A 455,859-nucleotide genomic window follows, 5' to 3' on the forward strand; every position below is an offset into this window, starting at 1 on the left:
GGCGACGCCGATGTCGATCATGGTCGGCGCGGGCCGCGGTGCGGCGGCTGGCATCCTGATCCGCGACGCGGAAGCGATCGAAGGGTTCGAGAAAGTAGACACACTGGTCGTCGACAAGACCGGGACCCTGACGGAGGGACGCCCCGAGCTGGTCGACATGGTCAGTGCGGGTCCGGACTCATCTGAAATCCTCAGGCTGGCCGCTGCCGTCGAAAGCGGCAGCGAGCATCCGCTCTCGGCCGCGGTTCTGCGCGCCGCCGAGGCTCGAGAGGTTCCGTTTCGGCCCGCGAGTGACGTCTCGGCGGAAGCGGGGCTCGGTCTCAAGGGGGCGGTCGATGGTCTGGCGGTGGCGGCCGGTTCCGCCCGCTTCATGGAGCAGCTCGGTATCGACGTCGCGCCGCTGGCCGATCGGGCGGACCGGTTGTCCGGTTCCGGCGCGACGCTGCTCTATGTCGCCCGCGACGGCGCGCTTGCCGGGCTGATCGGTGTCCGCGACCGCGTGAAGGACGGCGCAAAGGAGGCCGTGGCCGACCTCAAGCGGGACGGTATCCGCGTGGTCATGGCTTCCGGCGACAATCCGAAGGCGGCCGAGGCCATCGGGCGGGAACTCGGGATCGACGAGGTGCGCGGCGGGCTGATGCCCGCGGACAAGGCGGATCTCGTCGCCGAACTGAAGCGGAAAGGGCGCATTGTGGCGATGGCCGGGGACGGCATCAACGACGCGCCCGCGCTGGCGCTCGCCGATATCGGCATCGCCATGGGCAACGGTACCGATATCGCCAAGGAGAGCGCGGCGGTGACGCTGGTGAAAGGCGACGTGCGCGGGCTCGTAAAGGCGCGCCACCTCAGCCGGGCGACGATGGCCAATATCCGCCAGAACCTGTTCTTCGCGTTCGTCTACAACGCGCTTGGCGTCCCGGTTGCGGCGGGTGTGCTCTATCCGCTGCTCGGCCTGACCCTGAGCCCGATGCTCGCCGCGGCGGCAATGAGCCTGAGTTCGGTTTCGGTGATCAGCAACGCGCTCCGGCTGCGCTCCGCGAAACTCTGAGGAGGAGGCCACGATGCAGATCAGGGAAGTCGCCGAAAGCGCCGGACTGCCGGCCAAGACGATCCGCTATTACGAGGAAATCGGCCTCGTCCGCCCGGATCGCCGGGAAAACGGCTACAGGGATTACTCCGACACGGACATTCACCGTCTGCGCTTCCTGCAGCGGGCCCGAGGTCTCGGTTTCTCGATCGAGGATTGCCGCGCGCTTCTGTCGCTCTACGACGAGAAGGAGCGGGAGAGTGCCGATGTGCGTGCCATCGCCGAGGCGCATCTGAAAGAAATCGACCGCAAGATCAACGAGCTGAAAAGCCTGCGCGGGACGCTCGCCCATCTTGTCCATGCCTGCCACGGGGACTCCCGGCCGGACTGCCCGATCCTCAAGGATCTCGCGGGAGATGCCTCGTGAATTGGAAACTCCTGATCTCGGGCGGCGCGGTGCTGCTGCTCTTCGCGCTTGCCGGCTATTCCCGCATGCAGGATCCGGAGCGTCCATCCATCCTCTCCAAGGTGATGCCCGGTGCTGCCGAGGAGAAGCAAAACGCGGCGATCCGGCTCTGGCCGGGCGATACCGGTCTCGTCTCGGACGGCAAGAAGGTCTACGCCACCCAATGCGCCAGTTGTCACGGGCTAGGATTGCAGGGCCAGCCGAACTGGCGCCAGCGAAACGCCGACGGCCGTCTCCCGGCACCGCCACATGACCCGAGCGGACATACCTGGCATCATCCCGACGAGCAGCTCTTCTCGCTGACCAAGTTCGGACCGGCGCGGATTGTCGGTGACGGTTACGAAAGCGACATGCCGGGCTACGAGGGGATCCTCAGCGACCGGGAAATCATCGCCGTACTCTCTTACATTAAAAGCACCTGGCCGGCCGATATCCGCCAGCGACACGACATGATCAACCGGCAGGCGGCGCAAGGCGGCTAGGCAGCGGCGCGTTCCCAATTCTTAAGATCCAATAAGCTGCCTTCAAAAGCGCTAACGATTAGGGAGTTGAATATGTAAAACGCTCGTTTTACATATCGCGCATGGACAAGCGTGAGATCATTCTCGATGCGGCCGAACGGGCCTTCCTCACGGAGGGGTTCCGGGCGACCGGTATCGACAGGGTGCTGGCGCCGACTGGCGTGTCGACCCGGACCCTCTACAAGAATTTCGCCACCAAAGAAGCACTGGCCCTTGCGGTCCTCGAGCGACGCGACCGTCGGTTCTACTCGGCGATGGCAATGCCGCCGGACCCTGGCGGCGATCCTGTGCAGGATCTTTTTACAAAGCTGGCCCACTGGACCCGAGAGGAAGGCGCCAACGGTTGCATCTTTCTGCGTGCGCTCGGAGAGTACGGATTGCGGGAGACCGACATTGCGGCTTTCGTCGAAGAGCACAAGCGGCGGATGCGCGCACTGGTCGCGGACCGCGTAACGGCACGCCTCGGCCGCGCCGCGCCGCCGCTCGCAGACCGGATATGGATACTGTTCGAAGGCGCGACTGCGTCTGCCGCAGTCGCGGGGGAGGCGGTCATCGGCACGGCAGCGGCGGCGGCGGATGACCTCATGGACGCCGCGTCCCGGCAATGAACCGCTGGGGAACGCGTTCCTTCGTCGCGAGCGGGTTCGCGCTCATCGCCGTGGCCTACGGTCTCGCGCGTTTCGCCTATGGGCTATTCCTGCCGGCACTGGCCGCCGAGCTCGGGCTCGGCCCGACGGAGGCCGGATGGATCGGATCGGGTGCCTTTGCTGCCTATTGTGTCGCGACCGCCGCGGCAGCGCTTCTCTGCGTTCGGATCGGCGCACGCCGGACGCTTTTGCTCGCCGGCGCGGTTGCCGCCGTCGGAATGGCCGGAATTGCGGCTTCGCAGGATGCGGCCATGCTCGCCGTCTCCGTCACCTTCGCAGGACTCAGCCCCGGGCTTGCGTCTCCGCCTTTGGCGCTCGCGGTCTCGGAACGGATTGAGCCGGTCCAGCAGGGAGCGGCGAACACGCTCATCAACAGCGGCACGAGCGCCGGCGTCGTGCTGTCCGGACCGGTGGCACTGGTCCTTGCCGAGGCCTGGCGGGAGGCCTACTGGCTTTTCGCCCTGCTCTCGTTCGGCGTAACTGTCTGGCTTTGCTACTCGATGCCGCCCGTCGCCGCCGCAAAAGGCCGAGCCGAACCGAAGCCGTTCCGCGAATATATGCGCCATCGCGTCCTGATGCCGGTCTTGCTGACCTCGGCGCTGATGGGGGTGTCGAGCACGGCAATCTGGACTTTCGGCGGCGCGATCCTGAGCGATCATGCCGGCTGGACCGACACGCGTATCGCCGGTGTATGGATCGTAATCGGCGCCTCCGGTGTGGCCGGTGCGGCTGCGGGGCCATTGATCCGCAGGTTCGGACTCAATGAGGTCCATCGCGCCTCGCTCGCCGCGATCGCTTGTTCGATCCTGCTCCTTTCCATCCCGGGAGGGGGCTTGATCTGGGGCTTCGGCTCCGCGGTTCTGTTCGGCGCGGCTTATATCATGATGACCGGGGTTATCCTGGTTTGGGGCGTGGAGGCGGTACCGGAGTATCCGGCATTTGGGCTCGGGGCCGGCTTTCTCTCCATCGCGGCCGGTCAGGTGGCAGGTGCTCCGGTCTTTGGATATCTCTACGAGAGCGCCGGCGTGGTGCCGGCGCTACTCACCTTCAGCGCGCTTGCCTGCCTTCCGATGGCGATAAAACGGGTGTGATCAGCCTCTCGCCTGCGCCCGTTGTCCCTGGGCGCGCTTGTCCAGCCACCAGCCATATTGCGGCGGCCATGTCTCGAAATCCTCGTCGAGCCTGAAGGCGTCGGCCGCGTGGCGCGGCCAGAACGGATTGTAGAGCGCCTCGCGGCCGATTGCGATCAGGTCCGCGTCGCCCGCTTGCAGGATTTCTTCGGCATGATGCGGATCGGTGATGAGGCCGACCGCCTGGGTCATGATCCCGACATCGCGGCGGATTTCGGCGGCATAGGGCACCTGGTAGCCCGGCGAGCGGTTCAGCTTGAAGTTGGTCGCGCCTTTCGGCGTCTGCCCACCGGAGGAACAATCTATCACGTCGACTCCGCGGTCCTTCAGTTCCTTCGCGAAGACCAGGCTGTCCTCCATTTCCCAGCCGCCTTCGATGGCGTCGACGGCAGAGATGCGGACGAAGAGCGGCAGGTTGTCCGGCAGAGCCTCTCGAACGTCCTCGGCGATCTCAAGGGAAAGACGCATCCGGCCCTGCAGGTCGCCGCCATAGGCGTCGGTGCGGAAATTGCCGAGCGGTGAGAGGAAGGTCTGCAGCAGATAGCCGTGCGCGCAGTGGATCTCGACGGATTCGAATCCGGCATCGACGGCGCGCTTCGTCGCATCGGCGAAAGCACCGCGCAGCCGTTTCATGTCGTCGAGGTCGAGTTCTCTCGGGGTCAGCCAGCCGTCCGCCAGGGGCACAGCGCTCGGTGCCTCCGGTTGCCAGGGCGTGTCGCCGCCGGCGATATCCTCCGGGGTGAGGGGGCCGTTGCCCTTCCAGGGCCGCTGCATGCTGCCTTTGCGCCCGGAATGGCCGATCTGGATCGCCGGGACCGAGCCTTCCGATTTCAGGAAGGCGGCGAGCGGCGCCAGCTTCTTTGCGTGCTCGTCGTCCCAGATCCCGAGATCGCCATGGGTGATCCGGCCGTCGCGGGTCACCGCGGTGACTTCCAGGATCACCATGCCGGCGCCGCCGATGGCGAACTTGCCAAGGTGCGCCATGTGGAAATCGGTCGGGAAGCCTTCCTCGGCGGAATACATGCACATGGGAGGGACTACGATCCGGTTCGGCAGGGTAATGCCCCGGAGTTGGATCGGCTGGAACAGCAGCGGCGTCTTATCGGTCATTTTTTCCTCCCGGTTCTCGCTGGCTCTTTTTGCGGGGGAGGATAGCCGAAGGCGCCGGAAAGTGGCCATTCCGGGTTGGTGCCGACCGGCCAAATCAATCGCGCCCGCTCGGCACTTGACAGGACCGCTGCGCACGCCATCGTGGGGGATCTTTTCCTCTCCCGTCCTTCCGTTGCCCGTCAGGAGCCGTTCAATGCCTATCGTCAACCGCATCGCCGACTTTCATGCAGAGCTGACGGGTTGGCGGCGGCATATTCATGCAAACCCGGAGCTGGGCTTCGAGGAGTTCGAGACCGCCGATTTCGTCGCCGAACGGCTGGCGGAGATGGGGCTTGAGATCCATCGCGGTCTCGGCGGTACCGGCGTGGTTGCGACGATCAAGGGCAATGGCGGAGACGGCCCTGCGATCGGTCTGCGCGCGGACATGGACGCGCTGCCGATCCAGGAGAAGGGCACGCCCGAGCACCGTTCGAAGAACGACGGAAAGATGCATGCCTGCGGCCATGACGGTCACACCACCATGCTGCTCGGTGCGGCAAAATATCTTGCCGAGACGCGCAATTTCGCCGGCACGGTCCACTTGATCTTCCAGCCCGCCGAGGAAGGCAAGGGCGGCGGCAAGAAGATGATCGAGGACGGTCTCTTCAAGCTGTTCCCCGTGGACGAGGTCTACGGCATGCATAACCGGCCGGAAATGCCGGTCGGCAGCTTCGGCGTCTCCGCCGGCCCTGTGATGGCGGCACGGGACAATTGGGAAATCTCGATCTCCGGGCGCGGCGCACATGCGGCGATGCCACACCAGGGCGTCGACCCGGTCGTCGTCGGGGCCAATATCGTCATGGCCCTGCAGACCATCACCAGCCGTAACACCGATCCGGCCGAGGCGCTGGTTATCAGCGCGACCCAGTTCCATGCGGGCGATGCCTTCAACGTCATCCCGGACGAGATCGTCCTGCGCGGCACCTGCCGGGTGCTGAACCCGGAGATCCAGGCGACCCTGCCGGAGCGGATCAAGCGCGTTGCCGACGGGATCGCGGCGACCTACGGAGCGACCGCGGAGCTGAATTACATGACCGGCTATCCGGCGACGGTGAACACTCCGAAAGAGGCGGAGTTCTCGGCCTCGATCTGCGCCGAGGTGGCCGGTGCCGCCGGCACGGTCGACCTCGATTTGCCGCCGAGCATGGGGGCGGAGGATTTTTCCTACATGCTGCAGGAAAAGCCGGGCGCCTATATCTGGTGCGGTAACGGCGATACCGCCGGCCTCCATCACCCGGAATACGACTTCAACGACGAGGCGCTTACGGTGGGGGCGAGCTATTGGTCGCGCCTGGTCGAGGCGCGCCTCGCGAAATCCGCGTGAGGCCGTGAGCGAACCCGCCAGTCTTCCCCGGGGCATTCACGTTCTCGGCGCCTCCGGCTCCGGGACCACGACTTTCGCCCGGGGCTGGGCCGACAGGTTCGGATACACGCATCTTGATACGGACGATTTCTACTGGCTTCCGACAGAGCCGAAATTCAAGGAAAAACGCCCGATCCCGGAGCGGCTGAGACTGCTCGCCGAGGCGATCGATGCGGCCGAAAACTGGATCCTCTCGGGATCTCTCGTGTCCTGGGGCGAGCCGCTGATCGAGCGCTTCGACCTTGTTGTGTTCGTCTACACACCGTTCGATCTCAGGATGGAGCGCCTCATCGCTCGAGAGGAGGAGCGCTACGGCGTCGCAGCCCTTGAGCCGGGCGGGGCGCATTACGATGCTCACATGGCCTTCATCGAGTGGGCGGCCTCATACGATTCCGGGGGACCGGAGATTCGCAGCAGGCGGATGCATGAAGACTGGATGAAACGGCTGACTTGTCCGGTAGTGCGCGTTTCGGGCTCAGACACGACGGCAGACCAGATCCAGCAGGTGCTCGAATTCTGGTCTGCTTCGGTCTTGCCCTCGCTCCGGTGACCTGTGTAAATCTCGCGGTCCGTGTGCGGCCGGTGCCGATGCGGGGCCGAAGCCGAATTTGCAGTGTTGAGTAGGATCCATGACAGAGACAGGCGCACCCCGTAATGCTGCGGTAGCGGACGCTGCTGCTCCGACGATTGCCGTTCTCGTCCCCTGCTACAATGAGGAAGCGACGGTGGCGAAGGTTGTCGGGGATTTCCAGACGGCCCTGCCGGGGGCGGAAATCCACGTCTACGACAATAACTCGACCGACCGGACATCGGAGATCGCGGCCTCGGCGGGCGCGATTGTCGGGTTCGAGGGCTTGGCGGGCAAAGGCAATGTGGTGCGCCGCATGTTCAGCGACGTCGAGGCGGACATCTACGTCCTGGTTGACGGGGACGCGACCTACAGCTCCGAGATGGCGCCGCAGCTGATCGCAATGTTGACCGAAAAGCATCTCGACATGGTGGTGGGCGCCAGGGTGAGCGAAGAGGCGGAGAGCTATCGCTTCGGTCACCGGTTCGGCAACCTCGCCTTTACCTCGCTGGTCGCGTGGATCTTCGGCAATCGCTTCACCGACCTCTTTTCCGGCTATCGGGTATTCTCGCGTCGTTTCGTAAAGACCTTCCCGGCGCTTTCCACCGGTTTCGAGATCGAGACCGAACTGACCGTGCACGCCCTCGAGCTCAATATGCCGATCGGCGAGATCGAGACGCCGTACCTCGCGCGTCCGGAAGGCTCCACCAGCAAGCTAAACACGATCCGGGACGGTATTCGCATCCTATATACGATCGTCATGATGCTGCGTGATGAGCGCCCGCTCGCCACGTTCGGACTGACCGGGCTGCTGCTTGTGTTGCTCTCGGTGATCTTAGCGGTGCCTCTCGTGTCCGAATATCTCGCGACCGGCCTTGTGCCGCGACTGCCGACCGCGATTCTCTGCACCGGCATGATGCTGCTCGGTTGGCTTAGCTGTTTCTGCGGATTGACGCTGGAGTCGCTCCGGTTGGGACGGCGGGAAGCCAAGCGGCTCGCCTATCTCGCCACCGACGGCGTATCGGCGCTGAAGCGCCGCGCATCCAAGAAGCTGCAATGAAGCTGCAGTTCCTGAGCTTCGCCGTGGTCGGAGCGCTCGGGTTTCTGGTCGATGCGACCGCGCTTCAGCTTTTCCTCAATGTCGCCGGACTCGATCTCTATTCCGCCCGGATCGGCTCTTTCCTCGTCGCGGTGACGTTCACCTGGGCGATGAACCGGCACTTCACCTTCGCCTCCGACGATCCGCGGCTGCTGCGCGAATGGTTCCGGTTCCTCAGCGCGAATTCGCTCGGGGCCGGTGTCAATCTCGGCACCTACGGGATTCTCGTCTGGGCAATCCCGATCGTTGCGGCGCATCCGGTGCTCGGCGTCGCCGCCGGATCGATCGCCGGGCTCGCGGTGAATTTCCTCGGCTCGCGCTTCTTCGTTTTCCGCGATGTGTCCGGCGGCGACACGGGCAACCGACGGCCTTTGGACCTCTCCGGCGTCCCCTGGCGACCGGGTGGGGCGCAGGCGTTCGAGTTCTGGCTGCTCGCAGCCGGTGCAGTCTATGCTCTGCTGTGCCTCTCGCCATCCTCCTATGCCATCTCGTTCCAGGCTTTGGCGCTGGATCCGGTCGGCCTCTTTCTGGGCAAGGCACGGCCGATCCGCAGCGACGAGTACGCGGTCTGGACTCCCTATATCCAGATTGCCGTGAATAACGGCTTCGCCCGCTTCAACGAGACCTCGCCGTACCTGGAGGACCTCCGGAACTTCAACGCCCTGCCGTTGCGGGACTGGGGGCTGATCTTCAAGCCGCAGTTCTGGGGTTTCTTCGTCCTCGACCCTGCCTGGGCCTATTCGCTGCATCACGCGATCTTCATCGTGGCTTTTCTCGCCGGATGGCGGCGGCTCTTTCACCTGCTCGGTTTCGGGTGGAGCGAGGCCACGCTCGCGGCGTTCGTCGTATTCTTCTTTCCCTATACGCAGCTCTGGTGGACGACGACAGGCTCGCTGCTGGCGGGTTTCCCTTGGCTTATCGTCTGCCTCTTCTGGCAAACCGCCGTCTGGAAGCGTGTGCTGGTCCTATCCTGGCTCAGCGCGAGCTGGCTGATCAGCCATCTCTATCCGCCAATCGTCGTCACTTGCGCCTTCGCCGGAGTGGTGTTGCTCCTGGCATTCCGCGCGCGAGAAACGCTCCGCCCTTCGATCATCCTGCCCGGCCTGCTGGGAGCGGCGCTCGGAGCGGCGATTGCTGTGTTCTATTTGCAGGACGCATTCCTGGTGATGTCAAAGACGGTCTATCCGGGCGACCGGTCCATCGATGGCGGGCAATTGTCTTTCTGGCAGTGGGTCTCGACGTTCCTGCCGGGGCTCGGGACGACGGGCCGGGAGCCGATCGTCAGTACGAGGAATTATCTGGAAACCGTTGCGGGCGGGAGTTTTCTGCTGGCGGGCTGCTTCCTGTTCTGCCGCTGGCGGAGCCTGAAAGATCTTGCGTTGTCGAGCGATAACGCGGTGCGGACGGCTCGCCGGCGTCTGTTAGTGCTGTTTGCCGGTACGGCAGTGATGTCCGTTTGGCTGCTGGTGCCGCTGCCGAGTGAAGCCGGTGCGGTGCTGCTTTGGGACAAGTTCCTGGCGCCTCGTTTCGTCTTTGCTCTGGGACTTCTATCTCTCTCGATGGCCATGCTGCTTGCTGAACGGCTGGATTTCTCAGTCACGCCGGCGCGCCTCGGCGTGGCTGCGCTCCTGCTGGCCGGACTCTATGGCGGCTTCAGGTTTAGCTATCAGTCTCAGCCTGACTTCGATGGTCTGGAAGTCTGGGGGCCGATCCTTTTCCTGCTTGTTTTGGGCGGGGAATCGCTTCTGTTCCGCATGCGTGCTTTCCCTGCCATGCTCGCCGCGAGCGCCTGCGCGGGCGCCTTGGTATACGGCACTTATAATCCGCTGCAGTCGAGCTATCCGATCTTTCACCGCCCGGACCATCCCGGGGCTGAGGCGTTTCGAAGCTACCAGGAGGCCAATCCCGAGAACCTGTTGCTGATCCGCGAGGTGCCGGGCTCGATCCTCAATGCGTGGGGCTATCGGTCGGTGCAGCATGTGCTGGTGTCGCCCCAGCTTGAATTTTTCCGAGAACGTTTCCCGAAACTCCCGGAAAAACAGTTCAACCGCATCTTCAACCGATATGCGCACATCCAACTGACGGACGAGCCGATACCCTACGTTCCGATGCCGGCGCCCGGTGTGATCCAGCACGATGTGATCCGTGTTCCGATGGTGGCATTCGAAGCTGGCGGCTCATCGGTGAGTACCGGCGGAGGGAGAAACGGCCGGGACGTGGCCGGTCTGGAAATCATCGAGATCGCGCCACGCGGAGTGCCTCTGCCCGACGGTGTTGTCGACGACGTCACGTGGGACGAAGCCGCGCGAACGATGACCCTGCGAGGCTGGGCGCGGTTCTCCATGCTCGATCCGGACAACCGTCTTCTGGTGCTGGCGCCCGGGGCGGAGAGCGCAACGCAGCCGGAACCTGTCTATCGGCCGGATGTTGTGTTCGCTCTCGGAAACGATCAGCGACTTGCCTTTTCAGGATTCACGACGACCGTTCACTTCGGCGACGGTAAGGGAAAGCCCGATACTGTATGTATCTGGTCGCGCGACTCGGATCAGAGATTGTTCCGCCTGGGCGGAGCGGTGAAGAACTGGTCCGGTGGGGCATGCGAACCCAAGGCCGGAGCTAACTAACGCGGCTGGTGCGGTGTGGTGCCGATTCCGAGAAGCCGGAACCAACTTCGCTCTGAGACGTTCCCCCAAAGAGGACGGCCGCATTTCCCCACGCGGCCGTTTCTATTTTGACGGCTCGCAACGAAAATTAACATTTATTATCAGTCTGTTGTGAGCGGATTGGCGCGGCATTTGAATGTCGCGGAACGGTGCCGAACCGTTTGGCATCCGCTCCTTTCCCGGAGCGAAACCGATGAGAGGGAGTTTCCCTTATGAATGTAGATCAGCTAGGCAGCGGCTATTTCGATTATGCCGCAATGCGTGACCGCTTCCAGACCAAGGTGACCGAAGCGGATATTGACGGCAGTGGCGGCCTTTCCTTCGCCGAGTTCCAGGCGCTCAAGGCAGACGCGCCGGCCGGCCCGCCACCAGGTGTCGAGGAACTTAGTGCCGAGGAGCGCTTTTCCAGTTTGGATGCCGACGGCGACGGCGAAGTGACGTTCGCGGAATTCGAGGCCGCTCGGCCGAATATCGAGCCGCAATTCTCCGCGGAGAGCTTCACCGAGCTGCTGGCAGCGCAGGAAGAAAGCGCGAACAGCTCCGTCTCCCAGAGCACGACGGACGATCTGCTGAGCCAGTTGCTGGCGCAATTTCAGCAGTCCGGCGCGGATGCTGCTGCCAGGCGGGCCGCTTAATAACGAAGAGTCCGTTCGGGTTATTGAACGAGATGCACCGCGCAGAACGCACGCGGTTGAAGATCCCGCCCCGCAATTGTTTGCGGAGCGTGGCTTTTGCTCTGGAGGAAAGGGGCCGAGAAACGGCCCCGGCTCCAGGCATTTTCAGGACGCCGAGAGCTTCTCGCGGGTGACGATCGAGATCGGTGCTGCGGTGCCGTCGCGCGCCTCGATGCCGGACATCACGCCTTCCTTATCTGCAGCCGGCCTGTTCTGGCTAAGTTTCCACTTGCCTTCGATGCGGGCGATCGGGATTTCGAAACCGATAATCCCCTTGAGCTGCGACTGCACGAAAGGTTCCGGAGCGTCGTTGATCCCCCACGGAGCCGCATTCGCGGCCTCATGCATATCTGTCAGCCGCGAGACCATGTCGCGCAGCCAGTCCGCGTCGTCGTGATAGCTGATCGGGCCATAGGCGTGGACCGCAATATAGTTCCAGGTCGGTACCACCTTGCCGGTTTCCTGCTTGGTCGCATACCAGTTCGGCGTGATGTAGGCCTCCGGGCCGAGGAACATGGCCAACGCCTCGACGTTCTCGTCCGCGCCCTTAGCCTGCATGTTCGCCTTCGCCAGATGTCCGGTCAGGGTGCCGAACTCGCCCTTGCTGGTATCGAGAAGCATCGGCACGTGGCTGCCGATCAGCCCGTCCGGGCCGAGTGTGACGACGGTGCCGAGGGCAATTCGTCGGATCGTCTCATGCAGCACGTCGAGATTCTGTTCGCGGAAATGCGGCGGTACGTACATGGACTTCTCTCCTGAAATGCGAACGGCCGGCACGGGATGTGCCGGCCGCGCTATTGGACGCGTAACTGCGTCAGATCGGAAGTGTATAGGCGGTTTTCACCGTTGTGTAGAATTCGGCTGCATATCTGCCCTGCTCGCGCGAGCCGTAGCTGGAGCCTTTCCGGCCTCCGAAAGGTACGTGGTAGTCGACGCCCGCCGTCGGCAGGTTGACCATGACCATGCCGGCTTCGGAATTGCGCTTGAAGTCGCTGGCGTATTTCAGGCTCGAGGTGCAGATACCGGAGGAGAGGCCGAAGCTGGTATCGTTGGCGACCGCCAAAGCCTCGTCGTAATCCTTCACCCGGATCACGCTCGCCACCGGACCGAACACTTCCTCGCGGTTGATGCGCATCGCATTGGTGGTCTCGGTGAAAAGCGCCGGCTGCAGATAGAAGCCCGGGGTCTCGCGGTTGAGGCGCTCGCCGCCCCAGGCGAGCTTGGCACCTTCGTCCTTGCCGATCTGGATGTATTTCTCGTCCTGCGCCAGCTGGCTCTCGTCGACCACCGGACCGATATGTGTGCCGTCTTTCAGCGCGTCGTCGACATTGAGGCTCTTCAGCTTCTCGATGCAGGCGGCGACGAACTTGTCGTGGATGCCCTCGGTAACGATCAGGCGCGAGGAGGCGGTGCAGCGCTGGCCGGTGGAGAAGAAGGCGCCGTTGACGGAAACGTCGACGGCAGTCGCGAGATCGGCGTCGTCGAGCACCACCATCGGGTTCTTGCCGCCCATCTCGAGCTGGTACTTCTTCATCGTCGCCGAGCATTTCGCCGCGACATGGGCGCCGGTCGAGACCGAGCCGGTGAAGGTGACCGCGTTGATCCTGGTGCTGGAGAGGATCGTCTCGCCGACGGTGCCGCCGCTGCCCATGACCAGATTGAGGACGCCGTCCGGCAGACCGGCCTTCTTCAGGATGTCGACCAGGGCCCAGGCGCAGCCCGGAACCAGGCCGGCCGGCTTGAAGACGACCGTGTTGCCGTAGCAGAGCGCCGGCGCGATCTTCCAGGCCGGGATCGCGATCGGGAAATTCCAGGGAGTGATGATGCCGACCACGCCGACCGGTTCGCGGGTAATCTCGACATCGAGGCCCGGGCGGGTGGAGGCAAGCTTCTCGCCCGAGAGCCGCAGGCATTCGCCGGCGAAGAAATCGAAAATCTGTGCGGCGCGGATGGTCTCACCGATGCCCTCGGCCAGCGTCTTGCCTTCCTCGCGGGAGAGCAGGCGGCCGAGTTCGTCCTTGCGCGCCATGATTTCGGCCGAGGCGGCAGCGAGGATATCGTGGCGTTGCTGAATCGGGCTGCGGGCCCAGGGATGCGAGGCAGCGACGGCGGCATCGATCGCCTGCTCCGTAGCGGCGGCATCGGCCATCGCGAACTGGCCGACCACGTCGTTCGTGTTGGACGGGTTGATGTTGTCGCTGGCGTTGCCGCCTTCGACCCAGTCGCCGGCGATCAGATTGCGGTGCAAAGTCATGGATGTTCCCTCTCTTTCGCCGGCGCTACGCGCGCCGGCCTTGATCCGGGGACGGAGCTTACTGGGGATTTATGGTCAATCAAGAGCGGAGGGTCGCTCCCGACCTATTGGTCCGGCTTCTTGCCTAGGAGCTCGAACTCATAGCGGATGGAGGGGAGCTTGCCTTCACCCCTCGGCCGTGCGGGCTTCACGGCGCGAAGGTCGGCAACCATCTCGTTGACGAAATTCCGCTCCATATCCACCCGGTCCATGAGCCGCTGATGGTCGGCGATGTCCGCTCCGGCGCGCTTGCGGCCGACCTTGTAGCGCACCCGTTCGATATCCCAATCGCCGCGGTAGCCGTAATCGGCGAAATGGTACCAAGGCTGACTGAAATAGCGCAGTGCAAAGACCGACATTCCGCGCACATGGGTCGGGTCGCCCCAGGCGCCGTCGCTGCCGATGTGCGGCATTGCGGCGGTGAGCAAGGCGCCGTCTGTCGCGACCCGGTGCAGTTCCTCCATCAACGGCAAGATGTTCCGGATATGCTCCAGAATGTGTGAGGCCTTGAATTCGGAAATGCTGTTGTCTTCCAGCGGCAGCCTGTTTTCGCCGCAACTCTCGAGGTCGAAAACGACATCCACACCCGGCCCGTCCCGGAAGTCGAGATTGACCCAGCCTTCGGTCGGCGAGCTGCCGCATCCAATGTTCAGTTTCTGCAATGAGTTGGGCATTCACGGACTCCGGTGGGCTGGTCAATTCGGCGGTGCGACTATCCATCAATCGGAGAACCGGGCTCAAGAGGATATGAGAGTAAGAGCACCGGATCGCGATTTCGTTCGTTCGTCCCTTGGTTGGGCGGTAGACGCCTATCTCAGCACAGTCGTCATGAACTCGGCGAACGGCGCGCGCATGTTCTGATTGCGCCAGACCGTCGACAGGTTTTCCCGTGCGGTTTCGCCCAGCTCGAGCGAACGGCGGCGATCTCCAAGGAGCTTGGCGGCCCGCTCAGCATAGTCGGACGGTTGTGGGACGAGATCTGTCTCGAGACCAAGTGCCGTCAGTACTGCGGCGGCAAGCCGCGCGCGGAGGCAGCGCGCATCGGTCGTCAGGACCGGAACTCCCGCGTTTGCAGCGTGCAGAACGGAGTTGAAGCCCGAAAAGGTCGGGCTGTCCAAGTAGAGATCGGCTTCCTGGAGGAGAGATGCGTATTCCTCCGGCCTGGTCCGTTCCCGTAAATCGAAGACCTGCTCGGGGTCGTGGCCATGTTTCGCGAAATGGGAGAATAGGCGGCTTATGTATCTTTGAACGGTAATGTCGTCCCCCGCCTTGACCACGATAATGCGGCAGTCGTCGGCCGTCTCGACGATCCGGCGCAAGGTCTCGTCGAAGTCAGGGAGGAACTTGAAAAGGCTCTGACAGATGATCGCTGTCGGCCGTCCGCTCGGGATCTTCAAGCGTGGGGCCGATCGCGGCTCGGAAAGCTCCGCTCCAAGTCCGGGCATACGGAACAGGGTTTCGGAATACTGGCCTTCGGCGCCGGGCGGATCGAGAAATTCCGAACCGACAAAGTAATCGATTGTCGAGAGTCCGCTGGTGACTGGATGTCCCCAGCTGTTTACCTGTATCGGTGCCAGGCGGTGATTTGCCAGAAAGAGCGCCGCAGGATCGATTCCGATTTCGGGATAGAGAAGGACCTGATGGCCGCTGGCATGAATGATCTCCAGCCATTCGGACCAGGGTTTCGGTCCGGAAACGACGGTATCGAAGCAGGCACGATCCTGTTCTCTCGCAGCTCCGTTCAGGTCGTACAGAGTGGCCGCTATGCCGGCATCCCGCAGCGCTTCACTCCACCACCGGCCGATCGCCTCCCATACCGAGTGCTCTCCGACGCAGCCGGAGACAATCGCGACCCGGCAGGGACCGCGCAACTTTGACGGCCTGCCTCCGGTTCGTGCGTGGAAGGCGCCCGACGAGACCTGACGGATGGTGGCATCGCCGAAGCGCTGCATGAACTCCTTGTCTTCGATCCCGGCGTAGGCGAGATAGAAGAGGCGCCGCACGCCCACCTCGCTCTGTGGATCAGGAAGAAGCGGTGCATCCTGCAGCTCGGTCAGTGCCGATTTCAGAGTTCCGGTGATCCGGTCCCGCTGCTCGATGCTGTCGAAGCCGGGCGGAAGGCAAGCGGAGATCCGTTTCCAGGGTGTTCGAAGGTCGCCTGGCAAGGCAGCGAGGCGCGAGACGATTGCCAATGCCTTTTCCGGTGCACCGGACTTTGAGGTTCGGTTGCCGATCCGGCTCCAGGCGTTCGCAGAGGCCGGGTCGACCGCCAGAAGTCGCTGGTCCAGTACGCTTCCTTCGCTCGTAAGGCGGTCCCGTCCGAAGACGGAGGCGGCGAGGCTTTCCAGAATCTCGCGCTGGGTGGGCGCGATGCTGAGCGCCCGCCTCAGGACGGTGTCTTTTTCATCTTCCGAGAGCAACTTGGAGCGATTGTAAATCGGCTGCCACTTTTCCGGAGCGCAGATGGATGCGCGCCGGAAACATGGGGCTGGGTTCCTGCCGAGGAAGACGCATGCGATCGCCGCGATCATCCAGGCCTCGCTCGAAACACCGTCCTGTTGAAGGTGTTGCGAACATAGTTCGAGTGCACGTCCGGCGGAGCCGGGACCGGCTTCGAGCAGCCGGCGGGCTTCGTACAATAAGTCCGGACGCGATTGCATCTAACGTCAGTTCTCGAAGATGAACACCACCTCACATTGAGCCGGTTCGCCCTGCCCGGGCGGTCGAGCGGGTTTCACAGACCGCAGGTCGGCGATCATTTCGCGGACCATATTCCGCTCAATATCCACGCGCTCCAGGAGTCTGGCGAGATTGTCTTTGTCCGCACCCGCGCGCTTGATCCCGACTTTGTAGTAGACTTTCTCGATGTCCCAGTCGCCCAAGTATCCGTAGTCCGCGAAGGAATAGGTTGGCTGGGAAAAGTATCGCAGCCCCGTCACCGACATCCCGCGAACATGCGTCGGATCGCCCCAGGCACCGTCGCTGCCCACATGCGGCATCGCCGCACGAAGGAGAGCCCCGTCGACGGAAACCCGATGCAGCTCTTCCATCATCGGCAGGATATTCCGGACATGCTCCAGGATATGGGATGCCCTGATCTCCGAGACGCTGTCGTCTTCCAGCGGCAGCTTGTTCTCGCCGCAGCATTCCAGGTCGAAGACGATGTCCACGCCGGGGCCGTCCCGGAAATCGAGATTGACCCAGCCTTCCATCGGCGATTTGCCGCATCCGATATTCAGTTTGTGCAGGGGCTTGGACATTCGGACACTCCGGGACATTGATCAGGCAGGCATCGCGTGTCTCCATCAAGCACATAACGCTGGTTGGCGATAGGGCGATCGTGCGGCCGGCGGGAACTCTGCCCCGACGGCCTCAGATCGGGATTCCTCGGGCGGACAGCGAGCGGAAGAGGGCAAGTGCGCCGTCTTCCCAATCCGGCAGTTTGTCCGAGTGGGAGACTGTGTTTTCCAGCGCACCGAGACGGGAGCTTGCGATCCTGACCCGGTCGCCCAGCTTGTGGGTGAAGCCCTCGCCCGGCCGGTCCGCGTCGCGGTCCTCGGTCGGAGCGAAGAGGGTGCCGGTATAGAGCACGGCGCCATCCGGATATTGGTGGCAGTCGAACATCTGTTTCGCGAGATCTTCAGGGGCGCGGCTGATGACCCGCATGGTGCTGGATCCGCTGAGTACGTAACCGTCGGTGCCGGAAACCTCTAGCGAGAGATCGGCGTTGCGGATTTCCTCCATGGTGAAATGCTGGTCGAGTAGACGGATGAAAGGGCCTAGGCTGGCCGAGGCGTTGTTGTCTTTGGCTCGGCCGAGCAGCAGGGCGCTGCGGCCCTCGAAATCGCGCAGGTTCACGTCGTTGCCGAGGGTCGCGCCGACGATTTTTCCGTCCGGGGCGCAGACCAGCACGACTTCCGGCTCCGGGTTGTTCCAGTCGGAACGCGGATGCAGGCCGATGGATGCGCCGTGGCCGACGGAGGACATCGGCTGTGCTTTGGTAAAGATTTCCGCGTCCACGCCGAAGCCGACCTCGAGATATGGCGACCAGAGATCCTTCTCCAGCAGCGTCTCGCGCAGCTTCATCGCTTCCTCGGAGCCGGGCACGATGGAGAAGACGTCGTCGCCGATATCGCGGGCGAGCTGTTGCCGCGCTTCGTCGGCTTTCAGCGGGTTCCCTTTGGTCATTTCCTCGACAACGCGCTCGATCAGGCTGTTGGCAAAGGTGACGCCGGCAGCCTTGATCGCCTGCAGGTCAATCGGGGAGAGCAGGCGCGGGCATGTTGCGGCTGGATCGAAACTGGCCTCCAGAATGTCTGCGAGCTTGCCGAGGGTCGTGCCTTCGGCGCCGCGCACGATGCTCGCCGGGCAATTCGCCTTCAGGGCATGGGCGACGGTCGGAATGCGGGCTGTGATATCGACGACCTCGTCACCGCGCACCGTGCAGACGGCCGGCCCCGCAGGCGTCGAAACGCGGCCTAGCAGCGTTGCCTTGTCCAGGTCGGACGGCAGGTCCGTTTCGATGCGGTTGCTCATGATGTCGTTCCTCCCATTTCCCCGACACTAGCGCGCTTCTGGCGGCGCGGCGATCCCTCGCGAAGGAGGGTAGGGCGGATTATGGCCTCTCTGGGATACAAAATACCAGAGCAAATGGTCGCAGGCGGGCGCCTCTGTTCGCAGAACGTTCAGGTAACGCTGCGAACCACCCGCTCGCGATGAAAAGTATAGATGCCGCTGGCGACCACGATGGCGGCGCCGATCACCGTCGCGAGGTCCGGCAGGTCGTCGTAGATCAGGTATCCCCAGAGCACGGCCCAGGGCAGCATGAGGTAATTCAGCGGCTGAAGCACACTGGCCGGTGCGAGCGACAGGGCCTTGATCAGCAGCCCGTGCCCGGTAAGGCCGATCACGCCGATCCCGGCCATCAGGGCGAGCCCCTGCCAGTCGGGCGTGATCCAGAAGAAAGGGCCGACGCAGGTCATGGCGAAGAGCCCGGTCACGCCGGTATAGAGCACGGTCGTACCGGCGTCGTCGTAGCGCGCCGCCCGGCGTGTCAGCACCTGGTAGAGCGCATAGAGCGAAATCCCGAAGAGCGGTACCAGAAGCATCGGGTCGAAGGCGGCGAAGCCCGGCCGGATGATGATCATCACCCCGACCGCACCGACGCCGATCGCGGTCCAGCGGCGGATACCGACCTGTTCCCGCAGCACCGGTACTGAGAGCGCGGTGGTGATCAGCGGCCCGGCCGCGGCGATCGCCTGCACGTCCGCCAGCGGCAGGTGGCGAAGCGCGATGATGAAGACGAGGATCTCGCCCGAAAGCAGGAAGCCACGCGTAAGCTGAAGGACAAAGGCGCGTGAGACGAAAAGATAGCGGCCGCGGCGGCGTAGGCCGTCGGCGACGGTCACGCCGGCAAACACCATGTAGCGGATCCAGAGGATCTGCGGCGCCGGATAGATCTGCGACGCCATCTTGGTCAGCGTGTCCATCACCGAGAAGGCGAAGGTGACGGCGAACATGATGCCGATACCGGCGCGCGTGCCTTCGGCGTCGTCCCGCGCTCCGAAACGGTCTTTCGTCATCTCTCGCGTCTCCCGGCCCGGATCGCCGGGGTCAGACCGTCGCGACCGGCGTCGCGGGCGAACCGACGACGCCCGGCAGGCGAAGGGGCGGTGCGGTCAGGAGGAAGCGCGAGCGGCCGGCCTCGCGCAGCCACAGAGCGAGATCGTGCAGGTACCAGAGCTCGCCCAGCGGCACGCCGAGCTTGAAGATGCAATGGTGGTGCAGAGGCATTTGCAGTGTCGCATCCTCCGGGATCTCGGCATGCGGATCCTCCACGCCGTAATTGTCGGCGATCAGGGCCGCGAGGCCGCTGTCGGTGATCCAGTTCAGCAGCCGTTCGTCGCGGCTGTCGAGCACGCAACAGGCATGGTGGAGCGTGTGCTCGTCCGGCTCTTTTTCGAGATCCAGGATGACCTTCGTGAAGGCGGTGTGGAGCAGCACCATGTCGCCTTTCTCTACGGTGATCTTGTCCGCTTCCATGATGCGCATGAGCTGGTCGTAGGTGACGTAGGTTCGCTCGCGGCCGAAATGCTTCTCGATGTCGATCAGCACGCCGCGGCCCTGGACACAGGTCTCGGCCATGTTCTCGATGCCGAGCCGTTTCGCCTCGGTGCCCTCGTAGCGGGTATGCTCGTTGCCCGGCTGCTCCGAGGTCGGCCCGACGATGTCCTCGCCGCCGCGCCAGCCGTTGTAATAGACCACCTCGGCCTCACCATCGCCGTCCGCGTCGAAGCGCGCGCCGATATGGCAGAGGCTGTCCCACTGGGTCGAGTACTGCAGGCAAAGCAGCACGGAATCGTCGGAAACCACGTCGAGCAGGCGCGGGTCGTTCATGCCGAGCGGGAAATTGAAGTTCGCCAGCCCCCCGCGAGAGGTGGCGAAATGGCGGGGCGGGAAGCGCCGCGGATTGAGCAGGCGCTTGCCCGGATAGTCGAGCGGCAGGGACAGGCAGAAATTCTTGCCGGTCTTCGCCTCGGCAATGCCCTGGCGGACCTTTTCCTCCGTCAGGAGGTTGATCCGGCCGCGCTCGTCATCCTCGCCGAAATCGCCCCAGGTCGATCCTTCGGGACGGTTCACCCACCGCTTGCTCATCGTTTCCTCACGATCGTTTCTTGCTTTTTTGCGCCGGACCGGCGCGGGAGCAGGTGAGTGTCTGACGGCGCGAACCGTCTGGCAAGAGGGGCGATCCTGCCGTCAGCGCATCACCCTTCCGCCGTCGAACGGGATCGTCTGGCCGGTGACGAAGCCGGTCGCATCGGAGGCGAGCATGCGCACGAATGCGGACGTTTCCTCGTAGGTCGTCAGCCGCTTCAGCGGTACACCGTCTTCGGCTTCCTTGATCGCTTCCGGACTGAACAGTTCGCGCACCAGATCGCTGTCGACCATACCGAGCGCGACGCCGTTCACATTGACCGCCGGGCCGAGCTCAAGCGCCATGCTCTGGGTCAGCAGATTCACGCCGCCTTTCGAGGCCGCGTAATTCGCATTGCCGGCCCGCGCAACGATGGCGGTGGTCGCGGAGATATTGACAATGCGCCCATGCCCGGCGGCAACCATGTGTCGGCCGACCGCCTGGCCGACGAGGAACGGGCCTTTCAGGTTCACTGCGATCACCCGATCCCAGGCCTCTTCGGCCATCTCCAGAAAGGGCTGGTCGATGCTGAGCCCGGCCGAGTTCACCAGGATGTCGATGCCGCCGAAAGCGGAAACGACCTGCTCGACCATCGCGCTGACTTCGTCCAGGCGGGAAATGTCCGCCTTGCAGAGGAGCCCGGTGCCGCCGGCTTTTTCGACCTCGGAGAGGGTCGTTCTCGCGCCGTCATCGGATGAGGCGTAGTTGATCGCCACTTTCGCGCCATCGCGGGCGAAGTCGACCGCGAGTTGCCGGCCGAGCCCGCTGCTCGCGCCGGTGATGAGGACGGCTTTTCCAGTGAAGTCAGTCATGCGGGGGCTCCGTTAGGTTGCTCAATGCCATCCCATACACGGGAAAGAGCGTAATTTCACGCTGCCAGGCCCCCGCATTCGGATGCCGAAAGAAGAATTCACTTGTAATTGAGTAGCGGACATGACACTTGAGGCAGGTCCGTTGCGCGTGGATGGTGTTTTTTTGACGTCAGCAACGTTCTATTCTCGCAAGTCGTCTTTTCGATTGTTGCCAGAATGCCCATACGGGGCAGTTAATCAAAACGGCAGCTGATCTGCGCTAGCTTCCGAGAAACGAGGTCATCCGCCGCAGCCGGCCAGGCGCGGTACGGGCGTGACCACTGAAAGAGCCTATTTGAGACAGTCAATTGAGCTTGGCGCCGCCAAGCCCCGCCTTCCCGCCGAAACGGCCGAAGGCTTGAACATCCCCGGATCCTTGATAGTCGAGAGTAAACCCGCCCCGACCGCCGCACGGCGTCGGGCGCGTTCCGGATACGCGGGAGAACGTAAACCCGGCCCCGAAAGCCCGTCTGCGGGACTAGACCGCATGCTGGGAAATATCGGTGCCGTACAGCAGGCAGCACCCGCTTGAACGCGGGTACTGAAACGCCAACCCAGACAGCAACGATCAGAAATAAGGAAATATGATCATGGCAACAGGTACTGTGAAATGGTTCAACGCCACCAAAGGCTACGGTTTCATTCAGCCGGATGAGGGCGGAAACGACGTGTTCGTCCACGCCACGGCGGTCGAACGCGCTGGTCTGCCTGGCCTGAACGACGGCGACAAGGTCAGCTACGACATTGAAGTCGATCGCCAGCGCGGCAAGTCTTCCGCGGCGAACCTGAAAGCGCTCTGAATTCAGGAGCAGTGTTTCGGGCGGCTTCGTTCCGCCCGAACGGCACCATATCGGAGCGCTCAGGTTCTCCCCGAGCGCTCCGCGCGGCGCCGACCCGGTGACGGGTCGGCGCTTTTTGTTTCGGCGCCGTCCCCTGCCGAGGATGTGACGCTCCCGCTGCCCGGAAGCAGGCCAGGCCAGTCCGCTGCCCGCTCCGCGTCGATCAGCTCCGGAAAGGCTTCCGGCCTGTCGCCGGCCGCCACGTCGAGCACCCAATCGCCGCCGCGTTCGGCCGCGCCGGTCGGGGTGGATGTGGCGAGCACCGGGGCGTCCAGCACGTAGGAGAGGGCGGTGACGAAGCGCTGTCCGGTCTCGCCCTGTCCGATCGCGCAACCGTAGAGAACGAGCGGCCGTCCGGCGAGGGCGGCGCGCAGGTCCGCGATGCAGCGGTGTTCCAGAAGAAGGGAGGCCGGGCCGATCCCGCCGGCGGTTAGCATCAGGGCTCCGGGCGCGCCATGGGAGAACAGGTGGACCGAAGATGCGGCGGTTCCGGCTGCCTCGACCGCGTGTGCCAGGACCTGTAACGGCTCGCCGCTCCGCTCCAGCCGCACGATCTTCGGTTTGCCGCGCATTGCCCGGACGAGCTCGGCAGACGCGGGAACGCTCTCGTCGATGAGGACGAGCGGATCGGCTCCGGAAACGGGAGAGACGCCGCGCCCACCCGGTAGTGCTCCGGACGGCGTCCTGAACGAAGGGATCGGCGCTGGGATGACGGGTTCCCCCTTCACATAGGCGTTGGCAAGGAGTCAAAGATTGTCGTGCATTAGTTCAGCGGGCGCGGATGTGCAGTTGGAATTCTCGGCATTTCCGAAAAAGACGATTTTGGAAATTTTGGAAATTGGTCGGCGGGACGGAGGATTGTGCGCGTGTAACCAAGTGGACATAAAATAATTATGGTTTATTGCGGGGCAATCAGCTCAGGTCTGGCCCCGGCTTAGTCTTCCTTGCCGCCGAGCATGACCTTGTTGCGCGCGCCGGCGATCTCCGTCCAGTGCGCAACGTCCGCTTCCGTCATCAGGCCCGTCGGCGGGTGGCAGGGGTGGAAGTTGCCGAAGCGGTCCTCGCCGCGCACCAGCATCGCCGCCATGTTGCCGCCTTCTGTCTGCCGTGCCCGCGTCGGGATATAGCGGATCGCGAGGCCGATCCGGCGGTCGCCCGTCCGGTTCGGATGCGAGGCATGAAAGACCCGGCCGTGATGGAGTGACATCTGGCCCGGCTGCAGCTCCGCCTCCGTCGCCTCGCTTTCGTCGACCTTGACCGCGATCTCCTGGCCCCGCGTCAGCAGATTGTCCTCGGCGTGGGTGTCGTTATGCGCGACCTGGCGGTTCTGCGAGCCGGCGACGAAACGCATGCAGCCGCTCTCCGCGGTCGCGGGAGAGAGCGCGACCCAGGCGGTGACCTCCTCCTCGGTCTCCAGCCCCCAGTAATGCAGGTCCTGGTGCCAGGAGACGAAACTCGTGGTGTTGGCCTCCTTGATGAAGAAGGGCGCGTCCAGCACCAGCAGGTCGGGGCCGAGGATCTCGGCCACCGCTCCGGTGATCTCGGGACGCCGCGTTATCTCGTCGATGAAGGGCAGCACGAGGTTCGGATAGCGCCGCAGCATCTTGCGGAAGGACTTGTCCGCACCGTATGCCGCCTCGGCCGCTTCGAGCTGGCGGCGGTACTCCGCCGCTTCGTCGGTGGACATCACGGTGATCGGACAGACGAAACCGTCGCGGGCGAAGGCGTCGGCGACGGGGGAGGCGGCCCGGGTCTCCATCGCGCTCATGTCCCGGCCACCGCGCGCGGCGTAAAGGCGCTGCGCGCCCCGCCGGTCTTCTGCGTCTTGAAGATCGAGCCCGCGTCGGGCGCGGGCGGTAGCGGCAGGCGCATCGGTACCGCCTCGGCGCGCGGCTCGGCGGTGATTTCGCCCGTGATCATGCTCGCCTCGAAATGCTCCCAGAGCGCCCGCGTATCGCCCGACGCGAGCAGCTTGGCGTAGCTGCCGGAGCCGACCAGCGGCCAGGCATCGGCGGCGCGGCATTCGTAAAAGAGGATCAGCCGGTTGCGGTCCGAGAGATTGGGCGCCGAGCCGTGCAGGGTGCGGACATGGTGCACCGTCATCGCGCCCGCCTTGCCAGTCAGCGTCACCGCCTTCTCAAGGTCGAACATCGGATCCTCGGGATCGACCGCGCCGCAGAAGAGCCCGGTCTCCGCCGCATGGTGCGAGAGCACCGGGCCCTTGTGCGTGCCCGGGATCACCTGCAGCGGCCCGTTCGCTTCGTCGACATCCTCCAGCATCAGCCCGAAGGCGAGCATGTCGTCGTTGGTATGAGGATAGAAGGCCCAGTCCTGGTGCCACTCCACCGCCGCGCCGCCGCCGGGCGCCTTGGTGTTGAGCTTGCTGGTCTGGATCATTGTGTCCGGCCCCAGCAGGTCGGTCAGCACCCCGGTCATGCGGGAGTTCTTCAGCACCTCCCAGTAATAGGGATCCTGTTTGTGCGGCAACTTGATCCGGGTGAGGCGGGGCCGCTCGGCCGAGTGCCCCTCGTCGAGATCGTAGACCGCGTCGCTCTCCGTCACCGCGCGGGACTTCTCGATCAGGCCGTAGGTGATCTCGCGCAGCCTTTCGAGCTGCTCGGCATTCACCGCGTCCTCGACCATCAGGTAGCCGTTCTCGCGATAGAAGGCGATCTCATCGGCTGTGAGCATGGTTGGTCCTCCCTTGGGTGCGCCGATTGCCGGGTCGGCGCGTTCTTGTTTTGAGGGAAGTATGGACCCGATTGCGCGCGGGGAAACGGCTAAATTGGCATGAGTGCCGGTATGGCCCGCACTTGGCGGAGGCGCTTTACGTGCCGCCGAGCCGGGAGGGAACGTCCATGCTCTCGTACAGGACGCGGACGATCAGGATGCCGTATGCCTGCTCCACATAGACGATAAGATGCTTCTCGTATCGCTGAATCCGGACAGGCGGAGAATATTCCGGACGCAAGGCGGCAAGTTGTGGGTTCTCGGCGAGGCGTCGAAAGGAGAGTTCCATCCCGGAAAGGTAAAGCCGTCGCTGCGCGCGGCCCCACTCTGCTTCGGTATAGCGGCCAATCTCCCGGATATCGTCCTTTGCCTTCTGGGAGACGCGATAGCCCGGCATCAGGCCCCGTCCAGCTCCGACTGGATGGCCTCCATGCTGAAGCCCTCGGCAATTCCGCTCTCCAGCCCCTCAGTAATCAGCGCCTGCATGCGGGCGATCTCACCCGCGCGCTCCTGGTCGCGCCGGATCAAATCGCGGACATAGTCGCTCACATTACTGTAGCGCCCGGTGCGGGCCTGCGCCTCGACCCAGTGCTTCATCTGCTCGGGCAGGGATACGTTCATAGTCGCCATGGCGTCCTCCATAGAGAGCAGGATGGCGAAAATTGGCAAAGCTTGTCAATTTTTGGATGGGTTACCCGAGGATCCCGACCGCTAGAGCGAGCCCGGCGAGACCTCGTTCTCCAAGGCCTCCCCGCGAAGGAACCTCGGAAGATTGTCGAAGAACAGCGCGTCCCAGCGCGCCCGGGCACCGCTGCCGTTGAAGGAGGTGTGGGCGGTCAGGGTGAGTTTCGGATGCTGCCAGAGCGGGTCGGACGGCGGCAGCGGCTCCTGGTGGAAGACGTCGAGCACGGCGCGGGAGAGCCGGCCGCTGTCGAGTGCCGCGATCAGCGCCGCATCGTCGACGAGGCCGCCGCGCCCGATATTGACGAGCAGGCTGCCCTCCCTGGCGGCCTCGAAGAACCGGGTTCCCGCCATGCCGCGGGTCTCCTCGTTGAGGGCGCAGGCAAGCACGATGACATCGGCGTCGGGCAGGAAGGCCTCGATGTCGGCGAGCGTTCCCACCCGCTCGATGCCCTCGATGGCGCCCGGAGAGCGGCGGATGACGGAGACATTGGCGTCGAAGGCGCGGGCGCGCCGCGCGACATTGCGGCCGATGGGGCCGAACCCGACGATCAGCCAGTTCGTTCCCGAGATTTCCCGGAACGGGGTCTTCTCCCAGGTCCCGCTCGTCTGCAATTCCCGGCGCCGCTCCAGCGGGTGAAACGCGGCGAGGACGTTCGCCATGACATATTCGGAAATCGCGATCGCCTGGGCGTCCGAGTTGCAGAGCCGGACGCCCCTCGCGGCAATCTGCTTGTAGAGCGGATTGTCGAGCCCGGCATTGAAGGTCTGCATCACGCCGATGGAGCGGGTGCTGAGCGCCATCTTCAGCGCGGGCTCGACCAGCTTGTCGAAACTGAGGTCCGGACTGAGCCAGAGGTAGTCGATGTCTGCGTCTTCGGGGGGGACTGGTTTGCCGCCCATCCTGTAGTCACCGGCCGCGGTGAAGGGGACGAGCGCGATGTCGAGGTTCAGAGCCTCAAGGCGCGGGGCCAGTCTCTCGATGGTTTTTTCGTAGATCGCAACTGAGGTGATCATTTTCTGAACTCTCTTGGGGCAGGGGCAGGGAGCGATCCAGGCGGACACAGAAAGGATTACGAACGGGATAAAGGAGGCACGCGATAGCCTTGCCGAGAGTGCGTGGTTTTGCCACGCACTCTCTCGCGTTGCACAGGGCTCTAAAGAGGAACTTGGAAAGACTGACTTTAAAGCCCACGAATTAGTTTTCGAACTGGTGTTCTTGACCGTCGGCTACACGGTAGAGATGCCAGGCATTGATTGAGTGGCTTGAGTGCTTCCATTCAATGGCGACTTGTTGAAGAAACGAAGCAATCCAGAACTAAGCGTCCTAGCTGCTTGGTGAGTGATCGCCGCCCGGATGATGAAGGTTCCGCCGTCTTCAGCGCGGATATTTAAGACGCTGGCTCGGTGTTTCGTACATGTCACTGAAACAACTTCATTCGTGCAATACTGAAATGAATCGTCCACCTGCCAGAACTTGGTGCCACTATTTAACATCCATGCATTGCGCCAACCATTCACGGTCAAGAATGGATGGCCAAACGAGCATCGGATAGGTGTGTCTATCTTCTGCGTCTGGATTTCCCAAATTCGTGCAGTCTTTTTCTTGGATTTCCAGTTCAATTGAGTTGTCGTTAATAAGCCAGTCGGACTTATAATTCTCAAAATATCTCCAATTTCGAGGCGGCTAATTGGTTGCCAACCAACTTCGGTTAACACTTCTGTTTCTTCGGCAAGGCATTTTGCTTGACTGGATCTGCCGTGTATAAAGTCGTCCGCCGCTTGGCCCCCCTCGAAATATCCAAGGCCGCCACATGCAAGGCACTTATCATCCATCACCTTTCCTGAGCCGCCACACGAAGAGCACGTTGCCATAAGTAAACTCCCTAAACACATAATTGAAAATATGTTCAGTATCGTGTTTTGAAGGCTTTGTGTCCACAGCTTGTTCCGAGTGGATGACCGCGAAAAGACCCACAACACTGCAGATTTCAGCATATCGACTGGAAACGGTGGGCGCGGCTGGGATTGAACCAGCGACCCCTGCCGTGTGAAGGATGCGTGCAACCTATCTTTCGATTTACCCATTAGATATCAATGACTTACGAAAGGCCGATATACACATCTTGTTCTTCATGTGGCGCGGTCTAAAAGAGGTAATCCGGTGGTCTCCGAATTGATGTCGCGCCATAGCTCTTGAGCGGACGCTGTTCGGAAATGAACGTGACGCCTTAAAGCTTTTTCCAATGCAAAAGAAAAAGGGGGCTCTAGATCCTGAGCGAGATGCCGAGGGGCGCCATCTAGAATCTGCTCTCTTGTGAATTGGATCTCTGCCGAGTACGCGAGTTGAAGAAGAATTAGTCCGACGTGATAAATATCGATTCTTTGATCGAGCGGTCCAAATTCGGATGAGTTGAGGGCTTCTGGTGGAAGAAGCCATTGTGCACGTGTATTCTCCGGGCTTACGTCTGTGATGAGTTTGCTGATACCGAAGTCGGCGATTTTAAAGGTCATTGCTGATTTTTCGGAAATCAGTTCGTCCTGCACGAACGAGTACATTACATTTCCGAAATGGAGGTCTTGGTGGGCATATCCATTTTGGTGGATATATTCGAGCCCCTGCAGGAGGCATCTGGCTACCGCATATATCCAGACTTTCCCGTCGAAATTTTGTATCTTAAAAAGATCATGAAGCGTGCTGCCGCATCGCTCTGTAATAACGTAAAAAGTGTCATTGTAAACAAATGCATCGAATATATAAGTAATGTTCGGGTGTCGAAGGAATAGTAGTTTATTTCTTTCTTCTATTACGGATTTTTCGACATCTTCAAAATTGCGACCCAAGGGCTTGAATATCTTGGCGGCGAGTCGATTCTTCCAAAGATCAGTGCATCCGTACACAAGGCTGAAATGCCCTTCTCCGATGCGGTCCGTAAAAGTGTAGACGTTTCCGTTCGGACTTTGAATCTGCTGTCCTACTTCGGGTAACGATATACTTCTCTTCGGTATATTATCCGGGCGACTGACCCCTTCGTCAGTTTCCTCCGTGTCATCGGCGTCCATGCAATTCCCCTAAAGGTGGCGCGACCTTCTTATTAATACAGACCTCATCTACTATTATAACGCGTTTTTCGTGCGTGGCTGGTCGGGTTTCAGACTCGATCACTGTGTATAATCGATCGGATGTCTGGGACGGCATGCATCAAACGATGCATTGGCGATCGGAGAAAGAAGAGAGAAGTTATTGAAGCATAGGTCACTGACAATCACTGCAGACCTATGGGGCTAAGTGCCAGTGACGAGAAAAATTTCCCCTAATAGAAGAAGTTTTAGATCGTCATACAGTTGAGAGGGGTGGTTTTACCGACTTTTTACCGACTTACCGGCCTTTTTGCGGGAGCTTGTGGTCAGCTAAGTCATTGAAAAGATGGTGGGCGCGGCTGGGATTGAACCAGCGACCCCTGCCGTGTGAAGACAGTGCTCTCCCGCTGAGCTACGCGCCCGTCGCTTGATGGAGGGCTCTCTTAAGGGGCCCGATCCCGCCTGTCAAGCAAGCGATGCGAGGGTGTCCGGCAAATCGCGGAAACGGTCGAGCCGGGCGTCGGCCGGGATCTCCTCTAGCGGCGTTCTCGCATAACCGTAGCGCATCAGGATGAAGCGCATGCCGGCGCCGCGGCCGGCGCTGGAATCGTGCTCGTTGTCGCCGACCATGCAGGCCGCCTCCGGGGCCACGCCGAGCCGCCTGAGGACCTCCGCCGCGTGTTCCGGGTCGGGTTTTCGGACCGGGAGCGTGTCGCCGCCGACAATGGCCTCGAAGAGATGGTCGAGGCCGAGCAGGGCGAGCACCTTGTGCGTGGCGCGCTCCGGCTTGTTGGTGCAGATCCCGAGCCGGTAGCCGGCCGCCTTCAGTTTCTCGAGCGTCTCCGGCACGTCCGGATAGGGCAGGGTCCTGTCGCTCGCATGGGCCTCGTAGAGCGCGATGAAACGTTCTGTGGCCGCCGTCAGATCCTCGTCATCCAGCGTGACGCCGCGCTCGGCCAGCGCACGCCGCACGAAGACCCGGCCGCCGTCGCCGACGAAGCGCCGTGCGGTGGGGAGATCGATCGGCTCCAGCCCGCGCTCGGCAAGCAGCATGTTGCCGGCCGCGTGCAGGTCGGGCACCGAGTCGATCAGGGTGCCGTCGAGATCGAAGACGATGGCGGAAAGTGCGCGGGGCATGGAAGCGGTCCGGAACGGTTGGTCGGGGCATTCCTATAGCATGAGGTCCCGCCCCGTTGATGTCCGAATTCCGCCTTGCCGACACCATATGAGCGGTTGCTTGAAGGCCGGGCGCCAATCTGTTGTGAAAGGTAAGAAAACGTGACTGTTGCGCTCCGGGGCGCTATGGCATTTTCGCTCCTGTCGCTAACCCGCTCGCAATGCCCTGGAAAACGGTCGGCCCATGAACGCTCCCGTCGCAGTCGTCGTCCTCGCCGCAGGCAAGGGGACAAGGATGAAATCGGACCTCTCCAAGGTCCTGCACCCGGTCGCCGGCCGGCCGCTGCTGCACCATGTGCTGGCGGCGACGGAACCGCTCCGGGCCGAGCGGCGGGTCGTCGTGCTGGCGCCGGGACAGGACGAGGTCGCGGCCAGCATTGCGCCGATCCCGACCGCGATCCAGCATCCGCCGCGCGGCACCGGCGACGCCGTGCGCGCGGCGCGGGAGCAGCTCGATGGCTTCACCGGGACCGTGCTGGTGCTGTTCGGCGACACCCCTTTGCTGACCGAGGAAACGCTGCAGCAGATGGTGGCGATGTGCGCCGGGCCGGACGGCGCGGCCTTCGTCGTCCTCGGCTTCGAGAGCGATAACCCGGGACGTTACGCCCGTCTGGTGCTGGACGAGGCGGGGAACCTCCGGAAAATCATCGAGGCACCGGACCTGAAGGGCGCCGAGACGGAGATCGGGCTCTGCAACGGCGGCGCGCTCGCGGTCGACGGCGCGCGGCTATTCGACTGGCTCGACCGGCTGGAGCCGCATAACGCGCAGGGCGAGTTCTATCTCTTCGATCTGCTCGACTTCGCCCATGAGGAAGGCCGCAAGGCCGGCGTCGTCTGGATCGACCCGGTCGAGACCATGGGCGTCGACAGCCGCGCCGGGCTGGCCTCGGCCGAGGCGCGGATGCAGGAGCGCCTGCGCAAACGGGTGATGGAGCAGGGGGTGACGCTGGTCGCGCCGGAGACCGTCTTTCTCAGCTGGGACACCGTGATCGGGCAGGACAGCGTGGTGCAGCCGCACTGCGTCTTCGGCCCCGGCGTGAAGATCGGCCCCAAGGTCGAGATCAAAAGCTTCTCCCATCTGGAAGGCGCGGAGGTCGGGATCGGCGCGCGCGTCGGGCCCTATGCGCGGCTCCGGCCCGGCGCGGCGCTGGAAGAGGGCGTGCATGTCGGCAATTTCGTCGAGGTGAAGAACGCGCATCTCGGCGCCGGCGCGAAGGCCAATCACCTGAGCTATGTCGGCGATGCCGAAGTGGGCCCGGGCGCGAATATCGGCGCGGGGACCATTACCTGCAACTACGACGGCTACGAGAAGCATCTGACCGAGATCGGCGCGGGCGCCTTCATCGGCTCCAACACGTCACTGGTCGCGCCGGTCCGGGTCGGCGAGGGCGCGCTGGTCGGGGCCGGCAGCACCGTCGGCGAGGATGTGGACGCGAACGACATCGTCGTGGTGCGCGGCGAGCGGACGGTCAAGCCGGGCGCGGCGGAGCGCTACCGCGAGATCCGGGCGGCGCGCAAGGCGGCGAAGAAGAAAGATTCTTAAGTAGAAGGGACCACCCGCTCATGTGCGGCATCATCGGAATGATCGCGAACCGGCCGGTGGCCGGACACATCGTCGACGCGCTGAAGCGGCTGGAATATCGCGGCTACGATTCCGCCGGCGTGGCGACGCTGGACGGCGGGCCGGCGGAACGGCGGCGGGCCGAAGGCAAGCTGTTCAATCTTGAAAAAGGTATCGACGAGTCGCCGCTCGGCGGCGCCATCGGCATTGGCCATACCCGCTGGGCGACCCATGGCGCACCGACTGCGAACAATGCCCATCCGCACCGGGCCGGCCGGGTCAGCATCGTCCATAACGGCATCATCGAGAATTTCCAGGAGTTGGCGGCGGAACTCGCCGCCTCCGGGATCGTGCCCGAGAGCGAGACCGACACCGAGATCGTCGCGCTCTTCTTCAACAAGCTTCTGGAAGACGGGCTCGCGCCCGAGGCGGCAATGGAGAAGGTTGCCGAACGGGTGACCGGGGCCTATGCGCTGGTGCTGATGATCGACGGCGAGGAGGATCTGCTGCTCTGCGCCCGCCGCGCCTCGCCGCTCGCCATCGGCTACGGCGAGGGGGAGATGTTCATCGGTTCGGACGCGCTCGCGCTCGCGCCCTTCACCCGGAAGATCTCCTATCTCGAGGACGGCGACTGGGCGCTGATCCGCCGATCCGGCGCGGAGATCCGCGACGAGACCGGGGCGAAGGTCGAACGCCCGATCAAGCTGACCGAGGCGACCGGGGCGCTGATCGGCAAAGGCAATTACCGGCATTTCATGGAAAAGGAGATCCACGAGCAGCCGGAGGTGATGGGCTACACGCTGTTCCATTACTATCGCAGCGCCGACCGCTCCATCGCTTTGCCGGATCTGCCGTTCGACCCGGCCTCGCTGCCGAAGCTCACCATCGTCGCCGCCGGGACCAGCTTCTATGCCGGCATGGTCGCGAAATACTGGTTCGAGACCCTGGCGCGCATCCCGGTCGAGATCGATATCGCCTCCGAGTTCCGCTACCGCAATCCGGTAATGCCGGAAGGCGGCGCCGCGCTCTTCATCTCGCAGTCGGGCGAGAGCCTGGATACGCTGATGGCGCTCCGCCATGCGCGCGACGGCGGCCAGCATATCGTCGCGCTGGTGAACCAGCCGGAGAGCACCATCGCGCGGGAAAGCGACGTGGTGCTGGAGACGCTGGCCGGGCCGGAGATCTGCGTCGCCTCGACCAAGGCCTTCACCACCCAGCTCGTCGCCCTGCTGACGCTCGCGGTCGATTTCGCCCGCCGCCGCGGCTCCGCATCGAAGGAGCAGCTCGACGCGGTGATGGACAGCCTCGTCCATCTTCCGGCCCAGATCGGCGAGGTGCTGAAGGAGACGGAGAAATGGCTGCCGGTCAGCCATGAGCTCTCCAAGGTGCGCGACGTGCTCTATCTCGGCCGCGGCCTCTCCTATCCGATCGCCATGGAAGGGGCGCTGAAGCTGAAGGAGCTGAGCTACATCCATGCCGAGGGCTATGCCGCGGGCGAGATGAAGCACGGGCCCATCGCGCTTCTGGAAGAGGGCGTGCCGGTGATCATGGTGGCGCCGATGGATCCCTGGTTCGAGAAGGTGGCGAGCAATGCCATGGAGGTCCGGGCGCGCGGCGGGCGGGTCATCCTGCTCTCCGACAGGAGCGGGATCAATCGGCTCGGCGACCTTGCGACCTGGTCTTTCGAGCTGCCGGAATGCGACCCGATGGTGGCGCCGATCCTGTATACGATCCCGGTGCAGCTGCTCTCCTATTTCACCGCCGCCGAGAAAGGCACCGACGTCGATCAGCCCCGGAACCTTGCGAAGAGCGTGACGGTGGAGTAACGCCTTAGCCTCGTCTTTCGTTGCGGGGGGAGCCGCCAGGTGAATATCGAACGGGAACTGACGGCGCCGGAGCTGCTGCGCCAGCATGCCGCGCATGCGGCGGCCGGAGGCGCCTGGCCGGAGAGCCTGGAGGCGGATTTTCCGGTCTCCATGGCGGACGACGCGCTGGCCGAGATTTCCTCCTGGCCGGGCTACGCGCCGACGCCGCTCGAGTCCCTCGATGCGCTCGCGGCGCATCTCGGTCTCGGAGCCGTGCTCTACAAGGACGAGGGGCCGCGCTTCGGGCTCGGCAGTTTCAAGGCGCTGGGCGGGGCCTATGCGGTGATGCTGCTGGCGCGCAAATGGCTGGCCGAGAACGGCCATGGCGAGGCCGCGCTGGCCGATATCCGTGGCGGCAAGTTCGCGGAAGCGCTCAAGGATCTCACCGTCACCTGCGCGACCGACGGCAATCACGGGCGCTCGGTCTCCTGGGGCGCTGAGATGGCGGGCTGCCGCTGCGTCATCTTCATCCATGCCGAGGTGAGCGAGGGCCGCAAGGCGGCGATGGAGGGCTTCGGCGCCGAGGTGCGGCGCATCGACGGCGATTACGACATGTCTCTCAAGGTCAGCGAGCGCGAGGCCGAGGCGAACGGCTGGTTCGTGGTCTCCGACGCCTCCTGGCCCGGCTACCTGGAGATCCCCCGCGACGTGATGGCGGGCTATACGGTGATGGCGAGCGAGGTGCTTGCGCAGGCCGATGCACCGCCGACCCATATGTTCGTGCAGGCCGGCGTCGGCGGTTTCGCGGCCGCCATGGTGGCGCGGCTCTGGCAGAAGCTCGGAGCGGACGCGCCGCGTTCGATCGTTGTCGAGCCGGATCTCGCCGCCTGCGCCATCGAGAGTGCGCGGCAGGACAAGCCGGCGATCGTGCCGATCCACGAGGAAACCCTGATGGCGGGTCTCTCTTGCGGGGAGATGTCGCTGGTCGCCTGGCCGATCCTTTCGGCCGGCTGCACCGACTACGTCACCGTGGGCGAGGAGGGCGTCGGCCCGGCCATGCGGCTGCTCGCCTCGGGCGAAGCCGGTGCGAAGATCACCGGCGGTGAGTCCGGCGTCGCCGGGCTCCTGGGGCTGCTCGCGGTCTGCGCCCATCCGGTGCTGAAGGAACGGATCGGCCTCGGTCCCGAGAGCCGGGTGCTGCTGATCGGCAGCGAGGGCGCGACCGATCCCGAGATCTACAGGTCCATCGTCGGCGATCTCGCGGCATGACGATCTCGCGCGGCTTTCCGGCGGCCGAGTTCGAGGCGCGGCTGGAAAACGCGCAGCGGAGGATGGCGGCGGCGGGGCTGGACCTGTTGCTGCTCACCACCGAGCCGGACGTGCGCTATTTCAGCGGTTTCCTGACCCAGTTCTGGCAGAGCCCGACCCGTCCCTGGTTTCTCCTTGTGCCCGCGAAAGGCAAGCCGGTCGCGGTGATCCCCGGTATCGGCGCGCCGGCGATGGCGCGCACCTGGATCGAGGATATTCGCACCTGGTCCTCGCCGAACCCGGAGGACGAGGGGCTCTCGCTACTGGCGGAGACTGTCCGCGAACTGGCGGGAGAGACGGCGCGGATCGGTCTTCCCTCCGGTCCCGAGACCCATCTCCGCCTGCCGCTCGCCGAGTACGACCGGCTTCGCGCGATGCTTCCCGACGCGACCTTCCGCGACGATGCGGGCATCGTGCGGGCGCTCAGGATCGTCAAGTCGGAGGCGGAGATAGCGAAGATCGCGGCGGCCTGCGATCTGGTCAGCGGCGTGTTCGAAGACTGGTTCGGCTGGCTCGCTCCCGGCATGAGCGAGCAGGAGATCTTCCGCCGCTTCAAGATCGCCTGTCTCGAGGCGGGTGCGGACGATGTTTCCTACCTTGTCGGCGGCGCCGGGTCGGGTGGCTACGGCGACATCATCTCGCCGCCTTCAGAGCGGAAAGTCCGGGACGGCGACGTGCTGATCCTCGATACCGGCACGCTGCTCGACGGCTATTTCTGCGATTTCGACCGCAACTACGCGATCGGTGCGCCGTCCGAGGCGGTGGCCGCCGCGTACCGGACCGTCTATGCCGCGACGGAGGCGGGGCTCGCCGCCGCGCGGCCGGGCGCGACCTGTGCCGATCTTTTCCGCGCGATGGCGGACGTGCTCTCTTCCGACGGCGCCGCAGCCGGCAATGTCGGGCGGATCGGTCACGGGCTTGGCACGGTGCTGACCGAGTGGCCGTCGATCACCGCGGACGACAAGACGGAGCTCGTCCCCGGCATGGTCATGACGCTTGAACCGGGGCTGGAATACGCGCCGGGCAAAATGATGGTGCACGAGGAGAATATCGTAATCCGCGCGGATGGCGCCGAATTGCTGACGCGGCGCGCTCCCGGCGAAATCCCGGTTGTGCGCTGAGGCACAGAAACCCGTTCCCGTATCGCCTATTGATCGGGGCGACGGCGAGGGGCCATTCTGCGGCGCCCATGCAGTTTCAAGGAGACTCCGATGCGGGAGCTTGAGATCGATGCGGACCTTCCGTGGCGTCATCGTCTCGGCCTGATCGTCCTCAAAACCGACGAGACGATCGAGCAGGATTTCCGTCATCTCGCCGTGGATCCTTCGATCGCGCTCTATCACACCCGGATCGAAAGCGCGCCCAACGTTACCCCTGAGACGTTGCGCCAGATGGAAGCGCGTATTCCGGGCGCGGCGGCCCTGCTGCCGGAGGACACGCCGCTCGACGTGATCGGCTATGGCTGCACCTCGGCCTCGACCGTGCTCGGGGAAGCGCGGGTCGAGGAGCTGGTCCGCTCGGTTCACCCGAGTGCCGCGGTCACCAATCCTCTTTCCGCGCTGAAGGCCGCCGCGGCGGCGCTCGGCGTCGCCCGGCTCGGGCTGGTCAGTCCCTATGTCCGCTCCGTCACCGACGCGCTGGAGGCTGAGATGTCGAAGAGCGGCGTGCCGTTCGTCGAGACCACTGTCTTCGGACAGGAGGAGGAGCGCGTCGTCGCACGTATCGCGCTCGGGGCGATCGTGGCGGGCGCAGAGGAGGTCGCGGGCAATCCGGCCGTCGAGGCGGTGTTCGCCTCATGCACCAACCTGCGGGCGGCCGGCGTTGTTCTCGAGGCAGAGCGGCGCACCGGAAGGCCGTTTCTCTGCAGCAACCAGGTGCTCGCCTGGCACATGATGCGGCTTGCCGGTATCACCCGCCCGCTTCCGGAACTCGGACGCCTCGGAAGCGTTCAGCTGGCAGGCGCAACGACCGCGAGCCGCGAAATCGTCGCTTGAGAGCGTGGGGAGAACCCCCATGTTTCGGAATGAGTTAGCTATTCTCCTGCAGCGCTGAATGCGGCGCAGGACAGATTTGACCTACCGGCGTGGCCCGCACCAGGACGCCGCCGCAATAAGAGGGAAGGAGCCTCCCAATGGATATCAGAAGCAAACTTGCCGACCCGTCGCTGTTCCGCGAGCAGTGCTATATCGACGGTGCCTGGGTTGATGCCGATAGCGGTAAGACAGTCGATGTGACCGACCCGGCGACCGGCGATGTCGTCGGCACCATTCCGGACATGGGCGGCGACGAGACGCGCCGCGCGATCAAGGCGGCGAACGCGGCCTGGCCGGCCTGGCGCGCCAAGACCGCGAAAGAGCGTTCCGCGATCCTGCGCAAATGGTTCGATCTGATGATGGCGAACCAGAAAGACCTCGCCGCCATCATGACCGCCGAGCAGGGCAAGCCGCTCGCCGAGGCGATGGGCGAGATCGCCTATGGCGCCTCCTATATCGAGTACTATGCCGAGGAGGCCAAACGCATCAACGGCGACGTTATTCCGGGAATGGCGGCGGACAAGCGGATCGTCGTCATCAAGCAGCCGGTCGGCGTCGTCGGCTCGATCACGCCCTGGAACTTCCCGAACGCGATGATCACCCGCAAGGCCGCCCCGGCGCTCGCCGCGGGCTGCACCTTCGTTTCCAAGCCGGCGAAGATGACGCCGTTCTCGGCCCTCGCCATTGCCGAACTGGCCGAGCGTGCGGGCATTCCGAAAGGCGTCTTCAACGTCGTCTGCGGTGCGAGCTCGTCGGCCATCGGCAACGAGCTGACCCACAGCCCGATCGTCCGCAAGATCACCTTCACCGGCTCGACCGAGGTCGGCAAGAAGCTGATCGCGCAGGCCGCATCGACGGTGAAGAAGGTCTCGATGGAACTCGGCGGCAACGCGCCGCTGATCATCTTCGATGACGCCAATATCGAGGAAGCGGTGAAGGGCGCCATTGCCTCCAAATACCGCAATGCCGGGCAGACCTGCGTCTGCGCCAACCGGATCTTCGTGCAGGACGGCATCTATGACGAGTTCTCGAAACGCTTCGCCGAGGCCGCCGCGTCGATGAAGCTGGGCAACGGCTTCGAGGACGGCGTCATCATGGGGCCGCTGGTCGAGGCCGCCGCCGTCGACAAGGTCGAGGAGCATGTGCAGGACGCCGTCGCCAAGGGCGCCAAGGTGGCCACCGGCGGCTCGCGCAGCAATATAGGTGCACTGTTCTACGAGCCGACCGTGCTGACCGGCGCCACCCGCGACATGGTGATCTTCCGTGAGGAGACCTTCGGCCCTGTCGCCCCGCTCTTCCGCTTCAAGACGGAAGAGGAGGTGATCGAGATGGCGAACGATACCGAGTTCGGCCTCGCCTCCTACTTCTATGCCCGCGACCTCGGCCGCGTCTGGCGTGTCGCCGAAGCGCTGGAATACGGCATGGTCGCGATCAACGAGGGCATCCTCTCCTCCGAACTGGCACCGTTCGGCGGCGTGAAGGAGAGCGGCCTCGGCCGCGAAGGCTCGAAATACGGCCTCGATGACTATCTGGAGATCAAATACATGCTGATGGGCGGTCTGAACGGCTGACCCAAATAGCGAACCCGCAAGGAAAACGGCGGCTTCGGCCGCCTTTTCTTTTTTTAGGCATCCACCCTCAGGAACCCTGCCAGGCCGGTCTTCTGGTGCTCGATGACGTGGCAATGGAAGGCCCAGTCGCCCGGGTTGTCGGCGACGAGACCGACTTCCATGGTCTCCTCGGCCCGCAGCAGAGCCGTGTCGGTCCAGAGCGGCGCGATCTCGCGCTTGTTAGAGCGGAGCAGGCGGAAAGTCAGGCCGTGCAGGTGGATCGGGTGGTCATACGGCGTCTCGTTGCGTAGGCGGAGGATGTAGCTCCTGCCCTGTTTCATCACGCCGAGCGGGGCGAGGGGATCGGGGAAATCGCCTTGCCAAGCGATCCGGTTGATAGACCAGAAAAGATAGCCGAGGCTGCCGCAGATCGGGTTCGCCGGGGCATCGCCGCCGGGCGACCAGCCGAAGACATATTCCTGCAACTCGGCATTGGCGAGATCGGGCTCGGCGACCGGGTTTGGGGCAAGCGGCTTCAGCTCGGCGAGCTGCCGTCTCGCGCTCGCGCCGGTCGCGCGGAAACGGGCAAGGCGGACCGGGGTCGTAGGTCGCTCGAGGATCAGTTCGACCTCCTCGCCCTCGTGGTCAGGCACGCGCAGCGCGATGTCCGCGCGCTGTCCGGGTGCCATCTCGATGCGCTCGGGAGCGACTGGTGCGGGGAGGCCGTGGGAGTCTAGCGCGATCAATCTCGCCTCTCCGCCCTTCACGCTATATTGCCCGATCCGGGTCAGGTCGGTCACCGCCATGCGTAGGCGCACGAGCGTTCCGGCCTCGACGTTGTAGACTGGGTCGATTTGCCAGTTGACGGTGTTCACCGTGCCGAGCGTTCCGCCGCGTGCGGTATTGCGGGCCTTGTAGAATTCGAGGAACTGGCCTTCGCTGCCGATCCGGAAGTCGCGGATGTTGAGCGGCAGATCGCTGTCGAAGCCCGGATCCTCCGCATCCTCGACCACCAGCATTCCGGTCATGCCGCGGGCCATCTGTTCCAGCGTGTTGCAATGCGGGTGATACCAGAAGGTGCCCGCGTCCGGCGGGGTGAAGCTGTAGCGGAAACTGGTACCGTCTCTGATCGGCGCCTGCGTCAGGTACGGCACCCCGTCCATCGCGTTGTCGATCCGCAGCCCATGCCAGTGCACGGTCGTGTCCTCGCCGAGCCGGTTCGCGACCTCGATGGCGAAACGCTCGCCCTGGCGCATGCGGATTACCGGCGGCGGGCCGTCGGCGGCGAAACTCATCATCTCCACGGTCGGCTTGCCTTTCACAATCTCGTGCGTCAGGCGGCTGATCGAGAGCTTGTCGTCGACGGCGGCAAAGACCCGGTGCGCGGCAAGGGCGGTCAGTCCCGAGGCGCCGGCGAGGGCGGCGGAGCCGATCAGCAGATCGCGGCGGGTGACAGCACTCATGCGGAAAACCTTTCAAGTCCGTGTGCGGCCAGAGCTTAGCCCTCCCGCCAATGGGAGCAAGGGCAGGTGATCGGGCATTTGGCCGCAGCATCGCACGTAGGAGCGCAAGGCGGCGTTAGGGCCCGATCCGTTGACTGTCTCCTGCCTGACAGGCATCAATGGATTTCCTATCTGATCGGTCGAGTAAAATTTCGACGTGAACATCCCGAACCTGGAGCGATCCCGTGTCCGACTACGATTTCGACCTCATCACCATTGGCGCCGGCTCCGGCGGCGTGCGCGCCAGTCGTCTCGCATCCTCCTTCGGGGCAAAGGTCGCCGTGGTCGAGGAAGTGCGCGAGGGCGGGACCTGCGTGCTGCGCGGCTGCGTGCCGAAGAAGCTCTTCGTCTACGGCTCCCATTTCGGTCACGACATGGAAGACGGCGCGGGCTACGGCTGGTCGGCGGGGAACCTCGCGCATGACTGGCCGAAGATGATCGCCGCCAAGGAAAAGGAACTCGACCGGCTGCACGGGATCTATGTCGGCCTGCTGGAGAATGCCGGGGTCACGCGGATCAACGGGCGCGGCACGGTGGTGGACGCCCATACGGTCGCGGTCGGCGACAAGCGCTACACGGCGGAGAAGATCCTGATCGCGGTGGGCGGCTGGCCGAGCATTCCCGAGGTCGAGGGCGCGGAGCACGCGATCACCTCGAACGAGGCGCTGGAACTGCCGGAGCGCCCGGAGCGCATCGTCATCGTCGGCTCCGGCTTCATCGCCGTCGAGTTCGCCGGGATCTTCAATGCCTTCGGCTCGGAGACCCATCTGGTCTACCGCGCCGACAAGGTGCTGCGCGGCTTCGACGAGGAGGTGCGCGACACCCTGACCCAGGAGATGTCCAAGAAAGGCATGCATCTCCATCCGGGCATCCTGCCGGACCGGATCGAGAAGGCCGGCACGGCCTACAGGGTGCACATGAACGACGGCTCGGTGATCGAGGCGGACAAGGTAATGTACGCGACCGGCCGGCATCCGAACACCAAGGGGCTCGGCCTCGCGGAAGCCGGCGTCGAGCTGGACCGCAAGGGCGCCGTCGTGGTGAACGAGTGGTCGCAGACCTCGGTGCCGAGCATCTACGCGGTCGGAGACGTGACCGACCGGATCAACCTGACGCCGGTCGCCATTGCCGAGGGCCATTCCTTCGCCGAGACCCAGTTCAACAACAATCCGCGCCAGGCGGACCACAGCGACGTGCCGAGCGCCGTCTTCAGCCAGCCCCCGGTCGGAACGGTAGGCCTGACGGAAGCCGAGGCGCGCGAGACCTACGGCGCCGTCGACGTCTATGTCGCCGGATTCCGGCCGATGAAATACACGCTGACCGACAATCCGGAGCGCGGCATGCAGAAGCTGATCGTCGACCGGGCCTCCGACCGCGTGGTCGGCGCCCATATGGTCGGGCTCGACGCGCCAGAGATCATCCAGGGCATTGGCATCGCCATCAAGGCAGGCGCGACCAAGGCCGAGTTCGACGCCACCATCGGGATCCATCCGACGGCGGCGGAGGAGTTCGTCACCATGCGCACCAAGCGCCCTGATCCGGAAGAGCGCCAGGCCGCGGAATAGGCCGCAAGGCATGGCTCGCGGCGCTGGCCATCGTGGATAACCGCTGTTAATAATGCCGGTCCCCGAATCGGAGCACGGCCGGTTCGGGCATCCGGTATCTCAAGGGAGAAGAACGATGGCCGGCACCTGGAGCCCCGATAGCTGGCGCGGCAAACCGATCAAGCAGGTCCCCTCCTATCCGGACGCGGCGCGTCTGGCGGCGGTGGAGAAGGAACTGAGCGGCTATCCGACACTCGTTTTTGCAGGTGAGGCGCAGCGCCTGAAAGCGTCGCTCGGCAAGGTCGCCGACGGCGAGGCCTTCCTGCTGCAGGGCGGCGACTGCGCCGAGAGCTTTGCCGAATTCTCCCCGAACAACATTCGCGACACTTTCCGCGTGCTGCTGCAGATGGCCGTGGTGCTGACTTTCGGCGCGGCCGTGCCGATCGTGAAGGTCGGCCGTCTTGCCGGTCAGTTCGCCAAGCCGCGTTCTTCCGATACGGAAACGATCGGCGGCGTCGAGCTGCCGAGCTATCGCGGCGACATGGTGAACGCGATCGAGTTCGAAGAGGGCTCGCGCGTTCCCGATCCCGACCGGCTGCTCAAGGTCTACAACCAGTCGGCCTCGACCCTGAACCTGCTGCGCGCTTTCGCCCAGGGCGGCTTCGCCAATCTGGAGCAGATCCATCGCTGGACTCTCGGCTTCGTCGAGAAATCGCCGCAGGGAGAGCGTTTCGAAAACCTGGTGCAGCGTATCGACGAGGCGCTCGAATTCATGCGCGCCTGCGGCATCACGCCGGAGAACAACCAGCAGCTCCGGGAGACCGAGTTCTATACCAGTCACGAGGCCCTGCTGCTCGGCTACGAGCAGGCGATGACCCGCAAGGACACCATCACGGGCCAGGGCGGATGGTACAGCACCTCGGCGCATATGCTCTGGGTTGGCGACCGCACCCGCCAGGCGGACGGCGCGCATATCGAATACTTGCGCGGGATCCAGAATCCGATCGGTATGAAATGCGGCCCGAGCCTCGACACCGACGACATGCTGCGGCTGATCGACATCCTCAACCCGCAGAACGAAGCCGGCCGGCTGACCCTGATCGTACGCGTCGGCGCGGGCGAGGTGGACAAGCACCTGCCGCGCTTCATCCGCGCGGTGGAGAAGGAAGGCAAGAACGTCGTCTGGTCCTGCGATCCGATGCATGGCAACACGGTGAAAGCCTCCAGCGGCTACAAGACCCGGCCGTTCGACCGTATTCTTTCCGAGGTAAAGGAGTTCTTCGAAGTGCATCAGGCCGAAGGTACCCATGCCGGCGGCGTGCATTTCGAGCTCACCGGCCAGGATGTGACCGAGTGCATCGGGGGCGCCCAGGCGATCACCGACGAGGCGCTCGCGGACCGCTATCACACCCACTGCGACCCGCGTCTGAATGCGAGCCAATCGTTGGAGCTTGCTTTCCTGATCGCTGACATGATGAAGAAGAGCAGGGCCAGCGACGCGGCCGGCTCTTTGGCGGCGGCCTCCTGACCGGGATCTGAAGTTAGGGATAGAGCTCATGGACGGCTCTGACGGGATTGCGGCTCTGACGCCGGACGAGACGCCGCGCACGGTGGTTCATCCGGCGGAATCCGAGCTGCCGCGCTTCGTCGACAAGTACTTTCTGCGGACCAAGGAAGTGGTCGCCAAGTTCGGCGACGTGGATGTGACCTATGCCGTCTTCATGCGGCGTCCGGTCACCTCCGCGCCGCGGCTGGCGATGCAATGGCTGGAGCGCATGGCGAAGGCCCGCGGCGTCGAGATCCGGATCGATCTGAAGCAGAAGGAAGGCTCCTGGGTCGGCGCCGGCGAGCCGATCATGTATGTCTCCGGTTCGCTCTATCACCTGATCGATCTTGAGACCCAGTTCCTGCAGAAGCTCGGGGCCTGCTGCGTTGCCGCCTACAACGCCTATGTGATGTGCGCGGAAATGCAGAAGACCGCCTTCCTCGCCATGGATGCGCGGCACTGCGCCGGTACCGAGATGGCAGAGATGATGGCCTATGGCGCCAGCGTCGGCTCCGCGAAGGCGCAGCGCAAGCTGGGAGCCGTCGGTTTTATCGGCAACGCTTCGGATGAGACCGCCCATTTCTTCGACAAGGATCGGGGCTACGGCACCATGCCGCACGCCCTGATCGGCTATGCGGGCTCCACGGTGCGTGCGGCCGAGATGTTCCACGAGACCCATCCGGAAGAGAACCTGACGGTTCTGGTCGATTATTTCGGCCAGGAATTCACCGATGCGCTGGCGGTTTGCCGCCGCTATCCGGAACTCGCCGCCGAGGGCCGGGTCGCGGTGCGCCTCGACACCCATGGCGGGCGCTATGTCGAGGGCATGGATATCGGCATGTCCTACCAGGTGCTGGACCGGAACGCCCCGCAGGCGATCCGCGGTTACCGGACCGACAACGAGCTGCGCTACCTGATCGGCACCGGCGTGTCGGCGGCAGCGATCTGGCATATGCGCGAGCGGCTCGACCGGGACGGTTTCAAGGCGGTGAAGATTGTCGCCTCAAGTGGTTTCTCGCCGGAGAAGTGCCGTGTCATGGCGCTCGCCAATGCGCCGATTGACGTTATCGGCACGGGTTCCTATCTCCCTGAGAAATGGAGCGAGACCTACGCGACCGCGGATATCGTCAACTATGGCGGCGAGGAACGTGTTAAGGTCGGCCGCGAGTTTCTGCTGGAAAAGACCCGAACCGAACATCGTGAAACCTAAAGTCCTCATCGTCCTGCACCAGAAGACCTCCACACCGGGGCATGTCGGCGTGCTCCTGGAGGAGCGCGGCTATGAGCTCGACAAACGCTGTCCCTGCATCGGGCATGAGCTGCCGGACCATCTGGACGATCACGAGGGCGTGGTAGTGTTCGGCGGTCCGATGAGCGCCAACGACTGCCATATGGACGGCATCCGCGCCGAGCTCGACTTCATGGAGGTCGTGCTGCGCGAGAAGAAGCCCTATTTCGGCATCTGCCTCGGCGGCCAGATCCTGGCCCGGGCGCTTGGCGCCAAGGTCTATCTGCATGACGAGGGGCATGTCGAGGTCGGTTACACGAAGATCCATCCGACAGAGCAGGGCCGGCCTTTCTTCGAGCAGTCGGATCACTTCTACCAGTGGCACAAGGAAGGGTTCGACATTCCGGACGGCGCGCGGCTGCTGGCCGAGGGTACCCGCTTTCCGAACCAGGCTTACCTTTACGGCGAAAATGCGCTCGGTATTCAGTTCCACCCGGAGATCACGCTGGAGATGATCCAGCGCTGGACGGCTGGCGCGGCGCATCGGATGGAGCTTCCGGGCGCCCAGCCCAAGGAAGCGCATCTGAAGGGCTTCGAGCTGTTCTTCGAGGATATCGACCGCTGGGGCCGGGCGACGCTCGACTGGCTCGGCATGCGCGGTTCTAAGGCCGCATTGGCCGACGCGGCGGACTGACCCAGGCAGGATCGCGCAGGGCCGCCTATACCTCCTTGCCGTTGGTCTCGATGTCGGCCTTCCGGGCCTTCATCAGGATATTGAGTTCCTGGATCACGCCCCATTGCTGCGTCGCGATCTCCCGAAGCTTCTCCTGCGAGATTTCGCCTTTGCGCAGCTTTTCGTTCCAGACGGGATCGAAGCCGTAATTGACCTCGACGGTCTCGAAATCGACATCGAGCATGAGCGCCAGCATTGTCACGTTCACGTTCCGCCGGGCCCAGTCCCGGTTCTGCTCCTTGCTCAGCATCTCGAAGGTGCCGGAGGTAAAGGTCCGGACATGTGTCGGATCCGAGTAATAGCTGCGATGCATGTAGTGCGGCACTGAGACCCGGAAGAGACCGTCATGTTTCAGCACGCGGTAGATTTCCTTGATGATGTTGAAAAACACCGACCGTTGCTCGCCCAGGTGCTCAAGAACATGGATCGCAGCCACTTCGGAGATCGAACCGGTTTCGAAAGGCCAGGGCGTCTCTTCGAGGTTCAAGAGGATGTCCGGGTCGCATTCCTTGAAAAAATCGACGTTCGTATAGCCGTCCATCTTGCGGAAGCCGCAGCCGATATTCAGTTTCATTTCAAAAATACCGTAAAATCAGCGAGTTATGCGCGTGCTCCTAGGCTTATCGCAGCCTGCGGTGGTGGTCAATATGGCGAGGCGCCACGCACAGAAAATAGCAGAGCAGGCCAGAACTGCTCGGCCTTTCCATGGAGGTCGAGGAGGAGAGACAGTTTCAGTTCAAGGATGAGTTCCGTCTAAAAATTGGTACCGTAGAAACCGTAAGTCTCGGAAGGCTTCCGGGCTCACGCACCGCGCTTTTCCTATGGTACCCCGTTTCGGCAATGCGCGCGAAACCCAGGCCGCTTCGACAGCCGCTCCATCCAGTTCGCTATGTTCGGAAGAATGGGTTTTTCCATGGGCGTCATTTCCCAGCGATTGGTCGAAAGGGCGAGGACGATATCGGCGAGTGTAAGGTTGGCGCCGCATATATATGGATCGTGGGAGGCGAGATGTTCTTCCAAAAGTGCCATCTGAGCGTTCCAGGTGCGGACGCTCGCCAGCTGTATTTCTGAGTCCGAGAAGTTCGGGTCCTTCCGTACTAAGCCCATGAAAGCGGCCTTCCAGGCGCCGTTCAGTTCAGCCGCCTGCCAGTCCATCCAGCTCTCGACCAGCGCCCGTTTCTCTGGATCGGCAGGAAGCAGGCCGGCGCGATTTTCCCGAGTTGCGAGATAGCGGCAGATCGTGTTCGACTCTGAAAGGGTCAGGTCGCCGTCGAGGAGCACGGGAACAAGTCCCTTGGGATTGATCGTGAGGAATTCCTGATCGTGCGTAGATCCTCGATCTCCGCCCCATGTCTCAATCTCGGGGGCAAGCCCAAGCTCAGCGCAGGTCCAGAGCACTTTGCGAACATTGATGGAGTTTGGTTGTCCCAGAAGTTTCATGGGGCAGTTATTCCTTTATAGGCCCGTTTCGCCGCTTTCCTTTCCCGGTATCCGCAGCGTGGCGCCTGCGCAGGCTGGCGGCATAGCGCGGCATCACCTCCGGCATGATCGACTGGCCGTTTTCCGGGCGCCCGACGCCGAACACGAAGCCAGGGAAATCGAGGTCCTTCTGCACGTCCCAGATCTCGTCATGCCGGTCCGGCGGCAGGATTTTTGCCGGGTCGCCCACGGCAACCCAGCCGATCGGGACGGTCGATCCGGCCGGAAGCCGCGTGCGAATATGGACCGTGCCGTTGATCCGTACCTCGCATCTTTTCGAGATCTCCGCGCCGTTGAAGACGCTTGCGCCGGTGGCTAGGAAAACCTCGGGGCCGATCCGGCAACCGCTCAAATAGGCCCGCGGTCCCACCAGGACGTTGTCCGCGATCGTCAGCGGGCTGCTCCGGACGCCGCGGAGCACGGTGTTCTCCATGATGACGGTGTTGCCGCCGATCTTGACGGGGCCGCTCTCGGCGACGATGACCGCGCCGAAGCCTACGGATACGCGCGGTCCGATCGTCACATCGCCGCTGACGACGGCGTTGGGGGCGATACGGGCGGTGGCATCGATTTTCGGTGAGAGTTCGCCGTTGTCGAGGATCATGGGGCTCCTGCCTCTCGTTCGGTGCCCGCAAGAGCTCGGGCCCGCGTTCCCACGGGGCAGGCCGGTCCGTCGCAGAGCCCATGGTCGCAGAAGCGGCAGAGGTGCCGGGCGGCGGCGGGGCTCTCGGTCAGACGAGCCAGCATGTTTATCAGGGCGGTTTCGAGGACCTCCTGCTCGTTGTCACTCAATGCACTGATCGCGTCGCTCAGAACATCGTAGCGCGCCTGTTCTTGTGCCGCGGCGATTTCCCGCCCGTGTGGCGTGAGGTTGACCGGGCGGGTCCGCCCGCTTGCCGGCCAGTCCACAAGACCCTCGGCGCGGAGCTTTTCCAGTGCGCGGGTCGCGGCAGGCTGCGACAGGCCGACGATCCGCGCGAGGTCCGTCGCCGATACCGGCTCCCAGTGCGCGAGCGTCGCGAGCAGGGCACGGGAACTCTCCGAGCCCGGAACCCGGGCGCTCACCCGGTCGCCGAGGGCTGTTGCAAGGGCTCCAAGATGGTTGGCAAGGAGTTTTGTATTCATGAATGCATTATGCATGAATAATTTCTTGGAACAATACCGGAGTTCCAAAAGCAAACGGAGCGGGCCGGGGCCCGCTCCGCTCGTAAAATGTTTCTGTGCCGGCGCTTACTTCAGCTCGAGGCTGAGCCCCTTGTAGAGACCGGCGCCATAGATGCCGTGGGCCTCGACCGGCTTCAGACGCGGGCCGGCTGCGACGAACATCGGCTCGTGCACGACCGGGATCCAGACCACGGCGTCATGGACCTTCTTCTGGATCTTGGCATAGGCGGCGGCCCGGTCCGCGTCGGTGAGCGCACCCCGGCCTTCAAGCAGCCACTGATCCGTTTCCTTGTCGTCCCAGTTCATCCGGTTCGGCGTCGGCATGTTGCCGGACGGGAAGTAGAGATTGAGCGCATCGCCGGCGGAAACGTAAGGATAGCTCATGGTGTAGAGATCGAAGTCCTGAGTCTTCAGCTTGCCCCAGATGACCGTCGCATCGAAGACCTCGACTTTCAGGTCGACACCGATTTTGCGGAAATCGCCCTGGATCGCCTCCATCACCTGGCGCCAGATATTGGCGAAGCTGTAGGCCACCAGTTCGAGCTTTTTGCCGTCCTTGTGGCGGAACCCGTCATCGCCCATCGCCCAGCCGGCTTGATCGAGGATCGCGCCCGCTTTCTCCGGGTCGAAACCGAACAGGCTCTCGTCGACCTGGTCGGCGGCGTAGTCGAGCGTGCCAGAATGGGTATAGGCGTAGGCCGCTTCGGCCTTGCCGAAGAACGGACCCTCGGCCAGCGCCTTCTGGTCGACCGCCAGGTTCAGCGCCTTGCGGACCGCGAGATCGTCCACGATGTCGCGGGTGATCTTGAAGCCGACATAGTAGGTCCAGAAATAGAACGGCGGCGAGGTGACCGAGATCTGCGGGTTGGCCTGCAGCTGATCGATCGACCAGTAGGGCAGATACTGAGTCACGTCGCCCTGGCCGGTCTGGATGCCGGCGACCCGGTTATTCTCTTCCGGAACGATCTTCCAGGTCACCGTGTCGATCTTGGCCGGACCCTGGTTCGCGTAGAAGTCCGGGCCCCAGTTGTAGCCCTCGTGCTTCTTCATCACCAGCTGGTTGCGCGGCTCCCAGCTGTCGAAGCAGTAGGGACCCGAGCCGTCGAAGCCCTTCACGCCAAAATCGTCGCCCAGTTTCTCTACGTCCTCGACATTGAGGATCGTGTGGAAGTGCTGCGTCATTTGGTAGAGCAGCTCGGAATAGGGCTGGCTCAGCTCGTATTCCACGGTGTAGTCGTCGACCGCGCGGACTTCCTTCACGTCGCCCATGCGGTTCTTCACGACACCTTTCGGGTGCGCAATCCACCGGTCGATCGTCGCTTTCACATCCTTTGCGGTGAGCTTCTTGCCGCTGCAGAAGGTGACGTCGTCGCGCAGCTTGAAGGTATAGAGCTTGCCGTCTTCGGACACGGTCCAGGATTTGGCGAGCAGAGGATGGATCGTCTTCATGTCCGGTCCGAGCGCCACCAGTGTATCGCCCATCATGAACATGACCTCGGCCGTCGCGCGCGAGGTCGAGGTGTGCGGGTCGTAGCGGTCGGTATCGATCGTGCGCAGCACGCCGATCGAGGTTTCCGCCTTGGCGGGCGCCGCCAGCGGAATCGCCGCGGTCAAGGCGATCGCCCCGGCCCGCAGCAGCAACTTGCTGAGTTCCATGTGTAAGCCTCCTGTTTTATTCCGGGGCGCCGGACGGTGCCCCTTTCCGGCCCAGGACGGACCCGGGCGCGCTCTTACTGGCGGAGCCGCGGGTCCAATACGTCCCGCAGGGCATCGCCCAAAACGTTGAAGCACAGCACGATGACGAAGATCGCGAGACTCGGGATCGTGGAGACATGCGGTGCGAAGAAGAGGAAGTTCCTCCCTTCCGACGCCATCGTGCCGAGTTCGGCGGTCGGCGGCTGGGCGCCGAGGCCGATGAAGCTGAGTGCGGCACCGAGCAGGATGGTCTGGCCAAGTTGGAGGGTCAGGTAAACGAAGATGGTCGAGGCGCTGTTCGGCAGAAGATGGAGCCAGATGATCCGCGCATCGCTCATGCCGACCGCGCGGCTGGCGGTGATGTATTCCATCTGCATCTGCACGACCGCGGCGCCGCGGGTGATGCGCGCGATCGTCGGCACGGCCGAGATTGTCAGCGCGACGGTGATGGAGAAGATCCCGGCGCCGAGCACGGCGGCGATGGCGAGGCCGAAAAGGATCGAGGGAAAGGAGAGCAGAATGTCGACGACCCGCATCACCGGGCCCTCCAGCCATTTGTAATAAGCTGCCATCAGTCCCATGAAGGAGCCGATCACGCCGCCCGCGATGACCGCGAGGATTCCCATCATCAGGGTGGTGCGCGTGCCGTAGAGCAGGCGGCTGACGATGTCTCGTCCGAGGCCGTCGGTGCCGAGCAGATGCTCCGACAGCGCCCCCGGCGCCCAGACCGGCGGCTTCAACATGTTGCGAAGATTGTTGTCGTAGGGGTCGTGCGGTGCGATGACCGGCGCCAGCAAGGCCGCCGTGATGATGATCGCGAGAATGACAAAGGAAACCACCGCGCCCTTGTCGCGCATCAGCTTTCGCAGGGCTGTCCGCCGCGCGCTGACCGCCGCTTCCGGCTCTTCGTCCACGGGATTCATCGAAACATAGACTTCGCTCATGACACCCTCAGGCGCGGGTCGAGCACCGCATAGAGTAGGTCGACGATGATGTTGACGGCGATAAAGGAGATGGCGAGCACGAGGATCGCGCCCTGGCTCAGTGCATAGTCGGCCGAGACGATGGCGCCGACGGCAAGCCGGCCGACGCCCGGCCACGCGAACATGGTCTCGGTCACGACCGCGCCGCCGAGCAGGAAGCCGATCTGCAGGCCGACGAGGGTCACGACGGGGATCAGCGAGTTCCGGAGCGCGTGCTTCAACACGATGACCCGCTCGGAAACGCCTTTGGCGCGGGCGGTGCGCACGAAATCGCTGCTCAACACCTCGAGCAGGGATGTCCGGGTCATGCGGGCGACGGGGCCGACGAAGACACCGCCGAGCGTGATCGCCGGTAGAATGATGTGGCGGATACCTTCGAGGGTCCAGAGTGGCCCGGCGCGGCCCTGGAAGGGCAGAAACTGCCATTTGAACCCGACATACTGGATCAGCATCAGGCCGAACCAGAAAATCGGCATGGAAACGCCAGCGACCGAGGCCGCCATGATGATGCGGTCGGAGATCTTGCCGCGGCGCACGGCGGCCAGCGTGCCGAACATGATACCGAGCGGAATGGCCCAGATCAGGCTGGCGCACATCAGTTCGATGGTCGGACCGATCGTATTTGCCAGTTCGTCGACCACCGAGCTGTTGGAAATCATGGAGCGGCCGAGATCGCCCTGCAGAACGCGGGAGAGATAGATACCGAATTGGACGATGACCGGCTCGTTGAGCCCCATCGACTCACGGATCGCCTCGATATCGGCCGCACTTGCAGTCGGCCCGGCGAGCACGGTCGCGGGATCGGTCGGCACCACCTGCATAAGCATGAAGCCGATGAAAAGAACCCCGAGCAATACAGGGATCGAAACGAAAAGCCGTTTGATAGCGTGTCTGAGCATGATGTCGCGATCGAAGGTCGCAGGAAGGAGGTGAACACAACGCAACTCACGTGCCAGCCCGGATGCGGAACAGTGCGAGCCGCAGAAGAGCAAGGTTTACCGGGGCGGGCGCGCAAGGTTGCGCCGGGAGGGATGGTCAGGCGGAGTTCCGGCGATGCCGAAAAAATAGGCGGGTTCTATTTTGCGGCGCACAAAAATGCGTCAGAACGCTTCCATGTGCACCGCGGAGTAGGTGTGGCTTAGACGCCTTCGACCAGCACGACATTGCCTTTGGAGGCAGCCTGCCGCATGGCCTTGGGCTTCTCGTAGTCGGACGAATGATACCATTCGTGCGCCTTTTCGAAACTGTCGAAACGGAGCACGACGGTACGGGGATTGCTGTTGCCCTCGAGCTGCTCCTGCTTGCCGCCGCGCACGAGATATTCGCCCCCGAAAGCGGTGATCGTCGCGGGAACGAGCTTGCGGTATTCCTCGAAAGCGTCGGCGTCGGAAACGTCGATCTGAGCGATGAGATAGCCTGCCGGCACGTCATCCTCCCCTGTCATTGGTCTTGTTGGCGACACTCTAGCCGTATCTGCGCTCCTGTTGCCAATCGAGGAAGCGAATGCTTCAGTTCCGCATCCGCATCAGTCATTGGGCGAGGGAGGCCAAGATGAACGCTGGAGAAGGCGAAATCCTGCTGACGGTGTTCCTGAAACACCAGAAGGACAAGAACCTCGAGGAAATCAACGCGAAGCTGGAAAAGACAGAGTTCTGGAAGATGTTCCCGCCGGAAGGCATCGAGGTGGTGAACTGGTTCGTGATGATGGGGATCGGGCAGGTCGCGATCCTGAAAGTTCCTGGTCATCGCCTGCGCGAGGTCAACCTCGCGATCGAGAAAAGCGCCTGGGGTGCGTTCGACACAGAATTCTACCCGACCTACGATTTCATGCCGGTGCTGAAGAACATCAAGGCGCAGCACGGTATCGAGATGTGATGCCGGCGGGCGCCGTTTTCGCTTTGTGAGCCTGCCCGCAGCGCGCTAAGAGAGGCGCCATGACCGACAAACTTACGATCGCGTTGGCCCAACTGAACCCGACCGTCGGGGACTTCCAGGGCAATCTGGACCGGCTTCGCGAGGCTCGGAAAGCGGCTGCGGAAGCGGGCGCAGACCTGATGCTGACGAGCGAGCTATATGTCTGCGGCTATCCGCCGGAAGACCTGGTGCTGAAGCCGATGTTCATCGACAGCGTGCGCGCTGCGGTGACCGTTTTCGCCCGGGAGACTGCCGATGGCGGGCCGGCGGTTCTGCTGGGAGCGCCGTGGCGCGGCGATGACGGGCGCGTCTATAACGCGATGCTGCTGATCGAGGACGGGGCGATCGCCGCCGAGCGTTACAAGGTCGATCTGCCGAATTACGGCGTGTTCGACGAGAAGCGCGTCTTTGCGGCGGGCGAGATGCCGGGTCCGGTCGCCTTCAAGGGGGTGCGCATCGGAATTCCGGTCTGCGAAGACATCTGGACGCCGGACGTCGTCGAATGCATCGCCGAGACCGGCGGCGAGATCCTGCTTGTGCCGAACGGGTCGCCTTTCGAACTCGGCAAGACTGACCAGCGCCAGCAGCTGGGCGTCGCCCGGGTGGTCGAGAGCGGTTTGCCGCTGGTTTATCTAAACCAGCTCGGCGGACAGGATGAACTGGTCTTTGACGGCGCGTCCTTCGTGCTGAATGCGGACCGCACGCTGGCTTGGCAAATGCCGGCGTGGCGGGAAAAGGTCGCGATCACGCACTGGTCCAAGAAGGATGGCGCTTGGGTCTGCGCTCCGGGCGAAACGGTGGCGGTCGAGACCGGCGACGCCTCGCTTTATCAGGCTCTGATCTGCGGCGTACGCGACTACGTGAACAAGAACGGCTTCAAGGGCGTCCTGATCGGTATGTCCGGCGGCATCGATTCCGCGCTCAGCGCCGCGGTCGCAGTCGATGCGCTCGGTCCGGACCGGGTGCATTGCGTCATGATGCCGTCTCCTTATACCAGCCGGGAGAGCCTGGAAGACGCTGCGGAGGCCTCGCGCCTGTTGGGCGTGAAGCTCGACGAGATCAATATCGGTCCGGCCATGGGCGCGTTCTCCGAGATGCTCGCGCCGTTCTTCGAAGGCACAAACAGCGACATCACGGAAGAGAACATCCAGTCGCGTTCGCGCGGCATGACCCTGATGGCGCTCTCCAACAAGTTCGGGTACATGGTGCTTTCGACCGGAAACAAATCCGAGATGTCGGTCGGCTATGCCACGCTCTATGGCGACATGTGCGGCGGCTACAACGTGTTGAAGGATGTCTACAAGATGTCCGTCTTCGCGCTCTGCCGCTGGCGCAACGAGCGCAGGCCTTCGGGCGCGCTCGGACCCGAAGGGGCGGTGATGCCGGAGCGGATCATCACCAAGCCGCCCTCGGCGGAACTCCGGCCCGACCAGAAGGACGAGGACTCGCTGCCGCCCTATCCGGTGCTGGACGCGATCCTCGAAGACCTGATCGAGAACGTCACCCCGATCGCGGATATCGTGGCCAAGGGGTATGACCCGGAGACCGTGCTGAAGGTTTGGCGTTTGCTCGACCGGGCGGAGTACAAGCGCCGGCAGGCGCCGCCGGGCGTGAAGGTCACGCTGAAAGCTTTCGGGCGCGACCGGCGTTACCCGCTCACCAACGCATTTCACGGCGCCTATATGGCGTCCCCAGTTTCCAAGGCCGCGGAATGACCTCTGAGAACAATGTGACCGTCCGGTTCGCTCCGAGCCCGACGGGCCGCCTCCATGTCGGCAATACCCGGACCGCTCTGGTCAATTGGCTTTATGCCCGAAAGGCCGGCGGCACCTTCCTCCTGCGCATGGACGACACCGATGACGAGCGTTCGACGGAGGAATATGCCACGGGGATCGAGGAGGATCTGACCTGGCTCGGTCTGACATGGGACCGGTTCGCCCGCCAGTCCGACCGCCTGGAGCGATACGACGCCGCGGTGGAAAAGCTGAAGGCCTCCGGCCGGCTTTATCCCTGCTACGAGACCCAGGATGAACTCGGCCTGAAGCGGAAGGCGCAACTCTCCGCCGGAGGGCCGCCGGTCTATGACCGCGCCGCGTTGAAGCTGTCGGACGCGGAGAAGGCAGAGAAGGAAGCCTCCGGCATCCAGCCGCACTGGCGTTTCCTGCTGCTGCATGAGGAGGAGCGCTGGACCGATCTGGTGCGCGGCGAGAGCCACTATCACATGACGAGTCTCAGCGACCCGGTGCTGCTGCGTGCCGACGGCCGGCCGATCTACACGCTGGCCTCGGTAGTCGACGATATCGAACTCGGCGTCACCCACATCCTCCGCGGGGAGGATCACCTGACGAACTCGGCGGCGCAGATGCAGCTCTTCAAGGCACTTGGCGCCGAACCGCCGGTGATGGGACATCTCTCGCTGCTGACCGACGTCGAGGGGCAGGGGCTGTCCAAGCGGCTCGGCTCGCTCAGCCTGGAGCAGCTCCGCGCCGACGGGCTCGAGGCGATGGCGGTCAATACGCTGTTGGCGAAGATCGGAACCTCCGATCCGGTCGAACCGCGCCAGCGGATCGAGCAGCTGGTCGAGGATTTCGACATTTCCAAGTTCTCCCGCGCCACGCCGGGCTTCGATCCGGCGGAACTTGAGGCGCTGAATGCGAAAATCCTGCACGAGACGGATTTCGCTCTGGTCTCGGAGCGGCTTGCAGGTCTTGGGATCGGCGGCGGCGAGGCGTTCTGGCTGGCAGTGCGGGGCAATCTGGAGAAGCTCGCGGACGCGGCGCTCTGGTGGCAGGTCTGCGAAGGAGAAGTCGATCCGCTGATAGAGGATGCCGACTACGCCGCCGCTGCCGCGCAGCATCTTCCCGCGGAACCCTGGGATACCGACACCTGGAGAAGCTGGGCCGACACAGTAAAGGCCGAGACCGGGCGCAAGGGCAAACAGCTGTTCATGCCGCTCCGCGAGGCAGTCACCGGGCAAAGCCGTGGACCGGACATGGCCGACCTGCTACCTTTGATCCCGCGCGGGAAAGTGCTCGCGCGCCTTCAGGGCCAGCGGGCCTGAAAGGCCATCGCGCTCCCATCGCGCCCTAGGGAAAAGACACAAGATGTTTTCGCGCAAGCTGCAGGATGTGATCTCTATTCCGGCATTCATCGCCGGCGATCTCTGTCGCGCCTGAACATCCCGGGCCGCGCCCGCGGCCCCGTCGAACGTCTCTCTTTATTTACGCAAAGCGAAAGTCTGCGCGATGTCCGCCACGACCTTGAAATTCCATAATACCCTGACGCGAGAGAAGGAAACCTTCTCGCCGATCGACCCGTCCAACGTCCGCGTCTATGCCTGCGGCCCGACCGTCTATGACTACGCCCATATCGGCAATGCCCGTCCGGTCGTTGCCTTCGACATTCTCTTCCGCCTGCTGCGTCTGGTCTACGGCGCGGAGCATGTGACCTATGTCCGCAACATCACGGACATCGACGACAAGATAAACGCGCGGGCGAAAGAAAGCGGGATTACGATCCGCGAGCTGACCGACGGCACGGCGGAGATCTATCGCGCCGACATGGCCGCGCTTGAGGCGCTGCCGCCGACCGAGGAGCCGCGCGCGACCGAGCATGTCGACGGCATGATCGCGATGATCGAGGCGCTGATCGAGAAGGGGCACGCCTACGAAGCCGAGGGGCATGTGCTTTTCAGCGTGCCGTCGATGCCGAACTATGGCGGCCTCTCGCGCCGGAACCGGGACGAACTGGTCGCCGGCGCCCGCATCGAAGTCGCGCCCTACAAGCGCGATCCCGCCGATTTCGTGCTCTGGAAGCCGTCCGACGCGGAAACGCCGGGCTGGGAGAGCCCCTGGGGCTTCGGCCGGCCGGGCTGGCATATCGAGTGCTCGGCGATGAGTGCCCGCTATCTCGGTGCCGAGTTCGATATTCATGCCGGCGGGCTCGATCTGATCTTTCCCCACCACGAGAACGAGATCGCCCAGAGCTGCTGTGCCCACGGGACCGAGAAGATGGCGCGGACCTGGCTGCATAACGGCTTCGTCACGGTCGAGGGCGAGAAGATGTCGAAATCCCTCGGCAACTTCTACACCGTCCACGATCTGCTGGAGGACTGGCAGGGCGAGGTCATCCGCTTCCATTTGCTCTCGACCCACTATCGGGCACCGCTCGATTTCTCGAAGGAAGGGCTGAAGGAGGCGAAGGCCGCGCTGGACCGCTTTTATCTTGTGCTGCGCGATACGGATGCGCATCTGCCTGAGACGGAGCCGGATGCCGAACTGGTCGCGGCGCTGGCGGACGATCTCAATACGCCGCTCGCGATTGCCCGGCTGCACGCGATCGCAACCGACGCGAATAAGGCGGCGAACCCGGCGAAGAAAGCGGAGCTGCAGGCTCTCCTGAAGGCGTCGGGTGCGTTGATCGGGCTTTTCGGCAGCGATCCGGAGGCCTGGTTCAAATGGTCTCCGGCCGGATCTGCAGGTGGTCTTTCGGACTCCGAGATCGACGATATGGTCTCGGCACGCGTGGCGGCCCGGCAGAACAAGGACTTTGCAGAAGCGGACCGAATCCGGGACGCGCTGACGGAGGCGGGGATCGTGCTGGAAGATGGGGTCGGCGGGACCGCCTGGCGGCGTTCCTGATCGCCTCTAGACGCTGTTGAAGGGGACCTCGGTCGGCACCATGCAGACTAGGACCCGTCTCACGACCTTCTCCTCGTCGACCAGCGGCAGGATCAGCCGGGACCAGCGATCCCAGCGTTCGATCACGTCCGGCTCGCGGACGCGCTGCTTGTCGTGCTCGGTATAGATCGTGAAATTGTTGCGCGCGACGGTCTGATATTGCGGGCGGACATTGCGCGTCGCCTCGGTGTTCAGCTGTCCGCTTGTGCGGCCCGTCAGGTCGAGACCGTAAGTGTCGACCACCTGTGAGCCGTAAAGGCGGTAGCGGTAGCCGTCGATGTTCTCCGTCGGCTCCAGAACGACGATGGAGCCGAGCGCCGGTTTGACATCGAGCGGATCGAACTCCCTGAAGTGAACGCCATCCAGCTTCTTCTGGTATTTCTTTGCGAACCAGTCGGTCAGGCAGCGGTGCTGGGGGTGAATGAAGCGGTCGCTGTCGAGCTCTTCGTTGCGGAAGCCGAAGATCGCATAGTTCCGCAGGCTGTACTGCTTGGGGTCCGGCAGCAGCTTCTGCACGGCCGGGTCGCCTTCCGGCACCGACGCGTAAATGAACCGGCTCTGTTCCGAGGGTAAGTTCATTGGCCCTGAAAAAATTAAGTGAATTTCAGACTAAATTTTCGATACTCACCTACACCAGAATCAATCCCGCTTGCATCTGCGTAATTGCAGGTCTGCATCCCGAATTCTCTGTCGCAGGCGCCTGCGCACAGCATGTGGTGCGCGGGCGCGTTCTGGACTGCGGCCTATTGCCTTTGTCTCCGGCGGTTGAGCGGTGCTAAAACACCGCCTCGCAGTCAAGGAACAGGCAAATGACGGACAACCGCGTCTATCTCTTCGATACCACGCTCCGCGATGGGCAGCAGACCCGGGGCGTCGATTTCACGCCGGCGGACAAGATCGCGATTGCGCGCGCGCTCGACGAGATTGGTATCGATTACGTGGAAGGCGGCTGGCCCGGCGCCAACCCTACCGACGACCGGTTCTTCTCGGAGCCGCCGGCGCTGAAGCGCGCCAAGCTCGTCGCCTTCGGCATGACGAGACGCCCCGGGCGCAGCGCGGAGAACGATCCGGGTCTCGCGGGCGTCCTGGGATCGAAAGCCGGCGCGGCCTGTCTTGTCGGCAAGACCTGGGACTTTCATGTCGATGTCGCGCTTGAGATCGATCGCGACGAGAACGTCCAGATGATCCGCGACAGCATGAAGCTCGCGGCCAAGCGTGGCTTCGAGCCGATGTTCGACTGCGAGCATTTCTTCGACGGCTACAAGGCCAATCCCGACTACGCGCTGTCCTGCGTCAAGGCGGCCTACGAGTCCGGCGCGCGCTGGGTCGTGCTCTGCGATACCAATGGCGGAGCGTTGCCGCACGAGGTCTCCGAGATCGTCGCCGAGGTGGTGAAGGTGGTGCCGGGCGATCATGTCGGCATTCATACCCACAATGACACGGAAAACGCGGTCGCCAACACGCTGGCGGCGGTGCGGGCCGGCGCCCGGCAGGTGCAGGGCACGATCAACGGGCTGGGCGAACGCTGCGGCAACGCGAACATCGTCACCCTGACGGCGATCCTCGGGCTCAAGATGGGCTATGAGACCGGCGTGGGCGACAAAGGCATGAAGCAGCTGAAGAAGCTTTCGCGCATGCTCGACGACCGCCTCAACCGTGCGCCGAACCCGCATGCGGCCTTTGTGGGTGACGCCGCCTTTGCTCACAAAGGTGGTTTGCATGTCTCGGCCGTGCAGAAGGACCCGAAGACCTACGAACATATCGACCCGGAACTGGTCGGCAATCAGCGCTACATCCTGGTCTCCGACCAGGCGGGACGCTCCAATATCCTTGCCCGATTCACGGAGATCGGCGTCGAGATCGATCCGAAACATCCGAAGATTCAGCGCCTGGTCGAGGATGTGAAGGAGAAGGAGTTCCTCGGCTATTCCTACGATACCGCCGAAGCCAGTTTCGAGCTGCTGGCGCGGCGCACGGTCGAGAATGTGCCGGATTATTTCTCCATTGAACGCTTCCGGGTGATGGATGAGCGCCGCTTCAATGCGCGCGGCCAGATGGTGATTGAGTCGGAGGCGACGGCGACGGTGGAAGTCGCAGGCCAGCGCCTGCACGAGGTCGCGGTCGGTAACGGCCCGGTCAACGCGCTCGATCTCGCGATCCGCAAGGCGCTCAGCACCGCCTATCCGAGCATCGATGGCGTCAAGCTGATGGATTACAAGGTGCGCATTCTGCCGCCGCCGCCGAACAGCGACGGTACCGACGCGGTGACCCGCGTGATGATCGAGAGCGCGGGGCCGGACGGCACCATGTGGCGCACGGTCGGGGTCTCGGCGAACATCATCGACGCTTCGATCATGGCGCTTTCCGACAGCCTGACCTATTGCCTGCTGAAGTCGGGTACGGAAGCGAAGGTCGACGCCTGAGCCATGGCTGGAACCGATCAGAGCAAGGCCGCCGCGCAGCCCGACGCGGCGGCGCCCGTCGTCATCCTCGTGCGTCCGCAGATGGGCGAGAATATCGGCGCCGCGGCCCGCGCCATGCTGAATTGCGGGCTTGGCGAGATGCGTCTTGTTGCACCGCGCGACGGCTGGCCCAACCCGGCGGCGGAGGCCATGGCCTCGGGCGCGGTCGCCGTGCTGGCCGGGGCGAAGGTCTACGAGACCACCGCCGAAGCGGTGGCCGATCTCAATCTCGTGCTGGCGACCACCGCGCGCAGCCGGGACCAGGTGAAAGACGCCTATGTGCCGCGCGAGGCGGCCTCGGTCATGAAGGCGCATATCGCGGGCGGACATCGCGGCGGAATCCTGTTCGGTCCGGAGCGGGCCGGGCTGGAGAATGACGAAGTCGCGCTCGCGGACGCCATCGTCCATGTCCCGCTGAACCCGGCCTTCTCCTCGCTCAATCTCGCGCAGGCGGTGCTGCTGCTCGGCTACGAATGGTACCAGGCGGGCGATGCGACGCCGGACCAGTCCATGAGCGGCCACGGCGAGCCGGCCAGTGTCGAGGACAGGGAATACTTCCTGACCCGGCTGGAGAAGGAGCTTTACGACGGTGGGTTCCTCTTCCCGGAGACGCTCGCGCCGACGATCCGGCGCAATCTGCGCAATCTCTTCAACCGGGCCCGCCTGACGGATCAGGACGTCCGCACGCTGCATGGCGTTGTGAGCACGCTTCTGAAGAAGGAGGGGCGAAGCGACGTCTGAGCGCTCAGCCCGCCGCCGCCCGCTTCCGCTTCGCCAAAAGGTTCAGCACCTCGACGGAGGCGGAGAAGAATACCGCGAAATAGATATAGCCGCGCGGGATGTGGAAATGCATTCCGTCCGCGATCAGGGCGACGCCGACCAGCATCAGGAAGCTGAGGGCGAGCATCTTGGTGGTCGGGTGCTTCTCGATGAAGCCCGCGATCGGACCCGCGGCCGCGATCATCACCGCCATCGCGATGACCACGGCGGCGATCATCACACCCAGATCCTGGACCATGCCGACGGCGGTGATCACGCTGTCGATGGAGAAGACGAGGTCGAGCACGATGATCTGCCCGATTACCGCGGCGAAGGTGGCGCCCACCTTCGCCCTGGTTCCCCCGTGGTCGCCCTCGACCGAATTGTGGATCTCGTGCGTGCCCTTGTAGAGCAGGAAGAGGCCGCCGATGAGCAGGATCAGGTCGCGCCAGGAGAGGGTATAGCCCCAGATCTCGGTGATCGGCGCGGTGAGGCCGACGATCCAGGCCAGCGCCGAGAGCATGATCAGGCGCAAGATCAATGCCAGCCCGAGACCGACCCGGCGGGCCAACGGGCGTCTCTCCTCGGGCAGGCTTTCCGCCACGATCGAAACGAAAATGATGTTGTCGATGCCGAGGATGATCTCGAGCGCGGTCAGGGTGGCGAGGCTCGCCCAGAGTGTCGGGTCCAGGATCCAGTCCATGCGCGTGCTCCTCGATCGTCGCTGCTGGTGTTAGCTGCTGGTGTTACATGAGCATATAACGGACGGATATGTTTCCGGTTCCGATGGCGTGCGTAGCGGCCTGTTGCAGTGCGGCCGTACGGCTTGACTTCAGGACTTCGATCCGTATAGTGCGCGCCTCACTTCCCGAGAAAGCGGGGCGGGCGGATCAGCCGTCAGTCCCCGGCCAGCGTCTCACAAGGACGACGGCACTATCGGGACAAAGGTAAGAAAATGAAGGAGATGGGTTATGGGCAAGCGCCTTAACTCGAAGCACAAGATTGACCGGCGCCTTGGCGTCAATCTCTGGGGCCGCGCGAAGTCCCCGTTCAACGATCGTGAATATGGCCCGGGCCAGCACGGTCAGCGCCGCCGCAAGCCGTCCGACTACGGCATTCAGCTCATGGCGAAGCAGAAGCTGAAGGGCTATTACGGCAATATCGGCGAGAAGCAGTTCCGCAAATATTATCAGGAAGCGGTCCGGCGCCGCGGCGACACCGGCGAGAACCTCGTCGGTATTCTTGAGTGCCGCCTGGACGCCGTCGTCTACCGCATGAAGTTCGTCCCGACCGTCTTCGCCGCGCGCCAGGTTGTCAGCCACAACCACGTCCGCGTGAACGGCAAGCGCGTCAACGTCCCGTCCTACATGGTCAAGGAAGGCGACGTGATCGAGCTGAAGGAAAAGTCCCGCGAGCTTCCGATGGTGCTCGAGGCCGCCGCCTCCAACGAGCGCGACATTCCGGACTACATGGATGTCGATCTCGACAAGAAGCGCGGCACCTTCACCCGCACGCCGAAGCTGGAAGACGTCCCGTACCCGGTCCAGATGGAACCGAACCTCGTGGTCGAATTCTACTCCCGCTAATCCGGGGGCACACAGTTACGGAAAAGGCCGCTCTTTGGAGCGGCCTTTTTTGTTGGGATTTCCGGAGGAGGAGGGCGTCTCCCTCCTGCCGTCAGGTGATGAAGTCGCTGAGCTCGATGCCGGTTACGCCGGTCAGTGTGACGGTGCCACTTCCGATCGTGAGCACCAGATCGCCCGAGCCGTCCAGGCTTGCGACCCCGTCCGCGTCGGTCACGAAACCGTCCCCGGAGCTGTCCAGGGCGCCCGGCGTCAGGCCGAGGTTGGACAGGTCGATCTGGTCGTTCGCGCCGTCGAAATCGAAGATTACGTCATCACCGAAGGTCGCGTTAAAGAAGGCGAAGATATCCGCGCCGTCGCCGCCGGAGAGCATATCGTTCCCATCAAAGCCCGTGAGGACGTCGTCGCCGGTGCCTCCGACGAGGGTATCGTCGCCGATGCTGCCCTGCAGCGTGTCGTTTCCGGCTCCACCGTCGAGACTGTCGGTACCGAACTGACCGATGAAGACCGGGCCGGCAAAGAGGTTGTCGTCGCCGTCGCCACCTTCAAGCGTGTCGTTGCCGAACCCTCCCTGGAGATCGTCGTTCCCGGCACCGCCGACCAGACTGCTGCCGTCTCCTCCGGCAGCGAACAAGGTATCCGCTCCGTCGCCGCCGGAAAGCGTATCGCTGCCGTTTCCGCCAACGAGCCGGTCGTCCCCGCCACCGCCCCGAAGCAGATCGTCGCCGTCGAGACCGGAAAGCGTGTCATTGCCGTCTTCGCCGTCGATCGAGTCGTTCCCTGCGTTGCCGAAGAGGACGTCATTTCCGGAACCGCCGTTCAGAGAATCATCCAGAGCACCGCCTGACAGCGTGTCGTTGCCCGCGTCGCCGAACATGACGTCTCCGCTGGAGCCGAGACCGGCTTCGCCGGCGACAAGCAGGTCGTCTCCATTGCCGCCAAAGGCAATATCCGCCCCTTCGCCGCCATAAAGCGTGTCATTGCCGTCATTGCCGAAGAGCTGATCGTTTCCGCTGCCGCCGAACAAGGTGTCATCCCCGACTCCTCCCGACAGCGTGTCGTTTCCGTCTTCGCCATAGAGCTGATTTCCGGCCGACCCAACGAACACGTCCCCGGAAGTAAGGGAGTCGTGGCCGTTACCGCCATAGAGGGTGTCAGTCCCAATGGCACCGAAAAGCGTATCGTTCCCGTTGCCGCCGAACACGAGGTGTCCGCCTTCGATGTAGTCGTTGCCCGCTTCACCATACAGGACATTCGAGGCCGAACTGCCGGGCGCGACATTCGCGAAAATCGAGTCGTTTCCGTCCCCGCCGTAGATCAAGTTTGGACTTCCGGTGCCACCAATTATGGTGTCGTTACCGGCCTCTCCATATAGCGTGTTGCTTCCAGAGCCATAGGAGGGGATGTCCGCCGCGACCAGCGAGTCGTTGCCGGCGCCGCCGTATATCAGGTCGTCGCCGCCTAGGCCCGAAACGAAGTCATTCCCGTCGAGTGCGAAGATTACGTCGCTAGCGCTGCTGCCGATGATCGTGTCGTCGCCGTTGGTACCGGTAATGCTGTTCGCGCCCGAGCCCCCATCGGCTGAAAACGATATTTCGGTCTGCCCACCGGAGGAATTCGTTGTGGCAACCGTAAATTCCCCTTCGAGCGTGAATGCGGTGTTGGCGTTGCCGTTCCCGGTCGTGTCGATCTCGACGAGGGTTTGACCGCTTCCGATCGTCAAGGTGACCGCATCGTCGCTGAAGCTCGTGTTCACGATGACCAGATCGTTCTCCGAGCTGTCGAAGTCGGCGATGAAATCGCCATTCAACTCGTTGACATTGCCGAAAAAGCTATCCGCTCCGCCGCCGCCGGTGAGGGTGTCGCTTCCCGAGCCGCCGTAGAGCGCGTCGCTTCCGGTCCCGCCGATCAGAGTGTCGCTTCCGCCGCCACCGGAGAGCGTATCGTCACCGCCGCCGCCGTCCAGGCTGTCCGCGCCGGTCCCGCCGTCAAGCAGATCGCCGGTGGAGCCGCCGGACAGCGTGTCATTCCCGGCCTCGCCGAATAAGGCCGCGCCCAAGGTGCCGGCGAAACTGTCGCCGGCGACAAGCGCGTCGTTGCCGGTCCCGCCAAAGAGCGTGTCGGCGCCGTCGCCGCCGGAAAGGGTGTCGTTGCCGCTGTTGCCGGAGATCAGGTCGTTTCCTGTGCCACCGATCAACAGATCGCTTCCGCCGCCGCCATGGACCGTGTCGTTGCCGCCTTCGGCATGGATCGTGTCGGCCCCGGTGCCGCCATCGAGCAGGTCGCCGCCGCTTCCTCCTTCGATCTGGTCGTTGCCCGCTTCGCCAAAGATGCTCTGCGCTGTGTTGCCGGGATAGACGAATGCGCCTTCATCGGCGACCAGGGTATCGTTTCCGGCCCCGCCATAGAGCGTGTCGGCGCCGCCGCCGCCATACACGACGTCATTGCCCGCATCGCCGTAGAGCAGGTCGCTCCCGGTGCCACCGAGGAGCGTGTCGCTGCCGCCGCCGCCGTAGAGTGTGTCGTCGCCGCCACGGGCGTCGATGCTGTCGGCACCGGTTCCCCCGTCCAGGATGTCCGAACGGAAGCTGCCGGAAAGAGTGTCGTTGCCGGCCTCGCCGTAGAGTTCGGTCGGGGTGGTGGCGAAGAGATTGTCGCCGGCGATGAGGCTGTCATTTCCAGTTCCGCCAAAAAGCAGGTCGACGCCGCCGCCGCCGGAAAGCGTATCATTGCCGCTGTCACCGTAAAGCATGTCGCTGCCGGTGCCGCCGATCAGAAGGTCGCTGCCGCCGCCGCCGGACAGGGTGTCGTTGCTGCCGCCGCCGCCGACGAGGATATCGGCGCCGGTTCCGCCGTCGAGGAAGTCGGTGTTGGTGCTGCCCGAGAGGGTGTCGTTGCCGGCCTCGCCATAAAGCTCGATCCTCGCCGTGCCGAACAGGAAGTTGAATCCGCCATCGAGCAGGTCATTGCCAGTCCCGCCATAGAGCGTGTCGAGACCGAGTCCCCCGGACAGGGTATCGTCGCCGGCGCCGCCGGATAGCAGGTCGTTGCCGAAGCCGCCGATGAGCAGGTCGCTGCCGCCGCCACCGGAGACGGTGTCGTCGCCGCCTTCGGCATGAATGGTGTCGGCGCCGGTGCCGCCGTCGAGCAGATCCCCGCCACTGCCGCCTTCAAGCTGGTCGTTGCCGGCCTCGCCGTAGACCACCTGTATGGCTGAGCCGAGATGCACGAAGGCAGGATCGTCAGCGACCACGGTATCGTTCCCGCTGCCGCCATAGAGTGTGTCACCGCCGCCGCCGCCATACATGACGTCATTGCCCGCATCGCCGTAGAGCACATCGCTTCCGGTGCCGCCGACCAGCGTGTCGCTGCCGCCGCCGCCATAGAGCGTATCGTCGCCACCTCCGGCGTCTATGCTGTCGGCGCCGGTTCCGCCGTCCAGGAGGTCGGAACCGAAGCCGCCGGAAAGAGTGTCGTTGCCGGCCTCGCCAAACAGGTTTTGTGTCTGGGTCGCGAAGATGCCGCCACCGCCGCCGGCGTCGAGCAGATCGTTGCCAGTCCCGCCATAGAGCGTGTCGAAGCCGCCGCCGCCCGAAAGCAAGTCGTTCCCGGAGTCGCCGTAGAGCACGTCGCCCCCGGTGGCTCCGACAAGTGTGTCGCTGCCGCCGCCGCCATAGAGCGTGTCGTCTTCGCTGCCGCCGTCAAGGCTGTCCGCCCCGGTGCCGCCATCGAGCAGGTCCGCACCGCTCAGGCCCGAGATCGTGTCGTTGCCGGCCAGCCCGAAGATCGTGTCGCTTGCCGTGCTGCCGACGATCAGGTCGTCACCGCTCGTTCCCGAGGTTCCCGGCGCGGCGGCAGTGAAGGTAAGTGTGGTGGAGCTGCCGCTGAGGATCGCATTGATCGTCAGTGGCTCGGACGTCCCCGCGATATTGAGTGTGCCGGTTCCCAGATCGATGCTGCTTCCGAGGGCCGTGCCGTCGAGGCTCGTCAGATCGGTGCTGGTGATGACAATGGAATCGCCGGCTTCGAGGTCGCTGATCGTGTCGCCGTCATGGTTCGAAACGGTGCCGGTGAAAGTATCGTTCCCGGCCCCGCCGAACAGAGTGTCAGCCTGACCGCCGCCGCGCAGCACGTCATTGCCGTCCTGGCCATGGAGAACGTCGCTCTCACTTCGGCCCGAAAGCGTGTCGTCACCCTCTCCGCCATAGAGCGTGTCGTTGTTGGCACCGCCGGTGATCGTGTCGTTCCCGGCCCCGCCATAGAGCGCATCGTTCCCCTTGCCGCCCCAGATCCAGTCATTGCCATCCTCGCCGAAGACCAGATCGTTTCCGGAAGAGCCGATGGATGTGTCGTTGCCCACGCCGCTATAGAGCGTGTCGTCGCCGTCGCCGCCCGACGCCGCGTCGTTTCCGTCCTCGCCGAAGATGAGATCGTTGCCGGTCTGGCCATAGTTGAAATCGTTTCCGATGCCGCCGTAGAGCGTGTCGTCTCCGCCTCCGGCATAGAGAGTATCGTTGCCGGAGTCGCCGTGAAGCTCGTCGTTACCGTCGAGCGCACTGATCGTATCGTTGCCGTCGAGCCCGGCGATGAAGTCGTTGGTTGTCGATCCGATCAGGAGGTCGGCGGTTGCGGTGCCGGTAATATCGCTCATGTGAAATCTCCGTGCTCAAGAACATCCAAACCAAGTCTGCGTTCAGCCGGGCGCGCCGGAAAATCGCTATATTTCAATGCCCTGAAGGAGGCGTGAGAAGCGATAGGTGTTGCCGGTCACGATGCTGTACTGCCAAATTCAGTGCGTGATACCGTATTCATTGGCGACGCAAAGCGGCAATTAATAATTTATGAAATAGAGAAAATGTTAGGCAGTGGTTGAGTTCCTGCGCGGTCTGATTGACCGTTTATGAGCACCGAAAACGAACGCGGGTGCCAAGATGCGCTTCTGCTCGATTGGCACCGCTCGCCTGAGGGAGAAGATTGCTCCGGAGAGCCGCTTATTGTTCTTACGGCGGCCTTACTCTCCGGCCGCCACGCTCGCCGTCCGTTTCGGCAACACCCAGTTCGGGCGCGGGAAGTGACAGGTGTAGCCGAAGGGGACGCGCTGGAGGTAATCTTGGTGCTCGGGTTCGGCTTCCCAGAACGGGCCGGCTTCGGTTACTTGCGTCACCACCTTCCCGGGCCAGAGGCCCGAGGCCTCGACATCGGCGATGGTGTCCTCGGCGACGCGCTTCTGCTCGTCCGTCAGGAAGAAGATCGCGGAGCGGTATTGCGGGCCGCGGTCGTTGCCTTGCCGGTCGAGGGTGGTCGGGTCGTGGATCTGGAAGAACAGCTCCAGGATCGCGCGGTAGCTGGTCTGAGCCGGATCGAACTGGATCTCGATGGCCTCTGCATGGCCGCTCCTGCCGGTCTTAAGGTCCTCGTAGACCGGGTTCGGAACGGTGCCGCCGCTATAGCCGACGCGGGTTCTCAACACCCCGGGATGCCTGCGGATCAGGTCCTGCATGCCCCAGAAGCAGCCACCGGCGAGGATCGCGGTTTCGGTCTCGATGCTCATGGTTCGGCTCCTCGGTTTTCGGTTCATTGCGCTGACTGATCATATAGGGCGGCGCTGCGCGCCGGTAAGTCACAAAGTCGCGGGTGAGTTTCCTTGCCGAATATGACAGTTTCCCTATACTCCCGCGCCGTCGGACCTGCTGCCGTTCGCGAAGGTCCGGACCCGTTTTTCACCGGGCCTGCCGGGCCCTCTACCGTCTAAGGCGAATTCATGTCCGAGAGCGTCAAAAAAGTCGTGCTGGCCTATTCCGGCGGCCTCGACACTTCCGTCATCCTGCGCTGGCTGCAGGACACCTACAATTGCGAGGTGGTGACCTTCACCGCCGATCTCGGGCAGGGCGAGGATGTCGAGCCGGCGCGCGAGAAGGCGAAGATGCTCGGCATCAAGGAAGTCTATGTCGAGGATCTGCGCGAGGAATTCGTGCGCGATTACGTCTTCCCGATGTTCCGCGCCAATGCGCTCTACGAGGGCTGCTACCTGCTCGGCACCTCGATCGCCCGGCCGCTGATTTCCAAACGCCAGATCGAGATCGCCGCCGAGACCGGCGCTGACGCCGTCTCCCACGGCGCGACCGGCAAGGGCAACGACCAAGTGCGCTTCGAGCTCAGCTATTACGCGCTGCAGCCCGATATCAAGATCATCGCGCCGTGGCGCGAATGGGACCTGACCTCGCGCACCAAGCTGATCGAGTTCGCAGAGCAGCACCAGATTCCGATCGCCAAGGACAAGCGCGGCGAGGCGCCGTTCTCGGTCGACGCGAACCTGCTGCACTCCTCCTCCGAGGGCAAGGTGCTGGAGGATCCGTGGGACGCGCCGGAGGAGTATGTCTTCCAGCGTACCGTCTCGCCGGAACAGGCGCCCGACAAGGCGACCTCGATCGAGATCGATTTCGAGCATGGCGACCCGGTGGCGATCGACGGCGAGCGCCTGAGCCCGGCGAGCCTGCTGACCAAGCTGAACGAACTCGGCGGCGCCAATGGCATCGGCCGTCTCGACATGGTCGAGAACCGCTTCGTCGGCATGAAGAACCGCGGCGTCTACGAGACCCCGGGCGGTACCATCATGCACCACGCGCACCGCGCGATGGAGAGTCTGACGCTCGACCGCGGCATGGCGCACCTGAAGGACGAGATGATGCCGCGCTACGCCGAGCTCATCTATAACGGCTTCTGGTTCTCGCCGGAGCGCGAGATGATGCAGCAGGCGATCGACTTCAGCCAGCGCAACGTCACCGGCACTGTCCGCATGAAGCTCTACAAAGGCAACGTCACCTGCACGGGCCGCAAGGCGGAGCGTAGCCTCTATTCCGAGGATATCGTGACCTTCGAGGAAGGTTCCGGTACCTACGACCACAAGGACGCCGCGGGCTTCATTAAGCTGAACGCGCTGCGCCTGCGCCTGAACAAGATGTTGCAGGGGTAGGCTTGCCTTGGTCGTCATCCCGATGAAAATCGGGATCCAGGGGGTGGAGCTTATCGTCCTATGATCCCTGGATCCCGGATCGGGGGCCGGGATGACGAAGGGGGAGGCGACGGATGACCGAGCTCGTTTTTTCGCCGGAAGTGGAAGCCGCCCGCACGGATGGGCGGCCTGTCGTTGCGCTCGAGAGCACGATCCTCACCCACGGGCTGCCGAAGCCGGACAATCTCGCCATCGGGCGCGAGATCGAGGCCGAAGTGCGGCAGTCAGGTGCGGTTCCCGCGACTATCGCGGTCCTTGGCGGAGAGGCCCGGATCGGATTGTCCGATGAGGACCTCGCCGGTCTCTGCGTTGCCGACAGCGCGGTCAAACTCTCCCGCCGGGATCTCGGCATCGCTCTGTCGCAAGGCTTGACAGGCGGCACGACGGTGGCGGCGACCATGATCCTCGCCGCGCGCGCCGGCATCGAAGTCTTTGCCACCGGTGGTATCGGAGGCGTGCATCGCGGCGCCGAACAGGATTTCGATATTTCCGCGGATCTGGACGAACTCGCCCGAACGCCGGTCATGGTGGTTTCCGCCGGAGCCAAATCGATCCTCGATCTTCCGAAGACGTTGGAAGTACTTGAAACGCGCGGCGTGCCGGTGATCGGCTATCGTACGGACGAGTTCCCGGCCTTCTTCTGCCGCGTCAGCGGTCTCAAGGTGCCGCTGCGTCTCGACAGCATGGAGGAGATCGCCGGCGCCTGGCGTGCGGGGCGAGGGCTCGGCCTTGAGAGCGGCATGCTGGTGGCTAATCCGGTGCCCGAGGAGTTCGCGCTCGAGCGGGCCGAGATGGAGCGGATCGTCGAAGACGCGCTCTACGAGGCGAAGCGTACAGGAACCATCGGCAAGCAGGTCACGCCTTACCTGCTGTCGGAGATCCGCACCGCGACGGGCGGTGCGAGCCTGCGCACGAATATCGAGCTGGTTCGGGCGAATGCCCGGCTCGCGTCTGGGATTGCCGTCTCGCTCGGTTCTGCGGGACGCTAGACAAGCGATCGCCGGTCGGCGCAACTGGACAGCCCATGATCCTGACAGATTCAGAAAGAGCAGCTCTCTCGCGCGTGTCGGAACAGCTGCCGCCGGGAGTTCTCAAGGATCTCTTGGGAGCCAAAAGTCTCGACGGAAGATTGCTGGTCAATCTCGGCGTCGCGATGGCATTCGCGGGAGAGGACGCTTTGGCCGGGAGGCGGTTCCGCCAGGCGCTGGTTGTCGATCCAGGTTCGACGGCGGCGGCATCGGGGATGCTTCCCTCTGTCGGCAGCGCGAAGGCGCAAGGGCCGGCCGGCTCGGCAATGTGCCTGCTGGGGACCGGCGAGGACTGGAGACGCCTCGGCCGGGCATTCGCGCGGGCAGGGCGTGTCGAGGACGCGATTGCGGCTCTCGGGAGAGCCGTACGACTGGCGCCCGAGCGCGCGGATTGGGCGGAGGAGATGGCCTTCCTCCTCTGGGGAAGTTTCCGGGGCGAGGAGGCGGTCGACTGCCTCGCGCGGATTGGCAGTGCCCGGCATCTCGTAACCGCGCTGGAATGGGCCTTCCAGGACACGCTCGACGCGACCGTCGAGACGGCGAACTCGGGATACCGGCAGGCTCTGGATCTCATCGAACGGATCTTGAGCATGCCGTCCTCCGGTCCGGAAGCGGATTCCATCAAGGCGGGCTTGAAACAGGAGCCGGCGGTCTCTCAGTTGAGAGGTGCCCCGGTACCTTCGGGGGGCAAGGACGGACGGGAGCATTATCGTCTGGTTCCGAATGCCGGTTCCGCGGCGGGGGAGAATCCGTCGGCGGACGCTATCGATCGCGCGCTGCGGGTCCATTATCTGAAGGATGCGGAACTCCTGAGCGGCGAGTGGCTCGTGCTGCGCAACGACGGCACCGCAATCGCGGATAGTTGCGTTTCGTTCCTGCGGCCGGAAAAACGGGGGTATCTGACGCGGCTCAGCCTCGGCTGGCTCAGCATTACCCGTCCGGAAAAGACGGTCCGTAGTGACGGAAAAGCGGTCCTGCTCGGCTATTATCCGAACTATTACCACTGGATGATCGACTACCTGCCAAGGCTTCTTGGCATCCTGTCGGCACCGGCGCTTGCGGACCGCAAGATCGTGCTGGCTTCCGGGCTGGAGCGGTATGCGTTCGAGACGGTTGGCAAGCTCGGGATCGGGCCCGAACGCGTGTTCACCCTGGACAGCCCCGTGTCGCTTCGGGCCGCGGATCTCGCCATGGTCGATTTCGGCCCGCGTCCGCTGACGAAGGCCGGTTCTCCGGTCTTCTACTGCGGAAGCCAGCCGGCAGAAGTAATTGCGGCGCTGAGGGAGCGGCTGTTGCGGCTCTACGGATGCCGCGCGGCGGAGAAAGGAACCCGGCGGATCTTCATCTCCCGGAGAGATTCGAAAAGTCCACGGATCCTGAACGAAGGCGAGATCTGGACCGTGCTGGCGCAACAGGGGTTCGAGGAAGTGAGCCTCACCGGCAAGAGTGTAGCCGAGCAGATCGAGCTTTTTGCCGATGTGGAGATCGTCGTCGGTGGACACGGGGCCGGACTTACCAACGCACTTTTCGTGCCGAAAGGGGCACATATCGTGGAGTTGCACGACCGGACGCGCTCTCTGGATTTCTTCGAGAAAGTCGCCCGCGCGGTCGGCGCGCGCCATCACCGGGTCCCTTCGCGTCGCACCTATCTCGATGAAACCTCTCGCCTCGGCAATCGCTACGAGATCGCGCCGGAGCAGGTCTTGCAGGTGGTCACGTACTGTCTCAAAAATTGATCCGCGTCATTATCGCGCATTGCTGCGGCGCACAATTCGATCTTTTTTAGGCCCTCTGATTTCAATCAAGAGGGTTCCAACGTGCTTAGGCTTTTCTATGCGATCCCGCTCATCGGCTGGATTGCCCGCGACCTCAAGACCGGCGGGGTTTCCGCGCTCACTTATTTCCTGATCAATTGCGCGCTGCTCTGGGTCGGCGCCATAGCGCTCTTCGGCTATCCGGCGATCATTGTCCCGGCGCTCTCTATCGTGCCGGTGATGTTCGTGCTGCTGATCCTGCTGACCCGCGGCCGCTACCAGCTCGGCTGAGCGGCTTAGACCGGTACCGCGCTCACCCCGGCGATCCAGGGATGGGCACCGTGTAGCAACGCCCAGAGCAGGAGGCCGCCGCCGACCCGAAGCCAGCCGATGCCTCTCCAGTCCAGCTTCGTGCGTCCGTCGAGAATGGCGCGGAACGGCAGGACGGAGGTCGAGAGCTCGAACGGCGCCCACTTGGCGCCGAACTCGGCCCGCTTCTTGGCATCGATCTTCATCATGCCGCCGAAGGCGAGCACGGCCATGCCGCCGAACAGCATCATGGAGGCGGCATCGCCCCGGATTGTCAGGTGCGCCAGTCCCCAGAGGCCGATGCCCCACATCACCGGATGGCGGGTCACGGTCAGGATGCCGCGGACCAGATGCGGGTCCTCCTCGAAGGCCTCCTCGTTCATCATCGCAGTCGGGCTGAAAGGATTATAGCCGCAGACCAGCAGGATGCAGGCGAGGGGCATGACGATGTTCGGGATCCAGCGGGTCCAGTGCGGCGGCTCCCAGACCGGCATGTAGGGGGCATCCCCGTAGGCCATGATGGTCCAGGCCAGCGCGACGATCGCGGCTAGGGAGAAGACGGCACGGAACCGGTTGGCGCCGAGCTGTTCGATCAGCAGCGTTCGGATACTCGGCCATCCGAGCAGGAAATGTCCGCCGACGAACGCTACGACCGCCGCGAAAAGGGCGTCCAGAGTTCCGGTCATATCGCTCCCCCAAGCGCAGTTCTCGCGGACGGCGCCGCTTGTATGTGGACGCACGGCCGAAATCGGGCCATCACAGGCATATAAGTCTAGCAGGGCGGAATGGGAAGATGGATGACGTTACGCTTAAAGAGCTGATGCTGGAAGCGCTGGAGAAGGCGGGCGGCAGCTCGCTCTCGCCAAGCGAGTTCGGCCGCGCCGCGGGCGGCGATCCCTCTGGACCGAAACCGGCCTGGCGGGCGCTGCTTAGGCAGATCGAGCGGGTCGCGATCGTGCTCGAATCGGAAGGCGTGCTGGTGGCGCTTCGCAAAGGCAAACCGGTGCCGATTTCCGAGGCCAAGGGCGTGATCCGTTACGGACCGCCGCCCAGGGTCTGACCCGGTCTCAGAGCTCCGGCATCTCCCAGCCGCGGCGGCGGCAGGCCGCCTCGACCGTGTTGCGCAGCAGGCAGGCGATGGTCATCGGTCCGACGCCGCCCGGCACCGGCGTGATCGCGCCCGCGACATCGGACGCGCTCGCGAAATCGACATCGCCGACCAGCTTGGTCTTGCCGTCGCCTTTTTCCGGCGCGTCGACCCGGTTGATGCCGACATCGATCACCGTCGCACCCGGCTTGATCCAGTCGCCTTTGACCATCTCCGGCCGGCCGACGGCGGCGACCAGGATGTCGGCGCGGCGGCATTCGCCGGGGAGGTCCGCAGTGCGGGAATGGGTTACCGTCACGGTGCAGCTCTCGCGCAGCAGCAGTGCCGCCATCGGCTTGCCGACGATATTGGAGCGGCCGACCACGACCGCGTGCTTGCCGGAAAGGCTGCCGAGCCGGTCGCGCAGCAGCAGCAGGCAGCCGAGCGGGGTGCAGGGTACCAGCGCGTCTCCGCCGGTCGCGAGCCGGCCCGCATTGACGACATGGAAGCCGTCCACGTCCTTCTCCGGATCGATCGCATCCAGCACCTTCTGGCTGTCGATATGGTCGGGCAGGGGAAGCTGCACGAGGATGCCGTCGACCGCCGGATCGGCGTTCAGGTCGGCGATCAGCTTCAGCAGGGTCTCCTCGCTCGTCGAGGCGTCCAGCTTGTGCTCGAAGGAGGCCATGCCGCTCTCAAGTGTCTGCTTGCCCTTGTTGCGGACATAGACCTGACTTGCCGGATCCTCGCCGACCAGCACCACGGCGAGGCCGGGGACCGTGCCGTATTTCGCCTTCAGTCCTCCGACCGCGGCGCCGATGCGCTCCCGTAGCCCGGCCGCGAAGGCCTTTCCGTCGATGATCTCGGCAGTGCCCATGGGTTCAATCCCCTATTTCGTTCAGCCAGTCGTTCAGTTTCGCCGCCAGCGCGGCGCCGTCGCCGGCGATCAGCAGGTGCTTGCGCCTCTGGGTCGCGCCGGAGGTGACCTCGATACTGCTTTTCGGAACTTTCCAGCTCTTCGACAGCAGTTTGATCAAGGCCTTGTTGGCGCGGCCATTCTCGGGAGCGGCGGTGACGGTGGCTGTCAGCCAGGCGACCTGTTCCGCATCCAGCGCGACACCGCCGATGCGATCGCGGGCGGCATTGGGTGTCAGCCGCAAACGCAGGCGTACGCCCTCCGGAACCGTCTCGAAGGGCTGCGCGGCAGTCATTGGAAAGCGGACCTAGCTGAGATATTCCCACATCAGGTTGCGGGCGAAAGTGAGGGCGAGGACCAGAATGATCGGCGAGATGTCGAGCCCGCCGAGATTCGGCATCAGGTTGCGGATCGGCCGCAGCAGCGGCTCGGTCACCCGGTAGAGGAAATCCATCACAAGATAGACGAAGCGATTACTGGAATTGATCACGTTGAACTGCACCAGCCAGCCCAGAATGATGAAAATGAACAGGGCGTAGATATAAAGCTGGACGACTGTATCGACGAGAATCAGCACCGACTGCATGGGATGGCTTCCGACCTTCTGGATTTTCGTGCACCGGACGGTACCGCCCGACGGGACGGACGGCAAGCGCTTGGCGCGGCTCCTTTTCGCCCCGTCTATATAGGGTAAAGCGACCGTTACGCAACGCCGTCCGGATGGCGCTCTTTGCCCTTGCAATGCCCGGCGGCATCGACTATCAGTCTCCCCGCGCCGGACGGAGCCCCGTTCGGCCTCGGTGGGGCCGTAGCTCAGCTGGGAGAGCGTCGCGTTCGCAATGCGAAGGTCGGGAGTTCGATCCTCCTCGGCTCCACCAATTTCCTCCCAACCATTTCATTCGAAAAAAGAGCCGCACGCAGCGCTCCGCATGCGGCCCAAATACGTTGCGCAGTGTTTCTCTATGGCAGGAGCATTACCGCTGGCCACCCGAGCGCGGCCGCCACACCAAGCACCCAGATGATGTTCCAGTGCAGACGGAGCAGGAGAACAGCACTCAGCAGGGCCAGCATAGCGACCCGCCAGTCCAGCGTTGCGAGGTCCGGGCCCCAGAGCACGAGCGGGCCGGCCACCTTTCGCTCCACTCCAGCGAACAGCACGTGAAGGCCGAACCAGAGCGAGAGGTTCAGGATCACCCCGACCACGGCCGCCGTGATGGCAGATAGCGCTCCGCTCAGTCGCGGCTGGGCGGCGATCCAGTCGATATAAGGCGCGCCGGCGAATATCCAGAGGAAGCAGGGCGCGAAGGTCACCCACAGCGTCACCGCCGCTCCAGCGATGCCTAGCCCTAGCCCATCTGCCTTGTAGGCGGCGAGGAAGCCGACGAACTGGGTGACAAGGATCAGCGGGCCGGGCGTGGTCTCCGCGAGGCCGAGCCCGTCAATCATTTCGCCGGCACCAAGCCAGCCATGCACCCCGACCACGTCCTGCGCCATATAGGCAAGGACCGCATAGGCGCCGCCGAAGGTGACGACCGCGAGCTTGGAGAAGAACAGCCCGAGCTGGCTGAGGATCGGGGCACCGGAGAGCTGGTCGACCGCGAGCACCGGAAGCCACCACAGGGCGAGCCAGAGCATGACTGTTCCGGCCGTGCCGCGCGCCGAACCGTTGACGCGGACGGGCTCGATCTCTGCATTCGCGGCTCTGCCGCGGCTGAACCAGCCCCACAGAGCGGCGGCAACGATGATCAGCGGAAACGGCAGGGCGAGGAAGAAGATGCCGACGAAGGCGAGCCCGGCAACCACCCAGTCAGGCTGCCCCCGCAACGCCCGTTTCGAGACCCGGAGTAAGGCCTCGATGACGACGATCAGCACCGCGGATTTCACCCCGAGGAAGAGCGCCTCAACCGCGGGCACGTTGCCGAGAAGGGCGTAGACGGCGGAAAGCCCAAGGACGACCGCCGCCCCCGGCAGCACGAACAGAAGCCCGCCAATCAATCCGCCGGTGACGCCGTGCAGGCGCCAGCCGGCATAGGTCGCAAGCTGCATCGCCTCCGGACCGGGCAGCAGCATGCAGAAACTGAGCGCGTTCAGATATTGCCGCTCGGTCAGCAATTTCTGCTCGTCTACCAGGATGCGGTGCATGAGCGCGATCTGTGCCGCCGGACCACCGAAAGAGAGCAGGCCGATCTTGAGGAAGACCCGGAAGAGGGCGGCGACCGAGGGCACCTCGGTTCCGGCTGCTCCGGACGTTGTAAGAGTATCGGTCATGATTTCACCCCTTCGACTGGCCGGTCGGCCAGTTGTGACCTTCGTCCACAGCGTCCCGGCTCCAGCGGTAGAATGCATCGTAGAGCAGCATTCCGGCCTCGAGCTGGCGCAGGTCGTCCTTGTACATGCGCGAAAGACCGAGAGAGGCGGCCAGCAGCCCCGCCGCTTGCGGTGCCAGATCGTGCCGGTCGGTATCGGCTGCCCGCACAATTGTGGAAAGTCGTAGCAGCGGCTCTGTTACGAGACCGAACTCCTCGACCATGACGTCGAACGTGCATAGCTCACCGCGATGGCTCCAGAAGACGTCCTGAATATCGAACGGCGTGGCGCCGAAATGCTCGGCAACGGCCGGAACTTCCGACGGGGAGACGAAAAGGAAGCGGGCGGAAGGATCGACGAAGCGGCGAATAAGCCAGGGACAGGCCATGCGGTCGATCTTCGGCCGGTGCCGTGTGACCCACAGCGTTTCACCCGCGGCATTGCGCGGCGGCAAGGCCGCAACCGGCACCATTGGTCCGCCGGCATTTTTCCAGGCAACGGTCCCGCCTTCGAGGTGTTCGGCGTCTATGCCGTAAGTCTGCAATGTAGCGGTGGCGCCCTGGCTCAGCTTGCGGCCTTTCTGGCAGACGACGGCCACCTTCCGCCCCCGGAGGCGTGGCACTAATGCGTCGATTTCGAGATAGGAATGATGAAAGCCGCCGGGAATCAATCGCGGATCGGCGTCGAAATCGTCCTCGAAGCGGACATCGATAATTATTGGAGCTTCCGGCGTACCGATCAGGCGAAGAAGTTGGGGTACTGTAATGGAGTCAGGTGACGGCATGACGCGTCCTCCCATATTGCGGGTTGAATGGACGCGAAACTTAGGCTGACGCCTCACGAGGCGCTCGCTGGCCCCATAAGCCGGATAATGTGAAGGTTCGGTTATTGTGTCAAGCCGGGCTGAGGCGGTTTCTCGCAGCACCCAGAGCACCATCGTAGATCTCGAATTCTGCACGGTATCGAAGCGGTGATCGACAAGGATCTCGCGAGCGAGCTGCTGGCCCGGGAGCTCGAGGCCGATCTCTACATCATGGCAACCGACGCGGACGCGGTCTATGTCGGCTGGGGAACGCCGGAACAGAAGGGTATAAGGTCCGCCACGCCGGCGGAGATACGCGGGTTCGACTTTCCGGCAGGTTCGATGGGGCCGAAGGTGGATGCGGCCTGCCTTTTCGCCGAAAAGACGGGAAAGAAGGCGGCGATCGGCGCATTGGCGGATCTTCCCGGGATCGCCGCCGGAACCGCCGGGACCACGATCAGTATGTCAGCCGCCGGGATCGAATGGCATTGAAGCGCCGCTTCATCCCGGGAAGATGAGTTACCGGAAGAGTGCGAGCAAACTCTCGGGGCGGGCATTTGCGATGCCGAGGGATTGCACCGAGAGCTGTTCCCGTAATTGACCGGCTGCGAAAGTTGCCGTTTCGCGGTTCAGTGCCGCGTTGCCGGCCTCTTGCCGGAAGGCTCCGGACACCTCGCGCCAAGCCCGCAGTTCTTTCCCGATGCCCTCCGCGATCGCAAGACCGGTCGTGTGGGGGAGCGCCGGAAGACTGTCCCGCGTTGTGGAGCCCGGATCTTCCCGTTCGTCGAAAGCCACACTGCTCCGGGAGAAGCTGTGCAGCGTGACGATGTTCCCGTGCAACATCATGATCGCATTCTGACCGGTCATTTCGATATTATCCTTTTGGACGTTTTGTCCCGTTCCCGAAGAGCACCTGCCGTATTCGGGTATCTCAAAAATAATGATAAAATCAAACTAATTTAATTCGAAAAATGAAAATACTGTCCAAAGGCAATACCTTTGGCAATGTAAATATACATAATATCATTAACTTATTGTATTTTATTAATGCGATGAATCATGGCGTGGGTCGAGCCCTATGGGCTCGTTCCGGACAAGCTTTTCGCCGAATCCTTCCGGATGACGGAAACGTCCGGTCCGACAGGGCTCTGGCGGTTATGAAGGACGAAACCCTGAGCCGCTTGAGGTCATCTTTCGGCATCGGGCGGTTCAGTCGAGAGGGAGCAATCCATGAGCCACGACAAGATTCTCCGAACCGACGGCAATGTCTCGCGCATCGGTGCCGAGAATGCCGAGAGCTACGATGCCTGGGCGAGCGACTACGACCGTGAACTGGCGAACTGGGGCTACGAGGCGCCGGAGCAGGCCGCCGGATTGCTGAAGGGTCATCTTGATGAATTCGAGGCAGCACGGATCCTGGATTGCGGCTGTGGAACCGGATTGACGGGGGCGGCCCTGCGCGAGGCCGGCGCCGGAGGCGAGCTGATCGGCTTCGACGCGTCCCGCAGCAGCCTCGAAACGGCGGCGAAAAAGCGGGTCTACGACCGGCTCGAATATGCCGATCTGAACGAGCCGCTGGCGTTGGAGGACAGTAGCGTCGACGGCATTCTCTGCATCGGCGTGCTGACCTATCTCGAGGAAGAGCCAATCTTTCGCCAATGGCTGCGCATCTTGCGGCCCGGAGGTGTTGTCGTCTTCACCAGCCGAAGCGACTTCTGGCAATCGAGAGGGATCTTGGCGACTCTGCGGCGGCTGGAGGCGGAGAGCCTCTGGACGGCGCGCCATGTGTCTCCGCCAATGCCGTACCTGCCCGGGCATCCGGACTTCGCCGACAAGGTCAAAGCCATCTACGCTGTCTGCCAGAAGTCGGCGTCTTAGCCGGATCTGACGAGACGCGGTTGGCCGGACTCCGGGCTGCGCTAGATCTTTCGGCATGGATCTGGTCGGCAGGAGTGGAAATGCGGTCCTTTGAGAGCGGAACGGATGCCGTTGTGATCGGTGCAACGGGCGGGATCGGCGGCGCGATGGTCGAGGCACTGGCCAAAGCGCCACAGGTTGGCCGGATCATAGCGTGCGGCCGGACAGCATATTGCGGTTCGGCACCCAGAACAGCCGCGATCGGGCTCGATATCGGGAACGAGGAGTCGATTTCGGCGGCCGCGCGCAGAATCGGCGAGGAGACGGACAAACTTCGGCTGGTCATCGTGGCCACCGGGATGCTTCATTCGCAGGAAGGTGTCTTCCCTGAAAAGAGCTGGCGCGATCTCGATCCGGGAACGCTTGAGACGGTGTTCCGGATCAATGCCGTCGGGCCCGCGTTGGTGGCCAAGCATTTCCTGCCGATGCTGCCGCGCACCGGAAAGAGCGTCTTCGCCGCATTGTCCGCACGCGTCGGGAGCATTTCGGATAATCGGCTCGGCGGCTGGCATGCCTACAGGGCATCAAAGGCGGCACTGAACATGCTGATCCGCAATTTCGCGATCGAACTCGCCCGGAAGGCGCCGGAGGCCGCCTGTGTCGGCCTGCATCCGGGAACCGTGGAGACAGAGCTCTCCGAGCCTTTCCGCAGCGGCTTACCTGCCGGCCAATTGGTGTCGCCCGAACATGCGGCCGGCCGTCTTCTCGAAGTCATCGACAAGATCGGCGCGGAAGACAGCGGCGGCGTATTCGCGTGGGATGGAGCACGGATCCCCGAATAAGCGTTGAAGGCGCGACGTCTTTCCAGTGCCGTAAACTGATGGACGTCGGACGATCGGGACATGTCCCGCCAAAGGCTCCATTCACGCCCGGACGGCCCGGACTTTGAGTGAGATTTATCCGCGCCGGTTCAATGCCTGAAGATCCGCGCTGCGGCATTTCGACACCGGCCTATATATCTGTCGGTGGGATCCTTCTGGTTAACCGCTTGGAAAGCATTTTCGAACACATTCGAGCGCGCTTGGCGGCCTTTCGTCCGCCTTCCGGAACCTCGCAATAGAAAGTCTCGAAAATGCGGATCAGTCAGAAAGTCACCGCGGCTGTCGGCGCCGTCGTCCTGCTTGTTGCGGGCCTTGCGATCTATACGCAGGTCGTCATTAAGGAGATGGTTCCGGAAATCGAGGCGGAATTGTCGCACGGCAGAGAGCAAAAGGAGCATGTGTTCCCGCTTGCGGCGACCGTTCAGGACATCAAGTTCCATGTTGTTCAGGTTCAGCAGTGGCTTACCGATATTTCAGCGACCCGGGGGCTGGACGGTCTGAATGACGGTTTCGATGTGGCTGCCGAACATGCCGCGCTCTTTCACCAAGCTGTGGCGGAAGCTAAGGCGCATGCAGAGGCGCTCGACCTGCGGGCGGAATTGCCATTGCTCGAAAAGGTCGAGGCGTCCTTTGAGCCTTACTACGAGGCAGGTCAGGCCATGGCCCGCGCCTATGTCGACGGCGGTCCCGAAGCGGGCAACAAAATGATGGGCGGCTTCGACAGTGCAGCCGAAGCGATGGCCGAAAGCGTCGACGCGGTAGCGGTGGCGCTGAACCGGCAGATCAATCAGCGTATCGATCGCACGGTCGCGCAGGCAGAGGAAATTCTTCGCAAGCAGGAGGTCATCGGTCAGACGATCCTCGTGCTTTCCGCCCTGTCTGCTTTGCTGGTGCTCGCCGTTGGGATCTATTTCCGGGTTTCCGCGCTTTCCAAGTTCGCGGAACTGGCTGGGGCCATGCGTGAGGTCGCGGAAGGCAATGTGGCACTCGACGTACCTTTCGTATCGCGCAATGACGAAGTCGGCGAGATGGCGACGAGTCTCGAATCCTTCCGCAAGAGCGAACTTGAGCGGCGCGATCTCGAAGAGCGCAATCGAGCGGCGGAAGTTGCCGCTAAGCAGGAGCGTGACGCGGCCGTTGATGCCATGGCCAAAACCGTCGAGAACGAGGCCGGCCATGCTTCCGAGACTGTGTCGAGCACCTCGGAGCGGCTCTTCAAGATCGCTCAGTCCATGGCCGGCTCGGCAACGCATGTTCAGGACCGGGCGACCGCGGCCTCGGCTGCGGCCGAACAGTCGCTGGCGAGTTCAGAAGCTGTCGCCAGCTCCGCAACCCAGCTTTTCAGCTCCATCAAGGAAATCTCAACGCTTGTCGCCGAAGCATCGGCGGTGACGAGCCAGGCGACGACGGAGGCCGGGCGATCGCGCCAGGTGATCGGCGGCATGGCGGAAGCGGCCGGCAAGGTCTCCGACGTGGTAGGGCTGATTTCCGAGATTGCCGAACAGACCAACCTGCTGGCGCTGAACGCGACGATCGAGGCGGCGCGTGCCGGAGAGGCGGGCAAGGGGTTCGCGGTCGTTGCCAGCGAGGTCAAGGCGCTTGCCAATCAGACTCAATCCGCCACTGGCGAGATCACGACCCAGATCAACGAGATGCGCGCGATCACCGACGAAGCTGTTTCGGCCATCGAGAAGGTCCTCTCTGTGGTCGAGCGGATTGACGGCTCAAGCACATCGATCTCCGCGGCGGTCGAGCAGCAGGAGGCAGCGACCGGCGAGATCGCCCGTACCGTCCAAAGCGCGGCCGAGGGCGCACGGGAAGTGACGCAACTGGCCGAAGATGTCTCGCGCGAGGCTCGCCAGGTTGACCAGGAAGCCAACGACGTCCGGGTGATCGTGGACTCGCTCTCGTCGGACATCACCGGGCTGCGCGACGCCATCGTACGGGCTGTCCGCGCGGCGTCTTGAATCCGGAGGGGACACGCGCCGCCGGTCGAATTCAGCTGTCGTAGTCGTAGATATACGGCAGGAAGAGGCGTGCGATGGAGGGGTGATTGAGGGCGAGGTGGCGAATATCGGTCTCGCCCGGATAGGTCTCCAGATGCAATCCGACGCTGCTGGTATCGACGATATTGATTTTGAGACCGGAAACTTCGCTTTGGATGGAGAGTTCGGCCGCTCCCCGGTAGCTGATCGGTTCCGCCGGAACGAACAGAAAGCCGACCAGAGACACATTGACGATCTCGCCGGCGCATTTTGAGCCGTCCGGAAGAGACAGCTCGCCGTCTAGGTGGAAGACAACTCGGTCGAATGCACGGCGCTCATGCGCGTTCATGTCACGTATCCAGCCTGTCTTGATTCCGCCCACTGTCGGCTTGTCGGTCATTTCCGTCCCCGTGATTTGTCCGAGGTTTTCCACTAGCAAAGGAATAGCGTACCCTCGACGGGAACGGAATGGCCAATGGATTGGGCTGGCGGGCCAGTGCGTCAACCTGCGCAATTGTTTTCCGTTCCTGCGCCACCTATTTTGAAGAGCAAGTCACCTGAAGGAGCCTTGGCATGGTTTTGAAATCTCCGATGCTGCGCTTTCTCTTCGGTCACGGTGTCATCGGCGGAGGTGCCGGTATCGCGATCGGCGCCGGGCTACTGTTCTTCGATGTCGCCGGTCTTACGACGCTCAGCATGAAATCGGAGCCGGTTTGGCTTGGGCCGTTCCTGCTTTGCTTCTCCTTCTTCGCCTCCTTCAGCGCACTTGCCATGGGCGCGGCGGTGATGAGCTTTGGCGGCGATAGCGGCGAAGATGACGGGGACGATACGACGACCCGCCACCGTCTCGTGCCGGCGCCGCAATCCTCCGGCGAGGCAGTCGAAGCACCGGTTCGGATCTCCAAGTAAGCAGGACTATTTCGGCAGCACTGCCTCTATCGCCTTCGTCATCTTTGCCGAGGAGGGAGAGGTGGTGGAGGCGAACCAGTCCACCGCCTTCCCGTCGGGGCCGATCAGGATCTTGTAGAAGTTCCAGCGCGGCTTCGAGAGCGGGCCGAGTTCATCCCCCGCCCATCGGTAGAACGGATGGGCATTGTCGCCCGAGACCTCCTGCTTCTCCGTCATCGGGAAATCGATGGCGAAACTCACCTCGCAGAATTCCTTGATCTCCGCTTCCGTGCCGGGTTCCTGCGCACCGAAATCGTTCGATGGAACGCCGAGCACGACGAGACCTCGGTCGCGGTAGGTCTCCCAGAGTGTCTGCAGCCCGTCATACTGCTTCGTGAAACCGCAGAAGGATGCGGTGTTCACGACCAGCACTGCCTTGCCCGCGAACCCCTTCATCGGCAGCGGATCGCCCTCGATCGAGACGAAATCGAATTCGTGGGCGCCTGCTGCAAAGGCGCCGGGCGTCTGCATCACGAGGATAGCGGCCGCCAGTCCCACCGCGTAAAGGCTGTTTCGAAGTCGCTGCATGTCGATTGCCTCCTGTAACCGCTTCTACGCGGCGGGAGCCCTGTCGGATCTGTGCTCATGTCGTGAGCAGCAGCACGAAGATTCCGGCAATGACGAGTGCGATGCCTGTCAGCTCCATCCGGCTGCTCTTTTCCTTGAAGAAGAGATAGGAGGCGGCGAAGGTGAAGACGAGTTCGATCTGTCCGAGGGCGCGGACATAGGCCGCGTTCTGGATCGTCATCGCGGTGAACCAGCAGGCTGACGCCGCCATGCCGCTGAGGCCGACCAAGGCCGCGACTTTCCAGTTGCGCAGCACCGCGCCGATCTGACCCGGCTCGCGCACCCGCATGTAGCTCGCCATGGCGACGGTCTGCATGATGGTGACACAGGCCAGCGTGAAACCCGCCTGGATCAGGAAGCCCTCTCCGCCGAGGGAAAGGGAGGCGGCGCGATAGGAGACCGCCGAAACCCCGAAACAGGCGCCGGAGGCGAGACCGATCAGGGCCGGCTTGCTGGTCAGCGAAAGCGCGATCCCCTTTATGCCCCGTCCTTGTTTTGCGGCCGAGATCGCGAGCACGCCGATAAAGCTGATCAGGATCGCGATCATCGCACCTGCGGTCAGGGGATCGCCGAGAATGACGATTCCGAAGATCGCAGCCTGTACTGTCTCGGTCTTTGAATAGGTCGTTCCGACGGCGAAGTTCCGGAAGGCGAAGAGATAGACCAGCAGGGCTGTGGCGGCGATCTGGGCGCCGCCGCCAATGGCGGCATAGATCCAGAAAGCCGGTTGCGGTTCCGGCATGGTCAGGCCGATGACGTCGTGCAGGAACCAGACATAGAGCCAGGCCGGGAGCACGGCGTAAAAGAAGCGGACGAAGGTCGCGCCGGAGGTGCTCAGTTTCGACGTCAGATGTTTCTGCAAGGCAGAGCGGAGATTCTGACAGAAGGCCGCCGCGATGGTGATCGGAACCCAGAGTTCGAACATTATAATTCCATTTTATACATGTAGTTACGCAGCGATCTTAAAGTGCGCTCCGGCGAATGTGGCAGTCGGGGCGTTTCAGGATATCCGGCTGCAGGCTGAGCCCGTGGCCGGCGCCTTCGGGGGCGCGAATCATGCCGTTCTCGACCGGTGGGAGCTGGGTGACGAGCGTTCCGTACCAGCCGTAATAGAACGCCCGGACCATCTCCTGGATGAAGCAGTTCGTGGTGTGCAGCGCGAGGTGGGTCGAGGTCGCCAGCACCACCGGTCCGGTGCAGTCGTGGAAGGCGACCGGTACGTGCCAGGCATCGGCCATGGCGGCCATCTTGCGCGCTTCCGAAACACCGCCGCCCCAGGCGATGTCGGTGATGATCAGGCTGAGAGATTCCATCTCCAGCAGCTGGCGGTAATCTGCCCGCCCGCCGCGGGTCTCGCCGACGGCGATCGGCGCGGCGGTCGCGCGGGCGACCTCGTCGAGGCTGGAGAGATGGTCCATGAAGACGGGATCTTCGACCCAGAGCGGGTCGATGCTCTCCAGCGCGCGGCAGACCTTGATCGCGGTCGGCCGGTCCCACATGGAATGGAGCTCGGCCATGATGTCCATGCGGTCGCCGTGCTTCTCGCGGATCTTCTCGAACGGCGCCATGGCGGTTGCGAGATCCCGCGGAGAGATGTAGTGGCCGCTGGTCGCCTCGGCAGCGTAGTCGAACGGCCAGATCTTCATCGCTGTGATGCCCATATCGAGCAGGCTCGCGGCAAGTTCGTCGGCGCGGTTCAGGAAGGCGTTTAGATCCTCGTAGCCGTCACTGGAAACATCGAGTCCGAAATTATCCGTGCCCTGAGTCGGACGGTTCTGCACATAGCGGGTTCCGGCGCAGGTATTGTAGACGCGGATGCTGTCGCGCACCGCGCCGCCGAGCGCCTGGTGCAGCGGCATGTCCTTGCTCTTGGCGAAGAGATCCCAGAGCGCGATATCGACGGCGGAACGGCCGCGCATTTCCGCCCCGGCACCGCTGAAGCCGACATAGCCGGTAAGGTGGCGCTGATGCTGTTCGATCCGGTGCGGGTCCTTGCCGAGCAGGTAGGGCGCGATGATGTCGTGGATATGGGCTTCGGCCGCACCGGGCCCATAGAAGGTCTCGCCGAGCCCGTCCGATCCGTCGTCCGCGATCACGCGGACCCAGAGCAGGTTCGGGAATTCCTCGACGCGGATGGTTTCGATCGCGGAGACTTTGGCCGCCATTGTTTCCCCCCTCGGCAGGTCACCGATCCGGAGATATTGGCGGGAAGCGGCGCCGGACGCCAGATGGCGCGGGGAACAAAGAAGATTATCTCAGTGCACCAATCCGCGGCCGCTACGGAAAGCGCGTCAGTCGTAGCTGCGCGCGTCCTCGATGACCTTGCCGTCATTCGCGAGGCTGCCCTCGGCGACCAGTTCGACGGATCCGCGCAGCTTGGTCACGGCCTGCAGACTGGCCGCGACAGCCTCGGCGAGTGCATTGCCGCTCTCTCTGGTTTCGCAATGCAGGGTCATCACGTCGTCGCCGGTGCGGCCGGTGACGACGAGACGGGCCTTCGTCACTTCCGGATGGCGCTTCGCCACCTCGGCGACCTGGCCCGGATGGACGAACATGCCCTTGATTTTGGTCGTCTGGTCCGCGCGTCCCATCCAGCCCTTGATGCGCTGGTTGGTGCGCCCGCAGGGGCTGGCGCCGGCCAGCACGGCCGACATGTCGCCGGTGCCGAAGCGGATCAGCGGGTAGTTCGGGTTGAGCGTGGTGACGACGATCTCGCCGACCTCGCCTTCCGCGACCGGGTCTCCGGTGCCGGGGCGGACGATCTCCACGATCACGCCCTCGTCGAGGATCATGCCTTCGAGCGCCGGGCTCTCGTAGGCGACGAGGCCGAGATCGGCGGTGCCGTAGCATTGCAGCACGTCGCAACCGAGTTCGGAGATTTCCTTGCGCAGGCTCGGGGGCAGGGCCTCGCCGCCGACGAGGCCTTTCTTCAGGCTGCTCACATCGGCGCCGGTTTCGCGGGCCTTTTCCAGAATGATCTTGAGGAAGCTCGGCGTGCCGCCGTAGCCGGTGGTCTTCAACTCGGCCGCCGCCTGAACCTGCATCTCGGTATTGCCGACGCCGCCCGGAAACACCGCGCAGCCGATCGCGCGGGCCGCGCTGTCGACCATCATGCCGGCCGGGGTGAGGTGGTAGGAAAAGCAGTTATGGACGATGTCGCCCTTGCGGAAGCCCGCAGCGAAGAGCGAGCGGGCGAACCGCCAGGGGTCGGCCTCCAGTGCCTCCGCATCGTAGATTGGGCCGGGGGACATGTAGACGCGCCCGAGCGCACTCGGCGCAACCGCATTCATGCCGCCGAACGGCGGGGTCTTCTTCTGCAGTTCCAGCAGGTCGCCCTTGCGGGTGACAGGCAGGGAGGCCAGCGTCTCGCGGCTAACGACCGAGCCGGCATCCACATCGCCGAGCAGCGCGCCGTAATAAGCGGTGTTCGCTTTGGCGTGTTCGATCTGTTTCGAGAGCGCGGCCATGAGCGTGCTTTCACGCTCGTCCGCACTGCGGGTTTCGAGCCCGTCGTAGAATTCGCCGCTCATGGGGTGCCGGTCCCTGTTTGCTCTGGTTGTCTGTCGCCGTTGTCTCAGCCGAGCCAGCGCTTGCGGCGCCGGTAATGCTTCACGTCGCGGAAGCTCTTGCGCCCGCTGGAGCTGAGGCCGAGATAGAACTCCTTCACATCCTCGTTGGAGCGCAGCATCTCTGCATCGCCTTCCATGACGACGCGTCCGCTCTCCAGGATATAGCCGTACTTGGCATAGCGCAGGGCCACGTTGGTGTTCTGTTCGGCCAGCAGGATGGAGACGCCTTCCTGCTCGTTGATCTTCTTCACGATCTCGAAGATTTGCTCGACCAGCTGCGGGGCGAGGCCCATGGAGGGCTCGTCCAGCAGGATGGTCTTCGGCCGGCTCATCAGGGCGCGCCCGATGGCGCACATCTGCTGCTCGCCGCCCGATGTGTAGCCTGCAAGGCTGTTGCGGCGCTCGCGCAGGCGCGGGAAATAGGTGTAGACCATCTCCAGATCCTGGGAGATGCCCACCCGGTCGCCGCCGCGCGTGAAGGCGCCGGTCATCAGGTTTTCCTCGACGGTCAGATGCTCGAAGCAGTGGCGGCCTTCCATCACCTGGATGACGCCTTTCTCGACGAGGGCATGCGGGGTCATCGCCTGAATCGGCTGCCCCTCGAAATCGATGGTGCCTTTCGTGACCTCGCCGCGTTCGGATTTCAGCAGGTTCGAAATGGCTTTCAGGGTCGTCGTCTTGCCGGCGCCGTTGCCGCCGAGCAGGGCGACGATGCCGCCGCGCGGCACTTCGAGCGAGACGCCTTTCAGGACGAGAATCACGTGGTCATAGATGACCTCGATGTTATTGACGCTGAGGATCGGCTGTTCCGCCCGGGGATCCTGTTCGGCTGCGCTCACGTCTCATGCCTCCAGTTGGGGAGAGAACGGCGCCGGTTGCCCGGCGCCGTTCAGGGTCAGGTCACACTCAGCTGCACTTGCGCGGGGTGATGTTGTTCTCCGCCGCATAGGCCGCGGAGTCCTCTTTCACCAGCTTGCGCACGACGTCGTGCATCGGCTCGATCCACTCGGAGACGATGTTCCACTTGCCGGCGCTCGCATCCCACTGCTGGATCGCCACCGGGCCGTTGCCCTCGTGGTTCTCGCAGGTGATCTTGATCGGCTTCATGAAGTCCTTCAGGCCGAGCCGTTCGAAGTCCGCTTCGGAGAGGTCGATCGCCTCGAAACCGTCGCGGACATGCTCGCCCCGGATGTCCTTCGTGCCGTGGATCTTGATCGCGTTGCGCATGGCTTCCGCGGTGAACACCGCCTCGAGCATGCCGCGGTTGTAGAGCACCTCACCGATGCGAGCCTCTTCGCCGGCGCCGTTGCCCTTGGCATAGACGTGCTTCTTGATATCCGCGATCGCCTGGAAGTCGGAACCCGGTGCGTGCATGGTGCCCGCGAGATAGCCGTTCGCGGCCGGACCGGCCGGAGCGACGTCATTCTCGGATCCGGACCACCAGACGCCGATGAACTTGTCCATCGGGAAGCGGATGGCGGCGGCTTCCTTGATCGCGACCTGGTTCATCACGCCCCAGCCCCACATGAAGATCCAGTCGGGCTTGCCGCGGCGGATCTGCAGCCAGGTGGCTTTCTGTTCCTGACCCGGATGGTCGACCGGGAGCAGCATCAGCTCGAAGCCGTAGGTGCCGGCCAGGGTCTCGAGGGTTTTGATCGGCTCCTTGCCATAGGCGGAATTGTGGAACACGAGGGCGATCTTCTTGCCCTTCAGCTTGTCCATCCCGCCTTCTTTTTCGCCGACATACTTGATGAAGGCGCTGGCCTGGGACCAGTAGGTGGTCGGGAAGTTGAAGATGTAGGGGAAGACGGTGCCGTCGGCCGCCGATGTCCGGCCGTAGCCCATGGAGAGGATCGGAATTTTATCTTCGCTCGCCTTCGGGATCAGGGCGTAGGTCACGCCGGTGGAGTGCGGGTTGAAGACGAGGGCACCGGACTGGCCTTCGTTCTTCAGGTTCTCGTAGCACTCGACGGAGACCTTGGTGTTGTAGCCGGTCTCGCACTCGACGACGTTGACCTTGATGCCCTCGACGCCGCCGTCGCGCTCGTTCAGCATGTTGAAATAATCGATAAAGCCGTTCGCGAGCGGAATGCCGTTCGGCGCGTAGGCGCCGGTCCGGTAGACCAGGTTCGGAACGGTGTAGGCGTCGTAGTCGGCCATGGCCGTTTCGGCCCAGGCCGCTCCGGCGATGACGCCCGCGGCCGCAAGGGCCATGGTTGTCTTGGTTAGTTTCATACTTGCCTCCCTAATGTGGGCCGATTTTTTCCGGCCTGTTCAGGTTTGTGCGTGCTTCAGCCACGCGGGCGCCCCCGCTCCCCACCGACAGAGGTCAGTAGGGGAACGGCCATAGGCGGAGCTTCTCCTTGGTGATCTGCCACATGCGGGCCAGACCGTGCGGCTCCTTGATAAGAAAAAAGATGATGAGCGAGCCGACGAGGATGAACTCGATATGCTTCGCCGTCACCGGGACCATCCCGATCCAGTCCACCAGCACGACCTTCAGCCCGACCGGCATCAGCGCCATGAAGGCGGCGCCGAGATAGGCACCGAGTACGCTGCCGAGCCCGCCGATAATGATCGCGAAGAGGACGAAGAAAGACTGCAGGATGTCGAAGGCTTCCGTGGCTTCGACGGTGCCGAGCCAGATATGAAAGATCAGCGCGCCGCCGATGCCGATGTAGAAGGAGGAGACGGCGAAGGCGAGCAGCTTGGTCTTCAGCGGCTTGATGCCGAGCAGCTCGGCCGCGATGTCCATGTCGCGGATCGACATCCAGGCCCGTCCGACGCGGCCGCGTACCAGATTGAGCGCGATCCAGGTGAAGAAGGCGAGGAATCCGAGCACGAAGAGATACTGTGCTGCCGGACTTGCCTGCGGCCCGGAGACGAGAACGCCGAACACCTCGCGCGGCGGCGCGGTGATCTGGCTCATCTCGTAATTGTAGAACCACGGCACCTTGTTGAACATCCAGATCAGGAAGAACTGGGCCGCCAGCGTTGCCACCGCGAGATAGAAGCCCTTGATCCTGAGACTCGGCAGACCGAACAGGACGCCGACCGCTGCCGTACAGCCTCCGGAGAGAACGATCGCGAGGATCAGGTTCATTTCCGGAAAGGCGGTGACGATCTTGTAGGAACTGTAGGCGCCGACCGCCATGAAGCCGCCGGTGCCGAGCGAGATCTGTCCGCAATATCCGACCAGGATGTTGAGGCCGAGCGCGACAAAGGCATAGACCATGAACGGCAGCAGAATTGCTTTCGACCAATAGTCGTTGATGATGAAGGGGATGACCCCGACCGCCACCGTCACGATGATCGCCAGCAGGATCTTGTCCTGGAAGATCGGGAACAGTTGCTGGTCGGCGGCGTAGTTGCGTTTGAACTGGCCTGTTTCGCGATACAGCATCGCCTTACACCCTCTCGATAATCTTGTCGCCGAACAGTCCCTGTGGCCTGAACATCAGGAACACGAGGGCGAGCATGAAGGCGAACCAGTTTTCCACGGCGCCGCCATGGACGCTGTACCAGAAGACTTCGACGACCTTTTCGCCGAGGCCGATGATGAGGCCGCCAATGATGGCGCCCGGGATCGAGGTGAAGCCGCCGAGGATCAGCACCGGCAAAGCCTTGAGTGCGATCAGCGACAGGCTGAACTGCACCCCGGACTTGCTGCCCCACATGATGCCGGCGACCAGCGCGACGATGCCCGCGACCGACCAGACGATGACCCAGATCTGTTGCAGCGAGATGCCGACGGAGAGGGCGGCCTGGTGATCGTCCGCCACGGCGCGGAGAGCACGGCCGATGCGTGTCTTGGTAAAGAACACAGCCAACACCGCGACCAGTGACCCGGCGGCGACTGCTGCCGTCACATCGAGTTGTTCGACAAAGACGCCATTGATGTCCCAGACATCCGTCGGCAGGCCGATATCGAGCACCTTCACGTCGCTGCCCCAGAGCAGGTCGCCGGCGCCTTCAAGCACGTAGGAGAGGCCGAGCGTCGCCATGAACAGGATGATCAGTTCCTGGTTGACCAGCGGTCTCAGCACCAGGCGTTCGATAACAATCGCAAGCAGGACCATGACGACGATGGTTGCCGCGATCGCGAGGATCACGACCAGCGCCTTCGGCATGCCGATCGGCTCCATGATCTCCATCAGGCCGGTCAGCGTAAGGGCCGCGAACAGGGCCAGCACGCCCTGGGCGAAGTTGAAGACGCCGGAGGCCTTGAAAATGAGCACGAAGCCGAGCGCGACGAGCGAGTAGAGAACGCCGGCCATCAGACCCTTGGTCACGGTCTCTATGAAGAAAGCCGGTTCCATCACCATGTCGACGAACGGCTGAATCAGAAGGGCATGGAGGAATTCCACGGGATGATCTCCTTTATCTCGGCATCTCAGTCGTGGCTGACGCCGAGATAGGCGTCGATGACATTCTGGTTGGCGCGGACTTCGTCGGGCGTGCCGTCGGCGATCTTGCTGCCGTAATCCAGCACGACCACGCGGTCGGACAGGTCCATGACCACGCCCATATCGTGCTCGATGAGGATCACGGTGGTGCCGAATTCCTCGTTCACGTCGATGATGAAGCGGGACATGTCCTCCTTTTCCTCGACATTCATGCCGGCCATCGGCTCGTCGAGCAGGAGGATCTTCGGGTCCATCGCCAGCGCGCGGCCGAGCTCGACCCGCTTTTGCAGCCCATAGGGCAGGCGGCCGACCGGGGTCCGGCGCAGAGCCGCGATCTCGAGGAAGTCGATCACCTTCTCGACATGCTCGCGGTTCGCCAGTTCCTCCTTCTGCGCCGGTCCGAAATAGAGGCATTGCCAGAAGAAGTTCGTCTTCATCTGCAGCAGCCGGCCGGTCATCAGGTTGTCGAGCGTACTCATGCCGCGGAACAGGGCGATGTTCTGGAAGGTCCGTGCGATGCCGTTCGAGGCCGCGAAATGCGGGTCCATCGCCGGAAAACTCTGGCCGGCGAAATTGATGCGGCCGGAGTTCGGCTTATAGAAGCCGTTCAGCACGTTCAGCATCGAGGACTTGCCGGCGCCGTTCGGGCCGATGATCGCCCGGATCTCGCCTTCCCGGACGTCGAAGCTGACATCGTTGATCGCGGTCACGCCGCCAAACTTGACGATGATGTTCTCGACGCTGAGGACGGGGCCACCGATGGTGCGCGTGTCTGCGTATCCGGAGGTCTCGTCCGTCCCGCCGGTCTCTATGATCTGTGCTTCTGCCACGGGTCAGCCTGCCTTTTTCAGTTCCGGCGCAGTGGCGCCGTCGACTTCCATGATTTTCATCGACGCCTGGATCACGCCCTTGCGGCCGTCCTCGAACGTCACCTCGGAATTCATCTCCGCGCGCTCCCCGTCGCCGTAGAGCGACTCGATAATCGGACCGTATCGCTCGGAGATCACGCTGCGGCGGACTTTGCGGGTGCGCGTCAGCTCGCCGTCATCGGCATCCAGCTCTTTGTAGAGAAGCAGGAATTTCCGGATCTTCTGGGTATCCGGCAGGCTCTCGTTCACGTGCGCGATCTCGCCCCGGATCAACTCGTAGATTTCCGGCCGGTCCGAGAGGTTGGTGTAGGAGGTGAAGGGGATGCGTTCCTTCTCCGCCCATTTGGATACGATGGAGAAGCGTACGCAGATAATTGCTGTCAGATAGTCCTGCCCGGCGCCGAGAATCACCGCCTCGCCGATATAGGGCGAGAATTTCAGCTTATTCTCGATGTATTGCGGCGAGAACTTCGTGCCGGTCCGGGTCTGGGCGATGTCCTTCACCCGGTCGATCACTGTCAGGCGTCCCTTGTCGTCGAAGAAGCCGGCATCGCCGGTATGCATCCAGCCGTCCTTCATGTCCGCCTTGGTGGCTTCCGCGTTTTTGTAGAAGCCGCGGAACATGTTCGGATGGCGGGTGACGATCTCGCCAACGCCGTCCGTGTCGGCATCGATGATTTTCACTTCGCAGCCCTCGAACGGCACGCCGACCGTGTCGACGTCGATTTCCTTGCCGTCCTGCAGTGTGTAGGCGCCAAGCAGTTCGGTCTGGCCGTAGAGCTGCTTCAGCGGCACGCCCATGGCGAGGAACAGCTTGAAGGTCTCGGGGCCCATCGCGGCACCGCCGGTCGCGGCGGACCGCACGCGGGAGAAACCGAGCCGGTCGCGCAACGCGCCGAAGAGGGCGGTATCGGCGAACCAGGACCGGGTCCCTTTCTCCACCGCCTCGGTGCCCATCTGGACGCCTTTCTCGAAGATCCACTGGGTCATCGGGCCCGCATCCATTACCCGGGCGCGCATGTCGGCGGCGATCTGTTCCAGAACGCGGGGCGCCAGGAGCAGGAAGGTCGGTCCGATCTCGCGCATGTCATGCATCGCGGTTTCCTCGTTCTCGGGGAAACTCACTTTCATGCGGGAGTTAAGGCCGAAGCCGAGTGTGTAGACCTGCTCCATGATCCAGGGCATCGGCAGCACGGAGACATATTCGTCCGTCGAGTCCTTCGGGTCGTGTTTCAGGTAAAGCTGGGTATGGCGCACGAAATTGCCGTGCGGCAGCTCGGCCAGTTTCGGGTTCGAGGTGGTGCCGGAGGTGGTGCAGAGAATGGCGATGTCCTCGCCGGTCACCGCGTTCACCAGTTCGTCATACTGCTCCGGCGACTTTGCATGGATTTCCGCGCCGCGGGCCACGAGGTCATCGAAGGAGACGATGCGGGGATCGTCGAATTTCCGCATCCCGCGGGAATCGGAATAGATGATCTTCTCGATCGTATTGGCGCGTTCACCGAGATTGAGGAACTTGTCGACCTGCTCCTGATCCTCGGCATAAGCCATTTTCGCCTGGCTGTAGCCGGTAAGGTAGGCGATCTCGTCCTCGAGCACGTCGCGATAGAAGCCGATCGTCATGGCGCCGACGGACTGTGCAGCGAGCTCGGCGCAGATCCAGTCCACGTTGTTGTCGCCGATGATCGCGAAGACGTCGCCTTTCTGGAGGCCCGCCTCGTTCAGCGCGAGGGCAAGGTTCCGTACCCGGGCCTGATAGTCCGCCCAAGTGAATTCGCTCCAGACCCCGTAATCCTTTTCGCGGAGGGCCACTTCGGTCGGGTGACGTTCTGCGTTGTAGCGCAGCAGCTTCGGCAAGGTGTCGTAAACCGAAGCATCGGGGTACTCGTACGCCATGTTCCATCCCTATTGCGCGGTCCGGAAACCGGGCAGGGGCGAACAGTCTGAGAATGCGGATACAACCCGGGCTCTTGCGAAAGCAAGCGCCACCTCCCTGTCCGTCCCGGCCCGTGGCCCCCGCGTTTTCCGCGGATCGCCGCTTTCGAACCGTTTTTGTTTTCGGGTTCCGTCGTTGCGGCCCCCGTTGATTGGTGCCGATTTTTGGATGCGCTTGTGCCGAGGTCAACAAGATATTTCGGGTTTCTGAATTTTGCGGAACGGAATTTCGCAACTGGAGAAGGGTGTGGACGCGGTTACTCAGACCACTCTGGACTGGCGCTTTTCGGCGGAATTTCCTATATAAGTAAGGCGCGTTCCGGAGCGCTCTCCGCTCGCGCCAAAAAGATCAATTGGGAGAGACCGGACCGAGGCGCTCCTCGGGCGGCCGCCATCACTCAGCTCGAATAGGAGATGACAGTGACTGCTGGCCAAGACAGTCTGGACACCCGGCGTACGCTCAAAGCCGCCGGAAAATCCTACGATTACTATAGCCTCGAAGCCTTTGCCGATTCCGGATATCCGGAGATTCGCAAGCTTCCTTACTCGCTGAAAGTTTTGCTGGAGAATCTTCTGCGCTACGAGGACGGGCGCACGGTGACCGTGGACGACGTGAAAGCGCTCGCTCAGTGGGTGAAGGACAAGAAGTCCTCCCGCGAGATCGCCTACCGTCCGGCCCGGGTCCTGATGCAGGACTTCACGGGCGTTCCGGCGGTGGTGGACCTCGCCGCCATGCGCGACGCCATGACGCAGCTCGGCGGGGATCCGGAGAAGATCAACCCGCTTTCGCCGGTCGATCTCGTGATCGACCACTCGGTGATGGTGGATGCCTTCGGAGGCCCCGATTCCTTCCGGAAGAATGTCGAGCTCGAGTTCGAGCGTAACGGCGAGCGCTACGAGTTCCTGCGCTGGGGCTCCAAGGCATTCCGCAACTTCCGCGTCGTCCCGCCGGGCACCGGCATCTGCCACCAGGTGAACCTGGAGCATCTCGCCCAGACCGTCTGGACCAAGGAAGAAGACGGCAAAACGATCGCCTATCCGGACACGCTGGTCGGCACCGACAGCCACACCACCATGGTGAACGGCATGGCCGTGCTCGGCTGGGGCGTCGGCGGCATCGAGGCGGAAGCGGCCATGCTCGGCCAGCCGGTCTCCATGCTGATCCCGGAGGTCGTCGGCTTCAAGCTGACCGGCAAGATGCCGGAAGGCGCGACCGCGACCGACCTGGTGCTGACCGTCGTGCAGATGCTGCGCAAGAAGGGCGTGGTCGGGAAATTCGTCGAGTTCTTCGGCCCGGGTTTGAACGAGCTGCCGCTCGCGGACCGTGCGACGATCGCCAACATGGCCCCGGAATACGGCGCCACCTGCGGCTTCTTCCCGGTCGACCAGGAATGCCTCAATTACCTGAAGCTAACCGGCCGCGACGACGACCGGATCGCGCTGGTCGAGGAATATGCCAAGGCCCAGGGGATGTGGCGGGACGATGCCCAGGAGCTGGTCTTCACCGACACGCTGGAGCTCGATCTCGGCACCGTCGTGCCGTCGCTCGCCGGCCCGAAGCGGCCGCAGGACCGTGTTCTGCTGACCGAGGCGGCGCCGGAATTCGCCAAAGCCTTCAAGGATCTCGCCGGCGGCGTCGCGCCGCGCGAGGTCGAGGTGGAGGGCGAGGACTGGAAGCTCTCAGACGGCGACGTGGTGATCGCGGCGATCACCTCCTGCACCAATACCTCGAACCCCTATGTGCTGATCGCGGCCGGGCTCGTCGCCCGCAACGCGGCGGCCAGGGGCCTGACCCGCAAGCCCTGGGTGAAGACCTCGCTCGCGCCGGGCTCCCAGGTCGTCACCGACTATCTGGAGAAGGCGGGCCTGCAGGACGATCTCGACCGGCTCGGCTTCAACCTGGTCGGCTATGGCTGCACCACCTGCATCGGCAATTCCGGGCCGCTCGATCCGCATATCGCGGAAGCGGTGGAGAAGGGCGATCTGGTCGTCACCTCGGTGCTCTCCGGCAACCGGAACTTCGAGGGCCGGGTCAATCCGCACGTCAAGGCGAACTACCTCGCCTCGCCGCCGCTGGTTGTCGCCTATGCCATCGCCGGCAATCTCAACGTGGATCTCTACAAGGATCCGCTCGGCGAGGATACGGACGGCAACCCGGTCTATCTCAAGGACATCTGGCCGACCAACCACGAGATCCACGAGGTGGTGCAGGCCAGCGTCTCGCGCGAGATGTTCCAGGAACGCTATGCCAACGTCTTCGAGGGCCCGAAGGAATGGCAGGCGGTGCAGACCGGCGGCGGTCTCACCTACGACTGGAACGACGGCTCGACCTATGTCCAGAACCCGCCCTATTTCCAGGGCATGGCGATGGAGCCGGGCGAGCTGGCCGACATCACCGGCGCCCGCGAGCTCGCGGTACTCGGCGACTCGATCACCACCGACCACATCTCTCCGGCCGGGTCGATCAAGTCGGACAGCCCGGCGGGCGACTATCTGCGCGAACGCCAGGTCCGTCCCGTGGACTTCAACGCCTACGGCGCGCGCCGGGGCAACCACGAGATCATGATGCGCGGCACCTTCGCCAATATCCGTCTGAAGAACGAGATGGTGGAGGGGGTGACCGGCGGCTACACGGTGCATTATCCCTCGGGCGAGCAGATGCCGATCTACGACGCGGCGATGCGCTACCAGGCCGAGGGCGTGCCGCTGGTCGTCATCGGTGGCAAGGAATACGGCACCGGCTCAAGCCGCGACTGGGCGGCGAAGGGCACCCGTCTTCTCGGTGTCGGCGCGGTCATCGTCGAGAGCTTCGAGCGCATCCACCGCTCCAACCTCGTCGGCATGGGCGTGCTGCCGCTGCAGTTCACGGGCTCCGACAACCGCGAGAGCCTGGGTCTCAAGGGCACGGAGATGTTCGACATCACCGGCATCGCCGACGGCATCACCCCGCGCATGGACGTGCCGTGCAGGATCACCTACGCGGACGGCTCGGTGAAGGAGATCACGCTGCTCTGCCGCATCGATACCGCAGACGAGGTAGATTACTACCGCCACGGCGGGATTTTGCAATACGTGCTGCGGAACATCGCCAAGGCGGCGTGACGCTAGGGTGTGTCGAGCCTGCAATGAGGAATGCCCGGCTTCGGCCGGGCATATTCATTCTTGGGGGGCAGTTAGCGATGCATGGTTCACCCGAAATTAACTGAATGTCGACAAGGTTATGCATATCATCGTGCTCTGATGGGGGAGAAACACCGGATTTTGATGGTTGAAATTATGCGTCGCCGTATGATATGTCGCCTCTCTTTGCCGGGGTGGAGCGACAATGTTTCGGCTGCTGCCGTGGGGCATCCCGGCCCGGCGCCGGAATCCGAATGTAATGTCTGACCTACCCCGCCTTTGGCTCTATGCGGTCCGGGATGCGTTTGTTTCCCTGCTGCCCGTGACCGTGTTCCGGGTCCTCATTCAACTCGTCCAGTTCCTACCGGTCCCCGGTTATCATGCCTACATGACCTCGCTGTTCGGAGAGGGGTGGGACGGATTCCTAGGCCGTCTCGCCGATGCGGGCTATGTGGCCTGGGGGGTCGGTTCGGCGATCGCTGTCGCAATCTTCGTGCATCGGCGGTTGGTGCGCCGGCGCGCAGGCCACGATCCGCTGCCGTCGACGCTCGTCGGGCTCTGCGCGCTGCTGAACGTCGCGATTTTCGCCCTGCTGACCGGACGGGTGGAGATCACCGCGCTTGGCTACGACGTCATCCTCGAAGGCGCGCTCATCGGTCTGCTGACGGCCCATTCGCTTGATCTGCTGTCGCGCTGGCGCATGCCGGCCGCCTTCCGGCTCGCCTATGACGCGGAAATCACGGTTTCCCAGGCCCTGCACGCTTGTCTGCCGACCTTCGGGGCGGGGCTTGCGACGGTACCCGTCATTCTTTTGCTCGACCGCGTCTCGATCCCCGCCGCCGACTTCGTTGGCCCCCTTGACTATCTCGCGTCCGTCTCGGGGCTCGGCGGGTGGCTCTATCAGGCCGGCTCGGCCGTGTTGAATCATGTCTCCTGGTTCTTCGGCGTGCATGGCGGACTGATCCTGCTGTCGATCTCGGATCTGCTGTTCGCCGCACCGGAGAGCGCGTTCGATCCCGCGCGGGGGCATTTGCCGCTTTACAATCTCTTCGTTTTGCTCGGCGGGGCCGGCGCGACGCTCGGGCTGCTGTTGGCGATCGCCATTGCCGTGCGCGAGGGCGGCCAGCTCCGGGTGGCGAAACTCGCACTGCTGCCGTCGCTCTTCAATATCAACGAGATCGTGCTGTTCGGGCTGCCGGTGGTCCTGAACCCGGTCTACCTGCTGCCTTTCGTCGGAGTGCCGGTGCTGCTCGCTCTGCTTTCCTACGGTGCCGTGGCGGCGGGCCTGTTCGAGCTGCGGCCGCTCGATATTCCCTGGACCACGCCGCCGCTGATTTCCGGCTGGATGCTGACCGGCTCCTGGCGCGGCGCCGCGTTCCAGCTTTTCGAGATCATGCTCGCGGCGATGCTCTATCTGCCGTTCGTTCGGATCGCCGAGCGCCAACGCCGGGCGCGGCGCTCCGAGGACGTGCTGACCGCGACCGAGGCGGTGCTGGCGGAAACGATCCGGGTCCCGGTGATCCACCGGACCGACATGCCGGGCTATGTCGCCCGCGGCCTGCTGGGCGACCTGCGCGACGCCATCGCCCACGGCCGGCTGGAGCTGCATTACCAGCCGAAGGTCGATCGTGAGGGCAGGGTGCACGGGTTCGAGGCTCTGCTGCGCTGGCCGCACCCGGCGCATGGCCGCCTTTCGCCCATGCTGGCGGTCCTGCTCGCCGAGGATGGCGGGCTGATCGACCGGCTCGGCGGCTGGGTGATCGATGCTGCCTGCGCCTGTAAGGCGCGCTGGAACGAGATGGGCCACCGCGATCTGGTCATAGCGCTGAATGTCTCGCCGGTGCAGCTCTGGGACCCGGAGCTGCCGGACCGGATCGGGCGCGCGCTGCAGCGGCACGGGCTCCGGCCGCAGGAGATCCAGCTCGAGATCACCGAATCGCATGCGCTGCCCGACGATCTGCGGGTCGAGGAGACCTTCGGCCGCCTGACCGCTCTGGGCGTCGGCCTGGTGATGGACGATTTCGGCATGGGGCACACCTCGCTGGTCTATCTGCGGCGCTATGCCATGCAGTCGATCAAACTCGACGGTTCGCTCACCCGAGAGGTGCTGATCCATCCGGCCAATGCCGACATTATCCGCAGCATCGCCGCGCTCGGGCGCTCGCGCGACGTGGAGATCGTCGCGGAATATGTCGAGACCGAACCGCAGCGCGACGCGCTCGCGGCGCTCGGCTGCGACCTGTTTCAGGGCTATCTCTACGCCCCGCCGATGCCGGAGGCGGACTGCCTCGCCTATCTGAAGGCGCAGGGGCGAAAGGTACGCAAGAAGTCCGGCGCCTAGACCGGGGGTGGAGACGTCCTCACCCCTCCAGCAGCTCCGTCAGCTCGAATTTCGTCACGTCGACCAGCCCGAGATCGCTGATCCGGAGCTCCGGGATCACCACCAGCGCGAGGAGGGAGTGCTGCATATAGGCGTTGTTGAGCTTGCAGCCGCATTCCTCCATCGCCTCGACCATGCGCTGCGCCTTCGCCGCGACCTCGGCCGCCGGGCGATCCGACATCAGGCCCGCGATCGGCAGCTCGACCAGCGCGATCTCCCGGCCGTCCTTCCAGACCGTGACCCCGCCGCCGACCTCCCCGAGCCGCATCGCCGCCTTGGCCATCAGGTCCCGGTCGGTGCCGACGACGATCATGTGGTGGCTGTCATGGGCGACGGTGGAGGCCATCGCCATTTTCCCCTCGTAGCCGAAGCCGGAGACGAAGCCGTTCACCACCCCGCCGGTCGCGCGGTGGCGCTCGACCAGCGCGATCTGGCAGACGTCCTGCGCGACATCCCCCTCGACCACCCCGTCCGCCACCGGCAGCTCGGCCGTCAGCGCTTTCGTCGGCGCCTGGTTCTCGACCACGCCGATCACCTTCGCCGTCACCGCGTTCGCGCCCGCGGGCGCCGGGATCTCGAAATCGCCCGGCGCAAGCTCCATGCCGAGATGCACCGTCCGCCGCACCTCCTCCGGCCAGTCGTAATGCGGGCACTCGACCGTGATCTTCCCGTCTTTCGCCACCGTCACCCCGCGCGCGAAGACCTCCTCGATCGGCAGGGTGCGGAGATCCGAGGTCAGGATCATGTCCGCCCGCCGTCCGGGGGCGATCGAGCCGAGCTCGCGCTCGAGGCCGAAATGGCTCGCGGTGTTGATCGTCGCCATCTGCAGCGCGACCAGCGGGTCGCAGCCGCAGGAGATCGCGTGGCGCACCACCCGGTTCATGTGCCCCTCATGCACCAGCGTGCCGGAATGGCTGTCGTCGGTGCAGAGGATGAAATTGCGTGGATCGAGGCCCTTTTCGGTGACCGCCGTGATCTGGCTCTCGACATCGTACCAGGCGGAGCCCAGCCGCATCATCGAGCGCATGCCGTTGCGCACCCTTGCGATGGCGTCGGCCTCCGCCGTGCCCTCGTGATCGTCCGCCGCGCCGCCCGCGACATAGGCGCTGAAGGCGGGGCCCTTGTCGGGCGAGGCGTAATGCCCGCCGACGGTCTTTCCGGCGTTCATTGTCGCCGCCATCTCCGCCAGCATTTGTGCGTCGCCGGCGATCACGCCCGGAAAGTTCATCATCTCGCCGAGCCCGATGATCCCGGGCCAGTGCATCGCCTCGGCCACGTCGTCCGCGCCGATCTCGAAGCCGGTGGTCTCCAGCCCGGGGGCGGAGGGGGCGCAGGAGGGCATCTGGGTGAAGATATTGACCGCCTGCAGCAGCGCCTCGTCATGCATCATCCGGACGCCCCGGAGCCCGAGCACGTTGGCGATCTCGTGCGGGTCGGTGAACATGCTTGTGGTGCCGTGCGGGATCACCGCGGCGGCGAACTCCGCCGGCGTCAGCATGCCGGACTCGATATGCATGTGCCCGTCGCAGAGCCCCGGGATCAGGTAGCGCCCGCCGCCCTCGACCACGCGCGTCTCCGGCCCGATGCAGTGCGCCGCGTCCGGCCCTGTATAGGCGAAGCGCCCCTCGGCGACCGCGACCTCCCAGTCCAGCACCTCGCGGCTGTGCACATTGACGAGGCGGACATTGCGGATGACGAGATCCGCGGGTGCGCGCCCGCCCGCGACGGCGACGAGACGCGGGGCGGCTTCGGGCCAGGATTTGAGGGGGAGGGGCATGGGCGGTTCCTGAATTGCCGACACTACGGGAAAAAATGCGATAAACGCGCTAATTAAAAAATAGCAATTCTCGACCGGTTTTCCGCCCTGAAATCTTTGCAGAGACGCTTCTGGGTACAGAAATTTGTTCAAATCTCCAATGGCTCTTGATTTGCTCAGAAATATCCTCTTCCGGATAGCTGAGAAGGAACTTGGCACCTGATTTGTCGATTTTATGTAAAAACGTTAGCAATCTGTCGAAGTCATCGATCGTAAATGGTGCTTTTGAGTATTCTCGAAACACTCTTTTATTCGGAACGTAATATGGCGGGTCTAAATAAATAAAATCTCCCTCTCGGAGCTCTAATTTTTCTGCGCTTTCAAAATCATCACAATAAAAATGGGCGCATGATAGTTTATTTCCGGAAGCTATTGTCTCTTCTAGCGTTGGATATGGAGCGACTCTATCCGCCGAAAATGGCACATTGAATCCACCGGAAAGATTTTCACGATAAATGCCATTAAAGCAATTTCGGTTCAAATACCAAAAGTATATTGATTTCTCAATTCCAGTATTCATTTTATTAAATTGATTACGTATATAGTAGTACGTCTGCTTTGATCTAGGTATTTTCACTAATTCTGAGTGCATAAATATCGAATGCAAAGAAATGTTCTGATAAAATTGGATTAAATGAGGGTTTGTATCGAATATATTGTAGTTTTTCGCTTTTGAGTTAAAGAAAACACATGCCGATCCGGCAAATAATTCGAAATATCTCTCAATATGATCTGGAAAATACTCAGTGATTCTTTTAATCGCGCGCTTTTTGCTTCCGGCCCAACGGAGAATGGGGGAGGGAGATTGTCGTGCGTTAATTTCATTGTTCATTTTGGGATGGGAGAGTATTTGAATAAGACTATTTCACCATCGGGCTCTGCGTCTGCTATCACACTCGAAGAGTGCTGGCTTGCTCGCCAAACCGAAACATCATTGCTTAGTTTTCTCTGGGCAACAAGGCATAGAGCTCCAAAAATCTTAGGGCCGGTTGGAACGATTACGACTCTCGATCTGCCGATCAGGCCAGTACACAGGTTGATGATTGACGCTGATGTTCGGGAGGGGTCGAACACATGATAGTGCAACCTTCGTTCTTCGGGCACGAGTGACCAGATATCTGAGTTCGCTTTGATCACCTCTTTTTGAAAGCGGTCATCTCTGCCGACTGGCATCAAAGTCCATACCCCACTTGGGTCCAGAAACTCGACAGCTCCAATTGAAATATCCTGTTCATAGCCGAGACCAACGATGGCGGAAACGGGCAATTCGGGGTTAGCGGTCCATCCTTCGAAGCCTGGCAGAGGCGCAAAATTTAAGACCGGCTCACTCTCGGCAGGAGGGCGGCGGAATTTCGCCGGCGAATATGCAAACGAAAGCTCGAATTTTGCCGCATCCGCAAGCTCCATCGACACCTTCAGCGTGGCAGCCATGGTACGTCTATCAAGCGATGAGACATCCACGCACACTGTAGGCAAGCGTCCAGATGCCGAATCTATTGACGATGTGGCTTCCCGTAGAATGCTCTCCAAAGTCTGGGGAACAAAGCCAACCTCGATAATCGTGTCTTCTCTTTCAATGGCAAGTGTTAGGTTAGAGTCATAACTGTGAAGTTCGGTGGAAGGATACTTTAAGGCAATCGTTTTTTGAAATATGCCGTTTGTAGCTACAAATTGAGCACGGGTTTCATAGCCAAGAGCATAAATTAATATATCAAAGCTAATCGTCATAATTCGACTCATCAAAAATACTAATTTGCGCTGAAGGCTTGCCTGTATCACGGGGGCCAGAATCGAGTATTCTGGCTAGAGATATTTCGGTTCCTAGTATCAATGGAATCTTATAATAAGTAGAAAGGAGAAAAGATAGTCGAAACCTCTTTCCTCGCAGAGAGGATAGTAAAGGCTCGGCACCTTTATCGGGTACATATACTATAGCTCCGGCATTTACAGCGCGACCTAAGGCGCGGTGAGTTTCCTCATCAATGTGAGAATCGACAATAAAAGTTAAAGGTGGCTGTGGATTAAATTCTTCTACTACACATTTCTGGTAGAAGTGGTTTCCAACTTTATCCAATAAACTTAATAGGCCGCGATTCCCTTCGCGACTTTGTGGCTGGTATGGAATGGTCTTGAGAAAAGCTCTAAAGGCGTTAAGGGTACTTCGTACTTGTTCGGATTGATGTCGGTCTGAAACAGGGCGTTTCGCATGTTTTGCTCGTGTTATCATCAGCTCTCTAATAAGGGGCGAAAAAATCGCGAGCGTAAATCTAGGATTTCCTTCACACAATGATAATAGAGAAGGGTGACGAATATAAATTTGATCAACCTTTCTGCTTCTACCGCGTGATATGTCAGACCTATCGTCGGTGAAGCGACGAAAATATTCGCGAGTCAGAGCTATTGACCGTATTTTTCTTATGGTTGATGCGCGATCAATCCCGTTCAGATTGGTTAAATCATTGAGATTCACATTCCTTGACGCAAGCCAACTTTTAAAAGATGGGTCTGATTTCTCCAACGACATGTAAGCTTGCAAAACTTTTCCGTCGTCAGAGTATGGTGATTGAGTATCATCATCTTCAAAGTCGTAAAGTGAATTTCCAAGAAATGTACTCATTTCTTCCGAGTCATAACCAGAATCCTGCAACATGCGTTGCACCAGCTTAGCCGAGAATCTATGACCAGAATCCTTTCTGGCGTGCCAAAGGTACTCTACTTGAAAGTCGTTTTTTGCAGATGCGGCATGCTCGTCAGTGAGTAAATCCTCTATATTGCGATTGTACATAGCTAATGCGATTTTAAAAATTAGCTTCGGGTCGGACTGGCCGCGCAGATTTGAAAGCACTTCTTTTTGAATATCGGTCGGTGCAATTTCAAACTCATCGAATAGTAGCGCCCATCGCAGGCTTTGGTTTCCTATGTGGTTAGCGTAAATGTCTATTGCATACAACAGTGTGTCGCGGAATGTGAGGTAAATAAATTTACTTTCAAATTCGTCAAACGAATAATTTTCAATATAAAAAATTTTCTCCTTTATTTCGCCAATAGATATCAATCTCTTTCGTAGAGAGGCAATTATCCCACGAAAACTGTATATGCTAGTGTCTAAGCGCCATGCATCCGCTATTTGTCTAGATATCTCCGATTCTTGTTCGTTATTGATCTTCTTGACGTCAAAATTAATTCGCTTGCTTTTCGTTAGATCAAGTTCATTCAATTGAATTAAAGTGTTCATAAAAGAAAGAAGTACATGAGTTGTGAAGGCGGCGTTCATAATAAGCGTAGACTTCTGAGCATCGCCGGTCTTTGAGCGGATTTGTGCCTGCCAACTTCTGTCTGCAGGGACAAAAATACCAATAAAATCAACTTTTGGATATATATCAAACTTATTGAAATCGCGCCAATTAACGAGAGCAGGTATCGTAAGCATTTTGAACAATGTTGTCTTTCCGCTTCCCCGCGGTCCGATCACAATGTGGTTATTGTTCGATGAAATATTGCTATACGTAGAATCTGGTGGAACGAAAGTCTTGGCGACTTCACTAGGCTCAATATGCCTTGCATTATGAGTCTCGAATATAGAATGAGTGTAAGAAATGCTCATGATTTTCGTCCCAGTTCGATGATATTTCCTTTTAACCCTTCTTGAGAATTAATGTTGTAGTGGTTGGCTAGAGTCTTCTTTAATTCGATCATGTCGCTATATGTTACGTACCTTAGCTCGGGTGCTAAGGGGAGAATTTGCTCCCAGCGAGCATAGTCGCCTTTAAGGGAGTTATCTATTTTGCGCGCTAGGTCATCTATTGATCCTCTCCATCCGAAACCACTTTGCGGAGGGAGCCCGCTTGGCGGACGTGCCTGCTGTTGCCATCCGTCAAGGTTAGGATACCAATTCCATGTCGCAACAGTGCCCTGGACGCGCTGCGCCATTTGGTTTTTCGGGCTTTGATCGAATTCGACGATGTGAATCTGGTTCGGGCATATATTCGTATCGTCGCCGTCGGTAGTCTTGCCAAAGCTTGCGGCGGATAGAACCCAGGGCCCTGTGGATTTTTCAGATTGATATAGCCGACTTCTGTGCCGGTGGCCATGAATAGCAAACCATCGTCCATTATCAGTATCTGATAATAAATCAAGTAGTGTGGAGGCGCCAATTATTTCTGATTTATCAATGTATCCAACAGAGTTGTCAGGCTTTAGATGGTGATGGCAAATAAAAATATTTATAGGGTATTTGTTTTTTCCATTTTTCTCGCGCTCTTTATTGTCGCGATCGATATATTTTTTTATGAGATCTATTGTTGGTGCGCTGATTCTCCCATGTTCAAGTTCCGGTACGCTGTCTTTGGCATTGTATCCGTGATACGCGGAGGAATTAAGAATTACAAAACGAATATCATCAAGCGAGAAAAGGCAAAAATTTAACGCCCAATAATGAAGTGTCATGCTTTCTGGATTCGCTTTTTCTTGAAGGCATCTAATATAAACGGGGAAGTCGTGTGAATAATTCTGTAGAAATTCGCGAGGATCATATTTTCCAGAGAAAAATCTGCTGTCCAAATCATGATTTCCGGTTGTCGCGATCAGGGCCCGAGCGTGACAATTTTCCGTGACCGATTTTAGAAAGTTCCATGAGAATTCGATTCCAGATATGTCTGCTTTATCGCCAAGATCTCCCGGGCAAACAACATAATCGACCTGAATGTCTTCCGCTTTGATCAAGTCAATTAGTTGAGATTGAGGTGAGTGTGGAGCATTATCTCCCGCAATAACGAATGAAGGGGTTGAAGAGCCCAACGTAGGGTGATGTTTATTGTAGGCGTGGATGTCTGAGATAACTAATATTTTCATGTTTTATTTTCTTTTATTTCAAGTCAATTCGTGGATTGGGAGCGTGTGCTGTTGGGTATCATTAGTTGATTCTCTTGAGTATGTGAATGGTTTAGTTGAGGCTCAATCGTTTTCGATAGGGATTGTAGTGCCCAGCTAGCCTAGCTTCCACAGCTTGCCAACATTCTGCTACCCTCTCATTGTATACAAAAATAAGGGAGGCTCCCCCATGGCCAAGCTCGGCCTGTTCATGATGCCGCTGCATCCGCCGGCGCGCGATTTCCATACCGTGCTGCAGGAAAACAGGGAGCTGGTGAAGCTCGCGGACCGGCTGGGTTACGCCGAGGCCTGGATGGGGGAGCATTATACCTCGACCGCCGAGCCGGTGACCTCGCCGCTGCTGTTCAACGCCTCGCTGATCGACGAGACCGAGAACATAATCTTCGGCTCCGGCGTGATCTCGCTGCCGCAGCAGCATCCCGTGGTGGTGGCGGGGCATGCGGCTTTGTTCGACCATCTCGCCCGCGGGCGCTTCATTTTCGGGATCGGCTCGGGCGGGCTCTCGAGCGACTGGGAGATCTTCGGCAATCTCGACCACAAGGCCCGCGCCATGGCGATGGTCGAGTCCATCGACCTGATCCAGAAGGTCTGGTCGGAGGACCCGCCCTGGAGCCACGAGGGGGAGCATTTCACCGCGAGCATTTCCGACCGGGTGCTGCCGGAGTACGGCATCGGCCGCTTCATAAAGCCCTACCAGCAGCCGCACCCGCCGATCGCCGTCTCGGTGCGCGGCGCCAATTCCATGACCGCGCATTTCGCCGGCCAGCGCGGCTGGTGCCTGCTCTCGGGCAATTTCGTGCCGGCCGCCGACATCGCGACCCACTGGCCGACCTATGCGGGCGGCGCGGAGAAGGCGGGGCGGCGCGCGGACCCGAACGTCTGGCGCGTCGGCCGCTCCGTGCTGATCACGGAGAGCGACGCCGAGGCGGAGGAGATCTGCCGGGATCCGGACGGCGTCTTCGCCTGGTATTTCCGCTATCTCGGCGCGCAGGGCCAGCTCGCGGCGGGGACGAAGCCGGAGGAGATCTACTGGGACGCGGTGCAGGCGGAGGCGATGGGGAAGGTGCGCGATTTCGTCATCGCGGGCTCGGCCGGGACCGTGCTCGACAAGCTCGTCGCCTTCCGCGACGAGATCGGCGATTTCGGCACCCTGATGCTGACCGCGCACGACATGGAGGGGGTCAAGGAGATGTGGCTCCGCTCCTTCACCCGGATGGCGGAAGAGGTCTGGCCGAAGCTGAAGGGGTATATGGAGGGGAAGCGCGCGCCCCATGCCACGAGAGGGGCGGCGGAGTAGGGGGCTCGCTCCGCTCTCTCCCTTACATTCAATATTCAACAATAAGGTCGTCATTCCCGCGAAAGCGGGGACCCAGGGGTCAAAGGCACCGCTCTACGCTCCCTGGGTCCCCATTTGCATGGGGATGACGACCGTTTGGGGGAGGCCGGGCGAGGAAGATGATCGCGCGCCGCGACAATTCGCGCCGTCCCCGGGTCCCCGCGCGGGCGCATAGTTCGGGGCGGGCGGGCCGTGCCGGTTCCGTCATCTCAAGCGTCCGACAGGAGATCCTCTCATGACCGCGAATGTTGGAAATCTCGACCGCCTGGCCCGGCTGGTGCTGGGCGTGGTGCTGATCCTTGCCCCCTTCGTCCTCGACCTCGCGATCTTCGCCAATCCGCTGGTGAAATGGGGCGTGCCGGTCGTCGGGCTGGTCTTCGCCGGCACCGCGCTGGTCCGCTTCTGCCCGCTCTACGCGATCCTCGGCATCCGCACCCGTCGCGGGGAGTAGGCGCGCGGCTTCTCCCCAATAATTGTCATCCCGTTTTCAAGGTCGTCATTCCCGCGAATGCGGGGACCCAGCGATCAAGGGCACCGCTCTACGCTCCCTGGGTCCCCACTTGCGTGGGGATGACGACGTTTAGGAGATGGCGCCCATGGACCCGGGGGCTTCGCCGGATTACCCTGTCTCCATTGGATATTGCGAACTGACAGGCTCGGGTGAGGGCGATGGCGGACGAGGGAAATAGCGGCAAGGGGCCGGTGCTGAAATGGGCGCTGCTGATCGGCGTCTTCTTCGCGCTGCTCGCGCTCTCGCAGATCATGCTGCACCAGGAGCCGGCCCGGCCGAAAAGCTATTCCGAGTTCAAGCAGCTGGTCGCCGACGGCCAGGTCGAGAGCGTGACCTTCGAGGGCTCGAAGGTTTCCGGCCTGCTGCGCAACGGCGCGACGGCGCAGCCCTTCACCTCCTTCCTGCCGCCGACCGGCGACCCGGATCTGCTGGCCTCCCTTGAGCGCCAGGGCGTCGAGGTGCGCTCCCAGCCCGCCGACGACGGCTCCTCCTGGCTGGTCTCGCTGCTGCCCTGGCTGCTGATCTTCGGCTTCTGGTACTTCCTCTGGTTCCGCATGTCCGGCTCGATGATGGGCGGCATGGGGCGCGGCGGGGTCGGCGACATCCTGCGCGGCAAGACCGAGCCGGTGAAGAAGGCGGCGATCCCGAAGGTGCGGCTCTCCGACGTCGCCGGACAGGAGAACGCCAAGGCCGAGGTCGGCGAGCTGCTCGAGTTCCTGCGCGACGCCGAACGCTATCAGCGGCTCGGCGCCGAGGTGCCGCACGGCATCCTGCTGCAGGGCCCGCCCGGCACCGGCAAGACCCTGATCGCCCGCGCGCTCGCCGGCGAGGCCGGGGTGCCGTTCTTCCACATGTCGGCCTCCGAGTTCATCGAGATGTTCGTCGGCGTCGGCGCCAGCCGCGTGCGCAACCTCTTCGATGCGGCGAAGAAGGCGCAGCCCTCGATCATCTTCATCGACGAGCTCGACAGCGTCGGCCGGGTGCGCGGCGCCGGGCTCGGCGGCGGCCATGACGAGCGCGAGCAGACCCTGAACCAGATCCTCGCCGAGATGGACGGTTTCGAGGGCCACGAGGCGGTGGTGGTGCTGGCCGCGACCAACCGCCCGGACGTGCTCGACCCGGCGCTACTGCGGCCCGGCCGCTTCGACCGCCACGTGACGCTGGAGCTGCCGGACCTCGCGGGCCGCGAGGCGATCCTGAAGGTGCATTGCCGCAGCGTGCCGCTCGCGGGCGACGTCGACCTGCACAAGGTGGCGACCGGCACGCCGGGCTTCTCCGGCGCCGATCTGAAGAACCTCGTCAACGAGGCGGCGATGGCGGCGGCGCGGGAGAACCTGACCAAGGTCGAGGCACGGCATTTCGACCAGATGCGCGACCGCATCATGATGGGCGCGGTGCGCACGCTTGCGATCCACGAGGACGAGCGGCACCGGCTCGCGGTGCACGAGAGCGGCCATACCGCGGTCGCCTATTTCCTGCCCGAGGCGGACCCGCTGCACAAGGTGACGATCATCCCCCGCGGCCGCTCCCTCGGCAGCACCCACCAGCTCCCCGAGATAGAGCGCCATACCCTGCCGGAAAGCTACCTCCAGGACCGGCTCGCGGTCATTCTCGGCGGCCGCGCGGCGGAGCAGGTCTTCCTCGGCTCGGTCAGTTCCGGCGCCGACGAGGATATCCGCATGGCGACGCAGATCGCCCGCTCCATGGTCGGGCGCTGGGGGATGTCGGAGGAGGTCGGGCCGGTCGATGTCCGCGAGAGCGAGTCGCATCCCTTCCTCGGGCGCGAGATGGCGCAGCCGCGCAGCTTCTCCGAGGCGACGGCGGCGCTCGCCGACAAGGCTGTGAAGCACTATCTGGTCGATGCCGAGGCGCGCGCGGTCGAGGTCCTGAAGCAGAACGAGGCCAAGGTGGGGCGGCTGATCGCCGAGCTCGAGGAGCGCGAGACGCTGGACCGGAACGAGATCGCGGTCTGTCTCGGCCCGAAGGAAGTCGCGGCGGGCGCAAAGAAGAAGGCCTCGAAGCCTGAAGCGGAGAGTGGAAAAGAGTCCGGCTGAGCGGTCCCGGGATGCTATGCCCGGAGCGCTCTGATATCTCTGGAGGGACCTCCCATGAAGAAAGCCATCGTCACCGGACACAGCAAGGGCCTCGGCGCCGGCATCACCTCGGCGCTGCTGGCGGAGGGCTACAATGTGCTCGGCCTCTCGCGCTCGGCCCTGCCGGGGTTCGAGAGCGGGCTGGAGCAAGTGGCGCTCGATCTCGGCGATCCGGCGGCGCTCGAAGCCTGGCTGGACAGCGGTGAACTCGCCGGGTTCCTGGAGCACACGGAAAGCGCGATCCTCGTCAACAATGCCGGCATCGTCGAGCCGATCGCCCCGCTCGGGCGGCAGGGTGCCGCGGCGATCGCACGGGCCGTGACGGTGAATGTCAGCGCCGCCCTGGTGCTGGCGGACGCTTTCGTCACGGCAAGCGAGGACGTGGCCGACCGCCGGCTGGTGCATATCTCCAGCGGCGCTGGGCGGCATGCCTATTCCGGCTGGAGCGTATACTGCGCGACAAAGGCGGCGCTGGATCACCATGCGCGTGGGGTCGCCGCCGACACGATCGCGGGGCTGAAAGTGGAAAGCCTTGCGCCTGGCACCGTAGATACCGGCATGCAGGCCACCATCCGGGCGACCTCCGAGGAGGATTTCTCCCATCGTGAGCGGTTCGTCGGGTTGAAGGAGAGCGGTGCGCTCGGTGACCCGGAAACCGTCGGGGCGAAGATCGTGGCCCATGTGACCAGCACGAGTTTCGGCGCCGAGCTGGTGACCGATATCCGGGAGATGTGAAGCCAAAAAAGTCGTCATCCCCACGCAAGTGGGGACCCGGAGAGCGTAGAGCCCGGACCCGGATCCCTCCCCGCTTTCGCGGGAAAGACAACGTTTGAAAGGGTGGGGGGGGAGCGGTCACCCATGCGTGACACAGGGTGATTCGAGCGACCGCCGAGTCGCCCGTATTTTACTCTCCCATGAAAACCTCGCGACGCAAGCTGCTCGGCGGTCTCGCCGTCCTCGGCAGCACAGGGGCGCTCGGCCTGGCCGGTCTGGTGCCTTTCGCCCGGCCCGTTGGAGCGCAAGGCCGCGCTTCGGGGCCGATCGTTCTCGAACTCTTCACCAGCCAGGGCTGTTCCTCCTGTCCGCCCGCCGACCGGCTGCTCGGCGAGCTCGCGAAGGAGCCGGACGTGCTCGCGCTCGCCTACCATGTCGACTACTGGAATTATATCGGCTGGGAAGACCCGTTCTCCTCCAAGGAGATGAGCGACCGCCAGCGCCGCTACGGCCACGCCATGCGGCTCTCCAGCATCTATACCCCGCAGCTCGTCATCGACGGCGAGATCGATGTCGTCGGCTCCCGCCGTTCCCGCGTGCTGGACGCTATCGAAGAGCGCCGCAATGCCCGGCCCGGGCCGGGCGTAACGGTGGGACTGGAACGGAACGGAGCCGATTTCACGCTGACCCTCGCGCCGGTGGGCGAGGGCGATATGTCCGGCGCGCAGCTGCTCCTGGTCGGTTCCGACACACGCCACGTGACCGAGGTGCCCCGCGGCGAGAACCGGGGCCGCACGCTGGAGGATTTTGCCGTCGTGCGGTTCTACACCGCGCTCGGCACCTGGGACGGAAAGGCCGTGCAATACCGCGTGCCGGCCTCCGCCGTCGCGGTGGAGAGCGACCGCCTCGCGGTGCTCGTCCAGGCAAAAGGGCACGGGCGGATCTTTGGCGCCGGCGTGCTGGAGCTGAAGTCGGTCTAGCGGCTTTCCGCCGTCACCCCAGGAGCGCATCCTCGAATGGGAAGTGCGAGAGCAGTTCGATCCCGCTTTCCGTAACCAGGATCTGCTGCTCGAGCTTCACACCCTCGCCGCCGCTTTCCTCGCCGATGAAGCTCTCGACACAGAGCGTCATGCCGGGCTCGATCACGCCGTCATATCCGGCGTCCGGGAAGTCGGCGCGGTGGTAGAGGTAGGGATATTCCCCGGTCATGCCGACGCCGTGGGAGGAGAGGTAGTAGCGGTTGGCGAAATACTTCTCGGGGATCTCCCAGGCCCGCTCCGCATAGTCGCGGAAGCTCATACCGGGCTCGATGATGCCCATGTTGAAATGCACTTGCTCGTGCGCCGTCCTGTAGAGCTCACGCTGCTTGGCACTCGGCGCGCCGGGGCCGGCATGGAAGGTACGGGAGAAGTCGGCATAGTAGCCGTGGCAGCCGACCACGTCGGTGTCGAGCGCGATCAGTTCGTTCTCTCCGATCATTCGGGGGCCGGTTTCCTGAAACCACGGATTGGTCCGCGGCCCAGAATTGAGCAGCCGCGTCTCGATATAATCCCCGTCCTGCGCGATGACCGCCTGGTGCAGCACGGACCAGAGCGCGTTTTCCGTCAGGCCGGGCCGGATCGCGGCACGCAGCCGCTCCACGCCTTTCTCGGTGGCGCGCAGCGAGGCGCGCACGCATTTCATCTCTTCCGGCGACTTGATGCAGCGCGCCATCTCGACCGGCTCCTGCGCGTCGACCAGCCGGAAACCTTCCGCCGCCAGAGCGGCCGCCGCACCCGCATTCATTCGCTCGACACCGATCGTCGCGCGCGCACCGACCAGTTCGCGGAGCGCGGCCGCGGTCTCGCGCGCCCAGAGGCTTTCCCTCTCGGCGATTTTCTCGCCTGCGGCGACGAAGCTCGCGGTGATCGCGGGGCGGACCCCGGTAAGGGTCTCCAGCCCGTCTGCCAGATGCATCGCGCCGGTGAATTCGTAGAGGATCGCGTCGCGCTCGGTCAGCAGAAGATAGCGGCCGGTATTGCGGGAGCTGAAGATCTGCATGTTCCGTGCGCCGGTGGCATAACGGATATTGACCTGATCGTGCAGTACGCAGGCCGCGATGCCGCGCTTCGCCATCTCCGACCGCACACGGCCAAGCCGGTAGGCGCGGACCGCGACGAGATCGATCGGCTCGCCCGCATGCTCGGTATCGAGTAAGGCCAGATTGGCGAGATCCGTACGTTCCGCATGCCAGTCCATTTCCATGGGTGGCCCTCCCTGAGTTTGAGCGAGGATAGGGGAAGATGGATGCGCCGGCTGGTTTCGCGGCGACCTGTTGCACTTCAAGTTTGTCGCCTGCTTTCTATCAGTCGTCATCCCCACGCAAGTGGGAATGACGATCTAGAAAGAGGCCGGAAATGGGTTGGCCAGTCCCTCGACCACTTCCGCGCCCGGCTGGTCGAGCAGCAGCTTCGGGTCGACGATCAGCTTCGAACTGCGGTTGCCGCCGCCGAGAATGATCTCTTTCCGCGCCATCACGTCGGCATCGATCCAGAGCGGCAGGTCGGCGGGGAGGGCGAGGGCGGTGACGCCGCCGATTTCCATCCCGGTCAGCTCGCGCGTCTCCTCGGCGCTGGCGAAGGAGACCTTCCGGGCGCCGAGCTTCTTCCGCACCACCTTGTTCACGTCGAGTCGATGCGTCGCGAGCACGATGCAGGCGGCGTATTTCAGTTCGCCGGTTTTCGAGCGTACCACGATCGTGTTGGCCGAATCCTCCGGCGCCTTGCCGTAGCGCTCGCAGAAAACCGCAGTGTCGGCGAGCTCCGGATCGCATTCCATGACTTCGAACGGATAGGGCGCGGCTTCGAGAATGGCGCGGATTTCCGGAAGGGTGTCGGTCATGGAACAGGCCTCTTGGTTAAGAAATGCTGCTGTGCAACGATAGCAAAGCGCGACCCATTCCGGGGCGCCGGATCGACTTCAACAAAGGATCATCATTCATGCTTAGAGCCATCGCCCTCGGCGCCGCAATCCTTCTCGCGGGCACCTCCACTTCCTTCGCCCATCTCAATCCCGTCGCGCATGGCTCCTTCGCGGCCGGTCTCTCCCATCCGCTGTTCGGTGCGGACCATATCCTCGCGATGATCGCCGTCGGTATCTGGGCCTTCCAGATCGGTGGCCGCGCGCTCGTCGGCGTGCCGGCGGCCTTCGTCGGCTGCATGGCGCTCGGCTTTGTTCTCGCCCTTTCCGGCGTCGCGCTGCCTTTCGTCGAGCCCGCGATTCTCGCTTCCGTCGTCGCCCTCGGCCTGCTGGTCGCGGCCGCCGTCCGTCTGCCGGCTGGTGTTTGCGCTGCCGTGGTCGGTCTCTTCGCGCTGTTTCACGGCCATGCCCATGGCGGCGAGATCGGCGCGGCGACTGCGCTGACCTACGGCGCGGGCTTCGTCGCCGCGACGGCGCTGCTGCATGTCGCCGGTCTCGGTGCCGGCCTTGGCCTGCAGAAGCTGTTCGCCGAGCGCGGCACGCTCGCCCTCGCGGTCACACGCGGTGTCGGCGGCCTGACCGCCGCGATCGGCGTTGGTATGCTGATGGCCTGATCGCCTCTCACTTCGAAGAGAAAGGCCGCCATCCGGCTGGATGGCGGCCTTTTCTTTTGTCCGGGTGGAGGGCTCAGGCAGGCAGGATCTTGCCCGGGTTCATGATGTTCTGCGGATCCAGCGCCTGCTTGATCGCCTTCATGGCGGCCAGCGCCGGGCCGTGCTCGGCTTCCATGTAGCGGATCTTGCCCTGGCCGACGCCGTGCTCGCCGGTGCAGGTGCCGCCGGCGGCGATGGCGCGCATCACCATGCGCTCGTTATGGCCCTTGGCGGCTTCGACCTCCTGCTTGCTCTTCGGATTGATGCAATAGCCGACATGGAAATTGCCGTCGCCCACATGGCCGACGATCCCGGCCTTCAGCCCTGTCGCGGCGAGATCCTTTTCAGCCTCAAGGATTGCCTCGGCGAGACGGGAGATCGGCACACAGATGTCCGTCGCCATCACCTCGCAATCGGGCCGCATCGACTTGATCGCGTAATGCACATTGTGCCGTGCTTCCCAGAGTTTGTTGCGGTCTTCGGCTTTCTCCGCCCACTGGAAGGCGCTGCCGACGAACTCGCCAGCGATCGCCTCGACCGCTTCGGCCTGCTCCTTCACGCCGCTCTCACTGCCGTGGAACTCGAAGAACAGGGTCGGCTTCTTCTCGTAGCCTTCCAGCCCGGAGAAACGGATGCAGGCTTCCATCTGGCTGTCGTTCAGCAGTTCGATCCGCGCCATCGGGATGCCGGACTGGATGGTCAGGATAACGGTGCTGATCGCGCTCTCGAGGTCGCCGAACTGGCAGACCGCGGCGGAGGTCGCCTCTGGGATGCCGTAGAGCTTCAGCGCCACCTCGGTGATGACGCCGAGCGTGCCCTCGGAACCGACGAAGAGGCGGGTGAGGTCGTAGCCGGCCGAGCTCTTCCGGGCACGCTGGGCTGTCCGGATGATCTCGCCGGAAGCGGTGACGACGGTCAGCGAGAGCACGTTCTCCCGCATCGTGCCGTAACGCACCGCGTTGGTGCCGGAGGCGCGGGTCGCCGCCATGCCTCCGATAGAGGCGTCGGCGCCCGGATCGATCGGGAAAAAGAGGCCCTGGTCGCGCAGATGGGTATTGAGCTGCTTGCGCGTGACGCCGGCCTGCACCCGGCAGTCGAGATCCTCGGCATTCACCTCCAGGATTCTGTTCATCTGCGATAAGTCGATCGAGATCCCGCCGGAGAGAGCGCCGATATGGCCCTCAAGCGAGGTGCCGGTGCCGAATGGAATGACCGGGATACGGTGCGCGGCGCAGAGCCGGACCACCTCGGCCACTTCTTCGGTGCTCTCCGCGAAGACCACGCCGTCCGGCGGCATCGGGGTGTGGTAGCTCTCGTCCTGGCCGTGGCGCTCGAGCACGGAGGGGGCAGTGGAAAAGCGGTCGCCGAAGCGCTCCCGGAGCTGGTCGAGGACCGGCTGGATCTCCGGCGCCTGTTCGCGGGCCTGCATGGCGTTTCTCCCTAGGGTTTCCGGCTGATTTTTACCGGCCAGAGTATCCGCGCGGGAGGGCGGGCTCAATCGCCGAATAGGCAAGGGGCAATGGCCGCGCAAGAAACGGAGTTTCGCTTGCGCTCCGATCGCCTAGACGTCCTTTCGGTGCCTGTAATGCGGCGGCACTCCTTTGTTCGCCGCGCTATGTCTTCCGGCCCCAAATGACGTTCCGAAACGCGAGACGGCGATGAATGCGAAAGTGAACCTGACCATGGGCCCGGCTGAATGGGGACTGCTCATCCTGCTGTCTGCGGTGTGGAGCAGTTCCTTCTTTCTGGTCGAACTGGTGATCGACGCGATCCCGCCTTTCACCATCGTGCTCTGCCGGGTCGGGATCGCCGCGCTCGCCATGCAGCTCCTGCTGCCGCTTTTCGGTCTCGGCATGCCGCGCGACTGGAAGATCCTCCGCGCCTTTTTGATCATGGGCTTTCTCAACAACGCGGTGCCGTTCTCGCTGATCGTCTACGGGCAGACCCAGATCGCGAGCGGTCTCGCCTCGATCCTGAACGCCTCGACACCGGTCTTCGGCGTGCTGGTGGCGCATTTCCTCACCGACGACGAGCGCATCACCCCGCTGCGCCTGCTCGGCATCGCCCTCGGCTTCGGCGGAGTCGCCCTGATGCTGGGCTCCGATCTGGCGGACGGCATCTCCGGTACTTTCTGGGGCCAGCTCGCACTGATCGGCGCGGCGCTCAGCTACGCCTTCGGCGGCGTCTTCGGGCGACGCTTCAAGGCGATGGGGATCCATCCGGCGCAGACCGCGGCCGGGCAGGTCACCGCCTCCAGCCTGATGCTGCTGCCAGTCTCGCTGCTCGTGGACCGGCCCTGGACGCTGCCCGTGCCCGGCCTCGACACCGTCGCCGCTCTGGTGACGCTCGCGCTCGTCTCGACCGCTTTCGCCTATATCCTCTATTTCGAGCTGCTGAAGCGGGCGGGGGCGACGAACCTGCTGCTTGTCACCCTGCTGGTCCCGGTCGGGGCCATCCTGCTCGGGGTTCTGTTCCTGAACGAAACGCTCGGACCGAGCCACGCCGGCGGCATGGGGCTGATCGCGCTTGGCCTGCTGGCGATCGACGGGCGATTGTTCCGGAAGTTCCGTCGTATGGCCGGGTAGAGGAATAGAAAAGGCCGGCATCGCTGCCGGCCCAATTCTTCAAGTCGTCATTCCCGCGAAAGCGGGGACCCAGGGTTCCAGGTCACCGTTCCACGCTCTCTGGGTCCCCACTTGCGTGGGGATGGGGATGACGAACGTTTTGGGTGGGAGGGCTTACGCTTCCTCGCCGATCTGGACGTCGATGCCCTTGGTGTTGAGCATCTCGAGCAACTCGCCGGTCTCGTACATCTCGCGGATGATGTCGCAGCCGCCGACGAATTCGTTTTTCACGTAGAGCTGCGGGATCGTCGGCCAGTTGGAGAATTCCTTGATGCCTTCGCGGACCGCCGGGTCCTCGAGCACGTTAATGCTCTTGAACTTGACGCCGACATGGCTGAGCACGCCGACCACGGCGGCGGAGAAGCCGCATTGCGGGAAAACCGGGGTGCCTTTCATGAACAGGACCACGTCGGTCGAGTCGATTTCGTCCTGGATGCGCTGGCGGGTGTTGTCGTCAAGCATGGCGTGGTCCTTTCCTGGGTCCGTGTGCCGTTCGGTTGAGAGAGTGTAGCAGATTGCAGTCAGCTGGGTGTGCCGGTCTGCAGCGCGAGGGCGTGCAGTTCGGTGCCCATCCTGCCCTGCAGGGCCGCATAGACCATCTGGTGCTGCTGGATACGCGTCTTGCCTTCAAAGGCGGAGGACAGGACATGGCAGGCGTAGTGATCTCCGTCCCCGCGCAGATCCTCGATCGTGACCTCGGCATCGGGGAACGTCTCCTTGATGAGGCGTTCGATCTCTCCGGCTTCCATTGCCATGCGTATCTGTCCCTGTCTTTTCGTTCTTTTGCTTCAGGAGGCGGCCATGTAGTCCGGCAGCCGCTCCTCGAAGACCGACCGTAGCATTGAGACCGATATGGAGTCACCGGCGGAGAGTTTCAATTCGCCGTCTCCGGTCGTCCGTCCGATCGCGCTTGCGGAAACGCCTGCTTTCTCCGCTGCTCTGAGCACCGCATCCGCATCTTTCGCGGTAACGACATAGCGCGCCTGGTCCTCGCCAAAGGCCCAGGCATGGGCTGCGAGACCGTCCTGCGGGACGACTTCGGCGCCGAGTCCCTTCGCGCCGAGCGCCATCTCGGCAAGCGCGACGGCGAGGCCGCCATCGGAGATATCGTGGCAGGCGGTGACGCTGCCGGCCTCGATCAGGCCGCGCACGAAATCGCCGTTCTTCTTCTCCAGAGCCAGGTCGACCGGCGGTGGGGCGCCTTCCTCGCGGCCTTCGACCTCCCGCAGATAGATCGACTGGCCGAGCCAGCCCGTGGTCTCGCCGATCACGACGATTGCTTCGTCCGCTTCCTTGAAGGCGACGGTGGCGCGCTTGGCGATATCGGCGATCACGCCGACGCCGCCGATCACCGGGGTCGGCAGGATCGCCTTGCCCTCGGTCTCGTTGTAGAGCGAGACGTTGCCGGAGACGACCGGATAGTCGAGGGCGAGGCAGGCGGCCTTCATGCCGTTAATGGCGCCGACGAACTGGCCCATGATCTCCGGCTTGGTCGGATTGCCGAAATTCATGTTGTTGGTGACGGCGAGCGGCTTTGCGCCGGTCGCGGTGATGTTGCGCCAAGTCTCGGCGACGGCCTGGGCGCCGCCGGTTTCCGGCGCCGCCTTCACATAGCGCGGCGTGCAGTCGACACAGACCGCAAGGCCCTTCTTACTGTCACGCACCCGGACCATTGCGGCGTCGCCGCCCGGACGGATCGCGGTGTCACCCATGATCAGGTGATCGTACTGTTCCCAGACCCAGCGCCGGCTGCAGAGATCGGGGCTGCCGATCAGATCCTTCAGCGCGCCGGTCAGACTCGCCGGGGCAGGGACGGAGGCGGGATCGAGCACCGGTGCGGCCGGGGTCGGCTGCCACGGCCGGTCGTATTCCGGGGATTCCGCGACCATCGGGGCGATCGGAATGTCGCCGACCGTCTCCTCGCCCATCTTCAGCACCAGGTTGCCGGTGGTGGTGAGGTGCCCGATCACGGCGAAATCCAGTTCCCACTTGTCGAAGATCGCCCTTGCCTCGGCCTCGGCTTCCGGACCCGGCTTCAGGATGATCAGCATCCGTTCCTGGCTTTCGGAGAGCATCAGCTCGTAGGGCGTCATCTTCTCTTCGCGGGCCGGCACCTTGGCGAGGTCCATCTCGATGCCGAGACCGCCTTTGCCAGCCATCTCGACCGCGGAAGAGGTGAGGCCGGCCGCGCCCATGTCCTGGATGGCGATGATCGTGTCGGTGGCCATCAGCTCGAGACAGGCTTCCAGCAGCAGCTTCTCTGTGAAGGGATCGCCGACCTGTACTGTCGGGCGCTTCTCCTCGGAATCCTCGTTGAATTCGGCGGAGGACATGGTCGCGCCGTGGATGCCGTCGCGGCCGGTCTTGGCGCCGACATAGATCACCGGGTTCCCGGCGCCGGCGGCGGCCGAGTAGAAGATCCGGTCCGCCGGCGCGAGGCCGACGGTCATCGCGTTGACCAGGATGTTGCCGTTATAGGCCGGGTGGAAATTCACCTCGCCCGCGACCGTCGGAATGCCCATGCAGTTGCCGTAGCCGGCGATGCCCGCGACCACGCCGCCGACCAGGTGCCGCGTCTTGGCATGCTCCGGGCTGCCGAAGCGCAGCGCGTTGAGGTTGGCGATCGGCCGCGCGCCCATGGTGAAGACGTCACGCAGGATGCCGCCGACGCCTGTGGCCGCGCCCTGATAGGGCTCGATGAAGCTCGGGTGGTTGTGGCTCTCTATCTTGAAGACCGCAGCCTCGCCGTCGCCGATGTCGATCACGCCGGCATTCTCGCCCGGCCCCTGGATCACGTGCGGCGCTTCGGTCGGCAGTGTCTTCAGCCATTTCTTCGAGCTCTTGTAGGAGCAGTGCTCGGAATACATGGCGGAAAAGACGCCGAGCTCCGTCATGTTCGGCTCGCGGCCGAGGATCTTCAGGATGCTGGCGTATTCGTCTTCGGAAAGGCCGTGCTCGGCGACGATTTCCGGGGTGATGGCGACGTTGGAAATACTCAAGAGAGGGCCCTCACCAGTCCGTCGAAGAGGCCGCGGCCGTCCGTGCCGCCTACCGCGCTGTCGATTGCGTTTTCCGGGTGCGGCATGAAGCCGAGCACCGTCTTCGCCTTGTTGAAGACGCCTGCGATGTTGCGGATGGATCCGTTGGGGTTTCCTCCCGCCGTCGTCTGGCCGTTCTCGTCGACATAACGGAAGGCCACCTGGCCGTTCTGCTCGATCTCGTCGAGGATCTTCTCGTCGGCGAAGTAATTGCCGTCGTGATGGGCGACGGGAATGGAGAGCACCTGGCCGTCCTCGTAACCGCCGGTGAAGAGCGACTGGCTCGTCTCGACCCTCATGCCGACATTCTTGCAGATGAACTTGAGGCCCGCATTGCGCATCAGTACGCCCGGCAACAGGCCGGTCTCGGTCAGCACCTGGAATCCGTTGCAGACGCCCATGACCGGAACGCCCTTGTCGGCTTTTTCCTTCAGGTTCCTGAGCACCGGTGAATGGGCGGCAATGGCGCCGGCGCGCAGGTAGTCGCCGTAGGAGAAACCGCCGGGGACCACGATCAGGTCCACATCCGGGATGTCCGAGTCTCTATGCCACACCATGTGCGGCGCTTTTCCGCTGGCTTGTTCGAGGGCGACGGCCATGTCGCGTTCTCTGTTGGTGCCGGGAAAGACGATGATCGCTGATTTCAACGCGGGGCCTCTCGATTGGGGCTGGGTCGGCGCGGCGGAAAGTAAGGGAGGAGGCTGCCGAGCGCAAGCCATGTCGCCGCGTTCACGATGTTATCACGGCAGCGTCGGAGACTGCATCCGTCGCAGGCCATTTGGGACAAAAGACTGGAGACTGAACTGCAACCGCAGATGCGGATTGACGCCGCGTCCATTACGGCAAGAATATATATTCCAATACCAGTGTATGTTGGGGCGCTGGTGAAAGGCGGGGGCGTGGTTTTGGATCAGATCGGAGCGAGGGCGGTTGACGGCCTTCCGCTTCTTCAGTCCGTTCTGGACGCTATGGGGCAGGGGCTGCTGGTCATAGATCGGCACCGCCGCGTCATCGCTGCGAATCCCCGGTTCGAGGCTCTTTTCGAGAGAATCTGCGCGGTTTCGCCCATCGGGCAGGAGCTCGAGTTCATCATCTCAGCCGCCGATCCGGACTCCGCGATCCCGGAGCGGGTTTCCGCGGATAGCGGTTTCGGGCCGGAGCGGCTGGCCGTCGGAGAGACCGTCCAGGAGGTTCGCGGTAACGCCGTTCCCGAGATCGGCTACCTGATCACCTTCAACGATGTCACCGGGCATGTTCGCGCCGAGCAGGCAGCACTCAGCCACGAGCAGCGCGTGCGCGAGATTCTGGATCACAGTCCGGTCGGCGTGAACATCATCGCGCCGGATGGGCGGCGGCTCTATTCGAATCGGAAGATCCAGGAAATGTGCGGCCTCTCGGCCGAAGAACTGGCGGAGACGCACGCGGGTACCCATTACGCCGATTCGAAGCTTCGCGATCAGCTGCTTGAGCGGATGCGGCGCGAGGGCGCGATCGAGAACGAGGAAGTTGAGTTCGTCCGCAGGGACGGGACGCCGTTCTGGGTGCTCCTGTCGTGCAGGTCGTTCGAATATGATGGGGAGGACTGCGTTCTCAGCTGGCTCTATGAGATCACGGACAGGATCGAGCTCGAGCGCAGGCAGATCCGCAGCCGAGAAGAGCTTGAAATCCAGATCCTGGAACTGCGCGACCGGGAAGATCGCATGGCGCAGCAGGCGGCGGAACTCGAAAGCTTGGCGATCCGGTTGTCCGAGTCCGAGCGCAAGATGGCCGAACTGGCGAATTTCGACAGTCTCACGGGGCTGCCGACTTCCCGGCTTTGCATGGACCGGATGCAGCTCGCGATGGCCAACGCGAAGCGCGACCAGACGCTCACCGCCGTATTCTATGTCGATCTCGATGGCTTCAAGGCGGTGAACGACACCTTCGGTCACGATGCCGGAGATCTGGTGCTGAAGGAGGTGGCGGGCCGCATGAACCAATGTTTCCGCGAGGTCGACACGGTGGCGCGTATCGGCGGAGATGAGTTCCTGGTCGTGCTCTGGGGGCTCGGTTTCCGGGATGCGGTTACGCCCTTGGCCGACCGTTTGCTCGGCTGCTTTGAGGAAGAATTCGTTTTTCCCGACGGCAGGGCGAAGATCGGCGCGAGCATCGGAATTGCTTTCTTCAACGGCGCGTCCGATACGCCGGATACGCTGATCAAGCGCGCGGACAAGGCCATGTATGTCGCCAAGAAAGGCGGCAAAAACCAGTACGCGATCAGTGAGAGTTAGTCTGCCGGGTCTTTGATCATCAGGGTGAACCGGTCTTCGTCGAGCATGAAATGCTCCGAAACGCTCCATCCGAGCTTTTCGTATAGGGCATCGGCGTTCTCGGTATAGAGATGCAGCAGCGGAATCCCCCGCAAAGCCGCCTCACGTTCGACTGCGGCGACCAGGCCGCCGGCAACGCCGTTGCCTCTCTGCTCCGGCACCACATAGACGCTTGCGAGCCAATGCCTCAGGTCCTGCCGCGACTCCAGGTCATGGTCCACCAGAGAGGCCATTCCGATAACCTTGTCTCCGGAGATCATCACCATGCAGTCCTCGCTTGGATTCCGCATGATTTGGCGAAACCAGTCCGCAGAGTTCTGCAGCGTGCGACCTGACTTTCTACCCCACTGTTCGTGGTTCCAGTGGACCACAGTGTCGAGATGGTGCGGGACGTCGGAGAGCTTGAGAATGTGTTGAGCGGGCACGGCGCCGGACTTAGCCCTCGATCTCGACCGTGTAATTCTCGATCACTGTATTGGCGAGCAGCTTCTCGCACATGTCAGTCACCTGCGCACGGGCCTTTTCCCGGTCGGTCTCCGTGAGTTCCAGCTCAAGAAACTTGCCTTGGCGTACCTGGTCGACCCCGGCGAAACCGAGCGCGCCGAGCGCGTGCTCGATGGCCTTGCCCTGCGGATCGAGGACGCCGTTTTTCAGGGTGACATGGACAGTGGCTTTCATGCTTTCACCAATCTCGTTTCGCTCGGGGTGCCGACATGCGGCTTATTGAATGGCTTTGGGGCCTTTGAGGTCCATTGGACCGGCTTCCGGCAGCACGCCGAGCCGGCGGGCGACTTCCTGGTAGGCTTCCCGCTCGCCGCCGAGATCGCGGCGGAAGCGATCCTTGTCGAGCTTTTCGTTGGTCTCGACGTCCCACAGCCTGCAATTGTCGGGGCTGATCTCGTCCGCGAGGACGATCTGCAGTGTGTCTTCGGTGTAGTACCGGCCGAACTCCAGCTTGAAATCCACCAGACGGAGGCCGACGCCGATGAAGAGGCCCGTGAGGAAATCGTTCACCCGCAGAGAGAGGGCGATGATGTCGTCGATATCCTGTGTGGTGGCCCAGCCGAACGCCGTGATGTGCTCTTCGGCGACCATAGGGTCACCAAGTTCGTCGGACTTGTAATAGTACTCGATGATCGAACGCGGCAACACGGTGCCTTCCTCGATCCCGAAGCGCTTGGCGATGGATCCTGCGGCGACGTTGCGGACGACGATCTCGACCGGGATGATCTCGACTTCGCGTACCAGCTGCTCGCGCATGTTGAGACGGCGGACGAAATGGGTCGGGATGCCGATCTCCGCGAGCTTCGTCATCAGATGCTCGCTGATGCGGTTGTTCAGAACGCCCTTGCCGGTGATCGTGCCCTGCTTCTCGTTATTGAAGGCGGTAGCGTCGTCCTTGAAATACTGGATCAGGGTTCCAGGCTCCGGGCCCTCATAGAGGACCTTGGCTTTGCCTTCGTAAAGTTTTCTGCGTCGTGCCATGGGTTCCCCGCCTCATAGGTCTGGCGGAAGGTTTCCGGGATGCGGAGGCCCTGCGCGCCGCAGCGGCAGGAAATGCGCGCTCCATATAAACACAAGGCCGGGCAATGACAATCGGGGAAGAGGCTCCGTCCTCCTGCCACGCCTGACGCCCGGGCTCCCCGTCTCTGCACGGGGGCTGTTGAGCTTCTCTGTTTGTGCCGGATGCGGATGATTCCCGTTTGACGGTTAGTTAATGTTAATAACAATATTCCGGAGAGTTTTTCTCGTTAATCGTAAATAAAAAAGAGTCATGCGTTAATATGAATGGATAATTAACCAAGAATAATATCATCGCATGCATATTTGAATGTGACAATTAAGGTTTCGTTTCGAGTTTTAGGAAAAAGTCCGCGGCGTCATTTATTCCAATTTGGAGTTCGGTCATGTCTTTCATGTTCTCGCGGGGAGATGCGGCGGCAAAACTTGCCGCGCTCGATAAATCCCAGGCGATTATCGAGTTCCAGCCTGACGGCACGATCATCACCGCCAATCAGAACTTCCTGACGGCGATGGGGTACGAACTGAAGGAGATCGTTGGCAAACATCACAGCATGTTCGCCGAACCAGCTTACGCGGAGAGCCCGGAATACAAAACGTTCTGGGAGGAGCTTCGGGGCGGAAAGTTCCAAGCGGGCCAGTTCAAGCGGATCGGGAAAGGCGGAAATGAAGTCTGGATCGAGGCTTCCTACAATCCGGTCTCGAATGGCACGGGCCAGCCGTATAAAATCGTCAAATTCGCGACCGATATTACGGAGCAGATCAGGAAGAACGCCGATCTGGTAGGTAAGATCGACGCGATCGACCGCTCCCAAGCGGTGATCGAGTTCGAACTGGACGGTACGATCGTCACGGCCAACGAAAATTTCCTGAAGACGATGGGCTATGGTCTCAAGGAAATCGTCGGCAAGCATCACAGCATGTTCGCCGAGCCCGGTTTGGCGCAAACCGCCGAGTACCGGACGTTCTGGGAAGAGCTCCGCAAAGGCAAGTTCCAGGCGGGTCAGTACAAGCGGATCGGTAAAGGCGGCAAGGAAGTCTGGATCGAGGCGTCCTACAATCCGATTTTCGACCCGAACGGAAAACCGATCAAAGTCGTCAAATTTGCGACCGACTTGACCGGCCGCAAGGAAGAGAACGCGCAACTCGCCAGAGATTTCGAGCAGGGCGTGAAGCAAATGGTGCAGAACGTCTCTACCTCCTCTGGCGATCTTGAGATGACGGCGCAGACCCTCGCTGCCAACGCGGAGCAAACCAACCAGCAATCCGCGACTGTTTCCTCTGCGACAGAAGAGCTTTCGGCCTCGGTCAACGAGATCTCGCGGCAAATCCAGGAGTCGACACGGGCGGTCGGAAACGCGGTCGACGCTGCGGGCCGGTCGGAGAAAATGGTCTCCGAGTTGCTGAGCGCAGCGCAGAAGGTCGGCGAGATCACGAAAATTATCGCCGATATCGCCGAGCAGACAAATCTCCTCGCACTCAACGCGACGATCGAGGCCGCGCGAGCCGGCGAGGCCGGGAAGGGATTTGCCGTGGTCGCCTCCGAGGTGAAAAGCCTGGCCAATCAGACTGCGGCCGCGACGGAAGAGATCTCCCTGCAGGTGAAGGGGATCCAGGACTCGACGGAAACGACGGCCAATTCCATTGGCGAGATCGCCCAGATCATTACGCAGGTGAATGAGATCGGCGGGTCGATCGCGACCGCGGTGGAAGAGCAGGCGGCGGCAACGCAGGAAGTGACGGTCAATATCAGCGGGGTCGCGCAGGCGACGCACGAGAGCGGGGAATCAGCGGCAAGCGTGCTGACATATGCTCAGTCCCTGTCCTCCCAGGCCGGGGAACTCAACCAGCGGGTCGAGGATTTCCTGGTCAAGGTCCGCTCCATGTAATCCCTTGCCGGGACGGGCCCTTGCCCGTCCCGGCCGGGTTTCCCTGTCAGGCTATGATTTCGCTTTCATAGATGGTGAGTGTCTTCGCCAGGCGCTCGACGATCTCGTCGGTTTCCTCTTCCGAAACGATCAGCGGCGGCGTGAGCATCAGCCACTCGCCGTATTTGCCGTTCGCGGTGCGCCGGGAATAGAGAAGCAATCCATTCCCCATACCGATTTCGGTCAGCCGGGTAGAGGCGCGAAGCGCGGCGTCCGGAATTTCTTTCTTGTCCCGGTCTGTCACGATCTCGATCGCATTCAGCAGGCCGAGTCCGCGCACGTCTCCCAGGATGCGGCTCGTCTCCTGGACTTCGCTGAGGCGCTTGCGCAGATACGTTCCCATCGCCGCCGCGTTTGACATCAGGTCGCGATCGACCACCTCCCGGAGGACCGCGAGCCCCACGGCGCAGCTTAGCGGGTTGGCCACGTAGGTGTGTCCGTGCAGGAACCCGCCAGAACGGGCGACTGTGTCGACCATCTCTGACGGAGCTAGGACCATCCCGAGCGGCGTGTATCCGGCGGCGATCCCCTTGGCCAGCGTTACGATGTCGGGCCGGGAGTCCGGCCAGTGTTCGGCGGCGAGGAAGGTTCCGGTACGTCCGGCGCCGCTCATGACCTCGTCATAGATCAGCAGGACCCCATGCCGGTCGCAGATCTCCCGGACCGCGCTGTAATAATGATCCGGCGCCACGAGGGCTCCGGTCGCGAGGCCTCCGACCGGTTCCATGATGAAAGCGAGCACAGATTCAGCGCCTTCTGCGACAATCGTGGCTTCCAGCGCGGCGGCACAGTGGCGCGCGTAGCTGTCGGTATCGTGATTCTCCGGCAGCCGGTAGGTGAACGGAGCCGGGACCTTCGGCATCACCTGCATGACACTGGCAAAGACGGCCTCAGAAGTCGGGTCGCCCGTGACGGACGCTGCACCGAGCGAGGCGCCGTGATACCCGGGATCGCGTCCCAGAACCTTCCAACGCCCGGCGTCGCCGCGCGCGACGGCATATTGCCGGGCAAGCTTGATGGCTGCTTCGGTCGCTTCCGAGCCGCCGGACACGAAAAAGGCGCGTTCGAAGCCCGGCCCGGCAAGGTCTGTGGCGAGGTCGGAAAGTGCGATGTTCGGTTCGTTCTCGAAATGCTGCCGGGCCGCGAAACAGATCTTCTCTGCCTGCGCGCGCATCGCCTCGATCACCCTCATGTTGCGATGACCGAGGTTGGTCGTGACCGGTCCCGAACAGGCGTCGATATAACGCTTGCCGTCCGTATCCCAGAGATAGACGCCGTCTCCGTGGCTGACCGTCGGGTGCCGGTGGGTGCCCTCGGGGAGATAAAACACGTCGACCGGCCCGCCGCGCGCTCCGAAACTGTCCCGACCCGAATCAATCGCATCCGCCATTTCTCTTTCCCTTGCTGCGGAGAGGTCAGCCGACCCCGAGGTCGACGGTTTCATATTCGGCTTCGTCCGGTTTGCCCGGAGCGAAACGCCAGACGGGATCGCGCCCCGGATCTGCGGGCAATGCGATCAGTGAAGAGGAAACGGTCGCAAACCCCTCGCCATTGTCGAGATTGATCGCGGAACCGTAGTCGGCTGGATTGCCCCGGGTGCGGTCGGCCAGAAGATTTTCCCACGCGGACCAGTGGCCGGTTTCCGGATCGGGTGCCGCGGCGATGCGGAACCGCGGAAGGGCCCGCCTGACGCGTGCGCTCTCCGGGTCGTTCACGTCGTAGGCGGTGAAGACGGAGATCCCTTCCGGGACCTCGAAGACGTCGATGTCCCCGTCGTCCCGATCCTCGTTGCGAATCCAGAAAGCCTTCTCGGAGTCGGCGACAAGCATGTTGAAGCTGCGATAGCTGGAGCCCTCCAGCTCGCCCAGTGCTTTTGCGGCGGTTTCCGCCTCCGCATGCTCCAGCGCTTCGAGCACAACTTCGCCCCGGCTGCGCTTGCCGGCGGCCGGACCAAGTGAGCCCCGGCGGTTGAGAATGCCGGCAACCAGCCCGTGATCGTTCACGCCGAGCCAGGAGCCGCCGCTGAGCTCGTCCAGGCCGGCGAGGGTTTCGGGCCGGTCACTCCAATGACGGCCTGGAGCCTTCCAGGGGCGGGACTGCATTTCATCGCGGTTGGCGGCGATCAGAACCGGCCAGGGGGCGCCCGGGCGGCGCAGGAGAACAAGGGTGCACATGGGCGAGACCCTACGCCCCGGAGACATTTTTTGACAACTGGGCGAATTGCGGCAATCTGCCAGTTAACAGATGGGCCTGCGCCTGATAGGTTGCCGCCGATTTTGAAGGGCCGCGCTTGACCCTGCCGCAATCTGGTACGGAGCGATTGGCTGTCAATTGATCGGGATTGAGACGAGGGAGTATTCGATCGATGTCAGGTTTCGACAAACGCCAGAAGGGCGAAGAAGCAAAGTTCGCGCTGGATGCTGAGCTGCAGTTCAAGGCCAGCGCCCGCCGCAACAAGCTGCTTGGTCTCTGGGTCGCGGAGACCTTTCTGGACAAGACCGGCCCGGACGCCGACGCTTATGCGCGGGAGGTGGTCGCCGCTGATATGGAAAAGCCTGGCGTCGACGATGTCGTGGAATTCGTGCTGAAAAGCGTCGAAGGAACCGGTGCGGATCTTTCCGAGCATCGTCTGCGGAACAAGATCGACGAATTCACCGCGCTCGCGGTCGAGCAGGTCAAGAACGAGGGCTGATCGGGCTCGCGCCGACAGTCATCCGATACGAGAACGGCGCCCATAAGGGCGCCGTTTTTGATTCCAGCATGTGTCCGCAGGGGTCAGACCTCGCCGAAGACCCGCTTGAAGATCGTATCCACATGCTTGGTGTGGTAGCCGAGATCGAACAGCGCCTCAAGCGCGGCATCGTCCAGACATGCCTTCACTTCGCCATCCGCCTTCAGCAGTTCGAGGAAGTCCTTGCCCTCGAGCCAGACCGGCATGGCGTTGCGCTGCACGGCCTTGTAGGCGTCCTCGCGGCTCATTCCCGCCTGGGTCAGCGCCAGCAGAACACGCTGGGAATGGATCAGGCCGCCGAGCTGGTCGAGATTGGTCTGCATGCCTTCCGGATAGACCAGCAGCTTGTCGATCACGCCGGTGAGGCGGGCGAGGGCGAAATCGAGGGTCACGGTGGCATCCGGGCCGATCATCCGCTCGACGGAGGAGTGTGAGATGTCCCGCTCGTGCCAGAGCGCGACATTCTCCATCGCCGGCACCACGGCGGAGCGCACCAGCCGGGCGAGGCCGGTCAGGTTCTCGGTCAGCACAGGGTTACGCTTGTGCGGCATCGCCGAGGAGCCCTTCTGGCCGGGCGAGAAATATTCTTCCGCCTCGCGGACCTCGGTGCGTTGCAGGTGGCGGATTTCGGTCGCCAGGCGCTCGATCGAGCTGGCGATAACGCCGAGGGTCGCGAAGAAGGCGGCATGGCGGTCGCGGGGGATCACCTGGGTCGAGACCGGCTCCGGCTGGAGGCCGAGCTTCTCGGCGACATGCTCTTCGACGCGCGGGTCGATATTGGCGAAGGTGCCGACGGCGCCGGAAATGGCACAGGTCGCGATCTCCGCCCGGGCGGCTTCAAGCCGGACCTTGTTGCGCGCGAACTCGGCGTAGTAGCCGGCCAGTTTAACGCCGAACGTCACCGGCTCGGCATGGATGCCGTGGCTGCGGCCGACCGTCGGGGTCATCTTGTGCTCGAAGGCGCGCTTCTTGATCGCGGCGAGCAGGGCGTCCAGATCTTTCAGCAGCAGGTCGGAGGCCTGAGTCAGCTGCACGGCGAGGCAGGTGTCGAGCACGTCGGACGAGGTCATGCCCTGGTGCACGAAGCGGGCTTCGTCGCCGACATATTCCGCGAGATTGGTGAGGAAAGCGATGACGTCATGCTTGGTCTCGCGCTCGATCTCGTCGATCCGCTCGATCTCGAAATTGCCGCGCTCCCAGACCGCCTTGGCGGCTTCCTTAGGAATTACGCCGAGTTCGGCCTGTGCGTCGCAGGCATGGGCCTCGATCTCGAACCAGATGCGGAACTTGTTCTCGGGTTCCCAGATCTTGACCATCTCGGGGCGGGAATAGCGCGGGATCATATTTATCCTCGGATGACGATAGGGTACGAACGGGACCGGAAAGCGGGATGGTGCTCCGGCAGGCGGGGTTTTATCATTGCCACCCGCCGGAGTCACGCCACGGACGGCCAATGCCATAGGGAGCGCATTCATGAAAATCGACGGTAAGCCGCATCGCACGATCTGGCCTGCGGAGGGCGGGGACGCGGTCGAGATCATCGACCAGACCAAGTTGCCGCATTCTTTCGAGATCGCGCGGCTGGAAACGCTCGCCGATGCGGCGCATGCGATCAAGGCGATGCTGGTGCGCGGCGCCCCCTTGATCGGCGCGACAGCGGCCTATGGGATGTGGCTGGCGATGCGTGCGGACGCTTCCGATGCCGGGCTTTCGAACGCCTATGACCGGCTTTACGAGACCCGACCGACGGCGGTGAACCTGCGATGGGCGCTGGATGCCGCGCGCAGGAAGCTCGGCCCGCTGGCACCTGAGGCGCGTCCGGATGCAGCCTTCAAACTTGCAGGCGAGATCTGCGACGAGGACGTCGGCATAAACCGCGCCATCGGGGAGGCTGGCCTTTCCGTCATCAAGGAGATTCAGGCGAAGAAGAAACCCGGCGAGACGATCAATATCCTGACCCACTGCAATGCCGGGTGGCTGGCGACGGTGGATTGGGGTACGGCGACGGCGCCGATGTATCTCGCGCACGATGCGGGCATTCCGGTGCATGTCTGGGTCGACGAGACCCGGCCGCGCAACCAGGGCGCCAGCCTTACCGCCTGGGAACTCGGCAATCACGGCGTGCCGCATACGGTGATCGTGGACAATGCCGGCGGTCACTACATGCAGCACGGCATGGTCGATCTGGTGATCACTGGCACGGACCGGACCACGCGGGCGGGCGATGTTTGCAACAAGATCGGCACCTATCTGAAGGCACTGGCGGCGTATGACAACGGTGTGCCGTTCTATGTCGGCCTGCCGTCGCCGACCATCGACTGGACGATCGCCGACGGTGTCCGCGATATTCCGATCGAGGAGCGCAGTGCCAAGGAAGTCACCGAGATGACCGGGCGGTTGCCATCCGGCGAGGTTGCGACGGTGGCGATCACACCGGAGACCAGTCCCGCAGCGAACCCGGCTTTCGACGTCACGCCGGCGCGTCTGGTGACGGGGCTGCTGACCGAGCGTGGCTGTGCCGAGGCGAGCGAGGAGGGACTGTTGAAACTGTTTCCGGAAATGCGGCAGGCGGGCGAGGACTGATGGCGAAGCGTATGGGGGCGGCCGAGCGGGCGCTCCGGCAGGAAGTGATCGATACCTGTCTGAAGATGAACGAGCTGGGCCTGAACCAGGGCACGTCCGGCAATGTCAGCGTGCGGGTAAGCGAGGACCGGGAGGAAGGTTTCTTTCTGACGCCGTCCAGCATCCGCTATGACCGGCTTAGGCCGGAAGACATCGTGCGGATGGATCTGAAGGGCGAGGTCGAGGGCAAGCACAAGCCGTCGAGCGAATGGCGCTTTCATCTCGATATCATGAAGGCGCGAGAGGATGCGGGCGCGATCGTCCATACCCACGGTATGTTCGCCACCACGCTGGCATGTCTCCATCGTGAGATCCCGGCTTTCCATTACATGATCGCGCTTTTCGGCGGCCCGACGATTCGCTGTGCCCCATATGCGACCTACGGCACTCAGGAGCTCTCGGACCATGCCTTGAAGGCGCTGGAGGGGCGCAAGGCCTGTCTTCTTGGTAATCACGGGCTGATTGTGCTCGGTCCGCATCTGGAACGGGCTTTGGCGCTGACCGTCGAAGCAGAGACGCTCGCCGCGATGTACTGGCGGGCCCTGCAGATCGGCCAGCCGGCGATCCTCCCGGACGAGGAGATCGAGAAGGTTGCGGCGAAATTCGGCGTGACGGGATATGGTGGGCGCTAGCGGTACGAGCTGGAAAGGAGCGCTTTAATGGTCGTAAGACGTCTCCTCTGGGAAGCGGCCCGCAGGGTCGCGCAAAATCCCGAGATACAGCAGAAGGCTGCCGATATAGCCGCCGAAGCCTATGAGCGTGCCCGGCCGAAGCTGGAAAATGCCGGGCGGCATCTCAGCGACTCAGCGCGCGAAGCAGCGGCCGAGCATGATCCGATGAAAGATCCCGTGGGCTTTGCCAAGTCACTGAAGAAAAAAGCGTTTCCGACGGAAGGTTGATTGCCTGACGGTCCGTTGGACGGATGTTGCGTCAGAAAGATAAAATTTTATTAAAGTGCACAATTGACATATTTATCTAAAATCCAATATAAATAACTCGTTTACCATAGGGGTAATGGATTTACCCGTCGGTTTGCGGCAGAATATCTGTTGGAGACCGGCCTGAGCGAGCAAGGCTGGACATGGCACTCGGTCCGATAAACAACTTTCCTCTGGTCCCGGTTCCGACCGGCGAGAGGCAGGTTCCGGCGCAGCCGAACGGGGCTGACGGCCGAAGCGCGCGTGCAGAAGAACTCGATCCGGCGACCAGCCGCTTCGCCCAGGAATTGCGCGGCAGCGATCCGCGTGCGGACCAGCAGAACGGCAGGCAGCGTCAGAACGCGATCCCGCTTGAGGAAATCAGCGCGGATCTGCCCAGAGGATCAATTCTCGATATTACGGTCTAGCGGCAGCTGAGGGCCAGGCGGCGGAACAGGTTGTCCGGCTCGAACGGCTTGATGATGTGGTCGCACATGCCGACGGAGCGGCTTTTCTCGATCTCTTTTGCTACCGCATGTGCGGTAAGGGCGATCACCTTGAGGTTGCTGTAGCGCGGATCTGCAAGGATGTGCCGGGTTGCCTCGTGCCCGTCCATTTCCGGCATCTGCAGGTCCATGAGGACGATGTCGATCTTCGGTGGCGCGTCCGACAGCATGATGTCGACGGCCTGTTTGCCGTGCTCGGCCTGGACCACGTTCATGCCGGCTCCCTCGAGCAGGACGGTGGCGATTTCCCGGTTAATCGCATTGTCCTCGACCAGAAGGACATTCAACCCCTTGCAGGCGGCGCGCCAGTCCTGGTCCAGAGATGCGATGCCGGTATCTCCGGTGGCCGGGGCGGATTCCAGCGGAAGCTCGACGTGGAATGCGCTTCCCTTGCCGTGAACGCTCTCTACCCAGACACGTCCCTTCATGCGTTCCGCAAGTTCCCGGCAGATCGCGAGGCCGAGACCGGTTCCGCCATATTGGCGGGTGGTGGATGCATCTGCCTGATTGAAGGGTTGGAACACGCGTGAGATTTCGGCTTCCGTCATGCCGATTCCGGAATCCGTCACCGTTAAATGCAGGCTTGAACGGGCGCCTCCCGCCGGTGTCTCCTCGACGGCGATGCGAACGAACCCGGTCTCGGTGAACTTCACGGCGTTGCTGCAGTAATTGGTGAGTATCTGTCCTATCCGATGGGGATCACCAAAGTAACGCCGGGTCTCCAGCCCGCCCGCATCGATTTCGAAGCGCAACCCTTTCTCTTCGGCACGGGAGGCCGCGATCGAGCGGGCGGAGTCGAGAATCTCCCCAAGAGTGAAGGGAATTTCTTCGATTTCGAGCCGTCCGGCCTCGATCTTCGCGAAATCCAGGACGTCGTTGACGATGTTCAGCAGCGCATTCGAGGACGCCATGACTTTTGCGACAATCTCGGTCTGCCGGTCGGAGAGTTCCGTGTCCCCCAGAATACGCGTCAGTCCTATCACCCCGTTCAGCGGTGTGCGGATTTCGTGGCTCATGCGGGCGAGGAAATCCGACTTCGCCCGGTCGGCCTGTTCGGCGCGGCTCTTTGCGGCGCGCATTTCGGCTTCCGCGCGCTCGGTTTCGCGCAACTGGACATTCAATTCCGAGGTTCTCTCGTCGACTCGTTTTTCGAGCTCCTCGTTTGTCGACCGCAGCAGGGCTTCGACACGTTTCTGCTCCGTGACGTCGCGATAGGTCGTGACGAAGCCGTCATCGATCATGCGGCGGACGACCTCGATCACGCGCCCGTCCGAGCGTTCGCGGACCGCGCAGTAAGCTTCTCTCAGCCAAGCTGCCGCGGTTCGCTCTTTGACGATCTCTTCGATGTCGCCGGGGCCGAACTCTCCGTTCTTCGCCTGATGGCGGAGGAAATCCGAGAGATGACAGCCGGGATAATTGTAGCTTTCCGGAATTCCCATCAGTTCGAACGATTGCGGGTTCGCGGCCACCAGCTTCAGGTTCTTGTCGAAGAGCGAGATGCCGTAATCGACGGTCTGGAGAATGGTCTCCATGGCCGACGTCTTGGCCGCCAATTCCTCGTTGTTGGCCTGTAGAAGCGCTTCGAATCTCTTCTGCTCGGTCACATCGCGATACGTTGCGAGGAAACCTATATCGATCGGCCGTCGGGAAACCTCGACGATGGTTCCGTCGGTACGGTGGCGTATGTCGAAGAACGGTTCCGGCCGTTCGGCGGATGCGGTTCGCTCGGCGACGATCTCTTCGATGTCGCCCGGTCCGAATTCGCCTATTCCCGCCTGAAAACGAAGGAAGTCCGAGAAGTGTCGGCCGGGCTCGTTCATCTCGTGCGGAACCTTCATCAGGTCCAAAGCCTGGGAGTTGGCTGCGACGAGGCGGAGATCTTTTCCGAAAAGCGCGATCCCGTGATCGAGCGCCGCCAGGACTGCTTCCAGCGCTGCGGTCTTTGCCGACAGTTCGGCGTTGTTGGCCTGTAACAAGGCTTCGAAACGCTTCTGTTCCGTCACGTCGACATAGGTGGTGACGAACCCGCCCTCGACAGGGCGGCCTGTGACTTCGTAGATGCTCCCGTTTTTCTGCTCGCGCACAAATCTGTGCGGTTCGAATTTGTGCGCAAGTTCGATCCGGGAGCGGACCTGCTCTTCGACGTCGCCCGCACCGTACTCGCCGCGTTCAGCAAGCAGGCGGATGAAGCTCTCGAAGGAGGTGCCGACCTTCCTGCGCTCTTCCGGGATGTGCATCATCTCGTAAGCCTGCCGGTTCGCCGCGACCAGTATGAGGTCGTCGTCAAACAGCGTGATGCCGTAATTCACCGCTTCGAGAATGGTTTCGAGGGCCGTTGTTTTGGAGGAGAGTTCTGTCTCTCGCGCCTGCAGCTTGGCCGTTCGCTCCCAGATCAGGTCGTCCAGTGTCTCGTTGGTTCTTTCCAGAGCTTTCTGGGAGGAGCGAAGTTCGGTGATGTCGTCATAAGTTGTTACAAAGCCGCCGCCGGCGACAGGGATACCGCGAATACGAAGAACCGTGCCGTCCGGGCGTGTGCGTTCGAAGCTATGCGCCTCGGCTCGCCGGGCGAGTTCGACCCGTTCCTGCACCAGATCGTCGATCTCGCCGGAGCCGTATTCTCCACGCTCGGCATTGTGCCGGAAGAAGGCGGACATCGGAGTTCCGGGAGTCCCCATCCAGGCAGGGAAACCGAGCAATTCAAGATAGCGCCGGTTGCAGGTGACGAGATTCAGGTCCTTGTCGAAATAACTCAGACCCTGAGTCACGTTTTCTATGACAGACGAAAGGACGTCCTGTTCCGTCGTGGCGCGCATCATGGGGTTCAGCGGACAGGTTCCTGACAGCGTTATGCAGATTCGAGTCAATATTAGTTGGAAAAGCGTTAACGCTTGGTTTTCGAAGCGGGAAAATTCCCTTTTTCGATGTGGCTACTTATCAGGGTCCTGTAGGCGGTCTGCAACGAGACCGTTATTTCGCCCGGCAGATTCCCGTTCCCGACGGCTTTTCCATCGATTTCCGCCACCGGGGTCAGCCCCCCGAAAGAGCCGGTCAGAAAGGCTTCTTCCGCCCCCATGCATTCGAGGAGAGAGAAGTTTTTCTCGAAGACGGGGATGTTCTTCTCGCGGCAGAGCTGGATCACCTTGCCCCGCGTCACACCGTTCATGCAGTAGTCGCCGGTCGAGGTCCAGACCTCGCCGCGGCGCACGATGAAGAAATTGCAGGCGTTCGTCGTATTTACGAAGCCGTGCGGGTCCAACATCAGGCCCTCGTCGGCGCCGGCCTGTTCGGCCTGCAGGCAGGCGATCACGCAGTTCAGTTTGGAGTGGGAATTCAGTTTCGGATCCTGCGAATGGGGCAGGCCGCGGACCTGCGGCACGGTGGCGAGCCGGATGCCTTGCTGGCTGAGGCCGGAGGCCGGTTTCGAGTGCTCCAGAATGATCACAACCGTCGGCCCGCTACGGGAGAGGGAGGGGTGCTGGAACGGTTTCGCCTTGCGGCCACGGGTCACCATCAGGCGGCAATGCACGTCGCTTTCCATATCATTGGCGGCCGCGGTCGCATTGAGAGCGTCTAGCAGGCCGGCACGGTCCATTCCGATATCGAGTGAGACCGCCTTGCAGCTCTCGAAGAGACGGTCCATGTGCTCGTCGAAGAAGACCCAATGTCCGCGATCGAGGCGGAGTCCCTCCCACATCCCGTCGCCGAGCAGAAAGCCGGAGTCGTAGACGGAGACCTTCGCTTCGTCCCGGGGCACGATCTCGCCGTTCACGTAGATCCGGATGTCCCTGTTGCGCGGATCCTCTACCGCATCGTGGGTGGTGGTGCGTGTCTCGATCATTGCCGGTTCCTATTCCGCCGATTTGCCGGAACCACTTTGTCGCCCGGCGCAACTGATGACAATTCATTGCGGCTGTCCTGCCTCTGGCGGCGATTGACCGGCCTGCGGGCCCGTGCGACTGACAGCGGACCCGTTCCTCCGGAGCCGACGTCGTGAATGCTGATACAAGACCGCTCCATGTGAAGCCGCCGCAGGCGCTCTTGCTGGCGGGCTGGCTCTTCGCCTCGATCTTCTTTCTCTATGCCTTCGTGCTGCGGGTCTCGCCCTCGGTCATGGTCGACGATTTGATGCGGGAATTCGCCGTCGGCGGGGCAATTCTCGGGAATCTTTCCGCGGTCTATTTCTATGTCTATGCCAGCATCCAGATTCCGGTCGGCGTTGCCATCGACCGGCTCGGCGCCCGGCGGCTGGCGACTGGCGCGGCGGCGATCTGCACCGCCGGCGTGATGGTCTTCGCCGGCGCGGAGAACATCGAAATAGCGTATCTCGGGCGCTTCCTGATCGGGCTCGGCTGCGCCTGCAGCTTCGTCGCCGCGCTCTCGGTCGCCGCGATCTGGTTCCCGACGCGATTTGCGCTCCTGGGCGGGCTCGCGCAGGCCTTCGGCGTTCTGGGCGGGATCCTGGGGCAGGCGCCGTTCGGCTATGCGGTAGAGCAGGTCGGGTGGCGCGACACCAACTGGGCGGTGGCGGTCGGCGGGGCGATACTGACCGTATGCCTGTTCCTCACTGTGCGCGACAAGGCGCGAGCACATGACGAACCGGCGCGCCCGCTGCTGGAGGGGCTGAAGCGGGCGCTTTCCAACCGGCAGACCTGGCTCGCCGCGATCTTTGGCGTCGGCATGACCGGCTCCATGCTCGCCTTCGGCGGTCTCTGGGGCGTGCCGTTCCTGATCGAGGCGCGGGGCATGGCCAAGCCCGAGGCGGCGGCGCTCGCTTCTGTGATGTTCTTCGGCTGGGGGATCGGCGCGCCGATGATCGGCTGGCTTTCCGACAAGCTCGGCAAACGGCGGCGCTTCATGGTCGCGGGCGGCCTGCTGGCGACGACGGGGATCTCGCTGGTCATCCTCTTCCCGACAATGCCGCTGCCAATGCTGCAGACGGTGCTGGCGCTGCAGGGCTTCGGCTCCGCGACCATGGTGCTGAGTTTTGCCGTCGCGCGCGAGCACAATCCTATCTGGGCCAACAGCGCCGCGCTCGGAATCATCAACAGCTTCGTGGTCGGCAGCGGTGCGGTGCTGCAGCCCTTCATCGGCTACCTGCTCGATCTCGGCTGGGACGGCCGGATGGCCGACGGTGCGCGGGTCTATGCGCTGGAGACATACGGTGCCGCGTTCGTCGTTCTGCCACTGTTCTGTGCCGCCGGCGTCGTTGCGGCCTGCTTCATCCGGCAACCACGATGAACGGCGGCGATGCGGCCGCTGTTGCCCCCGCTATCGGCCGGGCGGAATGGGGACGGCGGATCGTTCTGGTCTCGACCCTCTCCGTCACCCAGATCGTTGGCTGGGCGACCACGTATAACGCTCCGGCCTTGCTCGGCCGGCCGATCTCGGAGGCCTTCGGCGGCACGCTGACAGAGGCGATGGCGGGAGCGAGTATATTTCTCGTGGCCATGGCACTGGCTTCGCTCGGCGCCCCGCGTCTCTACGAGACGGCCGGCGCTGCACGTCTGATGGCCGCCGGATCGCTCGTCATGGCCGGGGCACTGGCTCTGACAGCCACATCAAGTTCGATGCCTGTCTACTGGGCGAGTTGGGTGCTCATCGGTATCGCCGGTGCGGCCGTGCTGACGACCTCGGCGCATACGGTATTGGTGGCGGCGCTGGGCAAGTCCGCGCGGTCCTGGATCGCCGCTGTCATGCTGATTTCGGGGCTTGCCGCGAGCGTCGGATATCCGGCGACCGCGGTGCTGGAGCATCTGTTCGGCTGGCGCGGAACTTTCCTGGTTTTTGCCGGCCTGCATGTTTTTATCTGTTTTCCGTTGCTGCTGCTTGTTTGCCGCATCGCCGGTCCAGCAGCGGGCGGGGCGGCGAAGACGGCCGAGGCGACTGCCGCGTCCTCGGCCCGGCGTGACCGGATCCTGTTCGTCAATCTCGCGGTCGCCGTTTCGCTGATCGGCTTCGTCACCTGGGGATTTGCCATCGTGATCGTCGAGCTGTTTCGGGCAACCGGTATCGGCACGGCGGAGGCGGTCGCGCTTGCTTCTTCCGTCGGCATTTTCCAGGTCGCCGCCCGCGCGCTCGAGTTCACTTTCGCGCGCAACCGCTCTTCCGTCCGTACCGCGCTCGACGCCTCCGCACTCATGTCGGCGGGCTTTCTCATGCTGGCGCTCTGGGACGGATGGGCAGCCGGCGCGGTTTTCGTGTTGCTCTACGGGCTTTCCAGCGGTGTGATGAGCGTGGCCCGCTCCACCATGCCGCTGGAGCTGTTCGACCCGGCGGCCTATGGCCGGATGATGGCGCGGCTGGCGACTCCCATGCTGCTTGCTTTCGCGGCGGCGCCGGTTCTCTTCGGTGGCCTGCTTGAGCATGGGGGGCCGCGACCGGCATTCCTGCTGGCACTTGTCCTGACGATGATGTCTTTCGTCAGTCTATGGAACCTGAGGCGTTTGGCGAGCCGCTAGGTCGGGCCGCCATATTCTCATCTAGAGGTCTGCCCGGGCCGTCAGGATCCTTAGACCCGCTGCACCGAACGCAACGGCGAAGAGCGCTTCGAACCAGCGACGGAAGCGCCCATAGGCGCGGACGAGGCGCGGGTTCGAGAAGAGCAGGGCATAGCCGTGGAATACCAGCGCGCTCTGGAAGCCGACCGCGAGAATAATGGTCAGCAGTTTTTCTGGCGATGATCCGGCCGGCACGCCGAGCGCGAAGAGCGAACCGAAGAACAGGATCGCTTTCGGATTGGTGAGGTGCAATGCGAGCCCCTTGCCATATGCGCGGCGCAGCGAAGCCGCCGGGCGGCCCGGAACCTCGAATTCTCCCGGGCGCAGGGCCGAACGGGCGGATTTCAGCGCGAGATAGAGCAGATATCCTGCGCCGGCATAGCGGATCGCCTCGAACAACCAGGCATTGGCCATCATCACCGCACCGAGTCCGAAGGCCGCCGCGACCGACCAGGCCCAGGAGCCGGTCGTCACGCCGGATGCGACGGCGAGCCCGGATTTCCGCCCGGAGGTCATGGAGGTGCCGGCGATTGCCAGAATGGCGGGGCCGGGACTGCCGGTCGCGACGAGCGCGGCGAGGAGAATGAGCGGGAGTTCCATAGTGTGATCCGAATGCTTACGCGAGGGAGTGGGGCCTGAAGCGGTATCAATCAGGTCAGTAACCCTGCCACAACTATTTCGATCAGAGCAATCCCCGCGCCTTGAAGCTCGTGTGGGCGGAGCGGCCGACGACGATATGATCGTGCAGCACGATGCCAAGCACGGAAGCCGCCTGGCGGATCTGGTTCGTCATGTCGATATCGGCCTTGGACGGCGTGGTGTCCCCGCTCGGATGGTTGTGCACCAGGATCAGAGCTGTCGCGCCGAGATCGAGCGCGCGGGCGACGACTTCCCGCGGGTAGACCGGTGTGTGGTCGACCGTACCTTCCTGCAGGATCTCGTCGGCGATGATCCGGTTCTTCTTGTCGAGGAAGAGGACGCGGAACTGCTCGCGCTTGGAGAAGCCCATGGCGGCGCGGCAATAGGCGATGAGCTGGTCCCAGGAGGACACCACGGCGCGCTCTCGGACTTCTTCCTGCATCAGCCGGATCGCGGCGGCGCGGATGGCTTTCAGGGCGGTCGCCGTGCTCTCTCCGACGCCGCGCAGTTTCATCAGGTCCTCCGCCGGCGCGGAAACGATCTCGGAAAAGCTGCCGAAGCGGTCCAGCAGCATCCGGGCGAGCGGTTTCACGTCGCCGCGCGGACGGGAGTGGAACAGCACCAACTCCAGCAGCTCGTAATCGGCGACCCGCTCCGGGCCGGTTTTCAGGAAACGGTCGCGCAAACGGCGGCGGTGGCCGGCATTGTAGTCCGGGCTAGGAATGTCGCGTGGCACGGAGACGCCCTCCCCAAATGGAACCTCGATGGGGAGGCCATGGGAAGAGCGGGGCGGTTTTCCGGGATCAGTCTTCGTAAGGCGGCTTGGTATAGCCCTTGGGCGAGAGCGTGAAGATCTCGCAGCCGTCGGCGGTGACACCGATGGAATGCTCGAACTGGGCCGAGAGCGAGCGGTCGCGGGTCACCGCGGTCCAGCCGTCGGGCAGGATCTTCACCGGGTACTTGCCGTCATTGATCATCGGCTCGATGGTGAAGAACATGCCTTCCTGCAGCAGCGTGCCTTCGCCCTTGTTGCCGTAATGCAGCACGCTCGGCGCGGCATGGAAGGTCCGGCCGAGACCATGGCCGCAGAAGTCGCGCACAACGGAGCAGCGCTGATCTTCGGCGTATTTCTGGATCGCGTAGCCGATATCGCCGAGGGTCGCCCCCGGCTTCACCACCTCGATACCGCGCATCAGGCTCTCGTAGGTGATGTCCATCAGCCGCTTGGCCTTTACGGAGACCTTGCCCACGCCGTACATCCGGCTCGTATCGCCGTGCCAGCCGTTCAGGATCACGGTGACGTCGATATTCAGGATGTCGCCGTTCTCCAGCTTCCGCGGCCCCGGAATGCCGTGGCAGACGACATGGTTGATCGAGGTGCAGATCGACTTCGGAAAGCCCTTGTAGCCGAGCGGTGCGGGCGTCGCGCCATGCTCCAGAATGAATTCGTGGCAAAGCCGGTCGAGCTCCTCGGTGGTGACGCCCGGTTGTACGTGCGGGGTCAGGAAGTCGAGGGTTTCCGCGGCTAGCCTGCCGGCTTTGCGCATGCCGTCGAAATCGAGAGGCCCATGCAGCTTGATCGAGCGGGCATGGTCGTCCTGGGCGAGAGAGGGGTCTTGCATTCTGTTCCAATAGGCGCGCTTCGAGCCGCGCCGTTTATCGTCAGCTATCCGCCATAAATGCGGATGGGGGCAGGAGGCGTCAAGTCAATCCGCGCCTGTCGGCCGGCTCTCACGGCCAGACGACGGGAAGGGAGCGGCGCACTGCGATGGCCTCCGTGGTGATCTCGCAATCGTAGCAGATCGCCTCGACGCCGGCCTTGCGGGCGGCCCGAAGCGCCTCGGCGTATCCGGGATCGATGTCTTCCGCGACGCAGAATCGGTCGCAGTCCATCCGTTGTACGAGATAGACCATGACCGCCCGGTTGCCTTTCGCCACCTCGTTGCCGAGTTCGACCAGATGCTTCGCGCCGCGCTTGGTCACCGCGTCCGGAAACTCGGCCGCGCCCGGATTTGGGCCGTCGTCGCGCTTCAGATGCACGTTCTTCACCTCGGCGTAGCAGATGCCTTTTTCCGGATCTTCCAGATAGAGATCGATGCGCGAATTCTCACCGTAGCGCACTTCGCGCCGGAGCGAGGCATAGCCCGCGAGTTCCGGGATCGCTCCGTTCTTCACGGCCTCCTCGACGATGGCGTTCGGATGGCCCGTGTTGATCCCGACCAGTCCGCCCGCCGTTTCGATGAGCTCGAATGTATATGCAAGCTTGCGCTTCGGATTGTTGGATTTGGATAGCCATACTTTGGAACCGGGGTCCTTGAGGCCGATCATGCCGCCCGGGTTAGGGCAATGGGCAGTGACCTCCGTTCCGTCGGAGAGCCGCACGTCGGCGAGGAAGCGTTTGTATCGCTGGATCAGAATGCCTTCGTGGAGCGGCGTCGGAAGTTGCATCGGGGCGTCCGTTGTTTCATGGTTCGCTTGCTCTAAGTTCCTCAGACCTCTTAGCAATCCCGGCCCGCCATGTCAGACGAAACCGTCACTTCCGCCTTCCTCATCATCGGCAACGAAATCCTCTCCGGACGCACCAAGGACAAGAATCTGGGCTTCCTCGCCGAGAAACTCACCGAGGCCGGGATCCGGCTCTCGGAAGTCCGTGTCGTGCGCGACGAAGAGGGGGAGATCGTGGACGCCCTGCGCGCGCTCTCGGAACGTTACACCTACGTCTTCACCTCTGGCGGCATCGGGCCGACCCATGACGACATCACCTGCGCCTCCGTTGCTGCTGCTTTCGGCCTGCCGGTGATCCGCCATCCGGAGGCGATGCGGCGCCTGACCGTGCATTACGCGACTATCGGGCGCGAGTTCAACGAGGCACGCAAGAAGATGGCGGAGACGCCGGAAGGCGCGACGCTGATCGACAACCCGGTCTCGACCGCGCCCGGCTTCATCGTCGAAAACGTCCATGTCATGGCCGGGGTGCCGAGTGTCTTCCAGGCCATGGTGCTGGAGCTGTTGCCGAAGCTGAAGCACGGGACCAAGGTCCAGTCGCGCGCCGTGAGCTGCACGCTTGGCGAGGGCGTGGTCGCCGAGGCGCTGGGCGAGATCCAGGGGCGTTATCCCGCGATCGAGATCGGTTCCTATCCCTATTTCCGAGCCGGCTATTTTGGCACGACGCTGGTTGCGCGGGGTACCGATATCCCGGTTCTGGAAGAGGTCGCGGACGAGATTCGGCGGATGATCCGGGAAAAAGGCGGCGAGCCGATCGAGGCGCGCCCTGAGGAAGAGGGGAAGGAAGCAAATGCCGGTTGAAGCCGAGCGCAGGGAGGTCGGCACCGGGAGCGTGGTGACGCTGACCTGGGATAATGCCGCGAAGCTCAATATCGTGAATTCCGAAGCTATCGGCGAGCTGACGGTCGCGATTTCCGAGCTTGAGGAGGACGACAGCCTGCGCGCCCTGGTGCTGCGCGGTGCGGGAAAGAAAGCTTTCATCGGCGGGGCCGACATCAACGAGATGGCGGCCTGCGACGCGGAAAAGGCCGAAGCTTTCATTTCCCGACTGCACGGCCTGATGAAGGCGATCCGCGATTGCCGGGTGCCGGTGATCGCGGCGATTGACGGCTATTGCCTCGGTGCCGGTATGGAGATCGCCGCCGCCTGTGATATCCGGATCTCCAGCGACAATGCCAAGTTCGGCATGCCGGAAGTGAAGGTCGGCATTCCCTCGGTGATCGAGGCGGCCCTGCTGCCGCGGCTGATCGGCTGGGGCAAGGCGAGTTATCTTGTCTATACCGGTGCGACCATCGATGCGCGCACGGCCCGGGACTGGGGCTTTGTCGAGCGCATGGTGACACCGGAATCCCTCTTCGATAGCGCGGCCCAGATCGGGCGTGAGATCGCCGAGGCGGGGCCGGCGGCGATCCGGATCCAGAAGCAGCTGCTCAAGGTCTGGGAGGAGGAGCCGCTTGAGGCCGGGATCGAGTCCGGAATAGAGGCTTTCGCCGCCGCTTACGAGACGGGCGAGCCGCAGGCGATGATGCAGGCGTTTCTCGCGGCCAAGAAAAAAGGCGCGGGCTGAGCCATGCGCCGGGCCGCGCTCCCGCTTCTCGCTCTCGCGCTGCTGCTTGGAGCGGGCGGGGCGCGCGCGGATGGCGTGGAAGGTGTCTGGGGCTTCGTCGGGACGGATGGTGCCGCGCGTTGCGGCGGCACGGCGGTTCTGGTCTTCCACGACGGCATCTACGCGAGAGTGCTGCCCAAGTTGGGCACGCTCTCCGGTGTGAAGGCGCACGTGATGGGGAGCTCCACCTACGCGTTTTCCGGCGACCGGCTGGAGGTCGCGCCGGTGCTGACCTGGACCGCGCCCGAGCCCGCGCGCTCCTATCTCCTCCGGCGCGGCGCGGCGCCGGAACTGGTGCGCGAGGGCGATCCGCCGGCGCGGCTGAAACCCTGTCCGGAGCTGGATGCTAGTCGGTTGATTCCGTGATGCTTTCGGGCGCATACTTTGCCCGGTGAATGGCAGAGGGAGGACCGGTCCCATGGCTGACGAATTCTCCAGCGCGGAACCGCAGGACGAAACGCCCGCACCGCGCCGCGCGGCGCCCCGGCGCGAAACCCAGCCCGAACTCGACGCCGAGACCCGGCACGAGTTCATCACCCTCTATACCGACGCCTCGGCGAATATCAGGTTCGCCAAGTCCCAGCAATGGCACATGCTGATCTACTTCTCCGCGCTCTGCATCGGCGTGGTGGCGGTCGGTGTCTGGCTGCGCTGGGGAGATGTCAGCCTTATCGCCTTCCTGTTCTATCTCGTCTGGCTCTTCAGCTTCGCGACGGTCGGCTCTCTCCTGATGCTTCAGAGCTGGCAGAGTTCGGAAGCGAAGAAGCAGGCCTTCATCCGCTCCTATATGGGCGAACTGACCCGTGCTGCATTGGCGCAGAAATCGCGGGTGACGGGCGACGTGCACCGCTATGTGATGCTCGCCTTCATGCTGCTTTATGTGGAGATGGCGACCCTCGCGGTCTCCCGGATGCTCTGGCCGCATTTCTGATAAGGGTTTCTGGCGCGCTTCTTGCTTTCCCATGGTCTTGTCCACTTTTTCAGGAGGCACGAGACTATGGGCACGAATGTCCTCAGGAGACCCGATACCGGCGCCGGCACTCCGGCATCCAGCGCTAAGGGTTGGAAAAAGCTCGATCTTTCGGAGCTTTTCTCGCGTGAGTTCCGGATCGGCAAGAACGGCATCTATTGTGCCGCGCTGGAGGAACAAATTGCCGGGTCGGAAAAATCCGCCGGTTCCGAGTGAGGGGCACGGCATGGTCGACGCCATCATCTATCGGGGCCCGTCCCAGACAGGCGACAGCTCGCTGCTGAAGAACAGCCAGTTGGGGTCGCTCGATCTGTCCGGGGTCGATATTTCCCGTCCGAGCTTCAACGATGTCTACAGCAACGTGATCCTGGAGGAGGAATCTGACGCGGGTCAGGGGCTGACGGCGCCGGAGAACCTGTCGCCGGCGGCGGCCGCTTTCCTCGCCTACATGACGAAGACGCCGGAGGAGCTCTATTTCGAGCAGATCCTGAAGGACAAGGGCATCACGCCCGAGCAGTACGAGATGCTGCCCCAGAAGGAGAAGGCCGAGCTGACCCGCGAAGTCATGGAGGAGGTCCGTCTCCGCATGGAAGAGGACGCGGCCAAGAAAGCGGCCGGCAAGGAGGTCTGAACCTCATCGCTTGCCGGCAATGAGAAAGGGCGCCGTGAGGCGCCCTTGTTCTTGTTCGGCCATCTCCCTATCGCTTTCCCCGGGTCGTCATCCCCACGCAAGTGGGGACCCAGGGAACCCGAGCACAGCCCTACGATTGCTGGGTCCCCGCTTTCGCGGGAATGACGACTTTTTGTCGATCGGGGTTTCGCGTGAACGCAGAAAAAGGAAAAGGGCGCGATAAAGCGCCCTCGTTCATCGATCCTTGATTTTTCCTCCGCCGGCTCCTCCCCGGGTCGTCATCCCCACGTAAGTGGGGACCCAGGGGAAACCGAACACCGCCCTGTAATCGTCAGGCTCCCGCTTTCGCGGGAATGACGGCCGTTGGGGCGAACTTGCGGGACGCGATCAGCTCCGCCGCGCGGCTTCCTCGAGCAGGGCCGGGTTGCTGACGATCCCGGTATCGGCGGGAAGTGCGGCGAGCTGCTCGGCGATCGAGCCGGCGAGTGCCAGCGCGTCCTCGCGGGAGAGATCTTCGTTCACACCTTCGCCGATCTCGGCGGCGGCGCGCGACGCGTTGCTGAGGGCGACGGAAAAGGCGCCCTGGCCGCCCTGCGCCGGACCGGCACCCTGCGTCCCGTCGGTGCGCTTCGCCGGAGGAGTCTGCGTACGGGCCACATTTTGCGACGCGAGCGTGCTCTTGATATCCATGGGAAATCCTTTCGGCTTCCAAGCCTGACTTAAGGGAACTTTATCGCCCGCGGGACGTTTTGTCATTACCGGCATGGCCGGACCGGACTCAACAGTTCGAAGTGGCGTTAGCGGGTTTTGGAACAGATACACGGCATCATCGACAACTATTACATCGCGGAATGGGCCTCGATTTCCGGCCTCGTCATCTCGTTCTTCGGTTTCGCGGTGACGATCGTCAATGTCGTGCGCTCCCGCGATGCCGCGACCCGCGCGGAAGAGGCGGCGGAGCGGGCGATCCGGGCAATCACCGGGATTGAGATCGTCGATGGGCTGGCGGATGCGATCCGGCTTCTGGACGAAATCCAGCGGCTGAACCGGCTCCGGGAATGGGCGCTCGTGCTCGACCGTCATTCCGCATTCCGCAACATCGTGGCCGACCTGAAGGCGAACGAGTCGATCCGGAAATACGAGAATATCGGGCGACTGCAATCCGCCTTCCAGCACTCCTGCACCATGTCAGACACGATCGAACTCTTCCTCGAGGGCAGCGGTACGGCGCAAAGCGTGAACGTCGCCCAGATGAACAAGGTCCTCTCAAAAGAGGCGGAACATCTCGGCGCCCTGATGGTCGAGATCCGCACCGCCGTTGGAGCAAAGCAATGATCAAGGAAAAGCTCGGTGACATGGTCACCCGCCTCCTGGAACAGACGGAGGCGGGCAAGGTCGACTGGGAGCAGACCGCCACCAAGGGCCGGTTCCAGGCGACCCTCGGCGACTATGCCCTCATGATCTGCGAGCAGGAGAACGCGGACGATCCGGAGACCATCGAATACCGCATCACGGTCTATAACGGCGACGGCGAGGACGTCGAATGCTTCTCCGACGAGGATCTGGCCGCCGCGCTGGAGGCGAATGCCGAAAAGACCTACCGCCAGACCATGCGCAAGATCTTCGAGCTCGCCCGCCGCAAGGCGCTCGGCGCGGAAGAGGCGGTGGACGCGATCCTGGAGCTGCTGGACGAGGACGAAGAAGAGGGGAAGACGGACCCGGAATAGGGCTGCCTTTCTCCAGCCCGGTTAGGGCGTCTATCATGCTTGTATGAGAATCTGGCAAACCCGCATCGACCCTCCCTTATGGGCGGGCCTCGCCCTCGTGACGGCCTTATTCTGGTCTGCCCCCGTCGGGGCTGAAACTGACAAGCCTCTCACGTTCCTGCCGGATGAAATACAGGGGCTCTGGGAAATCGCGGAAATCGACTATGGGGGTATCAGTGCCGTCGGGCCTGACGAGGTCGGGAAATTCGTCGGTCGCCGGATTCGGATCGGGAATGCCGATCTGGATCTGTTCGGCTACCGTTGCCGCATCGACCGGTACGAGGCGGAACTGATCGACAATGAGGCCGGATTCTTCGGTGAACGCTTCCTGTTCTCGAACGATCTCGCAACCGCCGGCCTGCGCAAGGCACCGGACTTCTATCCCGAGAGACTGATGCTCGAGCTGAAATGCGCCGAAGGCGACCGTCCGCCCGTCCGGGAGGAGGACGCGATCTTCTTCTGCCTCGGCGGCGGCAGGCTCGACGGGAAGGGCTTCGATTATTTCGGCGGAGGCGTCCTGGTGACGAGCTGCGACGGGGCCTATTACGTCCTGCAGCGTGTCTCCGAATAACGCATGGTGGCCCCGGAGGGACTCGAACCCTCACGTCCGAAGACTCGCGATTTTAAGTCGCGTGCGTCTACCAGTTCCGCCACGGGGCCGGCCGGGCGTTAAGCATTTCTAGCTACAGGAAGTTCGCCGCCGCGCCAAGACGTCACGGCGCGGCGAACGAAAGGCGAGGGCGGTTACTCCGCCGCTTTCGCGGCCGCGCCCTTGTAGACCGGCAGGCGCCACTCGCCATGCGCCGGAACGTTGCCCTCGCAGACATCGATATAGCTCTGCTGCAGTTTCTTCGTGACCGGGCCGACGGCACCGCTGCCGAGGGGCAGGCGGTCGATGGAGAGGATCGGGGTAACTTCCCAGGCGGTGCCGCAGAAGAAGGCTTCGTCGGCGGCGGCGAGCTCGCTGCGGTCGACGGCCCGCTCGACGGTCTCGTAGCCGGCCTCGCGGGCGAGCTGCAGCACCGTGTCGCGGGTGATGCTTTCGAGGATATCGTTCGAGGTGTCGGGGGTGATGACCTGGCCGCCGCGTACCATGAAGAAGCACATGCCGGGGCCTTCGGAGACCTTGCCGCGGCTGTTGAGGAAGATCGCGGTGTCGTAGCCGTCGGCGGTTGCCTGCACGGTGGCGAGGCGGCCGTTATTGTAGTTGGCGTTGCATTTCACGCGCATCGGCATGGCGTTGTCGGGCACCCGCATCCAGGAGCTGACCTGCGCATGGATGCCGTTCAGCACGTTGGCCGAGCGCGGCCGCTCCAGCGCGGTGATGGCAAGGCCGACCGGTCCGCAGGCGCCGGGGCCGCCCATGCCGGCGACATAGCAGGAGGTCATGATATGCAGGTTGGTGCCGCTGAAGCCGTTGGCGCGGATCAGCTCCAGCGTCTTTTCGGTCACGAGATCCGCCGGAATCGCGCCGTCGAAGCGCATGAAACGCTGGGAGAAATCGAGCCTGTCCATGTGCTCCGCCATGCGGAACAGGTAAAAATCCTCGTCCTTCGCGTTCCAGTACGCGCGCAGGCCCTCGAACACCGTGGTGCCGAACTTGAAGGCGGCCGAGGCGACATGCACCGTCGCGTTGTCCCATTCCACGATCTCGCCGTCGATGACGGCATATTTCGGCGTCGACATTGCCGCGTCCTTCCATCTCTCGCTTGAGCGGGAGCCGGTCCGCCAAGGGGCGCGGCACGCCCATTGGTAGTCCGCCCGCGTGAATTGTTCCGGTGACAATCGGGCGTTTGTCGCCAGACGCGCCCGATGTCATATTTCGAACCTAGATCTTTGCCGGTTCCGCCACAAGCGCCTCTCCGGCACTCCTGAAATGAGGAAACGGCCCCATGACCGCTGCAAGTGACGGCCAGAACTATAATATGCGGCTCGCCTATATCGCGCTGCTCTGCGGTGGGATAATCGGTGCGCTCTCCTTCGGCATCCGGTCCGGATTCGGCGTCTTCCTGCCGCCGATCACCGCCGAGCTCGGCGTCGGCCGCGAGGTCTTCGCCTTTTCGCTCGCAATCCAGAACCTGCTCTGGGGTGCGACCCAGCCTTTCGCCGGCGCTATTTCGGACCGCTACGGACCGTTTCGGGCGATCTGCGGGGGCGCGCTGGTCTATGCCATCGGTACCGTGCTGATCGCTTATTCCTCCTCCGCCGGCATGCTACATCTGAGCGCGGGCGCACTGGTCGGAGCAGGGCTCTCCGGCACCAGCTTCGGCATCATCCTCAGCGCCGTCGGCCAGCTCTTCCCGCCGGAGCGCCGCTCCTGGGCGCTCGGCGTGGTCGGCGCCTCGGGCTCGCTCGGACAGTTCCTGCTGGTGCCGGTCGCGGGCGGCCTCGTCGCCTCCGTCGGCTGGAAGGACGCGGCGCTCTATATGGGCCTCGCCTCGCTGATCATGATCCCGCTCGCCTTCGCTTTCTGGACCGTGCAGGGCACCAAGAGCAATCCGGTCCCGTCCAGTCAGAGCGTCGGCGAGGCGTTGAAGGAGGCGTTCACCTACAAGAGCTACTGGCTGCTGACCGCCGGCTTTTTCGTCTGCGGCTTCCAGGTTGCCTTCATCGCCGTTCACCTGCCGGCCTATGCAACGGATCTCGGCCTGACGGTTGCCATCGGCGCGAATGCGCTGGCGCTGGTCGGACTGTTCAATGTGATCGGCTCCTACAGTGCGGGCGTTCTCGGCGGGAAGTTTTCGCGGAAATACCTGCTGAGCCTGCTTTATCTCGCCCGCGGCGTGGTCATCATCGCCATGCTACTGGCACCGCCGAGCGAATTCATGATCTACGCTTTCGCGGGTGCCATGGGTCTGCTCTGGCTCAGCACGGTGCCGCTGACCTCCGGACTGGTCGGGCAGATCTTCGGGATGCGCTACATGAGTATGCTGTTCGGGATCGTGTTCTTCAGCCACCAGATCGGCTCGTTCCTCGGCGTCTGGCTCGGCGGGCGGATCTTCGACGAGACCGGCTCCTACAACGGGATCTGGTATATCTCGATCGCGCTCTCGGTCTTCGCCGGGCTGGTGCACTGGCCGATCAAGGAAAACGCCATCGAGCGGCAGCCGGCGCCGGCGGAGTAGGGGCCCAGCAGATTAGGGACGCCGGCGGACTAGGGACTGGGCCTCAGGTCTCGTTCAGGAGGCGGGTACCTTCGAGGCGGAGCTGGTTTGCCTTTTCCGGGCCGAGCAGCAGCTCCGTCATCCGCACCTGCGAGAATAGCTGACGCTCCGCCTCATCTGGATCGACCGCGGAGAAATTGCGGCTGCGGATGGTGTTGAGAAGGGCTTCCGACTGGGCGCCGATATTGTGTTCGAGCTGCGCGAGTCTCTGGTTGACGTCCCGGTCGAGGCCGAGTTCGTCTGCGAAACGGTCCGTGATGCGCAGTGAGACGATCCGGTCCTCGACGGATTTCTGCGCTTCGACGGGATCCCGGTCGCCGTTCGGCTGGCTCATCGCAAAAAGATCGGTGGCAACCTGGCCGTCCAGCGCCTCCAGCATCTCGCGCCTCACAAGATCCGCCATTTCGGTCTTGGTGCGCTGAACCTGCCGCGCCTGCATCCGCGAGCCGGACGAACCGACGGCGCGCGCCGCGCCAAGGACGTCTTTGACGAATTTTTCCGTCTGAAGTGCCAGATCTTGGCCGCTCTCGGCGGAATTTATCTTTTCCTGCAATCCCCGGATCTTCTCTTCGGTCTGGCTGACAATCGCCTCGTTCGCAATATTCGTGATCCCCGAGACGTCCGCGACCGTGCCTGCCTCCTCGGCGCGCTGCATGATGTCGACAATCATCGACGGATTCTGCAGCCGGGCGAGGATCACAAAGACGATGAACTCGGTGTTGGCCGGGCGCTGGCGATGGACAGTGTTGAGGGCCGTGCAGATATGTTCGAGATCGGTGTTGGTGACCGACTTCAGCCCGGTAGACGGCAATGCCTGGCGCAGTTCCATTACGGGAACCGCGACTTCCAGCACCCCGGCCATTTCCATCAACGCCGCGTAGACGGTCTCGTCGCCAAGCTTCTCGATTATCGATGCCTTGACGTTCCGGTCGCGGTCCGCCGCCGTCAACGCTTCGCGTATCCGGCCCGAGGCGTAGCGCCAGAAACCTGTCCCGAGTTCGAGCAGGGCCGCGTCATTGTCCTTGTCTATGCTCTCGAGGTCTTCCTGGTAGCGCGCCACTCGAGCCGCATCCGCGTACTCCTGGAACAGCCGGTAGCAGGGCACGATCGTGCTGCGCGGAATGCGGCCGACCGGCTTGCGGGGCTCGCCTGTATTGTAGAGCAGGTCGGAAAACGGCTCGGCGAAGAAGCGCACCAGGGTGGCCTGCCGCTCCGGCTTCACGATGGCGAGCCGGGGGCGCAGCTTTTCCAAGATCTTTGCGATCGCCGGCGCCTTCTTCCGGTCCATCGAGCGGCGTTCGAGTTCCGCGACGAGGTGAGTGAGATCAGCCTCCGGTATCCGAAAGAGCTGGCCGTCGATGTCGCCGAGATTGATGTCGCCTGCGTCCGCTAGTGTGCTCATGCGCCTATCCGAGACTCCTCGCCAGTACCATTTCCTGCCGCAGCATGCTTTGCAGGTCGATATCGCCGTGTCCGCGCTCTTCGTTCTGTGCCGCAAGCAGCCCGAGCCGCTTGGCAAAGTCCTGCCATTGAGCATGGCTGTTTTTGTCGACCGCGTCACGCGGAAGCAGCGGCAGCCCGGAGAGGATCGTCGCGATGGCCGCCAGCCTCTGTTCGTGATCGCCCCGGAGGGCGTCTTCCCAGAGTGCGAATATTCCGGGCCAGCCGTCCTCCAGCCATTCCAGACGCTTGCTGTGCCTCAGGAGATCCTGCTTGCATTGGGCCCAGTTCTTCAAGGTGCCGGAAGGGTTGCCGGCAAGAGCGTCGATTTCATCGAAGGCGTTTTGCCAATAGCCGTAAGTCTCGTTCAGAACCTCGACGATGAGATTCGCCGGATGGTTCTCCGCGAGCTCTGCCGTGCGCATCCAGTCCCGTATGGAGTTGAGGAAATGGTCGGCATTGGCGAGAATTTTCCTTAGACGTCCGGCCGGCTGATACCCGGGAACACCAAGGGCTTCGAGCAGATCGCCCCATTCCGTCATCGCGTTGGAAAGCGTTTCGGCAGGGATGTTCAGCATGCGGGAGATCCGTCCCAGCATGCTCTGAACCTTTTCCTGCCCGGATGGCAAGCTAAGCGCAGCGAGACTCAGCTCCAACTCGGTATCGAGTATCGCTTTGACCACATGCTGAGTGAGGGCCAGGCTGATTCGCACCTGATCCTCGGTCGTGCGCGTGCTCGCCCTGTAGGCGAACTCCGCTGCGCTTTCTCCGGCGAGGCCGGTTGCGGAAGCTCGGATCACCGCGTGCCGGATGATTTCAGGGGTGATTTCTTCGCTGCCGTCGATGTTTTCGTGCAGCACCCTGTCGAAGACCGTCAGCTTGAAAGTTTCCGGTACGCCTTGCCAACCGATGATATAGACGCCACGTCCGCCGGAAAGTCCCGGAATCAGAAGTTCCAGGCGGCCGCGCTCGCCTTTGCGGACCCTGGCCATCGCCACGCTCGGAGTGGTGAAAGGAACGGCGACTCCACGCTCTTCGAAACTGGCTGGCCAGAAGTGGGTGGCTGTCGTCGATTGATTCGCCATGCAGTCCGATCCATGTGCCCTGTTTCCGGATGCGAGTCTTCTGTCAGAGCTGCGCATTCTGGCGGAAAATCATCGCATTTTTGGCGGGATTTCAAGATAAAAACCGAGGCGAATCCTAGACCTACAACTTTTTCGCTTCGCTTGCCTTACTGCTTACCGTCGCATCGATATTGGTGAGCATGTCGTTCAGTTGTTCGAACCGCAATGCTCCCCTCACACTCTCGTTCTGGGCCCGATCGAAGATATTCCGGGTGTGCATGAGGGAAGTACAGCAATAACCCAGCAACCAGTACCTGTAATGCGAAGTAATCAGGAAATTCCGAAATGCGACCGGGTCTCCTTCTTCAATAAATTTCTGGTAGCATGAATCGAAATCTTTAAATATCTGGTTAATGTTTCCGAGTACATTCAAGACTTTTTTCAGCACTTGCTGCTTGAACATGGTCTGTTGCTCGAGGAACGCTCGATGCTCTCGGTGGTCGATCGGGGTCGATTGTTCGGATTTGATCCACCGGATTACCTCGGCGATCTGAGGTTTATTCTCCTCGAACTGGTACTGGTAGAACGACACGCCTTTCCAGGCGCTGAAGACATTGCCGACTTCCTTGTTGTCGATTTTGAAGGCTTCGATGAAGAGTGCGGCTTCCGGGATCGTGGGGTCCCAGATCGCGTCGATGAAGCGCTGTGTCTTGGCGCTGTCGTTATCGTCGGCGCCGAGCGCTTTGTTCACGATCGGACGGACCTTGTCCCGGATCACAGACTTGATGTTGTCTTCCTCGCCATCCTTCATCTGCAGGTAGGCCGGGTTATAGGAAAGTTTCTCCCGCTCCAGAGCAGTCTTCAGGAGGAAGGGATCGAGAGATGGCAGGTCGTCAACCAGGGTAAGACGCTTGAAGTCGCGCGCCATCGCCTCCGTCATATCGCCATGTGCGATCCCGACATAGCGTTGCAGGAGTTCCTCGGCATCCTTTTGCCGCAGGTAGACCGCGTAGCCGCCGTCATGAGGAAACTCTTCGTCGTTTGGGATGTAAATCGCGGTTTCCACGGGTCGGTCGTGGGAAAGGGAGGCATCCTTGCCACTGAAATCGGTCGCGGCGCTGTCCGAGACCTCGACCTTGAAATTCGGGTACTTGAAAATGATCACGCGGTTGAGGCTCGGGATCTCGAAGAAGGTTTCCTCAAGTTCCTCGTCACGCGTGATTCCGAGGATGTTCCAGGTTACGCTCGGCGGGCCGTAAATGATCTGGTCGAGAATAGGCGTGAGCTTGCGCTTCTTGGTCTCGGCACCGCTGTCTCTGCTGTCCAGTAACATCCTGCACTCCCCGGATAACTCAGGGTACCCGTAACATCCCCGCCGGGTTCCAGATAGTGCAGGAACGGCAACCGGGAATCCAGATGTGCAATCTGCACATTCCCTTCCGGCGAGACATTATTCCGGACGCCCGGCCGGTCCGCCCAGAATGCGGAAACGTTTGAGATAGGCCTGTTTTGCCGCCGTTGGCGAAAGTGGCTCGATGACGAGTTCAATGCCGGCTTTTGGCTTTCCAAAAATTTTATTGGCCTCGGACAACGTGAAGCCGGCCAGTTGTGTCGCTTCTAGATAGGCGGCAATCCGGTCCGCACGCTTGATCTTCCGCGTGACCTCCTGCGGCAGCGCCGCAGGCAGCCCGAAGCGCAAGTGCACGGCTTCCTCAAGGCGTTTCTCGACGCTCTTGTAATCCGGACCGATAACCGCCTTGAACGGCGTGATCATGTCGCCGACGACATATTCCGGCGCGTCATGGAGCAGCGTTGCCAGACGCCATTTCAGGCTCATCTCGGGATAGAGGCGGTGCGCCAGGTTTTCCACCAGGATCGAATGCTCGGCGACGGAGTACGGCCAGCGCCCCTCGGTTTGACCGTTCCATCTTGCAACCCGCGAGAGACCGTGTGCGATATCCTCGATCTCGACATCGAGCGGGGACGGGTCGAGCAGGTCCAGCCGCCGGCCGCTCAGCATGCGCTGCCAGGCTCTCGGTGCGTCGGGTTTCGGGCGCTTCACTTTCCGGTTTTCCTCTCGGCGGTTCGACGGCGTCTCAGATAGACGAGAAGACCGAAGCCGATCAAGGGCAGCGCGAGGCAGGCCAGGGTCCGGTTCGCGATCATGATGCTCCGGGTCTGGAAGCGTTCGAGCAGCATGATCGACAGGCAGCGGTCCCGCGCCTCCGCATCGCGATACCTCGCTATGCAAGTCTGCTCGCGCAGGCTGAAGGTCCGCTCCACTGGCGCGAGGTCCCCGGACCACCGGCTGAAAAACACCGCACCTAAGCTTGCCGCCCAAACAAAGGAAAAGACGAAAAAGACCAGCCAAATCAGGCTGGTTCTCCGATACGAGCGCGGATTTTGCATCTTCATTTTAGACAAAATGCATATCTTTCAGATAATTAAAAGAATTTGTTCAAGTGCGAATCCGATTCTGTTAGGGTGGTTCCTCAAAATAGAGCACAATAAAAATGGAGATTTTACTGTGCAACTGAAGGCTATCGCAAAGTGCTCACTGGCCGCTGCCGTGATGACCGTGGTCCTGTCCGCGGCTCCGCAGAAGGCCGATGCTTACGATCCGCGTGGCATGACCGGTCCTGGTTTTTTGGCGCTGGCGGATGGCCGCCTGATCTCCGGCTGGATGACGGAAGGCAACCGGGTCTTCTACTTCAAACTCGAGAAGCGCAAGGTCTACTCGATGCATATCCCGGCGCAGAACGGGTTCGAGGAGTTCTACGAGACCGGCACTGTCCGTCCGACCAAGGAACATTACTGTCTGACGCCGTTCAACAGTGCGGACGAGCGCTGCCTTAAGGTCCGTCTGCTCGAGAACAACGAGTTCGAGACCACGGATGACGACGGAAATCGCATCGCGCGCTGGTGGCTTGCCGCGCAGTGACGAACCCGCAGGGGCAAAGAGGCGGCGCTTGACCTCTTTGCCCCTGCGTTCCAGTTTTGCGGTCCGACTTTCCTGATTTTTTCGCCAGGACATCCTGATGACCGCCGACACGCATGCCGTTCCGCCCTCAGGCGGATTCTTCTCCGACGCCAAGGTGATCGGGCTCATTGGCATCGCGCATTTCTTCAGCCATTTCTACATCCTGCTGTTGCCGCCTTTGTTTCCGACGCTACGGGAGCAGTTCGGGGTGAGTTTCCTCGAACTCGGGCTGATCATGACGGTATTCAGCGGGGCGACGGCGACGACGCAGCTCCCGTTCGGGTATCTTGTCGACTGGTTCGGGGCACGCTGGATCCTCATTGGCGGGCTCGCCCTCGAAGCGGCGGCGTTCCTCTTCATCGGTTTCGGCGACAGTTTCTGGGGGCTGCTGGCACTGATGGCGGTCGCCGGGGTCGCGAACGGCGTCTACCATCCAGCCGATTACGCGATTCTGTCGGCGTCCGTTTCCGGCCCGCGCATGGGACGGGCGTTCAGCCTGCATACCTTCGCCGGTTTTGCCGGTTTCGCCGTGGCGCCGCCGCTCGTTATCTTTCTCAGCGAGATGATTGGCTGGCGTTCCGCGCTGGTGGTTTGCGGCATCGCCGGGCTCGTCACGGCTGCTGCGCTGCTGGTCTCGGCGCAGAGCCTCCATACCAAGCAGAAGCCGCATGAGGGCGCGGCCAAGGGGGCTCCCGACAAGGCGTCGAGCCGGGCTTTGCTGTTTTCCTTCCCGATCCTGATGTGCCTCGGCTTCTACACGATGACGGCCATGGGGTCGGGCGGGTTGAACAACTTCCTGGTTTCCGCGCTGAACCTCGTTCACGGCACGGAGATTCCCGTCGCGACGGGGGCGCTCACCGGCTATCTCATCGGCACGACGATCGGCATCCTGGTCGGCGGCGTTCTCGCCGACAAGACAAGCAATCACAACGTCATCGCGGCATTCTGTTTTTTTACCACCGCGATCATGATCGCCATGGTGGCGAGCGTCGATCTGCCGGAGCCGCTCCTGCTGGCCTCGCTGACCGTGCAAGGCATCATGCACGGTATGATCATGCCGTCCCGGGACATGATCGTGCGATCGGTGACGCCGGACGGGCAGTACGGGAAGGTCTTCGGTTTCGTGACCACAGGCTTTAGCATCGGCGGCATCGTCGCGCCGATGATCTTCGGTTTCGTGCTCGATGAATTCGCGCCGGAGCTCGTCTTCTATGCGATCGCCGGCTTCATGTTCCTCTCGATGTTCACCGTCTTCACTTCGGCCCGCTGGCGCCGGCTGCCGCAGCAAGGGGCGGCCTGATCCGGCTCTCTCGCAGCCAGATATAGAGCCCGGCACCTATCACCATGACGGCGCCGATACAGGTCCAGAGGTCCGGTAAAGTGCTGAAGACGAGCCAGCCGAAGAACGTCGCCCAGAGCATCTGGACATATTGAAAGGGGGCCAGCAGGGACGCGGCGGCATACCGGTAGCCGGCAATGAGCAGGCATTCCGCGGCGAGCGCGAGCAGGCCGATGACGGCGAGCAGCGGCCAGTCCGCCGGACCGGGCAGGTCACCGGACCCGGGCAGGAGGAATGTGGAGCCGACAATCCCGGTCAGGGCGGTCAGGAAGGTCGTCGCGACGACCGGCGTCTGGGTCCCTGCATGGCGCGTCATCAGCGTGAAAACCGCGAAGAAGAACGCGGTCGCCAGTACCATGAAATGCGCCGGTGCAAGCTCTTGAAGACCCGGACGCAGGATCACCAGAATGCCTGTGAAACCGAAGGCAACCGCGCTCCAGCGGCGGATGCCGACCACTTCCTTCAGGAAGAGAACCGACAGCCCGACCGTCAGGATCGGTGCGAGAAAGGTGATGGCCGCAGCTTCGGCCAGCGGCAATTGCGTGATCGCGGTGAAGAACAGGATGGTGGAAAGGAAGAGGAAGCCGCCGCGAAGCGCCAGAAAGCCGAGCCGCTTGCCGCCGAAGAGCGCTTTCACACCGAGGAGCGGCGCGACCGTGAGAAGGGCGGCGAAATGAACCGCGTAGCGCGCGAAAGTGATCTGCTCGATAGGAAGCGTTTCGCCCGCCTGCTTTACCAGCATGTCCATCGTCGAAAAGCAGGTGAAGCCCGCGACGATCAGCGAGATCGCGAGGGCAGGGCGGTGGTGATGCGAGGCACCGGTCATATCGGTTCCGCTCCGGGAAATGCTGGGGTCAGCGCCGGAGCGCCGTCGGTCCGGTGGGCTCGTCCTTGATCTTGCGTTCGCGCAGCCAGACATAGAGACCTGCGGCGACGATCACGCCTCCGCCGACGAAGGTCCAGATGTCCGGTGCGTCGCCGAACAGGAAAAAGCCGTAGAGTGCAGACCAGATAAGGATCGTGTACTGGAACGGCGCGACGATCGCCGCGCTCGCGTAGCGGTAGCCGAAGATCAGGATCTGATGCGAGATTCCACCGATGGCACCGATCACCATCAGCAGCAACCATTCCGTCGCTGTCGGCGTCTCCCAGTGGAAGAAGATCAGAAGGCTGGCTCCGAAATTACCGACCAAGGCGGTATTGAAAAGCAGGGCGACCGGGTCTTCCGTGCGGTTCAGCGTCCGAGTCAGCAGCGCGAAGGCGCTGAACATGACAGCCATCGCGAGCACGAGGAAATAGGCCCAGTGCACCTCCTGGAAGCCCGGGCGCAGGATCACCAGCATGCCTGCGAAACCGATTGCCACGGCCGACCAGCGCCGGACGCCGACCGCCTCGCCGAGAAAGAACGCCGAGAAGGCGACGGTGATCAGCGGGGAGACGAAGCCGATGGCGTTCGCCTCCGCCAGCGGGACGAGCGAGACTGCGGTGAAGAAGCAGATCGTACAGCCGAGAAGCAGCAGGCCGCGGACAGTCACCAGAGCGGTTCTCTCCGTGCGCAACACCCTGCGGACGCCGAGCAGGGGCAGCATCAGGACCATGGCCGTGAAGTGGAAGAAATAGCGCCCCCAGATCACCATCTCGACGCGGATCATCTCCGAGGTGAATTTCGCGAGCGCATCCATCGTCGCGAATAGCGCAATGGCGATCACGCAAAGACCGATCCCGAACGCGGGACGGCTCAGTCCCTCATCCGTGCTTTCGGCGGGCGGCATCGGAGTCGTCATGTCTAGGAGATCCGCAGGTTGCATCCGCAGTTTGCGGACGCTCGATCCTTAGTCCATTCGGACCGGCCGCCGCAATCGTTGTGACGGATACGTCAGCGCGCGATGCGCACCGCCTGGCAATACTGGCGCTTCGCCTTGAGGGCGCTGCACGCCTTTCCCGCGTCGGCGCGAGTCTCGAAGGCGGCCGCGACGAGGCGCACGAAGGTCCCGCGGCCGTCACCGGCGTCGAACTCGATGGCCTTCAACTCAAGGCCGCCCAGCTCCTTCGGGTACCGTTTTTGCAGCGCGGACCAGCCACGGCGGGCGCCGCTTTGCGTGCGGTAGGATTCGAGATGGATGCCCCACTTTCCGGACTTGCTCGGCGCCGTCATCGCGGCTTCCGACTTTTCCATCTTCTCTTCGCCGGACATTTCTTTCGGCGCCATCATTTTCTCGTCCGACATCGCTTCCAGCTTGGTGACCACGGATTCGAGACGGGAGATCAGCATCACCAGTTTGGTATCGTCGACCGCCGGCATGCTTTCGCCATGGTCCTCGGCTTTGGACATCTTGTCGTCGGCCGCCATTTTCATGGTCGCGCCGGTTTCCGGCATGTTGTCGGCCGCCGCGATCTTCGGGTTGACCACGTCGGTCTTGTGCATCGGCTGTTCGACGGTAACGGGCATGCTCGCTGTCCGGTTATCCGCGAGATTGACCGACATCAGCTCCTTGCGGGAGCGGGAATTCGAGAAGACGCGCTCACGCAGCACATAGTTCTGCGCCACGGGGGCGTAGTAGAGGCTCGTCTCCACATCCTTGCGCTTGCAGTCGATCCGGAAGGTGGTGAAGGTTCCGGCCGGGACGGTGACATCTTCCTGTCCGGCGACGACGCAGCGCAGTTCGTCCTCCCAGCCGGTCGGCAACTTCTCACTGTTCCCTCGAATCCCGAAAGCGACGATATTGCCTTCCTGCAGCGGGAAGAGGGTGCCCGGGTTGCCGATAACCGTCTGCCGGCCGCGTCCCAGTTCCGGGTGCGAGGACCAGGAAAGCTGCGGCGTGACCAACTCGTTCGTCGTGGTCCAGATCAGCCCGGAATCGTTTGTCCATGTGACCCGGTCGGGCGTTACCCCGACCACCTGCTCCTGCACCACGGTCCCGTCGTCGTTAAAGACGTAGGTGTCGCCCGGCTGATAGAGCGGTTTCGGCGCGGGGGGAAGTTGGGCCAGCGGCTCCTTCGCCGGAAGTGTCTCCTCGCTTTCCAGGAAATCGAAATCGGGAAACTCGAAGGAACAGGCCGAGAGGGCCGTGATCAGGGCCAGGGGAAGAAGGCGTCGGGTGAGTGTCCGCATCGCAAATTTCGTCGCCGGAAAGGGGCGCCGCACCCCGGGTTGATAGCTGAAAAAATATCCAAGATCTTGGCTATAGTGTCAACTCAACCCCAAGATGATGTTGCACGAGTGACAGGCTGAATCGGCACAGCCGGAGCCGTTGACAGTATGCCTTCGCAGTCGCACTCTTGGCCCTTCTTCTGAGGCCCCGCGCAGTCCTTGCGGTTTCGACGGGCCACAATCGAAAGGACATTGCGAGATGGTTACGGCGAAGGCGGATCTGGTACTGCGCGGGGGCAACGTGTTTCTCGGGCGCGGCGCCGGATTTGCCGAATCGGTCGCGATCTGGGGCGGGCGTGTGATCGCCCACGGCACGGATTCCGAAATCGACGCCCTTGTTGGGACCGGAACCCGCATCGTCGACCTGCGCGGACGGCTTGCGGCACCGGGGCTGAACGATGCGCACCAGCACCTGCTCATGGTCGGCCTCGGGCTCTCCGAAGTGGATTGCAAGACCGACACGCAAATGCAGGCGCTGCTCGCCAAGATCAAGGCGCGGGCCGAGAAGGCAAAACCAGGCGAGTGGATATTCGGGCGCGGTTACGACCATTTCGAGCTCGACGCCAAGCGCCATCCGTTCCGTGAGGAACTCGATCAGGTCGCGCCGAACAATCCTGTCTATGTAAAGCGCACCTGCGGCCATATGGGCGTCGCCAACAGCGCGGCTCTGAAACTTGCCGGTATCGACGAGGGAACGCCGCAGCCGGAAGGCGGGCATATCGAGAGTCAGAACGGGAAGCTTACCGGCCTGCTCCAGGAGCGGGCGCAGGAGATGATCACGGCGGTTTTGAGCGACCATTCGATCGAGGCGCTTGCCGAAGGCGTGCGCGCGGGCCAACAGCACAATCTCTCGCTCGGTTTCACCAGTGTGACCGATCCGGGCGTCGGGCTGCGCCAGGGCTATGACGAGTGGAAGGCTTACCAGCAGCTGAAGCGGCAAGGCGGTTTCGGCCTGCGCATGCACCTGATGATGCTGGCCGGTGCCAGCGGTTGGCCGGACCGGGCGATCGATCTCGGCCTGATGACCGGGGACGGGGACGAGTGGCTCCGGGTCGGACCGATGAAACTCTTCACCGACGGCAGCGCCGGCGGCAAGACCGCCGCGATGTTCGATCCCTATGTCGGGGAGCCGGAAAATACCGGCATCATGATCTACGAGGATCAGCAACTCTTCGACTACGTGAAGGATTATCACGACCGCGGCTACCAGGTCGCGACCCACGCCATCGGCGACCGCGCCATCGAGCAGGTTCTGACGGCCTACGAGCTGGCGATCGGCAACGATGTCGAGGCGCAGGGCAACCGCCGTCACCGGATCGAGCATTGCGGCTTTCTTTCGCCCGAGCAGCTCGCCCGCATGAAGCGGGTCGGCGTACTGCCGGCGCCGCAATCGATCTTCATGTACGAGTTCGGGGATCTCTATGTCGACGTGCTGGGCGAGCAGATGGCGGCCAAGGCCTATCCGTTCCGCTCCTTCCTCGATGCGGGCGTCTATCCGTCGGCCAGCTCGGACGCGCCGGTTTCCTCCACCAACCCGTTCCAGAACATCTATTCGATGATCACCCGCAAAACCAAGCGCGGCACGGAGCTCGGGCCCGACCAGCGGCTGACCCTTGAAGAGGCGCTGCATTGCTACAGCTATTGCGGTGCCTACGGTTCCTTCGAGGAGGATATCAAAGGCACTTTGGGCCCGGGCCAGCTCGGCGACGTCACGGTGTTCGACCGCGATCTCTTTGCCGTCGAGCCGGAGGAGATTTTGGAAGCCAGCGCCGATTTCGCCATCGTCGGCGGGGAAATCATGCACGACCGCCTTGGCGAGGCGGCCTGAAATCAAGCTAGCGGAGCCGGAAAGCGGCCCGGAACTGAGAGAGCAGGGACATGTCGAAAACCACTTTGATCAAGAACGCGGCCTGGGTCATTGGCTGGCAGGCAGGGACGAACGGCGGCTCGGCCGGACACCGGTTCTTCCACGATGCCGACGTCGCCTTCAAGGACGGCACGCTGATCCATGTCGGCCCCGGTTTCGAGGGCACGGCGGACGAGACCGTCGACGGAAGCCGCATGATGGTGATGCCGGGCTTCGTCTCGATCCATAATCACCCGACCTCGGAGCCCGGCAACAAGGGCCTGAACGAGGAGCTCGGCAGTCCGAAGCTGGGGCAGAGCGGGCTCTACGAATACATGCCGGTCTTCCGGATCCTTCCGGAGGCCGCGCCCTATACGACGCGCTACGCCATCCACGAAATGCTGAAGAGCGGCGTCACCACCTTCGCCGACCTCTCCGGCGCCCGCGACACCTGGGTGGAGGACGTGGCGGATACCGGCATCCGCGCCGTGCTCTGCCCGATGTATCGGGACGCGGTCTGGTCGACCAAGAACGGTCACTCCGTCGTCTATGACTGGAACACCAAGGCAGGCGAGGCGGCGATGGAGCGCGCCATCGAGATCATCGAGGAGGCGGACAAACATCCGTCCGGCCGCATCTCCGGCATGATGGGGCCGTCGCAGATCGACACCTGCACGCCCGAGCTGATCAAGGCCTCTCACGAGGAGGCGAAACGGCGCGGCATCAAGATGCAGATCCATGCGGCGCAGAGCGTGGTCGAGTTCAACGAGATGACCCAGCGTCACGGCCTGACGCCGCTGGAATGGCTGGACAGCCTCGGCGTGCTCGACGAGACCACGATCATCGGTCACTGCATCTTCCTGAACGATCATCCCTGGCTGCACTGGCCGCAGGCGGACGACTTCAATCTGCTGGTGAAGTCCGGCGCCAATGTCGCCCATTGCCCGACCGTGTTCTGGCGCCGCGGCATCGCCCTCAACCATGTCGGCCGCTACGTGAAGGCAGGCATCCCGCTCGGCCTCGGCACCGACACTTTCCCGCATAATTTCATCCACGAACTGGAAGTCGCGATGATCGTCGGCCGCATCATGTCGGGCGATTACAACAACGCGACAACCGAAGAGATCTTCGATGCCGGCACGATCGGCGGCGCGAAGACCCTCGGGCGCGAGGATATCGGCCGGCTCGAGGTGGGCTGCAAGGCAGACCTCGTCATGGTCGATCTCGACCATGCCTACATGCAGCCGGTGCGCGACCCGCTCCGCAGCCTGCTCTATTCCGCGGGCGATCGGGCGGTTCGCCATGTCTATGTCGATGGCAAACAGGTCGTGAAGGACGGCGAGGTGATCACCATCGACGTCGCCGAAGCGGCCGCGAAGATGACCGAGTATCAGAAGGTCACCATGTCGACCGTGCGCCAGCGCGACTGGGCCCAGCGCCCGATCGAGGAACTGTCGCCGATGAGCTATCCGGACGCGCACTGAGGAGCGGACACATGAGCGAATACGATCTGGTCGTCCGCGGCGGCACCGTCGTCAATGCCTCGGACATCGTGAAGGCCGATGTCGGTGTTAAAGACGGGCGCATCGTCGCACTGGGCGAGAAACTAGGAGCCGGCGCCAAGGAGGTTGACGCCTCCGGCCGGCTGGTGATGCCGGGCGGCGTCGACAGCCACTGCCATATCGACCAGCCCTCCAGCACCGGCGGGCGCAATGCCGAGACCTTCGAGACCGCGACCCGCTCGGCAGCCTGCGGCGGCACCACTTCGGTGATCTGCTTCGCGCCGCAGCAGAAAGGCGTCGGGCTCGCCGACGGCGTCGCCGCCTATCACGAGCGGGCGAAGAGCGCCTGCATCGATTACAGCTTCCACATCGTGATCAACGATCCGAACGACGCGGTGGTCGGCGAGGATCTGCCGAAGCTGATCGGCGAGGGGCACCGTTCGATCAAGCTCTTCATGACCTATGCCAGCAACCGGGTCGATGACGGGCAGATCCTGCGCATCCTTGAGGTTGCCCGGCGCAATCAGGCCCTGGTCTGCGTCCATGCCGAGAACCACGACGCGATCATGTTCATGACCGAGAAGCTGCTCGCGGCGGGGCTGAACGGCACCAAGTATCACTCCTGGTGCAAGCCGGCCCTGGTCGAGCGCGAGGCGACCTACCGGATGATCGCGCTCGCCGAACTGATGGATCAGCCGATCCAGATCTTCCACGTCACCTGCGGCGAGGCGGCGGAAGAGATCCGCCGGGCGCAGCAGCGCGGCCTCAAGATCTATGCCGAGACCTGCCCGCAATATTTCGTCCTGACCGAGAAGGATCTCGACCGGGACGCGCGGGAAGGGGCGAAATTCCTCTGCTCACCGGCGCCGCGTACCGAGGCGGAGCAGGAGGCGCTCTGGAACTATGTGAAGTCCGGCACGCTCGGCAATGTCACCTCGGACCATGCGCCCTACAATATCGGCGATCCGGACGGCAAGTTCTGGGCCGGCGACAACGCCCCGTTCAGCTCCATCGCCAACGGCGTGCCGGGCCTCGAGACCCGGATGCCGATCGTGTTCCACGAGGGCGTGGTGAAGGGCAGACTCTCCCTGCAGGAGTTCGTCGCCGTCACCTCGACAAACGCCGCCAAGCTCTTCGGCCTGCATCCGCAGAAGGGCGCGATCGCGGTCGGCGCCGACGCCGATATCGTGGTCTGGGACGCGGAGAAGAAGACCGTGATCTCCCAGGACATCCTGCACCATGCCACCGACTACACGCCCTACGAGGGCATGGAAGTCACCGGCTGGCCCGCGGCCACCATCGCCCGCGGCGCGGTGCTCTGGCAGGACGGCGAGGACATGTGCGAGCCCGGTTATGGGCGTTTCCTTGCGCGGGAGCCGTACGACTACATAAAGCCGCGCGGGGCGTTCCCGACGCCATTCGATCCGGTGGCGGGGACGGTTGCGGAGTAGACGATGAAAGCCGCGCAGGGAGAGCCTGCGCGGCTTCTCCAATCACACAATATCGTTAATCGAGAGCTCTGAGGGATTTGTCCCGATAAGGGTAATGGTGTCCCCATTGCCGAAATCGAGGATCGTGTTGCCGCTCTGGTCTGCGCTGGCTATTGCATCGAGCGCAGTCTGGCTTGTGATCCCGAAGCTGGCGTCGAGATCTAGTCTATCAGTTCCGGCGACGAAATCGGTGATCACATCGGCATTGTCACCGGTGTTGAACGCGAAGACATCCGCTCCGCCTCCGCCGGTCAGCGTGTCGTCGTCAACACCTCCTGCAATGTAATCGGCGCCACTATCGCCGAACAGACTGTCTGACCCGGCGTTTCCGAATATCGTGTCGTTGCCCGTAAAGCCGATCACCGTATCCGCGCCGTTGCCGGCAATGACGACATCCGACCCGGCATCGTTACTGAACCCGGTTGTGATATGATCGTCGCCGTCTTCGCCGTAGATCGTGTCATCTCCACCGCGGCCGTTGATCGTGTCATTTCCAACGCCGCCATAGATGAGGTCGTCGTCGCCTCCCGCGCTTAAATGGTCGTTGCCGGCTTCGCCGTAGAGCGTGTCGTCCCCACCGTAGCCTCGGAGAAGATCGTCACCGTCGCCGCCATAGAGAAGGTCGTCACCGGCATTGCCTGTGAGGCTGTCATCGCCGTTCCCGCCATAGAGTGTGTCGTTTCCGGAAGCACCGTCGATGGTATCGTTTCCGGTGCCGCCATAGACGAGATCGTCACCAGAGTCTCCAGTGTAGGCTTCGCCATCGTCGCCCAGGATTACAGACCCATCCAGGCTCCGGATCTCTTCAAATCCGTGGAAACGGGAGAAGTCGGACGTTTCGTCGGTGTAGACGATGTCGAAGCCATCTCCTCCGTAGAGTGTATCCGTACCGTCGTCATAGAGCACATCGTTCCCGGCTCCGCCATAAAGCGCATCCGCACCGTCGCCTCCGCTGAGCGTGTCGTTGCCGTCGCCGCCAGAGAGGACGTTGGCCTGGTCGTCTCCGGTCAGCATGTCGTCGTGTGCGGAGCCGATCACGCCCTCGAAGCCGTCGATCGTGTCTCCGGCCGCATCGCCGCCGGAGACGGCGCCGGTCGACAGGTCAACCGTAACCGCGGCCGCGGAGCTCTCGTACGACAACATGTCGGTGACGAGGTCGAACGCGTCGGGCAGAGACGGCGACGCGGCTCCGGGCTCGAACTGGAAGTCGCGGACCTCGAACAGGACCTCTCCAGTTCCCTGACGCGGCCAAGTCTCGCTTGAGGGGTCCCAAGCCACCAAATATGCGGTCGGGTTACTTGTATCGATCGAGTCTGCGGGGGCGGTCACCCAGATCTGCTGCCAGCCGTCGCCGAGATCGTTGATCCCGGCTGGAATCCCGACACCGAGATAGTCGACGACACCCGTTTCCAGATCGAAGGTCACATCGCTCGGCGCCGAATCCTGAAGATTGAGAATCAGCTCGGAGCGTGAGCCGGCACGCACGACTAGCGAGACCGTTACCGTGTCGGAGGTGTCGAAGCCAGATATCGAGAGGGCCAGCTGATGGTATCCGTTGGAGGTGTCGTCCTGCACTTCGTAAACGCCGCCGCCGACATCGCTCACCACCAAACCGGTCGGTGTCCAGGCCGTCAGATCGCCACCGCCGGCAGATACGTCTCCGCTCCTGCCGTATAGCTTGTCAGCGCCGATGCCGCCTTCGATCGTATCCGCACCGTTGCCTCCGCTGAGCGTATCGTTGCCGTCGCCGCCGGAGAGGATGTTGTCTTGGTCGTCTCCGGTCAGCATATCGTCGTATGCGGAGCCGATCACGCCGTCGAAGCCGTCGATCGTGTCGCCGGTGGCATCGCCGCCGGAGACGGCGCCGGTCGACAGGTCAACTGTAACCGCGGCTGTGGAACTCTCGTACGACAGCATGTCGGTGCCGAGGTCGAACGCGTCGGGTAGAGACGGTGAGGTGGCGCCCGGCTCGAACTGGAAGTCGCGAACGTCAAACAGGACCTCTCCGGTTCCCTGACGCGGCCAAGTCTCGCTTGAGGGGGCCCAAGCCACCAGATGCGCTGTCGGGCTGCTGGTATCCAGATCGTTGGCTGGCACCGTTAGCCAAATCTGCTGCCATCCGTCGCCGAGATCGTTGATCCCGGCATCGAACCCGACTCCGAGATAGTCGACAGCGCCTGTTTCCAGATCGAAGGTCACGTCGTTCGGGGCAGAGTCCTGAAGGTTCAGAATCAGGTCGGAACGGGAGCCGGCACGCACAACGACCGATACGGTGACCGTATCCGCAATGTCGACCCCCGATATTGGCAGGGATAGATAGTGGTAACCGTTTACGGAGTCGTCCTGGATTTCATAGATACCATCGCCGGCATCACTCACGACCAAGCCGGTCGCAGTCCAGGTCGTCAGATCGCCACCGCCGGAGGGAACGTCGTCGCCAGCAGCAGAAAAATCACCTGCTGGGCCGCCGCCGAAGAGTAAGTCTGCACCAGTGCCGCCTTCGACGGTATCGTCACCATAAGATCCGTAGAGCGTGTCTGCATTAGAGCCGCCCAAAAGAAGGTCATTGCCGTTGCCTGCATGGAGCAGATCAGCTTCAGAACGGCCGTCTAAGATGTCATTGCCTCCACCGCCACTGAGGATATTGGCGGCTTCGTCGCCGATGAGTGTGTCGTTATGGGCCGAACCGATCACGCCCTCGAAGCCGTCGATGGTATCGCCTGTGGCATCGCCCCCGGAAACGGTACCGGTCGATAGATCGACAGCAACCGCTGCAGCAGACTCTTCATAAGATAGGACATCGATTGAAAACGCTGCGGGATGTGTCGGTTCGGTTGCGCCGGGTTCGAATTGGAAATCCCTTACCTCGAACAGAGTTTGACCGGTTCCTGCACGTGGCCAAGGTTCGCTGGATGGGTCCCACGGGACCAGATAGATGGTTGGGCTGCTGGTATCCAGATCGTTGGCTGGCACCGTTACCCAGATTTGCTGCCATCCGTCGCCGAGATCGTTGATCCCGGCATCGAACCCGACTCCGAGATAGTCTACCGCACCCGTTTCCAGATCGAAGGTTACATCGTTCGGGGCAGAGTCCTGAACGTTAAGAATGAGATTCGTACGTGTGTCGGCTCGTACAGCAACGGATACGGTGATTGCATCTGTCGTATCGACGTTAGTTATGTTGTAGCCCATATAATAATAGGCGGTTGTCGTTCCGTCCTGAACTGTATAAACGCCGTTTCCGGTATCAGAGACTGAGAGGCTGGCGGATGTCCAGATCGTAAGGTCCTGCCCGCCCGCAGACAGATCGTTAGCCGCACCATCTGCATTCAGAAGGTCTGACCCAGCGCTGCCAATGATTGTGTCGCTGCCATGACCGCCGTTGATTGTATCGCTATCGGAGGACCCGGTTAGCAGATCGCTCCCGCTCGTTCCCGAAATCGTTGCCATAGTCGCGGCCCTCCTAAGTAAATGGTCACAAATTCAAAATGCCATTACCTGGATAGCGTATGTGAGTATGTTTCTCAATAAATGACAGAACAGAGGAATTACAACTAAAGGCGATAGAAAATGACTGGTCTCCGAGCAATTGCTGCGAGGCACTGCTGCACTGCGGAAAATCCCCTTAACCGGCCGCGCCGGGCTTGCTAGCCTCATAAAAAATTCATCTTCCAGACAGGAGGCTTTCCCCGTGTCCCGCATCCTTACCATCGGCGCCGCCCAGCTCGGCCCGATCGCGCCGGAGGAGTCCCGCGCCAGCGCCGTCAACCGCATGATCGAGCTGCTGAAGCAGGCGGGCGACCGCGGCTGCAATTTCGTCGTCTTTCCGGAATTGGCGCTGACCACCTTCTTCCCGCGCTATTACGAGGAAGACATCTCGAAGATGGACCGTTACTACGAGCGCGAGATGCCGGGGCCGGAGACGCGGCCGCTCTTCGAGGAGGCGTCCAAGCGCGGGATCGGGTTCTATCTCGGCTATGCGGAGCTGACGCCCGACGGGCACCGCTACAACACGGCGGTGCTGGTCGACGAGACCGGCAAGGTCACCGGCAAGTACCGCAAGGTGCATCTGCCGGGCCATTCGGAGTACGAGGGCCAACGGCCGTGGCAGCATCTCGAGAAGCGCTATTTCGAACCGGGCGATCTCGGCTTCGGCGTCTGGCGCCAGCATGGCGGCATCATCGGCATGGCGCTCTGCAACGACCGGCGCTGGCCCGAGACCTACCGGGTGATGAGCCTGAAGGGCGCCGAACTGATCGTGCTCGGCTACAACACGCCGGACGTGAACACCTCCGCCTTCGAGCCGAACCATCTCCGCATGTTCCACAACCACCTGACCATGCAGGCCAACGCCTACATGAATTCCTGCTTCGTGGTCGGCACCGCGAAGGCGGGTGTGGAGGACGGTTGCATGCTGATCGGCGGGTCCTGCATCGCCCAACCCTCGGGCGAGATCGTCAGCCTTGCGACCACGGTCGAGGACGAGCTGATCACCAGCACGATCGATCTGGACCTCGCCAAGATGGGCAAGGAGACGGTGTTCAACTATGCCCGTCATCGCCGGATAGAGCATTACGGCATCATTGCCAGCCAGACCGGCGTCGAACTGCCGCCCGAGCTGGCGGACGCGGCGGAATAGGGGATCACGACCTCGTCAGCTTGGGTGAGGCGCACTTGGCGCTATAGTCCGTGAACCATAGATGAAAACCCGCCCGTCGTTTCGGGCGGGTCGTTCGAAGGTCCGGAGTTCTCATGCCGCGGTTTGCCCGCTTCACCCTTGCCGCTCTTCTCGTCTGGCTCGCCGTCATACCGGCCGCGCGTTCAGAAAGCGTCGAACGCATCCGCGTCGAGGGCGAACTGATCGATACCTGGTGCTACGTCACCGAGATCATGTATGCCCGCGGCTCCGCGCATTACCAGTGCGCGGTCTGGTGCGCGGTCGGCGGCATCCCGGTGAGCATCCGGGCCGCCGACGGGACGCTCTACGTGGTCCTGCGGATCGAGGACGACACGCAGAATGTCTCCAATCCCGCGGTCGTCAGGATCCAGAGCCATCAGGTGACGGTGGACGGCGACCTGATTCGCCGTGACGGCGTCAATTACCTGCTGGTGACCCAGGTCGCGGACGACGAGGGGATCGTCGACCTCACGCACGAGAAGTTCGGCATCCAGCCATGGGGGATGTGAGCATGATCCGTCTCTCCGTCCCGTTGCTCGTGCTGTTGTCGTTTCTCTCTGCAGGCCCTGTGGCAGCGGCGCAAAAATGGGGCATCGACGGCGAGATGACGGCGCAGTTCGAGGCGAAGGTCGTCGATCTTCTGTGCGAGCTCAATGGCGACTGCCCGGCCGGATGCGGTGCCGGCAAGCGCCAGCTCGGACTGCTCCGGGACGATGGAAGATTGCTGATCGCGGTGAAGAGCAACACGCTCTTCGCGGGGGCGACGCTGGATCTGCTGCCCTATTGCGGGGAGCGTGTCGAGGTCGACGGTCTGATCATCACCCACCCGGCGATGGTCATCTACATGCTGCAGAAGCATCGCAGACCCGGAGACGCGGACTGGGTCCAGGCCACCAGTTTCGCGAAGGACTGGAAAAAGCGGAACGGCTCGCCGGACGCGAAACGCTGGTTCCGGCGCGATCCGGCGGTGAAAGACGTCATCGGGGAGTTTGGCAAGGTCGGGCGCCCGGATCTCGTCCCGCCGCCGGCCGAATAGGTCATGGTTCGTCTCGCGGGCCTCGGCCTCGGTTTCTGTCTTGCTGTCGCGATAGTATTGTTTCCGGTCTTTCCGGCCGGAGCGGGGGAGCGGCAACTGCCGGCGCTTTTCGGAGGCCCGTTCGAGCTGACGGACGAGACCGGAGCGAGGGTCGGCCCGGAGCATTATTCCGGCCGCTTCATGCTGGTCTATTTCGGCTATTCCTACTGCCCGGACATCTGCCCGACGGATCTCGCGATCATGGCGGCGGCGCTCGACGAACTCGGGCCTCTCTCCGGTAAAATCCAACCGTTGCTGATCACCGTCGATCCGGCCCGCGATACGCCGGAGGGCCTGTTGGCCTTCACCGATGCGTTCCATCCGGACCTGGTCGGTCTCACCGGCAGCGAGGCGGAGATCGCCGCTGCCGCGCGCGCCTACCGGGTCCATCGCCGCAAGTTCTGGCTTGAGGGCAGCTCGGGCGACGACTATCTCGTCGATCACTCGACGCTGACCTACCTGATGGGCCCGGACGGCAGCTTCGTTACCATGTTCCCGCGCGGCACCGGCCCGGAGCGGATGACGGAAGTGCTGCGGAAATATCTCGCGGGCGGAAGCTAGCCGCCGCGTCCGAGATCAGTCCGGCCGGTTCATCTCGAAGGTCTCGGCGACGGCGCAATAATCCATATAGCCGAGACGGCCGACGGGCTGGTACTTGGTCACGTCGATCCGGCCGTCGGCGACGTATTTCTCGTCGATATGGATGCCGACCACCTCGCCGAGGATCATGCAGTTGCGCGCCGTGTCGCTGACCGATGGCAGTTCGATGGTGCGCAGATACTTGCATTCGAGATGCACAGGGGCGTCCTTGACCCGGAGCGGTTTCACGAATTCGGACGGCAGGCCCTCGAGGCCGGCGAACTCCATCTCGTCCTTGCCGTGCGGGAAGTGGATTGCCGTCTGGTTCATCTGTTTCGCCTGCGCGGCGCCGACGATGTTGCAGACGAATTCACCGGTCTTCTCGGCATTCATCTGGCTGTCCTTCGGCGAACCATCCGGGCGCGAGCCGCTTGAGAAGATCACGCAGGGCGGGGCCCAGGAGACCGCATTGAAGAAGCTGTAGGGCGCGAGGTTGGTGACGCCGTTTTCGTCGACGGTCGAAATCCAGCCGATCGGCCGGGGCGAGATGGTGGCCTTGAACGGATCGAAGGTGAAACCGTGATCCTTGTGCTTGCCGGGCTCGAAAAACATGCGCCTCGCTCCTCCCTGTCGCGTAAAAGCCCAAGCGGAATGCCATAAAGCGGAGAAGCGCGCAACGCCGGGCGCCGCAAGGGTCCCATTCCCTAGAAGGCGGGATCGTGTTACCGCTCGACATTGGATTTTCACCCGCCGGTGCCAGAGGGGAAGCGCGCGTTACCTTGTCCATGCCAGACGATGACAGTTCGAGGTTCCTGACGGAGCTGCAGCAGGAATTCGGCAAACCTGAAACGATGGATCGCCTGTTCCAGACCGTTCTGCCGCACTTGGAAGCCGGAAAGAAGACGCTCGTCTATATCCTTGCCCAGGTCGAGCGCATCGGTCACGCGGCCATGGAGCCGCTTTTCCTGAAGACGCTCTATGCGGCGAAGTATGACCGCATCGTCATTGTGACCGGGAAGGGTAGCGGCGCGGGGTACAATCCCTTCATTTTGAAATGCATCGGTCCGGAATTCGTGGTTGTCGAAACCGACGACAAGATTTTGCCGCTGCTCGGGTTCCTGGACAATGCCATCCACGATCTTCAACTGTTCGACCTGTGTCTGGCCTCCCCGCAACGCCTGATCCGGGAATACGGACGCTATGTGGTCTCCGGCGGGGACATAAGGTTCTTCGAACTTCCGGCATCGATCGAGAAATCCGGGAACGAATTCCTGAAACTGGTCGGCAAGCCGGACGGCGCGCCTTTCATTCTACTTCACGTGCGGGAGCCCAGTTATCTGCCCGAGAAGACATTTCACAGATTCCGCTGCGCCGATGTAGGGGCGTACACGGCGGCGATTCAGGAGTTCGTGTCCGCCGGGTTCTGGGTCTTCAGGATCGGCGACAGCCAGAGCACGCCGCTTGAGGGATATTCGCACGAGGTCGTCGATATCGTTCGTCACGAGGCTTACAGCAAAGAACTGGACGTGTTCCTCGCGGCGCGATGTGCCTTCGGCTTCAATTATGCGTCCGGTCCCGAAGCCCTTTTGCGGGCATTCGGCCGGACCGCCGCGACGGTAAACCTCCATTTCGAACTGCTTCGGCTGCCGCTCCGGTCGGATGTCCTGCTCTTCAAGCACTATGCCGATATGGAGAGCGGGAAAGTGCTCACTTATCCGGAGATTCTGGACCGTGATGTCCCGGCCATCACGCTCGGGAACAAGCTTGCCGAAGCAGGAATTGAGATTCGTCAGAACAGCCCCGATGAATTGAGAGACGTCGCACGCCTGATGATAAATTGGCATTCGGGCACACAAGAACGTCTTTCGGTTGACCCGGAGAAGCTTGAGAGGTTCAGGGCACTGGGCAGAACCTACGAGGTCTCTCTCAAGGAGGACGCGGAAAAGCGGCTGGAGAACCACGATTTTTATGCTTATGCGCACGACTTCGGCGTTCCGGCACCGTCGGTGCTCGCCCGCGAAGGATATCTGGACCGTCCTTGAGGTCTGGTTTATCTAGCGCGCTGGCCGACAGTTCCGGACGTTCATAATGCTCTACCAGCTCTTCGCGATCATCGCTCCGGTCTTCATCTGCGCCGCTTTCGGTATCGTCTGGGCGCGGATGAGGCTGCCGTTCGACAATGAGTCGGTCACGTCGCTCGTGACTCTCATCGGTACGCCGGCGCTGGTCTTCGGGACGTTGGTCGGGCTGGAGCTTTCCGTGGACTCTCTGCTGAGGCTCGGCGCGGGCAGCGCGATCATCTCGGCGGTCACGGCCGGCGCAGTCATGCCGGTGCTGTTTCTCTGGCGGAAGTCCCAGCGCGCCTTCCTCCCGGCTCTTATGTTCCCGAATGTCGGCAATATCGGTCTGCCGCTTTGCCTCTTCGCCTTCGGCCAGGAGGGGCTGGCACTCGGGATCTCCTACTTCACCGTGCAGGCGGTGGTGATGTTCACCATCGGAAACGGCATCGCGTCAGGGCAGATCGGTCTTTCCTCGCTGACGCGCAATCCGATCATCTATGCCGTCGTTGCGGCCCTGGTCTGCATCTTCGCAAAGATTCCGGTGGCCGAGTGGATCATCGACACGGCAGACCTGCTTGGCGGTATGTGCATTCCGCTGCTGCTGATGACGCTCGGCGTATCGCTCGCAAAGCTGCGGCTCTCGAACCTGGTGGACAGTCTCGGGATGGCGGCCGTGCGGCTGGTCGTCGGCTTTGGCGCCGGTCTTTTCACAGCGTGGCTGGTCGGGGCAAGCGAGATGGAGACCGGCATCCTGCTGCTGATGTCCAGCATGCCGGTGGCGATCTTTCCCTATCTCTTTGCCGTCCGGTATAACCGCGAGCCGGAAACCATCGCCGGCTGCGTCATCGTCTCGACGGTGCTTGGCTTCCTCACCATGCCCGGCCTGCTTTATCTCGTGCTCGAGCTTTCGGGCAAGGCCGGCTGACAGCGATTACGGCGTCAGGATCTGCCGGATCGCCGTGCCGTCTTCCATGCGGTCAAGAGCAACATTTACGTCCGCAAGCGGCATCCGGTGGGTGATCAGTTCCTCGACCGGCAGCAGCCCCCGCTGGTGCATGGCGATGAAGCGCGGGATATCCGTGCGCGGATTGCAGCTTCCGACATAGGAACCCTTCACGGTCTTCGCGCCGGTGACCAACGCTGCGACGTCGAGCTGAAACGGCGTCTTCGGATCGACCAGCCCGACCGAGACGACGGTGCCGCCGCGCCGGGCGCTGTCATAGGCGATCTCGAAGGCGCCGAGTTTGCCGGCTGTTTCGAACGCGATATCGACGCCGCCCGAGGTCAGTTCCAGAACCTCTGCGGCAGCCCTCCGGTCACCCGAATTAATCGTGTCGCTCGCGCCGAGGCGTTTGGCATGTTCCAGCTTCGCCGGATCGGGATCGATAGCAATGATCCGAGAGGCGCCGGCTGCGCGTGCACCGAGCAGCGCGCTAAGCCCGACCCCGCCGGCGCCGGCGATCACGACGGTATCGCCCGCCTTGATTGCGCCGGTGTTGAGAACCGTTCCCGCGCCGCACATGACGGCACAGCCGAAGAGAGCGGCGATGTCGAGCGGCAGATCCCGCGGGACCGGAACGACGGATTTCTCCGAGACCAGCGCATATTCCGCGAACGCTGAGAGGCCCATGTGATGGTGGACCGGTGATCCTTTGAGGGAAAGGCGGGTGCCGCCGGAAAGCAGTTCGCCTTTGCGGTTCGCCGCCAGTCCGGGCCCGCAGAGATGGGCCTCGCCTTCGAGGCAGGCGGGGCAGGTGCCGCATTGCGGCTGGTAGACCAGCACGACCGGGTCGCCGTTGCCGACAGCGGTGACACCCGGCCCGGTCTCGACCACGGTTCCGCTCGCCTCGTGTCCCGGAACGATCGGCATCGGCCAGGCGCGGACGCCGTTGATCACCGACAGGTCCGAACGGCAGAGGCTCGCCGCGGCGATCTTCACCAGGACCTCGCCATCGGCGGGCGCCGGAACGCTGACGGTCTCAAGCGAGAGCGGCTTGTGCTCGGCATAGGGGTGTGCCGGATTTGGGGCCTTCAGAACGGCGGCCTTGAACGAATGGCTCATGCGAATTCGAGCGCGAGATAGGAGTTCATCACGCTCTCGACGGTCTTCTTGTCGAGGTCGCGGACGATGAAGACGAGGCGGGAGCGTCTGTCCTCGTTCGGCCATTTCTCGATCTTGGCCGGCGGGTGGAACATGTGCTGCACGGCATGGACCACGACCGGCTCGTCGTCGAGTTCCTTCAGGTTCAGCAGCCCTTTGATGCGCAGGATGTTGGCGCCATGGGTCTGGGCCATCATGTCCAGCGCGCCGGCGATCCGGTTCCATTCCAGCGGCTCGTCGAAGTAGAGGACGAAGGAGTGGATGTGATCGTCGTGCCGGCTGACATCGTGATGATGGTGCCCGTGCTCGTGCCCGTGCCCGTGGCCATGATCGTGTCCGTGATCATGATGGTGGTCGTGATGATGCACGTGGCCCTCGGTCGCCCGGTAGGCTTCTTCCCGCAGCCACTGGGAGACGTCCGCGCTCTTGGTCTTCGGGTTATAGAGTCCGGCATCGAAGAGCGCGGATGGGCCCACGTCGCCCTGAACGGCCTTGATGACGGGAGCCGCCGGGTTAAGCTCTGCGAGCCGCGCTTCGACCTTCGCAACCTGCTCCGCATCCGTCACGTCCGTCTTGGTCAGCACGATCCGGTCTGCAACGGCGGCCTGCTTCACGCTCTCGAACTGCTTGTCGAACTGCTCCATCGCATGATGCGCGTCGACCACAGTGATCACGCCGTCGAGACGGAAACGGGTGACCAGGAACGGATCGGCCATCATCGTGTGTAGAATCGGTGCCGGATCGGCGAGGCCTGTGGTCTCGACCACGATGCGGTCGAAGTCGGGGATATTGCCTTTCGCACGGTCCTTGAAAAGCCGCTTCAGCGTATCGACGAGATCGCCGCGCACGGTACAGCAGAGGCAGCCGCTGTTCAGCAGCACCACGTCCTCGTTCGACTCCATGACGAGCGCGTCGTCCAGCCCGACTTCGCCGAACTCGTTCACGATGACGGCGATACGGTCCATCTCCGGATGGTGCATCAGGCGGGAGAGCAAGGTGGTCTTCCCGCTGCCGAGAAAACCGGTGAGGATGGAGACCGGAAGCCGTTCCGGTTCGCTGGTCGTGTCGGTCATGTTTCCGCCCGTTCTGGCGCTGTTTCTTAATGATGGTGATGGTGTCCGTGATCATGCCCGTGGTCATGATCGCAGGCGCCATCGTGCGTATGGTCGTGGTCGTGACGATAGGGCACGACGGCCGCTTCGTCCAAGCGTCCGAAGAGTGAGCGAAAGCTTGGGTCGCGCTCGACCTCGGCGGGATGGCCGGTGCAGCAGAGATGGCCGTTGAGGCAGAGCACCCGGTCGGTGCCGCGCATCACGAGATGCAGATCGTGCGAGACCAGGATCACGGCGGCGCCGGTCTCCTCGCGGATCGCTTCGACGAGGCGGAAGAGATCCGACTGCGCGGCGACGTCCATGCCTTGCGTCGGCTCGTCCAGCACCAGCAGGGAAGGCTGTTTCAGGATCGCGCGGGCCAGCAGAACGCGCTGCGTCTCGCCGCCCGAAAGTGCCGCGAGCTGGCGGTCGAGCAGGTGAGAGATGCCGCATCGCTCCGCCACGTCGGCGACCCGCCCGCGGACGCCTTTCATGCCGAGCGAGAGGAAGCGCTGCGGGGTCAGTGGCATGGTCGCGTCGATCGCGAGCTTCTGCGGTACGTAGCCGATGCTGGTGCCGGGTGCCAGTTTCACGCTGCCCCCGTCGGGGACGATCAGGCCGAGAACCGTGCGGAGCAGTGTCGTCTTGCCGCCGCCATTCGGGCCGATCACGCTGATGATCTCGCCGGCGCCGAGCGAGAAGCTGATATCGTCCAGCAGCTTGCGGCCGTTGCGCTCGACCGTCAGATGCGAGACGTCGAGAAGGGACGGGGCTTTATCCAGCATCGGGTCAGGCCGCGCCGGCTTTGCATGCGGGGCAGATGCCTTTGATTTCGACGGTGCTTTCCTCGGCCGTGAAGCCATGGCGGCTGGCCATCGTTTTTAGCAGGGTGCTGAGCTTCTCGTCCTCGATTTCGAGGGCCGCACCGCATTCGCGGCAGATCAGGAAGCCGCAATCGTGGCCGGCCTCCGGATGGCTGCAGCCGATATAGGCGTTCTGCGACTCCACCTTGTGCACGAGTCCCTGCTCCATCAGGAACTCAAGTGCGCGATAGACCGTCGGCGGTGCAATCTTGGCCGAGGTCTTTCCTTCCCGGTCTGCGTCCTTCTGCATTTCGGAGAGAATGTCATAGGCGCCGATCGGAGCGTGGCGCTGCCAGACCAGTTCCAGGACACGCCGCCGGGCAGGCGTGATCCGTACTCCGCGCTCGGCGCAAAGCCGCTCGGCGGCGCTCAGCGCGTCGTCGAGGCATTGACCGTGATCGTGGTCCGGCGCGGGAAAGCTGGTCGCTGAATTTTGCACGTCTGTGGGATCCGCCGCAGTCGAAGTGTCGCTGGTGCAATAGTATAATGTTTCAGTTCCGCGTTCCAAGGTCCGGGGATGATCTGTCGCCGGGAAAGTGTCGTATCAGGAGACGCAGATGTATTTTCCTTCTGTCCGCGCCGTCTTCAACCGGGGGATGAGATGAGACTGATCCGCCATTGCGTCCGTTCTCTGTTCGGTGCCGCGCTGCTTCTGACAAGCGTCTTCGCTGTCGGGGGCGCCGCGGCAGCGACCCTGGTCCCCGAGGGATGGGCGGCGGACGGGCTGATCAAGTTCAAAGTCTATCGAAACGGCGATCCCCTTGGTGTCGTCATGTTGAGGTTTGACGTTAAAGACGGTCGGTATATTGTTGATACGCAGACATTATTTGATTACCGCGTGGGACCGTTCACGCTCTATTACTACGCTCTGAGGGCGCAGGACGAGTGGGACGGTTCGGACCTTCTGCGGGCGCGTGGCGTGGTCAATGATGATGGCGAGGTCTTTCTCGTCGACGGCCGAACGGAGGCGGGCGGGTTCCGCTTCACCGGCAGCGAGGGCGAGCATCTGGCGCCGCTCGGGAGTTCCGTGCCGTCGACTTACTGGAATCACGCACTGACCGATGCGAGCAGGCTGATCGACCTGCAATACGGGCGCTTGCGCAATATCACGATGACGGAAATCGGACCGGAGACGATCGAAGCGGAAGGCCGCAAGTTGGAGGCGGTGCATTACGAAATGCGCGGGGAGCTCGATCTCGACATCTGGTACGACCAGCGCCGCGAATGGGTGAAGATGACCTTCGTGCACGATGGAGCGGATTTCGATTATGTCCGCGTCGCGCCCCGCGAGGGCGACAAGGACAGGTTTATCGAACTCGATGCGGTGGAGAAGATCGGTTCCGAGCAGGTGCGCGTCGTTCTTGAGGCGCTCGAATGAGCGCTGGCTGCGTCTGGATCACCGGGGCCAGTTCCGGGATCGGTCTCGCGCTTGCCGAACGAATGATGCGGGATGGCTGGGCGGTCGCCGGTTCCGCCCGTTCGGCCGATGCGCTGTCCGCGCTTGAGAGCAAACATCAGGGAAAGTTCTTCGCCTATCCGCTCGACGTTGCGGACGAGGTTGCCGCGCGTGATGTGGTTGCCCGTATCCGGCAGGAGCGCGGCGGGCTGGACATGGCCGTGCTGGCCGCCGGCACGCATGAGCCCTTCGAGGTGGAGGATTTCCGAACGGAGGTCTTCGGCAAGCTTGTCGGCATCAACCTGATGGGCGTCGTGAACTGCCTTGCCGCGGTCGCGCCGGGGTTCATCGGTGAAAAGCGCGGACATATTGCGGTGGTTTCCTCCGTTGCCGGCTATGGCGGCCTGCCGACGGCTGCTGCCTACGGGGCGACAAAGGCCGCGCTGAACAACATGACGGCCTCTCTGAAGTTCGATTTCGACCGGCATAATGTGAAACTGCAGCTCGTCTGTCCCGGCTTCGTGCGGACACCGCTCACCGACAGGAACCCGTTTCCAATGCCCTTCCTGATGGAGCCTGAAGACGCCGCGGATGCCTTTTATCGGGGGCTGCAATCCGACCGGTTCGAGATCACCTTTCCTCGGCGCTTTGCGCTCATCCTGAAGCTGCTGAACATGCTCCCTTACGGGCTCTATTTCCGACTTGTTCAGCGGGGGACCGGCAAGTGAGCGAGATGTCCGCCGGGGAATGGCTCAAGGCCTATGCGCACTGCTACGAGACCTTGACGGAGGAGTCCCTGGACAGCGTCGCTGCCCTGTTGGCCGAGGATGTCCGCTTCAGCGATCCATTCAGTGACGTTACCGGCCGGGACCAGGTCGTCGCGATCTTCCGGCATATGTACGAGGCGATGGAGAATCCGGCTTTCGAGATTCTTGGAAGTGCCGTCGGCGAGCCGGCCTGTTACCTCAAATGGCGCATGACGGGGCGGGTGAAGTCGGCCGGGCGCCGTGAGATCGAGATCGTCGGCGTGAGCGAAGTGGAGTTCGACGGGGCGGGCCTCGTCACGCGCCATATCGACCATTGGGACGCGGCTTCCCAGGTTTTCGGGCTCTTCCCCGTGCTGGGGTCGCTCCTGCGCTGGCTAGGCCGCGGATTTGCGCCCGGAAAATGACCCCGGGTGATTGGCCGCGTCCTTGGCGAAGAACAGGGTGACGGTGCCGATCGTGATGCCGAATTTCGACACTTCGGCCTTGTTGATCATCACGCCGCCCGGCTGCAGGAACATCCAGTCGTTGAACCGCACCTTGATCTCGCTCTCGCCGACCTTGAGCATCAGATCGTAGGACCAGTTGAGAGCCTTGCCCCGCGCAATCCCTTGTGCGGTGCCGACCACGTCGTCGGCCCGTCCCTCGTAGAGTCCGTCGCCTTTCCGAGTAATGCGCCAGATCCGTTGCTCCTGCTCGCCGTCGCTATAGTCGAAATCCTCGATCAGGGTGAGGGTCGTGCCGTCCCAATCGCCCTGAATGTCGACAACGAATTCCCGCTTCAGGTTTCCGAAACGGTCCTCGAACATTCCCCAGGCCTTGGTTTGGCCAGCGAAATACTCTTCGGGTTTCAGTTCAGGTCCGGTTCCGGCGAAATCTTCGATCTGCATGTTCGAGCAGGCTCCGAGTGTCAGGAGAACCAATAGAATGTACGGAAGACGGTGCATCATGGATCAGCTCCCGGGGCTGGATTTTGCGGTTTTCTGTTCGATTTTCCGGCGCAGCTCGGCCTGTTTTTCCGCTGTGATCGGGAAGCCTCGCATGATGGAGATAGCAGCAAGCTTCAGGACGACCGGTGCGGCACCGTAGAGCAGGGAGAGGGCGAGCAGGGCGCGCGGGGCGTTGTCGCCGGACGCATCGAAGCCGGCGAAATCCAGCAGCGGAAAGGCGATGCCGACGGCGAGCGCGAGGGCGAGCTTGGTCGCCATGCCCCAGAGCGCGAAATAGAGCCCGGCGCGAGAACTCCCGCCCTCGGCCGTGTCGACATCGACCACGTCTGCCTGCATCGAAGGAGGCAGCACGAGATCGGCCCCGAGGCAGAGGCCGGTGCCGATACAGATCGCGAGGAACGCCGCATAGTCGCCGGGGCCGAGTAGCGGCACTGTGGCGAAGATCGCGCTGTTCAGCAGCATGGCGATGATCCAGGCGCGATGCTTACCGAGACGATGACTGACGAAAAGCCAGAGCGGGACACCGGAGATCCCGAGCAGGAAATAGGTCAGCAGCAGGATGTCGACCTCGTCCGGAAGGCCGAGCCCCTTCTCGACGAACAGCACGAAGAGGGTTGCCGCGAGGCCGTTCGCAAGGCCGTTCAGCAGGTAGGCGAGGATGAGGCGAAGGAACGGCCGGTTGCGGATTAGCAGCGCTGCACCGGAGCGCCACTGTTTCATGGTACTTGCGGTTGCCTGTTCCGGTGGTCTCCGCTCCGGTACGAGGCCGGTTGCCAGCAGAACCGAGACCGGCAGCGCGACGACGAGGAACGCGGCGAGCACCGACAGTACCTGCCCGAGGTCCTTCCCGCCCGCGCCTCCGGCGGCAGAGATCGTGGCTGGCATCCCGGAGGCGACGAGGGTGCCCAGTACCACCAGCGTCTCCCGGAAAGCGGTAACGCGGGAACGCTCGTGATAGTCTCCGGAGAGTTCCGCGCCCCAGGCCGTGTAAGGCAGTTGCACCATGGTCCAGCCGAGATAGAGCGCCGCGCTCCAGGCGAAGAGGTGGAGAACGCCGGCCCCCTCAGGCGGAACGAAGAGCATGTAGATCGAAAGGCAGGTGAGCGGCGTGCCGGCGAGGAGCCATGGCTTGCGCCTCCCGAGGCGTGTCGTGATCCGGTCGCTCAGAAGGCCGATGACCGGGTCCGAGACCGCATCCCATAAACGGGCCACGAGCAGGACCAGCCCGACGGCCGCGAGGCTGAGGCCCCGTTCCTGCGCGTAGAAGGCCGGCAGGAATATGAAGAGCGGGACCCCGAGTGCCGCGAGCGGAAGCCCCGGAAAGCCGTAGGCAAGGAGCCTTGTCCGGGAGAATGCCGCTCCGGCGGTCTCTGCCGTCATGCCCTCACGCGTGCTTCAGGGCGATTTGCCGGACATCGATATGGCCGGAACGGAAACCGCCCTCGCAATAGCAGAGGTAATAGTCCCACATCCGCCGGAAGCGTTCGTCGAAACCGAGCGGGGCGATCTCGTGCCAGCGCGCATGGAACCGTTCGCGCCACATGGCGAGGGTACGGGCGTAGTGGCTGCCGAACCCGTCATTTGCGAAACATTCGAGACCCGACGCCTGGAACTGCTCGGTCAATTTGCTGACCGAGGGCAGCATGCCGCCGGGAAAGATGTATTTCTGGATGAAATCCGGGTTGCGCCGGTAGGTCTCGAAGCCTTCGTCGTCGATGGTGATGATCTGCATCGCGGCGTGGCCGGTATCGGTCAGGCGCGCGCGAACCTGATCGAAAAAGGCCGGCCAGTACTTCTCGCCGACCGCCTCGAACATCTCGATCGAGGCGATATGGTCGAAGCGTCCGTCGACGTCTCGGTAATCGCAGAGCTGGATCGAAACCTTGTCCGCGATCCCCTCGCGCTTCGCACGCTCGGTGGCGTAGTCGTGCTGTTCCTCGGAAAGCGTGAGGCCAACGACGCGCGCGCCGTATTCCCGCGCGGCGACGGAAGCGAAACCGCCCCAGCCGCAGCCGATTTCCAGCACGGTCTGGCCCGGTTCGAGCCGGAGCATGTCGGCGATCCGGCGGTACTTGCGGCGCTGCGCTGGTTCCAGATCCTTCTCGCCCGGCTCGAACACGGCGGCGGAGTAGGTCATGCTCGGGTCGAGCCACTTATCGTAGAAGGCATTCCCGATATCGTAGTGGTGCGCGATGTTACGCCGGCTTCCACGTTTGGTATTGCGGTTGGCGAGATGCTGTACCGACTTTAAGAAGCGCACGATCCGGGTGCCATCGATCGCGCGTGAGAGGGCGCGCTGGTTTTGCGCGCCGAACTCGATCAGGGCCGGCAGGTCGGGCGTGTCCCAGCCGCCTTCCATGTAGGCTTCGCCGAACCGCACATCGCCGCCGAGCAGCAGCCGCCGGCTGACATCGTCCGAGGAGAGCTTGACTTCAGCGCACGGCCCGGGAGCGATCCCCTCGAACCGGTAGCTCTCGCCATTTGGCGCGTGCACCGTCAATGTCCCGACGCGAACGGCCTTCAGCATGAAGAGCAAGGCCCGTGTCCAAGGCATCAGGATCTCTGTTCGCTTCGGTCGCAGGCCGGTCACCGGCAGCGGAAATTCGGCTGTCTCGTGATCAGTCATTCTTGCTCGCCCCATTCCAAGTCTTTTTGATTACGCTGCGTGCTGTCCGGCGGATGACTTGCCGATGACGGATACGGCATGGTCCGGCTCCGCCGGCCGTTCGTGGAAAACCGCTCCCTTTATCCAGAGCTTCAGTGCTTCCCAGTGGATTCCCGCGACGACCTTGAGGGTCAGCAGGGGGTATAGCGCGGCCATCTTCAGGATCGCCGTGTCCGTCAGGTCCTCACGGCGCCCTGTATGGGTCGCGACGAGGGTCTCTCCCTCCGGCGTCTCCTGCCGGATCAGGATGGAGAGCTTCTCGCCCGGCTCTTTCACGCGGAAGCGATAGGTCGATTGCATCTCCATGAAGGGGGATACGTAGAAGCCTTTCTCGCAGCTCTGCCGGATCGCGTGCGCCGGATCCTGTCTGTCCTCGACGGGGATCAGATAGCAGTGCTGTTGGCCGAACGTGTTCTTCACCTCGTAGAGAATGGCCTGTAAGCGACCGTCTTCATGGTGGCAGAAATATATCGTTAGCGGATTGAAGACGAATCCTAAAATTCTTGGAAAACAATGCGTTGTGATGCGTCCTTCAAGTGATTCGAGGCCAGCCGTTCGTAGCTGGTCGCGAACCCAGTCGCGGACCGGCGCACCGTCGCGCGTGCCGTGGTCCCGGTCGAAATAGGAAAAAAGATTGAACCGGTTCCGCGAGAAGAAACGGAGCCTTGAGGCGAGCGTGTCGAGCTCGTCGAGATCGACCAGCATCGAGAAGACGCGATAGACGAACCGGTGCCGAAAAGGCAGCAGCCGTGCATGCATGACCTCGCCGCGATAGAGGCATGAGACTGCAGATGTCTGCTCCGCCGCGTCCGTCATCTCAATCGTCTCCCGTCGCCTGCGAGGCCGCTTCCGAGTTCTGCAAGGCGAGCCACCTGTCGCTTGCGGGTGCCACCTCGGTGTTCCAGGGCACTGTGATCCCGAGGCCGCGGGCGACGGCGATCGCGGCTTTCAACCCGTCCTCGTGAAAACCGTAGCCGCAATAGCTGCCGCAGAACCAGGTGTTGCGGGCGCCCTGGATACCGCCGAGATGCTGCTGTGCCCGAACCGCGGCCGTGTCGAAGACCGGGTGGGTATAGTTGAACCGCGCGAATTCCAGCGCTGGGTCGGGCTCGCGCAGAGGGTTCATGGTGACGAAGAGCGGCAGTGTCTCGTCGATGCCCTGCAGCCGGTTCATCCAGTAGGTAAGAGCGACCGCGCGATCCATGTCGCGCCGGCCTTCGGCAAGGTAGTTCCAGGAGGCCCAGGCCCAGCGCCGTTTCGGCATCAGGCTCCTGTCCCGATGCAGCACCGCGACATTGTCCTGGTAGGTGAAACGGCCGAGCAGGTTGCGTTCCGCATCGTCGGCGTCGCTCAGCATCGTAAGCGCTTCGTCGCCGTGCGCGCCGATCACGACCTGATCGTAGAAGGTCTCGGAGCCGTCGGGCTCCGTCACCATGACGCCCGCATCGATCCGGCGGATTTCCCGCACTGGATGGGCCGTCCGGATCTGCCCGCCGCGTTGCTCGATCTCCGCCGCGAGCCGCGTCACATAACTCGCGGAGCCGCGGTCGACGGTAAACCATTGCGGCCGGTTCACATGTTTCAACAGACCGTGATTGACGAAGAAACGGACGAAGCTGCGGGCCGGGAAGGCGAGCATGGTCTCGACCGGACAGGACCAGATCGCGGCAGCCATGGGCAGCAGGTGATCGTAGAGAAAGCCGTCCCCATAGCCTTCGCGCTTCAGGAAATCGCCGAGCGTGATGTCCGGATCCCGTTCTTCTTCCAGCAGGCGCGGGGCGGCGGCGAAGAAACGCGCCACGTCGGCCAGCATGCGGTAGTAGCCTGGCTTCAGCAGGTTCGCCGGCTGTGCGACCAGGCCTTTCAGGGAGCCTTCATATTCGAGGGCGCCGTCGCCGACCGAGACGCTGAAGGACATGTCGCTCGGTTTGGTCTTCACGTCGAGCCAGTCGAAGAGGCCGATCAGGTTCGGGTAAGTCGCCTCGTTGTAGACGATGAAGCCGGTATCAACCGGGACGGACTGTCCGTCGTAATCGACAGTCACCGTATTGCTGTGGCCCCCGAGCCGGTCGTTCGCTTCGTAAACAGTGATTGGATAACGCGAGGACAGCAGCCACGCCGCACCAAGGCCGGCAATGCCGCTTCCGATGACAGCTATACGCATGCAGTAACTCCCCCGGAACAAACTCTATTCTGAATTGTGACGCATGTGCAGCATTTAGCTGTGGCTAACCGCACGCCGCTGCCTTTGCGGGCTCTGCCTCCCCGAGATCCTGGTAGGCGGCAAGCGCCCGCTCCCGACCTTCGGCGAGATCAACGATCGGCGCCGGATAGTCGGGCGCGGGATTTCCAGGCGCCTCCCAGGGCTTCTGCAGGTAACGGTCGGGTACGTCAGCGAGTTCAGGAACCCAGCGTCTCGTGTAGGTGCCGTCGGGATCGAACTTCTCCCCCTGCAGGACCGGATTGAAAATCCGGAAATAGGGCGCGGCATCGGCGCCGGATCCGGCGACCCACTGCCAGGAGGCGGAGTTGCTGGCGAGATCGGCGTCGAGCAGCGTATCCCAGAACCAGGCCTCTCCGGCGCGCCAGTCCACCATCAGATGCTTGATGAGAAAGGAGGCGCAGATCATCCGCACGCGGTTGTGCATGTAACCGGTCTGCCAGAGTTCGCGCATCCCTGCATCGACGATCGGAATTCCGGTCTTGCCACGCTGCCAGGCAGATAGCGGTTTCTCGGAGCTGTCCCAGGGAAAGTTCTCGAATTCGGGCCTGAGGCAGGCTTCCGGAAGGTCAGGGTTGTGATAGAGCAGAGAATAGGAAAACTCGCGCCAGACCAGTTCCTTCAGGAAATGCTCCGCCGACCCGGCGAACGGGTTTCGGTCCGCGGCATGACAATGCGCGACGGTCCTGTGCCAGACCTGGCGAGGTCCGATCTCTCCGAAATGCAGATGCGGCGATAGACGCGAGACATTGGGTTTCGCCGGAAAGTTCCGGCCTTCCTTGTAATCGTCTAGCGCGGTTTCGAGGAACCGGTCGAGCCGGACCTGCGCGCTGGTCTCGCCCGGCGTCCAGTGATCGTGGAATCCCACGGCCCAGTCAGGTTTTGTCGGCAGCAGGTCCCAATCTTCGAGCTTTTCGGATGCGGGCGCGGCCTTCAGCGGGGCAACCCGTTCGGGGGCCGGTTCCGGCGCTTCCGGCTCGCCAAGTGCCCGGAGCGCACGCCAGTAGGGGGAGAAGACTTTCGGCGGCGTACCGGACTTGGTCTTTACTTCCCACGGCTCGAACAGCAGGGAGGCGTTGAAGCTTTCGGCCTCAATCCCGTCCGCCTTGAGCGCGGATTTCAGCTCCGTGTCGCGCTCGATCGCGAACGGCTCGTAACAGCGGTTCCAGTAAACCGCGGCCGCGCCGGTGCTCTTTGCAAGCTCGCGGATCGTCTCGGCGGCGTTGTCGGAGCTCACGAGATGCAATCTGTTTCCGCATTGTTCAAGGTCTCTGCCAAGAGAAGCGAGGCTGTGGTGCAGCCACCACCGCGCCGCGCCTCCCGGCGCCCAGTGCCCGGGTGTCTTGTCATCCAGAACATAAACGGGAAGCACCCGTGCGCCCGACGCGACGGCAGCCGTCAGCGCCGGATTGTCGCTGAGACGGAGATCCTGGCGGAACCAGAGAAGGATCGGTTTGTCGGACACGCTGCCACCCTTGCCGTTGTGCTAGTGCAATACGGCGCGCGGACGGGGACGGATCACTCGTTCTCAGTCAACGTTCGTGCTCGGGAAGCGGTAGATCCGGCGGGGGCCGAGGAAGAGGATTTCGAAGTTTTTGCCGAGCACGGCCCGGATCGCGGGACTGCGGACGCTGAGGCCACCGGTGAGCGCGCCGAAGGCCGGCATGATGAGGCGCTGGCCGTTATGGGCGAAGCAGCGGCCGCTGAGATGGCGCTGGCGCGTCTTCACCCGGGCGGAGGGATGGAAATGTCCGCTGACCTCTCCGTCGCCGCCGGTACTCTCGTGCCGGAAGGTGAGGGCCCCGACCGTTTCTTCCACGCAGTGCCGCCCCGGGAGATCGTCCGGCAGGTCCGGGTCGTGGTTGCCGGTGATCCAGCACCAGTCGCGTTCTGCGACAAGCATGGCGACCTTATCCCGGTCGCCGTCCGCCATCCGCTCCGGGCCGCCGGTATCGTGGAAATTGTCTCCGAGGCATATGACGCGCTCGGGCCGGTACCTGTCGCAGAGGCGGGTGAGGCGTTTCAGCGTCTCAGCCGTGTCGTAGGGCGGCAGAAGGATGCCGCGCGCGGCGAAGCTGGAGCTTTTTTCGAGATGGAGGTCGGAAACCACCAGCAACGCGCGTTCCGGCCAGAAAAGGACTCCGGCCGGATCGGCGGTCAGGGTGACGCCATTGAGGATGAACTGCTCGGTACTCATAGAGCTGCTTTGGCCGAAGGCGGGGAAGCGGTCAAGAGAGGTTGGTGCCGCGCAGCGTTCAGCTACCGAGATCGATCTGCACGCGTTTCTCCAGAATACGAAAGCCGCACGACTCGGCGAGTGACCGTACCGCCAGATTCTCTTCCGTCGTGATGAGAGAGAGGGCCGTGTATCCGGTGTCGCCCAGATGCGAGAGAAGGCCTTCGAAAGCCCGCCTGGCATGCCCCTTTCCGCGCAGATCCGGCCGGGTCAGCAGGTTGCCGAGATTGGCCCGACCGGAAGGAGCGTGCAGGAGAACGGTTCCCGCGGTTGCCGCGATCTCTCCATTCTCGAAAGCGGCGAAGAATGGGGCTGCGAGCATCCAGCCGGAGAAAACGGTGTCGTCGTAGTGTGCGGTCATGAAAGCGGCGATCGCGGGCGCGTCCTCCGGGCCGAGGCGGCGAACGGCCGGCGGCATCGCGAACGTCGGCCGGCCGGACAAGGCATAGAACAGCGCGGTTCGTTCCCGCAGAGGCTCGTCGGCGCAAAGCAGACGAAAGCGGTCCGCATGCTCGGGCAGGAGTTGCAGCTCGCGGCGGCTCGGACCTTCGGCCAGAAGCCGCAGGTCGTCGTCCGCTAGAGGACCGAGGGAGGAATGCACTTCCAGTCCGTCGAATGCGATCGAGAGGATTACGCCACCCGCGGGGGAAAAGTGCGCCATCCGGTTCCGTGCGCCTGCGGCGACGGCGTCGAGCGCCGTGTCCAGATAGAGGCGCATGGCCGGATGGTCGCCGACGCGTCGTCCGAGGTCTTGAATCTCTTCCGGGGAGAGAGTGTCCAACGGCCGCATCAGATCGGCAGCTGCGCCTGCATGTCGCCGCCAGTAGCCTCCGCGACGAGTTCGGCTTCCGCTTCCTCGAGCAACGTATCCATGGCGCCTCCATAGACCTGCTCCTTGCCGATCTCCAGCAGGATCGGCACCGCGAGCGGGGAGACACGGTCTAGAGGACGCACGTCGATCCGTCCCTGCACCTCGACCAGGAAATCGGCGAGCCTCCGGATGTCGGTCAGACCGCGTGCCGCGTCGGCCCGCGTGGCGCGGAGCAGGATATGGTCCGGCTCGTGGCTGCGCAGCACGTCGTAGATCAGGTCGGCATTGATGGTGACCTGGCGGCCGGTTTTCTCGTGCCCGGGAAGCTTGCGTTCGATCAGCCCGGCGATCACCGCGACATTGCGGAAAGTGCGTTTCAGCAGGGTCGAGTCTGCCATCCATTCCTCGAGATCGTCGCCGAGCATGTTCTGGTCAAACAGTGCTTCTACATCCTCCCTGCGCGGCTCTTTCAGGCTCCAAACCCCGATCACGTAGTCGCTCGCGACGAAGCCGAGCGGGTCCAGTCCGGCCCGCTCCATGCGCTTGGTCAGCAGCATGCCGAGGGTCTGGTGCGCGTTGCGGCCGGCAAAGCAGTAGGCGACGAGATAGAATTTGCCCGAACGGGGGAAGATCTCGACCAGCAGCCGGTCCCGTTTCGGCATGACAGAACGCCATTGCTGCATGCGCAGCCAGTCCTCGACCGGTGCGGGGAGCATCGGCCAGTCCCGGTCGTCCTCCAGCATGGCGCGGACACGCTGGGAGAGATGAGTCGTGAAAGGTAGCCGGCCTCCCATATAGGCCGGGATTTCAGGCTCTTCGCCGCCGCCGGGGCTGACCTCTACAACGGTCTCCCGCACGCCCTCGAACGTCAGGAGTTTTCCGGCGAAGAGGAAGGTGTCGCCCGGCGTCAGGCCCTGGACGAAATACTCCTCAATCTCGCCGAGGAAGCGGCCGCGGCGCATGCGGACCTTCAGCGTGACTGCCTCGACGATGGTGCCGACATTCATCCGGTAGGCATGCGCCACCCTCTCGTTCACGACGGTCCACTTTCCGTCTGCCGTAGGGCGCAGGCGCCGGAAGCGATCATAGGTGCGGAGCGCATATCCGCCATCCGTCACGAAGCGCAGCACGGCGTCGAAATCCTCGCGGGATAGTTCTGTATAGGGTGCGGCGGTGCGGATTTCCTCGTAGAGCCGGTTCGGGTGGAAGGGGCCGGAGCAGGCGGTGCCGAGGATGTGCTGGGCCAGGACGTCGAGTGAACCTCCGCTCGGCAGCTCGCCGTCGAGCGTCATCTCCTTTACGGCGTCGATCGCGGCTTGGCATTCCAGCACTTCGAAGCGGTTGGCCGGGATCAGGATCGCGCGGCTTGGCTGGTCGAGCCGGTGATTGGCGCGTCCTATCCGCTGCAGCAGCCGCGACGAGCCTTTCGGCGCGCCGACCTGAATTACGAGGTCGACCGCCGCCCAATCGATGCCGAGATCGAGGGAGGAGGTGGCGACCACCGCCCGAAGACCGCCATTCGCCATCACCGCCTCGACCTTGCGCCGCTGTTCGGCCGAAAGCGAACCGTGATGCAGGGCGATCGGCAGGTTCTGCTCATTCACCCGCCAGAGCGCCTGGAAAAGGATCTCCGCCTGCGCGCGCGTATTGACGAAGACCAGCGTGGTCCCGGCGCCGCAGATCTGTTCGTAGATGTCTTCGACGGCGTAGGTTCCCATATGGCCGGACCAGGGGAAATGACCGCGCCCGATCATGATCTCGACCTCGGCCGCGACGGCGCCGCCGCCGGCCACCCGCGCGACGTCTCCCGCGCCGTGCCGGCCGGTGGGCGAGAGATAGGCCTCGAGCGAGTCCGGATAGGCGACTGTGGCGGAGAGGCCGACCCGGCGCGCATCGGGGGCGAGCTTCGCAAGCCGGGCGAGCCCCAGCGCGAGCTGTTCGCCACGTTTGTTGGGCGCCAGCGCGTGCAACTCGTCGATGACGACGGTGCGCAGCCCCGCGAAGATCTTCGGTGCATCGGTATAGGAGAGCAGCAGCGCGAGGCTTTCCGGGGTGGTCAGCAGAACGTTCGGCGGGGCGCCGCGCTGGCGCTGCTTCTTGGCCTGCGGCGTGTCGCCCGTCCGCGTTTCCGCCGTCACGGGCAGGTCCATCTCCTCGATCGGCAGGAGGAGGTTGCGGTGAATGTCGACCGCGAGGGCTTTCAGCGGCGAGACATAGAGCGTGTGCAGCCCGTCATTTGGAGCATCGGCGAGGTCGATCAGGCTCGGCAGGAAACCGGCCAGCGTCTTGCCGCCTCCGGTGGGCGCGATGAGCAAAGCGTGCTTGCCGCTCCGCGCGGCCTGCAACATTTCGAGTTGATGCGGGTGCGGCTGCCAGCCTTTCGCGTCAAACCAGTCGCGGAATGCGTCCGGAAGTGCGGCGATATCCGTCAAGAGTGCTGCGGTTGCGTCCGACATGCCGGAAAGGTGGAGGGCAACTTGGGCCCCGGCAAGAGATTAGTCCTCTTCGGGGGCTTCGTCATCGGCGGCCCAGCTCATTGCCGGGTGTATTTCCTTGAAGCAGCGGAACCTTGAGCCAGGAAAGATGAACCCCAGCGCCTTGTTGACGAGCAGGGTGAGCCAGTAATTGTCCGTCACGATCGCGACCCGGGTTCCCGGATTCTGGCCTTGTTCGAATTCGGCCCATTGTTTTCCGAGCTTTTCCAGAGCGCCCCAGGTCCAGTCGGTGGGCCCGAACGTTCCTCGGTGGTCGACAACCGTATTGCACCAGATGACCTCGGGGTTGTCCTCCCAGATTCTCGGGATGTACTTGAGTAGATCGTAGTCGGAGAAGCCGTCCCGGATCTCGATCAGCAGCAATTTCTGTTCGCGATCTATCGACCACGAGAAGTTCTGTGCCGCATCGGGCGCGGGGTCATTTCGATCGAGCGGACTCATCACGGGGTCACGCGTCAGCTGGATACCAAGCCGGGTTGCGCTTCTCGGCGAAGCTATTCAGGCCTTCGGCGGCTTCGTCCGATTGGCGCTTCGCTGCGTGCTGGGCAACCAGCTCTTCGAAATACTCGTCCGACAGAGAGATGTTGGCGTGGTCCAGGATGACCTGCTTGGTCTCGGAGATTGCGACCGGTGCCGACAGCAGGAGCTGATCGATGACGGGCCCGGCGGCCGCGTCGAGGCCCCCCGTTGCGCATACTTCGTGCACCAGCCCCATCTCGGCGGCCTTTGCCGCACCGAAGCGCTCGCAGGTGAGCGCGTAGCGACGGACATTGCGCGGCCCCATGGCCGCATTCAGATGCGGGACGATGATGCCGGCCATGACGCCCCAGCGCGCCTCGGTGATGGCGAAGAGCGCATCCTCGCTGGCGATTACCACGTCACAGGCCGCGACAATGCCGACGCCGCCGCCGAAGCAGCCGCCATGTACCAGTGCAACGGTCGGCTTCGGAAAATCGTTAAGGCCGCAGACCGCCGAAGCGGTGCGCCGCGACACCGCGACATTCTCTTCCGGGGAAAGCGCGCCGATCTCGTTCAGCCAGCGCAGGTCGGCCCCGGCCTGGAAGTGCTTGCCGTTGCCGCGCAGGACCACGACTCGGACCTTGTCGTCGGAACCGCAAGCGGCGAACGCGTCGAGCAGGCCCTGGACCACCTCGCCATTATAGGCGTTGTTCACTTCCGGTCGGTTGATCGTGACGGTGGCAACTCCGCGCGCGTCTTTGGTGAGCAGGACAACGGGTTCGGACATGGCGCAGCCTCTTGATTCGGAATACATCTCCGGGACGGAGCGACCGCACCTTAAGCCGTGATCGTGTGCGCTCCAACCCTTTGGCTCTGTCCGGGAACGCGAATGGCCGGACGATCTAGGTCCGGCCATCGAATTTTTGCAGGTGCGAAGGTGCTCAGGCGGCGTTCGAGACGACCAGCTTCGGTTCGCCCAAGGGATCGGCATTTTCACTGTGACGGGAAAGGCCGTCGATCATTTCCAATGCCGCATCGGCCTGAAGAAGCGACCATTTCCGCTGGGTATCGGAAAAATAGACCCGTGGCTTCTTGATTTGCTCGTTGATCATATCTGGTTCCAGCTCTGAAGAGTATTCTGTTGCTGATAATAGGAAGATCGGACAAGCGGGTGAAAATGACAATGTTGCAATGCAGCATTGTATTCGTTTCGGTTTGTCCATAATGGCCGAGAAATTCCGTCATTACGGTTAATTTGTGGGGTATGTGGCGCTGGCATCGGCGGACGCTGTCAGTTAAATTCCGGCAACTTGAGTTTCCGAAACCCCGAGGCTTTCCGTGAACAGTTCCGACATTAAGTCCCGCATCAAGATGATCCTGGATGCGGAGGCGGCGGCGATCGATGCGATCAAGGTCGACGAGACCTATGAAAAGGCCCTCGATATCCTTCAGAACACGCCCGGAAAGATCATCACGACGGGCATGGGCAAGGCGGGGTTCATCGCGCACAAGTTCGCCGCGATCCTGAGCTCGACGGCGTCTCCGGCGTTCTTTATCCATCCGAGCGAGGCGGCGCACGGCGATCTCGGCATGGTCGCTCCCGGGGACTGCATCGTCGCTTTCTCGACCAGCGGGAAAACCCGCGAAGTACTGGAGTTCATCGAACTCAGCCGCCATGTCGAGGCGGGCAAGGTCATCGGTATCACCTCGCATCCGGACAGCGGCCTGCGCGATCTCGCGGACGTCATCATCGATATGGGCGTGATCAAGGAGCCGTGCCCGTTGGGACTGACGCCGTCCGCCAGCATGGCGGTGATGTCGGCGGTGAGCGACGCGCTGGCGCTGGTCCTGATGGAGCGCAAGGGCGTCACCCGGCACGAATATGGACTTCGTCATCACGGCGGCTATCTCGGTAAGCAGGCACGCACGGACAATATCGAGTAGGGATGACGAAAGCCGCACGCAGGGCAAGCTGGATCAGGGTCCGACCGGAGGGCCTGCTTGTCGAGCCGGGCGGCTTCTATGTCGATCCGACGCGGGCCGTCGAGCGCGCGGTCATCACCCACGGCCATGCGGACCATGCCAGGCCCGGCCACGGCACCGTCGCCGCCACTGCCGCTACGCTTGCTATCATGCGGACGCGCTATGGCGAGATGCCGTTCGGTTCCGGCCAGCCACTTGCGCTCGGCGAGACGATCACGATCAATGGTGTGAAGGTATGGCTGGCTCCGGCCGGGCATGTCCTCGGCAGCGCGCAGGTGGTGCTTGAGTATAAGGGTGAGCGTGTCGTCGTCTCCGGAGACTACAAGCGCCGCCCCGACCGGACCTGCACGGCGTTTGAACCCGTGCCCTGCGATGTCTTCGTCACGGAGGCGACCTTCGGGCTGCCGGTCTTCCGCCATCCTCCGGATGAAGGAGAGATGGCGATGCTGATGCATTCGCGCAGCCTCTTCCCCGATCGCTGCCACGTTATCGGAACCTATTCCCTCGGCAAGGCGCAACGGCTGATCTCTCTGATCCGGGCAGCCGGTTACGATAAGCCGCTCTACTTGCACGGCGCTTTGATGCCGCTCTGCGAGCTTTACCAGGCGCACGGCGTCGATCTGGGTGAGCTGCTGCCGGCGACGGCAGGCGAGAAGGGCAAACCGCGGGCGGATCTTTCGGGCGAGATCGTTCTGGCCCCGCCATCGGCCATCGCCGACCGTTGGGCGCGCCGGTTGCCGGATCCGGTCGTGGCCATGGCATCGGGCTGGATGCGCGTGAAGCAGCGGGCGAAGCAAGGCGGCGTCGAGCTGCCACTGGTGATTTCCGACCATGCGGATTGGGACGAACTGCTGCAGACGCTAGACGATGTCGGGGCGCCGGAAGTCTGGGTGACGCACGGGCGTGAGGAGGCGCTGGTCCACGCTGCCCGGAAGAAAGGCATAGAAGCGAAGGCTCTCCGACTGCTCGGTTACGAGGAAGAGGGCTGATGCTGCGCTTCGCCCGCCTGCTCGACCGCTTGCTCTATGCTCCGCAGCGCAACAGCAAGCTGAAGCTGATGGCGGATTATTTCCGCACCGCTCCCGATCCGGACCGGGGAATCGCACTCGCCGCGCTGGCGGGCGCGCTCGATGTGAAGAGTGCGAAGCCATCCACGATCCGCGCGCTGGTGACGGAGCGGGTCGATCCGGAGCTGTTCGGCTGGTCTTACGATTTCGTTGGCGACCTGGCTGAGACCGTCGCCCTGATCTGGCCGGAAAAGCCTGCGAACCGGGCCGCGCCTTCTCTGGGCGAAATTCCTTCGGAACTCGCGGGGCTGAGTGCGGCCGCCGCGTCTGAAGTGATCGAGAGCTGGCTCGACACGCTGGATCCAACCGGACGTTGGGCAATGCTGAAGCTGGTGACCGGCGGGATGCGCGTCGGCGTCTCCGCCCGCCTCGCCAAAACCGCGCTCGCCGAGGCCTTCGGGCGCGAAGTCGACGAGATCGAGGAAATCTGGCATGGGCTGGCGCCGCCCTACGGCGAGCTGTTCGACTGGCTGGAAGGACGTACGGATCGCCCCGATATGAGCGCGCGCGCGGTTTTCCGCCCCCTGATGCTGGCCAATCCGCTGGAGAAGGAAGATCTCGCACGGCTCGATCTTTCGGCCTATGCGGCGGAATGGAAATGGGACGGGATCCGCGTGCAGATCGCGGCGCGCTGCAACGAGGTCAGGCTTTATTCCCGGACCGGCGACGACATCTCGGCGGCTTTCCCGGACATCGTCGATTTCGTGAGTTTCGAAGGCGTGCTGGATGGCGAGCTCCTTGTGTTGCGGGAAGGCGAGGTGGCACCGTTCAACGACCTTCAGCAGCGGCTCAACCGCAAACGTGTTACGGCGAAAATGCTGCGGGAGCATCCGGCGCATATCCGCCTCTACGACATACTGTTCGAGCGGGACGAGGATCTTCGCGGGCTCTCATTCACGGAGCGCCGCACACGACTCGAGACTTTCTGGGAGCGGGAAAAGCCGGTCCGGACTGACCTCTCCGAGATCGTCCCGTTCGAGGATATCGCCGCGCTGGAAGCGCTGCGCGAAGCCTGCCGCGAGGCGCAGCTTGAGGGATTGATGCTGAAGCGCCGCGACAGCGTCTACCAGCCTGGCCGCCCGAAAGGGCCGTGGTTCAAGTGGAAGCGCGATGCGCTGACGCTCGATACCGTGGTGATGTACGCCCAGCGCGGGCACGGCAAGCGCTCCTCCTTCTATTCCGACTTCACCTTCGGCGCCTGGCGTGACGGGGAAGAAGGGCCGGAGCTGGTGCCGGTCGGCAAGGCCTATTCCGGCTTTACCGACGAGGAACTGAAGCGGCTCGACAAATGGGTGCGCGACAACACCATTCAGCGTTACGGCCCGGTGCGGGAGGTTACCCCCGGACTGGTGGTCGAGGTCGCTTTCGACAGCGTGCATCGCTCTTCCCGGCACAAGAGCGGCGTCGCCATGCGCTTTCCCCGCTTTCACCGGATCCGCTGGGACAAACCGGCGGAAGAAGCGGACCGGCTGGAAAGCCTGGAGCAGCTGATCCACTGAGCGGGCCCGCGTCGCATCTCTTCCAACGCAAGCCAATCCTTGATAAAGACGGATAACCTATTGGAATCCGATATGAACGATCGTGCCGCAGACCGTATCCTTTTTCAGCTGAAGACCCGAGGGCCCCAGACCATCGGCGATCTCGGCGCGCATTTCTCCATGACCGGGGAAGCGGCGCGCCAGCATCTCGCCAAGTTGGCGGAAGCGGGACTGGTCACGCCGGAGGACCGGCGCCAGGGGCGCGGCCGGCCGAAACGCTTCTGGGCCCTGACCGATGCCGGGCATGCGCGCTTTCCGGACAGTCACGCCCAGCTCACCGTCGATCTTCTGCAGTCGGTGCGCGAACTCTTCGGCGAGGCGGGACTGGATAGCCTGATCGAGAAGCGGGAGGCGGAAAACCTCGCGCTCTACCGGGCAGAGACCGGCAGGGCACGGACGCTGAAACAGAAACTCGATGCGCTGGTCGAGCTCCGGGACCGCGAGGGCTACATGGCCGAGTGCGTGGAAATGGAGGAGCGCGGTTTTCTCCTGATCGAGAATCATTGTCCGGTCTGTGCCGCCGCCACGGAGTGCCAGGGGCTCTGCCGCTCCGAACTGAAGCTGTTTCGGGATGTTCTGGGGCCCGATTGCGTGGTAGAGCGGACCGATCACATTCTTTCGGGGGCGCGTCGCTGCGCCTATCGGATCACGCTAAAATGAATCGCATCAAACGGCACAAGGTGTCCGCGCTGGTTGGCCTGCGCAAACCGGTTCCCATTGGTATTGGCCACAACCAGGGCCCGCCGCTCAGCAATGTCTGGCACAAGACGCACTGGAAAAAAGCGAGCGCCAATGCCTGGAAGGCACCGGATCGCCTGATCCTTCAGCGCCGCATCAAGAGGGCGAAAGAACTCGGCATGACCTATCGGGAGTACATGCTTGAGATCCTGGAACGCGGAAAGCATCTCTAGCGACCGCCGCCATTCCCCGTCAGGCTGAAATTCTCCTCCACATAAGCGAGCAGTTCGGCCACGGACTCGTTGACCGTCTTGTCGGAGGTATCGACCGTCAATTCCGGAGTTACCGGCTCCTCATAGGGTGCCGAAACGCCGGTGAAGTCCTTGATCTCGCCCGCGCGGGCCTTTTTGTAGAGGCCTTTCGGATCGCGGCCCTCGCAGGTCGAGACGTCTGCCGCGACATAGACCTCGTGGAACAGGTCCGGCGCGATCGAGCGGGCGCGGTCGCGGTCGGCGCGGTAGGGCGAGATGAAGGCGGTCAGCACGAGTACACCGGCGCTGGCGAACAGCTTAGCGACCTCGCCGACGCGGCGGATGTTCTCCGCCCGGTCTTCCGGTGCGAAGCCGAGATCGGAGGAGAGCCCGAAGCGGACATTGTCGCCGTCCAGCACATAGACCTGGTAGCCTTTGGCGAAAAGCTGCTGTTCGGCCTCGATGGCAAGCGTCGACTTACCTGCGCCGGAGAGCCCGGTCAGCCAGAGGATACCGCCTTCGTGACCGTTGGAACGGGCCCGCATATCCGGCGTTACCCGGTGTTCGACGGCGGTGATGTTGGTCGAACGGACATCGCCGCTGCTGCGCTGATCCGGATAGCCTTCCATGAAGATGATGCCGCCGCCGACCGTGTCGTACTCGTCGACCAGGACGAAACGGCCGGTCTTCGGGTTCTCGGAGAACTCGTCGAGTGCCAGCATGGCGCGGGCGCGGAGCGTGATCTCGCCGATCCCGTTGCGCTCTAGTTTGTCCCCGGCAGCCGATGTCAGATTCTCGACATCGATCACGGTTTCGATCGACTGCACGTCGACCATTTGCTCGTTGGTCGCCAGCTTCAGCTTATAGCGCTTGCCGACCTCGAGCGGCTTGCGCCCGAGCCAGAATATGCGGGCGCGGAACACGTTGCTCTCGATCGGCGGGTTGGCCTCGTGGCTGATCACCTGGCCGCGCTCGATGAAGAGCTGTTCCGAGAGCGTGATGCCGACGGACTGACCGGCCGACGCGCTGAGCGCCGGCGACGGGGTGTTCCAGCTCTCGATACTCTTAACCGTCACACTCTTGTTTGAGGGCGAAATCAGGATCCTGTCGCCGGTGCGGATCCGACCGCTCTCGATCCGACCGGCGATGATGCGGCGGTCGTCGAACTTATAGACGTCCTGTACCGGCAGGCGCAGTGGCCGGTCGGTCGGCAGCACCGGCGGGCTGAAGCCGTCCAACACCTCCACCAGATGCGGTCCGGCGTACCAGGACATCTTGTCCGGGGCCGCAACGAGGCCCTGCCCCTCGCGGGCGGAGACCGGCACGATGGCCGCCGCCTCTAGGCCGAGGCCGGAGAGATACTTGCGGATCTCTCCAGTCAGTTCCTGGTAACGCTCCTCGCGATAGTCGACCAGATCCATTTTGTTGATCACGACGGCGACCTGGCGCACGCCGAGCAGGTGCAGGATGTAGCCGTGACGGCGGGACTGTTCCTGCATGCCCTCCTTGGCGTCGATCACCAGCAGGGCCGCGTCGGAAAGCGCGGCGCCCGAGACCATGTTCTTGAGGAATTCGGTATGGCCGGGCGCGTCGATGATGACGTAGTTGCGTTTGTCGGTATTGAAGAAGATCTGGGTCGTGTCGATCGTGATGCCCTGGTCGCGCTCGGCCTGCAGCGCGTCGAGTACGAAGGCCCACTCCACCGGCATACCGCGCCGTTCGGACATCCTGATCACCGCTTCGGCCTTGCCGTCCGGCAGGGAGCCGGTGTCGTGCAGCAGGCGGCCGATCAGGGTCGACTTGCCGTGGTCGACATGGCCGACGACGACAAGCTTGAGGGCGGGGCTTTCGGAGGAAACTTGCATCGGGTGTCTCTTTAGGGGCGGGTCTGACGGTGCCGCGATTTACATGTAGCCCGCGGTGCGGAGCCGCTCGAAGGCGTCTTCCGCCTCGTGATCCATGGCCCGGCCGCTGCGCTCGGCAATCGTGGTCGCCTCCAGCTCGGCGATGATCTCCTCGATCGTGCTGGCCTCGCTCTCGATCGGGAAGGTGATGTCCTGGTCGCCAAGGGAGCGGTAACGCTTGCCGTTCTTGGAGTAATAGAGCGAGACGAGCGGAATTTTCTCACGCTGGATGTAGCGCCAGATATCAAGCTCGGTCCAATGCAGGATCGGGTGGATGCGGATATGGGTGCCCGGCGCGAAATCGGTCTTGAACTGGTCCCAGAATTCCGGCGGCTGGTCACGAAAATCCCATTCGGCATTCTCGCCGCGCGGGCTGAAGACCCGTTCCTTTGCCCGCGTCGCCTCCTCGTCGCGGCGGATGCCCGCGATCACGGCTTGCATGTCCTGCTCGGCGATCAGACGTTTCAGCGCCTCGGTCTTGCGCGCGGCGGAGCGCGTTGCCGGCGGCAGTGTCGGATCGATTTCCTCGATCGGCGGGCATTCGCGGACCAGAAGCTTCACGCCCCATTCGGCGGCGTACTTCTTCTGAAATTCGTACATCTCTGGAAACTTCTTGCCGGTGTCACAGAACATCAGCGGGAACGGCACGTGACCCAAGAACGCCTTGCGGGCGAGCCAGACCATGACGTTCGAATCCTTACCGAGCGACCAGAGCATGCCCAGGCGATCGAACTTGTTGAAGGCCTCTCGCAGAATGTAGACACTCTGCGCTTCCAGCGCGTCGAGATGGTCCATCGGCCCGGACTTTCCGTTTCTTTTCCAAGTGGAGCGCGGTTTCTAGGCTCCATATGGCGACTTGTCAAAAGCACAAAAGGGCGCCGGGAACGATTTGCACGTTCCTGTCACGCGATTGACACTTCCTGCGAAAGCCTGATCTGTCGATTGGCCGGAGCGGGGAAACATCGTTCCCGCCCGGTCGGGCCTATCCGGCGAAATACTCGGCCGCGGCGAGGGTCGGCCGGTCCGGCGCGAGATCGGCGGCGCTGAGGCCCTCGCGGACCACCTCGTCCGGCAGTGCCGCACCCCGGGCCAGTGCCGCGGAGGTCATGCCCAGCCCGGCGGAGGTCTGGATGCCGTAGCCGCCCTGACCCGCCAGCCAGAAAAAGCCGTCGAGACCCGGCTCGAAGCCGACCACCGGGCTCTTGTCGGATACGAAGGAACGGAGTCCTGCCCAGCGGCTGTGGAAGCGGCCGACCTTCAATGTCGTCGCGGTCTCGATCCGATCGACCGCTATCGCGAGGTCGAGATCCTCCGGTTGCGCGTCGGTCGGCATTGACGGTGTCTCGTCGGCGGGAGAGCCGAGAAAGCGCCCGGCTTCCGGTTTGACGTACCAGTCCTCGTTCACATTGACGACGGCGGGCAGTTTGTCGGGATCGAGCCCTTCGGGCGGATCGAAGGTGAAGGCGGTGCGGCGCTTCGGCACCAGACCGATCGGTTTTGCGCCCGCGAGTTTGCCGATCTCGTCGGCCCAGGCACCGGCCGCATTGATCACCACAGGCGAGGCAAAGGTACCGGCGCGGGTTTCGACTTTCCAGCCGTCGGAACCGTGCGTCAGTCCCTGCACGTCCGCATCCGTGACGAGTTTCCCGCCCCGGTCCCGCATGCCTCGGATGAAGCCCCAATGCAGGGCATGGACATCCATGTCCATGTCGTTCGGATCGTAGAGCCCGCGGACTATCTTCTCCGGATCGAGCGCAGGGAACAGTTCCAGCAGGCGCGCGCCCTCGACGATCTCCAATCCCTTTGCCGTCGCCGCGAGCTCGTTGTGGGCGGCATCGAGCGCATCGAGTTGGCTGGCTTCCGCGATGGTGAGGGAGCCGCGCGGTGTCAGGATGGGGCCGTCTGCGAACCCTTCCGGAGGGTTCTGGAAGAACGGCTTGCCAGCGCGATTGAGGGCACGGATCGCTGCATTCCCATAGCTTTCGATATAGAGCGCGGCGGACCGTCCGGTCGTGTGGTAGCCAGGTTGTTCTTCACGCTCCAACAGAATAACGGAGCCGTGGGGGGCGAGAAAATAGGCGCAGGACGCGCCGGCCATGCCGGCGCCGATGATGAGAAAATCCGCGCACTGAATCGTGTCAGTCATGATCTGGGCATTCCGAAGGTGGGATAGGGACCTTACGCCCGCCTGCCGGTTCGGCTCAAGGGGGGCAATGGTTCCCAGCGGCTTCGGCATTTGTTCCGGCGCGGGCATTGACAGGAGCTTGGCCAAGGCAGTCCGATTAAGAGTTAACTCATGATGTTCCAAGGGGATCCGGATATGACTTCAGCGGCATACGATATCGTTCTCGAAGGCGGCGATGTCATCGACGGTACCGGTGCCCCGCGTAAGCGTGCGGATGTCGGGATCCGGGACGAGGCGATTGCCGCGGTCGGCGACCTCATCGGTGCCGAGGCCGGCAAGCGCATCGACGTCAGCAACCGGATTGTCGCTCCGGGATTCATCGACGTTCATACCCATGACGACAGGATGCTGCTGTCGCAGCCCGACTTCGATGCCAAGGTCAGCCAGGGCGTGACGACGGTGGTGGTCGGCAATTGCGGTATCAGCCTCGCGCCGCTGGTGCTCGACGTGGCGCCTCCGCCGCCGCTGGACCTTATCGGCGATCCGGACTGGTACAAGTTCCGCACCTTCGACTCCTTTCTCTCCGCCGTGGAGCAGGCGCCGGCCTCGGTAAACGCAGCCTTTCTGGTCGGCCATTCGACACTTCGTGTCGGGACGATGGACAGGCTCGACAGGGGCGCCACGGGTCAAGAAATCAAGCAAATGCGCGGTCTTCTGGAGGAAGCGCTGGATTCCGGCGCCGTGGGATTCTCGACAGGTCTCTTCTACGCGCCGTCCCACAAGGCGCCGACCGAAGAGGTGATAGAGCTGTCGCGCAGTCTGAAGGCCTTCGGTGCCCGCTATGTCACGCATATGCGGAACGAGTCGGACGATATCATGGATTCGCTCGACGAGACCTTTACCATTGGCCGGGAAGCCGGATGCCCGGTGATCGTCTCGCACCACAAAGTGCAGGGAAAAGAGAATTTCGGGCGGAGCTGCGAGACGCTCGCCTGTTTCGAGAAACACATGCACCATCAGGATATCGGTCTCGATATCTATCCTTATTGTGCCTCCTCGACCGTCCTCAAACCGGATTCCATAGCGCTCTCGGAGCGGGTCAAGATCACCTGGTCCAACGCGCGGCCGGATCTTGCCGGACGGGACCTCGCGGACATCGCCAAGGAACTTGGCTGCGATATCTATGAGGCGGCCGAACAGTTGCAGCCGGCGGGCGCGATCTATTTCTCCATGAGCGAGGAGGACGTGCAGCGGATCCTCAAGTTCGAACACGCGATGATCGGTTCCGATGGCCTGCCGCATGACGAGTTTCCTCATCCGCGGCTCTGGGGCACCTTCCCGCGCGTGCTCGGGCATTATTGCCGAGATCTGGAGCTGTTCCCTCTGGAGGAGGCGGTGCGCCGCATGACGGGGCTTTCGGCACAGAAATTTGGCCTTAAGGACCGTGGCACTGTCGCCGAGGGTAATTTCGCGGATCTCTGCGTATTCGACGAGAAGACGGTGATCGACCGCGCCGATTTCGACCGGCCGACCGCTCCGGCGGCAGGGATCGAGAGCGTTTTCGTCAATGGCCGGATGGTCTGGGGCAGCGGTGCGCACACGGGTGCCCGGCCGGGACGGGCATTGCGCCGGGGGACAGGGCTGCAAGCAGCCTGACAGCCGGAACGCTATTTGGTGTAGTGGGCCTGCAAGCTCTCGGTAATTGCGATGATTTGCGGATCGGTTAGTGCTTCGAACTGGACATGGACACCGGTATCCGTTTGCCGGACAACGCGCGCGGTGACGGCACCGGCCTCCGGGATGTTCAGCGCGATTTCGGTGTTCGGCGCCACTGGAAGGTCGGCGACGATATGGGCGCCGCCGATCGAGAGATCCTGGATGGCACAATCAACATTCTGACCGTCGATCTTGAAAATCGAGATGTCGCATCTCGGTTCTCGCAGATCCTTCCGGCGGTCTCCTTCTCCGGGCAAGTCGACATTTAGACGGAGTGTGGAAATCTCGTGCAGGATCCCGGCGACTTCCGCGGCCATCGCATCATCGGTAATCGTGCCGAGCACGCGTTCGACACTCGTCTGGAGATCGGCAAGACCTTCCGACAGGGGTTTTGACTGTTCCGGTCGCAGGCTGGGAGTTGATTTCACTCTCCACCTCGTAATGGTTGTTGTCGGAACGTTTGAAAGTATCTCCCAATCTGTCGGTTCTGTACAGACATACAGTCCGTTTGGATCAATCCTACGTTGGCATTTTGAACGGGCAGATCGTTTCGTAGGCAGCGCTTCCGGAGAAAACTTTATCCTCGCGATATTTTGCCGCCACGATCTGCAGGCCCGCGGGCATGCCGTCGCGGGTAAAGCCGCATGGCACGGATGCCGCTGGATGCTGCGTCAGGTTGAATGGATAGGAGAACGGTGTCCATTCCGTCCAGCGCCGCATGCCGGAGCCGGGTGGAACCTCGAGCCCGGCATCGAAAGCTGCAGTCGGCATTGCCGGCGTTAGCAGCAGGTCGTAGCGGTCGAGCAGTCGGTTGATCTCGAAACCGAGCTTCTCGCGCTCCCGAATGGCGTCCTGGTAGTCAGGCAACGTGATTTCCAAGCCTTCGAGGCATACCTCGGCAAGGCCCGGATCGAGAAGCTCCCGCTGGTCCGGGCCGAGGGCGCGATAGGCATTGGCCGCGCCGGTAAACCAGTGGATCCTGAAAGTCTCCGCGGAGCCGGAGAGCTCTAGGTCGACCTCCTCAATATATGCGCCGAGTTCTGCGAAACGGCGTACTGCCGCCGCGACAAGCTCTGCGATATCCGGATCGACCTGTGCAAATCCGAGATCGGGGCAGTAGGCGATCCGCATACCGCGGACAGACTTGCCCGAAATCTGCCGGAAGTCGCGTCCGTCGTCCGGCGCAGTGTACCAATCGGATATATGAGGACCGCTCATCACCGTTAGCATCAGTGCCGCGTCGGCGACGGTCCGGGTCATAGGGCCGACATGGGAGACGGTGCCCATGGCGCTCGCCGGATATTGCGGCACCCTGCCGAAGGTCGGCTTGATGCCATAAATGCCGGTATAGGCAGCGGGGATACGGATGGAGCCGCCGCCATCCGTACCTTGGTGCAACGCGCCCATTCCCGTGGCAGCACTTACGGCCGCACCGCCGGAGGAGCCGCCGGGTGTCTTCTCCGGGTTCCAGGGATTGCGGGTGACGCCGGTGAGGGGGCTGTCCGTGACGCCCTTCCAGCCGATCTCCGGCGTGGTGGTCTTGCCGAGGAAGACGGCTCCGTGATCGCGAAGCCGCGCGACGAAAGGCGCGTCTTCCGGGGCCCGATATTCCGGATCGGTCGTTTTCGATCCCCGCCGGGTCGGCAGCGCCTTTACGTCAGCGAGATCCTTGATTGTAGTCGGCACTCCATCGATCAGTCCCGTCGGCCGGCCGTCGCGCCAGCGCTGCTCCGAAGCCTTCGCCGCTGCCAGTGCGCCTTCCGCATCCACATGGACGAAGGCATTGAGCTTTCCGTTGTGCGCGTCGATGGCAGCGAGTGCGGCCTCGGTGGCCTCCACGGGTGACAGTGTACCGGCGGCGAAGGACCGGATCAGATCGGTCGCGCTCATCATTGCGATGTCACGGCTCATGGCTTCAGTTCCTTATACTCTGCGGTAATGCGCGCTACTTCAGCGGTGCCGGCCAGGCAGCGTCCCGGAACTCCTGGATTTCGAAGCGGTAATTCCCGATGCCGCGGAAGAAAGCGGAATAGACGTTGAATTTCTCGCTGAAAGCGGGAGGTGCGTCGAAGGCGACACCCTTGGCCTTCATCTCTTCGTAGAAGCCGTCCACATCCGGCGATACGAAGGAGATCGTTACCGCCGGGTCTTCCGCCGGCGGGCGGTTGGTGCAGACCCCGAGGAAGGCATTCGGTGCGACCTCGTAGATGTGGCAATTGTCGTTCTGGTTCAGAGCCAGCCTGAAGCCGAGCGTCTCGCTCAGGAACGCGGACGCGGCTGCGAGATCCTGCGTATAGATGAAGGACAGCATTTGCCCGACGAGCGGCATGACGGCGATAACTCCAGGAAAGTGCGTGGCTCCGGATAAGGCGGAACCGGAACCGAACGGGATAGACCGCAAGTCTAGGACGCTTCGATTACCAGGTGCAATTCGCCAGATACGAATTCATCTCTAACCATAGGGCTCGATTGAGTCCGCTTGCAGCGAATAGCCAACTGCGGCGAGATCGTTAGTCTCGTTCAGGATCCCGAGGGTGCCCTCGACATAGACCGGGTCGAACATGTCGCGCGGATCGTAGGGTTCCTCGGTGCGCACGAGAATGAGCTGGTTCGGCGGTGGCGGGGGCACATGAATGCAGGCGCCGACATACGGCACGAGGATCAGCTCGTTGACGCCAACACCATTGTAGTCGAGCGGGATGATATAACCGGCGATACGCACATTCTCGCCAATCAGCTCATTGTTCAGATCCGTGCCGTATCCGCCGTCCGTGGTCTGTTCCGGGATCGCGCCATGCTCGACCACGCCGAGGCGATTCATAGTGGCTTTAAGACGCTCGTCAGGATTGGGAATCAGGTCCTCCCAGAGGATCTCGCGGGGACCTTCTGCCGCTCTGGCCGGGGAGGGAACGAAGAACGGGGCGGCGAACGCGGCGCCGGCCAGGGCGATAACGGTTCTGCGGGTTCGGAAAAACGACTCTGTCACGCCAGCCTCCTATTGCCGGATGGTCATACCGTCCGCTAGCGACATCCTGTAGGCCCGAAATGCGGGAAACAGCCCTGAGAGAATACCCGCCAGGACAATGAGGCCCAAGATCGCAATTTCGCGCGCATTCGGCAGACTGAGAGGCAGATAGAGACCGAAGGCGGTATCCGCAAGGGGACCGGCGATCGCCAGACCCGCCATGAATAGAAGGGACCCGGCGGCGGCACCCGCGAGCGAGAGCAGGGCGGCCTCGAGGATCATCAGGTAGGCGATGGTACCGGGGCCCGCGCCGACGGCGCGCAGGATGGCCATTTCCCGGCGGCGCTCCGCCAGACTCGAGAGGATGGCAGCTATCATGCCGACCAGAGCCGTGAGGACCACCATCGCAGAAATGGCGGCGAGTGCGGTTTCCGCGACACCGATGAGCGACCAGAGTTCCTGGAGCGCCACACCCGGCAGGACTGCGAGCAACGGTTCTTCCCGATACTCGTTGATGAAACGCTGCAGTTTGAAGGTCTTCAGCTTTGAGGTGACGCCGACCAGAACGGCGGTGATCGCCTTCGGCGTCAGGTCCATTTTCCTGACGGCTTCGGCGCTTGTCGATTGGCCCGGCACGCGCGCCCCGCTTTGCCAGTCGACATGGATGGCCTCTATGGCGGCAAGGCTCACATGCACCGTGCGGTCGACCGGCGTCCCGGTTTTCTTAAGGATGCCGGAGACGCGGAACGGCATGTCCTCATGCTTGCTGAAGCCGATGGCGCCCAGACCGTGCGCGACCACGATCGGATCACCGACCTTGTAGCCAAGTTCCTTCGCGACGTCGGCGCCGAGCGTCGTGTCGAACAGGTCCGAGAACGGTGCGCCCGCCAGCATCTCCAGCTTTCTGCCGCCGCGGAAGCGGTAATGCTCGAAATAGGCCTCGGTCGTGCCGAGGACGCGAAAACCACGATGGCTGTCGCCGAGGGAGAGGGGGACGGTCCAGGCGACTTCCGGGCGGGCCGCAATGTCCCGGTAGCTTTCCCAGGTGATGTTGTTGGTCGCGTTGCCGATCCGGAAGACGGAATAGAGCATGAGCTGCACGGAGCCACTCCGTGCGCCGACGATCAGATCGGTGCCGGCGATGGTATTTGCGAAGCTCACGCGGGCGCTGGTCCGGGTGCGCTCGACGCTGAGAAAGAGGGCGATGCTAATCGCCAGCGCGAGGACCGTGAGGGTTGCCGTGGTTCTGCGGTTGGCGAGCGAGCGGCCGGCGATGCGGAGTAGGGTCACGAACCGGGCTCCGATCTCAGGATCTCCTCGGTCCGGACGACCCGGTCGAAGCGCGGCGCGAGACGGTCGTCGTGGCTCACCATCAGCAGGCTGGAGCCCTGCCGGTCGAGCTGGGCGAACAGCAGCTCCAGAAACCGTTCCTGGCTGTCTGTATCGAGCGCCGAGGTCGGCTCGTCCGCGACGATGAGTTCCGGCGCGCCGATCAGGGCGCGGGCCGCGGCGACGCGTTGCTGCTGCCCGGTGCTGAGCCGGGAGGCCGACCGTCGGCGCAGGTCGCCGTCAGGGAGCGCGAGCCGGGTCAGCAAATCCTCGATCGCTGATTCCGGATCTGCCGTGCGGGCCGTCCGCCCGGGCGCGAAGGCAAGACCGAGACGGACATTCTCACGCGCCGAGGCATAAGGCAGCAGATTGAACATCTGAAAGATCACGCCGATATGCTCTGCCCGGAACCGGTCGCGGCGGCCGGCGGATAGGGTGGCGAGGTCGGTGCCGAGAATTTCCACCCGCCCGGCCGACGGAGTCGAAATCCCGCAGATGAGGCCGAGCAGGGTTGATTTTCCCCCGCCAGAGCGGCCGAGCAGGAGTACCCGCTCGGCCCGGCGGACGTCAAACCTGTCGACTGCAATCCGGTAGCCGGTTTCAGTCCAGGTGAACGCGATATTCGAGAGCGAAATCGCGGGCGTTTCGGCCGGTCTTTTGGTTTCGCTCACGGCAATCGGATTTTCCTGACGGGATCACTTCTTCAGGGAGATGTTAGGCTCATCCCGTTCCACTTCGTAGTGGAATTGGCCGCTCGTGCCGATGATTGTCACTTCGAGTTCTTCGCTGTTCGGGAAGGCCGCGAAGAACGGAAAGGCCATGCCGGAGATCCGGGCGGTGTCGTCGCAGGAAAGCTCGTAGGCGACGTGGAACTCGGAATGTTCGCCTTCCTCATGGTCGTGCGACTCATTTTTTGCATGCTCTTCGTGATGGTCCTCGAGGTGCGCCTCCTCGAAACGGCAGGCGGTTCCGTCGAATCGGAACAGCGCAACGCCGTTCTTGAGCTTCTCTTCCGCGGCCTCGACAGCGGCTTTATCGCTGTCGGATTTCGGCTCGTGCTCAAAGCCGACGATATCGGCACCGGGAATTTCGAGCTCCATTAGGACCCGGTTGTCCTCGAAAGCGATATTGAGGGTCCCATGACCATGTTCATGGGCGTGCGCCGAGCGGGTTTCGCTCGCATGCACGGCGGGGACTGAGACGGTCCCGAAGAGAAATAGGGCGGCGGCGGCTTTACGGATCATGGCTCATGGGTCCCAGAGCAGGTGCGATATAGGAAGTGATGTTATAACATTTCATATTCGAGCTGCCAGCGCCGATCGTGGACTGCGTCAATTTTGTCCCTGGATCTTGATCCTGGAACCTTCGCGTGGCGTGCAATCGCCGCTCAGCCATTGCTGGACCATGCTTTCCTTGCAGGCTGTCCAAGGCCGTTCGACCCCACCGCCGAACTCTTCCTGATAGATCGTCGCAAACGCTATGACCGCGAGAAGCGCGGCCAATATCCACATGCCTCTGCTCATCTTCGCTCCCTTTCTCCGGACCAGATTTGGGGATGCCGCCATCCGCTTAAAAGAGGAAAGTTGTCGTATTATATTATTCGGCCCACTCCACGATATGGTCCGGGAGTTTTTCGTCGGGCACCAGGGTTTCCGACACGGCACGGCCACGTACGGAAATACCGGCCTCGTGCACCATTTCCCGGTCGCCGCAGATCAGGTGGTGCCAGAACGGCAGATCCCGGCCTTCCTTGACGAGGCGGTAGGCACAGGTCGACGGCATCCAGATCAGGTCTTCCAGAAGCTTTGGCGTCAGGATCACGCAGTCCGGCACCTTGGCTTTCCGGTTCGGATAGTCCTTGCATCGGCAGGATTGGCAGTCGAGCAGGCTGCAGGCGACGTCCGTGTAGTGCAGGTCGTCGGTGACGTCGTCGATCAGTTTCACGAGACAGCATTTGCCGCAACCGTCGCAGAGAGTCTCCCACTGCTCGGAGGTCATCTCCTCCAGCGGTGTGGTTTTCCAGTAAGGCGTCTGCCCCATGTCGCAGTCGAGACTCATTCAGGCGCCGCCGGCAATCCGGTCGAGGACCGGCAGAAGCTGTTCGCGGAAGGCTGTGGGGTTCTCGGACATCGGGAAATGTCCCATCTCTTTCATGATGATAGCTTTCGCGCCTGGGATGCGCTTAGCCGTCTCGATCGTATCCTCCGGCGTGCAGGAGTAATCGTACTCGCCGGTCATGAGATAGACCGGGCAGGTGCCGGTATCGATGGTCCCGCTCTCGTGGGCATAGTCGCTGTCGGTCCGGTAGAAATGCATGTCGCCTTTGAAGACCTCCGGACCGCCCTGGTAATAGTGCCAGAGCGTCTCCCAGCGAAATTCGTCCGGACTCTGCGGCGCGACGAGGCCGGAGACGAGGGCGGCGCAGAAATCGCCGCGCAGGAATTCCGGACTCTCCAGCCAGGAATTGTCATACCAGGGCGAGGGGTGGTCGGATCCCTCGAGACCGATCACGCCGCGCAGCGCCGCGCCTTTTTCCAGCGCGAGGCGGACGACCACGCGGCCACCCATGGAGCAGCCCATGACCACGGGCCGGTCGAGGTCCATCGCCTCCGAAAAGGCCTCGACGGCAGCGACGTAGAACGCGCTCGTCAACTTGTATTCCTCGTCCTGCCAGCCTTCCGGCGGATTGGACTTGCCGTGCCACGGCAGGTCGAAGGCGACAACCCGGAAACGGTCGGTCACGGCTTCGTCGCACATCAGGTGCCGGTACTGGCTCGAATGGGCTCCGGCGGTATGCAGGCAAAGCAGCGGGATGCCGGCGCCGGCTTCCTCGAAATAGATCCTGTAGGGCCGGCCCTCGATCTCGAGGTGGATGTAGCGGCCGGTAATTGGCTCGATCCGGGCGCTCATGATCCGGCCTCCTGTCGGAGCGTCCGGGGCAGAGCGAGCAACTCCTTCACGTATCGCAGATTATGCAGCAGCGGAGCCGTGTTGCCTTCAAGGCTCGCATGCCTGTAGCGCGTCATCGCGAACAGGTCCTGATAGCCGGGCGGCGGTGCGTCGGACCAGAAGAATTCCCAGACCTCCTTCGGGGCGCGGATGGCGAAATCCCAACTCCGCATCTTGAAGGGACCGGTTTCCACCGCGGCGACGGCGCCGTTCTCGACAGTTACGTGATAGAGAGTTTCGCCAACTTCAAGCAGGAAAGAGGAGCGCATATAGCGGCCGATGTGGCGGAGGTGAGGACGCGCGGTGACGGCCTCGGTCAGGCATTCGAACATGTTTCGCTCTCCTCTTTCAGTAGACCGCGCGGCCGCCGGAGAGATCGAAGCAGGCGCCCGAGTTGAAGCTGCATTCTTCCGACAGCAGCCAGCATGTCATCGCCGCAACCTCTTCAGCGGTGCCGAGACGCGCCATCGGGCATTTCAAGATCATTATTTCAACATGTTTCGGGTCCGCATTCGCGACCATCTCGGTCTCGATCGGACCCGGCGCGATGCAGTTGATCAGGACGCCGGTATTCAGCATTTCCTTGCTCATCGCCTTCGTGAAGGCGATGACGCCTGCTTTTGCGGCGCTATATGCTGGAGCGTTCGCCGTACCTTCCTTACCCGCGATCGAGGCGATGTTCACGATCCGCCCGAAACCGCGTTCCGCCATGCCGGGGGCAATGGTCTTGGAGCAGAGGAAAACGCCGGTCAGATCGATGTCGATGACCTTTTTCCAGTCGGGTAGCGCGTAGGAAACCGTCGGCACGGTCGGTCCGATGATTCCGGCGCTGTTCACCAGGAGATCGATGGGGCCGATGGCACCGACGGTATTGGCATGGGCGACGGAGACGCTCGCCTCGGAACTGACATCAACGGTAGTCGCGACCAGCCCCGGCGGGCTCCCGAGTTCCGATACCCGGGCCGCGAGCCCCTCGTCATCGACGTCCCAGAGCGCGACCTTGCCGCCGTTTTCCAGAATACGTTTGGCCACGGCGAGGCCTATGCCCTTCGCGCCGCCCGTGACGATCGCCGCGCGGTCGGTGAATTCTCCATCCTTCAAGGCGCTTCTCCCCAGACGCTCGATTTATCCAATCCGGACTCTTGTTCGGTCCGGTATCAAGAAGAGGCGAGGGTGAATTCTCCCTCACGAATCCGGTCGGGCCAATCCGCGACCATATCAGCCACCGCCTGCTCACCGTAATTCTCGATCATATCGGTCAATGCCGCAAAGATCGCAGAGGAAGCCACCATTTCGGGCGCGCAGCCGTTGTCGACCGCTTCGTCCCAGGCTTCGAGGATGAGCTTGAGTGCTATGCGTTTCTGTTCGTCGTCCGGCAAGACACCCGCATCCGAGTCCGACATATCGTTCTCCGTCACTAGACCATTTCCGGCGTGAGAGCCGTTGCTCGTCCGGCGCTGCTTGAGGCCGGTGCAGAGCGAACGCTAGACTGAAAAGAAAGTCAGTGGGAGGAAAAACATGACGGAAAAACACGACTTTCTGCATCACGTCGGTGACGAGCATCCTTTCGTCGCTCGTGGTCTCAGGAGCTACTTCGAATATCGGGATCTCGGCATTGAGGCGGCGTCCAAGGGCGATGTGGTCTCGCATGTGATCAAGGCGCGTGACGGACACAACGCGACCGGCGCCTGGCATGTGCATGACTGCAAGTTCCAGATGTTCTACGTGCTGAAAGGTTGGGCGAAATTCGAGTATGAGGGCCAGGGCGTCCATACGATGAAGGCGGGCGATTGCGTTTTGCAGCCGCCGATGATCAAACACCGCGAGATCGAACATTCGGAAGACCTGGAGCTGATCGAGGTTGTGTCGCCGGCCGATTTCAAGACCTTTGAGGTCGACGCGCCGGAGGATTGAGCGGACTCATTTGTACGAAGGAGCGGAACCATCACTGCTGACCTGAGTTGGGAAGATGGTTCCGTCCCGTTCTCGGAGCGGTTCGGCGACGTCTATTTCTCCGCGGAGGACGGTCTGGCGGAGGCTCGCCATGTCTTCCTCGCCGGCAGCGGTCTGCCGGAAGCATGGGCCGGACGCGATAACTTCACGATCGGCGAGACCGGCTTCGGAACCGGTCTCAATTTCTGCGCGGTGGCGAAGCTCTGGCAGAAAACGAGGCCGCCCGGAGCACTCCTGCATTATGTGAGCATCGAGGGCTATCCGCTTGTGGCCGCAGAGTGCGGTAAGGCGCTCTCATGCTGGGGTGAACTGGACGACATCGCTGCGGCCCTGATCGCGCGCTATCCGGCCCCGGTGCCCGGATTGCATCGGATTCATTTTGAGGATTGGGGAATCGTTCTCACGCTGGCCGTGGGCGAGGCGGGCGATATCCTGCCAAAGCTTAAAGCCTCGGCCGACGCCTGGTTTCTCGACGGCTTCGCGCCGTCACGCAATCCGGAAATGTGGCGGGAGGAGGTGCTGACGTGGATCGGCCGGATGACTGTTCCTGGCGGCACGCTGGCGACCTTCACCTCCGCGGGGACGGTCCGCCGGGGACTTGTCTCCGCCGGATTTGATGTGTCCAAGGTGGAGGGCTACGGGCGCAAGCGCGAGATGTCCGTCGCGCGGAAGCGGGAGGAGCCGCGCGCGGAAGGCCGCCGGGCCCCAACTCTATGCGTGCCTTTCCTTAAGCGGCAACGCGGCGACCGGATCGCCATCGTCGGGGGAGGGATCGCGGGCTGCGCATTGGCGCGCGCGCTCACAAGGCGTGGCGTACGGCCGGAACTCTACGAAGAAAGCGGTCAACTCGGAGCGGGGGCTTCCGGCAATGCTCGCGCGCTCGTCATGCCGCGGATGGATGCAGGGGACAGTCCCGCTGCCCGTTTCCATGCCGCAGCTTACCGTTTCGCAATCTCGCAATATGCCGAAACCGAGGCCTGGGACCCGTGCGGTGTGCTTGTCATGCTGGATGATGATGCGGCACGGGAACGAGCTTTCAAGGCTCGTGGACACGCGTGGCATCCGGCGTCTCTCGCCCCGGAGCTGGACAGCAAGGAGGCAAGCGAACGAGCCGGTATTCCGCTCAATCAGACCGGTTTGTTCTATGAGAAGGCCGGTCTGCTCGAAACCGGATGCCTGCTGGAGGAGTGGGGGGCAGGGGCCTCGGTTGTGTCCAGCAGGGTCTGCGATCTGCGCCGCGCATCTTCGGGAGTGCAGCTTGTCGATGCGAACGGCATTGTTCTGGGTGAGGCCGATACGGTGGTGCTGACCGCCGGTATCGGGAACCGTCATTTCCCGGGGCGGGCATGGCTGCCCCTGGCGCCGGTGCGGGGCCAATTGTCCGTCGTCCCGGCCTCGGATGCCGGGCTGCCGCTGCGGTGCGCGCTTTCCTGGGGCGGGTATCTCTCCCCCGAGCGTGAGGGCATGCATCTGCTCGGAGCGACGCATGACCCGGTAAACCGGCTCGGAAAGGACTGGGAGAGTGCTGTAGTCGAGGAGGACCACCGGCGAAATCACGGAAATCTCCCGTCCTGTCTGCAACCCCTCCTTCCGCCACCCAGTGAGACATGGCTCGGGCGGGCGCGATTGCGGGCGGTGACGCCGGACCGCGTTCCGCTATTCGGTGCGGTGCCCGATGCAGCGGAACTCGGGTCTGCTTTCGGCAAGCATTATCGCCGGAGAGGGGCAGAGTTTTCCGGGGCGGACATTCTTGTTCTCGGCGGCCTTGGATCCCGCGGTTTCGTAACGGCGCCTCTGGCGGCCGAAATGCTGGCCGCGCGGATGTTCGAAGAGCCCTGGCCGCTGGAGCAAGAGGTCGGCCTGGTCGGCGAGCCGGTTCGGTTTGCAGAGCGGGCCTATCGTCGCGGAGAGTTGCAAGTGTTCTTGAGCGATGCACTTGACGCGGGATGACCGCCAAGCCTGAAAAACCTTTCATTAGGGCTCTGACGCGATACTTGAACCTGTCTTTCCGCTAAAGTGTTCGATCAATTTCGCCTTCAGCGGAAACGGAGCGTCCAGGGAGGATCGCTTTGTCCGGTTCGACAGCGCCGAAGATTATGTTTGCTTCGGTTATGCGCGAAAGACTGACGCGAGCGCCTGGGCTGGTTGCGGCGACTGCCTTTCTCATTGTCCTCGCGGCTACTTTTTACGCCCAATTGGAAATTCAGGCGCGGGAGGACGAGCAGCATGCGGTACAGCATCGTTTCGCGCGCGCTCACATCGGGCAAAGCCTGCAGACCTATATCGATACGCGGTTTCTCGCAGTCCGTGGGATCGTCTCGCAACTGACGATGATTCCAGGAGAAATCCGCCGGGCCGAGTTCGTCTCGCTCGCCCGACGCTTTCATGAAAATTTTGACGGCGTTCAAGCGGTCAACTGGGTCGATCACGGCGGGGTTGCGCGCTGGATCGTACCATTGCAGGGCAATGAGGCTGTTAAGGACAGAAATCTCGGGGCGCTCGATCTTCCTGGGCGGGCGTTGAACGCTGCCCGCACCGACGGGCTGCCTCATGCCACCGCGCCGATTGCGTTGCTGCAAAAAGGGGGCGGGTTCGCGAGTTATTTCCCGGTGGAGCAGGACGGTAAGTTGCTCGGCTTCGTCAAAGTCGTCTTCTGTTTCGATGACCTGATAGGTTCGGTTGCGGGCCTGGCCCGCGCAACGTGGTCTCTGTTGCGATCTATCACGGTGACACGCTCGTTCTTGAGCAGGCGGATGCACCACAGATCGGGGTGGAATCGATACTCTTCCACACGCTGAGCATACTCGATCAGACCTATCGGGTTGCGGTTCGGGCTCATCACTCGCCGACCTGGCATTTCGTGCCTCTCATTCCGGTTCTGATAGTGAACATTCTGTTTGCTTGCGCTCTTTATCTCGTCATTCGTCAGGTCGGGCAGATGGCGAGAAACGAAGCGCGATTCCGCGACTATGCCGAGATCGCGTTCGACTATCTTTGGGAAACGGACGAGGACCAGAATTTCACTTACCTGTCCGACGCATTCGAAGAAATTGTCGGTCGACCTGCGTCCGATTTTCTTGGCAGGAGGCTGATCGATTGCGAAGTTGCAGGTTCATCGGATACGTCTCTCGAGGAGCATGCCGCGACAATGGGCCGTCATCGGGCCTACGTGAATTTCGTTTTCACCAGTCTCCGGCGTGACGGAGCCAAGACCTGGATCTCTTCTTCGGGAAAACTGAGGTTCGACGCGATCGGCCGGTTTATCGGCTATCGCGGATCCGATCGCTGTATCGACGAGCAGGTGCGGACGGAGCGCCGGCTTCGCCGGGCATGGGAACACGCGGAGGCGGCAAACAGGGCGAAGAGCAACTTCCTTGCCGGGATGAGTCACGAGCTCAGAACTCCTCTGAACTCGATTATCGGGTTCTCCGAGATCATTCGCGATCAGCTATTGGGACCGGTCGGAAAGCCGCAATATGTGGAATATGCCAACGATGTGGTGACGTCGGGGAGGCATCTGCTTTCGCTCGTCGACGATGTGCTGGATCTCTCCAAGATCGAATCCTCGACCTTTGAGCTGTCGGAGGACGAGGTCGAACTGATCGACGCATTCGAATTCGTCCGGCGCGGTTTTCGGCGTCTCGCTGAGTCGCGGGGAATTTCAATTGAGATCGTTGCCGCCGAAAATGCACGGTTTCTCCGCGCGGACACGCGTCTGGTCCGTCAGATGGTTATGAACTTGGTCTCCAACGCGATCAAATTCACCGAGCATGGAGGGGCGATTACAATCCGCTCAGAACGTGACGACACCGGCGCCGTCCATATCATCGTGCAGGACACCGGGATCGGCATTCCGGAGACACAGCTCACTCGCGTCATGGAGCCGTTCGTTCAGGTGCGGGAGACAGCACTGCTCAGTCACGAAGGGTCTGGACTGGGGCTTTCGCTGGTGAAGCGTTTCGTGGAATTGCACGGAGGAACGATCGATCTGCATAGCCAAGTCGGCTCTGGAACGATTGTTGACTTGGCCTTTCCATTGGCGCGAAGCCGATAGAACCGGAAAAACTGGTGCCGGTTGAGGGACTTGAACCCCCGACCCTCTGATTACAAATCAGATGCTCTACCAACTGAGCTAAACCGGCATCCTTTGATTTCTGCGGGATACAGCTTGCTGGGCCCGGCGTCAACTACGACTGTTCGGCGGTCGCCGTGCGGAGTGGGCGATCGGCGGAGGCTTGGGATAACGTGAAGCCGTCGGATGTCGTTTTAGCCGTTCGACACAACGAGCCGCGGCGGGGCGTAACGCGGCTGCGAACCGGCGGAAACAACGTTTCTGGCGGCCTGCATCAAGCGACCGATCGGCGCCTTTTCCTCGCAGAGCGCTTTCACTAGGCTCGACGCGGTTTCCAGCTTCGAAATCTGGGAGTCGGAGTAGAAAGGTGCGCGGCGGTCCGAAACTGCAGCTTCTTCGTAGCGCGATACGGTGTCCGAAATTAGTGCCGACAGATCCTTCATTGCCTCTTCAATCTCTTGCGGAGCGTTTCCGACGCGGCGCAGTTGTTCGAAGCGGATGTTAAGTTCAAGCAACGTGTATACTTGCTGGTGACGAACATAAAGTTCGCGCCCACGCAGGTCCCGATTGTTCAATTCTAAACGTTCGAGCATCGTTCACTCCGAGTCGACCGGCGACTACTTGGATATCTCAAAACGGCAGACCAGAGTGTCCGGTTGCCTCGACAATTCGAACTCTAAGCGGGAAATCGTGAATCGGTCGTGAATCGATTTAAGAATTTTCTCCGGGTAAATTGGGCCGGGTAGCAGTGCATAGTCTATAGTTCTATCTTTGTTTTTCTTTTGTTCGCGTTATACATACACTACTACGCCATATTGTGTGGCGAATTCGGGGTTTTTCCCCACGCGACAGCAAGGCGTTTTCGAAATTGCGAATCGTATATCGGAACGTGGTTCCGCCGTTCGCTTTCAATTCGAAAAGCCAGCCGATTTTCGCGGAGAACTGGCGAACTCTCTGACTGGAGGGCGGTGTAGCTGTTTCGTTTTTTACACACACTGGGTTTACGTTTATTAATTCTTAAGCACAATGTGTGAAAAAGCGCTTACGTGGAACCAGAACGAGCCCCTTCGATGAGCGTCGACGTGCAGGAAAAGGCGGTCGCAAAGACCAAGGCAGACGAAGAGGCGTTGGATTCGCTTCACACCCTTCCTTTGTCCATCATTCCGCTGCAGACACCTGGGCTTAAAAAAGCGTTCATGATCAAAAATGCACGCTTGGAAAGCGCGATTGAATTGTTTCGCGACGGGACATCCGGCAGCGGGCAGGTCGAACCGAAGGAATTGCACGGTTATTTCCAGGATGTCGGCGGAGCATTGTCGCACGACCTGATCATTCTCGAAAAGCTATCGAGCCTAGAGTCGTTTGATATCTACTCCCTGCGGCTCGAACTCAGGAATCTTGAGATCGGTTTCGAGGATTACTCTTCGCTTCAGTTGTCCGAGGCCAAGCGGGCCGAACTCACGGAGTATATGCGGGCGTTTACGCGTCCCCTGATCCAGCGGGTTTATGGTGGGGACAAGACGGAAGAGATCAGCGACGTCGGGCAGATCATCAAGATGGTCGCGTCTCCGAACCGCAACGAGGCCGTTGCCAAGCTGAAGAGACTGGCCGAGGAACTGAATACCGAACTTACCGAAGTGCCGAAGTTTCTGGAGCGTTACGGAGACATCTTCCTCTCGCTCTCATACTTCCGCAGCTGTCTCGACAAGATCATGTCGCAGCTTCCCAGCTTCATCGGCTGGATGGAGGAGTTGCATAGCAACTATCAGATTCAGAACGACCGGAACCAGCTGAAGGTCCTGATTGATATCGAATCTGATCTGAACGAGATTTCGACATCTCTCGTCGGGCGATTCGAATATTTCAATCACAGATCGCACGATTTCTGGGAAAATATCAGTGCCGACTCCTTCCAATCCTTCCAGGAACTGGTGACCGCTCACCATGTCAGTATCGGTGCCGTGCTCTGCGGTCTCGCGGTGAAGCTCAACCTTTATGAAGCGCGCTTTCCGAACCACGGCGGCGGACCGGTTAAACGGCTGGAATTCATCAATTCCGAGATCAAACCGGGGTTGAAGCGGATCAAGGATATCGAACAGAAGGTCGGTGCAGTAAGCTGACGAGGTACGTCGAGAGACGGCACCGAGGGTGAAAGGACGGGGCTTGGGCTGGCGCCTAGTCCTGACAGGTCGGAATTTTGACGAGGGGCGCCGTCAATCATGAGCCAAGGGAAACCGGCTCAACGAACAGAGGCGAATCAGATCGCCGGGCCGGGAACGGAGACGCGTGCCGATCTTCTGCAGATGGCCGAGCGGCTTGCCGGTTTCGGGTATTGGCGTCTCGATCTCAGTACGAATACGGTTTTCTGGTCCGATGAGGTGTTTCACATCCACGGAATGAACCCCGGTGACGGGCCGCCTGACCTTGAGGCGGCCCTCAATGCTTACGTCCCTGAGGACCGGCCGACCGTCCAGGCCGAAGTCCAGAAATGCATCGAGCAGAGAGAGCCGTTCGAATTCTCCCTACGGATCCGCAGACCCGACGGAGCCGTCCGGAACGTTGTTTCTCGGGGCGTTCCGGAGCTGGACCGGGAAAACAATGTCATTGCGGTTGTCGGAGTGTTCCTCGACGTCTCCACGCGCCAGGACATCGAACGAACGAACCGCGTCAACGATTTGCTGAGAGAAACCATCGACGCGTTGGACGAAGCGGTCAGCATATACGATCCGGACGACCGCTACGTTTATGCGAATCCCAGATATTTCGAGCTGTTTCCATACCTGAAGGAACTTGACGACCTGGAAGGCAAAAGCTTCGAGGAAATTCTTCGGATCAGCCTTGAGAATGGCGTAATAGACAGTCCGCTGGCGCGGGAAAATCCGGAAACCTATATCGCCGAGCGTCTGCGCGTTAGAAACTCCGGCGTGTCCGAACTCGGAGATCGCCGCCACAAAAGTGGGCGGCTCTATTCCGCGCGCGAATTCCGGACCGAGAAGGGTGCCCACATCACCTTGCGCCGCGACGTTACCGAACAGCGCGTAGCGAGCGAGGAACTGGCCAAGATCAAGGAACGTTACGAGCTCGCCGTTTTTGCCGGAGGGATCGGCGTTTGGGAATACGACAGTCTCTCTGACAGTTTTTACTGGTCCGACTTTGCTGCCGATATTCTTACCCACGGGGTTGAGGAGCCTCCAGTCACTCTCGATGGACTTTCAGCGCTGGTTCATCCGGATGATCTGTCGCATTTCAAAGGTCAGTGCCGGGCCTGTATCGCCCACCGCGCGATGATGGATATCGAGGTTCGGGTGCGCTCTCTCGATGGGCGGGTCAATTGGATTCATTGGCGCGGCCGTGCGATGGCGGGCGAGGACGGAAGCGTGCACCGGGTCGTCGGCGCGATTGTGGATACGACCCGTCGGAAGATAGATCAAGAACGAGTGGCGCGAAGCGAGGCCCGGCTCCGGGAAATCGCGCGAACGGTTCCGGGCGTTCTCTGCCAATGGTCTCTTGGGGACGATCACGTTCCATTTTTTACCTATGTCAGTCCGAAGGCCGAGGAAATTCTCGGGTTCGAGGATGCGAGCCCGGTGGGTATTACCACCAGTCTCGTTCCGATCGCGGAAGACGTGGATGTTCTCCGTGAAGCGCTGGAGCAGGAATTGCGGACGGGGGACCAGGTTCGCGTTGAGGCGCGTTACGAACTGCCCATGAGAGGGGTTCGCTGGATCCGGAATATGTCCGATGTCGTTGCCGTGACTGAGGATAGAATTGATCTGACCGGTGTGCTCGTGGATGTCACCGAGATCAAGGAGGCCCAGGAGCAAATCCGGCGTAGCGAGCGGCATCTCGCCGAGGCAATAGAATCGATCGACGAAGCGTTCGCTTATTTTGATTCGTCTGACCGTTTGCTGATCTTCAACAGTACCTACAAGAACCTGCGGCCTGAGATCGCGGAGGAGGTCGTGCAGGGGCTGTCCTTCGAGAGCTACCTGCGTTTGCTGCACGAGAAGGATCTGCTGCCGGCTGGTGTTGATGATCCTGAGGCATGGATCGCGGAGCGTGTCCGCAGTCACCTTGAGCCGGCGGACGATCCTATGGTTGTCGAGGTCCCGGATGGCCGCGTGTTCCTTATCGCCGAAAGGCCCACCCGCGATGGCGGGATTGTCGCGACGGTGACCGATGTGACCGATCTGAAGCGCCGGGAAAAGGCGCTCGAGGCGGCTCGGGCCCGGCTTTCCGAACAGAATGATGCATTGGAGAAACTCGCCGAAGATCTCGATGCCGCACGGCAAGCGGCGGAAACGGCGAACGAGGCAAAATCCCAATTCCTCGCAATGATGAGCCATGAAATCCGGACGCCGATGACCGGGCTTCTAGGCATGGTCGATATGCTGAAGGCCGAGAAGCTGAACGAATCCCAGCGAGGTTACCTCGATATTCTCAGCCAATGTGCCAACACATTGCTGAACCTGATGAACGATATCCTCGACTTGTCGAAGATCGAAGCCGGGCAGTTGGTCCTTGAGGACATCGATTTCGATCTTGCGGATCTGGCGCGCGAAACCGTCGACCTGTTCCGGAGCGCTGCGTCCGATAAAGGCGTCCGGCTGAGTTTTACGGTCGAGAACGGCGCTCTTACCAAAGTGCGCGGTGACCCGCTTCGCCTGAAACAAGTGTTTGCGAATCTGGTGAGCAACGCGGTCAAGTTTACCGCCGAAGGCAGTGTCAATCTGAGCTTGGATACATCTGTCCAGGATGATGTCGTCATGGTCTGCGGCGCGGTTTCCGATACCGGAATGGGGATTCCAGAAGAGGCCATGCCGAGATTGTTCAACCAGTTCGATCAGGTCGACACCTCCACCACGCGGAAGTTCGGCGGTTCCGGTCTCGGACTTTCAATCTGCCGCAGGCTTGTTGAGGCGATGCAGGGCGATATCGCCGTCGCATCCGAGCTCGGTAGGGGAAGCACGTTCAGCTTCGAGGTGAAACTCGGCTTGGGCGGCCGTGCGGGAGAAGCCGAAGACGCCGCGGCCGGGGAGACTGTCCAGCCGTCGGTCTCGCCGTCCTGCGATCCCAAGGAAACGCCGCCCCTCCGCATCCTGCTTGCCGAGGACAACGCGCTGAATGCGGACCTGATTTCCATGATGCTTGCCAAGTGGGGACACCGTATGGAGATCGCTTCCGACGGGCGGGAAGCGGTCGATAAGTCGTCTGAAGAACTCTACGATCTTATTCTGATGGACATGCAGATGCCGGAACTCGACGGGCCGGATGCGACGCGCGAAATCCGCGCCGGCGGCGGGCCGAACTGCGAGACGGCAATCGTCGGTCTTTCTGCTGATGCGATGCTTGAGCACCGACAGAAATATCTCGATGCAGGGTTGACTGACTTTGAGATCAAGCCTGTCGATTGGGGACGGTTGCGGCAGCTTATGGCCAACCTCTATGAGCGGGGGCTCATGCCGCATGTCGGCGAGGAGTAATAGGGGACCGCGATTACTCCTGTGCCATGCGGGCGTCGCGCCGCATTTCCCTGACCGAGTAGATCGCGCCGACGAAAATGACGATTGAGCCGGCCACGGTCCAGAGACTGGGCACTTCCTGAAAGAACATCACACCGATCAGGCCCGCGAAGACCAGCCTGGTGTATTCCATGGGCTGCACTGCGGAAGCTTCACCGTGCTTGTAAGCCTTGATGTTCGAATACTGCGCCAGGGTCATAAGAACGCCGGTGACCACCATTGTCAGAAGTTCCCAGGCTGTCGGTGTCTGCCACATCAGGATCGCCGGGATGGCGAAGGCAATTGTAAGGCCGAATGACTGGTAGGTCATGATCGCCATCGGGGACTCGGTCTTTGCCATGATCCGGGTGAGAACCATCACGACCGCCAGCGACATTGCGGAGGCCATCGCCAAACCCGCATAGAAATCTATCCCGTCGAGGCTTGGCTGCAGCACGATCAGAACACCGAGGAAGCCGAAAACGGTCGCGCCCCAGCGTTTGAGATCGACAACCTCTTTTAGAATGAGAACTGCGAGCAGTGTGATGAACAGAGTCCGTGCGAAGGAAATCGCCGTTACCTGGGCGAGTGGCATATAAATCACGGCGGTAAAGCCGGTTGTCATGGCGAGGAGGGAAAAGCCAACCCTCAATCCGTGCAGATGTAAGCGTTCTGTCTTGAAACCGGCGGGAAAGGATCGATAGAGCTGCGGACCGAGAATGGCGATGACGCAGAGCTGCCGGATGAAAAGGATCTCCCAGACCGGTATCCTCTGACCGACGTCCTTGATCGCGGCCGTCATTACCGCGAAAAACAGCGATGCCAAAACAAGCCAAATACAGCCTTTTACATTTTCGGGCGCGCGATGCCAGATCTGGAACACGGTCGAGCGTTCTCGCTGGTCGGATGCCAAGCTTTTGGAGGTCTCTGCACTATCTGGCATAAAGCTTCTTACATATGTCCTGACGACGCCATTGCGGCTGTCTTTTTAGTTGTTGTCAATCGCTTTATCTTTGAGTTTTAAGGGTGTTTCAGGGGTGGCTAAGTGTCCCTGTGCGGCGGGTGATTTTGCCGGAACCCGGGACCGTAAATCTGCTATAGGTCTAGAAAAGCGCGCATCCTTCCGATTGAATATCCCGATCATGCAATCTGACAATTCTGGGGCGATGGCCGTAAGAGAGGCTGTCAATTCCGACCTGCTCGAGAGGCTCGACCGCCAGTCCGAGCGTATCGAAACACCTTGCGGCAACGGACGTATGGTTTGGCGTCGTTGGGGTTCCGGACCAATCATAATTCTGCTGCATGGCGGATTCGGTTCCTGGAATCACTGGTGTCGTAACATCGTAACCCTTGCCCGTGAATCTACCGTGATTGCGCCGGATTTACCGGGGTTGGGGGAGAGCGATGTGCCGGGCGACCCGGGGGACCCCGAACATCTCGCGCGCATATTGAGCAATGGGCTGGATGAGATCCTCGGCCCGGATGTGCGATTTGATCTTGGCTGCTTCTCGTTCGGCGCGGTTCCGGGAAGTTTGCTTGCTGTGAGTTACGCGGAGCGGGTCCGCAGTTTCACGCTCGTGGGGGCGGCCGGCTTCGGGCCCCGTGACCGACCGACCGACGGGTTGATTCGGATCCGGCGTGACATGGATGAGGCGACGCGCAGGACCGCGGCACGCAACAATCTCGAGGTGTTGATGTTTGCCGACCCCTCAAAGGTGGATGATCTTGCGGTCGATATTCAGCTCTGTAACACGGACCGCGCACGGTTCCGCTCCCGGCCCTTTTCCCTGTCGGATACAGTGCTTCAGGCTTTGCCGAAGATCCGCGCGCGGCGCAACGCGATCTGGGGCGCCGAGGATGTGACGGCACTTGGCATGCTGGAACGACGGAACGCAGCTGTGCGCGCGGCCGATCCGGACGCCCATGTTGCTGTCATAGAAGCGGCCGGTCACTGGGTCCAATACGAGGCCGCTGATGAATTCAACCGCAGTTTCCTAGAGATGGTGCGGCGCTCGGCCTGAGAGAAACTGAACCAATGCCGCAATGACGGCAGTCGAAAGTAAGGGGGAAACAGATGAAACTCGTGATTTTGCCGGGAGACGGCATCGGGCCCGAGATCGTTGCGGCCACGCGGGTCGTCTTGTCCGCGGCATCGGAGCGGTTCGGACTCGGGCTGGAATTCGAGGAACATGCGATAGGGGAGGCCGCGCTCGCCAGTGACGGCATTACCTTGCCGGACGAGGTTTTTGAACGCGCAGCAGCGGCCGATGGTGTCGTTCTGGGGCCGGTTTCGACCGCCAGTTACCCGCCGCGCGACGAGGGCGGTCTCAACCCGTCAGCCGAATTCAGGCGGCGCATGGATCTGTTCGCAAATATCCGCCCGAGCCGCTCCGTCGGCAACGAAGCGACGCTGGTCAAGGACATGGATCTCGTGATCGTGCGGGAGAATACCGAGGGCTTCTATGCTGACCGAACCATGTTCGCGGGAAGTGGCGAGTTTATGCCGGACAAGGACATGGCGCTCGCTGTCCGCAAAATTACGCGGGAGGGCGCGGGCCGGATCGGGCGCGCAGCGGCCGAACTCGCGATGACGCGGCGCAAGAAGCTCACGATCGTGACCAAGTCCAACGTCCTGAAGCTGAGCGACGGCCTGTTTCTCGAGGCTGCGAAAGAAGCCGCATCGGCATTCCCGGAAGTGGCCGTCGACGAAGTGCTTGTCGATGCGATGGCATCGCATCTGGTGCGCAGCCCGTCGGTGTTCGACGTGATTGTCACCTCAAACATGTTCGGTGACGTACTTTCGAACGAGGCGGCTGAACTCGCCGGCGGTCTTGGGTTCGCCGGTTCGCTCAACGCCGGCGCTAAGCACGCGGTCGCCCAAGCCGCTCACGGTTCGGCGCCCGATATCGCGGGTCAGGATGTTGCCAATCCGAGTTCTCTGATGCTGTCCTCCGGCATGCTCCTTGATTGGCTGGCGGACCGTAGCGACAGCAATGCGTTGCGGCAGGGCGCGCGGGCAATCGAGAAAGCGGTGATGGACTGCGTGGCGGCGGCGGAAAGCCGGACGCGCGATACCGGCGGCAGTCTGGGAACTGCCGCCTTCGGTACGGCAGTCGCGCGACGCGTGAGCGATGCATGACCCGGGGTTGGTGAGACAGAGGAGCGACTATGCGTGAGATCTCATTGCCAAACGGACGAAAGGTTCCGTCGCTCGGGTTGGGAACCTGGCATATGGGCGAGCGCGGTGCCAGCAGGGCAGAGGAGGCCCGGGCCCTTCGGCTCGGCGTCGAACTCGGCATGACCCTGATCGACACTGCGGAAATGTACGCCAATGGCGGAGCCGAGGAAGTTGTCGGCGAGGCGGTCCGCGATTGCCGGGCGGAAGTATTCATCGTTTCCAAGGTGTTGCCATATAATGCGAGTCGGAAAGGCACAATTGCGGCCTGCGAGGCCAGCCTGAAGCGGCTCGGCACCGACCATATCGATCTTTACCTGCTTCACTGGCCGGGCTCCCATCCGCTGTACGAGACGGTCGAGGCATTCGAGGAATTGCGGGCGGCAGGAAAAATCGGCGGCTACGGAGTCAGCAATTTCGACACCGACGCGATGAACGCGTGGGAACAGGCGGCCGGCGCGGGAAACTGCCAGACCGACCAAGTCCTCTACAATCTTACGCGCCGCGGCATCGAATGGGATCTCGTTCCCTGGGCCCGGAACCGGGCTATGCCTCTGATGGCTTATTCGCCATTGGAGCAGGGGAGGTTATCGGCTCCGGAACTGGACGACATCGGCCGAAAGCATGGGGTTTCGGCTGCGCAAGTGGCGCTGTCCTGGGTGCTGCGGGATCAGAACATTATCGCCATTCCAAAGGCCTCGAATCCCAACCATGTCCGGGCAAACCGTTCGGCTGCGGATCTTGTGTTGGATTCAGACGACCTTGCCCGCTTGGACGCTGTTTTTCCTCCGCCACGTGGCAGAAGCGCGCTTGAAGTCCTGTAGGGGCTAAAATTTTGAACTTTAAAGGCTCAGGCGCGTTTCACTTAAGATGCGGATTGTATTGTGATATTTCGCGCTATGTTTGATGGGTGAGTGCATCTGTATGCTTTGTGCTTAAAAAGAGCTTGGCAAAGAATCGCCGAATCCCCACAATATGCGGTGTCAGGGCTTTAAAGCACGACAAGGTGGAGTGAGGCGATGAGTGCCGTCGATAACAGGTTTGTTGAGCGTAAGAGCCTGGAGATCCTTGCGGAAGCGGTGGATCGGACGGTCGGCACCGGTTTTGTTCATGAGGCGATCGCCAAGGCGGCGAAGTCACTTGAGACAAAAGCCTACAGCGATGCTGACAAAGCCTTCCGGATGCTGAACCCCCGCGAGACCCGCAAGGTCGAGAAGACCGCGCTTGAGAACGCGACAATATTTGCCGAGCACGGTGAATACAGCGATCCGATGTCGGATATGAATCCGAACCCGAAGTTCGACGATATCCGTTCCCGTTCGGTCAAACTCGGTTCTTGAATTTCCTCTAGTTCATCTCTGAAATTCTCGCGCCCCGGGCCGCGAGAAGAACCGTTGCTGTTCCCGCCAGCGCCAGTAGCGCGGTGATCAGGAAGCTCCCGCTGTAGCTGCCTGTCAGCTGATGGCCGAGCGTGAATATCGCGGGACCTACGATGACCCCTGAGAACGTGAAGAAGAGGGCGGCGCCGGTCATATTTCCAGCCCGCCCTTCCGGACTGTGCTCGACCACCGTCGAGGCGAAGACGCCGTTCCAACCCATCGCCGTGAAGCCGAAGACGAAGAACAGCAGATAGACGAGGCCAAGAGGCCATTCCGGGGCCACGAAAACAGTGGCGAGGGCGGAACCCGCTGTCAGCAGGGCATTTATCACCAAGGCGGCGAACCCGTTCCTGATCCGGTCGGCGAGCACGCCCCATGCGATACGGCCGACGACGCCCGCGACCTGAACCGCAGTGAGCGCAAGGCCGGCCGCAACGAGCGTGTAGCCCGTCTCCTCGACGAGGAAAGTTACCGCGAACGCGTTGAGGGAAAGTTGTATAGCCGCGAGGAAGAGGCCGGTGAAGCACATCCACCGGATGGCGGGCAGGCGCCAGGCATCCCTGATGTCGGCCATCGGAGAGCGGAACAGTGGAGCCGCGCGGGAGCGGTCCGCATCCCAGCGGGCACGAAAAACCTGCATCACCAGAAGAAGCGCGAGGGAGACCGCGATGGTCGCGGCCATGCTTGCTCGCCATCCTTCCACCAGCGTCAGCGCCGGGGCGAAGGTGCTGGCCGCGATGCCGCCGAGCGGCACGCCGGTAAAGCGGATGGAAAAGACCAGGTTGCGGTTTTTCGGCGTGACGACCTTCGACAGCAGGTGCGCTGCGGGCGGGTTGATCAGGCCGTATCCGAATCCGATCACGAAGGATCCAAGAGCGATCAGCGTAAGCGATCCGCTGGCGATCACGAAATGGGCGAATGCAAAGAGCCCGAGGCTGACCTGGGAGACTCGCCACGCGCCGAGCCGTGCCACCAGCCCGCCTGCGAACAGGCTGGTCACCATGCCGCCGAGATAGACAGCGACCACCTGCAGGCCGATCAGCGCGGCATCGACTCCGAGCGCGCTGGCGACTTCGGGAGCGATAGCCGGAAGCCACAGCGAGGCCATGGAGCCGGTAAGCTGCACCCAGATCATGAAGGCGACCACGGTGACCGTATCACGCAACGGCGGCACGGCCCGGGCGGCGTCCGGATGGGCGGTCATGCCGTATCTCTCCGTCAGATCGGATGCTGCGCCTTGTCGGCTCCGAGAAGGGCGGTGCGGAACGCCATTTTCATGTACTTGCCGTCCCGCGGCGGCATTACGGTTTCACCGGTTCTAGTGTCGACCTTGATCACGGCGACGAGCGGAGAGTCGCCCGCATCGAGGCGTCCGATCAGATCATCGAGACCGGCCTCGTCGGTGACCGTCATCGTGTTCTGGATACCGGCGCCGGCAGCCATGGCCGCCAGATCCGTACCGCGGCCGGTCGGTGCTGCCTGCATGCCGGTTTCGCCGTAATGCTCGTTGTCCAACACGATGATCGCGAGGTTCTTCGGCTGCTGCAGGGCGACGGTCGAGAAGCTCCCGACCCCCATCAGCTGCTCGCCGTCACCGGTCAGCACCCAGACATTGTGATCCGGCTGTGCCAGCGCGAGGCCGAGGCCGGTCGGCGTCGCACCGCCCATGCCGCCCCAGATATAGAAATTCTCGGGCCGGTGGTCGGCCGCGGCGAGATCCCAGGTCGGCGAGCCGAGACCGCTGATACAGAGCGCGTCGCCCCGAACGGACATGAGCTTCTTTACGACGTCGCGGCGGAAGAGTTTTTCGCTGCTCATGGGATCAGTCTCCCGCCTTGGCGCGCGCGTGGGCTCCGGCAAAGGGTTTCGCGCCGATCAATTTCTGACCGATAAGCACCGCGACGGCCTCTCCGCCATGGAACGACATCAGCAGTCCGGCCTTGATCGCCTCTGCCGCTTCCTCGTCCGTTTCCGCCTTGATGCAACGCACGCCGACCGCTTCGAGCACCGGCTGGACCGCCTTGCCCATCGGCATCTGCCAGGGGTTGGACTCGCCGTAATCGCCGCGCATGGTGACGATCATGAAGAGCGGAAAGGCGCAGGTTGTTGTCAGCGAGGCGATCATGTTGATCGTGTTACCGACCCCGCTGCTCTGCATCATGACGGCGCATTTTTGCCCGCCGAGCCAGGCGCCCGCGGACACCGCGATGCCTTCTTCCTCGGTTGTAAGGGGAACCGTCCGGATGTCGTTGTCGGCCAGGCTGGACTTGATCAGCTTGCTGAGGCCGGCGTCCGGAACGTAAGCCACCTGCTTGATTTCGTGCTCCTTGAAGAGCTCGTGCGCCCGTGCGCTCCAGTCGCCGCTCATGGGATCTCCGTCCATTGTAAGGGCCCGAAACAATGTGCCCGGAGGCGCATTGTCTGTCCACGCGACGGTCGGAACCGGTCCCGTTCCGCGATGTCGATATTGCCGAGCGCTCCATTGTCTTGACGCGGGCGCTGGCTCATAGTCGGAGCGCATTCGAACCGGGAACCGAACCATGTCGCTGAAGACCGACCGCCGCCTGATTCCGACCTCTATGCATTGGGGCACTTATTTTGCCGAAGTCGAGAACGGCAAACTTGTCGCCGTGCACGATTATGAAAAAGATCCGGCACCGGCGATTATCGGCCCTGGCATCGTCGACGCGGTGGACGACGCCGTGCGCGTGCGCCGGCCGATGATCCGCAAGGGCTGGCTGGAGAAGGGGCCGACCTCGCGCGAGGGGCGCGGGGGCGAGCCTTTCGTCGCGGTGCCGTGGGACGAGGCGCTCGACATGGCGTCTGCCGAGCTGAAACGGATCCGGGAGCAGCATGGCAACAAGGCGATCTTCGGCGGCTCCTACGGCTGGTCCAGCTCCGGCCGCTTCCACCATGCGCAAAGCCAGGTGCACCGGTTCCTGAACTGCATCGGCGGCTATGTGCGCCATGTCGATACATACAGCTATGCCGCCGGGCAGGTGATCATCCCGCATGTCGTCGGGCCGTTCGCGGATCTGCTCAACAAGCACACAACCTGGCCGGTGATTGCGGAGCACAGCGAGCTGGTTGTCATGTTCGGCGGCGTGCCTGTGAAGAACGGGCAGGTGACGTCCGGCGGGGTCGGGCGCCACACCGTGTTCGAGGGGCTGAAGACCGCCTACGAGATGGGCGTCGAATTCGTGAATATCAGCCCGATCCGCAACGACATCGTCGATCTGGTCGAGGCCGACTGGATCGCGCCCCGGCCGAACACGGATGCCGCGTTGATGCTGGCGCTGGCCCATGTGCTCTACAGCGAAGGCCTGCATAACGAGGATTTCCTCGCCGAATACACCACCGGCTTCGAGAAGTTCCTGCCCTATCTCCTCGGCGAGAAGGATGGGCAACCGAAAACGCCGGAATGGGCGGCGGCCATCACCGAGGTGCCGGCGGAGGAGATCCGCATGCTCGCGCGGCGCATGGCGAACGGCCGCACCATGATCATGACCGCCTGGAGCATCCAGCGCGGCGACCATGGCGAGCAGCCCTTCTGGCTGACCGTGCTGCTGGCCGCGATGCTGGGGCAGATTGGTCTTCCGGGCGGTGGTTTCGGGCTCGGCTACGGCTCGGAGAACGGTATCGGCAACCCGGTCGAACTGTTTAAATGGCCGGCATTGCCGCAGGGGCGCAATCCGGTCGAGGATTTCATCCCGGTGGCCCGCATCTCGGACATGCTGCTCAATCCGGGCGGCAGTTTCGTCTATGACGGCCAGACCCGGACCTATCCGGACATCAAGGCGGTCTACTGGGCGGGCGGCAATCCGTTCCACCATCACCAGGACCTGAACCGGCTGGTGAAGGCGATCCGGCAGCCGGACACCGTTTTCGTCAACGAGATCTGGTGGACGGCGATGGCACGGCATGCTGACTTCGTCTTCCCGACGACGACGGCGCTGGAGCGCAACGATCTCTCCATGACCCATTGGGAGCAGACCATCGTCGCGATGCAGAAGGCGATCGAGCCGGTCGGCGAGTCACGCCACGATTACGACGTCTTCACCGGCCTCGCGGAACGGCTCGGCGTTGCCGACGCCTTCACCGAGGGGCGGGACGAGGAGGGCTGGTTACGGCATCTCTGGGACCAGGCGCGCCAGCGCGCGGCAGAGGCTGAGTTCGAATTGCCGGATCTCGAGATCTTCCGCGAAATCGGCACCATGGAGGTGTTGAAGCCGAAGAAGCCGATGGTGTTGCTGGCGGCGTTTCGAGAGGACCCCGAGGCAAATCCGCTGCAGACCCCGAGCGGTAAGATCGAACTCTATTCGGAGACGATCGAAAGCTTCGGCTATGCCGATTGTCCGGGGCACCCGATGTGGATTGAGCCGTACGAGTGGCTCGGCGCGCCGGTGGCGGAGACCTATCCGCTGCACTTGATCTCGAACCAGCCGAAAACCCGACTGCACAGCCAGCTCGATAGTGGCGCCATCAGTCGGGGCTCGAAGATCAAGGACCGCGAGCCCATGAGCATGAACCCGGTGGACGCCGCGGCACGCGGGATCGGGAACGGCGACGTGGTCCGGATTTATAACGACCGGGGCGCGTGCCTCGCCGGTGTGATCGTGACCGACGCGGTGCGGCCGGGCGTGGTGCAACTTTCGACAGGGGCCTGGTACGACCCGGAAGAGCCGGGCGTGATTGGCTCGCTCTGCAAGCACGGCAATCCGAACGTGCTCACCCGGGACAAGGGAACGTCCAGTCTCGGTCAGGGGCCGAGCGCCCATTCCGTGTTGGTCGAGGTCGAGAAATACCACGGCACGCCGCCGCCGGTGACGTCCTTCGTGCCGCCGCCGATCGAACAGAAAGCCTAGCGGTCCGGGTCGGCTGTCGCAGGATGCTTGTCGGAAAGATGACGCGGGAGGCCTTGATTTCCTGCCTCCCGAAAGGGGGGGCGGCAATCGAGATCGGCGTCGCCGAAGGGGTTTTCTCCTCGGTGATCCTTCGGGCTGCGCAGCCCGGACAGCTTAACCTCGTGGACCCTTGGGTCCATCAGGCCGACCCGGACTATGCGCCCGACAAGAATAACGTAGACGACGAGACCAACGAGAGCCGGTATCGCGGGGTCCTTGAAAAGTTTTCGCAGGAGATCGCCGGGGGGACGGTGCAGGTGCATCGCGGATTTTCGAGGGATGTGCTTCCCGGGTTCCCGGACGAGTCCTTCGACTGGGCATATGTGGATGCGATGCATACGCGCGACGCCGTGCTTGCGGATCTCCGCCTCGTCTGGCCGAAGGTGAAAGCCGACGGTTTCGTTCTCGGACATGATTACTCCAACGGGCCGCACGCACGCGCCCTCGGTTTCGGCGTAGTTGAGGCTGTCAGAGAGTTTCTCGAAGAATCAGAAGGGGTATTCGTTGCGGCGACGATGTTGCTGGAGACCTACCCTTCTTATGTGCTCGCGAAATCCATGCATGGCGGTGTCCGGCCATTTGCCGAACAGTTTTTGTTGAAGTCGGAAGCCGTCGTTGAAATCCGTGACCGGAACCCGGACTACCAGCACAAGGTCACAAAGATAGGGAATAAGGTCGTTGCGTTCCCGTCCTTCTAATATGTCCGGCCTGGGGAGAACGATATGATTCACACGGGGCCCGCACCGCGGACAAAGACGGAAGAATTCTATCCTGGCTTCAGATTCCGGGAGCGTCCTGTCACCCGGGACCGGGATTATCAGGACAGCCGGCTTCGGGCTTGCGGTGTCGATCCGTCACTTTATGGCGATCAGGCCGCGGCGGCTCTTTTTGGACAGGACTGCTTCAAGGCAATGCGCGAGGCGGGCCATCAGGTCGACGGGCTGGTCCAGACCGAGCAGCGCTTTAAGCAAATCGAGCCGGTGGCGGTCGGCGAGCCTCTGACCCAGCGCGGCTGGATCGAGGCTTACGACGAGGTAGAACGAGGACACCGCCTCCATCGCACCTTCGAATTCGTTCGCAGGGACGGCCTGGTCGCGTTGGTTGCCGATGTGATCGGCCTGGTTCCCGACAAGGAGAAGTGGAAGGCCGCGGCAGCGAAGGCTGGGCAGAAGGTGCCGTCCGATCCGCGTGCGGGCTTTGAGCTGATTTCGGAAAAGACCATGACACCCGAGGATGTGACGCTTTTCTCCTCGGATGTAGGGAACCTGATCCATTTCAAACCGGATTTCGCCGCCAACCTCGGCTATCGCGCCCCGCTGGCGCAGGGGCTTCAGACCATGGTCTGGATGATGGGACGGCTGACCGAGGACGGACCGCCGGTTTCGTTCGAGGTCTCGGCGAGTTTCCGCAGGCCGGTCTTCTGGGACGACGAGGCCAGTCTCTGGCAGCACCGGGGCGAGAACGGTTTCATCAACTGCATGCGCGCCCTGAATGCGTCTGGAAAGCTCACCGCCGAACTGACCGTCGCATCGATCTCGTACGCCTGACCCGATGTCCCGAAATACAGTTCGAAACATCCTCTTCGTGATGTGCGACCAACTGCGCTGGGACTATCTCTCCTGCGCCGGTCATCCTCATTTGCAGACACCGCATATCGATGCGCTGGCGGCGCGCGGAGTCCGTTTCGACCGGGCCTACTGCCAGTCTCCGATCTGCGGGCCTTCGCGCATGTCCTTTTATACCGGACGCTTCATGTTCAGCCACGGGGCGGGCTGGAACAACTACCCGCTCCGGGTCGACGAATGGACGCTGGGTGACTATCTCCGTCCTCTCGGCATGCGGGTCGCGCTCGCCGGCAAGACGCATATGAAGGAGGACACCGACGGCATGGCCCGGCTCGGCCTCGATCCGGTTTCCGAACATGGTGTTCTGGTTTCCGAATGCGGCTTCGAACCTTATGAGCGCGACGACGGCCTCCATCCCGACCGCAGCGCCGATCCGGACCTGGCCTACAACCGCTTTCTCAGACAGAAGGGCTATCGCGGCGACAATCCCTGGTCGAGCCATGCGAACTCGACCGAGAGCGATGCGGGGGAGACGCTCGACGGCTGGTACTGGGGGCACTCGAACGGTGCCGCGCGGGTGCGCGACGAGGATAGCGAGACACCCTACATGACCGACCGGGCGATCGACTTCATCACCGAGATGGGCGACAAGCCCTGGTGCCTGCATCTCTCCTACATCAAACCGCACTGGCCCTATATCGCGCCGGAGCCCTATGCCTCGATGTACGGTTCGGAGCACATTCTGCCGGTGCAGCGCAACGCCCGGGAGGAAGCGGAGGCGCATCCGGTCTATGCCGCCTTCATGCGGCACAAGGACAGTATGCTCTTCCGCCGTCCGGAGGCGCGCGAGACGATCGTCCCGGCCTATATGGGCCTGATCAAGCAGATCGACGATCAGTTCGGCCGTCTGATGAAGGAGCTGGAGCGATTGGGGCGACTGGACGACACGATGATCGTCTTCACCTCCGATCATGGCGATTATCTGGGCGACCACTGGCTTGGCGAGAAGGATCTCTTCCACGAGGCTTCGGTGCGCATTCCGCTGATCGTCTACGATCCGCGTCCCTCCGCCGACGCGACCCGCGGCACGGTGAGCGAGGCGCTGGTCGAGGCGATCGATCTCGTGCCGACCTTCGTCGAGGCGGCGGGCGGCGCGGTGCCGGTCCACCGGCTCGAAGGCCGCTCGCTGCAGCCGCTGCTGGATGGGCGGGACGTCGTCTGGCGCACTTACGCAATTTCCGAAAGCGATTATTCGGGCCGCGACGCCCGTGCGGATCTCAATCTCGCGCCGATGGATGCGCGCTGCTGGATGCTTCGGACCGATCGTTGGAAATACGTTCTGCACGAGACCTTCCGTCCGCAGCTCTACGATCTCGAAGCCGATCCTGGGGAGTTCGTTGATCTCGGCGCCGATCCGGCCTGTGAGGGAATCCGGGCGAAACTGAAGGAGATGCTCTTCGACTGGTTTCGCAACAGGCGGCTGCGCGTCACCATTTCGGACGAGGAGATCGTCCGTCGGACCGGCGGCGCGGACCGGCAGGGGATCTTGATCGGCTACTGGAAGCCCAGCGATCCGTGACGCGCGGAAGCGTGCACGGATCCCTGCTGCAAATGGAACAAGGGTCGGCTGCAGAGCCTGCTACGGTGCTGCCATGACCAAAGAAAGAATTTCCCGACTAAGGCGTAGGCTCGATGGTTTCGGCCGCCTGGGGCTCGCCGAACTGCCGACACCGCTGCAGCCCCTGAACCGGCTGAGCGCGCATCTCGGCGGTCCGCGCCTCTGGGTGAAGCGGGAGGATTGCACCGGCTTCGGCTTTGGCGGAAACAAGCTCCGGAAACTCGATTTCGTCCTGAAGAGGGCGCTCGATGAGGGTTACGACACGCTGGTTAGCGGCGGGGTCGTCCAGTCGAACAGCCAGCGGCAGGTCGCGGCGGCGGCGGCGAAGCTCGGTCTCGATTGCCATCTCGCAGTGTATCACGGGCGCCTGGAGGCGCCGACGCCGGAATACGAGCAGTCTGGAAATGCGCTGCTGAACCGACTCTATGGTGCCCGTCTGCACGACGTTCCATGGACCGGCGACCGTAATCGGGCCATTGGAGATCTGGCAGCCGGGCTCGCCGCGAATGGGCGGAAGCCCTTCGTGGTTCCCTACGGCGTCTCCGACGGGCTTGGGGCGGCCGGCTATGCTTCCGCGGCGCTGGAGATCGCGGAGCAAAGCGCCGCATTCGGGATATCGCCCAGGGCAGTGGTGCACTGCTCCGGCAGTGGCGCGACCCAGGCGGGGCTCGCCGTCGGCGCGGCCATCTGCCTGCCTGAAACGGAGATCGTCGGCATCGATATCGACGCCGAGCCCGAGCGGGTCAGGGCCGACGTGGTGCTTTATGCTGCAGAAGCTGCGGCGTTGCTCGAGACGGAGTTCGATCCGGGAAGCATCGAGGTGGTCGCCGGTCATGCCGGGCCGGCCTACGGCGTGCCGCACCGGGCAACGATCGACGCCATCAGCCTTGCCGGGCGGCTCGAGGCGCTGACGCTCGATCCGGTCTATTCGGCGAAGGGGCTGGCCGGCCTGATCGCGCTTGTCCGGGCAGGACGCTGGAGCGCCGAGGACGATGTGGTCTTCGTCCATACCGGCGGGAGCCCGGCGCTCTTTTCCTATCAGAGCGTACTCGGGATCTGATCCCGCTTATATTGTCCCGGAGAAGAGGGCAATGCAGTCGGTCCGGCGCGGCGTCCAGCCGAGATTCCTGCGGATTTTCCTGCTGCTCATCCGTTGTATCAGTGCCGGTCCCGCCGCCCAGTCCCCATGCCGCGCGACGGCCTCCGCGACCGGCAGGACGCTATGCTGCGCCGCCGAGCCAAAGTGGTGGGCGACGGCGTCGGCAAGGCTGACAGTTGTCACTCCTTCCTCAGATGCTACGCAATAGGTCTCGCCCGCAGGTGCGCTTTCCAGCGCAAGCCGGTAGGCGGAGGCGAGGTCCCTGCGGTGGACCAGAGGCCATGTCGCATCAGGGGAGCCCCAGATCTCGATCGGATTACCCTTTCGGGCTGCATCGACATAACGGTGCAGCACGCCGCCGTCCTCATCCCACACCATCGCGGGGTGGATCAGAATGGGCGCGATGCCGCGGGCGCCAGAGAGCCAACGCCAGTTTTCCAGCATCCATGCGAAGCTCGGCAATGGATCGTAAGGCGTTTTCTCGTCCGCAACCCCGGAACCGGTCTCTCCGAAGAGCCAGCACCCGCCGGTGTAGATTAGGCGCAGCGGGGTGTCTCTCACCGATGCGGCAGACGAGATGGCTTCGAGGACGGCACGGTCGATCCCGCCCATGTCGGAGTCGAAATCCGCTGCGGCCTGGATCACGGCATCGGCGCCGGTGACGAACCCGGCCCAGTCCCGGGGACGCGCCAGGTCGCCCGGCAGGGGCTCTGCGCCGGCCTCGCCTAGGCGAACGGCCGATCTTTCCGATCGGGCGAGGGCGGTTACCTGATGGCCATGGGCAATGAGTTCGTCAAGAATGGCGGAACCGATGGAGCCGGTGCCGCCGAGCAACAGGACATGCATGGGATCGGTCCGTACTGTCAGGCGTTTTGAAAACGATAGAGCCGCAGGACGGGTTTAATAGCAAGAATATTCTTGATAATATAAGCGCCGGCCGAGAAAACCCCGCCCGGCGCATCGATTTCGTCAGTTCGTCAGCACCACGCGGCCGACGATCTTGCCGGCGCGCAGGTCGTCCAGCGTGTTCTGCACCTGGTCCATGGGACGGGTCTCGATCGGGACCTGTTTCACCTTTCCGGCCTTCACCAGCTCCATCAGTTCCTTCAGCTCCTTCAGGCTGCCGACATAGGAGCCGATCATCGAGGCCGCGCGCAGCGGCAGGGTCGGAAGCGGCACGGTGAAGTCGCCGCCATAGAGACCTACGATGACGTAGCGGCCGCCCTTGACGAGGCTGAAATAGCCGAGCTTCGCGGTCGGGTTGGCGCCGACCGTGTCGACCACGGCGCGCGGACCGCCGCCGGTCGCATCCGCCAGTTTCTTCGCGGCATCGTCGCCGGAGATATTCAGCGTCGCGGTCGCGCCCATCTCCTTTGCGGCGGCGAGCTTGTTGTCGTCGATATCGCAGGAGAGCACCTGCTTCACGCCCATCGCATGCGCGATGCTGACCGCGGCAAGCCCGAGGCCGCCGGCGCCCATGATCACCAGCCACTCGTCGTCATGCACCGGCAGCGCCTTCTTGATCGCGCTGTAGACGGTGACGCCCGAGCAGGCGAATGGCGTCGCGTCGGTCGGATCTACGTTACCGATATCGACCAGGAACATCGGATGCGGAACGAGGATATATTCCTGATAGCCGCCGTCCCTATAGACGCCGAGGGTGCGCGGCTTGGCGCAGTGGTTTTCCTGACCGGCCTTGCAGATCGAGCATTCGCCGCAGCCGATCCAGGGATGGATGAGCTTGGTTTCGCCGGCCGGAACCGCGCCGGCGTCCGGGCCGCCCTTGACGACCTCTCCGAGGATCTCGTGACCGAGCACATGGGGCAGCGGCACGCCGCGGTCGCCCATGTTCAGGCGTCCGGCGGAGCCGAGATCGAAATAGCCGTCGCCGATATGGAGGTCGGAGTGACAGACCCCGCAACGGGTCACCTTGACGAGAACTTCGGTTCCGGTCGGCTCCGGGATTTCCTGCTGGATCATTTCCAGCGGCTTCCCGAAATCGGTGACTTTCCAACTCCGCATTTGCATGGATCGATTTCCTCCCGATAATCGCTTTTGCGAAATTCAATTTCGTTTTCGTAGGACGTGACGGCCGCTCACGCAACCGGCTTGGCTGCGAGACTGCCATCTGCGAACTGTACAATCTCGCGGTTTCTTCGGAGAGGGCCGCGAATGGATCGGTGACAAATCGGCAAGAGACCGGGTGTTGCCCCGATCCGGGGATGGGAGGAAGTGGCCGATGGGCCAGAGGACCGCATTAGTGACCGGAGCGAGCAGGGGCATCGGCCGTTCCGTCGCCAAATATCTTGCCGAAAGAGGCTATCAGGTTATCGGCGTCGCCCGGACGGAACCCGCGGGCAGTTTCCCCGGGGCATTCCGAACCGCGGATCTCAGCGACGCGGAGGCGACCCGTGCGGCGCTCGAGGGGATCGCGAAAGAGTTCGAGGTCGACGTGCTGGTGAACAATGCCGGCATCGCCCCTCTCGGCACGGTCGAGGAGGTGACGCCGGAGACCCTGCAGCATCTGATGTCGGTGAATGTCCGCGCGCCCTATCAGTGCATGCAGGCCTTTCTGCCGGGAATGCGGGGGCGCAAGTTCGGCCGGGTGATCAATATCGGCTCCCGCGCTGCGCTCGGAAAACACGGTCGCAGCGCCTATGCGGTGACCAAGGGCGGCATTGCCGCGGCAACCCGTACCTGGGCGATCGAGGCCGGCGGCGACGGGATCACGGTGAACTGCGTCGCACCGGGGCCGATCGCCACCGAGATGTTCGAGGAGGGCAACCCGGCGGGGTCCGCCAGCCGCAATGCGATCGAGGCGGCGATCCCGGTGAAGCGGATCGGCCAGCCGGAGGATGTGGCATCGGCGGTGGCTTTCTTCGCCTCGGACGATGCCGGTTTCTGCACCGGCCAGGTACTCTATGTCTGCGGCGGCCTTACCGTCGGGTCGGCGCCGCTATGAACGATCTGAGCGATTTGCGCAAACGCAACCTCGCCCGCCTGATCGATCCCAAGAGCTTCGCCGTTATCGGTGCCACCGACGACCCGCTTCGTATCGGTGGGCGCCCGATCGACTATTCGGTCAGGCACGGTTTCAGCGGGCGGATCTATCCGGTCAATCCGAAGCGCGAGACGATCCAGGGCCTGAAGGCTTATCCATCCATCTCCGACGTGCCGGAGGCGGTCGACGCTGCCATCGTCGCGCTGCCCGCGCCGCTGGTAGCGGAGACGGTCGAGGCCTGCGCCGCGAAAGGTGTCGGCGCCTGCATCGTCTTCAGCTCCGGGTTTTCCGAACTGGGCGCCGAAGGCGACGCCATGCAGGCGCGCCTGACGGAGATCTCCCGGCGTACCGGGATCCGGGTGCTCGGCCCGAACTGCCTCGGTGCCTTCAATGCGGCGACCGGCTGGATCGGAACCTTTTCCTCCGCGCCGTCGGTCGATCCGGCGGTGCCCGGTCCGATCGCCATCGCTAGCCAGAGCGGCGCCTATGGCGGGCATATCTACAATCTCGCCCGCAAGCGCGGCCTCAAGGTCGGGCGCTGGGTGACCACCGGCAACGAGTCCGACATCGAGCTTTCGGAGTGCATTTCCTATCTGCTCGACGACCCCGAAGTGAAGGTCGTGATGTCCTATGCCGAAGGCATCCGCGACGGGGCCGGGCTGAAGGCCGCCTTCGAGAAAGCGCGGGACATGCAAAAGCCGATCGTCATGGTGAAGGTCGGCCGGAGCGAGGTCGGTGCCGCGGCTGCGGCGTCCCATACGGCCGCGCTCGCCGGCACCGATGCGGTGATCGACGGCATGATGCGGCAATACGGCGTCTACCGGGCGGACGATGCGAACGAGATGCTGGAGGTCGCCTATGGCTGCCAGCACGGGCATTTCCCGGACGGCAACAAGCTTGGCTTCATCACGATTTCCGGCGGGCTCGGCGTGCAGATGGCGGACAGTGCCGCCGCGCTCGGGCTGGAGGTGCCGGAATTCTCGAAAGCCGGGCAGGAAAAGATGCTGGAGCTCTTTCCGTTCGCCGCGGCGCGCAATCCGGTGGATGTGACCGGGCAGGCGTTCAACGACAAGGACGCCATCGCCAAGTGCCTGAAAATCATGATGGAGGAGGGCGACTACGATGTCGTGATCTCCTTCTTCACCGCGGTCGCTTCCTTGCCGGAGGTTGCGAAAGACATCGTCGAGACGCTGAAGCCGCTGAAGGACTCGCGTCCGGACAAGCATCTCTTCTTCTCGATCCTCGCCTCGGAGGAGAACCGGCGCTTCTACGAAAGCAACGGCTATCCGATGTTCGACGATCCCGTGCCCGCGATCACAGCGGCGAACGGACTGATGTATTTCGGACGGGCCTTCGCGGCGGCCCGGGGCGCGCCCCCGGCGCTGCCGGCAGGCGCGGAGACGGTCCCGGCGGTTGCGACGGCCGAACACGAGGCGAAACGTATCTTGGCCTCTGCGGGCATTCCGGTGGTGCGGGAATATCTCGCGGCCACGGCGGACGAGGCGGCTTTACGGGCCGGTGAACTTGGCGGCCGCGTCGTGCTGAAAATCGCCTCGCCGGACATTGCCCACAAGACGGAGATCGGCGGTGTGCTGGTCGGTCTTGAAGGCGATGCGGCGGTGCGCGAGGGCTTCGAGACCCTGATGGCGCGGGCGGCGGAGAAGCGGCCGGACGCGAAGCTCGACGGCGTGATCGTCTGCGAGATGGTCAGCGGCGGCGTCGAGACCGTCATTGGTGTGCAGCGCGATCCCGTGCTCGGTCCGGCGGTGATGTTCGGTCTCGGCGGCGTGCTTGTCGAGGTGCTGAAGGACGTGAGCTTTCGCCTGGCGCCGTTCTCGGTGGAGGAGGCGCACCGCATGATCCGGGAGATCAAGGGCTTCAAGATTCTGGAGGGCGTCCGCGGGGCGCCGCCTGCCGATATCGACGCGTTGGCGGAGGCACTGGCGAAGCTTTCCGTTTTCGCGGCGGCCAACGAGGAGACACTGGACAGCATCGACATCAATCCGTTTATCGTGCTGCCCGAGGGCAAGGGCGCGGTGGCGGTCGATGCGCTCATCGTTCCGGCGACAGGAGAAAGCGCATGAGGCCGCAGAGCGTCCGCACCCGGATCACCGAGCTTTTCGGCATCCGCCATCCGATCCTCTGTGGCGGCCTGATGTGGCTCGCCGATGCGAATTATGCGGCCGCTGCCGCCAATGCCGGTTGTCTCGGATTTATGACGGCGAAGACCTTTCCCGATCCGGGACGCTGGAAAGAGGAGCTTGAGAAGGCGAAGGCGCTCGCCGGCGGCAATCCGCTCGGCGTGAACCTCTATATCTCGCAGCGTCCAGAAGAGAACGCGATGCTGACCGGCCATGCCGACCTGGCCTTGCAGGCGGGCGTGCACAGTTTCGAGACGGCGGCGATGCCGCCCGCGGATCTGGTGCGCCAACTGAAAGAGGGCGGCGCCAAGGTGATCCACAAGGTCGCCTCCGTGCGCCACGCGGTCTCGGCGGCGACCAAGCTAGATATCGACGCGGTTTCCGTCGTGGGCATGGAATGCGGCGGGCACCCGGGCCTCAACATGGTCGGGAACATGGTGCAGGGCGTGCTGGCCGCGCTTCGGGTCGATATCCCGGTGGTGATCGGCGGCGGGATCGGGCACGGCCGCCAGCTTGCGGGTGCGCTTGCCTTCGGGGCGGAGGGAGTCGTTCTTGGAACGCGCCTCCTGGTCGCCGACGAGGTCTGGAGCCACGACGCGGTGAAAGAGCGTGTCGTGCAGGCGGACGAGACCAGCTCGCGCCTCGTGCTCGCCTCGATGCGGAATACCTATCGGGTGATCGACAACGAGACCGCCCGAGCCGTTGCGGAACTGGAAGCCGCCGGGGTCAAGGATTACGAGACCTATCGCGAGCATGTCCGCGGCACTTTGCAGAAAGAAGCCTACGAGGATGGCGACCCGGAGAAGGGGCTGCTGTCCATGGGACAGTCCGCCGTCTTCGCGGACCGGATCGAGCCGCTCGGCGACATTATCGACCGGATGGTTGACGAGATGGACGAGGCGATGGGCCGGCTGCAGGGGCTTCGTGTCGCGCATGAGGCGGCGGCGGAGTAACGCTCTGTATTTCCTGACACATGCGAATGTCGTCATCGATCCCGAGGTCCCGATCACCGATTGGGGCCTCTCGGAGCTGGGACGTGCCCGGATCCAGACGGGCCTCAAGCAACTCTGGCTAAACGATGTGACGAGCCTCTGGTCAAGCACGGAACGCAAGGCGCTCGATACGGCGGAGATCCTCTCGGAACATCTCGGGCTCGGCGTCCGGGTGCTGGAAGATCTGGGCGAAAACGACCGTTCGGCGACCGGCTACCTGCCGCCGGAGGAGTTCGAGCGGACGGCGGACCGGTTCTTCGCGGAACCTGATGTTCCCGTCCGCGGCTGGGCGACCGCCCGGAAGGAACAGGCCCGGATCGTCGCGGCTTCGGCAGCCGTTGCGGAACTGGATCCGGCGGGTGTTCCGCTGATCGTCTCGCACGGTGCGGTCGGAGCGTTGTTGCTCGCGCATCGTCTTGGACAACCGATCTCCCGCGCGTTCGACCAGCCGCGGAACGGCGGCGGTAACTGGTTTCGGATTGCCGAAGGTTACCTTCGCTGGCAGAGCTTCGACGGGGCGGAGCCGGATTGACGCTCGGTCTTTCTTGCCTCGGCTGTTAACCTTCCACTCATGGCCACGACCACAGACATCATCGGTGAAGCTCTCGCGGGCCGGCCCCCGGCCCAGCGCAAACGCTTGCAGGAATTGCGTGCGCTGATCCGACGGACGGCGGAAAGCTGCGATGAGGTTTCGGAGCTTGAGGAATGCCTGAAATGGGGCCAGCCCAGTTTCGTGCCGAAGCCGAAAGGCATCGGCTCGACCGTGCGTATCGACGCGCGCGGCGACGGCGTCTCGGTCTATTTCATCTGTACGACCGGGCTGGTGGAACATTTCCGGGAACTTTATCCCGGGGCCTTCGATTTCATCGGAAACCGCGAAATCCATTTCTCGCCGGAGGAGGATTTCCCGGAAGCGGAACTGAGCCATTGCGTCGCGCTAGCGCTGACCTATCACAAGCGCAAGAAACAGGTCCGCTCGCCCGAATAGGCCGCGCAGGCTCTAGAGGTCCGTGTTCAGAAAATAGATCGCCGAGAGGATCTTGTTGCAGCGTCGTCCGTCCTCGCTGAGCGGCAGGATCAGGCGTTCGGCCTGGAGATGGCTCTTCGCACCGGCGCTGGCGAAGAATGTGCCGCAGGACCGGTAGGGCGCGAACCGTATCGCAGCCAGATAATACTCCTCGAGGATCCGTTTTCCCCGATCCGTTCCACCGATCTCGGAAATGGTCTTGCCGGTATCGTCACGCCCCACCTGTTCCGCGATCCAGGTTCCGATGACCCTGAAACGGACATCCGCCTGTTGTTCCATCAGATCGACGAGCAGGATGTGCGGCAGCCAGGGTTTGAGTTCGATCACATCGATGTCGGTGCGGCTCGGCGCTGTCCGATCGCCGGCCTTGGACTTCCAAAGCCGGAACAGTTCCCGCAACTCCGGCCGTTCCAGCTGGTCCGCCGAGGTGACCTCCGTGCAGTCCATTTCCGGCGAAATCAGCGGGGCCAGCTTGAAGAGACGGTCGGGAAACATTGCGCGGTCTTTTCGGTCCGTCTTGGGGAGACGCGTTATTGGGAACGAAATAGGCACCGGTCCAGCCATCACTGGTCGTGGCACCGGTGCGCGACAGGCGCCCATATGGGGCATCGGCTCTGGCCCGTCAACCTTTAGGAGAGGGGCGCCCGGGAAATCATGGCAGGCATGCGGGGAAAGTCCCGCCTCAGAAATCGTCGCTCAAGTAATAGATTCCGGACAGTAACTGGTCGCAGACCCGGCCGTCGCGGCTGAGCGGCAAAATGAGGCGTTCGGCCCGGGTGAATTCCTTGACCCGGGTCTGGTCGTAGAACGGCCGGACGGAAGAGTAGGGAGTCATGCTGGAGGCGACCGTGATGAATTCGTCCAGAATTTCGCGGTTCCTGTCGTTCAGGCCGATTTCCGACCAGGTCTTGCCGGTATCGTCCTGACCGTAGCGCTCGGTGATCCATGTCCCGATAACCCTGTAGCGGACATCGCTGCGGCTCTCCATGACGTCGAGCAGTTGCAGGTGCGGCAACCAGCGCTTCAACTCCAGAACGTCGAACTTCTCGCGCGACGGCGCCGCGCCGTCGGCGCATCTTCCCTTCCAGAGTTCGTAGAGTTCGCGCAACTCCGGATGCGATAGATCCGAGGCGCTGCGGATCGGCAGAAATCGGGACTGTCCGTCGTGCATCGGCGCTGGCTCGTCTTGCTGGCCGTGGGGTATGGAAAGCTCCGATCGCTTCCAGGCGGATCGCGGAATGCGACCCTGATTGCGTTACCGGAGCGAATCTTTACTCATCCAAGCGCCTGATCCAAGTCCGCGATGATGTCGTCCGCAGTTTCAAGTCCAACGGAAATACGCATGACGTCGTCGCCGGCGCCCGCGGCGGCCCGCTGTTCCTCCGTCAGCTGGCGGTGCGTGGTCGAGGCCGGGTGCAGGATCAGCGAGCGGGTGTCGCCGATATTGGCGAGGTGGCTCAGCAGCTCGACATTCTCGACGATGCGCTGGCCGGCCGCGTAACCGCCCTTCACGCCGAAGGTAAAAACGGAACCGGCCCCGCCGGGCAGATATTTCCGCGCCAGTGCATGGTAGCGGCTGCTCTCCAGCCCGGCATAGGACACCCAGGAAACCGCCGGATGCTTGTCCAGATAGGCTGCGACCTTGGCCGCGTTGGCGACGTGCCGCTCCATGCGCAACGGCAGGGTCTCGATCCCGGTGATGGTGAGATAGGCGTTCATCGGCGCCATGGTCGGGCCGAGATCTCGTAGGCCCACAGCGTGACCGTAGGTGGTGAAGGCGAGGTCGCCGAAGCTCTCCCAGAAAGAAATGCCGTGATAGGCCGGCTCCGGCTCGGCAAGCGACGGGAACTTGTCGTTCTGGCCCCAGTCGAATTTTCCCGAATCGACGACCGCGCCGCCCATCGCGTTACCGTGTCCGGAGAGGAACTTGGTGGTGGAATGCACCACGAGGTCGGCGCCGTATTCTATCGGGCGGCAGAGATAGGGCGTTGCCATGGTGTTGTCGATGATCAGCGGCACGCCGGCACCGTGGGCGATCTCGGAGAGCGCTTCGATGTCGCTGATCACACCGCCGGGATTGGCGAGCGACTCCGCGAAGAGCGCCTTGCATTTCGGATCGTCGACCGCCTTGCGTACCGCATCGAGATCGTCGACATCGACGAAGGTGCAGTTCCAGCCGAACTTCTTGAAGGTCTTGCCGAACTGGGTGATCGAGCCGCCATAGAGCCGGGTCGAGGCGACGAGGAAATCGCCCGGCTGCATCAGCGGGAAGAGGGCGAGCATCTGCGCCGAATGGCCGGACGCCGTACAGGTCGTGCCGCGCCCGCCCTCAAGGCTGGCGATGCGCTCTTCCAGCACCGCGGTCGTCGGGTTCGAGAGTCGGGAATAGATGTTGCCGAAGGTCTGCAGGTTGAAGAGCGAGGCGGCGTGATCCGCATCGTCGAAGACATAGGCCGTGGTCTGGTAGATCGGTGTCGAGCGCGCACCGGTGGTCGGGTCCGGTGCGGCACCGGCATGGATCGCCCGGGTCTCGAAACCGGCGCGCTTCTGCGGCGCGGCTTTCGGGTTCTCCGCCTCTTCGGCGCCCGGCGTGCCGACGGCGCGGCGCTTGGAGGAGATCACGTTCGAGTCGAAACCGTGCCAGGAGAGCTCGCCGTAGAGCCGTGAGAACTCGATCTTCGGGCAGCGGTTCATCACCACCTTGAGACCGGCCTTCTCGGCCGCCTCGGCGCCCGCGTCGTTGCGGACGCCGAGCTGCATCCAGACCACCTTTGCGCCGATCTCGACCGCTTCCTCGGCGATCGGACCCGCAGCCTCGGAATTGCGGAAAATGTCGACCATGTCGACATCGAAGGGGATGTCCTTCAGCGAGGCATAGACCTTCTCGCCGAGGATCTCCTGATCGGCGAGCCCGGGATTGACCGGCACGATCCTGTAGCCCTTGCCCTGCAGGTACTTCGCCATGAAGTAGCTCGGCCGGGTCCATTTCTGGCTCGCGCCGACCACGGCGATGGTGCGCACGGAGGAGAGGATATCCTTGATGTAGCTGTCCGGATAATTGTCGTGATCGATCCGGCGCGGCGCTTCGCTCTCGGCCATCTTATTCCCCCGTCCATTTCGGGCTGCGTTTCTCGATAAAGGCATCGATCCCCTCGGCGGCGTCGCGCGCCTGCATGTTCTCGACCATCACCTTGCTCGTGTAGGCATAGGCCTCGGCCAGCGGCATCTCGAGCTGGCGGTAGAACGCCGCCTTGCCTGTCTTCAGCACCAGCGGCGATTTGGAAGCGATCTTTCCGGCCATCTCGGATACTGCGGCGTCAAGCTCGGCTTCGGGGACGGCCCTGTTGATCAGGCCGTGCCGGAGCGCGGTGTCCGCGTCGATCATCTCGCCGGTCAGCAGCATTTCCATCACCTGCTTGCGCGGGATCGCGCGGGAGACGGCGACCATAGGGGTCGAGCAGAAGAGCCCGATATTCACGCCCGGCGTGCCGAAACGGGTGTCGTCGGCCGCGACCGCAAGGTCGGCGGTGGCGACGATCTGGCAGCCGGCGGCGGTGGCGATCCCGTGCACCTTGGCGATCACTGGCTGCGGCAGTTCGGTGATGCTCATCATCAGCTTCGAGCAGGCGGCGAAGACCTGCTCGTGGAAGGCCGCGTCGGTGCGGGCGCGCATCTCGCGCAGATCGTGTCCGGCGCAGAAGCCTTTCCCGGTGCCCTCCAGGATCACGACCTTCACCGCGCGGTCACTTGCAATGGCGTCGAGTTCCGCCTGCAGCGCCGCCATCAGGCCAAGCGAGAGCGCGTTGTAGGCTTTCGGACGATTCAGTGTGAGACAGGCGATCCCGTCCGCGTCGCTACGCAGCACGAGCGGTGTTTCAAGGTCTTCCGCGACGGACATGGTTCCTCCCGATCGGCGTTCCCGATTTCTGATGCGCAGACTAGCGCCGGAACGGCCGGAGGAACAGACGCGCGCACGTCACCAAAGCGTTAGGCGGAAGCGATGGATCAGGTGACGCGGATCCAGGTCATCATGCCCGCGGCGGAATGTTCGACCATGTGACAATGCAGCAGCCAGTTCCCGGGATTGTCCGCGACGAAGGCGATCTCGGCCACTTCCTCCGCCTGCATCAGCATCGTGTCGCGCAGGGCTCCGAGGCCGCCATTTTCGAGCACTTTTCGGAAATGATGGCCGTGCAGATGCATCGCATGCGGCCAACCGGTGCGGTTCTCCATCCGGATCCGGACGGTTTCTCCGGCCGATGCCGCGATCAGCGGCTCTTCCGGCATGTCGGCGCGGCCGTTGAAGGCCCAGACTTTGCCTTTTTGCACGAGGCCGCGCATGTCCATCGCCCGGCCGCCCATCGTCGCGCCGCGCAAGCCGCCCATGGCGCCGCCTTCCATCAGGAGATCAGCGGTGCGGGCCTTTCCGAGCGGTCCGGTTTCCGGCACCGGGTTCGGCGGAAGGGGGGAGACTGGCTCCGTGCGCCGCGCCGCCGCGCTTTCGGATATCTCGAACGCGGCGACCGCATAGCTTCCGTTGCGCTCGTGCGAGACGATCGAGGCCTCGCTCCCGGCCTCGCCCGTGACGTCGACAATCAGGTCGATCCGCTGGGCCGGCGCCATGACCATCCGGCCCGCGCGTTGAGGCGTTGCCAGCGGCTGCCCGTCGAGGGCGACGATCCAGCCGTCGAAACCCTTGAGGCCGAGGCTGAAGATCCGGGCGTTGGCCACATTCACCAGCCTGAGGCGAAGGCGTTCGTTCCGCTTCGCGGTCGAGGCCCAGTAGCCGTCGCCGTTCACCGTGATCCAGTTCCCGATGCGCCCGCCGTGGGACCAGTCGTGCATGGCGCCGAAATTCTCCGCGATCTCGGCTTTTTCGGTCAGGCGCCAGTCGTCGATGAGCAGGACTTCGTCCCGGTCCACGTCGGGCGTTTCCGCTTCTTCTACAACGAGCGCGCCATAGAGGCCGCGGGCGAGCTGCTCCCAGGTCTTGTTATGCGGGTGGTACCAGTAGGTCCCGGCGTCGGGCAGCTGGAACTCGTAATCGAAGGTTGCGCCCGGTTCGACGGGAGCCTGGGTCAGTTCCGGCACCCCATCCATGGCGTTGGCGATCCTGATGCCATGCCAGTGAATGGTGGAAGCCTGCGGTAATCCGTTCAGAAAGCGCCGGCCGATCCGCTCCCCTTGCTTTACCCGCAGCGTCGGACCCGGGACGCCGCCCTCATAGCCCCAGATCGGTGTCGACCGGTACTCCGCCGGCGCCAGGCGCGCCGTTCCCGGCCGGGCTTCGAGAATGTGCGGGGCGGCGCCGAGAGCGCGGCCGGGAAGGGATCCTCCGGCCGCCGCGAGGCCCAGCGCGCCGGTCGTTTCGAGAAACCCACGTCGTGAAAAGTTCCGCACCGGTCTTCCTCTCCGTCCTAAGGGCCGGTCGTCGCGTCGGCCTTCATCCCGAAGAATATGGCGCTAACGCACGCCAAGGAAATGCAGAACGAAGGCAATCGTGCCGAAAGAGAGGAAGGTCGAGACCAGCATCGAGGTCGCCGCCGCCGGAGTGCCGGCATCGTAGCGGTCGGCGAAGAGGTAGACATTCACCCCGACGGGCAGGGCCGCGACGATCACGGCAACGTCGCGCCAGAGCGGATCCATCGAGAAGATATGGGTGGCGAGCACGTAGGTGATCGCGGGGAAGGCGACGAGTTTCAGGGCGCTGCCGACCAGCGCTTCCCAGATCGCCCCCCGGATCCGGTAACGCGCGAGCGACGCGCCCATGGCGAAAACCGCGCAGGGCAGGGCGGCGCGCCCCATGAATTCGGTGATGTCCGCCACCGGCTTCGGCAGCGGCAGCGAAAAGATGTTCCAGGCGAGACCGGCGAGCATGCCCACGAGGATCGGGTTGGTGACAAGGCTCTTCACGATGGCCCACGGAATGCCCGCGAGCGCGCCTTTCTGGCCCCGGCCGCCTTCCACCAGGATCGTGACGACGGCGAAGAACTGCCAGGAATGGAAGGCGATGATCAGGAAGACCGGCAGCGTCCCCGCGTCGCCGAAAGTGGTCAGGATCAGCGGGATGCCGAGCAGCACCGTGTTGCCGAAGGCGCCCGTCATCCCTGCCAACGAAGCATGAGCGAAGTCGCGCCTGAACCACCACAATGAGATCAGCATGCCGAGCATCCAGACCGCGTATCCGGCACCGAAGAAGGAGATCAGGAACTCCCACTCGATCGGATCCGGCAGCGTCTGCCGCGCCATGGTGTGGAACAGCATCGGGGGAATGGCGAAGTTGAAGACGAACTTCGAAAGATTGTCGACGGCGGCTTCCGGAAACCAGCCGACGCGGGCGGCGGCGTAGGCGATGAAGACGGTGCCGAAGACCGGCAGGACGATGTCGATCAGGATTTCCATTGCAGGCCCGGAAAGGGAATTCAGGTGACGCGGCGAATTCAGAAGCCCTCTTCGATAAACGATTATCCGGCGCGATGACAGAGACGGCGAACGATCCCGCGGCCGAAACCCATCCGCTGCTCGAAGGTGCGATCGCGGGGAAACTGGTGCGGCTGGCGCTGCCGGGGCTGCTCGGCGGACTGATGCAATCCTTCCTTTATGTCGCCGACGGGCGTTTCGTCGGCACCCTCGGGCCGCTCCCTCTCGCCGGTGTGGCGCTGGTGTTTCCGCTCTTCGCGCTCTCGGTCATGCTCTCCGCGGGCGCCGTCGGCGGCGCGGTGGTGGCGGCGACCGCGCGCGCTCTCGGTGCGCGGGACCGGGAGGGAGCGGGCGCGCTAGTGCGCACGGCCCTGATCCTGGCGCTGCTGGGCGGCGGCATCAGTGCCGTGATCGTCCAGCTATTCGGTCCGGCATTCTTCCGCCTGCTCGGCGGCGAGGGCGAGGTGCTCGAGGCCGCGATCGCCTATGCGGGCGTGCTCTTTCCCGGGATCGTGGTGATCTGGCTCTTCAACATGCTGGCGAGCCTGCTGCGCGGCGCGGGCGACATGCGGCGTCCGGCGGTCGCGCTCGGCATCGCCGCCACCGTGCATATTCTCTCCGCGACGGTCCTGGTTCTCGGCAAGGGACCGATCGCTTCTCTCGGGATCGCCGGGGCCGCGCTCTCTTTGCTGCTCGGATATGCGGCGGGAGGCCTTTATCTCGCCTGGCGCCTGTTCGGTCCCGCGGGGCCGGACTGGGTGCGGTTCGCCGGAAAGATCGACTGGGGGCAGGTGCTGTGGGTCGGGCGGCGCGGGAGCTTCGCCGGCGTGCAGTCGGTGCTGACCATCGCCATGGCGCTTGTCGTGACAGCCTATATGGCACGCATCGGTCCGAAAGCGCTGGCGGGTTACGGTGTCGGTGTTCGGCTGGAACTGGTGATCATTCCCGTCATCTTCGCTTTCGGCAGTGCCTGCATCGCCATGGCGGGCGTCAGCCTCGGCGCCGGGGAGCGGGCGCGCGCGATCCGCGTCGCCTGGACCGGCAGCGGATTTGCGGCCGGTTTCGTCGGCCTGATCGGCTGCTTCCTCGCACTCTTTCCGGCGCTCTGGAGCGGGCTTTTCACCGGCGACACCGAGATCGCCGCCGCGACCGCGCAGTACCTCGGCATCGTCGGCCCGGCCTACACCTTCTTCGGCCTCGGCCTGTGTCTATATTTCGCCAGCCAGGCCCTGAACAGTCTGGTCTGGCCGGTGACTGGGGCGGGCATCCGTCTCGCGATTTTGCTGGCGGGCGGCGCGGCGCTTCTCGGCGAGGGGATCGATGCGCGCACGATCTATCTGCTCGTTGCCGCCGCGATGATGGCATACGGTCTGTTCAATGCTTTGACGCTCAGACTCGGCCCCTGGCGCGCCTGACATAGCGCACGCCCAGCAGGTAGAGCACAGCCGCGATTGTCCCGCACGATAGAAAGGTAGAGAGCAGCATCGCTGTTGCCATGACCGGCGCGCCGGCTTCGTAGCGGTCGGCAAAGAGGAAGACGTTGATGCCGACCGGCAGGGCTGCGATCACCACGGCGCGGGAACAGGGGCGCAGCTCAAGAGAACGGTTTCGCACTGAAATCAGTGAGGAGTGCAAACGCCTTTCTAAGAAAAAAATAAAATTGCACACATTGAGAAAAGCACAATTTTACATTGTGTTTGTGTGATGGCCAGACGAGGAGGCGATCATGCGAACTTACATCCGTAACTCCGCACTCTATGCATTGTTAACCGCGCCCATGATTTTCGGATCCGGGCAGACGAATGCGCAAAACACTCAAGCCGGATTTGATTATCCGCATCCTGTGAAGAAAATCTGCACGGTCGGTGAAACGGAATTCAAGAATTCCTGGGCATCGATAACATTTCCGAAGGCAACCGGATGGGCGAGAGCGTTCGAATTCGCCAAGATCGTTGGCGGCCACAAATTCGGGCCGGTGTACGACAAAACCAGTGGGATGGTTTACGTATTTCCCGCCGACGGTCCCGGCTTCACCGACGCGGATGCCAATTCGGACTGCGACTTCTTTAACTGGAGTACGCAGATGTTCTATTGGCTGACGTCTCCGGTCACTGCCGTTGGCAGTTTTCCAACCGATCCGGTTCCGCCGACCAGTACGACCGACTACGTTTTCGCCAGCGAGTTCTTCTACACCTTGGATGAGGGATCGCTAAAGACGCAGAAAGGACCCCTTCACACCATCGGCGCCCGGACGGAAAAGAGCAACGGCACAGTGGACTCGATCGAGCAGGCCGGAGGTAGCGGCGTGCTGTTCTACAATCCCCCGAAATCGCTGCCTACGAATGACAATCCTCTTGTCTATTACAGTATCCACACGAACCGGCCCTATGGATACCAACGCGCAGCCGACCTGGCACCGGACCTGCTGGGCGCAGGCAATGTGCCGAAAAACTTCGTTCAATCGGAAAAAGAGATCTGCGATACGATCGGCTTCGCTTTCCTGAACGGGTATGCGGAAATTTTGGATCCCATCGCCACCGGTCTCTACGCTCTCTTTTGCCTCGGTGACGACAACCATGTCACCTCCGATACCGAAGCGCTTAAAGACCGGTTCTTGAAGAGCGTCAGCGATGTCGCCTCGCCGCCGAATTCGGCCGTCTCTGTCGAACAGGTCGAAACCGCTGTCGATTATCTCGCGATGTCGATGGAACTGAAGATGTCCTGGGTCGAAGCCGCGAGCCTTGAAAATCCGGAGGCCTATATTCGGCAGGAGGCCATCATTCCGACCTTCACGGCGCGCAACGATGGCGGATGGGCCCTCGTGCAGTCCGGAACCAAGACGGCCACGCTCGCCCTGGTCGGAATGCACGTGGTCGGCTCTGTGAAGGGGCATCCGGAAATGATCTGGGCCACTTTCGAGCACGCCAACAATACGCCGAATACCAATTATGTTTATTTGGACGAGGATGACGATGTGCGTCTGACGACGGATATCGGTTTTGGCTCATGGCTGTTTTCCGATAGCACCCCAACCGCCGCGAATATGGAATATGCGATCGGAGAGTCGGAGCAGGGCGGTCTGAAGATCGTATCCGCTCCGGGCGTGCGATCCGCAGACCTGACCAAGGCCTCGAACGTGAACCGGCTGAGCCCCTGGGGCACGCATATCGAAAACGCCTACGATCAGAAGGAAATCGCGAGCGCCGCGGAATCGAATTCTGAGGTTATCTCCGCCAATCTCGCGGCTATCGGCGCGTTGAACGGATACTACAAGAATAACGCGCAGGCTCCGTCGGATCCCCGGGTGAATTATATCCTCACAGGCGCCAGCTGGGGACACACCCAAGAGCCAGGAAAACTGAATACTAAGATTTTCCCGGACGGAACAAACCCGAACACCATCGTAGGGACGGCGGCAATGGCAAACACCACCATGGAGACTTTCACCCAGACTTTTAACGGCCGGATCAGTGAGAATGGTTGTTTCAGCTGTCACGGGACCTATGGCAGCTCCAACGCATTCGTCGTGAGTCATATCTTCGACAGTATCAATTCAGTCGAAAAATAGATCTTTCTCCGGTTCGGACTGCGGAGGCAGGGCGGAAAAGCGCCCTGCCTTTTCTTTTGGCGTGCGCCGGTCCTGGCGCACTCCCGGTCCTAGCGCACTCCAAGCAGGTAGAGCACCGCCGCAATGGTGCCGAAGGAGAGGAAGGTCGAGAGCAGCATCGCCGTTGCCGCGACCGGCGCGCCGGCTTCGTAGCGGTCGGCGAAGAGGAAGACGTTGATGCCGACCGGCAGGGCCGCGATCACCACGGCGACGTCGCGCCAGAGCGGCTGCATGTCGAAGACGTGGGTGGCGATGACGTAAGTCAGCGCGGGAAAGAGCAGCAGTTTCAGGACGCAGGCCGCCACGGCCTCCCGGATGGCACCCGCCATGCGGAACTTGGCGAGCGAGGCGCCCATGACGAAGACCGCGCTCGGCATGGCGGCTTGCCCGAGGAAGCCGGTGATGTCGGTCACCGGTTTCGGCACCGGGACGGAGCCCAGGTTGCAGAGCAGACCGGCGAGGAGGCCGATGATGATCGGGTTCGTCGCGAGGCTCTTCGCGATGGTGAGCGGGAGCGCGGAGATCGCGCCTTTCTGCCGCCGGCTGCTCTCGAGCAGGATCGTCGCCAAGCCGAAGAACTGCCAGGAATGGAAGGCGATGATCAGGAAGATAGGCAGCACTCCGGTTTCGCCGAAGGTATTCAGCACCAACGGCAGGCCGAGCATGGTGTTGCCGAAGGCGGCGCTCATCCCGGCCATGGAGGCATGGGCGAAATCGCGGCGGAACAGGAAGCGCGAGACCGCCATGGCGATCAGCCAGACGAGATAGGCCGCGCCGAAAAAGGAGATCAGGTAGTTCCACTCGATCGGGTCCGGCAGCGGATGGCGGACGATATTGTCGAACAGCAGCGACGGGACCGCGAAGGTGAAGACGAAGCCCGCCAGACCCTCGGCGACCTTGGGCGGCACGATCCCGGCGCGGGCGGAGAAAAAGGCAATGAACAGCGTGCCGAAGACCGGCAACACGATATCGAAAAGGATTTGCATTTACGGCCGATGGCGTAAGGGAAGCGGCGCTGGAAAAGCGCAGGGCCATTTATGATCGATTTTGTGCAGTGCAGCAATAAGATTGCTGCTCATACCGATTGGCGTCCCTCCCGAGCCGCGCCTATAGTTTCCAAAAAACATCGGATGGGAGGAAAATCATGGCCAGTCTGGAAATCAGTCCCGGCAACAATCTCCATTACGAATACGATGCGCCCGGGCAGAAGGGGCAGACCTTCGTTTTTGTGAACGCGCTGACCGGAAATACCGGCATGTGGCAGGTGGAGGAGATCGGGCCGGCGCTCAGGGCCGCCGGATACGGGACGCTCTGCTATAATTTCAGGGGGCAGGCCGAGAGCGCGTTCGTGCCCGGCATCGACCTCGGTCCGCTGACCATCGTCGAGGATCTGAAACGGGTCGTCGACGAGGTCGCGCCGCCGAACCCGATCCTCGTGGGGCTTTCCATCGGCGGACTGTTCGCCGCGCAGGCCTATCTCAAGGGCGCGGCGGCCGAGGGGCTGGTGCTGATCAACACTCTCCGCAAGCCGAACCTGAGGCTCGAATGGATCAATGCGGCCATGGTCCGGATGGCGGCGACCGGCGGCAGCCAGCTCATCATGGAGGCGAACCTGCCCATGCTGGTCAATCCCGAACAGCTCGCCAAAATGCGTCCGAACCTGCTGAAGGGACCATACCAGCCGATGAAAGAAGGCGAGGGTCTCTACGAGCTGATGAAAGGCTCGGTCTCGACGGACTGGGACTTTCCCTATGAGAAGCTCGATGTTCCCGTGCTGCTTATGACCGGAACCCATGACCGGGTCTTCCGCATCGAAGAGGATATCGCGGAGCTGGAGGCGCGGATCCCGTCGAGTTCGCACATCGTCTTCACCGATGCGGGCCATCTCATTCCGGCGGAGCGCCCGGCGCGGTTCGCGAAGGAACTCATGGCATTCGCCGCGACGCTCTAGCGTCCCTAACCGCGGCACCGATATTCGCCTCGTAACGCACGAGCGGGGGCTGGAGACCCTGGGCGACGAGATCGTGCCGCGACTCCTCTGTCGTTCCGGTGAGGTAAACCGCAACGCCTTTCCGCTCGGCCTTGTGCGCCAGAACCTCGATGGTGTTGGCGGCTGTCGAGTCGAGAAAGGGGACCGCGGAGAAATCGATCACCAGCGCGCGATACGTGTCGGCGATACGGTCGAGCACGGAGCCGATGGAGGCCGCCGCGCCGAAAAAGAACACGCCCGAGATCCGGTAGATCACGATGTCCGGATCGTTTTCCCGTTCTTCCTCGTATGGATGCCGCCCGCCCTCGGCGTCGTCCGCCGCGTCCTCCGCGACGAAAGGCCGGTCTGTCTCGATCGCCGTGGTCTTCGACATGCGGTGGATGAACAGCACCGAGCCGAGTGCGAAGCCGACGATGATCGCCTCGGTGAGGTCGCGGAAGATGGTCAGCAGGAAGGTCGCCAGCAGGACAGCGGCATCTCCGCGCGAGGCCCGGATCAGGTTCGCGAAAGCGTGTTTCTCGACCATGTTCCAGGCGACCAGCGCGAGCACGCCGGCGAGGCTGGCGAGCGGGATATAGCCCGCCAGCTGTGCCGCGAGCAGGACGAAACCGAGCAGGAACAGCGCATGCATCATGCCCGAGAGCGGCCCGTGGGCTCCGGCGCGGACATTGGTTGCCGTGCGCGCGATGGTGCCGGTCACGCAGATGCCGGAAAACAGTCCGGAGACGATATTCGCCGCGCCCTGGGCGACCAGTTCGCAGTTCGAGCGGTGCCGCCGGCCGGTCATGCCGTCCGCGACGACGGCGGAGAGCAGGGATTCGATGGAGCCGAGCAGGGCGAAGGCAACGGCATTGGGCAGAACGGCCTGGATCTTTGCCGCATCGATTTCCGGCAGCGACGGGAGTGGGATCGAGCTCGGGACTCCGCCGAACTTGGAGGCGATCGTCGCGACCGGCAGATCGAAGAACGTCGTCACGAGCGCGGTGCCGGCGACCGCGATCAGCATGCCGGGCCAGTTCGGCTTCCAGCGTTTCAGGCCCAGAATGACGAGGATCGTCGCGCCGGCGAGAAGCATGGTCGCCGGATCCGCGGTCGGCAGGTCGCTCCAGAGCGCGGGCAGTTTTTCCAGCAACGGGCCGGGTTCGGGCGCGGAAAGGGACAGGCCGAGCAGCTCCTTGATCTGGCTCGCGAAGATGATGACCGCGATGCCGGCGGTGAAGCCGACCGTGACCGGATAGGGGATGAACTTGATATAGGTCCCGAGCTGCAGGAACCCGATGGCCGCCAGCATCAGCCCCGAAAGCATCGTGGCCAGGATCAGCCCGTCCATGCCATGCGCCTGCACGGTCGCTGCGACCAGTACGATGAAGGCGCCCGCCGGGCCGCCGATCTGGAACCGGCTGCCGCCGAGCGCCGAGACCAGAAATCCGCCGAAGATCGCGGTATAGAGGCCCTGGGCCGGAGTGGCGCCGGAGGCGATGGCGATGGCCATGGAAAGCGGCAGGGCGACGATGGCGACGGTCAGCCCGGCCATGGCGTCGGCGCGCAGATTGGCGAGTCCGTAACCCTCGCGCAGAACCGTCACCAGCTTCGGCGTGAAGGCCTCGCGGAAAGACGGCCCGGTCTCGGCGGGCGAGGGGACGGTGCTGCTGGTCATGTACCGGATAGACCAGCACCGAATTCGAACGCTGGCCCCGACTGTTGAAGCGTAACCGATGAAAGCAAAAAAGGCCGGGACTGTCCCGGCCTTTTCGAAAGATATGTTGTCGCAGTCTAGAGCGCGTCGTCGCCTTCCTCGCCGGTGCGGATGCGCACCGCCTTGCCGACATCCAGTACGAAGATCTTGCCGTCGCCGATCTTGCCGGTCTTGGCCGCGGCGGCGATTGCCTCCACGGCGCGGTCGGCCAACTCGTCGCTGGTGACGACCTCGATCTTTACCTTCGGCACGAAATTCACCGTGTACTCGGCGCCGCGATAGATTTCACTATGGCCGCCCTGGCGGCCGTAACCCTTCACTTCGCCGGCCGTCATGCCGTGTACGCCGATCTCGTTGAGTGCCGAGCGCACTTCGTCGAGACGATGCGGTTTTACAACCGCGATGATCATTTTCATCTTCGCTCTCCTCAGGTCAGGTCATAGCCGCGCTCGCCGTGCGCGATGATATCGAGACCTTCGATTTCGCTTTCCTCGCTTACGCGCAGGCCGATTGTCCGCGCGATGATCTGGGCCAGGATCCAGGTGATCACACCTGACCAGACCGCGACGGCGACGATCCCGATCAACTGCACTTGGAGCTGATCCGAGATCGACACACCCTCGGCAAGACCGAGACCGCCGAAGGCCGGAGCGGCGAACACCGCGACCAGTATTGTGCCAATAATGCCTCCAACGCCGTGAACCGCAAAGACATCGAGTGAATCGTCGATCTTGATGCGGAACTTGATCCAGGTCGTGAAGTACTGGCAGACCACGCCGGAAACGATCCCGATGACGATCGCCCCCATCGGTCCGACGAAGCCGGATGCGGGTGTGATCGAGGCGAGACCGGCGACCATGCCGGTGACGATACCGATCACGCTCGGCTTGCCGAAGCGCAGATATTCGACGAAGGCCCAGACCAGCGAGGCGACGGCCGCCGAGATATGGGTGACGGTCATCGCCATGCCCGCATTGCCGTCGGCCGCGAGCGCAGAGCCCGCGTTGAAGCCGAACCAGCCGACCCAGAGCATGGCCGCGCCGGTCACCACCATGCCAGGGCTGTGCGGCGGACGGATCTCGTGCGGGAAGCCGCGGCGCGGGCCGAGGACGACGGAGAGAACGAGAGCGGAGACGCCTGCGGTTACGTGGACGACGATGCCGCCCGCGAAATCCATTACGCCCATATCCGCGAGCCATCCGCCGCCCCAGACCCAGTGGCAGGCCGGTGCGTAGACGAGAACCAGCCAGACCAGGCTGAAGGCGACCACCGCGCCGAAGCGGATACGCTCCGGATAGGCGCCGACGATGAGCGCCGGGGTGATGATCGCGAAGGTCATCTGGAACATGAAGAAGACGGTTTCCGGGATCGTTCCGGACATGCTTTCCGGGCCGACGCCGTCGAGGAAGACCTTGCCGAGGCCGCCGATCCAGGCCTGCTGCGCGCCGCCGTCATCAAAAGACAGACTGTAGACGACGACCAGCCATGCGATGGACGCGACGCAGGCGATCGCGAAACAATGCATCAGGACGGAAAGCACGTTCCGGGCACGGACCAGTCCGCCATAGAACAGCGCCAGACCCGGCAGGGTCATGAAGAGCACGAGCGCGGTCGCCGTCAGGATCCAGGCCGTATCCCCGCCGCTCAAAGCATCCTCCGCCCTGGCCTCGCCGATGCCGGACCCGAAGGCGACGGCAGCGGTGAAGCCGAAGGCGGCGCGCCTTCGAAAATGTGTCATGAAACTCTAGTCCCCCCTGAAACTTGTTCGTCTTCTGTCAGGTGCACCCTGCGCCCGATCGGGTCCAAGACTACGAGCGGCTGCCTAGCTCGCAAGCAGAAAGAGCCGTTGCTCATTTTTTCGGCACGAGAATTTCACGTCGTGGACGGCTGGATCGGTGAATTGTCTCGATACATTTGATGACGGCGGCCCAGCATCGCTGTTATAGGAAAGGCATGGAATGCGATCTCGTCATCTTCGATTGCGACGGCGTATTGGTCGACAGTGAGGCCATTGCCAATCGCTGTACCGCCGAGGCGATCACCGCGGCCGGCGTGCCGATCGAGGCTGAGGAGGCGCTGAAGCGGTTTCTCGGCGGCAAGCTGACCTTCATCCAGAAAGACGTCGAGGCGATGATCGGTCGGGAGCTCGGCGACGACTGGGTTCCGAACATCTATGCCAAGCAGTTCAGGCTCTACCGGAAAGAGCTGCGCGCGATTCCCGGTATCGACAGCGCGCTGAGCCGGATTTCCGACGCCGGATTGAAGATCTGCGTCGGAAGCAACGGCCCGGTCGAAAAGATGGACGTCACCCTCGGCGTGACCAATCTGAAGCGCCATTTCGGCGGGCGGATCTTCTCCGCCGACATGGTTGGGATTCCGAAACCGGAACCGGATCTCTACCTCTATTGCGCGGAACGCATGGGCGTCGCGCCCGAGCGGTGCGTCGTCGTGGAGGACAGCCCGGTCGGGGCGCGGGCCGGGATCGCAGCCGGGATGCGCGTCTTCGGCTATCACGCCGCGCACGGCCCGGACGGTCTTGCCGCGGTCGGGGTGCACAAGCTCTTCGACAATATGAGCGATCTGCCGGGCCTGCTCGGCATCGAGACCCCGGATATTCCCTCCCGCGAAGCCGGCTGAAGCTCCGGCTGTTCAGCCGCGTTCGAGCGGCCGGGTGAGGCAGGTCGGGCCGCCGCAGCCCTTCGCGGAAATCTCCGATCCGTCATAGGTATGGACCTCGACCCCGGCGGCTTCGAGCCGTTGCCGCGTCACCGGATTTCCCTCCAGCATCACCGCCACGCGCGGCGCGACCGCGAGGACGTTGCAGCCCATGCTGTCATATTCCTCGTCCGGAACCTCGACCAGCGAGATGCCGCGATCCTGCAGCCAGTTGCGGAAGAAGACCGGCATCATGCGGGAGTAGACCAAGGCGAGATCCGGCGCGATCGGGCTGATGAAGGACATCAGATGCAGTACGTCGCCCGGGCCGTTCCAATGCGGCAGCGGGACGGTCACGATCTCCTTTACCGCGTCGCCCAGCAACGATTTCAGCTGACGCACGCCCTCCGCATTGGTGCGGTAGCCGTCCGCGATGGCGATCATGTCGCCGTCGAGCCAGATCAGGTCGCCGCCTTCCACCATGCCGGTGCCGCCGATCTCTCCCAGAACGGGCGTGCCCGCTGCCTCGAGACCGGTCGCGAGCGCCGCCGGTTCCGGGCGCCGTGCCTCCTTGCCCATGCGGCAGAGCACGGCGCCCCGGTCGGAGACCACGGCGTTGTCGCGCACATAGATGGAATCGATCCCGACGGAGGAGTCTTCCGGGAGCCACTCGATCGTGCAGCCGAGGCTCTCCAGAATCTGCGCCAACCGGTCGGACTGGTCGCAGGCCAAGGGGAAGTCGGGCCGCCCGAGATAGTTCAGCGCCTGCCATTCCGCGTCGATTGTCGCCTGGTTTCGGAACGCGTCCCGGGCGTGTTTCATCAGGACGCGTTTGATCTGACCCGTTTCGTTTTGCATCTCTGTATTCCGGTCTGCTCTTGGCTGAGTGGCATTGCATTCCACACTTTGGTATGCAGGCTGCGGGCCGCATCGCCAAGGCCTTAACGAACGAAAACGCCGCCGGGAAATCAAATCGTGTCAATCGAGGTTCGGGAGCATGACGCTTTCGTGGAATTCGTCGGGAGCGGCGAACTCTCGGCCACCGAAATCATGTCGGTCTCGGCCGCTTTCCATTCGCGGACGCCGAAAAAACTGGCGCTCTGGAACCTCTTCGATGCGCAGATATCCTACTTCAAGGCCGAGTATTTTCTGCAGGTCGCCGAAAAAGGGGCGGAGCTCGCCCGGTTGCGGGGCGAGGGGGCGCGAAATGCCATCCTGGTCCGGAACGAGGACGAAGGCCTCTTGTTGCACGCATATGCCAGCACGGCGAGCGCGGTCTCTCCCGTCCTTCACCAAGTGTTTCTTGACCGGGACGACGCCGTCGCATGGCTGCGAGCCGGCAGTTAGCACTCCGGCGCAATTGTAAGCGCAGTTTCAATTTGATTGAGCTGGAATTTCTCCTGTGTTTCCGTACGGGAAATGACGGGAGGAAGGTTGTCGATGACTATCGAAATTCTCGAACGCGGGACGTTTGTGGAGTTCAGGGCTTTCGGCGCAACGACAAAAGAAGAGATCGTTCAGGTGTCGTGGGATTATCACAGGGAAACACCGAAGCGTCTTTGTGTCTGGGATTTCCGGCAGGCCAATGTGTCGGCACTCAAGGCGGAAAACTTCAAAACCCTTGAAGTCCAAGGCGCGGAAATCGCGTCATTCCGCGGTAACGGTGCGCGCAACGCGATTTTGCTGCGGGACACGACTGAAACCGTGCTGGCGAGCGCGTTCAGCGGAATGACGAACGCCGTTTCCAAAGTCGAGAATGAAGTATTTCTCGACCGGGACGAAGCGATCGCCTGGCTGACGGACGCGTCAGGCTAGACGATCTGCTTGCCTTTCCAGGCCGCTCCGGGCCACGCCGCCGGGGCGCAGCGCGCATATTGCGCCGGATAGGCGACGGTTTCGCCGAGTTCTTGCGCGGCATGCCAGGCCCAGCGCGGGTCGTCCATCACACCGCGGGCCAGCGCGACCATATCGGCTTCCCCGCTGGCGACGATGTTTTCCGCCTGCTGCGCGGACACGATCATGCCGACCGCCATGGTCGCGATGCCGGCTTCTTTCTTGATCTTCTCAGCCAGGAAGACCTGATAACCGGGCTTGACGTCAATCTTCTGGCGCGGGTCGAGCCCGCCGGTGGTCACGTCGATGAAATCGCAGCCCAGTGCCTTAAGTTCCTTCGCGTAGACGACCGCTTCGTCCGCTGTGAACCCGCCATCGACCCAGTCGGTCGCGGAGAATCGCACGGCGAAAGGCTTGTCCTCGGGCCACACCGCACGGCAGGCTTCGAAGACCTCAAGCGGGAAGCGCAGACGATTTGCGAGGCTGCCGCCATATCCGTCGGTTCGCTGATTGCTGAGCGGCGAGACAAACTGGTGCAGTAGATAGCCGTGTCCGCCATGCAGTTCGGCGAGGTCGAAACCGATCCGGTCCGAGCGCTTCGTCGTCTCGACGAACTCAGCCTTCACCTGCGCGAGTCCGGCATCGTCGAGCATGCGCGGGGCCGCCCAGTCGGCATAACCGAGGCCGGACGGTCCGACCGTTTCCCAGCCGCCATCCGCGATCGCGATCGGCTTACCGCCCTTGCCGGGAGGTTGCGTCGAGCCCTTGCGGCCGGAATGGGCGATCTGGATGCCGAGCTTCGCCGTGCCATGTGTCTTGCAGAAATCAACGAAGCGCTTGATCGCCGTTTCGTGTTCGGCGGTATAGAGGCCGAGGCAGTTCGGGGAGATCCGGCCGACCGCCGAGACCGCGGTCGCTTCCGTGATCAGCAGGTTACCGGCGCCCATCGAAAGCGTGCCGTAATGCATCAGATGCCAGTCGTTCGCGGTGCCGTTCTCTGCCTGGTACTGGCACATCGCGGAGACCGCGATCCGGTCGTCGAGGGTGAGTCCGCGGAAACTGATCGGGGAAAAAAGATGACTGCTCATTCGCCTCTGTCCTACGTTTCTGCCCTTAAGATTATTGGCCGCATATCGCTATGCCGACACGATAAAGATAACGGCTTCGCACGCCCGGGGGAGGGGTGAATGACGAAGATATCCAATGCTGAAATGGAGCGGATTGCCCGCGAGGAAGTGCCCGCTGTCGGCCAGTACGGGGTGAGGTTCGATGAAATCGGCGACGGTACGGCCCGGGCCGTTCTTCCGTACCAGGAAGATTTTCTCCGGCCAGGCGGGACTGTGAGCGGTCCGGTGATGATGGGACTGGCCGACGTTGTGGTCTATGCCTGCGTGCTGTCGCGGATCGGGATCGTGAAGCTCGCGGTCACGACAAGCCTCAACGCCAATTTTCTCCGCCGGCCCAAGCCGGCGGACCTCATCGCCGAAGGCCGCCTGCTGAAATGCGGAAAACGCCTGGCCTATGGCGAGGTGACGCTGTTCAGCGCCGGGGAAGAGGACGACCCGGTCTGCCACGTCACGGCGACCTATTCCATCCCTCCGGAAGAGCAGAGATGAGCCGGGATGAAATCATCCGGCTGTCCGAGGGCGGGCTTCATGCCGAACTCTGGCCTGCTGGCGGCGGTCGTGTGACCGCCTTCTACAGCGTCGAAGGCGGTGAGCGGTTCGATTGGATGGTGCCGGCCCCGCAGAGCGATATCGCGAGGGGCGCTACCGGTTCATGGGGGAGTTTCCCGCTCGTTCCGTTTTCCAACCGCATCCGTGACGCCCGTTTTGAATGGGACGGAGAAATCCATCATATCGAGGCCACGGAGAAGGGGGCGCCGAATGCGATTCATGGGCACGGCAGATCCCTTGCCTGGACCGTCGAGCGGGCGTCGGAACGGTCCGTCTCGATGTCCTACCGCTATGTTCCGGGAGACTGGCCATTTGCCTATCGGGCCGAACAAGAGGTCTCCCTCGAGGGCGGCGTGTTTTCCATCGAACTGCGGCTGACAAACGAGAGCGAAAAGCCGATGCCCGCAGGGCTCGGGCACCATCCTTATTTTCCCTGGCGTGGGGGGCCGGTTCTGAAAGCCGATTTTGGCAGTTATTGGCCCGCCGTGGACGGTGTTCTGCCGGCCGGACCGTTACCGGTGCCAGACGCATATGAGTTCCGCGAGGGCAGGCCGCTGCCGCGTGGTCTGGATACCGGGTTCTCGGGGGTCGAGGGGGCGTTTGCGCTTACCTGGCCGGAGTGCCGCACGACGCTCGACGTAAGCGTGGCAGGAGGGCTCGGACATGTCATTCTCTTCTCGCCCGATGGCCGCGATTTCTTTTGTGCCGAGCCGGTTACCCATTCGATCGACGCGGTCAATCTTGCGGCCGGAGGCGTCCCCGAAACAGGCCTGCGCCGTTTGGAGGCGGGCGCGTCGATGACCGTCGAGATCATGCTCCGCCCGACAGTTTTCTAGCGGTGCGACGTTCTTCTGTGGGGCCGCGCATGCGGATATGGAAAAACGCGAATCAGATTTGCCGTGAGTGTCGCGTTGGGCGGAAAGTGCCTTGAGGTGCAAGTGATCGATGTCATAAATTTCACGAAAAACGCTCTAAACCAATCAGTTAAAGCACCCTTCTTAGGTCGGGTTGTGATCCGCTGAAATCTTGGCGGATCTTATCGGCGCTCGCCTTCAAGCGGGCGATTGCCGCTTCACGCGACCATTTGGGACCGCAGCCCGTCGAAGATCGGCAATTTCTTCGACTTTGCATGCAAGTCGTCCGTCGAGGCACCGGAAAGGGTTGGGGAATCCTGCCGGTGCCTCACGGAGTGGGCCGCCGACTCCGAGCCAGAGCTTTTTTCAATGTGCTTCGAAGGTCGGCAACCCCGAAGGGCTTCTTGATCAGGTCCGCATTGAAATCGGCCACCGCGCTCAAGGCGCGAGCGCCGTCGGCGAAGCCCGATACGAAGACGATCGGATAATCCAGTTGCAGATCGCGGCAACGCTTCGCAACGTCAAATCCATCAACGGCGGAGCCAAGATTGATGTCGCAGATCATGGCATCGAAAGAGGAACCGTCGTTCTCCAGACGTTCGAGGGCATCGCGCGTTGTCGCGACGGCGCTAACCTCGTAGCCGTCGTCAACGAGGCAGTCCTCGATGAAGGCGCGGATGCCGGGTTGATCCTCGACGATCAAGATTCTGGTTTGCCGATCGGATGCTCTTTCTTCACTCGCTGGATCGCTGACTTCCGCCTGTCGCGCCGTGCTTTCGGGGAGATAAAGTGTGAGACGGGTGCCGCGTCCTGGCGCTGTGTGGAGGACGGCGTCTCCGCCATGCTGCAACGCGAAGTTCCGGACCATGTAGAGCCCGAGGCCGGTTCCGCCGCACTCCCTCTTGGTCGTGAAGAATGCATTGAATGCGTGGTTGGCGACGTCCGGTGCCATGCCCGGCCCGGCGTCTGCGACGGAGATTTTGACGTAGCGGGCGGGCGGCAATGTGTCCGGCGGTTCCCCTGTCCCGGCGCGGGAGAGCGAAATTGTGATCGGGCCGCCGTCCGGCATGGCCTGTTTTGCATTTATGATTTGGTTCAATAGCGCGGTTTCAAGGCCATTCTTATCGATTTCGCAGACCAGCGGAGCGGAGGAAACATCAAGGGTCAGCGTGTAACCGTCCCTGAGACCCGAGCGAGCCAATGCCGCGAAGCCTTCGATCGCCCGGTTCATCGATACCGGTTTCGGGGCCGGGGGACTGTTCTGGGAAAAGTTCAGCAGCCGCTGGGTTAGGGATTGTCCTGAGTGGACCGCCTGTCGGATCCGGTCGAGCGGAGGCTCGAAGCCAAGCCGTGCGGCTCCCCTGATTTCCATGATATCGAGGTTTCCGGCGATCGCTCCGAGGATATTGTTGAAATCATGTGTCAAACCGCCGGCAAGGGCGGCGGTGGCTTCGAGCTTTTCGGCTTCGATCGCCCGGTTCCGGAGGTTCTTCAGCTCGGTGATGTCCTGAACCGTCCCGCGCGTATAACTCAGTGTTCCGTCTGGATCGAATTCATGCTCGCCATGTTCGAGTACGATCCGATGCGTTCCGTCCGGATGCAGCACACGATACTCGACCTGGTAAGTGCGCCGATTGGCGATCGATAGCCCGCGCAATCTGAGGTAGCTCTCGTGATCACCGGGATGAAGCAATTTCATCCATTTGGAAATGGAGATAGGCTGCTCGCTCTTGTTCTGTCCGAAGATTGCGTAGACCTCGTCCGACCACACAAGCGCACGTGTTTTCTGGTCGACCTCCCACGTTCCGATCCCAGCAATCCGCTTGGCAAGGGAGAGCCGCATTTCCGACTCTCGCAGGCGAATCTCACTTTCCTTGCGCTCTGTGATGTCATGGATGAAGCCGAACTTCTGTCCATCTGGTGTCAGTCGAGGAAGCGCCTCGTCGTGCAGCCAGATCGTCCGCCCATCCGGAGCGGTAAAGCGGTATTCTATCGTGACCCGGGCGCCTTGATCGACGCGCCGTGTCCGATCGAGGAAGGCGGCGCGGTCGTCGGGGTGAATGCACTCGAAATAGTCGGAGGCGTTTTGGGGCGGATTGGCAGGATCCCATCCTAGGAGCGTGAAGAGCTCATCCGACCAGAAAAGCACGTCCGATACCGGGTCCCAGGTCCAGTAGGCGACGTTGCCGATCCGCTGCGCCTCTCGGAGCCGCAGCGCCATCAGATCGGCTTCTTTCTTCGCCTCCACCAGGTCGCTGATGTCGACGCCGACAAAGCCGATTTGGGCGAGGGATCCGGCATTGTCCCTGACCGCGAATTTCGTCCCGTAGATGGATCGCTCGCCTGGATTGGAGGTGGACGTCAGGACCTGGGTTGCCGTTCGTCCGGACGAAAGAATTCGTTGGTCATGTTTCTGTACGCGTTCGTACATTTCGGGTGGCCAGATCTCCTCGGATCGTTTCCCGATCAATTCGTCTGGCGACGTTTCCAGCACATCGGCGAAGAAGCGATTGATTTTTCGCCATCTCCCATCGACCGACTTCAAACCGATCATGACCGGCGCGTAGTCGAAGATCGCTTCGAGTTCCAGTCTCCGGTCTTCCAGTTCGTGCGCATTGGTCATGTGCGCTGTCATGTCGAAGATGAGAACGAGGGACGATGCCTCATCGAACTTGCCGACGGTGAAGGTGAAGAAGCGCGGAGTGGGGGATGCCGATACCAGTTCGAGCTCGACCGAGGCCGGCTCCTGCCAGTCCGGCGCGCTTTCAATCGCCGAGAAAAGAGCGTCAGCGCTCGGCGAGCCGGGGGGGCAGAACAATGGCTGGTCCTGTATTCTGCCTTTGCCTGACAGTGCATCTCGCTCTGACAGTAGCTCGGCTGCAAGGCTGTTCGCGGCGATGAGCGATCCGTCGCGCGCGCAGATCAGGGCAGGAACCGGGAGGTGCGAAACGAATTTCTGATGCGCTGAAATTCTTGATTGGAGCGAAATGTCCGGGGGGAGTGTGTTCATTTGCCTTTATGTGCCCGCCCAGGTCGTGAGGTTCCGCACCGGCTGAGTGAGTGTCGGTAGCTGCCGGCGCTAAATGAGTGAGAGTTCGCGGGCAATCCGGGCCGCGTCGGTTCGGTTTTTTGCTCTCAGTGTGCGCAGGATATTGGACATGTGTTCTTTTACGGTCGGCTCTGAGATGCTCAGCTGGTTTGCAATTTCTTTGTTCAGGAATCCGACCGCTGCAAGACGAAGCACTTCAGTTTGTCGCGGCGAAATCATTCCTTGAATTCTCTCCGGGCCAGACTGCCGGCGGGAATCGGATGGTAGCCGGATGTCGCACTCCAGAGCGGCGAAGTCTCTCGGAAAGTGCGCCCCGTCCCGTTCGATCGAATGGAGACACTCGACCACGGCCCGCGCTCCGAAGCTCTTCGGAATATACCCGTCGACGCCGAGCGTACGCGCCGCCTGCAGGTCCGAATTGGTCATTTCACCGGAGAAGATAACGACACTGGAATTCGGAAAAATCTCTATCGTGCGTCGTGTTCCCTCTAACCCGCTGCATCCCGGCATGCGCCAGTCGACAAGCAGGGCCTCCGGTTCACCATGCAGGTCCCGGGCACGCCACATATCTTCGAAATTCGCCGCTTGGTAGATTGTGAGACAGGGATTGGATGCTTCAAGGTAATCCGCGAGCGTTTCCCTGACCACGGTATGATCGTCTGCAATCAAGAGTGATTTAAACATCTACGCATACGGACATATGTTTGCCAGCCTCTTTAGACGTCGAAATTACTCGGGAACGAAAGTGATCGAGCGGAACTCAGAACTGTCAGGGCCTGAATTTTTATTTTATGCAAAAACAGAAAAGCCATCAACGCATTGGGTGGGACGCCGGCAACGGAGACGCGAACCGATCTCCGGCACTCAATTAAGCCATGAGGAAATCATTGGTATGTGTGATTTTTCGGGAAATGGGCTTTCGTTCTGAATTCAGGGGGATATTGGCGCGGTATTATAATACCGTAATTATAAAGCTATTGAAATCACACGGTTTATAGCGCTTGACTTAAACTCAACGATGTCTATTTTACGCCAGCTCGCCGCCGGGGCCTTGGTTTCGTGCGGCACTTGGATTTCGCAGCATCACTGGATGGTAAGAGAGATGCGTACCTACTCGGCAAAACCGAGCGAGATCGAGAAGAAGTGGTGGATCGTCGACGCCGAGGGCGTCGTGCTCGGCCGACTCGCAACCGTTCTCGCCAATTATCTGCGCGGCAAGCACAAGCCGACCTTCACCCCGAACATGGATTGCGGCGATAACATCGTCGTCATCAATGCCGACAAGGTGAAGCTGACCGGCAACAAGCTGACCGACAAGACCTTCTACTGGCACACCGGCTATCCGGGCGGCATCAAGTCCCGCACCATGGACAAGATCCTGGGCGGCAAGCATCCGGAGCGGGTCATCGAGAAGGCCGTGCAGCGCATGATCAACCGTGGCCCGCTCGGCCGCAAGCAGATGGGCAACCTGCGCATCTATGCCGGCACCGAGCATCCGCATGAGGCGCAGCAGCCCGAAGTGCTGGATGTCGCCGCGATGAACCCGAAGAACAAGAGGTAACCCATGTCCGTTGAGACCGAAGCGACCAACGAAGGCGCTGGCATGGAAGCGCTCGAGGCCCTGAAAGAGGGTGCGGAAGCCGCTGCGCCGGCGGAGCCGAAGCTGGACCAGTTCGGCCGCGCCTACGCCACCGGCAAGCGCAAGAACGCCATCGCCCGTGTCTGGATCAAGCCGGGCAGCGGCAAGATCACCGTGAACGGCCGTGATGACAGTGTCTATTTCGCTCGTCCGGTGCTGCGCATGATGATCAATCAGCCGTTCGGCATCACCGACCGGAAGGATCAGTTCGACGTCTACGCGACCGTCACCGGCGGTGGCCTTTCCGGCCAGGCCGGAGCGGTGCGTCACGGTATTTCCAAGGCGCTGACCTACTTCGAACCGGGCCTGCGTCCGGCCTTGAAGAAGGAAGGCTTCCTGACCCGTGATCCGCGTGTGGTCGAGCGTAAGAAATACGGTAAGGCCAAGGCGCGCCGGAGCTTCCAGTTCTCCAAGCGTTAATCGAAGATACGTAAGTAAAATCAATAAATTAAGCGGTGTCTCCTGTAAATGGAGGCACCGCTTTCGTATGTCAAAAGTCTCGGCCAGTGATCTTGCGAGTTTGGACATCAATAAATAATGTCACTGTTTTCGGTAGACAAATCGAAGCGTAAGACTACGTGCTATGTCGCAAACTTGCCGGGCTGTCTCTGAATTGCCGCGTCCAGAAAGTCGATGAACCGTCTTACCTTTGCTGGCACAAATCCCGCAGAGTGATACAGAACGTGTATCGGATAAGCGTCCAATTGGTAATCAGTCAATATGGCCTTGAGGCGCCCATCGGAAATCCCGTCTTTGAATGCCCACAGCGGGCCAACGTGAAGGCCGCAACCATTCTCGACTAGAGAGCGCACCGCGGAGACACTGTTAACAGTAAACCGCCCCGAGACATCAACCTCCTCTCGTCCGCAGGGGCCTTCAAACGTTACTGGTGCGTCTGCTTGCCGTCTCGCATAGAAGACAAACTCGTGATTGCGCAAATCGGCCGGGCGCGCGGGTATGCCTCGGTCTTCAAAGTATGATGTTGCGCCAACAAGAACGCGGGGTACCTCGCCAAGCCTGCGGCAAATCAGGCTTGAGTCGGGTAGTTTGCCAATTCGGACTGCGACGTCGATGCTTTGTTGAGCGATTTGTTCAAACTCACTTCCGAGCAGCATCTCAACGTCGAGGGCAGGGAATACACTAATCAGATCATGCAACACAGGAGCGATGAACAACGAGCCAAAATCCAGAGGTGCTGCGACCCGCAACAAACCGCTTGGCAATTCCATTTGGCCCGAAACTTTAGCTTCGAGCGCGAGCTGCTCGTCGGCCAGCCGCCGCATCCCATCATAATACTGTAGCCCGGCCTCTGTTGGCACCGAACGACGGGTGGAACGCGTCAGAAGTTTGACCCCCAAGCGACTTTCAAGGCTGGCGAGGCGTCGGCTGATCGCAGACGGATCGGTCCCCAGCTGTTCCGCTGCCGCGCGGAGACTGCCAGCTTCAACGACGCGAAGAAATGTGGTCTCGGATTGATCCATATATAACGTGTGTTTTTCACAATAATGAGATGTAAATCTTATATCTACATGATTTCAAGTCATGTGAATAGCTTCTGGTCGTCTGTTAACTCATTCGAAGGAGCACACAATGTCTGAGACGAACAACAAGGACTTGAGCGGGAAGGTCGCCCTCATTACCGGCGCGGCGCGCAATATGGGCAGGGCGTTTGCCGTTGCCCTCGCAAGCCGTGGTGCCAGCATCGTTGTGCACTATCATTCCGACGCATCCGTGACTGATGCCGAGGAGACGGCTCGGTTAGTCAAGGACGCAGGGGGGCAAACCTTGTTGGTGCAGGGCGATCTTGCTGTTCCGGCAAATGCCGAGAGTATTTTTGCGAATGCCAAAAGCGCGTTCGGGCGGATCGATATCGTGATCAACAATGCCGGTTTGGTTATCAAGAAACCGATCATGGAATGCAGCGAGGAGGACTTCGACCGCAGTTTCGGAATCAATGCAAAAGCGGCGTTCTTCGTCATGCAACAAGCCGCCCGTTGTATTGAAGACGGTGGACGAGTCATCAGCATGGGGACGTCGCTACTTGGCGCATTCACGCCTATGTACGGCGTCTACGCGGGATCGAAAGCCCCACTTGAGGATTTCTCACGCGCGCTCGCAAAGGAAATCGGTGGCCGCGGTGTCACGGTCAACACGGTCGCACCCGGCCCCATCGACACACCGTTTTTTCATGGTGAGGAGAATGAACAGTCAGTTGCATACCTGAAGGCGGCAAGTGTGACCGGACGCCTTGGTGAGATCGAAGACATCGTGCCGACGATCAATTTCCTCACCGCCGCTGAAAGCCAATGGATCACGGGTCAAACGATATTTGTGAACGGCGGTTTTGTTACAAGGTAGGTCATAGATCGGATGCCGCGGGGCTCAAGATATCGGGGCATCCGATTCTCCCCACAGAAAAGCAAAGGTGAGAAAACATGCACTCTATAATGGTTGTTAGTTGCGGTCTGCTTTTACTCTTGGCGTTCCTCGGCATTGGAAAACTCCTCGGATCGCGCGACCGCACCTCTCAAGCCTTTGCCTCCAAGGCGTTTATTCCGGTGTGGTTGGTAGCATCATTGGTCAATATGTGGGTCGGTGTGACACAAGCCGGTTTCACAGTGATTCAGGAACTTCCATTTCTCGCGATCGTATTCGGTGTTCCAGCGGCCGCTGCCACGTTTGCTATTCGCTATCTCTCGCGGAACTGAGGGTCGAGCGCACGGTCAACGACACCTTGATCGAGGATCGACTTGCCATCTTGCTCGACCGGTTGCTAGCGGGCGTACTTGTTGATTGGGATATCGCGACACTCTAACCGAACTGATTGAACGCCTCTCAGTGTTCTGGATGAGCTTCTATCTCGTGTTTGTTGGTTCACCTACCCTGCATCCGGTCTAGTTCGTTGGCGCTAATTCGTGGTGCTCGGACGGAGGTGTCGCCGTCGACAATTTTCTGCGCGGGGTGACGATACACACTTGGTCAAGGATCGCCTCGAAATAGGTAGGAGAATCTGTGGGAAACTAACTTTGGGCCGATGAGAACTCCTCTTTCTCGGCAACATAGTAGCAGCCAATACATGGCTGATTGGCATCGAGGCGCCAGAAGCTGCCCTGGTTGTATCCGGCGTTTTCTACGATCTCGCTGCATGCTGCTTGGTGAAGAGCAGTACTGCCGGTGCTTGAGTCATGTGCCAGGTCCAGAAACTCCATGATACGGCGCAGGTCACCCGCGTCCTTGGTTGGGGGCGGGTTGGTGGTTTCGTCTGCTTTGTATTTTGCTTGTAAAGGTCAAGAAGTTGCTTCTGTTTCGCGGGTTGACGGAAAAGAGCTTTCTTGATGACAGCGCTGCAGAAGGCCACTCGGAACCCGATGAAGTCATTGCTATCTGGGTTAGATTGTCGCGCATAAGTAAACAAAGCGTCGGGTGAACCGACATACACCGGTCGGTGCCACGCATGACGGGGAGAGGGCGAATGTCGAAGCTACGTACGGCACTGGTCGTCGGATTGATCGGCGAGGGGATCGGAGCGTCCCGGACGCCGGCCATGCACGAGGCGGAAGGTGCGGCGCAGGGACTCGACTACGAGTATAAGCTGATCGACACCGCCGGAATGGTAGATGTCGACCTCGGAGTATTGCTCCTGGAGCTGAACGACGAGGGTTTCCGAGGCATCAACGTCACGCATCCGTTCAAGCAAAAGGTCCTCGCACATGTCGCCGAGCGCGCCGACGAGGTTGCGCTTGTCGGGGCGAGCAACACGGTCCTGTTTACCGAACGCGGTCCCCGGGCGCACAACACGGACTATCTCGGCTTCCTGCATGCGTTCCGCCATGAGCTTGCCACAGCCCCGAGAAAGCGTGTCCTGCTGCTCGGGGCCGGAGGGGCCGGGCGTGCGGTCGGTCTTGCGCTCGCCGAAGCGGGCGTGGGCACGCTATTTATTCGCGACAACAACGTGGACGCCGCGGAGCGGCTGGCCGCCGACATCCGGGAGAACTTTCCGTGGACCGTCGCTGAGCCTGTCGATGCCGCCGGGCTCGCGGGATTGGTACCCGACGGTATCGTGAACGCGACCCCGGTCGGGATGGTGAGCCATCCCGGGATGCCTGTCGCGCGCGACCTTCTCGAGCCGCGGCCATGGGTGGCGGACATCGTCTATTTTCCGCTTGAGACGGAGCTGCTTCGCACGGCGCGGGAACGCGGCTGCGCGACCATGTCGGGACGCGGCATGGCGGTGATGCAGGCGGCCAAGGCCTTCGAGATCTTCAGCGGCAAGCAAGCCGACGCGGGCCGCATGGCAGAGACCTTCGACAGTTTCGATGCCAAGGGAGATCGCCGGTGAATATTTTCCTGACCGGGGCCAGCGGATTTATCGGAGGGTCCGTCGCCTCCCACCTGATCGGTGCTGGCCACAAGGTGCGCGGTCTGGTGCGGACGCGGGAGCGCGCCGAGGCCGTGACACGTTTCGGTATCGAGCCGGTGCTCGGTAGCCTAGAAGACGCTACCTTGCTCGCCGCCGAGACAAAGCAGGCGGATGCGGTGATCAATGCCGCAAGCGCGGATCACCGCGCCGCCGCCGAGACGATGCTCGACGCCATGGCCGGCAGCGGGAGGCTGTTCCTGCATACCAGCGGTTCGAGTATCGTCGGCCGGAGGGACGAGGGGCGCTACTCGGACGCGATCTTCGACGAGGATACTCCGATCGATCCGTCGCCCGCCCGCGCCGCCCGCGTCGCGCTCAACCGCGATATCCTCGCTGCGGCGTCACGGGAGATTCGTGCCGTGATCATCGCCCCCAGCCTGATCTACGGTCGTGGTCTCGGCGTCAATCCCGACAGCATGCAGGTCCCCTGGCTGATCGAGGTCGCGCGGCGGACAGGCGCCGCGCGGCATATCGGGCCGGGCGAGAATGTCTGGTCGAACGTGCATATCGACGATCTGGTGACGCTGTATGGATTGGTGCTCGAGCGCGCGCCGGCGGGCGCGTTCTATTACGCCGAGAACGGGGAGAATTCGATGCGGGAGGTCTGCGAGGCGATCGGCCGCATGCTCGGACAAAGCGGCGGGCCCGAGGAAATGAGCATCGAAGAAGCGGCCGGCCACTGGGGCGAGGGGCCGGCGAACGACACGATGGCCTCGAACAGCCGCGTGCGGGCGCGTCGGGCCCGTGCGGAACTCGGATGGGCGCCTTCGGCCCGCGGACTGATCGAGGAAATCGAACGCGGCTGCTACGCCGGCAGGTGATCCGCCTGTCAGATAAGGCAATGCTTGGCGAAGTCGGCCGCCGCGCGGGGGAAGTGACGGCGAATACGATCAGGCAGATCCCAGCAGGAGCTGTCGGTTCTCCCGAAAACTCTCGGTTACCCAATCGATCGCGCGGCGTATGTACTGCAATTCCGCGTTCTCCGGCGGGACGATGAGCCAATAGTCGGCTGCGATTTCTTCGATCGGCGCCGATGCGCGGCCGAGGCGCGGGTCGCTGTCTCCGACATAGCAGGGGAGGAGGCCAAGTCCGGTCCCTGAGGCGATGGCCTCACGCGTGAGGTCCGTCGTCGTCACCCTGGCCGCCGGGCGCCGTCCGTCGAGGCGTTCGTCGAGCCAGCGCATGCTCCTGTAATGCCCTTGTTCTTCCGTGAAAAGGACCCAGTCGCAGCTCGTGAAGCGCTGCTCGGTTCGGGCTTCCGGATTGCGTTCCAGAAATTGGCAGGCGCCGTAAATCGCCGAGCGCATCGTTCCGATGCGCCGGGTCTTGAACTTGCCGCTGAGCGGGAGCCCGTGCCGGACGGCGAGATCTGCTTCCCTGCGCGCGAAACTCTCGGTGAGCTCGGAATGCACAAGTTCGACGGCGAGCCCGTGATGCCAGGCGTTTGCCAGTCGGCCGGCAAGAAAAGCGGCCGGCCACTCCATTGCGCTGATCCGAACGGTGCCACCCGCCGGCTCTTGCAGATAATCGCTCTGCCGGGCCAACTCCGCCGCCGCCTTTTCCATCGACTCCGCGGTCGGCCGCAGGGAGGTACCTGCCGTCGTTAAGGTGAGACCGGTGCGTGCGCGGCTGAAGAGCGGCACCCCGAGCGCCGCTTCCAGCGCGCTCAGACGCCGGCCGGCGGTCGGCTGGCTGATCCCGAGACTGGCCGCTGCCCGGTGCAGGGTTCCTTCCCGCGCGATGGCGAGAAAAATTCTGAGATCATCCCAGTTCATGGGTATCCGATTGATACAAAAATGGATCGGTATGATCAAAAATATCGATATTCCTTCGAATATGCATTGTCTATCTGAACGGGACCTCTTGTTCCGGAGTGCGGGGGAGCCATGATGGGCGCCAAGACGACCGTTCTGATGGGGGCCGTCGGGTCCTGGGCTTTGCTTTTGGCGTTAAGCCGCGCCGCCATCCTCGGACTCGATCCGTGGATGTTCACATTCCTCCAACTGGCGTCAGGCGGGATCTTTCTGCTGGTTGTCTCGACAGGGGCGGTCTCGGAATCAAACGCCCTGCTGCGGACGGATACCTGGCTCGTTGGCGCATTCAGGGTCGGAACCGCGGCGCTTTACATGGCTTCGCTGCTCCATGTCGACGTGATGCAGGCGAGTTTTTTCGGCTCGATCGGTGTTCCGGCGTCGGCACTCGCCGTCTGGCTGATGTTCGGACGTCGTCCGATGAATGCCGAGCTCTGGGGGCATCTACCGCTGATCGCCGGCGCGGCGACTGTGGCTTCCGGGTTCGATGACGGTTTTCTCAACCCCGCGGTCGGCCTGTTGCTGATCTCGCAATGTTGCGTTCTCGGCGCCAACCTGCTGGCGGAGCGTCATCCGCATATGCAGGCGCTGGCGCCGCGCACGAGAATGAGGCTCACGGGCAGCGTCCTGGTCATTACCGCAGCAGGTTTCGCGGCATTGAGGTTTTTGCAGGATTTCGCCGGTTTGGCGGGATCGGAATCGGCTCACGAGCCGCCGGATCTGATGCAGCCGGAACTATGGATCGCCGGGCTCGGGCTCGGCGTTACGTTGCGCGGGCTGTCGACCTATCTCGGGTTTCGTGCGGCCGCTGTCGCGGGTACGCAAAACTACATGGCCGCGGTCCTGGCGCTTCCAGTTATCGGGGCACTGCTGGAAGCGGCGATTGCCTGGACCGGATACGGTTCTTGGCCGGAGGTATCCCGAAGCGATCTGATCGGCGGCGCGATGATCGTTTTCGGCGGCCTCGTCGTTGTGCTGGTCCGTGTGCGGGCGTCACAAGGGCAGGCAATTGCGTGAGGAACGAGGCAAGCGGCCGGGCCACATCGCTGCGGCCCGGCCGACTTCCGTTCAGAGGCCGAGCTTGTCGATATCGGCAGCCGAATGCCGCTCTTCGAGAATCTCGTTCGGTTCGCCGTTGACACGGTTGACGACGCGCCCGCGCTTCACTGCCCGGCGGGCCGCGATTTCATTGGTCCAGCGCTGCACATTCTCGTAGCTGTCGACCTCAAGGAAGGTGCCGGCATCGCCATAGATCTTGCCTTGGGCGAGGACGCCGTACCACGGCCAGACCGCGATATCCGCGATCGTGTAGTCGTCGCCGGCGAGATACCGTGTCTCGGCGAGACGGCGGTCAAGCACGTCCATCTGGCGCTTGGTTTCCATGGCGAAGCGATTGATCGGATATTCCCACTTTTCCGGGGCATAGGCATAGAAATGCCCGAAACCTCCGCCGAGATAGGGGGCGCTGCCCATCTGCCAGAACAGCCAGTTCATGGTCTCGGCGCGCTTGGCCGGATCCGTCGGCAGGAACTCGCCGAACTTTTCGGCCAGGTAGAACAGGATCGAACCGGATTCGAAAACCCGGACGGGCGCCGACGGATTGCTTCGGTCAAGCAGGGCGGGAATCTTCGAATTCGGGTTGATCTCGACAAAGCCGCTGCCGAACTGGTCGCCGTCGCCGATACGGATCGTATAGGCATCGTACTCGGCGCCCTTGTGCCCACGCTCGAGCAGTTCTTCGAGCATAACGGTAACCTTCACACCGTTCGGCGTGGCCAGCGAATAAAGTTGCAGCGGGTTGTTCCCGACGGGGAGTTCCTTCTCGTGGGTCGGCCCGGCGATCGGCCGGTTGGTGCTGGCGAATTTCCCGCCGTTTTCCTTGTCCCAGGTCCAGACTTTCGGCGGCGTATATGGCGCGACGTCGTTCATGAGGTCCTATCCGTTCTTATTTGTTTTTCGGTGCGGGCTTTCGCCCCTGACCTTACGGCAAATGGGGGATGCTCGCCTATCAACAAGATGGTCGGGGCGGGGGGAGCCGGAAAGAGACCATTTCCCGTTCAACGGGTACCGCCGCCTGCATCAGGTTTCGCCGGGAAGAGTGCGCCAGGCCGCATCGGTGCAGACGCGCTCTGCCCATTCGGCGCCCACGGGGGTTGGGGCTGCATCGCTTGCCAGCACCGGCAGGAGATGCAGGAGGAGAGCATAAGCGGCGCGCCAGGTCTGGAAGCGGAGGGTGTCGTCCGTCGTTCCAGCGGGCACCGGAAATCGGTTGACGCCGATGATCTGTCCCGAGTCGACAGGCAGTGTCATGGCATGTGCGGTGACGCCATAGGATCGCGCGCGCTCGCGGTGCGCGAATTCGATGGCGCGCAATCCTGGATACTCCGGAGGCCCCGGATGGAAATTCACCGGAGCGAGGCGCGTGGCTTTGAGGTAGCCGATAGGAACGATAACGTCGGTAACGAAACCGATGAGACGGCCGGGAAATGGAGAGCCCTCGTCAAACGTGGCGTAGAGTCTGTCCAGTGCTTCCTTGCCCGGGACGGCTATCACTTCGTTGGGAAGTCCTCGCGCCGATATCATCGTGGATATGGCGGCGCAGGAGGTAACGTTCGAAAGAATTGCGAGTGATGGGGGAGGCATGCCTTCGGAAATTCCTCTATCGACTGTCATTGGTCCGTCCTCGCAGGAAGGCTGGGCCACTATTGCCCGACAGAGTGGTGCCGTTTAGCTTCAGGCCACGTATACGTTTTACCGGGCCGGAGTTGAAATGTCCTTCGATCAGTCGCTCGTGGCGACATTCTATGAGAAACATCCTTATCCTTACCGCCCGTCAGGCAACTCAGGTGACGAGACGCTTATCGGTATTCCAAGCGATCTCAGATTTATCAATCACTACGTTTTTGGCGGGCGCCGCGATTTTAAGAAGAAGTTGCGTCTTCTGGTCGCGGGAGGCGGAACCGGCGATGCGTTGGTTGGTCTTGGCAGGCAAGTTTCCCGGCTCGGCTGCCCTGCGGAACTGGTCTACGTCGATCTATCGTCCCGCTCCCGCCAGATTGCCGAGGAGCGCTGCCGAAAGCTTGGACTGGAAGGAATCCGATTTCACACAGGCCGAATTCAGGACATTGCCGAGGCGGAGCCGGAGCCGTTCGATTATATCGACTTTTGCGGTGTGATTAATCATGTCGGAGAGCAGCAGGAAGTCGTTGATCTTCTTGCTACGCTGCTGGCCGAGGACGGCGGCATGGGCGTAATGGCCTACGGACAGCTCGGCAGGACGGGAGTTTATCATGTCCAGGACATGCTGCGAATGTCCGGAGCCGGGCATGAAGATGTGAAAATGGCGCGTGCTCTTCTCGGTGCTCTGCCGGAGACGAACTGGCACCGGCGCAACGCCATTTTTGCCCACACCGAGAACGAGCCGGATGTGGAAATTGCGGACCGTTACCTCAACCCGGCCGATCGCGCCTTCTCGGTCTCCGAACTACGCGACATCATGAATGCTGCCGGTCTGGAGATCGCTGCCTTCGTGCCGCCGCTTCTCTACGACGCAGCAACGGAAATTGCGGATCGGGAGCTGCGCGAACGGATCGCCAAGCTTGCCTGGATAGACCGCTGTATATTCGCCGAGCTGTTTCACGGCGATATCGCGATGCATAATTTTTATGTCGTGAAAGCGGGACGGCGTCCTGACGCGGACCGGCTGCTTGGAGAAAAATCGGCGATCCCGATAATGACCAGCATTCCAACTGGGCAGGCGCCGACCGTTGCCAACGGGCGGTATGGCTTCAGTATGAAATTCGGCCCGCAAATCCGTCAGCTTGCGTTGCCGGGTACCGAGCACACAGCGGCGATCATTCGAGCGATCGACGGCACGAAGACTCTGCAACAGATTCATCGGACCTTGCCCGGCAATCTCAGCTGGCGGCAGTTTCAGCGAGAGTTTGCGCTTGTCTATCGCGGCTTGAATGGCGCGGGCGAGATGGTTCTTTCCATGTCGCCGATCCCCCGTTGATGAGGGTTTTTATCTGTGGGCGTGCAAGCTTGGTCGCGCACGGGAAGTTTGTGTCATGGCGCTTTCCGCCGGCGTGATCCGCGTGTCGCGTGGATCCGCCAATTGCCATGTTCGGCATGCGCCGCCATCTGCGGACGAGGTGTTCAGATTGGGGCTGGCAGGGGGTCACCTTCTCGCGACGACGTGCAGCATGTCGAGGCTGGTCAGGAAGCGGTAAACGCGTTCGAATGCCTGTTCGAACTCTGACGGACCGATGTCGGCCCGTAATCTGCCGACTTGGACCGGTTCGCGCAGTTTCCCGATCAATTCGGCCTCAGCCGCGGTGAATTTCACCCCGACGGTCCGTTCTCTCCCATCCATGCGCGTCTTCACGCTGATCGTGATCTTGCCGTCGTTCGCCGTCTGCATTTCGTCCGGTAAGATGATTGTTCCGCTGCTGAAGAGCTCGGAATTGGGATCCTGCAGCGCTGTTTCCAGTGCGTTTCGCGGTGCCGACCGACGGGCGAACAGGAAATGTTTGTTTAAGTCGCCAATCAGCAGCTCCGCAACCCGTCTCCGGTCGCTGGATGAGAGGCCTGCTGCCGCGTCCGCTGCCGGTCCGCTCTTCAGGATGGCGACCGGGTCATAGAGTATGGGAGGCGTGAAACCAATCCATTCCAGCCCGGCGGTGGCGAAAATGTCCTCAAGTTCGCCGGTGCTGAAAGCACGGTCACGTGGATTGAGCAGAGCGTCGGCGAATTCTACGTCGTCGGCCGCCACCAAATGCGGATAGAGAGGGCTTTTTCGCAGCCAGTTGTTTGTAGGCAGAGTTTTGAGAACGGCACGTGCAATTCCGATGTCTGGGTGCGGGCCCAGGAGGCGGAAGATCAGCTCTTGGAAATCGTAGATGCCGGTACGCCCTGTACGTCCGTAAGCCATACAGGAAATGCTGCCGTCGGAGGTCAATACGCCGGCCAGCGCATTCACCGCGTGTTGCGCGTCTGCGACGTGATTGATGACACCCGTAAAATCTATAAAGTCGAAAAAACCATCTGTGTCCGGACTCAGAGCATTGATGTCGCCGGTTCGGAATTCGATCTCTCTGATCCCGGCCGCTTCGGAGCGTGCTTCGGCGTATTTTCTCGATTCAGGCGAAATATCGAGATAAGTGAAGCGGGCATCCACGCCGAGTTCTTCGAAACCCTTGGCCAATAGACACAGGCCCATTCCCGAACCTCCGCCAGCGATAAGGACGCGTACCGGATCGTTCTTCGGCACGACTCCGCCAAATCCATGGTGGATTGCCGCTGTGGCTTTGGGCCGTGCAGCGACGCCGGCCAATGGCAGGTCGCCGTCAAATCGGGGATAGGGACGATTGTCGTAGAATTCCTGAATCGCGTCTCTCAAGGCCCTGTATCCAACACTGGCACTGCTTCGTGCGTTCTTTTTGAGCCGAACTTAACCACATCGCAAGTGAACGGCGGATTTGCTTTGGACGAGTGCGGAGACGGTCACCGCCGTCCGTGGGCGAGCAGCCTGGATTGCGGCAGGGCACGGAGCTTCGCCATCGCAAGCACACCGAGAAAAGGGCCTGCGGCAAGCGGGACGAAGGCGCCTTCCCAGCCGAAGAGATCGACGAACCAGGGAACCGCATGAATGGTTCCGACGGTCAGGGTGAAGCCGATGCAGGTCTGCGTCGTTACCATGGTGCCGGCATAGTCTGGCGGTGCGAGTTCGATCACGCTGGCAGAAAACTGCGCCGAATCCGCGATGATCGAGATCCCCCAGACGACGCAGAGCAGAACGAGCACCCAGACCGGCATGCCGTAGACGAATCCCGCAACGAGGCAGCAGAAACCGCTCACGGTCATGCAGGCCATGGTGAGTCTGGTCCGGCCTATCCGATCCGCGAGCAAGCCGCCGAGAATGCTGCCGGCCGCGCCGGAGCCGATCATGGTGAAGGCGAGAAGTTTCGCGAGTTCTCCTGTACCGTCGCCGTCCGGTCTCAGAGAGAGGCTGGATGCGAGAAAGAGGGCGATCCAGGCCCAGACCGCGTAGAGTTCGACCATATGGCCGAAATATCCGAAACTCGCGTAGCGCAGGCTTGGGTCGGTCCAGGCCTGAAGCATCTGGGCAGGTTTGAACCGTGCCGCTCGATTGAAGGGGCGTCCGTGCTCGAACAGCAGAACCAGTAGGCCGCCGGCGGCGGCGAGCGCCGAACTCGCGGCGATGGTGAAACGCCAGTCCAGGCCGCCGAAAATATCGATCAGATGCGGGGCGCCGGAACCCAAAGTGAGCGCAGCCACCAGGATTCCGACAAGAAGCCCGCGGTCTTTTGCGGTCCAGGAAGACATCATGATCATGCCGACGGGATATATCCCTGCCATGCAGGCGCCGACAACGAAGCGGAGGACCGGCATCCAGGGGCCGGCCGGGTCGATTGCGAAGGTCGCGAGATTGGCGCCCGCGGCGGCCAGAGCCGAGATCATGAAGAGGCGCTGCGGGTGAACCCGGTCGGCCAGCGTGAGGACAGCGCTTACGAGGGTCCCGGCGACAAAGCCGAACGAGACGGCGCTTGCCATCGCTGCGGCCTGCGCATCGCTAAGTACCATCTCGGCGCGGAGCCCGGGGATGATGGCAGAACCGGAGAACCAGAGCGTCATGGCAAGCACTTCGCACAGGGTGAGAAGTGCCACGTTCCGCCATTTGCGGGTCATTCGCAGGGAGTGTCCCTCAATACGTAAATCGCGTCCGGTTCATTCTCCTCGTTGGAGGAACCGTCTCCGTAGGCGACACAGACGAATCCATGGCGCTCATAGAAGGCCCGTGCCCTGCTGTTCTTGAGGAAGACATAGAGCGAAAGGTCGCTGCCGGCGTACGCCTTGAGGCTGTCGAGGAGACGCGTTCCGATACCCTTGCCCTGCGCACCGGGCGCAACATAGAGGTGATTGATATGATCCCGGCGAACGGCCGAAAAGCCGACAATCTCTCCCGACGTCTCGGCGATCGTGACCCGGTCCGAGGCAAGAACCACCCGCTCCATCCAGCATCGTGTCTCGTTCTCTGAATGCAATTCCGGCAGATAAGGCATGGCTTCGCGCCGAGCGGCTCTGAAGAGCGTGGTCAGGGCGTCAGCGTCCTCCCGACGCGCGGCGCGCAGTTCTACATTCATGGAGCGTTTCCGGACCCAGGTCTTTTTGGCCAATGGGTTGTGCGCGTCTCTCCAGAACAATTCAACCCTTCAGTGATGCATGGGGACGGAGGGTCGGCTAAAAAGCAGCCGCAGACAAACCGTTGGAGAATTTCCGGTGCCCGCACTGATCAGGACCCTAAGGGGCCATACCCCCATAGTCGACGAGCCGGCATTCCTCGCTGAAACCGCGGCGCTGATTGGGGACGTGACCGTCGGAGCGGAGAGCAGCATCTGGTACGGCGCGGTGCTGCGGGGCGACGACAATCCGATTACCGTCGGCCGCCGGAGCAATATCCAGGACGGAACCATCGTCCATGTCAGTTCGACCGGGCAAGGCACTGTTATCGGCGACGAGGTGTCGATCGGTCATGCCGCGATCATCCATGCCTGTACGCTCGAGGACAGGTCCTTCGTCGGGATGGGGGCGACGGTGATGGACGGCGCGGTCGTCGAGAGCGGCGCAATGGTGGCCGCGGGTGCGCTCGTCGCTCCTGGCAAGATCGTTCGCGCCGGGCAGGTCTGGATGGGCAATCCCGGCCGCCACACCCGGGACCTGACCGAGGACGAGAAAAAATATCTGACCTACGTTGCCACTCATTACTGGGAACTGGCGCAGGATTATCTCGGAGACTGAAAGCCCGGGGTCAGTCTTTCGCTTTCATCTTCACATAGCTGCCGGGCGCGTCCTCGATCACTTTGAGGGAATGGTCGCCAGGAATGCGCGCCTCGACTTTGCCGCCGCCGTGCTTGGCCATCCATTTCGCCCATTCCGGCCACCAGGAGCCTTCGTGATAGGCCGCTCCTTCCAGCCATTTGTCGGCGGTCTTCGGGCGCCGGCTGTTGGTGTAGAAGCCGTATTTCGGCTTGTCGCCCGGAGGGTTCACCACGCCCGCGATGTGTCCCGAGCCCGCGAGACAGAACTTGATCGGGCCGGAATAGATCTGCGTCGCCTTGTAGGTCGATTTCCACGGCGCGATGTGATCCTCCTTGGTCGAGAGGATGAAGGCGGGCGTCTTGATCGTGGTGAGATCGATCGGTGTGCCGGCGAGGGTGAGAGCGCCGGGCTGCACGAGTTTGTTCTCCTGGTACATCATGCGCAGATAGAAACTGTGCATGACGGCGGGCATCCGGGTCGAATCCGAATTCCAGTAGAGCAGGTCGAACGGGAATGGGTCCTTGCCGAGAAGGTAGTTATTCACGACGAAGGACCAGATCAGGTCGTTCGAGCGCAGCATGTTGAAGGTGTTCGCCATCTCGGCTCCGTCGAGATAGCCGCGCTTGTTCATCTTCTCCTCGAGGGAGGCAAGCTGAGCCTCGTCTATGAAGACGCCAAGCTCTCCCGCTTCCTCGAAATCGACCATGGTCGTGAAGAAGGTGACAGACTTGAAGCGGTCGTCGCCCTTCGCGGCCATGTAGGCGAGGGTCGAGGCCATCAGCGTGCCGCCGATGCAGTAGCCGATGACGTTCGCCTCCTTTTCGCCGGTGGCCTTTTCCATCGCGTCGAGTGCGGCGAGGGGGCCTTCGAGCATGTAATCGTCGAACGATTTTCGGCTCAGATGCTCGTCGGGATTCACCCAGGACACGACGAAGACGGTGAAGCCTTCGGAAACCGCCCAGCGGATGAAGGAATTCTTTTCTCTCAAGTCCAGGATGTAGAACTTGTTGATCCACGGCGGCACGATCAGCAACGGGCGGCGGTAGACCTGCTCCGTCGTCGGCGCGTACTGGATCAGCTGCATCAGGTCGTTCTGATAGACCACCTTGCCGGGGGCGGTGGCGATATTGCCCCCGACCTCGAAGGCGTCGGGATCGGTCATGCGGATCGACAGCTTTCCTTTGCCGCGCTCCATATCCTCCAGCAGGTTCTGCAGGCCGTGAACGAGATTGTCGCCGCGCGATTCCAGCGTGGTGCGCAGCACTTCGGGATTGGTCATCAGGAAGTTTGTCGGTGCCATGGCATCGACAAACTGACGGGTGTAGAAATCGACTTTCTTCTTCGTCTTCGGATCCAGACCCTCCGTCTCGCTGACGAGATCGTGCGTCCATCTGGAGGTCAGCAGATAGCTCTGCTTGATGAAGTCGAAAACGACGTTCTCTTGCCAAGCGTCGTCGCGAAACCGCCGGTCGCCCTGTTCCGCTTCGATAGCGGGCTCGGAGTCGCCGCCGAACCAGCGCTGGGCAGAGCGGTTCCAGATGTCCATATAGCCTTTCCATAGATCGAGCTGGGCCTGGACGATCTTGGCCGGATTGTTCATCAACTGGGTGGTGAAGGCGACGAAGGCATCGGTCACATGCATCGGGTCGGGGTCGGCGATTTCCCCTTCCTCCTGCTGGCGGTCGATGAAATCGGCGACGAGCTTCTGTGAGCGTGCAGCGATGTCCTGCATCGTGGCTGCGAATTCTACCGGGTCGATTTGCTTGTGCTCCTCTGAAAGCTTCTGCATTCCGCTCCCCACTTTCTGCAGCTGACGCCGTTGATCGATAGTATGGGTTGTAGGGCCTATATGTTGCAAATCTAAGAATCAGATGCTGGCTCTTGCATAGGAAACTGTGTTTCTCCAAGCATCTATGATAAATCCGTCCGCTGACAGCCGATTGGTTCCGGTCGTCATGCTGACGTGAGAGACGGGTTTCTGAGGGAATAGGGTTATGAACAGAGATCGCCGCATTCGGGCTCTTTTTCTTGCTTCGGCTTTGACTCTTACGCTCGGAGGCTGTTCGTCGGTGCCCGACGCGCTCAATCCGGTGGAGTGGTACGAGGACTCGACCGAGGCGATCGGCGGCTGGTTCAGCGACGAGGATGCCGAAAAGACGGGCGATAGCGGGGCCTACCCGAATGTCGGTTCGGTTCCCGAAAAACCCACTGCAGCAAGTTCAAGCGCGGAACGAAGCGCGGTGCGCGAGCAACTCGTCGCGGATCGGGAGAATGCGCAATATGACGACAGTGCATCGGCCGCGTCCGTCGCCGACGCCTCGGCAACTTCCAGCGTTTCGCCCGGGCCCGCGCCGTCCACACCGGAGCCGATCAAGCCGATCCGCATGACCGCGACGGACGAGGCGACCAAACAGGTCGAACCGGAGCCCGCCCGGAACCTCCCGTCCCGGACGACGTCCGGCGGGACGGATACGGCTCAGCGCTCCAGCCTCTGGCCCAATGCGCCGGTCCCGGACTCCGCGGGTGACCGTGCCGTCACAAGTGCCCAGGTCGGCGATCCGGTTGTCCGAAGCGGACGGCCCTCTGCCGGCAGCACCACGATGACCGGCCGGAGCAGCGCGTCCGCTGCAACGCGGACGGAGGTTCCGGTCGTAGAAGCGGACCCGGTGCCTAATGCGAGCGCTGACATCTCCGCACCTGCGCCGGAGCCCGCCGCGCAGCAGGTCGCGTCGGTGCCCGAGACCGCTCCCGAGCCGGTTCAGCTCCCTGAGCCGAGCGCCGGGACGGTTGAGCTGACACCGCCATCCGGCGAGTTCAATTTCTCCGATCCGAGCGTCATCGTCGACGAGTCGGCGCTTCCGGGGGAGTACGGAACGTATGCCGGAGCGCAGGGAGGATCCTACCAGGCCGGTATCATCCGTTTTTCGAACGGCTCCGCACGTCTGTCCAGCGCCGACCAGGGGGTGATCCGCGAGCTGGTTCCGCTGATTCGCGATTATAATGCGACCGTCGAGATTGTCGGGCACGCTTCCAGCCGTACCCGCAACATGGATCCGTTCGAGCATAAGCTGGTCAATTTCGAGATTTCGCTGCAGCGTGCCAACGCTGTGGCCGCGGCGCTTATCAATGCGGGGGCGCCGTCCGAGCGCATCTCCGTGCAGGCGGTGGGCGACAGCCAGCCGGTTTCCTCGGAGGCGATGCCGGCGGGCGAAGCGGACAATCGCCGGGCGGAAATCTATCTCATCTATTGACCCGTGCTCTCGGCGGGGTATGAAAGCAGGGCCTTCGCGCCGCGCGCGCGAAGGCCTCATTGATTTTGGTGCGGTGAGCAATCGTCGGTGCGGTATCCCGGCGATTTGGCGCCGTAGGAGGGAATGCTTTCATGCAGCCGTTCAGGGTAGCGATCGCCGGACTTGGAACCGTCGGAGCGGAGACGGCGCGCATTCTCATGACAGAAGCGGAATTGCTGGGCGCGCGGGCCGGTCGCCCGGTTGAGCTCAAGGCGGTGTCCGCCCGAGACCGCAGCCGTGATCGGGGCGTCGATCTTTCCGGCGTGGAGTGGGAAGACGACGCTGCGGCCCTGGCGGCGCGGGATGACGTCGATTGCGTTCTCGAACTGATCGGCGGTTCCGAGGGCGTGGCCTACGATCTCGTGCTCGGCGCGATCCGTTCGGGCAAATCGGTGGTGACTGCGAACAAGGCGCTGATCGCGCATCACGGTGCGGAGATTGCCGAGCTCTGCGAGAGCCACGATGTCGGGCTCGGTTACGAAGCGGCGGTCGCCGGCGGCATTCCGATCATCAAGTCGGTGCGCGAGGGCTTTTCCGGCAACCGCATTGGCCGGATCTACGGCATTCTGAACGGCACCTGCAATTACATCATGACGGTGATGCGGGAGACTGGCCGCCCATTCGAGGACGTCCTGGCCGACGCCCAGAAGCTCGGCTATGCCGAGGCGGATCCGTCGTTCGATGTCGACGGCATCGACGCGGCGCACAAGCTCGCCATCCTGTCGGCACTGGCCTTCGGCCATCATGTCGATTTCAAGAACGTCCATGTCGAGGGCATCCGTCACGTTTCGCCGCTCGATATCTCCTTCGCCGAGGAACTCGGCTACAGGATCAAGCTGCTCGGCATTGCCGAGGAAACCGGCGACGGCGTGCAGCAGCGCGTTCATCCCTGCATGGTGAAGGCGGAAACTCCGATCGGTCAGGTCGAAGGCGTCTTCAACGCCGTCGTCGCGGAAGGCAGCGCGGTCGGCACGACCCTGTCCTATGGTCGGGGCGCCGGTGCGGGGCCGACCGCTTCCGCCGTACTCGCCGATGTGATCGATCTTGCCGCGTGCCGCCGGGTACCTGTGTTCGGTTTGCCGTCGAGCAAGCTCTCACCGGGGCGGACCGCACCGGTGACCGCTCTCTCGGGCTGCTATTATCTCCGTCTGATGGTGATAGATCGCCCGGGCGTGCTGGCCGATGTCACGGCGGTATTCAGGGATCATGGCGTTTCCGTCGAGGCGATGATCCAGCGGGCCCGTAACCCGGATGAAGCGGTGCCTCTCGTGCTGACGACGCACGAGACGCCGGAAACCGCGATCCGGACCTCGCTCGAGGAGCTGGTAAAGCTGGATGCCGTGCTGGAAGAGCCGCGGCTCATTCGGATAGAAGAGTTTTAAGACGGCGCCCTTCGGGATGCCGAACGCAAAACATCAAAGTCAGGAAGACAAAGGATAGCTGCAATGGCCGACAAGGAAACGCAGGGCACGCTGACCATGGACCGGAACCTCGCGCTTGAACTGGTGCGGGTGACGGAGGCGGCGGCGCTCGCGGCTTCGCGCCTGATGGGACGCGGTGACGAGAAAGAAGCGGATCAGGCTGCCGTGGACGCCATGCGGAACGCGCTGAACAATCTCGATATCGACGGCACCGTTGTGATCGGCGAGGGCGAGCGCGACGAGGCCCCGATGCTCTATATCGGCGAGAAGGTCGGCAAGGGCGGTCCGAAGATCGATATCGCGCTCGATCCGCTCGAAGGTACCACCATCACCGCCAAGGGCGGCCCGAATGCGCTCGCGGTCGTGGCAATGGCCAACGAGGGCGGCTTCCTGAATTCGCCGGACGTCTACATGGACAAGATCGCTGTCGGTGGCGATCTGCCCGAGGGCGTGGTCGATCTCGACAACACGGTCCTCGAGAACCTGACGAACCTCGCCAAGGCGAAAAAGATGGAGATCGAGGATCTCGTGGTCTGCATCCTCGACCGTCCGCGCCATAGCGAGCTTATTGCTCAGGTCCGTGCGGCCGGCGCCCGTATCATGCTGATCTCCGACGGCGACGTCTCCGGTGTCATTGCGACCTCGCAGCCGATGAGCGGCGTCGACATGTATATGGGTTCGGGCGGGGCGCCGGAAGGTGTCCTGGCGGCGGCGGCTCTGCGCTGCATCGGCGGCCAGATGCAGGGGCGTCTCCTGTTCCGCAACGACGACGAGAAGGGCCGGGCGCATCGTCTCGGGATCACCGATCTCGACCGGAAATACGGCCTGCTGGATCTCGCCAGCGGCGACGTCATGTTCGCGGCAACGGGTGTAACCACCGGCACCATGCTGCGCGGCGTCCGCAAATATCCGGGCGGGGCGTTCACGCACTCGATTGTCATGCGTTCCAAGACAGGCACGGTTCGCACCATCGAGGCGCAGCATGACTGGACTCGCAAGTCCGCCGAGACCGGCTTCGATCCGAACTGACGGCCGTGAAAAGCTTTCTCGGCGTCGAACGGTCCTTCACCGGCAAACGCTGGGTGCCGCGGCATGGCACAAATCCCGAGACCGAGCGGATCGGTCTCGCGATCGCTCAGCGCTTCGGCTTTCCGGAGCTGGTCGGCCGCCTGATCGCGGCCCGCCAAATCGGTCTCGACGAGGTCGAGAGCTACCTTGATCCGACCCTGAAATCCCTGATGCCGGACCCCGGCATGCTACAGGACATGACGGCCTGTATTGCGCGTCTCGAACGCGCGATTCGGGACGGCGAGCGGATCGCGGTCTTCTCCGATTACGATGTGGACGGAGCGACGTCCGCCGCGATCCTGATCCGCTACCTGCGCTGGATTGGCGTCGATCCGCTGCTCTATGTCCCGGACAGGGTGAGCGAAGGCTACGGCCCGAACACGCCCGCGCTTCTCAAGCTGAAGGAGCAGGGCGCCAAGCTGATCGTTACACTGGATTGCGGCGTGACGGCATACGAGCCGTTGAGCGCCGCCGCCGCTGCGGGACTCGATGTCGTCGTCGTAGACCATCACATGGCGGAGCCGGAGCTGCCGAAAGCAGTCGCCGTGGTCAATCCGAACCGGATCGACGAGGACGGCACGCTCGGCCATCTCGCCGCCTGCGGCGTCACTTTCCTCGTTACGGTCGCGCTCAACCGGGCTCTGCGCGAGAACGGCTATTTCTCCGGCAAGCGGGAGCCGAACCTGCTCCATCTGCTTGATCTGGTTGCGCTAGGCACGGTCTGCGACGTGGTGCCGCTGAAGGGACTGAATCGCGCCTTCGTCATCCAGGGGCTGAAGGTCATGGCGCAGCGCGGCAACAAGGGAATCGTCGCGCTTTCCGACGTAGCCGGGGTCGATGCCCGGCCCGAGCCCTATCATCTCGGCTACGTGCTCGGCCCGAGGGTGAACGCCGGTGGTCGGATCGGACAGAGCGATCTCGGCGCGCGCTTGCTGTTGACGGACTCGGAGGCCGAAGCCAGCAGTCTTGCCGCCGAGCTGGAGCGCTTCAATGCCGAGCGCCGTGAGGTCGAGGCGAATGTTCTGGCGGAAGCCGAAGCGCTCGCGGCCGATCAGCCGGAAGAACTGCCGGCGGTGGTGGTCGCGGGCGAGGGCTGGCATCCGGGGGTTATCGGCATTGTTGCCGGCCGCCTCAAGGAGCGCTTCAACCGTCCGGCCTGTGTCATCGCGTTGGAGAACGGGATCGGAAAGGGATCGGGACGGTCCGTTCCGGGCGTCTCCCTCGGTCCTGCGGTCATTGCGGCGCATCAGGCGGGGCTCCTGCTCGCCGGTGGCGGTCATGCCATGGCGGCGGGGTTCACGATCGAAGCGGATAAGCTGGACGCGTTCCGGGGGTTTCTCGGCGAGCGGATCCATAGTGAGCTCGAAGGAGAGCCGCTTGTGCCGACGCTCTCGGTCGACGCGCCTCTTGCGGCGGGCGGCGCCAGCCGGGAACTCGCGGATACGATCCAGAAAGTCGGGCCGTTCGGAGCAGGGAATTCCGAGCCGCGTTTCGTGCTGAGCGACGTCCGTGTCGTCGATGTGCGCGAGGTCGGCACGGGTCATGTCCGCTGCTTCTTCGCGGGTGCGGACGGGAAGAAGGTCAAAGGCATCGCTTTCCGGGCGCTGGAAGGCGATCTCGGGCCCGCCCTGATGAAGAGTTCCGGCAGGCCGATCCATGTCGCGGGGCATCTTCGGCCCGATGACTGGAACGGCCGCAGCGACGTGCAGATCCTGATCGACGACGCGGCCGAGGTCGGTTGAAAAAAGAAACGGCGCCCTCCGGGGCGCCGTTCTTCGTTCGATGTCGGGATCTCAGTGGATCGCGATCGGTGCGCCCATTGAGCCTGTCGCGCCGGTGATGGGGGCCGGCGAGTAGACATAGGCGAATTGGTAGACGCCCGCTGCCGACAGCTCCGAAAGCTTCAGGTTCTCCTGATTGACGATACCGTGCCGGGTCTGCAGGAAGGTGTGGACGCAGAAGACGCAGCCCGGATCCGGGTTCGGAACCGCGTCGACCGGCCATGTGTCGCCCCCGGTGACGCCGGCCTTCACATCCTCGGCGATCCAGCGGGCGACTTCCATGCCGATGCCCGGGCAGCCGTCATTGTATACGGCGGGATTGTCCCAGTGCTTCTCCCAGCCGGTGCGGAAGATGATCGCGTCGCCCTCGGCGAACTCGAAGCCTTCCATGCCCTGCTTCTTCAAGGCGGCCCGGACATCCTCCATGGTGATGACCTCGCCTTTCTGCATCGAGTCGACACCGCGAACGGCCGCGATATCGAGCATGATGCCGCGGGCAATGATCGGATGCAGCTTCTCGGTCCCGAGTTTCACGAGGCCGTAGGGCGTGATCATTTCCTCGGCGGTGATGCCGTTGTACCAGCGCATCTCGCTTTTATTGCCGCCCTTACCGATATTGACGCCGATATGGCCGAGCCCGTCGAACTGGGTGCCGACCTGGCCGATTTCGGTCGCGAGGAACTCGTCGTTCCACATGACCTGGTTTCCGCCGAAGGCACCACCGGTCGGCGCGCCGGGAATCCGGAGCGTGAACTTACGGGCGCCGAAGAGCGGCATGTCGGCGGTATAGGGATGACCGATCTTGAAGGCCTTGCCGGTCTTGACCTGCGCCATGGCCCGCATGATGACTTCCGGCTTCGTGTACCAGTTGGTCGACCCGGCTTCGTCGCCCGCTCCCCAGAGCGGATTCGGCCACCATTTGGCGCCGAGCGGCGTCTCCATTTTGTCGCCGTCGACCCATGGCTTGCCGGCGCAGTCCTGCCAGTTCTCCGCCGTGCATTCCGCCTTGCCGGTGCCGGCGAAAGCCAGCGTTCCCGCAAGGGCGAGCGCTGCGATCCCAAAGGATTTCATGAATTCCTCCCGTGTTATCAGACGGCTCTGGTTGATTTTATGGAGCGGCCGTTTTAGCTCCGTGTGCTGATTATTTCGACTTTTGCCGGAACTTCAAAACGGATTTCTCTCCGGTCGCGCGAGCGGAAAATCTGCGCTTGATTTCCAAAGGGGGGTCGAGTACACCAACGCCTCGCTCGACGACGACCCCTTCGTCTAGAGGCCTAGGACACCGCCCTTTCACGGCGGCAACACGGGTTCGAATCCCGTAGGGGTCGCCACTTACCTCGGTGTGTCGCGCGTATGGCGGTCCATGACCGCTGCCGACGACCCCTTCGTCTAGAGGCCTAGGACACCGCCCTTTCACGGCGGCAACACGGGTTCGAATCCCGTAGGGGTCGCCACTTCGTCCGAACACGAGTACTTCGAACCGGGTTGCTTGCGGGCGCACTGCGCTCGTGACACACTCGAACAAAAGGCCCCTTCGTCTAGCGGTTAGGACGCGGCCCTCTCACGGCTGAAACACGGGTTCGAGTCCCGTAGGGGTCACCAGTTTTTCGACTGGTCCAGAAACCTTTTCAACTTTATCGGCGCCTTGTGGGACACCACCTTAAGCGGATGACGCAAGGGGAGGGTTCGATGCTGAAGCGTGCGGCGATTTTGCTGGCAGGCGCGGTTCTGGTTTCCGCGGCGGCGCGGGCGGGGGACATGCAGCCCGAGGGGCCGAGCGGTCTGACGGCGCAGACCGGGGGAACGGCGAAGAGCTTCATGGTCGCTGCCGCCAATCCTTTCGCCGCCGATGCCGGCTACGAAATCCTGAAACGTGGCGGCAGTGCCACCGATGCTGCGGTTGCCGTGCAGATGATGTTGAATCTGGTCGAGCCGCAATCCTCGGGCATCGGTGGCGGAGCGTTTCTCGTTCACTGGGACGCGAAGAGCGCAAAACTCAGCACTTATGATGGCCGCGAGACGGCGCCGATGGCCGCCGGGTCCGATTATTTCCTGAAGCCGGACGGCTCGAAGAAAGGCTTCTGGGAGGCAGTGAACGGTGCGGGCTCTGTCGGCGTGCCGGGAACCGTCGCAATGCTGGAGATGGTGCACGAGGCGCATGGGCGGCTTCCCTGGGGCGTTCTGTTCCGTTCCGCAATCGACCGGGCGCGCGCCGGTTTCGAGATTTCTCCGCGTCTCGCCGGGGCGATCGTCGGGGCGGCAAAGCGCGGTCTGCCGGATCACGAGGCCACACGGGCCTACTTCTTTGCGGCGGACGGCACACCGAAACCGGCCGGTACTCTGCTGAAAAACCCGGAATTCGCGGCGAGCCTCGAAGCGATCGCAGCGGACGGTGCAGAAGCGTTCTATGCGGGAGCCATAGCGGAGCGGATCCTCGCAGCCCTCGCGACCACGCCGGACAATCCGAACCCGATGACATCCGCAGATCTCGCGGCATACCGGGCTAAGGAGCGGGAGCCGGTCTGTATCGACTATCGCGGATACGATGTCTGCGGCGTGGGGCCGCCGAGCTCGGGAGCGCTGACGGTCGGGCAGATCCTTGGCATGCTCAGGCATTTCGACCTCGAAGCCGCAGGTCCGGGACCTGAGGCGGCGCATCTCTTCGCCGAGGCCTCAAAGCTCGCCTATGCGGACCGGGCGCTCTTTATGGCGGATCTCGATTATGTCGAAATGCCGATGCGCGGCCTGCTGGACCCGCACTACTTGCGGGCGCGCGCCGCATTGATCAGTGCCCGCGCGGCGATGAACAAGGCGGAGGCCGGGACGCCGCCCTTCACACAGCGGGGCGATCTCTCACCCGACCTTCAGCCCGAGCGGGCCGGCACCAGCCATTTCGTCATCGTCGACGGCGACGGAAACGCCGTATCGATGACGACCACCATCGAGACCGGGTTCGGCAGCCGACTGATGGCCGGGGGCTTCCTGCTGAACAATGAACTCACGGATTTCTCTTTCCTTCCCGAGAAGGACGGCAAGCCGGTCGCGAACCGGATCGAGGGCGGAAAGCGCCCGCGCAGTTCCATGGCGCCGACCATTGTCCTCAGGGACGGCAAGCCTGTAATTCTCATTGGCTCGCCCGGAGGCAGCCGCATCATTCCCTATGTCGCCTGGGCGCTGATCGGGATGATCGACTGGGGGATGAGCCCGCAGGACGCGGTCAATCTCGGCCATGTCAGCAATCGGAACGGGGCGACGGACCTGGAAGAAGGAACGGCGGTCGCGGATTGGGCGGCGGCTCTGGAGGCGAAGGGCCACGAGGTGAAAATACGCTCAATGAATTCCGGCCTCCATGCCATCCGGATCGACGCGAACCGGCTCGTCGGCGGGGCCGATCCGCGGCGCGAGGGGACGGTGCGCGGCGATTAAGCGATCACCAGTAGACCGGATAGCGCTTCCCCGGCCGCAGATTGTTGAAAATCAGCGCGACCGCGACGATCAGAAGCGCGCCGGCCAGCACCGGGGTCACCAGAAAGCCGAAATCGGGACGCAGCAGGAAGACCACGATGGGATCCGCGCCCGCCGGCGCATGGCCGGTCCCGGTCCATTGCATCGCCGCGACGGCGAGGCCGACCGCGAGCGCCATCGTCGGCCATCCGGGGCCGAGCAATGTAAGGATGGCGAGTCCGACGCCGGAGGCGACCAGATGCCCGAGCACGATGTTCCGCGGCTGGGCAAGCGGGCTTTCCGGCACCGCAAAAGCAAGGAAACAGGACGCGCCGAACGGTGCCATCATCAGCTCCGCCGAGAACAGCTCCGAGAGTCCGGCCGTGGCCGCGATCGCGATCGCCGCGCCGATGCCGCAGATCAGCGCGGGCAAGGCTTCCGCCGGAGCGGGACGCGTGCCGGCTCCGGACATTTTCCGGATCAGTTTCAGCATTCGCAAACCCCATCCGTCCGTCCCGACAGCATCAGTTCCAGATGACAGATTCGCTCTTCCAGCGGGCGTACGCGTGCCTTGATGTCCGCCTCGGTGAAGCGCGGCTCGATATGCTGCGGGCAGTTCCAGTCGAAGGCCTCGACGGTCAGCACGATCGCCCGCTCGACCCGTGCGCGGTAGTCGGGCATTTCGAGTTTCGCGACCAAGTCCGGGGCCTCGTCACGGTGCACGATCCGCGCGCGGGCCCAGATCTTCAGCCGCCGGCGGTTCGCATAGTCCATCAGGATCAGCGAGACCCGGTCATTGCCGTTCATGTTGCCGACGCTGAGATACTGGCGGTTTCCGCGAAAGTCCGCGTAACCGATGGTCCGCTCGTCGAGCACTTTCAAGAACCCGGCAGGACCTCCCCGGTATTGGACATAGGGCCAGCCGGTTTCCGAAACCGTCGCCTGGTAGAAACCGTCGCGCTCCGTAATGAAGGCGGCTTCGTTCGAGCTCAGGCTCGTGGCTTCGGTCGCCGCGCCGTCCAGGCGGCTGTAGGCCGCGCGGCTGCCGTAACGGGTCTGCGCTTCGCGAACGGCCGGTGTGAAGCTTATCTGGGCAAAGTTTCCGGACATGACTCTCTCTTCTTCCCGGTTTTCGTGGCGGGGCGGGAGCGGGCGGGGCGGCCCGCTCCCTTGGGGCCTCAGGCCGCGCGCGCGGTCAGCGCGACCTTCGGGAAGTCGATGTCGATCTCGGTCGACTTGGCGAGGATGTTGGTCAGCAGGTTCATGCCCACATGCACGACAATCTCGACGATCTCGGCATCGGAGTAGCCGGCATCGCGCACGGCGTTGAACTCTGACGCGGTCAGCGCACCCCTGTTTCTGTTGAGGGCAAGGGCGAAGCGGACGGCCGCCGCCGCCCTGTCGTCGGTCGAACCGCCGTCGCGGTTCGCCGCCATGTCGGCGTCGGTGAGGCCCGTCTTACGGCCGATGGCGGTATGGGCGGAGAGGCAGTACTGGCAAGCGTTCTCGTCCGCGAGCGCGATGGCGATCCGCTCCCGCGTCTGAGCGTCGAGCGCGCCGTCACCGGCGACGGCGTGCAAGCCGAGGAAGGAATTCAGGGCAACCGGGGACTGCGCCAGGACGGCGAGGAAATTCGGCACCATTCCGAGCTTGCTTTTGATGGCATCGAGCAGGGCCGCCTGTTTGGCGCTGGCGGTGTCCGCGGTGACTTTGGCGATGCGAGCCATGATCTGGTCCTTTCTGGCCGGGCGGGTGAGGAGGGGAGGTCAGTTGTTGCCCGGCACCGGATAGATGGATGCTTTCGCTCATCGGATGAATGTGTGTAGTTTGGAAGAAATAATTCCGATAAATGGAATAAAGTATGGACCGATTCCGCGAATTGCAGGTTTTCGTGAAAGTCGCCGAAGAGGGCGGTTTTGCCGCTGCGGCCCGCGCTCTGGCAATGTCGCCGCCGGCGGTCACTCGGGCCGTTTCGGCCCTTGAGGAACGACTTCAGTCGAGGTTGCTGGTGCGCACCACGCGGACCGTCCGTCTGACGGAAAGCGGCAGAAGGTTGCTGGATGACGGACGCTCGGTGCTTTCCGCTCTGGAAGAGGCTGAGAATCAGGCACGCGGCGCCCGTCAGGTTCCGCGGGGGCATCTGAGGATCACGGCTCCGGCACTGTTCGGCTGCTATGTCGTGGCGCCGGCGCTCGGAGCTTTCCTCCAGGCGCATGACGAGGTCACGGCCGAGACGCTGTTCGTCGATCGCGTGGTAAATGTGATCGAAGAGGGGCTGGACGTCGCTGTTCGGATCGGCGAGCTGCCAGACTCATCCCTTTCCGCGATCCGTGTCGGCAGCGTCTGCCGTGTCGTCGCCGGGGCGCCGGCCTATTTCGAGGCACATGGGATGCCCATGCATCCGAGCGACCTGCACGCGCACCGCCTGATCAACCCGCTGGCCTTCGGCCGCAAGGTCGCCTGGAATTTCCGGGATGACGGCAAGGATCTTTTGATAGAGGCCCCTTCGAGGCTCTCGCTCAACACGAACGATGCGATCCTGGAGCTCATGCGGCGCGGCTGGGGTATATCCCGGCTGCTCTCCTATCAGGTTGCCCCAGGCGTCGCGCAGGGTGCGCTCCAGACCGTGCTCGACGCGTACCGTCCGCCTCCCGTGCCTGTCCATGTGGTGCATCCGGAAGGGCGGATCGCTTCTGCCAAGGTCCGCGCCTTTGTCGATTTCATGGTTGAGGAACTGCGCCAGAACGAGATCCTGCACATGCAGGGATGAGGCGCACGCACTCGGATTTGCAGCCAAGAAAGGGCCGGCGCTCTTTAAGTGAACAATGCCAAGGACCAAAGAACGGTGATATCGTCAGCTGTGTAAAGTTTGGAGGCGCCCATGTCCGTGACGACCGGCAAGTTCGGTGAAGATATCCGTAAAGAGCTCGAAGACGACTATCGCGTCTTCTACGTCACGGCCTGGGGCTATGCCGCAGATCACTATTTCGGCTGGTTGCCCAAAGCGCTCAACTCGCATAGGGAGATTTTCGCGCTTCTCGCGCATGAAGGGTCGCGTCCGAAGTATCTCAAAGAACGTCTTCGTAGTGAGCGGCCAGAGCTCGTCCCATTTACAGAGTTCTTGAACGACATGGGAATGACCTACGCTGCAATCGGTGATTGCTATTCCTATCGCGCGATGCAGTTTGCGCCTTTGCTATCCAATCCGACCTATTCCGGCATTCCTGTCGTTAATTTGCTGCGTCACCCTGTGGTTTGGCTGGAGTTCTATATTCGCTGGCGCGCTGGAAACATGCGAATGAGAGCCGGCGCGAGCGACCCATTGGCTCACGAATGGCGCGTTGCCAGTCATGCTCTGTTCAGGGCCCTCGGTCTCAAGGAGTACGATAAGAACGAGATCGATGTTTGGGCTGCTTATCAAGGGATGACCCAGCTTGGTGCGGTCCTGAGTGATCTGAACGCCGTTCAGAACCATGTGCCGATTGAGCAGATCATTGAGTCTCCCGAGCTGTTCCAAAAACTCGTGAGGCTTTTGACGAAAGAAAAGGTCATCTTCGAACAGGAGGATCTGGACAGAGCTTACGAAATGGTTCCGACCTTGTTTCCTGGCGAGGCGCCTGTGAATGCAAATCCGCGAACACTTTATGAAAGCTGGCCCGGGTGGAAAGTAGATGCCTTCCGGAAACTGGTCCGCTCAGAGGTCGCCGAGGTCTATCGGAGATTCGGCTACGACCTGTTTGACCTCGACAAGCCTGGCACATTGGTGTCCGTCAAACAGCCCGGACCTGACCTTTCGCGACCGATATTCGTATCATCTCTTATGAAGGCCGGGACTTGGTTAGTCCGCGGCATGCTGGAAGAGCTGACCGGACTCAAGCCCTACGAGCCGGAGATTCGGCCCGGACAACCAGATTATGCAGACGAGAGTCTTATCGATTTTCCAGCTGGTCATTTCTTCAGTTGGCACATGGTCCTGACGCCTCATGTAGAGGCTGTACTGCGCGGCGCTGGTGCACACAATTTCTTCATTGTACGGAATGTCTTCGATCTCATTCTCTCTATGTACAACCACCTGCAGAACGATGTTGACGCTGCGCTCGGCCGGTCAGTCGGTGGCGCTGGCTGCTTCAATGGAATTGAAGACGAGACTGCCATCGCAATGGTCATAAATGGATTCAGTGACAGGACACTGACTTGGCGTGGGCTTTCACCGCACCTGAAGCATATGGAGAGCCTTTTCCAAGCGGCATCGAAGGGACTCGGAACGCTGATCACCTACGAGGGAATTGTGGTCCAGAAATCAGAAGTCCTAAAACTGATGGCCGATCGCATTGGGCTCCAGCTGACAGATGACATGATCGCCCGCATCGAGGCGGAGACTTCAGTGGAGAAGATGCAGGAACGCGCGGTCGCCCGTGGCAACGAGGGGCATTTCCGATCCGAAAACCAACGGCAGCCGCGAAACATGATCACAGAAAACCATGTCAATATGGTTCGCTCTCTTTTGATTAGAGATGCACCAGAATTGGGCGGCCTCGTAGCTGGCGCCGGTTTGTCTTGGCTTCTCACGCCATTGGGAAGCAAATAATGTCTAAGATGGTAGAAATCGATTCCTAAAGGTGTCCATTGCGGACTTAAAATTGGCGCGTCCTGCTATTTCCGGTGGCGGGTGCTCGTGTATTCACTCGGACCATAATTATGAGTACCTGTGAATTTGTTTTATGCGCGCATTTTCTCAGATAAGGCCTACGTAATTTGATTCTGTCTCCGATCGCCGAGTGCAGGTTCCGGTGATCAATGATTATTTTTTGGAGGGAAATATGGGGCGTATCGTGGTCTTTGAATGTGTTGAAAAGCAAGAGGTGTTCATTTTGCTTTGAGGGTTTTATTTTTCATTAATGTTGTCAGAGAAAAAGGTGAATTTAATTTTGATAATTTGTTTGATTATGGTTTCAGTGTTTGGTTTTTTAGTTTTCTTTGATTTTCTTTGTATAATTTAATTCACTGATCAGTGATTGCATATGCGCCGGCGGCTGCGCTTCCACGTGCACCGGCGGCTTGCTCTGCTGCATCGGCAGGGTGAGGCTCCGGGAATGGAGCTGGAGCTGCTCGCCGGGCCGCCGCTCGCCGTAATGCGCGTCGCCGACGATCGGACATCCGATGGCTGCGAGATGCACGCGGATCTGGTGCGTGCGGCCGGTTCGCGGATAGCACTCGACGAGGGAGAGACCGCCGCCTTCGGCAAGAAGTTTGTAGTCCGTCACGCTTTCCTGGCCTGCGGGATCGACGAGCATGCGCCAGCCTTTACCTTTCGAGGAAACTTTCCGCAGGGCGAGCGCGATACGCCCTTCCGGCTGTTTCGGCACGCCGCGGGCGATGGCCCAATAGGTTTTCTCGACAAGGCCCTCGCGGAACAGTTTCCCGAGCTTTTTCAGCGCCTTCGGATGACGGCCCAGCACCAGGCAGCCACTGGTGTCGCGGTCGAGCCGATGGCCGAGGGCGGGGACGTGCCGCAGGCCGTATTGCAGGTGCTTGAAATGGGCCTCGAGATTGTCGCCGCCGCCGGGACCGGCATGGACCGGCAGGCCGGCCGGCTTATCCACGACAAGAATAAGCCCGTCCCGATGCAGCACCCGGTTCTGGATGTCCTCCGGCGTCATTCGCTTTCCTCTTCAAATGGAACGGCCCCGCGCGGGATCGGGCGGGGCCGTGTCCGTCTTGATTTCGGGAGCTTACTTAGGAAGCTTGCCCTGCACCCCTTCGACATACCAGTCCATGCCGAGCAGGGCGCCGTCATCCAGCTTCTCGCCGGCGGCGACTTTCACGGTGCCACTCTGGTCCTTGATCGGGCCGGTGAAGGCGAAGACCGAGCCGTTCTTCTGGCCTTCGATCGCGTCGGTGGCGAGTTTCTGCACGTCCGCCGGAATGACGGAATTGAACGGGGCCATCTCGACCATGCCGGACTTGATGCCGCCCCAGGTGTCCTCGGACTTCCAGGTGCCGTCGAGAACTGCCTTGGCGCGTGCGACGTAATAGCTGTCCCAATTGTCGATGATTGCGGAAAGCTGGGCTTTCGGGGCGAATTTCGCCATGTCGGAAGCCTGGCCGAAACCGTGTACGCCGCGCGCCTCGGCGACCTGAAGCGGGGCGGGGGAATCGGTATGCTGCAGGATGATGTCCGCGCCCTGGTCGATCAGCGCCTTGGCGGCGTCGCCTTCCTTCGCCGGATCGTACCAGGAATTGACCCAGACGACCTTCACTTCGGCGGTCGGATTGACCGAGCGCAGCGCGATGGTGAACGCATTGATGCCGCGCACCACTTCCGGAATCGGGAAGGAGCCGACATAGCCGATCACGCCGGACTTGGTCATTTTGCCGGCGATCAGGCCCGCGACATAACGGCCTTCATAGAAGCGGGCCGCGTAGGTGGAGACGTTCTTGTCACGCTTGTAGCCGGTCGCATGCTCGAATTTCACGTCCTTGAACTTTTTCGCCACTTTGACGGTAGGGTTCATGAATCCGAAGGACGTGGTGAAGATCAGATCGTGGCCGTCGCTGGCCAGCTGGCGGATGACCCGTTCGGCGTCGGGGCCTTCCTGGACGCTCTCGACGAAGCTGGTGGTGACCTTGCCGGCCAGTTCCTTCTCGATCGCCTGGCGGCCGATATCGTGGCGGTAGGTCCAGCCATGGTCGCCGACGGGCCCGACATAGACGAAGCCGACCTTGAGGTCTTCGGCCTGGGCATCAGTGACGATCGCGCCCGCGGTCAGAACCGCAGCCGCCATACCGGCGCCGCCGAGGATGGCGCGCATGAAGTCTCGAATCATTGAGTTCTCCTGAGTTGGTGAAGCCTCTTGCAAGCATTGCCGGATCGCATCCGGTCTTCTTCCGCCCGCGGGGTAATCCTCCCGATTGCCTGCACTGTTCTCAGCGCGGGCACAACATTGGTGCCGGTGCGGTACTTCGCCCGGACAGCGGGCAAATATGACAATTAGGCTTCGTTCTGTGAAGCCGCTTCACAATCAGGAAGGTCGAAATTTTCAATGGGGATGTAGCAATGGTGGAAGAGCAAACGACACCCATTCCCACGGCCCATCTTCCGAGAGCCATCAGGCGGCTGCGGCTTGCACGAACACAGGCTTTATCTCGCCGGCCCTAAGTCAGGCCGGCACGACGCACTTAATCCGCGACCGAAAGATTGACGGCCTTCGGTCCTCGGGTGTCTTCCTGCACTTCGAAGTTCAGCTTCTGACCTTCGGAAATAGTCGGCAGACCGGAATTTTGTACGGCCGAGACATGGACGAATACGTCTCGCGAGCCGTCCTCCGGCGTGATGAACCCATATCCCTTGTCGGTCTTGAAGAACTTTACCGTACCCGTGGGCATTTCAAACACCTCTCCACTGTCACCACTCTTCACTTAAACAATAGCTCAAGTCAGCTTAAACACGCTTTTGGAGAGACGCTCAGCTCGGGCCGGCAGAAAGCACTCCATTGGCGAAGCCGTCCATGCACTCATGTTGAGATAGGGTGAGGCGCTGCGAGCGGCAAGTGAAGTTGTGATTAAAAAAGCCTGCGGAAGGTGTCCCGAGGTTTTCCGGCTGGACCCGAAAGTTTCTGAAAAATAAGAAAAAAAGAGACCGCGCCGGAACGATGAGGGAGGCGGGGAATGCCCAGATCGTACGTAAGTGGCGCGGCCCTAATGAGACTCTCAGGGATATGTCATTCAAATTCAGTAAGGAGAGCCGAAGGCCGCCAACGCGGGGAAAACGTTTTCTTGGCGACCAATCCGATCTGTCCTCCTGATGAAAAGTAAATAAGGACGATTTCGCGCAATCGCTGTGGGATTCCGCACGGTCGCGTACCTTTTCCAAAGTGCATAGGAGAAGCGGCTTTAAGAACCGGCTTTCGCTATCCGGTTGTGAAGCTCGCTCACCTCTTGCAAAATGGCGGTTCTGGGCCCTTTCGGTCGGGGCCTTGCCGGATGTCATGGGGGAAGTGCGTCCGGGAACGAATAGCGGGGAGAATCCGGTGTCGACGATCAATCGCAGTCTGGCGGCAAGCACGTTGTTGCAGGGCCTGCCGGAACAGAAAATCGCGGATCTCGACAAGAGGTGCCGTTGGCGCAATTTCGAGGCCGATCAGGTCATCATCAATCTCGACGATGAGTCGACCGATGTCTATTTCATCATCTGGGGCGACGTGCGCGTCACGGTGTTTTCGGAAACCGGAAAGACGGTGATCATCCAGGATCTGAAGACCGGTCACCATTTCGGCGAGTTCGCGGCGATCGACAATGGACGGCGTTCCGCCAGCATCGTGGCCATGAGCCGGACCGTGGTCGCCGTCATGCCGGCGGAGATGTTCCGCGAGCTGCTTCTGGAATTTCCGGAACTCGCGCAGACCGTGATGCGCCGTATGGTTGGGTCCCTGCGCAATCTGGTCGAGCGCGTGGTCGAATTCAGCACGCTGGGGGTACGCAACCGGATCCACGCGGAATTGCTGCGGCTCGCCCGGGCCGGCCGGATCGTGGACAATACCGGCCGGATCTCGCCGCCGCCGACCCATGCGGAAATCGCCGCCCGCATCAGCACGCACCGCGAGGCGGTGACGCGCGAGCTGAAGGCGCTGGAACGCGGCGATCTGCTGGAGCGAACCCGTGGCGCTTACGTGGTCAAGGATCTTGCCGAATTGAAGCGCATGGTGGACGACGCGCGGGCCGGACGGGAGTGATGCCGGCCCTGTGGTTGCTGCGGTGCGACATTTTTACGATCGAACATATTAAGACTGACACATTTCCGGGCTAGAGTTATTATGTTGCAATGCAGCATAACGAGGTCGCGTGATGTCGATCAGGAACCTGGACAAGCTCTTTCAGCCGAAATCGGTCGCCATCATTGGCGCCAGCAACCGCGAGCAGTCTGTCGGCAAGGTGCTGTCGCGCAACCTGCTCGGTGACGCTTTCGATGGCCCGGTCCTGCCGGTCAATCCGCACGAGAACGCGATCGGCTCCACGCTCTGCTACCGCAGTATCGGCTCGCTCCCTATGGTCCCGGACCTTGCCGTGATCTGCACGCCGGCCGTCACCGTGCCGACGGTGCTCGAGGAGCTGGCCGCGAACGGCACACGGGCCGCCGTGGTGGTGACCGCCGGGTTCGGCGAGGGGGACGGTGAGGGCGCTGACCTCGCGCAGGAGATCAAGCGCATCAAGTCGCAATATCCGCTCCGCGTCGTCGGGCCGAACTGCGTCGGCATCATGGTGCCTCCGATCGGTCTCAACGCCTCTTTCCTCCATGTGCAGCCGCCGGCCGGAAACCTCGCTTTCGTCACGCAGAGCGGCGCCGTCGCCTCCGCCGTGGTCGACCACGCGGCACATCACAATATCGGTTTCAGCCACGTGGTTTCGCTCGGCAACATGACCGATGTCGATTTCGGCGACATGCTCGACTATCTGGTCGCCGATCCGAACACCAAGGCGATCCTGCTCTATATCGAGAGCATCAGCAGCCCGCGGAAATTCATGTCGGCGGCACGTGCTGCCGCGCGCAACAAGCCGGTGATCGCGATCAAGTCGGGCCGGAACGAGGCGGCGGCCAAGGCGGCGGCCTCGCATACGGGGGCGCTCGCGGGTTCCGACGCGGTCTACCATGCGGCTTTCCGCCGGGCCGGCATTCTCCGGGTGTACGACCTGCTGGAGCTGTTCGACGCGGTGAACACGCTCGGCACCGGCATGAAGGCGACGGGCGACCGGCTTGCGATCATCACCAACGGCGGCGGCCTCGGCGTGCTGGCGACGGAAACCCTGATCGAACAGGGAGGCCGCCTCGCGGACCTTGCGCCAGAGACGGTCGAAGCGCTGAACGGCAAGCTGCCGCACACATGGTCGCGGGGCAATCCGGTCGACATTATCGGCGATGCACCGCCGGAGCGGTACGAAGCGGCGCTCGAGGAGGTGGTGAAGGACCCGAATGTCGATGCGGTGCTGGTGCTGAACTGCCCGACCGCGATCGCCGACAGCGTCATGGCGGCCGAGAAGGTGCGCCAGATCGTGTCGAACAAGCCGCGGGTGCCGGTGCTGACCAACTGGGTCGGCGAGGGCGCGCAGGAGAAGGCAAAGCGCGCTTTCTACGAGTCGGCTATCCCGTCCTACAATACGCCGAACCAGGCGGTGAGCGGCTTCATGCACCTGGTGCGCTACAAGCGCCGCCGCGACCTGCTCATGCAAACCCCGCCCTCGATGCCGGAAGGCTATCATCCGGAGACGGAGAAGGCGCGCGGCATCATCAACCGGGCGCTGGGCGAAAAGCGGGAATGGCTGAGCGAGCCGGAAGCGAAGGACGTGCTCGACGCCTACGGCATACCCGTGGTCGAGACGGTGATCGCCAAGGATCCGGAAGAGGCGGGGCTCGCCGCGGTCGAGCTCGGCAATCACGTGGTACTGAAAATCCTCAGCCACGACATCACGCACAAGAGCGATGTCGGCGGGGTCCGGCTGGATCTTACCGGGCGGCAGCAGGTGGTGAACGCCGCCGACGAGATGTTGCGCACTGTGAAGTCCGTCAACCCCGAAGCGCGGATCGAGGGCTTCGCGGTGCAGCGCATGGCGACCATGCCGCATGCCGAGGAACTGATCATCGGCATCACTACGGACGCCGTCTTCGGGCCCGTCATCCTGTTCGGCAAGGGCGGGGTCGAGGTCGAGGTCGCGGCCGACAGTTCCATCGCCCTGCCGCCGCTGAACATCCCGCTGGCGCAGGACTTGGTGCAGCGCACCCGCGTCTGGTCGTTGCTGCAGGGCTTCCGCAATCGGCCGGCGGCTGCCGTCGAGGAACTCTACACCGCTCTGGTCAAGCTTTCGCAGATCGCGATGGATTTTCCGGAGATCCGCGAGCTCGACGTGAACCCGCTCTATATCAACGATCACGGTATCCTGGCGCTCGATGCGCGGATCCGGGTTCAGAAGGAGGCGGACGCCGTCCCGGTCGCGATCGAGCCTTACCCGAAGCATCTGGAACGCCATATCAGCCTCGATAACGGTCTCGCGCTCAATGTGCGGCCGATCCGGCCGGAGGACGAACCGGCGCTGCTGCAACTGATCGCGAAAAGCTCGCAGGACGATCTGCGCCGCCGCTTCTTCGCCCCGGTCAAGACCTTGCCGCACGAGACCGCAGCGCGCCTGACGCAGATCGACTACGACCGCGAGATGGCGCTGGTGGCGGAAAGCCATGGCGAGATCCTCGGTGTCGCGCGCCTGACCGCCGACCCGCATTTCGAGACCTGCGAGTTCGCCGCGCTTGTCCGCACCGACCAGCAGGGCCAGGGCCTTGGCCGGCGGCTCATGGGCGATCTGATCCGCCATGCCCATTCGCGCGGGCTGAAGAAGATGATCGGCTACGTGATGGCGGAGAACAAGGCGATGCTGGCCCTCTGCCGCGATCTCGGCTTTACCGAGGCGGCGGCGCCGGACGATGTCAGCACCCGGCTCGTCACCCTCGAAATCGCCCGCGACCGCGCGGCCTGAGCCTACCGCTCCGGCTTCAAAGCTATCCGCTCCGGGTGTATGCAGGAGTGAGGCGGAGAAACGGAGCGCGGAACATGCAGGTCGATCTCAATTCGGATCTGGGCGAGAGCTGGGGCACTTACGAGCTGGGAGCCGACGCGGAGATGCTGGGGATCGTCTCCAGCGCGAATGTCGCCTGCGGCTTTCATGCGGGGGACCCGAACGTGATGCGTGAGACGGTGATCCGGGCGCGCGACGGCGGCGTCGGGATCGGCGCGCATCCGGGCTATCTCGACCTTTGGGGCTTCGGGCGCCGCCGCATCCAGGGCGACAGTCTGCACGATCTCGAGAAGATGGCGGCCTACCAGATCGGTGCCCTGATGGGCCTCGCGGCGCTGGAAGGCGCGAAAGTGACCCATGTGAAGAGCCACGGCGCGCTCGGCAATGTCGCGGCGGAGGACGACGAGGTCGCGCTGGCGATCGCCAGGGCGGCGAAGGCGGTGGAACCGGAGCTGATCTATGTCGTCATGCCCGGCATGGCGACTGAAAGGGCGGGCGAAAAGGTGGGCCTCCGCATGGCGCGGGAGATCTATGCCGACCGCGCCTACCAGGCGAACGGCAACCTCGTTCCGCGCAGCCAGCCCGGCGCCACCATCCACGACGCGGAGGAGGCGGCCGCCAACGTGCTCCGCATGATCGAGGCGGGCGCCGTGCTGACCGAGGGTGGCGGGCGCATCGAGGGGCGGATCGACACGATCTGCGTCCATGGCGACAACCCGGCGGCGGTCGCGATGGCGAAGACGCTCCGGGCGAGGCTCGAGAGCGCCGGTCTTTCCATAACGCCGTTTCACTCTTTCGTCTGACCGGCGGCTCTTCTGCCATCCCGCCGGATCCGGCATAGTTCCGACAAGAACAAGGGTGGGAGGGACCGATGGGATACATCCGGACAAACGACGATGTCGCGCTTTATTGCGAGACCACGGGCGAAGGAACGCCGGTGGTCTTCGTGCATGAATTCGCGGGCGATCACCGGAGCTGGGAGAGCCAGGTAAGGGCGCTTTCGCGTTACTACACCTGCATCACCTATTCGGCGCGCGGATATACGCCCTCGGATGTGCCGGAGGACGCCGCGAGCTACAGCCAGGAGCGGGCGCGGGACGATATTCTCGCCGTGCTCGACGGCAGCGGGATCGAGGCGGCGCATATCGTCGGCCTCTCCATGGGCGGTTTCGCCACCCTGCATTTCGGCCTCGCCTATCCCGAACGCGCGCTCTCGCTCGTCGTCGCCGGCTGCGGCTACGGCGCCGATCCGGAGAAGCGGAGCGAGTTCAAGGCCCAGTCCACTGCGCTCGCCGACCGGATCGAGGCGGAGGGCATGGACAAGGTCGCGCCCGGCTACGCGCTGGAGCCCGCCCGGGTGCAGCTGCAGAACAAGGACCCGCGCGGCTGGGCCGAGTTCGCGACGCAGCTCGGCGAGCATTCCTCGAAAGGCTCGGCGAACACGCTGCGCGGCGTGCAGGCGCTCCGCCCCTCGCTCTGGGAGCTGGAGGAGAAGATGCGCGCGCTGACCGTGCCGACCCTGATCGTCAACGGCGACGAGGACGAGAGCTGCCTCGAAAGCGGTCTCTACATGAAGCGCTGCATCCCGTCCGCCGGCCACGCCATGTTCCCGAAGACTGGCCATACTCTCAACCTGGAGGAGCCGGCGCTCTTCAACCGCACCATTCTCGACTTCTTCCACGAGGTCGAGGCCGGCCGCTGGGCGCTGCGCGACCCACGCTCGCTGAAGGACGGATCGCTGGGACGCTAGGGAGAAGGAGACCCGCCATGACCGACCTTCCCATCCTCGAACTGCGCCGCATCGAGGCGAACGTGATCAAGCCGATCTACGAGGAGATGGTGGCGGAGGTCGGCAAGGCCGCCGCGCAGAAGATCCTCGGCAACGCGATCCGCAAGGCGGCCATCGCCCACGCGCAGACCTTCGCCGAGCGTGACGGCCCCGAGCGCGACATGCGCAGCTTCCAGGCGCTCTACAGTCTCTGGACCCATGGCGGCGCGCTGGAGACGGAGGAACTTGAGCGGACGGCGGAGAGTTTCCATTTCAACGTCACCCGCTGCCGCTATGCCGAGATGTACCGCGAGATGGGGCTCGGCGAGATCGGCCATCTCTTGTCCTGCAACCGCGACGGCAGCTTCTGCGAGGGGTACTCGGACAAGATCACGATGGAGCGCGGCCAGACCATCATGAGCGGGGCGAGCCATTGCGATTTCCGTTATCGGTACGAGGGGGAGGGGTAACCAGGGATAATTAGCCCCGGGCCGGACATCGGCGGCGCGATGCGGAAGGATTGACAGTCTTTCTCGAGACGTGACAAGTTTCATTGTCATTTAGTCAGGGAGGATTTTCATGTCGATCTCTACCCGAACCCAGTACCTTGTCGGCTTCGCCGCGGTTTTCGGCGCGGCCCTGTTCTTCGTCTTCGAGGTTCCGTTCGCCGGGACCGTCGTCTTCACGACGCTCTGTATTGCCTGGTCGGCATGGTGCTTTCGCTCTGTCTTCAGGGGCGGTGACGAGCTGCAATCGGCAAGTCTCCGCTATGCGTTGGCGGCCGCCAGCGGTTTCGGCGTTCCTCTCACCATCGTTTGCGTCATGCTGATGATCGCGCTGCCCGGGTTCCAGGGGCTGGTGACGAGTATCGCGTCCTATTCCAGAAGCGGTCTGTCGCTCCCCGCCGTCGGCTTCGGATTGGGCGTTTCCTTTGCGGTACTGCTGCAATGCGCGGTATTCGCCCTCGGCCATTCGCTCTGGTGGGTATCCAAACGATGACCGGCACGAGCGATTGAGGGGGCGATTGAGGCGGAGATGAAGAACAGATTACGCGTGTTGCGGGCCGAGCGGCGCTGGACCCAGGCGGATCTCGCGGAGCGGCTGGGGGTTTCCAGAAACTCCGTCAACGCGGTCGAGAACGGGAAATACGACCCGTCGCTGCCCCTGGCGTTCCGGATCGCGCGCCTGTTCGGGCTGAAGGTCGAAGACATTTTCGAAGACGAGGACGCCGGGGTGGGCGGCTCGGATGCCTGAACGCGACATGCTCAGCTTCCAGGCGCTCCACAGTCTCTGGACCCATGGCGGCGCGCTGGAGCCGCCGGAGATCGCCCCATGAAAGAGGAGCCCTTCGCGGACCGTACGCGGAAATTCGGCGGGCCGGCTGAAATGGGCAGGGAAATATTCAGTTTTTTGAATAAATTTTTAAGATATTGAATCCATACTGCCGCACAGACGGAAATTCACTCCCGCTGCCGGGCTTTCGGTTCGGAGCGGGAATGTTTCCGGGATGTTTTTCGACGGGGAAAGACAGTTTGACGCGGCAGTCCCGCTATACCGACCAGATCCTGGAAGTGATCGAGAATCTCGACGAGGCCATCGCGATCTATGACGCGCAGGACCGGCTGATCTTCTTCAACCGCGCCTTCCTGCAGATCAATCCGCGCGCCGAGGAATTCGTCGAGAAGGGGCTCACCTACGAGGACGGGCTCAGGATGAATGTCGCGCTCGGCAAGGTGATCGATGCCAGGGGGCGGGAAGAGGACTTCATCCGCGAGCGGGTCCGCGCCCACCGGAACCCGGCTCCGGGTATCACCGTGCGCGACTATGTCGACGGCAAGCGCCTGCTGGTCAAGGAGTCGCGGACGGCGTGCGGCGGCATCGCCATGTGCATCACCATCGCGACCGATCTCCGCAAGGCCGAGGAGGACCTCCGGCAGCGGGAAATCGAACTTAGCGGCTCCAAGGAAGAGATCGAAAAGGCCCTGGAAGAGAACCAGCGCCTCAGCCGTTCCCTCGCCGGGAAGGTGCGGGAGCTGGAAGTTCTGGCGGTCACCGACTCTCTGACCAAGCTCTACAACCGGGCGAAGCTGGAAGAGGAGATGGCACGGGAAATCGGCCGCTCGGAGCGGTACGGCACGGATTTCGGCGTGATCATGACGGATATCGATCATTTCAAGCAGGTCAACGACGCCTACGGCCACCAGACCGGCGACCGGGTGCTGGTGGAAGTGGCGCGGGTCCTGAAGGAGAGCTCGCGCCCGACGGACGTGGTCGGGCGCTGGGGCGGCGAGGAGTTCCTGGTGATCTGCCCGGAAACCGATCTCGCCGGCCTGACGGCGAAGGCCGAGCGCTTCCGCCGGGCGCTGGAGGAATACGAGTTCCCGGGCGTCGGCCGGAAGACCTCAAGCTTCGGCATCGCCTCCTGGCGCCCCGGCGACGGCGCGAAAGACCTGCTCGCCCGCGCCGATGCCGCGCTCTACCGCGCGAAGGAAGAGGGGCGGAACAGGGTCGTGCAGGCGGCGTGAGGGGGAGTGAATCGGGGTGTGTGTCCCCTTAATTCTGTCGCCGCAAGTGCGTTTCTCCCATGCATAGTCTCTAACTCAATAAACTTACCTCAGGAGGCTCTCCTAACAGCGCGTTGTTGCTCACATAGGGAGCAAATCCCCAAGTCTGATTCACAGAGCTGACAAAATCCCAGATCATGACGTCTGGATATTGTCCTGTATCGAGAGAGTACGGGATTCCAGTTGCGGCATCATATGTCAGTATCCTATTGGAATACGTAAAACGCCATATAGCCCACGGCACATCGGTTAGCTCGCACAACACTCCAGAAGACCACGAGGACACCGATAAATGATAATTCGTGTCTTTATAACTCGTTTGAATCGTCCACCCCCATCCATCTGCAAACGGTTGTCTTGTCCAAAAAACCGCATCAAGCTCTTTGGGAATTGTACCATCTGTTGAAACGGCAAGCTGCGGGCGAACGCCTCCTGAATTGTCGTCTACCAGACCGAGAACGTTTGGATTCTGCCCATTTCCCCCTCTACTGTTGACGATCAAGAATTGATCCCGGTCAGTCATGATTCTCCCCCCGCTATTCGTTTCAGGCCAGGACCATGATGCCGTCCCAACCCGCATCGCCGAGGACCAGACGCACCGGCAACAGGCAACCAAGCAGCGCAACCGCCACGGCACAATCGGCCATGTCGCCCATAAACCGACATTTCCCATGCGAACACTCTCGACGAAGCCGATGATGACCCGAGGGCGCTGCGCCTGCAACCTTGAGAGGCAGGAACCCGACATCCGTAGCCAGAAGCAGCTTGTCCACGGCTCCAGACCGTCTTGAATCGCGATATTCGGCCAGATCTCCTGAATCTGATTACGGGGACACACGACTCTGATTACGGGGACACATGATTACGGGGACACACGACTCGATTGCCCCTGATTACGGGGACACACGACTCAATTGCCCCACATTCGTTCTTGATCTCCCGCGCCTCTCAATCCTCCGCCTCACTCACCCCTTCCTGCTCCGCAATCACCAGGAACTCGCTGTCCTCCAGCGGGCGATGCCGTGAGGCGCCGGCGCGCTGGCTGCGGGTGAGGATGCGGCCGACCTGCTCTTGGGTGGCTTTCAGGCCGTATTCCGCCAGTTTCTGCACCACGGCACCGGAATCGCTCCATTTTCCGATGACCAGCTCCGCGGTCCGGCCGACGATTTCGGGCTCGAAGGGGAAGGCGAAGCGGCGTTCGTTTGCCGCGGTGAATTCGGTAATCGCGCGCCATTGCTCGTAGCGGAAGGCGCCCTTGCCGACGATGGGCTTGTAATAGTCGATCGGCAGGCCGCTGATGCGCTCGACCAGGGCGCAGACCTCCGGCAGCCGGTCGAGCTGGAGGCCGGTCTCGGCGCCGTAGATCATCTTCAGCGCCGCCGCGACGGATTCCATCGCGGCGTTCCCGGCGCGGTAGCCGATCCCGTTGATCGAGACCTGCAGCACGTCGGCGCCGCCCTCGTAGCCGCCGAGCACGTTGGCGACGGCGAGGCCGAAATCGTTGTGGCAATGGACCTCGACCTTGAGGCCGGTCTGCTGCTTCAGGTGGCTGACCAGGAACTTGATCGCGGCGGGCCGGGCGATGCCCTGGCTGTCGACGACGGTGACATATTCGGCGCCTTCCGCCTCCGCCGCCTGCGCGGCCTTGGTGATGTGGTCGAGATCGGCGCGGGTCGTATCCGGCATGAAGAAGTTCACTTTGCAGCCCGCCGCACGCGCCGCGCGGACTTCCTGAAGCACCTTTTCCAGCTGCGCCTCGCGGCCGGTCTTGAGGACGTGCTGCTGGAGCTCGTCGCCGATAAGGTACCAGACCATGACATGGCGCACGCCGAGCTCGAGCGCCCTCTCGACCCGGCCCGGCTGCCAGGTGACCCAGAAATCCATGCCGAGGTCGCGGCGCATGATCTCGCGAATGACCTCCTGCCAGCCCGGCACGGTCAGGAAGATCTCGGTGCGCTTGATCCCGAGGCGGGCGAGGGCTTCGGCGATCCGGACCTTGTCGGCCGTGGTGAAGGCGAGATCGGCGGATTCCTCGCCGTCGCGCAGCGTCAAATCGTGCAGCTCGACGGCGCGGGGCGGCACCGCGATGGCCGGATCGAAATTATGCCGGCTGGTGGCCCAGCGGGGCCCGTTCCAGGGCTGGTTCTCCGAAGTCTCGCGCGCGTCCGGCATGGCATTCCTCCCTCGTTTTTCCGGCGGGTCTTTTGCTGCCCGTTCCGGAAGGCAGGATAAGGGGGGAGTGGAGGTTTCCGCCAGCACCCAGCTAGCGCTTGCCGATGACCTCCATCGAAATCTCGCGCCCGAACAGCCGCTCGGCGTTCCGGTAGGCGATCTTGCGCGCCGCATCCTCCGGCAGTTTCGAGAGCCAGTAGCGGTGCGAGGCGATGATGGAGGTGTAGTTCTCCCACTGGCCGTTGACCCAGGTGTCGCTGCCCACCATCAGGCGGTCCTGGAAGGCCAGCAGGATGGCCTCCCATTCCGGGTCGAGCCCGCCGTCGGCGCCGACGATGTCGTATTCGCGGAGCGAGGTATCGGCGACCAGCTCCGGGAACTCGGCCATCAGGGCGTGCACGGTCTCCGCCCGCTCGCCGAGGCCGGCATGGGCCCAGATGATCTTCACTTGCCGATCGAGGGAATAGAGCCAGCGGACCGGCTCCGGGCCGGAATGGACATGGAGGAAGATGTCGCGCGCTTTCGCCATCGCGATCACTTGGCGGAACAGCGCCTCGTCCGAGATATCCAGCCGATGGATATGGAACTCGCCGATGCCCTCGTGCGGGTATCTCTCCAGCCGCTCCGCCAGGTAGGCCTCCATGCCGGGCGCCTTGGTCCAGTTCGAGGAGCCGGCGCTCCCGTGATAGGGGCGCAGCTCCGGCACGACGCGGTTCGGCGCGTATTCCCAGAGCATGATCGTGCCCTCGTCGGGCGTCGAGGAGACCAGCGCCATGGCGACGCCGCTCCGGTCCATCAGCTCCACCACGCTCGCGACAGGAAACTCGGTCCAGGCGGGCTCCTTGTAATGCATGTGCGCGTCGAAGATCGGCAGCGCGTTGACGGCGTCGCCGATGGGCTTCTCGTCATGCGCGGAGGCCGGGAGCGGGGCGAGGAGGAGGGCCAGTCCGATCGCCGCCTTGGCAAATGATGTGCTGGTCATGGCTGTCTCCCTTGTCGGTTCGCTCCGGTGCCGTCAGATACCGGTCAGAAGCATATCGAGCGCATTGGTAATCTCGGTATCGCTGCGCAGGAAATTCGCGACCGGCTCGCCGAGGATCGAGCAGGGTACGGCCGAGAGAAACTGCGTCGCCATGACATGCGGCCCCGAGCGGATCTCGAACACGGGGTTGAGGCCCTTGGCCGGCGTCGGCGCGGCGCCGAGCGGGATCAGGGGCACAACCACGCGCGTATTCAGAGCATCGAGCAGGTCCGCCTGCACATCCAGCAGATAGCCGCCGTCCGGGTTCGCATAGACGTCGAAGCGGGCCATCAGAAGGGCCGGTGCTTCGCGAGCGGCAGGCCGTGCGTCTCGACCCAGTTGTTCGAGGCCTCGAGCGCCTCGGTATTCTCCTCTTTCCACTTTGCGGCCTTGGCCTCGTTCACGGCGCGGCGCAGGCCCGATTCCGCAGCCTGCGAGAGATTGACGCCATAGGCACGGGCCTCGGTCAGGAGCACGGGGTCGAGCGAGAGGTTGGTCGGCTTTCGTGCGGCGGATCTCGATGCCATGCGCATGTTCCTCCAGGGCGCGGATATTCATGCGCATGATGTATGTGCATGTAAGTGCGCGTCAAGCCGGCGCCAGGCCGATGGACCTCGGTGCGCTCTGCGGACCGTCTTCGAACGTCATCCCGGCCGGAGAGCCGGGACCCGGGCGATCCTGGGTCCGGGTTCTTCGCTCCCTGGGTCCCCGCTTTCGCGGGAATGACGACCTAGTAAGGGCGCGCGATCTCTTAGGGGGCGGTCGCCCGGCGCCGCCACTTATCCATCGCCGCGTCCACAAGCTCCCGCCGCTGCCGTTTCGCGCTTTCGAAGGCGGTGTCCGCGCCGCGCCGGTAGGCCGGGTCGTCAACCGGTGCCAGAAGTACCGGCGGGCGGCCGAACTGATCCGCGCTGATATCCAGGATCCAGCCGCCGCACTCGACCCAGGCATGGCCGTGCCACGCGCCGTCGTGGAGATAACCTTCCTCGGCCTCCGGATCGTTGCCCTGTTCGATGTGGGCCCCATGGCCGTGCGCGTGCAGCACCGCCGCGAGGAAGAGGCTGCTGGTCTGGCAGGTGCCGAGGGAGAGCGGATCGGGCAGGGAGCGGCCGCGGAGACGGTGCCAGTCGGGCCAGACCGTTTCGAGAAAGCGCCGGACTTCCGCCGCGATCTCTTCCAGCTCGGCCTTGGTCGGCGCGCTCATGTGCGGTTGTTTCCTGGATAGTGCCATCGCGATCTGGAGTGCATTGCGGGTTTCTCCGCTCCATCGGCTAAGCTAGCCACAAACCCAGTCGTCATCCCCACGTAAGTGGGGACCCAGAGAGCATAGAGCCGTGCCTCGGGCCCCCGGGTCCCCGCTTTCGCGGGAATGACGAGCGAAATAATGGGAACAGGTTACCCCAAATGCGCATCCGGCATCGCGTCGAGCGCGGCCTGCAGGATATAGGCGGCGGCGAGCTGGTCGACCCGTTCGGCGCGCTTCTTCCGCGTCATGTCCGCATCGACCATCGCGCGCTCGACCGCCATGGTGCTCATGCGCTCGTCGAAGAAGGCGACGGGGAGGTCGATGCGGAGGATCAGCTCGCGGGCGAAGTCGCGGGTCGACTGGGCGCGTGGGCCTTCGGTTCCGTCCATGTTGAGCGGCAGGCCGATCAGGAACGCGCCGATATTGCGCTCCTCGACGATTTGCGCGAGGCGCTCGGCGTCTTTCGTGAACTTCCGGCGCTGGATCGTCTCGATCGGCGAGGCGACGGAAAGGAAGGGGTCGGAGACGGCGAGGCCGATGGTCTTGGTGCCGAGATCGAGCCCCAGAATCCGGCTCATGGGACGCCTGAGGGAGGGCAGGTCGGCAGGGTTGCAGAATGTCATGTCGGGGTGATACCTTCCGCCACCGTTTTTGGCCCTGTGCCTAGTGTTCAGGGCTATCGCGAATTTCCGCATACTCACGGAGAGCCTTATCCGATGTCGCTTGACAAAGCCACAGTCGCGAGGATCGCGCATCTCGCGCGCATCAGGACCGACGACGCGCAACTCGACGCCCTTGTGGGAGACCTCAACAACATTCTCGGCTTCGTCGAGCAATTGAACGAGGTCAATACCGACAATGTCGACCCGCTGGCGAGCGTCACCGGGCACGGCCTGCCGATGCGCAAGGACGAGGTGACCGACGGCGCCTATCCGGACCGGGTGCTGGCGAACGCGCCGGACCGCGCCCATGGCTATTACGCGGTGCCGAAGGTGGTCGAGTGATGAGCGAACTTCTTGAACTCGGCCTGACCGAGGCGCGCGATGCGCTGAAGTCGAAGAAGATCACCTCCGCGGAGCTGACCGAGGCCTATATCGGCGCGATGGAGGAGGGCAAGTCGCTCAACGCCTTCATCACCGAGACGCCGGAAAAGGCGCGCGAGATGGCGAAGGCCTCCGACGCGAAGCTTGCCGAAGGCAAGGGCGGGGCGATGGAAGGCCTGCCCATCGGCATGAAGGATCTGTTCTGCACCAAGGGTGTGCTGACCAGTGCGGGCTCGCACATCCTCGACGGCTTCGAGCCGGAATACGAGTCGACCGTCAGCCAGAATCTCTGGGACGCCGGCGCGGTGATGCTCGGCAAGCTCAATCTCGACGAGTTCGCGATGGGCTCGGCCAACATCACCTCCTATTACGGCAATGTGGAGAATCCCTGGCGGCGCGAGGGCGGCGGCAACCAGAAGCTGGTCCCGGGCGGCTCCTCCGGCGGCTCCGCGGCCGCCGTCTCCGGCCGTCTCGCGATCGCCGCGACGGGTACCGATACCGGCGGCTCGATCCGCCAGCCGGCGAGCTTCTGCGGCATCGTCGGCATGAAGCCGACCTACGGCCGCTGCTCGCGCTGGGGCATTGTTGCCTTTGCCTCCTCGCTCGACCAGGCGGGTCCGATCACGCGCAACGTCAAGGACGCGGCGCTGATGCTGGGCGCGATGGCGGGGCACGATCCGAAGGATTCGACCTCCGCCAATCTCGCGGTGCCGGATTTCGAGGCGGCGCTGACCGGCGATATCCGCGGCATGAAGATCGGCATTCCGAAGGAATACCGCATGGACGGCATGCCGGAGGAGATCGACGCGCTCTGGAAGCGGGGCGCCGAGATGCTGAAGGACGCGGGGGCGGAGATCGTCGACATCTCCCTGCCGCACACCAAATACGCGCTGCCGACCTACTACATCATCGCCCCGGCCGAGGCCTCCTCGAACCTGGCGCGCTATGACGGCGTGCGCTACGGCCTCCGCGAGACCGGTGACAGCCTGATCGAGATGTACGAGAACACCCGCGCCGCCGGTTTCGGCGACGAGGTGAAGCGCCGGGTACTGATCGGCACCTACGTGCTCTCGGCCGGCTATTACGACGCCTATTACCTGAAGGCGCAGAAGGTCCGCGCGTTGCTGAAGAAGGATTTCGACGATGCCTACGGGCAGGTCGATGCGATCCTGACCCCGACCGCGCCGTCCGCCGCTTTCGCGATCGGCGAGAATCAGGACGATCCGATCAAGATGTATCTGAACGACGTCTTCACCGTGCCGGCGAGCCTCGTCGGCCTGCCCGGTATCTCGGTGCCGGTCGGTCTCTCCGGTGACGGCCTGCCGCTCGGCCTGCAGCTGCTCGGCAAGCCGTTCGACGAGGAAACCGTGCTGAAGGTCGGTCACGTTCTGGAACAGGCGGCGGGTTTTAATGCCAAGCCGGCCTTCCTTGCGGGAGGGAAGTGAGATGAGCGAAGCGAAATCCAACCTGATCCAGGGCGCCACGGGTGAGTGGGAGATCGTCATCGGTCTCGAGGTTCACGCCCAGGTGACCTCCCGGTCGAAGCTGTTCTCCGGCGCGGCGACCGCCTTCGGGGCCGAGCCGAACACCCAGGTCTCGCTGGTCGACAGCGCGATGCCCGGCATGCTGCCGGTGATCAACGAGGAGTGCGTGCGCCAGGCCGTGCGCACCGGCCTCGGCCTCAAGGCAAAGATCAACCGCTTCAGCGTGTTCGACCGCAAGAACTACTTCTACGCGGACCTGCCGCAGGGCTATCAGATCAGCCAGTACAAGCAGCCGATCGTCGGCGAGGGCGAGATCGAGGTCGACCTGCCGGACGGCAGCAGCAAGACGGTCGGCATCGAGCGGCTGCATCTGGAGCAGGATGCGGGCAAATCGATCCACGACCAGAGCCCGTCGCAGAGCTTCATCGACCTCAACCGCTCCGGCGTCGCGCTGATGGAGATCGTCTCCCGGCCCGACATCCGGTCGGCGGCGGAAGCGGCGGCCTACGTCAAAAAGCTGCGCTCCATCCTGCGCTATCTCGGCAGTTGCGACGGCAACATGCAGGAAGGCTCGATGCGGGCCGACGTGAACGTTTCCGTGCGCAAGCCGGGCGAGGAATTCGGCACCCGCTGCGAGATCAAGAACTTGAACTCGATCCGCTTCATGCAGCAGGCGATCGAGTACGAGGCGCGGCGCCAGATCGAGATCATCGAGGATGGCGGCGAGATCGACCAGGAAACCCGCCTCTATGACCCGAACAAGGGCGAGACCCGCTCGATGCGGTCGAAGGAAGAGGCGCACGATTACCGCTACTTCCCCGACCCCGACCTGCTGCCGCTCGAGTTCAGCGAGGCGTTCGTCGAGGCGGAGAAGGCGGCGCTGCCGGAACTGCCGGACGCGAAGAAGGCGCGCTTCATGGCCGACTGGGGCCTCAGCCCCTATGACGCGGCGATCCTCGTCGAGGAGCAGGCGACGGCGGCCTTCTACGAGAAGGTGGCGGAGGGCCGCGACGCCAAGATGGCGGCGAACTGGATGATCACCGAGCTGTTCGGGAACCTCAACAAGGCCGGCCTCGAGCTTTCCGAGAGCCCGGTCGACGAGGCCAAGCTCGGCGGCCTGATCGACCTCATCGCCGACAACACTATCTCCGGCCGCATCGCCAAGGACGTCTTCGCCGAGATGTTCGAGAGCGGCAAGGACGCCGCTACGATCGTCGAGGAGAAGGGGCTGAAACAGGTCACCGACACCGGCGCGATCGAGGAACTGATCGACAGCGTGATGGCGGCCCAGGCCGACAAGGTCGCGGAATACCGCTCCGGCAAGGACAAGCTCTTCGGCTTCTTCGTCGGCCAGGTGATGAAGCAGAGCCAGGGCAAGGCCAACCCGGCGATGGTCAACGAGCTCTTGAAGACGAAGCTCGCGGGCTGAGGCCCGCTGAAATTTGGCTGAGAAGGCGGCCCGTTCGGGGCCGCCTTTTGCGTTTTTTAGCGACGGGTTGCCAGAGCGAGTCCGTCGACCACTGCGGTGAAGGCTTCCGCTGCAAGGATCTCGGCCTGCGGACAAAGCGCACGGATCTCGGTTGATACGAACCGCATCAGGCTGGAGCCGCCGACCAGGATGACGTGCCCGATCTCGCCGGCTCCAATGCCGGCCATCTCCAGTGTTTCGGCTGCGGCGCCGCGAAGCAGGCTGCGGTTCGCAGAGAGCGCTGCATCAAGGCTTTCCGGCGTGACCGTCGCGCCGAGGCCGGACTCGATGAACTCCATCCCGATCCGTCCGTCCCGGTCCGCGCCGTTTGCGTCGATCTTGCCGCGCTCTACGGCGAAGGCGAGTTCGTGACCGAGATGCTGGTCGAGCACCGCCCCCAGCCGCTCAATCTTCTCCCGTTCGACTGCGAGACGGGCCATGTCCGTGACCATGCGGCGGGTCTTGGCGTTGTAGAGAAACGGGATGGTCGCCCAGGTCGCGAGCTCGGAATAGATCGTGTTCGGGACCGGTAGCAGGCCGTCGCCGAAATCCCGGCGCAGCTCCCCGCCGAGGCCGAGCAGGGGCATGGCATGCTGCATCGAGACCGCATGGTCGAAGTCGGTTCCGCCGAGCCGGATGCCGTGACTGGCGAGGATCTCCGGATGCGCGCCTTTCGAACGGAAGACGGTGAAATCCGAGGTGCCGCCGCCGATATCGACGATCAGTCCGGTCTCGTCGGCCGCGCCCATGCCGTGGCTGGCGATGGCGGCGGCTTCCGGTTCGGCGAGGAAGGCGATTTCCTCGAACCCGGCCGCCGCGTAGCAGGCCCGGAGGTCGGCCTCGGCCTGCGCGTCCTTCTCGGGATCGGATGTGTGGAAATGAACCGGGCGCCCTGAAAGCACCCGCGTGAAACTCTGTCCCGTTTGCGCCTCGGCCCGGTGCTTGAGCTCCGCGAGGAACGCGGCGATGATTTCGGCGAGGGTGCGCCGCTTTCCGCCGAGAGTGCGCGGCTCGTGCAGCAGCGGCTGGCCGAGCACGCTTTTCAGCGCCCGCATATAGCGGCCTTCCTCTCCGCTCGTGAGGGCCTCGGCGGCGGTACTGCCGATTTGCATGCCGCGCCCGTCGAGCGGGAAGAACACGGCTGTCGGCAGGGTCTCACTGCCGTCTTCGATGGGAAGTCGTCTGACTGAATTTCCCGACCAGATCGCGGCGGCTGAATTGGAGGTGCCGAAATCGATCGCGAGAGTATCCGTTCGCATGGTGCGGTTCGCTCCAGGGGCGCTTCGTGGAAGACACGGGGTGTGTGGACTTTTCGGATCGTAAGGAAACCGCCTGAGGGTGCCCCGGCGGCGAGGGGAGGATGTCTATACATAACTTCCTTCCGACAGAAAAGGGTCAGGGGCGGATATTCCCCAACCGTGCGGCGGTTTCCGCGATGCGGATAAGGCCTCCGTATCGTGGCGGCGCTGGCCGGTGTTATAAGCACCGCAGCATTAACGGACATAGCCAGAACAAGGGATCAGAAAATGGCCGGAAACTTCCCGCTCAAGGTATCGCTGCCGCTCGCCAAGGCCGAGATCATTGCCGACGAGGCGCTGCGCGTCGCCACCGAGGAAGGCATGATGCCGATGACCGTCGTCGTGCTCGATGCGGGCGGGCATCCGGTCTGCATCAAGCGACAGGACGGCTCCGGCATCGGCCGCATCGAGATCGCGACCGCCAAGGCGTGGGGCGGGCTCGGCTTCGGCGAGTCCTCGCGCAATCTCGGCGGCCGGCTGAAAGAGCGCCTCGGCTTCCAGGTGGCCGCCGCCGCCGCTTTTGACGGCAAGATGGCCGCGGTTCCGGGCGGGGCCATGATCATGGAAGACGGCGCGATCATAGGTGCCGTCGGGGTCAGCGGCGACCTCTCCGAGAAAGACGAATACTGCGCCTGCAAGGGGATCCAGAAAGCCGGCTACGCCAGCGAGCCTGCGGAGCTGGATGAGAGCTGGCGCTAAGCTTCTTACGCCATCCGAGCGAAGAGGGCCGGTCTCGCGACCGGCCCTTTGCTTTTCACGACTGTCATTCCCGCGAATGCGGGGACCCAGGGATCCCGGTCTTCGCTCTACGTTCTCTGGGTCCCCACTTGCGTGGGGATGACGACTGTTAGCGGGTTCGAGAGAACGAATTCAAAGCCAATATGGCGACGGCCCGTAGAGTTCCACCAGGAAGTCCACGAAGGCCCGGACCTTCGGCGAGAGGTGGCGGCCGCTCGGATAGACGGCGTAGATCGGCACGTCTTCACGGACGTAATCGTCGAGCAGGGTGACCAGCTTGCCGGTTTTGACGTGCTCGCCCGCCATGAAGGCCGCGAGCATGGCGAGGCCGCCGCCGGCGAGCACGGTCTGCAGCACCGAGTCGCCGTTATTCATCGCCAGCGTTCCCTTGGCACGCAGGATCTTCTGCTGGTTGTCGACCATGAAGTGCCAGTCGTTGATCGGATTGCCGGGCGCGTAGGTGATCAGCGAATGGTCGCTCAGCTGGTCCGGATTGGCCGGCGAGCCCCATTTCTTCACATAGTCGGGGCTGGCCACCAGCATGCGGTGGTTCACCGCGAGCTTGCGGGCGATCAGGCTGGAATCCTTCAGCTGCGCAATCCGGATGGCGAGATCGATCCCCTCGTCGACGAGATCCACCACGCGATCGTTCACCAGCAGCTGGACTTCCACTTCCGGATAGCGGTCGAGAAATTCCGGCAGGTGCGGGGCGACGTGCCGGTGCGCGAAGGTGGTGGGTGCCGTCACCTTCAGCAGGCCGCGCGGGGCCGAGTGCGCTTGGGAGACCGCGATCTCCGCCTCGTCCACATCGGCGAGGATCCGCTTGCAGCGTTCGTAATAGGCCGAGCCCACCTCGGTCAGGCTGACCCGGCGCGTGGTGCGGTTCAGCAGCCGGACGCCGAGGCGGTCCTCCAGGCCGGAGAGTTGCTTGCTCACGACGGAGGGCGAAACATTGAGGGTTCTGGATGCGCCGGCGAGACTGTCGTTCTCGACCACGGAGCAAAAAACCTTCATTGCGGTCAGCGTATCCATTTCAGCGTGTTTCCCGAGTGCAGTACGGAATTATTCTTGCTTTATAGGAATTAATACGATGCTTTAAAAGAGAATTATCAATTTGCATGGCGGTTTTCTACACTGAGAATGACAGTGCTCGTCAATCGACCTGTTCAATTGCCCCGCCGGGATCGACTGTACGAACGTGGCCGTGCCCCTCATAGCCACGTATCGGTAGACCCACCCGATACAGCTCTCCGCACTGCCAAGACGGAGGGACGGACGGACGAACCGGCAATTATGAGGCTGCAGCGGCTTCCGCCCAAGGGGATCGCTGCAGCCTTATTTGTTTCCAGATATATGAGCGGCCCGACTCCGGGCATGTTCCCGTCCTCCGCCTCGTGCTAGAGGCATCGGCAGGCGGTCTCGGCCGCGAGCGAAAGCAAACCATCTGGCCGGAGCCAGCACATGCGAAATAACGATCTGAAACCCGAAACCCTGGCCGCCCAGGCGATGGGATATGTCGACGAGACCACAGGCGCGGTGACGCCGCCGATCCATCTCGCGACGACTTACGAGCGCGCGCCCGACAATTCCTATCCGAAGGGCTATGTCTATACCCGAAGCGAGAACCCGACCTATGGCCTTGCGGAAGATCTGCTGGCACGCCTTGAGAACGGGGCGGGCGCGCTGATCTTCTCGGCCGGGATGTCGGCGGCGGTTGCGCCGTTCATGACGCTGCGTCCGGGCGATCATGTGGTCGCGCCGACGGTGATGTACTGGGCGCTTCGGAACTGGCTGCTCGATTTTACGGCGCAGTGGGGCATCGGCCTCGATTTTTTCGACGTGAACGAGCCCGAGAGCGCGGCCGATCTGGTGCAGGAGGGCAAGACGAAGATCGTCTGGATCGAAACCCCGGCCAACCCGCTCTGGGACTGTCTCGATATTGCCTGGTTCGCCCAGCTCGCGCACGGGGCCGGTGCCCGGCTCTGCGTCGACTCGACGGCAGCGACGCCGGTGATCACCCGTCCCATCGAACATGGCGCCGATCTCGTCATGCACTCCGCCACCAAATACCTGAACGGGCACAGCGACGTTCTCGGCGGGGCGCTGATCGCGGCGAAGGCCGATGACTGGTGGGGAGAGATCCGCCGGGTGCGGACCGATCACGGTATGGTCATGGGCCCGTTCGAGGCCTGGCTGCTGCTGCGCGGCATGCGCACGCTGCACCTGCGCGTCCGCAAGGCGTCCGAGAATGCGCAGGCGATCGCCGAGCATTTCCATAATCACCCGAAGATCGGGTCCGTGCTCTATCCGGGTCTGCCGACCCATATCGGGCACGATGTTGCGCTTCGGCAGATGGAAGGCGGCTTCGGCGGCATGCTCTCGCTGCGCATCGCCGGCGGCGAGGCGGCGGCGGTCAAGGTCGCGGCCAATCTCGAAGTGATCCACCGCGCGACCTCGCTCGGCGGCGTCGAGAGCCTAGTCGAGCATCGGGCCTCGATCGAAGGAAAAGGCACTCCGGTGCCGGACGACCTGCTGCGATTCTCGATCGGGATCGAGGATCTCGGCGACCTGATTCAGGATTTGGAACAGGCTCTGAATACCCTCTAGAGGGAGTTCATGTCCGTATTCCGCGGTCACGGCGCGCTCACAAGCTGGTGCGCGACCGTGATTCGCGCCGATTCTCACGCTCGCTAGATTTCCCCTTGGGCTTCAACGAAAGCCAAGGTGCCGCGTGCGCCCAAGGAGAGAGCTGGAGGAGTTATGTATCAGACAATCAGGATGTCCGCGATTGCGTGCGGGCTGGCGCTGGCGGCCGCACTTGCGCCTGTAAACGCAGCTGCGGCGCAGACCTGCGGGGCCGGAAAGACTCGTGCCGACATGACCAACGCCAACGCGCAGGCCGTTTATGACTGTCTGAAGAAGTCGATGTTCGAGAATTACAATAAAGGCGGCAAGGGGTGGATCCCGGCCGAAGTCGTCAAGGAGTACCGGAACTGGAAACTCGCTAACACCGCACCGGCCGCGCCGGGATTTCACGGCGAGCGCTATCTCATGACCTGGGTCAACGAGACCGGTTACGACGCCTATACCGATTTCCGCGACGAAGATGTGAGTATTCCGGCCGGTACGGTCATCGTGAAGGAGTCCTTCGACGTGGCTGAGAACGGTTCGGCCAAAGCGGGTCCGCTCTTCATCATGGAGAAGGTCGAGGAAGGGCGTTCGCCCGAGACCATGGACTGGTACTACATGATGATCTCGCCGAAGGGAAAGCCGGTTGCGGTCAACGTGGTCTCGGCCTGCAGCGAATGCCACATGGAGAATTTCGGACAGCAGGGTGCGCTTGGCTACCCGGCCGAAGACGTCCGGGTAGCGAAATAAGTAAACGCTCGATATTGGGTTTGGCTCAGGTGGCGTTCGCCGTTTGGATCGCCGCCCAGACCTTCTCTGGCGTTGCCGGCATGTCGATATGCGCGACGCCGAGCGGAGCCAGCGCATCGACCAACGCATTCATGATCGAGGGCAGGGAGCCGGCGCAGCCGGCCTCGCCACAGCCCTTGGCGCCGAGCGGGTTGGTGGTCGCCGGAACGGCATGCGTGGCGAAGGAGAAGTTCGGCACGTCCGCCGCACGGGGCAGGGCGTAGTCCATGTAGCTGCCGGTCTGCAGCTGGCCTTCCGCGTCGTAGAGCACGCTTTCCATCAGTGCCTGACCGAGCCCCTGCACGATGCCGCCATGGGCCTGGCCCTCGACCAGCAGCGGGTTCACCACGGTGCCGAAATCGTTGACCATGGAATAGCGGTCGAGCCGTACCGTACCGGTCTCGGGGTCGACCTCAAGTTCGCAGACGTGGCAGCCGTTCGGGAAAGCCGACGGGGCATTCTCGAAAATGTGCGAGACGCTGAGGTCCTTCGGAAGATCGGCCGGAAGGTCGCTACGGGTGCGGGCTTCCGTCGCCAGTTCCATGATGCCGATGGTCCGGTCGGTTCCGGCGACCTGGAAAGTCCCGGCCTCGAAGGCGATATCCTCGATGGCGGTCTCGAACACATGGGCCGCGAGCTGTTTGCCCTTCTCGATGACGATGTCGCTTGCCTCGATGATCGCCCCGCCGCTGGCCATGATCGACTTGGAGCCGCCGGTGCCGCCGCCCGCGATCAGTTCGGCGCTGTCGCCCTGGATTAGCTTGATCTTCTCGAACGGCACGCCGAGTTTGGCATGCAGTACCTGGGCGAAGGGCGTCCAGTGGCCCTGACCGTAGTCCAATGTGCCAGTGATGATCGTGACATCGCCGTTTTCCTCGAACCGGATGCCGCCCATTTCCTGCATCACCGGAGCGGTCACTTCCAGATAACAGCCGACGCCGCGCCCCCGCAGCATACCCTTCTTCTCGCTCTCGGCCTTGCGGGCGGCATAGCCGTCCCAGTCCGAGGCCTCGAGCGCCTTCTCCAGGATCGTCGGGAAGTCGCCGCTGTCGTAGTTCATCCCGTTGGCGGCGGCGTAGGGGATCTCGGTCGCCTGGATCTGGTTGCGCCGGCGCAGTTCGATCGGGTCGATCCCGGTCTCCCGCGCGGCGGTCTCGATCAGCCGCTCCATGTAGTAGTTCGCTTCAGGCCTTCCGGCGCCGCGATAGGCGGTGATGGGGGTGGTATTGGTGAAGACCGCCTTGGTCGCGACCTCGATCAGCGGCAGACGGTAGACGCTGTTGCTGTTCTTCAGCGTGTTCAGGGTCGGCATCATCGGCGAGACGGCGGAAAGGTAGGCGCCGACATTGCCGTAACCGGTGATCCGGAGTGCCGTGAAACGCCTTTCGGCGTCCAGCGCCAGTTCCGCGGTCATGTCATGGTCGCGTCCGTGACAATCGGAGAGGAAGCTCCCGGAGCGCTCGTCGGTCCATTTGACCGGCCGGCCGAGGACCTTCGCCGCGTGCAGCACGCAGATATATTCCGGATAGGCGCCGGCCTTCATGCCGAAGGAGCCGCCGACATTGCCGGTGATGACATGCATCTTTTCCGGCGGGATGTCGAAGATCTGCTTGGCCAGTGTGTTCATCATCCCGAACACGCCCTGGCAGCCGACATGCAGCTCGTAGGTGTCTTTCGCCGGATCGAACGCGCCGACGGCGGAGCGCGGCTCCATGGCGCAGACCACGATGCGGTTGTTGCGGAGGCTGAGCTTCGTCACATGCGCCGCTTCGGCGAAGGCGGCATCGATCTTCGCCGTCTCGCCGTACTGATAGTCGAGCGCGACGTTGCCCGGCACGGCGTCATAGATCAGCGGCGCGTCTTCTGCGGCAGCGGCGCGGGCGTCCGTGACCGCGGGCAGGGGATCGATGTCGAGTTCGACCAACTCGGCCGCGTCCTTGGCCGCGGAGTGGGTTTCCGCGATTACGATGGCGACCGGATCGCCCACGAAGCGGACCTTGTCTGTCGCGAGCGCCGCGCGGGGCACGTAAGTGATCGGGCTGCCGTCCCGGTTCTTGAGGGGCACACCGCATTTCATCGTGCCGAGCCCGGCATCTTCGAGATCCTTGCCGGTGAAGATCGCGATCACGCCAGACGCCGTCAGCGCGTCCGCCGTCTCGATCCCGTTCAGCACGCCGTGGGCAAAGGGGCTGGTCACCATGACGGCGTAGGCTTGGCCGTCGAGATTGGTGTCGTCGGTGTAGTTCCCCTGACCGCGCAGCAGCTTCGGGTCCTCGGAACGCGGCACGGGTTGGCCGACCCCGAATTTCATCATCCCGAGCTGATTTTCGTCGACGATCGAATCCATGGAGTAGGCTCCTGCTGAGAACGGCACGCGGTAGGGCGAGAGATTGTATACCAGATGGTAGCGCCGCCGCCCGGCGGGACAAGCGACAATGCGTTGTCACACCAGTTCATGCGGCGCGTCTAAGTATTTTTTGCAACTGCGAAAGACTTGGACAGCCCCTTTTTCACAGAGTAGGTTCCGGCAGACTTCACACTTGGTGTTCCTCCTATGCTGAAGACGGCACTTATCCGGCTGCCGACGGGCGCGCTGGTCGTGTTGCTGGCGGCGCTCGCCGCCTTCGCCCCGATGTCGATCGACATGTATCTGCCCGCCCTGCCGGAGATCGCGCGCGACCTCGACGTGCCTGCGCGCGAGGTTCAGGCGACCCTGGCGGTTTTCCTCGCCGGCTTTTCCGGCGGCATGCTGATCTACGGTCCGATCTCGGACCGGTTCGGGCGCCGCCCGGTTCTGCTCGCGGGAATCGCCGTCTTTATCGTCGCCTCGCTGGTCTGCATGGTCGTGGAGCGAATCGACGGGCTGATCGTGGCGCGGCTGTTTCAGGCAATCGGTGGCGGCGCGGCGTCAATTCTGGCGCGGACCGTGGTGCGCGACCTGTTCCCGCCGTCAGAGGCCGCGAGCAAGCTTTCCCTTATGATGGTGCTGACCACGCTGGCCCCGATCCTGGCGCCGCTCGCCGGGGCTGCGCTGCTTGAATTCGCGGACTGGCGGGCGATTTTCGCGACCCTGTTCGGCTTCGGGGCGATCGCCTTCGTGCTCGTCCTGCTGATGCTGCCCGAAACCTATGCGCATGAGGACCGCGGCGGGATGAGCCTGCTGCAGGCGCTCGGGGCTTACAGGCACATCCTGATGGACCCGCCGGCCTTCGGACTGACGGTCGCCAGCGCTGCCGTATTCGGCGGTCTGTTCGCCTATATCTCCGGCTCCTCCTTCGTGTTCATCGAGTATTTCGGCCTCACGCCGGGCTATTACGCGGTGCTGTTCGCGATGAATTCCGCCGCGATCATGCTGGCGGCTTTCGTGAACAGCCGGCTGACGAAACATGTCGACCTCCGGACCCTGCTCCGCGCGGGCGTGGTGATCGCCGCGCTCGCCGGAATCTATCTCCTCGCCTTGGAGCGTTCCGGAATGGCCGGCCCCTATTCGGTGCTGGTCGGGCTGATGGCTTTCGTCGCCATGGTGCCGATCCTCGGGGCCAACGGCATGGCGGTGCTGATGGCGCGCTATCCGAAAAACGCCGGAGCCGCCGCGGCCACGGTCGGAGCCGCACAGTTCGGCGGCGGTGCCGTCTCCGCCATGGCGGTCGGTGCGCTGCATGACGGCACGGCCTATTCCATGTGTGCCGTGATGTTCGGTTTCGGGATCGTCTCGGTCCTGTTCCTGTTCGGCCCGGGACGGCGCCTCTAGGACGCCGCAGCCCGGATCAGGTCGCTCGCCTTCTCGGCGATCATGATGGTGGGGGCGTTGGTGTTGCCCGAGGTGATGGTCGGCATCACCGAGGCGTCGGCGACGCGGATATTCTCGAAGCCCCTCAGTTTTAGCTCCGGATCGACCACCGCATCGGCGTCGTTGCCCATGCGGCATGTGCCGATGGGGTGGAAAATCGTGGTGCCGATCTGCCCCGCCGCGCGTGCCAGATCCTCGTCGCTGTCCGAATAGTCCGGACCGGGCTTGAACTCCTCCGGGCTGTAGGGCGCCAGCGCCGATTGCGCGGCGATGTTCCGCGTGATCCGGATGGCGTTCGCGGCGACCTTGCGGTCGGCTTCGGTCGAGAGATAGTTCGGTTTGATCGCCGGGGCCGCCATCGGGTCGGCGCTCTTGATCCCGACCGTGCCGCGGCTCTCCGGGCGCAGGTTGCAGACGCTGGCGGTGAAGGCGCCGAAGGGATGCAGCGGGTCGCCGAAGGCATCCAGAGAGAGCGGCTGCACGTGATATTCGAGGTCCGGCGTTTCCTTAGAGGGATCGGACTTGGTAAAGAGCCCGAGCTGCGACGGCGCCATGGTCATCGGCCCGCGTTTGAACAGTACATATTCAAGCCCGATGCCGAGTTTGCCGAGGAGCGAGTTGGCCCGCCGGTTCAGCGTTTCCACGTTCGAGACCTTGAAGGCGCAGCGGATCTGCAGATGGTCCTGCAGGTTGCCACCGACCGACGCGTTCGCGTGCCGCACGTCGATGCCGTGCTCTTTCAGCAGGGCCGGGTCGCCGATGCCGGAGAGCTGCAGGATCTGTGGCGAGCCGATGGCGCCGGCTGAAAGCACGAGCTCGCCGCTGCAGGCGGCATGCGCGTCCTCTCCCTTCACCGAAAGCGAAATGCCGGTGCAGCGCGCGCCGTCGAACTGAAGCGCCTTGGCATGGGCGTGGGTGACGATATGCAGGTTCTGCCGGTTGCGGACCGGTTTCAGGAAGGCGGTCGCGGCACTCCAGCGGATACCCTTGCGCTGGTTGACGTGGAAATAGCCGACGCCCTCGTTGTTGCCGCGGTTGAAATCGTCCGTCTCCGGAATGCCGGCTTCGACCGCGGCGGCCTTGAAGGCATCCAGGATTTCCCAGGAGAGGCGCTGGTTCTCGACCCGGAGTTCGCCTTCCGTGTTCCTGTCACCGTTGCGATCCTTGTCACCGAGGACATGGAAACCCTCCGAGCGGTCGAAATAGGGCAGCACGTCGTCCCAGCCCCAGCCGGGATTGCCGAGCTGGCGCCACTGGTCGTAGTCGCGCGCCTGACCGCGCATGTAGATCATGCCGTTGATCGAGGAACAGCCGCCGATCACCTTGCCGCGCGGATAGTTCAGTGCCCGGCCGCCGAGTCCGTCCTCGGCCTCGGTCTTGAAGAGCCAGTCGGTGCGGGGATTGCCGATGCAGTAGAGGTAGCCGACCGGGATATGGATCCAGTGGTAATTGTCGTCGCCGCCGGCCTCCAGCAGCAGAACCTTCTTCGACGGATCGGCGGAGAGCCGGTTTGCCAGCACGCAGCCGGCGCTGCCTGCGCCGACGATGATGTAGTCGTAGGTCCCGAGATCCCTGGCCACGGTCGTTCCATCCCTGAAGTCGTTTTTTGTCAGTTTTGCAGGCGCTTCGGCGGCGGGCAAGCGCCGCCGCCGAAGCGGTCGGTCGGCTTTAGCCCACGAGCGCCTGATAGACCAGCGTGCGCAGCTCGCGGCGCAGCGGATAGGAGGAAGAGGGCATCAGCTGGGTCATGTGGACCACGCTGATCTCCTCCTTCGGATCGATCCAGAAACCGGTCGAGGCGACGCCGCCCCAGGCCCATTCGCCGGCAGAGCCGAGGAGCTTGTTCTCCGCCGGGTTCAGCACGACGGAGCCGCCGAGACCGAAGCCGATCCCCTTCATCGGCATCTCGCTGAAGACTGACTGGCCCATCGACGCCATGTCGCTGGGCAAATGGTTCATCAGCATGAGTTCCACCGACTTGCGGCCGAGCACCGGCTCGTCTCCGCCGCCGCCATGGGTGCGGATCATTTCCATGAAGCGCATGTAATCCATCACCGTAGAGCAGAGACCGCCGCCGCCGGAGAACATGGTGACGGAATTCGCGTAGCGGCTTTCCTCGATCTCGTCGACGCGGCGAATGCCTTCGTCCTCTGTCTTGGCATAACAGGCGCTGAAGCGGTCGAGCTTGTCTGCCGGCACGGCGAAGAAGGTGTCCTCCATGCCGAGCGGCTCGAAGATATGATCGTGCAGATACTCGGCGAGCGAGACGCCCGAGGCGGTCTCGACCACGCGGCCGAGCACGTCGGTCGAGACGCCGTAATTCCAGCGCGTGCCGGGCTCGAAGACCAGAGGGATCTCGGCCAGTTTGGCGACCGTCTCGTCGAGCCGTCCGTGTTTCTCGGAGAAATCGATCTTGGCCTTGCGCAGCGCCTTGCCGACCGGCCCCGGATCGAAGATGCCGTAGGTCAGGCCAGAGGTGTGGGTCAGCAGGTGGTGCAGGGTCGGCTGGGTCTTGGCGACATGCATGCTCTCGCCGTCCTCGCCGAGCACCTTCAGGTCCGCCAGCTCGGGAATGTGCTTCGCCACCGGATCGTCGAGCTGCAGCTTGCCCGCTTCCAGCAGCTGTATGATCGCCGTGCTGACGATCGGCTTTGTCATGGAATAAATCCGGTGAATGCCGTTCGGCTCGGCCGGGAGGCCGTTCTCCACGTCCCGGTGCCCGATGGTCTCGTGGAAGACGATCTCGCCGCGCCGCGCGATCAGGGTTTCCGCGAAGGGAAGTTTGCCGCCGTCGACATAGCTGTGCATCCAGTCGCCGATCCGCTTCAGGCGCGGGGCACTGAAACCATGTTTCGCGGGCTTGACGGTCTTGAAGTCGGTCATGGCGTGGGTCCGGATAATCTGAGTGTCGCGAGAAGAGGGCGATTAGACGTCGCCGCGCTGCATGCGGTCAACCGTCGCACGGCGATTGCAGCCGCTCCAAGGCCGCACTAACGTTCCGGGAAAAGAAAGACAAGCGGTGCCGCGATGCGCCGTGCAAATGGGAGGACAAGCGTGCTGAATCTGGCACCCAAACATCACGAGCTCGATCCGATCGAGCGCGCGAGCCGCGACGAACTCGAGGCGCTTCAGCTTCACCGTCTGCAATGGAGCCTCGGCCACGCCTACGATCATTCGCCGGTCTATCGCGCGAAGTTCGACGAGGCCGGGGTCAATCCGGAGGATGTGCTTACTCTCTCGGACCTCGCGCGCTTTCCCTTCACGCGGAAGGCGGATCTCCGGGAGCATTATCCCTTCGGCATGTTCGCCGTGCCGCGGGAGAAGCTGGCGCGCATTCATGCCTCGTCCGGCACGACGGGTAAGCCGACCGTGGTCGGCTATACAAAAAAGGATATCGACGTCTGGTCCGAGGTCATGGCGCGCAGCATCCGGGCTTCCGGAGGTCGGCCGGGCGACGTGGTGCATGTGGCCTATGGCTACGGGCTTTTCACCGGCGGGCTCGGCGCGCATTACGGCGCGGAGCGGCTGGGGTGCACCGTGGTCCCGGCTTCGGGCGGGATGACGGAGCGCCAGATCACCCTGATCCGGGATTTCGGCGCGAACGTCATCATGGTGACGCCGTCCTACATGCTTTCGATCCTGGACGAGTTCCGCGCCCAGGGGATCGATCCGCGCGATACCAAGCTCAAGGTCGGTATCTTCGGGGCCGAGCCCTGGACGGATGCGATGCGCCGGGAGATCGAGGACGCTTTCGACATGCATGCGGTCGATATCTACGGTCTGTCGGAGATCATTGGCCCCGGCGTCGCGAACGAGTGCGTCGAGACCAAGGACGGGCTTCATATCTGGGAGGATCATTTCTACCCGGAGGTGATCGATCCCGCGACCGGGGAGGTCTTGCCCGAAGGCGAGCGGGGAGAGTTGGTGCTGACCTCGCTGACGAAGGAAGCCTTTCCGGTAATCCGCTACCGCACGGGCGACCTGACGCGGCTGCTGCCGGGCACGGCGCGGACCATGCGGCGGATGGAAAAGGTCACCGGCCGGGCCGATGACATGTTGATCGTGCGCGGCGTCAATGTCTTCCCGACGCAGATCGAGGAACAGCTGCTGAAATGCGACGGGCTCGCGCCGCATTACCAGATCGAGCTGACCCGCGAGGGCCGGATGGACACGATGACGGTGATCTGCGAGGCGACATCGGATGCGGCCGGCGAGGAGGCGCACGCCGCCGCCAGCGCCAAGGAGCTCGCGCATCACATCAAGAGCGTGATCGGCGTGAGCGCCAGGATCGTCGTCGGCGACCCCGGCAGCGTCGAGCGCTCCCAGGGCAAGGCGCGCCGCGTGGTGGATAAGCGCCAGGCCGGCTAGCCGCGCCTGCCGGCCAAGGCTTTTGCCGCGGCGCCGGCCGCTTTCACATACGCCTCATCGCGATGGATCAGCATCACCGAGGCTGCGCCGTCGAGAAGCACCAGAATTTGCTGCGATGCGATGGCGGGGTCCGGGTGCCCGTCCTGTTCAAGGATATCCCGTAGCCACGCCTCGAACCGTTTCTTGTGAGTTGCGCCGGCTTTGATTGCCGGATGCCCGGGCGTGGCGGCAAGCTCTGCGCTGGTTCTGAGGAAACCGCAGCCTCGCCAGCCCGGTTTTGCCGACGCGGCGGCGAAGGCGTGGAACAGGCCTTCGATCTTTTCTCCGACGTCGCCCGGCGCTTCGGCGTACCAGCGTTCATAGGCGGCGAGAGTCGGCTGGTCCTGCGACAGAAGATAGGCCTCGACGAGTTCGTCCTTACTCTTGAAATGATAATAGAGCGTCCGTTTCGTGACATCGGCTTTGTCCGAAATCGCGTCGACGCTCGTGCTGCGGATACCCTCTTCGTAGAACAGCTTGGCGGCCGCCTTCACAATGCGGTCCCGCGTCGTCGGCTTGTCGGATTTCATAAGTATACCGGGTAGTGAGTGTACATGCGCATGACGCTGACACAGGTTCGGGCTTCGTTCAACGAATGTGGAGACTGAGAGTGTCTAAGACCGTGCTGTTCGAGACGAACGGACCTGTCGCACAGCTGACGCTGAACCGGCCGGAAAAACTCAACGCCCTGAATTACGAACTGATCGATCTTCTCATGGATCATCTGGAGGAGATCGAACGGCGTGACGATCTGCGCGGCGTGATCCTGACCGGTGCGGGCGAGAAGGCATTCTCGTCCGGTGCCGACATCGCCGGTTTTGAACCCGATGTGCGTGCCGGTCCGGACGTGGCATTGCGCGAGATTGTTCGTCGCGGGCAAGCAATGACCGCGCGGATCGAGACTTTCCCGAAGCCGATACTGGTTGCCGTGAACGGCCTTGCATATGGCGGCGGCTCGGAAATCACCGAAGCGGCGCCTCTCGCGCTCGCAAGTGACCGGGCCAGCTTTTGCAAGGCGGAAATTCGTCTTGGATTTGCGCCCCCCTTCGGCGGATCCCAGCGGCTGCCGCGTCTCATCGGACGCAAGCGGGCGATGCGCATGCTGCTGTCCGGCGAGCCGATATCCGCCGAGGCGGCCCGCGATTACGGGCTGGTCAACGAAGTTGTTCCACACAATCGCCTGATGGAAGAAGCCTACGCTCTCATGGAGCGGATCACTGCCCATTCGCCGCTCGCCGTGGCCGCGTGCCTTGGCAGCGCAACGCGGGGCATCAATGTGCCTATAGACGAAGGCTTGGCGATCGAGGGCGGGTATTTCGCCCGGATGGTTCCGACCCACGATATGAAAGAGGGAGTCGCGGCCTTTCTGGAAAAGCGCGAACCGCAGTTCGAGGGCCGCTGACCCGCGAAGAGGCGGTTCGATCAACTGACGTCGTGGCGCGCCCGGCTGTCGGCCGGAGCCTCATCGCGCTCGTTCATGCCGTAATCCCGTAGCACGGAAGCGACGCGCAGGCGGTAATTCTTGAAGAGCCTCTCCCGGCCTTCGGCCTGCGCGCCGCGATGGGCGACGAGCTTGCGCCAGTCCTCCACCGCAGTCTCGTCGCGGAAGAAAGAGAGTGAGACCAGCTTGCCTTCGTTCGTCAGGCTCGCGAAGCGCTCGACGGAGATGAATCCGTCCACCTGCTCGACCAGCGCGCGCATGCTGGCGGCGATCTCCAGATAGCGGTCCTGGTGTTCCGGATGGGGCTCGACTTCGAAAATCACGGCGATCACGGCATATCTCCCTTTTGGACCGGGTTCGATGCATTCATAAGGAAGGTCCGGTCCTCGCGCAGCAGGAACTTCTCCTTCTGGGCGAATTCGTAATTCTCCCGGCCGAGCGGATCGGCGGCGAGCCGTTTGCGGTAGTCTTCGTATGCGGCGAGGCTATCGACATTGTAGACGCCGTAGGCGAGGGTGGTCGAACCTTCCTGCGGTGCGAAGTAACCGATCAGGTCAGCGCCGCAACGCGGGATCGCTTCGCCCCAGTTCCGGGAATATTGGATGAACTGGGCCTTCTTGGTCGGATCGATATGGTAGCGGATAAAGCAGGTCAGCATTGTGTCCTCCGTTTCGGGTCGGCGGACACTCCCACATTGCGGGTGTCTCATGCTTCGGTTATGGTCGAAGTATGAAAGAAGGACCCGACATCGCCCTGATCGGCTCGCTCATCGGCGACCCGGCACGGGCCAACATGCTGACCACCCTGATGAGCGGCAAGGCTCTCACCGCGAGCGAGCTGGCGGCCGAGGCAGGGATCACCGCGCAGACGGCGAGTTCGCATCTCTCCAAGCTGGAGGGCGCCGGGTTGCTGACCCAGCGCAAGCAGGGCCGGCATCGCTATTTCGCGATCGCCGACGACGAGGTCGGCAATCTGTTGGAGGCGATGATGGGGCTCGCGGCGAAGCGCGGCCACATGCGTGCCCGCACCGGCCCGCGCGATCCGGCGCTCAGGAAGGCGCGGGTCTGCTACAACCATCTCGCCGGCGAGTTCGGTGTGCGCATGTTCGACAGCCTCGCGGCGCGCGGCCTCGTGGTGGAAGAGGGTGAGGAGGTCTCTCTCACCGATGAGGGCGAGGCGTTCGTCTCCGGCCTTGGCATCGACCTTCCGGCATTGACCTCGCTCCGTCGCCCGCTCTGTAAATCCTGCCTCGACTGGAGCATGCGGCGGACGCACCTTGCCGGCGCCCTCGGCACCGCGCTGCTCGACCGGTTCTACGATCTCGGCTGGGCGCGGCGTGTGGAAGGAACCCGTATCGTCAGCTTTACCGGGGACGGAGAGCGGCGCTTCCTGGAAATGTTCCCGGCGGCCTAGGTCACCGCCGCCCGCGCGTGAAACTCAGGCCGGTCCCAGCAACGGGTGCGGAGGATGTCTTCCAGATGCGTGACCGCGTCCCAGACATCGGCGAAGCGCGTATAGAGAGGCGTGAAACCGAAGCGCAGCAGGTCCGGGGCGCGGAAGTCCCCGATCACGCCGCGGGCGATCAGCGCCTGCATGACCGGATAGCCGCTTTCGTGTGCGAAGGAGACCTGGCTGCCTCGCTGCGCTGCCTCGCGCGGGCTGGCGAGCGTGAGGCCGAGGCCGGCGCAACGGCTCTCGACGAGCTCGATGAAGCATTCGGTGAGGGCGACGGATTTCTCCCGGAGCGCAGCCATGTCCACCTCCGACCAGAGATCCAATGCCGCGTCGAGCGCGGTCATTGCGAGCACCGGGGGTGTGCCGCAGAGGAAGCGCTTGATGCCGTCCGTCGCCTCGAAGCGATGGTCGAAAGCGAAAGGCGCCTTGTGAGAGAACCAGCCGGTCAGCGGTTGCCGGGCGGCCTCTTGGTGGCGCGGCGCGACATAGGCGAATGCGGGCGCGCCGGGGCCGCCATTCAGATACTTGTAGCCGCAGCCGACGGCGAAATCGGCGCCGGCGCCGGCGAGATCGACCGGAACCGCACCTGCGGAGTGCGCGAGGTCCCAGATCGCGAGTGCGCCCGCTTCGTGCCCCGACTTGGTGACCGCCGCCATATCGTGCATGTAGCCGCTGCGATAGTTCACATGCGTCAGCATGACGGCCGCGACGTCTTTCCCTAGCGCTTCCGGCAGCTTGGAGGGATCCTCGATTAGGCGCAGCTCGTGTCCCTTGCCGAACAGCTCCGTCAGTCCCTCGACCATGTAGAGGTCGGTAGGAAAGTTACTTTTCTCCGAGACGATGACCTTCCGGTCCGGCCGGAGCGCGAGGGCGGCGGCGAGCACCTTGAAGAGATTGACCGAGGTGGAATCGGTTGCGACCACGCTCTCCGGCTCGGCACCGATCAGCGCGCTGATTTTCCCGCCGGCTTTCGTCGGCAGATCGATCCAACCGGCGGAGTTCCAGCTCCGGATCAGGCCTGTGCCCCATTCCTCCGTCACGCAAGCGGCGACCCGTTCGCGGACGACACGGGGCAAGGGGCCAAGGGAATTGCCGTCGAGATAGATGACGCCGTCCGGAAGCTCGAAATCGTTGCGGAAGCGGGCGAGCGGATCGGCGGCGTCGCGCGCTGCCAGCGCGTCACGGTCAAGGGCCGTCACGTGTCTGCTCCGGCGACGATGCCGTCGTCATGCAAGCGTCCGATCTCGCCGCTGCTCATGCCGAGGAAGGCGGAGAGAACCTCGTCCGTATCCTGGCCGAGACGCGGCGCCGCCGTCGGGACGTCCGAGGGACGGTCGTGGAAATCGATTGGCGTGTCCGAGGTCGGGTAGGTGAGGCCGCTGCCGTGGGTGACGTCGTGATAGGGCTTGCCCATCTCCTTGAAACGGTCGCTCGCGACGGCCTCGCGGACGGTGCGGTAGGGCTCCCAGCAGACGCCGTTCTCGCGGAAGAGCGGCGCGAGTTCGTCGAGCGTGCGCGCGGCGACGGCTTTCTCGACCACCGGGTTGATCTTCTCGCGGTACTCGAAGCGGAGACCCTCGTCCTTGGCGAAGCTGACGCCGGTCTCCGCTTCGACAGCGGCAATCTCCGCTTCGATACCGAGCGCAGTGAGGAGCCCGGTCCATTGCCGGGGCGAAAGTGCGACAAGCATGATGTAGCGGCCGTCGGCGGTTTTGAAGTCGCGGCCGAAGGCGCCGAACACGTCGTTGCCATAGCTCGGGCGGTCCTCCGGCTCCGTCATTACCTCGGCGACCTGTCCGAGGGTCCCGAGCGTCGAGAGGGCGATATCGCCGAGGGGGAGGCGGATCTCCACCCCTTCGCCGGACTTCTGCCGCTCCCGCTCTGCGGCGAGCAGGGCGAAGGCGGCCTGCGCACCGGCGATCAGGTCCCAGGCGGGCAGCACGTGGTTCACCGGCCGCTTCTCGCCCGGAAGGCCCGGCTCGCCGGTCATCAGCGGGAAGCCGGCGCCGGCATTCGCGGTGTAGTCGACACCCTGCGTCCCGTCGGCCCAGCCCATGACACGGAGACTGATGATGTCCTCGCGCCGTGCCTTCAGCGCCTCGTGCGAGAGGAAGCCGGAAACCGGATAGTTGGTGACGAAGAGACCGCGGCCTTCGCCCGGCGCCGTCGCAAGGCGCAGCGCGAGCTCGCGGCCCTCCGGATTGCGCAGATCAAGGGCGACGGATTTCTTGCCTTTATTGAGGCCTTCCCAGTAAAGACTCGCTCCGTTCGGTGCCTTCGGCCAGCGCCGGTAATCGAGTCCGCCGCCGATCGCGTCGAACCGGATTACCGTGGCGCCCATCTGCAGCATGTTGAGGGTGCAGGAGGGAGCGGCGATGAAGGAGGCGCCCTCGACCACCGTCAGATCTTGAAGGACTTTGTACATCCGTGCTTCTTGGGTTCGTTTCCTGTGAATTCCATTGGAGCGGACCCTAGCAAGGGATGCTCCTCCGCCATAGAGGCCAAACCTGCAATGAAGTCTGTTTATGTCGACGCCGATGCCTGCCCGGTGAAGACCGAGATCCTTGCGATCGCCGATCGCACGGAGGCGAATTTCTACATCGTCAGCAACCGGGGCTTCCGCACCGGAGACCGGGCGAACGTGAAGAACGTGCTGGTCTCGGACAAATTCGACGCGGCGGACGACTGGATCGCCGAACGGGTAAAGCCGGGCGACATCGTCGTCACCGGCGATATCCCGCTCGCCAAGCGGGCGATCGAGGCCGGCGCCAAGGCGCTCGGGCATGGAGGGCGGGAATTCACCGAGGCGGGAATCGGCATGGCGATGGCGATGCGCGACCTGATGTCGGACCTCCGGGCAATGGGCGAGGTCTCCGGCGGCGGCCCCGCCTTCTCGAAAAGGGACCGGGAATCCTTCATCCGCGAGCTGGAGCGGATGTTGCGCGCCTGATGCTGCGGCGCGGCGCTTGACAGCGGCGCCGCGAGAAACGAGCCTCTCGATGTTGGTTGTCCTTCGGGACGAAAGGGAATCCGGTGCGCCGCCGCAGGCGGCAAGTCCGGGACTGCCCCCGCAACTGTAGCCGGCTGGATCCGACCGGTATTGCCACTGGCCTCAAAAGGCTGGGAAGGCGGTCGGGATCGAGGAGCCGGGAGTCAGGAAACCTGCCAACACATGTGTGTCCCATTCCAGCCCGGGCGGGGTGCCCCGGAGGAGGTTTCGATGACCCGACTCTATTCCCAGATTCCCGACAACGATTCGGCGGCCGCGCCGGACCGCGATCTCGCCACCCTGATCCTGACGCTGCTCAGCGTCGCCGAGGACGACAGGACGCTGTCGCAGTCCCTTTCCATGGTCCGTGCCGAGACTTCCAGCGAGGATTTCGCCTGCGGCATGCAGGAGGCGGCGCGCCGCATCGGCGTGCTCTTCGGGGCGGCACAGCGGCTCGAAGTGACAGAGAGAAGTTCCATAAATCGACTGCCGGTCTGATTGGCGCCCCGCTGGATCGCTGCTAGCCTCCCGGCTGAATTTGTCTCAACGGGAGAGAGTGGGTGAACGATCAGACGCCCCAATCCATCGACGCGGCGCTTGCCGAGATCCGGGCGGCCCTGGGCCCGAAAGGCTGGCTCGAGGATGCGAACGACACGCTGAAGTACCGGACCGACTGGCGCGGCGCGCCGGAGGGCGAGGCGCTTGGCGTGGCGCGGCCGGCCTCGACCGAAGAGACGGCGGCGGTGGTCCGTGCGGCGGCGAAGGCCGGGATCTGCATCGTGCCGCAAGGCGGCAATACCGGGCTCGCCATCGGCTCCGTGCCGACCGAGCCCAGGCCGACCATCGTGCTCTCGACCGACCGGCTGACTGCCGTGCGCACGCTCGACCCGGACAATTACGCCATGGTCGCCGAGGCGGGCTGCATCATCCAGAACATGCAGGCGGTCGCGGCCGAGGCGGGCCGGCTGTTCCCGCTCTCGCTCGCCAGCGAAGGCTCCAGCACGGTCGGCGGCACGCTCTCGACCAATGCCGGCGGCAACAACACGATCAAGTACGGCAACACCCGCGAGCAGATCCTCGGCATCGAGGCCGTGCTGGCGGACGGCTCCGTGTTCGACGGGCTGGAAACGCTGCGCAAGAACAATACCGGCTACGACATGAAGCAGCTCTTCATCGGCGCCGAGGGCACGCTGGGGATCGTCACCGCCGCCGCCTTCCGCCTGATGCCGCTGCCGCGCGTCCGCGAGACCGCGATGCTTGCCGTGCCGTCGCCGCACGAGGCGCAGCACCTGCTCACAAGTGCCCGGGAAATGTCCGGCGACACCGTCCTCGCCTTCGAGATCATGCCGCGGGCCTCCTTCGACATGGCGCTGAAATTCATCGACGGCATCGTCGATCCGCTGGCCGAACCCTCGCCCTGGTACGTGCTGCTGGAAATGGGAACCTCGTCGCCGCTGGACGACCTGCGCGCCAAGCTCGAGGCGATTTTCGCAGAGGCCATGGAGAAAGGCTGGGTGACCGACGGGGTGATCGCGGAGAGCGAGGCACAGCGCCGGGAACTCTGGCGGATCCGCGAGGAACAGGCCGAGGCCGGCAAGCGCGAGGGCACGCCCCGCATCGCCGGGGACGTCTCGGTCCCGGTTTCCCGCGTCGCGGACTATCTCGAGCAGTCGCAGGCCACGATGAACGCTTACTTGCCGGGCCTGTTCTTCAACTGCTTCGGTCATATGGGCGACGGCAACATCCACTACACGGCGCGCAAGCCGGCCTCGGTCAGCGAGGCCGAGTGGGAGGAGAAGAAGCCGGGCCTGACCAAGCGCATGTACGAGACCGCGCTCGCTCTCGGCGGCAGCATCTCCGCCGAGCACGGGATCGGCTCGGAAAAACTGCCCTATCTCGAAAAATACGGCTCACCCTCGAAGATCGCGCTGATGAAATCGGTGAAACAGGCCCTCGATCCGAAGAACATCATGAATCCGGGGAAGGTCATCCCCTGATCACTTGATCCCGGCACGCATGAAGCTCTGAACGAATTGCCTCTGGAACAGCAGGAAAGCGATCAGCAGCGGGCCGGACGTCATCAGTGTCGCAGCCGTGATGATCGCCCAGTCGATCCCCTGATCGGTCGATGAGAAGACGCTGAGCCCGACCGTCACCGGCCTTGTCTCGACCGAGTTGGTGACGATCAGCGGCCAGAGGAAATTGTTCCAGTGGTGGCTGACCGAGACCAGGCCGTAGGCGAGGTAGGTCGGCTTCGCCAGCGGGACATAGACCTTCATCAATATCGTGAAGAAGCCCGCGCCCTCGACACGCGCCGCGTCGTCCAGTTCCTTCGGGATCGTTTTGAAGGTCTGGCGCAGCAGGAAGATCCCGAAGGCGGAGGCCATGTAAGGCAGGCCGATGGCGAGGATGGTGTCGAGCAGGCCGAGAAACCGCATCGTGCGGTAGTTCTCGACGATCAGGATATCGGGCATCACCAGAAGCTGCAGCAGCACCAGCACGAAGACGGTGTCGCGCCCGCGGAACTCGAAGCGCGCGAAGGCGAAGGCGGCGAGCGTGCAGAGCACGAACTGGCCGATCAGGATCGAGGTCACGAGCAGCACGGTGTTGAGGAAGTAGCGCGCGAAGGGCGCGGCATTCCAGGCAGCGACGAAATTCTCCAGCGTCAGCGGCGCGGTCAGCACGAAGCGGGTGGAGAATTCGGTCGGATGGAACGCGGTCCAGACGGCGTAGATCAGCGGCGCGAACCAGACGAGCGCGAGCGCCCAGGCGGCGGTCGTGTTCAGCGCCCTGTCGTAGTCGAAACCGGCGGTTCTGGTGGCGATCATCGGTAATGCACCCGTTTGTCGAGCAGCAGGAACTGGCCGATGGCGACGGCGAAGAGAAGGATCAGCAGCGCCACGGTCAGGGTCGAGGCATAGGCCGTGTCCCAGAACCGGAAGGACGTCTCGTAGATGTAGAAGAGCAGCAGCGAGCTCGCATTGTCCGGGCCGCCCTCGGTCATCACGAAAATATGGTCGACCAGGCGGAAGGAATTGATCACCGCGTTGACCGAAACGAAGAGCGTGGTCGGCATCAGCAGGGGGAAGGTGACGCGGCGGAAGAAATACCAGCGTCCGGCGCCCTCGATGGCGGCGGCTTCCCGGAGCGATGTCGGAATGGTCTGCAGCGCGGCGAGGTAGAAGATCATGAAGAAGCCTGCTTCCTTCCAGATCGCCACCACGATGACGGCATTGAGCGCGGCGTCCGGGTCGCCGAGCCAGTTCTGCTGGCTGAAGCCGAGCGGAATGCGGATCTGGTCGATCAGGCCGAAGCCGGGGGTATAGAAGAACATCCAGATATTGGCGACGGCGATCAGCGGCAGCACGGTCGGGGTGAAATAGGCCATGCGCACGAAGGCGCGGCCCTTCAGCTTGCTGTCGACCCAGAGCGCCATGGCGATGGCGATCCCGATCGAGAGCGGAATGGTGCCAAGCGCGTACCAGAGATTGTTGCCGAGCACGGTCCAGAAGGTGCTGTCGGCGAGCATGGTCTCATAGTTCTCGAGCCCGACGAATTTCGCCGGCCGCTTGCCGCGCGGCGTCGAGAAGAAGCTGTGGAACAGGGTCACCGCGGCCGGGTAATGGGTGAAGGCGATCAGCAGGATCATGGCCGGGCTGAGAAAGAGCCAGGCATGGATCCAGGTGCGGTTGGAAAGTGATCCCATCGGACGCGGTGCTTTCGGGCAAAACGGAAAAAGACCGGCGGCGGGACGATACCCGCCGCCGGGTCCCGGAGTGTCAGCGGTAATCCTTCAGGATCTTGTCCGCCTTCTGCTGCGCATCGTTCATCGCTTCTTCAGGCGAGGCCTTGCCGGTGATGGCGGCTTCGAGACCGTCGTTGAAGATCGTCGTGATGCGCTGGTTCTGGTAGGTGGAGAGCTCGGCCACGGCGAACTCGAGCTGGTCGCGGGCCACCAGGGCCGGCGGGAAGTCGGCGACATAGGCCTTCATTTCCGGCGTTTCCCACGCGTCGGCGCGCGGCGCGACGTAACCGGTCGCGATCGACCATTTGGCGGCCTGTTTCGGCGCGGTGATCCACTTGATGAAGTCGAGAGAGGCAGCTTTCTGCTCGTCCGTGGAGTCCTTGAAGATGTAGAAGTTGCCACCGCCGGTCGGCGCGCCGCGGCGCTTGTTGGCCGGGAGCATGGCGACACCGAAATCGAACGGCGCGTTGTTGCGGACGTTCGTCAGGTTGCCGGTCGAGGTCCACATAATCGCGGACTCGCCCTCGAAGAAGGCCTTCGGCGTGGAACCCCACTCGATGATGCCGGGCGCCATGATCTTGTGCTTGGCGCTGAGGTCGACGAGATACTGCAGAGCCTCGATCACCTTCGGGTCGGAGAAGTTGGTCTTGTTGCCGTCGCCGTTGGCGAGGACGACGTCGTTCTGGGTGCTAAGGCCCTGGAAGAGCCAGTAGGGGAAGCCGGAACTCGGAATGCGGACGCCCCACTGGGTGACGTTGCCGGAAGCGTCCTTGACGGTCAGCTTCTTGCCGAACTCGACCAGTTCCGCCCAAGTCGCCGGCGGGGTATTCGGATCGAGGCCGGCCTTCTTGAAGGCGTCCTTGTTCCAGTACATCACCGGGGTCGAGCGCTGGAACGGAATGCCGTAGGTCTTGCCGCCGGTCTGGCTGTTTTCCATGAAGGCCGGATAGAACGCCTTCAGCCACGCCTTCTCCTCGTCGCTCTTGATGACATCGTCGAAGGCGACGATCGCGTCTTCCTCGATCAGGGTGAACATGTCGACCGACAGGATCACCGAGAGCTGCGGGGCCTGGCCGCCGCGGACGGCGGTGAGGGCCTTGGTGACGGTGTTCTGGTAGCTTCCCGCATAGACCGCGTCGATTTTGACGTCGGGATGGGCCGCGGCATATTCCTTCGTCAGTTCCTCGATCGTGTCGGCCGCCTTGCCGCCGACCGCCACGGGGAAGAAGAACTGCAGGTCGACCGCCTGCGCGGCCTGGGCCATGGAGAGCGACATCGCAGCCGCGACGGCGCCGATCCCAAGTTTTTTCGTGAAGTGCATCGCTTTCAGATCCTCTTGTCTCAAGCTGGATGCCGGACGGCTCCCGTCCGGTTCAGTCCGGTATCCCGAAGATCGGGACACCAAGTCCGTTTCGGCGTTCGCATTACCCCTCCGCGCCGATGAGGAGGTCGTCGCGCCGCATTCCTGTCGCGGCGTCGAAAAGATGAATGGCCGTCCGGGGCCATGAGAGGCCGATCCCGCTGCCGGGGCCGATGCCCTCGGCATTGCGCGCGCGCACGGTCAGGCGTTCGCTGCCGATGCGGCAGTCCACAAGCGTGTCCGCGCCGAGATATTCGATGGATTCGACCTCGGCCCGGTGCGGTCCGGCGGAATCGATGGCGATATCCTCGGGGCGGACGCCGAGCGCCAGGTCCTGCTGCGGAAGGCCGTTCAGCAGGGCCGGTCCGGTATCCCTGATGCGGACGCCGCCGCTTTCCCAGGAGAGGGCGAGAATGTTCATCGGCGGCGTGCCGATGAAGCGCCCGGCGAAGCTGGTTGCGGGCCTGCTGTAGGTTTCGAGCGGCGAAGCATCCTGTTCGATACGGCCGTCCTTTAGCAGGATGATGCGGTCCGCCATGCCCATGGCCTCGGCCTGGTCGTGGGTCACATAGACCATGGTCATGCCGAGTTTGCGCTGCAGGGCGCGGATTTCGACCCGCATCTCGTGCCGGAGCTTGGCGTCGAGATTGGAGAGCGGCTCGTCCATCAGGCAGACGGGTTTCTCGGCGATGATCGCACGGCCGAGGGCCACGCGCTGCTGCTGGCCGCCGGAGAGCTGGCTCGGCCGGCGTTCGAGAAGGCCGGAAAGACCGAGAAGATCGGCCACGCGCGCGAGACGCGCCGACTGGTCCTGTTTCGTCGCCTTGCGGACCTTGAGGCCGAAGAGAATGTTCTCGGCGACGCTCAGATGCGGGAAGAGGGCGTAGGACTGGAACACCATCGCGAGGTCCCGTTCCGCCGGCGGCCGCGCGGTAACGTCCTTGCCGCCGATCTCGATGCTGCCGGACGAGGCGCTTTCCAGACCCGAAATCAGCCGCAGGATCGTGGACTTGCCGCAGCCGGAGGGACCGAGAAGGACCGAGAATGTCCCGGGCTCGACCGTGAAAGAAACATCTTCGACCGCCGTGGTCGCGCCCCAGCTCTTGGTCAGCCCCTTGACAGCGATCCCGGTCATTCTCCCGCTTCCGCCATGCCGGGGAGCAGCGCGAGCGCCGCGGCGTCGTCTCCTGCAATGATCAGCTCGTGGCCCGCATCCCGGATCATTTCCGAGATTTCTGCCGGAGGCTGGACGTCGCAGAACACGAGATCGGCATCGGCGATATGTCCGCCGCGGACATAGGCGGCGCGGCCGAACTTGGTATGGTCGAGCACGACGACCTTGGTGCGACAGTTCTGGCTGATCACCTCGCGTGCGCGGATCTCGTCCTCGGTGAAATCGAGCAGGCTGCCGTCCGGATCGACGCCGCCGACCCCGAACAGCCCGTAATCGACCTTATAGGCGGAGAAGAATTGCTCGACCTGCTGGCCGAGCACGTCACGGCCCTCGGGCCGGATCCGGCCCCCGGCGATCGTGACCTCGAATGTCGGGCTGGCGCTGGCGGTCAGGGCCGCCGCGATATTGTTGGTGACGATCCGGAGCCCGGTATGGGAGCGCAGGGCCCGGACCACCATTTCAGGTGTCGTGCCGATGCTGACGGCGAGCGAGGCGCCGTCGGGAATGCGGGACGCGACGGCGGCGGCGATCCGCGCCTTCGCACCGGCGTTCAGGATCATGCGCTGGTCGAAATCGATATTCGCGTTCGGCGAGGGCAACTCCACGCCGCCGTGACGCCGTCGCAGCAGGCCTCCGTCGCACAGCTGGTTCACATCCCGGCGGATCGTCTGTTCGGTGACGGCGAAACGCTCGGCCAAATCGATAATGGATTGGTAACCGGCGGCACGGACCATTTCGGTGATTTCGGCCCGCCGCCTCGAGGCGTTGGAAGAGATACTGGCTGCCACGGAACTGCCTTCGCGCGAGATGTTCGAATGAATGCGAAGCGAAGGCTATTCAGGCTCTGTTGCGGAAATGGTGTTCGTTTTTTGACAGTTCGATAACGCAATGGGCGCGATCGAAAGGTCTATGTGACGATTGGAAGACCGTAGAAGGTCGGGAAACTAAAAAAGCCGGGGAGTTTGGAGCTCCCCGGCTTTCATCTGAAAGGACTGTCGCCCGCCTAGAAGTAGAGCGAGATGTCCACGTGATCGGACTGGCAGGCCGCAACGTCGAGCGCGATGTCATGCGGCAGCCGCTCGAGCAGGCGGAGACCGATCGTGTTTCGGATCGCCGCTTCATACTCGTTCAGCTTGTTGCCGATCGCGCTCTGCGCCTGCTGACGCCAGGCAAGCTCCTCCTGATAGACCGCGATGGCCTTCTGAAGCTCTTCCAGAGCCTTCTCCTTGTCCGGGCTTTTGCCGCGCAGCGCACGGCGGGCCTTCGAGACAGCGGAACGCACTGAGCCGGCTTCGACCACTTCGCCGATCTTGCTCTCGACTTCCTTGATCAGCTCTTCCGTCTCTTTCGGATCGAGGTTCCGGATCGGATCGGCAAGTCCCTCGATGTCACCGGAAAGCGCGGCGAGGGCGTCGGCGTCCCGCAGCGTCGCCTGCAGAACCGCGATCGGCTCATAGGCCGTATCCACTGTGCGGCGATAGGCGAGGCGTGCTTTCTTCTCCGCACCCAGGACCTTGGTGAAGGCCTTGTGATCGGGTTCCCAATTTGCCGGGATTTCGGCCTCGAGCTCTACCTGTTCGGCCTTCAGAACCTCGATCCGGCTGGCCAGTTTCTCGGCCTCGTCGAGCTTCTCGCCATTGGAACGTTTCAGCAGGTCGAGCTGGTCTTCGAGTTCCTTGATTTCGGCGATGTGCTTGGCGATGTCGCGCTGGGCCGCGCGGACCGCCATGTGAAGCGGACGGTAGTCCTTCGCCGCGTCCTCAATGGCAGCCGTCGCCGCGAAGGCTTCCTCGATGGCCGTGAAAGAGCCGTCGGCGGCCTTGAAGCTCTTTTTCAGATCGTTCTGCACCGACTTCGGAAGGAAGGAGATATCCCAGCTTTTCGCATCTGCGATGGCGGCGCGGATCTCGTCGCCTTCTTCGGCGAAGGTCGCCATTACGTAATTCTCGATGCAGTTCTGCAGCCGCGGGTTTTTCGGCGGCGGCGCGCTTTCGGAGGTGAGCGACATCCGGTTCGGGATGTAGTTCACCAGCTGCGGTGTCAGACCGACGATCAAGAGGGCGAAAAGCTGCAGGCTGATGAAGGGGATCACGCCCTTGTACATCGAGAGGGTCTTCACCGCCTTCGGGGCGACGCCGCGCAGGTAGAACAGCGCAAAGCCGAAGGGCGGTGTGAGGAACGAGGTCTGGATGTTCAGGCCGATCATCACACCGAGCCAGACCGCGGTCACGTTGGCGGACGGATCGGCCAGCAGGATCGGCGCCACGATCGGAACCACCACAACGGCGATCTCGATGAAATCGAGGAAGAAGCCGAGAATGAAGATCACGCCCATGACGATGATGAATTGGGCCCAGAAACCGCCCGGCAGGCTGGTCAGGAATTCGCGCACCAGTTCCTCGCCGCCGAAGGCGCGGAAGGCCGCGGTCAGCATGGCGGCGCCGAGCAGGATGATGAAGACGAGAGCCGTGGTCTTGGCGGTCTCCACCATGACACCGCGCAGGGTGTCCTCGGTCTTGAAGGCGCGCCAGCCGCTCCAGAGGATCGCCGCGAGGAAAACCACCACGGCAACCGACGCTATGACCACGGCGATCACGTCGCCGGAATCGTGGATGGCGCGGATATTGATCGGATGGACGCTGGTCAGAACCAGAACGACGACGAGCGAGCCCATGGCCAGAATGGCCGGGACGAACGCTCCGGGTCGGCCTTCATAGAGGCGGTAACCGGCCATCACCATGGCGCCGACGGCACCGATGGCACCGGCCTGGTTCACGGTCGCGATGCCAGTGATGATCGAGCCCAGCACGACGAAGATCAGCGTCAGCGGCGGCACCAGGGACAGCAGCACACGGCCGGCGAATTTGCGGTCGTATTTGCCTTCGAACGGCACGGCCGGCGCGATCGACGGCCGGAAGAAGGCCATGATCAGGATATAGGCCATGTAGAGGCCGACCAGGATCAGACCCGGGGCGAGGGCGCCCATGAACATGTCGCCGGCGCTCGTGGAGCTGACGCCGAAGGAGCTCGGCATGGTGAACTCGCCGGTCGTCTCCTTGAAATAGGCGGTCCGCGCCATGCCCGCCTGATCGACGGCGCTCGCCAGCTGATCGGCGAGGATGATCAGAACGATGGAGGGCGGAATGATCTGCCCGAGCGTGCCGGAGGCGGCGATCGTACCGGTTGCGAGCGAGTGCGAGTAGTTGTTCCGCAGCATGGCCGGCAGCGAGATCAGGCCCATCGCGACCACGGTCGCGCCGACGATGCCGGTCGTCGCCGCCAGCAGCGCGCCGACGAAGACGACGGAGATGCCGAGTCCGCCTCGGATCGGACCGAAGAGCTGCGCCATGGAGACCAGCAGGTCCTCTGCGATCTTCGAGCGCTGCAGCATGATCCCCATGAAGACGAAGAGCGGGATGGCGATCAGTGTGTCTCGTTCGACTTCCCAATAAACGCCGCGGAAGTTCGTGACACCGGCCGTGAGCCAGTTCATCGGCCCGCCCTGGGCGAAATATGCGGCCGCGTCGCCGGCGAAGAGTTCGCCGGTGAGGGCGGCGAGGCCAATTGTGATGATCGCCGATCCCGGCAGCGCGAAGGCGACCGGGAAGCCCGACGCCAGCGCGCCGGCCATTATCACGACAAGCAGGAGGAGGAATACGAGTTCCATCAGACGGGTTCGCTCTTCGGGTCTTTAATGTGCTGAGGCTTCTGCGATTTCGCGCTTGCCGGGTTCCTCGCGATAGTCGGCGAGGCTTTCGAGGATGTAGCTGGCGAACTGGATCATCATCGAGATCGCGAAGATCCCGAGGAAACCGGCCATCAGATATTTCACATACATCCCGAAACCGGACTGCGAGACTTCGAAGCTCAGCAGCGGACTGTTGATGATGGAGGTCTTGCCCCACATGCCGATGGCAAGGACGGTGACGCAAAGCGACATGCCGAGGAGCAGGGAGCCCCAGATATTGACCAGGCCCTTCATCCGGCTGGTAAGCCCGGCATAGAGCACGTCGACGCGGACATGCCCGTCTTCGTAGAGCGTGTAGGCGCTCGCGAAGAGGAAGAGGGCGCCGTACCAGAAGCGGACGAGGTCGCCCTGGAAGGCCTGCTCGTAGGAGAAGATGAAGCGGCTGAGCACGATGCTGAGCTCCGCCGCGACGACGAGGAGAGCCAGCCAGGTAAAGCCGAGGGAGCGGGTGAAGGCGGCCGTCACGCAGCCCGCAAGCACCAGCGGAATATGGACATAAGCGCCGCGGAACTGCGAGCGCCCCAGCGCCGTCGCGAGATCGTCGCCGAAAATCGCCGGAAGCAGGTCTTCGACCCGGAGGAAGGAAATCACCATGTCGGCAAGTCCGACAAAGATGACCGCCCAGAATGAGGCGCGGATGATGTAGGCGGCGATGCCGACCATCGTCTGCGAGTCATGCCGCAACGGCTTTTCCGGCGTCCGCTTGGTGTAGATCGCGGCGCCGAGGATGCAGAGCAGATAGGACAGCGTCTGCAGCGCGCCGAGGATCGTAGCGGTTCCGTCGAGCGGCTGTTTCGGAGCCGCGCCGGGCAAAATGCCGAGATCCCCGAGGAAGGTGATCATGCTCGGCCAGTCCAGCCAGAAGATGAGGTAGTTGTTCAGCGCGAACATCAGAGTGACGCTGACAACGCTCCAGCAGAAAATCCGAGTGAATGCAGAAACGGGCGTCTGATAACCAGACGCCGCCGCGGCGCCCGCAGGCGCGCCCGAAGCCGATCCGACCATGTTCTGAAGTCTTCTTTCGAGAGAGGAGACGGGATCTTGCGATCCCGTCTCTATCAGGTGCGTTTCCTAGTCGATTACATGCCGAGAACGCGGTTGCGCTTCTCGGAGTAGCCGACGTCGGCGAGCTTCAGCCAGCCGCCGGCGGCGGAACGGGCATTCAGGAAGCTCTCGTGGACCTTGTTGGCGAGATCGCTGTGCTGGCGGGTCTCTTCGAAGACCTGCTCCGCGGCATCGCCGAACGCGTCATAGACGTCGTCGTTGAATTCGCGGACCTCGACGCCGTGCTCGTCGATCAGCTTGCGCAGATACTCACCGTTCTTGGCGTTGTATTCCGCCATCATCCAGTCGTTGGTCTGGCCGGCGACGGACTTGATGATCGCCTGGTCGGTCTTGGACAGGGTACCCCACCAGGAGGCGTTGATGCCGAGGGAGTCGAACCCGCCCGGCTCGTGCATGCCCGGATAGTAGTAGTACTTGGTGGCTTCGTAGAACTTCATCGCATAGTCGTTCCACGGACCGACCCACTCGGTCGCCTCGATGGCGCCGGAGACCAGGTTTTCATAGATCTGGCCGCCCGGCAGGGACACCGGGGAGGCGCCCAGCTTGGCCATGACGTCGCCGCCGAGGCCCGGGATACGCATCTTCAGGCCCTTGAGGTCGTCGGCGCTGTTGATTTCCTTGTTGAACCAGCCGCCCATCTGCACGCCGGTGTTGCCGGCCGCGAGGCACTTGAGGCCGAAGTCGCCGGCCAGCTCGTCCCAAAGCTCCTGACCGCCCATGTGATGGATCCAAGCGGCCATCTCGTTGTAGGTCAGGCCAAACGGCACCGAAGTGAAGTAGGCCCAGGCCGGATGCTTGCCTTTCCAGTAATAGTCGGCGGCGTGGTAAGCCTGCGCGTTACCGGAAGCGACTTCGTCGAACGAGTCGAACGCACCGACGCGCTCGCCGGCGGCGAAGTACTGAACCTGGATCTTACCGCCCGAGGTTTCCTGAATCCGCTCAGCCATCAGCTGGGCATTGGTGCCCAGGCCCGGGAAGTCACGACCCCAGGTCGAGACGATCACCATTTCGATGCGCTCTTGGGCGAGAGACGGTTTCGGGAAAGACGATGCAGCAGCGGCGGCGGCACCGCCGACGCCGGCCAGCCCAGCTTTGGAGATAAAGTCGCGACGTTTCATTGCGAAGCTCCCTAGTTAGATTGTTTCTTCAAGTGCGAATGGATCGCCGAGTGAAGCCACTGACCGCACCCTTTACAAGTGCCTATTCGCAGCTCGCCGGAATTAGTGCGATTGAATTTCCAATTTGGCAACCATTCAGTTCCACTAATACCGCAATGCGGCATAATTGTGCGCGGGCTGCCTGATTCCGGGTTCGAAAATGTCAAATTTTCGGATTTTGAACTTTCGAAACGCCGTCGAATCACGGTCTGCGGTCAAACCGGCAGGGCCGTGGTGTCCTTGATCGTTTCCATGGAGAAGCGCGAAGTGACCTCGCTCAGCGCGGTCAGCTCGACCAGATTTTTGTAGAAAAGATCGAAGCTGCGCATGTCCGGCACGACCACTTTGAGCAAGTAGTCGACTTCGCCGGCCATGCGATGGAACTCAAGCACTTCGGGCATCCCCTCGACGGTTTTGGCAAAGGTCTGTAGCCAGTCCGCCGAATGCTCGCCCGTCTTGATGCTGACGAAGACGGTCAAACCGTAGCCGAGCTTGTCGGCATCAAGAACGGCGACCTGCCGTTTGATCAGCCCGTCAGTCTGCATCCGGTTGATGCGCTTCCAGCATGGCGAGGCGGATAGCCCGACCTGCCGCGCGATATCAGAGACCGAGATGCTGCTGTCCTCCTGCAGGAGGCGCAGGATCTTTCTGTCCATGTCATCCATTCTCAAATTTCCCGATCTGAGACAAACGTCGTCAAAGTTGGTGTGATGTGGGAACGATATGTTCTATTTGAGGGGGCGTTATTGTCGATTTGGGAAAAATAATGATATTTCAGGAGCGTTGAGAGTTCAACAGCTCTCCTCTCCCGGAAACGGGAACGCGGCGATTTGAAGGGCAGCTTGCGGCCGCGACAGCAACCGCTAAAGCGCCACGGGACGGATCCCGTGGGCCCTTTCGTAACGACGGAATGGAGCCGGCCATGGGGTCGCATCTTGGACCAGATCTATTCTTCACGGGCGCCCGCCAATGAAGTACCTGCCGATCTTTGCGGACCTCGCCGGCCAGCATGCTTTGCTCGTGGGCGGCAACGAGGATTCTGCTCGCAAGCTTCGTCTTCTTCTGAAGACCGAGGCGCGAATTCGGGTCGTGAGCTCCGCTCCGAACGCCGAGGTCTCCCGACTTGCGGCGGAAGGCCGGATCGACCTGCGCCGCCGGCCGTTCGAAACGGCGGACCTCGCCGATGTCAGGATCGCCATTCTCGGCGATGCCGAAGCCCTGGACATTGAAGAGGTTGCGCGCGAGATACGCGCGACCGGTGTCCCGACCAATGTCGTCGACCGGCCGGATCTTTCCACCTTCATCATCCCCGGTATCGTCGACCGGGACCCGATCGTTGTCGCTATCGGCAGCGAGGGCGCGGCGCCGGTCATGGTGCGGCGGATCCGTGAGCGCATCGAAGCACTCCTGCCGGTGCGGCTGGGCGCGCTCGCCCGGTTTGCGCAGAGTTTCCGGGGCGCTGTTTCGGCCGCGATCGGCGACGGCGGTGTGCGCCGCCTGTTCTGGGAGCGGTTTTTCGACGGTCCGGTCGCGCGGGACGTCCTCGCTGGACGCGAGGGCGGGACGCGCGAGGCGATGCTGCGGCTTGTAAATACGGCAGGCGCGCGCGCGGAGCGGAGGGGCTCCGTTGCACTGGTCGGCGCCGGTCCGGGGGATCCTGACCTTCTGACCCTGAGGGCCCTGCGCCTGATGCAGGACGCGGATGTAATCGTGCACGACGCACTGATCGGTCCGACCATGCTTGATTACGTTCGGCGGGATTCGATCCGGGTGGATGTCGGAAAGCGGGCAGGGCGCGCTTCCTGGAGCCAGGACGAGATCAACGCCGTGCTCGCCGAGCATGCGGAGGCGGGCCGGCGCGTTGTCCGGCTCAAGGGCGGCGATCCGTTCATTTTCGGCCGCGGCGGAGAGGAACTCGCCTATCTGAAGGCGCGCGGTATCTCCGTGGACATCGTTCCCGGCGTGACCGCCGCTCTCGGGGCGGCGTCCGCCGCCGGACTGCCGCTGACGCATCGCGATCACGCGAACCGTCTGACGATCCTGACCGGACACGACCGCAACGGCTATTCGGACTTCGACGCCAATGTGCTCGCGGATCCGAAAGGCACGCTCGTCATCTATATGGGCCTTGGCGCGGCACCCCGGATCATGGCCGCGGCGCTCGATGCGGGCCGCGCCGCCGAGACGCCGGTCGCGGTGATCGAGAAAGCCACTCTGCCGGAGCAGCGTGTGCTGAAGGCCTCGCTCGGCAACCTCGCCAATCTGGTAGAAGAGCAGCGTGTGGAGGCACCGGCTTTGATCGTGATCGGCGACGTGGCGGCTCTGGCCGAGGGTGAGACTTTCGAGACCGTCGGCGGAGAGCGCCGCCGTCTCGCTGTCTAGGAAATGAGTGAGATGAAAGAGAAGAACCAGGTCATGACCGCGAACCGGCTGGGCGACGGCGCCGTCGTCTACCTCGCCGAGGACGACGATTGGGTGCTGAGCCTCGATGCCGCGGAGATCGCCGAGAGCGAGGAGGAGGCGATCCGGCTGGAGGAGCGTGCCGGCCTCGCCATGAAGCAACAGAAGGTCGTCGGGCCGTATCTTTTCGCGGTTTCCGTAACGGGAGAATACGTCGCGCCGATCAGCCAGCGCGAGATCATCCGCGCGGCGGGTCCGACGGTCGGCACCGACCTGCCCGAAACCACACCTTTGCGCTGAGTCCGGAAGTTCGAGAGATGTATCAGTATAACGAATTCGACCATGCCTTCCTGAAGGACCGGACGGCGGAATTCCGCGACCAGGTCGCGCGGCGTCTGGCGGGTGAGCTCACCGAGGACGAGTTCAAGCCGCTCCGGCTGATGAACGGGCTCTATCTCCAGCTCCATGCCTATATGCTGCGGGTCGCCATTCCTTACGGCACACTCTCGGCGAAGCAGATGCGCCAGCTCGGCATGATCGCGAAGCGCTGGGACCGCGATTGGGGGCATTTCACCACCCGGCAGAACATTCAGTACAACTGGATCAAGCTGGACGACGTGCCGGACATCCTGGACGCGCTTGCCGAAGTCGAGATGCACGCGATCCAGACCAGCGGCAACTGCATCCGCAACGTGACGGCGGACCAGTTCGCCGGCGTTGCGGCGGACGAGATCGAGGATTCCCGCGTCTGGGCCGAGATCATCCGGCAATGGTCGACGCTGCACCCGGAATTCACCTTCCTGCCGCGCAAGTTCAAGATCGCCATCACCGGCTCGGAGCACGACCGTGCCGCGGTGAAGCTGCACGATATCGGTCTGCGCATGCGCCGGAACGAGGCCGGCGAGACCGGCTTCGAGGTGATCGTCGGGGGCGGGCAGGGGCGCACGCCGATCGTCGGCGAGACGATCCGCGATTTCCTGCCGAAGCAGCACCTGCTCTCCTATCTGGAAGCGATTCTGCGGACCTACAATCTGCTCGGCCGCCGGGACAATCTCTACAAGGCGCGGATCAAGATCCTGGTCGCCGCCGTCGGGATCGAGAAGTTCGCCGAGATGGTCGAGGAGGAATGGCTGGAGATTAAGGACAGCGCGCTCGCGCTCGAGCCGGAGCAGATCCGGGCCATCGAGGAGCACTTTGCTCCGCCGCAATACGAAACCATCGCGGAACCGGTCGCTGGATTCGATGCCGCTCGCTTCACCGATCCGGCCTTCGCGGCCTGGACGCGGACCAATCTCTTCCCGCACAAGCAGCCGGGTTACGCCGTCGTCACGGTGTCCCTGAAGCCGGCAGGGGGCGTCCCCGGCGATGCCACTTCGGCGCAGATGGAAGCATTGGCGGATCTGGCCGAGAAATACTCCCTCGGCGAGCTGCGCATCGCGCACGAGCAGAACGTGGTGCTGCCGGACGTGCGCAAGCAGGACCTGCACCGGCTCTGGCAGGAACTCGGCGAGCAAGGTCTGGCTGACGCCAATATCGGGCTCATCACGGACATCATTTCCTGTCCGGGGCTGGATTACTGCAACCTCGCCAATGCCCGCGCGATCCCGATCGCGCAGCGCATCAGCCGGCATTTCGCCGACCCGGCACTGCAGAGCGAGATCGGCCCGATCACGCTGAATATCTCCGGCTGCATCAATGCCTGCGGGCATCACCATGTCGGCAATATCGGCATCCTCGGCGTCGATAAGAAAGGCGTCGAGCATTACCAGATCACCATCGGCGGGATCGCCGACGAGAATGCCGCCGTCGGCCGGATCCTCGGCCCGTCCTTCCCGGCCGAAGAGGTGGTCGACGCCATCGATACCCTGATCGCCACCTTCCGGAAGATCCGCGAGGAGGGCGAGACTTTCATCGACACCGTGCAGCGGGTCGGTATCCAACCCTTCAAGGAGACGCTCTATGCCAATCATTAAGAATGGCCGGATCGAGGAGAATGTCTGGGTTCCGCTTGGCGAGGAGGGCGACGGCGCGCTCGATCGTGCGACCCCGGTCCTGGTGTCGCTTGGCGAATGGAAGGCCGGCAAGCAAACGCTGATGGCCAATTTCGAGCGCCGCGCGATCCGGCTGGAGAATGCAGACGCGGCCGAGGAGATCCGGGAGGACCTCGACGCGATCGACGCGGTGATCCTTTTCTTCCCGAAATTCAACGACGGACGCGCTTTCTCGCAAGCGCGACTGCTTCGGGACCGTTACGGCTTCAAGGGCGAGATCCGCGCTACCGGCCATGTCATCCAGGACCAGTACCTCTTCCTGCAGCGCTGCGGCGTCGATGCGGTCGAGGTGCCTGACGAAAACCTTCTGGATGCCTGGAACCGCGCCCACAAACGCTTCAAGGGCTACTACCAGCCGGCGCTCGCCGTTCCTGCGGGGCCGTCGGAAGACCGGCCGTCAGATGGCTCTGTAGGCCATGGCGGCGCGTACAGCCGGGTCGAACCGGCCGTTCTTGCGAGCTGGGCCTACTGAGAGGAAATCTGGCGCCCACCCATTTGCCTCTGCGCCAGATCGACCTGAAACGCCGGAAAGTCCGCTTTCCGGCGTTTTTTTGTGACTTTAGCTCATTTGTTCAGTTTGACGGCGCTCCAGTTTTTTGATCAGATAGTAAAAAACGAGTGCAAATGCACCGTGACTGAACAGGAGAGACCATGCCGTCTGATATCCGTGGGGACCGTCTGTCCCCGGCGGAGGTCGAGTCGAATTTCGCCGACCTTCACCCGCTGCTCAGCAAACACGAAGCCTATGTCGAGGCCGACCGGTGCTATTTTTGCCATGACGCGCCCTGCGTCACGGCCTGCCCGACCGGGATCGACATTCCGCTCTTCATCCGGCAGATCCTGACGGACAATCCGTCCGGCTCGGCGAAGACCATTCTGGGAGCCAACATCCTCGGCGGGATGTGCGCCCGGGTTTGTCCGACGGAGACGCTCTGCGAGCAGGTCTGCGTCCGCGAGACGGCGGAGCAGAAGCCGGTCCGGATCGGCGAATTGCAGCGCTACGCGACGGATCATCTGATGGCCGCCGGTGTCCATCCGTTCGAACGGGCCGCGCCCACCGGTAAGAAAGTGGCCGTGGTCGGGGCCGGTCCGGCGGGTGTTTCCTGCGCACATCGCCTCTCTATGCACGGACATGACGTCACGATCTACGAGGCGAAGTCGAAAGGCGGGGGGCTCAACGAATACGGCATCGCGGCTTACAAGGCGGTGGACGAATTCGCCCGGCGCGAGCTCGATTTCGTGCTCTCCATCGGCGGTATCGAGCTGAAGACGGGGATGGCGCTCGGCCGGGACGTCTCGCTGGATGCGCTCGTCGGGGATTACGACGCGGTCTTTCTCGGGCTCGGTCTCGGGGCGACGAACGGTCTCGGGATCGCGGGCGAGCAGCTTGAGGGCGTCGTCGATGCGGTCGATTTCATCGAGGATCTGCGTCAGGCGCCCGCGCTGGAGAAGGTTGCTGTCGGACGGCGTGTCGTGGTGATCGGCGGCGGGATGACGGCGATCGACGCCGCCGTGCAGTCGAAGTTGCTCGGCGCGGAGGAAGTGACACTGGTCTACCGCCGCGGCGCGGACCGGATGAATGCGAGCGCCTACGAGCAATCGCTGGCGAAGGAGAAGGGCGTCGTACTGCGGCACTGGGCGCGACCGGAGAAAATCGAGGCAGGATCGGACGGCAAGGCAGCCGCCATCAGTTTCATGAAGACCCGCGAGGAGGGTGGCAAACTGGTCGATACCGGCGAGCAATACGAGCTTCAGGCCGACATGGTGCTGAAGGCGATCGGCCAGGCGTTTACGCCGGCGCCGCTCAAGGGGGCCAATACCGAGATCGCGCTGGAAGGCGGGCGGATCAAGGCAGGGGCCGACCGGCGCACGAGCCATCCGAAAATCTGGGCCGGCGGCGACGCGGTCGCGGGCGGCGAGGACCTTACCGTCGCCGCGGTCGAGGACGGCAAACAAGCCGCGCTTTCCATCCATGCGGCGCTGACGGGCGCCTGAGCCGGATCGGGAGAAAGATCATGGCAAATCTGCAGACCAATTTCCTCGGTATCAAATCCCCCAACCCGTTCTGGCTGGCCTCGGCGCCGCCGACCGACCGCGAGGTCAACGTCACCCGTGCCTTCAAGGCTGGCTGGGGCGGCGTCGTCTGGAAAACCCTCGGCGAGGACCCGCATATCGTCAACGTGAACGGCCCGCGCTACGGCGCGGTGCATTCCAACGACCGGCGTCTGATCGGCCTCAACAATATCGAACTGATCACCGACCGGCCGCTGGAGGTCAATCTCCGCGAGATCAAGGCGGTGAAGAAGGCCTGGCCGGACCGGGCGATCGTCGTTTCGCTGATGGTGCCCTGCGAGGAGCAGGCCTGGAAGAAGATCCTGCCGCTGGTCGAGGAAACCGGCGCGGACGGGATCGAGCTTAATTTCGGCTGTCCGCACGGCATGTCCGAGCGTGGCATGGGCGCCGCCGTCGGCCAGGTTCCGGAATATGTCGAGATGGTCGCGCGCTGGTGCAAGCAGAACACCCGCATGCCGGTGATCGTGAAGCTGACGCCGAACATCACGGATGTCCGCCAGCCGGCACGGGCCGCCAAGAACGGCGGTGCGGACGCAGTTTCCCTGATCAACACCATCAATTCGGTCATGGGCGTCGATCTCGATATCATGGCCCCGAGCCCGCATATCGACGGCAAGGGGACCCATGGCGGCTATTGCGGCCCGGCGGTGAAGCCGATCGCGCTCAGCATGGTCTCGGAGATCGCCCGCGATCCGGAGACGAAGGACCTGCCGATCTCGGCCATCGGCGGTATCACCACTTGGCGCGACGCCGCCGAGTTCATGGCGATGGGGGCCGGCACGGTGCAGGTTTGCACAGCGGCGATGACCTACGGCTTCAAGATCGTGGAAGAGATGAAGTCGGGCCTCTCCGACTGGATGGACGAGAAGGGCTATACCTCCGTCGACCAGTTCGTCGGACGCGCCGTACCGAACGTCACCGACTGGCAGTATCTGAACCTCAATTACGTGGTGAAGGCGCGGATCGATCAGGAAAGCTGCATCAAGTGCGGACGCTGTCACATCGTCTGCGAGGACACCTCGCACCAGGCGATCTGGGCCGAGAAGGATGGACAGCGGCATTTCGAGGTGAACGACGCCGAATGCGTCGGCTGCAATCTCTGCGTCAGCGTCTGCCCGGTCGAGGATTGCATCACCATGGAGCACCTGACCGACGGCGTGGACCAACGCACCGGCCAGAAGATCAATCCGGACTATGGCAACTGGACGACGCATCCGAACAACCCGATGCGGGTTGCTGCGGAGTAGGAGGCAAAACCCAATCCAGAGTCGTCATTTCCACGCAAGTGGGGACCCAGAGAACGTAGAGCGGAGACCTGGACCCCTGGGTCCCCGCATTTGCGGGAATGACGACTTTATGAGTCGTTTGAATCGCTTGGCGGGCGTTCTTAACGTGGCTTCAGCCCGTTGAAGAGCACAGTGAAGAGCGTCCGTTCTGCCGCTTCGAAGCGCTTCTCGCGGGTTCCGGGGTCGGTCCCCTCGAGAGCGTCCATCTGGGTCTCGAAATCGGCGTAATGCTGGGTCGCGGCCCAGATCATGTAGATCAGGTGCAGCGGCTCGACCGGAGCCATCTTGCCTTCGGCGATCCAGGTCCGGATCGCCTTGGACTTTTCTTCCACGAGGTTCTTGAGCGGGCCTTTGAGGGTCTCCTCAAGAAGCGGCGCGCCCTGCAGGATCTCGTTGGCGAAAAGGCGGGAGGCTTTCGGATTGATCCGGGCGTGGGCCAATTTGGCGGAGATATAGGCGCCGAGTTCGGCGCTCGGGTCGCCATCCGGATCGAGTTTGGCAAAGGGGGTGAGCCAATCGTCCAGGGTTTCCTGCAGGACGCTCTGATAGAGGTCCTGTTTTGTGCGGAAATAGTACAGCATGTTCGGCTTGGACATGCCGGCGGCGGCGGCGATTTCGTCCAGCGTCGTGCCGCGGTAGCCGGAGCGCGAGAACATGTCGAGCGCGGCTTTCAGGATCCGCTCCCGGTTCTCCTGCTGAATACGCGTGCGGGGCGTTTCTCCCGTGACCGCAGCCATTACCTGACTCCTGCTTGCGGGAGGGCCGGAAATCCGGTGCCGGGGTGCGGAAAAAAAGAGCTGCGTGGAGTCATGGCGCGTGTCGAATTTGCTGTACGTTTTCTGGGCAGGAAAGGCACGGGAATGCCTACACTTTAATCTTGATCAAATGGTCAACTTTGTCTTTGCTTATAGCCGCAGAAGGGCATGAAGACAAATGCTCCCGAAAGGTGCCGAAAGGCCGAAGTCCCGATAACCGATCTGGGCTTCCGGCGGCGGCGAAAAGAGTCCCGGCCCCGGGACAGAGCGAACAGGAGAGTCTTGGATGAGCGAGCCGGCCAGCAATATCCGGATCAATGGCCAGCGGCTGTGGGACAGCCTTATGGACATGGCGAAAATCGGACCGGGCGTCCGCGGCGGCAACAACCGCCAGACGCTGACCGATTCCGACAAGGAAGGGCGCGAGCTGTTCGCCAGATGGTGCGACGAGCAGGGCCTGACCATGGGCGTCGACAGCATGGGCAACATGTTCGCGCGTCGCGAGGGCACCGATCCGGACGCGCTCCCGGTCATGGTCGGCTCCCACCTCGATACCCAGCCCACCGGTGGCAAGTATGATGGTGTCCTTGGTGTGCTCGGTGGCCTCGAGGTGATCCGGACGCTGAACGATCTCGGCATCAAGACCAAGCATCCGATCGAGGTGGTGAACTGGACCAACGAGGAAGGCACACGTTTCGCGCCCGCGATGGTTGCCTCCGGCGTATTCGCCGGCGTTCACACCCAGGAATGGGCTTATGACCGGACCGATGCCGAGGGCAAGAAGCTCGGCGACGAACTCGCGCGGATCGGTTTCAAGGGCGACGAGCCGGTCGGCAAGCGCAAGCTCCATGCCTTCTTCGAACTGCATATCGAGCAGGGTCCGATCCTGGAGGACGAGGGGATCGACATCGGTGTCGTGACCCACGGCCAGGGCCTGAAATGGATCCAGATCACTCTGACCGGCAAAGAGAGCCATACCGGCTCCACCCCGATGCCGAAGCGGATCAATGCCGGTCTCGGCATGGCGCGGGTGACCGAGCTGGTGAACAAGATCGCGCTGGAGCACGGCCCGCACGGCGTCGGCGCCATCGGTCACCTGGAGCTCTATCCGAACTCCCGCAATATCATCCCCGGCAAGACGGTCTTCACTGTCGACTTCCGGCATCCGGACAAGGCCAATTTGGAAGAGATGGAAGCCAAGCTCCGCAAGGGTGCGAAGGAGATCGCCGACGAAATCGGTCTCGGTCTCGAGATCGAGCAGACCGGCGGCTTCGACCCGGTCACCTTCGACGACGGCTGCGTCACCGCGATCCGCAGCGCGGCCGAGGAACTCGGCTATTCGCACCGGAACATCGTCTCGGGCGCCGGGCACGACGCCTGCTGGATCAACCGTGTGGCGCCGACCGCGATGGTGATGTGTCCCTGCGTTGATGGCCTGAGCCACAATGAGGACGAGGAAATCACCAAGGAATGGGCGACCGCAGGGGCGGATGTGCTGTTCCATGCCGTGGTCGAGACGGCCGGAATCGTCGAATAAAAACAGAACGATACAGGAGAGAGCTCATGTCGAAAGTCATCAAAGGCGGGACTGTCGTCACCGCCGATTACAGCTATGAATCCGACGTTCTGATCGAGGGCGGCAAGATCACCGCGATCGGCAAGGACCTGCAGGGCGACCAGACCGTAGACGCTTCCGGCTGCTACATCATGCCCGGCGGGATCGATCCGCATACCCACATGGAAATGCCTTTCATGGGTACCTATTCGGCGGACGATTACCACAGCGGAACGTCGGCCGCGGTTTCGGGCGGCACAACCATGCTGGTGGATTTCTGCCTGCCGGTGCCGGACCAGTCCCTGATGCAGGCGCTGCAGAGCTGGGATCAGAAGGCGTCAAAGGCGGTCACGGACTATTCCTACCACATGGCCATCACCTGGTGGTCGGAGCAGGTCTTCGACGAGATGCAGCAGGTGGTGAAGCGCGGCATCAACACCTTCAAGCATTTCATGGCCTACAAGGGCGCGCTGATGGTCGACGACGACGAGATGTATGCCTCGTTCCGCCGCTGTGCCGATCTCGGTGCCATGCCGCTTGTGCACGCGGAGAACGGCGACGTCGTCGCGCATCTTCAGCAGAAGCTGATGGAGGAGGGCAATAACGGGCCGGAGGCGCACGCCTATTCCCGTCCGCCGGAAGTCGAGGGCGAGGCTGCCAACCGGGCGATCATGATCGCCGACATGGCCAACGTGCCGCTCTACATCGTGCATGTCTCCTGCGAGGAGGCACATGAGGCGATCCGCCGGGCGCGCCAGAACGGCAAGCGGGTTTTCGGCGAGCCGCTGATCCAGCATCTGGTGCTGGACGAGAGCGAATACGCCCATCCAGACTGGGATCATGCCGCACGCCGCGTGATGTCGCCGCCGTTCCGCAGCAAGTTGCATCAGGATGGGCTCTGGAATGGCCTCGCAGCCGGATCGCTGCAATGCGTCGCGACCGATCATTGTGCCTTCACCACCGATCAGAAGCGCATGGGCATCGGCGATTTTACCAAGATCCCGAACGGAACCGGCGGTCTCGAGGACCGTTTGCCTGTGCTTTGGACGCGCGGCGTGAATACCGGCCGCCTGACGCCGAACGAGTTTGTCGCGGTCACTTCGACGAATATCGCCAAGATCCTGAATCTCTATCCGAAGAAGGGGGCGATCCTGGTTGGGGCCGATGCGGATATCGTCGTATGGGACCCGAAGGCCTCAAAGGTCATCACGGCGAAGAACCAGGTTTCGGCGATCGACTACAATGTGTTCGAAGGCATCGAGGTCACCGGTTTGCCGCGCTTCACCATGAGCCGTGGAGAGGTGGTCGCGACCGAAGGCAAGGTCGATGCCGCGGAAGGACGGGGCAAGTTCGTCGGCCGCGAGCCTTATCCGGCGACCAACCAGGCACTCTCCAAGTGGAAAGAGCTGACGGCGCCGCGCAAGGTCGTGCGGGACGCCGCGAATATCCCGGCGGGGGTCTGAACCGGGAAGCGGACGGCTTGGCCGTCCGCGCTACCGCAATGAAATAGAAGCGGACCGCCGGAGGGTGCCGGCCGGTCGGCCGTTATGGAGACCATGGTGACAGATATGCAGGCGACCGGCGCCGCCCAAGAGGCAGGCTTCCGCGTGATCGACGCGCGCGAGCTTTGCCTGACCTTCGAAACGAATGACGGTCCGGTACACGCGCTCTCCAATGTCGATCTGACAGTCGAGCGGGGCGAGTTCGTCTCTTTCATCGGGCCGAGCGGCTGCGGCAAGACGACCTTACTGCGGGTTATCGCCGATCTGGAACAGCCGACCTCCGGTGTGATCTCGGTCAACGGCATGAGTCCGGAGGAGGCGCGGAAAGCCCGCGCTTATGGTTATGTCTTCCAGGCCGCAGCGCTCTACCCGTGGCGCACCATCGCCGGAAACGTGGCGCTTCCGCTGGAGATCATGGGGCTCGACAAGACGGAGCGCGAGGCGCGTATCAGCCGCAATCTGGAGCTGGTGAACCTTGCGGGCTTCGAGCGCAAGTTCCCCTGGCAGCTGTCCGGGGGCATGCAGCAACGCGCTTCCATTGCCCGCGCGCTCGCGGTCGAGCCGGACCTGCTACTGATGGACGAGCCCTTCGGCGCTCTTGACGAGATCGTCCGCGATCACCTGAACGAGCAGTTGAACCGGCTTTGGGATCGGACCAACAAGACAGTCATCTTCGTCACGCACTCGATCCCGGAGGCGGTCTTCCTTTCGACCAAGATCGTCGTCATGTCGCCGCGGCCGGGCAGGGTGCATGAGGTGATCGAGTGCAACCTGCCGCGCGAACGCACGCTCGATATCCGGGAGACTCCCGAGTTCCTCGAGATCGCGCACCGGGTGCGGGACGGGCTCCGTGCCGGGCACGCTTACGACGATGAATGAGTTGCTGAAATCCCGGACCCTTGCGGTCTCAACGGTCCTGCTGGTGCTGATCGCCGTCTGGTATATCGCGGCTGTGCTGCTGAACGCGCCGTTCCAGCGCGAGCAGGACGAACGCGCCAAGGCGACGCCGACGAGTGGGCAATTCATCTCGGCCACGCTGAACCAGAAAAGGCCTGTGCTGCCGGCGCCGCATCAGGTGGCGGTCGAGATTTGGAATACAACGGTCGAGAAGAAGGTGACGTCGAAAAGAAGCCTTGTTTATCATGCCGGTATAACGCTTTCTTCAACCATGCTCGGGTTCCTCATCGGCTCCGTGCTCGGAATTGTGCTGGCAGCGGCGATCATCCATGTCGAAAGCCTCGAGCGCAGTTTGATGCCGTGGATCATCACCTCGCAGACCATCCCGATCCTCGCCATCGCGCCGATGGTCATCGTGGTGCTGAACGCGGTCGGGATCTCCGGGCTGATCCCGAAGGCGATGATTTCGACCTATCTTTCCTTCTTTCCAGTCACGGTCGGCGTGGTGAAAGGCCTGCGCTCGCCGGACCCGATGCAGCTCGACCTGATGCGGACCTACAGCGCGTCCTCCTTCCAGACTTTCTGGAAGTTGCGCTGGCCGTCCTCGATCCCGTTCCTCTTCACTTCCATGAAGATCGCCATCGCCGCGAGCCTTGTCGGAGCCATCGTCGGTGAATTGCCGACCGGGGCCGTGGCCGGTCTCGGAGCGCGGCTGCTTGCCGGTTCCTATTACGGGCAGACGGTGCAGATCTGGTCCGCGCTGCTGAGCGCGGCTTTCCTTGCGGCCATGCTGGTCACCATCGTCGGTTTCGCGGACAAGGCGGTGCGCCGCCGGATGGGGATGGCGCAATGATGGCCGGTATTCCCCTGACGGTGATCGGCGGCGCGATCGCGCTGGCCTTCGGTATCGCCGCTGCTCTCACAGGTTGGGATGCTGTCTCCTCGTCCTATGCCGCGTGTTCTGTTCTTCTTGCAGGTGCGGTCGCCGCGTCGATCGTCTGGCGTGTCGGCGCGCTCGGGACCGCACTGATTTTCCTGTCCGTCCATGCCGCCGCCTTTCCGCTGATGTGGCATCTGGGAACAGCCCCCGGAGACATGGAATACGGCTACTGGGGCCTCCTGATTGCGTCTTGGCTGCTAGCCTGGACCAGCGTCAGTCGCCTGACGAAGACGGCGAAGTCTCTCCCGTCCGGCGCAAAGAAGGCCGTTGGCCTCCTGATTCCGCTGATCTTCGGGCTCTGGCTGATGCTGATCTGGGAAGCGATCACGCGCGGGGCGGGTGTGCCGCAGGTACTGCTGCCGGCGCCGAGCGCGATCTGGGCGAAGCTCACAACGTCGCTGCCGATCCTCTGGGCGGATTTCGTCCAGACCTTCCTGAAGGCCGTGATCGCGGGCTACGTACTTGGTTGCGGCATCGGTTTCGGCACCGCGATCCTGGTCGACCGCTCGCCCTTCCTGAAGCGCGGTTTGGTGCCCGTCGGCAATATGGTGAGTGCGCTGCCGATCATCGGTATCGCTCCGATCATGGTCATGTGGTTCGGTTTCGACTGGCAGTCCAAGGCCGCCGTCGTCGTCATAATGACCTTCTTCCCGATGCTGGTGAACACCCTCGAAGGGCTCTCTGCGTCGAGCGCGATGCAGCGCGACCTGATGCGGACATACGCGGCCAGCTATGGACAGACACTCTGGAAGATGCGCCTCGTCGAGGCGCTGCCCTTCATCTTCAACGCCCTCAAGATCAATTCGACGCTGGCGCTGATCGGTGCCATCGTGGCCGAGTTTTTCGGCACGCCGATCGTGGGCATGGGATTCCGCATTTCAACCGAGGTCGGCCGCATGAATGTCGACATGGTCTGGGCGGAAATCGCGGTAGCGGCACTGGCCGGTTCCGCTTTCTACGGCGCACTCGTGCTGATCGAGCGCGCCCTGACATTCTGGCACCCGTCCAACAGATAAGAGCCGGGGCCGGGGAGGCTTTTTCAATGAGGAGAGCGAAGATGCAAAAACTGCTGACAGGACTGCTCGCGGGGGCGATCGGTCTGATGTCTTCGGCCGCGATGGCGGAAGGCGAGGACCATGTGACGCTGCAGCTGAAATGGGTCACGCAGGCCCAGTTCGCTGGTTATTACGTGGCGGCCGAAAAAGGCTTCTACGAGGAAGAGAACCTCACCGTCGATATCAAGCCGGGCGGCCCGGACATCGCGCCGCCGCAGGTGATCGCCGGCGGCGGGGCCGACGTGATCATCGACTGGATGCCGTCCGCGCTCGCCAGCCGCGAGAAGGGTGTTCCGCTGGTCAATATCGCCCAGCCCTTCAAGAGCTCGGGCATGATGCTGACTTGCCGCAAGGATACCGGCATCACCTCGCCGGCGGACTTCAAGGACAAGACCCTCGGTGTCTGGTTCTTCGGCAACGAGTATCCGTTCCTTTCCTGGATGTCCCAGCTGAAGATCCCGACCGACGGCAGTGCCGGCGGCGTTACCGTGCTGAAGCAGGGCTTCAACGTCGATCCGCTGCTGCAGAAGCAGGCCGATTGCGTGTCCACCATGACCTATAACGAATACTGGCAGGTTATCGATGCCGGCATCCCGGCCTCCGAGCTGGTGGTCTTCAAATATCAGGATCAGGGTGTGGCGACGCTCGAGGACGGGCTCTATGTCCTCGAGGACAATCTGAAAGACCCGGCTTTCGTCGACAAGATGGTGCGCTTTGTCCGCGCCTCGATGAAGGGCTGGAAATATGCCGAGTCCAACCCGGACGAAGCCGCCGATATCGTGCTCGAAAACGATGCGACCGGCGCCCAGACCGAGAAGCACCAGCGCCGCATGATGGGCGAGATCGCAAAGCTGACAGCGGGCTCCAACGGAGCGCTCGATCCGGCCGACTACGAGCGGACGGTTGCGACCCTCCTGAAGGGCGGCTCGAGCCCGGTCATCACCAAGAAGCCGGAGAACGCCTGGACCCACCTGATCACGAGCAAGGCGCTGAAATAGTCGGTATCCTTGAATCACTGGAAAAGGCGGCCTTTAGGCCGCCTTTTCTTTGCGCGCTAAATAGCGCCGCCGAGATAGGCTTTCTGTACCGCGGGATCGAGGATAAGCGACTCGGCGCTGTCCGCGCCGGTGATCCTGCCGTTTTCCAGCAGGTAGCCGCGGTCCGCGATGGCAAGGCTTTGCCGCGCGTTTTGCTCTACGAGCAGGACGCCGAGGCCCGCATCGCGGATTTTCCGGAGGTTGCGGAAGAGCTCACCGCAGAGCAGCGGAGAAAGACCGAGCGAAGGCTCGTCCAGTAACAGGATCTCGGGGTTGGACATGAGCGCCCGTCCGATCGCGACCATCTGCTGTTCCCCGCCGGACATCGTGCGGACGATCTGGCTGCGCCGGTCCCGGAGTTTCGGGAACAGCTCCAGCACCTTTTCGAGATTGTCCCGCTCTATCGCGCGTGCCCGTGCGGGGTAGGCGCCGAGCGTGAGGTTCTCCATCACATTGAGGTCCGCAAAAATCCCGCGGCCTTCCGGGACCAGAGCGAGGCCGGCTTCGACGATAGCATCTGGCTTCATGCCGATCAGGTCCTGTCCGCCGAGCATACAACCGCCCGTCACGAGGCCTTCGGAGATACCCGCGAGGGCCCGAAGAAGAGAGGACTTCCCGGCGCCGTTGGCTCCGAGCATGACGACGATCTCGCCCCGGTCGACTTCGATGGATATCTCGTGCAGGGCCTCATGGAGGCCGTAAGAGACCGCGATCCCGCGCGCTTCAAGCATCAGCCGTCCCCAGATAGGCCTCGATCACATGCGGGTCGGACAGCACGTCGGCGGGCGTGCCCTCGGCAATCTTCTGACCGGAATTCATCACGACGCAGCGGTCGCAAAGCGAGCGGATCGCATCCATGACATGCTCGACCAGTATGATGGTCCGACCCTCGGCGCGAAGCGCGGCCACGAGGTCAATGCCGACCCTGAGTTCGGACGGGTTCAGTCCGGCGAGCCACTCGTCGAGCAGCAGCACCTCCGGTTCTCCCGCGAGGGCGCGGGCGAGCTCCAGGCGTTTCTGATCGATATAGGTGAGGGACGAGACCGCTTGCCTCTCCTTACCGGACAAGCCGACTCGTTCCAGGAGGCTGACGGCGAAGGTTTCGGCCTCGGCGCCCCACCTCTGCTTGTGTCCGAAAACCGCTCCGGCGATCGTATTCTCCATCACCGAGAGGCCCGGCAAGATCCGGACGAGTTGGAAAGTGCGGGAAACGCCGAGACGGGCGATCTCATGCGCGCTGGCGCCGGTCAGCTCTCGTCCGCGGAGCCTGATATTGCCGGAACTAGCTTTGAGCGCACCTGAAATCAGGTTGATCGAGGTGGATTTCCCGGAGCCGTTGGGCCCGATAATCCCCATGACCTCGTGTTCCCGGACGTCGAAAGTCAGCCCATCGACCGCAACGAGGCCGCCGAATCTTTTGGTCAGGCCGCCGACCTGGAGAATCGTCTCTCCCGGTGTCATGACAGTCTCCGGGGCTTCAGTTTTGCGGCGAGTCCGGTGATTCCGTCCGGGATCAGGTAGACGATTGCCAGGAACGCGACGCCGAGCATCATCGTCGTTGCGTTCGGGAAGGTGGCTGAGACCGTTTCCCAGAGCAGGGTGAACGGAACAACCCCGAGCAGCGGTCCCCAGAGATGCCGGGTGCCGCCGAGCAGGGCCATGATGACGACGAGGAAGCTCAGCTCCGGGGAGAAAACGACGTTCGGCTCAATGTAATAGTAGCGCGGCGCAACGATCGCTCCGACAAGCGCCGCGAAAAAGCCTGTGCTCATGAAGAGCAGGATCTTTGTTCGGGCCGTGTCGATCCCAACGTGGCGGGCGACCTCCTCGTCATTGCCGAGTATCCGCAGGGCGAAGCCCATGCGGGACCTGCCCAGGCGCCAGCCGAAAAGGAAGATCGCCGCCGTTACCGCGAGCAGCATCCAGTAGATGTGCCGTTCCTCAAGTTCGGTCAGCACGTAGAGTCCGCGGGAACCGAGAAAGTTGTTCTGTACCCAGCTGACCAGATTTCGGATCATTTCGGCTAGGCCGAGGGTGAAGATCACGAAATAGACTCCGGACAGGCGCAGGGTGGCGACGCCGATCGCGCCCGCGAGCAGCAAGGCCGCTAGCGGTGCAAGTGCGGCCATCGTCCAGAAGGAGGCGCCGAAATCGCTCATGCCTGTCGCCACGAGATAGCCTCCGACGCCATAGAAGGCGCCGGTCGAGAGCGCGATGAGGTGCGTCGGCCCGGAGAACAGTGCCCAGCTTGTCGAGAGCGCGGTGTACATGACGATGGTGACGGCGATGGAGAGCCAGTAACCGTCTGCGATGAACGGCACGCAAGAGGCCGCGATCAGAAGGACGAGGACACCGGCCGGCTTTGCGCTGGTCTTCATCAGGCGCTCCTCCGTCCGAAAAGTCCCTGCGGCCGGAACAACAGCACGGCAAGGAAGATCGCATAAGCCGCAACCAGTGTCAGGCCCGGATCGACGACGGTTGCGACAGCGGTTTCGACCAAGCCGAGAATCAGAGCGGCGACGATCGATCCGCGAATGTCGCCGACCCCGCCCATAATGACGATGATCAGCGCCTTCATCGTGAAGATCACGCCGGCGGAGGCGTCGAGGGTGACAAAGGTCGATATCAGGCTGCCGCCGAGCGCCGTAACCGTGCCGCCGAGCGCAAAGGCGAGGGCGGAAATCCGGGCAACGTTGATGCCGACTAGGCCGGCCGACTGCGGCGACACAGCGACGGCGCGCACCGCCATTCCCGCGCGGGACCGGTTGAGCCACAGATAGAGTGCCGTGCCGATGGCAGCGGCAAGAAGTGCGGCAACCAGACGATTGGCGGCGACCGTCGTACCGAGTACGGAAACCGGGACCGCAAGGAAGGAATAGGTGAAATACTCCGCTTGCAGGCTGACCATCAGGCCGACCAGGAAGAAGCTCATCCCGAAGGTGGCGAGAATGGTATCGACCTCGAGCTGTCCTCGATTCCTCGCTCGCTTGACCAGGGGGCGAAGTAGAAAGGCATAGATCACCCAGCTTCCGATGAAGGCAAGCGGACCGACGATCAAGAGTGAGACAATTGGGCTTACGCCAAAGGACACGAAGCCCCAGAAGGCGGCGAGGCCGCCGAGCACGAGGACTTCGCCATTGGCGAGGTTCATAATCCGGGCGACGCCATATTGCAGGTTCAGTCCCATAGCGACGAGCGCGTAGGCACCTCCGAGCAGGAGTCCGGAGATCAAAACATCCATGAAGTGTCTCTGATCAGGAACAAAAGAGGGGCCGGCCCAAATGGTCCGGGCCGGCCCAGGGGCATCATTTCCAACCCTTTTTGGCAACCGGTGCCACGCTGTCGCCCATGCCGGTATCGGCGACGGCAACGAACTTGCCATTCCGCCACTGCCCGACGGACCAGTAGCGTTCCGAGTTGTTATGCGCATCGAACTCGATGGTGCCGATCACGGTGTCGAAGGCATTGTTCTTGATGTATTCGGTGACGGCTGCGCGGTCGGTCGTGTCGGCGCCCTCGATCGCCTGCTGCAGCACCTGCAGCGCGGAATAGTAGGTCGCCGAGGCCCAGAAATCGGGCGCCTTGCCTGTAACGTCCTGATGGCGCTTTCGATATGCCTTCATGGCCGACGTTTCCGGATTGACTCCGCCGGCGCCGAGATTGCCCTCGATCGCGCCGCCGAATTTGCCGGCATAGGCAGGGAATGCCGTCGCGACGGCGGTGTAGAAGGCTTTGACGTCGAGGTCCTCGATGATGGCCTGTTCGGTCAGCGCGAAGGTGTCAGGCGGATATGACCATGCGACGAAGGCGTCGGGCGCGGCGGCTTTCGCTCCCTTGACGACCGGCGAGAGGTCGGGTGTGCCGAGCGGATAGGACTTGTCGTAGACGATCTCGAAACCCGCCGAGGCGAACTTCTCGCGGGCGACGTCGGCGAGTTCGATCCCGAAGGCATCCGCGACATTGACCATTGCGACCTTGTTGCCGATGACGCCGTCGCTCCGCAGTTTTTCCAGCGTGCGGGTCGCGCCTTCGACAAAGCCGGTCGTGGAGCCGAGCGTGAAGAACATGTTGGGAAACTTCGCCGTCAGCTCATGGATCTCGTCAGTGATCGCGGTGACGGCGACCATGGGGTATTTGTGCTTCGCATAGATCGGCGCGGCGGCGATGTTGAAACCGGTTCCGTAGGGCGCGATCATGAAATCGACTTCGTCCTGCGTGGCGAGCCGCTGAACGGCCTTGATATGCTCTGCAGGATTGGTCTTGTCGTCATACTGGACGACTTCGATCGGACGGCGCTCTCCACCGACCATCAGGCCGCCTTTAGCGTTCACCTCTTCGGCCCAGAGCTGCACGTTCGGCAGATGCGTGACTGCTTCGCCGCCCGCGAGCGGACCGCTCAGATGGGCCACCATTCCAAACTTGATCGGGTCCTGCGCGTTCGATGCGCCCGGGACCGCGAAACTCAGCGCGAGCGCAGCGGTGGCGCACGCAAGAATGCGTCGGTACATGATTTCCTCCCTCAAGAACGGCTCTTTTTGCTGGCCGAACCAAATTGAATCCATAATTACGCGAAACCCGCAAGGAATTGCGAGAAAGAATTCCGATATGGCAAAAAATATCAAATTATGTATCCATAATTGGGCCGGATTGCTTCTCTCCGGCAGGAGTGAGGGGACGTCAGAATGAATCAGATCGGACATCCGGCGCCCGATGAAAGTTCGGCGGACAAGCGGGTCCTTGCCGCCCTGCGCCGCATGATCATCGACGGCACACTGTCCGAGGGAACAAAGATCTCCGAAGTGATCGCGGCGGAGATGTTCGGGGTCTCTCGGACGCCCGCTCGGTTGGCCCTTCGCGCGCTTGAGGTCGAGGGATTGATCAGAAAGCGCGATGGACGCGGTTTCACCGTTGCCGAGTTCAATCTGGGGGACATCAAACACGCCTACGAGGTGCGTGGCGTGCTCGAAGGTCTTGCCGCCGGGACGATGGCGAAGACAGGGATTTCCGCAGCGGCGTCGGAGCGGCTGCACGCCGCGGTCGAGGGAATGGCGCGGGCACTGGATTCGGGCCTGGAGCCATCGCGCATCGCACTGCGCTACCAAGACGGCAACGTGGCCTTCCATGAGGCAATCATGCAGGAGTGCGGCAACCCATATGTCGGCTTCACCTTCAGCCGCATGGAAACGCTGCCGATGATCAAACTCGGCACCGTCGTATTCAGCCAGGAGAATGCGGAGGGTGACCTGATGCGTCTGCGCCTCGGTAACATGCAGCACAAGCTCATTCTGGATGCGATCGAGAAGGGAGACGCCCAGCGTGCCGAATCGATGATGCGGGAGCACGCCAACCAGACGCTGGTCTATACCGACATCTTCTCGGCTCCACGGGCAACGGTACCGGACGAAGCCGGTTCGTGAGTTTGCGGCACTGGATGCGCGGCACAGGCAGTTAGTAGAGTTTGCGCTCCTGCCTCCTGCAATCCCGGTTGTTCCATGTCCGATATCGTCTTTCTTTCTGGATTTATGTGCGATTCTCATCTCTGGGACCGTGTGGCTCCGGGACTGGAAGCCGATTTCCGGCTCCATTTCGGTGACCTGACCCGTGATCGGACGTTCGAAGGCATGGCCGAGAGAGTGCTGGCGGCGGCGCCAAGGACGTTCTCTCTTGTAGGCTTTTCAATGGGTGGGTTCGTCGCGCGTGAAATTGCCCTGAAGGCCCCGGAAAGGGTTGAGCGCCTGGCGCTGCTGAACACCAGCGCACGCGGCGACGATCCGGAGCAGGCGCGCCGTAAGGCCGGGCTTGCCAGGGCCGCGGAGACCAGGGGCTTCAGAGGTCTGTCTCGTCATTCCATCCTGTCGTCGCTGCATCCGGACCGCCGGGGCGACGAAGAGATCGTCGCCAGTATCCGGGAAATGGCGGACAGGATCGGCAGGGAAGGGTTCGTGAACCAGATCGGCGTGGTCCGACAGGACGGTCATGGCGAGCTCTCCCGCATCACCTGTCCGGCTTTGGTCGTCTGGTGCCGGCAGGATGAACTGCGGAGCCTGGAAGAGGCGCAGGAGCTTGCAGACGGAATTCCGGGTGCGGAACTGCGGATCGTCGAGAATTGCGGTCACATGTTGCCGCTGGAGGCTCCCGGAGAGACGGTTTCCCTGCTCCGGAACTGGCTCTCCAGCAGCGTCGCAGCTTGATATGCCGCGGGTTTTCGCCGTCTATTCCCTTTCTAGCGCTAGATTATTGCTCTCCTTCAAAAAATTGTGATTGCGCAGAGCTTGATTCCGAGACCATCCGCTACCACTTAATAACTATACTACTCGGTGTAGTACACATCTGCCGGCTGCTGTCATGTCCCGTATTATCTGGCTCGCGTCCTATCCCAAATCCGGGAACACGTGGATGCGTGCGTTCCTCGCCAACTACTTCCTCGATCGAGATGAGCCGGTCAGACTTTCCGAACTCAACGAGTTTACGCTGAGCGATACGATTCCGAGCTTCTATGCCAAGGCGGCCTGCAAGCCCGCAGAGCAGATCACGCTGGAGGAATCCGTTGCAATTCGGCCAGCCGTACAACGCTTAATGGCAGCCAGCAAACCGAACGACCATTTCGTGAAAACCCATTCGCAGCCGTCATTTCCGAATGGGGCGGTGCTGATCGACCCGGCGATATCCCTCGGTGCGGTCTACATCACGCGTGATCCGCTCGACCTGGTGCATTCCTACGCAACACATTTCGGCGTCTCGCTCGATCTCGCCATTCGCGATATGGGAGATATTCAGAACACGACTGTCAGCCCGAGAGAACAGATTGCCAGCTATCTCGGCAGCTGGAGCGGCCATGTTACGAATTGGACCGATGCCGGAAAGCTCCCGGTTTGTGTCGTGCGATACGAGGATCTTCTGGAGACGCCGGACGCGACATTCGGCGCTGTCCTGAAGACCCTGCGCATTCCAATCGACGATGCGCGGGTGAAGCGTGCGGTTGCGCATGCATCGTTTAAATCTCTCGCCAATCTCGAAGAGCAGGATGGGTTTGCGGAAAGATCACCGCACACCGAAAGGTTTTTCCGTTCCGGGAGGGCGGGCGACGGTGCTTCGAAGCTGTCGAAACGTCAGATCAAGCAGCTGGTAAGAGATCACGGCGCAGTCATGGAGCGTTTCGGTTACCGGCACTGACACGACGGATGGGCGAGACGTAGTCGAACTTTAATAAGCTCTGTTAAGGCGCTGAAAGAAAAGACAATGTCGCGAATCATTTGGCTGGCGTCTTATCCGAAGAGCGGCAATACCTGGGTCCGGGCGTTGCTCGCGAACTATGTGCTGGATCGCGACAATCCCGTCTCCATCAACGATCTTCGCGGGTTCACGCTGAGCGACACGCGGCCACGATACTATGACGGTCTTCTCGACCGTCCGTTGCCGGATCTTTCGGAAAGCGAGATCCGTGCGCTGCGCCCCCTCGCATTGCGACAGCTTGCCGATGCCCGTCCGCACGATCATTTCGTCAAAACCCATTCCCAGTATACGGAGTTTGAAGGCATCAACCTGATCGAGCCCGAAGTGACGGCGGGTGCAATCTATATCGTACGCGACCCGAGAGATGTGGCGGTTTCCTTCGCTGCGCATTTCGGTCTCGCGGTCGACGATGCGATCGAGCGGATGGCTGACGCGGGGAACCTGACCACGGCCGGGGATTTCCGGATGACCACTTTTCTCGGCAGCTGGGACGCCCACGTCGCATCCTGGACGAATCAGGACGAGGTTCCCGTCTGTCTCGTGCGCTATGAGGATCTGTTGCGGGCACCCGAGGAGACTTTCGGCAAGATGCTGAAAGTGTTGGGTCTTCCGCACGCGCAGGATCGGATATCTCGGGCGGTCGCGAACAGTGCATTCGAGACTATGAAACGAGAGGAGCGTAGGGACGGTTTCGTCGAGCGGCCTCCGCACATGGAGCGCTTCTTCCGGGCCGGTACGGCGGGAGGTTGGCGCGGGGTTCTAACCGACGCACAGATCAAGCAGATCGAGCGTAAATTTGCACCTGCCATGAGGCAGCTCGGATACTAGTTGAGGGTCTCCGCCGACACGCCTTTAAGCCGGGTGGTTGAAGGGGCCAGGCCAGGTGCGTTATGCAGGAAGCCAACCGGCGTGTGAGTGGTGCGCGTCCGACAATATTCTGGGCGCGCGATCATGCCTAAGATCATCTGGCTCGCTTCCTATCCCAAGTCCGGCAATACCTGGATGCGGGCCTTTCTTGCCAATTATCTTCTCAATACCGCCGAGCCGGTCCCGATCGGCGATCTGCGCGCTTTCTCATTGAGCGACGTTCGCCCGCGCTTCTATGACGAAGTGTTCGAAGGCGATGTGCGTAAGATGACAGCGGAGCAAAGCGTCAGGCTTCGGCCGGACGCCCAGCGCTGCCTGGCCGAGGCTCGTGAGCACGATCACTTCGTCAAGACACACTCTCGGCAGGGCATGCTCAATGGAACGCCCCTGATCGAGCGGTCGGTCTCCGCCGGTGCGATCTACATAGTTCGAAATCCGTTCGATATCGTGCCGTCCTACGCGAGCCATCTTGGCGTGGAACCAGACCAGGCTATCGACGTCATGGCGGACCCGGACCATGCAACCGTCGAGGCCGATGTGCAGATCATGACCGCGCTCGGACGCTGGGACGCGCATGTGGAGAGCTGGATGGACGACCAGAGCACGCTACCGGTTTGCCTCGTCCGGTATGAGGATCTGCGTGCGGTACCGGAGCAGGCGTTCGGGCGCGTGATCCAGACCCTCGGCCTTCCGTTCGATACCAACCGGCTCGCCCGGGCGATCCGGCACTGTTCTTTCGAGGAGCTGAGCCGGCAAGAAGAAGAGGGCGGTTTTTCCGAACGGCCGCCGCATATGGAACGCTTCTTTCGCGCCGGACGCAGCGGGGAAGGCGCGGAGGAATTAAGCTCCTTGCAGCGGCAGCGGCTGGTCTCGGAGTTCGGGGCGGTGATGCGGAAACTTGGATATCTGGAACGCTAGCCGCTACTTGGTCTCGTAGGCGAAGACTCCATTCCAGTCTGTTGGCGGGGACCGGGTGAGTTCCTCAGCTCTCTCCCGCAAGGTTCGCGAGGCAATGTCACCCGGCAGCGCTGCTTCGGCTTCGGCGAAGGCGGATGCCGCCGGAGAGAAGTTGCCGCGGAAGTATTCGGATAGCGCCCGCTCGTAGAGATCGCGCGCATGCAGGATTGGATCCTCCACGTTTCCGGACTTGCCCAGCAATTCGAAGATATCCGTCGGAGTATTGTGACCGGCGACGATCACCCGGTCGAGATGGCGCCATTCATAACCTGACCCGGCAGCGTCTTTCAGAGAGGCCGGGCCGATAATCCGCGTGCCATAGACCTTGTTCAGGGCCTCAAGGCGGGACGCGACATTGGCGGCGTCTCCGATGATCGAATAGCCGAAGCGTTCCGAGGACCCGATATTGCCAACCACGACCTCGCCGAAACCGAGCCCGATCCGGATACGGAAATCCGGTGATCCCTTTGCATTCGTGCGCCCGGTGAGGGCTTGCAGGGCATCGAGTCCGGCACTGCAGGCGCAAGCAGCATGATCGGGCAGGTCTCGCGGTGCGTTGAAGAAGGCGAGCAGGCCGTCGCCCATGAATTTGTCGATGGTTCCGCCGGAGCGGTTAAGAGCCTCGGCCATGAGATCGAAGAAGTCCCGCAGCTCAAGCACAAGCTTGTCCGGCTGCATTCCTTCGGCGATGCCGGTGAAGCCCTCGATATCGATGAAGAGAATGGTCAGTTCTTTTCGCACAGCGCCGAACGAGGCCGCTTCTCCGCTGCTGACCATATCCTCGGCGAGATCCGGCGGAACGTATCGCTGCAGGGAGCGAAGCCCGGATTTCATCTGGTCAACCGAGCGCCCGAGGACGTTCACTTCGGCAATCGGCGAGTTTGGTGCCGGCGCGTCCGATATGCGCATGCGCGCGGCCTCACGGATATCCTCGCTAATGCTGCGGATAGGGCCGGAGATCCGGGTTGCGAAGTACCCGGCCGCGATAATGACGGCAACGGTTGCAAAGACCGCGAAGACGACAGTTCCGAGCAGATGTTCATGAGCGAGATAGAGAAAATCCCGCTCCGGAACGGCCATGGCGACGAACCATTCGAGATTGCTGGAGGATGAAATCGCCTGCGCGCCGACATGGTAGGGCAGGCCGTTCCAGTCGATCGTTCTGGAGACGAACTCGGTTGCGGTCGCGCGGTCAAACAAGTTCTTGAGCGCGTCTGCATTGCCGGCGAATACGTCGAGCAGGACCTTGCGTTCGTCATTCTCGATATGCGGTGCGATCGCGACGGTGCCGTCGCGGTGCATCAGGAAGGCGCCGCCTGATTGGCCGACCTTTATCTTGGTCAGCCAGGTCTTGAGGTCTTCCAGCGGGATGTCGATGTGGAGGACTCCCGCCGCCGGATCTCCGTGCGAGCGGATGATCGATATGCCGTGGTTCCCGTCCTGGAAGAAGTACGGCTTGGTCCAGGTCGGTTCCGCGCTCTCGAGGCCGTTCTTGAACCAGGTAGCATCTCTGTAGGTGGCGCTGTAGACATGGCCCGCGCTGTCGGCCTGAATGGAAACCGGTTCCGGGTTGTCGCCGTGTGCGCCGTGAATATGCGGTACGCTTTCGGTCGCCGTTTCCGCGCTATCCCCGCTGCGTTTGACCAGAAAATAACCTGCTCCGGAGAGGCTGCCATAGCCGACCCAGGTTCCGGGGTCGAGATAGAGCACTTTCGACAGAAGTGCCGTCTCCAGGGCCTCTTTTCCATCGGTTTCCCCGGTTGTTCCGGTATCCACCAGCTCGATAACCGTCAGGGCATTGGCGTACCGGGAGAGGAGGCCGTCGACCTTGTCAACGACGGAATGTCCGACCGTCGTGAAATGCGCTTCCGCCAGACCTTCGAGTACTTCGGTGGTCTCGTCCGTCAGCATGACGCCGACCGAGGCGACAGACGCAACCACACTGGTGATGAGCAGAGCCTGCAGCGCAGTGCGAAGTCTGATCCAGGCAGTCTTGTTCAAACGTGGAACTCCGGGCAGCAATCACGTTCCGTGACCGTGCGCTATCTGGACAAGGAGGCCAAGGGCGTATTGCAGAAGAAAACGGCCGCATCGCGATGATGCGGCCGTTTTCCGGAACATATGCGGGTCGAGTTATTCAGCGGCGTCCGCGACCGGCCAGCCGGCGACGGCCTTGACCTCGAGGAATTCGAGCAGGCCGAACTTGCCGCCCTCGCGGCCATTACCGGACTGCTTGTAGCCGCCGAACGGGCTGCCCGGCGCGCGGCCCGCGCCGTTCAGCTGGATCATGCCGGCGCGCAGCTGGCGGGCGAGGCGCTTGGCCCGTTCCGGATCGCCGGTCTGCACATAGGAGGTCAGACCGTAGGGCGTGTCGTTGGCGATCTTGACCGCTTCCTCTTCCGACTCGAAGGACATGATCGACAGCACCGGGCCGAAGATCTCTTCCTTTGCGATGGTCATGTCGTTGGTCACGTCCGCGAACACGGTCGGCTTCACGTAGTAGCCGCGATTGAGACCGTCCGGACGGCCGAGACCGCCGGCGAGCAGGGTCGCACCTTCTTTGATGCCGGCGTCGATCAGACCCTGGATCTTATTGAATTGGGTCTCGGAGACAACCGGTCCGATCTGACGGCCTTCCTGGGTCGGGTCACCGACTTCCTGGGCTTCCGCGACGGACTTCGCAACCTCGACAGCTTCCGCGTAGGCAGACTTCTCTACCATCATGCGGCTCGGCGCGTTACAGCTCTGGCCGCTGTTGTTGAACATGTGCAGCACGCCGCGCTTTACCGCCTTGGCGACATCGGTGTCGGCGAAGACGAGGTTCGGGCCTTTGCCGCCGAGCTCAAGCGAAACCCGCTTAACCGTGTCGGCAGCGGCCTTGGTCACCGCGACGCCGGCCCGGGTGGAGCCGGTAAAGCTCATCATATCGATATCTGGGTGACGGCTCATCGCCTCGCCGACGGTCGGGCCGTCGCCATTCACCAGGTTGAAGACGCCCGCCGGGAAGCCTGCCTGGTCCATGAACTCGGCGAAGAGCATGGAGGACATGGGGGCGATTTCGGACGGCTTCAGCAGCACGGTGCAGCCGACACCGACCGCCGGGACGACCTTCAGGGTTACCTGGTTCATCGGCCAGTTCCACGGCGTGATCAGGCCGCAGACGCCGATCGGCTCGTGGATGATGTATTCGCTCTGGAATTTCTCGCTGAGCGGGCCTTCGAACTCGAATTCTTTCAGAGCGCGGATGAAGGCCTTGATATGGCCGAGACCGGCGGCGGCCTGCTGACTGCTGGCGATATTCTTGGGGGCGCCCATCTCGCCGGAGATCGCTTCCGCCATCTCCTCCATGCGCTCCTGATAGATTTCTGCGAGCTTCTCAACCTTCGCGACACGCTCGGCATGCGGGGTCGTGCTCCAACTCGAGAAGGCGGCTTTGGCCGCGGCAACTGCCGCGTTCACGTCGTCTTCGGTGCCGAGGGAGATGGTTGCATACTCGGTCTCGTTCGCCGGGTTGATGACGGGAAAGTCGTTTGCCTTGATCGGCGCGACCCATTTGCCGTCGATATAGAAATCGGTTTTCCGTTCCATCTGTTCCTCCCGCGGTGCCCAACGGGCCTGCCGCGTGCTTGCCGGTGATATCTGGCCCGCTCCGGTCTCGGACGGGTGGTCCGCATATGGGGATCGGATCGGGCCGGTACTAGGAGGCCCCCCAGAGGAGGGCACGCGACCGCATTAGTCCATGAAATCGGCTTCGACAACAAGGGGGCGAAAAAAAGACTTATTTTCATATTGGTATAAGTTCCGGAAAAGGAACCGAACAATTCTTTATTGTTGCATTGCACAATAGGTGCATACACTCCGAAACCTACCCATGAGGGCACTTCCCCGCTCTCAAGCTCACCGATGCATCGGTCCGCATTCTGCCGGGCCGGGCGAAGGGGCCAGCCGAGAAGGGGCTTCGCCGCGATGCGGAGTTACCCAAAAAAACACGGCGGACCTGTTTCAATCGAACATGGAGGCTGATGATGAAATTCCTGAAATATTCGCTCCTCGCAGCGGCCGTGGCGGCAGCTGTTTCCGGCAGTGCCGACGCGAAAACCTATAAGGTCGGGCTCGACGGAACCTTCGCGCCGCATGCCATGCCGAAACTGTCCGGCGGCGTGGAAGGCTTCAATGTCGACCTTGCGAATGAGATCGGAAAGCGCCTGGGTGCCGAGATGGACATTACGGCGGCCCAGTGGTCCGGCCTTCTGCCCGGTATGCAGGCCGGCACCTACGATTTCATCGTCGCGCCGACCACGCTGACCGAAGAGCGCACCAAGAGCATGCTGTTCACCGAGGGCTACATCAACACGGACTTCCAGTTCGTGATCAAGAAGGGCGGCCCGAAGATCACCAAGCTCGAAGACTTCAAAGGCAAGGTGATCGCGGTGAACAAAGGCGCGGTCTACGACAAGTGGGCGCGTGAGCTTGAAAGCCAGATCGGCTGGAAGGTCGAGTCCTACGGCACGAACACGGATGCGATCCAGGCGGTTGTCTCCGGCCGTGCCTTCGCCAATGTGGCCGGCAACACCGCGTCGGCCTGGGCGGTGAAGAAGAACCCGCAGATCGAGCTCTCCTACATTCATTCGACCGGCAAGGTCTTTTCGATGCCGTTCCGCAAGGACAGCGCCGAGCTCCGGAACAAGGTCGAGGAAGCGATCGAGTGCATGAAGCTCGATGGCACCATGGCCAAGATGAGCGAAAAATGGTTCGGCGTGACCCCGGAAAAGGGCTCGGCCCTGATCACCGTACAGCCGGGTTACGGCGAGCCGGGTTTCGAAGGCTATGATGCGACCGAGCATACGCCGAGCTGCGGCTGATAGCTGACGTTTTCATATTGCCGGACACGGGCACTCCGTGTCCGGCGGTTTGTTCGTGTTCAATCTGATCAGAGTACCGGTTCATGGCACCGATCCTTGAGGCCCATGGTCTTTGGAAGAAATTCGGCGACTTCCAGGCGCTGAAAGGCGTCGATTTTACGCTTGAGACGGGCGAGCTCGTCTTCATCATCGGCCCGTCCGGATCCGGGAAGAGCACGCTGCTGCGCTGCCTGAACCGTCTCGAGGAGCCGAGCGACGGCGTGGTCATCTTCGAGGGCGTGGACCTGATGGACCGGAACGTCGATATCAACCTGATGCGCCGGCGCATCGGGATGGTGTTCCAGCAGTTCAATCTCTATCCGCACCTCAATGCGCGCGACAACATCACGCTGGCGCTGCGCAAGGTGCTGGGCAAGAGCCGGTCCGAGGCGAACGCGGTCGCGGAGAAGATGCTGGAACGCGTCGGTCTCGCCGACAAGGCGGAGTCCCATCCGGGCGCGCTGTCCGGCGGCCAGCAGCAGCGCGTCGCCATCGCCCGCGCCCTCGCGCTCGAACCGGCGGTCATGCTGTTCGACGAGCCGACCAGCGCGCTCGATCCCGAACTGGTCGGCAGCGTGCTGCAGGTGATGCAGCAGCTTCGCGACGCCGGCATGACCATGGTCGTGGTCAGTCACGAAATGCGTTTCGCGCGGGCGGCGGCGGACCGGGTGATCTTCATGGCCGACGGCCAGATCCTCGAGGAGGGCACTCCCGAGGAGATCTTCGAGGCGCCGAAACACCAGCGCACCCGGGAGTTCATGGCGGAGATCGGGCAATGAGCGAGGCCGTGCCCGCGACCATGTGGGAGCGCTTCGTCGAGACCTTCTTCCGGCCCGACCTGATCGCGGAATATTCCGGCGCCATCGGCAAAGGCGTGATCGTCACCTGCGAGATCGCCGTGCTCGTCGTGGTTTGCGGCATCGCGCTCGGCATGGCGCTTGCGATCTTTCGCAGTTATCGGAACAAGGCGTTGTCGGCGCTCATCGTGATCTTCGTCGATCTGATGCGCTCCCTGCCGCCTTTGGTGCTGATCCTCCTGATCTATTTCGGCCTGCCGACCCTCGGCGTGACCCTGTCCGGCTTTTTCGTGCTCTGGCTCGTGCTGACTCTCGTGCTCGGCGCCTTCTCTGAAGAGATCTTCTGGGCCGGGATCCTCTCGGTCCGCAAGGGGCAGTGGGAGGCGGCCCGCTCGACCGGACTCGGTTTCAACCAGACCCTGATCTATGTCGTGATCCCGCAGGCGGTCCGGATGACCGTCGCGCCTCTGACCAACCGGACCATCGCGATCACCAAGAACACCGCGCTTGGCACCGTTATCGGGGTGGGGGAGATCCTCAACCAGGCCTCGACCGCGCAATCCTTCTCCGGCAGTGCTACGCCGCTGATGATGGGCGCCATCGCCTATATCCTGCTCTTCATTCCGGTCGTCGCCGTCGGGCGCTGGATCGAGACCCGCTTCCAGTGGAGGCGCGCCTGAGATGGACGAGCTGATCTACAATTTCTTCAATATCGACATCATGAAAGAGGTCTTCCCGCTGATGCTGCGGGGCGCCGGGATGACGCTGCTGCTCTGTGTGGCGGTGATTCCGCTCGGACTTCTTGGCGGCCTGCTGGTTGCACTTGCGACGCGGACGAACTACCGGACGCTCCGCTATGCCGTCATCGCCCTGATCGACCTCTTCCGCGCGGTGCCGCCGCTGGTCCTACTCATCTTCGTCTATGCGGGGCTCCCTTTCGCAGGCGTCGATATCTCGCCTTTCACGGCGGTCTGTATTGCTTTCCTGCTGAACAACTCGGCTTATTTCGCGGAAATTTATCGTGCCGGGATCGACAGTATCGGCGTCGGGCAGTTCGAGGCCGCGCGCTCGACCGGGCTCTCCGGCATCCAGACCATGCGCTACGTGATCCTGCCGCAGGCGACACGGAACGTGCTTCCGGACGTGCTCAGCAACACCATCGAGATCGTGAAGCTCACCTCGATCGCCAGCGTGGTTTCGTTCCAGGAGCTGCTCTATTCCGCCGATATGGCCCGCTCCGTGACCTACAACGCCTCACCGATAGTCATGGCCGCGATCGCCTATCTGCTGATGCTCTGGCCGGTCGTCCGGCTGCTCAGCCGGATGGAGCACCGCGTCGGTCAGTAGGGATTACCGCGTCACGAGGCCGGCGCGCTCAAGACCGTGTTTCAGATGGAAATAGTCCTCCGGATTGCGGACCGGTTGCGCGGCGAGGAACCAGCGCGTGATATCGCCGGGCAGGGGGGGCATGTCTCCCGCCCAGTTCTCGCGCGTGATCTCGAGGAATCTTTGTGCCTCGCGTTCCGCGGCCCGGCTGTTCCCGAGCTGCGCGAAAGCTGCGGCGGCCCAGGCCGGCGGATAGAGAATGCTGTTCTCGCCGGCTTTCGCCGCTGCCCAGATGGTTCCCGGATAATCCCGGCAGAGATAACGGCATGCGGCTTCGAAGCACCAGTTGAGCGGCCGGTAGGAAGTGTCCATCTCGCGAGGGGTTTCGAGGCGCCTCAATGCTTCTTCGGTTTCGCCGCAATAGGCGATACCGAGCGCTGCCGAGATGGCTACTCCGACATCGTTCTCATTCAGGTTCTCTGCGATCCCGAAACAGAGGATCGCGCGCTCGAACTCACCCGCTTCAAGATGGGCCCAGCCGGACGCGTGGTAGCTTTTCGTGTCCTTCGGCCCTGTCTCGACGGAGTGTCGCGCATACTCCAATGCGAGACTGGAGGTGTTTGAGTCTTCCTGGATCCCGGGGCAGACGAAGCGTTTCAGGCTATGGCTGAGCGAGAGACTGGAAAATCCCGGGGCGAATTCCGGCGCATCGGCGACGATGGCCTCGAAAACCCGCGCCGCCTGGGTCCAGCTCGTCGGAGTCCACCGCCGCATCAGCCCGCGGCCCTGTAGCCATCGGTCATAGATCGACGGCGATACCGGTCCGTCATTCGCAGGATTGACCGTCCGGCCGGAGGAGAGGTCGACATTTATCGCGACCGCCAGCTTTTGTACCAGCTGTTTCAGAGTACGGGGCCAGGTCTCGAGGCTCGCGGGGCTTTCCTCGCTCCATAGAATGGTGTCTGTCGCTGTCGCGCGGACCGATAGCAGGACATGGAGCACGGTGTCCTTCACATAAGTGTCCGCTTCGACTCTGTAGCTGGGTTCAAGCACCGCGAAGCTCTTGCTCCGCTCCTCCCGTTCACCGTCGACCACCAGCCATTCCCGGAACTTCAGCAGGCTGGACATGAACTGATGCCGGAAGGCGCGGGCCTTGAATTTGAGCTGCTCCGGAAGACCGGTATCCGAGAAGCTCCCGATCACGAGCCGAGGCGCTCCGACCGGATTGGCGGCATCGTCTTGAGCCCCAATCTCGACGCCGGCTTCCTTAGGGCCGGTTCCGGATTTGATCATCGCGACGAGCGCTTTGGTCTCTTCCGACGGCTCCATGTCGTAGTCGGTATCGAGCAAAGTCCAGAGCCGGTTGTAGCGTTTCAGCGCGGAGGCGATATCGCCGGTGCGAGCATGCTGGATCATCAGCTCCCGACAGGCCGCTTCGTGAGTAGGGTCCAGGTTGGCGAGCGCGAGTGCTGCGTCTTTCGAGATCCGGTCGCCATCGGGGCCTCCGGGGCGCGATTGGTCGCTTATTCGGGCCTCAAGGCTGGCGACCAGCCGGTCGTGGAGAATCTGCCGTTGCACCATTATCCAGGAGCCAAAAGCAGGATCCAGATCCTCTAGGCCGAGTAGAAGGGAGGCAGACACGTCGCTCCTCTGCAGCAGGATCGGATGCACTGGGGCGTCCGAATCCCGTTCCAGAATGGTCCAGAGGTCAGTGGTGAAAGCCTTGGACAGGAGCCGGATCTCGGTACGGGTTACGTCGATCCCTTCAATTCCAATGGCGCTGAAAAACAGGTTGAGCCGCCTCAGTGCCTGTCTGAGCGAGGCGCGGGCCTGCTCCTCGGGGGCACCGCTCCAAAGAAGGCCGGCAATCCGTTCGCGGGTCTCATTCTGCGCCGGTACAAGCATGAGATAGGCAAGAATCGCCTGGGCTTTCCGGCTCGGCAGATCGGTGCTGCCGTCAGGAGACTCGATCATGAAGCCGCCAAACAGGCTAACCCTCAGGGCTCCGCCTTGCGGCGTGGCGCTATGCTGAAAGGCACCGCCTTGCACATCGTCGGAGTCGGAGTAGGGCAGATCCACCATGATCAGTCTTTGCCGCCGGGCATGTGCTCCATCGAAGAGACATTCCGCATGAACAAATTGCGGAACTTGTCGGGTTGTAGACTTGATCGTCGACCGAAACCGGGCACCAGATCAACCGGCTTTACGAAATGAGAGCATTCCGATTTCTGTCGGCGGACTGCCATTAATCGGTAATCAAGCTGACATCCAGACTCGCTAGCGTCTGTCTCTTTGTTAAAGCGGTCGCGGCGGAACAATGAACGGAAATTCGGGACTGGACTGGTTTCGTCGGGAGTTTGAGAAAAGGACACCTATTGTCTCGTATTGTAACCCGGATGACTCGGTATCCCGTCAGATCCTCATCCGGCTCGTCGAACTGCTGAGCGGTCAGCCGCGACTCCAGCGCATGTATGACGATTATTGCAGCCGGTATCTCGGGTCGGAAAATTTCTGGCAGTCCGCTGTGGACTATCTCCGCTTGTCCGTTCGTTTCGAGGAGTCGCGGCTTCGGGAGATTCCGTCCGACGGTCCGCTGATCGTCGTCGCCAATCACCCTTTCGGAGTGCTTGACGGTATAGCGGTCGGCCACATCACCTCGCAGGTCCGGGGCGATTTCAAACTCATGGCCCACGCTGTGCTCGGCCGGGCCGAACCGCTCCGGCCCTATCTGATCCCGATCGAGTTCGACGGCGCATCGAGCGCTGTGCGCAGCAATGTCGAGTCGAAGCGGAAAGCGCTCAACCATCTGAAAGACGGCGGCGCGCTGGTGATCTTTCCCGCAGGGCGCGTCTCCACGGCAGACAATGTCTTCGGGCGTGCGACCGATGCACCATGGAAACTGTTCGCCGGAAAGCTGATCGCCCATTCCGACGCGACCGTTGTGCCGATTTTCTTCGAGGGCCAGAACCGCTTTCTCTTCCACCTCGTGAGCCGCTTCAGCGAGGCCCTTCGCGAGGCCCTGCTGATGAGCGAAGTCGTTCGACGGATCGGTGACGAGGTGAGGGCCCATATCGGAGACCCGATCAGGGCTTCGGATCTCGGCGGCGGGTCGGACCGGCAGGCCCTGCTGGATGACCTCCGGCAGATGGTCTATGCGCTCGATCCGGCGAGCGGTCCGCGGCTGGTCGCCTGACCGGGGTCAGATCAGCGTTTCCTCCAGAACCAGAGCGGCCGCGCCGCGCGCCCAGACTTCGTCTCCGCCGGAGTCGATCCTGAGATCGACGGTTTGATCGGCCCCGAGGAGGCTGTTCGCCTCCATCGCGTCTCTGAGTGAAGAAAAGAAAGCCCTGGCGGACTGCGCGCGGGCGCCGGACAGCACGACCACAGGCGGGTCGAGGATATCGACCAGATTGGCGATACCAGTGCCGAGCATGGTACCTGCCCTTTCGAAGATCGAGATGACGGCTTCGTCACCATCGTCGGCCTGGCGGATAAGTTGCCGCATCCTGTTCTGAAGCGCGATCGGGTCGTCCGTATCGACCGAGGGACCGAGAATGTTGGCCTCGCGGGCGATGGCATAGTCCGACGCATAGGCCTCGATGCAGCCGCGCTGGCCGCAGCGGCAAAGGGCCCCGCCGACCACGATCTTGGTGTGTCCGAATTCCGCTCCGAACCCGTGGGCGCCGCGATAGAGTTTCTCGTTGACCACAAGTCCCATGCCGACACCGTGTTCGACGGTCACCACGAGCACGGTCGGAAATGTGCGTCCGACGCCGAACCATTTCTCCGCGAGCGCGGTCATGTTCGCATCGTTGTCGATGAAGGTCCGGAAGCCGGAACGTTGCTCGACGATCTCCTTGAAGGGAACGTCTCGTTCCGAGAAGACCGGCGCCCAGCGGACGAGGCCGGAGGGATATTCCACATAGCCGGGGATCCCGATGCCAACGCCAAGAACGAGCGCGGGGTCTATGGCGGAATCGGCGATGATCTTCTGGACCTGCTGGACGCAGATATCCGCGATCCATTCAGGCGCGTCGCGATTGGCGCGCACCGGGATGGTTTCGGCTCCGAGAATATCGCCCGAGAGATCGGTGAGCGAGACCGCCGCCTGGTGCATCGAGATCTTGATGCCGACGGCATAACCGGCGTCAGGGTTCAGTTCCAGCCTGGTTCTGGGGCGTCCACGCGCGGCCTCGTTGCGGTCCGGGGCGGCCGGCTCCTCGCGGATAACGCCGTCCTCCAGCAGTTCGGAGGTAATGATGGTAACCGTCGCGGGGCTGATCCCGATCTGCTCGGAGAGTTCGATCCGCGCGGCCGCGCCGCGGCGCCGGAGACAGTCGACGATCGCCTTGCGGTTTTGGGCGCGAACCGGGTCAGGAATATGGCGGCCGAGCCTTTGATCGTGCTGGTTCATGAAGTCACAGCGGCAATCGGCCCCGGAACCGCTCTTCCGGCAGTCCCCGGATGCCGTCGAGCTCGGCGACATAGATGCCGCCGGCGGTAGGTTCCTCCGCTTGCCGTTCCGGGCTGAAACCTTCGCGCGCGGTCGCTATGAACAGAGTGTCGAGATTACCGCCGCCGAAGCAGGCGAGGGTGACCTGGCTTACCGGGAGTTCGATGCGGATATCCCGTGTGCCGTCGGGCAGGAAGCGCTGCACGCATCCGCCTTCGAACTGGGCGTTCCACACGCCGCCCTCAGCGTCGACGCAAGACCCGTCCGGAGCGCCCTCGCTGTTACCGAGCTCGGCGAAGACGGCACGGTCGGAGACCGCTCCCGTCGCGCGGTCATAAGCGTAGCGGTAAATCCGCTTGCCGGAGCTGTCGGCGAAATACATTCGGGTTCCGTCGGGTGAGAAACAGAGGCTGTTGGTACAGCCCACTTCGGTGATCAACGGTGTCGCGGATGTTCCGCCGGCAAAGGAATAGACGCCGGAGAGCGGCCGCAGACCGTCTTCGTCGAGCCCTCCGAAGACGAACCGTCCATCGCGGTCGCAGCGTCCGTCGTTCAGCCGTGTGGTCGGCAGGTCGGCCTCGATTTCGAACAGTTCCCTAAGGCCGCCGTTGCCAGGGTCGAAATGCGCCAACCCGTCCTCATGGGCGATAACGAGAGTGCCCTGATCGGTGAAGGCGAAGCTGCCGATACGCTTTTCGAAGTCAGTCTTCGCGGCGCCCGATCCATCGGCGTTGCAGCTCCAGAGCGCGCGGCCGTGAATGTCCGTCCAGTAGAGCTTATTCTGCTCTCCATGCCACTGAATGCCTTCGGCGAGAATGTTCCGGCAATCGAGCAGCAGGCGGGCGCGGATGGTTTCAGGCAAGGGCACGCTCCTGCAGGTGATCCGGCATTTTCCCGAGGATGATCATGCCGAGCACATCGTCTTTCGAGACCTCCTCCGTCCGGACGGTCCCGACCAGACGGCCATTCTTTATCACCGTCAGACGGTCGGAAAGGTCGAACACGTCATGGATGTCGTGGCTGATCAGGAAGATGCCTATGCCTTCCGCCTTGAGCTGCTTGATCAGTTCCGCGACCATTCGCGTCTCCTGAACGCCGAGCGCGGCCGTGGGCTCGTCCATGATCAGCACCTTGGCGTCGAAATAGACCGCGCGGGCAATAGCGACGGATTGACGCTGACCGCCGGAGAGCGCCTTCACCGGAGCGGCGAACTTACGGAAATTCGGGTTCAGCCGGCCCATGATTTCCCGTGTCTCGGCTTCCATCCGGACTTCGTCGAGCATGCCGGAACCTGTAAGCAGCTCCCGACCGAGAAAAAGATTGGCGGCGGCGTCCAGGTTATCGGCGAGGGCGAGGGTCTGGTAGATGGTCTCGATATTGTAGCCGCGGGCGTCGCGCGCGTTTCGGATTGTCGCGCTTTCGCCGTCGATCAGGATGTCGCCGGAATCCTTCGGATTGGCGCCGGAAAGCACCTTGATGAGGGTCGATTTGCCGGCGCCGTTATGGCCGAGCAATCCGACGACTTCCCCCGGATAGAGATCGCATGTCACCCCGTCGACGGCTTTGACGCCGCCGAAGGACACATGGATATCGCGCATTTCGACAAGCGGCGTGGTTCTGCTTGTGGCCATGTCGGTCACTCCCCGATCCGGCGGCGGTAGAGCTGGTCGACCCAGACCGCGAGGATCAGCACGAGGCCGATGACGATCGATTGCAGGGAGGTGTTGATGCCGATCAGCGCCATCCCGCTTTGCAGGCTCTGCATGACCAGTGCGCCGAGAATGGCGCCGTAGATCGTGCCGACACCGCCCGCGAGTGAGGTGCCGCCGATCACCGCGGCGGCGATGACCCGAAGCTCGTCCAGAGTACCGAGATCGTTTGCGGCCGATTGCAGACGGGCCGAGGCGATCACTGCCGAAAGGGCGCAGAGTGCGCCCATCAGCGTGAAGATATAGAGCGTCATGCGTCGCGTATCGATGCCGGACAGCTCCGCCGCCTGCGGATTGCCGCCGATGGCGAAGACATAGCGGCCGAACTTGGTGCGGCGGGCGACGATGGTCATGACGATCGCAACGAAAGCGACGATCACGACCGGGATAGCGATGCCGTGCACCAGCTCGAGGCCGCCTTCGGGGATCTCCCAGCCTTTCGCTTCGGCCAGCCGCTTCGCCGCGCGGGTGGGGACCGGATAAGCGTTCATGGCGGAAACGAAACTCGCGACGGCGACACAGAGCACGCCGATATTGAGCCAGTCCGCCCAGAGCGGCTTCAGCGGAAAGTCGAAGAGCTTGCGCCGCCGCCGGCCGTTCAGGATGCCGAAGACCGCGAGCGCCATCATGAGGATGCCGAATAGCCAGGAGGCCGTATAACCCAGCGTGCCGGCGATGCCGCCGCCGAAGAGAACGAAGGTCGAGTCCAGCGGGGCGACGGTCCGTCCGGTCGTGACCCACCAGGCGGCGCCGCGCCAAACCAGCAGCCCGCCGAGCGTGACGATGAAGGCGGGCACGCCGAGATAACCGATTACCCAGCCCTGCAGGCTTCCGATCAGGAGCCCGAGCGCGAGCCCGACGCAGATCGTGAGAATCCAGTTGGCCGGGTGATTGAAACCGAGCATCTCCGGCAGGATCTCGGCCTGAACCACCCCCATGACCATCGCGATCACGCCCAGCACGGCGCCGACCGAGAGGTCGATATGGCGTGTGACGATAACGAAGACCATGCCGGTCGCCATGACCGCGACCGAGGCGGTCTGGACAGAAAGATTGAAGAGGTTGCGGGGGGTGATGAAGCGGCCGTCCGTGAGCAGGTCCAGCAATACCCAGATGAAGAGCAGGGCGCCAATCATGCCGAGCAGGCGCAGATCGAGTTCCATCGTCCGGACGATTCCGCCGGGGCTGGCCTTTGCGGGCGGTGCCTTTTCCGAGCCGGACTCGGGGCGGGGATGTGCCTGTTCGCTCATGCGGGCATCCATCTGGCGGGAAAGAGAAAAGACCGGCACCGGGGACCGGTGCCGGTCAGGGGACGGAGCTTCGGCGTCAGTCGCAGGCCGCGACCGTGCCGCTCTTCACACCCTTGCAAACGACGTCCTTGGCGACCCAGCCCGCATCGATAACCACTTCGAGCTTGTCCCGGGTGATAGGGACCGGCGCGAGGAAGACCGAGCTCAGTTTCTGGCCGCCCGGGCTGGTCCAATCGGCGGCACCGGTGACCTCGCCGAGGTCCTTGCCCTTGGCGAGCTCGATGGCGATCTCCGCCGCGCGCTTGCCGAGATCGCGCGCATCCTTCCAGACCGAAACGGTCTGCGTTCCGAGCGCGACCCGGTTGAGCGCCGCGTGGTCGCCGTCCTGGCCGGAGACCGGAAGGCCTTCCATGCCCTGGGCGGTCAGGGCCGCGACCACGCCGCCCGCCGTGCCGTCGTTCGAAGCGACGACCGCATCGACCTTGTTGTCGTTGGCGGTCAGGATCTGTTCCATGTTGCGCTGGGCGTTCGCCGGGAGCCATCCGTCCGTGTACTGCTCGCCGACGATTTTGATGTCGCCCTTGTCGATGGCCGCTTTCAGCACCTCGAGCTGGCCGTCATGCAGGAAGTCCGCGTTTGGATCCTGCGGGCTGCCCTTGATGAAGACGTAATTGCCTTTCGGCTGCGCCGCGAAGACCGCGCGGGCCTGCATGCGGCCGACCTCGACATTGTCGAAGGTGATGTAGAAGGCGTCCGGGTGTTCGATCAGCCGGTCGTAGCCCACCACGGGAATGCCTTCCGCCGCCGCTTTCTGAACGGCCGGCGTGATGGCCGATGCATCCTGGGCGAGGATGATCAGGGCGTTCGCGCCGCGCGCGATCAGGCTCTCGACGTCGGAGAGCTGTTTGGCCGTCGAGCTCTGCGCATCGGCGCTGATATAGTCGACGCCGGCTTTCTCGAGCGCGGCCTTGATCGCGGCCTCGTCGGTCTTCCAGCGTTCTTCCTGGAAATTCGACCAGCTCACTCCGACGATGGCGTCGGCGGCTTTGGCGGCCGGATAGCCTGCCAGAATGCCGCCGAGCGCAATTGCGCCGACGGCAAGAAATCTCGTGAGACTTACCCTCATTGTGTCCTCCCTCAAGGAACAGGCGTTAATCGCCGATTGGTTTATTTTTATGGTCAAAAAATAGGTTGCCGCAGCCGGGTATGACCGTCAATCTTTTCGTCGAACGAATCCGGGGAGGAGCAGAAGACATGGCGGCATATGCAACGCGGTACCCTGATCTTGAGGGAAAGGCCGTGTTCGTCAGCGGCGGTGCGACCGGGATCGGGGCGGCGATCGTCGAGGCTTTTTGCTGGCAGGGCGCGCATACCTATTTCGTCGATATCGACGTCGAGTCGGCCGAAGCATTGACCGCAAGCGTTGCGGAGAAGACGGGGACTTCGCCGTTTTTTCATCGTTGCGATGTGACGGATACGCAGGCCTTGCGGGATGCGATCGAGCGCGCGTCGGAAGTGACAGGCGCGCTTTATGCGCTGGTGAACAACGCAGCACGCGATCTGCGGGTTCCGGCGGATGAAGTGACAGAGGATGTCTGGGACGATCTGGTTGCGATCAATCTCAAGCACCAGTTTTTCGCGGCGCAGACGGCCTACCGGCTGATGGCGCCGAGCGGCTGTGGTTCGATCATCAATTTCGGCTCTATCGCGCCGGGGCAGGGGGTGAAAAATCTCTCCGTCTATTCATCCTGCAAGTCGGCAGCCTTCGGTCTCACCCGGTCGCTTGCGCGCGATTTCGGCACGGCCGGTGTCCGGGTGAACTCTATCATTCCCGGTGCGATCCTGACCCCGCGTCAATTGCGGGATTGGATCGACCCGGACACCAAGCGGGAGATTATCGAGCGGCAGTGCCTCAAGCGGGCGATGCAGGAGGACGACGTCGCCGAAATGGTCCTGTTCCTCGCCTCCAACGCTTCGCGCGGCTGCACCGCGCAGGAATTCACCGTCGATGGAGGCAATATCTAGGCGGTTGGCTCCAGTGCAGCCGCGGCGGAAAGCGCTTCCGTGCGGATCGAGCGGGCGAGATACCAGCCCAGAAGCCGTTTCGGCGCATGACGCATGACGAAATTGCGGATGGCGAAGGCACGGGGCGTCGAGGGAATGAAGAGCGGAGCAATCTTTCGGCTGCGTTCCTGTAGTTGAATTATGGCAGGCCGCAGACGTTGTTCGTGACCCGTAAGGGCATCTTCCACCGTATTCTTCGACAGTTCGTCCGCGAGGACCTTTGCCGATGTGATTGCCATGCCGGCGCCTTGGCCGGAGATCAGCGTCAGACAGTGTGCGGCATCGCCGAGAAGAACGATCCGTCCCGTCGACCAGGACGGCATTTCCACCAGCTCGAGATTGTCGAAGAACAGCGCATCGTCGCTCGGCAGGGCGTCGATATAGTGCAGCGCCGTCTCATGCGCGCCGGTATAAGCCGCGCGCAGGCAATCGCGTCGAGACGTGGCCGGAACGCGGCTCTGGTCGTCGGTCTTCCAAGCATAGAGCGTTGCGAGGCGGCCGTCGGAAAGGGAGTAGATTTCGGTCATCCGGCCGGGCTCGGCAAAGGAGAGGAAATCGTGGCCGAGCGCCAGATCGTCCTGCATCTGAAAGGCCGCGAAACGATATCCGAGCGGGCGGATGAAATCGGAATCCTCGCCGAACGCCATCCGGCGGATCGTGGAATGCATGCCGTCGGCGGCGATCAGCAGGTCGGCGCGGCAGTTGCTACCGTCGCTGAGCGTTGCTGTCACCCCTGCCTCGTCCTCCTCAATTCCGGTCACAGTCGTTCCGAAACGGAGGTCGAGATCGTCCGGCAGAGCGTCATGCAGGACCTCGACGAGATCGGTCCGGGAGAGGGTGATCCAGTCCTGATGGCCGAGCAGTTCCTGATACTTGGCGCGCCAGAGCTCGCGCCCATCGCGGCCGAAATAGACATTCTCGTGGATCGGGCGATGCCGCGCGCGGAGCGCTGGCATCAGGCCCATTTCTCCGGCAATCGTGTAACCCGGTCCGGAGAGGCCGAGCATGTAGCCGTCGGTGCGCAATTCTGGCGCCTTCTCGACAACAAGCGGATGCCAGCCTTTTTTCAGAAGCCACCAGGCGGCGGCCATGCCGCCGACGCCTGCGCCGACGATGAGAGCGGTTTTAGTCTGCATTGGTCGTATACAAGTCCGCGCGCTTGAAGATTGCAGGAAGGAAAAGCAGCGCTGCGACCGCAAAGCCCGCAGCGAGGTTGAAGCAGATACCAAATCCGAGATGCTCGGCGATGATGCCGGAACCGAAACCGGCAACGACAGAGACCAGGGCGTCGGTGCATTGGAAGATCGTGAAGTCGGTGCCGGCCTGGTGTTGCGATGTCCAGTCCATGACCACCGTGTAGAGTGCGACGAAGGTGCCGGCGACTACGGTGCTTTTCACCAGGTAGAGCGCGCTCAGCACCAATTCCGGCTGGGGCACGAAGGCGGAAATGGCGAACATGGTGAAACAGGCGGTCTGGATGCCCAGCATCACAAGTAGCGTCCGCCTCGCATTCCAGCGCCGGATCGCGAGGCCGGTCAGCACGATGCAGGCGATGCAGAGCACGGTCCCGATGGTTCCGGTGAGGATACCGATTGTCGCCGCGGACATCCCGTTGTCGATCAGGAACGGTCCGGTCATTACCTGAGTGAGGCGCAATCCCATCTGCGCGATGAGCATGGCCAGCAGACCCCAGCGAATCTCGGGTCTCCTGAAGGCGTTCATCAGCGAGGGGCGCGGGCGGGCGGCCTCGCTGCCGCCCTTTCCGGGATCAGGGGTGAAGAGAAACGGCGTTGTAAGCATGACCGCGACGAAGGTCATCGTCAGCACTGCGGTCATCCAGCCGAAATGGTCGTTCAGAACGAGGAAGAGGCCGGTGCCGATCATGATTCCCGCATAGCCGCCACCGACCTGGATCACATTGCCCCAACCCCGATGCTCGAGACGGATCTGCTCGATCATGAAGCCGTCGCCGGCGATATCGACCGTTGAGGCGATAAGGGCGATCAGCCCGAAGGCGGCGAAGATCCAGACGAACCCGTCCTCGATCCCGTAGAGCGCGAGCCCAAGCAGGATCGCCGCAATGGTCAATTGGCCTCCCACGACGATGCCGCGCGAGCGGCGCGGGCCGGTTGCCGGAATGCGCCAGCTCTCGAGCTGGGGCGACCAGAGGAACTTGAGCGCCCAGGGCAGCATGAAGAGCGATACCAGACCGATCAGGTCGAGCGCGGCACCGGAGCTGCGCAGAACCGTCGGGACGCCCTGGAACATCATTGCGCCGACGGTGCTCTGGATCGTGTAGACCCCGCCCATCACCACGAGCAGGCGGGCGAGGGGAAGTCCCGCCCGCCGCGCGTCGCCGGTCCCGGTCGCGACGGCTTCGCTCATCAGAAGGAGAACCTCAGGCCGGCACCGAAGACACGGCTCTCGCCGACCGAGCTGAAGGTGCTGCCGCCGGAGGAATAGCTGTAGGTCCGGTAGATCTCGTCAGTGATGTTGTCGACGTAGAGCCGCATCTCCAGCCCGTTATCGAGCGCGATGTCGAGGGAGGTGTCGAGGATGACGTAGCCGTCCTGGTCGAGCGTGTTGGATTCGTCGAAATAGGTCTTGCCCGAATAGGTCCCGGCGAAGCGGATGCTGACGGCGCCCGGGATCACGGTCTGCGGGATGACATAGCGTGCGGCCGCCCGGAAGCTGTAGTTCGGGGCGTAGGGCAGCGTGTTGCCGTCATATTCCTCGCCGGTATCAGGGTTGCTCGCATCGGTGAATGTCGAGCGACCGAGAGTGCCGCCGAAATCGATCAGCAAGTCCGGGCTCACATGGGCCCGCGCATCGAGTTCGAGACCGTAGCTTTCGGCCTCGCCGGCATTGCGCAGGTACTGCGAGCCGACCGGGCCGGTATAGAACTGCTTGTCGTCGGTTTTGATGTAATAGGCGGTCAGGCCCGCTTCCACGACGTCGTCGAAGAGCCGTCCGCGCCAGCCCGTCTCCAGGTTGGTCGAAGTCTCGGACTCATAGCGGACATCCTGTGCCGCGTTGGTCTCGGTGAAGGCGACGGTGTGGTTGAACCCGCCCGGCTTGAAGCCGCGGCTGACGAGGGCATAGACTCTGTGCGTCGGGGCTACCTGCCAGCCGACCGAGAGCTTCGGCGAGAAATCGTCGAAGTCGTCGTCGTCCTGGATCGAGATCGCGAGCGGATCGACGCGCTGGTAGTCGATGCTCGCCTCCTCGCGGGACCATCTCAGCCCACCGGTCAGGTCGACGCTGTCGGTCAGCGCATAGGTCGCCTCCCCGAAGGCGGCGTAGGAGGTGGTATCGACCTTGTTCTCCGAGGTGCCGACGAAGCCGGCGAAGGCCGGGGTTTCCCTGCGGAATTCGGTGTCCTGAAAATAGACGCCGCCGACGCCGCTCCAGCGATCGCCGAGCACGAAGTTGAGGCGCAGCTCCTCGGCCAGCGTCTCCTGGAACTCAGGCGTGTCGAATCCCTGGATCAGGCGCTTCTTCATGTCCCGGTCCTGGTAGGAGGTCACGCTTGTCAGGGTTGCCGCCCCGAAATCGTAGGAAGCGCGCAGAGCGTAGGTGGAGACGTCTCTCTTGAGCTCGTTGACACCGCCCTGGCTGGTGCTGTCGAAATTCAGATCGTCGAGATTGGCCTCGGAGAGGTAGAGCTCCTCGTGGCTCTGCAGCTCGTCCCGCTGTGCGCTGAATTCCAGTTCCAGCGGTACTTCCTCCGGGGTCAGCAGAACCTTCGCCGAGCCGAGCCAGTTGCGGCTGTTGTCGATGTCGTCGGCGCCGGTCGCGATGTCGTCGATCTGGCCGGTATAGTCGACCCGCTTCACGTTCACGCTACCGAAGAGTACGTCTTTCACCAGCGCGCCCGACACGCGTCCGCCGGCGTTCCAATCGTGGGTCGAGTATCCGCTGCTGACCGTGCCTTCGATCTCGTTGCCCGGGCGCTTGGTGATGATGTTGATCACGCCGCCATGAGCATTCCGTCCGTAGAGCGTGCCCTGCGGGCCGCGCAGCACCTCGATCCAGGCGACGTCGAGCATCTCCTGGGAGAAATAGGCAGGGTCCTGCGGCACGCCGTCGACATAGAGCTGAACCGACGGGTTATAGAAGTCCGCGGAAGTGACGCCGCGTAGCGAGAAGTTCGTATAGGCCCGGTTGCCGCGCTTGCGGACGACCAAGCCGGGGATCACTTTTTCCAGGTCTTCGGTCGAGGTCACGCCCGCTTCCTCAAGGTCCTCGCCGGTCCGCACGCTCACCGATCCGTCAACCTCGCCGAGCACCTCGGGCCGTTTGTTTGCGGTCACCTCGATGGAATCTAGATAGACCGTACCCGCGCTGTCCTGCGCCAGTGCCGCAAGTGGTGTCAGTGCCGAAGTGAACAGCGCGGCCCCGCTGAGCAGTGCGATGCGGCAGTTGCGATATGTTTTGAGCGCCTTCATGGACAACCTTCCCCGAGTAAGAACCCGCGCGAGAGTAGGGGAGTGTTCCTGCTGTTGCGGCCACGATCGGGGCGGAAATGACTTCGATCAGGACTTTATTTGCGAATGGTTTGCAATTTCAATATATTCGGCGTGGGGAATTTATCAGGTGACGTGCATGGAACTGACGCCAGCGGTTTACCGCTTCGACAAGGATCACCGTCTATTCTCGCGCGCGGATGGCAGCGCCGTCGACGGCTGGAAGGCGGCGTTTCGCTCCGAGGAGGTCGGTGACGGCTGCCGCGTCGGGGCCATCGACTGTTTCATACCGGCCGACGAGACCCATATCGTGGAAGGGCCGTCGACCTTCAGCGTCAGCCTGTTTCTGCAGGGTGCAGGGCAGTTTGAACTTGAGGACGGGCAGGCCTTCGAGTTCGGTCCGGGTTCGATGTTCCTGTTCCATACGGTCGGGGAGACCCGAGGGCGTGATAGCATGTACGGGAACAACAGGCTCCGGGGCGCAGAGTTCCGTTTTTCGCTTCCCGTGCTGAGCCGCGCCGGCATTGCGTCGGTCAACGGGGTCGAAGGTGCGCAGCGGGTCGGAAGCGGATCCGTCGCCCTGTTCATGCATCGTCCCCTTACGGGCTCGCTCAGGCTGATTGCCGAGCAGACCGTCGATTGTCCTCTGGAGGGCCTCGCCCGGCGCCTCTACCTGAAGTCCAAATCACTCGAAGTGCTTGCCCATGTCGTCGCGATGTACGAGGCCTCCAAAGGCGCCCCGGCGAACGTTACGGCACGGGACCGGCGGCGCGTCGAAGAGGCTGCGAAGATCTTGAGAGAGCGCTGCGACGAGCCCTGGACGATTTCGCGTCTGTCCCAGGAATGCGCCATCAACGAACGGAAGCTGAAAGAGGGTTTCCGCCTGGTGCTTGGCGAGACGGTCCTCTCGGTCCTGGAGCGGGCGAGGGTGGAGCGGGCGCAGGGGTTGATGCGCGACGAGGCGTTGAACGTTGCGGAGACCGCGCTCGCGGTCGGCTACAGCAATCCGAGCCATTTCGCCAAGGTGTTCCGGCGCCTGACCGGGACCGCGCCGGGTCTCTGGCGCCGCGCCGTCTGACCGAGATCAGCTCAGAACGAAACCCTCGTATCCGGCATCCGCGACGGCGTCGCAGCGCGCGCGGTAGTTCTGCAATCCGCCGGCATAGGGCATGAAGACCCGCGGCTTGCCGGGCACGTTGGCGCCGAGATACCAGGAACTGTTGGCCAGCGGCAGCAGGGTCGCCTCTGCTGCCCGGTTCGTTTCTATCACCCAGTCCTCGGCCGCTTTCTCGGTCGCCTCGATCCGGGTCTGTCCGTTCGCGCGCATCTTTGCGATGCAGTCGGTGATCCAGTCGACATGCTGCTCGATGGAGACCGGCATGTTGGTGAGCACCGATGGGCTGCCCGGTCCGGTGACGGTGAAGAGGTTCGGGAAGCCCGCGACCTGGAGGCCGAGATAGGTCTTCGGTCCGGCCGCCCAGGCGTCTTTCAGGGAAAGCTCGTCCTTGCCCGCGATATCGATGCGGAGCAGGGGGCCGGTGATCGCGTCGAAACCGGTCGCGAAGACGATGATGTCCAGATCGTAGCGCGCGTTCTCCGTCTCGATCCCGGTTTCCGTGATCCGTTTGATCGGGTCGGACTTGATGTCGATCAGGGTCACATTGTCGCGGTTGAAGGTCTCGAAATACTCGGTATCGACAGGCGGCCGTTTGGTGCCGAAGGGATGGTCGAGCGTGCTGAGCAGCGCGGCTGTCTTCGGATCCTTCACGATTTCCCGGATCTTGCTTTTGATAAAGTCTGAGGCGGTGTCGTTCGCGGCCTTGTCGACCATCAGATCCTTGAAGACCGCACGGAAGCGGAGACCGCCTTTCTCCCAGGCTTCTTCGTAGATCGCCTGGCGTTCCTCTTCCGAGACGCTGGCTACCAGGCGGTCCTCGATCGAGAAGGGATGCCCGTTCGGATTCGAGATCATTACCTTGTGGATCTCGTCGCTATGCTCCCTGGCGTATTGCTTGAACGCGTCGCTGAGCGGATGGTTGCGCGCCGGGATGCTGTAATTCGCCGTGCGCTGGAAAACCGTCAGGTGGTCGGCAGAAGCGGCGATGACGGGCGCGGCCTGGATGCCGGTCGAGCCGGTGCCGATCTGTCCGACCCGCTTGCCGCTGAAATCGACGCCTTCATGCGGCCACTCGCCGGTGTGATACCAGTCGCCTTTGAAGTCTTCGAGGCCGGGAATGTCCGGCACGTTGGCGGAGGAGAGACAGCCGACGCCGGTGATGAGGAACGGCGCGGCATAACGCTTTCCCGCTTCCGTCGTGACGTGCCAGAGCGTTGCCGCGTCGTCGAAGCGGGCGGAGACGACCCGGTCGCCGAGGCGGATGTCCTTGCGCAGGTCGAAACGGTCCGCGACGAAATTCAGGTAGGAACGGATCTCCTCCTGGCCCGGATAGCGCTCGGACCATTCCCACTCGTTCAGCAGCTCTTTGGAGAAGTAGTAGCAGTAGGAGTGGCTCTCGCTGTCGCAGCGCGCGCCCGGATAGCGGTTCCAGTACCAGGTTCCGCCGACCCCGTCCGCCACCTCGAGCACCTGGGCATTCAGCCCGAGCCGGTCGCGCAGGCTGTGCAGCTGGTAGAGGCCGGTGAAGCCGGCGCCTATGATTAGTGCGTCGAAACGCTCGACGTTTCCGGATACCGCCCGGTCTGCCGCAGCCATGTCTTCGGCCATGTTTTCACTCCCTGTCCTTCTTTTGCCGAAAGCATGGCCCGGCACCGCGGGCGGATCAATCGCACGGCCCGCAAAGACTGCCGTGCCCGTGCGGAGCGAACGAAAAAGCCGGCCTCATTCGAGGCCGGCTTTCCGTCAGAGGTCTGAAATCCGGATCAGGCCGAGCGGTAAAGCTTGGTCATGGAGAATTCCCGGTGTCCGAGCGCCTCCGCCGCCGTATGGCGACCGTTGGCCGTGCGGATGATCATGTCGATCAGAGCGTCGCCTGCCTCGTCGATGGTCATCTCGCGGGTCAGCACGCCGGTCACGTCCACATCGATATGCTCGGACATGGTGCGGAGTGTGCGCGGATTGCCGGAGATCTTGATCACCGGAACGATCGGGTTGCCGATCACGTTGCCCTGACCGGTCGGGAAGGTGTGGATGACGAAGCCGCCGGCCGCCATCAGGGTGACGCATTCCGCTGCAGCGGAAGAACTGTCCATGAAATAGAGGCCGGGGCCTTTCTCCGGCGCTTCGGCGGGGCCGACGGCGTCGATATAGGTCGAGGTGCGGCCGATCTTCTCGAGATTCCCGAGCGCCTTTTCCTCGATCGTCGTCAGGCCGCCCAGGATGTTGCCCTTGGTCGGCTGACTGTCGGAGAGATCGCTGGTCTTGAAAGGCTCGATCACCTCGTCCTGATAGGCCTGGAACAGTTTCATGAACTTGGCGCCGGCCTCCGGCGTCGCCGCGCGTTTCTCGCAGATATGCTCGGCGCCGGTGATTTCAGAGGTCTCGCCGAAGCAACCGTAAAGGCCGTGTGGCAGCAGCTTGTCGTACATGTTGCCGACGGTCGGGCAGGACGAGAGGCCGGTCGTGGTGTCGCTCTCGCCGCACTTGGTGGAGACCCAGAGGTCGGTCAGCGGCAAAGGCTCCTTCTGCAGCTCGGTTGCCCAGTGGACGAATTCCTTCGCCTTCCAGGACGCTTGCCGGATGGTCTCGAAATCGCCTTTCTGCTCGATGGAGAAGCCTTCGACCGGCTTACCGGTCTTGGCGATACCGTCGACGATGACCTGGGTCCATTCCGGCTCGATGCCGATCACCACCACGGCGGCGACATTCGGGTTCGCCCCTGTGCCGATGATCGTGCGGAAATGCAGGTCGAGATCTTCGCCAAACTGCAGACGTCCGTAAGCATGTGGGATCGCCATGGTGCCTTTGACGTTGTTCGCAACGGCTTCGCAGGCGGCATTCGAAATGTCGTCGACAGGCAGGACCAGGACGTGGTTGCGGACGCCGACGCGGCCGTTTTCCCGGCGCCAGGCGTTTACGGAGGTATTTGTGAAATCGGCCATCTCTACCACCTCTTGGTTTTCAGGTTGTGGGTATGGACGTGCTCGCCGGTGCCGGCGCCGCCCACCATTTTGCCGATATCCTCGCCGTACTTGATCACGGTGTCGCCGGCCTTCAGGTCTTTCAACGCGACCTTGTGGCCGATCGGGATGTCCGCCTTGGCGGTCAACCTGAAATCCGAATTGTCATGCGTGACGACACAGAGCATCTCCGTGCCCGCTTTCAGTCCCTCGACCACGACGACGCCAACATTGTCGTCGGGATTGTGGACCAGCAGTTGGGGAATGTTCGCCATTTCCCTGTTCCTCCCGTTTTTACGAAGTTCTTTCGTCACTGAATAATGATAACGTAACTCTTATACAAGACCGGCATTTGAGGTCGTGCTAAGAAGGCACGAAAGCCCACTGAGTTCGGCATCTTGGAGAGGCCCTTGTCGGCACCGCTCTATAAGTACGTTATCGAAACCCTGATTGAACGGATCGCATCCGGAGAACTCGCGCCGGGGATCATGCTGCCCAGCGAGGGCGATCTCGGCGCGGAACTCGGGGTCAGTCAGGGCACCGCGCGCAAGGCGCTGTCAGAATTGGAACGTCGCGGAATCGTCAGTCGGCGGCAGGGCGTCGGAACTTTCGTCACGGCTCGGACCCCGGAAAGCGCGCTCTTTCATTTCTTCAGGTTGCGCGATGCGGATGGGAGTCAGGTTTCTCCGGTGCTTGAAGACGAGAGTGTCCAACGGAGGCGGGCTCTCAAGCCTGAGCGCGAGGTTCTGTTCGGAAATCCGGACAGCGTTTACGAAATCGAACGGGTTCGCTCCGTGCGGTCCGAGCGTGTCGTGCATGAAAGGTCGATCGTGCCAGCCGGACTGTTTCCGGGACTGCCGGAGCGCAATCCACTGCCGAATACGCTTTATGTGCTCTACCAGCGTGCCTATTCGGTCGCGATCGTACAGGCATCCGAGGCGGTGCGGGCCGTGACGGGGATGCCGGATGTGTGCCGGCAATTATCGGTGCCCGATGGTACGCCCCTGCTCAGGGTCGAGCGACGGGCGGCCGATCTTGCCGGCAGGGTCGTCGAATTGCGCATCAGTCATTTCGTTACCGGTGACCGGTTCTACGCGGTCGATCTCGCGTGATTGGATGATGGCGATTAATGCCAATCAGGGACTTCGGGATCTACGAAAGAAGGGTCGATCTCGGCAGACGGAAACTGATAATTTATTTGTCCGATTAACCTGGGCTTTGCCGATAGGGCCTCAAGGATGGCGATAAGGACAATCCGCTCCGACGTTGCTGCGCTCCGCGCGCTGGTCAACGACAAACCGGCGGTCGCTTTCGACTGGGCCTATTGGATGTGTCCGCTCGACACGGAAGCGGAATGGTTCGGGCCTTTTGCATCCCTGGTCTCGTTGTGGAGGTCCCGGCAAGGAGAAGAGGGGAGCCTGCCGCGACGCAAGGATTTCCTCGCCGAGGAATTTCACGAATGGATGGGACGGATCTTCATCGCAAAGCTTGAGCATGATCCGTTCGATCTGCGGTTTACGCTTTGGGGCACGACCCTCTCCGAGTGGTGGCGGGTCGATTATACCGGGCAGAAACTCGGCGCCGAGTCGTCGGATCCGGGGGCATGGGGGATTGAACGGCAATATTTTGCCGAAATGGCTCGGCAACCGTTTATCGGGCTCGCCTCGGGCAGTCTTTCCGAGTACGGCCGGGGGCATATCAAGGTTGCAGGTCTGGATCTCCCGCTTTCCGACGGCGCAAGGCTGGACCAGGTTCTTTCCGCGCATGTGAGGCTCGGGCCCGAAGAAGATCTCAACCGGGTTTTCCGGGATTGTCCGAAGACCGCGTTTAGGCCGCGGTGAACAGCGAATAAATTCACATCTCCCAACTTTGGATTGGGTCCGGTATTCGCAGCTGTTTCGAGTTAACTCAAAAAAAACGCTCGTTCCATAGATTTAGATGGAAAATAGCGAGTTAGCTTAAATGTTTTTTAATTCCCCCGCGTGCATTCTCTGGCTCCAATCTCTTGATCCCAAGCTTTAGCGCAATCTGCGCACGCGAGGATGAAATGAAGACATCTATTGTTAAGCTGGTTATTGGCCTCTCGTTGGTCGCGGGGCTCTGGTCGCCGGACGCCAATGCGCAGGCGAAAGCCCCTTCGGTTGAGATCCTGGACGAAGCGGCTCTCGACAGCATTCGCGACTGGCTGGAAAATCCGGTCGTCGAAATGTCGATCTTGGCACACAACAAACGCTACAAGGACGTAGATCAGGCCAAGATCGACGCGTTGGACAAAGCGTGGGGGGCGGAGCGCGAAAGCGCCGACCAGCCGCTGATCGCTGCAACGCTCAGCAGTCCGCTTTCCGCGTATCTGACCCAGATTCAGGCGGCTTCTGACGGGATCTTCACCGAGATCTTCGTCATGGATGCCTTCGGTCTGAATGTAGGTCAAAGCTCGATCACTTCGGATTTCTGGCAGGGCGATGAAGCCAAGTTCCAGAAAACATTCGCTGTCGGCCCCGATGCGGTTTTCATCGACGAGCCGGAATTCCACGAGTCGAGCAATACCTGGCGCACGCAGGTCAACCTCACGATCGCCAAGGATGGCAAGCCCATCGGCGCTGTGACCGTTGAGTACAATCTGAGCGAATTGGCCCGCCGTCGCGGCATGATGTGATCGACCGATCCCGGAAGGTAAGGATATAGACATGGATTTTCTGCAAAATCTGAAAATCTCGCGGAAGCTGGCGCTTTGCTTCTCTCTGTTGATCGCGATGACGGTGCTGACCGCCGTTCTGTCTTTCGCCGCGATTGAGAAGATCAAGACCGCGGACCGGGAAAGCGCAAAGGCAGAACAACTCGGAATCTTCTTCCGCGACTATGAGGGCGCGTTCGCGCATCAGCGGCAAGGATTGCTCTATTACCTCCTGACCGGCGATCGGGAAGGGCTCGAGCTGTTCAACGATACGGCGCCTAAGGTGAATGCGGCCGACGCGAAACTGCGTGATGGGTCGAAGGATAATGAAGCCCTGTCCAAACTCGTCGATACGCTTGAATCCGATTACAAAAAATGGGCTGAGAACTTTGCCGCCGAGCAAGTCCGCCTCATGAGTAACTATTTGACGGTCAACCAGGCGCGCGCCATTGAGGTTACCGGAGAGCCGCAGGCTGCGATCGACCATTTCAATGCGACGGCAATGAAGCTCCAGAGCGAGCTTGCCGGGATTTCCGATGCCGCGGCGCAGTCGCGTGCCGACGCGATGGATGCCTTTACCTTGACCATGTTCGTCGCAATCGCGCTGGTTATCGTGATCGCGGTCGGGTCGGGGATTTTGCTGAGCCGCTCAATCGCGACGCCGATCGGCCAGATGACCGGGGTCATGGGCGAGATGGCCGGAGGAAATCTGGAAATTGAGGTTGTCGGCGTTGGCCGCAAGGATGAGATCGGCAGCATGGCCGCAGCCGTCGAGGTCTTTAAGCGCAACGGTCTTGAACAGCGCGAGCAGCAGGCCCGCGAGGCCGAACAGCAGGCGCGTGAGACCGAGCGGCACCAGAAGATGGAAAGCTATACGCGCAACTTCGATCAGGAAATGCAGTCCGCTCTGGCAGCGGTCGAGCAGGCGGTCTCGATGGTGAGTGATTCCGCCGACTCCATGTTGTCCAACGCAGAGGTTGGCCGGAGCCGGACGAGGGACGCAGCTGCCGCGATCGAAGAGGCGAATGCGAATATCCAGACGGTTGCCTCCGCGACGACCGAGCTGTCCTCGTCGATCAACGAAATCTCCTCGCAGATGTCGCAGGCCTCTTCGGTATCTCGCGCGGCAGTCGGTGAGGTCGAGACGACGAACACCCGTGTTTCTGCCCTTAACGATGCAGCCGAAAGCATCGGTCAGGTGGTTCAGATTATCGATGAGATTGCCGAGCAGACCAACCTGTTGGCGCTCAACGCAACGATTGAGGCGGCGCGGGCGGGCGAGGCCGGCAAGGGCTTTGCGGTCGTGGCGAGTGAGGTGAAGAGCCTCGCGACCCAGACCAGCAAGGCGACCGAGGAAATCAGCCAGAAAATCTCCGAGATTCAGGGCGAGACCGGGGCCGCGGCGGATGCGGTGCTCGGGATCGGCAACACGATCCGGCAGATCGACGAGCTGACCGCGGTGGTGGCCAGCGCGGTCGAGGAGCAGGGCGCTGCCACGCGGGAGATCGCCCAGAATATTGAGGAAGCGGCAGCCGGTACGCAGGCCGTTTCCGAGGTGGTCGACGAAGTGTCCCGCGCCGCGACTGAAACTGGCGAGATGGCGGATAGCCAGAAGAACGTGGTGACGGACCTGAACGAACGGAACCAGTCTCTCAAAGGCGAGATCGACCAGTTCCTCGGGAATGTCCGCGCTCTCTGAACCGAGATCGTCCATTCATGGAGTGCCGGGCCGGGTCGCTGATCCGGCCCGTTCTTTTTTCGGCTTAGTCTTCCGGCAATGCGCCGCTGGTCGGCAGGACGATATGCATGATCAGTCCGCCGTCAGGGTGATTGCGCGCCTCGACGGTGCCCCTGTGGGCATGAATGACGTTCCGGGTGATCGCGAGCCCGATACCTTGGCCAGTGGTCGGTCCCACACGGCCGCCGGGCGCGCGATAGAACGGCTCGAAGATCCGCCGGAGGTCGGAAGAGCGCAGGCTCTCGCCGAGGTTCTCAACCGTGATGCGGACGTTTTCGTTGCCGGGCTCGAGCGCGATGCGCAAATCCGTTTCCGGAGTGCCATAGATGATCGCGTTGCGGATGACATTCTCGATCGCGCTCGCCAGATGCACCTGGCTCCCGCCAACAATGGGCGCTTCCGCCGGGCCTTCGTAGATGATCTTCTGCCCCTTCTTGCCCGCCTCGAAGCGGGCGTCGTCGATCAGGGAGGAGAGCAGGGCCTCGATATCGACACGTCCCCTGCGTATGTCGACCGCGCTTGGATCGACCTGCGCCAGCATCAGGATCCGGTCGATCATTGTGGAAAGTGCGTGCGCCTCCTTGTCGAGCCGGTCAAGCCAGCGCTCCTGCTGCGGATCGGCTTCTGCCCGAAGCAGCTCGATCGCAAGCTGGAGGCGCGCGAGAGGCGACTTGAGTTCGTGGGAGACGTCGCGAAACAGTTGACGCTGGTTCTGGAACTGGTCCTGGATCCGCTCCGCCATGGCATCGAAATCGGCCGCGAGTTCGCCGATCTCGTCATCCCGTGCCAGCGCCGCATTGCCCACACGCTTTGAATACTCCCCAGCCGCGACGCTGTGGGTGACACGGCGCAGATCGATGATCGGGGAAACGAGCGAACGGGTGAGAAACAATGTCACGATGGCGATCAGGAAAATCGCGACGGCCGCCGCCGCTCCGGCACGATAGAGGAAGGGAAACTCCGAGAACGGGCCTCTCTCGTTGATGACCAGCAGCCTGTACCCTTGCGGGGCCTCGAGCGGAAGAATGACGTCGGCGCCGCGACCGGGCGGACCTTCGCGGCTGATCATGCGGTCGGTTGGGGAGAGCCGCAGCCAGTGCTCGAGATGTGGCGGAAGATCGAGACCGTCGGCGGACTTTCCGTCCGGGCCGATCAGGAACGTGACCTTGCCTTCCTGGAATTGTTTTTTCTGCCAGTCGTCGAACGCATGCGCCCCACCTGTCCGGAAGGCTTCTCCGGCCTCTCTCGCGAGGTGGCTCCAGTCCGACGGTGCGGGACTGACCGCATTGGATATCACCACGGTCGCGATCACGGCACCGACCGCGATCAGGACCTGTGCCCCGAGAAGCTGGAGAAATATGCGCCGATAAAGACGGAAAGACGGGAGTTTCAGAGCCATGGCCTAGCCCGAGACCAAAAGCTGATAGCCTACCCCGCGCACGGCCTGAATCCTGTCCTGCCAATTCGGATGCACGGAGAGCTTCTTGCGGATATGGCTGACATGGACATCCAGTGCACGGTCGTAAGGCGACAGGCTCCGTCCGAGCGCCGCCACGCTCAGATCCTCTTTCCGGATCGCCGTTCCCGCGTGACGCATGAGATAATGCAAGACGCCGAATTCGGTACTGGTCAGTGAAACGGATGTTCCATCGAGATCCGCGCGCCGTTCGCTCGGTACCAGCATGAGTTCCTCGATCCGCACCGGCTTTTCGGAGTCGTTCTGGCGCTCGGACATATCCGGGCGCGCGCGGCGGACGAGGGCCTTCAGGCGGGCCGCCAGTTCACGCGGGCTCGCGGTCTTGGCGACGAAATCGTCGGCGCCGACTTCAAGGCTGACGATGCGCTCGGTCTCGTCCGTATTGGCCGTCAGGATGAGGAGGGGAATCCAGTTTTCGGAAGTCCTGAGCCTGGTCAGAACATCCAGCCCGTTTGGTGCCGGCATCATGAGGTCGAGGCAAACGGCATCGGGGCGATCCGCATCTGGATCAGCCAAGCGTTCCAGCGCCTCTTTGCCGCCATGTAGAGTGTCGACTTCGAAGCCTTGGGAACTCAGATAAGTACTCAAAAGATCGCAGAAGTCTGGATCGTCATCGATCAGAAGAATTCGGGCCATGTTGCGCGCAATACTCCTGCCTGCCGGCGTCTAGGCTCCCTCCGGAACATGGTAATAGCGTTTTGCTCCGGCGGCGTCAGCCAAGAGCCATGCGCATTTACAATTCTTAACCCCTTCGAAAATCACATTAACAGGCGGAATGCCTAGGGTTCCGGTGCTGAATGCGGTCTTCAGGCCTTCGCTCTGCGGATAGGCGGAAAGGGCCGCGTTTGGTTCGGTAATCCATTCTGGAGGTATTTAGAATGAATACGATCAGCTCCGCCGTTTCCGGCGCTCTTCCTCCGCCCCCTCCGCCGGGCGGTGCCGGCGGTCCGGGCAAAGCCCTGAGCGAGGAAGAAAAATCCACGATTGCGTCTATTCTTGAGCAGTACGACCCGGAGTCGCTCTCCGAGGAGGACGTCGACTCCATCAAGCAGCAGCTGCAGGATGCGGGCATCGACCCGTCTCCGGAGCTTGGCTCGCTCATCGAGGAAGCGGGGTTCGACAAGGAACAGTTCCGGCCGGACGGCCCCCCGCCGGGCGGCCCGCCTCCGGGCGGTGAAGGTGGTCCTTCCGGGCTCGTCTCTGAGGACGGTCTCAAGACTCTCTCTTCGATCCTTGAAGAGTACGATGTCGAGAATCTCAGCGAAGACGACGTCTCGGCGATCCAGCAGCAGTTGGCAGAGGCCGGCTTCTTCGGACAGGGAAGCGTCGTCGATCTTGGCGCCTGATCCCTTTCCATCGGACAAAAGGCGACCGGCAAATACCGGTCCCGTGGGCGTGGGAATACGCGGTACTGGGAACTGCGTATTCCCCGCGCCGAATTCATTCTTGAGTGCCGGGGAGCGCGGGGCGCGATGAGAGCCAAAATGCTTTTCGCGACACCGCTCCTCGTGGATGAGCCGTTCGCAGACAATCCCGACGCAGTCGCAGTCTTGGCCGAGACGGTCCGGACGCGCGCGGCCTCAGACGGCGGGGTCCGTCACAGCAATCTCGGCGGCTGGCAATCGACACACGACTTCCTGTCCTGGTCCGGCGAGGAGGGGGCTCATCTCATCCGCCGCGCCATAACCGTTTGCAACGACAGCACGTTGTCCTTCGCAACGGGGCATCTGAGGCGCGATCCGCTGAACTGGAGCGTGACGGCCTGGGCCAATGTGAACGGTCCGGGGGACGGCAACGCGGCTCATGTTCATCCGGGCGCCTACTGGTCCGGATGCTTCTATGCCGACGATGGCGGGATTGGCGGAGAGGAGCATATCGGCGGCGCGCTCGAATTCACCGATCCGCGCGGTCCGCTACCGCTCATGTATGCGCCGACGGTGAAGTTCGGCCTGGCCGGCTGCGTGAACGCGGGGTTGGGAGAGCAATTCTTTCCGAAGACGGGACAGCTCGTGGTGTTCCCGTCCTGGCTCCGGCATTCGGTGACGCCCTACCAGGGCACCCACAAACGGATTTCTGTTGCGTTCAACCTAAGCCTCAACGCCTAGGTCGGTCGTTCTGGTCCGAAACGGGAGCGGGCCGGTCCGCGAATTGCGCGAACCGGCCCGCTTCAATCGGTTTATCCGTCCTCAGAAAGCTTTTTCGGCTCCCGGACGGGATTTGTTCTTCGGCACGAAGCCGGACTTCTCGGCGACGCGCGGTTCGTGGACCCAGACCTCGCGGTTCGGGTGCAGGCCACCACCGCGGACGGCCGGAACCGCCGTGTGGCGTGCGCGGTGAAGCAAGCGGGTATCCGCGATGCCGCAATTCGGGTGCACGCCGCCATTGTCTGCGACGATTTTCTCCCATGCCGCCTTACGCGAGGCAAGAGTGGCCGGGTCCTGAAGCTGTGTGCAGTTCAGTTCGTTCGTCTCGAGATCCGCGACGATCTCGTCGCCGTTCTCGATCAGCGCGATGGGACCGCCGAGAGCTGCCTCCGGACCCACATGGCCGATCACAAGCCCGACCGAACCACCGGAGAAGCGGGCGTCGGTCATCAGCGCGATGACGATGTCGCGTTCACGGCAGAGCGTGGTAATGCGGGAGGTCGGATCGAGCATCTCCGGCATGCCCGGTGCGCCGCTCGGGCCCGAATAGCGCACGATGACGATATCGTTGTTCTCGAACTGCTCCGGCGTTTCGTCGAGCGCCTTAAGCAGGCCGGCCTCGCCCTCGAACACGCGGGCCTTGCCGACGAAGCGGTTGTCCTCGAGGCCGCCCTCGACGCCGGCCAGCTTGAGGATGGCGGAGAAGTCCGGCGAGAGGTTGCCGCCGAGCATGCGGAGTCCGCCGGTCGGCTTGTATGGCTTCTCGACCGGGTAGATCACCGTACCGTCGACTTTCTTGCTCTCCAGCCGTGCAACCTGTTCCGCGAGCGTTTCGCCGGTGCAGGTGAGAACGTCGCCGTTCAGCAGGCCGGCCTCGAGCAATTCGCGCACGATCACCTGGACCCCGCCGACACCGTCGATATCGACCATGGAATACTTGCCGTAGGGGCGGGCGTCGGTCAGCACCGGAACGACATATTGCGAAAGGTGATTGAACTCTTCCGGGGTGATCACTTCCTTCCAGAAATTGCCGAAGCCGGCGGCGCGGGCGATTTCCGGCGCGTGCAGAACTACGTTGGTGGAGCCGCCGATCGCCATGGAGACGATCATGGCGTTGCGCAGGGAATCCCGGACCACGATGTCACGCGGTTTCAGATCGGAATCCATCATGTTCGAGAGATGGTCGATCAGCTCGACCGGGAACTCGTTCAAGCGCCGCGGGTCGTCGGAGGCGGGCGCCACCATGTGCAGCGGCTGCAGGCCGACGACGCCGATGAAGGTCTGCATCGTGTTGTAGGTGAACATGCCTCCGCAGCTGCCGAAACCGGGGCAGGCGTGGCAGGAAATGTGATGGCGGAACTCCGGATCCGGATTGCCCGCAACCTGGTAGGCGCTGACGATGTCGAGCGCCTCGCCAGTATTCGGGTCCTTGCCCGGACGGATCGGGCCGTCGGACATGATGATGGCCGGCTGATTGTGCTCCAGCAGCGCGGCGAGGGTGCCGACCGGCGGCTTGTCGCAGGCGACGACGGCGATGGTGCCGGCAAGGCCGGTCGCTTCCAGATGCTCGCAGAGCGCATCGTTGGTGACTTCGCGGCCGATCAGAGAATAGCGCATCTCCGGCGTGCCGTTGCGCACTCCGTCGGACGTCGCGATGGTGAATTCCGGCTGAACCAGACGCAGCTTCAGCTTGCCGGCCTCCTGGCCGATCCGGTCGCGCAGCTTTGCGTGGATGGCCTCGACCTTCGCCTGAACGCCGAGATAGCACTGGCTGTCGCCCTTGGTGCCGACGACGCCGACGGAGGGCTCGTGGATCAGTTCCGGGTCGGTGCCGAGCTCGCGCGCGAGGCCGATGGTCTGGGCCGAGCGGCCGGGGTGGCGGTCGATGAGTAGGGCTCTGGAGTTCTTCACGGGTCGTTTCCTCGGTTAGGCGCAGTTCAGTCGGACACCAGCAACAGGCGGTCGCGGCGAGGTCTTTTTAGTGAATCCTCTTTCGACGATAGCCGGACGCCAAGGAGTGGCGGGATCGGCCAGTCTTGTCAACGCGCGCGTTCGACGCACAGCCGGTCGATTTCGCCAATGATCGGCATGCGATGTCGATCGCTACGGAGGGACCGCAGAGGCGATTACCCGACGGCCTTGATCGCGAGGGCGCGTTCGAGGCTCGCATCCATGGCGTCGCGCCAGCGGGAGAGGGCACCGGCGTCCCGTAACACCTTCAGTCCCTCCTCGCTGATCCCGCCGGGCGTCAGTAGATCGTCGAGCAATTGCCGCGGCGCGACGTCCGTGCGGTCGATCACCGCGGCCGCGGCCGCATCCGCCATACCGGCGGTCAGGAGGCGCGCGGGCTCGGGCGGCAGACCGTGCATTTCGGCCCATCCCGACATTTCGTCGAAGAAGGCATAGAGCATCGCGTAGTAGGCGCCGAATATGCTTGCCGTTTCGAAAGCGCCCTCGTCTTCGAAGGGGATTGCGGTGCCGAGCTTCCGCAGGACTTCGGCCGCTGTCGGATTTTCCGGATAAAAGGCGGTCGGACTGCGGCGGAGGCGACTGGTCGCGATTGGCATCGAGCGGACGGCAGTCGCAGGGGCGACAGCCGGGCGGATGGTGTCGAGGCCGATCCCGGCGGCAGTGGATATGACGACCTGATCGGCACGCCAGGGCAGGCCAGATGCCGTTTCGGCGATCTGCGCAGGCCGGGTGCTGAGAAAAACGACTTCCGAGCGCTCGATCACCTCCGCATTGCCGGATGCGATACGGCATCCGAACCGTTCGGCCAGCTCCGCGCTACGGGCTGCATTCCTGGGAGAGAGCAACACGGATAGTCCCGCCGAGGCCAAACCCTCGGCCAAGCAGGCTCCGAGATACCCCACACCGATTATGCCGACTGAGTTCATGCAGTTTCCTCCGCCAAAGCGTAGCCTATGCGTACGGGGCTCCCGGTCCAACAAGTGCGAAAAGGGAACGGGGGCCGAGTGTATGCGCCGTCAGCGGAGCGCAGCGTTCCAGCTCGGTAAGGGGCGTTCTTCATAGGCGCAATCCCACGCGGCACAGTTTTCCCGTCCTATGACCTCGGCGGGAAGTTCGATCCGCTCCGGTATCGCTTCTCCGTCCAACAGTCGGACTGCCGCCATCAGGGCCGTGCATACCAGCGCGGGAGCATCGAAACTGACGGTCGCGAGCATGCGGCCCAACCGGATCGCTTCGATGGCTTCCGGCATGGCATTCATACCGACCACGGGCATGGACGCTTCTGTCTCGCCCAGCTCATCGAGGGCACCGAGCGCCATCGCGTCGTTCGCGGCCAGGAGGCCGTCGAGCTGCCTATCCCGCTCAAGAATTCGCTTCATGGCCTCTTTCCCGCCCGATCTCTGATAATGGCCGACCTCGCGGAGCGCGATGGAGATTCCCGGATATTCTGCTGCGGCATCGCAAAATCCCTTTGTTCTCGGTGCGGAGGTGGGAGATTGCGGCGATCCTTCGATAAGCCCTATCCGACCATGTCCGCCCAAATTCTCGAACAGATGGCGTGCCGCTTCTAGAGCCAGATCGTAGTTGTTCGACGTTACAAAGCACTCGGGAGTCACAAGGGCGGAGTGCGCGACGAAGTAGAAGAGCGGAATTCCGGCGTCTTTCGCTTTCTGCAGTTCCGGGTCCAGAGCGGAGGTATGAACCGGTGCGATCAGAATGGCATCCGGCCTGCTGTCGATCGCGCGTACCAGAATTTCCCTCTGCTCTTCCAGATCGTCCGGCGTGTCCGGCGACGCTCCGGTCAGGGCGCATCCAAGATTTTCAGCGAGACGGCCTGCCGCGATCTGGGCGCCGACATAGGCGGGGTTGGACTTGTTCTTGGTCAGGCAGCAGATCCGGTATCCCGTCGCCATCCCCATTCCCTCCTTGGCTTTTTTTGCAGGATGACCGTAATGCGCCTAGGGTTACAACGATTGAGACAAACGTGGCGCCAGCGTGCCCGTGAGATATGGGAGCATGGGGCTGGGACCATGCCCGAAGGAAAGCGGAAGCGAAGGAGACCAGCATGGATGCCGTGACCGGAGGCTGCCTCTGCGGCAAGGTCCGCATCGAGGCGAAAGGGCGTCCTTACCGGGTGGGAATTTGCCACTGTCTCGATTGCCGTAAGCATCACGGCGCGCTGTTTCACGCCTCAGCGATTTTTCCGGCGGACGCGGTGACAATCGAAGGTGAAACCGGGTCCTATCAGGGGCGGCATTTCTGTCCGAGTTGCGGGTCGACGGTGTTCGGGGAAAGCGGGGACGAGATAGAAGTGAACCTGGGTTCGCTCGATGCGCCGGATCAGCTGACACCGACTTATGAGCTCTGGACTATCCGCCGCGAATCCTGGCTGCCGCCGTTTCCGCTGAAGAGGCATTACGAACGAGATCGGGAAACCACCGAGCGCAACGAGGACTAGGCTTCGATAAGTCAGGAAACAGCGAGAGAGAGAATGGCGGAGGGGAAGGGATTCGAACCCTCGATAGGGCTTATAACCCTATAACGGTTTAGCAAACCGCCGCCTTCAGCCACTCGGCCACCCCTCCGCACGGGGCATCAGCGTGGGGCAAGCCCACAAACACGGCGTATGCTGCGCTCCTTCTATGCGGGCGCCTCTGCGCTGTCAACGCATGGCGCCCGCCGGATGACAGATTTTTTTCGGCGTTCCCCGAGTGCCGCGGAAATGCTGGACTCAGCGGTTGCCGAGGATGATGTCGCTGGCCTTTTCCCCGACCATGATGGAGGGGGCATTGGTGTTGCCGGAGGGGATGGTGGGGAAAATCGAGGCATCCGCCACGCGCAGATTCTCAAGCCCGTGCACCCGCAAATCCTCGCGGATGACATCATTCGCCGGATCCGGGCCCATGCGGCAGGTGCCGGAAGGGTGGAAGACCGATCCGCCGGTATTGCGGAAATAGTCCATCATTTCGTCGTCGCTACGCACGTCCGGGCCCGGCGAGACTTCCGCTTCGATCACCTCGCGCATGGTCGGCGTATCGGTCAGTTTCCGCATGAATTTGAAGCCCTCGAGATTTTCCTGCTGATCGAACTCGGTCGAGAGATAGTTCGGCTGGATTTCGGGCGCCTCGTGCGGGTCCGCCGAGCGCAGCTTCAGATATCCGCGGCTCGTTGGGCGGCATTGCGAGATGCTGGTGAGGAAGGCCGCGTAGGGATCCGGATGCATCAGCGCGCGCTTGCCCGGCGCGCCCTTCTGGTAGCTGAGCGGGGAGAAATAAAGCTGCATGTTCGGGCGCGAGAGGTCGGGCCGGGTGCGAATGAAGCCGCCGGCCTGGTTCAGGCTCATGCCGACCGGTCCCCGCAGGGTCAGCAGATAGCGCATGCCGGCAAGAGCGCGGCCCCACCATGGCGCGAGTTCGTTGTTCAACGAGGGCCGGCGCGAGCGGAACATCTGGTCGACGATGTAATGGTCCATCAGGTTACGCCCGACGCCGGGCCGGTCGGTATGGACCGCGATGCCCAGATTGCGCAGTTCCTCGGCCGGGCCGATTCCGGATTGCAGCAGAAGGGCGGGGCTGCCGATGGCGCCGCCCGCGAGAATGATTTCGGCCCCGGCCGTCGCACTTCGCGGAACGCCGTGGGCGCGGTATTCGATCCCGGTCACCCGCCTACCGTCGAACAGAAGCCGCTCCGCGACCGCATTCGTCTCGATCTTCAGGTTCGGACGTCGCCGCGCCGGCCAGATATAGGCCCGGGCCGCCGACATGCGGAAACCGTTGCCGATGGTGAAATGGTAGGGGCCGACGCCTTCCTGGCTGGCACCGTTGAAATCCGGATTGACCGGAACGCCCGCTTCGGCGCCCGCCTTGAAGAAATCGGCGCACAGCGGGTGCAAATCCTCAAGCGGCGCGGTGACTTTCACCGGACCGGAGCCGCCATGCCAGGCACTCTCACCGTCCTGATGGGCCTCCATGCGCTTGTAGACCGGCAGCACGTCGTCCCAGCCCCAGCCGGGATTTCCGGCCGCTTTCCAGTCTTCGTAGTCTTCCGCCTGGCCGCGGACATAGACCATGGCGTTGATCGAGCTGGAGCCGCCGAGCACCTTGCCGCGCGGCCAGTAGGTTTGCCGGTTGCCCGCCGTCGGCACCGGGTCGGACATGTACATCCAATTGACCGACGGGTCGTAGAAGGACTTGCCGTAGCCGATCGGGATCTGGATCCAGAACTGCCGGTCGTCGCCCCCGGCCTCGAGCAGAAGCACTCGGTGCCGGCCGCTCTCGCTGAGACGGGCCGCGAGCGCGCAGCCGGCCGATCCGGCGCCGACGACGATGTAATCGAAACGATCTGTCACTTTCAGGGTTCCATTCCGGGTCGCGTGTGTTGATTGCTGAGTTCGGTCTCGAGAATGCCGGCGAGCCGCTTGACGCCGTGTTCGATGTCTTCCGGCGGCACACCGCTAAAGCCGAGTACCAGTCCGGTCTTGTCCAGGGGCGTCATCGCGTAGCGTCCGAAAGGCGTCACGGTGATCCCGTCCGCATCCGCCGCCCTGGTGACGGCATTCTCGTCGAGGCCCGTGGCGAGCCGGCCGGTCGTATGGAGGCCGGTATCCGTCGGCTTAAGGGTGAGCAGGCCCGGAAGATGCTTCGACGCGCAGTCCATAAGGACTTGGTAGCGCTCGGTATAGATCCGCCGCATCCGGCGCAGGTGGGTGGCGAAGTGTCCTTCATCCATGAAACCGGCAACGACCGCCTGGCTGTTGAGCGGCGCGGTCGGAAGATAGGTCTCGAAGAGATGCTCCAGGACAGGCACGAACGGAGGCGGGGCCAGGATGTAGCCGAGCCGGAGTGCCGGGAAGAGAGTCTTGGAAAAGGTGCCGACATAGAAGACCCGGTCTGCGTGGTCGATGCTCTTCAGTGTCGGGATGGGGTGGGTCCCATAATAGAACTCGCCGTCGTAGTCGTCCTCGATGATCCAGGCATCGGCGCTTTCGGCCGCGTTGAGCAGGACGAAGCGGCGCTCCAGGCTCATGGTGACGCCGAGCGGTTGCTGGTGCAGCGGCGTGACGAAGGCGAGCCGGAAGCCGGGTGCCTGTCGCAGCCCCTCCGCCACATCGAGGCCGTCTCCGTCGATTGGCAAGGGCACGAGATCGCCTCCCGCCGCCCTGATCGCGTTCTGCGCGCCGATCGCGCCGGGGTTCTCGAACCAGACCTTGTCGCCCGGCTTCAGCAACATGCTGGAGATGATATGGAAGCCGTGCTGCGCACCGTTGGTGACGAAGATCTGTCCCGGCTCGCAATTGATCCCCTGGTTCGCCTTCAGGTGAGCAGCGATAGCATGGCGCAACGGTGGAAACCCGGTGACGTTCCCGTAGCCCAGCATCAGATCGCGATGCGTGCGCCAATGCTTGTTCGATTGCCGCGTCCATTGCGCGACCGGGAACATGTCGACGGCGGGAAGTGCGGTCGTGAAGGCGCGGATCGTGTGCGGGAGCCGCACCGTGAAGTCCGCGCCGAACGTCACGGCGGGTCGCGGGACGGATGGTTCCGGCGCGCTTTCGAGCTCCGTTTTGGGCTCCGGCGGGCCGGAGATGTCCTCTCCGAGGCGCACCGAGTCGCTGACATAGGTTCCGGCGCCCGTGCGCGCTTCCAGTAATCCTTCCGCGATGAGGCGCTCGAAGACCTCGACCATGGTCGTGCGCGAGACGCCGAGATCCCGGGCGAGGGTGCGGGTCGCTGGCAGCCTTTCGCCCGCCCTGAGGCCGCCAGAGAGAATGATCTCCCGGATCGACGATGCGATCTGCGTCGCCAACAGGCGTGGCGAGTCATGGTCGATGCGGATGGCGCTGAGCAAGGCGCCGGCGGCACGTTTCACCATGAATGCGGCTGGCTCCAGATCGAGAAAGGTGGATGCGAATTGGTTTGGTGTTTTCTCGAAAATGGACCTTAAATTGCGTCCAAATTGGTCGTCAAGATAGCGAAACACTTAAAACGCTAGACTGATCGCGGTCGAAGCGCGGAAGCCAAAGCTCTGGATATCCACTCATGAAAATCACCAAGATCGAGACCTTTAGCACCGAATTCGTCGGCTTTGTCCGCGTGACGGCAGAGGATGGCAGCCAGGGCTGGGGGCAGGTTTCGACCTACAATTCCGATATCTCCGCCAAGGTGCTACACCGCCAGGTAGCGCCCTATGCGCTCGGCTGGGACGCGTTCGATCTCGACGGCCTGATGCGGATCATTCCGGAGCGGGAGCATAAATTCCCCGGCGCCTATCTGCGCCGCGGCATGGCGGGCGTGGACACCGCGCTCTGGGATCTCTACGGCAAGCGCGAGGGCAAGAGCGTCTGCGAGCTGCTCGGCGGTACGCCGCGTCCGTTTCGGGTCTATGCCTCGAGCATGCGGCGCGACATCACGCCCGCTGACGAGGTGGAACGCCTGAAACGGCTGCAGGGCGAATGCGGCTATGACGCCTTCAAGGTCCGGATCGGCAGCGAATACGGCCATGACGTCGACGAATGGCCGGGCCGGACGGAGGAAATGATCGGCGCGATGAGCGCCGCATTCGGCGGCAAGGCCGATTTGCTGGCGGACGCCAACAGCTGCTTCACCCCGAAACGGGCCATCGAGGTTGGCCGGATGATGGAGGAAAAGGGCTTCTGCCATTTCGAGGAACCCTGTCCCTATTGGGAACTCGAATGGACGAAGGAAGTCGCCGACGCCCTCGATATCGACGTGACCGGCGGCGAGCAGGATTGCGATCTCGCGCATTGGCGGCGGATGGCCGGGATGCATGCCGTCGACGTGCTGCAACCCGACATTCTCTATATTGGCGGCATCCACCGGACATTGCATGTGGCGGAGCTGGCCAAGAAGTACGGCATGGCCTGTACTCCGCACTCGGCCAATCTCGGCCTGGTGACGGTCTTCAGCCTGCATCTGATGGGCGCGATAGAGTCCGCCGGACCCTATGTCGAGTTCTCGATCGAGGATTTCGATTACTACCCCTGGCAGAAGGATCTCTACGACCCGTTCCCGGTCGCGCGGGATGGGAAGGTGGAAATCCCGGCTGGACCGGGTTGGGGCGTCGAGATCCGGCAAGACTGGCTCGAGCGTGCGCAGTATGAATGTTCCGAACTCGATTGAGCGCGACCGGAGCAGAAATGCAGCAGAACATTTTTACCGAAAACTTCACCACCGATCCCTATTGGTGGACCGAAACCTCGCGCCCGGATGTCGGGTGGACGGATCTGCCTGGGCAGGTGGATGTTGCGGTCGTCGGCTCCGGCTATACGGGGTTGTCGGCGGCGCTTGAGCTTGCAAGGGCAGGGCGGTTGGTCCTCGTGTTCGATGCCGAGGATGCGGGCTGGGGCTGCAGTACCAGGAACGGGGGCCAGATCAGCCGCTCGATCAAGCCCGGCTACGAGGAACTGACGCGGCGCTATGGTTCCAACACCGCGTTCGGGATCATCCGCGAGGGCGCAAACGCGCTCGACTGGATCACGGATTTTGTCGCCGCCGAGAAGATTGACTGCGATTTCGCTGTCCCGGGAAAATTCACGGCGGCGCACAACCCGGCACAATTCGAGAAGATGGCGCGTGCGGCGGAGAACCAGCCCGAGGGGCTTGAGGAACCGCTGCGCGTGGTGACGCAGGCAGAGCAGCATGCGGAGATCGGAACGGATGCCTATTACGGCGGCGTTGTGAACGAGAGCACCGCCTCTCTAGATCCGGCGAAGTTCCACGCGGGTCTCCTCGCACGGGTCCGTGAGGCCAGCGTGCAGATCGCTACGCATTGCCCGGTCACTGAGATAGAGCAGAGCGCCCCGGGCTTCGTCGTGAAGACGCCTCGGGGACCGGTGCGGGCGCGCAACGTGCTCGTGGCCAGCAATGGATATGTCGGTCCGGAGTCCGGCTGGCAGCGCCGCCGGGTCATTCCGATCGGCAGCTATATCATCGCCACCGAAGCGCTTCCCAAAGAGCAGATGGACCGGCTTTTGCCGACCGACCGAATGCTCGGGGACAGTCGCAAGGTCGTCTACTATTACCGGGCCTCGCCGGACCGGAGTCGAATTCTCTTTGGCGGACGTGTATCCGCGGGCGAGACCGATCCGCTGAAAAGCGCACCTTTGCTCCGCCGCGATCTGGCCGGGATCTTCCCGGAACTGGCGGATGTCCGGGTCAGTCATTCCTGGATGGGTTTCGTTGCCTATACCTTCGATACGCTGGCGCATGTGGGCTGTAATGAAAATGTCCACTTTGCGATGGGATACTGCGGCTCTGGTGTATCCATGTCGGGGTATCTGGGAATGCGCGCCGCACAGCAGATTCTGGGTCTCAAAGAGGGGAGTACTGCCTTCGACGGGATCGGTTTCCCGACGCGCCCCTTCTATACCGGCCGTCCCTGGTTCCTCGCGGCGTCGGTTGCCTATTACCGCTGGCGCGATGGCCTGAACCGGTAGGCGGCCCGCATCAGGATGCATGCTCTTCGCAGAATTGGTCTGGCGTTTATTCGAGAATGGACCTGTTCTGCGGGCCAATCCGGTCTTTCAATTTTCTGTAATGGGCAGGATTGGGAGTAATCCCGGGGCCCGGCTCGGATGCCGCCCTTCGAAAAGACCCATAGAAACGAACAGCGGAGTAACTCACATGACGAACAAGAAGACCTTTTCGCGCCGTGGCCTGTTGACCGCGGCCGTCGGCGCCGTGGCTCTGTCCGCGGTTGCGCTTCCCGCCTTGGCGGATTCCGTGACCGTCGCTTCCTGGGGCGGCTCCTATCAAAATGCGCAGAGTCTCGCCCTGTTCCAGCCTGCCGCCAAGGCGCTCGGGATCACCGTGAAGGAAGAGACCTATGGCGGCATGTCTGACGTGCGCCTTAAGGTGAAGGCCGGCGCGGTCGGCTGGGACATGGTCTCCAGCGGGTCCGGCAGCGCGGCGCGGGCTGCGGCGGAAGGACTGCTCGAAAAAATCGATTTCGGCGTGGTCGATGTCTCGACCTTCTATCCGGGGCTCTACACGGATTACTGCGTCGGCAGCGATGTGTTCTCGACGGTGATGGCCTTCAATACCTCGACCTTCGGCGACAAGGGGCCGGGCAGCTGGGCCGATTTCTGGGACGTGAAGAAGTTCCCGGGCAAGCGCGCCTACCGCAACAAGGTCGCCGGTGCGCTTGAGCCGGCGCTGATGGCCGACGGCGTGGCGCCGGAAGACGTATACAAGGTCCTCGACAGCGAGGAAGGCATCAAGCGCGCGCTCGACAAGATCCGTGAGCTGAAGCCGCATGTCGCTGTCTGGTGGAAGTCCGGCGCCCAGCATGCCCAGCTCATGAAGGACGGCGAGGTTGACATGACCACCGGCTGGAACGGCCGTTTCGACGTCGCCAAAAAGGACGGTGCGAAGGTGGCCTATACCTTCAATCAGGCGCTGCTCGACTATGATTGCTTCGCCATTCCGAAGGGCGCGCCGAACAAGGACCTGGCCATGAAGTTTCTGGCCGAGATGAGCAAGCCGGAAATCCAGGCCAACCTGCCGGAGCACATCACTTACGGCCCGACGAACAAGAAAGCTTACGAGATCGGGAAGATCGACGAAGCCATGGCGCGCGCGATGCCGTCCCATCCGGACAATGCCAAGCTGCAGCTTCCGGTCAGTCTCGCCTGGTACGCCAAGTGGGAGCAGAAGGCCGCTGCCATGTATCAGGACATGCTCACGGAATAACCCGGCTCTTATTATTCCGTTGGGGAGGGGACGGCAGTTCGCTGCCGTCCCCTAATTCCCGGCCGCGGCTGGAGCTGCAGCCTGTATTCTCACAATTTCACTGACTGCGAGTTGGGAATGTCGAAGCTTGATGCGCTTCCGATATCGATTTCCGGTCTGACGAAGAGCTATGGTGATATCTTCGCCCTCAATCACGTCGACCTTGAGGTCCGGAGCGGCGAGTTCCTGACCCTGCTGGGCCCGTCGGGCTCCGGCAAGACCACGCTGCTGATGGCACTCGCGGGCTTTACCCGCCCGGATCACGGCAGCATTCGGTTCGGTGAGGACGAGATTGTCACCATGCCCCCGCATAAGCGAGGTGTCGGCATGGTGTTTCAGAACTATGCCCTGTTCCCGCATATGAGCGTCGCGGCCAACGTCGCCTATCCTCTTAAGCTGCGGAAGACACCGAAGGCGGAGGCCGACCGCCTCGTCGAGGAGGCGCTAGAAACGGTGCAGCTCGGTGGTTATGGCGAGCGGCGGATCAGCCAGCTTTCCGGCGGGCAGAAACAGCGTGTCGCCCTCGCCCGCGCGATCGTCTTTAGCCCGCGCATTCTACTGATGGACGAACCGCTTTCGGCGCTGGACAAGAACCTCCGCGAGCAGATGCAGATCGAGCTGCGCCATCTGCACGAGAAGCTCGGCATGACGACGGTCTATGTCACCCACGACCAGCGCGAGGCGCTGACCATGTCGGACCGGATCGCGGTGATCAATCACGGCCGGTTGATGCAGCTCGACACGCCGCGGCAGATCTATGAGCGCCCGGCGAACCGCTTCATCGCCGAGTTTATCGGAGAGTCGACCTTCCTCAAGCTGGAGCGGTCCGGAGACCGGATCAGTTTTGCCGGTGTCGAACTGGATGTGGGCGAGGTTCCCGACGGCAACGAACTATCGCTTGTCGTCCGTCCCGAGCGGTTGACGATCCTCAACGGAGACGACCCGGGAAAAACCAATATCTTCCCGGGAACGGTGCGCGATCTGGTCTACCAGGGCGATACGACGTTGGCCTATGTGACCCTCGCGGACGGAACGGATATTGCGGTCCGTGCCGGGATGCGGAGCGAGGCGGCGATCGACACCGTGTCGATCGGAGAGCGCGTTGCGCTCGGTCTGAAGCCGGCCGACGTGGTGCTTATTCCCGGCGAAGAGGCATGAGCACGATTTCGGGCATCGCTGCCGCGCCTCGCGCCAACGAGGTGCTGCTGAACCGTCAGGACTGGCAGGAACGCTGGGCTCTGCTCGGCTTGGCATCGCCCGCCGTGCTGACCATCCTGATCGTCATGGTCATCCCGGTCGGCTGGCTGTTCTATCTCTCCTTTCTCTCCGACGATGGCAGTTTCTCGCTTGAGCATTACGAGCGGATGCTGGAGAGCAAGGCCTATGCGCGGATCTTCTGGACCACCTTCAAGGTCAGCTTCCTGACCACCGGTCTCTGTATCCTGATCGGTTATCCGCTCGCCTATTTTCTCTCGCAGCTCGGCCCGCGCGCGGCGACGCTCTGCATGCTGACGGTACTGCTGCCGTTCTGGACCTCGCTTCTGGTGCGCACCTATGCCTGGCTGGTGCTGCTGCAGCGTCAGGGGCTGGTCAATCGCTGGGGCATGGAACTCGGCCTCTGGGAAGAACCGCTGGCGCTGGTGCATAACCTCAACGGCACGCTGATCGGTATGGTCCATATCATGCTGCCGTTCCTGGTCCTGCCGCTTTACGGTTCGATGAAGGCGATCAGCACGGACTATCTGAAGGCCTCGTCCAATCTCGGGGCCGGGCCGGTGCAGACCTTCTGGAACATCTTCTTTCCGCTCTCGCTGCCGGGTCTCTTCGCCGGCGCGCTCATCGTCTTCGTGCTCTGCCTCGGATTCTTCGTCACCCCGGCAGTGCTGGGCGGCGGCAAGGTGATCATGGTCTCCAACCAGATCACCCGGAATATCGAACTGTTCTTCAACTGGGGGGCGGCGAGCGCGCTTGGCGTCGTGCTGCTGCTGATCACGCTCGGGATCCTCTTCGCGGCCTCGCGTCTGCTCAATCTCAACCGCGTGCTGGGAGGAGGGCACTGATGAACTGGCTGAAGCGCCCCGCCTCGGAGACCCAGATCACGCACGGTCAGCGGCTCTGGCTCTACATCATTTCCACGGTCATCATGGTGCTGCTCGTGGCGCCGACCGTGATCGTCATCCCGATGTCCTTCTCGGCCTCGCAATATCTCGAATTCCCGCCACGGGAATGGTCGTTGCGCTGGTACGAGCATTACGTCAACTCGCCGGCCTGGATGGATGCGACCTGGACTTCCTTGAAAGCCGGTTTTCTCACCATGTGTCTGGCGACACCGGTCGGAGTGGCCGCGGCCTACGGCCTCCATGTCTCGCGCCATCCGCTCGGGCAATTCTTCTATGTCCTGCTGATCACGCCGATCATGGTCCCGGTTATCCTGATCGCGATCGCGGCCTTTTATGTCTTTGTCCAGATCAAGCTGGTGAACAGCCTTCTCGGGCTGGTCATCGCCCACACGATCCTCGCCCTGCCGCTCGTCCTCATCGTCGTGAGCGCGGCGCTGAAAAGCTACGACATGAACCAGGAAATGGCCGCGCGCAGCCTCGGGGCCTCGCGGCTGACGGCGTTCCTTGGAATCACCCTGCCGCAGATCCGGTTCTCCGTTCTGACCGCCGCTTTGCTCTCTTTTCTCACCTCATTCGACGAGGTGATTATCGCCATGTTCGTCTCTGGCGGGGAAAATTCGACCCTGACGCGAAACATGTTCAACGCGCTGCGCGATCAGATCGATCCGACCATCGCTTCGATTTCGACCATCATGATCGTGATTTCGTCGACGCTGTTGATCCTCAGTCAGCTTTTCGGAAAGTCGCGCGACTGAAGTGCCATTGAGGAGACTATCGGTCGTAGCCGGCTGTCCCTAGGCTGTCGGGCGTTTGATTGTCTCAACGGAGCTGAGTGCTTATGCCGCTCTTTCGTGGACCGGCAATAGCCGCGTCCTTTTCGGTCCTGATCCTGTGCCTCGGAATGACCGCGCTCGGTCGCGGGGCCGGGGAAAGCTATGCGGTCTTCCTTCTCCCACTCTCTGCCGATCTTGGCTGGGATCGTTCGTCCGCGACCTCGGTTTATTCGATTTTCATGGCGGCGACCGGATTCTTCGCGCCACTGGCGGGGTACCTCTTCGACCGCTATGGCGGACGTCTCGTCTATGTTGCGGGGTTGCTGGCTCTGGCGGCGGGGTATTTCGCAGCGGGCAGTCTCTCGGAACTCTGGCACTTCCAGCTTGCCATCGGGGTCTTTTGCGGTTTCGGCGCAGCGCTGATCGGGCTTGCGCCGGCGCAAGCCGTCGTGAGCCGCTGGTTCGACAAGGGGTTGGCGACCGCACTGGCCATGACCTATGGCGGTCTCGGCGTCGGGACCCTCGTGATGGCCCCGCTCGCGGAATATCTGATCGCCGAGCAGGGCTGGCGCGCGGCCTATGGCTGGTACGCCGCGGTATTCGTGGTTCTGGGCCTCTTCGTATTGTTCCTGCCCTGGCGCAGGATTGCTGAAGGCGCGGAAGGCAATCCCAGGCGTCATGCGCGCGGCATCGAAAAGTCGGGGCCTTCCCTGTTCGCCGCTCTGAAGACCGGCGCATTCTGGGTCTTCTTCGCCATCTTCTTCGTAACCGCCATGTCGATCTATGGCGTGAGCCTGCAATCGGTGGCCTATTTGGTCAGCGAAGGCATGAGCGAGCGGCAGGCCGCGTTCGCCTTCGGCACGGCGGGGATGCTGTCTTTCTTCGGTATGACCCTGACAGGCATGCTGGCAGACCGGTTCGGACATCGGATCGTGGCCACGTCGAGTTACGGCCTGACTGTGATCGCGATTGGCGCGCTCTACATGCTGCCGTCCGACGGGACGGGCATTCTGCTTGTGATCTATATCGCGTGTTTCGGTCTCAGCATGGGGGCGAGAGGGCCGATCATCACCACGCTGATGGCGCGCCGCTTCTCGGGGTCCGGGATCGGAGCAATTCTCGGAGCGGCCAATTTCGGGCAGGGGATCGGGGCCGGGTTCGGCGCTTTCTTGTCAGGTGTGCTTTTCGATCTCACCGGCGGCTATGGTCTGGCCTTTGCCGTCTGCACCGCTGCTGCGATCCTCGGCGCCGGCCTGTTCTGGACAGTCGGCGCCGAGAAAAAGTGACGGGTCCGGATTACTTGCTGCGGACCTGGGAAAGGAAATCCTCGACCTGACGATTCAGGCTCTGGATCTGCTCGGTCAGCTCACGCGCCCGGCCGCTAACCGCGTCCGCGGCACCGCCCGAGATTTCGGCGCTCGCATTCACGCCCTCGATGTTCCGGGCCACATCGTCCGCGCTCATGCTGGCTTCCTCGATGTTCCGCGCGATCTCCTGGGTGGCGGATGTCTGCTCCTCCATCGCCGCGGCGATACTTGCGGAGATTTCTCCAAGCTCCTGAATGACCTTGGACACTTCCTCCATATTCGTGGAGGCACGGTCGGTCTCCTGCTGGATGGCGGTAACGCTTTCGGAGACCTTCTCGGTCGCCTGGGCCGTCTGGCTCGCGAGATTTTTCACCTCGGACGCCACCACCGCGAACCCTTTGCCGGCATCTCCTGCGCGGGCGGCCTCGATGGTGGCGTTGAGGGCCAGAAGGTTGGTCTGCTCGGCGATTTCCTGGATCAGCTGAACTACGTCGGTGATCTCGTCGACCGCTTTGCGAAGCGTGCCCATCAATTCGACCGATTGACCGGCCCGGTTCGACGCATCGCGCGACTTCTCGTTGGAAATGGCGATTTGACGGCTGATCTCCTGAATTGAGGACGTCAGCTCAGAGGTCGCCGCCGCGACGGTCTGCACGTTCGCGCTCGCTTCGGTCGATGCCGCCGCTACCGCTGCCGCCTGATCGTGCGTCTTGGCGATGGCAGAGGTCACTTCGGTGGCCGAGCCTTCCATGGTTCCGCCGGCATCGGCCACCCGCTGGGCGATGGTCTTGACCGAATGTTCGAAATTGTCGGCAAGCTCCGTCATCTGGCGCCGTTTCTCCTCGGTCGAGCGGCGCTCGTTGTCCTGTTGCTCGCGCTCCAGGCGTTTAACCTCGTTCGCATTGTCCTTGAAGACCTGGACCGCGCGCGCCATCTCGGCGATCTCGTCCTTGCGGTCAGTCATCGGGATTTCGCTCTCGAGGTCGCCATCGGCCAGTCCGTTCATAGAGCCGGTGATGACAGAGATCGGTCGCACGATGCTGCGCGCGATCAGGAAGGCAAGGAAGACCCCGAGTGCGACGCCGCCGACCGTGCCGAGGACGATCGAGAGTACCGACTGCTCTTTGAGATCGCGGAGGTCGGCGATCTTCTGGTCCTTGTAATTGCTGGTCAGGGTGGCGTTCCGGGCCTCTACCGAGCGCATCTCGGATTCGATCGCGGCTTGCCGGTCGAGCGTTTCCGCGACGACGTTGAGCTGCTCACGAAAGTTCTTCGCGGCTCGTGCCGCGCTGATAGCAAGATCGCCGAATTCTCCCGGAAGCGCTTTTTTGATCACGAGCGCTTTCGAGAACACACGTGCGACAGCGCCGGAGATGGCATTCTCGCTATTCGTGCGCGCCTCTTCTGTATCTGCTGAAATATAAGCTTGGGTTTCCGCTGCCATCAGATCCGCCGCGACGACCATTTCTAGGGTTGCAACGCGGGCGTTTGTCGCCGACTCGCTATTCGTTTTCGCGCTCTTGTAGCTTTCAGTCGCGTCGGCGAGTGCACTCTTGCGGTCTGCCAGAATTTCCGCCGCCGCGTTGCCGAGAGACCCGCTGGCGTCGGCAAGTTCTTCGAACAGCGCGTTGAGGCCGGGCTGGTTATCCTGCACAGCTTGGACGAGTTGGGAGAATAGTTTGCGGTAGGTGACCGTGATCTGGGCCACTTTGCCCGCGGCCGCCTCGGCGTCGGTGCCGGCGGCCGCTTTCCTGAGCGATAACGCACCGAGGAACAGCTTTTTCGTGCCCGCTTCCAGAGAGGATCTGGCCTCTTCGGTGCGGTCCAGACGATAGGCGGCTTCGGCGGCCCTGATCGCGTTGCTTTCCGCAAGTAGCGTGTTGGAAGCGTTCATGATCGCCATGCTGCTGTCGCGAACGGCCGAGGCTTGCGCTTCCTCGGCGCGGTTCGAATTGAAGATTTCCTCCGCACCCGCGCTCAGCTTTGTGGCGCTTTCCTTGATCGCCTGTGCTTCGCCAGCCATCAGGTCCGTAACCTGCCTGGTTTCTGAATTGACGGTGTACAACTCGCCGAGTTTCGCTTCGTAGGTTTCGAGTTCTTTCTCGATTTTTGCGATGGAAGCGTCGCCTCCGCTGGTCACCAGATTTGAAAGCTTCTGTTCCGCTTCCCGGGTGCCGGCAATTGCCGGGTCGTAATATTTTTGATCCCGGCTCATCGCGTAGAGGTTCGCTTGGCTGTTCGCCTCTCCGAACGTATCGACAGCGTCGAGGAGGTTCAGGGTGAGCGTGATGTCCCGATCGTAGCGGTTCAGTCCAAAATAGCCGATTAGACCGACGCCGCCTGCGATGACCAATGTGACCGCGAAACCTGATGCAATTCTGAATCCTATGCGCATGGTGGTATCCGCCCTTAAGAACTGACTTTGTTTGTTGGTTAAACCTTTAGCCGTTTGAATTAAAATGGCGTTAACAGCATAACTCAAAAGTACGTTAATAGAATTTTTACAACATTAGTGCGGGATGGCGTGGGCAGCTTAGGAGGAGGTTCCCATGAGAATTTTTGTAAAAACACTTACTTTGTTTGCGGTTTTATTCGCATTCACCGCGACGGCGAAGGCGAATGACTTCGAGCCGCAGATCAAGGCGTTCTACGACAGCACCGTGAAGGCATGGCTTTCCGATCCTGCAGTGATTGAGGCGATCAAGGCACAGAATGCGGAAACCTCTGGCTACGACGCAGGGAAAATCGATACTCTCGACAAGCAATGGCGGGCCGAAGCGAAGGCGGGTGGCGGCGACCTCGTGAATAAGGTCGCGGGCAACAGTCTTTCCGGTTGGCTGAAGCAGAAGAAGGAAGAAGCGGGCGGTAAGATCGCCGAAATCTTCGTCATGGATGCGAAAGGCCTGAATGTCGGCATGAGCGACACGACGTCCGACTACATGCAAGGCGACGAGGGCAAGCATCAGAAAACCTATGGAGCCGGCGCCGACGCGGTCTTCATCGACGAGGTGGAGTTCGACGAGAGCTCCGGGGCGTTTCAGTCTCAGTTGTCTGCAACGATCAGTGACGGCGGATCGCCGATCGGTGCCATCACGGTCGGTGTGAACGTCGAGAAGCTGTAAGCGCCAACGGCGAATACCAGCGCACGCAATAACGAAAGGCCGCCATATGGCGGCCTTTCCGTTTTCAGAGAGACTTCCGGAGAGGGTTCATTACCGGATGCCGGTTCGCGTCCTTGAACCCGAGTGCATCCTCGGCGATCAGCACGCGCTGCACGTTCGGCGTGCCTTCGCCGACCGTTAGCATGTTTACGTAGGCGGTCAGCTTGTTGATCGGATATTCCTCGGCGAGGGCATAGGCGGCAAACGTATCGCGGGCCGTCTGGGCCGCCTTCTGCGCGACTTCGGAGGCGAGGTATTTCGCTCTCGCCGCGGCACGGGTCGACCGTTCGCCGTTATCCATCAGCCAGGCCATCCGCTGCAGCATGAGCCGCGCGGCGTCGATTCCGACCGCGACATCGGCGATCGGGTGCTGGATCATTTGATAATGCCCGATGGTTTGCCCGCCGACCTCTCGCTCGCGGGCATAGCGAAGGGTCTCGTCAAAGCAGGCCTGGGCCAGTCCGACCAACCGGCCGGAAACCGTCAGGCGGCCGTATTCGAGCGCGTTCAGCGCGATCTTTAGACCGTCGCCTTCCGCACCCAACCGGTTCGCGACCGGCACGCGGAAGTCCTCAAGAAACACTTCGCAGGATCTGAGGCAGTTGGAGAGCGGCCGCATGTCTATCGGTCGCGCGTTGTATCCGGGCGCCGATTTGGGCTCGACGATAAAGGCGGAAATACCGCGCTTTCCTGCATCTGGGTCGGTTTTTGCGAACAGCACGCCGATATCGGCAGCGTTCGAGAAGGTGATCCAGATTTTCGAGCCATTCAGCACGTAACTTTCGCCGTCACGCCGCGCCGTTGTCCGCATGGCGCCGCCCGGATCGGAACCGCCGCCGGGCTCGGTCAGTGCGAACATGCCGATTTTCCGGCCGGAGATGAGCTCAGGCACGTATTTTCGCGCTTGTTCCGGCGTGCCCCAGTTGAAGATCGTGAACGGACAGGTCATGGCCTGCATGTTCATCGCATAGCCGAATCCGGGCGAGAGCCGGGAAATCTCCTCTGCGATGGCGGCAACGGCAGCGAAACCGGCCCCGGTTCCCCCAAACTCGTCCGGGAAAGCGGCGCCGAACAGACCCGCATCGCCCATTGCCCGGATGATGCTGTAAGGAAAGTCGCCGGAACTCTCGTATTGGCCGATATTGGGGGCGATCTCGGATTCGTAGACCCGTTGAACGGTGGTTCGAATGGCGTCAAGCACCGGATCTTCGCTGAAATCCATTGACCGTTTCCTCAGGGGCGAATGTCTATATCGGCGGCAGGCAATCCTTGGCGTGAGCGCTCGATCATTGCCTCGAATGCGCGTTCCAGATCGCCGGTGTATCTCTGCATATCGAATAGGGGGGCATTCCGGCCCGTTCCCTGCAGCTGTTTTCGGATGGCTTCGAGCCGGAATGGCGATGCGGCCAGGGCGACTGCGATGTTGGCCATTTCGTGGGGTGACTTCGCGATAAGATCGGGAAGTCCGGCGGCATGGAGCACTGAAGCCCCGACCCTGGCTGCGAAAGCGGTCCCTGTACAGGTGACGAACGGCAGTCCCATCCACAGAGCGTCGACCGCCGTCGTATGTGCATTGTACCAGCTGTTGTCGAGATAGATATCTGCGAGGGGCAGGCGGGCCAAGTGTTGAGGCCTTGGGACGAGCGGAGCGAATATGAGCTTGGCCGGGTCGACCCCGGCGCGCTGGGCGGCTTCCGTCATGTTGTCGCGGCTGACTTTTCCATGATCCAGCAGCCAGAGCACACTACCTGGAATACGACGAAGGCATGATAGCCAGGCCTCGAAAGCGTCCGCTGCGGTCTTGTTCTGGCTATGATGTGCCGCCAGCACGAAGCCATCTTCCGGAAGCCCATATTCCGCGCGCGAAGGCCTTTCCGAGACTGTTTGATTCCGATCGAAGGGGATGTAGCTGTGCGGCAGTCTGATTATTGCTTCGCCGTAGAACTCAGCTGCGTCGGACGGAATGAGAATTCGGTCGCCTATGATGTAGTCGTGTAACCCGCCGCAGGTTGCCGGAAACCCAAAGTAATTCACCAGGATTGGCGCCGGGGCGTGACGGAAAAGCGTCAGCGGATCGCCGAGGAATCCATTGAAGTCGATAGCTATGTGTTCATCGCGGCGGCGCATCAACTCCGCTTGGTCTTCCGGCGCGAGGCTGGAAATGTCCGTCACGCTGCTTGCATGGGCTTCGACTGCGGGACTCCACTCTGTCTCGCCGCTGGGTCGCGGGGTCGCATATACGTTGACCCTGAATCTTGCTTGATCGAGATGCATGAATATTTCGGGAAGTGCCGTCCCGAGCGCGTGACCGCTGAGGTAACTCCCGACAAAAGCAAGGTTGATCCGGTCTTCATGTTTCGCGCTCAGCGCCGGGCGCTTCCGCGGGGGTGGCATTTGGAAGAGCATTCCCCGCGCGGCATAGAGCTGTGTTGCAGCGGACGCGAAACCCGCGAGAACCGTCATGGGATGCGGAGGAATCTGTTTGACCCGTTCAAGGATTGCTGCCGCGCGGTCAAGCGTCCCTTTGACGTCACTAAGAATGCTCTGCCAGCGTCTTTCCGTAACGGCACCGCGCAGAGCCTCAGCCATGTCCGGAACGAGGATGAGCGCACGTTTCGATTGTGCGAGCGCGAGGTCAAAACGGTGTTTTGCCCTGTGTTTTCGAGCCTTTTCTTTATACAGGGCGGCAAGTACCGAAAGGCATAGTACCGATCGTGGATTTGTGAGAGCGGCTCGAAATGCAAAAACGTATGGAGAGGCATTCGGCAATATGCCGTCGCCGATCTGGGCGAGATTTGCGAGAGCGCTGGCGCGCGCCGGTTCCAGCACAAGGGCCTGCCGGATTAGGCCTTCTGCTTCTGAAAGATTTTTTTGATCGAGGCTGACAATTCCGGCGAAATGAAGGGCCTGGACAATTGTTGAATCCGTGGCGCTGGTGCGGGAAATGGTAACCGCTAGCCGCCGGGCTTGGTCCAGATCGCCTCTATCGTAAGCATTCTTCGCATCGGCAAGGGTTGGCATGGACGGCGCCAAGTGTGTCATCCGCGATTGTCTTCCAGAATCATATCCGCCGCCTTCTCACCGATCATCATGGCCGGCGCGTTGGTGTTCCCGGATACGACCGCCGGCATGATCGAGCAGTCGGCGACTCGCAGACCTCCGATCCCGTGCACCCGCAGGCGCGAATCGACCACGGCTTTCGAATCGCTTCCCATGCGGCAGGTGCTTGTCGGATGGAAGATCGTGCCGCCTTTCTCACGGGCATAGGCGAGCAGGGACTCGTCGTCTGTGCGATCAAGGCCCGGTTCGTACTCATTCTTCAGATGTTTGCGGAAGGCCGGCGACTGGGAGATTTTCCGGTTCAGCTTCATGCCGGCAAGGATGGTCTGCCGGTCGCCCTCGGTCGAGAGGTAGTTCGGCTTGATGCTGGGATATTCTCGCGGGTCGGCGGATTTCACCATGATCGTGCCGCGGCTTTCCGGGCGGAGCTGGCAGATCGATGAGGTGACGCCGGGGAAGGGGTGCAGCAATTGTCCCGGCTTGTCGGCGCTGAACGGAATGAAGTGGAACTGGATATCCGGCGTCTCCAGCTCCTCCCGCGTCTTGGTGAAGACAAAGACCTGGCCCGCGCTGATCGTCAGCGGGCCTTCGCGCGTCAGAGCGTATTGCAGCCCCATCATGATTCGCTTCAGCGGATTGCCGACATCCGTGTTCAGGGATTCAAGCCCGTCCAGCTCATAGATCGCGCGGACCTGGAAGTGATCCTGCAGGTCGTCGCCGACGCCGGGCAGGTCGTGCTGCACCGGAATCCCGACGCTGCGGAGGTGCGTTGGCGGGCCGATACCGGAAAGCTGCAGGAGCTGCGGTGAATTGATGGCGCCGCCGCAAAGCACGATCTCGCGGCCGGCCTGGGCGCGGTATTCGATGCCGTCGCGCAAATAGCGGATGCCGGTCGCCCGGCCGTCTTTCAGCTCCAAGCCGGAGGCCATCGCGCGGGTTTCGATCCGAAGATTTCTGCGGTTCTTGATCGGATTCAGATAGGCGACCGCGGCGCTACACCGTCGCCCGTTGCGGCTGGTCGTCTGGTAGTAGCCGGCGCCGTCCTGCACCGCGCCGTTATAATCCTCGTTGCGCTTGATCCCGACTTCCTCGCAGGCATCGAGAAAGGCCTCGCATACCGGGCGCCGGTCGGCGATGTCGGAGACCGCGAGCGGGCCGTCGCCGCCGCGCAGCTCGCTTTCGCCGCGCGCGAAACTCTCGGATTTCTTGAAGTAGGGCAGCACGTCCTGCCAGCCCCAGCCTTCGTTGCCGAGCTGGCGCCAATGGTCGTAATCCTGTTGCTGGCCGCGGACATAGAGCAGCCCGTTGATCGAGCTCGAGCCGCCGAGCACGCGGCCGCGCGGCCAGACCATCACCCGGTTGTCCACGCCCGGATCGGGTTCGGTCTCGTAACCCCAGGATAGATCGGGGTGGTACATCGTGCGGTAATAGCCGACAGGCACATGGATCCAGGGATTGAGGTCCTTGCCGCCGGCTTCCAGCAGCAGCACCTTGTTCCTGGGGTCGGCCGACAAACGGTTTGCGACGACGCAGCCGGCCGAACCGGCGCCGACGACGATGTAATCGTAGATCTCGCTCATTCCGGAGCCTCCCTGACGCACCTATTCAATTCTTTTGCCGGGAGAATATGCCGCCGGGGCGGACCCGTCGATGGGATAGGCAGCCGCATGGCCGGAAAGGATGTCGTGACGCCTTGCAGCTTTTCAGCCCGGTCATTTGGCGTAGGATGCGGCAAAACATACGGGAGGACGGAACATGGACGCCATCCGCCTTGACCTTGAGGGGCTCGCGGCGAGGGTACCGGACGGTGCGAAGATCGCGCTGCCGCCGGACTATTCCTACTGCGCCATGGCGCTCGTCCGCACGCTCATCTCCCGCGGAGTGAAAGATCTCCATATCATCGGCGTGCCTGCGCTCGGTTTCCAGGCGGACCAGCTGATCGGTGCCGGTTGTGTGGCGACGGTCGAGACGGCGGCCGTGACCCTCGGCGAGTTCGGCCTCGCGCCGCGCTTCAGCTCCGCGATCAAGTCCGGATCGATCCGCATGCTGGACGGAACCTGCCCTGCGATCCATGCCGGCCTTCAGGCGGCGGAGAAGGGCGTGCCCTTCATGCCGCTGCGCGGCGTGATCGGCTCCGATCTCGAGAAACGCCGGGATGACTGGATCGTCGCCGGAAATCCCTTCGAGGAAAACGATCCGATCCTGATGGTGAAGGCGATTCAGCCGGATTTTGCCGTGTTCCACGCGCCGCTGGCGGACCGGTTCGGCAATGTCTGGGTCGGGGTTCGGCGCGAGCTGATGTTGATGGCCCACGCTGCGAAAAGCAGCTTGGTGACGGCGGAGAAGATCGTTGACGGCAACCTGCTCGAGGATCCGGTTCGCGCAGCCGGAACCATTCCCGGGCTCTATATCGGAGCGCTCGCGGAGGCGGAGCAGGGCGCCTGGCCGCTCGGCATTCCTGGCAGTTACGATGCAGATGCTGCGGAACTTGGGCGTTACGTCGAAATGGCCCGCACCGAGGAAGGTTTCGCCGATTACATGGCGGGCATGAACAAAGTGGCAGCGGAGTAAGCGTGTGAGCAATTCGACGGACATTCGCGCCGAGGAAATCCTGATCGCCGCGATCGCGGAAATGCTGGACGGGCTGCCGCATATCGCGGTCGGCGCGTCATCTCCCGTGCCGGGCGCGGCGGCGATGCTGGCGCGGGCACGCCATCCCGAGAAGACGCGGGTCTCCGTGCTGGGCAGCGAGGACAACAATTTCTTCACCGACGGCGGCAAGGAGCTGTTCGATTGCGCCGGGCAGGGTCGGATCGATGCGTTTTTTCTCGGCGGCGCGCAGATCGATGGGCTGGCGAACATCAATCTCGTTTCGGTCGGAGATCCGGACCGCCCGAAGGTCCGTTTCCCGGGCTCCTTCGGCTCGGCCTACATGTATTTCACCGTGCCGCGGGTGATCCTCTTCCGCCTCGAGCACACGCCGCGCACGCTGGTCGAGAAAGTCGATTTTATCAGCGCGCCGGGCACCTCGGAGCCGAACGTCTACCGGCCGGGCGGGCCTTACGCGCTGATCACCGACCGCTGCCTCTTCTCGTTTGATCGCGAGAAGGGACGGTTCCGGCTTGCCAGTGTGCATCCGGGGCATACGGTCGAAGAAATCCGCGAGCAGACCGGGTTCGGCTATGACGAGCCGACCGATGTGCCGGAAACGCCGCTGCCGGATGCGGAGACGCTTGCCGTGATCCGTGGCCCGGTCGCCGCCCAGATTGCGGAAATCTATCCTGCCTTCGCGGCCGACGTGTTCGGTCTCGGGAAGGCGGCCTAATCTTCACAGCGGACCGATCGCGTCCGGACCAGACCATCGAACGAGGAGTAATGGAATGAGTGGCACAGCGGCATCGGCCGGCGCGCTCAAGGGCATCAAGATCGTCGATTGCACGCGGGTCCTCGGCGGGCCCTACTGCACCCAGATGCTGGGCGATCACGGCGCGGAGATCATCAAGATCGAGCCGCCGCAGGGCGACGAGGTGCGCGACTGGGGACCGCCATTCCATGAGGGCGACGCGTCCTATTTCATCGGCGTGAACCGCAACAAGAAGTCGCTCGGCCTCGATCTCTCGAAGGAAGAGGGCAAGCAGGTTCTGCTGCGTCTGCTGGAAGACGCGGACGTGCTGGTCGAGAACTACAAGCCGGGCTCGATGGAGAAATGGGGCCTCGGTTACGAAGAGGTCCTGAAGGAGAATTTCCCGAAGCTGGTCCATTGCCGGATTTCGGGTTTCGGCGGCAGCGGGCCTTATGGCGGCTTTCCCGGTTATGACGGCATCATCCAGGCGATGACCGGCTGGTTCTCCGTCAACGGCTCCACGCCGGGCGATCAGACCCGCGTCGGGATTCCGATGGTCGATATGGGAACCGGTCTCTATGCCGCCAACGCGATCATGATGGCGCTGTTCGAGCGGCATAGCTCGGGCTTGGGGCAGTATATCGACATGACGCTCTATGATTGCGGCCTGTCGCTGATGCATCCCCATGTCGCCAACTATTCGCTCTCCGGCAAGGTGCCGGGCATCACCGGAAACCAGCATCCGAATATCGCGCCTTACGACAAGTTCACGACGAAGACCGGCGATATTTTCATTGCGGGCGGGAACGACCGCGCTTGGCAGCGCATGGCGACCGAACTCGGCAAGCCGGAATTGGGGACGGACCCACGCTTCAAGACCAACGCGGACCGCCTCGCGAACCGTGTCGCTCTGCGCGAGGAGCTAGAGGCGCTGCTGTCGGATGTCGACGGCAACGATGTCTGCGACCGCCTGCTGCGGGCCGGTGTCCCGGTCGGGCCGATCCGCGATACCGCAGATGTGATGGCGCACGAGCACACGAAGCATCGCGATATGGCAGTCGAGAAGGATTGGTACAAGGGCTGGGGCATTCCGATCAAATTCTCCCGCACTCCGGGCTCCGTCCGCTCCGTGCCGCCAAAATTCGGGGTGCATGGCCGCGAGGTGCTCGAAGCGCACGGTTTCGCGCCGGACGAGATCCAGGGGCTGGTTGACGGGGGCGTTCTGGTCGAGGAGCGGCGCAAGGGCAAATAGCGGATCGCGGAAAGGTGGCTTGCCTCATCCGCGGAATGGAACAATCTCTGCCCTGACAAAGAGATCGGAGGGCGTGATGGACAAGATCGTGAAGAGCGACGCCGAGTGGCGGGAGCAGCTCACCGAGGAACAGTACCTCGTGACCCGCAAGCACGCGACGGAGCGCCCCTTTACCGGCAAGTACGCCGAAACGACGGAGCCCGGCACCTATACCTGCATCTGCTGCGGCGAGCCCCTTTTCGAGAGCGAAACCAAGTTCGATGCCGGCTGCGGCTGGCCGAGCTTCTACCAGCCGATCGAGGGCGCGAATATCGAGACCATGGAGGACCGGAGTCATTTCATGGTCCGCACCGAGGTGCATTGCGCGAAATGCGAGGCCCATCTGGGCCATGTTTTCCCGGATGGACCGCAGCCGACCGGTCTGCGCTACTGCATCAACTCCGCATCGCTCGACCTGCAGAAAAAGGACGACTGAACCGGCCCGTGAAACGGATGCAATAAGTCCGTGAAACAGATGATTAGAAACAACACTGAATGTGACAGGTGAGGAAATGCCGAAGATCGCAATTCTGGACGACTACGCCAACGTGTCCCTCCGCATGGCCGATTGGGAAAGCCTGCCGGAGGGCTACGAGACGGTCGTCTTCACGGACAACCTGGTCGAACATGACGCGCTCGTCGACCGGCTGAAGGATTTCGAGATCGTCTGCGCCATGCGGGAGCGGACGCCGTTTCCGGCGGAGATCTTCCAGCGCCTGCCGAAACTGAAGCTGTTCGTCACCAGCGGCATGCGCAACAACTCGGTCGATTTTCCTGCGGCCCGCGCCTGCGGTATCCCTGTCTGCGGTACAGCAACCAGTGGCAACACCACCAAGGAACATACCTGGGCCATGCTGATGGCGCTTGCCCGGCAGGTCGCGCATGACGATCGCATGATGCGGGAAGGCAAGTGGCAGACCCGGATCGGCATCGATCTCATGGGCCGCACGCTAGGTGTCATCGGGCTCGGCAAGCTCGGCAGCCAGGTTTCGGAGATCGCCAAGCTGTTCGGCATGGATGTCGTCGCCTGGTCGCCCAACTTGACCGAAGAACGCTGTGCCGAGGTGGGCGTGCGCAAGGCGCCGAGCAAGGAGGCGCTGCTGCGCGAGGCGGATATCGTCACCGTCCATATCGTGCTGAGCGACCGTTCGAGGCACACGATCGACGCTGCCTCGCTCGCCATGATGAAGCCGACGGCGCTGTTGGTGAATACCTCGCGCGGCCCGATCGTCGACGAGGATGCCCTGATCGACGCGCTGAAGAACAACCGCATCGCCGGTGCCGCCGTCGACGTCTTCGAGCCGGAACCGTTGCCGGCAGACCATCCGATCCGCAAGCTCGACAATATCCTGCTGACCCCGCACATGGGGTACGTGACGGAGGAGACCTATAAGCTTTTCTACGGCGAGATGGTCGAGGACATCATAGCCTGGCACGAAGGGAAGCCGATCCGCGTCCTGAACTGACGGCGCAAACCGCGAAAAAAGCGGACCGGGGAGGAACGCGATGAATCTGTCACGCATGCTGGCGCAGCGGGAGAGCGAGGGCGACCCGATCAGGGTCGGGATCATCGGTTGCGGCAAGTTCGGCGCAATGTATCTCTCACAGGCGCGGCTGACCAAAGGCGTGCATGTCGTCGGGATCGCCGACCTCAATGTCGCGCGAGCGAAAGAGACACTGGCCCATATCGGCTGGGAACCGGAACGGTTCGCGGCCGTGAGCTTCGACGATGCGAACAAGGCGCTTTCGACATTCGTTACAGATGACAGTTCCGCACTGATCGCCGAGGGCGGGCTCGATGTCCTGATCGAGGCGACAGGCGATCCGGGTGCGGGGATCCGGCACTGCCTCTCGGCGATCAATCGCGGTCTCCATGTCGTGATGGTCAATGTCGAGGCGGACGTGGTCGCGGGCCCGCTGCTGGCGCGCAAGGCGGAGCTCGCAGGTGTGGTCTACAGCCTCGCCTGGGGCGACCAGCCGGCCCTTATCGCCGAACATGTCGACTGGGCCCGGACATGCGGCTTCAAGGTGGTCTGTGCAGGTAAGGGCACGCGCTACCTGCCGTCCTTCCATAAGTCGACGCCGGATACGGTCTGGGACCATTTTGGATGGGATTTGGACGTGGTGAAACGCGGCCGGCTCAATCCGAAAATGTTCAACAGCTTCATCGACGGCACCAAGTCGGGAATCGAGATGAGTGCGGTCTGCAATGCGACGGGTCTGACCCCGCAGCCGGAGGGGCTCGCCTTTCCGCCGTGCTCGCGCTTCGATCTCGCCGAAGTCTGCAAGCCGGAGGAAATCGGCGGCACGGTCTCCCACTCGGGCACGACGGAGGTTGTCTCATCTCTCTTCCGGGACGGGGCCGAGGTCGAGGGACATCTGCAATACGGTACTTATGTCGTGATCGAGGGCGAGACCGATTACGCACGCTACTGCTTCGAGGAGTATCACATGCTCCCGGACAGCAGCTTCCGCTTCGCCTCGCTCTATCGCCCGACCCACATGATCGGACTTGAGCTCGGTGTTTCCGTCGCCTCTGCCGCCTTGAGGAGAGAGCCGACCGGATCTCCCGTCACCTTCAATGCCGACGTGGTTGCCACCGCGAAGCGTGACCTTGAGCAAGGAGAGATTCTCGACGGCGAGGGCGGTTTCTGTGTCTGGGGAAAACAGGTCCCGGCGAGACGCTCGCTCGACGAGGGCTACCTGCCGCTCGGTTTGGCGCAGAACGTAAAACTGCTCCAGCCGGTCGCGGAGGGGGCGCCGCTCAGGTGGTCCGATGTGGATATCGACAAGAGTGACGATGCAGTGAAAGTCCGCCACGAGATGGAGGCGATGTTCGCCGCGCCGAACGCCTGAGCAGCGTCAGGAAAGATAGCTCTCCGCCATTCGGAGATAGCGCTCGTAGGCTTCCGGATTGTGGTCGAACAGGGTCTGCCAGGCCTCGTGAACGACCTGCTCCTCGCCACCATCGATCAGGAACTTGATGGTCTCGTATTTGGGCCCGTGGAAATGCAGTACCACGGCTTCGTCATTGAGGCCCCAGTATGGCTTCCAGTTCCAGGTGATCGGCAGACGGTCCCAATTGTCCTTGAAGAATTCGTTGAGGGCACCCTGATCGTAGGCGATGGTCTGGCCTAGACGTTTGCGGGAGTATTCCATCAGCGCGTCATACTCGCCGCGGAAGCAGGCGACGTTCATCAGCATGACGCCGCTGTTGAAGTAGCTCCAGTCGTGCGGGTCCATCTCGGGCGCCGCCGCGAAGGTGGTGGGATGGAGATCGCCCCGAGCCGGATCTGAAAGGAACATCACATCGCTGTCGGTATAAAGGCAGAACGGCTCGTCCTTCTCGAAATTGGCGACCTCGAAACGGAGATAAACGCCGTGTGCGATGCGGCGCCGGTAACCGGGCCGGTCTTCCTGTTTCAGGATATCTTCATAGAGCGGCGTCCGGGCCTCGATGATCTCGACGCCTTGCGACTCGAGCCAGCCGGTCAATTCATTCCTGCCGCCGTCATAGACAATTTTCGGCTTGAGGCTGGTGTTCCGGCGGGCGGAGGCCACGGCGATGCGGATGGAGGTCTCGTATTTCGAGAGACCTTCTTCGTTGCAGCAGAAATACCAGTTCATGCGTGAGCGGCCCCGATGAGGAATGTCGCCAAGTCAAAATTCGGACAGGCTTGTTGTGTCTTATAGACTGCCTGGAACCACGGCAACTCTTGCGGCCATCGAGAGGGAACCGCGCCCGATGCTTCCGAATTTCCGACGACTGGTGTAACAGTCCGGTCAGACCAGTCTTAACGAAAGATCCCGTATGAAGCCCGCCACATCGTCTCAGGCTCAGACAGCGGTGCCGATCTCCTTCAGCCGCGCGCTCGTGGCGCTTGTAGCGAACATTCGCGATAACCATTTCGTGCTCTCGAAGATCGTTCGCAACGAAGTCATCTCGCGCTACCGCAACACGCTCCTGGGAGTGCTCTGGTCGCTGGTTACGCCGCTGATCATGCTGCTTGTCTATTCCTTCGTGTTCGGCCTCGTCTTCAAGGTCCGTTTCGGAGTAAACCCCGCGCAGGCGGACGTGCCTTATGGCGTGGTCCTGTTCTCTGGACTGATGCTGCACATTCTTCTGGCCGAGACGCTGATGCGTGCGCAGGGGATTGTTCTCGAGAATCCGAATTACGTGAAAAGGGTGGTCTTCCCGCTCGAGATTCTTCCGGTCGCCGTGCTGTTGAGCAATCTCGTTCACGCCTTCGTCGCTCTTGGTGTGCTTGTTGCCGTGATGCTCGCCTACGGGCTCTCGCTCCATTGGACCGCGATCCTCTTGCCGGTTGCATGGCTGCCACTCCTGGTGATGCTCCAGGGACTGGCGCTTCTGGTCGCATCGCTTGGTGTCTTTATCCGGGACATCGGGCAGATCCTCGGGCTCCTGACCACGATCCTGATGTTCAGCAGTTCGATCCTGTTTCCGCCGGAAATGCTTCCGGAGACCCTCAGGCCGTGGCTGTTGCTCAATCCGCTGACCATTCCGGTCGATGCAAGCCGGGATGTGCTGCTCTGGGGCACGTTTCCGAATTGGGAGCGGCTCGGAATTTACGGACTTGTCGCCTTCGCCACGCTCTGGATCGGCGCTTGGTGGTTCCTGCGCACGAAGCGCGGCTTTGCGGAAGTGATGTAAGGGCGTGCCGCCGCGCACGAGAGGGATTGAATGAGCATGCAGGACGCCGCGTCCATGACCGCGAGAGAAGCGACGGACGAAACCTTCGCCATCGATATTTCAGGCATCACCAAGGTCTTCAACGTCTATCGTCAGCCGCTCGATCGGCTGAAGCAGGCTCTGTTTCGCGGGCGACGGAACTATTTCACGCCGTTCACAGCTTTGCAGAACGTTTCCTTTCAGGTGCGCCGGGGCGAGACCGTCGGCATCGTCGGGCGCAACGGTTCCGGAAAGTCGACTCTGCTGCAGATCGTCGCTGGACTGTTGAACGCGACTGAGGGCAGCGTCACCGTGAATGGCCGCGTCTCGGCTTTGCTCGAACTCGGGGCCGGGTTCAACCCCGCGGCAACCGGGCGCGAGAACATCTATATGAACGGCGCGATCCTGGGGCTTTCGCAGAAGGAAATCGACGACAGGTTCGACGACATCGTTGCCTTTTCCGGCCTCGCCGAATTTCTCGACCGGCCTGTCGAAACTTATTCGAGCGGGATGTTCGTGCGTCTTGCCTTTGCCGTGGCGGTTAGCGTCGATCCGGAGATCTTCATTGTGGACGAGGCGCTCGCGGTCGGGGACGAGGGCTTCCAGCGCAAATGTTTCGCGCGGATCGAGGAACTGAAGCGGCGCGGGGCGACAATCCTCTTCGTCAGCCATGCGGCGGGTATGATCACTCAGCTCTGCGACCGCGCGGTGCTGCTCGATCGTGGCGAGATGCTGATGGACGGGTCTCCGAAAGCCGTGATCGCGAGCTATCACAAGCTCACGCATGCGCCGCCGAACCAGTTCGAGGCGGTTCGCGAGGAAATCCGGAGCGACGAAACCGTCCAGACGGATGCGAACGAGGCGCACGACGTGCAGATGGTGCCTGAGAGCCGTACCTCCTATGTCAGCCTTGGCGCGGAAATCCAGGATCCGCGGGTTGAGACTCTGGACGGCAAGCCGGTGAACCTGCTGGTGCGGGGGCGCAAATACATCTTCCGCTATCGCGTCGCCTTCACCGAGGACCGCGAGAAGGTCCTGTTCGCGATGATGGTGAAGACCATGCAGGGTGTGCTCCTGGCGGGCCGGACGACGCACAGCATTCGCCGTCACGTGCCGGACTACAGTGCGGGCGACGTCATCGATGTCGTCTATGAGTTCGAATGTAACCTGACACCGGGAACCTACTTCCTGAATGCCGGTGTGAACGGTCTCTACGAGAACGAGCGAAAGTCGCTCCATAGGATCATGGATGCGGCGATGTTCAAGGTTCTGCCGGATGACGACGACACGATCACGGGTATGGTCGCGATGGATGTCGTGACACGGGTGGAGCGCGTGGGAGCCGCCGGATGACGGACGCACTTGCGCCGGTTTCCATCTTTGTCGCGGGATCGAGCGGGTTCGGCGTCGGTGCCAATCCGTTTGGCAAGGACATTGCCAATATCGGCCTGTTCCGGGCGATCGCGCGGTATTCGAGAGCCGAAGGTGCGCTCAACTTCGTCGATTTCAACACCATGCCCGAAGAGGTTCTCCGCTCCGGTCTTTCTGACGGAAAGCCGCTGGCGCGGAAGGTGACTCGAAGCCCGCTCTTCGATCTCGACACGCTGGAGCGCTCCGGCTGCCTGTTGCGCGGGAGCGCGGATATCTCCGATCTTGCCTGGACAAGGCGGAGTCGCTCGGACCGGGCTTTCAGCATTGTCGGCCTCGTTCATACGCTGGCGCCGCCGGGGATTCGCGAGTACGTGGCGCGTTGCGCGATTTCTCCGATTCAGCCTTGGGATGCCCTGATCTGCACGTCGCCGGCGGTCAAACAGGGGCTTGAGCAGATGTTCGGCGAGCTGAACGAATTCGCGGCCGCACGGCTGGGAGTCGAGGCGGCGCGCAGTCCGATGCCGCACCTGCCTGTCATTCCGCTCGGTGTGGACGCCGGGACAATCGAAGCGAACCTTGCCGTGACCGGTGGGCGGGACGCGGCTCGTGCCGCGCTTTCGATCACCGAGGACGAGGTCGTCGTGCTCTGGGTCGGCCGGCTTTCCTTCTACGAGAAAGCCCGCCCGTCGCCGATGTTCCAGGCCGTCGAGGCCGCGGCCAAAGCCTCGGGAAAAAAGATCCGCTTCATCATGGCGGGTTGGTTTCCCAACCCGGAGGAGGAGCGTGGGCTCTACCAGGAGGCCGCACAGGCGCATGCGCCGTCCGTGACGGTCGAGTTCGTGGATGGCAACGACCGGCATTTGCTGGACCGCTGCTGGGCAGGCGCCGATATCTTTCTCTCGCTCGTCGACAACATCCAGGAAACGTTCGGTATCACGCCGCTTGAGGCGATGGCCGCCGGGCTGCCGGTCGTCCTGAGTGACTGGGACGGTTACCGGTCGACCGTGCGAGATCAGATCGAGGGCTTCCAGATACCGACCCTGTTTCCACGCGCGGGGAACGGGGGGCTCATGGTCGACCGTCACGTGCTCGGCCTCGACAGTTATCAGCAATACGTATCCGTGGTCGGCCAGCACACGGCGGTCAATGTCGATGCCGCCGCCGCCGCGATCGCGCGGCTTGCCTCCGATCCGGGGCTCCGGACGCGGATGGGCGAAGCCGGCCGGGAGCGGGTGCGGAACAGTTTCGACTGGCCGGTCGTCGTCTCGCAGCTCGACGATCTCTGGGAAGAGCTCGCGGAGCGTCGCAACAGCGCCCAAGGCTATGGAGAGAATGGCGCTTGCGGGCGAATGGGCAATCCGGTGAAAGGCGATCCGTTCCACGCCTTCCGGCATTTCCCGACGGCGACTCTCGGGCCGGATACGGTATTGCGGGTAAGTCCTGAGGGCCGCGCCCGCCTGGCGACAGCCGCCCGGGTTAATCTGGACGCTCGCTTGGAGCATTGGCGTGCCCCAGCAGCGGAGCAGGTGCTGACGATGGTCGAGAAGGGCGGAGAAATCCGCTTTGCCGACATCGCGCGCGTTTTCGGGGTGGACCGGAACATGAAGCTGGAACTTCTGGTCGCCTGGATGTGCAAATACGGGATCCTCGATTTCAACTGAGGTTCCGCGATTTAAAGGATCTTCAGAACCGCTTCCGGCGGGCGGCCGAGCGCCGCTTTGCCGTTGGCGATCACCACGGGGCGTTCGATCAGAACTGGGTGCGCATTCATTGCGGCGACGAGCTCATTTTGACTCTTGCCGTTATCCGCTAGCTCCAGCTCCTTGTAGGGTGCTTCCTTCTTGCGCATCAGCGCACGCGGCTCAAGGTCAAGCAATCTCAGAAGCTCTTCCAGTTCTGCGGCGCTCGGCGGTTCTTTCAGGTAGTCCCGGATTTCCGGCTCGATCCCTTTGTCACGCAGGAGCTGCAGCGTCTGGCGAGACTTTGAGCAGCGGGGATTGTGGTAGATGACAACGCTCATTTGACGGCTCCTATCGGCCTTTGAAGTCCGGCGCGCGCTTTTCGAGGAAGGACGCGATGCCTTCCTGATAGTCGTCGGTATACCCGCAATGACGCTGGAACTCCGCTTCCATGTCGAGCTGTTCGGCGAAACCGTTCTCAAGCGAGGCGCGCATGATCTTCTTTATCGAGGCGAGCGCGATCGGCGCCTTGCCTGCCAGCGTCTTGGCCAGTGCCTCGGCTTCGGCCATGAGGCTCTCGTCCTCGACCGACTTCCAGATCAGCCCCCAGTCCGCGGCCTGCTTGCCGGTGATCGGCGTGCCGGTCAGCGTCATGCCGAGCGCCTTGGCAAGGCCGACCCTTCGTGGCAGCACATAGGTACCTCCCGCATCCGGAACAAGGCCGATATTCACGAAGGCCTGCACGAACTTGGTGTTATGACCGGCGAGCACGATGTCGGCGGCAAGCGCGAGGCTGGCGCCGGCTCCGGCGGCGACACCGTTAACGGCGGAGATGATCGGGATCGGCAGGGCGGCCATGCGTTTCACCAGCGGATTGTAGTTCTGCTGGATCGACTGGCTGAGATCGCGCCGTTCGCTCGGATCGGCGGCCTTGCGGTCGGCGAGGTCCTGGCCGGAGCAGAAGCCGCGCCCGGCGCCGGTCACGATGACGCAGCGCGCGCTGTCCGGTTTCTCGAGTTGGGAGAAGACGTCGCGCAGCTCCTCATGCATTTGCGCGGTGATCGCATTGATGCGGTCCGGCCGGTTTAGGGTGAGACGGGCGATCGCATTCTCGACGGAGAAGAGCAGGGTTTCGTAAGACATGTAACTATCCATTGTTGCTCAGGATGAGCCTGGTAAAGGAAACGCCGGGCCGGTTCATTTCGTCTGGTCGGGCGAACCGTGCGAGGCAGGCGAAACCGTGCCGTTGGGCGAGAGCGAGAAAGGGCTCGGCTTCGGACTCATGCATCGGCCGGTCTTCGGGTGCCGGGCCGTGGCGCAGCAGGACGGAGAAGTGACCGCCCGGTGCCAACAGGCCCGCGAGCACCGCCATTCCGTCCTCGCGGAATTCCGGCGGCAGGTGCATCCAGACCGAATTCATCAGCATGAAGTCGAAGCGCCGTCCGAGCGCGCAGACCTTGTCGAGCCAAGGCAGCCGGTCGTCGATCCAGAGCACTTTGCTTTCCGGATGGCGCCGCGCGCCTTCGGCGCGCATACCTTCGGAAGGTTCCGCCGCGACCACGTCCAGTCCAAGTGCTTCCAGCCCGCTCGCATGGCTCCCGTATCCGGCGCCGATATCGAGGGCGGAACCGCCGGGAGCCGGTAGATAGTCGCGGTGGTCCTCGACAAACTCCTCGAACTCGTTCGCATAGGCAGACCATTGCTCTCCAAGCTGGCGTGCCTGGCGGTCATAGACGGCAATGGCTGAGTCGATATCGCCTCCCGCGGTGCTCACGACGCGGCATCCTTCTTCTTCCGCCATTCCTCGTAGCGCGCTTTCGTATCGGCATCCGGCGGGTAGGTGCCGCGCAGCGGGCGGCCGCCACGGACTTCCTCGGTGAGAAATTCCTCGATCTGTTCCTGATCGAAGGCCTGTTCCGCAATTTCCTCGGCGAGATGGGCCGGCAGCACGACGACACCTTCATTGTCGCCCACGATCACATCGCCCGGATAGACCGCGACGCCGCCGCAGCCGATCGGGGTGTTCAGCTCGGCAACCGCGTGATGCTTGATCAGACTGGTCGGCGCGGAGGGACCGGCCACATAGCAAGGAATGTCGTATTCCGCGATCTCCGCCGTATCGCGGATGCCGCCGTCGGTGACGAAGCCGGCGACGCCGCGCACCTCCAAGCGGGTCAGCAGGATGTTCCCGGCGGTCGCTGCGGTCGCGTCCTGGCGCGCGTCGATCACCAGCACGGAGCCCGGCGGCACGGTCTCGATGGCCTTGCGCTGCGGGTGGTCGTAATCGTCATAGGCGCCGATCACGTCGATATCCTCGCGCGCCGGAATGTTCCGCAGCGTGAAGGCCTCGCCGACCATGTTGCGCTCATGGATCGTCAGGCGGCTGACGCCCTGGAGATACTGGTTGCGCAGGCCCCGTTTCAGAAGCTGCGTTGTCAGCGTCGCCGTGCTGACCTGGCCCAGCTTCTCCCGCGCCGCGTCGCTCAGTCCGGGCATTTCGGATCCTCCCCCGTGCCGGATTCTTATCGTGACGCATCAGAGCATGGAGGCTTTGCGATCCTCAAGTGCGGTCGGCGTCCGGGGAAGCTATGCTGTCGTTCCGGATCATCATGGACCGGCTCGCAACAGGGCGCTTCAGGGGAGGAACGTCATGGAATACCGCAATCTCGGCCGCTCGGGTCTCAAGGTCTCGAAATTCTGCCTCGGCGCCATGATGTTCGGCGGTCAGACGGACGAGGATGCGAGCCGCGAGATCATCGCTGAGGCGCGCGAATTCGGCGTCAATTTCATCGATACCGCCGATGCCTATAACGGCGGCGAGTCGGAACGCGTGGTCGGCCGCGCCATCGCGGCGGAGCGGGAATACTGGGTGCTCGCCACCAAGCTCGCCAACCCGATGGACGACAACGATCCGAACGCACGCGGTCTTTCCCGCAAATGGGTGCTGCAGGCCTGCGAGGATTCGCTGGAGCGGCTCGATACGGACTATATCGACATCTACTACCTGCATAAGGAAGACCACTCGACGCCGCTGGAAGAGACGGTGAACGCGCTGGCGGATCTGGTGAAGGCCGGGATGATCCGCTATTTCGGCGTCTCCAACCACCGTTCATGGCGCGTCGCCGAAATCTGCAATCTCTGCGATGCCGCCGGCATCGACCGTCCGGTCGTGAGCCAGCCCTATTACAACGCCATGAACCGAATGCCGGAGACCGAGCATCTTCCGGCCTGCGACTATTACGGCCTCGGCGTCTTCCCCTACAGCCCGCTCGCCCGCGGCGTGCTCTCCGGCAAGTACAAGGCCGGCGCCGAGCCGGAAGCGGGCAGCCGGGCGGCGCGCGCCGACAAGCGCATGATGCAGACGGAATGGCGCGAGGAGAGCCTGGTGATCGCCGAGAAGATCAAGGCCCATGCCGAGGCCAAGGGCGCGACGATCATCGATCTCGCGGTCGGTTGGGTGCTGAACAATGCGCTTGTCACCGGCTCCATCGTCGGCCCTCGCACGATGGAGCAGTGGAAGGCTTACGCGAAGGCCTATCACTACGAGTTCACGGCCGAAGACGAGGCACTGATCAATGGCCTCGTCCCGGAAGGCCATCCCTCGACGCCGGGCTACAACGATCCGGCCTATCCGTTGGAAGGCAGGGTGGCGCTCGTAAGCTAGTTGTCGGGAGGGTCTACGGGGCTGTGTTTGTTGAGCCAGGCGAATATCCGTTGCCATGCATCGCGGATGTTCGCCGGGCTCTCATAGACGTGGTCTTCTCCCCAGTAGCGCACGAATTCGACCTCCCGGCCGAGCCTGTGCAGGGCGGAAAACATCTCTTCCGACTGCGTGATGGGGACATAGTCGAGGTCGCCGTGAAACAGCAGGAGAGGAGCGGTGATCCTGTGCGCGGAGAAGAGCGGGCTGTTGCGGATATAAATCTCGGGATGGTCCCAGGGCGGCCCCGGCAAATGCCAGTTCCGACTCAGCATCTGAGGCCTGGTTTTAAACCATTCGCCGAGAGTGTCATCGTACCGCTGACGGATATCGAACTGGCCGTCCTGATAGGTGAGGTTCGAGATTCCGGCCATGGATATTCCCGACCGGAACAGGTCGGTTTCGGCGAGCAGTGTCTGTACGGCCCATCCGCCCATGCTCGTACCCATAACGTGGAGATGGCTCGGATCGTAAAGGTCCTGTGACCTTGCGGCATCGCATGCCGTCCGAACTGTCGAGGCGAGGAGGGCGGATATGTCGCAGGTCGCGTTTTCATCCGGTTTGAAGGGGATGTCGGGAATCAGGACGGTATATCCACGCGCCGCCAGGAGCTGGAGTGTGAAGAAGGTCGGGGAATTGATCCGGGAATGATAATCGCGCTCCAATGAGACCGCTTGTCCCGGATAGACCCACATGATCGCTGGCCCCGCAATGTTTGGACGCTTGCCCGGCGGCAGGAGGCTTCGGAACTGGACGTCCGTTCCGTCCTCCAGTTTGTAGGGAAAGATCAGATCCCGGGCGGGCGTGATCTCGGCGAGATGGGTATCCGTTTCGAGCAGCAGGGAGACGGATTTGGCGTCCGCCTTGAACAGTCTCGTGCCGTCGTCCTCCTTTACGGCATGGATGGCGATGCCGCGATTTGCATCTTCAGCGAAGATCTTGCTCTGGACGGGGAGCCGGTCGTCTTCGCTCTTGCGGTTTTGGGGGCTGTTGCGGGCCGGCCTTGTTGCAAACGCCTTCAGTTTTTCTGGAGCGGCCGCTGCGCCGGGAAAATCCCGTACTTTACCGGATGTCGTATCGATCAGGCAGAGCAGGGCGTTCGCGCCATAGTCTGGAAATGCCTGGTCAGATCCCAGGACGCTCGCCGTCACGGCCGATCCGGACCACGCCGTTTGCCACGCACGGTAGGCTTTTTCCGCACCTCGATACTGAATGTCGAGACTGATCGGCCGCTCCTCATCGGCGAACAGCTCGCAGGCAAGTTCCGTTTCGCCGAGCCATTGAAACGGGTCTCTACCGATTGTCAGCCGGAGGTTCCTGTCCGTGAGGCGATCCACGTTCCCGCTGGAGGCATCGATCACGAACGGGCTGACGAAATCGCCGTTGCACCCCGCGACAGCGATGCGCGTGCCGCAGGGGGAGAAGAGCGGACAGGAAAGGCCGAGATCCTGAGGCGCTTCGATCCAGTCGATTTCGCCGCTCGAAAGGTCAGCGATGCCGATCCGTCCGCGCGCGCCGCCGCCGAAATACCCGAGCCCGAAACGAGGTGCGTTCTTCATGCCCCTATGCAGGCTGAAGGCGAGTGCGCTGGTGTCGGGTGAGAGAGAAAACTGGGAGCCGAAAAACTCGTCGAAGCTGTGCAGCTTCAAGATGTCATCTACCGTCAGGACACGCATAGGCACTATCTCGCGGTGTCACTGCCTCACTCAAATCAACCGGGTTTACGCGACTTTCCGCATTCCCACCGGGCTTAGCCGGTTCAGCCAGCCGAAGATCCGGTGCCAGGCGTCGCGGACGTTCGCCGGGCTGAGAAATACGTTGTCGTCGCCCCAATAGCGTACGAATTCGACTTCCTTGCCGAGGCGGCAGAGCGTGGTGAACATTTCCTCCGACTGCGCCATCGGCACGGAGCTGTATTCGCAATGGAGCAGCATCAGGGGAGCCTGGATCCGGTCTGCAGAAAAGATCGGGCTGCGGCGGATATAGGCCGCGGGATCCGCTGAGGGCGGACCGGAAAAGTGGTGCCATTTCTCCACGAGTTCGAAATTCAGGCCGGTGCGCTCTTTCAGGCTGTCCTCATGCCGGAAATGCGGCACGAACTGGCCGTAATAGCTGGTATAATTCGAGATCCCGCCGATCGAGATGCCGGAGCGGAAGAGATCGGTCTCGGCCAGCAGCGTCTGCACAGCCCAGCCGCCTTTGAGAGCGCCGAAGGCGTGGATCTGGCCGGCTTCGGCGATGCCATGCGACACCGCTGCGTCGTGCGCCGCCGTCGCTGCGGATACCAGGGTGCCGACGAGATCCGGGCTTGAGCCGGGCTCGAAGTCAAACGGGATCATCGGAACCAGGACCGCGTAACCCTGCGCCGCAATGAGCTGAAGGTTGTAGAAATAGGGGTAGTTGAGGCGGTTGGCGGGGCCGTCGAATTCGGTCAGCCGTTCGTTAGGGTCGACCCACATGACAGCGGGCAGAGGCTGGCCGGGCTCGGCATCGGGGGGCAAGATACATCCGACCAGCGGCGTGCCGCTAGGGGACGAGATGACGGTCCGCGCGCCCGGTGTCACCTCGGCAAGATGTGTATCGACTTCCAGCAGGACCGTCACTTCGTCCGCATTGCTCGCATAGACCCGGGTCGCGTCGTCCTCGCGCGCCGCGTGAATGGCGATTCCGTGTTCCTCGTTCTTTGCGAAGGTCCGTGCGACGAATGGCAGCCGCTCGTCCGTGCACTTTTCTCCGACCTGAAGCAGGCACTGCTTCTGACGGTCGGCAAAAGCGCGTAGTGCGCCGCGCAGTAGCGCGCGGTTGCCATGCTCCCGCAACCTGTTCTTTTTGAGGTCGAAAATAACGACACGCCCGCGATGCGATTCCAGGTTTTCGAAATGGCGAGAACCGAGCACGCTTACGCTTGCCTCCTGGCCGGCCCAGCCGCGTTTCCACATCTGTTGCGCGCGCTCCGGACCGCGGTACCAGAGATCAAGTCCATAGGGCCTTTCGTTCACCTGCAGCAGCTCAAAGGCGAGTTCGCCGACGCCGGTCCAGGCGAACGTCTCCATGCGGATGTCGAGCGCAAGGTTGCGCTGCGTAATGCGGGTGATCTCGCCGGTAGTCGCGTCCAGAAGGTATGGGCTGACGAAAGCGCCGTCCGTTCCGATCAGAGCGAGATGAAGTCCGTCGGGAGACCATTTGGGAGAGAAGAGGGCAATCCCCTCGGGGGCCTCGATCCAGGTCGTGGTGCCGTCTGCGAGATCGGTCAGTCCGAGGCGGGCGCTATGGGCGCCCTCGAGTCCGGCCAGGCAATAGCGATGGTGCGCTGTGCGGCTTTCCCCGCCGTGAAGGCTGTGCGCAAGGATCCGGCCGTCGGGAGAAATATCGAACTGGCTGCCATAACTGCCGGTGAAAGTGTGTAGGGGAATGATGTCGTCGACTGTCAGTGTGCGCATGACGTTTCTCCCGGAATGAATGGGACACCCGACACAAGGCCGGCAGAATGACCGTAATGCGAATGAGTCCTAATCGCAATTCAATCTTTGGTCTTTGCTCCTTGGTGGCGGATCGGCCTAGGACGCGGGAGCCTTCTTGCGTTTCGGCTTGTGGGCCTTGAAGGCCGCATCGATCGCGGTCCGGGCCCAGTCACGGAAAATTTCGGGATCGTCGAGAATCTCCGCCGGCACCTCCCAGTAATTCACCAGCGTCGCGGTCTTTCCCTTGCGCTGATAGCGGAATGGTTCGCTTCCGCGGGATTCGTAGCCGGGTCGAGAGCTTTCATCGACGCGGAAATAAGGCAGGTCGTCGAGCAAGAGGGCGAAATTCACCTCGCCGTATTTGATTCCGTAGCCGCCGAACATGCGATGTGCGCGAATATCGCCGAGCGGCTCCAGCATTTCGGTGATGTAGTCGGCGAGTTCGCTCGATGTCGCCATCTCCGGTCCCCTTGAATTGTTCGCACTATGTTCTCATATTCCCCGGGCGCGGGGAAGCCGCTCCCGCTTCACAACGACGTGGGATGCAGCCATGCAATCCTGCGCTTGTTTTGCGCTGCAATATCCGTATTTTAGCGGCGACCCAGTTTGACCCATGTCCGGGCCGGAGACGCCCGCGGGAATTCAACGCAGTTTTGGACGCCTGGCACCGCGCCGGAAAGCGGCGCGCGGCGATCCCGTACGGAGCCGTTTCATGAACCTCAGAAACATCGCCATCATCGCCCACGTCGACCACGGCAAGACCACGCTTTGCGACGTGCTGCTGAAACAGGCCGGTACCTTCCGCGAGAACCAGCAGGTTCAGGAACGGGCCATGGACAGCAACGACATCGAACGCGAGCGCGGGATCACCATTCTCGCCAAGTGCACCTCGGTCGAGTGGAACGGCACCCGCATCAACATCGTCGATACACCGGGCCACGCCGATTTCGGCGGTGAGGTTGAGCGCATCCTCTCCATGGTCGACGGCGTGGTCGTTCTGGTGGACGCGGCCGAAGGGCCGATGCCGCAGACCAAGTTCGTGCTCGCCAAGGCCCTGAAGCTCGGCCTGCGGCCGATGGTCGTGGTCAACAAGGTCGACAAGCCGGAGCAGCGCGCCTACGAGGTGCAGGACGAGATGTTCGATCTCTTTTCCGCGCTGGAGGCGACTGACGAGCAGCTCGATTTCCCGACGCTCTTCGCCTCCGGCAAGGCCGGCTGGGCGAGCGAGGCTCCGGACGAGACCGGGACCGACATGACGCCGCTGTTCGAGCTGATCGTGAAGCATGTTCCGGCGCCTGACGTCGACGTGGAGGCGCCGTTCCGGATGTTGGCGACCACAGTCGAGGCCGATCCCTATCTGGGGCGTCTTCTGACCGGCCGTATCGAGTCCGGCAAGGTCGCGCCGAATCTTACCGTGAAGTCGCTCTCGCGCGACGGCAAAGTGCTGGAGCAGGGGCGCATCACCAAGATCCTCGCCTATCGCGGCCTCGAGCGGGTGCCGCTGGAGGAAGCCGAAGCGGGCGATATCGTCGCGCTTGCCGGTCTCTCCAAGACCACGGTCGCCGACACGATCTGCGTGCCGGCCGTCAACGAGCCGCTGGAAGCCCAGCCGATCGACCCCTCGACCATCGCCGTGACCTTCTCGGTCAATGACAGCCCGCTCGCGGGCCAGGAGGGCGACAAGGTCACCAGCCGGGTGATCTGGGACCGCCTGATGAAAGAAGCGGAAGGCAATGTCGCGATCCGGGTGAAGGAGACGGCCGACAAGGACGCCTTTGAGGTCTCCGGCCGCGGCGAACTCCAGCTCGCGGTGCTGATCGAGCAGATGCGCCGCGAGGGCTTCGAGCTCTCCATCAGCCGGCCGCGGGTGCTGTTCCAGTCCGACCCGCAGACCGGCCAGCGCCTTGAGCCGATCGAGGAAGTCGTGATCGACGTGGACGAGGAGTTCTCCGGCACCGTCGTCGACAAGCTGCAGCAGCGCAAGGCGGAGATGACCGACATGCGGCCGTCCGGCGGGGGCAAGCAGCGCGTCACCTTCCGCTGCCCGTCGCGCGGCCTGATCGGTTATCACGGCGAATTCATGACCGATACCCGCGGTACCGGCATCATGAACCGGGTGTTCGACAGCTACGGTCCCTACAAAGGCCCGATCCCGGCGCGGCGCAACGGCGTGCTGATCAGCCTGGAGAAGGGTAAGGCGTCGTCCTATGCGCTCTTCAACCTCGAGGAACGCGGCCCGCTGATGATCGGCGGCGGCGAGGAAGTCTATGCCGGTATGATCGTCGGCGAGCACAGCCGCGGCAACGATCTCGACGTGAACCCGCTGAAGGCGAAGCAGCTCACCAACTTCCGCGCCGCCGGCAAGGACGATTCCATCGACCTGACGCCGCCGATCAAGATGACGCTGGAAAAGGCCATTGCCTATATCGGCGACGACGAGTTGGTCGAGGTGACGCCGAACCGGATCCGCCTGCGCAAGCTCTATCTCGACATTCACGAGCGTAAGAAGCACGCGAAGAAGATGGCCGCGGAGGGCTGACCGCCCTGACGGGGACGGGGGCATAGCTGCCTTTCCCGATAGACCATTCCATCGAGACAGCGCCCGTCCTAGGCTCTCCCCGAACGATAATTCGGAGGGAGGGCCCGATGGGCGCCAAGCAGATCAAGACCGTCGAATCCATGGTGGCCGAGGCCAACAAGGAAGTGCGCATTCTCGGCATCGAGGAGGCGAAGGCGATGGTCGGAAACGACGATGTCACGTTCGTCGATGTGCGCGACGTGCGCGAGATCGCCAAGACCGGCCGCATTCCCGGCGCCCGGCATGTGCCGCGCGGCATGCTGGAATTCTGGATCGATCCCGCGAGCCCCTATTTCAAGGACTTCTTCGGCGAGGATAAGACCTTCGTCTTCTATTGCGCGGCCAGTTGGCGCTCCGCGCTTTCGGCCAAGACCGCGCAGGATATGGGGCTGACGCCGGTCGCGCATCTCGAAGGCGGTCTCGGTGCTTGGATCAAGGCCGGCGGCGAGGTCGAGAAAAAAGACGGCTAATCGGGGGGCGGATCCCAGTGACCCGTCCGGCTTAAACTGAGGCAGTTTCTCTTTAGCGCCAATCAGACCGCGCGCACTTCAGCAAGGAACGCGTCCACCTGCTGGCGGAGAGTGCTGACAGACTGATTCATCCGTGAAGCCGTTCCCGTCACATTCTCCGCTGCGGCGCTGGTTTTGGTGGTTGCATCGTTCACATGCGCGATGCTGTTGGTGACCTCGTTGGTGCCGGAGGCCGCATCCTGAACGTTCCGGGAGATTTCCGAGGTCGCCGCAGACTGTTCCTCCACAGCTCCTGCGATCATTGTTGAAGATTCCGAGAGATTGGAAATCAGTTCGGTGACCCGGTTGATCGCTTCGACGGCCGCTCCGCTGGATTGCTGAATCTCCTGGACCTGATTGGAGATCTCCTCCGTTGCCTGGGCCGACTGGTTGGCGAGGCTCTTCACTTCGCTTGCAACGACCGCAAACCCCTTGCCAGCGTCTCCTGCCCGTGCAGCCTCGATTGTCGCGTTCAGAGCGAGCAGATTGGTCTGCTCGGCAATGTCGCGAATGAGAGTGACGATCTCACCGATTTTGTCCGCAGATTGCGCCAAAGCCTGCATCTGAGCATTGGTGCGCTCGCTCTCGGCAACGGCAGAACCGCTGATATTGGAGGCTTCGGAGACTTTGCGTGTTATTTCGCCAATCGACGAAGAGAGTTGCTCCGTCGCTGCGGCGACTGTGTTGACGTTCGTCGATGCCAGCGCAGCAGCCGATGCGACCTGATCTGACTGGACGTTGGTCTGACCGGCCGCATCGGTCATCTCGGTGGCGGTTACGTTCAGATTGGAGGCCATATCGTTCAGTTCCGTCATGGACTGTCCAATCAGGTTTTCGAAGTTCTTGATCGATTGTTCGATCTTTTGCGCCCTTGCGGCGCGCTCTTGTTCCTCGGCCTGCTGGCGCGCGCGCATTTGCTCCCTTTCGAGAAGTCCATCCTTCATGATTGAAAGGGCGTGGGCGATTGCCCCAACTTCATCCCGCCGTTCCTGGTCGGTGATCTCGGTATCGCTTTGGCCTTTGGCAAGATTCTCGATTGTTTCGGTAATGCGGCGAACCGGAGTCGTGATCGCACGCCCGGAAAACACACCGACGGCGAGTGATGCGGCAAAAGCCAGAACAACCACAGCCAAGACCTGCAACTCTGCCATTCGCTGGGCTGCCGCAGCTTCGACCGTAAGGGCGGCAGCATTTTGGGAGAACGTATCCGAAATTGCCTGCGCCATCTTGGAGACTTCAAGTAGGCTAATATGTGCGTCTGTCATCAGCATTGATGCCAAGAACGCGTCGACGGCAACTGTGTCGAGCGTTTCAGTTGCCGTGGCCCTGTAGGCCGAGAAACCCTGCTGCAAGGCCGTTAGGGCCTCTGCGTTTGCCTTGGGGGTCACGCTCGCTATCGAGACAAACCGGGCATCAACGGAGTTGAAAATATCTTGAGCCTCGGCAGCGGCCTTGGCTACGTCGTCGCCGGCAACGCCCGCTTGTTGCCAGCTCAGTGCGCGAAAGAGTGTCGCATGACCGGCGTTCAGGCTGCTTTGCAGTTCCTTGGTCATGACAACCAGCTGCTCCGCCGAAGACGCTTTTTCCCGTAAACTGCTTGTTTTTTGCGATGCGAAGAAAAAGACCCCAGCGATGACGAGAATCATCAGGCAGGCGATCCCCGGAGCAATAAGGGATTTTTGGATTATGGGCAGGTTCTTCAGCATGGCGTCGTTCCGGAAATGATCAATTGAACGCGGGATCGGCCGAAGCTCCGATCCCGCGTGGAAAATTGGGAATTAGCGCTTGTACGCGCCGACGCCGACAGACTTATCGCCAACTTTGATAACGTAGGACGTCTTCGGTTCCACGGCGTTGGTTTTCGGATTCTGCCACTTGTAGTCAACCCAACCCTTGTCGGCGACTTCGACAATCATTTTGGTGAGAAACTTCCCGTCGACATCTCGCAGTTTCATTAGGTTGCGTCCGACAAGGGAAGCTTTCGCGCCGTGGGCGAGCGTTACGCCGTCGGGCGCGAACACAAAGACGTAGAGATCCCGGTCATGCCAGTCTCCGCCCGGAGTCATGAAGTCTTTTATCGCTTGATCGAGTCCTGCGGACTGGATGTGGGCCGCCGCCTTTTCCGCCATTGCCTTTGCTTCGTCCGGTGTGCCGTACTCGTTTGCCATAGAAGACATGGTGCTTGCGATGAGCATCGCTGCAGCAACGAGGAATTTTTTCAACATGGGGTGCTTCCTTCACACGGTCGATTATCAAAATCTCTTTGACGCAGGGGCGGCCTCTCGGCTTCCCCAAGGTGTCGTGAAGGTTATCGCGCGGAAACCTTAAGGGTTATTTAATGCATAAAATTGTTAGTTTTTTTGGTGTTTCGTGATTTTTGTGACTTTCGTTTTGGGGGCTTGAAAGGTTCTCGTCCTGATGCTCACCGGCGATCCGTGATTTGAGTTGTCCCGGCGCAGAGAGGACCATTCAAATCCTTTTAGCCGGTATCCTGATCGATTGGCCAAATCGGGCGCCGGAGTAGAGTGTAATGGAATTGCTTGAAGTCCTCAGATACGAGCCCGCCGCTGTCGACGAGAACGACTTCGCGCGCAATTGGCTCAAAGGCTGCGCGGAAATGGTGCGAGGATTTGACACCGATGACATTGAAATCGGCGGGCTCGACGCCGAAATGCTTCAGGGATTGCTGATCCGTCGTCTGGATATTGTTCGAGGCGACGACAACCGTCACCCCGGAGATGTCGAGCAGGGCGGAGCGGCCGAACCTGACTTCGACATTCGCCCACATCGGCCCGTCGCAGACGAAAGCGCCGGTTTCGCTGAGCTTCAGTACCGTGGCGCTGGTCTTGAGTGCGGGGCCGTACAGCGCCGGATCGACTTTCGAGCCGAGGCTGATATCGATTTTCGCTCCGACGCCGGCCGCATAGGCCTGCTCGGCGACCTCGGGATCGTAGATCGCCGCCATCGCGGCCTTCTCACAGCCGGTAGCGATGATGGTTTCGAGCAGCCGTACGCTGTCGCCATATCCCCCGCCGCCCGGATTGTCGGTCGTATCGCCGATCACCAGCGGCCCCGTGCCGGTTCCGGCGGAAGCTTTAGCGATCAATTCGCCGACCTCCTCGAGGGATAGTGGCGGCACAGTGTTGATTTTGCGGGTTTCCCAGATGAAATCGGCAAACTCGTCCGCGATTGCCTGCGCCTTTTCGGGATCGTTGTCTGTCGTGACGATCACCGAGGGGCCCGCCTCGGGAATGTCGGACCAGGCGAACCCGGCGCAAAGTCCGATCTCAAGTACCGACGGATCGGCCTGCTTGATGGCGGCGGCCCGTTCGAGCGCCTCGACCATCGGACCTTCCCGGGTGCGCCCGTGGTTCAGGCCGTAGAGCGTCGGGCGACGGGCAACGACCGTCACAGGACGGATCTCGCCATCCATCGTGCGCAGTAACAGGCCCGCGGTTTCGGTTGCCACCTGGTATTGATCCACATGCGGATAGGTCCGGAACGGCACGATGAAATCGGCATATTCGCCCATCTCGTCGGTCACGTTGGCGTGCAGATCGAGGGTGATGGCGATGGGAACGTTTGGGCCAAGGCGCTCCCGCAGACGGCGGAGAAGCTCGCCTTCGGCATCCGGGAAAGGCTCAGTCACCATCGCGCCATGCAGCGCCAGGAGCACACCGTCGACCGGACCGGTCTCCAGACCTGCGAGTACCGTCCCGGCGAGTTTCTCCCAGGCCTCGGCCGTTGTTGGTCCGCTCGGTGTCGCGTGGGCCGCGATGGTCGGAATCAGTTCCCAACCATATTTCTTTGCGGCATCGAGATGTGCCGCAATCTCCGTCGCCGTCCCGGACATGTGTTTCACCATGTCCGCGCCGATATGGCAGAGCCGGCTCCGATAGGCGTCGAAGCCGGTCTTAAGCACGCTGAAGGAATGCGTCTCGTGACTGACCTGGGCGGAGAGAATGCAGCGCGTCGTCATGACGTCACCAGCTTTCCGGCAGGGTGCCGTCGCCGATGTCCCAGAATAGCCCCGCCGTGAGCTGCAGGCCCTCGCGCAGCAGCGGCTTCAGCGCGTGCTCGTTCGGTGCATGCTGGGAGCAAGAGGCGTAGGAATGCGGAACCCAGATCGTGGCGAGACCGAGTGTTTCGCTGAAAACGTCGTTCGGCAGAGAGCCGCCCAGATTGGGCAGGATTGCTGTCTTCTTGTTGGTCGAACGCTGGATTGATTTGGACGCCCATTGCACCAGCGCATGGTCGGGGTCAAGGCGGGTTGCCTTCATGTAGCCGCGATCGGCATCGGACACGGTCACCATCGGGAATCCTTCCCGCTCGAGATGGCGACGCAACGCCGGGACGATGTCTTCCGGATCAGTTCCGACCACAAACCGGAGTTGCCCGCGGCAGGTCGCCCGTCCGGGGATCGCGTTCACGGGTTTTTCCGGCAGACCGGCCGTATAGGACAGAATCTCGAAGCTGTTCCACCCGATCACCCGCTCGATCGGGGTGAGGGATTCCTCGCCCCAGTTCGGATCGATCTGCGGTCCGTTCTCCTCCGCTTCGAGCTCGCACTCGGCGAGCGCGGCCCGGATTGCGGGGGTGAGGGTGGTCGGGCGCCATTCCGGCACGCGGATCTGCCCGCGCCGGTCGACGATGCTGGCCAGCGCATGGGCAAGGATGACCGCCGGGTTGGCAAGCAGGCCGCCCCAATTGCCTGAATGGTGCGCGCCCTCGCGGAGGTCGCAGGTGATATCCATCGGATAGG

General features: G+C 62.5%; 425 protein-coding genes, 8 tRNA genes and 1 riboswitch (2 of these 434 running past the window's edge). Of the genes, 205 read left to right on the forward strand and 228 right to left on the reverse strand.

Annotated features, from left to right (window positions below; all coding sequences use genetic code 11):
- From NUH88_RS19580 to NUH88_RS19600, 5 genes are all read left to right on the forward strand, one after another.
- Window positions 1-1,048, forward strand: partial view of a copper-transporting P-type ATPase gene (locus NUH88_RS19580; protein ID WP_257768344.1) — the final stretch only. Its footprint begins 1,247 nt before the window's first position; the window shows 1,048 of its 2,295 coding nt (coding positions 1,248-2,295); the start codon falls outside the window, past its left edge; it ends in the stop codon at window positions 1,046-1,048.
- A 13-nt stretch (window positions 1,049-1,061) separates the two neighbouring features.
- On the forward strand, window positions 1,062-1,454 hold the full coding sequence (gene cueR, locus NUH88_RS19585) for a Cu(I)-responsive transcriptional regulator (protein WP_257768345.1): 393 nt from the start codon (window positions 1,062-1,064) through the stop codon (window positions 1,452-1,454).
- Window positions 1,451-1,975, forward strand: coding sequence for a c-type cytochrome (locus tag NUH88_RS19590; RefSeq protein WP_257768346.1), 525 nt, complete (start codon window positions 1,451-1,453; stop codon window positions 1,973-1,975). Before cueR ends, NUH88_RS19590 begins: the two co-directional genes overlap by 4 nt.
- A gap of 101 nt (window positions 1,976-2,076) precedes the next feature.
- On the forward strand, window positions 2,077-2,622 hold the full coding sequence (locus NUH88_RS19595) for a TetR/AcrR family transcriptional regulator (RefSeq protein WP_257768347.1): 546 nt from the start codon (window positions 2,077-2,079) through the stop codon (window positions 2,620-2,622).
- Window positions 2,619-3,752, forward strand: coding sequence for an MFS transporter (locus NUH88_RS19600; RefSeq protein WP_257768348.1), 1,134 nt, complete (start codon window positions 2,619-2,621; stop codon window positions 3,750-3,752). The genes NUH88_RS19595 and NUH88_RS19600 overlap by 4 nt, the downstream gene beginning before the upstream one ends.
- Here NUH88_RS19600 and NUH88_RS19605 read toward each other — a convergent pair whose 3' ends face one another.
- Complete coding sequence (locus NUH88_RS19605) at window positions 3,753-4,901, reverse strand: NADH:flavin oxidoreductase/NADH oxidase (protein WP_257768349.1); 1,149 nt, start codon at window positions 4,899-4,901, stop codon at window positions 3,753-3,755.
- 193 nt (window positions 4,902-5,094) lie between these two features.
- Between NUH88_RS19605 and NUH88_RS19610 the strand changes: the two genes are divergently transcribed.
- The 5 genes from NUH88_RS19610 to NUH88_RS19630 all read left to right on the forward strand — a co-directional run bounded on the left by NUH88_RS19610 (window position 5,095) and on the right by NUH88_RS19630 (window position 11,268).
- On the forward strand, window positions 5,095-6,264 hold the full coding sequence (locus NUH88_RS19610; RefSeq protein ID WP_257768350.1) for a M20 aminoacylase family protein: 1,170 nt from the start codon (window positions 5,095-5,097) through the stop codon (window positions 6,262-6,264).
- A gap of 4 nt (window positions 6,265-6,268) precedes the next feature.
- The gene (locus NUH88_RS19615; RefSeq protein ID WP_257768351.1) at window positions 6,269-6,853 is read left to right on the forward strand and encodes a P-loop NTPase family protein; all 585 of its coding nucleotides are present in this window, start codon (window positions 6,269-6,271) and stop codon (window positions 6,851-6,853) included.
- Between the two features lie 79 nt (window positions 6,854-6,932).
- Window positions 6,933-7,931 (forward strand): glycosyltransferase family 2 protein, encoded by a 999-nt coding sequence (locus tag NUH88_RS19620; RefSeq protein WP_257768352.1) that lies wholly within the window; start codon window positions 6,933-6,935, stop codon window positions 7,929-7,931.
- A complete protein-coding gene (locus NUH88_RS19625) occupies window positions 7,928-10,594 on the forward strand; it encodes a GtrA family protein (protein ID WP_257768353.1) in 2,667 nt (888 codons plus the stop codon). The genes NUH88_RS19620 and NUH88_RS19625 overlap by 4 nt, the downstream gene beginning before the upstream one ends.
- Before the next feature lie 251 nt (window positions 10,595-10,845).
- A complete protein-coding gene (locus tag NUH88_RS19630; protein WP_257768354.1) occupies window positions 10,846-11,268 on the forward strand; it encodes an EF-hand domain-containing protein in 423 nt (140 codons plus the stop codon).
- Window positions 11,269-11,412: 144 nt separating this feature from the next.
- On the opposite strand, the gene NUH88_RS19635 is transcribed toward NUH88_RS19630, so the two are convergent.
- From NUH88_RS19635 to NUH88_RS19675, 9 genes are all read right to left on the reverse strand, one after another.
- Window positions 11,413-12,051: an FMN-binding negative transcriptional regulator gene (locus NUH88_RS19635; RefSeq protein WP_257768355.1), complete on the reverse strand. Its 639-nt coding sequence runs from the start codon at window positions 12,049-12,051 to the stop codon at window positions 11,413-11,415.
- A gap of 70 nt (window positions 12,052-12,121) precedes the next feature.
- Complete coding sequence (locus NUH88_RS19640; protein WP_257768357.1) at window positions 12,122-13,561, reverse strand: aldehyde dehydrogenase family protein; 1,440 nt, start codon at window positions 13,559-13,561, stop codon at window positions 12,122-12,124.
- A gap of 104 nt (window positions 13,562-13,665) precedes the next feature.
- The gene (locus NUH88_RS19645) at window positions 13,666-14,274 is read right to left on the reverse strand and encodes a class I SAM-dependent methyltransferase (protein WP_257768359.1); all 609 of its coding nucleotides are present in this window, start codon (window positions 14,272-14,274) and stop codon (window positions 13,666-13,668) included.
- A 135-nt stretch (window positions 14,275-14,409) separates the two neighbouring features.
- Window positions 14,410-16,131, reverse strand: a complete 1,722-nt coding sequence (locus tag NUH88_RS19650; RefSeq protein ID WP_257768360.1) for a tetratricopeptide repeat protein — start codon at window positions 16,129-16,131, stop codon at window positions 14,410-14,412.
- A gap of 135 nt (window positions 16,132-16,266) precedes the next feature.
- Window positions 16,267-16,860, reverse strand: a complete 594-nt coding sequence (locus NUH88_RS19655; protein ID WP_257768361.1) for a class I SAM-dependent methyltransferase — start codon at window positions 16,858-16,860, stop codon at window positions 16,267-16,269.
- A gap of 112 nt (window positions 16,861-16,972) precedes the next feature.
- Window positions 16,973-18,136 (reverse strand): fumarylacetoacetate hydrolase family protein, encoded by a 1,164-nt coding sequence (locus NUH88_RS19660; RefSeq protein ID WP_257768363.1) that lies wholly within the window; start codon window positions 18,134-18,136, stop codon window positions 16,973-16,975.
- 149 nt (window positions 18,137-18,285) lie between these two features.
- The gene (locus NUH88_RS19665) at window positions 18,286-19,182 is read right to left on the reverse strand and encodes a DMT family transporter (RefSeq protein ID WP_257768365.1); all 897 of its coding nucleotides are present in this window, start codon (window positions 19,180-19,182) and stop codon (window positions 18,286-18,288) included.
- 31 nt (window positions 19,183-19,213) lie between these two features.
- Entirely contained in the window at window positions 19,214-20,254 is a 1,041-nt protein-coding gene (locus tag NUH88_RS19670) for a cyclase family protein (RefSeq protein ID WP_257768367.1), read from the reverse strand.
- Window positions 20,255-20,356: 102 nt separating this feature from the next.
- Window positions 20,357-21,106, reverse strand: coding sequence for an SDR family NAD(P)-dependent oxidoreductase (locus tag NUH88_RS19675; RefSeq protein ID WP_257768369.1), 750 nt, complete (start codon window positions 21,104-21,106; stop codon window positions 20,357-20,359).
- A 629-nt stretch (window positions 21,107-21,735) separates the two neighbouring features.
- Here NUH88_RS19675 and NUH88_RS19680 point away from each other — a divergent pair.
- The gene (locus NUH88_RS19680) at window positions 21,736-21,945 is read left to right on the forward strand and encodes a cold-shock protein (protein WP_257768371.1); all 210 of its coding nucleotides are present in this window, start codon (window positions 21,736-21,738) and stop codon (window positions 21,943-21,945) included.
- A gap of 59 nt (window positions 21,946-22,004) precedes the next feature.
- Here the strand turns inward: NUH88_RS19680 and NUH88_RS19685 are convergent, their stop codons facing one another.
- The 10 genes from NUH88_RS19685 to gph form a co-directional block, all read right to left on the reverse strand.
- Entirely contained in the window at window positions 22,005-22,712 is a 708-nt protein-coding gene (locus NUH88_RS19685) for a DUF4347 domain-containing protein (protein ID WP_257768373.1), read from the reverse strand.
- A 206-nt stretch (window positions 22,713-22,918) separates the two neighbouring features.
- Window positions 22,919-23,752, reverse strand: a complete 834-nt coding sequence (locus tag NUH88_RS19690) for a phytanoyl-CoA dioxygenase family protein (RefSeq protein ID WP_257768375.1) — start codon at window positions 23,750-23,752, stop codon at window positions 22,919-22,921.
- Window positions 23,749-24,675 (reverse strand): phytanoyl-CoA dioxygenase family protein, encoded by a 927-nt coding sequence (locus NUH88_RS19695; protein WP_257768377.1) that lies wholly within the window; start codon window positions 24,673-24,675, stop codon window positions 23,749-23,751. Before NUH88_RS19695 ends, NUH88_RS19690 begins: the two co-directional genes overlap by 4 nt.
- Before the next feature lie 136 nt (window positions 24,676-24,811).
- Window positions 24,812-25,111: a type II toxin-antitoxin system RelE/ParE family toxin gene (locus NUH88_RS19700; protein ID WP_257768379.1), complete on the reverse strand. Its 300-nt coding sequence runs from the start codon at window positions 25,109-25,111 to the stop codon at window positions 24,812-24,814.
- Window positions 25,111-25,344 carry a type II toxin-antitoxin system ParD family antitoxin gene (locus tag NUH88_RS19705; RefSeq protein ID WP_257768381.1) on the reverse strand — a complete coding sequence of 78 codons (234 nt, stop codon included), beginning with the start codon at window positions 25,342-25,344 and terminating at the stop codon, window positions 25,111-25,113. Before NUH88_RS19705 ends, NUH88_RS19700 begins: the two co-directional genes overlap by 1 nt.
- An 81-nt stretch (window positions 25,345-25,425) precedes the next feature.
- Window positions 25,426-26,412, reverse strand: a complete 987-nt coding sequence (locus NUH88_RS19710; RefSeq protein ID WP_257768383.1) for an NAD(P)-dependent oxidoreductase — start codon at window positions 26,410-26,412, stop codon at window positions 25,426-25,428.
- Window positions 26,413-26,625: 213 nt separating this feature from the next.
- Window positions 26,626-27,231, reverse strand: coding sequence for a Hint domain-containing protein (locus NUH88_RS19715; protein WP_257768385.1), 606 nt, complete (start codon window positions 27,229-27,231; stop codon window positions 26,626-26,628).
- Window positions 27,232-27,528: 297 nt separating this feature from the next.
- The gene (locus tag NUH88_RS19720; protein WP_257768386.1) at window positions 27,529-28,458 is read right to left on the reverse strand and encodes a serine/threonine protein kinase; all 930 of its coding nucleotides are present in this window, start codon (window positions 28,456-28,458) and stop codon (window positions 27,529-27,531) included.
- A gap of 365 nt (window positions 28,459-28,823) precedes the next feature.
- Window positions 28,824-28,898 (reverse strand) — tRNA-Val (locus NUH88_RS19725).
- Between the two features lie 43 nt (window positions 28,899-28,941).
- On the reverse strand, window positions 28,942-29,613 hold the full coding sequence (gene gph / locus NUH88_RS19730) for a phosphoglycolate phosphatase (protein WP_257768387.1): 672 nt from the start codon (window positions 29,611-29,613) through the stop codon (window positions 28,942-28,944).
- A 223-nt stretch (window positions 29,614-29,836) separates the two neighbouring features.
- On the opposite strand from gph, the gene glmU reads away from it, so the two are divergent.
- The 6 genes from glmU (at window position 29,837) to NUH88_RS19760 (ending at window position 37,930) form a co-directional block, all read left to right on the forward strand.
- The gene (glmU, locus tag NUH88_RS19735; protein ID WP_257768388.1) at window positions 29,837-31,195 is read left to right on the forward strand and encodes a bifunctional UDP-N-acetylglucosamine diphosphorylase/glucosamine-1-phosphate N-acetyltransferase GlmU; all 1,359 of its coding nucleotides are present in this window, start codon (window positions 29,837-29,839) and stop codon (window positions 31,193-31,195) included.
- A 20-nt stretch (window positions 31,196-31,215) separates the two neighbouring features.
- Complete coding sequence (gene glmS / locus NUH88_RS19740) at window positions 31,216-33,039, forward strand: glutamine--fructose-6-phosphate transaminase (isomerizing) (RefSeq protein ID WP_257768389.1); 1,824 nt, start codon at window positions 31,216-31,218, stop codon at window positions 33,037-33,039.
- A gap of 39 nt (window positions 33,040-33,078) precedes the next feature.
- Window positions 33,079-34,287 (forward strand): diaminopropionate ammonia-lyase, encoded by a 1,209-nt coding sequence (locus NUH88_RS19745; protein WP_257768390.1) that lies wholly within the window; start codon window positions 33,079-33,081, stop codon window positions 34,285-34,287.
- Window positions 34,284-35,447 (forward strand): M24 family metallopeptidase, encoded by a 1,164-nt coding sequence (locus tag NUH88_RS19750; protein ID WP_257768391.1) that lies wholly within the window; start codon window positions 34,284-34,286, stop codon window positions 35,445-35,447. Before NUH88_RS19745 ends, NUH88_RS19750 begins: the two co-directional genes overlap by 4 nt.
- 90 nt (window positions 35,448-35,537) lie before the next feature.
- A complete protein-coding gene (locus NUH88_RS19755) occupies window positions 35,538-36,320 on the forward strand; it encodes a maleate cis-trans isomerase family protein (protein WP_257768392.1) in 783 nt (260 codons plus the stop codon).
- Window positions 36,321-36,457: 137 nt separating this feature from the next.
- Window positions 36,458-37,930 carry an NAD-dependent succinate-semialdehyde dehydrogenase gene (locus tag NUH88_RS19760; protein ID WP_257768393.1) on the forward strand — a complete coding sequence of 491 codons (1,473 nt, stop codon included), beginning with the start codon at window positions 36,458-36,460 and terminating at the stop codon, window positions 37,928-37,930.
- Between the two features lie 53 nt (window positions 37,931-37,983).
- Here NUH88_RS19760 and NUH88_RS19765 read toward each other — a convergent pair whose 3' ends face one another.
- Complete coding sequence (locus NUH88_RS19765; RefSeq protein ID WP_257768394.1) at window positions 37,984-39,372, reverse strand: multicopper oxidase family protein; 1,389 nt, start codon at window positions 39,370-39,372, stop codon at window positions 37,984-37,986.
- A 224-nt stretch (window positions 39,373-39,596) separates the two neighbouring features.
- On the opposite strand from NUH88_RS19765, the gene gor reads away from it, so the two are divergent.
- The 4 genes from gor (at window position 39,597) to NUH88_RS19785 (ending at window position 44,423) form a co-directional block, all read left to right on the forward strand.
- Entirely contained in the window at window positions 39,597-40,976 is a 1,380-nt protein-coding gene (gene gor / locus NUH88_RS19770) for a glutathione-disulfide reductase (RefSeq protein ID WP_257768395.1), read from the forward strand.
- A 115-nt stretch (window positions 40,977-41,091) separates the two neighbouring features.
- Window positions 41,092-42,483 (forward strand): class II 3-deoxy-7-phosphoheptulonate synthase, encoded by a 1,392-nt coding sequence (locus tag NUH88_RS19775; RefSeq protein WP_257768396.1) that lies wholly within the window; start codon window positions 41,092-41,094, stop codon window positions 42,481-42,483.
- A 28-nt stretch (window positions 42,484-42,511) separates the two neighbouring features.
- Window positions 42,512-43,711 carry a nicotinate phosphoribosyltransferase gene (locus NUH88_RS19780; protein WP_257768397.1) on the forward strand — a complete coding sequence of 400 codons (1,200 nt, stop codon included), beginning with the start codon at window positions 42,512-42,514 and terminating at the stop codon, window positions 43,709-43,711.
- Window positions 43,701-44,423 carry a glutamine amidotransferase-related protein gene (locus NUH88_RS19785; RefSeq protein ID WP_257768398.1) on the forward strand — a complete coding sequence of 241 codons (723 nt, stop codon included), beginning with the start codon at window positions 43,701-43,703 and terminating at the stop codon, window positions 44,421-44,423. Before NUH88_RS19780 ends, NUH88_RS19785 begins: the two co-directional genes overlap by 11 nt.
- A gap of 25 nt (window positions 44,424-44,448) precedes the next feature.
- Here the strand turns inward: NUH88_RS19785 and NUH88_RS19790 are convergent, their stop codons facing one another.
- The 8 genes from NUH88_RS19790 to NUH88_RS19825 all read right to left on the reverse strand — a co-directional run bounded on the left by NUH88_RS19790 (window position 44,449) and on the right by NUH88_RS19825 (window position 51,209).
- On the reverse strand, window positions 44,449-45,036 hold the full coding sequence (locus NUH88_RS19790; protein ID WP_257768399.1) for a class I SAM-dependent methyltransferase: 588 nt from the start codon (window positions 45,034-45,036) through the stop codon (window positions 44,449-44,451).
- Between the two features lie 245 nt (window positions 45,037-45,281).
- A complete protein-coding gene (locus NUH88_RS19795; RefSeq protein WP_257768400.1) occupies window positions 45,282-45,902 on the reverse strand; it encodes a glutathione S-transferase family protein in 621 nt (206 codons plus the stop codon).
- Window positions 45,903-45,909: 7 nt separating this feature from the next.
- On the reverse strand, window positions 45,910-46,545 hold the full coding sequence (locus tag NUH88_RS19800) for a gamma carbonic anhydrase family protein (RefSeq protein WP_257768401.1): 636 nt from the start codon (window positions 46,543-46,545) through the stop codon (window positions 45,910-45,912).
- Window positions 46,542-47,066, reverse strand: a complete 525-nt coding sequence (locus NUH88_RS19805) for a MarR family winged helix-turn-helix transcriptional regulator (RefSeq protein ID WP_257768403.1) — start codon at window positions 47,064-47,066, stop codon at window positions 46,542-46,544. Before NUH88_RS19805 ends, NUH88_RS19800 begins: the two co-directional genes overlap by 4 nt.
- 105 nt (window positions 47,067-47,171) lie before the next feature.
- The gene (locus NUH88_RS19810; protein ID WP_257768405.1) at window positions 47,172-48,761 is read right to left on the reverse strand and encodes an ABC transporter substrate-binding protein; all 1,590 of its coding nucleotides are present in this window, start codon (window positions 48,759-48,761) and stop codon (window positions 47,172-47,174) included.
- A gap of 74 nt (window positions 48,762-48,835) precedes the next feature.
- Window positions 48,836-49,744, reverse strand: coding sequence for an ABC transporter permease (locus NUH88_RS19815; RefSeq protein ID WP_257768407.1), 909 nt, complete (start codon window positions 49,742-49,744; stop codon window positions 48,836-48,838).
- A complete protein-coding gene (locus NUH88_RS19820) occupies window positions 49,741-50,682 on the reverse strand; it encodes an ABC transporter permease (RefSeq protein ID WP_257768409.1) in 942 nt (313 codons plus the stop codon). The genes NUH88_RS19815 and NUH88_RS19820 overlap by 4 nt, the downstream gene beginning before the upstream one ends.
- Window positions 50,683-50,921: 239 nt before the next feature.
- Entirely contained in the window at window positions 50,922-51,209 is a 288-nt protein-coding gene (locus NUH88_RS19825) for a DUF1330 domain-containing protein (protein WP_257768411.1), read from the reverse strand.
- 125 nt (window positions 51,210-51,334) lie between these two features.
- Here NUH88_RS19825 and NUH88_RS19830 point away from each other — a divergent pair, with 125 nt between their 5' ends.
- The 4 genes from NUH88_RS19830 to cysS all read left to right on the forward strand — a co-directional run bounded on the left by NUH88_RS19830 (window position 51,335) and on the right by cysS (window position 56,337).
- On the forward strand, window positions 51,335-51,658 hold the full coding sequence (locus NUH88_RS19830; RefSeq protein ID WP_257768413.1) for a hypothetical protein: 324 nt from the start codon (window positions 51,335-51,337) through the stop codon (window positions 51,656-51,658).
- Between the two features lie 59 nt (window positions 51,659-51,717).
- The gene (locus NUH88_RS19835) at window positions 51,718-53,412 is read left to right on the forward strand and encodes an NAD+ synthase (protein WP_257768415.1); all 1,695 of its coding nucleotides are present in this window, start codon (window positions 51,718-51,720) and stop codon (window positions 53,410-53,412) included.
- Complete coding sequence (gene gltX / locus NUH88_RS19840; RefSeq protein WP_257768417.1) at window positions 53,409-54,758, forward strand: glutamate--tRNA ligase; 1,350 nt, start codon at window positions 53,409-53,411, stop codon at window positions 54,756-54,758. Before NUH88_RS19835 ends, gltX begins: the two co-directional genes overlap by 4 nt.
- A gap of 184 nt (window positions 54,759-54,942) precedes the next feature.
- Entirely contained in the window at window positions 54,943-56,337 is a 1,395-nt protein-coding gene (gene cysS / locus NUH88_RS19845; protein WP_257768419.1) for a cysteine--tRNA ligase, read from the forward strand.
- Between the two features lie 6 nt (window positions 56,338-56,343).
- Here cysS and NUH88_RS19850 read toward each other — a convergent pair whose 3' ends face one another.
- Window positions 56,344-56,955 (reverse strand): PAS domain-containing protein, encoded by a 612-nt coding sequence (locus tag NUH88_RS19850; RefSeq protein WP_257768421.1) that lies wholly within the window; start codon window positions 56,953-56,955, stop codon window positions 56,344-56,346.
- 230 nt (window positions 56,956-57,185) lie between these two features.
- Here NUH88_RS19850 and cimA point away from each other — a divergent pair, with 230 nt between their 5' ends.
- Both cimA and NUH88_RS19860 read left to right on the forward strand, forming a co-directional pair.
- The gene (gene cimA, locus NUH88_RS19855; protein ID WP_257768423.1) at window positions 57,186-58,799 is read left to right on the forward strand and encodes a citramalate synthase; all 1,614 of its coding nucleotides are present in this window, start codon (window positions 57,186-57,188) and stop codon (window positions 58,797-58,799) included.
- Between the two features lie 3 nt (window positions 58,800-58,802).
- Entirely contained in the window at window positions 58,803-59,579 is a 777-nt protein-coding gene (locus tag NUH88_RS19860) for an RNA methyltransferase (protein WP_257768425.1), read from the forward strand.
- Between the two features lie 4 nt (window positions 59,580-59,583).
- Here NUH88_RS19860 and NUH88_RS19865 read toward each other — a convergent pair whose 3' ends face one another.
- Entirely contained in the window at window positions 59,584-60,300 is a 717-nt protein-coding gene (locus tag NUH88_RS19865; protein WP_257768426.1) for a TerC family protein, read from the reverse strand.
- 268 nt (window positions 60,301-60,568) lie between these two features.
- Here NUH88_RS19865 and rpsD point away from each other — a divergent pair, with 268 nt between their 5' ends.
- Window positions 60,569-61,183 (forward strand): 30S ribosomal protein S4, encoded by a 615-nt coding sequence (rpsD, locus tag NUH88_RS19870; RefSeq protein WP_257768432.1) that lies wholly within the window; start codon window positions 60,569-60,571, stop codon window positions 61,181-61,183.
- Window positions 61,184-61,274: 91 nt separating this feature from the next.
- Here rpsD and NUH88_RS19875 read toward each other — a convergent pair whose 3' ends face one another.
- Together NUH88_RS19875 and msrA are read right to left on the reverse strand one after the other, a co-directional pair.
- Complete coding sequence (locus NUH88_RS19875) at window positions 61,275-65,831, reverse strand: beta strand repeat-containing protein (protein WP_257768433.1); 4,557 nt, start codon at window positions 65,829-65,831, stop codon at window positions 61,275-61,277.
- Window positions 65,832-66,191: 360 nt separating this feature from the next.
- The gene (msrA, locus tag NUH88_RS19880; RefSeq protein WP_257768434.1) at window positions 66,192-66,731 is read right to left on the reverse strand and encodes a peptide-methionine (S)-S-oxide reductase MsrA; all 540 of its coding nucleotides are present in this window, start codon (window positions 66,729-66,731) and stop codon (window positions 66,192-66,194) included.
- 210 nt (window positions 66,732-66,941) lie between these two features.
- Between msrA and NUH88_RS19885 the strand changes: the two genes are divergently transcribed.
- From NUH88_RS19885 to NUH88_RS19900, 4 genes are all read left to right on the forward strand, one after another.
- The gene (locus tag NUH88_RS19885; RefSeq protein ID WP_257768436.1) at window positions 66,942-68,153 is read left to right on the forward strand and encodes an argininosuccinate synthase; all 1,212 of its coding nucleotides are present in this window, start codon (window positions 66,942-66,944) and stop codon (window positions 68,151-68,153) included.
- A gap of 113 nt (window positions 68,154-68,266) precedes the next feature.
- On the forward strand, window positions 68,267-69,181 hold the full coding sequence (locus NUH88_RS19890) for a pseudouridine-5'-phosphate glycosidase (protein ID WP_257768437.1): 915 nt from the start codon (window positions 68,267-68,269) through the stop codon (window positions 69,179-69,181).
- 113 nt (window positions 69,182-69,294) lie between these two features.
- Window positions 69,295-70,956 (forward strand): glycosyltransferase 61 family protein, encoded by a 1,662-nt coding sequence (locus tag NUH88_RS19895; protein WP_257768439.1) that lies wholly within the window; start codon window positions 69,295-69,297, stop codon window positions 70,954-70,956.
- An 81-nt stretch (window positions 70,957-71,037) separates the two neighbouring features.
- Window positions 71,038-71,265 (forward strand): hypothetical protein, encoded by a 228-nt coding sequence (locus NUH88_RS19900; protein WP_257768441.1) that lies wholly within the window; start codon window positions 71,038-71,040, stop codon window positions 71,263-71,265.
- Window positions 71,266-71,270: 5 nt separating this feature from the next.
- Here NUH88_RS19900 and NUH88_RS19905 read toward each other — a convergent pair whose 3' ends face one another.
- Window positions 71,271-71,969 (reverse strand): NnrU family protein, encoded by a 699-nt coding sequence (locus tag NUH88_RS19905; RefSeq protein WP_257768443.1) that lies wholly within the window; start codon window positions 71,967-71,969, stop codon window positions 71,271-71,273.
- Between the two features lie 107 nt (window positions 71,970-72,076).
- On the opposite strand from NUH88_RS19905, the gene NUH88_RS19910 reads away from it, so the two are divergent.
- On the forward strand, window positions 72,077-72,343 hold the full coding sequence (locus NUH88_RS19910) for a DUF3253 domain-containing protein (protein ID WP_257768445.1): 267 nt from the start codon (window positions 72,077-72,079) through the stop codon (window positions 72,341-72,343).
- A gap of 7 nt (window positions 72,344-72,350) precedes the next feature.
- Here the strand turns inward: NUH88_RS19910 and folD are convergent, their stop codons facing one another.
- The 3 genes from folD to NUH88_RS19925 are packed head-to-tail and all read right to left on the reverse strand — an operon-like array spanning window position 72,351 to window position 73,872.
- Complete coding sequence (folD, locus tag NUH88_RS19915; protein ID WP_257768447.1) at window positions 72,351-73,247, reverse strand: bifunctional methylenetetrahydrofolate dehydrogenase/methenyltetrahydrofolate cyclohydrolase FolD; 897 nt, start codon at window positions 73,245-73,247, stop codon at window positions 72,351-72,353.
- 4 nt (window positions 73,248-73,251) lie between these two features.
- Window positions 73,252-73,581, reverse strand: a complete 330-nt coding sequence (locus NUH88_RS19920; protein ID WP_257768449.1) for a DUF167 domain-containing protein — start codon at window positions 73,579-73,581, stop codon at window positions 73,252-73,254.
- A 12-nt stretch (window positions 73,582-73,593) separates the two neighbouring features.
- The gene (locus NUH88_RS19925) at window positions 73,594-73,872 is read right to left on the reverse strand and encodes a YggT family protein (RefSeq protein ID WP_257768450.1); all 279 of its coding nucleotides are present in this window, start codon (window positions 73,870-73,872) and stop codon (window positions 73,594-73,596) included.
- A gap of 216 nt (window positions 73,873-74,088) precedes the next feature.
- On the opposite strand from NUH88_RS19925, the gene NUH88_RS19930 reads away from it, so the two are divergent.
- Window positions 74,089-74,164 (forward strand) — tRNA-Ala (locus NUH88_RS19930).
- 82 nt (window positions 74,165-74,246) lie between these two features.
- Here the strand turns inward: NUH88_RS19930 and chrA are convergent.
- Window positions 74,247-75,554 carry a chromate efflux transporter gene (gene chrA, locus NUH88_RS19935; protein ID WP_257768451.1) on the reverse strand — a complete coding sequence of 436 codons (1,308 nt, stop codon included), beginning with the start codon at window positions 75,552-75,554 and terminating at the stop codon, window positions 74,247-74,249.
- 4 nt (window positions 75,555-75,558) lie between these two features.
- Complete coding sequence (locus NUH88_RS19940; protein WP_257768453.1) at window positions 75,559-76,377, reverse strand: chromate resistance protein ChrB domain-containing protein; 819 nt, start codon at window positions 76,375-76,377, stop codon at window positions 75,559-75,561.
- A gap of 186 nt (window positions 76,378-76,563) precedes the next feature.
- Here NUH88_RS19940 and NUH88_RS19945 point away from each other — a divergent pair, with 186 nt between their 5' ends.
- A complete protein-coding gene (locus tag NUH88_RS19945; RefSeq protein WP_257768455.1) occupies window positions 76,564-76,887 on the forward strand; it encodes an amino acid kinase family protein in 324 nt (107 codons plus the stop codon).
- A 27-nt stretch (window positions 76,888-76,914) separates the two neighbouring features.
- On the opposite strand, the gene NUH88_RS19950 is transcribed toward NUH88_RS19945, so the two are convergent.
- Window positions 76,915-77,262, reverse strand: a complete 348-nt coding sequence (locus tag NUH88_RS19950) for a hypothetical protein (protein ID WP_257768457.1) — start codon at window positions 77,260-77,262, stop codon at window positions 76,915-76,917.
- Window positions 77,263-77,625: 363 nt separating this feature from the next.
- On the opposite strand from NUH88_RS19950, the gene NUH88_RS19955 reads away from it, so the two are divergent.
- The 3 genes from NUH88_RS19955 (at window position 77,626) to NUH88_RS19965 (ending at window position 81,100) form a co-directional block, all read left to right on the forward strand.
- A complete protein-coding gene (locus tag NUH88_RS19955; protein WP_257768458.1) occupies window positions 77,626-78,273 on the forward strand; it encodes a class I SAM-dependent DNA methyltransferase in 648 nt (215 codons plus the stop codon).
- Window positions 78,274-78,353: 80 nt separating this feature from the next.
- Window positions 78,354-79,094 carry an SDR family NAD(P)-dependent oxidoreductase gene (locus NUH88_RS19960; protein WP_257768460.1) on the forward strand — a complete coding sequence of 247 codons (741 nt, stop codon included), beginning with the start codon at window positions 78,354-78,356 and terminating at the stop codon, window positions 79,092-79,094.
- A 290-nt stretch (window positions 79,095-79,384) separates the two neighbouring features.
- Window positions 79,385-81,100, forward strand: a complete 1,716-nt coding sequence (locus NUH88_RS19965) for a methyl-accepting chemotaxis protein (protein WP_257768461.1) — start codon at window positions 79,385-79,387, stop codon at window positions 81,098-81,100.
- Between the two features lie 31 nt (window positions 81,101-81,131).
- On the opposite strand, the gene NUH88_RS19970 is transcribed toward NUH88_RS19965, so the two are convergent.
- Window positions 81,132-81,518 carry a hypothetical protein gene (locus tag NUH88_RS19970; RefSeq protein ID WP_257768463.1) on the reverse strand — a complete coding sequence of 129 codons (387 nt, stop codon included), beginning with the start codon at window positions 81,516-81,518 and terminating at the stop codon, window positions 81,132-81,134.
- Between the two features lie 173 nt (window positions 81,519-81,691).
- On the opposite strand from NUH88_RS19970, the gene NUH88_RS19975 reads away from it, so the two are divergent.
- Window positions 81,692-82,027: a hypothetical protein gene (locus tag NUH88_RS19975; protein ID WP_257768465.1), complete on the forward strand. Its 336-nt coding sequence runs from the start codon at window positions 81,692-81,694 to the stop codon at window positions 82,025-82,027.
- Window positions 82,028-82,033: 6 nt separating this feature from the next.
- Here NUH88_RS19975 and NUH88_RS19980 read toward each other — a convergent pair whose 3' ends face one another.
- The 10 genes from NUH88_RS19980 to NUH88_RS20025 all read right to left on the reverse strand — a co-directional run bounded on the left by NUH88_RS19980 (window position 82,034) and on the right by NUH88_RS20025 (window position 93,373).
- Window positions 82,034-82,594 carry a glutathione peroxidase gene (locus NUH88_RS19980; protein WP_372743528.1) on the reverse strand — a complete coding sequence of 187 codons (561 nt, stop codon included), beginning with the start codon at window positions 82,592-82,594 and terminating at the stop codon, window positions 82,034-82,036.
- 55 nt (window positions 82,595-82,649) lie between these two features.
- Window positions 82,650-83,558 (reverse strand): DMT family transporter, encoded by a 909-nt coding sequence (locus NUH88_RS19985; protein WP_257768466.1) that lies wholly within the window; start codon window positions 83,556-83,558, stop codon window positions 82,650-82,652.
- A gap of 37 nt (window positions 83,559-83,595) precedes the next feature.
- Window positions 83,596-84,798, reverse strand: a complete 1,203-nt coding sequence (locus tag NUH88_RS19990) for a mandelate racemase/muconate lactonizing enzyme family protein (protein WP_257768467.1) — start codon at window positions 84,796-84,798, stop codon at window positions 83,596-83,598.
- 126 nt (window positions 84,799-84,924) lie between these two features.
- Window positions 84,925-86,163 (reverse strand): phenylacetate--CoA ligase family protein, encoded by a 1,239-nt coding sequence (locus NUH88_RS19995; RefSeq protein ID WP_257768468.1) that lies wholly within the window; start codon window positions 86,161-86,163, stop codon window positions 84,925-84,927.
- A 44-nt stretch (window positions 86,164-86,207) separates the two neighbouring features.
- Window positions 86,208-87,041: an ABC transporter ATP-binding protein gene (locus NUH88_RS20000; RefSeq protein ID WP_257768470.1), complete on the reverse strand. Its 834-nt coding sequence runs from the start codon at window positions 87,039-87,041 to the stop codon at window positions 86,208-86,210.
- Window positions 87,042-87,108: 67 nt separating this feature from the next.
- On the reverse strand, window positions 87,109-88,437 hold the full coding sequence (locus tag NUH88_RS20005; protein WP_257768472.1) for an ABC transporter substrate-binding protein: 1,329 nt from the start codon (window positions 88,435-88,437) through the stop codon (window positions 87,109-87,111).
- A gap of 94 nt (window positions 88,438-88,531) precedes the next feature.
- Window positions 88,532-89,605: a branched-chain amino acid ABC transporter permease gene (locus NUH88_RS20010; protein ID WP_257768473.1), complete on the reverse strand. Its 1,074-nt coding sequence runs from the start codon at window positions 89,603-89,605 to the stop codon at window positions 88,532-88,534.
- Window positions 89,606-89,609: 4 nt separating this feature from the next.
- The gene (locus tag NUH88_RS20015; protein ID WP_257768474.1) at window positions 89,610-90,569 is read right to left on the reverse strand and encodes a branched-chain amino acid ABC transporter permease; all 960 of its coding nucleotides are present in this window, start codon (window positions 90,567-90,569) and stop codon (window positions 89,610-89,612) included.
- Between the two features lie 26 nt (window positions 90,570-90,595).
- On the reverse strand, window positions 90,596-91,438 hold the full coding sequence (locus NUH88_RS20020; RefSeq protein ID WP_372743529.1) for an ABC transporter ATP-binding protein: 843 nt from the start codon (window positions 91,436-91,438) through the stop codon (window positions 90,596-90,598).
- Window positions 91,439-91,441: 3 nt separating this feature from the next.
- Window positions 91,442-93,373, reverse strand: coding sequence for an AMP-binding protein (locus NUH88_RS20025; RefSeq protein WP_257768476.1), 1,932 nt, complete (start codon window positions 93,371-93,373; stop codon window positions 91,442-91,444).
- A gap of 453 nt (window positions 93,374-93,826) precedes the next feature.
- Here NUH88_RS20025 and acnA point away from each other — a divergent pair, with 453 nt between their 5' ends.
- Window positions 93,827-96,514, forward strand: a complete 2,688-nt coding sequence (gene acnA, locus NUH88_RS20030; RefSeq protein ID WP_257768478.1) for an aconitate hydratase AcnA — start codon at window positions 93,827-93,829, stop codon at window positions 96,512-96,514.
- 277 nt (window positions 96,515-96,791) lie between these two features.
- Window positions 96,792-98,873: an EAL domain-containing protein gene (locus tag NUH88_RS20035; RefSeq protein ID WP_257768480.1), complete on the forward strand. Its 2,082-nt coding sequence runs from the start codon at window positions 96,792-96,794 to the stop codon at window positions 98,871-98,873.
- Window positions 98,874-98,892: 19 nt separating this feature from the next.
- Here NUH88_RS20035 and NUH88_RS20040 read toward each other — a convergent pair whose 3' ends face one another.
- The 5 genes from NUH88_RS20040 to NUH88_RS20060 are packed head-to-tail and all read right to left on the reverse strand — an operon-like array spanning window position 98,893 to window position 105,579.
- Entirely contained in the window at window positions 98,893-100,689 is a 1,797-nt protein-coding gene (locus NUH88_RS20040) for an adenine deaminase (RefSeq protein WP_257768481.1), read from the reverse strand.
- 49 nt (window positions 100,690-100,738) lie between these two features.
- The gene (locus NUH88_RS20045) at window positions 100,739-101,560 is read right to left on the reverse strand and encodes a DNA adenine methylase (RefSeq protein ID WP_257768483.1); all 822 of its coding nucleotides are present in this window, start codon (window positions 101,558-101,560) and stop codon (window positions 100,739-100,741) included.
- Window positions 101,557-102,456 (reverse strand): hypothetical protein, encoded by a 900-nt coding sequence (locus tag NUH88_RS20050; protein ID WP_257768484.1) that lies wholly within the window; start codon window positions 102,454-102,456, stop codon window positions 101,557-101,559. Before NUH88_RS20050 ends, NUH88_RS20045 begins: the two co-directional genes overlap by 4 nt.
- On the reverse strand, window positions 102,446-104,332 hold the full coding sequence (locus NUH88_RS20055) for an ORC-CDC6 family AAA ATPase (RefSeq protein ID WP_257768485.1): 1,887 nt from the start codon (window positions 104,330-104,332) through the stop codon (window positions 102,446-102,448). The genes NUH88_RS20050 and NUH88_RS20055 overlap by 11 nt, the downstream gene beginning before the upstream one ends.
- Window positions 104,329-105,579: a metallophosphoesterase family protein gene (locus NUH88_RS20060; protein WP_257768486.1), complete on the reverse strand. Its 1,251-nt coding sequence runs from the start codon at window positions 105,577-105,579 to the stop codon at window positions 104,329-104,331. The genes NUH88_RS20055 and NUH88_RS20060 overlap by 4 nt, the downstream gene beginning before the upstream one ends.
- A 208-nt stretch (window positions 105,580-105,787) precedes the next feature.
- Between NUH88_RS20060 and NUH88_RS20065 the strand changes: the two genes are divergently transcribed.
- From NUH88_RS20065 to NUH88_RS20085, 5 genes are all read left to right on the forward strand, one after another.
- Window positions 105,788-106,915: an LLM class flavin-dependent oxidoreductase gene (locus NUH88_RS20065; RefSeq protein ID WP_257768487.1), complete on the forward strand. Its 1,128-nt coding sequence runs from the start codon at window positions 105,788-105,790 to the stop codon at window positions 106,913-106,915.
- 274 nt (window positions 106,916-107,189) lie between these two features.
- Entirely contained in the window at window positions 107,190-107,405 is a 216-nt protein-coding gene (locus tag NUH88_RS20070) for a YgaP family membrane protein (RefSeq protein ID WP_257768488.1), read from the forward strand.
- 218 nt (window positions 107,406-107,623) lie between these two features.
- The gene (gene ftsH, locus NUH88_RS20075) at window positions 107,624-109,519 is read left to right on the forward strand and encodes an ATP-dependent zinc metalloprotease FtsH (protein WP_257768490.1); all 1,896 of its coding nucleotides are present in this window, start codon (window positions 107,624-107,626) and stop codon (window positions 109,517-109,519) included.
- Window positions 109,520-109,573: 54 nt separating this feature from the next.
- Entirely contained in the window at window positions 109,574-110,293 is a 720-nt protein-coding gene (locus NUH88_RS20080) for an SDR family oxidoreductase (RefSeq protein WP_257768491.1), read from the forward strand.
- Window positions 110,294-110,472: 179 nt separating this feature from the next.
- Window positions 110,473-111,252: a DUF1223 domain-containing protein gene (locus tag NUH88_RS20085; RefSeq protein ID WP_257768493.1), complete on the forward strand. Its 780-nt coding sequence runs from the start codon at window positions 110,473-110,475 to the stop codon at window positions 111,250-111,252.
- Window positions 111,253-111,265: 13 nt separating this feature from the next.
- On the opposite strand, the gene NUH88_RS20090 is transcribed toward NUH88_RS20085, so the two are convergent.
- Complete coding sequence (locus tag NUH88_RS20090) at window positions 111,266-112,516, reverse strand: M24 family metallopeptidase (protein WP_257768494.1); 1,251 nt, start codon at window positions 112,514-112,516, stop codon at window positions 111,266-111,268.
- Between the two features lie 135 nt (window positions 112,517-112,651).
- Complete coding sequence (locus NUH88_RS20095; protein ID WP_257768495.1) at window positions 112,652-113,152, reverse strand: YbaK/EbsC family protein; 501 nt, start codon at window positions 113,150-113,152, stop codon at window positions 112,652-112,654.
- A 98-nt stretch (window positions 113,153-113,250) separates the two neighbouring features.
- On the opposite strand from NUH88_RS20095, the gene NUH88_RS20100 reads away from it, so the two are divergent.
- A complete protein-coding gene (locus NUH88_RS20100) occupies window positions 113,251-113,844 on the forward strand; it encodes a HupE/UreJ family protein (protein WP_257768497.1) in 594 nt (197 codons plus the stop codon).
- Window positions 113,845-113,917: 73 nt separating this feature from the next.
- Here NUH88_RS20100 and NUH88_RS20105 read toward each other — a convergent pair whose 3' ends face one another.
- A complete protein-coding gene (locus NUH88_RS20105) occupies window positions 113,918-115,312 on the reverse strand; it encodes an FAD-binding oxidoreductase (protein WP_257768499.1) in 1,395 nt (464 codons plus the stop codon).
- A 229-nt stretch (window positions 115,313-115,541) separates the two neighbouring features.
- Here NUH88_RS20105 and NUH88_RS20110 point away from each other — a divergent pair, with 229 nt between their 5' ends.
- The gene (locus NUH88_RS20110; RefSeq protein ID WP_257768500.1) at window positions 115,542-116,468 is read left to right on the forward strand and encodes a DMT family transporter; all 927 of its coding nucleotides are present in this window, start codon (window positions 115,542-115,544) and stop codon (window positions 116,466-116,468) included.
- 153 nt (window positions 116,469-116,621) lie between these two features.
- On the opposite strand, the gene grxD is transcribed toward NUH88_RS20110, so the two are convergent.
- The 4 genes from grxD to purQ are packed head-to-tail and all read right to left on the reverse strand — an operon-like array spanning window position 116,622 to window position 120,192.
- A complete protein-coding gene (gene grxD, locus NUH88_RS20115) occupies window positions 116,622-116,969 on the reverse strand; it encodes a Grx4 family monothiol glutaredoxin (RefSeq protein WP_257768501.1) in 348 nt (115 codons plus the stop codon).
- Between the two features lie 59 nt (window positions 116,970-117,028).
- A complete protein-coding gene (locus NUH88_RS20120) occupies window positions 117,029-117,262 on the reverse strand; it encodes a BolA family protein (RefSeq protein ID WP_257768502.1) in 234 nt (77 codons plus the stop codon).
- 33 nt (window positions 117,263-117,295) lie between these two features.
- A complete protein-coding gene (gene purL, locus NUH88_RS20125; protein WP_257768503.1) occupies window positions 117,296-119,506 on the reverse strand; it encodes a phosphoribosylformylglycinamidine synthase subunit PurL in 2,211 nt (736 codons plus the stop codon).
- Window positions 119,503-120,192, reverse strand: coding sequence for a phosphoribosylformylglycinamidine synthase subunit PurQ (gene purQ / locus NUH88_RS20130; protein ID WP_257768505.1), 690 nt, complete (start codon window positions 120,190-120,192; stop codon window positions 119,503-119,505). Before purQ ends, purL begins: the two co-directional genes overlap by 4 nt.
- Before the next feature lie 258 nt (window positions 120,193-120,450).
- On the opposite strand from purQ, the gene NUH88_RS20135 reads away from it, so the two are divergent.
- On the forward strand, window positions 120,451-121,815 hold the full coding sequence (locus NUH88_RS20135) for a diguanylate cyclase (protein ID WP_257768515.1): 1,365 nt from the start codon (window positions 120,451-120,453) through the stop codon (window positions 121,813-121,815).
- On the opposite strand, the gene NUH88_RS20140 is transcribed toward NUH88_RS20135, so the two are convergent.
- From NUH88_RS20140 to purC, 3 genes are read right to left on the reverse strand one after another with little or no spacing between them, the layout of a single operon-like run.
- Window positions 121,812-122,279, reverse strand: coding sequence for a GNAT family N-acetyltransferase (locus NUH88_RS20140; protein ID WP_308220075.1), 468 nt, complete (start codon window positions 122,277-122,279; stop codon window positions 121,812-121,814). The two genes, NUH88_RS20135 and NUH88_RS20140, sit on opposite strands and share 4 nt — an antisense overlap.
- 10 nt (window positions 122,280-122,289) lie before the next feature.
- Complete coding sequence (gene purS / locus NUH88_RS20145) at window positions 122,290-122,532, reverse strand: phosphoribosylformylglycinamidine synthase subunit PurS (RefSeq protein ID WP_257768517.1); 243 nt, start codon at window positions 122,530-122,532, stop codon at window positions 122,290-122,292.
- A 42-nt stretch (window positions 122,533-122,574) separates the two neighbouring features.
- Window positions 122,575-123,339 carry a phosphoribosylaminoimidazolesuccinocarboxamide synthase gene (gene purC / locus NUH88_RS20150; protein ID WP_257768519.1) on the reverse strand — a complete coding sequence of 255 codons (765 nt, stop codon included), beginning with the start codon at window positions 123,337-123,339 and terminating at the stop codon, window positions 122,575-122,577.
- Between the two features lie 422 nt (window positions 123,340-123,761).
- Here purC and NUH88_RS20155 point away from each other — a divergent pair, with 422 nt between their 5' ends.
- Window positions 123,762-125,264 carry a methyl-accepting chemotaxis protein gene (locus tag NUH88_RS20155; protein WP_257768520.1) on the forward strand — a complete coding sequence of 501 codons (1,503 nt, stop codon included), beginning with the start codon at window positions 123,762-123,764 and terminating at the stop codon, window positions 125,262-125,264.
- Between the two features lie 46 nt (window positions 125,265-125,310).
- Here the strand turns inward: NUH88_RS20155 and NUH88_RS20160 are convergent, their stop codons facing one another.
- Window positions 125,311-126,693, reverse strand: a complete 1,383-nt coding sequence (locus NUH88_RS20160; RefSeq protein WP_257768522.1) for an aminotransferase family protein — start codon at window positions 126,691-126,693, stop codon at window positions 125,311-125,313.
- 25 nt (window positions 126,694-126,718) lie between these two features.
- Window positions 126,719-127,477: an NRDE family protein gene (locus NUH88_RS20165; protein ID WP_257768523.1), complete on the reverse strand. Its 759-nt coding sequence runs from the start codon at window positions 127,475-127,477 to the stop codon at window positions 126,719-126,721.
- Window positions 127,478-127,668: 191 nt separating this feature from the next.
- On the opposite strand from NUH88_RS20165, the gene NUH88_RS20170 reads away from it, so the two are divergent.
- The gene (locus NUH88_RS20170) at window positions 127,669-127,995 is read left to right on the forward strand and encodes a DUF1476 domain-containing protein (RefSeq protein ID WP_257768524.1); all 327 of its coding nucleotides are present in this window, start codon (window positions 127,669-127,671) and stop codon (window positions 127,993-127,995) included.
- Window positions 127,996-128,078: 83 nt separating this feature from the next.
- Here the strand turns inward: NUH88_RS20170 and purB are convergent, their stop codons facing one another.
- On the reverse strand, window positions 128,079-129,377 hold the full coding sequence (purB, locus tag NUH88_RS20175; protein WP_257768525.1) for an adenylosuccinate lyase: 1,299 nt from the start codon (window positions 129,375-129,377) through the stop codon (window positions 128,079-128,081).
- Between the two features lie 130 nt (window positions 129,378-129,507).
- On the opposite strand from purB, the gene mtnA reads away from it, so the two are divergent.
- From mtnA to NUH88_RS20195, 4 genes are all read left to right on the forward strand, one after another.
- Window positions 129,508-130,617 (forward strand): S-methyl-5-thioribose-1-phosphate isomerase, encoded by a 1,110-nt coding sequence (mtnA, locus tag NUH88_RS20180; RefSeq protein ID WP_257768526.1) that lies wholly within the window; start codon window positions 129,508-129,510, stop codon window positions 130,615-130,617.
- Window positions 130,617-131,288 (forward strand): class II aldolase/adducin family protein, encoded by a 672-nt coding sequence (locus NUH88_RS20185; protein ID WP_257768527.1) that lies wholly within the window; start codon window positions 130,617-130,619, stop codon window positions 131,286-131,288. Before mtnA ends, NUH88_RS20185 begins: the two co-directional genes overlap by 1 nt.
- Window positions 131,289-131,315: 27 nt before the next feature.
- On the forward strand, window positions 131,316-131,555 hold the full coding sequence (locus NUH88_RS20190) for a hypothetical protein (RefSeq protein WP_257768528.1): 240 nt from the start codon (window positions 131,316-131,318) through the stop codon (window positions 131,553-131,555).
- Between the two features lie 182 nt (window positions 131,556-131,737).
- Window positions 131,738-132,001: a hypothetical protein gene (locus NUH88_RS20195; RefSeq protein ID WP_257768529.1), complete on the forward strand. Its 264-nt coding sequence runs from the start codon at window positions 131,738-131,740 to the stop codon at window positions 131,999-132,001.
- On the opposite strand, the gene NUH88_RS20200 is transcribed toward NUH88_RS20195, so the two are convergent.
- The gene (locus NUH88_RS20200; RefSeq protein WP_257768531.1) at window positions 131,998-134,895 is read right to left on the reverse strand and encodes a PAS-domain containing protein; all 2,898 of its coding nucleotides are present in this window, start codon (window positions 134,893-134,895) and stop codon (window positions 131,998-132,000) included. The genes NUH88_RS20195 and NUH88_RS20200 overlap by 4 nt on opposite strands.
- A gap of 65 nt (window positions 134,896-134,960) precedes the next feature.
- Window positions 134,961-135,917, reverse strand: a complete 957-nt coding sequence (locus tag NUH88_RS20205) for an aminotransferase class IV (RefSeq protein WP_257768532.1) — start codon at window positions 135,915-135,917, stop codon at window positions 134,961-134,963.
- A gap of 152 nt (window positions 135,918-136,069) precedes the next feature.
- Between NUH88_RS20205 and NUH88_RS20210 the strand changes: the two genes are divergently transcribed.
- Window positions 136,070-137,317 (forward strand): MFS transporter, encoded by a 1,248-nt coding sequence (locus tag NUH88_RS20210; protein WP_257768533.1) that lies wholly within the window; start codon window positions 136,070-136,072, stop codon window positions 137,315-137,317.
- The gene (locus tag NUH88_RS20215) at window positions 137,314-138,537 is read left to right on the forward strand and encodes an MFS transporter (RefSeq protein WP_257768535.1); all 1,224 of its coding nucleotides are present in this window, start codon (window positions 137,314-137,316) and stop codon (window positions 138,535-138,537) included. The genes NUH88_RS20210 and NUH88_RS20215 overlap by 4 nt, the downstream gene beginning before the upstream one ends.
- A gap of 21 nt (window positions 138,538-138,558) precedes the next feature.
- Here NUH88_RS20215 and NUH88_RS20220 read toward each other — a convergent pair whose 3' ends face one another.
- The 4 genes from NUH88_RS20220 to sfsA form a co-directional block, all read right to left on the reverse strand.
- The gene (locus NUH88_RS20220; RefSeq protein ID WP_257768537.1) at window positions 138,559-139,176 is read right to left on the reverse strand and encodes a LysE family translocator; all 618 of its coding nucleotides are present in this window, start codon (window positions 139,174-139,176) and stop codon (window positions 138,559-138,561) included.
- 82 nt (window positions 139,177-139,258) lie between these two features.
- On the reverse strand, window positions 139,259-139,951 hold the full coding sequence (radC, locus tag NUH88_RS20225; protein WP_257768538.1) for a RadC family protein: 693 nt from the start codon (window positions 139,949-139,951) through the stop codon (window positions 139,259-139,261).
- Between the two features lie 67 nt (window positions 139,952-140,018).
- A complete protein-coding gene (gene map, locus NUH88_RS20230) occupies window positions 140,019-140,837 on the reverse strand; it encodes a type I methionyl aminopeptidase (protein ID WP_257768539.1) in 819 nt (272 codons plus the stop codon).
- A 109-nt stretch (window positions 140,838-140,946) separates the two neighbouring features.
- The gene (sfsA, locus tag NUH88_RS20235) at window positions 140,947-141,663 is read right to left on the reverse strand and encodes a DNA/RNA nuclease SfsA (protein ID WP_257768540.1); all 717 of its coding nucleotides are present in this window, start codon (window positions 141,661-141,663) and stop codon (window positions 140,947-140,949) included.
- A 69-nt stretch (window positions 141,664-141,732) separates the two neighbouring features.
- On the opposite strand from sfsA, the gene NUH88_RS20240 reads away from it, so the two are divergent.
- From NUH88_RS20240 to NUH88_RS20265, 6 genes are all read left to right on the forward strand, one after another.
- Window positions 141,733-142,521, forward strand: a complete 789-nt coding sequence (locus tag NUH88_RS20240) for a competence/damage-inducible protein A (RefSeq protein WP_257768542.1) — start codon at window positions 141,733-141,735, stop codon at window positions 142,519-142,521.
- On the forward strand, window positions 142,511-143,287 hold the full coding sequence (locus tag NUH88_RS20245; RefSeq protein ID WP_257768543.1) for an enoyl-CoA hydratase: 777 nt from the start codon (window positions 142,511-142,513) through the stop codon (window positions 143,285-143,287). The genes NUH88_RS20240 and NUH88_RS20245 overlap by 11 nt, the downstream gene beginning before the upstream one ends.
- Window positions 143,288-143,290: 3 nt before the next feature.
- Window positions 143,291-143,692, forward strand: coding sequence for a hypothetical protein (locus tag NUH88_RS20250; protein ID WP_257768544.1), 402 nt, complete (start codon window positions 143,291-143,293; stop codon window positions 143,690-143,692).
- A 52-nt stretch (window positions 143,693-143,744) separates the two neighbouring features.
- Window positions 143,745-144,257 carry a hypothetical protein gene (locus NUH88_RS20255; protein ID WP_257768546.1) on the forward strand — a complete coding sequence of 171 codons (513 nt, stop codon included), beginning with the start codon at window positions 143,745-143,747 and terminating at the stop codon, window positions 144,255-144,257.
- A 66-nt stretch (window positions 144,258-144,323) separates the two neighbouring features.
- Window positions 144,324-144,512 (forward strand): hypothetical protein, encoded by a 189-nt coding sequence (locus NUH88_RS20260; protein WP_257768548.1) that lies wholly within the window; start codon window positions 144,324-144,326, stop codon window positions 144,510-144,512.
- A gap of 10 nt (window positions 144,513-144,522) precedes the next feature.
- The gene (locus NUH88_RS20265) at window positions 144,523-144,927 is read left to right on the forward strand and encodes a hypothetical protein (RefSeq protein ID WP_257768550.1); all 405 of its coding nucleotides are present in this window, start codon (window positions 144,523-144,525) and stop codon (window positions 144,925-144,927) included.
- Between the two features lie 387 nt (window positions 144,928-145,314).
- Here NUH88_RS20265 and NUH88_RS20270 read toward each other — a convergent pair whose 3' ends face one another.
- Window positions 145,315-145,617, reverse strand: a complete 303-nt coding sequence (locus NUH88_RS20270; protein ID WP_257768552.1) for a hypothetical protein — start codon at window positions 145,615-145,617, stop codon at window positions 145,315-145,317.
- Window positions 145,618-145,734: 117 nt separating this feature from the next.
- Between NUH88_RS20270 and NUH88_RS20275 the strand changes: the two genes are divergently transcribed.
- From NUH88_RS20275 to NUH88_RS20285, 3 genes are all read left to right on the forward strand, one after another.
- The gene (locus NUH88_RS20275) at window positions 145,735-146,262 is read left to right on the forward strand and encodes a hypothetical protein (RefSeq protein ID WP_257768553.1); all 528 of its coding nucleotides are present in this window, start codon (window positions 145,735-145,737) and stop codon (window positions 146,260-146,262) included.
- Window positions 146,259-146,654, forward strand: a complete 396-nt coding sequence (locus NUH88_RS20280; protein ID WP_257768554.1) for a hypothetical protein — start codon at window positions 146,259-146,261, stop codon at window positions 146,652-146,654. Before NUH88_RS20275 ends, NUH88_RS20280 begins: the two co-directional genes overlap by 4 nt.
- A 97-nt stretch (window positions 146,655-146,751) precedes the next feature.
- Window positions 146,752-147,264 (forward strand): hypothetical protein, encoded by a 513-nt coding sequence (locus tag NUH88_RS20285; RefSeq protein ID WP_257768555.1) that lies wholly within the window; start codon window positions 146,752-146,754, stop codon window positions 147,262-147,264.
- 4 nt (window positions 147,265-147,268) lie between these two features.
- Here NUH88_RS20285 and NUH88_RS20290 read toward each other — a convergent pair.
- Together NUH88_RS20290 and NUH88_RS20295 are read right to left on the reverse strand one after the other, a co-directional pair.
- A tRNA-Leu gene (locus NUH88_RS20290) sits at window positions 147,269-147,353 on the reverse strand.
- An 84-nt stretch (window positions 147,354-147,437) separates the two neighbouring features.
- Window positions 147,438-148,379, reverse strand: a complete 942-nt coding sequence (locus NUH88_RS20295; protein ID WP_257768556.1) for a branched-chain amino acid transaminase — start codon at window positions 148,377-148,379, stop codon at window positions 147,438-147,440.
- Window positions 148,380-148,585: 206 nt separating this feature from the next.
- On the opposite strand from NUH88_RS20295, the gene NUH88_RS20300 reads away from it, so the two are divergent.
- Complete coding sequence (locus NUH88_RS20300) at window positions 148,586-149,818, forward strand: MFS transporter (RefSeq protein ID WP_257768557.1); 1,233 nt, start codon at window positions 148,586-148,588, stop codon at window positions 149,816-149,818.
- A gap of 43 nt (window positions 149,819-149,861) precedes the next feature.
- Here NUH88_RS20300 and NUH88_RS20305 read toward each other — a convergent pair whose 3' ends face one another.
- The 5 genes from NUH88_RS20305 to NUH88_RS20325 all read right to left on the reverse strand — a co-directional run bounded on the left by NUH88_RS20305 (window position 149,862) and on the right by NUH88_RS20325 (window position 154,644).
- Window positions 149,862-151,259: a hypothetical protein gene (locus NUH88_RS20305; protein ID WP_257768559.1), complete on the reverse strand. Its 1,398-nt coding sequence runs from the start codon at window positions 151,257-151,259 to the stop codon at window positions 149,862-149,864.
- A 4-nt stretch (window positions 151,260-151,263) separates the two neighbouring features.
- Window positions 151,264-152,382 carry a hypothetical protein gene (locus NUH88_RS20310; protein ID WP_257768561.1) on the reverse strand — a complete coding sequence of 373 codons (1,119 nt, stop codon included), beginning with the start codon at window positions 152,380-152,382 and terminating at the stop codon, window positions 151,264-151,266.
- Window positions 152,383-152,503: 121 nt separating this feature from the next.
- The gene (locus tag NUH88_RS20315; RefSeq protein ID WP_257768562.1) at window positions 152,504-153,694 is read right to left on the reverse strand and encodes a hypothetical protein; all 1,191 of its coding nucleotides are present in this window, start codon (window positions 153,692-153,694) and stop codon (window positions 152,504-152,506) included.
- Between the two features lie 117 nt (window positions 153,695-153,811).
- A complete protein-coding gene (locus NUH88_RS20320; RefSeq protein ID WP_257768563.1) occupies window positions 153,812-154,423 on the reverse strand; it encodes a YfbR-like 5'-deoxynucleotidase in 612 nt (203 codons plus the stop codon).
- A complete protein-coding gene (locus tag NUH88_RS20325; RefSeq protein ID WP_257768564.1) occupies window positions 154,420-154,644 on the reverse strand; it encodes a hypothetical protein in 225 nt (74 codons plus the stop codon). The genes NUH88_RS20320 and NUH88_RS20325 overlap by 4 nt, the downstream gene beginning before the upstream one ends.
- A 244-nt stretch (window positions 154,645-154,888) precedes the next feature.
- Here NUH88_RS20325 and NUH88_RS20330 point away from each other — a divergent pair, with 244 nt between their 5' ends.
- Complete coding sequence (locus NUH88_RS20330; RefSeq protein WP_257768566.1) at window positions 154,889-155,302, forward strand: hypothetical protein; 414 nt, start codon at window positions 154,889-154,891, stop codon at window positions 155,300-155,302.
- Between the two features lie 97 nt (window positions 155,303-155,399).
- The gene (locus tag NUH88_RS20335) at window positions 155,400-156,641 is read left to right on the forward strand and encodes an MFS transporter (RefSeq protein ID WP_257768567.1); all 1,242 of its coding nucleotides are present in this window, start codon (window positions 155,400-155,402) and stop codon (window positions 156,639-156,641) included.
- Here NUH88_RS20335 and NUH88_RS20340 read toward each other — a convergent pair.
- From NUH88_RS20340 to NUH88_RS20350, 3 genes are all read right to left on the reverse strand, one after another.
- Window positions 156,595-157,506: a DMT family transporter gene (locus tag NUH88_RS20340; protein WP_257768568.1), complete on the reverse strand. Its 912-nt coding sequence runs from the start codon at window positions 157,504-157,506 to the stop codon at window positions 156,595-156,597. The genes NUH88_RS20335 and NUH88_RS20340 overlap by 47 nt on opposite strands.
- A gap of 28 nt (window positions 157,507-157,534) precedes the next feature.
- Window positions 157,535-158,464 (reverse strand): DMT family transporter, encoded by a 930-nt coding sequence (locus NUH88_RS20345; protein ID WP_257768569.1) that lies wholly within the window; start codon window positions 158,462-158,464, stop codon window positions 157,535-157,537.
- A 92-nt stretch (window positions 158,465-158,556) separates the two neighbouring features.
- Window positions 158,557-159,792 (reverse strand): SPOR domain-containing protein, encoded by a 1,236-nt coding sequence (locus NUH88_RS20350; protein WP_257768570.1) that lies wholly within the window; start codon window positions 159,790-159,792, stop codon window positions 158,557-158,559.
- Between the two features lie 238 nt (window positions 159,793-160,030).
- Between NUH88_RS20350 and NUH88_RS20355 the strand changes: the two genes are divergently transcribed.
- The 3 genes from NUH88_RS20355 to hydA (NUH88_RS20365) are packed head-to-tail and all read left to right on the forward strand — an operon-like array spanning window position 160,031 to window position 164,630.
- Window positions 160,031-161,659 (forward strand): amidohydrolase, encoded by a 1,629-nt coding sequence (locus NUH88_RS20355; RefSeq protein ID WP_257768571.1) that lies wholly within the window; start codon window positions 160,031-160,033, stop codon window positions 161,657-161,659.
- Window positions 161,660-161,709: 50 nt separating this feature from the next.
- On the forward strand, window positions 161,710-163,161 hold the full coding sequence (locus NUH88_RS20360) for an amidohydrolase family protein (protein ID WP_257768572.1): 1,452 nt from the start codon (window positions 161,710-161,712) through the stop codon (window positions 163,159-163,161).
- 11 nt (window positions 163,162-163,172) lie between these two features.
- Window positions 163,173-164,630, forward strand: coding sequence for a dihydropyrimidinase (gene hydA / locus NUH88_RS20365; RefSeq protein ID WP_257768573.1), 1,458 nt, complete (start codon window positions 163,173-163,175; stop codon window positions 164,628-164,630).
- Between the two features lie 42 nt (window positions 164,631-164,672).
- Here the strand turns inward: hydA (NUH88_RS20365) and NUH88_RS20370 are convergent, their stop codons facing one another.
- Window positions 164,673-168,119, reverse strand: a complete 3,447-nt coding sequence (locus NUH88_RS20370) for a calcium-binding protein (RefSeq protein ID WP_257768574.1) — start codon at window positions 168,117-168,119, stop codon at window positions 164,673-164,675.
- A 241-nt stretch (window positions 168,120-168,360) separates the two neighbouring features.
- On the opposite strand from NUH88_RS20370, the gene NUH88_RS20375 reads away from it, so the two are divergent.
- From NUH88_RS20375 to NUH88_RS20390, 4 genes are all read left to right on the forward strand, one after another.
- Window positions 168,361-169,308, forward strand: a complete 948-nt coding sequence (locus NUH88_RS20375; RefSeq protein ID WP_257768575.1) for an N-carbamoyl-D-amino-acid hydrolase — start codon at window positions 168,361-168,363, stop codon at window positions 169,306-169,308.
- A 113-nt stretch (window positions 169,309-169,421) separates the two neighbouring features.
- Window positions 169,422-169,856: a hypothetical protein gene (locus NUH88_RS20380; protein WP_257768576.1), complete on the forward strand. Its 435-nt coding sequence runs from the start codon at window positions 169,422-169,424 to the stop codon at window positions 169,854-169,856.
- 2 nt (window positions 169,857-169,858) lie between these two features.
- A complete protein-coding gene (locus NUH88_RS20385) occupies window positions 169,859-170,383 on the forward strand; it encodes a hypothetical protein (RefSeq protein WP_257768577.1) in 525 nt (174 codons plus the stop codon).
- A 3-nt stretch (window positions 170,384-170,386) separates the two neighbouring features.
- The gene (locus NUH88_RS20390; RefSeq protein ID WP_257768578.1) at window positions 170,387-170,983 is read left to right on the forward strand and encodes an SCO family protein; all 597 of its coding nucleotides are present in this window, start codon (window positions 170,387-170,389) and stop codon (window positions 170,981-170,983) included.
- A gap of 15 nt (window positions 170,984-170,998) precedes the next feature.
- Here NUH88_RS20390 and NUH88_RS20395 read toward each other — a convergent pair whose 3' ends face one another.
- The gene (locus tag NUH88_RS20395; RefSeq protein WP_257768579.1) at window positions 170,999-171,613 is read right to left on the reverse strand and encodes a flavin reductase family protein; all 615 of its coding nucleotides are present in this window, start codon (window positions 171,611-171,613) and stop codon (window positions 170,999-171,001) included.
- Between the two features lie 173 nt (window positions 171,614-171,786).
- On the opposite strand from NUH88_RS20395, the gene NUH88_RS20400 reads away from it, so the two are divergent.
- Window positions 171,787-173,043, forward strand: coding sequence for a TIGR04372 family glycosyltransferase (locus NUH88_RS20400; RefSeq protein WP_257772274.1), 1,257 nt, complete (start codon window positions 171,787-171,789; stop codon window positions 173,041-173,043).
- A gap of 46 nt (window positions 173,044-173,089) precedes the next feature.
- Window positions 173,090-173,986: an AEC family transporter gene (locus tag NUH88_RS20405; protein ID WP_257768580.1), complete on the forward strand. Its 897-nt coding sequence runs from the start codon at window positions 173,090-173,092 to the stop codon at window positions 173,984-173,986.
- Between the two features lie 6 nt (window positions 173,987-173,992).
- Here the strand turns inward: NUH88_RS20405 and NUH88_RS20410 are convergent, their stop codons facing one another.
- Genes NUH88_RS20410 through NUH88_RS20425 form a run of 4 tightly spaced genes read right to left on the reverse strand, consistent with a single transcriptional unit; the run spans window position 173,993 to window position 177,555 of the window.
- Window positions 173,993-175,123: a zinc-binding dehydrogenase gene (locus NUH88_RS20410; RefSeq protein ID WP_257768581.1), complete on the reverse strand. Its 1,131-nt coding sequence runs from the start codon at window positions 175,121-175,123 to the stop codon at window positions 173,993-173,995.
- Window positions 175,120-176,235, reverse strand: a complete 1,116-nt coding sequence (locus tag NUH88_RS20415; protein WP_257768582.1) for a CobW family GTP-binding protein — start codon at window positions 176,233-176,235, stop codon at window positions 175,120-175,122. The genes NUH88_RS20410 and NUH88_RS20415 overlap by 4 nt, the downstream gene beginning before the upstream one ends.
- A gap of 26 nt (window positions 176,236-176,261) precedes the next feature.
- Entirely contained in the window at window positions 176,262-177,038 is a 777-nt protein-coding gene (locus NUH88_RS20420) for an ATP-binding cassette domain-containing protein (RefSeq protein WP_257768584.1), read from the reverse strand.
- 4 nt (window positions 177,039-177,042) lie between these two features.
- On the reverse strand, window positions 177,043-177,555 hold the full coding sequence (locus NUH88_RS20425) for a Fur family transcriptional regulator (protein WP_257768586.1): 513 nt from the start codon (window positions 177,553-177,555) through the stop codon (window positions 177,043-177,045).
- 162 nt (window positions 177,556-177,717) lie between these two features.
- Here NUH88_RS20425 and NUH88_RS20430 point away from each other — a divergent pair, with 162 nt between their 5' ends.
- Genes NUH88_RS20430 through NUH88_RS20440 form a run of 3 tightly spaced genes read left to right on the forward strand, consistent with a single transcriptional unit; the run spans window position 177,718 to window position 179,683 of the window.
- A complete protein-coding gene (locus tag NUH88_RS20430; RefSeq protein WP_257768588.1) occupies window positions 177,718-178,494 on the forward strand; it encodes a DUF6134 family protein in 777 nt (258 codons plus the stop codon).
- Window positions 178,491-179,240 (forward strand): SDR family NAD(P)-dependent oxidoreductase, encoded by a 750-nt coding sequence (locus NUH88_RS20435; protein WP_257768590.1) that lies wholly within the window; start codon window positions 178,491-178,493, stop codon window positions 179,238-179,240. Before NUH88_RS20430 ends, NUH88_RS20435 begins: the two co-directional genes overlap by 4 nt.
- Window positions 179,241-179,245: 5 nt before the next feature.
- On the forward strand, window positions 179,246-179,683 hold the full coding sequence (locus NUH88_RS20440; protein WP_257772276.1) for a nuclear transport factor 2 family protein: 438 nt from the start codon (window positions 179,246-179,248) through the stop codon (window positions 179,681-179,683).
- Here NUH88_RS20440 and NUH88_RS20445 read toward each other — a convergent pair.
- From NUH88_RS20445 to NUH88_RS20500, 12 genes are all read right to left on the reverse strand, one after another.
- Window positions 179,654-180,226, reverse strand: a complete 573-nt coding sequence (locus NUH88_RS20445; protein ID WP_257768591.1) for a DUF3833 domain-containing protein — start codon at window positions 180,224-180,226, stop codon at window positions 179,654-179,656. The two genes, NUH88_RS20440 and NUH88_RS20445, sit on opposite strands and share 30 nt — an antisense overlap.
- A 3-nt stretch (window positions 180,227-180,229) precedes the next feature.
- Complete coding sequence (locus NUH88_RS20450; protein WP_257768593.1) at window positions 180,230-181,606, reverse strand: MFS transporter; 1,377 nt, start codon at window positions 181,604-181,606, stop codon at window positions 180,230-180,232.
- Window positions 181,607-181,610: 4 nt separating this feature from the next.
- The gene (locus NUH88_RS20455; RefSeq protein WP_257768594.1) at window positions 181,611-182,852 is read right to left on the reverse strand and encodes an SAM-dependent methyltransferase; all 1,242 of its coding nucleotides are present in this window, start codon (window positions 182,850-182,852) and stop codon (window positions 181,611-181,613) included.
- 30 nt (window positions 182,853-182,882) lie between these two features.
- On the reverse strand, window positions 182,883-183,707 hold the full coding sequence (locus NUH88_RS20460; protein WP_257768595.1) for a DUF1365 domain-containing protein: 825 nt from the start codon (window positions 183,705-183,707) through the stop codon (window positions 182,883-182,885).
- 1 nt (window position 183,708) lies between these two features.
- On the reverse strand, window positions 183,709-185,055 hold the full coding sequence (locus tag NUH88_RS20465; protein WP_257768596.1) for an NAD(P)/FAD-dependent oxidoreductase: 1,347 nt from the start codon (window positions 185,053-185,055) through the stop codon (window positions 183,709-183,711).
- Between the two features lie 64 nt (window positions 185,056-185,119).
- Window positions 185,120-186,577 (reverse strand): cryptochrome/photolyase family protein, encoded by a 1,458-nt coding sequence (locus tag NUH88_RS20470; protein WP_257768598.1) that lies wholly within the window; start codon window positions 186,575-186,577, stop codon window positions 185,120-185,122.
- Between the two features lie 63 nt (window positions 186,578-186,640).
- Window positions 186,641-187,309, reverse strand: a complete 669-nt coding sequence (pdeM, locus tag NUH88_RS20475) for a ligase-associated DNA damage response endonuclease PdeM (RefSeq protein ID WP_257768599.1) — start codon at window positions 187,307-187,309, stop codon at window positions 186,641-186,643.
- A 58-nt stretch (window positions 187,310-187,367) separates the two neighbouring features.
- Window positions 187,368-188,066, reverse strand: a complete 699-nt coding sequence (locus NUH88_RS20480) for a GNAT family N-acetyltransferase (protein WP_257768600.1) — start codon at window positions 188,064-188,066, stop codon at window positions 187,368-187,370.
- A 71-nt stretch (window positions 188,067-188,137) separates the two neighbouring features.
- Window positions 188,138-190,591 carry a ligase-associated DNA damage response DEXH box helicase gene (locus tag NUH88_RS20485; RefSeq protein WP_444329683.1) on the reverse strand — a complete coding sequence of 818 codons (2,454 nt, stop codon included), beginning with the start codon at window positions 190,589-190,591 and terminating at the stop codon, window positions 188,138-188,140.
- A 63-nt stretch (window positions 190,592-190,654) separates the two neighbouring features.
- Window positions 190,655-191,095 (reverse strand): hypothetical protein, encoded by a 441-nt coding sequence (locus NUH88_RS20490; protein ID WP_257768602.1) that lies wholly within the window; start codon window positions 191,093-191,095, stop codon window positions 190,655-190,657.
- Between the two features lie 7 nt (window positions 191,096-191,102).
- The gene (locus NUH88_RS20495; RefSeq protein ID WP_257768604.1) at window positions 191,103-191,900 is read right to left on the reverse strand and encodes an enoyl-CoA hydratase-related protein; all 798 of its coding nucleotides are present in this window, start codon (window positions 191,898-191,900) and stop codon (window positions 191,103-191,105) included.
- Between the two features lie 154 nt (window positions 191,901-192,054).
- Entirely contained in the window at window positions 192,055-192,336 is a 282-nt protein-coding gene (locus tag NUH88_RS20500) for a hypothetical protein (protein ID WP_257768606.1), read from the reverse strand.
- Window positions 192,337-192,451: 115 nt separating this feature from the next.
- Between NUH88_RS20500 and NUH88_RS20505 the strand changes: the two genes are divergently transcribed.
- The 5 genes from NUH88_RS20505 to NUH88_RS20525 all read left to right on the forward strand — a co-directional run bounded on the left by NUH88_RS20505 (window position 192,452) and on the right by NUH88_RS20525 (window position 196,612).
- Window positions 192,452-193,057, forward strand: coding sequence for an SIS domain-containing protein (locus tag NUH88_RS20505; protein WP_257768608.1), 606 nt, complete (start codon window positions 192,452-192,454; stop codon window positions 193,055-193,057).
- Window positions 193,058-193,059: 2 nt separating this feature from the next.
- Window positions 193,060-194,085 carry a ligase-associated DNA damage response exonuclease gene (locus NUH88_RS20510; RefSeq protein ID WP_257768610.1) on the forward strand — a complete coding sequence of 342 codons (1,026 nt, stop codon included), beginning with the start codon at window positions 193,060-193,062 and terminating at the stop codon, window positions 194,083-194,085.
- Window positions 194,085-195,662 carry a cisplatin damage response ATP-dependent DNA ligase gene (locus NUH88_RS20515; RefSeq protein ID WP_257768612.1) on the forward strand — a complete coding sequence of 526 codons (1,578 nt, stop codon included), beginning with the start codon at window positions 194,085-194,087 and terminating at the stop codon, window positions 195,660-195,662. Before NUH88_RS20510 ends, NUH88_RS20515 begins: the two co-directional genes overlap by 1 nt.
- 72 nt (window positions 195,663-195,734) lie before the next feature.
- Window positions 195,735-196,361, forward strand: coding sequence for a helix-turn-helix transcriptional regulator (locus NUH88_RS20520; RefSeq protein ID WP_257768614.1), 627 nt, complete (start codon window positions 195,735-195,737; stop codon window positions 196,359-196,361).
- Window positions 196,358-196,612: a hypothetical protein gene (locus NUH88_RS20525; RefSeq protein WP_257768616.1), complete on the forward strand. Its 255-nt coding sequence runs from the start codon at window positions 196,358-196,360 to the stop codon at window positions 196,610-196,612. The genes NUH88_RS20520 and NUH88_RS20525 overlap by 4 nt, the downstream gene beginning before the upstream one ends.
- On the opposite strand, the gene cysC is transcribed toward NUH88_RS20525, so the two are convergent.
- The 3 genes from cysC to NUH88_RS20540 all read right to left on the reverse strand — a co-directional run bounded on the left by cysC (window position 196,609) and on the right by NUH88_RS20540 (window position 200,680).
- A complete protein-coding gene (gene cysC, locus NUH88_RS20530) occupies window positions 196,609-198,495 on the reverse strand; it encodes an adenylyl-sulfate kinase (RefSeq protein ID WP_257768617.1) in 1,887 nt (628 codons plus the stop codon). The two genes, NUH88_RS20525 and cysC, sit on opposite strands and share 4 nt — an antisense overlap.
- 39 nt (window positions 198,496-198,534) lie before the next feature.
- A complete protein-coding gene (cysD, locus tag NUH88_RS20535; RefSeq protein WP_257768619.1) occupies window positions 198,535-199,329 on the reverse strand; it encodes a sulfate adenylyltransferase subunit CysD in 795 nt (264 codons plus the stop codon).
- Between the two features lie 187 nt (window positions 199,330-199,516).
- On the reverse strand, window positions 199,517-200,680 hold the full coding sequence (locus NUH88_RS20540) for an NAD(P)/FAD-dependent oxidoreductase (RefSeq protein ID WP_257768621.1): 1,164 nt from the start codon (window positions 200,678-200,680) through the stop codon (window positions 199,517-199,519).
- 174 nt (window positions 200,681-200,854) lie between these two features.
- On the opposite strand from NUH88_RS20540, the gene NUH88_RS20545 reads away from it, so the two are divergent.
- Window positions 200,855-202,315 carry an N-acyl-D-amino-acid deacylase family protein gene (locus tag NUH88_RS20545; RefSeq protein WP_257768623.1) on the forward strand — a complete coding sequence of 487 codons (1,461 nt, stop codon included), beginning with the start codon at window positions 200,855-200,857 and terminating at the stop codon, window positions 202,313-202,315.
- 11 nt (window positions 202,316-202,326) lie between these two features.
- On the opposite strand, the gene NUH88_RS20550 is transcribed toward NUH88_RS20545, so the two are convergent.
- The 13 genes from NUH88_RS20550 to NUH88_RS20610 all read right to left on the reverse strand — a co-directional run bounded on the left by NUH88_RS20550 (window position 202,327) and on the right by NUH88_RS20610 (window position 211,021).
- Entirely contained in the window at window positions 202,327-202,803 is a 477-nt protein-coding gene (locus tag NUH88_RS20550) for a PilZ domain-containing protein (protein WP_257768625.1), read from the reverse strand.
- A gap of 91 nt (window positions 202,804-202,894) precedes the next feature.
- On the reverse strand, window positions 202,895-204,286 hold the full coding sequence (locus tag NUH88_RS20555; RefSeq protein WP_257768626.1) for an amidase: 1,392 nt from the start codon (window positions 204,284-204,286) through the stop codon (window positions 202,895-202,897).
- A gap of 34 nt (window positions 204,287-204,320) precedes the next feature.
- Complete coding sequence (locus NUH88_RS20560) at window positions 204,321-204,704, reverse strand: VOC family protein (RefSeq protein ID WP_257768627.1); 384 nt, start codon at window positions 204,702-204,704, stop codon at window positions 204,321-204,323.
- Between the two features lie 123 nt (window positions 204,705-204,827).
- Window positions 204,828-205,361 (reverse strand): DUF3299 domain-containing protein, encoded by a 534-nt coding sequence (locus NUH88_RS20565; protein ID WP_257768628.1) that lies wholly within the window; start codon window positions 205,359-205,361, stop codon window positions 204,828-204,830.
- 9 nt (window positions 205,362-205,370) lie between these two features.
- Window positions 205,371-206,630, reverse strand: a complete 1,260-nt coding sequence (locus NUH88_RS20570) for an ABC transporter permease (protein ID WP_257768630.1) — start codon at window positions 206,628-206,630, stop codon at window positions 205,371-205,373.
- Window positions 206,627-207,340 (reverse strand): ABC transporter ATP-binding protein, encoded by a 714-nt coding sequence (locus NUH88_RS20575; RefSeq protein WP_257768632.1) that lies wholly within the window; start codon window positions 207,338-207,340, stop codon window positions 206,627-206,629. Before NUH88_RS20575 ends, NUH88_RS20570 begins: the two co-directional genes overlap by 4 nt.
- Window positions 207,341-207,364: 24 nt before the next feature.
- On the reverse strand, window positions 207,365-207,913 hold the full coding sequence (locus NUH88_RS20580) for a DUF2796 domain-containing protein (protein ID WP_257768634.1): 549 nt from the start codon (window positions 207,911-207,913) through the stop codon (window positions 207,365-207,367).
- Window positions 207,914-208,000: 87 nt separating this feature from the next.
- Window positions 208,001-208,192 carry a hypothetical protein gene (locus tag NUH88_RS20585; RefSeq protein WP_257768635.1) on the reverse strand — a complete coding sequence of 64 codons (192 nt, stop codon included), beginning with the start codon at window positions 208,190-208,192 and terminating at the stop codon, window positions 208,001-208,003.
- Window positions 208,193-208,265: 73 nt separating this feature from the next.
- The gene (locus NUH88_RS20590; protein ID WP_444329684.1) at window positions 208,266-208,727 is read right to left on the reverse strand and encodes a YcgN family cysteine cluster protein; all 462 of its coding nucleotides are present in this window, start codon (window positions 208,725-208,727) and stop codon (window positions 208,266-208,268) included.
- Complete coding sequence (locus NUH88_RS20595; RefSeq protein WP_257768637.1) at window positions 208,728-209,579, reverse strand: alpha/beta fold hydrolase; 852 nt, start codon at window positions 209,577-209,579, stop codon at window positions 208,728-208,730.
- Window positions 209,576-209,950: a hypothetical protein gene (locus tag NUH88_RS20600; protein ID WP_257768639.1), complete on the reverse strand. Its 375-nt coding sequence runs from the start codon at window positions 209,948-209,950 to the stop codon at window positions 209,576-209,578. The genes NUH88_RS20595 and NUH88_RS20600 overlap by 4 nt, the downstream gene beginning before the upstream one ends.
- A 16-nt stretch (window positions 209,951-209,966) precedes the next feature.
- Entirely contained in the window at window positions 209,967-210,719 is a 753-nt protein-coding gene (locus NUH88_RS20605; protein ID WP_257768641.1) for an SDR family NAD(P)-dependent oxidoreductase, read from the reverse strand.
- Between the two features lie 56 nt (window positions 210,720-210,775).
- Window positions 210,776-211,021 (reverse strand): hypothetical protein, encoded by a 246-nt coding sequence (locus NUH88_RS20610; RefSeq protein ID WP_257768643.1) that lies wholly within the window; start codon window positions 211,019-211,021, stop codon window positions 210,776-210,778.
- A 115-nt stretch (window positions 211,022-211,136) separates the two neighbouring features.
- Here NUH88_RS20610 and NUH88_RS20615 point away from each other — a divergent pair, with 115 nt between their 5' ends.
- The 4 genes from NUH88_RS20615 to NUH88_RS20630 all read left to right on the forward strand — a co-directional run bounded on the left by NUH88_RS20615 (window position 211,137) and on the right by NUH88_RS20630 (window position 215,625).
- Entirely contained in the window at window positions 211,137-211,532 is a 396-nt protein-coding gene (locus NUH88_RS20615; RefSeq protein WP_257768645.1) for a cupin domain-containing protein, read from the forward strand.
- A 42-nt stretch (window positions 211,533-211,574) separates the two neighbouring features.
- Complete coding sequence (gene mnmC / locus NUH88_RS20620) at window positions 211,575-213,521, forward strand: bifunctional tRNA (5-methylaminomethyl-2-thiouridine)(34)-methyltransferase MnmC2/FAD-dependent 5-carboxymethylaminomethyl-2-thiouridine(34) oxidoreductase MnmC1 (RefSeq protein ID WP_257772280.1); 1,947 nt, start codon at window positions 211,575-211,577, stop codon at window positions 213,519-213,521.
- 119 nt (window positions 213,522-213,640) lie between these two features.
- Window positions 213,641-214,369, forward strand: coding sequence for a CHASE domain-containing protein (locus NUH88_RS20625; RefSeq protein WP_257768647.1), 729 nt, complete (start codon window positions 213,641-213,643; stop codon window positions 214,367-214,369).
- 140 nt (window positions 214,370-214,509) lie between these two features.
- Entirely contained in the window at window positions 214,510-215,625 is a 1,116-nt protein-coding gene (locus NUH88_RS20630; RefSeq protein WP_257768649.1) for a PAS domain-containing sensor histidine kinase, read from the forward strand.
- A 12-nt stretch (window positions 215,626-215,637) separates the two neighbouring features.
- Here NUH88_RS20630 and NUH88_RS20635 read toward each other — a convergent pair.
- A tRNA-Thr gene (locus NUH88_RS20635) sits at window positions 215,638-215,713 on the reverse strand.
- A 124-nt stretch (window positions 215,714-215,837) separates the two neighbouring features.
- On the reverse strand, window positions 215,838-216,236 hold the full coding sequence (locus NUH88_RS20640) for a hypothetical protein (RefSeq protein WP_257768650.1): 399 nt from the start codon (window positions 216,234-216,236) through the stop codon (window positions 215,838-215,840).
- Window positions 216,237-216,713: 477 nt separating this feature from the next.
- On the opposite strand from NUH88_RS20640, the gene NUH88_RS20645 reads away from it, so the two are divergent.
- Window positions 216,714-217,763, forward strand: a complete 1,050-nt coding sequence (locus tag NUH88_RS20645) for a hypothetical protein (RefSeq protein WP_257768651.1) — start codon at window positions 216,714-216,716, stop codon at window positions 217,761-217,763.
- Between the two features lie 99 nt (window positions 217,764-217,862).
- Window positions 217,863-221,126, forward strand: a complete 3,264-nt coding sequence (locus NUH88_RS20650) for a PAS domain-containing protein (protein WP_257768652.1) — start codon at window positions 217,863-217,865, stop codon at window positions 221,124-221,126.
- 13 nt (window positions 221,127-221,139) lie between these two features.
- On the opposite strand, the gene NUH88_RS20655 is transcribed toward NUH88_RS20650, so the two are convergent.
- A complete protein-coding gene (locus tag NUH88_RS20655) occupies window positions 221,140-222,057 on the reverse strand; it encodes a DMT family transporter (protein ID WP_257768653.1) in 918 nt (305 codons plus the stop codon).
- A gap of 229 nt (window positions 222,058-222,286) precedes the next feature.
- On the opposite strand from NUH88_RS20655, the gene NUH88_RS20660 reads away from it, so the two are divergent.
- The 4 genes from NUH88_RS20660 to NUH88_RS20675 all read left to right on the forward strand — a co-directional run bounded on the left by NUH88_RS20660 (window position 222,287) and on the right by NUH88_RS20675 (window position 225,659).
- Window positions 222,287-223,165, forward strand: coding sequence for an alpha/beta fold hydrolase (locus tag NUH88_RS20660; protein WP_257768654.1), 879 nt, complete (start codon window positions 222,287-222,289; stop codon window positions 223,163-223,165).
- 53 nt (window positions 223,166-223,218) lie between these two features.
- The gene (locus tag NUH88_RS20665; protein WP_257768655.1) at window positions 223,219-224,283 is read left to right on the forward strand and encodes an isocitrate/isopropylmalate dehydrogenase family protein; all 1,065 of its coding nucleotides are present in this window, start codon (window positions 223,219-223,221) and stop codon (window positions 224,281-224,283) included.
- Window positions 224,284-224,312: 29 nt separating this feature from the next.
- Window positions 224,313-225,143 (forward strand): aldo/keto reductase, encoded by an 831-nt coding sequence (locus NUH88_RS20670; RefSeq protein WP_257768656.1) that lies wholly within the window; start codon window positions 224,313-224,315, stop codon window positions 225,141-225,143.
- A 195-nt stretch (window positions 225,144-225,338) separates the two neighbouring features.
- Entirely contained in the window at window positions 225,339-225,659 is a 321-nt protein-coding gene (locus NUH88_RS20675; protein ID WP_257768657.1) for a hypothetical protein, read from the forward strand.
- Between the two features lie 7 nt (window positions 225,660-225,666).
- Here NUH88_RS20675 and NUH88_RS20680 read toward each other — a convergent pair whose 3' ends face one another.
- Genes NUH88_RS20680 through NUH88_RS20690 form a run of 3 tightly spaced genes read right to left on the reverse strand, consistent with a single transcriptional unit; the run spans window position 225,667 to window position 228,066 of the window.
- Window positions 225,667-226,902 carry an MFS transporter gene (locus NUH88_RS20680; protein WP_257768658.1) on the reverse strand — a complete coding sequence of 412 codons (1,236 nt, stop codon included), beginning with the start codon at window positions 226,900-226,902 and terminating at the stop codon, window positions 225,667-225,669.
- 14 nt (window positions 226,903-226,916) lie between these two features.
- Window positions 226,917-227,516 (reverse strand): thiamine pyrophosphate-dependent enzyme, encoded by a 600-nt coding sequence (locus NUH88_RS20685; protein ID WP_257768659.1) that lies wholly within the window; start codon window positions 227,514-227,516, stop codon window positions 226,917-226,919.
- Window positions 227,517-227,520: 4 nt separating this feature from the next.
- Window positions 227,521-228,066: a phosphonopyruvate decarboxylase gene (locus tag NUH88_RS20690; protein WP_257768660.1), complete on the reverse strand. Its 546-nt coding sequence runs from the start codon at window positions 228,064-228,066 to the stop codon at window positions 227,521-227,523.
- Window positions 228,067-228,238: 172 nt separating this feature from the next.
- Here NUH88_RS20690 and NUH88_RS20695 point away from each other — a divergent pair, with 172 nt between their 5' ends.
- From NUH88_RS20695 to NUH88_RS20715, 5 genes are all read left to right on the forward strand, one after another.
- Complete coding sequence (locus NUH88_RS20695; RefSeq protein ID WP_257768661.1) at window positions 228,239-230,563, forward strand: molybdopterin guanine dinucleotide-containing S/N-oxide reductase; 2,325 nt, start codon at window positions 228,239-228,241, stop codon at window positions 230,561-230,563.
- 23 nt (window positions 230,564-230,586) lie between these two features.
- Complete coding sequence (locus NUH88_RS20700) at window positions 230,587-231,300, forward strand: class I SAM-dependent methyltransferase (RefSeq protein ID WP_257768662.1); 714 nt, start codon at window positions 230,587-230,589, stop codon at window positions 231,298-231,300.
- A gap of 24 nt (window positions 231,301-231,324) precedes the next feature.
- A complete protein-coding gene (locus NUH88_RS20705; protein WP_257768663.1) occupies window positions 231,325-232,149 on the forward strand; it encodes a MaoC family dehydratase in 825 nt (274 codons plus the stop codon).
- A 4-nt stretch (window positions 232,150-232,153) separates the two neighbouring features.
- Window positions 232,154-233,746 carry an alkaline phosphatase family protein gene (locus NUH88_RS20710; protein WP_257768664.1) on the forward strand — a complete coding sequence of 531 codons (1,593 nt, stop codon included), beginning with the start codon at window positions 232,154-232,156 and terminating at the stop codon, window positions 233,744-233,746.
- 73 nt (window positions 233,747-233,819) lie between these two features.
- Window positions 233,820-234,845, forward strand: coding sequence for a D-cysteine desulfhydrase family protein (locus tag NUH88_RS20715; protein WP_257768665.1), 1,026 nt, complete (start codon window positions 233,820-233,822; stop codon window positions 234,843-234,845).
- Window positions 234,846-234,851: 6 nt separating this feature from the next.
- Here NUH88_RS20715 and NUH88_RS20720 read toward each other — a convergent pair whose 3' ends face one another.
- Complete coding sequence (locus NUH88_RS20720; protein ID WP_257768666.1) at window positions 234,852-235,730, reverse strand: NAD-dependent epimerase/dehydratase family protein; 879 nt, start codon at window positions 235,728-235,730, stop codon at window positions 234,852-234,854.
- Between the two features lie 123 nt (window positions 235,731-235,853).
- On the reverse strand, window positions 235,854-236,912 hold the full coding sequence (locus tag NUH88_RS20725; RefSeq protein ID WP_257768667.1) for an alcohol dehydrogenase: 1,059 nt from the start codon (window positions 236,910-236,912) through the stop codon (window positions 235,854-235,856).
- Window positions 236,913-237,144: 232 nt separating this feature from the next.
- Between NUH88_RS20725 and NUH88_RS20730 the strand changes: the two genes are divergently transcribed.
- From NUH88_RS20730 to NUH88_RS20750, 5 genes are read left to right on the forward strand one after another with little or no spacing between them, the layout of a single operon-like run.
- Window positions 237,145-237,846, forward strand: coding sequence for an SDR family oxidoreductase (locus tag NUH88_RS20730; protein ID WP_257768668.1), 702 nt, complete (start codon window positions 237,145-237,147; stop codon window positions 237,844-237,846).
- Complete coding sequence (locus NUH88_RS20735) at window positions 237,843-239,969, forward strand: acetate--CoA ligase family protein (protein WP_257768669.1); 2,127 nt, start codon at window positions 237,843-237,845, stop codon at window positions 239,967-239,969. Before NUH88_RS20730 ends, NUH88_RS20735 begins: the two co-directional genes overlap by 4 nt.
- On the forward strand, window positions 239,966-240,979 hold the full coding sequence (locus NUH88_RS20740) for an NAD(P)H-dependent flavin oxidoreductase (protein WP_257768670.1): 1,014 nt from the start codon (window positions 239,966-239,968) through the stop codon (window positions 240,977-240,979). The genes NUH88_RS20735 and NUH88_RS20740 overlap by 4 nt, the downstream gene beginning before the upstream one ends.
- Window positions 240,960-241,550 carry a histidine phosphatase family protein gene (locus NUH88_RS20745; protein WP_257768671.1) on the forward strand — a complete coding sequence of 197 codons (591 nt, stop codon included), beginning with the start codon at window positions 240,960-240,962 and terminating at the stop codon, window positions 241,548-241,550. Before NUH88_RS20740 ends, NUH88_RS20745 begins: the two co-directional genes overlap by 20 nt.
- 39 nt (window positions 241,551-241,589) lie before the next feature.
- Window positions 241,590-242,006: a DUF1801 domain-containing protein gene (locus tag NUH88_RS20750; protein WP_257768672.1), complete on the forward strand. Its 417-nt coding sequence runs from the start codon at window positions 241,590-241,592 to the stop codon at window positions 242,004-242,006.
- A 12-nt stretch (window positions 242,007-242,018) separates the two neighbouring features.
- On the opposite strand, the gene NUH88_RS20755 is transcribed toward NUH88_RS20750, so the two are convergent.
- The 6 genes from NUH88_RS20755 to NUH88_RS20780 all read right to left on the reverse strand — a co-directional run bounded on the left by NUH88_RS20755 (window position 242,019) and on the right by NUH88_RS20780 (window position 248,447).
- Window positions 242,019-242,540, reverse strand: a complete 522-nt coding sequence (locus NUH88_RS20755; RefSeq protein ID WP_257768673.1) for a PAS domain-containing protein — start codon at window positions 242,538-242,540, stop codon at window positions 242,019-242,021.
- 187 nt (window positions 242,541-242,727) lie between these two features.
- Window positions 242,728-243,216, reverse strand: coding sequence for a PAS domain-containing protein (locus NUH88_RS20760; protein ID WP_257768674.1), 489 nt, complete (start codon window positions 243,214-243,216; stop codon window positions 242,728-242,730).
- Window positions 243,217-243,320: 104 nt separating this feature from the next.
- Entirely contained in the window at window positions 243,321-245,144 is a 1,824-nt protein-coding gene (locus NUH88_RS20765; RefSeq protein WP_257768675.1) for an O-acetylhomoserine aminocarboxypropyltransferase, read from the reverse strand.
- Between the two features lies 1 nt (window position 245,145).
- Window positions 245,146-245,943 carry an enoyl-CoA hydratase gene (locus NUH88_RS20770; RefSeq protein ID WP_257768677.1) on the reverse strand — a complete coding sequence of 266 codons (798 nt, stop codon included), beginning with the start codon at window positions 245,941-245,943 and terminating at the stop codon, window positions 245,146-245,148.
- Window positions 245,944-246,050: 107 nt separating this feature from the next.
- Window positions 246,051-247,445 (reverse strand): multicopper oxidase family protein, encoded by a 1,395-nt coding sequence (locus tag NUH88_RS20775; RefSeq protein ID WP_257768679.1) that lies wholly within the window; start codon window positions 247,443-247,445, stop codon window positions 246,051-246,053.
- 63 nt (window positions 247,446-247,508) lie between these two features.
- Complete coding sequence (locus NUH88_RS20780) at window positions 247,509-248,447, reverse strand: AEC family transporter (protein ID WP_257768681.1); 939 nt, start codon at window positions 248,445-248,447, stop codon at window positions 247,509-247,511.
- Between the two features lie 74 nt (window positions 248,448-248,521).
- Between NUH88_RS20780 and NUH88_RS20785 the strand changes: the two genes are divergently transcribed.
- The gene (locus NUH88_RS20785) at window positions 248,522-249,880 is read left to right on the forward strand and encodes an MATE family efflux transporter (RefSeq protein ID WP_257768683.1); all 1,359 of its coding nucleotides are present in this window, start codon (window positions 248,522-248,524) and stop codon (window positions 249,878-249,880) included.
- Here the strand turns inward: NUH88_RS20785 and NUH88_RS20790 are convergent.
- Window positions 249,855-250,079 (reverse strand): hypothetical protein, encoded by a 225-nt coding sequence (locus NUH88_RS20790; RefSeq protein WP_257768685.1) that lies wholly within the window; start codon window positions 250,077-250,079, stop codon window positions 249,855-249,857. The genes NUH88_RS20785 and NUH88_RS20790 overlap by 26 nt on opposite strands.
- Window positions 250,080-250,191: 112 nt before the next feature.
- On the opposite strand from NUH88_RS20790, the gene NUH88_RS20795 reads away from it, so the two are divergent.
- A complete protein-coding gene (locus tag NUH88_RS20795; RefSeq protein ID WP_257768686.1) occupies window positions 250,192-252,033 on the forward strand; it encodes a hypothetical protein in 1,842 nt (613 codons plus the stop codon).
- Window positions 252,034-252,122: 89 nt separating this feature from the next.
- On the opposite strand, the gene NUH88_RS20800 is transcribed toward NUH88_RS20795, so the two are convergent.
- Entirely contained in the window at window positions 252,123-253,058 is a 936-nt protein-coding gene (locus tag NUH88_RS20800; RefSeq protein ID WP_257768687.1) for an AEC family transporter, read from the reverse strand.
- A gap of 158 nt (window positions 253,059-253,216) precedes the next feature.
- On the opposite strand from NUH88_RS20800, the gene NUH88_RS20805 reads away from it, so the two are divergent.
- Window positions 253,217-254,023, forward strand: a complete 807-nt coding sequence (locus tag NUH88_RS20805; RefSeq protein WP_257768688.1) for an alpha/beta fold hydrolase — start codon at window positions 253,217-253,219, stop codon at window positions 254,021-254,023.
- On the opposite strand, the gene NUH88_RS20810 is transcribed toward NUH88_RS20805, so the two are convergent.
- The 3 genes from NUH88_RS20810 to NUH88_RS20820 all read right to left on the reverse strand — a co-directional run bounded on the left by NUH88_RS20810 (window position 253,998) and on the right by NUH88_RS20820 (window position 257,496).
- Window positions 253,998-255,719 (reverse strand): SulP family inorganic anion transporter, encoded by a 1,722-nt coding sequence (locus tag NUH88_RS20810; protein ID WP_257768689.1) that lies wholly within the window; start codon window positions 255,717-255,719, stop codon window positions 253,998-254,000. The two genes, NUH88_RS20805 and NUH88_RS20810, sit on opposite strands and share 26 nt — an antisense overlap.
- Before the next feature lie 116 nt (window positions 255,720-255,835).
- Complete coding sequence (locus tag NUH88_RS20815) at window positions 255,836-256,174, reverse strand: P-II family nitrogen regulator (protein WP_257768690.1); 339 nt, start codon at window positions 256,172-256,174, stop codon at window positions 255,836-255,838.
- Window positions 256,175-256,185: 11 nt separating this feature from the next.
- Complete coding sequence (locus NUH88_RS20820) at window positions 256,186-257,496, reverse strand: ammonium transporter (RefSeq protein ID WP_257768691.1); 1,311 nt, start codon at window positions 257,494-257,496, stop codon at window positions 256,186-256,188.
- A gap of 215 nt (window positions 257,497-257,711) precedes the next feature.
- Here NUH88_RS20820 and NUH88_RS20825 point away from each other — a divergent pair, with 215 nt between their 5' ends.
- A complete protein-coding gene (locus tag NUH88_RS20825) occupies window positions 257,712-258,395 on the forward strand; it encodes an HAD family hydrolase (RefSeq protein WP_257768693.1) in 684 nt (227 codons plus the stop codon).
- A 12-nt stretch (window positions 258,396-258,407) separates the two neighbouring features.
- Here NUH88_RS20825 and NUH88_RS20830 read toward each other — a convergent pair whose 3' ends face one another.
- The gene (locus NUH88_RS20830; protein WP_257768694.1) at window positions 258,408-259,271 is read right to left on the reverse strand and encodes a dimethylarginine dimethylaminohydrolase family protein; all 864 of its coding nucleotides are present in this window, start codon (window positions 259,269-259,271) and stop codon (window positions 258,408-258,410) included.
- Window positions 259,272-259,388: 117 nt separating this feature from the next.
- Between NUH88_RS20830 and NUH88_RS20835 the strand changes: the two genes are divergently transcribed.
- Window positions 259,389-259,760 (forward strand): hypothetical protein, encoded by a 372-nt coding sequence (locus NUH88_RS20835; RefSeq protein ID WP_257768695.1) that lies wholly within the window; start codon window positions 259,389-259,391, stop codon window positions 259,758-259,760.
- Between the two features lie 93 nt (window positions 259,761-259,853).
- Window positions 259,854-260,228: a hypothetical protein gene (locus NUH88_RS20840; RefSeq protein ID WP_257768696.1), complete on the forward strand. Its 375-nt coding sequence runs from the start codon at window positions 259,854-259,856 to the stop codon at window positions 260,226-260,228.
- On the opposite strand, the gene NUH88_RS20845 is transcribed toward NUH88_RS20840, so the two are convergent.
- Window positions 260,225-261,334 (reverse strand): NADH:flavin oxidoreductase/NADH oxidase, encoded by a 1,110-nt coding sequence (locus NUH88_RS20845; RefSeq protein ID WP_257768697.1) that lies wholly within the window; start codon window positions 261,332-261,334, stop codon window positions 260,225-260,227. The genes NUH88_RS20840 and NUH88_RS20845 overlap by 4 nt on opposite strands.
- A gap of 99 nt (window positions 261,335-261,433) precedes the next feature.
- Here NUH88_RS20845 and NUH88_RS20850 point away from each other — a divergent pair, with 99 nt between their 5' ends.
- Both NUH88_RS20850 and NUH88_RS20855 read left to right on the forward strand, forming a co-directional pair.
- Window positions 261,434-261,862, forward strand: a complete 429-nt coding sequence (locus tag NUH88_RS20850; protein ID WP_257768698.1) for a PaaI family thioesterase — start codon at window positions 261,434-261,436, stop codon at window positions 261,860-261,862.
- Window positions 261,859-262,758 carry an aldose 1-epimerase gene (locus tag NUH88_RS20855; RefSeq protein WP_257768699.1) on the forward strand — a complete coding sequence of 300 codons (900 nt, stop codon included), beginning with the start codon at window positions 261,859-261,861 and terminating at the stop codon, window positions 262,756-262,758. Before NUH88_RS20850 ends, NUH88_RS20855 begins: the two co-directional genes overlap by 4 nt.
- 346 nt (window positions 262,759-263,104) lie before the next feature.
- On the opposite strand, the gene NUH88_RS20860 is transcribed toward NUH88_RS20855, so the two are convergent.
- Window positions 263,105-265,594, reverse strand: coding sequence for a PAS domain-containing protein (locus NUH88_RS20860; RefSeq protein ID WP_257768700.1), 2,490 nt, complete (start codon window positions 265,592-265,594; stop codon window positions 263,105-263,107).
- Between the two features lie 261 nt (window positions 265,595-265,855).
- Window positions 265,856-266,509, reverse strand: coding sequence for a response regulator transcription factor (locus tag NUH88_RS20865; RefSeq protein WP_257768701.1), 654 nt, complete (start codon window positions 266,507-266,509; stop codon window positions 265,856-265,858).
- Between the two features lie 418 nt (window positions 266,510-266,927).
- Here NUH88_RS20865 and rplM point away from each other — a divergent pair, with 418 nt between their 5' ends.
- Complete coding sequence (rplM, locus tag NUH88_RS20870) at window positions 266,928-267,386, forward strand: 50S ribosomal protein L13 (RefSeq protein WP_257768702.1); 459 nt, start codon at window positions 266,928-266,930, stop codon at window positions 267,384-267,386.
- A 42-nt stretch (window positions 267,387-267,428) separates the two neighbouring features.
- Complete coding sequence (rpsI, locus tag NUH88_RS20875; protein ID WP_257772282.1) at window positions 267,429-267,884, forward strand: 30S ribosomal protein S9; 456 nt, start codon at window positions 267,429-267,431, stop codon at window positions 267,882-267,884.
- A gap of 161 nt (window positions 267,885-268,045) precedes the next feature.
- Here rpsI and NUH88_RS20880 read toward each other — a convergent pair whose 3' ends face one another.
- Complete coding sequence (locus NUH88_RS20880; protein ID WP_257768703.1) at window positions 268,046-268,945, reverse strand: LysR family transcriptional regulator; 900 nt, start codon at window positions 268,943-268,945, stop codon at window positions 268,046-268,048.
- A 109-nt stretch (window positions 268,946-269,054) separates the two neighbouring features.
- Here NUH88_RS20880 and NUH88_RS20885 point away from each other — a divergent pair, with 109 nt between their 5' ends.
- From NUH88_RS20885 to NUH88_RS20895, 3 genes are all read left to right on the forward strand, one after another.
- Window positions 269,055-269,822 (forward strand): SDR family oxidoreductase, encoded by a 768-nt coding sequence (locus NUH88_RS20885; protein ID WP_257768704.1) that lies wholly within the window; start codon window positions 269,055-269,057, stop codon window positions 269,820-269,822.
- 1,114 nt (window positions 269,823-270,936) lie between these two features.
- Window positions 270,937-271,803, forward strand: a complete 867-nt coding sequence (locus NUH88_RS20890) for a shikimate dehydrogenase (RefSeq protein ID WP_257768706.1) — start codon at window positions 270,937-270,939, stop codon at window positions 271,801-271,803.
- Window positions 271,800-272,705, forward strand: a complete 906-nt coding sequence (locus NUH88_RS20895; protein ID WP_257768708.1) for an NAD-dependent epimerase/dehydratase family protein — start codon at window positions 271,800-271,802, stop codon at window positions 272,703-272,705. The genes NUH88_RS20890 and NUH88_RS20895 overlap by 4 nt, the downstream gene beginning before the upstream one ends.
- Window positions 272,706-272,774: 69 nt before the next feature.
- On the opposite strand, the gene NUH88_RS20900 is transcribed toward NUH88_RS20895, so the two are convergent.
- Window positions 272,775-273,659, reverse strand: coding sequence for a LysR family transcriptional regulator (locus NUH88_RS20900; protein ID WP_257768709.1), 885 nt, complete (start codon window positions 273,657-273,659; stop codon window positions 272,775-272,777).
- 114 nt (window positions 273,660-273,773) lie between these two features.
- Between NUH88_RS20900 and NUH88_RS20905 the strand changes: the two genes are divergently transcribed.
- On the forward strand, window positions 273,774-274,712 hold the full coding sequence (locus tag NUH88_RS20905; protein ID WP_257768711.1) for a hypothetical protein: 939 nt from the start codon (window positions 273,774-273,776) through the stop codon (window positions 274,710-274,712).
- Window positions 274,713-274,763: 51 nt separating this feature from the next.
- On the opposite strand, the gene yghU is transcribed toward NUH88_RS20905, so the two are convergent.
- On the reverse strand, window positions 274,764-275,624 hold the full coding sequence (gene yghU / locus NUH88_RS20910) for a glutathione-dependent disulfide-bond oxidoreductase (protein WP_257768713.1): 861 nt from the start codon (window positions 275,622-275,624) through the stop codon (window positions 274,764-274,766).
- 150 nt (window positions 275,625-275,774) lie between these two features.
- Complete coding sequence (locus NUH88_RS20915; RefSeq protein ID WP_257768715.1) at window positions 275,775-276,248, reverse strand: formyltransferase family protein; 474 nt, start codon at window positions 276,246-276,248, stop codon at window positions 275,775-275,777.
- Window positions 276,249-276,465: 217 nt separating this feature from the next.
- Here NUH88_RS20915 and NUH88_RS20920 point away from each other — a divergent pair, with 217 nt between their 5' ends.
- The gene (locus tag NUH88_RS20920; RefSeq protein ID WP_257768716.1) at window positions 276,466-277,710 is read left to right on the forward strand and encodes a class I SAM-dependent methyltransferase; all 1,245 of its coding nucleotides are present in this window, start codon (window positions 276,466-276,468) and stop codon (window positions 277,708-277,710) included.
- A 165-nt stretch (window positions 277,711-277,875) separates the two neighbouring features.
- Here NUH88_RS20920 and NUH88_RS20925 read toward each other — a convergent pair whose 3' ends face one another.
- The 3 genes from NUH88_RS20925 to NUH88_RS20935 form a co-directional block, all read right to left on the reverse strand.
- Entirely contained in the window at window positions 277,876-279,096 is a 1,221-nt protein-coding gene (locus NUH88_RS20925; protein ID WP_257768717.1) for a class I SAM-dependent methyltransferase, read from the reverse strand.
- A 104-nt stretch (window positions 279,097-279,200) separates the two neighbouring features.
- Complete coding sequence (locus NUH88_RS20930; RefSeq protein ID WP_257768719.1) at window positions 279,201-280,406, reverse strand: MFS transporter; 1,206 nt, start codon at window positions 280,404-280,406, stop codon at window positions 279,201-279,203.
- Window positions 280,403-280,861: a GNAT family N-acetyltransferase gene (locus NUH88_RS20935; protein WP_257768720.1), complete on the reverse strand. Its 459-nt coding sequence runs from the start codon at window positions 280,859-280,861 to the stop codon at window positions 280,403-280,405. The genes NUH88_RS20930 and NUH88_RS20935 overlap by 4 nt, the downstream gene beginning before the upstream one ends.
- Before the next feature lie 136 nt (window positions 280,862-280,997).
- Here NUH88_RS20935 and NUH88_RS20940 point away from each other — a divergent pair, with 136 nt between their 5' ends.
- Window positions 280,998-281,516, forward strand: coding sequence for a gamma carbonic anhydrase family protein (locus tag NUH88_RS20940; RefSeq protein WP_308220076.1), 519 nt, complete (start codon window positions 280,998-281,000; stop codon window positions 281,514-281,516).
- Between the two features lie 10 nt (window positions 281,517-281,526).
- Here NUH88_RS20940 and NUH88_RS20945 read toward each other — a convergent pair whose 3' ends face one another.
- Entirely contained in the window at window positions 281,527-283,326 is a 1,800-nt protein-coding gene (locus NUH88_RS20945; RefSeq protein WP_257768721.1) for a PHA/PHB synthase family protein, read from the reverse strand.
- A 280-nt stretch (window positions 283,327-283,606) separates the two neighbouring features.
- Here NUH88_RS20945 and NUH88_RS20950 point away from each other — a divergent pair, with 280 nt between their 5' ends.
- The 4 genes from NUH88_RS20950 to recJ all read left to right on the forward strand — a co-directional run bounded on the left by NUH88_RS20950 (window position 283,607) and on the right by recJ (window position 289,058).
- Entirely contained in the window at window positions 283,607-284,788 is a 1,182-nt protein-coding gene (locus NUH88_RS20950; protein ID WP_257768723.1) for an OmpA family protein, read from the forward strand.
- A 131-nt stretch (window positions 284,789-284,919) separates the two neighbouring features.
- Window positions 284,920-286,209 carry a homoserine dehydrogenase gene (locus tag NUH88_RS20955; protein WP_257768725.1) on the forward strand — a complete coding sequence of 430 codons (1,290 nt, stop codon included), beginning with the start codon at window positions 284,920-284,922 and terminating at the stop codon, window positions 286,207-286,209.
- A 96-nt stretch (window positions 286,210-286,305) separates the two neighbouring features.
- The gene (gene glpX / locus NUH88_RS20960; protein WP_372743573.1) at window positions 286,306-287,277 is read left to right on the forward strand and encodes a class II fructose-bisphosphatase; all 972 of its coding nucleotides are present in this window, start codon (window positions 286,306-286,308) and stop codon (window positions 287,275-287,277) included.
- Between the two features lie 5 nt (window positions 287,278-287,282).
- Window positions 287,283-289,058: a single-stranded-DNA-specific exonuclease RecJ gene (gene recJ / locus NUH88_RS20965; protein WP_308220077.1), complete on the forward strand. Its 1,776-nt coding sequence runs from the start codon at window positions 287,283-287,285 to the stop codon at window positions 289,056-289,058.
- 51 nt (window positions 289,059-289,109) lie between these two features.
- Here the strand turns inward: recJ and NUH88_RS20970 are convergent, their stop codons facing one another.
- Window positions 289,110-290,168: a cyclase family protein gene (locus NUH88_RS20970; protein WP_257768727.1), complete on the reverse strand. Its 1,059-nt coding sequence runs from the start codon at window positions 290,166-290,168 to the stop codon at window positions 289,110-289,112.
- 184 nt (window positions 290,169-290,352) lie between these two features.
- Between NUH88_RS20970 and NUH88_RS20975 the strand changes: the two genes are divergently transcribed.
- The 4 genes from NUH88_RS20975 to ggt all read left to right on the forward strand — a co-directional run bounded on the left by NUH88_RS20975 (window position 290,353) and on the right by ggt (window position 292,523).
- Window positions 290,353-290,428, forward strand: a tRNA-Glu gene (locus NUH88_RS20975).
- 47 nt (window positions 290,429-290,475) lie between these two features.
- Window positions 290,476-290,551 (forward strand) — tRNA-Glu (locus NUH88_RS20980).
- A 73-nt stretch (window positions 290,552-290,624) separates the two neighbouring features.
- Window positions 290,625-290,699 (forward strand) — tRNA-Glu (locus tag NUH88_RS20985).
- Window positions 290,700-290,786: 87 nt separating this feature from the next.
- Entirely contained in the window at window positions 290,787-292,523 is a 1,737-nt protein-coding gene (gene ggt / locus NUH88_RS20990; protein WP_257768729.1) for a gamma-glutamyltransferase, read from the forward strand.
- Window positions 292,524-292,527: 4 nt separating this feature from the next.
- Here ggt and NUH88_RS20995 read toward each other — a convergent pair whose 3' ends face one another.
- The 3 genes from NUH88_RS20995 to NUH88_RS21005 all read right to left on the reverse strand — a co-directional run bounded on the left by NUH88_RS20995 (window position 292,528) and on the right by NUH88_RS21005 (window position 294,268).
- Window positions 292,528-293,034 carry an HPP family protein gene (locus NUH88_RS20995; protein WP_257768731.1) on the reverse strand — a complete coding sequence of 169 codons (507 nt, stop codon included), beginning with the start codon at window positions 293,032-293,034 and terminating at the stop codon, window positions 292,528-292,530.
- Window positions 293,028-293,651 (reverse strand): pyridoxamine 5'-phosphate oxidase family protein, encoded by a 624-nt coding sequence (locus NUH88_RS21000; RefSeq protein WP_257768732.1) that lies wholly within the window; start codon window positions 293,649-293,651, stop codon window positions 293,028-293,030. The genes NUH88_RS20995 and NUH88_RS21000 overlap by 7 nt, the downstream gene beginning before the upstream one ends.
- A gap of 68 nt (window positions 293,652-293,719) precedes the next feature.
- Window positions 293,720-294,268 (reverse strand): carboxymuconolactone decarboxylase family protein, encoded by a 549-nt coding sequence (locus NUH88_RS21005; RefSeq protein ID WP_257768733.1) that lies wholly within the window; start codon window positions 294,266-294,268, stop codon window positions 293,720-293,722.
- Window positions 294,269-294,402: 134 nt separating this feature from the next.
- On the opposite strand from NUH88_RS21005, the gene NUH88_RS21010 reads away from it, so the two are divergent.
- Window positions 294,403-295,311, forward strand: coding sequence for a LysR substrate-binding domain-containing protein (locus NUH88_RS21010; RefSeq protein WP_257768734.1), 909 nt, complete (start codon window positions 294,403-294,405; stop codon window positions 295,309-295,311).
- Window positions 295,312-295,422: 111 nt separating this feature from the next.
- Window positions 295,423-297,129, forward strand: coding sequence for a sulfotransferase domain-containing protein (locus NUH88_RS21015; RefSeq protein ID WP_257768735.1), 1,707 nt, complete (start codon window positions 295,423-295,425; stop codon window positions 297,127-297,129).
- Between the two features lie 379 nt (window positions 297,130-297,508).
- Here NUH88_RS21015 and NUH88_RS21020 read toward each other — a convergent pair whose 3' ends face one another.
- The 3 genes from NUH88_RS21020 to NUH88_RS21030 form a co-directional block, all read right to left on the reverse strand.
- On the reverse strand, window positions 297,509-298,201 hold the full coding sequence (locus NUH88_RS21020) for an RluA family pseudouridine synthase (protein WP_257768737.1): 693 nt from the start codon (window positions 298,199-298,201) through the stop codon (window positions 297,509-297,511).
- A 72-nt stretch (window positions 298,202-298,273) separates the two neighbouring features.
- Window positions 298,274-299,368, reverse strand: coding sequence for a BMP family ABC transporter substrate-binding protein (locus NUH88_RS21025; RefSeq protein ID WP_372743530.1), 1,095 nt, complete (start codon window positions 299,366-299,368; stop codon window positions 298,274-298,276).
- A gap of 352 nt (window positions 299,369-299,720) precedes the next feature.
- Complete coding sequence (locus tag NUH88_RS21030; protein WP_257768739.1) at window positions 299,721-299,927, reverse strand: cold-shock protein; 207 nt, start codon at window positions 299,925-299,927, stop codon at window positions 299,721-299,723.
- Between the two features lie 644 nt (window positions 299,928-300,571).
- Between NUH88_RS21030 and NUH88_RS21035 the strand changes: the two genes are divergently transcribed.
- From NUH88_RS21035 to NUH88_RS21070, 8 genes are all read left to right on the forward strand, one after another.
- A complete protein-coding gene (locus tag NUH88_RS21035) occupies window positions 300,572-301,273 on the forward strand; it encodes a Crp/Fnr family transcriptional regulator (protein WP_257768741.1) in 702 nt (233 codons plus the stop codon).
- Window positions 301,274-301,385: 112 nt separating this feature from the next.
- On the forward strand, window positions 301,386-304,061 hold the full coding sequence (locus NUH88_RS21040; RefSeq protein ID WP_257768742.1) for a bifunctional acetate--CoA ligase family protein/GNAT family N-acetyltransferase: 2,676 nt from the start codon (window positions 301,386-301,388) through the stop codon (window positions 304,059-304,061).
- Between the two features lie 74 nt (window positions 304,062-304,135).
- Window positions 304,136-304,903: a LamB/YcsF family protein gene (locus NUH88_RS21045; protein WP_257768743.1), complete on the forward strand. Its 768-nt coding sequence runs from the start codon at window positions 304,136-304,138 to the stop codon at window positions 304,901-304,903.
- Window positions 304,904-304,971: 68 nt separating this feature from the next.
- Complete coding sequence (locus tag NUH88_RS21050; protein WP_257768744.1) at window positions 304,972-305,850, forward strand: alpha/beta fold hydrolase; 879 nt, start codon at window positions 304,972-304,974, stop codon at window positions 305,848-305,850.
- A gap of 17 nt (window positions 305,851-305,867) precedes the next feature.
- Entirely contained in the window at window positions 305,868-306,338 is a 471-nt protein-coding gene (locus NUH88_RS21055; protein ID WP_257768746.1) for an L-2-amino-thiazoline-4-carboxylic acid hydrolase, read from the forward strand.
- Between the two features lie 109 nt (window positions 306,339-306,447).
- On the forward strand, window positions 306,448-306,867 hold the full coding sequence (locus tag NUH88_RS21060; RefSeq protein WP_257768748.1) for a hypothetical protein: 420 nt from the start codon (window positions 306,448-306,450) through the stop codon (window positions 306,865-306,867).
- Between the two features lie 36 nt (window positions 306,868-306,903).
- On the forward strand, window positions 306,904-307,122 hold the full coding sequence (locus NUH88_RS21065) for a helix-turn-helix transcriptional regulator (protein WP_257768750.1): 219 nt from the start codon (window positions 306,904-306,906) through the stop codon (window positions 307,120-307,122).
- Between the two features lie 278 nt (window positions 307,123-307,400).
- Window positions 307,401-308,393, forward strand: a complete 993-nt coding sequence (locus tag NUH88_RS21070; RefSeq protein ID WP_257768751.1) for a sensor domain-containing diguanylate cyclase — start codon at window positions 307,401-307,403, stop codon at window positions 308,391-308,393.
- 70 nt (window positions 308,394-308,463) lie between these two features.
- Here the strand turns inward: NUH88_RS21070 and NUH88_RS21075 are convergent, their stop codons facing one another.
- From NUH88_RS21075 to ruvX, 7 genes are all read right to left on the reverse strand, one after another.
- Window positions 308,464-308,955 (reverse strand): hypothetical protein, encoded by a 492-nt coding sequence (locus NUH88_RS21075; RefSeq protein ID WP_257768752.1) that lies wholly within the window; start codon window positions 308,953-308,955, stop codon window positions 308,464-308,466.
- 425 nt (window positions 308,956-309,380) lie between these two features.
- The gene (locus NUH88_RS21080; protein WP_257768753.1) at window positions 309,381-310,604 is read right to left on the reverse strand and encodes a LeuA family protein; all 1,224 of its coding nucleotides are present in this window, start codon (window positions 310,602-310,604) and stop codon (window positions 309,381-309,383) included.
- Between the two features lie 91 nt (window positions 310,605-310,695).
- On the reverse strand, window positions 310,696-311,586 hold the full coding sequence (locus tag NUH88_RS21085) for an amidohydrolase family protein (RefSeq protein ID WP_257768754.1): 891 nt from the start codon (window positions 311,584-311,586) through the stop codon (window positions 310,696-310,698).
- Between the two features lie 33 nt (window positions 311,587-311,619).
- Entirely contained in the window at window positions 311,620-311,916 is a 297-nt protein-coding gene (locus NUH88_RS21090; RefSeq protein ID WP_257768756.1) for a CcdB family protein, read from the reverse strand.
- A complete protein-coding gene (locus NUH88_RS21095) occupies window positions 311,916-312,152 on the reverse strand; it encodes a type II toxin-antitoxin system CcdA family antitoxin (protein ID WP_257768757.1) in 237 nt (78 codons plus the stop codon). The genes NUH88_RS21090 and NUH88_RS21095 overlap by 1 nt, the downstream gene beginning before the upstream one ends.
- Window positions 312,153-312,376: 224 nt before the next feature.
- A complete protein-coding gene (locus NUH88_RS21100) occupies window positions 312,377-312,829 on the reverse strand; it encodes a hypothetical protein (RefSeq protein WP_308220078.1) in 453 nt (150 codons plus the stop codon).
- Window positions 312,830-313,020: 191 nt separating this feature from the next.
- Complete coding sequence (gene ruvX, locus NUH88_RS21105) at window positions 313,021-313,449, reverse strand: Holliday junction resolvase RuvX (RefSeq protein WP_308220079.1); 429 nt, start codon at window positions 313,447-313,449, stop codon at window positions 313,021-313,023.
- A 138-nt stretch (window positions 313,450-313,587) separates the two neighbouring features.
- On the opposite strand from ruvX, the gene gatC reads away from it, so the two are divergent.
- Genes gatC through gatB form a run of 3 tightly spaced genes read left to right on the forward strand, consistent with a single transcriptional unit; the run spans window position 313,588 to window position 316,827 of the window.
- Window positions 313,588-313,875, forward strand: coding sequence for an Asp-tRNA(Asn)/Glu-tRNA(Gln) amidotransferase subunit GatC (gene gatC, locus NUH88_RS21110; RefSeq protein WP_257768760.1), 288 nt, complete (start codon window positions 313,588-313,590; stop codon window positions 313,873-313,875).
- Window positions 313,875-315,359 (forward strand): Asp-tRNA(Asn)/Glu-tRNA(Gln) amidotransferase subunit GatA, encoded by a 1,485-nt coding sequence (gene gatA / locus NUH88_RS21115; RefSeq protein ID WP_257768762.1) that lies wholly within the window; start codon window positions 313,875-313,877, stop codon window positions 315,357-315,359. The genes gatC and gatA overlap by 1 nt, the downstream gene beginning before the upstream one ends.
- 1 nt (window position 315,360) lies before the next feature.
- On the forward strand, window positions 315,361-316,827 hold the full coding sequence (gene gatB / locus NUH88_RS21120; protein WP_257768764.1) for an Asp-tRNA(Asn)/Glu-tRNA(Gln) amidotransferase subunit GatB: 1,467 nt from the start codon (window positions 315,361-315,363) through the stop codon (window positions 316,825-316,827).
- Between the two features lie 56 nt (window positions 316,828-316,883).
- On the opposite strand, the gene NUH88_RS21125 is transcribed toward gatB, so the two are convergent.
- Complete coding sequence (locus tag NUH88_RS21125; protein ID WP_257768766.1) at window positions 316,884-318,125, reverse strand: Hsp70 family protein; 1,242 nt, start codon at window positions 318,123-318,125, stop codon at window positions 316,884-316,886.
- A gap of 267 nt (window positions 318,126-318,392) precedes the next feature.
- Here NUH88_RS21125 and NUH88_RS21130 point away from each other — a divergent pair, with 267 nt between their 5' ends.
- On the forward strand, window positions 318,393-318,863 hold the full coding sequence (locus NUH88_RS21130) for a GlcG/HbpS family heme-binding protein (protein ID WP_257768767.1): 471 nt from the start codon (window positions 318,393-318,395) through the stop codon (window positions 318,861-318,863).
- Between the two features lie 171 nt (window positions 318,864-319,034).
- Here the strand turns inward: NUH88_RS21130 and NUH88_RS21135 are convergent, their stop codons facing one another.
- On the reverse strand, window positions 319,035-319,934 hold the full coding sequence (locus NUH88_RS21135; RefSeq protein WP_257768769.1) for a LysR family transcriptional regulator: 900 nt from the start codon (window positions 319,932-319,934) through the stop codon (window positions 319,035-319,037).
- A 429-nt stretch (window positions 319,935-320,363) separates the two neighbouring features.
- On the opposite strand from NUH88_RS21135, the gene NUH88_RS21140 reads away from it, so the two are divergent.
- The gene (locus NUH88_RS21140; RefSeq protein WP_257768771.1) at window positions 320,364-321,509 is read left to right on the forward strand and encodes a trans-sulfuration enzyme family protein; all 1,146 of its coding nucleotides are present in this window, start codon (window positions 320,364-320,366) and stop codon (window positions 321,507-321,509) included.
- Between the two features lie 171 nt (window positions 321,510-321,680).
- A complete protein-coding gene (locus NUH88_RS21145) occupies window positions 321,681-322,280 on the forward strand; it encodes a cytochrome P460 family protein (RefSeq protein ID WP_257768773.1) in 600 nt (199 codons plus the stop codon).
- A gap of 25 nt (window positions 322,281-322,305) precedes the next feature.
- Here NUH88_RS21145 and NUH88_RS21150 read toward each other — a convergent pair whose 3' ends face one another.
- A complete protein-coding gene (locus NUH88_RS21150; RefSeq protein WP_257768774.1) occupies window positions 322,306-324,666 on the reverse strand; it encodes a xanthine dehydrogenase family protein molybdopterin-binding subunit in 2,361 nt (786 codons plus the stop codon).
- Between the two features lie 207 nt (window positions 324,667-324,873).
- On the opposite strand from NUH88_RS21150, the gene NUH88_RS21155 reads away from it, so the two are divergent.
- A complete protein-coding gene (locus tag NUH88_RS21155; protein ID WP_257768775.1) occupies window positions 324,874-326,070 on the forward strand; it encodes a Bcr/CflA family multidrug efflux MFS transporter in 1,197 nt (398 codons plus the stop codon).
- Here the strand turns inward: NUH88_RS21155 and NUH88_RS21160 are convergent.
- Together NUH88_RS21160 and NUH88_RS21165 are read right to left on the reverse strand one after the other, a co-directional pair.
- Window positions 326,067-327,689, reverse strand: a complete 1,623-nt coding sequence (locus tag NUH88_RS21160; RefSeq protein ID WP_257768776.1) for a GMC family oxidoreductase — start codon at window positions 327,687-327,689, stop codon at window positions 326,067-326,069. The genes NUH88_RS21155 and NUH88_RS21160 overlap by 4 nt on opposite strands.
- An 88-nt stretch (window positions 327,690-327,777) precedes the next feature.
- Window positions 327,778-328,992: a serine hydrolase domain-containing protein gene (locus NUH88_RS21165; protein WP_257768777.1), complete on the reverse strand. Its 1,215-nt coding sequence runs from the start codon at window positions 328,990-328,992 to the stop codon at window positions 327,778-327,780.
- Between the two features lie 171 nt (window positions 328,993-329,163).
- Between NUH88_RS21165 and paaK the strand changes: the two genes are divergently transcribed.
- A complete protein-coding gene (gene paaK, locus NUH88_RS21170; RefSeq protein ID WP_257768778.1) occupies window positions 329,164-330,477 on the forward strand; it encodes a phenylacetate--CoA ligase PaaK in 1,314 nt (437 codons plus the stop codon).
- Here paaK and NUH88_RS21175 read toward each other — a convergent pair.
- Window positions 330,474-331,010, reverse strand: coding sequence for a TetR/AcrR family transcriptional regulator (locus NUH88_RS21175; RefSeq protein WP_257768779.1), 537 nt, complete (start codon window positions 331,008-331,010; stop codon window positions 330,474-330,476). The genes paaK and NUH88_RS21175 overlap by 4 nt on opposite strands.
- Window positions 331,011-331,126: 116 nt before the next feature.
- Between NUH88_RS21175 and NUH88_RS21180 the strand changes: the two genes are divergently transcribed.
- Window positions 331,127-331,918 (forward strand): crotonase/enoyl-CoA hydratase family protein, encoded by a 792-nt coding sequence (locus NUH88_RS21180; RefSeq protein WP_257768780.1) that lies wholly within the window; start codon window positions 331,127-331,129, stop codon window positions 331,916-331,918.
- 20 nt (window positions 331,919-331,938) lie between these two features.
- On the opposite strand, the gene NUH88_RS21185 is transcribed toward NUH88_RS21180, so the two are convergent.
- On the reverse strand, window positions 331,939-332,289 hold the full coding sequence (locus NUH88_RS21185; protein WP_257768782.1) for an antibiotic biosynthesis monooxygenase family protein: 351 nt from the start codon (window positions 332,287-332,289) through the stop codon (window positions 331,939-331,941).
- Window positions 332,286-332,615, reverse strand: a complete 330-nt coding sequence (locus NUH88_RS21190) for an NIPSNAP family protein (RefSeq protein WP_257768784.1) — start codon at window positions 332,613-332,615, stop codon at window positions 332,286-332,288. The genes NUH88_RS21185 and NUH88_RS21190 overlap by 4 nt, the downstream gene beginning before the upstream one ends.
- Before the next feature lie 71 nt (window positions 332,616-332,686).
- Here NUH88_RS21190 and NUH88_RS21195 point away from each other — a divergent pair, with 71 nt between their 5' ends.
- On the forward strand, window positions 332,687-333,370 hold the full coding sequence (locus tag NUH88_RS21195; RefSeq protein WP_257768786.1) for an ArsR/SmtB family transcription factor: 684 nt from the start codon (window positions 332,687-332,689) through the stop codon (window positions 333,368-333,370).
- On the opposite strand, the gene kynU is transcribed toward NUH88_RS21195, so the two are convergent.
- Both kynU and NUH88_RS21205 read right to left on the reverse strand, forming a co-directional pair.
- Complete coding sequence (kynU, locus tag NUH88_RS21200; protein ID WP_257768788.1) at window positions 333,367-334,611, reverse strand: kynureninase; 1,245 nt, start codon at window positions 334,609-334,611, stop codon at window positions 333,367-333,369. The genes NUH88_RS21195 and kynU overlap by 4 nt on opposite strands.
- Window positions 334,608-335,837, reverse strand: coding sequence for a CoA transferase (locus NUH88_RS21205; RefSeq protein ID WP_257768790.1), 1,230 nt, complete (start codon window positions 335,835-335,837; stop codon window positions 334,608-334,610). The genes kynU and NUH88_RS21205 overlap by 4 nt, the downstream gene beginning before the upstream one ends.
- An 87-nt stretch (window positions 335,838-335,924) precedes the next feature.
- On the opposite strand from NUH88_RS21205, the gene NUH88_RS21210 reads away from it, so the two are divergent.
- From NUH88_RS21210 to NUH88_RS21220, 3 genes are all read left to right on the forward strand, one after another.
- Entirely contained in the window at window positions 335,925-336,362 is a 438-nt protein-coding gene (locus NUH88_RS21210) for a YaiI/YqxD family protein (RefSeq protein WP_257768792.1), read from the forward strand.
- A 36-nt stretch (window positions 336,363-336,398) separates the two neighbouring features.
- Window positions 336,399-336,596, forward strand: a riboswitch (cobalamin riboswitch).
- Window positions 336,597-336,632: 36 nt separating this feature from the next.
- On the forward strand, window positions 336,633-336,899 hold the full coding sequence (locus NUH88_RS21215) for a hypothetical protein (RefSeq protein ID WP_257768794.1): 267 nt from the start codon (window positions 336,633-336,635) through the stop codon (window positions 336,897-336,899).
- Between the two features lie 62 nt (window positions 336,900-336,961).
- Complete coding sequence (locus NUH88_RS21220; RefSeq protein ID WP_257768796.1) at window positions 336,962-338,398, forward strand: FAD-binding oxidoreductase; 1,437 nt, start codon at window positions 336,962-336,964, stop codon at window positions 338,396-338,398.
- Here NUH88_RS21220 and NUH88_RS21225 read toward each other — a convergent pair whose 3' ends face one another.
- The 9 genes from NUH88_RS21225 to NUH88_RS21265 form a co-directional block, all read right to left on the reverse strand.
- The gene (locus NUH88_RS21225; protein ID WP_257768798.1) at window positions 338,399-339,229 is read right to left on the reverse strand and encodes a carbohydrate ABC transporter permease; all 831 of its coding nucleotides are present in this window, start codon (window positions 339,227-339,229) and stop codon (window positions 338,399-338,401) included.
- Window positions 339,226-340,107 carry a carbohydrate ABC transporter permease gene (locus NUH88_RS21230; RefSeq protein ID WP_257768800.1) on the reverse strand — a complete coding sequence of 294 codons (882 nt, stop codon included), beginning with the start codon at window positions 340,105-340,107 and terminating at the stop codon, window positions 339,226-339,228. The genes NUH88_RS21225 and NUH88_RS21230 overlap by 4 nt, the downstream gene beginning before the upstream one ends.
- A 73-nt stretch (window positions 340,108-340,180) precedes the next feature.
- Window positions 340,181-341,467: an ABC transporter substrate-binding protein gene (locus NUH88_RS21235; protein WP_257768802.1), complete on the reverse strand. Its 1,287-nt coding sequence runs from the start codon at window positions 341,465-341,467 to the stop codon at window positions 340,181-340,183.
- Between the two features lie 103 nt (window positions 341,468-341,570).
- Window positions 341,571-342,641 (reverse strand): ABC transporter ATP-binding protein, encoded by a 1,071-nt coding sequence (locus tag NUH88_RS21240; RefSeq protein WP_257768804.1) that lies wholly within the window; start codon window positions 342,639-342,641, stop codon window positions 341,571-341,573.
- Window positions 342,638-343,468 (reverse strand): DeoR/GlpR family DNA-binding transcription regulator, encoded by an 831-nt coding sequence (locus NUH88_RS21245; protein ID WP_257768806.1) that lies wholly within the window; start codon window positions 343,466-343,468, stop codon window positions 342,638-342,640. The genes NUH88_RS21240 and NUH88_RS21245 overlap by 4 nt, the downstream gene beginning before the upstream one ends.
- 215 nt (window positions 343,469-343,683) lie before the next feature.
- Entirely contained in the window at window positions 343,684-346,347 is a 2,664-nt protein-coding gene (locus NUH88_RS21250; protein WP_257768808.1) for a TRAP transporter large permease subunit, read from the reverse strand.
- Between the two features lie 24 nt (window positions 346,348-346,371).
- Window positions 346,372-347,319, reverse strand: a complete 948-nt coding sequence (locus NUH88_RS21255; protein ID WP_257768809.1) for a TRAP transporter small permease subunit — start codon at window positions 347,317-347,319, stop codon at window positions 346,372-346,374.
- Window positions 347,320-347,507: 188 nt separating this feature from the next.
- Window positions 347,508-348,611: a TRAP transporter substrate-binding protein gene (locus NUH88_RS21260; protein ID WP_257768810.1), complete on the reverse strand. Its 1,104-nt coding sequence runs from the start codon at window positions 348,609-348,611 to the stop codon at window positions 347,508-347,510.
- A gap of 254 nt (window positions 348,612-348,865) precedes the next feature.
- Complete coding sequence (locus NUH88_RS21265) at window positions 348,866-349,315, reverse strand: Lrp/AsnC family transcriptional regulator (RefSeq protein WP_257768811.1); 450 nt, start codon at window positions 349,313-349,315, stop codon at window positions 348,866-348,868.
- A gap of 304 nt (window positions 349,316-349,619) precedes the next feature.
- On the opposite strand from NUH88_RS21265, the gene cysG reads away from it, so the two are divergent.
- The 6 genes from cysG to preA all read left to right on the forward strand — a co-directional run bounded on the left by cysG (window position 349,620) and on the right by preA (window position 356,421).
- Complete coding sequence (cysG, locus tag NUH88_RS21270; protein WP_257768812.1) at window positions 349,620-351,032, forward strand: siroheme synthase CysG; 1,413 nt, start codon at window positions 349,620-349,622, stop codon at window positions 351,030-351,032.
- A 12-nt stretch (window positions 351,033-351,044) separates the two neighbouring features.
- Window positions 351,045-351,350, forward strand: coding sequence for a DUF2849 domain-containing protein (locus NUH88_RS21275; RefSeq protein WP_257768813.1), 306 nt, complete (start codon window positions 351,045-351,047; stop codon window positions 351,348-351,350).
- Between the two features lie 17 nt (window positions 351,351-351,367).
- On the forward strand, window positions 351,368-353,023 hold the full coding sequence (locus tag NUH88_RS21280; RefSeq protein WP_257768814.1) for a nitrite/sulfite reductase: 1,656 nt from the start codon (window positions 351,368-351,370) through the stop codon (window positions 353,021-353,023).
- Window positions 353,010-353,573 (forward strand): DUF934 domain-containing protein, encoded by a 564-nt coding sequence (locus NUH88_RS21285; RefSeq protein WP_257768815.1) that lies wholly within the window; start codon window positions 353,010-353,012, stop codon window positions 353,571-353,573. The genes NUH88_RS21280 and NUH88_RS21285 overlap by 14 nt, the downstream gene beginning before the upstream one ends.
- Window positions 353,574-353,752: 179 nt before the next feature.
- Complete coding sequence (locus NUH88_RS21290; protein ID WP_257768816.1) at window positions 353,753-355,096, forward strand: NAD(P)-dependent oxidoreductase; 1,344 nt, start codon at window positions 353,753-353,755, stop codon at window positions 355,094-355,096.
- Between the two features lie 20 nt (window positions 355,097-355,116).
- Window positions 355,117-356,421: an NAD-dependent dihydropyrimidine dehydrogenase subunit PreA gene (gene preA, locus NUH88_RS21295; protein ID WP_257768817.1), complete on the forward strand. Its 1,305-nt coding sequence runs from the start codon at window positions 355,117-355,119 to the stop codon at window positions 356,419-356,421.
- 140 nt (window positions 356,422-356,561) lie between these two features.
- Here preA and NUH88_RS21300 read toward each other — a convergent pair whose 3' ends face one another.
- Window positions 356,562-357,197, reverse strand: coding sequence for a TetR family transcriptional regulator C-terminal domain-containing protein (locus NUH88_RS21300; RefSeq protein WP_257768818.1), 636 nt, complete (start codon window positions 357,195-357,197; stop codon window positions 356,562-356,564).
- A gap of 304 nt (window positions 357,198-357,501) precedes the next feature.
- On the opposite strand from NUH88_RS21300, the gene NUH88_RS21305 reads away from it, so the two are divergent.
- The 6 genes from NUH88_RS21305 to NUH88_RS21330 all read left to right on the forward strand — a co-directional run bounded on the left by NUH88_RS21305 (window position 357,502) and on the right by NUH88_RS21330 (window position 364,162).
- The gene (locus NUH88_RS21305) at window positions 357,502-358,752 is read left to right on the forward strand and encodes a Zn-dependent hydrolase (protein ID WP_257768820.1); all 1,251 of its coding nucleotides are present in this window, start codon (window positions 357,502-357,504) and stop codon (window positions 358,750-358,752) included.
- Between the two features lie 26 nt (window positions 358,753-358,778).
- Window positions 358,779-360,233, forward strand: coding sequence for a dihydropyrimidinase (gene hydA / locus NUH88_RS21310; protein WP_257768822.1), 1,455 nt, complete (start codon window positions 358,779-358,781; stop codon window positions 360,231-360,233).
- Between the two features lie 93 nt (window positions 360,234-360,326).
- On the forward strand, window positions 360,327-361,151 hold the full coding sequence (locus tag NUH88_RS21315) for an ABC transporter ATP-binding protein (protein WP_257768824.1): 825 nt from the start codon (window positions 360,327-360,329) through the stop codon (window positions 361,149-361,151).
- Window positions 361,123-362,022 carry an ABC transporter permease gene (locus NUH88_RS21320; RefSeq protein WP_257768826.1) on the forward strand — a complete coding sequence of 300 codons (900 nt, stop codon included), beginning with the start codon at window positions 361,123-361,125 and terminating at the stop codon, window positions 362,020-362,022. The genes NUH88_RS21315 and NUH88_RS21320 overlap by 29 nt, the downstream gene beginning before the upstream one ends.
- Window positions 362,019-363,125, forward strand: a complete 1,107-nt coding sequence (locus NUH88_RS21325) for an ABC transporter permease (protein WP_257768828.1) — start codon at window positions 362,019-362,021, stop codon at window positions 363,123-363,125. Before NUH88_RS21320 ends, NUH88_RS21325 begins: the two co-directional genes overlap by 4 nt.
- Window positions 363,126-363,166: 41 nt before the next feature.
- The gene (locus NUH88_RS21330; RefSeq protein WP_257768829.1) at window positions 363,167-364,162 is read left to right on the forward strand and encodes an ABC transporter substrate-binding protein; all 996 of its coding nucleotides are present in this window, start codon (window positions 363,167-363,169) and stop codon (window positions 364,160-364,162) included.
- 56 nt (window positions 364,163-364,218) lie between these two features.
- On the opposite strand, the gene NUH88_RS21335 is transcribed toward NUH88_RS21330, so the two are convergent.
- From NUH88_RS21335 to NUH88_RS21355, 5 genes are all read right to left on the reverse strand, one after another.
- Window positions 364,219-364,932 (reverse strand): ABC transporter ATP-binding protein, encoded by a 714-nt coding sequence (locus NUH88_RS21335; protein WP_257768830.1) that lies wholly within the window; start codon window positions 364,930-364,932, stop codon window positions 364,219-364,221.
- A complete protein-coding gene (locus tag NUH88_RS21340) occupies window positions 364,925-365,662 on the reverse strand; it encodes an ABC transporter ATP-binding protein (protein WP_257768831.1) in 738 nt (245 codons plus the stop codon). The genes NUH88_RS21335 and NUH88_RS21340 overlap by 8 nt, the downstream gene beginning before the upstream one ends.
- Entirely contained in the window at window positions 365,659-366,579 is a 921-nt protein-coding gene (locus NUH88_RS21345) for a branched-chain amino acid ABC transporter permease (protein ID WP_257768832.1), read from the reverse strand. The genes NUH88_RS21340 and NUH88_RS21345 overlap by 4 nt, the downstream gene beginning before the upstream one ends.
- Window positions 366,579-367,442, reverse strand: a complete 864-nt coding sequence (locus NUH88_RS21350; protein WP_257768833.1) for a branched-chain amino acid ABC transporter permease — start codon at window positions 367,440-367,442, stop codon at window positions 366,579-366,581. Before NUH88_RS21350 ends, NUH88_RS21345 begins: the two co-directional genes overlap by 1 nt.
- 64 nt (window positions 367,443-367,506) lie before the next feature.
- Window positions 367,507-368,709 carry an amino acid ABC transporter substrate-binding protein gene (locus NUH88_RS21355; protein ID WP_257768834.1) on the reverse strand — a complete coding sequence of 401 codons (1,203 nt, stop codon included), beginning with the start codon at window positions 368,707-368,709 and terminating at the stop codon, window positions 367,507-367,509.
- 174 nt (window positions 368,710-368,883) lie between these two features.
- Between NUH88_RS21355 and NUH88_RS21360 the strand changes: the two genes are divergently transcribed.
- The 5 genes from NUH88_RS21360 to NUH88_RS21380 all read left to right on the forward strand — a co-directional run bounded on the left by NUH88_RS21360 (window position 368,884) and on the right by NUH88_RS21380 (window position 373,219).
- A complete protein-coding gene (locus NUH88_RS21360; protein ID WP_257768835.1) occupies window positions 368,884-369,618 on the forward strand; it encodes a GntR family transcriptional regulator in 735 nt (244 codons plus the stop codon).
- A 75-nt stretch (window positions 369,619-369,693) separates the two neighbouring features.
- Window positions 369,694-370,392: an alpha/beta fold hydrolase gene (locus NUH88_RS21365; RefSeq protein ID WP_257768836.1), complete on the forward strand. Its 699-nt coding sequence runs from the start codon at window positions 369,694-369,696 to the stop codon at window positions 370,390-370,392.
- Window positions 370,393-370,546: 154 nt separating this feature from the next.
- Window positions 370,547-371,374, forward strand: a complete 828-nt coding sequence (locus tag NUH88_RS21370; RefSeq protein WP_257768837.1) for a sulfotransferase domain-containing protein — start codon at window positions 370,547-370,549, stop codon at window positions 371,372-371,374.
- A gap of 66 nt (window positions 371,375-371,440) precedes the next feature.
- A complete protein-coding gene (locus NUH88_RS21375; protein ID WP_257768838.1) occupies window positions 371,441-372,262 on the forward strand; it encodes a sulfotransferase domain-containing protein in 822 nt (273 codons plus the stop codon).
- A 123-nt stretch (window positions 372,263-372,385) separates the two neighbouring features.
- A complete protein-coding gene (locus NUH88_RS21380; protein ID WP_257768844.1) occupies window positions 372,386-373,219 on the forward strand; it encodes a sulfotransferase domain-containing protein in 834 nt (277 codons plus the stop codon).
- A 3-nt stretch (window positions 373,220-373,222) separates the two neighbouring features.
- Here NUH88_RS21380 and NUH88_RS21385 read toward each other — a convergent pair whose 3' ends face one another.
- Entirely contained in the window at window positions 373,223-375,259 is a 2,037-nt protein-coding gene (locus tag NUH88_RS21385; RefSeq protein ID WP_257768845.1) for an adenylate/guanylate cyclase domain-containing protein, read from the reverse strand.
- 132 nt (window positions 375,260-375,391) lie between these two features.
- Window positions 375,392-376,846 (reverse strand): aldehyde dehydrogenase family protein, encoded by a 1,455-nt coding sequence (locus tag NUH88_RS21390; RefSeq protein ID WP_257768846.1) that lies wholly within the window; start codon window positions 376,844-376,846, stop codon window positions 375,392-375,394.
- 437 nt (window positions 376,847-377,283) lie between these two features.
- Between NUH88_RS21390 and NUH88_RS21395 the strand changes: the two genes are divergently transcribed.
- The 4 genes from NUH88_RS21395 to NUH88_RS21410 all read left to right on the forward strand — a co-directional run bounded on the left by NUH88_RS21395 (window position 377,284) and on the right by NUH88_RS21410 (window position 380,303).
- Complete coding sequence (locus NUH88_RS21395) at window positions 377,284-378,120, forward strand: transporter substrate-binding domain-containing protein (protein WP_257768847.1); 837 nt, start codon at window positions 377,284-377,286, stop codon at window positions 378,118-378,120.
- Between the two features lie 83 nt (window positions 378,121-378,203).
- Window positions 378,204-378,938, forward strand: a complete 735-nt coding sequence (locus NUH88_RS21400) for an amino acid ABC transporter ATP-binding protein (RefSeq protein WP_308220080.1) — start codon at window positions 378,204-378,206, stop codon at window positions 378,936-378,938.
- Window positions 378,935-379,636 (forward strand): amino acid ABC transporter permease, encoded by a 702-nt coding sequence (locus tag NUH88_RS21405; RefSeq protein WP_257768850.1) that lies wholly within the window; start codon window positions 378,935-378,937, stop codon window positions 379,634-379,636. The genes NUH88_RS21400 and NUH88_RS21405 overlap by 4 nt, the downstream gene beginning before the upstream one ends.
- A gap of 1 nt (window position 379,637) precedes the next feature.
- Window positions 379,638-380,303 (forward strand): amino acid ABC transporter permease, encoded by a 666-nt coding sequence (locus NUH88_RS21410; protein WP_257768851.1) that lies wholly within the window; start codon window positions 379,638-379,640, stop codon window positions 380,301-380,303.
- Between the two features lie 3 nt (window positions 380,304-380,306).
- On the opposite strand, the gene NUH88_RS21415 is transcribed toward NUH88_RS21410, so the two are convergent.
- Window positions 380,307-382,364, reverse strand: a complete 2,058-nt coding sequence (locus NUH88_RS21415; protein ID WP_257768852.1) for an AfsR/SARP family transcriptional regulator — start codon at window positions 382,362-382,364, stop codon at window positions 380,307-380,309.
- Between the two features lie 385 nt (window positions 382,365-382,749).
- Here NUH88_RS21415 and NUH88_RS21420 point away from each other — a divergent pair, with 385 nt between their 5' ends.
- Entirely contained in the window at window positions 382,750-383,475 is a 726-nt protein-coding gene (locus NUH88_RS21420; protein WP_257768853.1) for a lysophospholipid acyltransferase family protein, read from the forward strand.
- A gap of 6 nt (window positions 383,476-383,481) precedes the next feature.
- On the opposite strand, the gene NUH88_RS21425 is transcribed toward NUH88_RS21420, so the two are convergent.
- The 5 genes from NUH88_RS21425 to xylF all read right to left on the reverse strand — a co-directional run bounded on the left by NUH88_RS21425 (window position 383,482) and on the right by xylF (window position 388,820).
- Window positions 383,482-384,696, reverse strand: coding sequence for an ROK family transcriptional regulator (locus NUH88_RS21425; protein WP_257768855.1), 1,215 nt, complete (start codon window positions 384,694-384,696; stop codon window positions 383,482-383,484).
- 4 nt (window positions 384,697-384,700) lie between these two features.
- Window positions 384,701-385,597, reverse strand: a complete 897-nt coding sequence (locus NUH88_RS21430) for an SMP-30/gluconolactonase/LRE family protein (RefSeq protein WP_257768857.1) — start codon at window positions 385,595-385,597, stop codon at window positions 384,701-384,703.
- On the reverse strand, window positions 385,590-386,366 hold the full coding sequence (locus NUH88_RS21435; protein ID WP_257768859.1) for an ATP-binding cassette domain-containing protein: 777 nt from the start codon (window positions 386,364-386,366) through the stop codon (window positions 385,590-385,592). Before NUH88_RS21435 ends, NUH88_RS21430 begins: the two co-directional genes overlap by 8 nt.
- A 5-nt stretch (window positions 386,367-386,371) precedes the next feature.
- Window positions 386,372-387,694: a sugar ABC transporter permease gene (locus NUH88_RS21440; protein ID WP_257768861.1), complete on the reverse strand. Its 1,323-nt coding sequence runs from the start codon at window positions 387,692-387,694 to the stop codon at window positions 386,372-386,374.
- 76 nt (window positions 387,695-387,770) lie between these two features.
- A complete protein-coding gene (gene xylF / locus NUH88_RS21445) occupies window positions 387,771-388,820 on the reverse strand; it encodes a D-xylose ABC transporter substrate-binding protein (protein WP_257768863.1) in 1,050 nt (349 codons plus the stop codon).
- Window positions 388,821-388,948: 128 nt separating this feature from the next.
- Between xylF and NUH88_RS21450 the strand changes: the two genes are divergently transcribed.
- Window positions 388,949-389,719, forward strand: a complete 771-nt coding sequence (locus tag NUH88_RS21450; protein ID WP_257768864.1) for an SDR family NAD(P)-dependent oxidoreductase — start codon at window positions 388,949-388,951, stop codon at window positions 389,717-389,719.
- Here the strand turns inward: NUH88_RS21450 and NUH88_RS21455 are convergent.
- Genes NUH88_RS21455 through NUH88_RS21465 form a run of 3 tightly spaced genes read right to left on the reverse strand, consistent with a single transcriptional unit; the run spans window position 389,716 to window position 394,206 of the window.
- The gene (locus tag NUH88_RS21455; protein ID WP_257768865.1) at window positions 389,716-390,894 is read right to left on the reverse strand and encodes an FAD-dependent monooxygenase; all 1,179 of its coding nucleotides are present in this window, start codon (window positions 390,892-390,894) and stop codon (window positions 389,716-389,718) included. The two genes, NUH88_RS21450 and NUH88_RS21455, sit on opposite strands and share 4 nt — an antisense overlap.
- Window positions 390,884-392,143 (reverse strand): MFS transporter, encoded by a 1,260-nt coding sequence (locus NUH88_RS21460; protein ID WP_257768867.1) that lies wholly within the window; start codon window positions 392,141-392,143, stop codon window positions 390,884-390,886. The genes NUH88_RS21455 and NUH88_RS21460 overlap by 11 nt, the downstream gene beginning before the upstream one ends.
- The gene (locus NUH88_RS21465; protein ID WP_257768868.1) at window positions 392,143-394,206 is read right to left on the reverse strand and encodes a TonB-dependent receptor; all 2,064 of its coding nucleotides are present in this window, start codon (window positions 394,204-394,206) and stop codon (window positions 392,143-392,145) included. The genes NUH88_RS21460 and NUH88_RS21465 overlap by 1 nt, the downstream gene beginning before the upstream one ends.
- Before the next feature lie 157 nt (window positions 394,207-394,363).
- Between NUH88_RS21465 and NUH88_RS21470 the strand changes: the two genes are divergently transcribed.
- On the forward strand, window positions 394,364-395,302 hold the full coding sequence (locus NUH88_RS21470; protein ID WP_257768869.1) for a helix-turn-helix domain-containing protein: 939 nt from the start codon (window positions 394,364-394,366) through the stop codon (window positions 395,300-395,302).
- Window positions 395,303-395,308: 6 nt separating this feature from the next.
- On the opposite strand, the gene NUH88_RS21475 is transcribed toward NUH88_RS21470, so the two are convergent.
- The 3 genes from NUH88_RS21475 to NUH88_RS21485 form a co-directional block, all read right to left on the reverse strand.
- Window positions 395,309-396,949, reverse strand: a complete 1,641-nt coding sequence (locus NUH88_RS21475; protein WP_257768871.1) for a flavin-containing monooxygenase — start codon at window positions 396,947-396,949, stop codon at window positions 395,309-395,311.
- Between the two features lie 155 nt (window positions 396,950-397,104).
- The gene (locus NUH88_RS21480; protein ID WP_257768873.1) at window positions 397,105-398,283 is read right to left on the reverse strand and encodes a UxaA family hydrolase; all 1,179 of its coding nucleotides are present in this window, start codon (window positions 398,281-398,283) and stop codon (window positions 397,105-397,107) included.
- Between the two features lie 2 nt (window positions 398,284-398,285).
- Window positions 398,286-398,576: a UxaA family hydrolase gene (locus NUH88_RS21485; protein WP_257768875.1), complete on the reverse strand. Its 291-nt coding sequence runs from the start codon at window positions 398,574-398,576 to the stop codon at window positions 398,286-398,288.
- Between the two features lie 135 nt (window positions 398,577-398,711).
- Here NUH88_RS21485 and NUH88_RS21490 point away from each other — a divergent pair, with 135 nt between their 5' ends.
- From NUH88_RS21490 to NUH88_RS21505, 4 genes are all read left to right on the forward strand, one after another.
- Window positions 398,712-399,413, forward strand: a complete 702-nt coding sequence (locus tag NUH88_RS21490) for a GntR family transcriptional regulator (protein WP_257768876.1) — start codon at window positions 398,712-398,714, stop codon at window positions 399,411-399,413.
- Between the two features lie 126 nt (window positions 399,414-399,539).
- A complete protein-coding gene (locus NUH88_RS21495; protein WP_257768878.1) occupies window positions 399,540-400,142 on the forward strand; it encodes a PAS domain-containing protein in 603 nt (200 codons plus the stop codon).
- A 164-nt stretch (window positions 400,143-400,306) separates the two neighbouring features.
- Window positions 400,307-400,957 carry a hypothetical protein gene (locus tag NUH88_RS21500; protein ID WP_257768879.1) on the forward strand — a complete coding sequence of 217 codons (651 nt, stop codon included), beginning with the start codon at window positions 400,307-400,309 and terminating at the stop codon, window positions 400,955-400,957.
- A gap of 31 nt (window positions 400,958-400,988) precedes the next feature.
- Window positions 400,989-402,674 (forward strand): methyl-accepting chemotaxis protein, encoded by a 1,686-nt coding sequence (locus NUH88_RS21505; RefSeq protein WP_257768880.1) that lies wholly within the window; start codon window positions 400,989-400,991, stop codon window positions 402,672-402,674.
- Window positions 402,675-402,738: 64 nt separating this feature from the next.
- On the opposite strand, the gene NUH88_RS21510 is transcribed toward NUH88_RS21505, so the two are convergent.
- The gene (locus NUH88_RS21510) at window positions 402,739-404,112 is read right to left on the reverse strand and encodes a sensor histidine kinase (RefSeq protein WP_257768881.1); all 1,374 of its coding nucleotides are present in this window, start codon (window positions 404,110-404,112) and stop codon (window positions 402,739-402,741) included.
- A 3-nt stretch (window positions 404,113-404,115) separates the two neighbouring features.
- Window positions 404,116-404,826, reverse strand: a complete 711-nt coding sequence (locus NUH88_RS21515) for a response regulator transcription factor (protein WP_257768882.1) — start codon at window positions 404,824-404,826, stop codon at window positions 404,116-404,118.
- A 242-nt stretch (window positions 404,827-405,068) separates the two neighbouring features.
- On the opposite strand from NUH88_RS21515, the gene NUH88_RS21520 reads away from it, so the two are divergent.
- On the forward strand, window positions 405,069-405,536 hold the full coding sequence (locus NUH88_RS21520; protein ID WP_257768883.1) for a hypothetical protein: 468 nt from the start codon (window positions 405,069-405,071) through the stop codon (window positions 405,534-405,536).
- A 126-nt stretch (window positions 405,537-405,662) separates the two neighbouring features.
- Window positions 405,663-406,295, forward strand: a complete 633-nt coding sequence (locus tag NUH88_RS21525; protein WP_257768884.1) for a TIGR02466 family protein — start codon at window positions 405,663-405,665, stop codon at window positions 406,293-406,295.
- Window positions 406,296-406,376: 81 nt separating this feature from the next.
- On the opposite strand, the gene NUH88_RS21530 is transcribed toward NUH88_RS21525, so the two are convergent.
- From NUH88_RS21530 to NUH88_RS21540, 3 genes are all read right to left on the reverse strand, one after another.
- Window positions 406,377-408,245, reverse strand: a complete 1,869-nt coding sequence (locus tag NUH88_RS21530) for a dihydroxy-acid dehydratase domain-containing protein (RefSeq protein WP_257768885.1) — start codon at window positions 408,243-408,245, stop codon at window positions 406,377-406,379.
- Between the two features lie 215 nt (window positions 408,246-408,460).
- Window positions 408,461-409,231 carry an NAD(P)-binding domain-containing protein gene (locus NUH88_RS21535; protein WP_257768886.1) on the reverse strand — a complete coding sequence of 257 codons (771 nt, stop codon included), beginning with the start codon at window positions 409,229-409,231 and terminating at the stop codon, window positions 408,461-408,463.
- A gap of 90 nt (window positions 409,232-409,321) precedes the next feature.
- The gene (locus NUH88_RS21540) at window positions 409,322-410,218 is read right to left on the reverse strand and encodes a sugar ABC transporter substrate-binding protein (protein ID WP_257768887.1); all 897 of its coding nucleotides are present in this window, start codon (window positions 410,216-410,218) and stop codon (window positions 409,322-409,324) included.
- 152 nt (window positions 410,219-410,370) lie between these two features.
- Here NUH88_RS21540 and NUH88_RS21545 point away from each other — a divergent pair, with 152 nt between their 5' ends.
- Complete coding sequence (locus tag NUH88_RS21545) at window positions 410,371-410,763, forward strand: GFA family protein (RefSeq protein WP_257768888.1); 393 nt, start codon at window positions 410,371-410,373, stop codon at window positions 410,761-410,763.
- Between the two features lie 34 nt (window positions 410,764-410,797).
- Here NUH88_RS21545 and NUH88_RS21550 read toward each other — a convergent pair.
- The 3 genes from NUH88_RS21550 to pdxR form a co-directional block, all read right to left on the reverse strand.
- Window positions 410,798-410,890, reverse strand: a tRNA-Ser gene (locus NUH88_RS21550).
- A 146-nt stretch (window positions 410,891-411,036) separates the two neighbouring features.
- Complete coding sequence (locus NUH88_RS21555) at window positions 411,037-412,653, reverse strand: GMC family oxidoreductase (RefSeq protein WP_257768889.1); 1,617 nt, start codon at window positions 412,651-412,653, stop codon at window positions 411,037-411,039.
- Between the two features lie 2 nt (window positions 412,654-412,655).
- Window positions 412,656-414,176, reverse strand: a complete 1,521-nt coding sequence (gene pdxR / locus NUH88_RS21560) for a MocR-like pyridoxine biosynthesis transcription factor PdxR (RefSeq protein ID WP_257768890.1) — start codon at window positions 414,174-414,176, stop codon at window positions 412,656-412,658.
- 167 nt (window positions 414,177-414,343) lie between these two features.
- Here pdxR and NUH88_RS21565 point away from each other — a divergent pair, with 167 nt between their 5' ends.
- From NUH88_RS21565 to NUH88_RS21595, 7 genes are all read left to right on the forward strand, one after another.
- Complete coding sequence (locus NUH88_RS21565; RefSeq protein ID WP_257768892.1) at window positions 414,344-415,444, forward strand: mandelate racemase/muconate lactonizing enzyme family protein; 1,101 nt, start codon at window positions 414,344-414,346, stop codon at window positions 415,442-415,444.
- Window positions 415,445-415,461: 17 nt separating this feature from the next.
- On the forward strand, window positions 415,462-416,760 hold the full coding sequence (locus NUH88_RS21570) for an NAD(P)/FAD-dependent oxidoreductase (protein ID WP_257768894.1): 1,299 nt from the start codon (window positions 415,462-415,464) through the stop codon (window positions 416,758-416,760).
- A gap of 187 nt (window positions 416,761-416,947) precedes the next feature.
- The gene (locus tag NUH88_RS21575; RefSeq protein WP_257768896.1) at window positions 416,948-418,015 is read left to right on the forward strand and encodes a polyamine ABC transporter substrate-binding protein; all 1,068 of its coding nucleotides are present in this window, start codon (window positions 416,948-416,950) and stop codon (window positions 418,013-418,015) included.
- 117 nt (window positions 418,016-418,132) lie between these two features.
- Window positions 418,133-419,212, forward strand: coding sequence for an ABC transporter ATP-binding protein (locus tag NUH88_RS21580; RefSeq protein WP_257768898.1), 1,080 nt, complete (start codon window positions 418,133-418,135; stop codon window positions 419,210-419,212).
- Entirely contained in the window at window positions 419,209-420,114 is a 906-nt protein-coding gene (locus NUH88_RS21585; protein WP_257768899.1) for an ABC transporter permease, read from the forward strand. Before NUH88_RS21580 ends, NUH88_RS21585 begins: the two co-directional genes overlap by 4 nt.
- Window positions 420,114-420,929 (forward strand): ABC transporter permease, encoded by an 816-nt coding sequence (locus NUH88_RS21590; protein WP_257768900.1) that lies wholly within the window; start codon window positions 420,114-420,116, stop codon window positions 420,927-420,929. The genes NUH88_RS21585 and NUH88_RS21590 overlap by 1 nt, the downstream gene beginning before the upstream one ends.
- A gap of 83 nt (window positions 420,930-421,012) precedes the next feature.
- Window positions 421,013-422,233, forward strand: a complete 1,221-nt coding sequence (locus tag NUH88_RS21595; RefSeq protein WP_257768901.1) for an MFS transporter — start codon at window positions 421,013-421,015, stop codon at window positions 422,231-422,233.
- 10 nt (window positions 422,234-422,243) lie between these two features.
- On the opposite strand, the gene NUH88_RS21600 is transcribed toward NUH88_RS21595, so the two are convergent.
- Complete coding sequence (locus NUH88_RS21600) at window positions 422,244-424,649, reverse strand: methyl-accepting chemotaxis protein (protein WP_257768902.1); 2,406 nt, start codon at window positions 424,647-424,649, stop codon at window positions 422,244-422,246.
- 154 nt (window positions 424,650-424,803) lie between these two features.
- On the opposite strand from NUH88_RS21600, the gene NUH88_RS21605 reads away from it, so the two are divergent.
- Window positions 424,804-425,376, forward strand: coding sequence for a hypothetical protein (locus NUH88_RS21605; protein WP_257768903.1), 573 nt, complete (start codon window positions 424,804-424,806; stop codon window positions 425,374-425,376).
- Window positions 425,377-425,440: 64 nt separating this feature from the next.
- Here NUH88_RS21605 and NUH88_RS21610 read toward each other — a convergent pair whose 3' ends face one another.
- The 3 genes from NUH88_RS21610 to NUH88_RS21620 are packed head-to-tail and all read right to left on the reverse strand — an operon-like array spanning window position 425,441 to window position 430,055.
- Entirely contained in the window at window positions 425,441-426,637 is a 1,197-nt protein-coding gene (locus NUH88_RS21610) for an acyl-CoA dehydrogenase family protein (protein ID WP_257768904.1), read from the reverse strand.
- Window positions 426,638-426,648: 11 nt separating this feature from the next.
- Window positions 426,649-428,448, reverse strand: coding sequence for an O-linked N-acetylglucosamine transferase, SPINDLY family protein (locus tag NUH88_RS21615; protein ID WP_257768905.1), 1,800 nt, complete (start codon window positions 428,446-428,448; stop codon window positions 426,649-426,651).
- 5 nt (window positions 428,449-428,453) lie between these two features.
- Window positions 428,454-430,055 carry a GMC family oxidoreductase gene (locus NUH88_RS21620; protein ID WP_257768915.1) on the reverse strand — a complete coding sequence of 534 codons (1,602 nt, stop codon included), beginning with the start codon at window positions 430,053-430,055 and terminating at the stop codon, window positions 428,454-428,456.
- Window positions 430,056-430,230: 175 nt separating this feature from the next.
- Here NUH88_RS21620 and NUH88_RS21625 point away from each other — a divergent pair, with 175 nt between their 5' ends.
- The 6 genes from NUH88_RS21625 (at window position 430,231) to NUH88_RS21650 (ending at window position 435,965) form a co-directional block, all read left to right on the forward strand.
- On the forward strand, window positions 430,231-431,046 hold the full coding sequence (locus tag NUH88_RS21625) for a CoA transferase subunit A (RefSeq protein WP_257768917.1): 816 nt from the start codon (window positions 430,231-430,233) through the stop codon (window positions 431,044-431,046).
- A gap of 4 nt (window positions 431,047-431,050) precedes the next feature.
- Window positions 431,051-431,800 (forward strand): CoA-transferase, encoded by a 750-nt coding sequence (locus tag NUH88_RS21630; RefSeq protein ID WP_257768919.1) that lies wholly within the window; start codon window positions 431,051-431,053, stop codon window positions 431,798-431,800.
- 55 nt (window positions 431,801-431,855) lie between these two features.
- Window positions 431,856-433,070, forward strand: coding sequence for a CaiB/BaiF CoA transferase family protein (locus NUH88_RS21635; RefSeq protein ID WP_257768921.1), 1,215 nt, complete (start codon window positions 431,856-431,858; stop codon window positions 433,068-433,070).
- A 76-nt stretch (window positions 433,071-433,146) separates the two neighbouring features.
- The gene (gene msrB / locus NUH88_RS21640; RefSeq protein ID WP_257768923.1) at window positions 433,147-433,545 is read left to right on the forward strand and encodes a peptide-methionine (R)-S-oxide reductase MsrB; all 399 of its coding nucleotides are present in this window, start codon (window positions 433,147-433,149) and stop codon (window positions 433,543-433,545) included.
- Window positions 433,546-433,621: 76 nt separating this feature from the next.
- Window positions 433,622-434,575, forward strand: a complete 954-nt coding sequence (locus NUH88_RS21645; protein ID WP_257768924.1) for a D-2-hydroxyacid dehydrogenase family protein — start codon at window positions 433,622-433,624, stop codon at window positions 434,573-434,575.
- Window positions 434,576-434,615: 40 nt separating this feature from the next.
- Window positions 434,616-435,965, forward strand: coding sequence for an NAD(P)H-dependent oxidoreductase (locus tag NUH88_RS21650; RefSeq protein WP_257768925.1), 1,350 nt, complete (start codon window positions 434,616-434,618; stop codon window positions 435,963-435,965).
- Window positions 435,966-435,971: 6 nt separating this feature from the next.
- Here NUH88_RS21650 and NUH88_RS21655 read toward each other — a convergent pair whose 3' ends face one another.
- Window positions 435,972-436,736, reverse strand: coding sequence for a glycosyltransferase (locus tag NUH88_RS21655; RefSeq protein ID WP_257768926.1), 765 nt, complete (start codon window positions 436,734-436,736; stop codon window positions 435,972-435,974).
- 184 nt (window positions 436,737-436,920) lie between these two features.
- Between NUH88_RS21655 and NUH88_RS21660 the strand changes: the two genes are divergently transcribed.
- The 3 genes from NUH88_RS21660 to NUH88_RS21670 are packed head-to-tail and all read left to right on the forward strand — an operon-like array spanning window position 436,921 to window position 440,831.
- Window positions 436,921-437,781 (forward strand): ABC transporter permease, encoded by an 861-nt coding sequence (locus NUH88_RS21660; RefSeq protein WP_257768927.1) that lies wholly within the window; start codon window positions 436,921-436,923, stop codon window positions 437,779-437,781.
- A 30-nt stretch (window positions 437,782-437,811) separates the two neighbouring features.
- Entirely contained in the window at window positions 437,812-439,152 is a 1,341-nt protein-coding gene (locus NUH88_RS21665) for an ABC transporter ATP-binding protein (RefSeq protein ID WP_257768928.1), read from the forward strand.
- Window positions 439,149-440,831, forward strand: coding sequence for a glycosyltransferase family 4 protein (locus NUH88_RS21670; RefSeq protein ID WP_257768929.1), 1,683 nt, complete (start codon window positions 439,149-439,151; stop codon window positions 440,829-440,831). Before NUH88_RS21665 ends, NUH88_RS21670 begins: the two co-directional genes overlap by 4 nt.
- 11 nt (window positions 440,832-440,842) lie before the next feature.
- Here NUH88_RS21670 and arsC read toward each other — a convergent pair whose 3' ends face one another.
- The 4 genes from arsC to NUH88_RS21690 are packed head-to-tail and all read right to left on the reverse strand — an operon-like array spanning window position 440,843 to window position 443,345.
- Complete coding sequence (gene arsC / locus NUH88_RS21675; protein ID WP_257768930.1) at window positions 440,843-441,190, reverse strand: arsenate reductase (glutaredoxin); 348 nt, start codon at window positions 441,188-441,190, stop codon at window positions 440,843-440,845.
- 10 nt (window positions 441,191-441,200) lie between these two features.
- The gene (locus NUH88_RS21680; RefSeq protein WP_257768931.1) at window positions 441,201-441,992 is read right to left on the reverse strand and encodes an enoyl-CoA hydratase-related protein; all 792 of its coding nucleotides are present in this window, start codon (window positions 441,990-441,992) and stop codon (window positions 441,201-441,203) included.
- 4 nt (window positions 441,993-441,996) lie between these two features.
- Window positions 441,997-442,623 (reverse strand): class I SAM-dependent methyltransferase, encoded by a 627-nt coding sequence (locus tag NUH88_RS21685; RefSeq protein ID WP_257768932.1) that lies wholly within the window; start codon window positions 442,621-442,623, stop codon window positions 441,997-441,999.
- Window positions 442,620-443,345 (reverse strand): ribonuclease activity regulator RraA, encoded by a 726-nt coding sequence (locus NUH88_RS21690; protein WP_257768933.1) that lies wholly within the window; start codon window positions 443,343-443,345, stop codon window positions 442,620-442,622. The genes NUH88_RS21685 and NUH88_RS21690 overlap by 4 nt, the downstream gene beginning before the upstream one ends.
- 154 nt (window positions 443,346-443,499) lie before the next feature.
- On the opposite strand from NUH88_RS21690, the gene NUH88_RS21695 reads away from it, so the two are divergent.
- Window positions 443,500-444,513: an aldo/keto reductase gene (locus tag NUH88_RS21695; protein ID WP_257768934.1), complete on the forward strand. Its 1,014-nt coding sequence runs from the start codon at window positions 443,500-443,502 to the stop codon at window positions 444,511-444,513.
- Here the strand turns inward: NUH88_RS21695 and NUH88_RS21700 are convergent.
- The 3 genes from NUH88_RS21700 to NUH88_RS21710 form a co-directional block, all read right to left on the reverse strand.
- Window positions 444,510-446,225: an alpha/beta hydrolase family protein gene (locus NUH88_RS21700; protein WP_257768936.1), complete on the reverse strand. Its 1,716-nt coding sequence runs from the start codon at window positions 446,223-446,225 to the stop codon at window positions 444,510-444,512. The two genes, NUH88_RS21695 and NUH88_RS21700, sit on opposite strands and share 4 nt — an antisense overlap.
- Before the next feature lie 45 nt (window positions 446,226-446,270).
- Window positions 446,271-447,989 carry a S9 family peptidase gene (locus NUH88_RS21705; RefSeq protein ID WP_257768938.1) on the reverse strand — a complete coding sequence of 573 codons (1,719 nt, stop codon included), beginning with the start codon at window positions 447,987-447,989 and terminating at the stop codon, window positions 446,271-446,273.
- 117 nt (window positions 447,990-448,106) lie between these two features.
- Complete coding sequence (locus NUH88_RS21710) at window positions 448,107-448,469, reverse strand: TfoX/Sxy family protein (protein WP_257768940.1); 363 nt, start codon at window positions 448,467-448,469, stop codon at window positions 448,107-448,109.
- Between the two features lie 253 nt (window positions 448,470-448,722).
- Here NUH88_RS21710 and typA point away from each other — a divergent pair, with 253 nt between their 5' ends.
- Window positions 448,723-450,549 carry a translational GTPase TypA gene (typA, locus tag NUH88_RS21715; protein WP_257768942.1) on the forward strand — a complete coding sequence of 609 codons (1,827 nt, stop codon included), beginning with the start codon at window positions 448,723-448,725 and terminating at the stop codon, window positions 450,547-450,549.
- 107 nt (window positions 450,550-450,656) lie between these two features.
- Entirely contained in the window at window positions 450,657-451,058 is a 402-nt protein-coding gene (locus NUH88_RS21720; protein WP_257768944.1) for a rhodanese-like domain-containing protein, read from the forward strand.
- A 62-nt stretch (window positions 451,059-451,120) separates the two neighbouring features.
- On the opposite strand, the gene NUH88_RS21725 is transcribed toward NUH88_RS21720, so the two are convergent.
- The 4 genes from NUH88_RS21725 to NUH88_RS21740 form a co-directional block, all read right to left on the reverse strand.
- The gene (locus NUH88_RS21725; protein WP_257768945.1) at window positions 451,121-452,803 is read right to left on the reverse strand and encodes a methyl-accepting chemotaxis protein; all 1,683 of its coding nucleotides are present in this window, start codon (window positions 452,801-452,803) and stop codon (window positions 451,121-451,123) included.
- A 72-nt stretch (window positions 452,804-452,875) separates the two neighbouring features.
- Window positions 452,876-453,322, reverse strand: coding sequence for a cache domain-containing protein (locus NUH88_RS21730; protein WP_257768946.1), 447 nt, complete (start codon window positions 453,320-453,322; stop codon window positions 452,876-452,878).
- 254 nt (window positions 453,323-453,576) lie between these two features.
- Window positions 453,577-455,076: a M81 family metallopeptidase gene (locus tag NUH88_RS21735; protein WP_257768947.1), complete on the reverse strand. Its 1,500-nt coding sequence runs from the start codon at window positions 455,074-455,076 to the stop codon at window positions 453,577-453,579.
- 4 nt (window positions 455,077-455,080) lie between these two features.
- Window positions 455,081-455,859, reverse strand: partial view of a M20 family metallopeptidase gene (locus tag NUH88_RS21740; RefSeq protein WP_257768948.1) — the 3' portion only. It continues 616 nt past the right edge of the window; the window shows 779 of its 1,395 coding nt (coding positions 617-1,395); the start codon falls outside the window, past its right edge; its stop codon occupies window positions 455,081-455,083.

The sequence above is a fragment of the Nisaea acidiphila genome, from assembly GCF_024662015.1.
In the GTDB taxonomy this organism is placed as follows: Bacteria; Pseudomonadota; Alphaproteobacteria; order Thalassobaculales; family Thalassobaculaceae; genus Nisaea; species Nisaea acidiphila.

Coding starts and splice junctions, on each gene's coding strand:
- cueR (WP_257768345.1), top strand. CDS start 1,062: ATGCAGATCAGGGAAGTCGCCGAAAGCGCCGGACTGCCGGCCAAGACG.
- NUH88_RS19595 (WP_257768347.1), top strand. CDS start 2,077: ATGGACAAGCGTGAGATCATTCTCGATGCGGCCGAACGGGCCTTCCTC.
- NUH88_RS19600 (WP_257768348.1), top strand. CDS start 2,619: ATGAACCGCTGGGGAACGCGTTCCTTCGTCGCGAGCGGGTTCGCGCTC.
- NUH88_RS19605 (WP_257768349.1), bottom strand. CDS start 4,901: ATGACCGATAAGACGCCGCTGCTGTTCCAGCCGATCCAACTCCGGGGC.
- NUH88_RS19610 (WP_257768350.1), top strand. CDS start 5,095: ATGCCTATCGTCAACCGCATCGCCGACTTTCATGCAGAGCTGACGGGT.
- NUH88_RS19620 (WP_257768352.1), top strand. CDS start 6,933: ATGACAGAGACAGGCGCACCCCGTAATGCTGCGGTAGCGGACGCTGCT.
- NUH88_RS19625 (WP_257768353.1), top strand. CDS start 7,928: ATGAAGCTGCAGTTCCTGAGCTTCGCCGTGGTCGGAGCGCTCGGGTTT.
- NUH88_RS19630 (WP_257768354.1), top strand. CDS start 10,846: ATGAATGTAGATCAGCTAGGCAGCGGCTATTTCGATTATGCCGCAATG.
- NUH88_RS19635 (WP_257768355.1), bottom strand. CDS start 12,051: ATGTACGTACCGCCGCATTTCCGCGAACAGAATCTCGACGTGCTGCAT.
- NUH88_RS19640 (WP_257768357.1), bottom strand. CDS start 13,561: ATGACTTTGCACCGCAATCTGATCGCCGGCGACTGGGTCGAAGGCGGC.
- NUH88_RS19645 (WP_257768359.1), bottom strand. CDS start 14,274: ATGCCCAACTCATTGCAGAAACTGAACATTGGATGCGGCAGCTCGCCG.
- NUH88_RS19650 (WP_257768360.1), bottom strand. CDS start 16,131: ATGATCGCGGCGATCGCATGCGTCTTCCTCGGCAGGAACCCAGCCCCA.
- NUH88_RS19655 (WP_257768361.1), bottom strand. CDS start 16,860: ATGTCCAAGCCCCTGCACAAACTGAATATCGGATGCGGCAAATCGCCG.
- NUH88_RS19660 (WP_257768363.1), bottom strand. CDS start 18,136: ATGAGCAACCGCATCGAAACGGACCTGCCGTCCGACCTGGACAAGGCA.
- NUH88_RS19665 (WP_257768365.1), bottom strand. CDS start 19,182: ATGACGAAAGACCGTTTCGGAGCGCGGGACGACGCCGAAGGCACGCGC.
- NUH88_RS19670 (WP_257768367.1), bottom strand. CDS start 20,254: ATGAGCAAGCGGTGGGTGAACCGTCCCGAAGGATCGACCTGGGGCGAT.
- NUH88_RS19675 (WP_257768369.1), bottom strand. CDS start 21,106: ATGACTGACTTCACTGGAAAAGCCGTCCTCATCACCGGCGCGAGCAGC.
- NUH88_RS19680 (WP_257768371.1), top strand. CDS start 21,736: ATGGCAACAGGTACTGTGAAATGGTTCAACGCCACCAAAGGCTACGGT.
- NUH88_RS19690 (WP_257768375.1), bottom strand. CDS start 23,752: ATGAGCGCGATGGAGACCCGGGCCGCCTCCCCCGTCGCCGACGCCTTC.
- NUH88_RS19695 (WP_257768377.1), bottom strand. CDS start 24,675: ATGCTCACAGCCGATGAGATCGCCTTCTATCGCGAGAACGGCTACCTG.
- NUH88_RS19700 (WP_257768379.1), bottom strand. CDS start 25,111: ATGCCGGGCTATCGCGTCTCCCAGAAGGCAAAGGACGATATCCGGGAG.
- NUH88_RS19705 (WP_257768381.1), bottom strand. CDS start 25,344: ATGGCGACTATGAACGTATCCCTGCCCGAGCAGATGAAGCACTGGGTC.
- NUH88_RS19710 (WP_257768383.1), bottom strand. CDS start 26,412: ATGATCACCTCAGTTGCGATCTACGAAAAAACCATCGAGAGACTGGCC.
- NUH88_RS19715 (WP_257768385.1), bottom strand. CDS start 27,231: ATGGATGATAAGTGCCTTGCATGTGGCGGCCTTGGATATTTCGAGGGG.
- NUH88_RS19720 (WP_257768386.1), bottom strand. CDS start 28,458: ATGGACGCCGATGACACGGAGGAAACTGACGAAGGGGTCAGTCGCCCG.
- gph (WP_257768387.1), bottom strand. CDS start 29,613: ATGCCCCGCGCACTTTCCGCCATCGTCTTCGATCTCGACGGCACCCTG.
- glmU (WP_257768388.1), top strand. CDS start 29,837: ATGAACGCTCCCGTCGCAGTCGTCGTCCTCGCCGCAGGCAAGGGGACA.
- glmS (WP_257768389.1), top strand. CDS start 31,216: ATGTGCGGCATCATCGGAATGATCGCGAACCGGCCGGTGGCCGGACAC.
- NUH88_RS19750 (WP_257768391.1), top strand. CDS start 34,284: ATGACGATCTCGCGCGGCTTTCCGGCGGCCGAGTTCGAGGCGCGGCTG.
- NUH88_RS19755 (WP_257768392.1), top strand. CDS start 35,538: ATGCGGGAGCTTGAGATCGATGCGGACCTTCCGTGGCGTCATCGTCTC.
- NUH88_RS19760 (WP_257768393.1), top strand. CDS start 36,458: ATGGATATCAGAAGCAAACTTGCCGACCCGTCGCTGTTCCGCGAGCAG.
- NUH88_RS19765 (WP_257768394.1), bottom strand. CDS start 39,372: ATGAGTGCTGTCACCCGCCGCGATCTGCTGATCGGCTCCGCCGCCCTC.
- NUH88_RS19775 (WP_257768396.1), top strand. CDS start 41,092: ATGGCCGGCACCTGGAGCCCCGATAGCTGGCGCGGCAAACCGATCAAG.
- NUH88_RS19780 (WP_257768397.1), top strand. CDS start 42,512: ATGGACGGCTCTGACGGGATTGCGGCTCTGACGCCGGACGAGACGCCG.
- NUH88_RS19790 (WP_257768399.1), bottom strand. CDS start 45,036: ATGAAACTGAATATCGGCTGCGGCTTCCGCAAGATGGACGGCTATACG.
- NUH88_RS19795 (WP_257768400.1), bottom strand. CDS start 45,902: ATGAAACTTCTGGGACAACCAAACTCCATCAATGTTCGCAAAGTGCTC.
- NUH88_RS19800 (WP_257768401.1), bottom strand. CDS start 46,545: ATGATCCTCGACAACGGCGAACTCTCACCGAAAATCGATGCCACCGCC.
- NUH88_RS19805 (WP_257768403.1), bottom strand. CDS start 47,066: ATGAATACAAAACTCCTTGCCAACCATCTTGGAGCCCTTGCAACAGCC.
- NUH88_RS19810 (WP_257768405.1), bottom strand. CDS start 48,761: ATGGAACTCAGCAAGTTGCTGCTGCGGGCCGGGGCGATCGCCTTGACC.
- NUH88_RS19815 (WP_257768407.1), bottom strand. CDS start 49,744: ATGAGCGAAGTCTATGTTTCGATGAATCCCGTGGACGAAGAGCCGGAA.
- NUH88_RS19820 (WP_257768409.1), bottom strand. CDS start 50,682: ATGCTCAGACACGCTATCAAACGGCTTTTCGTTTCGATCCCTGTATTG.
- NUH88_RS19830 (WP_257768413.1), top strand. CDS start 51,335: ATGAACGCTGGAGAAGGCGAAATCCTGCTGACGGTGTTCCTGAAACAC.
- NUH88_RS19835 (WP_257768415.1), top strand. CDS start 51,718: ATGACCGACAAACTTACGATCGCGTTGGCCCAACTGAACCCGACCGTC.
- gltX (WP_257768417.1), top strand. CDS start 53,409: ATGACCTCTGAGAACAATGTGACCGTCCGGTTCGCTCCGAGCCCGACG.
- cysS (WP_257768419.1), top strand. CDS start 54,943: ATGTCCGCCACGACCTTGAAATTCCATAATACCCTGACGCGAGAGAAG.
- NUH88_RS19850 (WP_257768421.1), bottom strand. CDS start 56,955: ATGAACTTACCCTCGGAACAGAGCCGGTTCATTTACGCGTCGGTGCCG.
- cimA (WP_257768423.1), top strand. CDS start 57,186: ATGACGGACAACCGCGTCTATCTCTTCGATACCACGCTCCGCGATGGG.
- NUH88_RS19860 (WP_257768425.1), top strand. CDS start 58,803: ATGGCTGGAACCGATCAGAGCAAGGCCGCCGCGCAGCCCGACGCGGCG.
- NUH88_RS19865 (WP_257768426.1), bottom strand. CDS start 60,300: ATGGACTGGATCCTGGACCCGACACTCTGGGCGAGCCTCGCCACCCTG.
- rpsD (WP_257768432.1), top strand. CDS start 60,569: ATGGGCAAGCGCCTTAACTCGAAGCACAAGATTGACCGGCGCCTTGGC.
- NUH88_RS19875 (WP_257768433.1), bottom strand. CDS start 65,831: ATGAGCGATATTACCGGCACCGCAACCGCCGACCTCCTGATCGGATCG.
- msrA (WP_257768434.1), bottom strand. CDS start 66,731: ATGAGCATCGAGACCGAAACCGCGATCCTCGCCGGTGGCTGCTTCTGG.
- NUH88_RS19885 (WP_257768436.1), top strand. CDS start 66,942: ATGTCCGAGAGCGTCAAAAAAGTCGTGCTGGCCTATTCCGGCGGCCTC.
- NUH88_RS19890 (WP_257768437.1), top strand. CDS start 68,267: ATGACCGAGCTCGTTTTTTCGCCGGAAGTGGAAGCCGCCCGCACGGAT.
- NUH88_RS19905 (WP_257768443.1), bottom strand. CDS start 71,969: ATGACCGGAACTCTGGACGCCCTTTTCGCGGCGGTCGTAGCGTTCGTC.
- NUH88_RS19910 (WP_257768445.1), top strand. CDS start 72,077: ATGGATGACGTTACGCTTAAAGAGCTGATGCTGGAAGCGCTGGAGAAG.
- folD (WP_257768447.1), bottom strand. CDS start 73,247: ATGGGCACTGCCGAGATCATCGACGGAAAGGCCTTCGCGGCCGGGCTA.
- NUH88_RS19920 (WP_257768449.1), bottom strand. CDS start 73,581: ATGACTGCCGCGCAGCCCTTCGAGACGGTTCCGGAGGGCGTACGCCTG.
- NUH88_RS19925 (WP_257768450.1), bottom strand. CDS start 73,872: ATGCAGTCGGTGCTGATTCTCGTCGATACAGTCGTCCAGCTTTATATC.
- chrA (WP_257768451.1), bottom strand. CDS start 75,554: ATGACCGATACTCTTACAACGTCCGGAGCAGCCGGAACCGAGGTGCCC.
- NUH88_RS19940 (WP_257768453.1), bottom strand. CDS start 76,377: ATGCCGTCACCTGACTCCATTACAGTACCCCAACTTCTTCGCCTGATC.
- NUH88_RS19950 (WP_257768457.1), bottom strand. CDS start 77,262: ATGACCGGTCAGAATGCGATCATGATGTTGCACGGGAACATCGTCACG.
- NUH88_RS19955 (WP_257768458.1), top strand. CDS start 77,626: ATGAGCCACGACAAGATTCTCCGAACCGACGGCAATGTCTCGCGCATC.
- NUH88_RS19960 (WP_257768460.1), top strand. CDS start 78,354: ATGCGGTCCTTTGAGAGCGGAACGGATGCCGTTGTGATCGGTGCAACG.
- NUH88_RS19965 (WP_257768461.1), top strand. CDS start 79,385: ATGCGGATCAGTCAGAAAGTCACCGCGGCTGTCGGCGCCGTCGTCCTG.
- NUH88_RS19970 (WP_257768463.1), bottom strand. CDS start 81,518: ATGACCGACAAGCCGACAGTGGGCGGAATCAAGACAGGCTGGATACGT.
- NUH88_RS19975 (WP_257768465.1), top strand. CDS start 81,692: ATGGTTTTGAAATCTCCGATGCTGCGCTTTCTCTTCGGTCACGGTGTC.
- NUH88_RS19980 (WP_372743528.1), bottom strand. CDS start 82,594: ATGCAGCGACTTCGAAACAGCCTTTACGCGGTGGGACTGGCGGCCGCT.
- NUH88_RS19985 (WP_257768466.1), bottom strand. CDS start 83,558: ATGTTCGAACTCTGGGTTCCGATCACCATCGCGGCGGCCTTCTGTCAG.
- NUH88_RS19990 (WP_257768467.1), bottom strand. CDS start 84,798: ATGGCGGCCAAAGTCTCCGCGATCGAAACCATCCGCGTCGAGGAATTC.
- NUH88_RS19995 (WP_257768468.1), bottom strand. CDS start 86,163: ATGAGCGGCGAATTCTACGACGGGCTCGAAACCCGCAGTGCGGACGAG.
- NUH88_RS20005 (WP_257768472.1), bottom strand. CDS start 88,437: ATGAAACTAACCAAGACAACCATGGCCCTTGCGGCCGCGGGCGTCATC.
- NUH88_RS20010 (WP_257768473.1), bottom strand. CDS start 89,605: ATGCTGTATCGCGAAACAGGCCAGTTCAAACGCAACTACGCCGCCGAC.
- NUH88_RS20025 (WP_257768476.1), bottom strand. CDS start 93,373: ATGGCGTACGAGTACCCCGATGCTTCGGTTTACGACACCTTGCCGAAG.
- acnA (WP_257768478.1), top strand. CDS start 93,827: ATGACAGTGACTGCTGGCCAAGACAGTCTGGACACCCGGCGTACGCTC.
- NUH88_RS20035 (WP_257768480.1), top strand. CDS start 96,792: ATGTCTGACCTACCCCGCCTTTGGCTCTATGCGGTCCGGGATGCGTTT.
- NUH88_RS20040 (WP_257768481.1), bottom strand. CDS start 100,689: ATGCCCCTCCCCCTCAAATCCTGGCCCGAAGCCGCCCCGCGTCTCGTC.
- NUH88_RS20045 (WP_257768483.1), bottom strand. CDS start 101,560: ATGAACAATGAAATTAACGCACGACAATCTCCCTCCCCCATTCTCCGT.
- NUH88_RS20050 (WP_257768484.1), bottom strand. CDS start 102,456: ATGACGATTAGCTTTGATATATTAATTTATGCTCTTGGCTATGAAACC.
- NUH88_RS20055 (WP_257768485.1), bottom strand. CDS start 104,332: ATGAGCATTTCTTACACTCATTCTATATTCGAGACTCATAATGCAAGG.
- NUH88_RS20060 (WP_257768486.1), bottom strand. CDS start 105,579: ATGAAAATATTAGTTATCTCAGACATCCACGCCTACAATAAACATCAC.
- NUH88_RS20065 (WP_257768487.1), top strand. CDS start 105,788: ATGGCCAAGCTCGGCCTGTTCATGATGCCGCTGCATCCGCCGGCGCGC.
- NUH88_RS20070 (WP_257768488.1), top strand. CDS start 107,190: ATGACCGCGAATGTTGGAAATCTCGACCGCCTGGCCCGGCTGGTGCTG.
- ftsH (WP_257768490.1), top strand. CDS start 107,624: ATGGCGGACGAGGGAAATAGCGGCAAGGGGCCGGTGCTGAAATGGGCG.
- NUH88_RS20080 (WP_257768491.1), top strand. CDS start 109,574: ATGAAGAAAGCCATCGTCACCGGACACAGCAAGGGCCTCGGCGCCGGC.
- NUH88_RS20085 (WP_257768493.1), top strand. CDS start 110,473: ATGAAAACCTCGCGACGCAAGCTGCTCGGCGGTCTCGCCGTCCTCGGC.
- NUH88_RS20090 (WP_257768494.1), bottom strand. CDS start 112,516: ATGGAAATGGACTGGCATGCGGAACGTACGGATCTCGCCAATCTGGCC.
- NUH88_RS20095 (WP_257768495.1), bottom strand. CDS start 113,152: ATGACCGACACCCTTCCGGAAATCCGCGCCATTCTCGAAGCCGCGCCC.
- NUH88_RS20100 (WP_257768497.1), top strand. CDS start 113,251: ATGCTTAGAGCCATCGCCCTCGGCGCCGCAATCCTTCTCGCGGGCACC.
- NUH88_RS20105 (WP_257768499.1), bottom strand. CDS start 115,312: ATGCAGGCCCGCGAACAGGCGCCGGAGATCCAGCCGGTCCTCGACCAG.
- NUH88_RS20110 (WP_257768500.1), top strand. CDS start 115,542: ATGAATGCGAAAGTGAACCTGACCATGGGCCCGGCTGAATGGGGACTG.
- grxD (WP_257768501.1), bottom strand. CDS start 116,969: ATGCTTGACGACAACACCCGCCAGCGCATCCAGGACGAAATCGACTCG.
- NUH88_RS20120 (WP_257768502.1), bottom strand. CDS start 117,262: ATGGCAATGGAAGCCGGAGAGATCGAACGCCTCATCAAGGAGACGTTC.
- purS (WP_257768517.1), bottom strand. CDS start 122,532: ATGAAAGCCACTGTCCATGTCACCCTGAAAAACGGCGTCCTCGATCCG.
- purC (WP_257768519.1), bottom strand. CDS start 123,339: ATGGCACGACGCAGAAAACTTTACGAAGGCAAAGCCAAGGTCCTCTAT.
- NUH88_RS20155 (WP_257768520.1), top strand. CDS start 123,762: ATGTCTTTCATGTTCTCGCGGGGAGATGCGGCGGCAAAACTTGCCGCG.
- NUH88_RS20160 (WP_257768522.1), bottom strand. CDS start 126,693: ATGGCGGATGCGATTGATTCGGGTCGGGACAGTTTCGGAGCGCGCGGC.
- NUH88_RS20165 (WP_257768523.1), bottom strand. CDS start 127,477: ATGTGCACCCTTGTTCTCCTGCGCCGCCCGGGCGCCCCCTGGCCGGTT.
- NUH88_RS20170 (WP_257768524.1), top strand. CDS start 127,669: ATGTCAGGTTTCGACAAACGCCAGAAGGGCGAAGAAGCAAAGTTCGCG.
- purB (WP_257768525.1), bottom strand. CDS start 129,377: ATGATCCCGCGCTATTCCCGCCCCGAGATGGTCAAGATCTGGGAACCC.
- mtnA (WP_257768526.1), top strand. CDS start 129,508: ATGAAAATCGACGGTAAGCCGCATCGCACGATCTGGCCTGCGGAGGGC.
- NUH88_RS20185 (WP_257768527.1), top strand. CDS start 130,617: ATGGCGAAGCGTATGGGGGCGGCCGAGCGGGCGCTCCGGCAGGAAGTG.
- NUH88_RS20190 (WP_257768528.1), top strand. CDS start 131,316: ATGGTCGTAAGACGTCTCCTCTGGGAAGCGGCCCGCAGGGTCGCGCAA.
- NUH88_RS20195 (WP_257768529.1), top strand. CDS start 131,738: ATGGCACTCGGTCCGATAAACAACTTTCCTCTGGTCCCGGTTCCGACC.
- NUH88_RS20200 (WP_257768531.1), bottom strand. CDS start 134,895: ATGATGCGCGCCACGACGGAACAGGACGTCCTTTCGTCTGTCATAGAA.
- NUH88_RS20205 (WP_257768532.1), bottom strand. CDS start 135,917: ATGATCGAGACACGCACCACCACCCACGATGCGGTAGAGGATCCGCGC.
- NUH88_RS20215 (WP_257768535.1), top strand. CDS start 137,314: ATGAACGGCGGCGATGCGGCCGCTGTTGCCCCCGCTATCGGCCGGGCG.
- NUH88_RS20220 (WP_257768537.1), bottom strand. CDS start 139,176: ATGGAACTCCCGCTCATTCTCCTCGCCGCGCTCGTCGCGACCGGCAGT.
- map (WP_257768539.1), bottom strand. CDS start 140,837: ATGCAAGACCCCTCTCTCGCCCAGGACGACCATGCCCGCTCGATCAAG.
- sfsA (WP_257768540.1), bottom strand. CDS start 141,663: ATGCAACTTCCGACGCCGCTCCACGAAGGCATTCTGATCCAGCGATAC.
- NUH88_RS20240 (WP_257768542.1), top strand. CDS start 141,733: ATGTCAGACGAAACCGTCACTTCCGCCTTCCTCATCATCGGCAACGAA.
- NUH88_RS20245 (WP_257768543.1), top strand. CDS start 142,511: ATGCCGGTTGAAGCCGAGCGCAGGGAGGTCGGCACCGGGAGCGTGGTG.
- NUH88_RS20250 (WP_257768544.1), top strand. CDS start 143,291: ATGCGCCGGGCCGCGCTCCCGCTTCTCGCTCTCGCGCTGCTGCTTGGA.
- NUH88_RS20255 (WP_257768546.1), top strand. CDS start 143,745: ATGGCTGACGAATTCTCCAGCGCGGAACCGCAGGACGAAACGCCCGCA.
- NUH88_RS20260 (WP_257768548.1), top strand. CDS start 144,324: ATGGGCACGAATGTCCTCAGGAGACCCGATACCGGCGCCGGCACTCCG.
- NUH88_RS20265 (WP_257768550.1), top strand. CDS start 144,523: ATGGTCGACGCCATCATCTATCGGGGCCCGTCCCAGACAGGCGACAGC.
- NUH88_RS20270 (WP_257768552.1), bottom strand. CDS start 145,617: ATGGATATCAAGAGCACGCTCGCGTCGCAAAATGTGGCCCGTACGCAG.
- NUH88_RS20280 (WP_257768554.1), top strand. CDS start 146,259: ATGATCAAGGAAAAGCTCGGTGACATGGTCACCCGCCTCCTGGAACAG.
- NUH88_RS20295 (WP_257768556.1), bottom strand. CDS start 148,379: ATGTCGACGCCGAAATATGCCGTCATCGACGGCGAGATCGTGGAATGG.
- NUH88_RS20300 (WP_257768557.1), top strand. CDS start 148,586: ATGACCGCTGCAAGTGACGGCCAGAACTATAATATGCGGCTCGCCTAT.
- NUH88_RS20305 (WP_257768559.1), bottom strand. CDS start 151,259: ATGAGCACACTAGCGGACGCAGGCGACATCAATCTCGGCGACATCGAC.
- NUH88_RS20310 (WP_257768561.1), bottom strand. CDS start 152,382: ATGGCGAATCAATCGACGACAGCCACCCACTTCTGGCCAGCCAGTTTC.
- NUH88_RS20315 (WP_257768562.1), bottom strand. CDS start 153,694: ATGTTACTGGACAGCAGAGACAGCGGTGCCGAGACCAAGAAGCGCAAG.
- NUH88_RS20335 (WP_257768567.1), top strand. CDS start 155,400: ATGACCGCCGACACGCATGCCGTTCCGCCCTCAGGCGGATTCTTCTCC.
- NUH88_RS20340 (WP_257768568.1), bottom strand. CDS start 157,506: ATGACCGGTGCCTCGCATCACCACCGCCCTGCCCTCGCGATCTCGCTG.
- NUH88_RS20345 (WP_257768569.1), bottom strand. CDS start 158,464: ATGACGACTCCGATGCCGCCCGCCGAAAGCACGGATGAGGGACTGAGC.
- NUH88_RS20350 (WP_257768570.1), bottom strand. CDS start 159,792: ATGCGGACACTCACCCGACGCCTTCTTCCCCTGGCCCTGATCACGGCC.
- NUH88_RS20355 (WP_257768571.1), top strand. CDS start 160,031: ATGGTTACGGCGAAGGCGGATCTGGTACTGCGCGGGGGCAACGTGTTT.
- NUH88_RS20360 (WP_257768572.1), top strand. CDS start 161,710: ATGTCGAAAACCACTTTGATCAAGAACGCGGCCTGGGTCATTGGCTGG.
- hydA (WP_257768573.1), top strand. CDS start 163,173: ATGAGCGAATACGATCTGGTCGTCCGCGGCGGCACCGTCGTCAATGCC.
- NUH88_RS20370 (WP_257768574.1), bottom strand. CDS start 168,119: ATGGCAACGATTTCGGGAACGAGCGGGAGCGATCTGCTAACCGGGTCC.
- NUH88_RS20380 (WP_257768576.1), top strand. CDS start 169,422: ATGCCGCGGTTTGCCCGCTTCACCCTTGCCGCTCTTCTCGTCTGGCTC.
- NUH88_RS20385 (WP_257768577.1), top strand. CDS start 169,859: ATGATCCGTCTCTCCGTCCCGTTGCTCGTGCTGTTGTCGTTTCTCTCT.
- NUH88_RS20390 (WP_257768578.1), top strand. CDS start 170,387: ATGGTTCGTCTCGCGGGCCTCGGCCTCGGTTTCTGTCTTGCTGTCGCG.
- NUH88_RS20395 (WP_257768579.1), bottom strand. CDS start 171,613: ATGTTTTTCGAGCCCGGCAAGCACAAGGATCACGGTTTCACCTTCGAT.
- NUH88_RS20400 (WP_257772274.1), top strand. CDS start 171,787: ATGCCAGACGATGACAGTTCGAGGTTCCTGACGGAGCTGCAGCAGGAA.
- NUH88_RS20405 (WP_257768580.1), top strand. CDS start 173,090: ATGCTCTACCAGCTCTTCGCGATCATCGCTCCGGTCTTCATCTGCGCC.
- NUH88_RS20410 (WP_257768581.1), bottom strand. CDS start 175,123: ATGAGCCATTCGTTCAAGGCCGCCGTTCTGAAGGCCCCAAATCCGGCA.
- NUH88_RS20415 (WP_257768582.1), bottom strand. CDS start 176,235: ATGACCGACACGACCAGCGAACCGGAACGGCTTCCGGTCTCCATCCTC.
- NUH88_RS20420 (WP_257768584.1), bottom strand. CDS start 177,038: ATGCTGGATAAAGCCCCGTCCCTTCTCGACGTCTCGCATCTGACGGTC.
- NUH88_RS20430 (WP_257768588.1), top strand. CDS start 177,718: ATGAGACTGATCCGCCATTGCGTCCGTTCTCTGTTCGGTGCCGCGCTG.
- NUH88_RS20435 (WP_257768590.1), top strand. CDS start 178,491: ATGAGCGCTGGCTGCGTCTGGATCACCGGGGCCAGTTCCGGGATCGGT.
- NUH88_RS20440 (WP_257772276.1), top strand. CDS start 179,246: ATGTCCGCCGGGGAATGGCTCAAGGCCTATGCGCACTGCTACGAGACC.
- NUH88_RS20445 (WP_257768591.1), bottom strand. CDS start 180,226: ATGATGCACCGTCTTCCGTACATTCTATTGGTTCTCCTGACACTCGGA.
- NUH88_RS20450 (WP_257768593.1), bottom strand. CDS start 181,606: ATGACGGCAGAGACCGCCGGAGCGGCATTCTCCCGGACAAGGCTCCTT.
- NUH88_RS20455 (WP_257768594.1), bottom strand. CDS start 182,852: ATGACTGATCACGAGACAGCCGAATTTCCGCTGCCGGTGACCGGCCTG.
- NUH88_RS20460 (WP_257768595.1), bottom strand. CDS start 183,707: ATGACGGACGCGGCGGAGCAGACATCTGCAGTCTCATGCCTCTATCGC.
- NUH88_RS20465 (WP_257768596.1), bottom strand. CDS start 185,055: ATGCGTATAGCTGTCATCGGAAGCGGCATTGCCGGCCTTGGTGCGGCG.
- pdeM (WP_257768599.1), bottom strand. CDS start 187,309: ATGAGTACCGAGCAGTTCATCCTCAATGGCGTCACCCTGACCGCCGAT.
- NUH88_RS20480 (WP_257768600.1), bottom strand. CDS start 188,066: ATGCGCCTCTATCTGGACACGGCGCTCGACGCCGTCGCCGCAGGCGCA.
- NUH88_RS20490 (WP_257768602.1), bottom strand. CDS start 191,095: ATGAGTCCGCTCGATCGAAATGACCCCGCGCCCGATGCGGCACAGAAC.
- NUH88_RS20495 (WP_257768604.1), bottom strand. CDS start 191,900: ATGTCCGAACCCGTTGTCCTGCTCACCAAAGACGCGCGCGGAGTTGCC.
- NUH88_RS20500 (WP_257768606.1), bottom strand. CDS start 192,336: ATGGACAAACCGAAACGAATACAATGCTGCATTGCAACATTGTCATTT.
- NUH88_RS20510 (WP_257768610.1), top strand. CDS start 193,060: ATGACGAAAGCCGCACGCAGGGCAAGCTGGATCAGGGTCCGACCGGAG.
- NUH88_RS20515 (WP_257768612.1), top strand. CDS start 194,085: ATGCTGCGCTTCGCCCGCCTGCTCGACCGCTTGCTCTATGCTCCGCAG.
- NUH88_RS20520 (WP_257768614.1), top strand. CDS start 195,735: ATGAACGATCGTGCCGCAGACCGTATCCTTTTTCAGCTGAAGACCCGA.
- NUH88_RS20525 (WP_257768616.1), top strand. CDS start 196,358: ATGAATCGCATCAAACGGCACAAGGTGTCCGCGCTGGTTGGCCTGCGC.
- cysC (WP_257768617.1), bottom strand. CDS start 198,495: ATGCAAGTTTCCTCCGAAAGCCCCGCCCTCAAGCTTGTCGTCGTCGGC.
- cysD (WP_257768619.1), bottom strand. CDS start 199,329: ATGGACCATCTCGACGCGCTGGAAGCGCAGAGTGTCTACATTCTGCGA.
- NUH88_RS20540 (WP_257768621.1), bottom strand. CDS start 200,680: ATGACTGACACGATTCAGTGCGCGGATTTTCTCATCATCGGCGCCGGC.
- NUH88_RS20545 (WP_257768623.1), top strand. CDS start 200,855: ATGACTTCAGCGGCATACGATATCGTTCTCGAAGGCGGCGATGTCATC.
- NUH88_RS20555 (WP_257768626.1), bottom strand. CDS start 204,286: ATGAGCCGTGACATCGCAATGATGAGCGCGACCGATCTGATCCGGTCC.
- NUH88_RS20560 (WP_257768627.1), bottom strand. CDS start 204,704: ATGCCGCTCGTCGGGCAAATGCTGTCCTTCATCTATACGCAGGATCTC.
- NUH88_RS20580 (WP_257768634.1), bottom strand. CDS start 207,913: ATGATCCGTAAAGCCGCCGCCGCCCTATTTCTCTTCGGGACCGTCTCA.
- NUH88_RS20585 (WP_257768635.1), bottom strand. CDS start 208,192: ATGAGCAGAGGCATGTGGATATTGGCCGCGCTTCTCGCGGTCATAGCG.
- NUH88_RS20590 (WP_444329684.1), bottom strand. CDS start 208,727: ATGAGTCTCGACTGCGACATGGGGCAGACGCCTTACTGGAAAACCACA.
- NUH88_RS20595 (WP_257768637.1), bottom strand. CDS start 209,579: ATGAGCGCCCGGATCGAGCCAATTACCGGCCGCTACATCCACCTCGAG.
- NUH88_RS20600 (WP_257768639.1), bottom strand. CDS start 209,950: ATGTTCGAATGCCTGACCGAGGCCGTCACCGCGCGTCCTCACCTCCGC.
- NUH88_RS20610 (WP_257768643.1), bottom strand. CDS start 211,021: ATGTCGGACTCGGATGCGGGTGTCTTGCCGGACGACGAACAGAAACGC.
- NUH88_RS20615 (WP_257768645.1), top strand. CDS start 211,137: ATGACGGAAAAACACGACTTTCTGCATCACGTCGGTGACGAGCATCCT.
- NUH88_RS20630 (WP_257768649.1), top strand. CDS start 214,510: ATGGCGAGAAACGAAGCGCGATTCCGCGACTATGCCGAGATCGCGTTC.
- NUH88_RS20640 (WP_257768650.1), bottom strand. CDS start 216,236: ATGCTCGAACGTTTAGAATTGAACAATCGGGACCTGCGTGGGCGCGAA.
- NUH88_RS20645 (WP_257768651.1), top strand. CDS start 216,714: ATGAGCGTCGACGTGCAGGAAAAGGCGGTCGCAAAGACCAAGGCAGAC.
- NUH88_RS20650 (WP_257768652.1), top strand. CDS start 217,863: ATGAGCCAAGGGAAACCGGCTCAACGAACAGAGGCGAATCAGATCGCC.
- NUH88_RS20660 (WP_257768654.1), top strand. CDS start 222,287: ATGCAATCTGACAATTCTGGGGCGATGGCCGTAAGAGAGGCTGTCAAT.
- NUH88_RS20665 (WP_257768655.1), top strand. CDS start 223,219: ATGAAACTCGTGATTTTGCCGGGAGACGGCATCGGGCCCGAGATCGTT.
- NUH88_RS20670 (WP_257768656.1), top strand. CDS start 224,313: ATGCGTGAGATCTCATTGCCAAACGGACGAAAGGTTCCGTCGCTCGGG.
- NUH88_RS20675 (WP_257768657.1), top strand. CDS start 225,339: ATGAGTGCCGTCGATAACAGGTTTGTTGAGCGTAAGAGCCTGGAGATC.
- NUH88_RS20680 (WP_257768658.1), bottom strand. CDS start 226,902: ATGACCGCCCATCCGGACGCCGCCCGGGCCGTGCCGCCGTTGCGTGAT.
- NUH88_RS20685 (WP_257768659.1), bottom strand. CDS start 227,516: ATGAGCAGCGAAAAACTCTTCCGCCGCGACGTCGTAAAGAAGCTCATG.
- NUH88_RS20690 (WP_257768660.1), bottom strand. CDS start 228,066: ATGAGCGGCGACTGGAGCGCACGGGCGCACGAGCTCTTCAAGGAGCAC.
- NUH88_RS20695 (WP_257768661.1), top strand. CDS start 228,239: ATGTCGCTGAAGACCGACCGCCGCCTGATTCCGACCTCTATGCATTGG.
- NUH88_RS20700 (WP_257768662.1), top strand. CDS start 230,587: ATGCTTGTCGGAAAGATGACGCGGGAGGCCTTGATTTCCTGCCTCCCG.
- NUH88_RS20705 (WP_257768663.1), top strand. CDS start 231,325: ATGATTCACACGGGGCCCGCACCGCGGACAAAGACGGAAGAATTCTAT.
- NUH88_RS20710 (WP_257768664.1), top strand. CDS start 232,154: ATGTCCCGAAATACAGTTCGAAACATCCTCTTCGTGATGTGCGACCAA.
- NUH88_RS20715 (WP_257768665.1), top strand. CDS start 233,820: ATGACCAAAGAAAGAATTTCCCGACTAAGGCGTAGGCTCGATGGTTTC.
- NUH88_RS20720 (WP_257768666.1), bottom strand. CDS start 235,730: ATGCATGTCCTGTTGCTCGGCGGCACCGGCTCCATCGGTTCCGCCATT.
- NUH88_RS20725 (WP_257768667.1), bottom strand. CDS start 236,912: ATGCAAATGCGGAGTTGGAAAGTCACCGATTTCGGGAAGCCGCTGGAA.
- NUH88_RS20735 (WP_257768669.1), top strand. CDS start 237,843: ATGAACGATCTGAGCGATTTGCGCAAACGCAACCTCGCCCGCCTGATC.
- NUH88_RS20740 (WP_257768670.1), top strand. CDS start 239,966: ATGAGGCCGCAGAGCGTCCGCACCCGGATCACCGAGCTTTTCGGCATC.
- NUH88_RS20745 (WP_257768671.1), top strand. CDS start 240,960: ATGAGGCGGCGGCGGAGTAACGCTCTGTATTTCCTGACACATGCGAAT.
- NUH88_RS20750 (WP_257768672.1), top strand. CDS start 241,590: ATGGCCACGACCACAGACATCATCGGTGAAGCTCTCGCGGGCCGGCCC.
- NUH88_RS20755 (WP_257768673.1), bottom strand. CDS start 242,540: ATGTTTCCCGACCGTCTCTTCAAGCTGGCCCCGCTGATTTCGCCGGAA.
- NUH88_RS20760 (WP_257768674.1), bottom strand. CDS start 243,216: ATGCACGACGGACAGTCCCGATTTCTGCCGATCCGCAGCGCCTCGGAT.
- NUH88_RS20765 (WP_257768675.1), bottom strand. CDS start 245,144: ATGGCCGAGAGCGAAGCGCCGCGCCGGATCGATCACGACAATTATCCG.
- NUH88_RS20770 (WP_257768677.1), bottom strand. CDS start 245,943: ATGTCCGTCGCGGAAGACCTTGAAACACCGCTCGTGCTGCGTAGCGAC.
- NUH88_RS20780 (WP_257768681.1), bottom strand. CDS start 248,447: ATGGAAATCCTGATCGACATCGTCCTGCCGGTCTTCGGCACCGTCTTC.
- NUH88_RS20785 (WP_257768683.1), top strand. CDS start 248,522: ATGACAGAGACGGCGAACGATCCCGCGGCCGAAACCCATCCGCTGCTC.
- NUH88_RS20795 (WP_257768686.1), top strand. CDS start 250,192: ATGCGAACTTACATCCGTAACTCCGCACTCTATGCATTGTTAACCGCG.
- NUH88_RS20800 (WP_257768687.1), bottom strand. CDS start 253,058: ATGCAAATCCTTTTCGATATCGTGTTGCCGGTCTTCGGCACGCTGTTC.
- NUH88_RS20805 (WP_257768688.1), top strand. CDS start 253,217: ATGGCCAGTCTGGAAATCAGTCCCGGCAACAATCTCCATTACGAATAC.
- NUH88_RS20810 (WP_257768689.1), bottom strand. CDS start 255,719: ATGACCAGCAGCACCGTCCCCTCGCCCGCCGAGACCGGGCCGTCTTTC.
- NUH88_RS20815 (WP_257768690.1), bottom strand. CDS start 256,174: ATGAAAATGATCATCGCGGTTGTAAAACCGCATCGTCTCGACGAAGTG.
- NUH88_RS20820 (WP_257768691.1), bottom strand. CDS start 257,496: ATGACACATTTTCGAAGGCGCGCCGCCTTCGGCTTCACCGCTGCCGTC.
- NUH88_RS20825 (WP_257768693.1), top strand. CDS start 257,712: ATGGAATGCGATCTCGTCATCTTCGATTGCGACGGCGTATTGGTCGAC.
- NUH88_RS20830 (WP_257768694.1), bottom strand. CDS start 259,271: ATGCAAAACGAAACGGGTCAGATCAAACGCGTCCTGATGAAACACGCC.
- NUH88_RS20840 (WP_257768696.1), top strand. CDS start 259,854: ATGACTATCGAAATTCTCGAACGCGGGACGTTTGTGGAGTTCAGGGCT.
- NUH88_RS20845 (WP_257768697.1), bottom strand. CDS start 261,334: ATGAGCAGTCATCTTTTTTCCCCGATCAGTTTCCGCGGACTCACCCTC.
- NUH88_RS20850 (WP_257768698.1), top strand. CDS start 261,434: ATGACGAAGATATCCAATGCTGAAATGGAGCGGATTGCCCGCGAGGAA.
- NUH88_RS20855 (WP_257768699.1), top strand. CDS start 261,859: ATGAGCCGGGATGAAATCATCCGGCTGTCCGAGGGCGGGCTTCATGCC.
- NUH88_RS20865 (WP_257768701.1), bottom strand. CDS start 266,509: ATGTTTAAATCACTCTTGATTGCAGACGATCATACCGTGGTCAGGGAA.
- rplM (WP_257768702.1), top strand. CDS start 266,928: ATGCGTACCTACTCGGCAAAACCGAGCGAGATCGAGAAGAAGTGGTGG.
- rpsI (WP_257772282.1), top strand. CDS start 267,429: ATGGAAGCGCTCGAGGCCCTGAAAGAGGGTGCGGAAGCCGCTGCGCCG.
- NUH88_RS20880 (WP_257768703.1), bottom strand. CDS start 268,945: ATGGATCAATCCGAGACCACATTTCTTCGCGTCGTTGAAGCTGGCAGT.
- NUH88_RS20885 (WP_257768704.1), top strand. CDS start 269,055: ATGTCTGAGACGAACAACAAGGACTTGAGCGGGAAGGTCGCCCTCATT.
- NUH88_RS20890 (WP_257768706.1), top strand. CDS start 270,937: ATGTCGAAGCTACGTACGGCACTGGTCGTCGGATTGATCGGCGAGGGG.
- NUH88_RS20900 (WP_257768709.1), bottom strand. CDS start 273,659: ATGAACTGGGATGATCTCAGAATTTTTCTCGCCATCGCGCGGGAAGGA.
- NUH88_RS20905 (WP_257768711.1), top strand. CDS start 273,774: ATGGGCGCCAAGACGACCGTTCTGATGGGGGCCGTCGGGTCCTGGGCT.
- yghU (WP_257768713.1), bottom strand. CDS start 275,624: ATGAACGACGTCGCGCCATATACGCCGCCGAAAGTCTGGACCTGGGAC.
- NUH88_RS20920 (WP_257768716.1), top strand. CDS start 276,466: ATGTCCTTCGATCAGTCGCTCGTGGCGACATTCTATGAGAAACATCCT.
- NUH88_RS20930 (WP_257768719.1), bottom strand. CDS start 280,406: ATGACCCGCAAATGGCGGAACGTGGCACTTCTCACCCTGTGCGAAGTG.
- NUH88_RS20935 (WP_257768720.1), bottom strand. CDS start 280,861: ATGAATGTAGAACTGCGCGCCGCGCGTCGGGAGGACGCTGACGCCCTG.
- NUH88_RS20945 (WP_257768721.1), bottom strand. CDS start 283,326: ATGCAGAAGCTTTCAGAGGAGCACAAGCAAATCGACCCGGTAGAATTC.
- NUH88_RS20955 (WP_257768725.1), top strand. CDS start 284,920: ATGCAGCCGTTCAGGGTAGCGATCGCCGGACTTGGAACCGTCGGAGCG.
- glpX (WP_372743573.1), top strand. CDS start 286,306: ATGGACCGGAACCTCGCGCTTGAACTGGTGCGGGTGACGGAGGCGGCG.
- NUH88_RS20970 (WP_257768727.1), bottom strand. CDS start 290,168: ATGAAATCCTTTGGGATCGCAGCGCTCGCCCTTGCGGGAACGCTGGCT.
- ggt (WP_257768729.1), top strand. CDS start 290,787: ATGCTGAAGCGTGCGGCGATTTTGCTGGCAGGCGCGGTTCTGGTTTCC.
- NUH88_RS20995 (WP_257768731.1), bottom strand. CDS start 293,034: ATGCTGAAACTGATCCGGAAAATGTCCGGAGCCGGCACGCGTCCCGCT.
- NUH88_RS21000 (WP_257768732.1), bottom strand. CDS start 293,651: ATGTCCGGAAACTTTGCCCAGATAAGCTTCACACCGGCCGTTCGCGAA.
- NUH88_RS21005 (WP_257768733.1), bottom strand. CDS start 294,268: ATGGCTCGCATCGCCAAAGTCACCGCGGACACCGCCAGCGCCAAACAG.
- NUH88_RS21010 (WP_257768734.1), top strand. CDS start 294,403: ATGGACCGATTCCGCGAATTGCAGGTTTTCGTGAAAGTCGCCGAAGAG.
- NUH88_RS21015 (WP_257768735.1), top strand. CDS start 295,423: ATGTCCGTGACGACCGGCAAGTTCGGTGAAGATATCCGTAAAGAGCTC.
- NUH88_RS21020 (WP_257768737.1), bottom strand. CDS start 298,201: ATGACGCCGGAGGACATCCAGAACCGGGTGCTGCATCGGGACGGGCTT.
- NUH88_RS21025 (WP_372743530.1), bottom strand. CDS start 299,368: ATGATTCGAGACTTCATGCGCGCCATCCTCGGCGGCGCCGGTATGGCG.
- NUH88_RS21030 (WP_257768739.1), bottom strand. CDS start 299,927: ATGCCCACGGGTACGGTAAAGTTCTTCAAGACCGACAAGGGATATGGG.
- NUH88_RS21040 (WP_257768742.1), top strand. CDS start 301,386: ATGTCGATCAGGAACCTGGACAAGCTCTTTCAGCCGAAATCGGTCGCC.
- NUH88_RS21045 (WP_257768743.1), top strand. CDS start 304,136: ATGCAGGTCGATCTCAATTCGGATCTGGGCGAGAGCTGGGGCACTTAC.
- NUH88_RS21050 (WP_257768744.1), top strand. CDS start 304,972: ATGGGATACATCCGGACAAACGACGATGTCGCGCTTTATTGCGAGACC.
- NUH88_RS21055 (WP_257768746.1), top strand. CDS start 305,868: ATGACCGACCTTCCCATCCTCGAACTGCGCCGCATCGAGGCGAACGTG.
- NUH88_RS21060 (WP_257768748.1), top strand. CDS start 306,448: ATGTCGATCTCTACCCGAACCCAGTACCTTGTCGGCTTCGCCGCGGTT.
- NUH88_RS21065 (WP_257768750.1), top strand. CDS start 306,904: ATGAAGAACAGATTACGCGTGTTGCGGGCCGAGCGGCGCTGGACCCAG.
- NUH88_RS21075 (WP_257768752.1), bottom strand. CDS start 308,955: ATGACTGACCGGGATCAATTCTTGATCGTCAACAGTAGAGGGGGAAAT.
- NUH88_RS21080 (WP_257768753.1), bottom strand. CDS start 310,604: ATGCCGGACGCGCGCGAGACTTCGGAGAACCAGCCCTGGAACGGGCCC.
- NUH88_RS21085 (WP_257768754.1), bottom strand. CDS start 311,586: ATGACCAGCACATCATTTGCCAAGGCGGCGATCGGACTGGCCCTCCTC.
- NUH88_RS21090 (WP_257768756.1), bottom strand. CDS start 311,916: ATGGCCCGCTTCGACGTCTATGCGAACCCGGACGGCGGCTATCTGCTG.
- NUH88_RS21095 (WP_257768757.1), bottom strand. CDS start 312,152: ATGGCATCGAGATCCGCCGCACGAAAGCCGACCAACCTCTCGCTCGAC.
- NUH88_RS21100 (WP_308220078.1), bottom strand. CDS start 312,829: ATGAGCGCGCCGACCAAGGCCGAGCTGGAAGAGATCGCGGCGGAAGTC.
- ruvX (WP_308220079.1), bottom strand. CDS start 313,449: ATGAGCCGGATTCTGGGGCTCGATCTCGGCACCAAGACCATCGGCCTC.
- gatC (WP_257768760.1), top strand. CDS start 313,588: ATGTCGCTTGACAAAGCCACAGTCGCGAGGATCGCGCATCTCGCGCGC.
- gatA (WP_257768762.1), top strand. CDS start 313,875: ATGAGCGAACTTCTTGAACTCGGCCTGACCGAGGCGCGCGATGCGCTG.
- gatB (WP_257768764.1), top strand. CDS start 315,361: ATGAGCGAAGCGAAATCCAACCTGATCCAGGGCGCCACGGGTGAGTGG.
- NUH88_RS21125 (WP_257768766.1), bottom strand. CDS start 318,125: ATGCGAACGGATACTCTCGCGATCGATTTCGGCACCTCCAATTCAGCC.
- NUH88_RS21130 (WP_257768767.1), top strand. CDS start 318,393: ATGGCCGGAAACTTCCCGCTCAAGGTATCGCTGCCGCTCGCCAAGGCC.
- NUH88_RS21135 (WP_257768769.1), bottom strand. CDS start 319,934: ATGGATACGCTGACCGCAATGAAGGTTTTTTGCTCCGTGGTCGAGAAC.
- NUH88_RS21140 (WP_257768771.1), top strand. CDS start 320,364: ATGCGAAATAACGATCTGAAACCCGAAACCCTGGCCGCCCAGGCGATG.
- NUH88_RS21145 (WP_257768773.1), top strand. CDS start 321,681: ATGTCCGCGATTGCGTGCGGGCTGGCGCTGGCGGCCGCACTTGCGCCT.
- NUH88_RS21150 (WP_257768774.1), bottom strand. CDS start 324,666: ATGGATTCGATCGTCGACGAAAATCAGCTCGGGATGATGAAATTCGGG.
- NUH88_RS21155 (WP_257768775.1), top strand. CDS start 324,874: ATGCTGAAGACGGCACTTATCCGGCTGCCGACGGGCGCGCTGGTCGTG.
- NUH88_RS21165 (WP_257768777.1), bottom strand. CDS start 328,992: ATGACCGACTTCAAGACCGTCAAGCCCGCGAAACATGGTTTCAGTGCC.
- NUH88_RS21190 (WP_257768784.1), bottom strand. CDS start 332,615: ATGCTGACCTGCTTTATCCGCTACCATATCGATCCGACCAAGAAGGCC.
- NUH88_RS21195 (WP_257768786.1), top strand. CDS start 332,687: ATGAAAGAAGGACCCGACATCGCCCTGATCGGCTCGCTCATCGGCGAC.
- NUH88_RS21205 (WP_257768790.1), bottom strand. CDS start 335,837: ATGTACAAAGTCCTTCAAGATCTGACGGTGGTCGAGGGCGCCTCCTTC.
- NUH88_RS21210 (WP_257768792.1), top strand. CDS start 335,925: ATGAAGTCTGTTTATGTCGACGCCGATGCCTGCCCGGTGAAGACCGAG.
- NUH88_RS21215 (WP_257768794.1), top strand. CDS start 336,633: ATGACCCGACTCTATTCCCAGATTCCCGACAACGATTCGGCGGCCGCG.
- NUH88_RS21225 (WP_257768798.1), bottom strand. CDS start 339,229: ATGATCGCCACCAGAACCGCCGGTTTCGACTACGACAGGGCGCTGAAC.
- NUH88_RS21230 (WP_257768800.1), bottom strand. CDS start 340,107: ATGGGATCACTTTCCAACCGCACCTGGATCCATGCCTGGCTCTTTCTC.
- NUH88_RS21235 (WP_257768802.1), bottom strand. CDS start 341,467: ATGCACTTCACGAAAAAACTTGGGATCGGCGCCGTCGCGGCTGCGATG.
- NUH88_RS21240 (WP_257768804.1), bottom strand. CDS start 342,641: ATGACCGGGATCGCTGTCAAGGGGCTGACCAAGAGCTGGGGCGCGACC.
- NUH88_RS21250 (WP_257768808.1), bottom strand. CDS start 346,347: ATGGAACTCGTATTCCTCCTCCTGCTTGTCGTGATAATGGCCGGCGCG.
- NUH88_RS21255 (WP_257768809.1), bottom strand. CDS start 347,319: ATGTTCGCGCTGAACAACTACCTCATCTTCTGGCTGGACTGGCCGAGC.
- NUH88_RS21260 (WP_257768810.1), bottom strand. CDS start 348,611: ATGAAACGTCGCGACTTTATCTCCAAAGCTGGGCTGGCCGGCGTCGGC.
- NUH88_RS21265 (WP_257768811.1), bottom strand. CDS start 349,315: ATGGATGACATGGACAGAAAGATCCTGCGCCTCCTGCAGGAGGACAGC.
- cysG (WP_257768812.1), top strand. CDS start 349,620: ATGAAGTACCTGCCGATCTTTGCGGACCTCGCCGGCCAGCATGCTTTG.
- NUH88_RS21275 (WP_257768813.1), top strand. CDS start 351,045: ATGAAAGAGAAGAACCAGGTCATGACCGCGAACCGGCTGGGCGACGGC.
- NUH88_RS21280 (WP_257768814.1), top strand. CDS start 351,368: ATGTATCAGTATAACGAATTCGACCATGCCTTCCTGAAGGACCGGACG.
- NUH88_RS21285 (WP_257768815.1), top strand. CDS start 353,010: ATGCCAATCATTAAGAATGGCCGGATCGAGGAGAATGTCTGGGTTCCG.
- NUH88_RS21290 (WP_257768816.1), top strand. CDS start 353,753: ATGCCGTCTGATATCCGTGGGGACCGTCTGTCCCCGGCGGAGGTCGAG.
- preA (WP_257768817.1), top strand. CDS start 355,117: ATGGCAAATCTGCAGACCAATTTCCTCGGTATCAAATCCCCCAACCCG.
- NUH88_RS21300 (WP_257768818.1), bottom strand. CDS start 357,197: ATGGCTGCGGTCACGGGAGAAACGCCCCGCACGCGTATTCAGCAGGAG.
- NUH88_RS21305 (WP_257768820.1), top strand. CDS start 357,502: ATGAGCGAGCCGGCCAGCAATATCCGGATCAATGGCCAGCGGCTGTGG.
- hydA (WP_257768822.1), top strand. CDS start 358,779: ATGTCGAAAGTCATCAAAGGCGGGACTGTCGTCACCGCCGATTACAGC.
- NUH88_RS21315 (WP_257768824.1), top strand. CDS start 360,327: ATGGTGACAGATATGCAGGCGACCGGCGCCGCCCAAGAGGCAGGCTTC.
- NUH88_RS21325 (WP_257768828.1), top strand. CDS start 362,019: ATGATGGCCGGTATTCCCCTGACGGTGATCGGCGGCGCGATCGCGCTG.
- NUH88_RS21330 (WP_257768829.1), top strand. CDS start 363,167: ATGCAAAAACTGCTGACAGGACTGCTCGCGGGGGCGATCGGTCTGATG.
- NUH88_RS21335 (WP_257768830.1), bottom strand. CDS start 364,932: ATGCTTGAAGCGCGCGGGATCGCGGTCTCTTACGGCCTCCATGAGGCC.
- NUH88_RS21340 (WP_257768831.1), bottom strand. CDS start 365,662: ATGACACCGGGAGAGACGATTCTCCAGGTCGGCGGCCTGACCAAAAGA.
- NUH88_RS21345 (WP_257768832.1), bottom strand. CDS start 366,579: ATGAAGACCAGCGCAAAGCCGGCCGGTGTCCTCGTCCTTCTGATCGCG.
- NUH88_RS21350 (WP_257768833.1), bottom strand. CDS start 367,442: ATGGATGTTTTGATCTCCGGACTCCTGCTCGGAGGTGCCTACGCGCTC.
- NUH88_RS21355 (WP_257768834.1), bottom strand. CDS start 368,709: ATGTACCGACGCATTCTTGCGTGCGCCACCGCTGCGCTCGCGCTGAGT.
- NUH88_RS21360 (WP_257768835.1), top strand. CDS start 368,884: ATGAATCAGATCGGACATCCGGCGCCCGATGAAAGTTCGGCGGACAAG.
- NUH88_RS21365 (WP_257768836.1), top strand. CDS start 369,694: ATGTCCGATATCGTCTTTCTTTCTGGATTTATGTGCGATTCTCATCTC.
- NUH88_RS21370 (WP_257768837.1), top strand. CDS start 370,547: ATGTCCCGTATTATCTGGCTCGCGTCCTATCCCAAATCCGGGAACACG.
- NUH88_RS21375 (WP_257768838.1), top strand. CDS start 371,441: ATGTCGCGAATCATTTGGCTGGCGTCTTATCCGAAGAGCGGCAATACC.
- NUH88_RS21380 (WP_257768844.1), top strand. CDS start 372,386: ATGCCTAAGATCATCTGGCTCGCTTCCTATCCCAAGTCCGGCAATACC.
- NUH88_RS21390 (WP_257768846.1), bottom strand. CDS start 376,846: ATGGAACGGAAAACCGATTTCTATATCGACGGCAAATGGGTCGCGCCG.
- NUH88_RS21395 (WP_257768847.1), top strand. CDS start 377,284: ATGAAATTCCTGAAATATTCGCTCCTCGCAGCGGCCGTGGCGGCAGCT.
- NUH88_RS21400 (WP_308220080.1), top strand. CDS start 378,204: ATGGCACCGATCCTTGAGGCCCATGGTCTTTGGAAGAAATTCGGCGAC.
- NUH88_RS21405 (WP_257768850.1), top strand. CDS start 378,935: ATGAGCGAGGCCGTGCCCGCGACCATGTGGGAGCGCTTCGTCGAGACC.
- NUH88_RS21410 (WP_257768851.1), top strand. CDS start 379,638: ATGGACGAGCTGATCTACAATTTCTTCAATATCGACATCATGAAAGAG.
- NUH88_RS21415 (WP_257768852.1), bottom strand. CDS start 382,364: ATGGTGGATCTGCCCTACTCCGACTCCGACGATGTGCAAGGCGGTGCC.
- NUH88_RS21420 (WP_257768853.1), top strand. CDS start 382,750: ATGTATGACGATTATTGCAGCCGGTATCTCGGGTCGGAAAATTTCTGG.
- NUH88_RS21425 (WP_257768855.1), bottom strand. CDS start 384,696: ATGAACCAGCACGATCAAAGGCTCGGCCGCCATATTCCTGACCCGGTT.
- NUH88_RS21435 (WP_257768859.1), bottom strand. CDS start 386,366: ATGGCCACAAGCAGAACCACGCCGCTTGTCGAAATGCGCGATATCCAT.
- NUH88_RS21440 (WP_257768861.1), bottom strand. CDS start 387,694: ATGAGCGAACAGGCACATCCCCGCCCCGAGTCCGGCTCGGAAAAGGCA.
- xylF (WP_257768863.1), bottom strand. CDS start 388,820: ATGAGGGTAAGTCTCACGAGATTTCTTGCCGTCGGCGCAATTGCGCTC.
- NUH88_RS21450 (WP_257768864.1), top strand. CDS start 388,949: ATGGCGGCATATGCAACGCGGTACCCTGATCTTGAGGGAAAGGCCGTG.
- NUH88_RS21455 (WP_257768865.1), bottom strand. CDS start 390,894: ATGCAGACTAAAACCGCTCTCATCGTCGGCGCAGGCGTCGGCGGCATG.
- NUH88_RS21460 (WP_257768867.1), bottom strand. CDS start 392,143: ATGAGCGAAGCCGTCGCGACCGGGACCGGCGACGCGCGGCGGGCGGGA.
- NUH88_RS21465 (WP_257768868.1), bottom strand. CDS start 394,206: ATGAAGGCGCTCAAAACATATCGCAACTGCCGCATCGCACTGCTCAGC.
- NUH88_RS21470 (WP_257768869.1), top strand. CDS start 394,364: ATGGAACTGACGCCAGCGGTTTACCGCTTCGACAAGGATCACCGTCTA.
- NUH88_RS21475 (WP_257768871.1), bottom strand. CDS start 396,949: ATGGCCGAAGACATGGCTGCGGCAGACCGGGCGGTATCCGGAAACGTC.
- NUH88_RS21480 (WP_257768873.1), bottom strand. CDS start 398,283: ATGGCCGATTTCACAAATACCTCCGTAAACGCCTGGCGCCGGGAAAAC.
- NUH88_RS21485 (WP_257768875.1), bottom strand. CDS start 398,576: ATGGCGAACATTCCCCAACTGCTGGTCCACAATCCCGACGACAATGTT.
- NUH88_RS21495 (WP_257768878.1), top strand. CDS start 399,540: ATGGCGATAAGGACAATCCGCTCCGACGTTGCTGCGCTCCGCGCGCTG.
- NUH88_RS21505 (WP_257768880.1), top strand. CDS start 400,989: ATGGATTTTCTGCAAAATCTGAAAATCTCGCGGAAGCTGGCGCTTTGC.
- NUH88_RS21510 (WP_257768881.1), bottom strand. CDS start 404,112: ATGGCTCTGAAACTCCCGTCTTTCCGTCTTTATCGGCGCATATTTCTC.
- NUH88_RS21515 (WP_257768882.1), bottom strand. CDS start 404,826: ATGGCCCGAATTCTTCTGATCGATGACGATCCAGACTTCTGCGATCTT.
- NUH88_RS21520 (WP_257768883.1), top strand. CDS start 405,069: ATGAATACGATCAGCTCCGCCGTTTCCGGCGCTCTTCCTCCGCCCCCT.
- NUH88_RS21525 (WP_257768884.1), top strand. CDS start 405,663: ATGAGAGCCAAAATGCTTTTCGCGACACCGCTCCTCGTGGATGAGCCG.
- NUH88_RS21535 (WP_257768886.1), bottom strand. CDS start 409,231: ATGAACTCAGTCGGCATAATCGGTGTGGGGTATCTCGGAGCCTGCTTG.
- NUH88_RS21540 (WP_257768887.1), bottom strand. CDS start 410,218: ATGGCGACGGGATACCGGATCTGCTGCCTGACCAAGAACAAGTCCAAC.
- NUH88_RS21545 (WP_257768888.1), top strand. CDS start 410,371: ATGGATGCCGTGACCGGAGGCTGCCTCTGCGGCAAGGTCCGCATCGAG.
- pdxR (WP_257768890.1), bottom strand. CDS start 414,176: ATGGTGAAACGTGCCGCCGGCGCCTTGCTCAGCGCCATCCGCATCGAC.
- NUH88_RS21565 (WP_257768892.1), top strand. CDS start 414,344: ATGAAAATCACCAAGATCGAGACCTTTAGCACCGAATTCGTCGGCTTT.
- NUH88_RS21570 (WP_257768894.1), top strand. CDS start 415,462: ATGCAGCAGAACATTTTTACCGAAAACTTCACCACCGATCCCTATTGG.
- NUH88_RS21575 (WP_257768896.1), top strand. CDS start 416,948: ATGACGAACAAGAAGACCTTTTCGCGCCGTGGCCTGTTGACCGCGGCC.
- NUH88_RS21580 (WP_257768898.1), top strand. CDS start 418,133: ATGTCGAAGCTTGATGCGCTTCCGATATCGATTTCCGGTCTGACGAAG.
- NUH88_RS21585 (WP_257768899.1), top strand. CDS start 419,209: ATGAGCACGATTTCGGGCATCGCTGCCGCGCCTCGCGCCAACGAGGTG.
- NUH88_RS21590 (WP_257768900.1), top strand. CDS start 420,114: ATGAACTGGCTGAAGCGCCCCGCCTCGGAGACCCAGATCACGCACGGT.
- NUH88_RS21595 (WP_257768901.1), top strand. CDS start 421,013: ATGCCGCTCTTTCGTGGACCGGCAATAGCCGCGTCCTTTTCGGTCCTG.
- NUH88_RS21600 (WP_257768902.1), bottom strand. CDS start 424,649: ATGCGCATAGGATTCAGAATTGCATCAGGTTTCGCGGTCACATTGGTC.
- NUH88_RS21605 (WP_257768903.1), top strand. CDS start 424,804: ATGAGAATTTTTGTAAAAACACTTACTTTGTTTGCGGTTTTATTCGCA.
- NUH88_RS21610 (WP_257768904.1), bottom strand. CDS start 426,637: ATGGATTTCAGCGAAGATCCGGTGCTTGACGCCATTCGAACCACCGTT.
- NUH88_RS21620 (WP_257768915.1), bottom strand. CDS start 430,055: ATGAGCGAGATCTACGATTACATCGTCGTCGGCGCCGGTTCGGCCGGC.
- NUH88_RS21625 (WP_257768917.1), top strand. CDS start 430,231: ATGGACGCCATCCGCCTTGACCTTGAGGGGCTCGCGGCGAGGGTACCG.
- NUH88_RS21635 (WP_257768921.1), top strand. CDS start 431,856: ATGAGTGGCACAGCGGCATCGGCCGGCGCGCTCAAGGGCATCAAGATC.
- msrB (WP_257768923.1), top strand. CDS start 433,147: ATGGACAAGATCGTGAAGAGCGACGCCGAGTGGCGGGAGCAGCTCACC.
- NUH88_RS21645 (WP_257768924.1), top strand. CDS start 433,622: ATGCCGAAGATCGCAATTCTGGACGACTACGCCAACGTGTCCCTCCGC.
- NUH88_RS21650 (WP_257768925.1), top strand. CDS start 434,616: ATGAATCTGTCACGCATGCTGGCGCAGCGGGAGAGCGAGGGCGACCCG.
- NUH88_RS21655 (WP_257768926.1), bottom strand. CDS start 436,736: ATGAACTGGTATTTCTGCTGCAACGAAGAAGGTCTCTCGAAATACGAG.
- NUH88_RS21660 (WP_257768927.1), top strand. CDS start 436,921: ATGAAGCCCGCCACATCGTCTCAGGCTCAGACAGCGGTGCCGATCTCC.
- NUH88_RS21665 (WP_257768928.1), top strand. CDS start 437,812: ATGAGCATGCAGGACGCCGCGTCCATGACCGCGAGAGAAGCGACGGAC.
- NUH88_RS21670 (WP_257768929.1), top strand. CDS start 439,149: ATGACGGACGCACTTGCGCCGGTTTCCATCTTTGTCGCGGGATCGAGC.
- arsC (WP_257768930.1), bottom strand. CDS start 441,190: ATGAGCGTTGTCATCTACCACAATCCCCGCTGCTCAAAGTCTCGCCAG.
- NUH88_RS21680 (WP_257768931.1), bottom strand. CDS start 441,992: ATGTCTTACGAAACCCTGCTCTTCTCCGTCGAGAATGCGATCGCCCGT.
- NUH88_RS21690 (WP_257768933.1), bottom strand. CDS start 443,345: ATGCCCGGACTGAGCGACGCGGCGCGGGAGAAGCTGGGCCAGGTCAGC.
- NUH88_RS21695 (WP_257768934.1), top strand. CDS start 443,500: ATGGAATACCGCAATCTCGGCCGCTCGGGTCTCAAGGTCTCGAAATTC.
- NUH88_RS21700 (WP_257768936.1), bottom strand. CDS start 446,225: ATGCGTGTCCTGACGGTAGATGACATCTTGAAGCTGCACAGCTTCGAC.
- NUH88_RS21705 (WP_257768938.1), bottom strand. CDS start 447,989: ATGCGCACACTGACAGTCGACGACATCATTCCCCTACACACTTTCACC.
- NUH88_RS21710 (WP_257768940.1), bottom strand. CDS start 448,469: ATGGCGACATCGAGCGAACTCGCCGACTACATCACCGAAATGCTGGAG.
- typA (WP_257768942.1), top strand. CDS start 448,723: ATGAACCTCAGAAACATCGCCATCATCGCCCACGTCGACCACGGCAAG.
- NUH88_RS21720 (WP_257768944.1), top strand. CDS start 450,657: ATGGGCGCCAAGCAGATCAAGACCGTCGAATCCATGGTGGCCGAGGCC.
- NUH88_RS21725 (WP_257768945.1), bottom strand. CDS start 452,803: ATGCTGAAGAACCTGCCCATAATCCAAAAATCCCTTATTGCTCCGGGG.
- NUH88_RS21730 (WP_257768946.1), bottom strand. CDS start 453,322: ATGTTGAAAAAATTCCTCGTTGCTGCAGCGATGCTCATCGCAAGCACC.
- NUH88_RS21735 (WP_257768947.1), bottom strand. CDS start 455,076: ATGACGACGCGCTGCATTCTCTCCGCCCAGGTCAGTCACGAGACGCAT.